Annotated in this window: 453 protein-coding genes, 9 tRNA genes, 9 pseudogenes and 1 riboswitch (1 of these 472 cut by a window edge); of the genes and pseudogenes, 265 read left to right on the forward strand and 206 right to left on the reverse strand. The window is 67.9% G+C overall.

The window, feature by feature from the left end:
* Both K3G64_RS12125 and K3G64_RS12130 read right to left on the reverse strand, forming a co-directional pair.
* Positions 1-167, reverse strand: the 5' end (the start) of a protein-coding gene (locus K3G64_RS12125) for a DUF5313 domain-containing protein (protein WP_238950098.1). Its footprint begins 250 nt before the window's first position; the window shows 167 of its 417 coding nt (coding positions 1-167); the start codon lies at positions 165-167; its stop codon lies off the left edge, out of view.
* 17 nt (positions 168-184) lie between these two features.
* Positions 185-673, reverse strand: a complete 489-nt coding sequence (locus K3G64_RS12130; protein ID WP_238950099.1) for a MarR family winged helix-turn-helix transcriptional regulator — start codon at positions 671-673, stop codon at positions 185-187.
* 95 nt (positions 674-768) lie between these two features.
* Here K3G64_RS12130 and K3G64_RS12135 point away from each other — a divergent pair, with 95 nt between their 5' ends.
* The 5 genes from K3G64_RS12135 (at position 769) to K3G64_RS12155 (ending at position 2,700) form a co-directional block, all read left to right on the forward strand.
* The gene (locus tag K3G64_RS12135; protein ID WP_238950100.1) at positions 769-930 is read left to right on the forward strand and encodes a hypothetical protein; all 162 of its coding nucleotides are present in this window, start codon (positions 769-771) and stop codon (positions 928-930) included.
* Positions 931-981: 51 nt separating this feature from the next.
* Positions 982-1,713: a ZIP family metal transporter gene (locus K3G64_RS12140; protein ID WP_238950101.1), complete on the forward strand. Its 732-nt coding sequence runs from the start codon at positions 982-984 to the stop codon at positions 1,711-1,713.
* A 137-nt stretch (positions 1,714-1,850) separates the two neighbouring features.
* Positions 1,851-1,923 (forward strand) — tRNA-Thr (locus K3G64_RS12145).
* A gap of 35 nt (positions 1,924-1,958) precedes the next feature.
* On the forward strand, positions 1,959-2,399 hold the full coding sequence (locus K3G64_RS25680) for an HNH endonuclease signature motif containing protein (RefSeq protein WP_370647145.1): 441 nt from the start codon (positions 1,959-1,961) through the stop codon (positions 2,397-2,399).
* Positions 2,371-2,700 carry a hypothetical protein gene (locus tag K3G64_RS12155; RefSeq protein ID WP_238950102.1) on the forward strand — a complete coding sequence of 110 codons (330 nt, stop codon included), beginning with the start codon at positions 2,371-2,373 and terminating at the stop codon, positions 2,698-2,700. Before K3G64_RS25680 ends, K3G64_RS12155 begins: the two co-directional genes overlap by 29 nt.
* Before the next feature lie 2 nt (positions 2,701-2,702).
* Here K3G64_RS12155 and K3G64_RS12160 read toward each other — a convergent pair whose 3' ends face one another.
* Entirely contained in the window at positions 2,703-3,521 is an 819-nt protein-coding gene (locus K3G64_RS12160) for a hypothetical protein (RefSeq protein ID WP_238950104.1), read from the reverse strand.
* 387 nt (positions 3,522-3,908) lie between these two features.
* Positions 3,909-5,039, reverse strand: a complete 1,131-nt coding sequence (locus K3G64_RS12165; protein WP_238950105.1) for a LuxR C-terminal-related transcriptional regulator — start codon at positions 5,037-5,039, stop codon at positions 3,909-3,911.
* 118 nt (positions 5,040-5,157) lie between these two features.
* On the opposite strand from K3G64_RS12165, the gene K3G64_RS12170 reads away from it, so the two are divergent.
* Positions 5,158-6,393 (forward strand): cytochrome P450, encoded by a 1,236-nt coding sequence (locus tag K3G64_RS12170; protein WP_238950106.1) that lies wholly within the window; start codon positions 5,158-5,160, stop codon positions 6,391-6,393.
* The gene (locus tag K3G64_RS12175; RefSeq protein WP_238950107.1) at positions 6,390-6,803 is read left to right on the forward strand and encodes a nuclear transport factor 2 family protein; all 414 of its coding nucleotides are present in this window, start codon (positions 6,390-6,392) and stop codon (positions 6,801-6,803) included. The genes K3G64_RS12170 and K3G64_RS12175 overlap by 4 nt, the downstream gene beginning before the upstream one ends.
* On the opposite strand, the gene K3G64_RS12180 is transcribed toward K3G64_RS12175, so the two are convergent.
* Positions 6,790-7,200: an HIT family protein gene (locus K3G64_RS12180; protein ID WP_238950108.1), complete on the reverse strand. Its 411-nt coding sequence runs from the start codon at positions 7,198-7,200 to the stop codon at positions 6,790-6,792. The two genes, K3G64_RS12175 and K3G64_RS12180, sit on opposite strands and share 14 nt — an antisense overlap.
* Positions 7,201-7,729: 529 nt before the next feature.
* On the opposite strand from K3G64_RS12180, the gene K3G64_RS12185 reads away from it, so the two are divergent.
* Together K3G64_RS12185 and K3G64_RS12190 are read left to right on the forward strand one after the other, a co-directional pair.
* Positions 7,730-9,040 (forward strand): adenylate/guanylate cyclase domain-containing protein, encoded by a 1,311-nt coding sequence (locus K3G64_RS12185; protein WP_238950109.1) that lies wholly within the window; start codon positions 7,730-7,732, stop codon positions 9,038-9,040.
* 189 nt (positions 9,041-9,229) lie between these two features.
* Entirely contained in the window at positions 9,230-9,616 is a 387-nt protein-coding gene (locus K3G64_RS12190) for a nuclear transport factor 2 family protein (RefSeq protein ID WP_238950110.1), read from the forward strand.
* Between the two features lie 251 nt (positions 9,617-9,867).
* Here the strand turns inward: K3G64_RS12190 and K3G64_RS12195 are convergent, their stop codons facing one another.
* From K3G64_RS12195 to K3G64_RS12240, 10 genes are all read right to left on the reverse strand, one after another.
* Entirely contained in the window at positions 9,868-10,179 is a 312-nt protein-coding gene (locus tag K3G64_RS12195; RefSeq protein ID WP_238950111.1) for a DUF222 domain-containing protein, read from the reverse strand.
* A gap of 31 nt (positions 10,180-10,210) precedes the next feature.
* The gene (locus tag K3G64_RS12200; protein ID WP_238950112.1) at positions 10,211-11,098 is read right to left on the reverse strand and encodes an SDR family NAD(P)-dependent oxidoreductase; all 888 of its coding nucleotides are present in this window, start codon (positions 11,096-11,098) and stop codon (positions 10,211-10,213) included.
* On the reverse strand, positions 11,079-11,519 hold the full coding sequence (locus K3G64_RS12205; protein WP_238950114.1) for a nuclear transport factor 2 family protein: 441 nt from the start codon (positions 11,517-11,519) through the stop codon (positions 11,079-11,081). Before K3G64_RS12205 ends, K3G64_RS12200 begins: the two co-directional genes overlap by 20 nt.
* A 6-nt stretch (positions 11,520-11,525) precedes the next feature.
* A complete protein-coding gene (locus K3G64_RS12210) occupies positions 11,526-12,653 on the reverse strand; it encodes an NDMA-dependent alcohol dehydrogenase (protein WP_238950116.1) in 1,128 nt (375 codons plus the stop codon).
* A 96-nt stretch (positions 12,654-12,749) separates the two neighbouring features.
* Entirely contained in the window at positions 12,750-13,295 is a 546-nt protein-coding gene (locus K3G64_RS12215; protein WP_238950117.1) for a nuclear transport factor 2 family protein, read from the reverse strand.
* An 11-nt stretch (positions 13,296-13,306) separates the two neighbouring features.
* Positions 13,307-13,519: a ferredoxin gene (locus K3G64_RS12220; protein WP_238950118.1), complete on the reverse strand. Its 213-nt coding sequence runs from the start codon at positions 13,517-13,519 to the stop codon at positions 13,307-13,309.
* 4 nt (positions 13,520-13,523) lie between these two features.
* Entirely contained in the window at positions 13,524-14,876 is a 1,353-nt protein-coding gene (locus K3G64_RS12225; RefSeq protein ID WP_238950119.1) for a cytochrome P450, read from the reverse strand.
* A complete protein-coding gene (locus K3G64_RS12230; protein ID WP_238950120.1) occupies positions 14,873-15,697 on the reverse strand; it encodes an SDR family oxidoreductase in 825 nt (274 codons plus the stop codon). The genes K3G64_RS12225 and K3G64_RS12230 overlap by 4 nt, the downstream gene beginning before the upstream one ends.
* Before the next feature lie 9 nt (positions 15,698-15,706).
* Positions 15,707-16,912 (reverse strand): cytochrome P450, encoded by a 1,206-nt coding sequence (locus K3G64_RS12235; RefSeq protein WP_238950121.1) that lies wholly within the window; start codon positions 16,910-16,912, stop codon positions 15,707-15,709.
* Positions 16,909-17,502 carry a TetR family transcriptional regulator gene (locus K3G64_RS12240; protein WP_370647190.1) on the reverse strand — a complete coding sequence of 198 codons (594 nt, stop codon included), beginning with the start codon at positions 17,500-17,502 and terminating at the stop codon, positions 16,909-16,911. The genes K3G64_RS12235 and K3G64_RS12240 overlap by 4 nt, the downstream gene beginning before the upstream one ends.
* Positions 17,503-17,656: 154 nt before the next feature.
* Here K3G64_RS12240 and K3G64_RS12245 point away from each other — a divergent pair, with 154 nt between their 5' ends.
* The 5 genes from K3G64_RS12245 to K3G64_RS12265 are packed head-to-tail and all read left to right on the forward strand — an operon-like array spanning position 17,657 to position 22,425.
* Entirely contained in the window at positions 17,657-19,123 is a 1,467-nt protein-coding gene (locus K3G64_RS12245; RefSeq protein WP_238950123.1) for an aldehyde dehydrogenase, read from the forward strand.
* A gap of 17 nt (positions 19,124-19,140) precedes the next feature.
* Positions 19,141-19,893 (forward strand): SDR family oxidoreductase, encoded by a 753-nt coding sequence (locus K3G64_RS12250; protein ID WP_238950124.1) that lies wholly within the window; start codon positions 19,141-19,143, stop codon positions 19,891-19,893.
* Entirely contained in the window at positions 19,890-20,738 is an 849-nt protein-coding gene (locus K3G64_RS12255) for an NAD(P)-dependent oxidoreductase (protein WP_238950125.1), read from the forward strand. The genes K3G64_RS12250 and K3G64_RS12255 overlap by 4 nt, the downstream gene beginning before the upstream one ends.
* Before the next feature lie 30 nt (positions 20,739-20,768).
* On the forward strand, positions 20,769-21,209 hold the full coding sequence (locus K3G64_RS12260; RefSeq protein WP_238950127.1) for a carboxymuconolactone decarboxylase family protein: 441 nt from the start codon (positions 20,769-20,771) through the stop codon (positions 21,207-21,209).
* Positions 21,199-22,425 (forward strand): hypothetical protein, encoded by a 1,227-nt coding sequence (locus K3G64_RS12265; protein ID WP_238950129.1) that lies wholly within the window; start codon positions 21,199-21,201, stop codon positions 22,423-22,425. Before K3G64_RS12260 ends, K3G64_RS12265 begins: the two co-directional genes overlap by 11 nt.
* Before the next feature lie 10 nt (positions 22,426-22,435).
* Here the strand turns inward: K3G64_RS12265 and K3G64_RS12270 are convergent, their stop codons facing one another.
* The 3 genes from K3G64_RS12270 to K3G64_RS12280 are packed head-to-tail and all read right to left on the reverse strand — an operon-like array spanning position 22,436 to position 24,832.
* Complete coding sequence (locus tag K3G64_RS12270) at positions 22,436-22,945, reverse strand: EspA/EspE family type VII secretion system effector (protein WP_238950131.1); 510 nt, start codon at positions 22,943-22,945, stop codon at positions 22,436-22,438.
* Between the two features lie 20 nt (positions 22,946-22,965).
* Entirely contained in the window at positions 22,966-23,583 is a 618-nt protein-coding gene (locus K3G64_RS12275; protein ID WP_238950133.1) for a TetR/AcrR family transcriptional regulator, read from the reverse strand.
* 13 nt (positions 23,584-23,596) lie between these two features.
* Complete coding sequence (locus tag K3G64_RS12280) at positions 23,597-24,832, reverse strand: cytochrome P450 (RefSeq protein WP_238950135.1); 1,236 nt, start codon at positions 24,830-24,832, stop codon at positions 23,597-23,599.
* 75 nt (positions 24,833-24,907) lie between these two features.
* Here K3G64_RS12280 and purD point away from each other — a divergent pair, with 75 nt between their 5' ends.
* Positions 24,908-26,176 (forward strand): phosphoribosylamine--glycine ligase, encoded by a 1,269-nt coding sequence (gene purD, locus K3G64_RS12285; protein ID WP_238950137.1) that lies wholly within the window; start codon positions 24,908-24,910, stop codon positions 26,174-26,176.
* Between the two features lie 3 nt (positions 26,177-26,179).
* On the opposite strand, the gene K3G64_RS12290 is transcribed toward purD, so the two are convergent.
* Positions 26,180-27,004, reverse strand: coding sequence for an alpha/beta hydrolase (locus K3G64_RS12290; protein WP_238950138.1), 825 nt, complete (start codon positions 27,002-27,004; stop codon positions 26,180-26,182).
* 91 nt (positions 27,005-27,095) lie between these two features.
* Between K3G64_RS12290 and K3G64_RS12295 the strand changes: the two genes are divergently transcribed.
* Together K3G64_RS12295 and K3G64_RS12300 are read left to right on the forward strand one after the other, a co-directional pair.
* A complete protein-coding gene (locus K3G64_RS12295) occupies positions 27,096-27,725 on the forward strand; it encodes a TetR/AcrR family transcriptional regulator (RefSeq protein ID WP_238950139.1) in 630 nt (209 codons plus the stop codon).
* A gap of 46 nt (positions 27,726-27,771) precedes the next feature.
* Positions 27,772-29,193 (forward strand): APC family permease, encoded by a 1,422-nt coding sequence (locus K3G64_RS12300; protein WP_238950140.1) that lies wholly within the window; start codon positions 27,772-27,774, stop codon positions 29,191-29,193.
* Here the strand turns inward: K3G64_RS12300 and K3G64_RS12305 are convergent.
* Positions 29,156-29,920 (reverse strand): DUF429 domain-containing protein, encoded by a 765-nt coding sequence (locus tag K3G64_RS12305; RefSeq protein ID WP_305071285.1) that lies wholly within the window; start codon positions 29,918-29,920, stop codon positions 29,156-29,158. The genes K3G64_RS12300 and K3G64_RS12305 overlap by 38 nt on opposite strands.
* Positions 29,921-29,960: 40 nt before the next feature.
* On the opposite strand from K3G64_RS12305, the gene purB reads away from it, so the two are divergent.
* The 3 genes from purB to K3G64_RS12320 are packed head-to-tail and all read left to right on the forward strand — an operon-like array spanning position 29,961 to position 33,503.
* Positions 29,961-31,379, forward strand: a complete 1,419-nt coding sequence (gene purB, locus K3G64_RS12310) for an adenylosuccinate lyase (RefSeq protein WP_238950141.1) — start codon at positions 29,961-29,963, stop codon at positions 31,377-31,379.
* The gene (locus K3G64_RS12315) at positions 31,376-32,593 is read left to right on the forward strand and encodes a cytochrome P450 (protein WP_238950142.1); all 1,218 of its coding nucleotides are present in this window, start codon (positions 31,376-31,378) and stop codon (positions 32,591-32,593) included. Before purB ends, K3G64_RS12315 begins: the two co-directional genes overlap by 4 nt.
* A gap of 10 nt (positions 32,594-32,603) precedes the next feature.
* On the forward strand, positions 32,604-33,503 hold the full coding sequence (locus K3G64_RS12320; protein WP_305071286.1) for a tellurite resistance/C4-dicarboxylate transporter family protein: 900 nt from the start codon (positions 32,604-32,606) through the stop codon (positions 33,501-33,503).
* A 7-nt stretch (positions 33,504-33,510) separates the two neighbouring features.
* On the opposite strand, the gene K3G64_RS12325 is transcribed toward K3G64_RS12320, so the two are convergent.
* Positions 33,511-34,128, reverse strand: a complete 618-nt coding sequence (locus tag K3G64_RS12325) for a hypothetical protein (RefSeq protein ID WP_238950143.1) — start codon at positions 34,126-34,128, stop codon at positions 33,511-33,513.
* A gap of 30 nt (positions 34,129-34,158) precedes the next feature.
* On the opposite strand from K3G64_RS12325, the gene K3G64_RS12330 reads away from it, so the two are divergent.
* Together K3G64_RS12330 and K3G64_RS12335 are read left to right on the forward strand one after the other, a co-directional pair.
* Positions 34,159-35,046 (forward strand): phosphoribosylaminoimidazolesuccinocarboxamide synthase, encoded by an 888-nt coding sequence (locus tag K3G64_RS12330; protein ID WP_238950144.1) that lies wholly within the window; start codon positions 34,159-34,161, stop codon positions 35,044-35,046.
* The gene (locus tag K3G64_RS12335; protein ID WP_238950145.1) at positions 35,043-37,184 is read left to right on the forward strand and encodes a S9 family peptidase; all 2,142 of its coding nucleotides are present in this window, start codon (positions 35,043-35,045) and stop codon (positions 37,182-37,184) included. Before K3G64_RS12330 ends, K3G64_RS12335 begins: the two co-directional genes overlap by 4 nt.
* Here the strand turns inward: K3G64_RS12335 and K3G64_RS12340 are convergent.
* Entirely contained in the window at positions 37,181-37,579 is a 399-nt protein-coding gene (locus tag K3G64_RS12340; protein WP_238950147.1) for a hypothetical protein, read from the reverse strand. The two genes, K3G64_RS12335 and K3G64_RS12340, sit on opposite strands and share 4 nt — an antisense overlap.
* Before the next feature lie 103 nt (positions 37,580-37,682).
* On the opposite strand from K3G64_RS12340, the gene K3G64_RS12345 reads away from it, so the two are divergent.
* From K3G64_RS12345 to K3G64_RS12360, 4 genes are all read left to right on the forward strand, one after another.
* Entirely contained in the window at positions 37,683-38,240 is a 558-nt protein-coding gene (locus tag K3G64_RS12345; protein WP_238950149.1) for a TetR/AcrR family transcriptional regulator, read from the forward strand.
* Between the two features lie 11 nt (positions 38,241-38,251).
* On the forward strand, positions 38,252-38,749 hold the full coding sequence (locus tag K3G64_RS12350) for a glutathione peroxidase (RefSeq protein WP_238950150.1): 498 nt from the start codon (positions 38,252-38,254) through the stop codon (positions 38,747-38,749).
* Between the two features lie 70 nt (positions 38,750-38,819).
* Complete coding sequence (locus K3G64_RS12355) at positions 38,820-39,524, forward strand: DUF2334 domain-containing protein (protein WP_238950152.1); 705 nt, start codon at positions 38,820-38,822, stop codon at positions 39,522-39,524.
* Between the two features lie 24 nt (positions 39,525-39,548).
* Complete coding sequence (locus tag K3G64_RS12360; RefSeq protein ID WP_238950154.1) at positions 39,549-41,213, forward strand: FAD-binding dehydrogenase; 1,665 nt, start codon at positions 39,549-39,551, stop codon at positions 41,211-41,213.
* 4 nt (positions 41,214-41,217) lie between these two features.
* Here the strand turns inward: K3G64_RS12360 and K3G64_RS12365 are convergent, their stop codons facing one another.
* Positions 41,218-41,871 (reverse strand): MBL fold metallo-hydrolase, encoded by a 654-nt coding sequence (locus K3G64_RS12365; RefSeq protein ID WP_238950156.1) that lies wholly within the window; start codon positions 41,869-41,871, stop codon positions 41,218-41,220.
* Positions 41,872-41,913: 42 nt separating this feature from the next.
* On the opposite strand from K3G64_RS12365, the gene K3G64_RS12370 reads away from it, so the two are divergent.
* Genes K3G64_RS12370 through K3G64_RS12410 form a run of 9 tightly spaced genes read left to right on the forward strand, consistent with a single transcriptional unit; the run spans position 41,914 to position 50,685 of the window.
* Complete coding sequence (locus tag K3G64_RS12370) at positions 41,914-42,579, forward strand: ATPase (protein WP_238950158.1); 666 nt, start codon at positions 41,914-41,916, stop codon at positions 42,577-42,579.
* A gap of 36 nt (positions 42,580-42,615) precedes the next feature.
* The gene (gene purS / locus K3G64_RS12375) at positions 42,616-42,867 is read left to right on the forward strand and encodes a phosphoribosylformylglycinamidine synthase subunit PurS (protein ID WP_238950160.1); all 252 of its coding nucleotides are present in this window, start codon (positions 42,616-42,618) and stop codon (positions 42,865-42,867) included.
* The gene (gene purQ / locus K3G64_RS12380; RefSeq protein ID WP_238950162.1) at positions 42,864-43,538 is read left to right on the forward strand and encodes a phosphoribosylformylglycinamidine synthase subunit PurQ; all 675 of its coding nucleotides are present in this window, start codon (positions 42,864-42,866) and stop codon (positions 43,536-43,538) included. Before purS ends, purQ begins: the two co-directional genes overlap by 4 nt.
* A 46-nt stretch (positions 43,539-43,584) precedes the next feature.
* On the forward strand, positions 43,585-44,844 hold the full coding sequence (locus K3G64_RS12385) for a M18 family aminopeptidase (RefSeq protein ID WP_238950164.1): 1,260 nt from the start codon (positions 43,585-43,587) through the stop codon (positions 44,842-44,844).
* A gap of 15 nt (positions 44,845-44,859) precedes the next feature.
* Positions 44,860-45,210 carry a VOC family protein gene (locus tag K3G64_RS12390; RefSeq protein WP_238950165.1) on the forward strand — a complete coding sequence of 117 codons (351 nt, stop codon included), beginning with the start codon at positions 44,860-44,862 and terminating at the stop codon, positions 45,208-45,210.
* Positions 45,211-45,258: 48 nt separating this feature from the next.
* Positions 45,259-47,532, forward strand: coding sequence for a phosphoribosylformylglycinamidine synthase subunit PurL (purL, locus tag K3G64_RS12395; protein WP_238950620.1), 2,274 nt, complete (start codon positions 45,259-45,261; stop codon positions 47,530-47,532).
* Entirely contained in the window at positions 47,529-49,253 is a 1,725-nt protein-coding gene (locus K3G64_RS12400) for an alpha/beta hydrolase (protein WP_238950166.1), read from the forward strand. Before purL ends, K3G64_RS12400 begins: the two co-directional genes overlap by 4 nt.
* 29 nt (positions 49,254-49,282) lie before the next feature.
* Positions 49,283-49,876, forward strand: coding sequence for an Rv0804 family intramembrane glutamic endopeptidase (locus tag K3G64_RS12405; protein WP_370647146.1), 594 nt, complete (start codon positions 49,283-49,285; stop codon positions 49,874-49,876).
* Positions 49,873-50,685, forward strand: coding sequence for an SDR family NAD(P)-dependent oxidoreductase (locus K3G64_RS12410; RefSeq protein WP_238950168.1), 813 nt, complete (start codon positions 49,873-49,875; stop codon positions 50,683-50,685). Before K3G64_RS12405 ends, K3G64_RS12410 begins: the two co-directional genes overlap by 4 nt.
* Before the next feature lie 5 nt (positions 50,686-50,690).
* Here K3G64_RS12410 and K3G64_RS12415 read toward each other — a convergent pair whose 3' ends face one another.
* Positions 50,691-51,896, reverse strand: coding sequence for an MCE family protein (locus K3G64_RS12415; protein ID WP_238950169.1), 1,206 nt, complete (start codon positions 51,894-51,896; stop codon positions 50,691-50,693).
* Between the two features lie 16 nt (positions 51,897-51,912).
* Between K3G64_RS12415 and K3G64_RS12420 the strand changes: the two genes are divergently transcribed.
* The gene (locus K3G64_RS12420) at positions 51,913-52,314 is read left to right on the forward strand and encodes a sterol carrier family protein (RefSeq protein ID WP_238950170.1); all 402 of its coding nucleotides are present in this window, start codon (positions 51,913-51,915) and stop codon (positions 52,312-52,314) included.
* A 151-nt stretch (positions 52,315-52,465) separates the two neighbouring features.
* A complete protein-coding gene (gene purF, locus K3G64_RS12425) occupies positions 52,466-53,998 on the forward strand; it encodes an amidophosphoribosyltransferase (RefSeq protein WP_238950171.1) in 1,533 nt (510 codons plus the stop codon).
* Here the strand turns inward: purF and K3G64_RS12430 are convergent.
* Together K3G64_RS12430 and K3G64_RS12435 are read right to left on the reverse strand one after the other, a co-directional pair.
* Complete coding sequence (locus K3G64_RS12430; protein ID WP_238950172.1) at positions 53,995-54,963, reverse strand: NAD(P)H-binding protein; 969 nt, start codon at positions 54,961-54,963, stop codon at positions 53,995-53,997. The genes purF and K3G64_RS12430 overlap by 4 nt on opposite strands.
* A 25-nt stretch (positions 54,964-54,988) precedes the next feature.
* Complete coding sequence (locus tag K3G64_RS12435; protein WP_238950173.1) at positions 54,989-55,420, reverse strand: cupin; 432 nt, start codon at positions 55,418-55,420, stop codon at positions 54,989-54,991.
* A 51-nt stretch (positions 55,421-55,471) separates the two neighbouring features.
* Between K3G64_RS12435 and K3G64_RS12440 the strand changes: the two genes are divergently transcribed.
* On the forward strand, positions 55,472-56,953 hold the full coding sequence (locus K3G64_RS12440; RefSeq protein ID WP_238950175.1) for a class I adenylate-forming enzyme family protein: 1,482 nt from the start codon (positions 55,472-55,474) through the stop codon (positions 56,951-56,953).
* A gap of 61 nt (positions 56,954-57,014) precedes the next feature.
* Positions 57,015-58,088 carry a phosphoribosylformylglycinamidine cyclo-ligase gene (gene purM / locus K3G64_RS12445; RefSeq protein WP_238950177.1) on the forward strand — a complete coding sequence of 358 codons (1,074 nt, stop codon included), beginning with the start codon at positions 57,015-57,017 and terminating at the stop codon, positions 58,086-58,088.
* Between the two features lie 4 nt (positions 58,089-58,092).
* On the opposite strand, the gene K3G64_RS12450 is transcribed toward purM, so the two are convergent.
* Positions 58,093-58,272 (reverse strand): DUF3073 domain-containing protein, encoded by a 180-nt coding sequence (locus K3G64_RS12450; protein WP_238950179.1) that lies wholly within the window; start codon positions 58,270-58,272, stop codon positions 58,093-58,095.
* A 124-nt stretch (positions 58,273-58,396) separates the two neighbouring features.
* Positions 58,397-59,461 (reverse strand): CAF17-like 4Fe-4S cluster assembly/insertion protein YgfZ, encoded by a 1,065-nt coding sequence (gene ygfZ / locus K3G64_RS12455; protein WP_238950181.1) that lies wholly within the window; start codon positions 59,459-59,461, stop codon positions 58,397-58,399.
* A 52-nt stretch (positions 59,462-59,513) separates the two neighbouring features.
* Between ygfZ and K3G64_RS12460 the strand changes: the two genes are divergently transcribed.
* The 3 genes from K3G64_RS12460 (at position 59,514) to K3G64_RS12470 (ending at position 62,521) form a co-directional block, all read left to right on the forward strand.
* A complete protein-coding gene (locus K3G64_RS12460) occupies positions 59,514-60,392 on the forward strand; it encodes an aminodeoxychorismate lyase (RefSeq protein ID WP_238950182.1) in 879 nt (292 codons plus the stop codon).
* Between the two features lie 256 nt (positions 60,393-60,648).
* Positions 60,649-61,347, forward strand: coding sequence for an adenylate/guanylate cyclase domain-containing protein (locus K3G64_RS12465; protein ID WP_238950183.1), 699 nt, complete (start codon positions 60,649-60,651; stop codon positions 61,345-61,347).
* Between the two features lie 331 nt (positions 61,348-61,678).
* On the forward strand, positions 61,679-62,521 hold the full coding sequence (locus K3G64_RS12470) for an ABC transporter substrate-binding protein (RefSeq protein ID WP_238950184.1): 843 nt from the start codon (positions 61,679-61,681) through the stop codon (positions 62,519-62,521).
* Here K3G64_RS12470 and K3G64_RS12475 read toward each other — a convergent pair.
* The 8 genes from K3G64_RS12475 to lmeA all read right to left on the reverse strand — a co-directional run bounded on the left by K3G64_RS12475 (position 62,518) and on the right by lmeA (position 66,646).
* Complete coding sequence (locus tag K3G64_RS12475) at positions 62,518-62,784, reverse strand: hypothetical protein (RefSeq protein ID WP_238950185.1); 267 nt, start codon at positions 62,782-62,784, stop codon at positions 62,518-62,520. The two genes, K3G64_RS12470 and K3G64_RS12475, sit on opposite strands and share 4 nt — an antisense overlap.
* Positions 62,784-63,413 (reverse strand): FABP family protein, encoded by a 630-nt coding sequence (locus K3G64_RS12480; protein WP_238950186.1) that lies wholly within the window; start codon positions 63,411-63,413, stop codon positions 62,784-62,786. The genes K3G64_RS12475 and K3G64_RS12480 overlap by 1 nt, the downstream gene beginning before the upstream one ends.
* A gap of 159 nt (positions 63,414-63,572) precedes the next feature.
* On the reverse strand, positions 63,573-63,875 hold the full coding sequence (locus tag K3G64_RS12485) for a DUF1416 domain-containing protein (RefSeq protein WP_238950187.1): 303 nt from the start codon (positions 63,873-63,875) through the stop codon (positions 63,573-63,575).
* 1 nt (position 63,876) lies between these two features.
* Positions 63,877-64,710, reverse strand: a complete 834-nt coding sequence (locus K3G64_RS12490; RefSeq protein WP_238950188.1) for a sulfurtransferase — start codon at positions 64,708-64,710, stop codon at positions 63,877-63,879.
* Positions 64,697-65,188, reverse strand: coding sequence for a DUF4395 domain-containing protein (locus tag K3G64_RS12495; protein ID WP_238950189.1), 492 nt, complete (start codon positions 65,186-65,188; stop codon positions 64,697-64,699). The genes K3G64_RS12490 and K3G64_RS12495 overlap by 14 nt, the downstream gene beginning before the upstream one ends.
* 87 nt (positions 65,189-65,275) lie before the next feature.
* Positions 65,276-65,347, reverse strand: coding sequence for an Ms5788A family Cys-rich leader peptide (locus K3G64_RS25685; RefSeq protein WP_370647192.1), 72 nt, complete (start codon positions 65,345-65,347; stop codon positions 65,276-65,278).
* A 50-nt stretch (positions 65,348-65,397) separates the two neighbouring features.
* Positions 65,398-65,820: a thioredoxin family protein gene (locus K3G64_RS12500; protein WP_238950190.1), complete on the reverse strand. Its 423-nt coding sequence runs from the start codon at positions 65,818-65,820 to the stop codon at positions 65,398-65,400.
* A gap of 28 nt (positions 65,821-65,848) precedes the next feature.
* A complete protein-coding gene (gene lmeA / locus K3G64_RS12505; protein ID WP_370647194.1) occupies positions 65,849-66,646 on the reverse strand; it encodes a mannan chain length control protein LmeA in 798 nt (265 codons plus the stop codon).
* A 177-nt stretch (positions 66,647-66,823) separates the two neighbouring features.
* Between lmeA and K3G64_RS12510 the strand changes: the two genes are divergently transcribed.
* From K3G64_RS12510 to pstB (K3G64_RS12535), 6 genes are all read left to right on the forward strand, one after another.
* Positions 66,824-67,609, forward strand: a complete 786-nt coding sequence (locus tag K3G64_RS12510) for a winged helix-turn-helix transcriptional regulator (protein WP_238950622.1) — start codon at positions 66,824-66,826, stop codon at positions 67,607-67,609.
* The gene (gene mshD / locus K3G64_RS12515) at positions 67,606-68,511 is read left to right on the forward strand and encodes a mycothiol synthase (RefSeq protein WP_238950191.1); all 906 of its coding nucleotides are present in this window, start codon (positions 67,606-67,608) and stop codon (positions 68,509-68,511) included. The genes K3G64_RS12510 and mshD overlap by 4 nt, the downstream gene beginning before the upstream one ends.
* A 121-nt stretch (positions 68,512-68,632) precedes the next feature.
* Positions 68,633-69,751: a phosphate ABC transporter substrate-binding protein PstS gene (gene pstS, locus K3G64_RS12520; protein WP_238950623.1), complete on the forward strand. Its 1,119-nt coding sequence runs from the start codon at positions 68,633-68,635 to the stop codon at positions 69,749-69,751.
* A gap of 48 nt (positions 69,752-69,799) precedes the next feature.
* Positions 69,800-70,849 (forward strand): phosphate ABC transporter permease subunit PstC, encoded by a 1,050-nt coding sequence (gene pstC / locus K3G64_RS12525; RefSeq protein ID WP_238950192.1) that lies wholly within the window; start codon positions 69,800-69,802, stop codon positions 70,847-70,849.
* Entirely contained in the window at positions 70,846-71,760 is a 915-nt protein-coding gene (gene pstA / locus K3G64_RS12530) for a phosphate ABC transporter permease PstA (RefSeq protein ID WP_238950193.1), read from the forward strand. The genes pstC (K3G64_RS12525) and pstA (K3G64_RS12530) overlap by 4 nt, the downstream gene beginning before the upstream one ends.
* Positions 71,761-71,785: 25 nt before the next feature.
* Positions 71,786-72,562, forward strand: coding sequence for a phosphate ABC transporter ATP-binding protein PstB (pstB, locus tag K3G64_RS12535; RefSeq protein WP_238950194.1), 777 nt, complete (start codon positions 71,786-71,788; stop codon positions 72,560-72,562).
* Positions 72,563-72,618: 56 nt separating this feature from the next.
* On the opposite strand, the gene phoU is transcribed toward pstB (K3G64_RS12535), so the two are convergent.
* From phoU to K3G64_RS12555, 4 genes are all read right to left on the reverse strand, one after another.
* The gene (gene phoU / locus K3G64_RS12540) at positions 72,619-73,284 is read right to left on the reverse strand and encodes a phosphate signaling complex protein PhoU (RefSeq protein WP_238950195.1); all 666 of its coding nucleotides are present in this window, start codon (positions 73,282-73,284) and stop codon (positions 72,619-72,621) included.
* A gap of 95 nt (positions 73,285-73,379) precedes the next feature.
* On the reverse strand, positions 73,380-75,449 hold the full coding sequence (locus K3G64_RS12545) for an LCP family protein (protein WP_238950196.1): 2,070 nt from the start codon (positions 75,447-75,449) through the stop codon (positions 73,380-73,382).
* Between the two features lie 199 nt (positions 75,450-75,648).
* On the reverse strand, positions 75,649-76,734 hold the full coding sequence (gene dusB, locus K3G64_RS12550) for a tRNA dihydrouridine synthase DusB (protein ID WP_238950197.1): 1,086 nt from the start codon (positions 76,732-76,734) through the stop codon (positions 75,649-75,651).
* 62 nt (positions 76,735-76,796) lie between these two features.
* A complete protein-coding gene (locus K3G64_RS12555) occupies positions 76,797-77,780 on the reverse strand; it encodes an acyl-ACP desaturase (protein WP_238950199.1) in 984 nt (327 codons plus the stop codon).
* 147 nt (positions 77,781-77,927) lie between these two features.
* Between K3G64_RS12555 and K3G64_RS12560 the strand changes: the two genes are divergently transcribed.
* From K3G64_RS12560 to K3G64_RS12575, 4 genes are all read left to right on the forward strand, one after another.
* Positions 77,928-78,350 (forward strand): hypothetical protein, encoded by a 423-nt coding sequence (locus K3G64_RS12560; RefSeq protein ID WP_238950201.1) that lies wholly within the window; start codon positions 77,928-77,930, stop codon positions 78,348-78,350.
* A gap of 131 nt (positions 78,351-78,481) precedes the next feature.
* Positions 78,482-78,898 (forward strand): PASTA domain-containing protein, encoded by a 417-nt coding sequence (locus tag K3G64_RS12565; RefSeq protein ID WP_238950203.1) that lies wholly within the window; start codon positions 78,482-78,484, stop codon positions 78,896-78,898.
* Between the two features lie 179 nt (positions 78,899-79,077).
* The gene (locus tag K3G64_RS12570) at positions 79,078-79,497 is read left to right on the forward strand and encodes a hypothetical protein (RefSeq protein WP_238950205.1); all 420 of its coding nucleotides are present in this window, start codon (positions 79,078-79,080) and stop codon (positions 79,495-79,497) included.
* A gap of 125 nt (positions 79,498-79,622) precedes the next feature.
* Positions 79,623-80,051: a hypothetical protein gene (locus K3G64_RS12575; RefSeq protein WP_238950207.1), complete on the forward strand. Its 429-nt coding sequence runs from the start codon at positions 79,623-79,625 to the stop codon at positions 80,049-80,051.
* Between the two features lie 3 nt (positions 80,052-80,054).
* Here the strand turns inward: K3G64_RS12575 and K3G64_RS12580 are convergent, their stop codons facing one another.
* A complete protein-coding gene (locus tag K3G64_RS12580; protein WP_238950208.1) occupies positions 80,055-80,639 on the reverse strand; it encodes a TetR/AcrR family transcriptional regulator in 585 nt (194 codons plus the stop codon).
* 69 nt (positions 80,640-80,708) lie between these two features.
* Here K3G64_RS12580 and K3G64_RS12585 point away from each other — a divergent pair, with 69 nt between their 5' ends.
* On the forward strand, positions 80,709-81,707 hold the full coding sequence (locus K3G64_RS12585; RefSeq protein WP_238950209.1) for an oxygenase MpaB family protein: 999 nt from the start codon (positions 80,709-80,711) through the stop codon (positions 81,705-81,707).
* 13 nt (positions 81,708-81,720) lie between these two features.
* Here K3G64_RS12585 and K3G64_RS12590 read toward each other — a convergent pair.
* The 4 genes and pseudogenes from K3G64_RS12590 to K3G64_RS12605 all read right to left on the reverse strand — a co-directional run.
* Positions 81,721-82,131, reverse strand: a pseudogene (locus K3G64_RS12590) (arsenate reductase ArsC); the annotation flags it as partial.
* 2 nt (positions 82,132-82,133) lie between these two features.
* Positions 82,134-82,892, reverse strand: coding sequence for an aquaporin (locus K3G64_RS12595; protein ID WP_238950210.1), 759 nt, complete (start codon positions 82,890-82,892; stop codon positions 82,134-82,136).
* Entirely contained in the window at positions 82,889-83,248 is a 360-nt protein-coding gene (locus K3G64_RS12600) for an ArsR/SmtB family transcription factor (RefSeq protein WP_238950211.1), read from the reverse strand. The genes K3G64_RS12595 and K3G64_RS12600 overlap by 4 nt, the downstream gene beginning before the upstream one ends.
* A 61-nt stretch (positions 83,249-83,309) precedes the next feature.
* Positions 83,310-83,771: an ArsI/CadI family heavy metal resistance metalloenzyme gene (locus K3G64_RS12605; protein WP_238950212.1), complete on the reverse strand. Its 462-nt coding sequence runs from the start codon at positions 83,769-83,771 to the stop codon at positions 83,310-83,312.
* Between the two features lie 99 nt (positions 83,772-83,870).
* Here K3G64_RS12605 and K3G64_RS12610 point away from each other — a divergent pair, with 99 nt between their 5' ends.
* Positions 83,871-84,230, forward strand: a complete 360-nt coding sequence (locus K3G64_RS12610; protein ID WP_238950213.1) for an Rv2640c family ArsR-like transcriptional regulator — start codon at positions 83,871-83,873, stop codon at positions 84,228-84,230.
* 1,048 nt (positions 84,231-85,278) lie between these two features.
* Here the strand turns inward: K3G64_RS12610 and K3G64_RS12615 are convergent.
* Positions 85,279-85,354, reverse strand: a tRNA-Lys gene (locus K3G64_RS12615).
* Between the two features lie 123 nt (positions 85,355-85,477).
* Here K3G64_RS12615 and K3G64_RS12620 point away from each other — a divergent pair.
* The 3 genes from K3G64_RS12620 (at position 85,478) to K3G64_RS12630 (ending at position 85,778) form a co-directional block, all read left to right on the forward strand.
* A tRNA-Glu gene (locus K3G64_RS12620) sits at positions 85,478-85,550 on the forward strand.
* A 35-nt stretch (positions 85,551-85,585) separates the two neighbouring features.
* Positions 85,586-85,662 (forward strand) — tRNA-Asp (locus K3G64_RS12625).
* Positions 85,663-85,704: 42 nt separating this feature from the next.
* A tRNA-Phe gene (locus K3G64_RS12630) sits at positions 85,705-85,778 on the forward strand.
* 447 nt (positions 85,779-86,225) lie between these two features.
* Here the strand turns inward: K3G64_RS12630 and qcrB are convergent.
* Positions 86,226-87,869, reverse strand: a complete 1,644-nt coding sequence (gene qcrB, locus K3G64_RS12635; RefSeq protein WP_238950214.1) for a cytochrome bc1 complex cytochrome b subunit — start codon at positions 87,867-87,869, stop codon at positions 86,226-86,228.
* Positions 87,870-88,103: 234 nt separating this feature from the next.
* On the opposite strand from qcrB, the gene K3G64_RS12640 reads away from it, so the two are divergent.
* From K3G64_RS12640 to K3G64_RS12655, 4 genes are all read left to right on the forward strand, one after another.
* Positions 88,104-89,090 carry a pentapeptide repeat-containing protein gene (locus K3G64_RS12640; protein WP_238950215.1) on the forward strand — a complete coding sequence of 329 codons (987 nt, stop codon included), beginning with the start codon at positions 88,104-88,106 and terminating at the stop codon, positions 89,088-89,090.
* Positions 89,091-89,093: 3 nt separating this feature from the next.
* Positions 89,094-90,638: an MFS transporter gene (locus K3G64_RS12645; RefSeq protein WP_238950217.1), complete on the forward strand. Its 1,545-nt coding sequence runs from the start codon at positions 89,094-89,096 to the stop codon at positions 90,636-90,638.
* A gap of 96 nt (positions 90,639-90,734) precedes the next feature.
* A complete protein-coding gene (locus tag K3G64_RS25690) occupies positions 90,735-91,268 on the forward strand; it encodes a cytochrome P450 (RefSeq protein WP_370647150.1) in 534 nt (177 codons plus the stop codon).
* On the forward strand, positions 91,265-92,110 hold the full coding sequence (locus K3G64_RS12655) for an SDR family NAD(P)-dependent oxidoreductase (protein WP_238950219.1): 846 nt from the start codon (positions 91,265-91,267) through the stop codon (positions 92,108-92,110). Before K3G64_RS25690 ends, K3G64_RS12655 begins: the two co-directional genes overlap by 4 nt.
* Here the strand turns inward: K3G64_RS12655 and K3G64_RS12660 are convergent, their stop codons facing one another.
* Complete coding sequence (locus K3G64_RS12660; RefSeq protein ID WP_238950221.1) at positions 92,111-92,899, reverse strand: MBL fold metallo-hydrolase; 789 nt, start codon at positions 92,897-92,899, stop codon at positions 92,111-92,113.
* 83 nt (positions 92,900-92,982) lie between these two features.
* Positions 92,983-93,477, reverse strand: coding sequence for a DUF2834 domain-containing protein (locus K3G64_RS12665; protein ID WP_238950222.1), 495 nt, complete (start codon positions 93,475-93,477; stop codon positions 92,983-92,985).
* A 78-nt stretch (positions 93,478-93,555) separates the two neighbouring features.
* Here K3G64_RS12665 and K3G64_RS12670 point away from each other — a divergent pair, with 78 nt between their 5' ends.
* Genes K3G64_RS12670 through K3G64_RS12680 form a run of 3 tightly spaced genes read left to right on the forward strand, consistent with a single transcriptional unit; the run spans position 93,556 to position 96,791 of the window.
* Positions 93,556-94,149 (forward strand): TetR/AcrR family transcriptional regulator, encoded by a 594-nt coding sequence (locus tag K3G64_RS12670; RefSeq protein ID WP_238950224.1) that lies wholly within the window; start codon positions 93,556-93,558, stop codon positions 94,147-94,149.
* Between the two features lie 51 nt (positions 94,150-94,200).
* On the forward strand, positions 94,201-95,763 hold the full coding sequence (locus K3G64_RS12675) for a phytoene desaturase family protein (protein WP_238950226.1): 1,563 nt from the start codon (positions 94,201-94,203) through the stop codon (positions 95,761-95,763).
* Between the two features lie 44 nt (positions 95,764-95,807).
* A complete protein-coding gene (locus tag K3G64_RS12680; RefSeq protein ID WP_238950227.1) occupies positions 95,808-96,791 on the forward strand; it encodes an NAD-dependent epimerase/dehydratase family protein in 984 nt (327 codons plus the stop codon).
* Here K3G64_RS12680 and K3G64_RS12685 read toward each other — a convergent pair.
* On the reverse strand, positions 96,788-97,135 hold the full coding sequence (locus K3G64_RS12685) for a UBP-type zinc finger domain-containing protein (protein ID WP_238950228.1): 348 nt from the start codon (positions 97,133-97,135) through the stop codon (positions 96,788-96,790). The genes K3G64_RS12680 and K3G64_RS12685 overlap by 4 nt on opposite strands.
* A gap of 108 nt (positions 97,136-97,243) precedes the next feature.
* Here K3G64_RS12685 and K3G64_RS12690 point away from each other — a divergent pair, with 108 nt between their 5' ends.
* The 6 genes from K3G64_RS12690 (at position 97,244) to K3G64_RS12715 (ending at position 102,639) form a co-directional block, all read left to right on the forward strand.
* Entirely contained in the window at positions 97,244-97,687 is a 444-nt protein-coding gene (locus K3G64_RS12690; RefSeq protein ID WP_238950229.1) for an SRPBCC family protein, read from the forward strand.
* A gap of 34 nt (positions 97,688-97,721) precedes the next feature.
* A complete protein-coding gene (locus K3G64_RS12695; protein WP_238950230.1) occupies positions 97,722-98,162 on the forward strand; it encodes an SRPBCC family protein in 441 nt (146 codons plus the stop codon).
* Positions 98,163-98,182: 20 nt separating this feature from the next.
* A complete protein-coding gene (locus tag K3G64_RS12700; RefSeq protein ID WP_238950231.1) occupies positions 98,183-99,259 on the forward strand; it encodes a CaiB/BaiF CoA transferase family protein in 1,077 nt (358 codons plus the stop codon).
* Between the two features lie 55 nt (positions 99,260-99,314).
* On the forward strand, positions 99,315-99,758 hold the full coding sequence (locus K3G64_RS12705; RefSeq protein WP_238950232.1) for an SRPBCC family protein: 444 nt from the start codon (positions 99,315-99,317) through the stop codon (positions 99,756-99,758).
* A 332-nt stretch (positions 99,759-100,090) separates the two neighbouring features.
* A complete protein-coding gene (locus K3G64_RS12710; RefSeq protein WP_305071287.1) occupies positions 100,091-101,014 on the forward strand; it encodes an ABC transporter ATP-binding protein in 924 nt (307 codons plus the stop codon).
* Positions 101,015-101,022: 8 nt separating this feature from the next.
* Positions 101,023-102,639 carry a polyketide antibiotic transporter gene (locus K3G64_RS12715; RefSeq protein WP_238950233.1) on the forward strand — a complete coding sequence of 539 codons (1,617 nt, stop codon included), beginning with the start codon at positions 101,023-101,025 and terminating at the stop codon, positions 102,637-102,639.
* Positions 102,640-102,647: 8 nt separating this feature from the next.
* Here K3G64_RS12715 and K3G64_RS12720 read toward each other — a convergent pair whose 3' ends face one another.
* From K3G64_RS12720 to K3G64_RS12730, 3 genes are read right to left on the reverse strand one after another with little or no spacing between them, the layout of a single operon-like run.
* Positions 102,648-103,394 carry an ABC transporter permease gene (locus K3G64_RS12720; protein ID WP_238950625.1) on the reverse strand — a complete coding sequence of 249 codons (747 nt, stop codon included), beginning with the start codon at positions 103,392-103,394 and terminating at the stop codon, positions 102,648-102,650.
* Positions 103,394-104,101 carry a fluoroquinolone export ABC transporter permease subunit gene (locus K3G64_RS12725; protein WP_238950234.1) on the reverse strand — a complete coding sequence of 236 codons (708 nt, stop codon included), beginning with the start codon at positions 104,099-104,101 and terminating at the stop codon, positions 103,394-103,396. Before K3G64_RS12725 ends, K3G64_RS12720 begins: the two co-directional genes overlap by 1 nt.
* On the reverse strand, positions 104,098-105,000 hold the full coding sequence (locus tag K3G64_RS12730) for an ABC transporter ATP-binding protein (RefSeq protein ID WP_238950626.1): 903 nt from the start codon (positions 104,998-105,000) through the stop codon (positions 104,098-104,100). The genes K3G64_RS12725 and K3G64_RS12730 overlap by 4 nt, the downstream gene beginning before the upstream one ends.
* Positions 105,001-105,144: 144 nt before the next feature.
* Here K3G64_RS12730 and K3G64_RS12735 point away from each other — a divergent pair, with 144 nt between their 5' ends.
* Positions 105,145-105,603 (forward strand): GbsR/MarR family transcriptional regulator, encoded by a 459-nt coding sequence (locus K3G64_RS12735; protein WP_238950235.1) that lies wholly within the window; start codon positions 105,145-105,147, stop codon positions 105,601-105,603.
* On the opposite strand, the gene K3G64_RS12740 is transcribed toward K3G64_RS12735, so the two are convergent.
* Both K3G64_RS12740 and K3G64_RS12745 read right to left on the reverse strand, forming a co-directional pair.
* On the reverse strand, positions 105,600-106,781 hold the full coding sequence (locus K3G64_RS12740) for a pyridoxal phosphate-dependent aminotransferase (protein ID WP_238950236.1): 1,182 nt from the start codon (positions 106,779-106,781) through the stop codon (positions 105,600-105,602). The genes K3G64_RS12735 and K3G64_RS12740 overlap by 4 nt on opposite strands.
* Before the next feature lie 25 nt (positions 106,782-106,806).
* Complete coding sequence (locus K3G64_RS12745) at positions 106,807-108,285, reverse strand: FGGY-family carbohydrate kinase (RefSeq protein WP_238950237.1); 1,479 nt, start codon at positions 108,283-108,285, stop codon at positions 106,807-106,809.
* A 107-nt stretch (positions 108,286-108,392) separates the two neighbouring features.
* Here K3G64_RS12745 and K3G64_RS12750 point away from each other — a divergent pair, with 107 nt between their 5' ends.
* Together K3G64_RS12750 and K3G64_RS12755 are read left to right on the forward strand one after the other, a co-directional pair.
* Entirely contained in the window at positions 108,393-109,604 is a 1,212-nt protein-coding gene (locus K3G64_RS12750) for an acetyl-CoA C-acetyltransferase (protein ID WP_238950238.1), read from the forward strand.
* Positions 109,605-109,613: 9 nt separating this feature from the next.
* The gene (locus K3G64_RS12755; protein ID WP_238950239.1) at positions 109,614-111,761 is read left to right on the forward strand and encodes a 3-hydroxyacyl-CoA dehydrogenase NAD-binding domain-containing protein; all 2,148 of its coding nucleotides are present in this window, start codon (positions 109,614-109,616) and stop codon (positions 111,759-111,761) included.
* On the opposite strand, the gene K3G64_RS12760 is transcribed toward K3G64_RS12755, so the two are convergent.
* A complete protein-coding gene (locus K3G64_RS12760) occupies positions 111,762-112,997 on the reverse strand; it encodes an FAD-dependent monooxygenase (RefSeq protein ID WP_238950627.1) in 1,236 nt (411 codons plus the stop codon).
* Positions 112,998-113,075: 78 nt separating this feature from the next.
* Between K3G64_RS12760 and K3G64_RS12765 the strand changes: the two genes are divergently transcribed.
* Together K3G64_RS12765 and K3G64_RS12770 are read left to right on the forward strand one after the other, a co-directional pair.
* Complete coding sequence (locus K3G64_RS12765; protein WP_238950240.1) at positions 113,076-113,627, forward strand: TetR/AcrR family transcriptional regulator; 552 nt, start codon at positions 113,076-113,078, stop codon at positions 113,625-113,627.
* Positions 113,628-113,691: 64 nt separating this feature from the next.
* Positions 113,692-115,176, forward strand: coding sequence for a class I adenylate-forming enzyme family protein (locus K3G64_RS12770; RefSeq protein WP_238950242.1), 1,485 nt, complete (start codon positions 113,692-113,694; stop codon positions 115,174-115,176).
* On the opposite strand, the gene K3G64_RS12775 is transcribed toward K3G64_RS12770, so the two are convergent.
* Genes K3G64_RS12775 through K3G64_RS12785 form a run of 3 tightly spaced genes read right to left on the reverse strand, consistent with a single transcriptional unit; the run spans position 115,152 to position 116,433 of the window.
* The gene (locus K3G64_RS12775; protein WP_238950244.1) at positions 115,152-115,748 is read right to left on the reverse strand and encodes a class I SAM-dependent methyltransferase; all 597 of its coding nucleotides are present in this window, start codon (positions 115,746-115,748) and stop codon (positions 115,152-115,154) included. The two genes, K3G64_RS12770 and K3G64_RS12775, sit on opposite strands and share 25 nt — an antisense overlap.
* Positions 115,749-115,752: 4 nt before the next feature.
* Positions 115,753-116,178, reverse strand: a complete 426-nt coding sequence (locus tag K3G64_RS12780) for a pyridoxamine 5'-phosphate oxidase family protein (protein ID WP_238950245.1) — start codon at positions 116,176-116,178, stop codon at positions 115,753-115,755.
* Positions 116,179-116,223: 45 nt separating this feature from the next.
* Positions 116,224-116,433: a hypothetical protein gene (locus K3G64_RS12785; protein ID WP_238950246.1), complete on the reverse strand. Its 210-nt coding sequence runs from the start codon at positions 116,431-116,433 to the stop codon at positions 116,224-116,226.
* Positions 116,434-116,669: 236 nt separating this feature from the next.
* On the opposite strand from K3G64_RS12785, the gene K3G64_RS12790 reads away from it, so the two are divergent.
* The 3 genes from K3G64_RS12790 (at position 116,670) to K3G64_RS12800 (ending at position 120,673) form a co-directional block, all read left to right on the forward strand.
* On the forward strand, positions 116,670-117,659 hold the full coding sequence (locus K3G64_RS12790) for an LLM class F420-dependent oxidoreductase (RefSeq protein WP_238950248.1): 990 nt from the start codon (positions 116,670-116,672) through the stop codon (positions 117,657-117,659).
* 47 nt (positions 117,660-117,706) lie between these two features.
* Complete coding sequence (locus tag K3G64_RS12795; protein WP_238950249.1) at positions 117,707-119,542, forward strand: nitrilase-related carbon-nitrogen hydrolase; 1,836 nt, start codon at positions 117,707-117,709, stop codon at positions 119,540-119,542.
* A 78-nt stretch (positions 119,543-119,620) separates the two neighbouring features.
* Positions 119,621-120,673: a cupin domain-containing protein gene (locus K3G64_RS12800; protein ID WP_238950251.1), complete on the forward strand. Its 1,053-nt coding sequence runs from the start codon at positions 119,621-119,623 to the stop codon at positions 120,671-120,673.
* A 34-nt stretch (positions 120,674-120,707) separates the two neighbouring features.
* Here K3G64_RS12800 and K3G64_RS12805 read toward each other — a convergent pair whose 3' ends face one another.
* A complete protein-coding gene (locus tag K3G64_RS12805) occupies positions 120,708-121,331 on the reverse strand; it encodes a hypothetical protein (RefSeq protein ID WP_238950252.1) in 624 nt (207 codons plus the stop codon).
* A gap of 154 nt (positions 121,332-121,485) precedes the next feature.
* Here K3G64_RS12805 and K3G64_RS12810 point away from each other — a divergent pair, with 154 nt between their 5' ends.
* A complete protein-coding gene (locus tag K3G64_RS12810; protein ID WP_238950253.1) occupies positions 121,486-121,830 on the forward strand; it encodes a cupin domain-containing protein in 345 nt (114 codons plus the stop codon).
* On the opposite strand, the gene K3G64_RS12815 is transcribed toward K3G64_RS12810, so the two are convergent.
* On the reverse strand, positions 121,827-123,476 hold the full coding sequence (locus K3G64_RS12815; RefSeq protein WP_238950254.1) for a DNA repair helicase XPB: 1,650 nt from the start codon (positions 123,474-123,476) through the stop codon (positions 121,827-121,829). The two genes, K3G64_RS12810 and K3G64_RS12815, sit on opposite strands and share 4 nt — an antisense overlap.
* A gap of 49 nt (positions 123,477-123,525) precedes the next feature.
* Positions 123,526-125,784 (reverse strand): helicase-associated domain-containing protein, encoded by a 2,259-nt coding sequence (locus tag K3G64_RS12820; protein WP_238950255.1) that lies wholly within the window; start codon positions 125,782-125,784, stop codon positions 123,526-123,528.
* A 65-nt stretch (positions 125,785-125,849) separates the two neighbouring features.
* Here K3G64_RS12820 and K3G64_RS12825 point away from each other — a divergent pair, with 65 nt between their 5' ends.
* The 4 genes from K3G64_RS12825 to K3G64_RS12840 all read left to right on the forward strand — a co-directional run bounded on the left by K3G64_RS12825 (position 125,850) and on the right by K3G64_RS12840 (position 127,459).
* The gene (locus K3G64_RS12825; protein WP_238950256.1) at positions 125,850-126,041 is read left to right on the forward strand and encodes a hypothetical protein; all 192 of its coding nucleotides are present in this window, start codon (positions 125,850-125,852) and stop codon (positions 126,039-126,041) included.
* Between the two features lie 79 nt (positions 126,042-126,120).
* Positions 126,121-126,561, forward strand: coding sequence for a cyclic pyranopterin monophosphate synthase MoaC (gene moaC / locus K3G64_RS12830; RefSeq protein WP_238950628.1), 441 nt, complete (start codon positions 126,121-126,123; stop codon positions 126,559-126,561).
* Positions 126,558-127,034, forward strand: coding sequence for a MogA/MoaB family molybdenum cofactor biosynthesis protein (locus tag K3G64_RS12835; RefSeq protein WP_238950257.1), 477 nt, complete (start codon positions 126,558-126,560; stop codon positions 127,032-127,034). The genes moaC and K3G64_RS12835 overlap by 4 nt, the downstream gene beginning before the upstream one ends.
* A complete protein-coding gene (locus tag K3G64_RS12840) occupies positions 127,031-127,459 on the forward strand; it encodes a molybdenum cofactor biosynthesis protein MoaE (protein ID WP_238950258.1) in 429 nt (142 codons plus the stop codon). Before K3G64_RS12835 ends, K3G64_RS12840 begins: the two co-directional genes overlap by 4 nt.
* Positions 127,460-127,485: 26 nt before the next feature.
* Here K3G64_RS12840 and K3G64_RS12845 read toward each other — a convergent pair whose 3' ends face one another.
* The 4 genes from K3G64_RS12845 to K3G64_RS12860 form a co-directional block, all read right to left on the reverse strand.
* Positions 127,486-128,697, reverse strand: a complete 1,212-nt coding sequence (locus tag K3G64_RS12845; RefSeq protein ID WP_238950259.1) for a transglycosylase family protein — start codon at positions 128,695-128,697, stop codon at positions 127,486-127,488.
* Between the two features lie 10 nt (positions 128,698-128,707).
* Positions 128,708-128,884: riboswitch (cyclic di-AMP (ydaO/yuaA leader) on the reverse strand.
* Positions 128,885-129,134: 250 nt separating this feature from the next.
* Positions 129,135-129,401: a MoaD/ThiS family protein gene (locus tag K3G64_RS12850; RefSeq protein WP_238950261.1), complete on the reverse strand. Its 267-nt coding sequence runs from the start codon at positions 129,399-129,401 to the stop codon at positions 129,135-129,137.
* Positions 129,402-129,403: 2 nt separating this feature from the next.
* Positions 129,404-130,453, reverse strand: a complete 1,050-nt coding sequence (gene moaA / locus K3G64_RS12855; protein WP_238950263.1) for a GTP 3',8-cyclase MoaA — start codon at positions 130,451-130,453, stop codon at positions 129,404-129,406.
* A complete protein-coding gene (locus K3G64_RS12860; protein WP_238950265.1) occupies positions 130,450-130,854 on the reverse strand; it encodes a YccF domain-containing protein in 405 nt (134 codons plus the stop codon). The genes moaA and K3G64_RS12860 overlap by 4 nt, the downstream gene beginning before the upstream one ends.
* A gap of 152 nt (positions 130,855-131,006) precedes the next feature.
* Between K3G64_RS12860 and K3G64_RS12865 the strand changes: the two genes are divergently transcribed.
* Positions 131,007-131,417 (forward strand): cold-shock protein, encoded by a 411-nt coding sequence (locus K3G64_RS12865; protein ID WP_238950629.1) that lies wholly within the window; start codon positions 131,007-131,009, stop codon positions 131,415-131,417.
* Between the two features lie 325 nt (positions 131,418-131,742).
* On the opposite strand, the gene K3G64_RS12870 is transcribed toward K3G64_RS12865, so the two are convergent.
* Positions 131,743-132,018, reverse strand: a complete 276-nt coding sequence (locus K3G64_RS12870) for a hypothetical protein (RefSeq protein WP_238950267.1) — start codon at positions 132,016-132,018, stop codon at positions 131,743-131,745.
* 111 nt (positions 132,019-132,129) lie between these two features.
* Here K3G64_RS12870 and K3G64_RS12875 point away from each other — a divergent pair, with 111 nt between their 5' ends.
* Positions 132,130-133,146: a glutathione S-transferase family protein gene (locus K3G64_RS12875; RefSeq protein ID WP_238950269.1), complete on the forward strand. Its 1,017-nt coding sequence runs from the start codon at positions 132,130-132,132 to the stop codon at positions 133,144-133,146.
* 8 nt (positions 133,147-133,154) lie between these two features.
* Here the strand turns inward: K3G64_RS12875 and K3G64_RS12880 are convergent, their stop codons facing one another.
* Together K3G64_RS12880 and K3G64_RS12885 are read right to left on the reverse strand one after the other, a co-directional pair.
* Complete coding sequence (locus K3G64_RS12880) at positions 133,155-133,634, reverse strand: DUF2771 domain-containing protein (protein ID WP_238950271.1); 480 nt, start codon at positions 133,632-133,634, stop codon at positions 133,155-133,157.
* Positions 133,631-135,214 (reverse strand): MFS transporter, encoded by a 1,584-nt coding sequence (locus K3G64_RS12885; RefSeq protein WP_238950630.1) that lies wholly within the window; start codon positions 135,212-135,214, stop codon positions 133,631-133,633. Before K3G64_RS12885 ends, K3G64_RS12880 begins: the two co-directional genes overlap by 4 nt.
* 208 nt (positions 135,215-135,422) lie before the next feature.
* On the opposite strand from K3G64_RS12885, the gene K3G64_RS12890 reads away from it, so the two are divergent.
* Positions 135,423-136,232 carry a DUF3027 domain-containing protein gene (locus tag K3G64_RS12890; RefSeq protein WP_238950631.1) on the forward strand — a complete coding sequence of 270 codons (810 nt, stop codon included), beginning with the start codon at positions 135,423-135,425 and terminating at the stop codon, positions 136,230-136,232.
* On the opposite strand, the gene K3G64_RS12895 is transcribed toward K3G64_RS12890, so the two are convergent.
* Together K3G64_RS12895 and K3G64_RS12900 are read right to left on the reverse strand one after the other, a co-directional pair.
* Positions 136,229-136,681 (reverse strand): SRPBCC family protein, encoded by a 453-nt coding sequence (locus K3G64_RS12895; RefSeq protein WP_238950273.1) that lies wholly within the window; start codon positions 136,679-136,681, stop codon positions 136,229-136,231. The two genes, K3G64_RS12890 and K3G64_RS12895, sit on opposite strands and share 4 nt — an antisense overlap.
* Positions 136,682-136,701: 20 nt before the next feature.
* Positions 136,702-136,941, reverse strand: coding sequence for a DUF2530 domain-containing protein (locus K3G64_RS12900; RefSeq protein WP_238950275.1), 240 nt, complete (start codon positions 136,939-136,941; stop codon positions 136,702-136,704).
* A gap of 60 nt (positions 136,942-137,001) precedes the next feature.
* Here K3G64_RS12900 and K3G64_RS12905 point away from each other — a divergent pair, with 60 nt between their 5' ends.
* From K3G64_RS12905 to K3G64_RS12915, 3 genes are read left to right on the forward strand one after another with little or no spacing between them, the layout of a single operon-like run.
* Entirely contained in the window at positions 137,002-137,433 is a 432-nt protein-coding gene (locus K3G64_RS12905) for a MarR family winged helix-turn-helix transcriptional regulator (RefSeq protein WP_238950277.1), read from the forward strand.
* Complete coding sequence (locus K3G64_RS12910; RefSeq protein WP_238950278.1) at positions 137,430-138,257, forward strand: TrmH family RNA methyltransferase; 828 nt, start codon at positions 137,430-137,432, stop codon at positions 138,255-138,257. The genes K3G64_RS12905 and K3G64_RS12910 overlap by 4 nt, the downstream gene beginning before the upstream one ends.
* A 9-nt stretch (positions 138,258-138,266) precedes the next feature.
* Positions 138,267-138,539: a DUF2537 domain-containing protein gene (locus K3G64_RS12915; protein WP_238950279.1), complete on the forward strand. Its 273-nt coding sequence runs from the start codon at positions 138,267-138,269 to the stop codon at positions 138,537-138,539.
* Positions 138,540-138,543: 4 nt separating this feature from the next.
* On the opposite strand, the gene sepH is transcribed toward K3G64_RS12915, so the two are convergent.
* On the reverse strand, positions 138,544-139,347 hold the full coding sequence (gene sepH, locus K3G64_RS12920) for a septation protein SepH (protein WP_238950632.1): 804 nt from the start codon (positions 139,345-139,347) through the stop codon (positions 138,544-138,546).
* 86 nt (positions 139,348-139,433) lie between these two features.
* On the reverse strand, positions 139,434-140,546 hold the full coding sequence (gene serC, locus K3G64_RS12925) for a phosphoserine transaminase (RefSeq protein WP_238950280.1): 1,113 nt from the start codon (positions 140,544-140,546) through the stop codon (positions 139,434-139,436).
* Positions 140,547-140,698: 152 nt separating this feature from the next.
* Here serC and K3G64_RS12930 point away from each other — a divergent pair, with 152 nt between their 5' ends.
* The 4 genes from K3G64_RS12930 to K3G64_RS12945 all read left to right on the forward strand — a co-directional run bounded on the left by K3G64_RS12930 (position 140,699) and on the right by K3G64_RS12945 (position 146,851).
* Positions 140,699-141,184 carry a CAP domain-containing protein gene (locus tag K3G64_RS12930; protein ID WP_238950281.1) on the forward strand — a complete coding sequence of 162 codons (486 nt, stop codon included), beginning with the start codon at positions 140,699-140,701 and terminating at the stop codon, positions 141,182-141,184.
* A gap of 149 nt (positions 141,185-141,333) precedes the next feature.
* Positions 141,334-142,347 carry an AurF N-oxygenase family protein gene (locus tag K3G64_RS12935; protein WP_238950282.1) on the forward strand — a complete coding sequence of 338 codons (1,014 nt, stop codon included), beginning with the start codon at positions 141,334-141,336 and terminating at the stop codon, positions 142,345-142,347.
* Between the two features lie 13 nt (positions 142,348-142,360).
* Positions 142,361-144,049: an FAD-dependent oxidoreductase gene (locus tag K3G64_RS12940; RefSeq protein ID WP_238950283.1), complete on the forward strand. Its 1,689-nt coding sequence runs from the start codon at positions 142,361-142,363 to the stop codon at positions 144,047-144,049.
* Between the two features lie 54 nt (positions 144,050-144,103).
* Complete coding sequence (locus K3G64_RS12945) at positions 144,104-146,851, forward strand: family 1 glycosylhydrolase (protein ID WP_238950284.1); 2,748 nt, start codon at positions 144,104-144,106, stop codon at positions 146,849-146,851.
* 21 nt (positions 146,852-146,872) lie between these two features.
* Here the strand turns inward: K3G64_RS12945 and K3G64_RS12950 are convergent, their stop codons facing one another.
* From K3G64_RS12950 to K3G64_RS12960, 3 genes are all read right to left on the reverse strand, one after another.
* Positions 146,873-147,328, reverse strand: coding sequence for a VOC family protein (locus K3G64_RS12950; protein WP_238950285.1), 456 nt, complete (start codon positions 147,326-147,328; stop codon positions 146,873-146,875).
* Between the two features lie 115 nt (positions 147,329-147,443).
* The gene (locus tag K3G64_RS12955) at positions 147,444-148,052 is read right to left on the reverse strand and encodes a maleylpyruvate isomerase N-terminal domain-containing protein (protein WP_238950286.1); all 609 of its coding nucleotides are present in this window, start codon (positions 148,050-148,052) and stop codon (positions 147,444-147,446) included.
* Complete coding sequence (locus tag K3G64_RS12960) at positions 148,049-149,176, reverse strand: citrate synthase 2 (protein ID WP_238950288.1); 1,128 nt, start codon at positions 149,174-149,176, stop codon at positions 148,049-148,051. Before K3G64_RS12960 ends, K3G64_RS12955 begins: the two co-directional genes overlap by 4 nt.
* Before the next feature lie 84 nt (positions 149,177-149,260).
* Between K3G64_RS12960 and pdxH the strand changes: the two genes are divergently transcribed.
* The 5 genes and pseudogenes from pdxH to K3G64_RS12985 form a co-directional block, all read left to right on the forward strand.
* The gene (gene pdxH / locus K3G64_RS12965) at positions 149,261-149,944 is read left to right on the forward strand and encodes a pyridoxamine 5'-phosphate oxidase (protein ID WP_255728071.1); all 684 of its coding nucleotides are present in this window, start codon (positions 149,261-149,263) and stop codon (positions 149,942-149,944) included.
* A 109-nt stretch (positions 149,945-150,053) separates the two neighbouring features.
* Entirely contained in the window at positions 150,054-150,704 is a 651-nt protein-coding gene (locus K3G64_RS12970) for a TetR family transcriptional regulator (RefSeq protein ID WP_238950290.1), read from the forward strand.
* Between the two features lie 94 nt (positions 150,705-150,798).
* Positions 150,799-152,103 (forward strand): citrate synthase, encoded by a 1,305-nt coding sequence (locus K3G64_RS12975; protein WP_238950291.1) that lies wholly within the window; start codon positions 150,799-150,801, stop codon positions 152,101-152,103.
* Positions 152,104-152,222: 119 nt separating this feature from the next.
* Positions 152,223-152,453 (forward strand): annotated as a pseudogene (locus K3G64_RS12980) (MFS transporter); the annotation flags it as partial.
* A pseudogene (locus K3G64_RS12985) lies at positions 152,452-152,598 on the forward strand (MarR family transcriptional regulator); the annotation flags it as partial. The pseudogenes K3G64_RS12980 and K3G64_RS12985, both read left to right, overlap by 2 nt.
* A 9-nt stretch (positions 152,599-152,607) precedes the next feature.
* On the opposite strand, the gene K3G64_RS12990 reads toward K3G64_RS12985, so the two are convergent.
* The gene (locus tag K3G64_RS12990) at positions 152,608-154,095 is read right to left on the reverse strand and encodes a phytoene desaturase family protein (RefSeq protein WP_370647153.1); all 1,488 of its coding nucleotides are present in this window, start codon (positions 154,093-154,095) and stop codon (positions 152,608-152,610) included.
* A gap of 47 nt (positions 154,096-154,142) precedes the next feature.
* Positions 154,143-154,391 (reverse strand): DUF2630 family protein, encoded by a 249-nt coding sequence (locus K3G64_RS12995; RefSeq protein ID WP_238950292.1) that lies wholly within the window; start codon positions 154,389-154,391, stop codon positions 154,143-154,145.
* A 22-nt stretch (positions 154,392-154,413) separates the two neighbouring features.
* On the opposite strand from K3G64_RS12995, the gene K3G64_RS13000 reads away from it, so the two are divergent.
* Positions 154,414-154,797 (forward strand): FKBP-type peptidyl-prolyl cis-trans isomerase, encoded by a 384-nt coding sequence (locus K3G64_RS13000; protein ID WP_305071288.1) that lies wholly within the window; start codon positions 154,414-154,416, stop codon positions 154,795-154,797.
* On the opposite strand, the gene K3G64_RS13005 is transcribed toward K3G64_RS13000, so the two are convergent.
* A complete protein-coding gene (locus K3G64_RS13005; protein WP_238950294.1) occupies positions 154,794-156,137 on the reverse strand; it encodes a HAMP domain-containing sensor histidine kinase in 1,344 nt (447 codons plus the stop codon). The two genes, K3G64_RS13000 and K3G64_RS13005, sit on opposite strands and share 4 nt — an antisense overlap.
* A gap of 4 nt (positions 156,138-156,141) precedes the next feature.
* A complete protein-coding gene (gene prrA / locus K3G64_RS13010; RefSeq protein WP_238950295.1) occupies positions 156,142-156,843 on the reverse strand; it encodes a two-component system response regulator PrrA in 702 nt (233 codons plus the stop codon).
* Between the two features lie 142 nt (positions 156,844-156,985).
* Between prrA and K3G64_RS13015 the strand changes: the two genes are divergently transcribed.
* The 4 genes from K3G64_RS13015 to K3G64_RS13030 are packed head-to-tail and all read left to right on the forward strand — an operon-like array spanning position 156,986 to position 163,780.
* Positions 156,986-158,887: an ABC transporter ATP-binding protein gene (locus K3G64_RS13015; RefSeq protein WP_238950296.1), complete on the forward strand. Its 1,902-nt coding sequence runs from the start codon at positions 156,986-156,988 to the stop codon at positions 158,885-158,887.
* A gap of 53 nt (positions 158,888-158,940) precedes the next feature.
* A complete protein-coding gene (locus tag K3G64_RS13020; protein WP_238950297.1) occupies positions 158,941-160,887 on the forward strand; it encodes an ABC transporter ATP-binding protein in 1,947 nt (648 codons plus the stop codon).
* The gene (locus K3G64_RS13025) at positions 160,884-162,719 is read left to right on the forward strand and encodes an ABC transporter ATP-binding protein (RefSeq protein ID WP_238950298.1); all 1,836 of its coding nucleotides are present in this window, start codon (positions 160,884-160,886) and stop codon (positions 162,717-162,719) included. The genes K3G64_RS13020 and K3G64_RS13025 overlap by 4 nt, the downstream gene beginning before the upstream one ends.
* Before the next feature lie 32 nt (positions 162,720-162,751).
* Complete coding sequence (locus K3G64_RS13030; protein WP_238950300.1) at positions 162,752-163,780, forward strand: hypothetical protein; 1,029 nt, start codon at positions 162,752-162,754, stop codon at positions 163,778-163,780.
* Here K3G64_RS13030 and K3G64_RS13035 read toward each other — a convergent pair.
* Positions 163,777-165,174: an NAD(P)-binding protein gene (locus K3G64_RS13035; protein WP_238950302.1), complete on the reverse strand. Its 1,398-nt coding sequence runs from the start codon at positions 165,172-165,174 to the stop codon at positions 163,777-163,779. The genes K3G64_RS13030 and K3G64_RS13035 overlap by 4 nt on opposite strands.
* Positions 165,175-166,287, reverse strand: coding sequence for an epoxide hydrolase family protein (locus K3G64_RS13040; RefSeq protein ID WP_238950635.1), 1,113 nt, complete (start codon positions 166,285-166,287; stop codon positions 165,175-165,177). It abuts the gene before it with no gap.
* Positions 166,288-166,374: 87 nt separating this feature from the next.
* Here K3G64_RS13040 and K3G64_RS13045 point away from each other — a divergent pair, with 87 nt between their 5' ends.
* Complete coding sequence (locus tag K3G64_RS13045; protein WP_238950304.1) at positions 166,375-166,821, forward strand: hypothetical protein; 447 nt, start codon at positions 166,375-166,377, stop codon at positions 166,819-166,821.
* Between the two features lie 66 nt (positions 166,822-166,887).
* Here the strand turns inward: K3G64_RS13045 and K3G64_RS13050 are convergent, their stop codons facing one another.
* The gene (locus K3G64_RS13050; protein ID WP_238950305.1) at positions 166,888-168,357 is read right to left on the reverse strand and encodes an acetyl-coenzyme A carboxylase carboxyl transferase subunits beta/alpha; all 1,470 of its coding nucleotides are present in this window, start codon (positions 168,355-168,357) and stop codon (positions 166,888-166,890) included.
* 26 nt (positions 168,358-168,383) lie between these two features.
* Here K3G64_RS13050 and K3G64_RS13055 point away from each other — a divergent pair, with 26 nt between their 5' ends.
* The 6 genes from K3G64_RS13055 to K3G64_RS13080 are packed head-to-tail and all read left to right on the forward strand — an operon-like array spanning position 168,384 to position 174,970.
* Positions 168,384-169,118 (forward strand): enoyl-CoA hydratase, encoded by a 735-nt coding sequence (locus K3G64_RS13055; protein ID WP_238950306.1) that lies wholly within the window; start codon positions 168,384-168,386, stop codon positions 169,116-169,118.
* Entirely contained in the window at positions 169,118-170,236 is a 1,119-nt protein-coding gene (locus tag K3G64_RS13060) for an MBL fold metallo-hydrolase (RefSeq protein ID WP_238950307.1), read from the forward strand. Before K3G64_RS13055 ends, K3G64_RS13060 begins: the two co-directional genes overlap by 1 nt.
* A gap of 48 nt (positions 170,237-170,284) precedes the next feature.
* On the forward strand, positions 170,285-171,892 hold the full coding sequence (locus K3G64_RS13065) for a serine hydrolase (protein ID WP_238950308.1): 1,608 nt from the start codon (positions 170,285-170,287) through the stop codon (positions 171,890-171,892).
* A 2-nt stretch (positions 171,893-171,894) separates the two neighbouring features.
* Positions 171,895-174,276, forward strand: coding sequence for a cation-translocating P-type ATPase (locus K3G64_RS13070; protein WP_238950636.1), 2,382 nt, complete (start codon positions 171,895-171,897; stop codon positions 174,274-174,276).
* Positions 174,277-174,289: 13 nt separating this feature from the next.
* Positions 174,290-174,529, forward strand: coding sequence for an antitoxin (locus K3G64_RS13075; protein WP_238950309.1), 240 nt, complete (start codon positions 174,290-174,292; stop codon positions 174,527-174,529).
* 3 nt (positions 174,530-174,532) lie between these two features.
* Entirely contained in the window at positions 174,533-174,970 is a 438-nt protein-coding gene (locus K3G64_RS13080; RefSeq protein ID WP_238950310.1) for a type II toxin-antitoxin system Rv0910 family toxin, read from the forward strand.
* Between the two features lie 5 nt (positions 174,971-174,975).
* On the opposite strand, the gene K3G64_RS13085 is transcribed toward K3G64_RS13080, so the two are convergent.
* The 6 genes from K3G64_RS13085 to K3G64_RS13110 all read right to left on the reverse strand — a co-directional run bounded on the left by K3G64_RS13085 (position 174,976) and on the right by K3G64_RS13110 (position 182,655).
* Positions 174,976-176,379 (reverse strand): HNH endonuclease signature motif containing protein, encoded by a 1,404-nt coding sequence (locus K3G64_RS13085; RefSeq protein WP_238950311.1) that lies wholly within the window; start codon positions 176,377-176,379, stop codon positions 174,976-174,978.
* 152 nt (positions 176,380-176,531) lie between these two features.
* The gene (locus K3G64_RS13090; RefSeq protein ID WP_238950312.1) at positions 176,532-177,989 is read right to left on the reverse strand and encodes an acyl-CoA synthetase; all 1,458 of its coding nucleotides are present in this window, start codon (positions 177,987-177,989) and stop codon (positions 176,532-176,534) included.
* Complete coding sequence (locus tag K3G64_RS13095; RefSeq protein WP_238950313.1) at positions 177,986-178,759, reverse strand: SDR family NAD(P)-dependent oxidoreductase; 774 nt, start codon at positions 178,757-178,759, stop codon at positions 177,986-177,988. Before K3G64_RS13095 ends, K3G64_RS13090 begins: the two co-directional genes overlap by 4 nt.
* A 1-nt stretch (position 178,760) precedes the next feature.
* Positions 178,761-180,314: an AMP-binding protein gene (locus tag K3G64_RS13100; RefSeq protein ID WP_238950314.1), complete on the reverse strand. Its 1,554-nt coding sequence runs from the start codon at positions 180,312-180,314 to the stop codon at positions 178,761-178,763.
* Between the two features lie 2 nt (positions 180,315-180,316).
* A complete protein-coding gene (locus K3G64_RS13105; RefSeq protein ID WP_238950315.1) occupies positions 180,317-181,054 on the reverse strand; it encodes a GntR family transcriptional regulator in 738 nt (245 codons plus the stop codon).
* A complete protein-coding gene (locus tag K3G64_RS13110) occupies positions 181,051-182,655 on the reverse strand; it encodes a Vgb family protein (RefSeq protein WP_238950316.1) in 1,605 nt (534 codons plus the stop codon). Before K3G64_RS13110 ends, K3G64_RS13105 begins: the two co-directional genes overlap by 4 nt.
* 138 nt (positions 182,656-182,793) lie before the next feature.
* Between K3G64_RS13110 and K3G64_RS13115 the strand changes: the two genes are divergently transcribed.
* The 15 genes from K3G64_RS13115 to K3G64_RS13185 are packed head-to-tail and all read left to right on the forward strand — an operon-like array spanning position 182,794 to position 201,284.
* Positions 182,794-183,639 (forward strand): SDR family NAD(P)-dependent oxidoreductase, encoded by an 846-nt coding sequence (locus tag K3G64_RS13115; protein WP_238950317.1) that lies wholly within the window; start codon positions 182,794-182,796, stop codon positions 183,637-183,639.
* Positions 183,639-185,027, forward strand: coding sequence for an aromatic ring-hydroxylating oxygenase subunit alpha (locus tag K3G64_RS13120; protein ID WP_238950318.1), 1,389 nt, complete (start codon positions 183,639-183,641; stop codon positions 185,025-185,027). Before K3G64_RS13115 ends, K3G64_RS13120 begins: the two co-directional genes overlap by 1 nt.
* Before the next feature lie 14 nt (positions 185,028-185,041).
* Complete coding sequence (locus K3G64_RS13125; RefSeq protein ID WP_238950319.1) at positions 185,042-186,922, forward strand: flavin-containing monooxygenase; 1,881 nt, start codon at positions 185,042-185,044, stop codon at positions 186,920-186,922.
* A 15-nt stretch (positions 186,923-186,937) separates the two neighbouring features.
* Complete coding sequence (locus K3G64_RS13130; protein ID WP_238950320.1) at positions 186,938-187,858, forward strand: SDR family NAD(P)-dependent oxidoreductase; 921 nt, start codon at positions 186,938-186,940, stop codon at positions 187,856-187,858.
* The gene (locus K3G64_RS13135) at positions 187,851-189,020 is read left to right on the forward strand and encodes a CaiB/BaiF CoA transferase family protein (RefSeq protein ID WP_238950321.1); all 1,170 of its coding nucleotides are present in this window, start codon (positions 187,851-187,853) and stop codon (positions 189,018-189,020) included. Before K3G64_RS13130 ends, K3G64_RS13135 begins: the two co-directional genes overlap by 8 nt.
* 2 nt (positions 189,021-189,022) lie before the next feature.
* Complete coding sequence (locus K3G64_RS13140; RefSeq protein ID WP_238950637.1) at positions 189,023-190,183, forward strand: acyl-CoA dehydrogenase family protein; 1,161 nt, start codon at positions 189,023-189,025, stop codon at positions 190,181-190,183.
* A gap of 5 nt (positions 190,184-190,188) precedes the next feature.
* Entirely contained in the window at positions 190,189-191,106 is a 918-nt protein-coding gene (locus tag K3G64_RS13145; RefSeq protein ID WP_238950638.1) for an acyl-CoA dehydrogenase family protein, read from the forward strand.
* Complete coding sequence (locus tag K3G64_RS13150; protein ID WP_238950322.1) at positions 191,103-192,023, forward strand: Gfo/Idh/MocA family protein; 921 nt, start codon at positions 191,103-191,105, stop codon at positions 192,021-192,023. Before K3G64_RS13145 ends, K3G64_RS13150 begins: the two co-directional genes overlap by 4 nt.
* Entirely contained in the window at positions 192,020-193,177 is a 1,158-nt protein-coding gene (locus tag K3G64_RS13155) for an acyl-CoA dehydrogenase family protein (RefSeq protein ID WP_238950324.1), read from the forward strand. Before K3G64_RS13150 ends, K3G64_RS13155 begins: the two co-directional genes overlap by 4 nt.
* Positions 193,177-194,142, forward strand: coding sequence for an acyl-CoA dehydrogenase family protein (locus K3G64_RS13160; protein ID WP_238950325.1), 966 nt, complete (start codon positions 193,177-193,179; stop codon positions 194,140-194,142). Before K3G64_RS13155 ends, K3G64_RS13160 begins: the two co-directional genes overlap by 1 nt.
* 12 nt (positions 194,143-194,154) lie before the next feature.
* A complete protein-coding gene (locus tag K3G64_RS13165; protein WP_238950326.1) occupies positions 194,155-195,867 on the forward strand; it encodes a thiamine pyrophosphate-binding protein in 1,713 nt (570 codons plus the stop codon).
* A 40-nt stretch (positions 195,868-195,907) separates the two neighbouring features.
* Positions 195,908-197,347 (forward strand): aldehyde dehydrogenase family protein, encoded by a 1,440-nt coding sequence (locus tag K3G64_RS13170; protein WP_238950327.1) that lies wholly within the window; start codon positions 195,908-195,910, stop codon positions 197,345-197,347.
* A 17-nt stretch (positions 197,348-197,364) separates the two neighbouring features.
* The gene (gene acuI / locus K3G64_RS13175; RefSeq protein WP_238950328.1) at positions 197,365-198,357 is read left to right on the forward strand and encodes an acrylyl-CoA reductase (NADPH); all 993 of its coding nucleotides are present in this window, start codon (positions 197,365-197,367) and stop codon (positions 198,355-198,357) included.
* A 13-nt stretch (positions 198,358-198,370) separates the two neighbouring features.
* The gene (locus K3G64_RS13180; protein ID WP_238950329.1) at positions 198,371-199,567 is read left to right on the forward strand and encodes a MaoC family dehydratase; all 1,197 of its coding nucleotides are present in this window, start codon (positions 198,371-198,373) and stop codon (positions 199,565-199,567) included.
* 4 nt (positions 199,568-199,571) lie between these two features.
* Complete coding sequence (locus tag K3G64_RS13185; protein ID WP_238950330.1) at positions 199,572-201,284, forward strand: class I adenylate-forming enzyme family protein; 1,713 nt, start codon at positions 199,572-199,574, stop codon at positions 201,282-201,284.
* On the opposite strand, the gene K3G64_RS13190 is transcribed toward K3G64_RS13185, so the two are convergent.
* Positions 201,271-201,594, reverse strand: a complete 324-nt coding sequence (locus K3G64_RS13190; protein WP_238950331.1) for a DUF1330 domain-containing protein — start codon at positions 201,592-201,594, stop codon at positions 201,271-201,273. The two genes, K3G64_RS13185 and K3G64_RS13190, sit on opposite strands and share 14 nt — an antisense overlap.
* A gap of 44 nt (positions 201,595-201,638) precedes the next feature.
* Here K3G64_RS13190 and K3G64_RS13195 point away from each other — a divergent pair, with 44 nt between their 5' ends.
* A complete protein-coding gene (locus K3G64_RS13195; RefSeq protein ID WP_238950332.1) occupies positions 201,639-202,529 on the forward strand; it encodes an amidohydrolase family protein in 891 nt (296 codons plus the stop codon).
* Positions 202,530-202,666: 137 nt separating this feature from the next.
* On the opposite strand, the gene K3G64_RS13200 is transcribed toward K3G64_RS13195, so the two are convergent.
* Positions 202,667-203,323, reverse strand: coding sequence for an SDR family oxidoreductase (locus K3G64_RS13200; RefSeq protein WP_238950333.1), 657 nt, complete (start codon positions 203,321-203,323; stop codon positions 202,667-202,669).
* A 195-nt stretch (positions 203,324-203,518) separates the two neighbouring features.
* On the opposite strand from K3G64_RS13200, the gene K3G64_RS13205 reads away from it, so the two are divergent.
* Complete coding sequence (locus K3G64_RS13205; RefSeq protein ID WP_238950334.1) at positions 203,519-204,241, forward strand: 3-keto-5-aminohexanoate cleavage protein; 723 nt, start codon at positions 203,519-203,521, stop codon at positions 204,239-204,241.
* On the opposite strand, the gene K3G64_RS13210 is transcribed toward K3G64_RS13205, so the two are convergent.
* The gene (locus tag K3G64_RS13210; RefSeq protein WP_238950335.1) at positions 204,231-204,677 is read right to left on the reverse strand and encodes a cupin domain-containing protein; all 447 of its coding nucleotides are present in this window, start codon (positions 204,675-204,677) and stop codon (positions 204,231-204,233) included. The two genes, K3G64_RS13205 and K3G64_RS13210, sit on opposite strands and share 11 nt — an antisense overlap.
* A gap of 77 nt (positions 204,678-204,754) precedes the next feature.
* Here K3G64_RS13210 and K3G64_RS13215 point away from each other — a divergent pair, with 77 nt between their 5' ends.
* Positions 204,755-205,180 carry a hypothetical protein gene (locus tag K3G64_RS13215; protein ID WP_238950336.1) on the forward strand — a complete coding sequence of 142 codons (426 nt, stop codon included), beginning with the start codon at positions 204,755-204,757 and terminating at the stop codon, positions 205,178-205,180.
* Positions 205,177-205,782 (forward strand): GNAT family N-acetyltransferase, encoded by a 606-nt coding sequence (locus K3G64_RS13220; protein WP_238950639.1) that lies wholly within the window; start codon positions 205,177-205,179, stop codon positions 205,780-205,782. The genes K3G64_RS13215 and K3G64_RS13220 overlap by 4 nt, the downstream gene beginning before the upstream one ends.
* 2 nt (positions 205,783-205,784) lie before the next feature.
* On the opposite strand, the gene K3G64_RS13225 is transcribed toward K3G64_RS13220, so the two are convergent.
* From K3G64_RS13225 to K3G64_RS13240, 4 genes are all read right to left on the reverse strand, one after another.
* A complete protein-coding gene (locus tag K3G64_RS13225; RefSeq protein ID WP_238950337.1) occupies positions 205,785-206,234 on the reverse strand; it encodes an Hsp20/alpha crystallin family protein in 450 nt (149 codons plus the stop codon).
* 106 nt (positions 206,235-206,340) lie between these two features.
* Complete coding sequence (locus tag K3G64_RS13230; RefSeq protein WP_238950640.1) at positions 206,341-207,192, reverse strand: winged helix-turn-helix transcriptional regulator; 852 nt, start codon at positions 207,190-207,192, stop codon at positions 206,341-206,343.
* Positions 207,193-207,225: 33 nt separating this feature from the next.
* Positions 207,226-208,758 (reverse strand): carotenoid oxygenase family protein, encoded by a 1,533-nt coding sequence (locus K3G64_RS13235; RefSeq protein ID WP_238950338.1) that lies wholly within the window; start codon positions 208,756-208,758, stop codon positions 207,226-207,228.
* A 1-nt stretch (position 208,759) separates the two neighbouring features.
* Positions 208,760-209,974, reverse strand: a complete 1,215-nt coding sequence (locus tag K3G64_RS13240) for an acetyl-CoA acetyltransferase (protein ID WP_238950339.1) — start codon at positions 209,972-209,974, stop codon at positions 208,760-208,762.
* Positions 209,975-210,172: 198 nt separating this feature from the next.
* On the opposite strand from K3G64_RS13240, the gene K3G64_RS13245 reads away from it, so the two are divergent.
* Complete coding sequence (locus K3G64_RS13245) at positions 210,173-210,862, forward strand: GAF and ANTAR domain-containing protein (protein ID WP_238950340.1); 690 nt, start codon at positions 210,173-210,175, stop codon at positions 210,860-210,862.
* Positions 210,863-211,138: 276 nt separating this feature from the next.
* Here the strand turns inward: K3G64_RS13245 and K3G64_RS13250 are convergent, their stop codons facing one another.
* The 3 genes from K3G64_RS13250 to K3G64_RS13260 all read right to left on the reverse strand — a co-directional run bounded on the left by K3G64_RS13250 (position 211,139) and on the right by K3G64_RS13260 (position 212,470).
* Entirely contained in the window at positions 211,139-211,447 is a 309-nt protein-coding gene (locus K3G64_RS13250; RefSeq protein WP_238950341.1) for a hypothetical protein, read from the reverse strand.
* Between the two features lie 87 nt (positions 211,448-211,534).
* Positions 211,535-211,607 (reverse strand) — tRNA-Arg (locus K3G64_RS13255).
* A 41-nt stretch (positions 211,608-211,648) separates the two neighbouring features.
* Positions 211,649-212,470 (reverse strand): TIGR03621 family F420-dependent LLM class oxidoreductase, encoded by an 822-nt coding sequence (locus tag K3G64_RS13260; protein ID WP_238950342.1) that lies wholly within the window; start codon positions 212,468-212,470, stop codon positions 211,649-211,651.
* Between the two features lie 180 nt (positions 212,471-212,650).
* Here K3G64_RS13260 and K3G64_RS13265 point away from each other — a divergent pair, with 180 nt between their 5' ends.
* Positions 212,651-213,751: a glutamate--cysteine ligase 2 gene (locus K3G64_RS13265; RefSeq protein WP_238950343.1), complete on the forward strand. Its 1,101-nt coding sequence runs from the start codon at positions 212,651-212,653 to the stop codon at positions 213,749-213,751.
* On the opposite strand, the gene K3G64_RS13270 is transcribed toward K3G64_RS13265, so the two are convergent.
* The 13 genes from K3G64_RS13270 to K3G64_RS13330 form a co-directional block, all read right to left on the reverse strand.
* Positions 213,748-214,485 (reverse strand): anti-sigma factor, encoded by a 738-nt coding sequence (locus K3G64_RS13270; RefSeq protein ID WP_238884894.1) that lies wholly within the window; start codon positions 214,483-214,485, stop codon positions 213,748-213,750. The two genes, K3G64_RS13265 and K3G64_RS13270, sit on opposite strands and share 4 nt — an antisense overlap.
* The gene (locus tag K3G64_RS13275; RefSeq protein WP_238884895.1) at positions 214,482-215,063 is read right to left on the reverse strand and encodes a sigma-70 family RNA polymerase sigma factor; all 582 of its coding nucleotides are present in this window, start codon (positions 215,061-215,063) and stop codon (positions 214,482-214,484) included. Before K3G64_RS13275 ends, K3G64_RS13270 begins: the two co-directional genes overlap by 4 nt.
* A gap of 2 nt (positions 215,064-215,065) precedes the next feature.
* Positions 215,066-215,833 (reverse strand): DUF1365 domain-containing protein, encoded by a 768-nt coding sequence (locus K3G64_RS13280; RefSeq protein ID WP_238884896.1) that lies wholly within the window; start codon positions 215,831-215,833, stop codon positions 215,066-215,068.
* Positions 215,834-215,881: 48 nt separating this feature from the next.
* Positions 215,882-216,940 (reverse strand): poly-gamma-glutamate hydrolase family protein, encoded by a 1,059-nt coding sequence (locus K3G64_RS13285; protein WP_238884897.1) that lies wholly within the window; start codon positions 216,938-216,940, stop codon positions 215,882-215,884.
* Between the two features lie 5 nt (positions 216,941-216,945).
* Positions 216,946-218,172: an Nramp family divalent metal transporter gene (locus K3G64_RS13290; protein ID WP_238884898.1), complete on the reverse strand. Its 1,227-nt coding sequence runs from the start codon at positions 218,170-218,172 to the stop codon at positions 216,946-216,948.
* A 74-nt stretch (positions 218,173-218,246) separates the two neighbouring features.
* Entirely contained in the window at positions 218,247-218,495 is a 249-nt protein-coding gene (locus tag K3G64_RS13295; protein ID WP_238884899.1) for a hypothetical protein, read from the reverse strand.
* 30 nt (positions 218,496-218,525) lie between these two features.
* The gene (locus tag K3G64_RS13300) at positions 218,526-218,810 is read right to left on the reverse strand and encodes a hypothetical protein (protein ID WP_238884900.1); all 285 of its coding nucleotides are present in this window, start codon (positions 218,808-218,810) and stop codon (positions 218,526-218,528) included.
* 37 nt (positions 218,811-218,847) lie between these two features.
* Complete coding sequence (locus K3G64_RS13305) at positions 218,848-219,924, reverse strand: NAD(P)H-dependent amine dehydrogenase family protein (protein WP_238884901.1); 1,077 nt, start codon at positions 219,922-219,924, stop codon at positions 218,848-218,850.
* Positions 219,925-219,934: 10 nt separating this feature from the next.
* Positions 219,935-220,726 (reverse strand): SDR family oxidoreductase, encoded by a 792-nt coding sequence (locus K3G64_RS13310; protein ID WP_238884902.1) that lies wholly within the window; start codon positions 220,724-220,726, stop codon positions 219,935-219,937.
* Positions 220,727-220,900: 174 nt separating this feature from the next.
* Positions 220,901-221,863 (reverse strand): non-homologous end joining protein Ku, encoded by a 963-nt coding sequence (ku, locus tag K3G64_RS13315; RefSeq protein WP_238884904.1) that lies wholly within the window; start codon positions 221,861-221,863, stop codon positions 220,901-220,903.
* A complete protein-coding gene (locus tag K3G64_RS13320; protein ID WP_238950641.1) occupies positions 221,863-222,735 on the reverse strand; it encodes a carbohydrate kinase family protein in 873 nt (290 codons plus the stop codon). Before K3G64_RS13320 ends, ku begins: the two co-directional genes overlap by 1 nt.
* A 77-nt stretch (positions 222,736-222,812) precedes the next feature.
* Positions 222,813-224,231, reverse strand: coding sequence for a mannitol dehydrogenase family protein (locus K3G64_RS13325; protein ID WP_238884905.1), 1,419 nt, complete (start codon positions 224,229-224,231; stop codon positions 222,813-222,815).
* The gene (locus tag K3G64_RS13330; protein ID WP_238950642.1) at positions 224,228-225,229 is read right to left on the reverse strand and encodes an NAD(P)-dependent alcohol dehydrogenase; all 1,002 of its coding nucleotides are present in this window, start codon (positions 225,227-225,229) and stop codon (positions 224,228-224,230) included. The genes K3G64_RS13325 and K3G64_RS13330 overlap by 4 nt, the downstream gene beginning before the upstream one ends.
* 191 nt (positions 225,230-225,420) lie before the next feature.
* Here K3G64_RS13330 and K3G64_RS13335 point away from each other — a divergent pair, with 191 nt between their 5' ends.
* Genes K3G64_RS13335 through K3G64_RS13355 form a run of 5 tightly spaced genes read left to right on the forward strand, consistent with a single transcriptional unit; the run spans position 225,421 to position 230,648 of the window.
* Entirely contained in the window at positions 225,421-226,344 is a 924-nt protein-coding gene (locus K3G64_RS13335) for a sugar-binding transcriptional regulator (protein WP_238950643.1), read from the forward strand.
* A gap of 21 nt (positions 226,345-226,365) precedes the next feature.
* Positions 226,366-227,712: an ABC transporter substrate-binding protein gene (locus K3G64_RS13340; RefSeq protein WP_238884907.1), complete on the forward strand. Its 1,347-nt coding sequence runs from the start codon at positions 226,366-226,368 to the stop codon at positions 227,710-227,712.
* On the forward strand, positions 227,709-228,674 hold the full coding sequence (locus tag K3G64_RS13345; RefSeq protein ID WP_238884909.1) for a carbohydrate ABC transporter permease: 966 nt from the start codon (positions 227,709-227,711) through the stop codon (positions 228,672-228,674). Before K3G64_RS13340 ends, K3G64_RS13345 begins: the two co-directional genes overlap by 4 nt.
* Positions 228,674-229,543, forward strand: coding sequence for a carbohydrate ABC transporter permease (locus K3G64_RS13350; RefSeq protein ID WP_238884911.1), 870 nt, complete (start codon positions 228,674-228,676; stop codon positions 229,541-229,543). The genes K3G64_RS13345 and K3G64_RS13350 overlap by 1 nt, the downstream gene beginning before the upstream one ends.
* A gap of 25 nt (positions 229,544-229,568) precedes the next feature.
* Positions 229,569-230,648: an ABC transporter ATP-binding protein gene (locus K3G64_RS13355; RefSeq protein ID WP_238884913.1), complete on the forward strand. Its 1,080-nt coding sequence runs from the start codon at positions 229,569-229,571 to the stop codon at positions 230,646-230,648.
* A 7-nt stretch (positions 230,649-230,655) separates the two neighbouring features.
* Here the strand turns inward: K3G64_RS13355 and K3G64_RS13360 are convergent, their stop codons facing one another.
* Positions 230,656-230,871: a hypothetical protein gene (locus tag K3G64_RS13360; RefSeq protein ID WP_370647197.1), complete on the reverse strand. Its 216-nt coding sequence runs from the start codon at positions 230,869-230,871 to the stop codon at positions 230,656-230,658.
* A gap of 43 nt (positions 230,872-230,914) precedes the next feature.
* Here K3G64_RS13360 and K3G64_RS13365 point away from each other — a divergent pair, with 43 nt between their 5' ends.
* Positions 230,915-233,230, forward strand: coding sequence for an ATP-dependent DNA ligase (locus K3G64_RS13365; protein WP_238884918.1), 2,316 nt, complete (start codon positions 230,915-230,917; stop codon positions 233,228-233,230).
* A gap of 26 nt (positions 233,231-233,256) precedes the next feature.
* Here K3G64_RS13365 and K3G64_RS13370 read toward each other — a convergent pair whose 3' ends face one another.
* The gene (locus K3G64_RS13370; RefSeq protein ID WP_370646927.1) at positions 233,257-233,955 is read right to left on the reverse strand and encodes a DUF1326 domain-containing protein; all 699 of its coding nucleotides are present in this window, start codon (positions 233,953-233,955) and stop codon (positions 233,257-233,259) included.
* Between the two features lie 146 nt (positions 233,956-234,101).
* Entirely contained in the window at positions 234,102-234,563 is a 462-nt protein-coding gene (rnhA, locus tag K3G64_RS13375) for a ribonuclease HI (protein WP_238884920.1), read from the reverse strand.
* 259 nt (positions 234,564-234,822) lie between these two features.
* Between rnhA and K3G64_RS13380 the strand changes: the two genes are divergently transcribed.
* The gene (locus tag K3G64_RS13380) at positions 234,823-235,770 is read left to right on the forward strand and encodes an AraC family transcriptional regulator (RefSeq protein WP_238884922.1); all 948 of its coding nucleotides are present in this window, start codon (positions 234,823-234,825) and stop codon (positions 235,768-235,770) included.
* Positions 235,771-235,781: 11 nt separating this feature from the next.
* Complete coding sequence (locus tag K3G64_RS13385; protein ID WP_238884924.1) at positions 235,782-236,186, forward strand: hypothetical protein; 405 nt, start codon at positions 235,782-235,784, stop codon at positions 236,184-236,186.
* A gap of 3 nt (positions 236,187-236,189) precedes the next feature.
* On the opposite strand, the gene K3G64_RS13390 is transcribed toward K3G64_RS13385, so the two are convergent.
* From K3G64_RS13390 to K3G64_RS13405, 4 genes are read right to left on the reverse strand one after another with little or no spacing between them, the layout of a single operon-like run.
* Positions 236,190-238,028 (reverse strand): CheR family methyltransferase, encoded by a 1,839-nt coding sequence (locus tag K3G64_RS13390; RefSeq protein WP_238884926.1) that lies wholly within the window; start codon positions 238,026-238,028, stop codon positions 236,190-236,192.
* 50 nt (positions 238,029-238,078) lie between these two features.
* A complete protein-coding gene (locus K3G64_RS13395) occupies positions 238,079-238,828 on the reverse strand; it encodes an STAS domain-containing protein (RefSeq protein WP_370646928.1) in 750 nt (249 codons plus the stop codon).
* The gene (locus K3G64_RS13400; RefSeq protein ID WP_238884928.1) at positions 238,821-239,843 is read right to left on the reverse strand and encodes a chemotaxis protein CheB; all 1,023 of its coding nucleotides are present in this window, start codon (positions 239,841-239,843) and stop codon (positions 238,821-238,823) included. Before K3G64_RS13400 ends, K3G64_RS13395 begins: the two co-directional genes overlap by 8 nt.
* Positions 239,844-239,882: 39 nt before the next feature.
* Positions 239,883-240,764 (reverse strand): LLM class flavin-dependent oxidoreductase, encoded by an 882-nt coding sequence (locus K3G64_RS13405; RefSeq protein ID WP_238884930.1) that lies wholly within the window; start codon positions 240,762-240,764, stop codon positions 239,883-239,885.
* A gap of 65 nt (positions 240,765-240,829) precedes the next feature.
* Here K3G64_RS13405 and K3G64_RS13410 point away from each other — a divergent pair, with 65 nt between their 5' ends.
* Entirely contained in the window at positions 240,830-241,096 is a 267-nt protein-coding gene (locus tag K3G64_RS13410) for a DUF4235 domain-containing protein (RefSeq protein ID WP_238884932.1), read from the forward strand.
* A 9-nt stretch (positions 241,097-241,105) separates the two neighbouring features.
* Here K3G64_RS13410 and K3G64_RS13420 read toward each other — a convergent pair.
* Positions 241,106-242,265: pseudogene (locus tag K3G64_RS13420) on the reverse strand (diiron oxygenase).
* Positions 242,266-242,391: 126 nt separating this feature from the next.
* On the opposite strand from K3G64_RS13420, the gene K3G64_RS13425 reads away from it, so the two are divergent.
* The 6 genes and pseudogenes from K3G64_RS13425 to K3G64_RS13450 all read left to right on the forward strand — a co-directional run bounded on the left by K3G64_RS13425 (position 242,392) and on the right by K3G64_RS13450 (position 246,576).
* On the forward strand, positions 242,392-243,444 hold the full coding sequence (locus tag K3G64_RS13425; RefSeq protein WP_238884938.1) for a YihY/virulence factor BrkB family protein: 1,053 nt from the start codon (positions 242,392-242,394) through the stop codon (positions 243,442-243,444).
* A 15-nt stretch (positions 243,445-243,459) separates the two neighbouring features.
* Positions 243,460-244,215 carry a precorrin-6A synthase (deacetylating) gene (gene cobF / locus K3G64_RS13430; protein ID WP_238884940.1) on the forward strand — a complete coding sequence of 252 codons (756 nt, stop codon included), beginning with the start codon at positions 243,460-243,462 and terminating at the stop codon, positions 244,213-244,215.
* Positions 244,216-244,219: 4 nt separating this feature from the next.
* On the forward strand, positions 244,220-244,612 hold the full coding sequence (locus K3G64_RS13435) for a phage holin family protein (RefSeq protein ID WP_238884942.1): 393 nt from the start codon (positions 244,220-244,222) through the stop codon (positions 244,610-244,612).
* 16 nt (positions 244,613-244,628) lie between these two features.
* A pseudogene (locus K3G64_RS13440) lies at positions 244,629-244,823 on the forward strand (DNA-formamidopyrimidine glycosylase family protein); the annotation flags it as partial.
* Positions 244,824-245,024: 201 nt separating this feature from the next.
* Positions 245,025-245,492: a zinc finger domain-containing protein gene (locus K3G64_RS13445; RefSeq protein WP_238950645.1), complete on the forward strand. Its 468-nt coding sequence runs from the start codon at positions 245,025-245,027 to the stop codon at positions 245,490-245,492.
* An 85-nt stretch (positions 245,493-245,577) separates the two neighbouring features.
* Positions 245,578-246,576 carry an alpha/beta hydrolase gene (locus tag K3G64_RS13450; RefSeq protein WP_238884944.1) on the forward strand — a complete coding sequence of 333 codons (999 nt, stop codon included), beginning with the start codon at positions 245,578-245,580 and terminating at the stop codon, positions 246,574-246,576.
* On the opposite strand, the gene K3G64_RS13455 is transcribed toward K3G64_RS13450, so the two are convergent.
* A complete protein-coding gene (locus K3G64_RS13455; RefSeq protein WP_238884946.1) occupies positions 246,506-247,015 on the reverse strand; it encodes a TetR/AcrR family transcriptional regulator in 510 nt (169 codons plus the stop codon). The genes K3G64_RS13450 and K3G64_RS13455 overlap by 71 nt on opposite strands.
* A gap of 96 nt (positions 247,016-247,111) precedes the next feature.
* Positions 247,112-247,681: a chorismate mutase gene (locus tag K3G64_RS13460; protein ID WP_238884948.1), complete on the reverse strand. Its 570-nt coding sequence runs from the start codon at positions 247,679-247,681 to the stop codon at positions 247,112-247,114.
* Between the two features lie 26 nt (positions 247,682-247,707).
* Between K3G64_RS13460 and K3G64_RS13465 the strand changes: the two genes are divergently transcribed.
* Positions 247,708-248,457, forward strand: a complete 750-nt coding sequence (locus K3G64_RS13465) for an SDR family oxidoreductase (protein WP_238884950.1) — start codon at positions 247,708-247,710, stop codon at positions 248,455-248,457.
* Between the two features lie 47 nt (positions 248,458-248,504).
* Positions 248,505-248,723, forward strand: coding sequence for a hypothetical protein (locus K3G64_RS13470; RefSeq protein ID WP_238884951.1), 219 nt, complete (start codon positions 248,505-248,507; stop codon positions 248,721-248,723).
* 13 nt (positions 248,724-248,736) lie between these two features.
* Here the strand turns inward: K3G64_RS13470 and pgi are convergent, their stop codons facing one another.
* A complete protein-coding gene (gene pgi / locus K3G64_RS13475; protein ID WP_238884953.1) occupies positions 248,737-250,401 on the reverse strand; it encodes a glucose-6-phosphate isomerase in 1,665 nt (554 codons plus the stop codon).
* 48 nt (positions 250,402-250,449) lie between these two features.
* Between pgi and K3G64_RS13480 the strand changes: the two genes are divergently transcribed.
* Positions 250,450-251,910, forward strand: coding sequence for an NAD-dependent succinate-semialdehyde dehydrogenase (locus K3G64_RS13480; protein WP_238884955.1), 1,461 nt, complete (start codon positions 250,450-250,452; stop codon positions 251,908-251,910).
* Positions 251,911-252,001: 91 nt separating this feature from the next.
* Positions 252,002-253,936: an acyltransferase family protein gene (locus K3G64_RS13485; protein WP_238884956.1), complete on the forward strand. Its 1,935-nt coding sequence runs from the start codon at positions 252,002-252,004 to the stop codon at positions 253,934-253,936.
* On the opposite strand, the gene K3G64_RS13490 is transcribed toward K3G64_RS13485, so the two are convergent.
* The gene (locus K3G64_RS13490) at positions 253,933-254,223 is read right to left on the reverse strand and encodes a chorismate mutase (RefSeq protein ID WP_370646929.1); all 291 of its coding nucleotides are present in this window, start codon (positions 254,221-254,223) and stop codon (positions 253,933-253,935) included. The two genes, K3G64_RS13485 and K3G64_RS13490, sit on opposite strands and share 4 nt — an antisense overlap.
* Before the next feature lie 296 nt (positions 254,224-254,519).
* Between K3G64_RS13490 and pcrA the strand changes: the two genes are divergently transcribed.
* Positions 254,520-256,805 (forward strand): DNA helicase PcrA, encoded by a 2,286-nt coding sequence (gene pcrA / locus K3G64_RS13495; protein ID WP_238884958.1) that lies wholly within the window; start codon positions 254,520-254,522, stop codon positions 256,803-256,805.
* Here the strand turns inward: pcrA and K3G64_RS13500 are convergent.
* Together K3G64_RS13500 and K3G64_RS13505 are read right to left on the reverse strand one after the other, a co-directional pair.
* A complete protein-coding gene (locus K3G64_RS13500; protein WP_238950646.1) occupies positions 256,802-257,443 on the reverse strand; it encodes a hypothetical protein in 642 nt (213 codons plus the stop codon). The genes pcrA and K3G64_RS13500 overlap by 4 nt on opposite strands.
* Before the next feature lie 48 nt (positions 257,444-257,491).
* Positions 257,492-258,562 carry a M23 family metallopeptidase gene (locus K3G64_RS13505; RefSeq protein WP_238884959.1) on the reverse strand — a complete coding sequence of 357 codons (1,071 nt, stop codon included), beginning with the start codon at positions 258,560-258,562 and terminating at the stop codon, positions 257,492-257,494.
* Positions 258,563-258,820: 258 nt separating this feature from the next.
* Here K3G64_RS13505 and sucC point away from each other — a divergent pair, with 258 nt between their 5' ends.
* From sucC to modA, 4 genes are all read left to right on the forward strand, one after another.
* Positions 258,821-260,005 carry an ADP-forming succinate--CoA ligase subunit beta gene (sucC, locus tag K3G64_RS13510; RefSeq protein ID WP_238884960.1) on the forward strand — a complete coding sequence of 395 codons (1,185 nt, stop codon included), beginning with the start codon at positions 258,821-258,823 and terminating at the stop codon, positions 260,003-260,005.
* 22 nt (positions 260,006-260,027) lie between these two features.
* Positions 260,028-260,942: a succinate--CoA ligase subunit alpha gene (gene sucD, locus K3G64_RS13515; RefSeq protein WP_238884962.1), complete on the forward strand. Its 915-nt coding sequence runs from the start codon at positions 260,028-260,030 to the stop codon at positions 260,940-260,942.
* 109 nt (positions 260,943-261,051) lie between these two features.
* Entirely contained in the window at positions 261,052-262,590 is a 1,539-nt protein-coding gene (locus tag K3G64_RS13520) for an acetyl-CoA acetyltransferase (RefSeq protein ID WP_238884964.1), read from the forward strand.
* A gap of 39 nt (positions 262,591-262,629) precedes the next feature.
* On the forward strand, positions 262,630-263,334 hold the full coding sequence (modA, locus tag K3G64_RS13525) for a molybdate ABC transporter substrate-binding protein (RefSeq protein WP_238950647.1): 705 nt from the start codon (positions 262,630-262,632) through the stop codon (positions 263,332-263,334).
* 1 nt (position 263,335) lies between these two features.
* Here modA and K3G64_RS13530 read toward each other — a convergent pair whose 3' ends face one another.
* Complete coding sequence (locus K3G64_RS13530) at positions 263,336-264,184, reverse strand: LLM class F420-dependent oxidoreductase (protein ID WP_238884966.1); 849 nt, start codon at positions 264,182-264,184, stop codon at positions 263,336-263,338.
* Between the two features lie 130 nt (positions 264,185-264,314).
* Between K3G64_RS13530 and K3G64_RS13535 the strand changes: the two genes are divergently transcribed.
* The 4 genes from K3G64_RS13535 to purH all read left to right on the forward strand — a co-directional run bounded on the left by K3G64_RS13535 (position 264,315) and on the right by purH (position 268,794).
* Positions 264,315-265,160 carry a DUF5336 domain-containing protein gene (locus K3G64_RS13535; RefSeq protein ID WP_238884968.1) on the forward strand — a complete coding sequence of 282 codons (846 nt, stop codon included), beginning with the start codon at positions 264,315-264,317 and terminating at the stop codon, positions 265,158-265,160.
* A gap of 73 nt (positions 265,161-265,233) precedes the next feature.
* Positions 265,234-266,589, forward strand: a complete 1,356-nt coding sequence (locus K3G64_RS13540; RefSeq protein WP_238884970.1) for a cell division protein PerM — start codon at positions 265,234-265,236, stop codon at positions 266,587-266,589.
* A 10-nt stretch (positions 266,590-266,599) separates the two neighbouring features.
* Positions 266,600-267,229: a phosphoribosylglycinamide formyltransferase gene (purN, locus tag K3G64_RS13545; RefSeq protein ID WP_238884972.1), complete on the forward strand. Its 630-nt coding sequence runs from the start codon at positions 266,600-266,602 to the stop codon at positions 267,227-267,229.
* Complete coding sequence (gene purH / locus K3G64_RS13550) at positions 267,226-268,794, forward strand: bifunctional phosphoribosylaminoimidazolecarboxamide formyltransferase/IMP cyclohydrolase (protein WP_238884974.1); 1,569 nt, start codon at positions 267,226-267,228, stop codon at positions 268,792-268,794. The genes purN and purH overlap by 4 nt, the downstream gene beginning before the upstream one ends.
* A gap of 84 nt (positions 268,795-268,878) precedes the next feature.
* Here purH and pstB (K3G64_RS13555) read toward each other — a convergent pair whose 3' ends face one another.
* Genes pstB (K3G64_RS13555) through K3G64_RS13570 form a run of 4 tightly spaced genes read right to left on the reverse strand, consistent with a single transcriptional unit; the run spans position 268,879 to position 272,722 of the window.
* Complete coding sequence (gene pstB, locus K3G64_RS13555) at positions 268,879-269,811, reverse strand: phosphate ABC transporter ATP-binding protein PstB (protein WP_238884976.1); 933 nt, start codon at positions 269,809-269,811, stop codon at positions 268,879-268,881.
* 7 nt (positions 269,812-269,818) lie between these two features.
* Positions 269,819-270,751: a phosphate ABC transporter permease PstA gene (gene pstA, locus K3G64_RS13560; RefSeq protein ID WP_238884977.1), complete on the reverse strand. Its 933-nt coding sequence runs from the start codon at positions 270,749-270,751 to the stop codon at positions 269,819-269,821.
* Positions 270,748-271,713 (reverse strand): phosphate ABC transporter permease subunit PstC, encoded by a 966-nt coding sequence (gene pstC, locus K3G64_RS13565; protein ID WP_238884978.1) that lies wholly within the window; start codon positions 271,711-271,713, stop codon positions 270,748-270,750. Before pstC (K3G64_RS13565) ends, pstA (K3G64_RS13560) begins: the two co-directional genes overlap by 4 nt.
* Positions 271,714-271,759: 46 nt before the next feature.
* Positions 271,760-272,722: a PstS family phosphate ABC transporter substrate-binding protein gene (locus K3G64_RS13570; RefSeq protein ID WP_238884979.1), complete on the reverse strand. Its 963-nt coding sequence runs from the start codon at positions 272,720-272,722 to the stop codon at positions 271,760-271,762.
* A gap of 201 nt (positions 272,723-272,923) precedes the next feature.
* On the opposite strand from K3G64_RS13570, the gene K3G64_RS13575 reads away from it, so the two are divergent.
* Positions 272,924-274,306: a sigma 54-interacting transcriptional regulator gene (locus K3G64_RS13575; RefSeq protein WP_238884980.1), complete on the forward strand. Its 1,383-nt coding sequence runs from the start codon at positions 272,924-272,926 to the stop codon at positions 274,304-274,306.
* Between the two features lie 48 nt (positions 274,307-274,354).
* Positions 274,355-276,334, forward strand: coding sequence for a VWA domain-containing protein (locus tag K3G64_RS13580; protein WP_238884981.1), 1,980 nt, complete (start codon positions 274,355-274,357; stop codon positions 276,332-276,334).
* Positions 276,335-276,358: 24 nt separating this feature from the next.
* On the opposite strand, the gene K3G64_RS13585 is transcribed toward K3G64_RS13580, so the two are convergent.
* From K3G64_RS13585 to K3G64_RS13615, 7 genes are all read right to left on the reverse strand, one after another.
* Positions 276,359-276,940, reverse strand: coding sequence for a DUF1707 SHOCT-like domain-containing protein (locus tag K3G64_RS13585; protein ID WP_238884982.1), 582 nt, complete (start codon positions 276,938-276,940; stop codon positions 276,359-276,361).
* A gap of 124 nt (positions 276,941-277,064) precedes the next feature.
* Positions 277,065-277,838: an enoyl-CoA hydratase family protein gene (locus K3G64_RS13590; protein ID WP_238884983.1), complete on the reverse strand. Its 774-nt coding sequence runs from the start codon at positions 277,836-277,838 to the stop codon at positions 277,065-277,067.
* A 27-nt stretch (positions 277,839-277,865) separates the two neighbouring features.
* Entirely contained in the window at positions 277,866-278,969 is a 1,104-nt protein-coding gene (locus tag K3G64_RS13595) for an acyl-CoA dehydrogenase family protein (protein WP_238950648.1), read from the reverse strand.
* Positions 278,970-279,025: 56 nt separating this feature from the next.
* Positions 279,026-281,047 carry an acetyl/propionyl/methylcrotonyl-CoA carboxylase subunit alpha gene (locus K3G64_RS13600; protein WP_238950649.1) on the reverse strand — a complete coding sequence of 674 codons (2,022 nt, stop codon included), beginning with the start codon at positions 281,045-281,047 and terminating at the stop codon, positions 279,026-279,028.
* A gap of 26 nt (positions 281,048-281,073) precedes the next feature.
* Positions 281,074-282,705, reverse strand: coding sequence for an acyl-CoA carboxylase subunit beta (locus K3G64_RS13605; RefSeq protein WP_238884985.1), 1,632 nt, complete (start codon positions 282,703-282,705; stop codon positions 281,074-281,076).
* Positions 282,702-283,874 carry an acyl-CoA dehydrogenase family protein gene (locus K3G64_RS13610; protein WP_238884987.1) on the reverse strand — a complete coding sequence of 391 codons (1,173 nt, stop codon included), beginning with the start codon at positions 283,872-283,874 and terminating at the stop codon, positions 282,702-282,704. The genes K3G64_RS13605 and K3G64_RS13610 overlap by 4 nt, the downstream gene beginning before the upstream one ends.
* Positions 283,871-285,520, reverse strand: coding sequence for an acyclic terpene utilization AtuA family protein (locus tag K3G64_RS13615; RefSeq protein ID WP_238950650.1), 1,650 nt, complete (start codon positions 285,518-285,520; stop codon positions 283,871-283,873). Before K3G64_RS13615 ends, K3G64_RS13610 begins: the two co-directional genes overlap by 4 nt.
* Positions 285,521-285,825: 305 nt before the next feature.
* Between K3G64_RS13615 and rpmF the strand changes: the two genes are divergently transcribed.
* The 8 genes from rpmF (at position 285,826) to K3G64_RS13655 (ending at position 292,580) form a co-directional block, all read left to right on the forward strand.
* The gene (gene rpmF / locus K3G64_RS13620) at positions 285,826-285,999 is read left to right on the forward strand and encodes a 50S ribosomal protein L32 (RefSeq protein WP_238884989.1); all 174 of its coding nucleotides are present in this window, start codon (positions 285,826-285,828) and stop codon (positions 285,997-285,999) included.
* A gap of 55 nt (positions 286,000-286,054) precedes the next feature.
* A complete protein-coding gene (locus K3G64_RS13625; protein ID WP_238884991.1) occupies positions 286,055-286,741 on the forward strand; it encodes a response regulator transcription factor in 687 nt (228 codons plus the stop codon).
* A complete protein-coding gene (locus K3G64_RS13630) occupies positions 286,741-288,207 on the forward strand; it encodes a HAMP domain-containing sensor histidine kinase (protein ID WP_238884993.1) in 1,467 nt (488 codons plus the stop codon). Before K3G64_RS13625 ends, K3G64_RS13630 begins: the two co-directional genes overlap by 1 nt.
* 180 nt (positions 288,208-288,387) lie before the next feature.
* The gene (locus tag K3G64_RS13635; RefSeq protein WP_238884995.1) at positions 288,388-289,710 is read left to right on the forward strand and encodes a S1C family serine protease; all 1,323 of its coding nucleotides are present in this window, start codon (positions 288,388-288,390) and stop codon (positions 289,708-289,710) included.
* A gap of 23 nt (positions 289,711-289,733) precedes the next feature.
* Positions 289,734-290,279, forward strand: a complete 546-nt coding sequence (locus tag K3G64_RS13640) for a MogA/MoaB family molybdenum cofactor biosynthesis protein (RefSeq protein WP_238950651.1) — start codon at positions 289,734-289,736, stop codon at positions 290,277-290,279.
* Between the two features lie 23 nt (positions 290,280-290,302).
* Positions 290,303-290,488 carry a hypothetical protein gene (locus tag K3G64_RS13645; RefSeq protein WP_238884997.1) on the forward strand — a complete coding sequence of 62 codons (186 nt, stop codon included), beginning with the start codon at positions 290,303-290,305 and terminating at the stop codon, positions 290,486-290,488.
* Positions 290,489-290,878: 390 nt separating this feature from the next.
* On the forward strand, positions 290,879-291,535 hold the full coding sequence (locus K3G64_RS13650) for an MspA family porin (protein WP_238884999.1): 657 nt from the start codon (positions 290,879-290,881) through the stop codon (positions 291,533-291,535).
* Between the two features lie 388 nt (positions 291,536-291,923).
* Positions 291,924-292,580 carry an MspA family porin gene (locus K3G64_RS13655; protein WP_238885001.1) on the forward strand — a complete coding sequence of 219 codons (657 nt, stop codon included), beginning with the start codon at positions 291,924-291,926 and terminating at the stop codon, positions 292,578-292,580.
* Between the two features lie 74 nt (positions 292,581-292,654).
* Here the strand turns inward: K3G64_RS13655 and mscL are convergent, their stop codons facing one another.
* The 4 genes from mscL to K3G64_RS13675 all read right to left on the reverse strand — a co-directional run bounded on the left by mscL (position 292,655) and on the right by K3G64_RS13675 (position 294,939).
* Entirely contained in the window at positions 292,655-293,107 is a 453-nt protein-coding gene (gene mscL / locus K3G64_RS13660; RefSeq protein ID WP_238885003.1) for a large-conductance mechanosensitive channel protein MscL, read from the reverse strand.
* Positions 293,108-293,211: 104 nt separating this feature from the next.
* Complete coding sequence (locus tag K3G64_RS13665) at positions 293,212-293,862, reverse strand: SAF domain-containing protein (RefSeq protein WP_238885005.1); 651 nt, start codon at positions 293,860-293,862, stop codon at positions 293,212-293,214.
* A 65-nt stretch (positions 293,863-293,927) separates the two neighbouring features.
* A complete protein-coding gene (locus K3G64_RS13670; RefSeq protein ID WP_238885006.1) occupies positions 293,928-294,278 on the reverse strand; it encodes an FmdB family zinc ribbon protein in 351 nt (116 codons plus the stop codon).
* Between the two features lie 58 nt (positions 294,279-294,336).
* On the reverse strand, positions 294,337-294,939 hold the full coding sequence (locus tag K3G64_RS13675; RefSeq protein WP_238885008.1) for a 5-formyltetrahydrofolate cyclo-ligase: 603 nt from the start codon (positions 294,937-294,939) through the stop codon (positions 294,337-294,339).
* Between the two features lie 67 nt (positions 294,940-295,006).
* Between K3G64_RS13675 and K3G64_RS13680 the strand changes: the two genes are divergently transcribed.
* The 5 genes from K3G64_RS13680 (at position 295,007) to K3G64_RS13700 (ending at position 299,332) form a co-directional block, all read left to right on the forward strand.
* The gene (locus tag K3G64_RS13680) at positions 295,007-295,918 is read left to right on the forward strand and encodes a UTP--glucose-1-phosphate uridylyltransferase (protein WP_238885010.1); all 912 of its coding nucleotides are present in this window, start codon (positions 295,007-295,009) and stop codon (positions 295,916-295,918) included.
* Between the two features lie 27 nt (positions 295,919-295,945).
* Positions 295,946-297,205 (forward strand): molybdotransferase-like divisome protein Glp, encoded by a 1,260-nt coding sequence (gene glp, locus K3G64_RS13685; RefSeq protein ID WP_238885012.1) that lies wholly within the window; start codon positions 295,946-295,948, stop codon positions 297,203-297,205.
* 23 nt (positions 297,206-297,228) lie between these two features.
* On the forward strand, positions 297,229-297,876 hold the full coding sequence (locus K3G64_RS13690; RefSeq protein ID WP_238885014.1) for a GNAT family N-acetyltransferase: 648 nt from the start codon (positions 297,229-297,231) through the stop codon (positions 297,874-297,876).
* Between the two features lie 226 nt (positions 297,877-298,102).
* On the forward strand, positions 298,103-299,197 hold the full coding sequence (gene sepX, locus K3G64_RS13695; RefSeq protein WP_238885015.1) for a divisome protein SepX/GlpR: 1,095 nt from the start codon (positions 298,103-298,105) through the stop codon (positions 299,195-299,197).
* A gap of 62 nt (positions 299,198-299,259) precedes the next feature.
* Positions 299,260-299,332 (forward strand) — tRNA-Ala (locus K3G64_RS13700).
* 77 nt (positions 299,333-299,409) lie between these two features.
* Here K3G64_RS13700 and K3G64_RS13705 read toward each other — a convergent pair.
* On the reverse strand, positions 299,410-300,234 hold the full coding sequence (locus K3G64_RS13705; RefSeq protein ID WP_238950652.1) for a hypothetical protein: 825 nt from the start codon (positions 300,232-300,234) through the stop codon (positions 299,410-299,412).
* Positions 300,234-300,824 (reverse strand): TetR/AcrR family transcriptional regulator, encoded by a 591-nt coding sequence (locus K3G64_RS13710; protein ID WP_238885017.1) that lies wholly within the window; start codon positions 300,822-300,824, stop codon positions 300,234-300,236. The genes K3G64_RS13705 and K3G64_RS13710 overlap by 1 nt, the downstream gene beginning before the upstream one ends.
* 159 nt (positions 300,825-300,983) lie before the next feature.
* On the opposite strand from K3G64_RS13710, the gene K3G64_RS13715 reads away from it, so the two are divergent.
* The 4 genes and pseudogenes from K3G64_RS13715 to K3G64_RS13730 all read left to right on the forward strand — a co-directional run bounded on the left by K3G64_RS13715 (position 300,984) and on the right by K3G64_RS13730 (position 305,321).
* Positions 300,984-301,628, forward strand: a complete 645-nt coding sequence (locus K3G64_RS13715; protein WP_238885019.1) for a DUF4396 domain-containing protein — start codon at positions 300,984-300,986, stop codon at positions 301,626-301,628.
* Between the two features lie 235 nt (positions 301,629-301,863).
* Positions 301,864-302,862: a GNAT family N-acetyltransferase gene (locus tag K3G64_RS13720; RefSeq protein ID WP_238885020.1), complete on the forward strand. Its 999-nt coding sequence runs from the start codon at positions 301,864-301,866 to the stop codon at positions 302,860-302,862.
* Positions 302,862-303,557 (forward strand): annotated as a pseudogene (locus K3G64_RS13725) (shikimate 5-dehydrogenase). Before K3G64_RS13720 ends, K3G64_RS13725 begins: the two are co-directional and overlap by 1 nt.
* A 201-nt stretch (positions 303,558-303,758) precedes the next feature.
* Positions 303,759-305,321 carry a PE-PPE domain-containing protein gene (locus tag K3G64_RS13730; protein WP_238885021.1) on the forward strand — a complete coding sequence of 521 codons (1,563 nt, stop codon included), beginning with the start codon at positions 303,759-303,761 and terminating at the stop codon, positions 305,319-305,321.
* Positions 305,322-305,323: 2 nt separating this feature from the next.
* Here the strand turns inward: K3G64_RS13730 and K3G64_RS13735 are convergent, their stop codons facing one another.
* Complete coding sequence (locus tag K3G64_RS13735) at positions 305,324-305,695, reverse strand: hypothetical protein (RefSeq protein WP_370647199.1); 372 nt, start codon at positions 305,693-305,695, stop codon at positions 305,324-305,326.
* 25 nt (positions 305,696-305,720) lie between these two features.
* On the opposite strand from K3G64_RS13735, the gene K3G64_RS13740 reads away from it, so the two are divergent.
* Entirely contained in the window at positions 305,721-306,356 is a 636-nt protein-coding gene (locus tag K3G64_RS13740) for a DUF5642 family protein (protein WP_238885023.1), read from the forward strand.
* A gap of 29 nt (positions 306,357-306,385) precedes the next feature.
* Positions 306,386-307,048 carry a DUF5642 family protein gene (locus tag K3G64_RS13745; RefSeq protein WP_238885024.1) on the forward strand — a complete coding sequence of 221 codons (663 nt, stop codon included), beginning with the start codon at positions 306,386-306,388 and terminating at the stop codon, positions 307,046-307,048.
* Here the strand turns inward: K3G64_RS13745 and K3G64_RS13750 are convergent.
* On the reverse strand, positions 307,045-307,641 hold the full coding sequence (locus tag K3G64_RS13750; protein WP_238885026.1) for an alpha-ketoglutarate-dependent dioxygenase AlkB: 597 nt from the start codon (positions 307,639-307,641) through the stop codon (positions 307,045-307,047). The two genes, K3G64_RS13745 and K3G64_RS13750, sit on opposite strands and share 4 nt — an antisense overlap.
* 28 nt (positions 307,642-307,669) lie before the next feature.
* On the reverse strand, positions 307,670-308,104 hold the full coding sequence (gene soxR, locus K3G64_RS13755) for a redox-sensitive transcriptional activator SoxR (RefSeq protein WP_238885028.1): 435 nt from the start codon (positions 308,102-308,104) through the stop codon (positions 307,670-307,672).
* A gap of 22 nt (positions 308,105-308,126) precedes the next feature.
* Between soxR and arcA the strand changes: the two genes are divergently transcribed.
* A complete protein-coding gene (arcA, locus tag K3G64_RS13760) occupies positions 308,127-309,362 on the forward strand; it encodes an arginine deiminase (RefSeq protein WP_238885030.1) in 1,236 nt (411 codons plus the stop codon).
* Positions 309,363-309,608: 246 nt separating this feature from the next.
* Here the strand turns inward: arcA and K3G64_RS13765 are convergent, their stop codons facing one another.
* Positions 309,609-311,150 carry a dolichyl-phosphate-mannose--protein mannosyltransferase gene (locus tag K3G64_RS13765; RefSeq protein WP_238885032.1) on the reverse strand — a complete coding sequence of 514 codons (1,542 nt, stop codon included), beginning with the start codon at positions 311,148-311,150 and terminating at the stop codon, positions 309,609-309,611.
* A 144-nt stretch (positions 311,151-311,294) separates the two neighbouring features.
* Here K3G64_RS13765 and rsmI point away from each other — a divergent pair, with 144 nt between their 5' ends.
* Positions 311,295-312,071 (forward strand): 16S rRNA (cytidine(1402)-2'-O)-methyltransferase, encoded by a 777-nt coding sequence (gene rsmI, locus K3G64_RS13770; protein ID WP_238950653.1) that lies wholly within the window; start codon positions 311,295-311,297, stop codon positions 312,069-312,071.
* Here rsmI and K3G64_RS13775 read toward each other — a convergent pair.
* From K3G64_RS13775 to metG, 7 genes are all read right to left on the reverse strand, one after another.
* On the reverse strand, positions 312,021-313,283 hold the full coding sequence (locus tag K3G64_RS13775; RefSeq protein WP_238885034.1) for an aminodeoxychorismate synthase component I: 1,263 nt from the start codon (positions 313,281-313,283) through the stop codon (positions 312,021-312,023). The two genes, rsmI and K3G64_RS13775, sit on opposite strands and share 51 nt — an antisense overlap.
* 12 nt (positions 313,284-313,295) lie before the next feature.
* Entirely contained in the window at positions 313,296-314,210 is a 915-nt protein-coding gene (locus tag K3G64_RS13780; RefSeq protein ID WP_238885036.1) for an RNA polymerase sigma-70 factor, read from the reverse strand.
* The gene (locus tag K3G64_RS13785; protein ID WP_238885038.1) at positions 314,207-315,370 is read right to left on the reverse strand and encodes an NAD(P)/FAD-dependent oxidoreductase; all 1,164 of its coding nucleotides are present in this window, start codon (positions 315,368-315,370) and stop codon (positions 314,207-314,209) included. Before K3G64_RS13785 ends, K3G64_RS13780 begins: the two co-directional genes overlap by 4 nt.
* A 130-nt stretch (positions 315,371-315,500) precedes the next feature.
* On the reverse strand, positions 315,501-316,400 hold the full coding sequence (gene sigJ, locus K3G64_RS13790; protein ID WP_238885040.1) for an RNA polymerase sigma factor SigJ: 900 nt from the start codon (positions 316,398-316,400) through the stop codon (positions 315,501-315,503).
* Positions 316,397-317,593: an NAD(P)/FAD-dependent oxidoreductase gene (locus tag K3G64_RS13795; RefSeq protein WP_238885042.1), complete on the reverse strand. Its 1,197-nt coding sequence runs from the start codon at positions 317,591-317,593 to the stop codon at positions 316,397-316,399. The genes sigJ and K3G64_RS13795 overlap by 4 nt, the downstream gene beginning before the upstream one ends.
* Before the next feature lie 52 nt (positions 317,594-317,645).
* Complete coding sequence (gene gdhA, locus K3G64_RS13800) at positions 317,646-318,992, reverse strand: NADP-specific glutamate dehydrogenase (protein WP_238885043.1); 1,347 nt, start codon at positions 318,990-318,992, stop codon at positions 317,646-317,648.
* Positions 318,992-320,539 carry a methionine--tRNA ligase gene (metG, locus tag K3G64_RS13805; RefSeq protein ID WP_238885044.1) on the reverse strand — a complete coding sequence of 516 codons (1,548 nt, stop codon included), beginning with the start codon at positions 320,537-320,539 and terminating at the stop codon, positions 318,992-318,994. The genes gdhA and metG overlap by 1 nt, the downstream gene beginning before the upstream one ends.
* A gap of 25 nt (positions 320,540-320,564) precedes the next feature.
* Here metG and K3G64_RS13810 point away from each other — a divergent pair, with 25 nt between their 5' ends.
* The 3 genes from K3G64_RS13810 to rsmA all read left to right on the forward strand — a co-directional run bounded on the left by K3G64_RS13810 (position 320,565) and on the right by rsmA (position 323,611).
* The gene (locus K3G64_RS13810; RefSeq protein ID WP_238885045.1) at positions 320,565-321,419 is read left to right on the forward strand and encodes a TatD family hydrolase; all 855 of its coding nucleotides are present in this window, start codon (positions 320,565-320,567) and stop codon (positions 321,417-321,419) included.
* Positions 321,420-321,554: 135 nt separating this feature from the next.
* Positions 321,555-322,682, forward strand: a complete 1,128-nt coding sequence (locus K3G64_RS13815) for a resuscitation-promoting factor (protein WP_238885046.1) — start codon at positions 321,555-321,557, stop codon at positions 322,680-322,682.
* Positions 322,679-323,611, forward strand: coding sequence for a 16S rRNA (adenine(1518)-N(6)/adenine(1519)-N(6))-dimethyltransferase RsmA (gene rsmA / locus K3G64_RS13820; protein WP_238950654.1), 933 nt, complete (start codon positions 322,679-322,681; stop codon positions 323,609-323,611). Before K3G64_RS13815 ends, rsmA begins: the two co-directional genes overlap by 4 nt.
* On the opposite strand, the gene K3G64_RS13825 is transcribed toward rsmA, so the two are convergent.
* Positions 323,592-324,386, reverse strand: coding sequence for a serine/threonine-protein kinase (locus K3G64_RS13825; RefSeq protein ID WP_238885048.1), 795 nt, complete (start codon positions 324,384-324,386; stop codon positions 323,592-323,594). The genes rsmA and K3G64_RS13825 overlap by 20 nt on opposite strands.
* Before the next feature lie 85 nt (positions 324,387-324,471).
* Between K3G64_RS13825 and K3G64_RS13830 the strand changes: the two genes are divergently transcribed.
* The 5 genes from K3G64_RS13830 to K3G64_RS13850 all read left to right on the forward strand — a co-directional run bounded on the left by K3G64_RS13830 (position 324,472) and on the right by K3G64_RS13850 (position 330,423).
* Complete coding sequence (locus K3G64_RS13830; protein ID WP_238885050.1) at positions 324,472-325,446, forward strand: 4-(cytidine 5'-diphospho)-2-C-methyl-D-erythritol kinase; 975 nt, start codon at positions 324,472-324,474, stop codon at positions 325,444-325,446.
* A gap of 302 nt (positions 325,447-325,748) precedes the next feature.
* Positions 325,749-327,383 carry a fatty acyl-AMP ligase gene (locus K3G64_RS13835; RefSeq protein ID WP_238885052.1) on the forward strand — a complete coding sequence of 545 codons (1,635 nt, stop codon included), beginning with the start codon at positions 325,749-325,751 and terminating at the stop codon, positions 327,381-327,383.
* An 88-nt stretch (positions 327,384-327,471) separates the two neighbouring features.
* A complete protein-coding gene (locus K3G64_RS13840; RefSeq protein WP_238885054.1) occupies positions 327,472-328,428 on the forward strand; it encodes an ATP-binding cassette domain-containing protein in 957 nt (318 codons plus the stop codon).
* A 73-nt stretch (positions 328,429-328,501) separates the two neighbouring features.
* The gene (locus tag K3G64_RS13845; protein WP_238885056.1) at positions 328,502-329,350 is read left to right on the forward strand and encodes an ABC transporter permease; all 849 of its coding nucleotides are present in this window, start codon (positions 328,502-328,504) and stop codon (positions 329,348-329,350) included.
* Positions 329,351-329,394: 44 nt separating this feature from the next.
* A complete protein-coding gene (locus K3G64_RS13850) occupies positions 329,395-330,423 on the forward strand; it encodes a 4Fe-4S binding protein (RefSeq protein ID WP_238885057.1) in 1,029 nt (342 codons plus the stop codon).
* A gap of 13 nt (positions 330,424-330,436) precedes the next feature.
* Here the strand turns inward: K3G64_RS13850 and pth are convergent, their stop codons facing one another.
* From pth to K3G64_RS13890, 8 genes are all read right to left on the reverse strand, one after another.
* Entirely contained in the window at positions 330,437-331,015 is a 579-nt protein-coding gene (pth, locus tag K3G64_RS13855; RefSeq protein WP_238885059.1) for an aminoacyl-tRNA hydrolase, read from the reverse strand.
* Between the two features lie 6 nt (positions 331,016-331,021).
* Complete coding sequence (locus K3G64_RS13860; RefSeq protein ID WP_238885061.1) at positions 331,022-331,711, reverse strand: 50S ribosomal protein L25/general stress protein Ctc; 690 nt, start codon at positions 331,709-331,711, stop codon at positions 331,022-331,024.
* Between the two features lie 143 nt (positions 331,712-331,854).
* A complete protein-coding gene (locus K3G64_RS13865; protein WP_238885063.1) occupies positions 331,855-332,745 on the reverse strand; it encodes an oxidoreductase in 891 nt (296 codons plus the stop codon).
* Between the two features lie 31 nt (positions 332,746-332,776).
* Positions 332,777-333,454, reverse strand: coding sequence for an LpqN/LpqT family lipoprotein (locus tag K3G64_RS13870; RefSeq protein ID WP_238885065.1), 678 nt, complete (start codon positions 333,452-333,454; stop codon positions 332,777-332,779).
* Positions 333,451-333,804: an arsenate reductase (glutaredoxin) gene (gene arsC, locus K3G64_RS13875; RefSeq protein WP_238885067.1), complete on the reverse strand. Its 354-nt coding sequence runs from the start codon at positions 333,802-333,804 to the stop codon at positions 333,451-333,453. Before arsC ends, K3G64_RS13870 begins: the two co-directional genes overlap by 4 nt.
* Position 333,805: 1 nt before the next feature.
* The gene (locus tag K3G64_RS13880; protein ID WP_238885069.1) at positions 333,806-334,786 is read right to left on the reverse strand and encodes a ribose-phosphate diphosphokinase; all 981 of its coding nucleotides are present in this window, start codon (positions 334,784-334,786) and stop codon (positions 333,806-333,808) included.
* Between the two features lie 97 nt (positions 334,787-334,883).
* On the reverse strand, positions 334,884-336,368 hold the full coding sequence (gene glmU, locus K3G64_RS13885) for a bifunctional UDP-N-acetylglucosamine diphosphorylase/glucosamine-1-phosphate N-acetyltransferase GlmU (RefSeq protein ID WP_238885070.1): 1,485 nt from the start codon (positions 336,366-336,368) through the stop codon (positions 334,884-334,886).
* An 83-nt stretch (positions 336,369-336,451) separates the two neighbouring features.
* Positions 336,452-336,523: transfer RNA gene (locus K3G64_RS13890), tRNA-Gln, on the reverse strand.
* A gap of 94 nt (positions 336,524-336,617) precedes the next feature.
* Here K3G64_RS13890 and K3G64_RS13895 point away from each other — a divergent pair.
* From K3G64_RS13895 to K3G64_RS13935, 9 genes are all read left to right on the forward strand, one after another.
* Complete coding sequence (locus K3G64_RS13895) at positions 336,618-337,223, forward strand: TetR/AcrR family transcriptional regulator (protein ID WP_238950655.1); 606 nt, start codon at positions 336,618-336,620, stop codon at positions 337,221-337,223.
* Between the two features lie 77 nt (positions 337,224-337,300).
* Positions 337,301-337,582 carry a hypothetical protein gene (locus K3G64_RS13900; RefSeq protein WP_238885072.1) on the forward strand — a complete coding sequence of 94 codons (282 nt, stop codon included), beginning with the start codon at positions 337,301-337,303 and terminating at the stop codon, positions 337,580-337,582.
* A gap of 65 nt (positions 337,583-337,647) precedes the next feature.
* Positions 337,648-341,316, forward strand: a complete 3,669-nt coding sequence (gene mfd, locus K3G64_RS13905) for a transcription-repair coupling factor (protein WP_238885074.1) — start codon at positions 337,648-337,650, stop codon at positions 341,314-341,316.
* Positions 341,317-341,356: 40 nt separating this feature from the next.
* A complete protein-coding gene (locus K3G64_RS13910; RefSeq protein ID WP_238885077.1) occupies positions 341,357-342,520 on the forward strand; it encodes a nucleoside triphosphate pyrophosphohydrolase in 1,164 nt (387 codons plus the stop codon).
* A gap of 107 nt (positions 342,521-342,627) precedes the next feature.
* Positions 342,628-343,359 carry a lytic transglycosylase domain-containing protein gene (locus tag K3G64_RS13915; protein ID WP_238885079.1) on the forward strand — a complete coding sequence of 244 codons (732 nt, stop codon included), beginning with the start codon at positions 342,628-342,630 and terminating at the stop codon, positions 343,357-343,359.
* 67 nt (positions 343,360-343,426) lie between these two features.
* Positions 343,427-344,716, forward strand: a complete 1,290-nt coding sequence (eno, locus tag K3G64_RS13920) for a phosphopyruvate hydratase (protein ID WP_238950656.1) — start codon at positions 343,427-343,429, stop codon at positions 344,714-344,716.
* Positions 344,717-344,719: 3 nt separating this feature from the next.
* Positions 344,720-345,397 (forward strand): FtsB family cell division protein, encoded by a 678-nt coding sequence (locus tag K3G64_RS13925; RefSeq protein ID WP_238885080.1) that lies wholly within the window; start codon positions 344,720-344,722, stop codon positions 345,395-345,397.
* Positions 345,390-345,881: a DUF501 domain-containing protein gene (locus tag K3G64_RS13930; protein WP_238885082.1), complete on the forward strand. Its 492-nt coding sequence runs from the start codon at positions 345,390-345,392 to the stop codon at positions 345,879-345,881. The genes K3G64_RS13925 and K3G64_RS13930 overlap by 8 nt, the downstream gene beginning before the upstream one ends.
* Complete coding sequence (locus tag K3G64_RS13935) at positions 345,878-346,822, forward strand: Ppx/GppA phosphatase family protein (RefSeq protein WP_305071257.1); 945 nt, start codon at positions 345,878-345,880, stop codon at positions 346,820-346,822. The genes K3G64_RS13930 and K3G64_RS13935 overlap by 4 nt, the downstream gene beginning before the upstream one ends.
* A gap of 4 nt (positions 346,823-346,826) precedes the next feature.
* On the opposite strand, the gene K3G64_RS13940 is transcribed toward K3G64_RS13935, so the two are convergent.
* Together K3G64_RS13940 and K3G64_RS13945 are read right to left on the reverse strand one after the other, a co-directional pair.
* Positions 346,827-347,249, reverse strand: coding sequence for a DUF4383 domain-containing protein (locus K3G64_RS13940; RefSeq protein WP_238885086.1), 423 nt, complete (start codon positions 347,247-347,249; stop codon positions 346,827-346,829).
* A 177-nt stretch (positions 347,250-347,426) separates the two neighbouring features.
* Positions 347,427-349,319: a propionyl-CoA synthetase gene (locus tag K3G64_RS13945; protein ID WP_238885088.1), complete on the reverse strand. Its 1,893-nt coding sequence runs from the start codon at positions 349,317-349,319 to the stop codon at positions 347,427-347,429.
* A 41-nt stretch (positions 349,320-349,360) separates the two neighbouring features.
* On the opposite strand from K3G64_RS13945, the gene K3G64_RS13950 reads away from it, so the two are divergent.
* The 5 genes from K3G64_RS13950 to K3G64_RS13970 all read left to right on the forward strand — a co-directional run bounded on the left by K3G64_RS13950 (position 349,361) and on the right by K3G64_RS13970 (position 354,876).
* Positions 349,361-350,221, forward strand: coding sequence for an alpha/beta fold hydrolase (locus K3G64_RS13950; RefSeq protein WP_238885089.1), 861 nt, complete (start codon positions 349,361-349,363; stop codon positions 350,219-350,221).
* A 196-nt stretch (positions 350,222-350,417) separates the two neighbouring features.
* Positions 350,418-351,194 carry an SDR family NAD(P)-dependent oxidoreductase gene (locus K3G64_RS13955; protein WP_238885090.1) on the forward strand — a complete coding sequence of 259 codons (777 nt, stop codon included), beginning with the start codon at positions 350,418-350,420 and terminating at the stop codon, positions 351,192-351,194.
* On the forward strand, positions 351,191-352,786 hold the full coding sequence (locus K3G64_RS13960) for a phytoene desaturase family protein (protein WP_238885092.1): 1,596 nt from the start codon (positions 351,191-351,193) through the stop codon (positions 352,784-352,786). Before K3G64_RS13955 ends, K3G64_RS13960 begins: the two co-directional genes overlap by 4 nt.
* Positions 352,735-354,393, forward strand: a complete 1,659-nt coding sequence (locus K3G64_RS13965; protein WP_238885094.1) for a RecQ family ATP-dependent DNA helicase — start codon at positions 352,735-352,737, stop codon at positions 354,391-354,393. The genes K3G64_RS13960 and K3G64_RS13965 overlap by 52 nt, the downstream gene beginning before the upstream one ends.
* A 114-nt stretch (positions 354,394-354,507) precedes the next feature.
* Positions 354,508-354,876 (forward strand): STAS/SEC14 domain-containing protein, encoded by a 369-nt coding sequence (locus K3G64_RS13970; protein WP_238885096.1) that lies wholly within the window; start codon positions 354,508-354,510, stop codon positions 354,874-354,876.
* Between the two features lie 5 nt (positions 354,877-354,881).
* On the opposite strand, the gene K3G64_RS13975 is transcribed toward K3G64_RS13970, so the two are convergent.
* The gene (locus tag K3G64_RS13975) at positions 354,882-355,220 is read right to left on the reverse strand and encodes a hypothetical protein (RefSeq protein WP_238885098.1); all 339 of its coding nucleotides are present in this window, start codon (positions 355,218-355,220) and stop codon (positions 354,882-354,884) included.
* Positions 355,221-355,372: 152 nt separating this feature from the next.
* Between K3G64_RS13975 and K3G64_RS13980 the strand changes: the two genes are divergently transcribed.
* Positions 355,373-355,446 (forward strand) — tRNA-Leu (locus tag K3G64_RS13980).
* 69 nt (positions 355,447-355,515) lie between these two features.
* On the opposite strand, the gene K3G64_RS13985 is transcribed toward K3G64_RS13980, so the two are convergent.
* Positions 355,516-356,376, reverse strand: coding sequence for an SDR family NAD(P)-dependent oxidoreductase (locus K3G64_RS13985; protein WP_238885100.1), 861 nt, complete (start codon positions 356,374-356,376; stop codon positions 355,516-355,518).
* A gap of 182 nt (positions 356,377-356,558) precedes the next feature.
* Positions 356,559-358,252, reverse strand: a pseudogene (locus K3G64_RS25695) (CocE/NonD family hydrolase).
* 130 nt (positions 358,253-358,382) lie between these two features.
* On the opposite strand from K3G64_RS25695, the gene K3G64_RS13995 reads away from it, so the two are divergent.
* From K3G64_RS13995 to K3G64_RS14050, 12 genes are all read left to right on the forward strand, one after another.
* Positions 358,383-358,628 (forward strand): hypothetical protein, encoded by a 246-nt coding sequence (locus tag K3G64_RS13995; protein ID WP_238885102.1) that lies wholly within the window; start codon positions 358,383-358,385, stop codon positions 358,626-358,628.
* 217 nt (positions 358,629-358,845) lie between these two features.
* Entirely contained in the window at positions 358,846-359,607 is a 762-nt protein-coding gene (locus tag K3G64_RS14000; RefSeq protein ID WP_370646936.1) for a ZIP family metal transporter, read from the forward strand.
* 114 nt (positions 359,608-359,721) lie between these two features.
* Positions 359,722-360,528, forward strand: coding sequence for an alpha/beta fold hydrolase (locus K3G64_RS14005; protein ID WP_238885106.1), 807 nt, complete (start codon positions 359,722-359,724; stop codon positions 360,526-360,528).
* Between the two features lie 150 nt (positions 360,529-360,678).
* Complete coding sequence (locus K3G64_RS14010; RefSeq protein ID WP_238885108.1) at positions 360,679-361,098, forward strand: ChaB family protein; 420 nt, start codon at positions 360,679-360,681, stop codon at positions 361,096-361,098.
* Between the two features lie 218 nt (positions 361,099-361,316).
* Complete coding sequence (locus K3G64_RS14015) at positions 361,317-362,642, forward strand: ClC family H(+)/Cl(-) exchange transporter (protein ID WP_238885110.1); 1,326 nt, start codon at positions 361,317-361,319, stop codon at positions 362,640-362,642.
* A 173-nt stretch (positions 362,643-362,815) separates the two neighbouring features.
* Entirely contained in the window at positions 362,816-363,109 is a 294-nt protein-coding gene (locus tag K3G64_RS14020) for a DUF732 domain-containing protein (RefSeq protein WP_238885112.1), read from the forward strand.
* Between the two features lie 77 nt (positions 363,110-363,186).
* Positions 363,187-364,206 carry an esterase family protein gene (locus tag K3G64_RS14025; RefSeq protein ID WP_238885115.1) on the forward strand — a complete coding sequence of 340 codons (1,020 nt, stop codon included), beginning with the start codon at positions 363,187-363,189 and terminating at the stop codon, positions 364,204-364,206.
* Positions 364,207-364,539: 333 nt separating this feature from the next.
* A complete protein-coding gene (locus K3G64_RS14030; RefSeq protein WP_238885116.1) occupies positions 364,540-364,887 on the forward strand; it encodes an STAS domain-containing protein in 348 nt (115 codons plus the stop codon).
* A 32-nt stretch (positions 364,888-364,919) separates the two neighbouring features.
* A complete protein-coding gene (locus tag K3G64_RS14035) occupies positions 364,920-365,369 on the forward strand; it encodes an ATP-binding protein (protein ID WP_238885117.1) in 450 nt (149 codons plus the stop codon).
* A 117-nt stretch (positions 365,370-365,486) separates the two neighbouring features.
* Complete coding sequence (locus K3G64_RS14040; RefSeq protein WP_238885118.1) at positions 365,487-365,900, forward strand: STAS domain-containing protein; 414 nt, start codon at positions 365,487-365,489, stop codon at positions 365,898-365,900.
* A 359-nt stretch (positions 365,901-366,259) separates the two neighbouring features.
* Positions 366,260-367,318: a YncE family protein gene (locus K3G64_RS14045; protein ID WP_238885119.1), complete on the forward strand. Its 1,059-nt coding sequence runs from the start codon at positions 366,260-366,262 to the stop codon at positions 367,316-367,318.
* Between the two features lie 141 nt (positions 367,319-367,459).
* On the forward strand, positions 367,460-367,753 hold the full coding sequence (locus K3G64_RS14050; protein WP_238885121.1) for a hypothetical protein: 294 nt from the start codon (positions 367,460-367,462) through the stop codon (positions 367,751-367,753).
* Between the two features lie 51 nt (positions 367,754-367,804).
* Here the strand turns inward: K3G64_RS14050 and K3G64_RS14055 are convergent, their stop codons facing one another.
* From K3G64_RS14055 to K3G64_RS14065, 3 genes are all read right to left on the reverse strand, one after another.
* The gene (locus K3G64_RS14055; protein ID WP_238885123.1) at positions 367,805-368,098 is read right to left on the reverse strand and encodes a hypothetical protein; all 294 of its coding nucleotides are present in this window, start codon (positions 368,096-368,098) and stop codon (positions 367,805-367,807) included.
* Between the two features lie 55 nt (positions 368,099-368,153).
* Positions 368,154-369,353, reverse strand: coding sequence for a lipid-transfer protein (locus K3G64_RS14060; protein WP_238885125.1), 1,200 nt, complete (start codon positions 369,351-369,353; stop codon positions 368,154-368,156).
* An 82-nt stretch (positions 369,354-369,435) separates the two neighbouring features.
* A complete protein-coding gene (locus tag K3G64_RS14065) occupies positions 369,436-371,076 on the reverse strand; it encodes a serine/threonine-protein kinase (protein WP_238885127.1) in 1,641 nt (546 codons plus the stop codon).
* Between the two features lie 208 nt (positions 371,077-371,284).
* On the opposite strand from K3G64_RS14065, the gene K3G64_RS14070 reads away from it, so the two are divergent.
* Both K3G64_RS14070 and K3G64_RS14075 read left to right on the forward strand, forming a co-directional pair.
* Positions 371,285-372,340 carry an NAD(P)H-dependent amine dehydrogenase family protein gene (locus K3G64_RS14070; RefSeq protein WP_238885129.1) on the forward strand — a complete coding sequence of 352 codons (1,056 nt, stop codon included), beginning with the start codon at positions 371,285-371,287 and terminating at the stop codon, positions 372,338-372,340.
* A gap of 90 nt (positions 372,341-372,430) precedes the next feature.
* The gene (locus K3G64_RS14075; protein ID WP_238885130.1) at positions 372,431-373,276 is read left to right on the forward strand and encodes a patatin-like phospholipase family protein; all 846 of its coding nucleotides are present in this window, start codon (positions 372,431-372,433) and stop codon (positions 373,274-373,276) included.
* Position 373,277: 1 nt separating this feature from the next.
* Here K3G64_RS14075 and K3G64_RS14080 read toward each other — a convergent pair whose 3' ends face one another.
* Together K3G64_RS14080 and lpqV are read right to left on the reverse strand one after the other, a co-directional pair.
* A complete protein-coding gene (locus K3G64_RS14080) occupies positions 373,278-374,222 on the reverse strand; it encodes a patatin-like phospholipase family protein (RefSeq protein WP_238885132.1) in 945 nt (314 codons plus the stop codon).
* 27 nt (positions 374,223-374,249) lie between these two features.
* Entirely contained in the window at positions 374,250-374,690 is a 441-nt protein-coding gene (gene lpqV, locus K3G64_RS14085; RefSeq protein ID WP_238885134.1) for a lipoprotein LpqV, read from the reverse strand.
* A 184-nt stretch (positions 374,691-374,874) separates the two neighbouring features.
* On the opposite strand from lpqV, the gene K3G64_RS14090 reads away from it, so the two are divergent.
* Positions 374,875-375,420 carry a cysteine dioxygenase gene (locus K3G64_RS14090; protein ID WP_238885136.1) on the forward strand — a complete coding sequence of 182 codons (546 nt, stop codon included), beginning with the start codon at positions 374,875-374,877 and terminating at the stop codon, positions 375,418-375,420.
* On the forward strand, positions 375,420-375,788 hold the full coding sequence (locus K3G64_RS14095) for a rhodanese-like domain-containing protein (RefSeq protein WP_238885138.1): 369 nt from the start codon (positions 375,420-375,422) through the stop codon (positions 375,786-375,788). Before K3G64_RS14090 ends, K3G64_RS14095 begins: the two co-directional genes overlap by 1 nt.
* Here K3G64_RS14095 and K3G64_RS14100 read toward each other — a convergent pair.
* The 3 genes from K3G64_RS14100 to K3G64_RS14110 are packed head-to-tail and all read right to left on the reverse strand — an operon-like array spanning position 375,785 to position 379,333.
* Positions 375,785-377,488, reverse strand: a complete 1,704-nt coding sequence (locus K3G64_RS14100; protein WP_238885140.1) for an alpha/beta hydrolase — start codon at positions 377,486-377,488, stop codon at positions 375,785-375,787. The genes K3G64_RS14095 and K3G64_RS14100 overlap by 4 nt on opposite strands.
* A gap of 10 nt (positions 377,489-377,498) precedes the next feature.
* Entirely contained in the window at positions 377,499-378,284 is a 786-nt protein-coding gene (locus tag K3G64_RS14105) for an enoyl-CoA hydratase (RefSeq protein WP_238885142.1), read from the reverse strand.
* The gene (locus K3G64_RS14110) at positions 378,281-379,333 is read right to left on the reverse strand and encodes an enoyl-CoA hydratase/isomerase family protein (protein ID WP_238885144.1); all 1,053 of its coding nucleotides are present in this window, start codon (positions 379,331-379,333) and stop codon (positions 378,281-378,283) included. The genes K3G64_RS14105 and K3G64_RS14110 overlap by 4 nt, the downstream gene beginning before the upstream one ends.
* Positions 379,334-379,487: 154 nt before the next feature.
* Here K3G64_RS14110 and K3G64_RS14115 point away from each other — a divergent pair, with 154 nt between their 5' ends.
* A complete protein-coding gene (locus K3G64_RS14115; RefSeq protein WP_238885146.1) occupies positions 379,488-380,336 on the forward strand; it encodes a Bax inhibitor-1/YccA family protein in 849 nt (282 codons plus the stop codon).
* A gap of 154 nt (positions 380,337-380,490) precedes the next feature.
* A pseudogene (locus K3G64_RS14120) lies at positions 380,491-381,356 on the forward strand (hypothetical protein).
* Positions 381,357-381,430: 74 nt separating this feature from the next.
* Here the strand turns inward: K3G64_RS14120 and K3G64_RS14125 are convergent.
* Both K3G64_RS14125 and K3G64_RS14130 read right to left on the reverse strand, forming a co-directional pair.
* Positions 381,431-382,648, reverse strand: a complete 1,218-nt coding sequence (locus tag K3G64_RS14125; RefSeq protein ID WP_238885148.1) for an acetyl-CoA C-acetyltransferase — start codon at positions 382,646-382,648, stop codon at positions 381,431-381,433.
* 43 nt (positions 382,649-382,691) lie between these two features.
* Positions 382,692-383,654 (reverse strand): SGNH/GDSL hydrolase family protein, encoded by a 963-nt coding sequence (locus K3G64_RS14130; RefSeq protein ID WP_238885150.1) that lies wholly within the window; start codon positions 383,652-383,654, stop codon positions 382,692-382,694.
* Positions 383,655-383,859: 205 nt separating this feature from the next.
* Here K3G64_RS14130 and K3G64_RS14135 point away from each other — a divergent pair, with 205 nt between their 5' ends.
* The 4 genes from K3G64_RS14135 to K3G64_RS14150 all read left to right on the forward strand — a co-directional run bounded on the left by K3G64_RS14135 (position 383,860) and on the right by K3G64_RS14150 (position 388,153).
* A complete protein-coding gene (locus K3G64_RS14135; RefSeq protein ID WP_238885151.1) occupies positions 383,860-384,921 on the forward strand; it encodes an alpha/beta hydrolase fold domain-containing protein in 1,062 nt (353 codons plus the stop codon).
* A gap of 29 nt (positions 384,922-384,950) precedes the next feature.
* Positions 384,951-386,363, forward strand: a complete 1,413-nt coding sequence (locus K3G64_RS14140) for a cystathionine beta-synthase (RefSeq protein WP_238885152.1) — start codon at positions 384,951-384,953, stop codon at positions 386,361-386,363.
* 140 nt (positions 386,364-386,503) lie between these two features.
* The gene (locus K3G64_RS14145; RefSeq protein WP_441338859.1) at positions 386,504-387,073 is read left to right on the forward strand and encodes an RDD family protein; all 570 of its coding nucleotides are present in this window, start codon (positions 386,504-386,506) and stop codon (positions 387,071-387,073) included.
* 30 nt (positions 387,074-387,103) lie between these two features.
* Entirely contained in the window at positions 387,104-388,153 is a 1,050-nt protein-coding gene (locus K3G64_RS14150) for a hypothetical protein (RefSeq protein WP_238885154.1), read from the forward strand.
* A 9-nt stretch (positions 388,154-388,162) separates the two neighbouring features.
* Here the strand turns inward: K3G64_RS14150 and K3G64_RS14155 are convergent, their stop codons facing one another.
* A complete protein-coding gene (locus K3G64_RS14155) occupies positions 388,163-389,347 on the reverse strand; it encodes an acyl-CoA dehydrogenase family protein (RefSeq protein WP_238885155.1) in 1,185 nt (394 codons plus the stop codon).
* 37 nt (positions 389,348-389,384) lie between these two features.
* Between K3G64_RS14155 and K3G64_RS14160 the strand changes: the two genes are divergently transcribed.
* Positions 389,385-390,548, forward strand: a complete 1,164-nt coding sequence (locus K3G64_RS14160) for a cystathionine gamma-synthase (protein WP_238885156.1) — start codon at positions 389,385-389,387, stop codon at positions 390,546-390,548.
* Between the two features lie 4 nt (positions 390,549-390,552).
* Here K3G64_RS14160 and K3G64_RS14165 read toward each other — a convergent pair whose 3' ends face one another.
* From K3G64_RS14165 to K3G64_RS14175, 3 genes are all read right to left on the reverse strand, one after another.
* Positions 390,553-391,215: a GOLPH3/VPS74 family protein gene (locus K3G64_RS14165; RefSeq protein ID WP_238885157.1), complete on the reverse strand. Its 663-nt coding sequence runs from the start codon at positions 391,213-391,215 to the stop codon at positions 390,553-390,555.
* Positions 391,216-391,249: 34 nt separating this feature from the next.
* Complete coding sequence (gene greA / locus K3G64_RS14170) at positions 391,250-391,744, reverse strand: transcription elongation factor GreA (RefSeq protein ID WP_238885159.1); 495 nt, start codon at positions 391,742-391,744, stop codon at positions 391,250-391,252.
* 261 nt (positions 391,745-392,005) lie between these two features.
* Positions 392,006-392,428 (reverse strand): DUF4307 domain-containing protein, encoded by a 423-nt coding sequence (locus K3G64_RS14175; protein ID WP_238885161.1) that lies wholly within the window; start codon positions 392,426-392,428, stop codon positions 392,006-392,008.
* 136 nt (positions 392,429-392,564) lie between these two features.
* Here K3G64_RS14175 and mca point away from each other — a divergent pair, with 136 nt between their 5' ends.
* Genes mca through K3G64_RS14195 form a run of 4 tightly spaced genes read left to right on the forward strand, consistent with a single transcriptional unit; the run spans position 392,565 to position 396,119 of the window.
* A complete protein-coding gene (gene mca, locus K3G64_RS14180; protein WP_238950657.1) occupies positions 392,565-393,434 on the forward strand; it encodes a mycothiol conjugate amidase Mca in 870 nt (289 codons plus the stop codon).
* The gene (locus K3G64_RS14185) at positions 393,431-393,733 is read left to right on the forward strand and encodes a hypothetical protein (protein ID WP_238885163.1); all 303 of its coding nucleotides are present in this window, start codon (positions 393,431-393,433) and stop codon (positions 393,731-393,733) included. Before mca ends, K3G64_RS14185 begins: the two co-directional genes overlap by 4 nt.
* The gene (locus K3G64_RS14190) at positions 393,720-395,738 is read left to right on the forward strand and encodes a thioredoxin domain-containing protein (protein ID WP_238885164.1); all 2,019 of its coding nucleotides are present in this window, start codon (positions 393,720-393,722) and stop codon (positions 395,736-395,738) included. Before K3G64_RS14185 ends, K3G64_RS14190 begins: the two co-directional genes overlap by 14 nt.
* Before the next feature lie 9 nt (positions 395,739-395,747).
* Complete coding sequence (locus K3G64_RS14195; RefSeq protein WP_238885165.1) at positions 395,748-396,119, forward strand: nuclear transport factor 2 family protein; 372 nt, start codon at positions 395,748-395,750, stop codon at positions 396,117-396,119.
* Here the strand turns inward: K3G64_RS14195 and trhA are convergent.
* On the reverse strand, positions 396,116-396,856 hold the full coding sequence (gene trhA, locus K3G64_RS14200; RefSeq protein ID WP_238885166.1) for a PAQR family membrane homeostasis protein TrhA: 741 nt from the start codon (positions 396,854-396,856) through the stop codon (positions 396,116-396,118). The genes K3G64_RS14195 and trhA overlap by 4 nt on opposite strands.
* Before the next feature lie 64 nt (positions 396,857-396,920).
* On the opposite strand from trhA, the gene K3G64_RS14205 reads away from it, so the two are divergent.
* The 4 genes from K3G64_RS14205 to K3G64_RS14220 all read left to right on the forward strand — a co-directional run bounded on the left by K3G64_RS14205 (position 396,921) and on the right by K3G64_RS14220 (position 400,133).
* Positions 396,921-397,718 (forward strand): (2Z,6E)-farnesyl diphosphate synthase, encoded by a 798-nt coding sequence (locus K3G64_RS14205; RefSeq protein ID WP_238885167.1) that lies wholly within the window; start codon positions 396,921-396,923, stop codon positions 397,716-397,718.
* A gap of 27 nt (positions 397,719-397,745) precedes the next feature.
* Positions 397,746-399,098 carry a hypothetical protein gene (locus K3G64_RS14210; protein WP_238950658.1) on the forward strand — a complete coding sequence of 451 codons (1,353 nt, stop codon included), beginning with the start codon at positions 397,746-397,748 and terminating at the stop codon, positions 399,096-399,098.
* A 77-nt stretch (positions 399,099-399,175) separates the two neighbouring features.
* Positions 399,176-399,616, forward strand: coding sequence for a hypothetical protein (locus K3G64_RS14215; protein ID WP_238885169.1), 441 nt, complete (start codon positions 399,176-399,178; stop codon positions 399,614-399,616).
* Positions 399,617-399,722: 106 nt separating this feature from the next.
* Entirely contained in the window at positions 399,723-400,133 is a 411-nt protein-coding gene (locus tag K3G64_RS14220) for a hypothetical protein (protein ID WP_370646939.1), read from the forward strand.
* A 49-nt stretch (positions 400,134-400,182) separates the two neighbouring features.
* Here the strand turns inward: K3G64_RS14220 and coaA are convergent, their stop codons facing one another.
* Positions 400,183-401,133 carry a type I pantothenate kinase gene (gene coaA, locus K3G64_RS14225; RefSeq protein WP_238885170.1) on the reverse strand — a complete coding sequence of 317 codons (951 nt, stop codon included), beginning with the start codon at positions 401,131-401,133 and terminating at the stop codon, positions 400,183-400,185.
* A 30-nt stretch (positions 401,134-401,163) separates the two neighbouring features.
* Here coaA and K3G64_RS14230 point away from each other — a divergent pair, with 30 nt between their 5' ends.
* The 4 genes from K3G64_RS14230 (at position 401,164) to K3G64_RS14245 (ending at position 406,279) form a co-directional block, all read left to right on the forward strand.
* Complete coding sequence (locus K3G64_RS14230; RefSeq protein ID WP_238885172.1) at positions 401,164-402,372, forward strand: DUF885 domain-containing protein; 1,209 nt, start codon at positions 401,164-401,166, stop codon at positions 402,370-402,372.
* A gap of 35 nt (positions 402,373-402,407) precedes the next feature.
* Positions 402,408-403,883 (forward strand): glycine hydroxymethyltransferase, encoded by a 1,476-nt coding sequence (locus K3G64_RS14235; protein ID WP_238885173.1) that lies wholly within the window; start codon positions 402,408-402,410, stop codon positions 403,881-403,883.
* Between the two features lie 56 nt (positions 403,884-403,939).
* Positions 403,940-404,767, forward strand: coding sequence for an acyl-ACP desaturase (locus tag K3G64_RS14240; RefSeq protein WP_238885175.1), 828 nt, complete (start codon positions 403,940-403,942; stop codon positions 404,765-404,767).
* Positions 404,768-404,956: 189 nt separating this feature from the next.
* Positions 404,957-406,279 (forward strand): PhoH family protein, encoded by a 1,323-nt coding sequence (locus K3G64_RS14245; protein WP_238885177.1) that lies wholly within the window; start codon positions 404,957-404,959, stop codon positions 406,277-406,279.
* 32 nt (positions 406,280-406,311) lie between these two features.
* Here the strand turns inward: K3G64_RS14245 and K3G64_RS14250 are convergent, their stop codons facing one another.
* From K3G64_RS14250 to glpX, 4 genes are all read right to left on the reverse strand, one after another.
* Positions 406,312-406,524: a hypothetical protein gene (locus tag K3G64_RS14250; RefSeq protein ID WP_238885179.1), complete on the reverse strand. Its 213-nt coding sequence runs from the start codon at positions 406,522-406,524 to the stop codon at positions 406,312-406,314.
* An 81-nt stretch (positions 406,525-406,605) separates the two neighbouring features.
* Entirely contained in the window at positions 406,606-409,359 is a 2,754-nt protein-coding gene (locus K3G64_RS14255) for a helix-turn-helix transcriptional regulator (RefSeq protein WP_238885181.1), read from the reverse strand.
* Positions 409,360-409,522: 163 nt separating this feature from the next.
* Positions 409,523-410,890 (reverse strand): class II fumarate hydratase, encoded by a 1,368-nt coding sequence (locus K3G64_RS14260; protein WP_238950660.1) that lies wholly within the window; start codon positions 410,888-410,890, stop codon positions 409,523-409,525.
* 86 nt (positions 410,891-410,976) lie between these two features.
* On the reverse strand, positions 410,977-412,005 hold the full coding sequence (gene glpX / locus K3G64_RS14265) for a class II fructose-bisphosphatase (protein ID WP_238885183.1): 1,029 nt from the start codon (positions 412,003-412,005) through the stop codon (positions 410,977-410,979).
* Positions 412,006-412,059: 54 nt separating this feature from the next.
* Between glpX and K3G64_RS14270 the strand changes: the two genes are divergently transcribed.
* Both K3G64_RS14270 and K3G64_RS14275 read left to right on the forward strand, forming a co-directional pair.
* The gene (locus tag K3G64_RS14270; protein ID WP_238885185.1) at positions 412,060-412,707 is read left to right on the forward strand and encodes a DUF4245 domain-containing protein; all 648 of its coding nucleotides are present in this window, start codon (positions 412,060-412,062) and stop codon (positions 412,705-412,707) included.
* A 15-nt stretch (positions 412,708-412,722) separates the two neighbouring features.
* Positions 412,723-413,580 (forward strand): dienelactone hydrolase family protein, encoded by an 858-nt coding sequence (locus K3G64_RS14275; RefSeq protein ID WP_238885187.1) that lies wholly within the window; start codon positions 412,723-412,725, stop codon positions 413,578-413,580.
* A 104-nt stretch (positions 413,581-413,684) separates the two neighbouring features.
* Here the strand turns inward: K3G64_RS14275 and K3G64_RS14280 are convergent.
* The 4 genes and pseudogenes from K3G64_RS14280 to K3G64_RS14295 form a co-directional block, all read right to left on the reverse strand.
* Positions 413,685-414,946 (reverse strand): annotated as a pseudogene (locus tag K3G64_RS14280) (DUF222 domain-containing protein).
* Positions 414,947-414,990: 44 nt separating this feature from the next.
* Positions 414,991-416,244 carry an AI-2E family transporter gene (locus K3G64_RS14285; RefSeq protein WP_238885189.1) on the reverse strand — a complete coding sequence of 418 codons (1,254 nt, stop codon included), beginning with the start codon at positions 416,242-416,244 and terminating at the stop codon, positions 414,991-414,993.
* Positions 416,245-416,254: 10 nt separating this feature from the next.
* The gene (locus K3G64_RS14290) at positions 416,255-417,091 is read right to left on the reverse strand and encodes an SDR family NAD(P)-dependent oxidoreductase (protein WP_238885191.1); all 837 of its coding nucleotides are present in this window, start codon (positions 417,089-417,091) and stop codon (positions 416,255-416,257) included.
* Entirely contained in the window at positions 417,088-417,864 is a 777-nt protein-coding gene (locus tag K3G64_RS14295; RefSeq protein WP_238885193.1) for an SDR family NAD(P)-dependent oxidoreductase, read from the reverse strand. The genes K3G64_RS14290 and K3G64_RS14295 overlap by 4 nt, the downstream gene beginning before the upstream one ends.
* Positions 417,865-417,927: 63 nt before the next feature.
* On the opposite strand from K3G64_RS14295, the gene K3G64_RS14300 reads away from it, so the two are divergent.
* Positions 417,928-418,392, forward strand: a complete 465-nt coding sequence (locus tag K3G64_RS14300) for an SRPBCC family protein (RefSeq protein WP_238885195.1) — start codon at positions 417,928-417,930, stop codon at positions 418,390-418,392.
* Positions 418,393-418,412: 20 nt separating this feature from the next.
* On the opposite strand, the gene K3G64_RS14305 is transcribed toward K3G64_RS14300, so the two are convergent.
* From K3G64_RS14305 to K3G64_RS14335, 7 genes are all read right to left on the reverse strand, one after another.
* Positions 418,413-419,459, reverse strand: a complete 1,047-nt coding sequence (locus K3G64_RS14305) for an NAD(P)-dependent alcohol dehydrogenase (RefSeq protein WP_238885197.1) — start codon at positions 419,457-419,459, stop codon at positions 418,413-418,415.
* Positions 419,460-419,483: 24 nt separating this feature from the next.
* On the reverse strand, positions 419,484-420,410 hold the full coding sequence (gene arcC, locus K3G64_RS14310; protein WP_238885198.1) for a carbamate kinase: 927 nt from the start codon (positions 420,408-420,410) through the stop codon (positions 419,484-419,486).
* Positions 420,398-420,580, reverse strand: a complete 183-nt coding sequence (locus K3G64_RS14315) for a hypothetical protein (protein WP_441338860.1) — start codon at positions 420,578-420,580, stop codon at positions 420,398-420,400. The genes arcC and K3G64_RS14315 overlap by 13 nt, the downstream gene beginning before the upstream one ends.
* A gap of 116 nt (positions 420,581-420,696) precedes the next feature.
* Positions 420,697-421,833, reverse strand: coding sequence for a 3-beta-hydroxysteroid dehydrogenase (locus tag K3G64_RS14320; RefSeq protein WP_238885199.1), 1,137 nt, complete (start codon positions 421,831-421,833; stop codon positions 420,697-420,699).
* 62 nt (positions 421,834-421,895) lie between these two features.
* Entirely contained in the window at positions 421,896-422,108 is a 213-nt protein-coding gene (locus K3G64_RS14325) for an exodeoxyribonuclease VII small subunit (RefSeq protein WP_238885200.1), read from the reverse strand.
* Positions 422,105-423,337 carry an exodeoxyribonuclease VII large subunit gene (gene xseA / locus K3G64_RS14330; RefSeq protein ID WP_238885201.1) on the reverse strand — a complete coding sequence of 411 codons (1,233 nt, stop codon included), beginning with the start codon at positions 423,335-423,337 and terminating at the stop codon, positions 422,105-422,107. The genes K3G64_RS14325 and xseA overlap by 4 nt, the downstream gene beginning before the upstream one ends.
* A 35-nt stretch (positions 423,338-423,372) precedes the next feature.
* A complete protein-coding gene (locus tag K3G64_RS14335; protein ID WP_238885202.1) occupies positions 423,373-423,936 on the reverse strand; it encodes a lipid droplet-associated protein in 564 nt (187 codons plus the stop codon).
* Between the two features lie 74 nt (positions 423,937-424,010).
* Between K3G64_RS14335 and K3G64_RS14340 the strand changes: the two genes are divergently transcribed.
* Complete coding sequence (locus K3G64_RS14340; protein WP_238885203.1) at positions 424,011-425,024, forward strand: 4-hydroxy-3-methylbut-2-enyl diphosphate reductase; 1,014 nt, start codon at positions 424,011-424,013, stop codon at positions 425,022-425,024.
* Positions 425,025-425,046: 22 nt separating this feature from the next.
* On the opposite strand, the gene K3G64_RS14345 is transcribed toward K3G64_RS14340, so the two are convergent.
* Positions 425,047-426,111, reverse strand: a complete 1,065-nt coding sequence (locus K3G64_RS14345) for a DUF6542 domain-containing protein (protein WP_238885204.1) — start codon at positions 426,109-426,111, stop codon at positions 425,047-425,049.
* 84 nt (positions 426,112-426,195) lie between these two features.
* On the opposite strand from K3G64_RS14345, the gene ychF reads away from it, so the two are divergent.
* Together ychF and K3G64_RS14355 are read left to right on the forward strand one after the other, a co-directional pair.
* The gene (gene ychF, locus K3G64_RS14350) at positions 426,196-427,269 is read left to right on the forward strand and encodes a redox-regulated ATPase YchF (protein WP_238885205.1); all 1,074 of its coding nucleotides are present in this window, start codon (positions 426,196-426,198) and stop codon (positions 427,267-427,269) included.
* Positions 427,270-427,426: 157 nt separating this feature from the next.
* On the forward strand, positions 427,427-427,936 hold the full coding sequence (locus K3G64_RS14355; protein ID WP_238885206.1) for a hypothetical protein: 510 nt from the start codon (positions 427,427-427,429) through the stop codon (positions 427,934-427,936).
* 18 nt (positions 427,937-427,954) lie between these two features.
* Here the strand turns inward: K3G64_RS14355 and K3G64_RS14360 are convergent, their stop codons facing one another.
* Entirely contained in the window at positions 427,955-429,298 is a 1,344-nt protein-coding gene (locus K3G64_RS14360) for an MBL fold metallo-hydrolase (RefSeq protein WP_238885207.1), read from the reverse strand.
* 25 nt (positions 429,299-429,323) lie between these two features.
* Positions 429,324-430,097, reverse strand: a complete 774-nt coding sequence (locus K3G64_RS14365; protein WP_238885208.1) for a sulfite exporter TauE/SafE family protein — start codon at positions 430,095-430,097, stop codon at positions 429,324-429,326.
* A 153-nt stretch (positions 430,098-430,250) separates the two neighbouring features.
* On the opposite strand from K3G64_RS14365, the gene K3G64_RS14370 reads away from it, so the two are divergent.
* Positions 430,251-430,736 carry an SRPBCC domain-containing protein gene (locus K3G64_RS14370; protein ID WP_238885209.1) on the forward strand — a complete coding sequence of 162 codons (486 nt, stop codon included), beginning with the start codon at positions 430,251-430,253 and terminating at the stop codon, positions 430,734-430,736.
* Between the two features lie 402 nt (positions 430,737-431,138).
* Complete coding sequence (locus K3G64_RS14375) at positions 431,139-431,834, forward strand: LmeA family phospholipid-binding protein (protein WP_370646941.1); 696 nt, start codon at positions 431,139-431,141, stop codon at positions 431,832-431,834.
* Positions 431,835-432,138: 304 nt separating this feature from the next.
* Here K3G64_RS14375 and K3G64_RS14380 read toward each other — a convergent pair whose 3' ends face one another.
* A complete protein-coding gene (locus tag K3G64_RS14380) occupies positions 432,139-432,816 on the reverse strand; it encodes a guanylate cyclase (RefSeq protein WP_238950661.1) in 678 nt (225 codons plus the stop codon).
* 41 nt (positions 432,817-432,857) lie between these two features.
* Between K3G64_RS14380 and K3G64_RS14385 the strand changes: the two genes are divergently transcribed.
* Positions 432,858-433,022 (forward strand): hypothetical protein, encoded by a 165-nt coding sequence (locus K3G64_RS14385; RefSeq protein WP_238885211.1) that lies wholly within the window; start codon positions 432,858-432,860, stop codon positions 433,020-433,022.
* Here the strand turns inward: K3G64_RS14385 and K3G64_RS14390 are convergent.
* Entirely contained in the window at positions 433,019-433,804 is a 786-nt protein-coding gene (locus tag K3G64_RS14390; protein WP_238885212.1) for an adenylate/guanylate cyclase domain-containing protein, read from the reverse strand. The two genes, K3G64_RS14385 and K3G64_RS14390, sit on opposite strands and share 4 nt — an antisense overlap.
* 25 nt (positions 433,805-433,829) lie before the next feature.
* On the opposite strand from K3G64_RS14390, the gene K3G64_RS14395 reads away from it, so the two are divergent.
* Positions 433,830-434,786 carry a hypothetical protein gene (locus K3G64_RS14395; protein WP_238885213.1) on the forward strand — a complete coding sequence of 319 codons (957 nt, stop codon included), beginning with the start codon at positions 433,830-433,832 and terminating at the stop codon, positions 434,784-434,786.
* Positions 434,787-434,845: 59 nt separating this feature from the next.
* Here the strand turns inward: K3G64_RS14395 and K3G64_RS14400 are convergent, their stop codons facing one another.
* Positions 434,846-435,709, reverse strand: coding sequence for an alpha/beta fold hydrolase (locus K3G64_RS14400; protein WP_238885214.1), 864 nt, complete (start codon positions 435,707-435,709; stop codon positions 434,846-434,848).
* A gap of 101 nt (positions 435,710-435,810) precedes the next feature.
* Here K3G64_RS14400 and K3G64_RS14405 point away from each other — a divergent pair, with 101 nt between their 5' ends.
* The 15 genes from K3G64_RS14405 (at position 435,811) to K3G64_RS14475 (ending at position 451,167) form a co-directional block, all read left to right on the forward strand.
* The gene (locus tag K3G64_RS14405) at positions 435,811-436,419 is read left to right on the forward strand and encodes a TetR/AcrR family transcriptional regulator (RefSeq protein WP_238885216.1); all 609 of its coding nucleotides are present in this window, start codon (positions 435,811-435,813) and stop codon (positions 436,417-436,419) included.
* 29 nt (positions 436,420-436,448) lie between these two features.
* Positions 436,449-436,934: a VOC family protein gene (locus tag K3G64_RS14410; RefSeq protein ID WP_238885217.1), complete on the forward strand. Its 486-nt coding sequence runs from the start codon at positions 436,449-436,451 to the stop codon at positions 436,932-436,934.
* 189 nt (positions 436,935-437,123) lie between these two features.
* Positions 437,124-437,891, forward strand: coding sequence for an MlaE family ABC transporter permease (locus K3G64_RS14415; RefSeq protein ID WP_238885219.1), 768 nt, complete (start codon positions 437,124-437,126; stop codon positions 437,889-437,891).
* Positions 437,888-438,742, forward strand: a complete 855-nt coding sequence (locus K3G64_RS14420) for an ABC transporter permease (protein ID WP_238885221.1) — start codon at positions 437,888-437,890, stop codon at positions 438,740-438,742. The genes K3G64_RS14415 and K3G64_RS14420 overlap by 4 nt, the downstream gene beginning before the upstream one ends.
* A 2-nt stretch (positions 438,743-438,744) precedes the next feature.
* Positions 438,745-440,202, forward strand: coding sequence for an MCE family protein (locus tag K3G64_RS14425; RefSeq protein ID WP_238885223.1), 1,458 nt, complete (start codon positions 438,745-438,747; stop codon positions 440,200-440,202).
* 37 nt (positions 440,203-440,239) lie between these two features.
* Positions 440,240-441,271, forward strand: coding sequence for a virulence factor Mce family protein (locus K3G64_RS14430; protein WP_238950662.1), 1,032 nt, complete (start codon positions 440,240-440,242; stop codon positions 441,269-441,271).
* Complete coding sequence (locus K3G64_RS14435; protein ID WP_238885224.1) at positions 441,268-442,620, forward strand: MCE family protein; 1,353 nt, start codon at positions 441,268-441,270, stop codon at positions 442,618-442,620. The genes K3G64_RS14430 and K3G64_RS14435 overlap by 4 nt, the downstream gene beginning before the upstream one ends.
* Positions 442,617-443,972 (forward strand): virulence factor Mce family protein, encoded by a 1,356-nt coding sequence (locus tag K3G64_RS14440; protein ID WP_238885226.1) that lies wholly within the window; start codon positions 442,617-442,619, stop codon positions 443,970-443,972. The genes K3G64_RS14435 and K3G64_RS14440 overlap by 4 nt, the downstream gene beginning before the upstream one ends.
* Before the next feature lie 5 nt (positions 443,973-443,977).
* Positions 443,978-445,123, forward strand: coding sequence for an MCE family protein (locus tag K3G64_RS14445; protein ID WP_238885228.1), 1,146 nt, complete (start codon positions 443,978-443,980; stop codon positions 445,121-445,123).
* 1 nt (position 445,124) lies between these two features.
* The gene (locus K3G64_RS14450; RefSeq protein WP_238885230.1) at positions 445,125-446,636 is read left to right on the forward strand and encodes an MCE family protein; all 1,512 of its coding nucleotides are present in this window, start codon (positions 445,125-445,127) and stop codon (positions 446,634-446,636) included.
* Positions 446,600-447,292, forward strand: a complete 693-nt coding sequence (locus K3G64_RS14455) for an Mce protein (RefSeq protein ID WP_238885232.1) — start codon at positions 446,600-446,602, stop codon at positions 447,290-447,292. The genes K3G64_RS14450 and K3G64_RS14455 overlap by 37 nt, the downstream gene beginning before the upstream one ends.
* Positions 447,289-448,038, forward strand: a complete 750-nt coding sequence (locus tag K3G64_RS14460) for a hypothetical protein (RefSeq protein ID WP_238885233.1) — start codon at positions 447,289-447,291, stop codon at positions 448,036-448,038. The genes K3G64_RS14455 and K3G64_RS14460 overlap by 4 nt, the downstream gene beginning before the upstream one ends.
* Positions 448,038-448,940, forward strand: a complete 903-nt coding sequence (locus K3G64_RS14465) for an alpha/beta fold hydrolase (RefSeq protein ID WP_238885235.1) — start codon at positions 448,038-448,040, stop codon at positions 448,938-448,940. The genes K3G64_RS14460 and K3G64_RS14465 overlap by 1 nt, the downstream gene beginning before the upstream one ends.
* Positions 448,941-448,945: 5 nt before the next feature.
* Entirely contained in the window at positions 448,946-450,232 is a 1,287-nt protein-coding gene (locus tag K3G64_RS14470) for a WS/DGAT domain-containing protein (RefSeq protein WP_238885236.1), read from the forward strand.
* A 74-nt stretch (positions 450,233-450,306) separates the two neighbouring features.
* Entirely contained in the window at positions 450,307-451,167 is an 861-nt protein-coding gene (locus K3G64_RS14475) for a DUF5996 family protein (protein WP_238885237.1), read from the forward strand.
* The last annotated feature ends 30 nt before the right edge of the window (positions 451,168-451,197 follow it).

Below are 451,197 nucleotides of genomic sequence, written 5' to 3' on the forward strand. Positions count from 1 at the left end.
AAGGGGCCGAGGACGAGCAGCGGCGGTATGGCCATGCGGATCATGTGCCGACGAACGGCACCGGGTCCCGCCAGGTCGTTGGCGACCCATTCGCGCATGGACGCGGGAAGGATACGGCCGTAGCTGTAGGCGATGTACTGGATCAGGCTGGGGCGGGCGGCGGACACTGTTTCTCCTTGGGTGGTCAGTTGTCGAGTGCGCCCGCGGCCAATGCCGCGGTGTTCACGCGGGTGAGCACATCGCGAAGCACGTCGAGCTCGTCGAGACCGACGCCAAGGCGCTCGACCACGGCGGGCGGGATCTTCAGCGCACGCCGTCGCAGTTGGGTGCCCGCTCGCGTCAGCTCGACGTCGGTGGCGCGTTCGTCGATGGCATTGCGGCACCGCGTGATCAAGCCCAGCGACTCCAACCGCTTGAGCATCGGCGACAGCGTTGCCGAGTCCATCTGCAGTGCACCGGCGATGTCCTTCACCGTCATCGGTCGGTGCGACCTGTCAGATCGCTGGTGGTCCCATAGCGCGAGCATCACCAGGTACTGCGGATGCGTCAGGCCCAGCGGCTCGAGCAGGGGGCGATAGACGGCAAGTACCGCCCGGTTGGTGACCGCCAGCGCGAAACACACCTGCTGCTCCAGCGCGAGGGGGTCGATGTCGGGCGGTAGTGAGGTGGTCACTTCTCCATAGTGTGCTAACAGTTAGGGTGCGAACAATGTCGGGTGCGTCACAGGGTCGGGGTTTCGGATGCCCCCGATCCGGCGACCCTCCCTGCATGTCATCGTCCAACGACCCGTCGGTCCGACCCAAGGATGCGACCGAGGCCACCGAGGAGCAGCGCCTGATCCAGGACCGGTTGGATCACCGAAACGACGACCCCGAGGCGCCGGGAGGGCATCAGGACCGCCACGACGTCCCTGACGAGAACGGGCGTTAGCCGCCCCTCGGCGGCGTTTCGATCCAACGTGGCACGGCTATAGTTCCCGCCGTGCTGACCGCTGTCTGGTTTGGTTTGGCCGCCTCCAGTGCGCTCGTCATAGGGTCGCTCGTCGGTGCGCGGTGGACCCCACCCAAGCGGGTGACGGGGGTGCTGCTCGCCTTCGCCAGTGGAGCGCTGATCTCGGCGCTGGCCTTCGAGCTGTTCGAAGAGGCGTTCAAGATGGGCGGCGCGCTGCGGTCGGGCCTCGGCCTGCTCGCGGGAGCGGCGACGTTCGTCGCCATCGACACCACCCTGGACAGGTACATCAGCGGCAAGTCGGGCCCGCAGGCGCGTGAGGTCGTGTCCTCCGGTGCGCGCGGCGGGGTCGGCTTCGCACTGTTGGCCGCGGTGACGCTGGACGGCGTGCCGGAGAACCTTGCGCTGGGGGTGTCGCTGGTCGGAGGCGTGTCCATGTCACTGCTCGCGGCGATCTTCTTCTCCAATCTGCCCGAATCGCTGGTGGGAGCCGTCGCGATGCGCCATTCCGGCACCAGCCCGCGCGCCGTCGTGCTCACCTGGCTGATGTGTGGAGCCCTGCTGGCCGCCGCGGTTGTGGTGGGGCGCGCAGCCGTCGGCGGGCTGGACGAGCGTGCGCTCGCGCTGGCACTCTCGTTCGCCGGCGGTGCCGTACTGGCTTCGCTGGCCGACACCCTGATGCCCGAGGCCTTCGAGCACGGTCGGCCGCTCAACGCCTTCGCCACCGCGGGCGGGTTCTTCCTGTCGTTCATGCTCGCAGGCTGATCGGGGCGGTTAAAGAGGCCGAAGGATTGGATTGTTGATTCGCCGCAGCGTACTGGCGGCTCGACCCCGGTGGCCTGACCCGGCTGGCAAGCCGGGCTGGTCACCCGTCGTAGAATGATGCCGGTTCATCGAGCCAGGCCGCGTTAGCTCAGCTGGTAGAGCGTCGCCCTTGTAAGGCGAATGTCGAGAGTTCGAGTCTCTCACGCGGCTCCGATTCTGTCGGTCCTCGCGGCTAACGTCGTATTGTGTCGGTGTCCTGCCTCGGATGTGGCCTCGAACCCGATGGTCGTCGACGAAAAGTGTTTTGTTCCAACGCCTGCCAACAACTACACCGGCGGCGGAAGCTGCTGAGGGCCTGGCTCGAAACTGGAGTCTGTGGTCGCACTTCCTACCAAGGCAATTACGTTCGCGATCACCTGTTCGAACAGCAGGGTGGCTGCTGCGCTGTCTGCGGCATCAAGAGCGAGTGGAATGGCGTGACCTTGGCGATGGTCATGGACCACATCGATGGCGACGCCGACAACAACCGTCGTGAGAACTTGCGCCTGATCTGTCCCAACTGCGACCGGCGACAGCGCTATGCCGCGGGCCTGCGGGGCACGAGTTTATCGGGTCGGGCGTTTGGGCATCCGCTGCCCGACGAAAGGGTGTCCGCAGGTGAGTGTCAAAGACGATGTCCTCAGTGACTTCCCCCAGGTGTACCCGGGGCTGGAGCGAACGCAGGTCGAGCGCGTTCTCACCATCCTGGACCAGGGCGCCGGCACCGAAGGTAATCTCGCGCTGAGCATCGCGACCGCGCTCAATCCGACGGTGCCCGGCATCTCAGAACGCCTTCAGTCGTACAACAAGACCGGCGATGTCGACGACTACGTGCGCATCCTGCGCGGTGGTGTCGTGCTGTTGCTGCAGCGCTGGGAGTCCGGCGGCGAGCCCCCGAGCCCCGACAGCATCAGCACCGCGGTGGCGAGCGTCGAAAGCGACGCCTGACGTCACTCCTCGACGATGCGCTGTGAGGTGATCGTCCGCGACGACGAGCGCGCCCGTGGGCGCCGCCCGGGCAGCGGAATCCGGTCTGCGATGTTGCTCAGCGGGTTGACCACCTGGCTAAGTGTCACGACCGCCTCGTGCAGCGCGTCGATCGTCGGCGCCAGCGCCTCCAGACCCGGTGCCAACCGGTTGAGAGTTTCGGCGACATCGGCCAGCTTGAGCAGCGGACCGTTCGGGTCGGTGAGCGTGTCGAGCAGGCCACCCTCGGCCAACAGCCGGTCGGCGACCCCGTCCTCGCGCAGCACTCGCTCGATGAGGCCGTCGTTGGCCAGCAACTGGTCGGCCAGTCCACCCGGCGCGATCACACGCGAAAGCGCACCGTCCTCGGTCGTCATCCGGTCCACGAGCCCGCCCTCAGCCATGACCTGATCCACCAGCCCGCCCGGGGCCACGGCTCGCGAGACGGCACCGTTCTCGGCCGTCAGCCGGTCCAACAGCCCGTCCTCGGTCGTCAGCTGATCCACCAGCCCGCCCTCGCGCAGCAGCCGGTCCAGCGGGCCGTTCGGCGCCAGTGCCCGGCCCAGCGGGGCGTCGTCGTCCATCAGTCGAGCCAGGCGATTCGCCCGCTCGACGGCGTCGTCGAGGCCCAGCATGTGCACCATCGACGCCGACCCGGTGCGAGGCACCGTGGTCGCCTCGCCGACGGCGCGCTGGGCGAGACCCACGGCGGTGGTGGCGACCGAGAGCCCGGCGTCGGCGACCGCCAACGACATCTTGACGGGGGCGGTCGCGAGGCCGGAGAAGGCTTTGCCGAGGTTCATCAGCTCAGTCTATGGACAGCGCGAGAACAACTCACCAGAACTGTGCACAGGACCATGACGAGCGAACGGGGGAAGTCCGGGCCAGATCCACGGTTGAAGCGGTGGGGATGAGCTCGGGGGAAGCGCTGCGGCGAAAAGATCCCCCGTCCGGGTGATCGATACCCCGCTTTCAGGGCCTGCCGCCGGAGTGCAGCCGGTGATTGCATTGTGGTGTCCGTATACGCTTCCCTCCAAAGGACTTTCAGACTCATGTCAGACGTCGCCGTCACCTTCCTTCTCGTGTTTGCCGCGCTCACCCCCCTGTACATCCCGGTCGCCGTGACCCTTGTCGACTGGCTCGTCACGTGGCGTCGGCGCAGCCGGCTCACCCGCGCGCAGGCCGCGACCTCAGTCGTTCGTGCCGGTCATCCTGATGAAACTCGACGCCGCTTCAGCGCGATTGGTGGCGTGCAGTTTGCGAAGAATGCGCTTGACGTGTGACTTGACCGTGCCGGTGGAGATGACGAGTTGTTGGGCGATCTGCTGATTCGTGCGACCGGCGGCCATCAAGCGGAGCACCTCCACCTCCCGCCGAGTCAACACTTCGGACACCGCGAAATTGACGTCGACCAGCGAACGTGCTGCGGTACTGCGTTGCGCCGGTTCGACTTTGCGCAGGTCGAGATCGGCGTCCTCGAGCGCGCGAGCGGCGGCGTCGGCGGTCGCCAGCGCCTTCCGGACTTCGGCGTGCTGGCGGCGCATCCGTTCGAGCAGCACGGTCCGCTCGTAGGCGTAGCCGAACCCTTCGGCGAACGCCCACACCGTGTCCCTGTCGATCTCGTCGACGGTGCACCCGCTGTACAGCCGGTCGGCATGTAGGAATCCGATCACCTTGCCCGTCGGCATCACCGGAGCCGCCACGTATGACCGCGTCAGCGAGAACTCGACGATCGGGCGGTTGACGCGAGGATCGCGCACCGCGTCGTGCACGATCGCGGGACGATGGCGGCGGACCATCTCCGTCTCCAGGAGCATGTGATCCAGAGGCGGTGCGACGGACTGCGCATAGGCCACCATCTTCGCCGCCCCCTCCGTATCGTCGCCGAAGTAGGCCGCTTCCATCATCATTCGACCCTCGTGCACACGAAAGAGCACTGCCCGGTCGAACCCGCAGGACTCCACCAGTTCGCGCGGCGCCCGGTCGACGATGTCGGCGACATCCTCGATGGCTCTGAGTTTGCTCAGTGCCTCCTGCACGTTGAGCAGGGCCAGGGTCCGGCGGCGGGCGGTCTCCTCGAGCAGTTGGCGTTCCAGCACCGAGAGGTCGAGCAGGGCGTCCAGGGCGTCGAGGGCGTGGTCGTCGCCCGTGCGTTCCAGCGCCTCGCGCACCGCACCGGAGTGCCCGTCGATCGCCTCGGCCACCTCCCGCGCGCGGGCCGCGTCGACCAGCGGTGCCCGCAGGCGAGGCCGCGACGCCCACCCGGGGTGGTCGTCGTCGGTCAGCGCGGTCGGCGGCGGAGGTTCGTCGAAGCTGGACACGGTGCGTCGATCCTCTCACCGGAATCGGTCGCGGTGATCCCGATACACCCTTTTGGTCGCGCAATTGACCCCCGTCGGAGGATCGACCTACATTCGGCGGCGGCGAAGGATCATTGTCATGACCTCCACCACATCGGATGCGCTGGACCTGCTGACGACGCCCCTCGGCGTCGCCGACCCTTATCCGCTCTACGACGCCCTGCGCGCCGACTCGCCGGTCGCGGGCTATCGCGACTGGCCGCCAGGAACAGTGCCCGGCGCCGACGAGCCCGTGACGGCGTGGGCGTTGTTCGGCTACCACCAGGTCTTCGCCGCCACCCGCGACCACGAGACGTTCTCCTCGCGGGACCCCATTCAGGAAGCGTCGTCGGCGCCGAGCCTGATGCTGGTGAACACCGACCCGCCGGCTCACACCGGTCAGCGGAAACTGTTGAGCCAGGCGTTCTCTCCGCGACGGATCAAGCGTCTGGGCGGCTGGCTGGACGGGCTGGTGCCCACCCTGCTCGACGACCTGGGCGACGGCGAGGTCGACGTCATGGGGTTCGCCGCCGAGGTCCCGGCGAGGGCGATGGTGCGACTGCTGGGCCTGCCGGACGGCGACCATGTCCGATTCCGGCGCTGGGCCAACGCCTTCATGTTGTCGTCGGCGATGACTCCCGAAGAGCGGATGAGCAGCAACCAGGAGATGGTTTCGGCGTTCAGCGAGCGGCTGGCCGAGCACAGTGTTCGGGTCGCGCAGCGGACGGAGGGCGACGTGGAGGACGCCGAGGACTTGATCTCGGCGCTGCTGCGTGCCGAGGTCGACGGTCAGCGCCTCACCGCCGAGGAGATCGTGCGGTTCTGCGTCACGCTCGTGGTCGCAGGCACGGAGACCACCACCTACCTGATCGGCAATCTGCTGCGCGCGCTGGCGCGGGAGCCAGAGGTCACTGCGCTGTTGCGCAACGATCGCTCCCTGCTCAACGCCTTTATCGAAGAAGAGATGCGGCTCAACGGTCCTCCGCAACGGCTCTTCCGCATCGCCACCCGCGATGTCGAGGTCGGTCGGTCTGTGATCCGGGAGGGAGAGTGGGTGGCACTGTTCTTCGGGGCCGCCAACCGGGATCCCGCGGTGTTCGCCGAACCCGGCCGCTTCCGGCTGGACAGACCGAATGTGCGGCAACACCTGACGATGGGCCATGGTGTGCACTTCTGCCTCGGTGGTCCCCTTGCGCGACTGGAGGCCGTCGCGGTCCTCAACGGGGTGCTGGATCGCTATGAGTCCATCGAACTCGTCGACGATCCCGGGGTGAAGCAGACGGCGAGTCTGCTCACGCACGGTTACGTCCGGCTGCCGCTGAGGCTGTCGCGATGACGACCGCATGCGCCACCCGAAACATCAACGCCACCACAGCCATCTACGAGGCGGTGCCCGCCGGCGATCTCGCCACCGCGTTGACCTACCTCGACCCCGAGATCCGCATCACCTACTACGGAACGCCGGCGATTCCCTACGCAGGCGACTACCGGGGCATCGAGGAGGCCAAGCGGTTCTTCACGGCGGTCGGATCCACCATCCAGATCGTCGACATGCAGGTGTGGAAATTCATCGCCGAGGGTGACGAACTCGCGGCGTGGGGCCGCCAACGATTCCGGCGGCTGCAGACCGGTCACGAATGGGAGTCGGAATTCGCCCACATCATCACGATGCGCGACGGGCGGTGGCTCTACTTCCGCGACTTCATGAACTCGGCGCTGACGTTGGAGGCGTTCAGCGACCGGTGATGTCGGCCAGTGCCTCCTTGATCTTGGCCTGTGCCTCGTCCAGCGACTTCGGCTCGGGGTTCGGGTCGGCGTTGGCGAAGCCGAAGTCGGACAACTCGCGGGCCGGGAAGACGTGCACGTGCAGATGTGGCACCTCGAGCCCGGCGATGATGACACCGGCCCGCTCGACATCGAACGCCTGGGACACCGCCTTGCCGATCAGTTGTGAGACCTCCATGACCCGGCCGAACTGCGCGGGTTCGACGTCCTGCCAGTTGTCGATCTCGGCGCGCGGTACCACCAGCGTGTGGCCCTGGGTGATGGGAGCGATCGTCAGGAAGGCGACGATGTCGTCGTCCTCGTATACGAATCGCCCGGGGATCTCGCCGTTGATGATCTTGGTGAAGACGGTCGCCATGGCACCGAGCATAGTGAGCGCCGTGGCTGGCTCGACGCGCGCGGTTGAGAAGGGCGTCGGGTCGCCGGCGGTGCCGCCTGTGCTGCTGGCCCGGATACCGTCGGGAGAAGCCGAAACACCCTGGGAGGGCGGAGGTCTGGTCTGTGCGTTGGTATCGATCGCCGGCTGTTGGGCGGCGTTCAGTGCGCGTTCGGACTTGATTCGTGCGGCGTAGTCGGTGGCGCGTGGGCGGCGTCGGCGCGGCATCTTGAGGGTCTTGTGGCATGGCTCGGATGGGCTTGTGGCGCGTGGTAATGCAGCGGTGGTGGTGTCCCAGTCCGGGAACAGGATTCGGCCGTCGGGATGGGTGGTGTATGTCCGACCCGACGGTGCAGTCCAGGTGATGGTCCCGTCAGGTGATTGTTGATCTCGCCAGCCACAGAAGGTTTTCAACAGATGATGTCATCGACTGCGCTAATTACACTTCAGCAGACCTCTTTGAACTGCGTGGCGTCTGTCGACGCGCTCCCCCGGGAACTAGACTTCCGCAATGTTCTCGGAGACGCGTTACGCGCTAAACGGTGAATTGCGCGTCGCGTATCGCGCGTCACCCGAAGGTGCTCGCGACATCTTGTCCGTCGCGAACTGGTTTTCGTCCTGCGAGGTTCTTCCGGAGCTACCGTCCATTCAGGGGTGGGTCGAGGCGATGACGTCGCTCGGTCGGTATATCTTCTTTGACCAGCCGGGTACGGGAGTGTCCGATCCCGTCTGGCCCGGGGCGCTGCCGACCTTGGAGCAATGGGCCGACAGCATCACCGCGGTGCTCGACGACCTCGGGAGTCGCGAGGCGGTTCTCATCGCGTCGAACGCCGCGTTCGCGACGGCGGCGCTGTTCGCGGCGACACATCCGTCTCGCACCACCGCGCTGGTCGTGCTCGACGGTTTCGCAGATGCGGGTGGCACCCCACTCATTCAAGACGAAAGCGAAGCTGCGAATGTCCGCTTGTGGGGCAGCGGGAAAGTCCAACATGTGCTCAATCCGGACATGCCGTGGAACGAGGAGATCCGGGCATCTTTTGCCCGGATGGAACGCCTGGCGGCTAGCCCAAGGACGCTAGCTCTAATGAGGCCTCTCGCGATGGAAATGGACGTGCGGGCGGTCCTACCGACCATTCGTGTGCCGACTCTCGTCGTCCAGCACTCCGACGGCGTGATCGTCCCGCCCGCGAAGGGCAAGTACATCGCTGAGCACATACCTGACGCGAAATATGTTGAGGTGCCGGGCCGCAACTGGTACCACGTCGTGGAACCGTGGCGCGCGTCGTTTCAAGAGATCGCGGAGTTCCTCACCGGCCATCAGGCCGACGTGGCCGACGATCGGGTGCTGGCCACGGTGCTGTTCACCGACATCGTCGATTCGACGCGCCGCGCGGCGGAGATGGGCGACCGCGACTGGCATGCGCTGCTCGATGCGCACGACGCCATCGTGCGCGTTCAACTAAACCGCTTTCGGGGGCGCGAGTTGAACACATCGGGAGACGGCTTCCTCGCGATGTTCGATGGCCCGCAGCGAGCGATCCGCTGCGCCATGGCGATCCGCGACGCGGTGCAGGCGCTCGGCATCGAGGTGCGCGCCGGATTGCACACCGGCGAGTGCGAGGTCCGGGGCGATGACATCGGTGGCATCGCCGTCCACATCGGTGCGCGCGTGAGCGCACTGGCAGCACCGAACGACGTGCTGGTGTCCAGCACGCTACGCGATCTGGTGATCGGTTCCGGGCTCGAGTTCGAGGAGCGCGGTGCGCACCAACTCAAGGGCGTGCCGGGCGAATGGCAGCTCTTCGCCGTCGCTTCTCCTTAGCAGTGGGGCTCGGCGAAGCTCATTTGGCGTGCAGTAGCGGCTTGTGCACATGGTGGCATCGACTGGCCGAATAACACTCTCGTCGAAGAACCGCGTGATCACTGCCAGAACCGGCGTGAGTGTCTGATTACCTGGCTCGGGTGATGGAAGTTCGCTCACCGCCCGCTTTCCAAGACGTAGGGTCGAACGATGATCTATCGGTGGTTTGTGCGGAAGCAGGCATATGCGCTCTGGGCGAAGCTGTCGGACCAACGCATCGACGAGATCCCACTCGCCGACAACGTCCGGTTTGTATACCTGGGCGACCATGAGTTGGCCGCCGACCTTCACGGTGCCGATGCGGAACGCGCATGGCTGCGCGAGTTTTTTCGACGCCTTCCCGGTGTCCGCTTTGATGTAGAGGACATGGTTATCGAAGGTGGTCCGTGGTCAACGCGTGTCGCCACCCGCTACGCCGCGACTCGTGATGGCCAAGTTGTTTATCGAGGCGTCAACATTGGCCGAATTGTGTGGGGCAAAGTTGTCGAGGAGCAGATCCTGCCCGACACACAAGCGCTGGCAGCGGCGCTCGGCTGACCACAGCTGCGTGTGCAGATGATGGAGGCGGCACAGGCATTTGGTGTTCGACGGATGTGTGGACCCGGCCGGGTAGGGCACGGTGTGGTCCACGTCGCAGTACTCTGCAGGCCGCTCACAGCCCGGGAAAGCGACACGTCATGTCGCGCATGCGGACGAAGCGTTCCCGCTGCGGCGACAGCCGATAACCGGGCCCCGCGTCGGGACCTGGGTTGTGCACGGTGCGCACCGTCACGCCGCCTTTGACGAGCTCAGCCAGCAGCGGGGTAGGGATGACCGCGCCGCCGAGCACACACGCCGCCCCCGCGGCCGCCGGAGCAAGCGGGGAGGGTGACTCGGGCGCGGGTGCCGATGCCCAGGGCCGCGGCGATCTCCGCGGCCGCGCACGCCCACCCGTCGACGAGCCAGGTGTGGCGGTCGTCGTCGGGTTCGGTGTGGCGCGCCGTCAACTCAGCGATGGCCGCCAATCGCCGAGCTGCCGCGGCCGCTTCGGCGCGTGCGCCGGCTTCGATCACCTCGATCAACGCGGCTTGGTCGACGGAACCGAACTCCGATCCGAACATACGTTCGATGATATCCGGACCCACCGACGCCTCAGCCGCCCTCGCAGGCCCTGCGGATAAACCCGTGCAGTTCCTCGCCCGACCACGGCGGATTGTCCCGATGGTCGCGATAGGCCACGATCGCCGGTGTCGGCCGCTCGAAGCGCCCGACGAAGCCACCCGCGGCGATGAAGATCTGCCCGGTGATGTCCCTGGCTTCATCGCTGACCAGGTAGGCGTAGGTGGGCGCGACGTATTCGGGCGGAGCCGCGTCGAGTGCGCCCTGCATGCTGACGTCGTCGAGCAGGCCGCGCCTGTGCAGATCGACGATGTGCGCTTCGTAGTCGATACCCGTGGAGAGCCGCGTCTTGGCGCCGGGGCACACGACGTTCGCGCGCACCCCGTGCTCCTTGAGTTCGGCGGCGATCGCGAGGGTGAGACCGTTGACGGCGCCCTTGCCCGCCGGGTAACCGGTGCCGCCGTAGTCGCCGAGGAACGCGAACGAACTGGTGTTGACGATGGCGCCGCCGCCCTGCGCCACCATCTTGGGCGCCGCAGCCCGGCAGGTCTCGAAGACCGTGCCGAGATGCGCGTCGAGCAGGTCGCGGAACTGCGCGGACGTGACGGTCAGGATCGACGATCCGGCGGGCTCGGCGGTGCCGGCGCAGTTGACCAGGATGTCGATGTGACCGAACTCGCTGACGCATCGGTCGACAAGCGCATCAGCGATCGCCGGGTCGGCGGGGGAGCCCGCCATTCCGCACGCGTTCGGAATTGCCTGTACCGCCTGCCGTACCGCAGCCGGATCGCGGCCGTTGACGACGACACCGGTGCCCTGCTCGGCCAGCAGCTCGGCGACCGCGAATCCGACCCCGCGGGTCCCGCCGACGACGACCGCACCGCGGCCGCTCCGCGGTGCGCTAATCGGCGCCCGCTTCACTGAACTGCATCATGTCCATGTTCCAGTAGCCACGCAGGTTCGTCAGCAGACCGGCCTCGTTGGTCTGGTAGCTGAAGACACCACGGACGGTGCTGACCATGCCGCTGTCGAACTTGCTGCGCAGCACCAGAATATGGGCCACCTCATGGGGCGAACTCGACGGGAACGTCTCCTCGCACGTGATCTGCAAGTCGTTGGACGCGATGTTGGCCTCGTAGAACCCCGCCACCGCCTCCTTGCCCCGGATGCCGGTGCCGTCGGGATTGGTGAAGGACTGCCCGATCGGATCCTCGATGACGACGTCGTCAGCCATCAGGGCCAGCCAGCCCTCCTTGTCGTGAGCGTGCACGCAACGCCACGAGTTGTGTGAGGCGGCCAATGCCGGTGTCTTCTCGGCGGTTTCTGCGTTCTTGCCGGACACGGCGTGTTACCGGTCGTCGTCGGTGTAGCGGATGACGCCGCGGATGTTCCTGCCCTCGAGCATGTCGGCATATCCCTCGTTGATCTGTTCCAGCTTGTACTGCCGCGTGACCATGTCGTCGAGGTTCAGCTTGCGGGCCTGATACATCGACAGCAGCTGCGGGATGTCGTAGTGCGGGTTGCCACCGCCGAAAATGGTGCCCTGCAATCGCTTCTGCATCAGTGTGAGCATCGCCAGGTTCAGATTCACCTCGGTGTCGAGCAGGCCGCCGATCGCGGTCAGCACGCAGGTGCCGCCTTTGGCGGTGAGGTTCAGGTAGTTGTCGACGTCCTTGCCGTGCAGTTCGCCGACCGTGACGATCACCTTGTGCGCCATCAGGCCCCAGGTCACCTCACCGATGCCTGCCATCGCCGACTCGAAGTCCGGGTAGACGTGGGTGGCACCGAACTTCAGCGCCTGGTCGCGCTTCCACTCCACCGGGTCGATCGCGAAGATCCGGCGGGCGCCCGCGTTGACCGCGCCCTGCAGGGCACCCATGCCCACGCCTCCGACACCGACGATCGCGACGTCCTCGCCGGGGCGGACGTCGCCGCTGCGCACCGCCGAGCCATAGCCGGTGGTGACGCCGCAACCCACCAGGCAGGCGACCTCGAACGGGATCGACGGGTCGATCTTCACCACCGAGCTCTTGTGCACCACCATGTACGGCGAGAAGGTGCCCAGCAGCGTCATCGGAAAGACCGGCTGGCCCTTGGCGTGGATGCGGTGGGTGCCGTCGGAGACGGCCGTGCCCCCCAGCAGCCCGGCGCCGAGGTCGCACAGATTGCGCAGGCCCGCCTGACACGAGGGGCAGCGGCCACAGGACGGGATGAACGACAGCACCACGTGGTCACCGGGCGCGAGGTCCTCCACGCCGGGCCCGACCTCGGTGACGATGCCCGCACCCTCGTGTCCGCCCAGCACCGGGAAGCCGGCCATCGGGATGCCGCCGGTCACCAGATGGTGGTCGGAGTGGCACATCCCCGACGCTTCCATCTGGATCTTCACCTCGTCCTTGACGGGGTCTCCGATCTCGATCTCCTCGATCGACCACGGTTGGTTGAACTCCCAGATGAGAGCGCCTTTTGTCTTCATCGATAGGTGCCTTCCACTAAAGCTGGTGTCCACAGACTAGAGGCAGTAGTTAGGTGCGTCACACCCCACCCCAATCAACTGCTTGGCCGGGTGCCTTCACCAGATGGGCGAGGGGGCCTTGCCGAGCGGGTAGTAACCGGGCAGCTTCTCGCCTGCCATCGAACGTTCGATGCGCTTCTGCATGCCCTCGCTCAGGTCGCCCGACTCGATCAGTTTGCCGAACATGTAGGACACATGGCCGAAGTCGAAGAAGTCGCGCTGCCATTCGATCAACAACTGGTCGTTGAGCCGGAACCAGCTGCCGCCGATGCCGTAGATCTCATCGGACGTACCGTCGGACTTGTTGACGATCTGCTTCCAGAACCCGACGATCTCGCCCTGCTTGTCGTCGACGAGCACCTTCTGGTACTCGTACACCCAGTTCTCCAGGCCCTCCATCTCCAAACCTAGAGCGACGTCGCGGATTTGGTCCTTACCGACGCACATGACATCTTCCTTCGGGCCGATGTTCCAGCCGTAGGTCGCATCGTCGGTGTAGAACTCGGCCAACGGCGTCCAGTCGCCGTTGCGCTCACATTCGCGGTTTGTCTCCAGCCACCGCTCGACCCAGTCGTCGAGCGCCTCGCGGGGTAGTGACGGCATTGTCTACTCTCCTATTTTTCTCGGATGGCCAGCGCTTGGGTGGGGCACATGTCGACGGCGTTCTGGATCTCGTCGCGGGCATCGTCGGGCGGTTCGGAGTCGATGATCTCGACCTTGCCACGCTTGGGCACGGTGAAGTAGTCGGGCGCCTCGAGCTCGCACATGGCGTGGCCCTGACAGAGGTCGAGGTCGACAGTGACTTTGAAGCTTCTGAAGCAACCCATGGGATTACTCGCTGCGCCTGCGGTAACGGGCCTTGGCCGGGCGCTGCAACTGCACCACCATCTTCGAGTGGTCGTTGCGGTAGGAGTCGGCGGGCTGGGCCATCTCGAACTCGTACTCCCGCAACAGGACCGAGAAGATCGCCTTGATCTGCATCTGGGCGAACGCCGCACCGACGCAACGGTGCCTGCCCGCGCCGAACGGGATCCATGTCCACCGGTTCACGACGTCGGCCTGTTCGGGCTTGTTGTAGCGATCCGGATTGAACGCGTCGGGATCCGGAAAGTCCTCGGCGATGCGGTTGGAGATCGCCGGCGAGGCGGCGACGAAATCACCCTTGTGGATGGGAAAGCCCTTGACCTCGAATTCGCCCTGCGCGACGCGCATCAGGATGATCAGCGGCGGATGCAGTCGCAGGGTCTCCTTGACGACGTTGTCCAGCTTCGGAATCTGGCGCAGCGCATGGAAACTGACTTCCTGGCCGTCGGCGTAGAGGTCATCGAGCTCGGCCTGCACCTCGGCGTAGACGTCAGGGTGACGGATCAGCTCGATCAGCGTCCACGCCGACGTTCCGGAGCTGGTGTGGTGGCCGGCGAACATGAGCGAGATGAACATGCCGGTGACCTCGTCGGCGGAGAACCGCGGCTGGCCCTCCTCATCCTTGATCGACACCAGCACGTCGAGCATGTCGCGGTCGGCCTTGTCCTTCGGCGGGTCTGCCAGCCGCTGGTCCATGATCTCTTGTACCAGCGCAACGAGTTTGACCCGGGCCTCGTCGCGCAGCCGGAAGCTCTCGATCGGCAGGTACGGGTCGACGTAGCACAGCGGGTCGGTGCCGCGCTCGAGCTGGTGGTAGTACTCGGCGAAGCGGTGGTCGAGTTGCCCGCGAAACTTCAACCCGATCAGACACGCGGTCGAGGTGTAGATCGTCAGCTCAGCGAAGAAGTCGAGCAGCTCGATCTCGCCTTCGTCACCCCAGTCGGCGATCATCTTCTTGACCTCGCCCTCGATGGTGGCGGCGTGGCCCTTCATGTGCTCACCGCGCAGCGCGGAGTTGTGCAGCATCTCCTTGCGCCGCTCGGGGCTGGCGTCGAACACCACCCCCTTGCCGAAGATCGGCGTCATGAACGGATACGCCTCGGCCTGGTCGAGATCCTCGTCGGCGGAACGGAAGAAGAACTCGTTGGCCTCGGCGCCGGAGAGCAGGATGACGTGTTTGTCGACAAGTTGGAACCAGCCGACATCACCGCATTCGGCGCGGACACGGTTCATCAACCCGATCGGATCGGTGCGGAATTCCTCGAGATGTCCGTGCTCTTCCTCGCCGCCGGAGACTCTCGGCACGATCGCTGTGGTCATTGGTTCAGGGCTTTCTCGTCGACTTCGAGCTTCTGACGGTCTTTGTGGTCGGCTAACGGGGCCTCGGGTTGCAACTCCATGTTCGCGATGAAGCCGCCGCGCGGCGTCTCGGCCACGAACGTGATGGCGCGTGCCAGATCGGAGGCCCGCAGGAAGTAGTCGTGACGGGCCTGGCCCCACTTGGCCCAGTCCTCCAGCGCCGGGCCGATCTTCTCGGCGGGCAGGCTCCAGCCCATGCCGGTCCTGGTCGGGCCGGGGTGCACGATCGAGGCGCGGACACCGGTGCCTTCCAGTTCCATCTGGAAGTTGTTGACCATGGCCACCAGCGCCGCCTTGGCCGCGCCGTAGGCGCCCATGTGGGGGCGCTGACGCAACGCCACATCGGAGCCTACGAAGATCAGATCGCCGCGCTGACGTTCGAGCATTCCGGGCAGCACCGCGGCCGCCAATCGGAAGGCGCCGACGACGTGGATCTGCAACTGGGAATCGAACTCCTCGCCTGCGATCTCGGCGAGCTTGCCGAAGTAGGTGTCACCCGCACCGGCCACCAGCACCTCGATGTCGCCGAGTGCGTCGACCGACTGCGTCACAAATGATTTCACCGAGTTGGGGTCGGTGACGTCGAGGTGGAACCCGACTGCCTCGCCGCCGTCGGCGTTGATCTTGCCCACCAGGTCAGTGAGCTTCTCGACCCGGCGCGCACCGAGCGCGACCGGGAAGCCGCGCGCCGCCATGTCGATCGCGGTGGCCTCGCCGATACCGGACGAGGCGCCGGCGATGATGACCGGCCGGCGTTCGGGCAGGGGTTCGAAGCGGGGCATGTGCGGCTTTCAGACGGTCTGGACGGTGATCGGCAGGTGAGCGAATCCGCGGACGTTGCTGGAGTGGACGCGGACGGCGTTGGCCGCCTCGACTTCATATCCGCGGATTCGCTTGAACAACTCGGTCAGCGCGACCCTGGCCTCCATCCGCGCCAGGTGGGCGCCGAGACAGAAGTGGGCGCCGCTGCCGAAACTCATGAGCTTCGAACCGATCTCGCGGCCGATGACGAACTCGTCGGGCTCGGCGAACACCCGCTCGTCGCGGTGCGCCGAACCGGGCAACAGCAAGACGACATCACCGTCGGGGATGGTGGTGTCGTAGAGCGTCAACTCGCCGGCCACCGTGCGGGCGAGAATCTGGCTGGAGGTGTCGTAGCGCAACGTTTCCTCGACCCACAAAGGCACCCGCTCGAGATCGGCGTAGACCGGGGCCAGCTGGTCGGGGTTCTGGTGGCCCCAGAATGCGGCGTTGGCAAGCAGTTTCGTGGTGGTCTCGTTGCCGGCGATCACCATGAGGAACATGAAGCCGAGGATCTCGTCGTCGGTGAGGCGGTCACCGTCGATCTCGGCCTCGAGCAGCGCCGTGGTCAGGTCGTCGGTCGCCTTCTTGCGGCGCTCGGCGACCATCTCCTGGTAGTAGACGATCAGGTTGATGGACGCCTCGACGGCCGCGGGCGGCACGTCGGTCACGCCTTCGTCGCGGTGCATGACCCCGTCGGCCCATGCCCGCACCTGGGCGCGGTCCTGCTGGGGCACGCCCATCAACTCCGAGATGACGTCCATCGGCAGCTTGCCCGCGAACTCGTCGACATAGTCGACGGTGCCCTCGGCCGACTTCTCGAGCATGGTGTCGAGGTGTTGGACCGCGATCTCGGTGACGCGCGGTTCGAGTTCCCGGATGCGTCGCGGGGTGAACCCCTTGGAGACCAGCGTGCGCAGACGCAAGTGGGCCGGGTCGTCCATCGCCAGAAACGACATGGTCTTGGAGGCGTGCGGACCGCGAGAGGCCGGATCCAGCGACACGCCGAACTTGTTCGACAAGGTGGTGCTGTTGCGGAAGCCCTGCAACACGTCCTGGTGGCGCGACAAGGCCCAGAAGCCCAACTCGTCGTTGCGATACAGCGGGGCCTCGTCGCGCAGTCGCTTGTAATACGGATACGGATCTTCGTGGAAGTCGTAGTCGTAGGGGTCCAGGGTCAAGTCAGTGCACGTCAACGGTCATCTCCGACGATGAGGCCCACCACGTAGCTGAGGCGGTCGGCGATCTGGTGATAGGTGAAGGCGCCGCTGCCCGCGTTGACCAGCGCGCCGAAGTAGGTCATCTCGAGGGCCGACAACGTTCGCGCGTCGGCGTCAGGGCCCAGCGCCGACCGGATTCGCCGGTGGATCTCGGCGCCGATGCGCTCGCGCACGGTCCGCACCGCCGGGTCGTTGCCGCTCAGCAGGGCCGTCGTGCAGGCGGCCGCGACCTCCGGTTCGTCGGCCACCATCAACGCCATGCTGCGCAGGGCCTTCTCCACGCGCACCAGCCGACTGTCGTTGACGTCGGTGAAGTACGGCACCTGGCGCATCAGGTCGAGGTAGATCTCGGCGATCAGATGGTTCTTCGAGGAGAAGTACGTATACGCGGTCGCGGATGCGACCTTGGCCCGCGCCGCGACCGCCCGCACGGTCAGGTCGGCATAGGAGGACTCCCGCAGCATGTCCAGACCCGCGGTCAGAACCCTGCGGAAGGTTTCCTCCTGCCGACGGTTGCGGGGGGTCTCAGCGGCAGCCGCGGGCACGGCTCCTGTGATCGCAACCATCGGTTCGCTGGACACTTGTCCAAGTTATCCGACAGTCGTCCCGATAGGCAAGTACCGAGCTTAGGACGGCGTGCTTGCCACGCGCTGTGCACAGCGGCTAAGGTTCGTGGCGAAGATACCGGACACTTGTCCAGCCTCGGTGAACGGAGCGCACATGGCAGTGCTGGCCAACCGCGAGAGTCAGTTGCTCATCGACGGCAAGCTCGTCGCAGGCAGCGGGGGCTCGTTTGAGACCGTCAACCCGGCGACCGAGGAGGTGCTCGGCGTCGCCGCCGACGCGACCACCGACGACATGGGCCGCGCCATCGAGGCGGCCCGCCGCGCGTTCGACGACACACACTGGTCGACCGACACCGAGCTGCGGGTGCGCTGCATCCGCCAGCTGCAGCAGGTGCTGCGCGACAACTTGGAAGAGTTGCGGGACCTGACGATTTCCGAAGTCGGTGCGCCGCGGATGCTGACCTCGGCGGCCCAGCTCGAGGGGCCGGTCGAGGACCTGAGCTTCTGCGCCGACACCGCCGAGTCGTACCAGTGGGTCACCGATCTCGGCATCGCCTCGCCCATGGGAATAAAGACCGAACGCAGGATCGCCCGCGAGGCCGTCGGCGTCGTGGGCGCCATCACCCCGTGGAACTTTCCGCACCAGATCAACTTGGCCAAGCTCGGGCCTGCGCTGGCGGCGGGCAACACCGTCGTGCTCAAGCCTGCCCCGGACACGCCGTGGTGTGCAGCGGCGATCGGCGAGCTGATCGCCGAGCACACCGACATCCCGCCCGGCGTGGTCAACATCGTGACCTCGAGTGACCACGGCGTCGGCGCGCTGCTGTCCAAAGACCCTCGGGTGGACATGGTTTCGTTCACCGGATCGACGGCCACCGGGCGTGCGGTGATGGCCGACGGTGCGGCGACCATCAAGCGGGTGTTCCTCGAACTCGGCGGCAAGTCGGCGTTCCTGGTGCTCGACGACGCGGACCTGGCGGGCGCCTGCTCGATGTCGGCGTTCACCGCGTCGATGCACGCCGGTCAAGGCTGCGCGATCACCACGCGCCTTGTGGTGCCCCGCGCCCGTTACGACGAAGCCGTCGAGGCGGCCGCCGCGACCATGGCCGGCCTGAAGCCGGGCGATCCGCAGGACGCCGGAACCATCTGCGGGCCCGTGATCTCGGCCCGCCAGCGTGATCGCGTGCAGGGCTACCTCGACTCGGCCGTCGAGCAGGGCGGCAGGTTCGCGTGCGGGGGCGGGCGCCCGGCGGACCGCGACACCGGGTACTTCATCGAGCCAACCGTGATCGCCGGCCTGGACAACACCGCGAGGGTCGCCCGTGAGGAGATCTTCGGCCCGGTGCTGACCGTGATCGCCCACGACGGCGATGACGACGCCGTGCGCATCGCCAACGACTCGCCTTACGGGTTGAGCGGAACGGTGTTCTCCGCCGACGAGGAGCGCGCCAACCGGATCGCGGCACGGATGCGGGTGGGCACGGTCAACATCAACGGCGGTGTCTGGTACTCGGCCGACATGCCGTTCGGCGGATACAAGCAGTCGGGCGTCGGCCGTGAGATGGGCCTGGCCGGCTTCGAGGAGTACTTGGAGACCAAGGCGATCGCCACCGCGCGGTGAAGTCGGAAGGAAGACAGATGGGGCAGTTCGAGGACAAGATAGCGATCGTCACCGGTGCCGGTGGCGGCATCGGTCAGGCATACGCCGAGGCGCTGGCCCGCGAGGGGGCGGCCGTCGTCGTCGCCGACATCAACACCGAGGGCGCACAGAAGGTCGTCGACGGCATCAAGGGTGAGGGCGGCAATGCGCTGGCCGTGCGGGTCGACGTGTCGGACCCGGATTCAGCCAAGGACATGGCCGCGCAGACACTTTCGGAGTTCGGCGGCATCGACTACCTGGTCAACAACGCCGCCATCTTCGGCGGTATGAAGCTGGACTTCCTGATCACCGTCGACTGGGACTACTACAAGAAGTTCATGAGCGTGAACATGGACGGCGCGCTGGTGTGCACCCGCGCGGTGTACAAGAAGATGGCCAAGCGCGGCGGCGGGGCGATCGTCAACCAGTCCTCCACCGCGGCCTGGCTGTACTCGAACTTCTACGGCCTGGCCAAGGTCGGGATCAACGGCCTCACCCAGCAGCTGGCCACCGAGCTCGGCGGGCAGAACATCCGCGTCAACGCGATCGCGCCGGGGCCCATCGACACCGAGGCCAACCGCACCACCACGCCGCAGGAGATGGTCGCCGATATCGTCAAGGGAATTCCGTTGTCGCGCATGGGCCAACCGGAGGACCTGGTCGGCATGTGCCTGTTCCTGCTGTCGGATCAGGCCAAGTGGATCACCGGCCAGATCTTCAATGTCGACGGCGGACAGATCATTCGCTCATGAGTGACGTCAAGCTCGGCTACATCGGCCTCGGCAACATGGGTGCGCCGATGGCCAAGCGGATGGTGGACTGGCCGGGCGGCCTGATCGTGTTCGACGTGCGCACCGAGGCGATGACGCCGCTGGCCGAGGTGGGTGCCTTGCTGGCCGACAATGTCGCCGACGTGGCGTCCGCCGACATCATCAGCGTGACGGTGCTCAACGACGCTCAGGTCCGCGAGGTGGTCGGCGAGCTCGCCTCACATGCCGAACCCGGCACCGTCATCGCGATTCACTCGACAATCAGCCCGGACACCGCGGTCGAGCTCTCGGAACAGTTGCGTGGGCAGGAGATTCACATCGTCGACGCACCTGTCACCGGAGGGGGCGCCGCCGCTGAGAAGGGCGAGTTGGCGGTCATGGTCGGCGCAGAGCGGGACGTCTACGAGCGCATCAAGCCGGCGTTCAAGCAGTTCGCCTCGATGGTTGTGCATGCCGGTGCGCCGGGTGCGGGCACGCGGATGAAGCTGGCACGCAACATGCTGACGTTCACCTCCTACGCCGCGGCCTGTGAGGCGATGAAGCTGGCCGAGGCGGCCGGCTTGAACCTGCAGACGCTCGGCAAGGTGGTGCGGCACAGCGATGCTCAGAGCGGCGGTCCCGGCGCGATCATCGTGCGCGAGGACACCGCGCAGCTGACGCCCGACCATTGGCTCTATGACGCGTTCACCCATACCCGCGGGCTGGGAGAGAAGGACCTTAGCCTGGCGTTGGAACTCGGTAAGGACAGCGACGTCGAGCTTCCGCTCGCCGAGGTCGCGCTGAAGAACCTGGCAGCCGGACTCGGTGTGCCGCACGCGAAGGAGTAGCCGACTTCGCACGCGAGGAGGAAGAAGGATATGGACGAGTTGCGCCGCAAGGGCCTCGAGAAGATGAACGAGGTCTACGGCTGGGAGATGCCCGACATGCCGGGCGACTACTTCGCGCTGACCGCCGACCATCTCTTCGGCACCATCTGGTCGCGGCCGGGTCTGTCGATGCGCGACAAGCGGATCATGACGCTGACCGTGGTCACGGCGCTGGGGATATCGGATCTGGCCGAGATCCAGGCCAATGCCGCGTTGGCCAACGGGGAGATCACAGAGGACGAGCTCAAGGAGATGGCCATCTTCCTCACCCATTATCTGGGTTTCCCGCTGGGCTCAAAGCTCGACGGGGTGGCGACGAAGGTGATCAACAATCGCCGCAAGGCCGCCGAGAAGGGCTCAGGCGAGGACAAGAAGGCCAACGTCAACGCGGCGCTCAACATGCACTCGGGAAGCAGCCTCGATGACAAGTAGGTACGCCGAGCTGTCGCGCGAGGAACTGGCGAAGCTGGTCCCGGAGCTGCTGCTCATCGGCCAGCTGATCGACCGCTCCGGAATGGCCTGGTGCATCAGCAATTTCGGCCGTAGCGAGATGCTGCAGATCGCTATCGAGGAATGGATGGGCGCCAGCCCGATCTACACCAGGCGCATGCAGAAGGCGCTCAAGTACGAGGGCGTCGACGTCATCACCATCTTCAAGGGCCTGCAGCTCGACATCGGCGCACCGCCGCAGTTCATGGATTTCCGGTACACCGTGCACGACCGGTGGCACGGCGAGTTCCATCTGGATCACTGCGGCGCGCTGCTGGATGTGGAACCGATGGGCGAGGAGTACGTGCGTGGCATGTGCCACGACATCGAGGATCCGACCTTCGACGCCACCGCCGTCGCGACGAACCGCAGAGCCCAGATCCGGCCGATCCACCGCCCGCCCCGCATGCCTGCCGACCGTCATCCGCACTGCGCATGGACGGTGGTCATCGACGAGTCACATCCGGAGGTCCCGGACCACCCGGTGCTCGAGGTGGTGGGCCGGACCCGCGCTGCCCGAACGGAATTGGATCCGATCGACCCGTCGGGCGAGGGCCGGTCGGACTACTCGGGCGCGTTGGTGTCGGACTTCGACTTCGCGGCGTACTCGCATTCGGCGCTGGTGCGCATGGCTGACGAGGTCTGCCTGCAGATGCACCTGCTGAACTTGTCGTTCGTCATCGCCGTCGGCAAGCGGGCCGGCACCGACGTGGAACTGGCCAAGGAGATCTGCACCAAGCAGCTCATCGGCTTGGCCGGGATCGCCGCCGAGCGGATCCACCGTGCCCTGCACCTGCCCGGTGGCATCGAGGGCGCGGTGCGGACGATGCGGTTACATCCCATGCTCAACCCGGCGGCATATGTCGACGCCGAGTTCGGCCCGGACGTCGTGCATGTGCGACGCTCGCCGGCGCACGAGGACGGTGCATGGGTGTCGCTGGTGACGCCGGACGAACGGCGCCCACTGCAAGCGGCCGTCGCCGCGGTGGACAGGCATCTCGACGTGGACGTCTCGGGAGTCGCTGAGGACTGGACCGCTCGGGTCGTCCAAACCGACACCGAGGCCGAGGAATTCTCCGAGGTGTCGGTCACCAAGGTCAGCGGTGGAGCATCGTGGGTGTTCGAGGACCGCAAGTCGCTGCCGCTGACGGTGCTGTGACGGAGTCGGTTCAGTCGCCTTCCGCTTCAGGCGGGTTCAGTTCGCCGTACTCATCGCCGAGTGCGCGGATGCGGCCGGCGATGGCATCCAGGTCGGCATTCGAGCGGTGGATGATCTCGGCGACTTCGCCTGCGCCCTTGCTCACCACCGGCAGCAGCATCCGCTCACCCAGTGGGGTCCTCGGCACGCTGGAGGCGGCGTCGACCACCCACTGCCTGACCGCATCGAGGTCGCGTCGGCCGGCCGACACCACGGCTGCGGACCGGTCGATCTCGGCTTTCAGCCGCTCGTCCAGATCCGCCATCGCGCCCAGCGCACCGCTCTGTCGTCGGTTGGCTTCGGCATAGTCGTCTGAGGCCGCACCGGTCCAATCCGGCGTCGGGCCTGCCGTTTGGAGCTCACTCTGCAACCGCCGAAATCGGGTGCTCTCGTCGAAGTCGTCGCCGCCCCGCGGGGTCCCCTCCCCGAACGTGCTCCGCGCCAGCTCCCACGTTGTCAGGAACGCCTCCAGAACACCCACGTTGAGGAGTCTAAGGCTGGTCAACCGGCAGGGTTGGCGGCAATTTTCGGGGCCACCGCTGCACCCACCCAGCGCCGCAGATAATCGCGCAACTCGGTACCCCGGCGCGGCGGGCGGCCCGGATCGATGATGAACGACTGGATGATTCGCAGGAGATGCTCCGCTAGCTCGTCGAGGTCGGCGTCGGACAGGCCTAGCGCCTCCCAGTCCACATCGAACCGGCGCAACATCGAATTGGCGAACCGCAGCGCGACATCGGAGGTGACGGTATGGCTGAACGCGCTGGCCCGCCCCGGCATCAGCAGCAGACCGATGTGCTTGTCGCTTGGCAGCCACTCCAGCGCGGTGGCGATGCCCTCGGCGACGGCGTCCTCTGGGTCGGTCACGCCCTGAAGGTGCGCCGCCAGCCGGTCCAGGAAGCCGGTCGCGGCACGCTGAGCCGACGCCTGCAGCAGCGCGTCGGTACTCGGAAAATAGCGGTAGACCGTCTGGCGGGTGACGCCCAGCGTGCGGGCCACGTCGGTGATCGAGAAGTCCGCGCCGCGCGCGTCGATGGCCCCGCCCGCGGCGTCGAGAATCCGGTTGACGGCCTCCTCGTCGGTGGCCGGCGCCGACCCGGACCAACCGTGAGTGCGCACGTCGCAATCCTACTCAGCCGCGATAGGAGACCTGCAGATCCTTGACGCCGTTGATCCATCCCGACCGGAGCCGTTGCGGCTCGGCCACTTTGGCGATGTGCGGAATCTGTTCGGCGATCTCGTTGAAGATCAGCTTGATCTCCATGCGGGCCAGGTTGGCGCCGATGCAGAAGTGCGCGCCGTTGCCGCCGAACGCCAGATGCGGGTTCGGGTTGCGCAGCACGTCGAACCGGAAGGGGTGCTCGAAGACGTCCTCGTCGAAGTTGGCCGAACTGTAGAACAATCCGGCACGCTGGCCTTCACGGATCGTGACCCCGCCGATCTCGACGTCCGTCAGCGCCGTTCGCTGGAAGCAGTGCACCGGTGTGGCCCAGCGGATGATCTCGTCGACGGCGGACTCCGGGCGCTCGCGCTTGAACAGCTCCCACTGATCGGGATGTTCGAAGAACGCATTCATGCCGTGGGTCATGGCGTTGCGCGTGGTCTCGTTTCCGGCGACCGCGAGAAGGATGACGAAGAACGCGAACTCGACATCCTCGAGCTTCTCGCCCTCGAGGTCGGCCTCGATGAGCCGGGTGACGATGTCGTCGGCCGGGCAGCGGCGGCGTTCCTCGGCCATGCCGTACGCGTAGGCCATCAGCTCGGCGTTGGCGGTGGTGGGATCCGAGTCGTAGTCGGGGTCGTCGGTGTTCATGATCGAGTTGGTCCAACTGAACAACTTTTCGCGATCGCCCTCCGGCACTCCGATCAGGTCGGCGATGGCCAGCAGCGGCAACCGCATGGCAACGTCATCGACAAAATTGCCGGACTCCTTCTCGCTTGCAGCGGCGACGATGTCGTGGGCGGCGACCGCCAGCCTCTCCTCCAGCGCCGCGACAGCGCGCGGGGTGAACAGCCGTGACACCAGCTTCCGCAGCCGAGTGTGCTCGGGTGCGTCGTGGTTGATCAGCAGCGCCTTGGTGAGGTCGAGTTGCTCGGCGGTCATGCCTTCGGGGAAGCGCATCACGGCGCCCTTGCGGTTGGTCGACCACAGGTCGCTGTGCCGTGAGATCGACTTGATGTCGTCATGGCGACTGACCACCCAGTAGCCGCCGTCGTCGAACACCGTCGCTCCCGGGGGCTGCTCGTTCCACCACACCGGCGCGGTCTTGCGCAGTTCGGCGAACTCGGTGACGGGAATGCCGTGCAGCAGCACCTCGGGGTCGGTGAAGTCGAACCGGGGGCCGAACGGACATGTGCTCTGCGTCATACATTTGACCATACAGTGTCTTGTCAAGTGTATGGCCTGATTCGATCGGTCGGCTTGGCGTTAGGGTTGGCCCTTGTGCGAGTCCTGGTGATCGGATCCGGAGCCCGTGAACACGCGCTGTTGTTGGCGTTGCGTCGTGATCCGGAAGTCGAGTCGCTGGCCGTCGCTCCGGGCAACGCGGGGACCGCGGCCGTCGCCGATCAGTACGACGTCGACATCACCTCCGGTGAGGCCGTCACGAAGCTGGCACAGCGGATCGAAGCCGACCTGGTGGTGATCGGGCCGGAGGTGCCGCTGGTGCTGGGGGTCGCCGACGCGGTGCGCGAGGCGGGGATCGCCTGCTTCGGTCCCACCAAAGAGGCGGCGCGCATCGAAGGGTCGAAGTCGTTCGCCAAGGATGTGATGACCGCGGCGGGCGTCCGTACCGCCACGAGCGAGATCGTCGACAACCCGGCCCGCCTCGACGCCGCGCTCGACCGGTTCGGGCCGCCGGCGGGGGACCGCGCCTGGGTGGTCAAGGACGACGGACTGGCGGCGGGCAAGGGCGTGGTGGTGACCGCCGACCGCGATGCCGCACGATCACACGCCGCGGGCCTGCTCGACTCCGGCCATCCCGTGCTCCTCGAGTCGTTCCTCGACGGTCCCGAGGTGTCGCTGTTCTGTGTCGTCGACGGCGAGACGGTGGTGCCGCTGCTGGCCGCGCAGGACTTCAAGCGGGTCGGTGACAACGACTCCGGCCCCAACACCGGCGGGATGGGCGCGTATGCGCCGCTGCCGTGGCTGCCCGACCGGCTCGTCACCCAGATCGTCGAGGACATCGTCAAACCGGTTGCCGCCGAACTGGTCAGCCGAGGTTGCCCGTTCTCCGGCCTGCTGTACGCCGGATTGGCGATCACCTCGCAGGGACCGGCGGTGGTCGAATTCAACTGTCGTTTCGGCGATCCCGAGACGCAATCGGTGCTGGCGCTGCTCGAGACGCCACTGGGACAGCTGATGTACTCCGCGGCGATCGGTGACCTGGCCGGCGAGGAACCGTTGCGCTGGCGCGACGGGGCGGCGGTGACCGTGGTGCTGGCCGCAGAGAACTATCCGGGTCGGCCCCGAGTGGGTGACGTCATCACCGGATCCGAGACCGACGGGGTGCTGCATGCGGGCACCACGCGGCGCGACGACGGCGCGGTGGTGTCCTCGGGCGGACGGGTGCTGTCGGTGGTCGGCACCGGCGCCGATCTGTCCGCCGCGCGCGAGGAGGCCTATCGGCTGATCAAGTCTGTTCGCCTGCCCGGCAGTCACTTCCGCACCGACATCGGTCAGGCCGCAGCGCAAGGCCGGATCTCGGTCTGACGCCTAGGCGACCAGCAGCGGTGCCAGCCAGGCGATCTCGGCAGGCAGTTGCGAGCTCCAGTAGCCACCGTCGTGGCCACCGGGGGAGAACCCGCCTGCCGGCGGGTTCGGCAATTGTGCGACGAACTGCTTCGTCGCTGCATAGAACGGATCCTCTGTGCCGCAGTTGATCCGGATCGGAATCGAGCCGAGCTCGGGCAATCCCCAGACGCTGTTGGCCGCGTAGTCCTGCGCGCCGTCGAACGCGCCGGGGGCCGCCGCTCCCGACGACGTCCACAGTGCAGGGCTGACGGCGCAGATGGCGGCGGTACGCGCCGGACCGAGCCGAGCGCCCAACAGCAGTGCGCCGTAACCGCCCATAGACCAGCCGAGGAAACCGACCCGCGACGTGTCCAGACCCTCTGCCCGCAGCATCGGGATCAGTTCGTCGAGGACCATGGCGCCGGAGTCCTCACCGGAGGCGCGCTTGTGCCAGTAGCTTCCACCGCCGTCGACGGCGACCACGGCGAACGGCGGCAGTCCCGCCGCGACCGCGTCGGCCAGGCCATGTTCGACACCGCCCGCCATCACGCCCGCCGCGTCCTGGCCCTTGCCGTGCAACGCGATGACCGGACGCAGCGGAACGGTCTGACCCGGCGGGCGGGCGATCGCCCAATTGGTCGTCGCGCCACCGCGCGCCGCCGAAACGAACGCACCCCCGACGAAAGTTGGTGCGGCAGGGGCTGCTGGGGCGGGCGGTGCGATCCGCAGCGCCGCGGCACCCGCCGCCGCGCCCACGCCGAGCCGCAGCAGGGAACGGCGACTCAGGTGCGGCATGGCGGCCATCATGCCATCGGCTCCGGCCGCGCCTGCGCCGAGTTGCCTGGGTATGGCCCCATGATTGCCGAAAGCCGTATGCCGAACCCGCCCGACTGGCAGCATGCTAAAGGTGACGGCAGCGGTCACTCCCAAGGGAGAACGTCGACGGTACGCGCTGGTCAGCGCCGCCGCCGATCTGCTGTGTGAAGGCGGCTTCGACGCGGTCCGGCACCGCGCCGTCGCCCGCCGAGCGGGCTTGCCGCTGGCGTCAACGACGTACTACTTCTCGTCGCTGGACGACCTGGTCGCCAAGGCCGTCGAGCACATCGGTGAGCGGGAGGCCGAGCAGTTGCGGGTGCGGGTTTCCATGCTGTCGCGGCGCCGCCGCGGCGCGGAGTCGACGGCCGACATCCTCGTCGACCTGTTGGTCGACGACGTGGTGGGACAACAGGTCAGCGAGCAGTTGATCTCCCGCTATGAGCGTTACATCGCGTGCGCGCGCCATCCCATGCTGCGCGATATCCAGCGGCGGATACTGCGTCAGCGCACCGACGCCGTCATCGAAGTCGTCGAGCGTTCGGGTCGGTCCGTGCGAGCCGATTTCCTCACGGCGTTGGTCAACGCCGTCGACGGCGCGGTGGTGGCGGCGCTGGTGGACAACGGCGACGGGCCGCGCGCCACGGCGCGCGCGACGTTGATCGACGTGATAGACGTGTTGGCACCGATCGACGACCGAGTGGCGCAGGTCTAGGCCCGAGGGCGGGCGATGAGCGCTTCACGACGAGCCGAGGATGGGGATGAGCACGCCGGACACTGAGGAGAAGCAGCCGGAACTCCGGCGGGTCATGGGTCCCGGTCTGCTGCTGTTGTTCATCATCGGAGACATCCTCGGCACCGGGGTGTACGCCCTGACGGGTCAGGTGGCCGGCGAGGTCGGCGGCGCGGCGTGGCTGCCTTTCCTGCTGGCCTTCGCCATCGCGACCATCACGGCCTTCTCCTACCTGGAACTGGTGACCAAGTACCCCCAGGCCGCGGGCGCAGCGCTCTACGCGCACAAGGCTTTCGGTGTCCAGTTCTTCACTTTCATCGTCGCCTTCGTTGTGATGAGCTCAGGCATCACCTCGGCGTCGACGGCCTCGCGAGCGTTCGGGGACAACCTGATCGAGGGCTTCGGCCTGGACTGGGGCAAAGTCGGCATCACCGCTGTGGCGCTGTCCTTCATGGCAGGTCTGGCACTGATCAACCTGCGGGGCATAAGCGAGAGTGTAAAGCTCAACGTCGGCTTGACCATCATCGAGATCACCGGCCTGACGATCGTCATCCTCGTCGGACTGTGGGCGTTCACCCAGGGCGGTGACGTCGACTTCTCGCGCACCGTGATGTTCGAAAGCGAAGGGGACCGAAGCACTTTCATGGCGGTGACGGCGGCGACATCGCTGGCGTTCTTCGCGATGGTCGGCTTCGAGGATTCGGTCAACATGGCCGAGGAGACCAAGGACCCCGTGCGCATCTTCCCGAAGGTGTTGCTGAGCGGGCTGACCATCGCCGGCATCGTCTACGTGCTCATCTCGATCATCGCGGTGGCCCTGGTTCCGATCGGGGAGCTCCGGGAGAGCTCCACGCCACTGGTCGACGTGGTCCGAGCGGCGGCACCGGGACTGCCGATCGACGAGATCTTCCCGTTCATCACCATGTTCGCGGTGTCGAACACCGCACTGATCAACATGCTGATGGCGAGTCGGCTGATCTACGGGATGGCCCGCCAGCACGTGCTGCCACCGGTGCTGGGCTCGGTGCACCCGACGCGCCACACACCGTGGGTGGCCATCATCTTCACGACGGTGGTCGCGTTCGGCCTGATCTTCTACGTGTCGGTGTTCGCCAGCAGCACCGCGGTGTCGGTTCTCGGTGGCACCACGTCACTGTTGTTGCTGGCGGTGTTCGCGATGGTCAACGTCGCGGTGCTGGTGTTGCGTCGCGACGTCCGTGCCGAGGGCGGACACTTCAAGACGCCGACGGTGCTGCCGGTGATCGGCTTCCTCACATCGGCCTATCTCGTGACACCGCTGTCGGGACGACCCGGCACCCAGTACCTGCTGGCCGGCATCCTGCTGGTGATCGGCATCGTGTTGTACGCGATCACGGCGGCGATCAACAAGCAACTCGGGATCAAGCAGGGCATCATCGACCCGACGCATCTGGCGCAGTCGCCGGACTGAGTCTCCGCCCCGACGGCAGCGTCGGCGTGACCAGATAGCCGGTGGCGAAGTCGCCGTAGGTCGTCACGTCCTCCGGCCGGTGGTGCCGGAACGAGCCGATGTAGGCGCAGATGACGGCGTCGACGGGATCCTCGTCGCGGTCGAGTTGGCTGGGCCGGGTCGCTGCCGTCACCCGCTCGCGCAACCGGTCCCACGCCGGCGTGCCCGCCGTGAACATCGGTGGGGTGGCCGCCTCCAGTCGCTCGACGAGGTCGATCAGCGTCAGCAGATTGCGCTTGCGTGCGTCCAATGCGCCGCGCTTGTACTTCAGCGTCTTGTCGAGGTCGAACAACACCACGGTGGCTGGGTGCGGGTACACCTCGATCGCGCGGCGTCGGCCGGTCGATTCGGGATCCATGTCGAGTCCCAGCGCGTCGGCCAACCGGGCGGCGCGCGGGTGCTCGAGTTCGGGTCGGTCGGAGAATGCCGGTCGCGCACCGGCGTGGAACCGCGCGAAGTCGCGGTTGAAGGCCGCCTCGGCGGGACGGTGCCCGGTGCGGTTGGCGACGATCAGCGGTGCGTCGATGGCGACCACGCAGTCGCCGGTGGTGAACGGCGCGATAGCAGCTCGGATGTCGGCATCGTCGGTCGCGGTGTCGACGAGCCGCAGTCGGCCTGCGGAGTCGACTGCGGCCACTCCGGTCCGTCCCCGCTCGCCCCAGGCCAGGTCCAGCCCAACGAAGTGCATACGGCCACTGTGCCCGATGGGGGCCGTAAGCTCTGTGTTCGTGACGGTCCCGAACGTGCTGGCCAATCGGTACGCCAGCGAGGAGATGGTGGCCATCTGGTCGCCGGAGGCCAAGGTCGTCGCGGAGCGCCGGCTGTGGCTGGCGGTGCTGCGGGCGCAGGCGGAGATGGGTGTCGATGTCTCCCCGTCGGTGGTGGCCGACTACGAACGGGTGCTCGACCAGGTCGATTCGGCGTCGATCGCCGCGCGTGAGCGGGTGCTGCGCCACGATGTCAAGGCGCGCATCGAGGAGTTCAACTCGCTGGCCGGCCACGAGCACGTGCACAAGGGCATGACGAGCCGCGACCTGACCGAGAACGTCGAGCAGCTACAGATCCGTCGTTCGATGGAACTGGTGCACGCGCACGGTGTCGCGGTGGTGGCCCGGTTGGCCGAGCGCGCGATCAGCTACCGCGATCTGGTAATGGCCGGCCGCAGCCACAACGTCGCCGCCCAAGCCACGACGCTGGGGAAGCGCTTCGCCTCGGCGGCTGAGGAGATGCTGATCGCCTTGCAGCGGCTCCGCGAGCTGATCGACCGCTACCCGCTGCGTGGCATCAAGGGCCCGATGGGCACCGCACAGGACATGCTCGATCTGTTCGACGGAGATGCGTCGCGGCTGGCCGACCTGGAGCGTCGGATCGCCGAATTCCTCGGCTTCACCCAGCTTTTCACCAGCGTCGGGCAGGTGTACCCCCGTTCACTGGATCACGACGTCGTCTCAGCGCTGGTCCAGGTCGGTGCCGGACCGTCGTCGCTGGCGCACACGATCCGGCTGATGGCCGGCCACGAACTGGTCACCGAGGGCTTCGCGCCCGGACAGGTCGGCTCGTCGGCGATGCCGCACAAGATGAACACCCGGTCCTGCGAACGGGTCAACGGCCTGCAGGTGGTGCTGCGGGGGTATGCGTCGATGACGGCCGAATTGGCCGGGGCGCAGTGGAACGAGGGCGACGTGTTCTGCTCCGTCGTGCGCCGGGTGGCGCTGCCCGATGCGTTCTTCGCCATCGACGGCCAGACCGAGACGTTCCTGACCGTGCTCGACGAGTTCGGCGCCTACCCGGCGGTGATTCAGCGCGAGTTGGACCGCTATCTGCCGTTCCTGGCGACGACGCGGATACTCATCGCCGCGGTGCGCGCCGGCGTGGGCCGGGAGACGGCGCACGAGGTGATCAAGGAGCACGCCGTGGCGGTCGCGCTGGCGATGCGCGAGAAGGGGCGGGAACCCGACCTGCTGGATCGGCTCGCGGCCGACCCGCGGCTGCCGCTGGACCGTCCGGCACTCGATGCGGCACTGGCGGACAAGCAGGCGTTCACGGGTGCGGCCGGTGACCAGGTGGACCGCGTCGTCGGGGCCGTCGACGACTTGGTCGCGCGCTATCCCGAGGCGGCCAAGTACACCTCGGGTGCCATCTTGTGACGCTCGCCGCGATCGACTTCACCGATCTGGACAACTTCGCGAACGGCTTTCCGCACGATCTGTTCGCGGTGCACCGGCGTGAGGCGCCGGTGTACTGGCACGAGCCGACCGCCAACACACCCGACGGCGAGGGGTTCTGGTCGGTCGCCACATACGCCGAAACCCTTGCCGTCTTCCGTGATCCGGAGACCTTCTCGTCGGTGACCGGCGGCTCCCGTCCGTATGGCGGCACACTGCTGCAGGACCTCGCCGTCGCCGGCCAGGTGCTCAACATGATGGACGATCCGCGGCATTCGCAGATTCGCCGGTTGGTGAGCTCGGGCTTGACGCCGCGGATGATCCGGCGGGTCGAAGACGACCTGCGGGCGCGGGCCCGGCGACTGCTGGATTGGGTCGAGCCGTTCCAGCCCTTTGATTTCCTGGTGGACGTGGCCGCCGAGCTCCCGATGCAGATGATCTGCATCCTGTTGGGAGTGCCGGAGTCCGAACGGCATTGGTTGTTCCACGCCATCGAGCCGCAGTTCGACTTCGGGGCGTCGCGTAAGGCCGCCGTTGGGCAACTGTCGGCCCAAGAAGCCGCGTCCCGGATGTACACCTACGGTCAGGAGTTGATCGCCGCGAAGCGGGCGTCGCCGACCGACGACATGCTGTCGGTGGTGGCCAACGCGTCGGTGGACGACGGTGAACTCTCGGAAGTCGAGCTCTATCTGTTCTTCAGCCTGCTGTTCAGCGCGGGGGCGGAGACGACGCGCAACGCCGTCGCGGGCGGACTGCTGGCGCTGATCGAGAACCCCTCGCAGATGGCCTTGTTGCGGGAGGATCTCGATCTGCTGCCGTCGGCCGTCGAGGAGATGGTGCGCTGGACGTCGCCCTCACCGTCGAAGCGGCGCACCGCCACCCGCGATGTCGTGCTGGGCGGTTGCCCTATCGAGGCGGGCCAGAAGGTGCAGGTCTGGGAAGGGTCGGCCAACCGGGACGGCGCTGTTTTCGCCCAGCCCGATGTGTTCGACGTCGGCCGAAAGCCCAACCCGCACCTCGGCTTCGGCCAAGGGGTGCATTACTGCTTGGGCGCCAACCTGGCGCGGCTGGAACTGCGGGTGCTCTTCGAGGAGCTGTTGTCGCGGTTCTCGTCGGCGACGCTGGTCAAACCGGTGGAATGGACGCGGAGCAACCGGCACACCGGCATCCGGCATCTGGTGATCGAGCTGCGGTGAGCTTCGCGCCGTGAGGCCCGATGCGTTCGCGTTCGTGATGGCGACCGCCATCGTCTCGTTCGCCGCCGACGATCACGGGCTGCGTTGGGTGAGCGTGTTCTTCGGGGTGGTCGCGGCTTTCGGTCTACCGGTGCTGATGTACCTGACGGCCCGCCGCTGGCACTTCGATGTGGGGGACCACACCGTGGCGCTGCCGCTGTTCACCTACGTCGCCGCGTGTGCGGTCCTGGGCACGCGGTTCGACGAGCATCGGATCGTGCTGTGGGCGGCCGCGGGCCTGGCGTTGCAGGGCTGGCTGTCGTTGGCGCCGTTGGTGGTTCGGTCGATGTGGCGGCACCGCGGGCAACTGGGCGGCGATGCCCGCGGGAGCTGGGAGTTGGCGGCGGTGGCGACGTCCGGCTTGGCGATCGTGTTCGCCGACCTCGAAATCGCGTTCTGGGCGACAGCGTTCTGGGCGCTGGGGATCGGCGTGTACGTCTTCATGACGCTGCTGATCGTCGGCCGCATCGACCTTGCCCAGCCGGACAGCTGGATCCTGATGGGCGGGTCGGCGATCGCGACACTCGCCGGTGACCACCTGCACCGCCTGCTGCCGCCCGGCCCGTTCGCCGACGCCGTCCGGACGGTGACGCTGGTGACCTGGGTCGCAGCCACGGTGTGGCTGGCGCCGCTGGTGTATGTGGCGGTGCGGCGCTTCGCCGGCATCGGGTGGCCGACGGTGTTCCCGCTGGGCATGTACTCCTCGGCGACCTACGCGATGGCGGTGGAGACGGGCTGGCCGTGGTTCGTCGAGGTGTCGCTGGTGTTCGCATGGATTGCCTCGGCGGCGTGGGTCATCGTGGCTGTCCAGTGGCTGCGGCGATCTCGGCGATCACCCGCTGCGGATACTCCGTCAGGTCAAGCCACGTGAAGCGCGGTCACGTGCGGCGGCGGACGCCTGCGGCGTGCAGTTCGAGGGCGGCCAGTCCGCGAATGGCGTCCAGGTCGGAGACGCGCCACGCCCCGACGGGATCGTCGTGTATCGCCGCGAGCTTGCCAAGTGGCCGGTTGGCCAGCGCGCGCAGCGCCAGCAGTTGTTCCCCGGCCGGTGTGCGGGCCAGTGTGATCGCCGTCCACTTGCGGCGGGCGAACCGAACCCTCAGAAACAGCCAAGGCATCCCCACGAACAGGATCGGCGGCGCGGCCACCGCCAGTGCCAGCACCCAGGCCAGCCACGACGCGGTGCTGGCGAGGTTCTCGCCGGCCCCGGCGATGTCGAGCGCGGCCTCGCTCGCCGCGCGCAGCGGCGAGCTGAGTGAATCACCGATCAGCGGCAGGTCGTCGGTGCGTTCGCCTGCGCTCTCGAGGTTGTCGGACACGCCGTCGGCGCCGGCCTGCACCCGCCTGCCGACGTCGGCGATCGCGGAGACGGCCGAATGGACGGCCATGCCCACCAAGACCCAGATGACCGTCCACACGGCGATGACGATGTCGCTGACGATCTGGCCAAGCAACCGCGACGGCCTGGTGGCGTAGGGGATAAACCGCGAAGTCATGGCTTCGATGCTGCCCGATAGGCTGGCCCGATGCGCCCCGCTCTGTCCGATTACCGGCATTTGGCCAGCGGCAAGGTCCGCGAACTGTATCGCGTGGACGACGAGACGCTCCTGTTCGTCGCCAGCGACCGCATCTCGGCGTACGACCACATCCTCGACTCGCAGATTCCCGACAAGGGGCGCATCCTCACCGCCATGAGCGTGTTCTTCTTCGACTTCGTGGACGCGCCGAATCATCTGGCCGGCCCACCAGACGATCCGCGAATCCCCGAAGAGGTGCTGGGCCGCGCGCTGCTGGTGCAGGAACTCGAGATGCTTCCGATCGAGGCCGTCGCGAGGGGCTACCTCACCGGCTCGGGACTCATCGACTACCAGAAGACGGGAAAGGTGTGCGGCATCGCTCTGCCCCCGGGCCTGGTGGAAGCCAGCAGGTTCACCGAACCGCTGTTCACCCCGGCGACGAAAGCCGAACTGGGACAGCATGATGAGAACATCTCGTTCAGCGAGGTGGTCGACCTGATCGGCGAGCAGCGGGCCAACCGGTTGCGCGAGCGGACCATCCAGATCTACACGCAGGGCGCCGATCATGCGCTCACCAGAGGCATCATCGTCGCCGACACCAAATTCGAGTTCGGCGTCGGCGAAGACGGTGACCTGTGCCTGGCCGACGAGGTGTTCACCCCTGACTCGAGCCGGTACTGGCGCGCAGAGAACTGGCAGGAAGGCGTCACGCAGGAAAGCTTCGACAAGCAGTTCGTCCGCAACTGGCTCACGAGCCCGGACTCCGGCTGGGACCGCTATGGCGACCGGCCACCGCCCCCGCTGCCGCCGGACATCGTCGAGGCGACGCGGTCACGCTACATCGAGGCCTATGAGCGCATCTCGGGATTGAAGTTCAGCGATTGGATAGGGAATTGAGCGGAGAAGCCCCGCCATCGGATGTCGTCGCCTTCGCGGCGCCGAAGGCCAAACGCATCGATGTCCGGCGCGAACATCACGGCGATGTATTCGTCGATCCGTACGAGTGGCTGCGCGACAAGTCCAGCCCCGAGGTGATCGCCCACCTCGAAGCGGAGAACGCCTACACCGAGCGCGTCACCGAGCACCTGGCCGATCTGCGGCAGACGATCTTCGACGAGATCAAGGCCCGCACCAAGGAGACCGACCTGTCGGTGCCGATCCGACGGGGATCGTGGTGGTACTACGGCCGCAGCTTCGAGGGCAAGCAGTACAGCGTGCACTGCCGCTGTCCCGTCGCCGATCCCGACGACTGGGCGCCCCCGGTGCTCGACGAGCACACCGAGATTCCTGGCGAGCAGGTGCTTCTCGACGAGAACGTCGAGGCGGACGGACATGACTACTTCTCACTGGGGGCGGCCTCGGTCAGCCCGGACGGCAACGTGCTGGCGTATTCGGAGGACGTCAAGGGCGACGAACGGTACACGTTGCGGTTCAAGGACTTACGCACCGGCCAGTTGTACGACGACACGATCGTCGGTATCGGCTCCGGCGCGACATGGGCGGCCGACAATCACACCGTCTACTACACCACCCTCGACGAGGCGTGGCGTCCGGACACCATCTGGCGGCATCGCCTCGGAGCCGGGTTGTCCGCGCAGAAGGTCTACCACGAACCCGACGAACGGTTCTGGCTCGGCGTCGGCCGCACGCGCAGCGACAAGTACATCGTCATCGCCGCAGGCAGCGCCGTCACCTCGGAGATGCGCTACGGCGACGCGACCGATCCCGACGCGGAGTTCAACGTCGTCTGGCCGCGCCGCGACCTCGTCGAGTACTCCGTCGAGCATGCCGTGGTGGGCGGCGAGGACCGGTTCCTGATCCTGCACAACGACGGCGCCGAGAACTTCACCCTCGTCGAGGCGCCGGTCGGCGACCCGACCGCGATTCGAACCCTGATCGAACACCGCGAGGATGTCCGTCTGGACTCGGTGGACGCGTTCGACGGCCATCTCGTGGTGGGATACCGCAGCGAGGCGCTGCCGAGAATCCAGCTGTGGCCCGTCTATCCGACGGGCGAGTACGGCCGTCCGCAGGATTTCACCTTCGACTCGGAGTTGACGTCCGCGGGCCTGTCGGCGAACCCGAACTGGAGCTCGCCGAAGCTGCGGATCGGGGCGACGTCGTACATCACGCCCGTGCGCATCTACGACGTCGATCTGGCCACCGGCGAGCGGACCCTGCTGCGCGAGCAGCCGGTTCTGGGCGACTACCGGCCCGAGGACTACGTGGAGCGCCGCGACTGGGCGGTGGCGCCCGACGGCGCACGGGTGCCGATTTCGATCGTGCACAGGATCGGGCTGCAGTATCCGGCACCGACACTGCTCTACGGGTACGGCGCCTACGAGATGTGCGAGGACCCGCGGTTCTCCATCGCGCGACTGTCGCTGCTGGACCGGGGCATGGTGTTCGCCGTGGCGCATGTGCGTGGCGGCGGCGAATTGGGCAGGACGTGGTACGAGTGCGGCAAGATGCTGGACAAGAAGAACACCTTCACCGACTTCGTGGCCGTCGCAGAGCATCTCGTGCAGACCGACATCACCAGGCCCGAGAACCTGGTCGCCCATGGCGGCAGCGCAGGCGGTCTGCTCGTCGGTGCGGTGGCCAACGCCGCACCCGATCTGTTCGCCGGCATCCTCGCCGTGGTGCCGTTCGTCGACCCGCTGACCACCATCCTCGACCCGTCGCTGCCACTGACCGTCACCGAGTGGGACGAGTGGGGAAACCCGTTGGCCGACAGCGACGTCTACGCCTACATGAAGTCGTATTCGCCGTACGAGAACGTCGAGGCCAAGGCGTATCCGGCGATCCTCGCGATGACGTCGCTGAACGACACCCGGGTCTACTACGTCGAACCCGCGAAGTGGGTTGCGGCGCTGCGGCACACCAAGACCGACAGCCATCCGGTCCTGCTCAAGACCGAGATGAGTGCGGGCCACGGCGGCATCAGCGGACGCTACGAACGCTGGAAGGAAGTCGCGTTCCAGTACGCCTGGATACTGGACACCGCCAAGGCCGACCGCGAACTCCGCCCCTAGGCTCGGGCCACGGCGTCGAGTCGCTGAAAGGCCTCCGCCCAGTCCGGCGGCGGACCGCCAGGGTGGTCCCAGAACGTGAACAGCGAATCGGCCATCCTCGTTCGGAACCCGGCCATCGTCGCGGCATGAGGTTGTGCGGCCACCGCCGAGTCCAGAGCCCGGCGATCGCGCCACGCCGACAGCGTGTAGAAGGTCCTTCGTAGCGGTTGCGCGATCAGAGATACGCCGACGACGCCGGGTGATTTCAGCATCTGGCGGCGAATCCTCATCGCTGCCAACAGGAATGCGGGCACATCCCGGCATCGCCTCAGCTCGAAGCGCGACGCCATCACCAGCGTCTGTGGCACGTAACCGGACTCCTCGGCGGTCGGCGTGGCCCAGGGCAGGGTGGGCATGGACATCACTTCTTCCGGTAATGAGGGCGGCTATCTTGGCAATGACAAGATCCAGCGTAGCCGGTATCTAGGCAGTGTCAAGATGGCGGGGTAGGATCGCCTGATGAGTCGACGTTCGTACCACCATGGTGACCTCAAGACCGTCATCCTCGCCGAGGCGGCCGATCTGGTGGCCCAACGCGGCGCCGACGGCATCTCGCTGCGCGAACTGGCGCGGTCGGCCGGGGTGTCGCACGCCGCGCCCGCCCACCACTTCTCCGACCGCCGCGGATTGTTCACCGCGCTCGCGGCCGAGGGTTGGCGCAGGCTCGCCACGGCGCTCGCCGGCGCCCGGCCGGAGTTCATCAACGCCGCGCTGGCCTATGTGGGTTTCGCGCTCGACCATCCGGGCCATTACGCGGTGATGTTCGACCGCTCGCTCGTCGACCCGGACAACCCGGAACTCGTGGCCGCCCAGCAGGCCGCAGGGGCCGAACTCCTCCGTGGTGTCGGCACGCTCGACGACCCGCGCGCCGTCGAGGACCCGCAGGCCGCCTCCCTGGCGGCATGGTCACTGGTGCATGGCTTTTCGTTACTGTGGCTGAACCGCGCCATCGACACCGACGGTGATCCGATCGCGACCGTCGACCGCGTCGCGGGCATGCTCTTCAACAGCGGGTAGCGTGGCAACTCATGACCGACACACCGCTGACCGACATCGCCGTCACGACCCTCGACGGCCGCGCCACCACGTTGGGGGAGCTGGCCGACGGCGCCGCGCTCGTGGTCAACGTCGCATCGAAATGCGGCCTGACGCCGCAGTACACCGCCCTCGAGCGGCTGGCCGAGGACTACGGCGACCGCGGACTGACGGTGATCGGTGTGCCGTGCAACCAGTTCATGGGTCAGGAGCCGGGCACGGCCGCCGAGATTCAGGAATTCTGCTCCACCACTTACGGCGTGACGTTCCCGCTGCTGGAGAAAGTGGACGTCAACGGGGCCGGCCGCCATCCGCTGTATGCGGAGTTGACGAAGACCGCCGACGACAGCGGGCAGGCCGGTGACGTGCAGTGGAACTTCGAGAAGTTCCTGCTCGCACCCGGCGGAACCGTGGTCAAGCGGTTCCGCCCGCGCACCGAACCCGATGCCCCCGAGGTGATCGAGGCCATCGAGGGTGTGCTGACGCGATAGCACGAGATGGCCAACTGGTGACCACGTGTTGTAAACCGTTGTGACACCTGACGTTGCCATACTGTGTCGTGTGGCTGGACAATTGATCGTCTCGATCTCCGGGATCAGCGATCGCACGCTGCCCGATGTCGCGGACTTCCGCACGCAACTCGAGGCCCGCGACGTTCCGGTGTCGTTCCTGGTGGCGCCGAGGATCAAGGGGGGCTACCGGCTCGACGACGACCCGGTAACGGTGGACTGGCTGAGCGGCAGACGTGACGCCGGCGATGCGATCGTGCTGCACGGCTTCGACGAAGCCGCCACCAAGAAGCGACGTGGCGAGTTCGCGACACTGCAGGCCCACGAGGCCAACCTGCGGCTCATGGCAGCCGACCGGGTGATGGAGCACCTGGGGCTGCGCACCCCGCTGTTCGCCGCACCCGGCTGGACCGTTTCCCCCGGTACGGTGACAGCGTTGCCGCGCAACGGTTTTCGCCTGCTCGCCGCGCTGGGTGAGATCACCGATCTGGTCCGGCGCACCACGCTGCGGTCGCGCGTGCTCGGCATCGGGGAAGGGTTCCTCAGCGAGCCGTGGTGGTGCCGGACACTGGTGCTCTCCGCCGAGCGCACCGCCCGACGCGACGGGATCGTCCGCGTCGCGGTGGCGGCACGGCACCTGCGCAAGCCCGGGCCGCGACAGGCCATGCTCGACGCCGTCGACCTCGCCCTGATGCATCGGTGCACGGCCGGCGTATACCGCTGGAGTCCGTCGCGCGCATTGACAGACGCCGCCTGACCGCAGGCCGCTAACGTGGCGGCCATGGCAGATGATCATGGTGCTCCCCGCGTGCGCGAAGCCGACGTCATCGTCGTCGGTGCCGGCCTGGCCGGTCTGGTCGCGGCCTGCGAGTTGGTCGAACGAGGTCGGCGCGTGCTGATCGTCGACCAGGAGAACGCCAACAACATCGGTGGTCAGGCGTTCTGGTCCTTCGGCGGGCTGTTCTTCGTCGACAGCCCCGAACAGCGCAGGCTGGGTATCCGGGACAGCCACGAACTGGCGTTGCAGGACTGGCTTGGAGCCGCCGGCTTCGACCGGCCGGAGGACCACTGGCCGCGTCAGTGGGCGCACGCCTACGTCGACTTCGCCGCAGGTGAGAAGCGCAGCTGGCTGCGAGAGCGCGGGTTGCAGACCTTCCCGATCGTCGGCTGGGCCGAGCGGGGCGGTTACGACGCCCGCGGACACGGCAACTCGGTACCGCGCTTCCACATCACCTGGGGCACCGGTCCGGCGATCGTCGACATCTTCGCGCGCAGGCTGTTCGGCCGCGCCGAGTTCGCGCACCGGCACCGCGTCGACGAGCTGGTCGTCGAGAACGGCGCCGTGGTCGGGGTCCGGGGCGCGGTGCTCGAGCCCTCCGACGCGGCCCGCGGGGTGGCGTCCTCGCGGAAAAGCCTCGGCGAGTTCGAGTTCCGGGCACAGGCGGTGATCGTCGCCAGTGGCGGCATCGGCGGCAATCACGAACTGGTGCGGAAGAACTGGCCCAAGCGGATGGGGCGGGTCCCTGAGCAGCTGCTGTCCGGAGTGCCCGCCCACGTCGACGGCCGCATGATCGGCATCACCGAGTCCGCCGGGGCGCGCGTGATCAACGGCGACCGGATGTGGCACTACACCGAGGGCATCACCAATTACGATCCGGTCTGGCCACTGCACGGCATCCGCATCCTGCCCGGGCCGTCGTCGCTCTGGCTGGACGCGAACGGCAACCGGCTGCCGTCGCCGCTGTACCCGGGCTTCGACACACTGGGCACGCTGGAATACATCTCGCAGACCGGCCAGGACTACACGTGGTTCATTCTCAACGCGCGGATCATCGCCAAGGAGTTCGCGTTGTCGGGCCAGGAGCAGAATCCCGACCTCACCGGCCGAAGCATTCGTGACGTGCTGGGCCGCGTGCGGGCCGGGGCGCCGAGACCCGTGCAGGCCTTCGTCGACCGCGGGGTGGACTTTGTCAGCGCCGACACGCTGCGGGAGTTGGTGTCGGCCATGAACGCGGTTCCCGACGTGCTGCCGCTGGACTACGCGACCGTGGCGGCCGAGGTCACGGCCCGCGACCGGGAGGTGGTCAACAAGTTCACCAAGGACACTCAGATCGCCTCGATCCGGGTGGCGCGAAACTATCTGGGGGACAAGATCAGTCGGGTCGTCGCCCCGCACCGGCTGACCGATCCCAAGGCCGGGCCGCTGATAGCCGTCAAGCTGCACATCCTGACGCGAAAATCGTTGGGCGGGCTGGAGACCGATCTCGACGCGCGGGTGCTCAAGGCCGACGGCAGTGTCTTCGACGGGGTGTACGCCGCCGGTGAAGCGGCCGGTTTCGGCGGGGGCGGCGTACACGGGTACCGCTCGCTGGAGGGCACCTTCCTCGGCGGCTGCGTGTTCTCCGGTCGGGCGGCGGGCCGGGCGGCGGCGCGGGCCACGGCCTGACGGGTCAGAACTCGGTGTCGTTCTCCTGCTCGAGCACCCGGAAGTCGGTATTTGTCATCTCCGTCAGCCTGCCGTAGAAGATGCCGCGGGCGCTGGGGTCGATGATTCCCTGGTGGATTGGCACGGCGTGCGTCGGCGCGACCGCGCGCAGATAGTCGACCGCTTCGGAGATCTTCATCCAGGGCGCGGCGGCCGGGGCGGCCAGCACGTCGACCGGTTCTCCGGGAGTGTGCAGCGCATCGCCGGGATGCATCAGCTTGGCCGGATGGGTGCCGTCGCCGACGAGATACGAAATGTTGTCGATGACAGGGAGTTCGGGGTGAATGACCGCGTGCCTGCCGCCCGCGCCGCGGACCGTCAGATGACCGACGGTGAACTCGTCGCCGACGTGCACGGCTCGCCACGGCTCGCCCAGTTGTGCCGCGGTCTGCGGGTCGGCGTACAACTCGGCCTGCGGGTTGGCGTCCAGCAGCGCGGGCAGTCGGTCGGTGTCGGCGTGGTCGGGATGCTGATGGGTCACCAAGATGGCCGACAGCCCGGTGATGCCCTCGAAGCCGTGGGAGAAGATACCCGGGTCGAACAGGATGGTGGCGTCGTCGGCGGAATCACTGGAGAAACTCGCCAGTAGGCACGAATGGCCGAAATGGGTCAGCTGCATACCTATATTGTGGCGGCGCGGGGGCGGTATCAGGGGGTTTGCGTGCGATTGATCATCGCGGTGGCCATGGCGGCGTTCGGGCTGGCCGTCGTGCCGGGACCGACGGTCGTTGCGGTGCCCGGCGTGTGTCCGCCGATCTGTGATGCCATCCCCGACGCGGCCTGGATCGCACCGACCGAGATCCCGCTCTACGAGGTGTACCGCTGGCCGGGCCTGGCCGGTCTGGCCGTGACCGCCCCGGCGCCGAGGTTCGCCTTCGAGGAAGTCTGCGCGGCGCCGCCTGTGCCGGACGATCCGCGGGAATACGTGGTCGCCGCCAAGGCTGAGGTGATCACCCGGGCGGGGCAGTGGCAGATGCAGGCGCAGGTGCTGCACTGGCGCGGGCCCACCACCGAGACCGGGCCGATCGTCCGGACGGTGGTCAGCGACGCTCGGACCCGGCTGCGGGGATGTCAGCAGACCGCACCACTGGTGTCGCCGTCGCTCACCACCGCCGAGCCCGAACGGTTCGCGGCCGTCATCAGCGTGGCAGGCGCGAAGGTCGTGCATCAGTACCTGCTCGGCGATCCCGACAGCGGATCGGTGGTGGAACTCGCGCTCTGGTCGCCGCTGCCCGCGGAGGTGCCCTGGCCACCGGTGGCCGACGATCGGGTGTTCGACGCAATGGCCGCTCCGCTGTGCGGCGCCTACCTCGGTTCGTGCCGGTGAGTCGCGCGGGCGCACCGCGGCGGTACAGTGAACGCCGTGGCAAGGGTGGTGGTGCACGTGATGCCCAAGGCCGAGATCTTGGACCCGCAGGGGCAGGCGATCGTCGGCGCACTGGGTCGGCTCGGCTTCGATGGTGTCTCAGATGTGCGGCAGGGCAAGCGATTCGAACTCGAAGTCGATGAAAGCATCGACGACGACACCCTCGCTGAGATCGCTGAATCGCTGCTCGCGAACACCGTGATCGAGGACTGGAGCGTGAGCCGGGAACCGGCGGGGAACGAGGCGTGACCGCACGTGTGGGCGTGATCACGTTCCCGGGCACGCTCGACGACGTCGACGCCGCGCGGGCGGTCCGGTTGGCCGGTGCCGATGCAGTGAGCCTGTGGCACGCCGAGGCCGACCTGAAGAAGGTCGACGCCGTGGTGGTGCCCGGCGGGTTCTCCTACGGTGACTACCTGCGTGCGGGGGCGATCGCGAAGTTCGCCCCGGTCATGGGTGAGGTGGTGCGGGCGGCAGAGCAGGGCATGCCAGTGTTGGGCATCTGCAACGGTTTTCAGGTGCTGTGCGAGGCCGGTCTGCTGCCGGGGGCGTTGACCCGCAACGCCGGACTGCACTTCGTCTGCCGCGACGTGTGGCTGCAGGTGGCGTCGAACGAGACGGCGTGGACGTCACGGTACCAGGCCGGCGCCGACATCCTGGTGCCGTTGAAGTCCGGCGAGGGCCGCTACCAGGCGTCGGATGCCGTGCTCGACGAACTCGAGGCCGAAGGTCGCGTCGTGTTCCGCTACCGCGACAACCCCAACGGCTCACAGCGCAACATCGCCGGGATCGCCTCGGCGAACCGACGGGTGGTCGGACTGATGCCGCACCCGGAGCACGCCACGGAGCCGCTGACGGGCCCGTCCGACGACGGACTCGGCCTGTTCTACTCCGCCCTCGACGGGGTGCTCAGCGCCTAGCCGCAGGCTCGCCGGGGAAGTGGCTGCGTCAGGGAGGATGGGAATCATGGCTGCCGATCCGCAGGGCTTGTGCGAGTTCATCGACTCCTCGCCCTCGCCGTTTCACGTCTGTGAGACCGCCGCGGCCCGGCTGCGCGCGGCGGGCTTTCGCGAGCTCTCGGAAACCGAAGCGTGGGACTCCAGCGGTCGGTTCTTCACCGTGCGGGCCGGCTCGCTCATCGCGTGGCACAGCGCAGCGGACAGCGGTGCCTGGCCTTTTCGTATCGTCGGCGCCCATACCGACAGCCCCAATCTGCGCGTCAAGCAGCATCCCGACCGCTTCGTGTCCGGCTGGCGGGTGGTCGCGTTGCAGCCCTACGGCGGCGCGTGGTTGAACTCCTGGCTGGACCGCGACCTGGGCGTCAGCGGCAGGCTGTCCGTGCGCCGCGGCAACACAGTCGAGCACCGGCTCGTCCGGATCGACGACCCCGTCCTGCGGGTGCCGCAGCTGGCCATTCACCTCGCCGACGACCGCAAGGCGGTGGCGCTGGACCCGCAGCGGCACGTCAACGCGGTGTGGGGTGTCGGCAGTGGCACCCGGTCGTTCCTGGACTACGTCGCCGAGCGGGCCGACGTGCCCCCAGCCGACGTGCTGGGCGCCGACCTGATGACGCACGACCTCACCCCCTCGCGGCTGGTCGGAGCCGACCGGGAACTTCTCAGCGCTCCGCGGCTGGACAACCAGGCGACCTGCTACGCCGGTTTGGAGGCGTTCCTCGCCGCCGAACCCGGCGACAGCGTGCCGGTGCTGGTGCTGTTCGACCACGAAGAGGTCGGCTCGCAGTCCGACCACGGCGCCCAGTCCGAGCTGCTGTTGACCGTCCTCGAGCGCATCACGCTGAGCCAGGGGGGTGGGCGCGAGGAGTTCCTTCGCCGGCTGCCCGGATCCATGGTGGCGTCGGGCGACATGGCGCACGCCACCCACCCGAACTACCCGGACCGCCATGAACCGGGACATCTCATCGAGGTCAACGGTGGACCGGTGCTCAAGGTGCAGCCGAACCTCCGCTACGCCACCGACGGACGGACCGGTGCGGCATTCGCGCTGGCGTGCGCCCAGGCGGGTGTGCCGCTGCAGCGCTACGAACACCGCGCCGATCTGCCGTGCGGGTCGACCATCGGCCCGATGACCTCCGCACGCACCGGGATCCCCACCGTCGACGTCGGCGCAGCGCAGCTGGCGATGCACTCGGCTCGGGAAGTGATGGGCGCCGCTGACGTCGCGGCCTACTCCGCGGCGCTCGAAGCGTTTCTGTCACCCGCCTGACATAGGGTCTCGCGCATGGGACTCAACGTGGAATCGATAACGTTCGACTGCGCCGACCCCGACGCGATGGCCCACTGGTGGGCGACGGCGGTCGGCGGCACGGTAAACCCGGTTGCGCCAGGTGAATTCGTTCTCGTCGGCCAGTCCGACGGACCGAATCTGGCCTTCCAGCGGGTGGCGGATCCGACGCCGGGCAAGAACAAGCTGCACATCGACTTCTCGGCCGCCGACATGGACGCCGAAGTCGCGCGGCTGGTGGAGATGGGTGCCACCGAGACCGGCAGGCACAACTTCGGTGACGACTTTCACTGGGTGGTGCTGACCGATCCCGGCGGCAACGCGTTCTGTGTCGCCGCAGTGGGCTGACGCGGCCCAAACTAGACTGTCGTGGTGACGTCGGAGCCCACCCAAGCCCTGGATACCGTCGACCGAGCCGCCGCCACCCCCGAGCAACCACAGCCCTTCCGCGAGCTCGGCCTCAAGGACGACGAGTACGCACGCATCCGCGACATCCTCGGCCGCAGACCCACCGACGCCGAGCTGGCGATGTACTCGGTGATGTGGAGCGAGCACTGCTCGTACAAGTCATCGAAGGTGCACCTGCGCTACTTCGGCGAGACCACCACCGACGAGATGCGCAGGACGATGCTGGCCGGTATCGGTGAGAACGCCGGAGTCGTCGACATCGGGGACGGCTGGGCCGCCACGTTCAAGGTCGAGTCACACAACCACCCGTCCTACATCGAGCCGTACCAGGGCGCCGCAACCGGCGTCGGTGGCATCGTGCGCGACATCATGGCGATGGGCGCGCGCCCGGTCGCGGTGATGGATCAGCTCCGGTTCGGCGCCGCCGACGCCCCCGACACCCGCCGTGTCGTCGACGGGGTGGTGCGCGGCATCGGCGGCTACGGCAACTCGCTGGGCCTGCCCAACATCGGCGGGGAAACCGTCTTCGACGCTTCCTACGGCGGCAACCCGCTGGTGAATGCGTTGTGCGTGGGAGTGCTGCGAAAGCAGCACCTGCACCTGGCGTTCGCTTCGGGCACCGGCAACAAGATCGTTCTGTTCGGTGCGCGCACCGGGTTGGACGGCATCGGCGGGGTGTCGGTGCTGGCGTCGGAGACGTTCGGTGGCGACGAGAGCGGCTCGGGGTCACGCAAGAAGCTGCCCTCGGTGCAGGTCGGTGACCCCTTCATGGAGAAGGTGCTTATCGAGTGCTGCCTGGAGCTCTACGCCAACGACCTGGTGGTCGGCATTCAGGACCTCGGCGGCGCCGGACTGTCATGCGCCACTTCAGAACTCGCATCGGCCGGCGACGGCGGTATGCGCATCGAGCTGGAATCCGTTCCGCTGCGGGCGGCCAACATGACCCCCGCCGAGATCTTGTCCAGCGAGTCGCAGGAACGGATGTGCGCGGTCGTCACGCCCGACAATGTCGACAAGTTCATGGCCGTGTGCCGCAAGTGGGACGTGCTGGCCACGGTCATCGGCGAGGTGACCGACGGCGACCGGCTGCAGATCAGCTGGCACGGCGAGACGGTCGTCGACGTGCCACCGCGCACGGTCGCACACGAAGGTCCGGTCTATCAGCGCCCCGTCGCCCGGCCCGAGACCCAGGACGCGCTCAACGCAGACACGTCGGAGAAACTGCCGCGCCCGCGCAGCGGTGAAGAGCTCAAAGCGACTCTGCTTGCGCTGCTGGGCAGTCCGCACCTGTGCAGCCGTGCTTTCATCACCGAACAGTACGACCGCTACGTGCGCGGCAACACTGTGCTGGCCGAGGACGCCGACGGCGGCGTGCTGCGCGTGGACGAAACCACCGGTCGGGGGATCGCGATCTCCACCGATGCGTCGGGCCGGTACACGGCGCTGGACCCCTACACCGGCGCGCAGTTGGCGCTGGCCGAGGCGTACCGCAACGTCGCCGTGACAGGCGCCACGCCGGTCGCGGTGACCAACTGCCTCAACTTCGGCTCGCCCGAGGATCCCGGCGTGATGTGGCAGTTCAGTCAGGCCGTCCGCGGCCTCGCCGAGGGCGCTGCGGCCCTGGGTATTCCGGTCACCGGCGGAAACGTCAGCTTCTACAATCAGACCGGCACCACCGCCATCCTGCCGACACCGGTCGTCGGTGTCCTCGGTGTCTTGGAAGATGTGAGCCGACGTCTTCCCACCGGGTTCGGTGAGGAACCCGGCGAGACGTTGATGCTGCTCGGCGACACCCGAGACGAGTTCGACGGGTCCGTGTGGGCACAGGTGACCGGTGACCACCTCGGCGGGCTCCCGCCGAAGGTCGACCTCGGCCGCGAGAAGCTGCTGGCCGACGTGCTCACCGCCGCGTCGCGCGACGGATTGGTGTCGGCGGCGCACGACCTCTCCGAGGGTGGCCTTGCGCAGGCGGTCGTGGAATCGGCGCTGCGGGGCGAAACCGGTTGCCGCATCGTCCTTCCCGAAGGCGTAGATCCATTCGTGATGCTGTTCGCCGAGTCGGCGGGGCGGGTGCTGGTGGCCGTCCCGCGCACCGAGGAGAGCCGGTTCCGCGCCATGTGCGAGGCCCGCGGCCTGCCCGCCACCCGGATCGGGGTCGTCGACCAAGTCGGCGACGCCATCGAGGTGCAGGGCCAGTTCACGGTCACCCTGGCGGAACTGCGTGCCACGTCGGAAAGTGTGCTGCCCAGGTTGTTCGGGTGAATGAGAGTCCTACACAACGAAATTCGCTCTACACCTGGGCGTGGAGCCTGCTCCGGCTGGACTTTGTCGGGGTGGCCTTCGCCGCGCTGTTCTTCTGCCTGTCGCTGACGCCGTCACTGCTGCCCAGGGACTGGCTGTTCCAGGGACTCATCGGCGGCTTGGACGCCGCCATCGGCTACGGCATCGGTGTGTTCGTCGCGAAGCTGTTGAAGCGCTTCGTCTTACGCAACCGGTCCTGGTGGCCGCCGAGCAGGCGGGTGCTGTGGGCGGTCAAGTGCGTAATCGTCGCGGGATCGGTGACGGCCAGCGTCTTGATGGTCATTCCGGGGGCGGCCTGGCAGCGGCAGGTGTCGGCGCTGATGGGCATCGAAGGTCCCACCACGCTGGGGTACCTGCGCACGCTGGTGGTCGCGGTCGCCGTCGGCGGCGTGTGCGTCGGCACGGCAAGAGTGCTGCTGGACGTCATCAAGACGATGGCCCGCTTCTTCATCCGACGCTGGCGGCTGACCGACGAGGTGGCGCTGTTCATCGGCACGGCGATCGTCGTCGTGCTGGCCGTCACCCTGGTCAACGGCGTGTTGCTGCGCGGCTTCCTCATCGGCGCCAACTGGGTGTTCCAACCGCAGAACACCACCACGATGGCGGGCATCGTGCAGCCGGAGGAATCCGAAAGGTCTGGCAGCCCAGAGTCGTTCGCCGATTGGGAAAGCCTCGGCTACCAGGGCCGAAACTTCGTGGCGACCGGACCGGACGCCGAGGAGCTGACCGAACTCAACGGCGCGCCTGCCAAGGAACCGATCCGGGTGTACGTCGGCCTGCAGACCGCCGACACCGACGAACAACGGATGGCCGTGCTGCTGAGCGAACTCGAGCGCACGGGTGCCTTCGAACGCAGACTGCTGGTGATCGTGCCCACCACCGGCACCGGTTGGATCAATCCCCTCGCGGCGAGCTCACTGGAGATGATGTACAACGGCGACACCGCGATCGTGGGTTCGCAGTACTCGTTCCTGCCGAGTTGGATCTCGTTCCTCGGCGACCGCGAGAAGTCGATGGAGTCCGGCCGGATGATGATCGACGCGATCCATCAGCGCTGGGAGCAGCGTCCGGAAGACCGCAGGCCAGAACTCGTTCTCTACGGCGAGAGTCTGGGCTCGATGGCCGGCCAGGCCGCCTTCGCGTGGCTGCCCGACATCGCGAGGATGGGCTTCTCGTCGGTGTTGTGGGTGGGCCCACCGAACGCCAGCCCGTTGTGGGAGGCGATCACCGCCCGGCGCGACCCCGCAACGCCGCAGGTGCAACCGCGCTACGACGACGGCCGCACCGTGCGGTTCACGCAGGCCAACGGCGCCGCCCAGATCGCCGCCGACACCGCCGCCCCGTGGGAGGGCACGCGGGTGCTGTTCATGCAACACGCCTCGGATCCGATCGTGTGGTGGTCGGACGACCTGTTGTTCACCCGGCCGGACTGGCTGCGCGAACCGCCGGGACGCGACCGTACCGCGTCGATGCGGTGGTACCCCATCGTCACCTTCGGGCAGGTCGCGGCCGATATGACCAACGCGGTGTCGGTGCCTGCCGGCCACGGCCACAATTACGGTGAGTTCGTGCTCGACGGCTGGGCGGCCGTCGCACCGCCCGACGGATGGACCCGCGAGGACACCGAGCGGATCCGCGTCGCGCTGCAGAAGGACCTAGGGCAGGACGGACCCGAGTATTGATGCGGCAGAACAAATTTCAAGCAGTCATGATGAGTATTGCCCTGGTGGGGTGGAGCTTCGTCGCACCGCGGGTGAGATTTCACCCCGTTCCCAACGCCGCGCTGGGCACCGGCCTGTACGCGCTGGCGCGCCCGCCACTCGGCATGGGCTCGCCGGCGCTGGCCTCGGGCCTGCGTCACGGGCTGGCGGCAGGCGCGGTGATCGCGGCGGGGGTGGTGGCGTCGGCCGCGATCCCGCCGGTGCGTCGCGGCATGGCCGCGCGCGAACTGCCCGAGCGTACCCTCCGTTGGATGCTGCTCGACATCCCGTTGGGCACCGTGTGGCCCGAGGAGATCGCCTACCGGGCGACCTTGGGCACCCTCGCCGAGGACGCCTTCGGATCCCGCGACGGCCGACTGCTGCAGTCGGTGGCATTCGGTCTGTGGCACATCATGGACGCCCGCATCACCCGGAACCCGGTGCTGGGCACCGTTGCGGTGACCGGCGTCGCGGGGTGGGCGTTCGGCTGGCTGCAGGCACGGTCGGGCAGCGTGCTGGCGCCGATGCTGGCGCACCTGGCCGCCAACGAAGCCGCGGCGCTGGCGGCGTTGGCCGTCCAGCGCCGCGTAGGGTCCAGGCCATGACCGCCGCCCGTGGCACCCGCAACTTCGTCGTCACCGGTGCGGCGTCAGGCATCGGACTGGCCACCGCCAAGCGCCTTCTCGCCCAAGGCGGCACCGTCGTCGGCGCCGATGTGAACCGGCCACCGGAGCAACTCGGCGACCGCTTCTCGTTCGTCACCGCCGACATCACCGACGAATCCGCCGTCGCCGCCGTGTTCGCCGAGGTGGACGGACGGCTGGACGGCGTGGTCCACTCGGCGGGTGTCGCCGGCGGCGGACCGGTGCACCTGCTCGATCGCAGCGAGTGGCAGCGGGTGATCGACGTCAACCTCACCGGCACCTTCCTGGTGGCCAAGGCCGCGCTGGCCAGGATGATCGACCAGCCGCGGGTCGGTGGTCCGATCGCCGGCTCAGCCGGCAGCGGCGAGCGTGGTGCGCTGGTCACCCTCGCCAGCGTGGAGGGCCTGGAGGGCACGGCGGGCGGCAGCGGCTACAACGCCGCCAAGGGCGGTGTCGTGCTGCTCACCAAGAACATCGCGCTCGACTACGGCCCCAGCGGTATCCGCGCCAACGCCATCTGCCCCGGCTTCATCGACACCCCGATGCTGGACAGCGTCATGGGCCTGGAGGGGATGGCGGAACCGCTTCGCTCAATCACCGAGGAGCACGCGCTGCAGCGGCGTGGCCAGCCCGACGAGATCGCCGCGGTCGCCGCGTTTCTCGTCTCGACCGACGCGTCTTTCATCACCGGCCAGGCGATAGCGGTGGACGGCGGCTACACGGCCGGCCGCGACCACGGCGTGGTGAAGATGTTCGGCTTCCCCACCTGACGGCGTCACGGGTTGATGGTGTACTCACCGATCTGGCGACCCCACACGTATTCGATCAGCAGCGGCTGGCCGAGCTCGAAGTGGTTGTACGGCGCGATGCTCGCCCCGGTGTCCATCACCAGGTACGGCGCGGGCCACAGTTCGCGCGAGATGTCGTGCCAGCAGCCGGGACTGCCCTCCGGACCGCCCCGGGCGTTGACCCGGGGCAGGTTGTCGGGATAGACGTACGGGTTGCCGGCGCCCGCGATGGCTCCCGACATCGTCGCCAGCGAGTAGCCGTTGCCCCCGAGGGTGTCGGCGACCTGACTCTGGACCTTGTCGAACTTGCGGATGGTGCACAGGATCATGCCGCGGTAGTCGTCGAGCAGCTCGGTGGTCGGCACCAGATCGGCTGCGCCACGGACGAAGAACGGTGCGGCGCGGTCGAACACGTCGCCGCCGGTTTCGGCGAATCCGAGCGAAGCCACCAGCGCGGCATCGATGTCGGCGCGATGCTCGTTGAGCGTACGGACGGATGTCACCGCGTCCTGCAGTCCGTCGAACAGGTCCGGCGAGGCGCCTGAGTACACCGACGCCAGGTCGGCCAGTAGGCCGGTGTCCTCGCGAACCTGCGCCATGCGGGGATTGAGGTCGTCGAGGATGGCGTTGCCGTCGAGCAGCGATCGGCCGAACCGGTCGCCCAGCCCGGTGAGGGCTTCGGCCGTGGCGCTGAGCGTCTGGTTCAATTTGATCGGGTCAACCCGCTCAGCGAGCGCGGTGACCGTCTCGAACAGTGTGTTGAACTCGGTGGTGACGGCCGACGCGTCGATCACATCGGCCGCCGAGAGTCGTTGCGGCACAGCATCCGATGGCGAAGTGAACGAGATGTACTTGTTGCCGAACACCGTGGTGGCGCGGATCTGCACGTCGGCGTTGGCCGGGATGAGCGCCAGCTGGCGGGGATCGACGTCGAGGGCGAGGCGGGCCTTCTGCGTACCGTCGACCTCGACGGCGTCGATGCGGTCGACCCGCCCGATCTCCACGCCGTTGTAGGTGACCTTGGCGCCCGGGTCGACGACCAGCCCGGCACGCGACGACAGCACCGTCAACCGCGCCGTGCGCGTCAGGTCGCCGCGGAATTGGGCGTAGACCAAGCCCGCCGCCACCGCCGCGACAGCCAGCAGCACCGCCCCGGCCACCTTGTACGGCGGATCGTGGCGGTCGACGAACACTTTGAGACAGTAAGGTATGGCCACCTCGAAACGGGCCCGTAGTGCCGATCCGGTGCAGACCCGCGCCGCGGTGGGTGCGTTGGCGGGCTGGCTGCGCGACGACCGGCAGCCCGCGCCTGGCCGCGGCGAACTGGCCGAGGCGGTGCGCCTGACCGCCCGCACGCTCGCCGCGGTCGCGCCGGGCTCCAGTGTCGAGGTGCGGGTTCCCCCGTTCGTCGCCGTGCAGTGCATCGCCGGACCCGCGCACCGGCGCGGCAACCCGTCGAACGTCGTCGAGACCGACGCACGCACCTGGCTGTTGCTGGCCACGGGCCTGGTTTCGGTCGACGACGCGGCCGCCGACCGCCGGCTGACGCTGTCCGGATCGCGGGCGGGCGAGATCGCGGCGTGGCTGCCGCTGGCCGGGCTGCAGGGTTAGCTGCGCCACAGTTTCTTACAGCTGTGAAATTGGGCGACCGGGCCACGGTGTTGTTCTCACCACGACACCCGTCGTTCAATTCCGTGATCGACCCGTGATGACCGTAGACTGAACCGCGTCTACCCACTCCGCCCTGGGAGCAGCCCTTACCGTGACCGGCCCGCAGACCGATCCAGAACCCCGCGAAGAGTGCGGCGTATTCGGCGTCTGGGCGCCGGGTGAAGAGGTCGCCAAGCTCACGTACTACGGCTTGTACGCCTTGCAGCACCGCGGTCAGGAAGCGGCGGGTATCGCCGTCGCGGACGGTTCCCAGGTGCTCGTCTTCAAGGATCTCGGCCTGGTCAGCCAGGTGTTCGACGAACAGACGCTGGCCGCCATGGAAGGGCACGTCGCCATCGGCCATTGCCGCTACTCGACCAGCGGCTCCACCACCTGGGAGAACGCCCAGCCGGTGTTCCGCAACACGTCCGCAGGCACGGGTGTGGCGCTGGGGCACAACGGCAACCTCGTCAACGCCGCCGAACTGGCCGGCCGGGCGCGGGAGGCCGGGCTGCTTGGCACCAGGGGCGCCCCGGCCGCGACCACCGACTCCGACATCCTGGGCGCGCTGCTCGCGCACGGCGCGGCCGACGCGACGCTGGAGCAGGCCGCGCTGGAGCTATTGCCGACCGTTCGTGGGGCTTTCTGCCTGACCTTCATGGACGAGAACACGCTGTATGCGGCGCGCGACCCGTATGGAGTGCGGCCGTTGTCACTGGGCCGGCTCGACCGGGGCTGGGTGGTCGCCTCGGAGACCGCGGCGCTCGACATCGTCGGCGCATCGTTCGTCCGCGACATCGAACCCGGCGAACTGCTGGCTATCGACGCCGACGGCGTGCGGTCCACCCGGTTCGCCAACCCGGACCCGAAGGGCTGCGTCTTCGAATACGTCTACCTGGCGCGGCCGGACAGCACGATCGCCGGCCGCTCGGTGCACGCCGCCCGCGTCGACATCGGCCGCAGGCTCGCGCGCGAGAAGCCGGTCGACGCCGACCTGGTGATCGGCGTGCCGGAGTCGGGCACGCCCGCAGCGGTCGGCTATGCGCAGGAGTCCGGCATTCCGTTCGGGCAGGGGCTGATGAAGAACGCCTACGTCGGGCGGACCTTCATCCAGCCGTCGCAGACGATTCGGCAGCTGGGTATCCGGCTCAAACTCAACCCGCTGAAGGAAGTGATCCGCGGCAAGCGGCTGATCGTCGTCGACGACTCGATCGTGCGCGGCAACACCCAGCGGGCGCTGATCCGGATGCTGCGCGAGGCCGGCGCGCTCGAGGTGCACGTGCGCATCGCCTCCCCGCCGGTGAAGTGGCCCTGCTTCTACGGCATCGACTTCGCCACACCTGCCGAGCTGATCGCGAACGCCAAGAGCATGGCGGCCGACGAGGACGAGATGCTCGAAGCGGTGCGCCATGCGATCGGCGCCGACACGCTGGGCTACATCAGCAGGCAGGGCATGATCGCCGCGACCGAGCAGCCCGCGTCCCGGCTGTGCAGCGCGTGCTTCGACGGCAACTACCCGATCGAGCTGCCCGGGGAGTCGGCGTTGGGCAAGAACGTGATCGAGCACATGCTCGCGAACGCCGCCCGCAGCGGCATCCCGCTGCAGGCCGACAACGACAACGCCTCGGCGCTGCGTCGGCCTTAGCCTGCCGCGGGCCGACCGGCGCGCGCCCAGTGCGGGTCGCTGGGCAGCGGTCCGATCTTCATAGCGCTCTCGACTGCGTCGCGGTAGCCGGTCAATCCGCCCTCGGGCGGCGCGATGATGGTGTCGATGTCGTGTTCGTTCATGACCGCGTCCACTTCCAGCGATTCGATCAGCGGCCGGGCCAACCCAGGGGGCATCGGGGTCACCAGGCCGACCCACAGGCTCGCGATCGTCGGCGTCAGGAACGGGATCGCGATGATGATCCGTTTCCGAAGGCCGGCCACGTCCGCATAGGTCTGCATTGCGTCGCCGTACTCCATCACGTCGGGTCCACCGACATCCCAGGTGCGCGATGTCGGCACCGGCACCGCCGCCGCCTCGGCCAGATAGTGCAGCACATCGTCGATCGCGATCGGCTGGATCTTGTTGTGCACCCACTTCGGGGTCGTCATCGCCGGCAGCCGGTTGGTCAGGTGACGCATCATCTCGAACGACGCCGACCCCGAGCCGATGACGATGCCGGCCTGCAGCACGACCGTCTCGATGCCGGAGTCGATCAGGATGTCGCCGACCGCCGTGCGTGAACGCAGATGCGGGGACAAGTCGGCACCGGACGGATGCAGACCGCCGAGATAGACGATGCGCTTGACCCCGGCCTGGCTCGCGGCTTCGACGACGTTGCGCGCCGAGCGGGCCTCCGCCTCGACGAAATTGCTTTCGGTGCCCATAGAGTGCACGAGGTAGTAGACGACGTCGATGCCGTCGAACGCGTTGCGCAGCGAATCGACGTCGTCGAGGTCGCCCTTGACCACCTCGACGCGGTCGCGCCATTCGACGCCGGATAGTTTGTCGGGGTTGCGCGCCAGCGCGCGCACCGCAAACCCGCGGTCCAGGAGCCGGGGGATCAGTCGGCCACCGATGTAACCGGTCGCACCGGTCACCAGGCAGCGAATCGTGTCAGCCACTCGACCGGGATGGCCGGTTTCCGGCTCAGGCAAACCCGCAACCCGGATCGGGCGCGTCGACCGCCAGCGGTGTGCCGGTCGGCTGGATGTAGACGACCCACATCACGAGCGGATCGGGGCCCAGGTTGCGACCGATGTGGACGTTGTCGGGTCCGCTGGCCTCGGTGATCGGCGCGCCGGGTGGATAGATCCCGTCGACGGTGCACGTGGCGGCGTCGTGGGTGAGCGTGCCCGCGCGTACCACGCCGAACACCCGACCGTCGTGGTAGTGCCACCCGGTGCTACCGCCGGGAGCGATGGTGATCTCGCGGGTGACGTAGTCGACACCGTCGACCGTTGCCTGCGACATCGTCCTCGCCTCCACGCCCACCGACGGTGTGGCCGACGCGCTGACCGAGGCGACCACCAGGGCCACCATGGCGCCGGTGACCGCCGCCGGCCAGCGAAGTCGTCTCATGGGTGTCACGTTCTCACAGGCAATGGTTCGCGACAATGACGATGAACGACAATGACGATGAACGACAATGACACCGTGGCCGAGTCGAGTCCGCTGGCGTCCCTGGTCAGGAATCGCGGGGAAGCTGCCGCACTCGTTGAGCACGGGCGCACGTGGAGTTACCACGAGCTGGACGCCGCGGTGGATCGACTGGCCACCGAGATGCACGGCGACCTCCCGCCCGGTGAACGCGTCGCCCTGATGTTGCCCAACGGTGTCGAGCTGGTGGTCTGCTATCTGGCCTGCTTTCGCTCCGGTGCGGTCGCCACCCCGCTGAACAACCGCTACGCGGCACCCGAAGTCGAAGCAGCCCTGCGGCGTTCGCGCCCGCGCTGGCTGATGGTGGCCAGCGGCAGACGGGCGCTGCTCGACCAGCTCGACCCCGAGGTGCTCGACGGCATCCGGGTGATAGCGGTGGACGGCGTCGACTCGCTGAGCGGCGACGCGAGGGTCGCCCCGGCCGGTGGGCTGCCCGCCGTCGTAGCCGATGCGCCCGCGGTCATCTTCTTCACCTCCGGTTCCACCGGCCGCCCGAAGGGAGTTGTGCACACCCACGCCTCGGCTTACGCGATGTTGACGAGCACCTCCGCGGCGCTCGGTGACATCCGGTCCGGCGACGTGCTGCAGGTTTTCGAGCCGCAGGTGCACGTCAGCGGGTTCATCGCCACCTTCGCCGCCCTGGCGGCCGGCGCAACCTCCGTGGTGTACGACGGATTCGACCCGCTCACCTACGCTCGCGCCCTCCGGGAACACCGGCCGAGCCTGATCTGCACCCACATCGACGTGCTGGCCGAGCTGCTGCGCCAGCCCGGCGTGCACCGTGACTGGTTCGATTCGCTGCGCGGTGTCTACACCGGCGGCGACACCGTGCCGGTCGCGCTGCAGCGCCGCTTCCGGGAGGTGAGCGGGCTGCCGATCGGCGTCGGCTACGGCATGACCGAGGCCATCTGGCTGACCGTGTATCGCGACGGCGACACCGACCGTGACGGCTGCATCGGACGCCCGGTCGGTGGCGCGCGCTTGCGGGTCGACGAGGCGACGGGCGAACTGCTGGTGGCCGGGCCGATGGTGATGCAGCGCTACTGGGACGACGACGCGCTCACCGCGGCCACCCTGGCCGACGGCTGGCTGCGTACCGGCGACCGGGCCCGCCGGGACGCGGCGGGGGTGTGGTGGTTCACCGGACGGCTCAAAGACATCATCGTCCGGCGAACGTCGAAGATCACCCCGGGAGAGGTCGAGGCCGTATTGCAGCGCCACCCACAGGTGGCGATGGCCGCGGTCGTCGGCCTGCCGGACCCGCAGGAGGGGCAGGTGCCCGTCGCGTTCGTGGTGCCGACCTCCGGTGCGGCGCCTTCGCCGGATGAGCTGGCCGCCTTCCTGCATGGGCGTATCGCCGACTACAAGATCCCGGCGCGATTGCATCTGCGTTCGGCCCTGCCGCTGACCTCAAGCGGCAAGATCTCCCGAGGCGACCTGACGGAGAATCTCTGACAGGGCCGGTCTACCGCAAGCGGTTACCGGGCGCAGCGACGCGACGGTAGCCTTTGTTCCGATGACCGAACGCGCCGAACCGACCGGCATCTCCTATGCGTCCGCCGGGGTGGATATCGAAGCAGGCGATCGCGCCGTCGAACTCCTCAAACCGCTGGCAGAGAAGGCGACCCGGCCCGAGGTGCGGGGCGGGCTCGGCGGGTTCGCCGGCCTGTTCGCGCTGCGCGGCGGCTACCGCGAGCCCCTGCTGGCGTCCTCGACCGACGGGGTCGGAACGAAGCTGGCCGTCGCACAGGCCATGGACAAACACGACACCGTCGGAATCGACCTTGTCGCGATGGTCGTCGACGACCTCGTGGTGTGCGGGGCCGAACCGCTGTTCCTGCAGGACTACATCGCGGTCGGTCGCACCGTGCCCGAGCGCATCAGTGAGCTGGTGTCCGGCATCGCCGGTGGCTGCGTGATGGCCGGGTGTGCGCTGCTCGGCGGGGAGACCGCCGAACATCCCGGCTTGATGGCGCCCGATCACTACGACATCTCGGCCACCGGGGTGGGGGTGGTCGAAGCCGACGACGTGCTGGGCCCCGACCGAGTCAAACCCGGCGACGTGCTCATCGCGATGGCGTCGACGGGTTTGCACTCCAACGGGTACTCACTGGCTCGTCACGTGCTGCTCGAGATCGACCACATGAACTTGGCGGGCCACGTCGAGGAGTTCGGCCGCACCCTCGGCGAGGAGTTGCTGGAGCCGACCCGGATCTACGCCAAGGACTGCCTGGCCCTGGCCGCAGAGACCCAGGTGCGCACTTTCTGTCACGTCACCGGCGGCGGGCTGGCCGGCAACCTCGAGCGCGTCGTCCCACCCGGGCTGGTCGCCGAAATCGACCGGGGCACATGGACTCCCGCCCCGGTGTTCGCGATGATCGCACAGCGCGGCCGTGTCGAGCGGGTCGAGATGGAGAAGACCTTCAACATGGGTGTCGGCATGGTCGCCGTCGTCGCGCCGGAGGACACCGACCGCGCGCTGGCGATCCTGACCGCACGTCACCTGGACTGCTGGACGCTGGGCACCGTCAAGAAGGGCGGTAAAGGCGGCCCGCGAGCCGAACTCGTGGGCCAACACCCGCGGTTCTAGACGGTCAGCGGCGCCATTCGTCGTCGTCGACCCACTCGTCGGCCACCGGATCGGTGCCGTTGACGTCGTCTTCGGGCGCGCCCGACAGCTCGCGCTGAAGCCGCTCGAAATCGGTCTGCGGTGAGCTGTATTTGAGCTCACGCGCAACCTTGGTCTGCTTTGCCTTAGCCCGGCCGCGGCCCATGGGGGAACCCCCTCGCGCAATAACGGAGCGGCCCGATGTGCAGGCGGCTCCGATCTGAGTGTCTAATTTCGTCCTGCAGACACTTTACCGTGCCTGGCTGCGGTGCGCTGGCAGGCCCTCGACGTCAACGCCCGCCGCCTCGCAACTGTTCCACGGCACGGCGTCCCGCCCCCGTCGCCTCGGGCGGCGGCATGGAATCCGCGTCAATCACCGCGCGCACCGCGCCAATGGTCAGCTCGGCGTCCGCGGGCAGGCCGCGTTTGAGCAGCGCCAGCGCGATCGGTCCTTCGTCGACATGGTCGACCACCGTGCCGAGCCGGCCCACGGTGCGCCCACCGGCCAGTACCGGCTCGCCCGTCGTGGGCCGGTCCGTCGACCCGTCGAGGTGCAGCAACACCAGCATGCGGGGCGGTTTGCCCAGGTTGTGAACGCGTGCCACCGTCTCCTGCCCCCGGTAACAGCCCTTGTCCAGGTGCACGGCCGGCCCGATCCAGCCCACCTCGTGCGGAATGGTCCGTTCATCGGTGTCGACGCCGAGCCGGGGCCGGCGCGAGGCGACGCGGTGCGCTTCGTAGGCCCACAGACCTGCAGGCCGCACACCCGCGTCCAGGAGGCGTTGCCGCCAGTCGGTGGCCGCCTCCCGTGGGACGACGAGGTCGAGCTCGACGTCTTCGCCCGCGATGCGCCGCAGGAACCCGCCACCGGCGAGCGCGACGGCGGAATCCGGCGCAGGCAACGCGTCCAGCCCGAGCACCTCGAGGACAGCGGGGTCCGCCGACTGCGGCCCGAGCAGCGATAACACCGCCAGGTCCGCCGCCTCCACGACCACGTCGGCCCAGAAAACCATCTTGCGCAGGTAGGTCAGCAGCGGCTCCCCGCGCCACGGTTCGGTGTCGAGGTAGGTGACGCCACCCAGCTCGGTCTGAACCCAGTGATCTTCCACACGGCCCTGGCCGTCGAGGCTCAGATTCTGCGTCACCGAGCCGTCGGCCAGGTCGCTGACGTGCTGAGTGGTCAGGCTGTGCAGCCAACTCCGACGGTCGTTGCCCGCGACGGTCAGCACCGCGCGATGCGAGCGGTCGACGAGCACGGCGGCGTCGTATGCCGCGCGCTGCTCGCCGAAAGGGTCGCCGTGATGCCAGACGGCGCCGGCATCGGGTCCGGTGTCGGGTGCGGGAACGGCTGACATGACTCAACTCTACGTTCGGCGCGCCCGCACCCCGCCGCTACGCTTGCAGCCCATGGCCAATCCACCAGGAGTCGTGGTGACCCTCGACGGACGGCTGCACGACCCGTCGGCGCCGCTGCTGCACGCCGATGACCTGGCCGCCGTCCGCGGCGACGGGATCTTCGAAACGCTGCTGGTCCGCGACGGCAGCCCGTGTCTGCTCGAAGCGCACCTGTCGCGGCTGACCCACTCGGCGCGGATGACCGATCTGCCCGTCCCGGACCTGCCGCAGTGGCGCGCCGCCATCGATGCGGCCGTGAGCCGGTGGAACGCCGACGACGGCGGTGAGGGCGTGCTGCGGCTGGTGTACAGCAGGGGACGCGAGAGTGGTTCGCCGCCCACGGCGTTCGCGACGATCGGCGCGTTGCCCGCGCGCGTCGCCGAGGTGCGGCGCAAGGGTTTGGCGGCACTGACGCTGGCCCGCGGGTTGCCCGCCCAGACCGCCGCCGATATGCCGTGGCTGCTGGCCGGCGCGAAGACGCTGTCGTACGCGGTCAACATGGCCGCGCTGCGGCACGCCGAGCGGCACGGCGCCGGCGACGTGATCTTCGTCGGCTCCGACGGGCTGATCCTGGAGGGGCCACGCTCGACTGTGGTGGTGGCCACCGAGTCCGAAGGAGCATTGACGCTGCTGACGCCGCCGCCGTGGTTCCCGATCCTGCGCGGCACCACCCAGCAGGCACTGTTCGAAGTCGCCCGCAGCAAGGGTTACGACTGCGACTACCGTGCCCTGCGGCCCGCGGATTTGACTGCAGCTCAAGGGGTTTGGCTGGTCTCAAGCATCACGCTGGCTGCTCGGGTGCACACGCTCGACGGCAGGCTGCTGCCGCCCTCCCCGCTGGCTGCCGAGTTCGGCGAACTGGTCGACGCCGCGATCGTTTCCGATCGCTGAGGCCGGAAAGCGCGGACTGGCATCCGAGTCGCCGAGGATACGACATCCTGTGGTGGTGGAAGGTGACTCGGCTCGACCGCGTCTCTCGGGTTGGCAGCGGCTGGTGTTGCGTCGTCTTGCCCGGCATGCGGGCAAATCGCCCGGCCAACCGTTGTCGCCAAACGACTGGCAGGCCTACTTCGACTTCTCCACCACACGGTCTTCACGCGTCGCTCACCGGCTGATGCACCTACTACCGGCCAGTCCACGCTGCGGAATGTGCGGAGCACCGTTCGCCGGCCTCGGTGGCCGGTTGGTCCGACCGCTGGGCTACCGACCGTCGCGCAAGAACCCGACTCTGTGCGCGACGTGTGTCGAGTTATCGCCGCCGGGCGGGATGACGACCGAGGCCGGTGTGCTCTTCGCAGACCTGCGTGGCTTCACCACTCGGTCGGAGTCGATCTCCCCGCTGGACACCAGCGCGCTACTGCGCCGCTTCTACGCGGTGGCCGAATCGGTCCTCTATCCCGACGCCATCATCGACAAGTTGATCGGCGACGAGGTGATGGCGCTGTACCTGCCCGCCTTCGTCGTGCGCAGCTCATGGGCACCGACAGACGCCGACCGCCGCGCCGTGGCCGCGGTCATGCTGAGTCACGCGCGCGGACTGCTCGAAGGCGTCGGTTACGGCACCGGCGGCAAGGTCCTCGACCTCGGAGTCGGCCTGGACTACGGCGAGGTCTTCGTCGGCAACATAGGTGGCACCGAAGCGCTACGCGACTTCACGGCCGTCGGCGACGTGGTCAATACCGCGGCGCGGCTGCAGTCTTGCGCGAGAGGCGGCGAGGTGATGGTTTCGCAGCGGCTGGGTCGATTTCTCGATGAACCGGCGGGCCGGTCCGAACTGGTCTCCCTGAAGGGAAAGCGCGAACCCTTCGCCGCGCAGCGCGTGCAGTGGTTCCTCGGCGATCGCTGAGCGCGCAGAGCTCCCTTAATCGCTTGTCGCGCTAGATAAGCGCGGGTACCGTCGCTCGTACACAGGAAGGGAGGTGGTCCGACATCATTAGTGACTTATGGACTTGTGAGGTGGCTGCGAGCTAGCAGCGCCAGGGGAATGAGCGCAACAGCTCTTCGCGACCTGCGCGCGCTGGCGAATTCCCCGCAGTCACCCGGCCCCCGAGCCCCTTGGTCTTGTCCGCCAGGAACACACGGCTCGGGGGCCGCCCCTTTTCTGACGGCCGAATCGGTAGCGAACCGTTGCACGACAACCCTGGCACTGCGTGTCGCGCTGCGCGATGATTCGCCACATGGGCTTGCCCAGGAGGTTCGGTGCGCTGCTGGTCGCTGTCGTCGCGACCGCCTGCGCACCGGCCGCCGAACCTTATTCGGCGCCGCGGCCCCAGGACTGTCGCAAGGATCACCTGACCACTCTGTATCCGGGCGTGTTCACGTTCGGCACCGACCAGCCCGTGTATCCACCCTGGTACATCGGCGACAACCCGGCCAACGGCGAGGGGTTCGAATCCGCCCTGGCCTATGCCGTGGCCGCCGAGTTGGGCTACCGCGGCCAGGAAGTCCGCTGGGTGCGGGTGCCGTTCAGCGAGGCCATCGCTGCGGGCCCGAAGTCGTTCGACGCAAGCCTTTCTCAGTTCTCGATCACCCAGCCGCGCAAGGCGGCCGTCGACTTCTCGTCACCGTACTTCGACGTGAGCCAGGCCGTCGTCACTGTCAGGTCGTCGCCCGCGGCGCGCGCCCGCAGCCTCGCCGACCTGAGGCCACTGCGGTTGGGCGCCCAAGTCGGCACCACCAGTCAGACAGCGGCCACGGCGGTCACCGGTGACGCGCCGGTCTCGGCCTACAACACCAACGGCGACGCCAAGCTCGCCCTCGGTTCGGGCGAGATCGACGCGGTGGTCGCCGATCTGCCCACGGCGTTCGCGCTCGCCTCGGAACTGCGGGACGGCATGATGGTGGGCCGGCTGCCGAACGAGTCGGCCGACGTCGAGCAGTTCGGCATCGTCCTGGACAAGGACAGTGGGCTGACCCGCTGTGTCTCCTTCGTCGTCGACTCGCTGCGCGCCGACGGGACGCTGGCGCAACTGGAGAACACCTGGCTGGCAGAGGGCGGTGACGCGCCGATTCTGACCTAGCTGGCCGGTCCCGGCGCGAGGGCGGAACAGGCCGCCATCGCCTGCCGCCAGGCGTCCGGAGCGACACCCGCGGGCGGTCCGCCCCCCGGGCCCGGCGCGGAGGGGACGCCCTGCTCGTCCAGGCACTGAGCCAGCGAGCCGTGGCCGCTGGGCGCCTCGGAAGTGACGTCTGTGGTGGGGCTGGGGGGCTGGTCGCCGGGCGGTTCTGACGCGCAGCCGGCGAGGATCGCGGCCGCGGCGATCACCACGGAGAGCCGGCGCACTAGCCGACGTACCTGGACAGCCGGGCCGACAGGTGGGGCACCAGGCCCCCGTCGGCGTCCACCCGTTCCTCGACGTAGGCCAGATCGCCGCCCTCGACGATGCCGTACAGGCGTTTGGCGCCGCCGACGAGCACCCCGGACTTGCTGCGCGCCAGGGCGTCGGTCACCAGCTCCCACGACGACTGGTTGCGGGGGCGACCGTAGAACAGTTCGACATAGCCTGCCGAGTGCGCCAGCAGCAGTTCGATGGCCTGGGACTCGGATGGATCCGCCGGGTCGTCGACGAACCGCCAGAAGCCGGATTCCCGCAACGTGTGCTCCTCGTAATCGCCGGCTTCGGACAACCGCCACGAACGGGCCTCCCAGATCAGGTAGTCGCCACCGTCGTGCGACACGACGATCTGCTGCCCGAACCGATAATCGCCGTGTGCCCCGCGGCCCTCACCTTCACCGCGCCAAACACCGACCAGCGGCAGCAGCGCCAGCAGCGCGTCGTTGAGGTTGACACCCTCGCGAAGGTTCGCGGTGTCCGCCGGCGCAGGCAGGTCGGCGAACACCGGGATGTTGCGGGCAGCGGTGGTCTTCGCGCGTTCGGCGGCCGCCGCGACGGCGTCGTCGCCGGACGTCACGACTCGTCGGTGATCAGTCGGTACAGCGCGTAGAGCGCGAACCAGGTGATCAGCACGGTGCAGGCGACCAGGAGAAGTTCGTAGAACAGCACCACGGCGCCAAGTCTAGTCCGCCGCCAACCACCCGGCGCGTCGGCTCGTACCTCGCCGCCTTCGTCGTCAGGCGACCTTGACGTGGACCTCGTGAATGCCCGCGCCCGAGGGTGCGACGACGGCATCGCCCTTGCCGACCTTCGACAGTGCGCGCAACGTCCAGGTGCCAGGTGCGGCGAAGAACCGGAAGTCACCGGTGGCCGACGCGACGACCTCGGCGGTGAACTCGTCGGAGCTGTCCAGCAACCGCACGAAGGCGCCGCCGACCGCCTGACCCGATCCGTCCACGACGCGACCCGTGATCACAGTCTCCTTCTCGAGGTCGACGCCGGCCGGCAACGTCAGCCCTTGCTTCGGTGCAGTGCACATATCAACTTCCCAACTCGATCGGGGCACCCACCAGGGAGCCGTATTCCGTCCAACTGCCGTCGTAGTTCTTGACGTTCTGGTGTCCCAGGAGTTCCTGCAGCACGAACCAGGTGTGCGACGAGCGCTCACCGATCCGGCAGTAGGCGATGGTCTCCTTCTCTCCGTCCAAGCCGGCCTCGGAGTACAGCTTGGCCAGGTCCTCGTCGGACTTGAACGTGCCGTCGTCGTTGGCCGCCTTGCTCCAGGGAACGTTGATGGCACCGGGGATATGCCCGGGCCGCTGGCTCTGCTCCTGAGGCAGATGCGCGGGCGCCAGGATCTTGCCCGAGAACTCGTCAGGGGAGCGCACGTCGACGAGGTTCTTGTTGTTGATGGCGGCGATGACCTCGTCGCGGAACGCCCGGATGCTGGTGTCGGGGGCCTTGGCGGTGTAGCTGGTCTCCGGCCGCTGCACCGTGTCGGTCGACAGGGGACGCCCGTCGAGTTCCCACTTCTTGCGGCCTCCGTCGAGCAGCTTGACGTCCTGATGTCCGTAGAGCTTGAAGTACCAGTAGGCGTAGGCGGCGAACCAGTTGTTGTTGCCGCCGTAGAGGATCACGGTGTCGTCGCCTGCGATACCACGCTCGGACAGCAGCTTGGAGAACTGCTGTTGGTCGACGAAGTCGCGGCGCACCGGGTCCTGCAGGTCGGTCTTCCAGTCGATCCGCACCGCGCCCTCGATGTGGCCGGTGTCGTAGGCGCTGGTGTCCTCGTCGACCTCCACGAAAACGGTGTTGGGGGCATTGAGATTGTTCTCGGCCCACTCGGCGGTGACCAGCACATCAGAACGTGCCATGGACGAGTTCCTTTCGATTGCTTCGGGTTTGGGTGAGTCGTGCGACAAGCGGGTACAGCTGACAGCCCAGGCAGATGCCGAAGGCCGCGTTGAGGAAGGCCGCCGTCAAGGCCGATCCGGTGGCGATCAGACCGAGCAGAGGCAGGCCGGCGGCGAACCCGACCACGCCGACCAGTCCGAACACCAGGCCCACCAGTTGGGCGAACCTCAGCGGTGCGGCGGGCTCCTTATCGGTCACCGGGGCCAGGTGTGGCGCGATAAGACGGCCGAACACCAGCCCGTAGGGATGCCTGCGTGGCCCCAGAACCGCCCCGACGGCGAACACCACCGACTGCGCACCGAGCAGGACGGCCGCGCCGAGCGGGCTGACCGCCGACACCAACAGAACCGCCACCAGCACGCCTGCGGTGACCCAGGCGACGAAGCGCGGACCCCGGGCATCGACCTGGTCAGGCACCTGGTTGTTCGTCGTCGGCATGAATGAACTCCTGTTGCGTCATGGGGCTGATTTGGGGCAGACCACGAGGGGTCGCTCCCGAGTGCGGCGCGAAGGAAACGCAGCTACTCAGCAGCTACAACAACAACAGCAAGAACCCGCGACGCGGCACAGATCGACTGCGCGGCGCTTGGTGAGCATCGGCTCGAGGCGGGCGGACACGCCGGACAGCCTACCCAATGACAGCGTGATCAAGCCAACAGCGGTTCCACCGCCGCCCGCAGGTCAGCAGCCCTGGGGACGCCATGGGTGCGGTACCGCGGCCGACCATCGGCGTCGAACACGATCGTGGTAGGCAGCGACAGCACCGAAAGGCGCCGCGCCGCTTCCGGATTCGCGTCCATGTCGATCTCGACATGCGCCACTCGAGGCAGCTCGGCGCAGACCTCCTCGACGACCCGGCGCACCGCATCGCACGGTCCGCACCATGGCGCCGAGAAGTGCAGCACCGTCGGCCCGGTCGTCGACAGGCCGAGGTCGCTGGTGTCGACGTTGGCGGCGTCCTCCGCGGAGCGCAGCAAGCCGGCACGCAGCGTGATCAGCCTGCCGACGACGAATGCCACACCGAGCGCGGCGATCAGCACGGTGATGGCGAGCACCCAGGACGAGCTCATGGCCGGCCTCCGTTCTTCGCGCAACCGCTCATCTCATGGTGAACTCGTCGAGGTCGACGGTCACTCCCTCGGCGATCCCTTCGATGATGATGTCGGATCCCCGCGCGCCCTGGGCGGTCGGCGTCAAGCCGAACGGCAGCTTCAGGCCGGGGATGCTCGTGGCGAAGGCGGCCAGCACCGCCGCCACCTTCTCCTCGGGGACGTCCTGGTCGGCGGTGTTGGGCCCCGTCAGCACTCCGGTGGGCGTCATCGCCAGGGTGGTCTGGTCCGGCCCGGTGATGTCGAGGTCGACCGCGACGCTGACCTTCTTGTCGAAACCCGCCTTCGTCGGCGTCCCGGTCAACACGACGCCCCGGTTGCTGGAGATGCCCGACTCGGTGGTGCCGCCGGTGGCGTCGTTGCTCTCCCGCGTCGGCGCCTCCACCAGGAGGTCGGGGATGTCCATGAAGCGCCCGATGTGCGTCGAATCGACGATCACGCGGCTCTCGGCCTTGCCGACGGGCAGTTCGGCGCCCGGTCCGATAAGCCAGGATTCGTCCGTGATGTCGATGTCGTGCAGCGTGGCCTCCAGCGAGGTCTTGCCGACGACGGGGTGATCGACGCCACTCGCGCGGATTTCGATCTCGTCGTAGCGGTGGTCCATGGCCTGGGTGGTGAACGGGAAGCCGAGGATCGCGACCGACGGGTCGTGCTGCAGGCCGGCGGCGCTGCGCACGCTTCTGGCCAGGCGGTATTCCGCGTAGATCGCCGCACCGAAGTCCGCTCCGACGGCGCCCACCGCCACGGCGGCGACGGTGGCCAGAACTCCGATCAGCACCTTGCGCACCTCGACATTCTGGACCACGTCGGCCAAGCCGCCCGGTTCGGCGCAGCTAATCAGCAGGTAGCGCGCTATCGTTAGATGACCATCGGCCGGGTAACGGCCACATGACAGGCATGAATCTGGGAAGTCACCGACCGACATCGTTGTCCAGGCGAGGTCCCTGTGCTGTTGGAGGGCCAGTTGGATCTACTGCTACTGACCGTCGACCCACAACCCGACTCGGTGCTGCCCTCGTTGTCGCTGCTCGCCCACACCGTGCGGACCGCGCCCACCGAGGTCTCCTCCCTTCTCGAGGCCGGCAGCGCTGACGTCGCGATCGTCGACGCGCGTACCGACCTGGCCGCCGCCAGGGGGCTGTGCCGTCTGCTGGGCAGTACCGGGACGTCGGTGCCCGTGGTGGCCGTCGTGAACGAGGGCGGGCTGGTGGCCGTCAACGTCGAGTGGGGGCTCGACGAGATATTGCTGCCCAGCACCGGGCCCGCTGAGATCGACGCCCGGCTGCGGCTGCTGGTGGGCCGCCGCGGCGGTGTGGCCAACCAGGAGAACGTCGGCAAGATCAGCCTCGGGGAGTTGGTCATCGACGAGGGCACCTACACCGCGCGCCTGCGCGGGCGGCCGCTGGACCTCACCTACAAGGAGTTCGAGCTGCTCAAGTACCTCGCGCAGCACGCGGGCCGGGTGTTCACCCGCGCCCAACTGCTGCAGGAGGTGTGGGGCTACGACTTCTTCGGCGGCACCCGCACCGTCGACGTGCACGTGCGGCGACTGCGCGCCAAGCTGGGGCCGGAGTACGAGTCGTTGATCGGCACCGTGCGCAACGTCGGCTACAAGGCGGTCCGGCCGGCCCGCGGCCGCCAGCCCACGCCCGGCGCCGAGGTGCCCGACGAGGTCGACGGCGCCGAGTACGACGCCGACGGCACCAGTTACGGGGCCGAGGCGCTGGCCGACGAACTTCACCCTACGTGACCGAAATCGCTTGGCGGCGAGCCCTTTCCGATGAAGAACAGCGTCGGGTCCGCGAGCTGATCGCAGCCGCGGCGTCGGTCGACGGCGTGGCCCCGGTGGGCGATCAGGTGCTGCGCGAACTCGCCGGCGACCGTAGCCGGCACCTGCTGGCCGTCGACGGTGACGACGACGACATCGTCGGCTACCTCAACCTCGCCGCGGCCGACGCGCCCGTGATGGCCGAACTGGTAGTGCACCCACGGGCGAGGCGCCGGGGGGTCGGATCGGCGATGGCACGCACCGCGCTGGCCGAAGGCGGCGACGGCGCGCGGATCTGGGCACACGGCAACCTCGAACCGGCGCGCGCCACTGCAGCGGCACTGGACCTGACGGTGGTGCGCGAACTGCTGCAGATGCGCCGTCCGCTGACCGACCTGCCCGCCGTCGCCATCTCCGACGGCATCCACATCAGGACCTACTCGGGGCCCGAGGACGACGCCGAACTGCTGCGCGTCAACAACGCCGCCTTCGCATGGCACCCCGAGCAGGGTGGGTGGACGGCCGCTGAGATCGCCGAGCGCCGCGGCGAGCCGTGGTTCGACCCCGAAGGGCTGTTCCTCGCGTTCGACGAGCGGACCGACGCGCTGCTCGGCTTCCACTGGACGAAAGTCCACGGCGCTGACCTCGGCGAGGTGTACGTCGTGGGTGTCGACCCGGCGGCGCAGGGTCGCAGGCTCGGCGGAGTCCTCACGCTGACCGGGCTGCACCACCTGGCGAAACGACTGTCGGACAGCTCACAGCCGACGGTGATGCTTTACGTCGAAGCAGATAACTCGGCGGCCGTGAAGACCTACGAAGATCTCGGTTTCGAGAGGTTCGCCGTCGACGCCGCGTACGCCTCGCGTTCACCCTCCAACCAGTGATCAAGGTGAACCTGTTCACCGTTCGTTCACCTTCCATGTGCGATCCGTCCACCACGGCCGCATACGTTGCCGGGGAGTCTGAAGCAGTCGACCGAAAGTGGGATAAGTGAAGCGCATCAGCATGGGTAAGACCGCTGGCACGACAGCGTCCGCGGCCGCGATCCTGGCCCTGACGCTGGCCGGTTGCGGCAGCGACAACAACGCGGGCACCGGATCGGGTGGCGGCGAAACGGGAACGGCCAGCGGCGAGAACTGCGGCGGCAAGGACACGATCAACGCCGAGGGCTCGACCGCCCAGCAGAACGCCATCGGGCTGTTCAACCAGGTGTGGGGCCAGATCTGCCAGGGCAAGAACCTGTCCTACAACCCCACCGGCTCCGGCGCGGGTCGCCAACAGTTCATCGCGGGCAACGTCGACTTCGCCGGCTCGGACTCCCCGCTGTCCGACGAACAGGTCCCTCAGGCCGCCCAGCGATGCAAAGGCAACCCCGCCTGGCACCTCCCGCTGGTGTTCGGACCGGTCGCGATGGCCTACAACCTCGAGGGTGTCGACGGATTGGTGGTCAACGCCGACGTGCTGGCGCGCATCTTCCAGGGTCAGATCACCAAGTGGAACGATCCGGCCATCGCGGCGCTGAACGAGGGTAAGAACCTGCCCGACCAGAACATCACGCCGGTCTACCGGTCGGATTCGTCGGGCACCACCGACAACTTCCAGAAATATCTGGCCGCGGCGGCGCCGCAGACCTGGACCAAGGGTGACGGCTCCGAGTTCCAGGGCGGCGCAGGCGAGGGTGCGCAGAAGTCGGCGGGCGTGGCGCAGGCGGTGCAGGCCACCCCCGGCGCCATCGGTTACGTCGAGAAGGGCTTCGCCGACCAGGCCGGAATTCCCTACGCCCAGATCGACAACGGCAGCGGTGCTGTCGAGTTGACCGACGAGTCCGCCGGCAAGGCCATCGACGCGGCGCAGTTCGCCGGCGAGGGCCAGGACCTGGTGCTGGACCTGCAGTCGCTGTACGCCACCCAGGAGCAGGGCGCGTATCCGCTGGTGTTGGCCACCTACGAGATCGTCTGCTCCAACGGTTACGACCAGCCGACGGCCGAGGCGATCAAGTCATTTCTCCAGCATTCGGCCAACGAGGGTCAGCAAGGCCTGTCCGAGGCCGGATACGTTCCGCTGCCGGATCGGTTCAAGCAGCGCCTGACGGGTTCGATCGACGCCATCTCGTCGACCGCCTAGTCCTGCTGGCGAAACGGCGACACTGCGGCGAGGATGGACACGTAACCGATGACCGACAGGGTCGAAGTGACAGAACCGAATCCAGCAGAGGCCGGGTCGGGTGCGGCGATGGCCGCCCCCTTCCCGGAACCGGAGCCCATCTCGACTGATCCCGCCCGGAGCACGAAGGTCCGGCCGGGGGACCGCATTTTCCGCTGGTTGTCCGAGGGCTCGGGCATCTTCATCGTTGCCCTGATCGTGGCCATCGGCTTCTTCCTGGTGTGGCGGGCGGTCCCGGCGCTGGCCCGTAACGAGGCCAACTTCTTCCTCTACGGCGGTTCGTGGGTCACCACCGACACCTCGGCGATGCAGTTCGGGATCTTCGACCTGCTTCAGGTCACGGTGTTCGTCTCGGTGTTCGCGCTGATCCTCGCGATGCCGGTGGCGCTGGGCATCGCGATCTTCCTCACTCAGTACGCGCCGCGCAGGGTCGCCGGGCCGCTGGCCTACATGGTGGACCTGCTGGCCGCGGTGCCGTCCATCATCTACGGCGTCTGGGGCCTGTACGTGTTGGCTCCGGTGCTGCGCCCTTTCGCGTTGTGGCTCAACGAGAACCTCTCCTGGTTGTTCCTCTTCCAGACCGGCAACGCCTCGGTGGCCGGCGGCGGCACCATCTTCACCGCTGGCATCGTGCTCGCGGTGATGATCCTTCCGATCATCACCGCGGTGACCCGCGAGGTCTTCGTGCAGACGCCGAAGGGGCAGATCGAGGCGGCGCTCGCGCTGGGGGCCACCCGCTGGGAGGTGGTGCGCACCACCGTCCTGCCGTTCGGCATGTCGGGCTACATCAGCGGCGCGATGCTCGGCCTGGGCCGTGCGCTCGGCGAGACGATCGCGTTGTTGATCATCCTGCGCGGCACGCAGGCGGCGTTCGGATGGTCACTGTTCGACGCGGGCTACACCTTCGCGAGCCTCATCGCATCTGCGGCTTCGGAATTCAATGACCAGTACAAGGCCGGCGCCTACATAGCCGCGGGCCTGGTGCTGTTCATCCTGACCTTCGTGGTGAACTCGCTGGCCCGCGCCGCGGTCGCCGGAAAGGACCGGTCTGCATCATGACCGCAACGCTGGACCAACCGGTGAAGGCGCCCACTTTCCACGGCGTCAGCGCCCGGCGGAAACTGACCAACCACGTCGCCACGGTACTGGTGAGCCTCTCGGTGCTCATCGCGGTCGTCCCGCTGGTGTGGGTACTGGTCACGGTGGTCGTCAAGGGCTTCGGTGTGGTCACCTCGAGCACGTGGTGGTTCAACTCGCAGTCCGGCATGACGGCCTTCACCGCGGGCGGCGGCGTCTACCACGCCATCGTCGGCACCCTGTTGCAGGGCTTGGTGTGTGCGCTGATCTCCATCCCGATCGGCGTGTTCGTCGGCATCTACCTCGTCGAGTACGGGGGCGGCACCCGACTGGGCAAGATGACCACCTTCATGGTCGACATCCTGACCGGCGTTCCGTCGATCGTAGCCGCACTGTTCATCTATGCCCTGTGGGTGGCCACTCTGGGCTTCGAGCGGTCGGGCTTCGCCGTGTCGCTGGCGCTGGTGCTTCTCATGATCCCGGTGATCGTGCGCTCCACCGAGGAGATGCTGCGGATCGTTCCGATGGACCTGCGCGAGGCGAGCTACGCGCTGGGCGTCCCGAAGTGGAGAACCATTACCTCGATTGTGATTCCGACGGCGCTGTCGGGCATCGTGACCGGCATTCTGCTGGCGCTGGCCCGCGTGATGGGAGAGACCGCTCCTCTGCTGATCCTGGTGGGCTACGCCCAGGCCATCAACTTCGACATGTCCAGCGGGTTCATGGGCTCGCTGCCCGGCATGATGTATGACCAGGTCTCCGCCGGTGCCGGCGCCAACCCGGTGCCCACCGACCGGCTGTGGGGTGCGGCGTTCACCCTCATCGTGCTGATCGCGCTCCTCAACGTCGGTGCGCGCTTCATCGCCAAATTCTTTTCCCCGAAAAAGGTCTGAACAGGTTTAGGAGACATAGGACAACATGGCCAAGCGCCTTGACCTCAAAGACGTCAACATCTACTACGGCTCCTTCCATGCCGTTGCAGACGTGTCGCTGGCGGTTCCGCCGCGCAGCGTCACGGCCTTCATCGGCCCTTCCGGCTGCGGGAAGTCAACGGTGCTGCGCACGCTCAACCGCATGCACGAAGTCATCCCCGGCGCCTACGTGCAGGGCTCGGTGCTGCTCGACGGCGACGACATCTACGGCGCGGGCGTGGACCCGGTCAGCGTGCGCAAGACGATCGGCATGGTGTTCCAGCGACCGAATCCCTTCCCGACCATGTCGATTCGCGACAACGTCGTGGCCGGGTTGAAGCTGCAGGGCATGCGCAGCAAGAAGACACTCGATGAGGTCGCCGAGCGGTCACTCAAGGGCGCCAACCTGTGGACCGAGGTCAAGGACCGGCTCGACAAGCCCGGCGGCGGCCTCTCCGGCGGACAACAGCAGCGGCTGTGCATCGCCCGCGCCATCGCCGTACAACCCGACGTGCTGCTGATGGACGAACCGTGCTCGGCGCTCGACCCGATCTCGACGCTGGCGATCGAGGACCTGATCGCAGAACTCAAGCAGGACTTCACCATCGTCATCGTCACGCACAACATGCAGCAGGCCGCGCGGGTGAGCGATCAGACGGCGTTCTTCAACCTGGAGGCCACCGGTAAGCCCGGCAAGCTGATCGAGATCGACGACACCGAGAAGATCTTCTCCAATCCCACGCAGAAGGCGACCGAGGACTACATCTCCGGGCGTTTCGGCTGACCCCGACTACAAGAAACGCCCCCGGCCGGGGCGTTTCTGCTCGCTGAGGGAACTGCTCAGCGCGCGGCCAGTTCGTCGCCTTCCGGCAGGTTGCCGGTGGCCTGGAAGATCACCCGGCGGGCGATCTCGACCGCGTGGTCGGCGAAGCGCTCGTAGAACCGGCTGAGCAGGGTCACGTCGACCGCGGCGGTCACGCCGTACTTCCATTCCCGGTCCATCAACACGGTGAACAGGTGACGGTGCAAGTCGTCCATCGCGTCGTCCTCTTCGGCGATCCGGGCCGCCTTGTCGGGGTCACGCGTGACGAGCACCTCCTGCGCACTGCTACCGAGTTCCACTGCGACCCGGCCCATTTCGGCGAAGTAGCCGTTGACCTCCTCGGGCAGAGCGTGCTGGGGATGGCGGCGGCGGGCGATCTTGGCGACGTGCAGCGCCAGGGCGCCCATGCGGTCGACGTCGGCGACGATCTGGATCGAGCTGACCACCGATCGCAGATCGCCCGCGACCGGCGCCTGCAGCGCGAGCAGCACGAACGCCGACTCCTCGGCGCGGGTGCTCATCGCGACGATCTGCTCGTGGTCGGTGATGACCTGTTCGGCAAGGACGAGGTCGGCCTGCAGCAGGGCTTGGGTGGCACGCTCCATCGCCGCGCCCGCCAGCCCGCACATCTCGCCGAGCTGCTCGCTGAGCTGATCCAACTGCTCGTGATAGGCGGTTCGCATGGTTTCTACCCTACGGTCTGGTCAGCCGAGCGTCACGACGTCGATGGTGAACGAAGGGTGAATGCCACCTGGCACAACGACGTCCGGGCCGTCGCTCACTCGCAGGTGGTGTCCGCCGCGTTGGTCACCGCGAGGTCCTCGGGCAGCTCCGTCGGCGTGCTGTCGCTGCCGTCGTGGACGACGTGCACCTGCACCGGTGAGCCGCTCGGCGACGGCGGCGACACCGAGTAGAAGTCGGTGCCCAGCACCACCTGCACGACGTCGCCCTTCCCGGACACCCGTTCGATGGTCGGGTTGGCGAACGCCGAGGCCACGGTGGCTGCCGCCTGCTCGTTGCCCGACGAGAAGAACACCGTCGTCGAGTCGAGCGGCCCCGGATAGTCGTCGGGGGTGGTGACGTTGAACCCGTGGTTCTGCAGTTCGCCGGCGGCCGTGGCGCCCAGGCCGTCCTGGCCGGTCGAGTTCGACACCTGAACGGTCACGTCCTGCGGATCCGTGGTGACCGCGGCCAGCAACTCGCTGGACGGCGCCTCGTCGTGGGTGGGCTCCGGGGTGCCCGGCACCGGGGTGTTGTCGGCGTTGCGCTCCTCGGGCAGCGGATCGTCGTTGATGATGGCGTTGAAGATCGCGTCGGTGTCCTCTTCACGCAGCTGCTCGTTGCCGTACTCGTCCATGTACCCGGTGGTGGGCACGGTCAGGAACGTGATCCGCCCGGCGGCGATGCCCTGGATCGACTGGCCGAGGGTGACGAGGTCCTTGGTGTCCATGTTGTCGACGTAGCTGTCGTTGATGAACATGTTGACCACGTTGTTGAGCTTGGACAGCGAGAAGAACACTTCCTTGGAGATCATCGACCGCATCAGCGACGAGAGGAAGAGCTGCTGGCGCTTGATGCGACCGTAGTCGCCGTTGGTCTCGGTGGTGACCTGCCGGGCGCGCACGTACTGCAGCGCGGTGTGCCCGTCGACGACCTGGCGGCCTGCGCTCGGCAGCACCGTGCCGAGCTCGTAGTCCTCCAGCGGGGTGGTGGTGCACACCTCGACGCCGCCGAGCGCGTCGACCATCTTGGAGAAGCCGACGAAGTCGACGGCCATGAACCGGTTGACCGACAGGCCGGAGATCTTCTGGACGACCTTGACCAGGCACTTGGGACCGCCGACGGCGTAGGCCGAGTTCAGCTTGTACTCCGTGTAGACCTGTTCCATGCCGTACATCGGCGACTCCGGGTCGGTGATCGGCCCGTACTCGCCGGTCCTGGGGTCCCACGGCTCGCACTGCATCGGCTCGATCTCGAGGTCACGCGGGAACGACACCGCCACCACGCGTTCCCGGTTGGCCGGGATGTTGACCAGCATCACGGTGTCCGAGCGCGCGCCCGCGGCGTCCTCGGTGGTGCCCGCGCCGATCACGCTGTTCTCGCCGATGCGGCTGTCGACGCCGACGATCAGGAAATTCTCGTCGCCGAACTGAGCGTTGGGGTCGACGATGTCGCGCGAGTCCGGGTCCAACGCCGATACGCGGTTGAGCATGTTGTTCTTGGCGGACTGCCATTGCCATGCCCCGCCGGTCAGCACGAGCGCCAACACCGCCAGCACAGCGACGGCCGCCCGGCCGGCCAGCATCGTCCCGCGGCGGCCGCGACGCCGCTTGCGGGGTGCGCGGCCGCCGGAGCCGTGGGTGGGGGGCACCCGGCGTGGTCGACGGACCATCGTGAGGTCCGGCAATTCGGAGGCACCGCGCACGACGGGAAGGACCTCGGTGTTGGGTTCGTCGTCGGCCCCGGCGCCGCGACCCTCCTCGGTCGCGGGCACCACAGCGATGATGTCGGTGGGCGGAGCGGGCTCGTCTCGACGTTCGGCCTGCGGATCAGCTTCTGACTCAGCCTCCGGATCGGTCCCCGAGTCGGCACTGCGACGACGCAATTCCGGCGGGACCGCCGTGTGGCCGGCGAGGCGGGCGATCAGATCGGCAACGGTGACGCCATCGGTGTGGTTGCCCGACCGACCTGTCGTCGTCCCGGTGTCGGCTTCGGTGCTGTCGGGTAAAGCCTTTCGTTCCCACGGCGCGGCGCCTGGCGATGGCCGCTGGCTTCGGGTAAGCCATCTGTTGTCCGGACCGCCCGATGCGCCCGCAGACTCAGGAGTGGCGTTGTCGCCGTCACTCATGATCTTCCGGCCTCCGAACCGTCGTCGGGTTGAGCGCACGCCTGTGCGCGGTGCTGAGCGTCACTGCTGCGGCACATGCATGGCTCCGCATGGGGAGCGCATAATGGACGAGACTCATATCGTACTGAGACATCCTGAGAGATGTGATGTCAGAGTCGTCTCAGGACGGAGACGACTGGGAGTCGCCGGGTAACCGGGGTCAGCCGCCGGAGTGCATCACCTCGGCGCCGGCGGGCACCGTGCAGTCGTCGGGGTCGGCGAGCCAGCCTTCGGGGAGGTTGACCGCCGCAGGTGAGCCCTGGCGCCCGCGTGGGCCGGTCGCCGCCTCCGGGAAAGGCACCGCCGGGTCCAGTCGGCCCACCAGCGACTCGAGCTCGGCCAGCGTCTTGACCAGGGCCAGCGCCCGTCGCAAGTCGGCACCGGCCGGGAAGCCGTGCAGGTACCAGGCAATGTGCTTGCGCATGTCACGCATGCCCTTGTCCTCGCCGAAATGCTGTGTGAGCAATTCGCCGTGGCGGATCATGATGGCCGCGACCTCGCCCAGCGTGGGCGGCGTCGGCGCCGGCTTGCCGGTGAATGAGGCCGACAGTTCGGCGAACAACCACGGTCTGCCCAGACAACCGCGGCCGATCACGACGCCGTCGCACCCGGTCGCGGCCATCATCGCCGTCGCGTCGTCGGCCTCGAAGATGTCGCCGTTGCCCAAGACGGGCACGTCGGTCACGTGCTGCTTGAGGGCGGCGATCTGCGACCAGTCCGCACTCCCGGAGTATCGCTGGGCCGCGGTGCGGGCGTGCAGTGCAACCGCCGCGGCACCCTCTTGCGCGGCTATCCGCCCCGCGTCGAGGTGGGTGTGATGGGCGTCGTCGATGCCGATGCGGAATTTCACCGTCACGGGGATGTCGGTGCCCTGGGTAGCGGTGACTGCGGCGCGGACGATTTTTTCGAACAGCCTCCGCTTGTACGGCAGCGCCGCCCCGCCACCGCGGCGGGTGACCTTGGGCACCGGGCAGCCGAAGTTCATGTCGATGTGGTCGGCCAGGCCCTCGTCGACGATCATCTTCGCCGCGGCGTACGTGTTGTCCGGATCGACCGAGTAGAGCTGCAGTGACCGTGGGTTCTCGTCGGGCGCGAAGGTGACCATGTGCATGGTCGCCGGATGGCGCTCGACGAGCGCACGGGCGGTCACCATCTCGCAGACATACAACCCGCTGACCGTCCCCGCGCGGGCCAGTTCCAGCTCCCGGCACAGCGTGCGGAACGCGACGTTTGTCACGCCCGCCATCGGGGCCAGCACGACCGGGCTGCGTAGCGCGATGGGCCCGATCCGCAGTGGGGCCGTCTCGGCTAGGACGCTGATGAGGCGAGCACCTTCTCGGCCTTGCGGGCCTCGCGCTCGAGGCGGCGCTGCTTGGACTCCTCGAACTTCTGCGAGGCTTCCTCGAGCTCCTCGACGAGCACGGCGAGGTCGTCGCGCATCCGCGCGGCCTCCCCGGTGAAGTCCTCGCGCTCGAAGATGCGCCACTTCTTGAGCACCGGCATGACCACGTCGTCGAGGTGGATGCGCGGGTCGTAGACGCCGCCGACCGCGATGATGACGGCCTTGCGCCGGAACTCCGGAACCGTGTAGCCGGGCATCTTGAAGTTGCGCAGCACCCGGTGCAGCGAGTGCATCGCCTGGTCGGGAGCGATCTCGAAGCCGGCCTCGGAGACGTCGCGGTAGAAGATCATGTGCAGGTTCTCGTCGGCCGAGACGCGGGCCAGCAGCTGGTCGGCGACGGTCTCGTTGCAGGCCTTGCCGGTGTTGCGGTGCGACACCCGGGTGGCCAGTTCCTGGAACGTGACGTAGATGACCGAGTCGAAGAGGCTCTCGGCGAACAGGTCGCCCTGCTGGTTCTGGCCGGGGGAGAATCCGCGGGTCATCTGTTCGATGCGCAGTTGCTCGAGCTGAATGGGATCGACGGCACGGGTGACGACGAGGTAGTCGCGCAGCGAGATGCCGTGCCGGTTCTCCTCCGCGGTCCACCGGTTGACCCACTGGCCCCAGGCGCCGTCCATGCTCATGTTCATCGCGATCTCGCGGTGATAGGACGGCAGGTTGTCCTCGGTCAGCAGGTTCTGCACCATCGCCACCTGGGCGACCTCTGACAGCTGCGACTGCTCTGGGTCCCAGTCCTGCCCGCCCAGAGCGTAGAAGTTCTTGCCGTCCGACCACGGGATGTAGTCGTGCGGGTTCCAGTTCTTCGTCATCGTCAGGTGCCGATTAAGAAGCTTTTCAACGACAGGCTCCAGCTCTTGCAGCAGGTGCAGGTCCGTCAGGTTCTCGTGCATCACTACTCCCAGTTATCTGTACCTGTTGGTTGCAGTCAATATATCTGTGTACTCCGGTGACATTCAAGCCATCGCACGGATTGTCACATCCGCACCATTAGTCGCAGCTGTGCGCGGTAGTATGCCCGGCGGACGCAAAGTACACGCTTGAACTCGCACGACACCGACACTCTTGGAGGACGGGCACGGATGCAGATGCGAAATCTCCTGGCAGGCGCGATCGTGGCTGCGGCCGCGGCCGGCGCGGCGCTGGCGGGAGCAGGCGCGGCCGGCGCAGTGCCCGACGTCGTGGACCGCCCCTACAAGGACGCCAAGAAGATCATTCAGCAGTCCGGGGGTATCCCCGTGATCGCGACCAAGACCGGAAACGGCGCCGACGAGGCTGACTGCCTCGTGGCCAACGTTTGGGAAGCGGGTTATCCGCAACTCAACTCAAGAGGTCGCCTGGCCAACAACCGCGATGTGCTGGTCGCCCTCAACTGCAACGGCGCTTTGGCCGCCCCGGGCTCAGCAGGCAACTCCGCGCTCAGCCCTGCCGGCCGTGCCGCCAAGGCCGAACAGGACCGCTAGGCCGCCACTGCGGGCGTTCAAGCCGTTAATGCTGGCCTAACAGGCGTTAACGAAATAGGCTTCGCGTATTAACGCGATAGTCATCGCCTGAGTAGCGGAGGTCGGCCGTGAAGAGGGTCATCGTCATCGGGATGGGTTCGGCGTTCTTCGCCGCCGCGCTGTTGGGCGCAGGTACTGCCACGGCGGCGCCAGATGTTGTCGGAATGAAGTACTCCGATGCCAAGAAGGAGATCAGGGAGTCAGGGGGCCGGGCAACCGTCGCGACTCGTGTCGGCGCTCAGCTCGACGAGAACCAGTGCATTGTCACCAATGTGTGGGACGCCTCATTCCTGCGAATCGCGCGAGCCGACAACGACGAGGTGGCCGTCGCCCTGAACTGCAACGGCGAATATGCGACAGCCACCAATCCCGGTACATCTGTGGCGAATCCACTCGGGCGTGAGGCGAAGGCCGAGGACGAAGCGGAAGCTGCCAGGAAACGGGCTCAGCGTCAGGCTGCCCAACAGGAGGAGCGGGAGCTCGCTGCCCCCGTGACACCGAACAATTAACCCGGCGTTGATCCGCCGGAGCTGATTTCACGTCTGCGTAATTCGCGGGATCCCTTGCGTTCACACTGCTCGGTGAAGGTTGCGTGAACAACACGCCCGGGGGTGGCAGGCGTGGCTGCCTGCGCAACCAGGCTTGCCGCCTGGCCTGCCTCGGGCTCGATTCACGGAGGCGAGCGGTCATGCGGATGCAGGTGTTGGGAATCGGTGCGGTGACGTCTGCCGCGGTCGCGATGGCGCTGTTCGGAGCCGGTGCGGCTCACGCGGCGCCCGACGTCGTGGGCATGGCGTACTCCGACGCCCAGGAGGAGATCGAGGACAGCGGCGGCTCGGCGGTGGTGGCATCGCGGGTGGGCGACCAGCTCGACGAAGGTGACTGCATCGTCACCAATGTTTGGGAAGCCTCTTTCCTGCGCATCGACTCCTCGGACGACTCACAGGTGCAGGTAGCGCTGAATTGCAACGGCGAATACGCCACCGCGACCGATCCGGGCGCCTCGGTGGGTAACCCGCTCGGGCGGTTGGCCAAGACCAAGGCCGAGGAGGAAGCGGCACAGCAGGAGGAAGAGGAGCTCGCCGCTCCCGAGACACCGGACGAGTAGGTCCGAAACAGACTCTGGCACACAGGATTTCACACGCCATCCACCTCTGCGGTCGATTGCGTTCACGTCGCTCCGCGAGTGTTGCGGGAAATCACTCTCGATGACACTCACGGAGGCCGCCCGTCATGCGAATGCAGTACTTGGGGATCGGTGCGGTGGTATCTGCCGCGGCCGCGATGGCGCTGTTGGGTACCGCGACGGCTGCTGCGAACGATTACGTCGGCCAGACCTTTGAAGACGCGTCGGAGGCGATGGACGAAGACGGCGTCGATCCAATCGTCGCGACGGTCGTCGGCGATCAGCTGCCGGAAGACGACTGCATCGTCACCAACGCGTTCGACGCACCGTTCCTGCGCGGGGTCGGTGACGACTTCGAGTATTCGGAGGACGAGGTGCTGGTGTCGCTGAACTGTGCAGGCGCCTACGCGACGGCGACCAACCCCGGCACATCGGTCGCCCACCCGCTGGGCCGCGAGGCGAAGTCGGAGGCCGAGGAGGAAGCCGCCGAGGCCGAGGAGCAGGAACTCGCCGAGGCCGAAACACCGGACGAGTAGCGGTCAGTGACTCGACACCCGTCCGAGCAGCATCTCGACGCAGTAGTCGATGAACTGCTCGCGGGTGACGGTGAGCCTGCCGTTGAGGTAGGCGGTGAACAATGCCGTCAGCGCACCGATCAGCCCGGTGGCCACCATGGCCGCCAGCGCCGGATCGGTGATGCGGGTGAGCTTGTGCTGCAACAGTTCGATGAAGCTCGGCATCCACTCGGCGCCCGATCGCGTCAGCACCGGCTCGACGGCGGGCGCCAGCAGCAGCACTCGGCCGCGGGTCGGGTCGTCGACCATCAGCGCGACGAATCGTTCCACGGCATCGCGCGGCGTCTCGGCCGTCATCAGCGTCGACATCGCCTTGGCGCACACATCGTCGTAGACGGCGCGGACGAACTCGTCGCGGTCGGCGAAGCTCTCGTAGAAGTAGCGTTCGGTGAGCCCGGCCGCCCGGCATACCGCGCGAACGGTGAGTGAGGGTCCCTCGGCGCTGCCCAACACGGCGACGCCGGCGGTGATCAACTCGTCGCGCCGCAGCACCTGCCGATCCTGCAGCGGAACGCCGGACCATCGGCCCCGTCGTTGACCCGAAGGCACATCCCTCCTAAGCTCTAGATGACAACACCCGTAGTCAGAATGCTTCGCTGACCGGATGGAAGTGCATCAGTGACTCAAGATACGTCTGCGACGTGCCCGGTGACCAGCGAGTCACCGGTGACGGCCGGCTGCCCGGTGACCGCGGGCGGCTACGACGCGCCGCCCCTGGGCCCCGACTCGCTGACATGGCGGTACTTCGGCCAGTGGACCGGTCTCTTCCAGGGCACCTGGGCCGGGTCGATGCAGAACATGCATCCGCAACTGGGTGCCGCGGTGAAGGACCACTCGATCTTCTTCCTGGAGCGGATCCCGCGGCTGCTGCGATCGATCTACCCGATCGGTGGCGTGGTCTTCGACGGTGACCGCGCGCCCAAGACCGGCGCCGAGGTGCGCGACTACCACATCACCATCAAGGGCGTCGACGAAAAGGGCCGCCGGTACAGCGCGTTGAACCCCGATGTCTTCTACTGGGCCCATGCGACGTTCTTCAAGTCGACCCTGCTGGCCGCCGAGAAGTTCGGCGGCGGGCTGACCGAGGACCAGAGGCGCCAGCTGTTCGACGAGCACATCCAGTGGTACCGCATGTACGGCATGAGCATGCGGCCGGTGCCCGAGAGCTGGGAGGAATTCCAGGCCTACTGGGATCACATGTGCCGCAACGTGTTGGAGAACAACTGGGCCGCCCGCGAGGTGATGGACCTGTCCACGATGCCCAAGCATCCTTCGCTGACCTGGATTCCGGACTGGATGTGGGCGCTGAACCTGAAGGTGATGCAGCGCTTCCTGACCTTCATGACCGTGGCCTTGTACGACCCGCCGGTTCGCGAGTTGATGGGCTACACCTGGACACCTCGCCAGGAGTGGCTGCACCGGCGGTTCTGTGAGGTCGTCACCGTCGCCACCAAGGTGCTGCCCAAACGCATGCTGATGCATCCGCGCAAGCGCTCGGCTTTCGATCGGGCCACGGGCCGACTGCCCGCGGACACCCCGCTCGTCCAGACCCCGGCGCGCAATCTGCCGCCCGTCGAGTACCGCGGACAACCACAGTTCTACTGCCCGAAAGTCTGAGCGTGGCGTCGGCTCACGACGCCGGGGTGACGCCCAGGTCGGCGAGCAGTCGACGTACCCGCTCCTCGATGTCGTCGCGAATGGGCCGTACCGCGTCGACCGACTGGCCCGCGGGATCGGTGAGTTCCCAGTTCTCGTAACGCTTGCCGGGAAAGATCGGGCAGGCGTCGCCGCAGCCCATGGTGATGACGACGTCGGCGGCTTGGACGATCTCGTCGGTCCACGGCTTCGGGAACTCACCGGTGATGTCGATGCCCACCTCGGCCATGGCGGCGATCGCCGAGGGGTTGATCTCGTGGCCGGGTTCTGAGCCGCCGGACCACGCGACGGCGTCCTCTCCGGCCAACTGGGTGAAGAAGCCGAGCGCCATCTGCGAGCGTCCCGCGTTGTGGGTGCACAGGAACAGCACGGTCGGCTTTCCTTCGGTCATGACGGACTCCTTTGTTCGGCGGGGGTTGCCGGGCCGCGATGGGGGACGACGACGTCGTCGGCGGTCTGCGCCGCGTCCGGATACAGGGCGGCGACGAGCGCCAAACCGACGAGCCCGCCGATGATCTGGGCGGCGATGAACCCCGGCGCGGAGCCAGGAGCGATGCCTGCGAACGTGTCGGAGAAGATGCGGCCGACGGTCACCGCGGGGTTGGCGAAAGACGTCGAACTGGTGAACCAGTACGCCGCGCCGATGTAGGCGCCGACCGCCGCGGCCGACAACGCCGCTCGTCCCGTGCGGGCCAGCGCGAAGATCACCGCGATCAGCCCCGCGGTGGCGACGATCTCGCCCACGAGGTGTCCGGCGGTGACGCGGTCCTTGGTGGAGATCTCGATGACGTCGCGGTCGAACATGATGTTGGCCAGCAGTGCTCCCGTCACGCCGCCCGTCACCTGCGCGACGGTGTAGGACGCGACGTGACGGCCGCTGATGCCGGTGCCCGCCCGTCTGCCTAGAAGCCAATCAGCCGCTGAGACAACCGGATTGAAGTGAGCGCCGGAGACCGGACCGAACAGTAGGATCAGCACGGCCAGGCCGAACACCGTCGCCGTCGAGTTCTGCAGCAGTTGCAGGCCCACATCGTCGGGGGAGAGCTGTTGTGCGGCGATGCCGGATCCGACGACCACCGTGACCAACAGTGCCGTGCCGGTGAACTCCGCGAGCAGGCGGCGCGGCAGCGCGACGGGGTGGTTCACAGCCGGGCTCCGGCATCGATGTCGAGCAATGACGAAAGCTGTTGCAGCGCACCCGGAACGGCGCGGTAGTAGACCCACGAGCCGCGCCGTTCACAGTCGAGCAGGCCGGCGGTACGCAGCACCTTGAGGTGGTGGGAGATGGTCGGCTGAGTCAGGTCGATTCCGGAGGACAGCTCGCAGACGCATGCCTCTCCGCCGCCGTGGCTGGCGACCACGCTCAACAGGCGGAGCCGAACGGGGTCGGACAGGGCCTTGAGCTTGGTCGCCAGCTCGGCGGCGGCCTGGGCGGACAGGGGCTGCCGCGCCAGGGGTGCGATCACGCAGCCCGTCGCGTCGGTCGCCAGCGACTTAGACATTCGTCGATATTGACCGATATCGAATCAAGCCGCAAGCGAACACTCGGTGAACCGGCTTGGGTCAGCAGCACGCGGCCGTGGCGTCGTCGGCTGCGGTGGCTCCGCAGCAGACGTCGCCGTCGGTCTCGGCGGCGTGTTGTGGGCTGTTGCCGAAGGTCTCGGAATCCTCGAGGACGGTGTAGACCTCCCACTTCTCGCCGGCCGGGCCGGTCACCCAGACCTTGTCCTGTTTGGCGAAGCAGCAGGTGGTGCCGATCTCCTCGTCGGTGAACAGGCCCTCGCCGGCGAGCCGGGCGATCTCGGCGTGCACGGTTGCGCTGGACTCGACCTCGACGCCGAGGTGGTTGATGGTGCCGCCCTTGCCGGGGTTCTGCAGCAGCACCAGCTTCACCGGCGGGTCGGCGACGGCGAAATTGGCATAACCCTCCTTCACCTTCGCGGGTGCGCTGTTGAACAGCTTGGAGTAGAAGCTGATGGCCTCGTCGAGGTCGTCGACGTTGAGGGCGAGTTGGATGCGGGACATGGTGGACCTTCCTACTTGTGGGACATATATCGAAGTAGCGCGCTACGGTCACCATGCCACGTTTTTGATATATGTCAAGAAGGATGGCAGAATCGCCTCATGCCCAAAGCGTTGCCGATGATCGACATGTCCGCCCCTGTGTGCTGTGCGCCCGTGGCTGCCGGGCCGATGAGCGATGACGACGCGCTGGCGGTGGCGTTGCGGCTCAAGGCCCTCGCCGACCCGGCGCGGGTGAAGATCATGTCGTACCTGTTCGGCTCCGCGGCGGGCGAGGAGAACAGCGGCGATCTGGCGGCCGCGCTCGGGTTGTCGGAGTCCACCGTCAGCCACCACCTCAGCCAGCTCCGGCGCGCCGGGCTCGTCGAGTCCGACCGTCGCGGGATGAACGTCTTCCACCGCCCGCATCGTGACGCGCTGGGCGCGCTGTGCGTGGTGCTGGACCCGAACTGTTGCCGGTGAGCCTAATGCGTTGAGTCAGGCTGTCTGGCCATTCCGACGCCGAGCCGTCACCCGTCGAGAGCAATTGGCGCAGCGAACATCTCACTTGGCGATCTCAGCTTGTACGGCAGCCAAATTCCAGCCGGCCCGCGCCATCGATTCGACGTCACAGAGCTTTTCGCCTGTCACGTGATCGACCTCAAGGACTGACGCCGAGCAGGTCGGATTGGTGACTGCGAGATGGTTCGGGCAACGTTCGTGCTGCCCGCCGTCGGTTGCGCAAGCCCGCCACTAGACACGCGCAGGCAAAGGGTGCACAGTTGGCTCCATCGACGCCAGTCGTGGTGACCTTCCGTCAATCGGGGACTTGCTTGAGGCCACAGAGCCGAACTCCCCAGGAGCACACCATGAGACCTCATGCGCCCATCTATCTACGCCGCGTCGCACTCGCCACGATGTTCGCCGGAGCAGCAGCAGTCGCCGGCACCGCCGCGGGCGACCCGGCTACCGCATACGCCGAACCTCGAGAATGGGATATCGGCGAATACGACGACTGTATGGGCGTCAGGGCTGACCTGAACGTTCTCGGAGTGATCAGCAACGAGGCTCTGGCCGACGAAACTAGAATGTGCTGCGAGAGATCCGGTGGAGTCTGGGGCGTAGGTTTCAACGGCGAGGCCGGTTGCGTGGCGCCCCCAGCCGCGGAGGCCGAACGAGCTCCCGCAGCACCACCTGTCCTTCCGCCCGAGTCGCAAGCGACACTATGGATGCCGCCGCCTCCTCCGCCGCCGGAAGCCATAGCGCCCGGTCCTGCCAGCCGAAGCTGACGGTCGGCGTCGTGCGGCCTACAGCGGGCTGCGCGCGGCCGAGAATGCGGGCCTGGAGGTCCGAGACCTTTTTCAAGACGGCTCCGGCAGCGCCGGTGCGGGCGAGCGTGCGGGTGCGTCGCGCGAAGGATCGACGAGCCGGCGAGTGGGTAACAACAGGCCGAAAAGTAAACGCAGCCGTCGGCGCGCAAGGCCAGGCGAGAACGGGAGCCTCAGACTGGTGAAAGTTCACCAGGCTTCCGTGGTGCCCCCACCAGGGCTCGAACCTGGGACCTGCGGATTAAAAGTCCGTAGCTCTACCAACTGAGCTATAGGGGCTGCGAAGCAACAGGATACTGGGTGACCGATGGCGGCCTCGTTTGAGGATTCGGGTGCCGGTGCCCTAAGCTATCGAGGCTCCCAACGTCATCGCGTTTCGAGTACCCCGGAGAGATTCGGCTGGCCCCCTTCGTCTAGCGGCCTAGGACGCCGCCCTTTCAAGGCGGTAGCGCGGGTTCGAATCCCGTAGGGGGTACACGTGGCGCCCGTACGATGGGGTGACACAAGCAAGGCCCTGTGGCGCAGTTGGTTAGCGCGCCGCCCTGTCACGGCGGAGGTCGCGGGTTCGAGTCCCGTCAGGGTCGCCACCGATTGGCGAGGCACCCACGGTCGGCAGGCCGGTGCCTTCCGGCCAGGTAGCTCAGTTGGTACGAGCGTCCGCCTGAAAAGCGGAAGGTCGCCGGTTCGATCCCGGCCCTGGCCACGACAGAGGGTAGTTGTCGCTCCTCTTCAGCTTTATATGTCCAGCGGCGGAGCTTGCGCGATCAGGATCGCCTGACCGAGCAAGGACCGGCCGAAGGGGCGGCGAACTCGGGCTGAGCTGCTTTTTTAACTACAGGGCTGCTCCCGTCGCTCGCCTAGCGAGGGCGCGGACGCAACCTGTCCCAATTCCCCCACCTAGGTCCCAGGTAATCGCGCGAAATATCAGAGACGACGCCCTGCTGAACCATCGCGCAGCGGGACCGATGCGGGGGCTCTTGCCGATGGCGGAGGACGGCGCTTGAACACGCGATCACCAATGTGGTCCACGCTGTACTGTCAACGCCGGCCGATTCACAGAGTCGCCCTCACGATAGGGTCGACTGCTGCGAGATTAACGTAGTGGCATACCTTTTCGCCAGGCCCCAGCAGGACAATTATCAGCGCAACGTCACGACGAACCGTAACGGTCTCCGTTCGTCGAGCCGTTGTGCGACTGCTGCTCGGCCAATGCGGTCAGCGCTTTGCGCTCGCCGGCGTGTTGCGCCTGGGCCAGCGCCTCGTGCTCGTGGGCGGAGTCGGCAGCCAGGAAGCCGCCGCTGCCGGGTGCCCCCGCCGAGCCGAGCTTGTTCATCCGCTTGGGCACCGGTGCGCCCTGGTACTCGAGTGGAATCGGGTGGCCGTGTGCATCGACCGGGCCCAGCGGCTGGTGCAGTTCGATGTAGGCGCCGGTGGGCAACCGCTTGATGATGCCGGTCTCCACGCCGTGTTCGAGCACCGCACGGTCGCTGCGCTGCAGGGCCACACACCACCGGTACGTCACGAAGTAGACGATCGCAGGCAACACCACCATGCCGATGCGCCCGATCCACGTCGTCGCATTCAGCGACACGTTGAACTTGTAGGCGATGATGTCGTTCATCGCGCTGAACGTCAGAACGATGTAGAACGCGATGGCCATCGCACCGACGCCCGTGCGCACGGGGACGTCTCGCGGCCGCTGCAGCAGGTTGTGGTGCGCCCGATCGCCGGTCAGCCTCTGCTCGATGAACGGGTAGACGGTCAGCAGGATGAACACCAACCCCATGATCACCGCGACGGCGACCGCAGACGGGACCGTGTAGTTGCCGATGTAGAGCTCCCACGCGGGCCACAGCCGGATCAAGCCGTCGGTCCACATCATGTAGAAGTCGGGCTGGCTGCCCGCCGACACCTGATAAGGCTTGTACGGACCGAGATTCCACACCGGGTTGATCTGCAGCAGCCCGCCCATGAGGCCCAGCACGCCGACGGTCATCGCGAAGAACGCGCCGGACTTGACGGCGAACACCGGCATGACGCGCACGCCGACCACGTTCTGCTCGGTGCGCCCCGGACCCGGGAACTGCGTGTGCTTTTGGAACCACACCAGCGCCAGGTGAATCCCGATCAGCGCCAGCATGATGCCGGGGAAGATCAGGATGTGGATGGCATACAGGCGGGGGATGAGGATGTCGCCGGGGAAGTCGCCGCCGAACAGTGCCCAGTGCAGCCAGGTCCCGATCACCGGCATGCCCAACGTGATCGAAGACAGCGCGGCCCGGATGCCGGTGCCCGAAAGCAGGTCGTCGGGTAGCGAGTAGCCGAAGAACCCCTCGAACATGGCCAGGATCAGCAGCAGCGACCCGATCACCCAGTTCGCTTCCCGCGGTCGGCGGAACGCCCCGGTGAAGAAGATCCGGGCCAGGTGAACCATGATCGCCGCGGCGAACAACAACGCGGCCCAGTGGTGCACCTGGCGCACGAACAATCCGCCGCGCACCTCGAAGGTGATGTCCAGCGTCGATTCGTAGGCCTTCGACATCGTGACACCGCGCAGCGGCTGGTACACCCCCTCGTAGGTGACCTCGGCCATCGACGGATCGAAGAACAGCGTCAGGTACACGCCGGTGATCAGCAGAACGATGAAGCTGTACAGCGCGATCTCACCGAGCAGGAACGACCAGTGCGTCGGAAAGACCTTGTTGAGTTGTCGACGCACCGCCGCCGACGGGTGGTAGCGCGAGTCGATCGCATCGCCCTGCCGGGCGGCGACCTCGGACAGTGTGAAATTCATTGCGCTGCTCCTCGAGAAGCCACGCGGGGCTGTTTTTCAGTGTGCTAAGCAATTCGGAGTCGTTGGCGCCCCGGCGGTGCTGCCGCTCCGTCCGTCACACTTCAGTCATCTCTTCGGCGTACCGCGTGAGACGTCATCTTCTTCTCCGTTTCGACCCATCCTGCATCGGTTATGCAACGAATCGCTTACGTCAGCGAAAAGGCGGCGGGTCCGCCAGGGTCGAAGGGAATCCACATGTCCAAGCACAGCGCGCCGGGGTTCGGGTCTCGGGTCAGTGTCCGCGCATATCTGATGGCCGGAATCTCGGTGGTCGGAGCGGGTGTGCTCGCCGCCAGTCCCACCAGCGTCCCATCTCCCGTTGACGATGCGCCGCCGACGACACTCGCTGCCAGCACCGCCGGCACCCGGCCCGCAGCCGCAGTCACCGTGACCCCGGCCCCCGTCCCGTCGGGGGACGTGGATGCCGACGCGCCTGAGGCCGCCGCACGTGCCCTTCAGCCCGCCGCCGCCCCGTCGGCTGCAGCATTGGCCGGTTCAGGGCTTCAGCTCAGCCTGCTGACCGGGACGCCCAACCTCGGTTTCAACAACGAGGGCGCCTTCAACACCGGAATCAACAACAGCGGGGTGGCCAACACAGGTGTCGACAACAAGGGCGACTACAACATCGGCGCCGACAACGTCGGCGACTTCAACATCGGCGTCGGCAACACCGGCAACTTCAACGTGGGCTTCGACAATGACGGCGAGTTCAACGTCGGCGGCAACAACACGGGCATCCGCAACTTCGGGTTCAACAACAACGGCAACCTGAACTTCGGGGTCGGCAACACCGGTCAGCTGAACTTCGGCATCGGCAACACCGGCACCGGAAACGTCGGGTTCTTCAACACCACCGACTACACGGTCGGCGCATTCAACATCGGATTCCAGTACGCGTCGCCCAGCACCGCCACTGTCGCGCCGACGCGAACCGCCGCCAAGGCCGAGCCGACCGTGACATCGACGAACCGCATCAGCACTGAGGACGGCAACAAGGTCGAACCCGGAGGTGTCACCGGCGGCACCGGGGGCACGAGCGGCTTCGACGACGACGATGCGGCCGTCACCGCCGTGACGACGGCCGATGACGTCGACGCTTCCGGCTCCACCGCAGGCAGCGGCGGCACCGGCAACGGGGCCGACGGCGACGCCGGTTCGGACAACGACGGCGGCGACGAGTAACTGGTGTTCAACGTCGAATCCCCGCGCTCGCCGGTGACTCTCACCGGCGAGCGCCGTCCGCTGTGGACGTTGGTGGTGGGCTGTCTCGGCGTCGCTCTCGTCGTCGGATCGATGGTGGCATTCAACACCGCCCTTGGCGACATCGCGGTAGCCACCTCGGCCACCCAGACACAACTGAACTGGATCGTCGACGGCTACACCGTCGTGCTCGCGTGCCTGCTGCTACCGGCGGGAGCAATCGGTGACCGGCACGGCCGCCGGGTGACGATGTTGGCCGGGCTGGCGGTCTTCTCCGTCGCATCGGCGGTACCGGCGTTCATCGACTCACCGTCGGCGCTCATCGCCTCTCGCATGGTGGCCGGCGCGGGCGCGGCATTCGTCATGCCCGCGACGCTGGCCGTGCTGTCGCAGGCCTATCCCGCCGAGCGGCGTTCCAGGGCGATCGCGATCTGGGCGAGTGTGGCGGGTTGCGCCGGTGTGGTGGGCCTCGTCGGGTCGGGCATCCTGCTGTCCTTCTGGGAATGGCAGGCGATCTGCTGGGCTCTGGCCATCGCCGGTGTCCTCGTTTTCCTTGCAGCATGGACCATTTCGCCGGCACCCGCGGCGGATCGGCGGGCCGTCGACTGGATCGGCGCTTCGCTCGTCGCGGCCGCGGTGGCCATGGTGGTGGTCGGCCTCCTCGAAGCGCCGAGCCGGGGCTGGACGCACCCCGCGACCTTGGCGTTCCTGGCCGGCGGCCTGGTGTCGGGGGTGGCGTTCGTCATGGTCGAATCCCGCCGGCGGCAACCACTTCTCGATCCGAGATTGTTCCGTGACGCCCCGATGGCCGCGAGCGCGGTGACGATCACGGCGATCTTCGCCGCGACCTTCGGGTTCTTCTACCTCGGCATGCAGTACGCGCAACTGATCATGGGTTTCTCGGCGCTGGGGGCCGGACTCGCCTTCGCCCCGTTCATGATTCCGCTGGTCGGCTTGTCGCTGCTGTCCTTCCGCTACACCCCGCGGTGGGGTCTCAAGCGGGTGCTCATCTCCGGGCTGGTCGTGCTCTCGGCGGGCTTCTTGTGCCTGTTGATGCTCGAGACGGATTCGTCGTATCTGCAGTTGGCGGTGCCCACCGTCGTCATCGGTGCGGGGATCGGGCTGTGCACGGCGCCCGCCACGTCGACGATCATGTCGTCGCTGCGTGATGAACGCCAGGGCGTCGCGTCGGCCATCAACGACACCACGCGCGAGTTGGGTGCGGCGGTGGGCATCGCCATCGCGGGTTCGGTGCTGGCTGAGCGCTACACCGCGGAGGTCACACCGCAGCTGTCGGCACTGCCCGAACCGCTGCGCGAGCAGGTCGCCGACGGGTTCGGCAAGGCGGTGCACGTGCTGGACTCGATCGGACCGCAGGCGGCGCCGATCTTGGCCGCATCCGAGCAGGCGTTCGTGTCGGCGATGCACACCTCAGCCCTCGTGGTGTCGGGTGTCGCCGCGGCGGCGGCGCTGGCCATCGCGATGATCATCCCGGCCGGTAGCCGAACCGAACGCGGGCCGATCCGGTAGGAGTGCTATCCAAAGTCGATGCTTGTCATCTTCGGTACACCAACGTACCGTAAGCCGGTACGTTGAGGTACCAGGGTGGTCCGGGAAGGTGACGGCATGGCCGAAGCGACGACCGACCCCGTGCGGTTACCGCCGGGGCCACGGCTACCCAAGGCCGCGGTAGGGCTGGCGTTCCTGACAGCACGGCACCGCACCCTGGTCGCCATCGGCCGCCGATACGGCGCCGCGTTCACCGTCGACCTGCCGATGCTCGGCCGCTCCCTGATCGTCAGCGACCGCGTCCTCGTCAAGGACCTGTTCACCACCAACAGTGATCTCGTCGTCGAGCCCGGCGCTTTCGACCCGGACCGCTTCATCGGCGCTGCCCCCGACACCCACGCCTGGATTCCCTACGGCGGTGGCATCCGACGGTGCATCGGCGCGGCCTTCGCGAACATGGAGATGACCGCGACATTGCGAACACTGTTGCGGGGATTCGAGTTCGGGGCGACATCAGCCCCGGGCGAGCGCCGTCGTTCGCGCGGAGTGGCCACCGCGCCGGCCCGCGGCGGCCGCGCCGTGGTCTACCGGCGCGCCACAACCAGCACCGATGCCGACGCACACCACCTCACCCTCAAGGAGCCGGTATGAGCAAGCAGCGCAGAACGATCAGCGGCCGCACCGCGGTCATCACCGGTGCCGCCTCCGGGATCGGGCGCGCCTTGGCGCAACGACTTTCGGCACACAGTTGTCCGGTTGCCATCGCCGACGTCGACGAGCAGGGCCTGAAGGAGACGGAGGCCAGCCTGCGTGGTCCAGCCCTGCTGCGGGTGCTCGACGTGCGCGACGCCGACGCCCAGCGCGACTTCGCCGCCGAGGTGCGCGACTGGGCACCGCAAATCATCGGCGCGGTGTTCAACAACGCCGGTGTCGCGGTGGCCTCCAGCGTCCTCGACGCCGTACCCGAAGACGACCAGTGGCTGTGGGACATCAACTTCGGCGGCGTCGTCAACGGTACGCGCGCCTTCCTGCCGATCCTCGTCGAGCAGGACGAGGGCGTCATCGTCAACACCTCGAGTGTGTTCGGTCTACTCGGCATGCCTACCCAATCTGCGTACTGCTCGGCCAAATTCGCAGTGCGCGGCTTCACCGATTCGTTGCGTCAGGAATTGCGCGGCACCGGGGTAGCGGCGGTCAACGTGCACCCCGGTGGCATCAACACCAACATCGTGCGCAACGCCAGGTACCGCCACGATCCAGAGGGCCGCGGCCGCACCCAGGAGCAGATGGCTCAGGAGTTCGCGGCCATCACGATGACCCAGCCGGAGAAGGCCGCGGCGATCATCCACCGCAGGGTGGAGGCGGGTAAGGCCCGCGTTCTGATCGGGCCGGACGCCTACCTGTTCGACGCGCTGGGACGGATCGCACCGACTCGCTACTACGACGTGCTGGGTGGTCTGCAGTCGTTCCTGCGCAAGCGCGCAGCCAAGTAGTCAGGCGGTCTGCCGTGCGTACTCGAGCAGACCGGGATCGTGCGCGCACAGCAACAAGAGATCCGGTTCGGCGCGCCGGTACAGCTCGGTGAGTCGCGCGTGGTTGTCGCGTACCTGCTTGCGGTCGAACGCGGCCACCTTCTCGAAGGCGCCGAGAGGCCGCGCAATCCGCCCGGCACCGCCGATCGTGCTCGGGTGATAGAACGCGTCGCCACAGTGCAGCAGCCAGCGATGCCCTGCGTCGACGGCGACGCAGGCGTGGCCGCGCGTGTGGCCGGGCAGCGACACCAGCACGATTCCCGGTGAGACGTCGGTGAGCTCCCTGGCGGCGGCGAACCCGCGCCAGCGCTCGCCCTCGGGGGTGTGCTCGACGATCTTCGGTCCGTGCTCCCACTGGGCCGGCCGGAACCGGAACTTCTCGCCGCGCGTCGGCGCTCGCATAGCACCCAGCACTTCGGCTGCGGTGCAGTGAATCTCGGCGTCGGGAAAGTCCGACAACCCGCCGATGTGGTCGACGTCGAAGTGCGTGACCACGATGTGGCGGACGTCCTCGGCTCGGAAGCCCAGCCGTTGGACATGCCGGATGGCGGTCTCCTCGCGGTCGAAGCGAGGCCGGAAGAAGTGCCGTGTGGGGCCGGCCCGCCGTGCGGGATCATCGCAGTCCGCCAGGCCGTATCCACTGTCAACCAGCACCAGCCCGTTCTCGGTCTCGACCAGCAGCACATGGCACACCAGAGGCTGGATGCTGAACGGGTGCATCGAGCCGCAGTTGAGATGGTGCACCATCATGAGGCGGTCCCGGCGAGCCGGTCCGTGCAGCAACCGCCGGTCGTGTTTCCCCCCACACGCCTACAGTACGGCCGTATCGCCTTTCAGGCGGGCGACTTGACCTGAATCAAATCCTGCTCGTGGCGATGTTGACGCTCGATGGTGGCCAGGTAGAACGCCCAGGCGAACGCCGAACTGGCGAACAGGATGAAACCCAGGTACAACCATGCGTGCCTGATGCCGCGCCTGCGGCCGTCGACCAGCAGCCACGCCGGGAACAGCAGAAGGCTCATGATCGTGTAGTCCTGGCTGGCCGAACTTGCCGCCGGGTTGTCGTAGCCGAGCACGATGAACTCGGTCCAACTGCCCGGGCCCCAGACGAAGTTGTGCAATCCTCCTGCCGGTGCGTATTCCGCGACGAACTGATTGTTGAAGTAGTAGCCCAGCACCACCGACGCGACGCCGGCCACGTAATAGAACAGCTCGAGCCCGGTGACGCGCCTGCCCGACGGATAGCGGGCGAAGACCGCCGGATTCGTCCTGACGATGACGGCCAGCGTGGCGAACCCGAGCAAGAGGTGAACGATCAGCGAGACCATAGCCGGAGTCTGACCATCGCCCGAAGTTTTGTCAATATTGACATAACCGGAGCGATGGGCCTGCGGTACTTTCGGCTCATGCCCCGGCCCGCCCACACCGCGCGCAGCGAGCGCACACGACAAGCGCTGCGACAGGCCGCAGTCGTCCGGTTCCTTGCCCAGGGCGTCGACGACACGTCGGCCGAACAGATCGCCGCCGACGCCGGAGTCTCACTGCGGACCTTCTACCGCCACTTCGAGTCCAAGCATGACCTGCTGTTCGCCGACTACGCAGGCCTGCGGTGGTTCAAGGCCGCCCTGGCGGCCAGCGACCCCGACCAGCCGATCGTCGAGTCGGTGCACGCGGCGATCATGGCGCGACCCTACGACGACTGGGCCGTCACGCAGACCGCCGCCCTGCGTGCCCAGGAGATGGAACCGGGCCGCATCGTGCGCCACATGCGGCAGGTGGAGGCCGAACTCGCCGAGGCGATCGAGGAGCACCTGACCGGCGGCAGCCCGCCGGCACCGGGCAGCGACGAACGCATGCGGGTGGCCGTGACGGCGCGGTGCATCGCGGCTGCGGTCTTCGGGGCGATGGAGGTGTGGATGTTGGGGGAGGAGCGCTCCCTGCCCGAACTGTCGCGGCTGACCCGGGAGGCGCTCGACACGTTGGCCCGTGGCATCGGGTAGCGCGGTTTTGTCAATATTGACAAAACGTGGGCCCCGTGCCAGCCTCGGCCCATGGCGGACTTCGACGCGATAGTGATCGGTGCCGGGCACAACGGTTTGACCGCGGCGACCTTGTTGCAGAAGGCCGGGGTGCGCACGCTGTGCCTGGATGCCAAGCTCTACGCGGGCGGGATGGCCTCCACCGTCGAACTGTTCGACGGCTTCCGCTTCGAGATCGCCGGCTCAGTGCAGATTCCCACATCGGCCGCGGTTAGCCGGGAGCTCGGTCTCGACCAGCTGCCCAACGTCGAGCTCGACGTGATGTCGGTGTCGCTGCGCGGCGTCGGCGACGAGCCGCTGATCTACTACACCGACCCGATGAAGCTGCTGACTCACCTCAACGAGGTGCACGGCGCCGAGGCCGTCAACGGGATGGCCGGCCTGATGGCCTGGTGTCAGGCGCCTACACGGGCACTCGGCCGATTCGATGCCGGACAGCCACCGAAAACACTCGATGAGATGTACGCGTGTGCGACAAACGAGTTCGAACGATCGACGATCACCGACCTGCTCTTCGGCTCCGTCACCGACGTGCTGGACCGCTACCTGCCGGACAAGGAGAAGAACGGTGCGCTGCGGGGGATGTTGTCACTGCTGGCGTGCAACACCACTTACCGCGGCCCCGCCACACCGGGGACCGCCGCGGCGCTGGCCTACGGCTTCGCCGTTCCGGACGAGAACGCATTGCTGGTCAAGAAGTTACGTGGTGGAATCGGGGCGTTGACGTCGCACCTGTGCGATGTGTTCGCCGCCGCCGGTGGTGAACTACGACTGCGCAGCAAGGTCACCGAAATCACGGTCACCGAGGGCCGGGTAAGCGGCATCCGTTTCGAGGACGGCACGGCGATCGCCGCCCCCGTCGTGGTTTCCGGCATCGCGCCGGACCTGACGGTCAACGGACTCGTCGATTCCGCGGCCCTTCCGCCGGACGTGCGTGAGCGGTTCGCCCGCGTGGATCACCGCGGCAGCTACCTGCAGATGCATTTCGCACTGGACGGAATCCCTCAGTTCGCCGCCCCCTACGAGGTGCTCAACGCTCCCGCGATGCAGTCCAACATCGGAATCTTCAGCACCCCCGAGGAATTGCAGCAACAGTGGGAGGACTGCCGGCGCGGCATCGTGCCCGCGGACCCGGCGATCGCACTGCAGATCCCGTCGGTCAACGACCCGGGCCTGGCCCCGCCGGGCAAGCACGCGGCGTCGGCGTTCTCGTTGTGGTTCCCGATCGAGGAGGCGCAGAAGAGCTACGGCGAGATGAAGGTGGAGATGGGCCGCCGGGTCATCGAGAAGATCACCCGACTGGCGCCGAACTTCGAGAGCCTCATCGTGCGTCACACCACCTTCACCCCCAAGCACATGGGCACGATGTTCGGGGCGCCCGGCGGCGACTACTGCCACGGGCTGATCCACCCCGACCAGATCGGACCCAACCGGCCGGGGCCCAAAGGTTATGTCGGTCAACCGATTCCGCTCGACGGTCTGTACCTGGGCAGCGCGGGGTGTCACGGCGGACCCGGCATCACCTTCGTGCCCGGCTACAACGCCGCCAAGCAAGCGCTCGCCGACCTGTCCTGACCGTTCCGGTTTCGGGGTGGACCGCGCAGGGAATGCCGTCGGCTATGGGACTCACGGTGGCCGTGACCGGGCCCACGGGCGAGATCGGCATGTCGGCAGTGCAAGCGCTCGAGGGCCTCGACGAGGTGGACGAGATAGTCGGGATGGCGCGTCGGCCGTTCGACGCTGCGGCGCAGGGCTGGTCGAAGACCCGCTATCAGCAGGGTGACATTCTCGACCGCGATGCGGTCGACGCCCTGGTCGCCGACGCCGACGTGGTCATCCACCTGGCGTTCATCATCATGGGTTCGCGCGAGGAGAGCGCGCGGGTCAATCTGGCGGGCACCCGCAACGTCTTCGAGGCGACCGTGGCAGCGGCGCGCCCACACCGGCTGGTGTACACCTCCTCGGTGGCGGCCTACGGGTACCACTCCGACAATCCCGTGCCGATCACCGAGACGGTGCCGCCGCGAGGCTCACCAGAGCACTACTACTCCGAGCAGAAGGCCGAATGCGAAGCCGCCCTGGCCGAGATCACCGGCGGGACGCCGCTGCAGGTGTACGTGCTGCGGCCCTGCATCGTCGCCGGCCCGAAGGCGCCGGCGCTGGCCGACGCCATGCCCTGGAACCAGTTGCCCGGCCCGGTCCGGCGGATCACCCAGATGCTGCCGCTGCTCAAGCCGCCGTTTCCCGACCCCGGAACGCCGCTGCAACTGGTCCATCACGACGACGTCGCCACCGCGATCGCGCTGGCCGCCACCACGTCCGCACCGTCGGGCGCCTACAACATCGCCGGCGACGGGGTGGTGTCGATGTCCGAGTTGGCCAGGGCGCTGGGGGCGCGTCCGGTACCGGTGCCAAGGGCCGCCGCGACCGTGGCCTCGGATGTCATCGCCCGCCTACCGTTCGTGCCTTCGGTGCTCGAGTGGCTGCACGTCGGGCGCACCTCGGTGGTCATGGACACCACCAAGGCGATGGCCGAGTTGGGATGGAAGCCGAAATATACGGCCGCCGAGACGCTTTCGGCGTTGGCCTCGTCGCGGTCCTAGTCGCCGCGCCGGCGCAACCGCGCCATCCAGTCCTTCGGAACCCGGCCGCGCGGACCTGGCGCCGTCTCGTCGGGCGGACGGCTCTCGGGCGGGGCCAGTGGTGGGCCGTCGTCGTAGGAGTTGGTGTCGTAGTTCCAGAACCAGTCCTCGTCCGGCTCGAACGACCGGATGACCGGGTGTCCGGTGGCGCGCCAGTGGGCCGACGCGTGGCGGGCCAGCGAGTCGTCACAGCATCCGATGTGTCCGCAAGCCGCACACCGGCGCAGGTGCACCCACCACCCGCCGTGCGCCTCACACTCGGCGCACCCGGTGCCGCTCGGTGGGACCGACGCATCGACGTCCATAGCCGACGACACTACCGATGATCGCGGTGCGCGCGCTCGGGATCCGTTCGCGCGCGCAAAGCTCCCAAAGCTCCATGCCGTCAACCGTAATCGGGCTAGGGTCAGGCCATGGCTACCAGCGATTCCCGCGAGGTCGTGATCGAGGCGAGCCCCGAGGAGGTTCTCGACGTCATCGCCGACGTCGAGTCCGCGCCGGAATGGTCGTCCCAGCATCAGGGCGCAGAGGTGCTCGACAGGGACGCCGAGGGCAGGCCGGGCCGGGTGCGGCTGAAGCTCAAGACCATGGGTATCTCCGACGAACAAGTGGTGCAGTACACCTGGACCGACAACACCGCCAGTTGGAAGCTGCTGGAGTCGAGCCAACTCAAGACCCAGGACGCCTCCTACACGCTGACACCCGACGGCGACAAGACGAAGGTGCGCTTCGAGATCACCGTCGATCCGTCGGTTCCGATCCCCGGCTTCGTGCTCAAGCGTGCGATGAAGGGTGGACTGGAGGCCGCCACCGACGGGCTGCGCAAGCAGGTCCTCAAGGTCAAGAAGGGCAAATAGTTTCGACGAGGGCTCGGCTGGCAATCAGTTCGGCATGGCTGTCACCGAGACCCGTGAAGTCGTCATCGAGGCGACGCCCGACGAGATCATGGAAGTGCTCTTCGACCTGGAGTCGCTGACCGAGTGGTCGTCGACACACCAAAAGGTAGAGGTTCTCGAACGCGACGAGCAGGGGCGCCCGACCAAGTCCCGTCAGGTCGTCAAGATCGTCGGGGTGACCGATGAACAGGTACTCAACTACACCGTGCACGAGGACGGCGTCGGCTGGACGCTGGAGAGCGCCAAACAGCAACGCGCACAGGAGGGCCGCTACACGCTCACTCCCGACGGCGACGGCACCAGGGTCCGATTCGAACTCACCGTCGACCCGCTGGTCCCGTTGCCGGGTTTCTTGATCAAGAAGGGCGCCAAGGGCCTGATGGAGACCGCGACCGACGGACTGCGCAAGCGGGTGCTGAAGGTCAAGAAGGGCTGAGCGCCGTTAGTCTGCCAGTCATGGGCGGACCACTGGCGGGTGTGCGGGTCGTCGAACTCGGCGGTATCGGTCCCGGACCGCACGCGGCGATGGTGCTGGCCGATCTCGGGGCGGACGTGGTGCGCGTGCGCAGGCCAGGCGGACTGCAGATGCCGGCCGAGAACATCGACCTGATGCACCGCGGCAAGCGCATCGTCGACCTCGACGTGAAGAAGGACCCGCAGGCGCTGCTTGATCTCGTCGCGAAGGCCGACGTGCTGATCGACGCGTTCCGGCCCGGCACCTGCGAGCGTCTGGGCATCGGACCGGACGACTGTGCGGCTCGCAACCCGCGGTTGATCTTCGCCAGGATCACCGGGTGGGGGCAGCACGGCCCGCTGGCGCAGACCGCCGGCCACGACATCAACTACCTGTCGCAGACCGGCGCGCTGTCGGCGATCGGCTACCGGGACCGGCCGCCCGTCGCACCGTTGAACCTGGTGGCCGATTTCGGCGGTGGGTCGATGTTCGTGCTGCTCGGCATCGTCGCCGCGCTGTATGAGCGGGAGCGCTCGGGCATGGGGCAGGTGATCGACGCGGCCATGGTCGACGGCGTCTCGGTGCTCGCTCAGATGGCATGGACCATGAAGGCCACCGGCACGCTGCGCGACGAGCGGGAGTCGTTCCTGCTCGACGGCGGCGCGCCGTTCTATCGCACCTATGAGACGGCCGACGGCAGGTACATGGCCGTCGGCGCGATCGAACCGCAGTTCTTCGCCCAGTTGCTGGCCGGTCTCGGGCTGACCACCGACGATGTGCCGAGCCAGATGGACAAGGCCGCGTTTCCCGAAATGCACCGGCTGTTCGCGCAGTGCTTTGCGAACAAGACCCGCGACGAGTGGGAGACGGTCTTCGCCGGCACCGACGCCTGTGTCACACCGGTTCTCACGTGGACCGAGGCCGCGCAGAACGAGCATTTGCGGGCGCGGTCAACTCTGCTGCGCGCCAACGGCGTCGATCAGGCCGCCCCCGCGCCGCGCTTCTCGCGTACACCCGCCGATTCGGTGGATCCACCGCCGCAGATCGTCACGCCGATCGCCGATATTGACTGGGATTGATAATTAGCTGCCAGAGACGGTGCGGCGGGCCTCCGGCTTAGCTACCATTTACTTCATGGCCGTGCGGGCATCGAGGGAAGTGGTTTTCGACGCACCGAAGGACGCGATCATGGCCGCCCTCGCCGACATCGAGGCCGTGCCGTCGTGGTCATCGCTGCACAAGACCGCTGAGGTTCTCGACCGGTATCCCGATGGGCGCCCCCACCACGTCAAGGCCACGTACAAGATCATGGGCATCACCGACCAGGAAGTCCTCGAGTACCACTGGGGCGACAACTGGATGGTGTGGGACGCCGAGGCGACGTTGCAGCAACGCGGGCAGCATGGCGAGTACAACCTCACGCCCGTCGGTGAGGACCGCACCCGGGTGCGCTTCGACATCATCCTCGATCTGGCGGCCCCGATCCCGGACTTCATCATGCGCCGGGCCAAGAAGATGGTGCTCGACACCGCGACCGAGAGCCTGCGCAGGCAGGTCATGGCGGTCGGAACGACCTAGGAGCACCGACGACGACGGCCGGCCGGCCATGTGCGCATCGCCTCAGAGTACTGGGCCGACTCGACGAAGTGGTTCCCGAATACCGTTGTGTACGAGGCTGGTTGGTTTGGCATGCCGAGCAGGTCGGTGATCGCCACGGCGACCGAAGGACAGGGGCAGGGTGCTCGGCCGCCGTCCCCTCGACCGGCCGAAGTAGTCCCCATTGGCCGCCGGCCGGACCGCCTTCGGGGGTGTCCCTCTGGTGCGGGCGACCGCGGAAGAGTACATTCTGTCCGCAGGTGAGCCGGGAAGTCTGGTCGGCGGTCAGTAACCCGACTCGTGAAAGGCTCACCGTGCACGTTGATTCGAACGCGCCTGCGCGCGCTGCTGTGGACAATCCCATCCAGGTCGATGGGCTCACCAAACGCTTCGGTTCCGTCGTTGCCGTCGACGACCTGCATCTCACCGTCTCCGCGGGCGAGGTTTTCGGCTTTCTCGGCCCCAACGGCGCGGGAAAGTCGACGACGATCCGGTTGCTCCTCGGGCTGATCCGGCCGACTGCCGGGCGGGCGGCCGTCTTCGGCTGTGACGCAGGCGATGTGCGACGCGCACATCGCATGTTGGCCTATGTGCCCGCCGACGTGGCACTGTGGCCGAACCTGACCGGCGCCGAGACACTCGAACTGCTGGGAAATATCGGGCCCGGCGTCGACGTCGGCTACCGCACGGAACTGGTGGACCGGTTCGCCCTGGACCTCGACCGCCCCGGCAAGACCTATTCGACGGGCAACAGACAGAAGGTTGCACTGGTGGCCGCGTTCTCGACCCGTGCGCCACTGCTGGTTCTCGACGAACCGACCAGTGGCCTGGACCCTTTGATGGAGCGGGAGTTTCGCCGCTGTGTCGGCGAGGCACGCGATCGCGGCCAGACCGTCTTCCTGAGTTCGCACCAGTTGGCCGAGGTCGAGGCCGTCTGTGACCGCGTCGCGATACTGCGGGCGGGACGGCTGGTGGAGATCGACACGATCGCCGACCTGCGCCGGTTGCGGCGCACCGTGGTGGAGGTGACCTACGACGGCGTCGAGCCTCCGCTCGACTCGGTGTCCGGCGTGTCGGACATGGTGCGGCTGCCGGGGGACCGGTTGCGCTTCAGCCTGTCCGGCACCCCGACGGAGGCACTGAGAGCCCTCGCCAGAACGGAGATCACCGCTTTGGGTATGCGGGAACCGACGTTGGAGGAGATCTTCCTCGACTACTACGGGGAGCCCGTGCGATGACCGCCGCCGTGACTGCTCCATCGGTGGTGGGTCCGCTGCCGACGGCCGCCGGCGTGGTCGGCCGGTTGATGGTCCGTCAGCTGCGCAGGGGCGCGCTCATCGTGACCGCGATCTGCGCGGGAATGTCGGCACTTGTTGCCGTGCAATATCAGTCGACCTTCTCCGGTGAGATGGGCCGGCGCGCCGTCGAGGCGCTGGCGAGCAACCCGGCGATCCGGGTGCTCTTCGGTCCGGCGGTAGCGCTGGACGATCCTGGCGGTTTCACCGTGTGGCGCACCGGAACACCGGTGATGATCCTGGCCGCGGTCTGGCTGATGCTGGCCGCGATCCGCGTGACCCGTGGGGAAGAGGACGCCGGTCGCTGGGACCTGTTGTTGGCCGGACGGTTACGGACGGTCGACGGGGTGGTGAGCTGCCTGGTCGCGGTCGCCGGTGCGGCCGTGGTGATCAGCGCCGCGGTCGGCGTCGCGATGGTCGCCGCGGGCACCGATCCCGCCGGGGCGCTCACCTACGCGCTGGGCGTCCTCGGCGTAACCGCCACGTTCGGCGCGGTGGGGCTGGCGGCGGCCCAGCTGATGCCGAACAGGTCGTCGGCGGTCGGAGCCTCGGTCGGCGTTCTCGGGATGACGGTCCTGCTGCGGATGGTGGCCGACGGCGTCGACGCGCTGGGTTTCGCGTCATGGTTGACGCCGTTCGGTCTGGTATCGCGGGCCGCGCCGTACGCGGACAACAGGATGCTGCCGTTGGCGGTGCTGGCGCTGTTCGCCGTCGTGGCAGGCGCAGTGGCGGTGATGGCGGCGCGCGGACGTGACGTCGGCGGCGGGTGGGTCGCGGTCCGCGTCCGTCGCGCACCACGGTTACACCTACTCGGGTCGGTCACCGGGTTTGCGGCCCGGCGCGCGGTGCGGCCGACGCTCGGCTGGCTGGTCGGTGTCGGCGCATATTTCCTCATCGTCGGCGCGATCATCGCCTCGGTCCTCGAATTCTTCGCCGAGAACCCGCGATTCGCCGAACTGGCCGCCGCAGCCGGTATGGGCGGGCTCGACGCCGCGGCCGGGTTCGCCGCGGCGCTGTTCAGCTTGTTGGTGATTCCGGCCGGCCTCTATGCGGCGACGCGCCTGTCGGCGTTCGCCGCCGACGAGCGCGAAGGGCGCTCGGCGATGATGCTGGCCGCGCCCGTGTCGCGGAACCGACTGCTGGGCGCTGAGGTCCTGGTGGCCGGTGCCGGAGTCCTGATCCTGCACGGCGTCGCCGCGGTCGCGATGTGGGTCGGGGCCGCTGCGACCAAGGCGCAATTGGGTTTCGGGGACGCCTTCGCCGGCGCCCTGAATACCGCTCCGGCGTCCTTGCTGGCCCTCGGTGCTGCGGCACTGGCGGTGGGGTGGGTGCCCGGTGCCGTGACCGCCGTCGGCGCGGTGCCGGTTGTCGGCGGCTTCCTGCTCAGCGTCGTCGCCGACAGCGCGGGCGCTCCCTCCTGGGTCTCGCAGGCGTCGCCGTTCGTCCACATCGCGGCGGTGCCCGCGGCAGCGCCGAACTGGCCGGCCATCGTGGTCTTCTTGGTCGTCACCGCGGTCCTGGCCGGCGTGGGCCTGCACGGGTACCGGCGGCGGGACACCGACGTGTGAAGGTGGGTTCAGCTGTTGCGGGACACGAAGCGGCGGAACAACGGCCACGCGACGGCCGTGTTGTAGGCGACGCCGGCCACCAGGTAGGGCCACCAGGTCCCGTCCGCGTTGGCGACCCAGAACGCCTTGGCCGCCCAGTACGGGGGTAGCACCCCGAAGGCTAGATTCCATGGAGAGCCGATGAACCAGGGCAGGCAGGGCAGGCCGGCGATGAGCATGCCCAAACCGCGCACTGCCGCCAGCCCCTGAATCTTGTTGCCCGCCATCGCGACGATCAACAGCAGGGTGACGATCGCCGACAACCCGGCCAGCACCCCGATGGGAAACAGCGCAGGCAGCAGACCGGGACGCAGTATCCCGCTGAACGACAGCGTGGCCACGACATAAGCCGTTGTCACCGTGATCACCGTGGCGGCTCGGTAGCCGAAGAACGACCCCATCGACACGGGTGTGACGCGTAGCGCCAGAAGTGTTCCCGCGTCGACCTCGTCGAGGATCAGGAATGCGGCCAGTGAGCCCGCGATGATGATGCTGGTGAGCAGCAGGAAGCCGGTCAGTATCAACGGGTAGTAGGGCGTCAGGTCGAAGCCGTAGCGGTCGTCGAGCATCGTCGTGATGCGGGGCGTCAGGACAGCGACCGCGGTCGTCCAGATGACCGGTGCGAACACCAGCATGACCAGCAGCGGGTCGCGGTAGGCGCCGCGCAGATCGTTGCGGCCGAACGCCTTCCAGGCTTTCGTGACGGTGGTGGCCATCATGCGCCCGCCTTCTGCACCACGTGGCGGTCGAACATCTCCCGCGCGACCCAGCCGAGTACCGCGAGGCAGGCCAGCGGGTAGACGATCGCGTAGCCGACCTGCCACGGCGCCAGGTCAACCTGGTCGAACGCCGCTCCGAGCAGCATCAGGGGTCCCTGCGTGGGCACCGCATAGAGCACCGGATGAGGCCACAGGCCTGAGTAGTGGAGGATCGGCAGGTTCATGATCGCGATCGGCACGGTGCCGAACAGGAACCAGTCGGTGGCCGACGCGAACGGCAACGACGTGATGAAGCCGGTCATCAGCATCAGCATCGTCCCCAGTACTACGCCGGCGAGCAACGGGAGCGGTCGGTAGGCCAGCCCGTGAGCGATCGACACCACGGTGACGGCGATCAACAGCGAAAGGGCGCTCAGCACCGCGACTTTGGCGGCCAGGTACTCACCGAATCGCAGTGGAGTGGAGATCACGGCGCTGAGCGTGCGTTCCTGCTTCTCGAAGAACACCGACCCGCCGATGAAGAAGAACCCGATGATGGCGATGTCGCCGAGGAGCACGTACGGTTCGGCCACCGCACGCAGGTTCGACGGCATCGGAAGCAGAACGGCCAACCAGATCAGCCCGGAGAACACCGCGGCATGCAGAAACCGCTGGCGGTTCTGCAGCACCAGTTCCAGACGAATAGCCGTTGCCAGGCGCATCATGCGAGCGACCTGCCGGTCACTTCGACGAACACGTCGTCGAGGGTCGCCTCCCGACTGTGGATCGTTTCGACGTGGTGGCCGCGCAACACCGAGTGGAAGGCCGGATCATCGGCCAAACCGTCCATGGCGAACTCCTCGGCGACCAGATGGCCGGCGTCACCGCGATATTCGACACGCACCTTCCGCTGGCTGCGCGCGATCCGCAACTCGGCAGGCGTGTCCAGAGCCACGATCGCGCCGTCCACGACGAACGCCACCCGGTCACACAACTCGTTCGCGGTGGCCATGTCGTGAGTGGTGAGGAAGACCGTTCGGCCCTGCGCCTTCATGTCGAGCACGATGTTCTTGACGTTGCGCGCATTGACGGGGTCGAGGCCGGAGGTGGGCTCGTCGAGGAACAGCAGTTCGGGGTTGTTGAGCAGCGACCGGGCGAACGTGAGCCGCATCTGCATGCCCTTGGAGAAGGTGCTGACGCGGGCGTCGGCGTCGCCGTGCAGACCGACCATCTCGAGCAGGTCGAGCGGGTCCCGGATGGGGCCCTCGTAGAGCGAGCCGAAAAACCTCAGGTTCTCGGCTGCGGTGAGTTTGCCGTAGTGGTTCGGCAGTTCGAACGACACCCCGATGCGTTCGTAGTAGTCCCGACCCCAGGCGGCGGGTTCACGGCCCCATACCGAGACTTGGCCGCGGTGCCCCCGTAGGAGGCCGATCAACAGCTTCTGGGTCGTCGACTTGCCGGCGCCGCTGGGTCCGAGAAAGCCGAAGATCTCCCCGCGACGGACCTCGAAGTCCATCTGACGAACCGCCGGGGCGTCGGCGCCCGGATAGGCGAACGACAGGTCCCGGACCTCGATGACGACGTCGGTCTGACCTGGTGGTGAGGACTTGCCACCGTGATTCATCGTGGTGCTCACGCCTTTCGGATACGACGGGCCGGACACCGTCCGACCCACATGCGGGTATTTCGTTCCGACCAGACTTCCCGGAGCACCTGAACGCACTATACTGAAGTTTCAGAAATTTGTGAACACTGTATGGAGACGGTCATGACGGAGGGGCCCGACTCGGCAGACCCGGCCGAAGCGCTCGCGCTGGTGTTGACCAGCCATGGGCTGCAGCGAATGACGTCGCGGGTGCTGGCCGCACTGCTGTTCACCGACCGGCCGACGATGACGGCCGGCGAGCTGGCGGACCGGTTGGGTGCCAGCGCGGGCGCGATATCCGGGGCGGTCAAGATGCTCATCTCGGTGGGCCTGGTCGAGCGCGTGCCCGCGCCGGGAAGCCGCCGCGACCACTACCGCCTGCGCGATGACGCGTGGGCGGTGCTGTACACGACGCAGAACACCATCCTCGCGGCGATTCAGCAGGCGGCCGCCGACGGCATCTCTGCCACGTCGTCGAACAGCGCCGCGCACCAACGTCTTACCGAGATGCGTGACTTCTACTCATTCCTGCTGGCCGAGCTGCCCGCGGTCATCGACCGGTGGAAGAAGTCGCGGCGCTAGCGCCGGCGTAGCACCTGCAGTCGGCGGATCGCCTCCTCGAGGGTGTCGTCGCGCTTGCAGAACGCGAAGCGCACCAGATGGTTCCACGCTCCGGCGTGTTCGGCGGCGGGGTCGCAGAACGCCGTCAGCGGGATGGCGGCGACGCCGGCCGTGTGCGGGAGTTCGGCGCAGAACGCGGCGCTGTCGGTGAACCCGAGCGGGCGGGGGTCGGCGCACAGGAAGTAGGTGCCGTGGCTGTCGTGCACCTCGAACCCCACGTCGGTCAGTGCGGCGCCGAGCCGGTCGCGCTTGTGCTGCAGCGAATCCCGCAGCGCCGCCACCCAGTCCTGCTCGTTGTCCAGCGCATGTGCGACCGCGGGCTGGAACGGCGCCCCGCCGACGTAGGTCAGATACTGCTTGGCGGCGCGCACACCGGCGATCAGATCGGCTGCCCCGCAACACCATCCGATCTTCCAGCCGGTGACGTTGAACATCTTGGCCGCGCTAGAGATCGTGATCGTGCGATCGGCCATGCCGGGATAGTCGGCAAGCGGCCGATGAGCGTGGCCGGGAGGGTCCGAGTAGACCAGGTGCTCGTAGACCTCGTCGGTGATCACCAGCAGGTCCTTGTCGACGGCCAACTCGGCCAGCCCGCGCAGTTCGGCGTGACCGGCGACCATGCCGGTCGGGTTGTGCGGAGAGTTGAGGATCAGCGCCCTGGTCTTGGAAGTCACCGCGGCGCGCAGGCCGTCGACGTCGATGCGGAATCCGCGCCCGTCGGCGACCATCGGCACCGCCCGCCGCTCACAGCCGGCCATCGCGAGGACGGGGGAGTAGGAATCGTAGAACGGCTCGATCAGCAGCACTTCCGAACCCGGCTCGACCAGGCCGAGTACCGCCGACGCGATCGCCTCGGTGGCGCCGACGGTCACCAGCACTTCGGTGTCGGGGTCGTACTCGGTGCCGTACGCCCGCTTGCGCTGCGCCGCGATGGCCCGCCGCAACGGAGCGATGCCCAGACCCGGCGGGTACTGATTGTCGCCCGCGGCGATCGCGTTCTCGGCGATTCTGAGCATGGCCGGCGGGCCGCCCTCGTCGGGGAAGCCCTGGCCGAGGTTGACCGCGCCGATGCGCGCGGCGAGCGCGGACGTCTCGGCGAAGATCGTCACCGCATAGGGCTGCAGCCGCCGCACCGTCATGGGTGTCGAGCCTAGGCGGTGGCGCTCACTCGGCGACGATGGCCGCCAACCGGTGCATCTGTGTCACGGTGGCCGGATAGAGCTCGCGCCATGTCCGGTAAAGGCCGTCGTACAACGCGGCGCGGCCCGGATCCGGCTCGATTCTGCGGGCGATGCGGGTCCAATCGCTGTCCTGTGGCACCAGTCCGGCGCCGATCGCGGCCAGCAGGGCGCCACCGAAGCCGGCACCGATCGTCTGCTCGGGGATCGACTGCGCGCGGCCGGTGATGTCGCTGACCGCCTGCGCCCAGATGGGACTGCTCAGTCCGCCGCCGACGGCCACCAGTCGGCCACCGGGCGCCGCGTCGTCGAATCGCGTGAGAATGTCGCGTACACCGAAGGCGATGCCTTCGTAGGCTGCGCGGAGCAGATGTCCCCGTCCGTGGCGCAGCGTCAACCCGGCAAGCAATCCGCGCGCGTTCGGGTCGAAGAGGGGGGTTCGCTCGCCACTGAAGTAGGGGAGCATCAGGAGGCCCTCGCAGCCAGGCGGTACCACCAGCGCTTCGGCGGTCAGTTCGTCCAACGATGCGTTCCCGGTCGTGGCCTGCAACCAGGTGATCATGCTGCCCGCGGTGGCGGTGCCCGCGGCCAGCGCGTAGCTGTTGTGCTCCACCGCCGCGGTCGTCCACAACGCCGGGTCGCAGTGGTAGTCAGCGGTGATCTGCACCATGAACATCGTCGACCCGTACATGAGCATGAGATCGCCTGGCCGGCGGACCCCGACCGAGAAGGCCTCGGCGTAGGCGTCGACCGTGCCCGCCACTATCGGGGTCCCCGCCGGGATGGCGGATGCAGTCGACGCCGAGGCGGTGACCGACCCCACCACAGCGTCCGGCCAGACCAGCCGGGGCAACGGCAGATGCCCGCAGATGCGTTGCGCCCAGTCGATGTTCCACTCGAACTTCGGGGTCGCGTAGAGCGGGTCGCACTGGCTCGCGGTGTGATGGTCCAGAACGTATTCGCCGGTGAGCTTGGCGACGATGTAGGAGTGGGCGCTGAACCACTTCTCGGCGTTGTCGAACACCTCCGGCTCGTGGTGGCGGACCCACTCCAGTTTGGGGCCGACGGCCTGGCTGGTCAGCAGGCTACCGCCGCGTTCCAGAATTGCATCTGAACCGAATTCAGCTGTGAGCGACTCGATCTCGACGATAGCGCGCGTGTCGATCCCGTACAGGATCGCGGGCCGGAGGGGACGCAGGTCGGCATCGCAGAGCACCAGGCAGGGTCCGAGCCCGCTGACGCAGACCGCTGCGAGCGAACCTTCGGCGGGCATGCGGGCGATGAGCGTCCGGCTGATGTCACAGACCTCGCGCCACCACACCTCTGCGTCGAACTCCGCCCACCCGGGTCGCGGTAGGTCCATCGAGTGCGGCACGGTCTCGGTGGCGAGCACGATGCCCGAGGTGTCGGTGAGAACGCCTTTGGTGCTTCCGGTGCCGATGTCGAGCCCAAGGACGACGTCCACGCGGCCACGGTAGCGGTACGGAGGCCTGGTGAAGACGAACAAGTGGCCCTCGGCGCAAGCGGGACTGCCCAACCAACAGGTTGGTTTGGGCTGTTAGGCTGCCCCACATGTCTGAAGAAGCCTTCATCTACGAGGCCATCCGCACCCCCCGCGGCAAGAACAAGAACGGCGCGCTCAACGAGATCAAGCCGATCAACCTGGTGACGGGCCTGGTCGACGAGATCCGCCGACGCCACCCGGACCTCGACGAGACGCTGATCAGCGACGTCATCCTCGGTGTCGTCTCGCCGGTCGGCGACCAGGGCGGTGACATCGCCCGCACCGCGGTGCTTGCCGCGGGCCTGCCCGACACCACCGGCGGCGTACAGCTCAACCGCTTTTGCGCATCGGGCCTGGAGGCCGTCAACACCGCCGCGCAGAAGGTGCGTTCGGGCTGGGACGACCTGGTGCTGGCAGGCGGCGTCGAGTCGATGAGCCGCGTGCCGATGGGCTCCGACGGCGGCGCCTGGGCGACCGACCCCGAGACCAACTACGTCGTCGGCTTCGTCCCCCAGGGCATCGGCGCGGACCTGATCGCCACCATCGAGGGCTTCTCGCGCGAGGACGTCGACCGCTACGCGTTGCGCAGCCAGGAGCACGCTGCCGCGGCGTGGTCGGGCGGCTACTTCGCCAAGTCGGTGGTACCGGTGCGCGACCAGAACGGCCTGGTGGTCCTCGATCACGACGAGCACATGCGTCCCGACACCACGCTCGAGGGCCTGGCCAAGCTGAAGACCGCGTTCGACGGCATCGGCGCCATGGGCGGATTCGACGACGTGGCGCTGCAGAAGTACCACTGGGTCGAGAAGATCAACCACGTCCACACCGGCGGCAACAGCTCGGGCATCGTCGACGGCGCCGCGCTGGTGCTCGTCGGCTCAGAGAGCGCAGGAAAGGCTCAGAATCTGACCCCACGGGCACGCATCGTCGCCACCGCGACCAGCGGCAGCGATCCGGTGATCATGCTCACCGGCCCGACGCCTGCCACCCGCAAGGTGCTCGATCGCGCCGGGTTGACGGTCGACGACATCGACCTGTTCGAGCTCAACGAGGCGTTCGCATCGGTGGTGCTGAAGTTCCAGAAGGACCTGAACATCCCCGACGAGAAGCTCAACGTCAACGGCGGCGCCATCGCGATGGGCCATCCGCTGGGCGCCACCGGCGCCATGATCACAGGCACCATGGTCGACGAGCTCGAGCGTCGCAACGCCCGTCGCGCGCTCGTGACGCTGTGCGTCGGCGGCGGCATGGGCGTGGCCACCATCATCGAGCGAGTCTAAGGAAAGACGATGGCAGAGAACACTATTCAGTGGGACAAGGATGCCGACGGCATCGTCACCCTGACGTTGGACGACCCGACCGGCTCGGCCAACGTGATGAACGAGCATTACAAGGAGTCGATGCACAAGGCCGTCCAACGCCTTGTCGCGGAGAAGGATTCGATCACCGGCGTGGTGATCACCAGCGCCAAGAAGACGTTCTTCGCCGGCGGTGATCTCAAGGGCATGATGAACGTCGGCCCCGATAACGCCGGAGAGGCTTTCGACGAGGTGGAGGGCATCAAGGCTGACCTGCGCGCGCTCGAGACGCTGGGTAAGCCGGTCGTCGCGGCGATCAACGGCGCGGCGCTGGGCGGTGGCCTGGAGATCGCACTGGCGTGCCATCACCGCATCGCCGCGGACGTGAAGGGCTCGGTCATCGGCCTGCCCGAGGTGACGCTCGGCTTGCTGCCCGGCGGCGGCGGCGTCACCCGCACCGTGCGGATGTTCGGCATCCAGAAGGCGTTCATGGAGGTGCTGTCCCAGGGCACCCGGTTCAAGCCCGCGAAGGCGAAGGAGACGGGTCTGGTCGACGAACTCGTGTCGTCGGTCGACGAACTGGTCCCGGCCGCCAAGGCTTGGATAAAGGCCAATCCCGATGCCCACGTTCAGCCGTGGGATGCCAAGGGCTACAAGATGCCCGGCGGCACCCCGGCCTCGCCCGGCCTGGCGAGCATTCTGCCGTCGTTCCCGGCGCTGCTGAAGAAGCAGCTCAAGGGTGCGCCGATGCCGGCGCCGCGGGCGATCCTCGACGCGGCCGTCGAGGGGGCGCAGGTGGACTTCGACACCGCATCGCGCATCGAGAGCCGCTACTTCACCCAGTTGGTCACCGGTCAGACCGCCAAGAACATGATCCAGGCGTTCTTCCTGGATCTGCAGTACATCAACGGCGGCGGCTCACGGCCCGACGGCATCGAGCCGGTCAAGATCAACAAGATCGGAGTGCTGGGTGCGGGCATGATGGGGGCGGGCATCGCCTATGTGTCGGCCAAGGCGGGTTTTGAAGTGGTGCTCAAAGATGTGAGTGCGGAAGCCGCCGCCAAGGGCAAGGGCTACTCCGAGAAGCTGGAGGCCAAGGCCCTAGAGCGAGGCAAGACCACGCAGGAGCGCTCTGACGCGTTGCTGGCCCGCATCACCCCGACCGGTGACCCGGCCGATCTGAAGGGTGTCGACTTCGTCGTCGAGGCCGTGTTCGAGGACCAGGATCTCAAGCACAAGGTGTTCCAGGAGATCGAGGACATCGTCGAGCCCAACGCACTGCTCGGCTCGAACACCTCGACGCTGCCGATCACCGGTCTGGCGAGCGGGGTTAAGCGCCAGGAGGACTTCATCGGCATCCACTTCTTCTCGCCGGTCGACAAGATGCCGCTGGTCGAGATCATCAAGGGCGAGAAGACCTCTGACGAGGCGCTGGCCCGGGTGTTCGACTACACGCTGGCGATCGGCAAGACGCCGATCGTGGTCAACGACAGCCGCGGCTTCTTCACCAGCCGCGTGATCGGCACGTTCGTCAACGAGGCGCTGGCCATGCTCGGCGAGGGCGTCGAGCCGGCGTCGATCGAGGCCGCCGGTGCGCAGGCCGGCTACCCGGCCGCGCCGCTGCAGCTGTCCGACGAGCTCAACCTCGAGCTGATGCACAAGATCGCCGTCGCCACCCGCAAGGGCGTCGAGTCCACCGGCGGCACCTACGAGCCGCACCCGGCCGAGGCGGTCGTCGAGAAGATGATCGAGATCGGTCGACCGTCACGGCTGAAGGGCGCCGGTTTCTACGAGTACGTCGATGGCAAGCGCACCGGTCTGTGGCCGGGGCTGCGCGAGACGTTCAAGTCCGGCACCGCCGATGTTCCGTTGCAGGACATGATCGACCGGATGCTGTTCGCCGAGGCGCTCGAGACGCAGAAGTGCCTCGACGAGGGCGTGCTCACCTCGACCGCCGACGCCAACATCGGCTCGATCATGGGCATCGGCTTCCCGCCCTACACCGGTGGTTCGGCGCAGTTCATCGTCGGCTACCAGGGTGCAGGCGGTGTCGGCAAGGAGGCCTTCGTGGCACGCGCCAAGGAGCTGGCCGCCCGCTACGGCGAGCGGTTCAACCCGCCGGCCTCTCTGACCGGATAGTCACGACGCCGATTCCCCCGGAGCCGCAATGGTTTCGGGGGATTCAGCGTATTCGGGCAGTGGCATATTGTCGTAGAGTCGCACGCCCCTGCGGTTGAGGCGAGCGACCGCCTTGGTGACGCCCAGCGGAAGGATTGAGATCGCACGGGCAACGCCGACGAGCGCCCGAAGGCCGATGCGCGACCGCGGGACGATGGTCTTGGCGTTCACCCTGGCCAGCGACCGGCTGCCGAGCACCGACGGCATCATCGTGCGCTCGTAGGCGGGGAAGGCGACCGTGTGATCACCGCCCGCTGCGACGAGCTCGCACGCAAGCACGTAGGCGCCGTACACCGCGAGGCTGGTGCTGCCCCCGACCGCGGGACCCGGGCAGTAGCCCGCATCGCCCACCAGCGTGACGCATCCCCGCGACCACGTCGTCATCGTGAGCTGAGTGATCGCGTCGAAGTAGAACGCAGGCGTGCGCGGTACTTCCTCCAACCAGCGGTCCACCTCGGCGGCCATCCCGGTGAACGCCGCGCACAGCTGTGCCTGCTGGCGCTCGACGTCGCGATGGTCGTAGTCCAACGGCGCGTCGGGCCGGAACAGGAAGACCGCGCGCGCGTCGTCGAGATGGCGGGCGGTGTAGACCATCGCCATGCGGTCGGGTTCGAAGTAGCTGTTTCCTACGCCCTCGCGCGCGAACGACCTGGGCACCGACACCACCGAGAGGTAGCCGCCGAGGAAGTCCTCTGTCACCGCGTCGCCGAACACGAGCCTGCGCACGCCGGAATGCAACCCGTCGGCGCCCACGACGAGGTCGAATCTCCTTGCCGCACCCCGACGGAACGACACTTCGCCGTCGTCGGTGATCGCGGTGATCTCGTCGCCGAACACGTACTCGACATCGTCGCGGCCGGCGTCGAAATAGATTTCGCTGAGATCGTCGCGCATGATCTCGACATGTCGGTCGGACATCGCGGCGATGAGCTTGCGGTTGTCGATGTGCACCGGCCGCCGTCCCCACGGCCGGTGCACCGTCAGCAGGTCGATGCCGGTGGCATGCTGCTCGATGGCGGGCAGCACACCCATCCGTTCGGAGATCTCCATCGCCGGACGGAACAGATCCACGGCGTGGCCGCCGGTCTTGCGCAGCGCCGGGGCGCGTTCGACGACCGTGACGTCGAACCCGCCGCGGGTCAACCAGTAGGCCAGCACCGGGCCGGCGACGCTGGCGCCGGAGACGAGAACTCGCATGTCGATCCTCACTTACTTAACGATCGGTAAGGCAGCGCAAGTGAGCTTACCAACCGTTAAGTCAGTTAGGGTGGGTAGGTGTCGCGGCCGCCCTCCGAAACCCGTCAGCGCATCCAGCACGTGGCCAGGGAGCTGTTCACGCAGAAGGGTGTGCAGCGGACCAGCTTGCAGGACATCGCCGACCGCCTGGGTATCACCAAGCCCGCGCTGTACTACCACTTCGGCTCGCGCGAGGAATTGGTGCGCAGCATCCTGCAACCACTGATCGACGAGGGCGAGGCCTTTGTGACCGCGCACGAGAAGCGGCGGGGGGCTAGGCGTGCCACGGCGCGCGAGCTACTCGAGGGCTACTTCGACTTCCACTACAAGCATCGCGCCGACCTGCTGCTCGTGGTATCCGAACTCACCACGCTGGCCGACCTCGGCCTGATCGACCGGTTGCTGGCCTGGCGTGAGCGCCTGGGCAGGCTGATCTTCGGCAACCGGCCCACGCTCGAGCAGTCGACGCGCGCGGTGATCGCCCTCGGCGGGATGCAGGACTGCTGTCTGCAGTTCCCTGACGCCGATCACGATGAGCTGCGGCGGGTCACCGTGCAGGGAGCCTTGGCCGCGCTGGGCATGTCGACCTGACACAGCGGGAGGGGAGCGTGCCGAGTGCGGGTGGTCGCATCACCGGATCGTCTAGCCTGACGCCGTGACCTTCACCGACGAGTTCGCCGCGGGACTGGCCGGCTACGGCGACAAGCCCTGCATCGAGTTCGAAGGTCGGTGGTACTCGGGTGCCGAGGTCGCCGAATACGGCCATGCCGTCGCAGAGTTGCTGCGCGAGGCCGGGGTATCCGACGATGCGCCGGTCGGCCTCGTGGTGCGCAACCGGTTGCCGCACGCCGCGGTGATCATCGGGTTCCTGGCCGCCGGTCGCACCGTGTCGATGGTCTACTCGTTCCAGTCGCCGGAGGCGATCGGTCGCGACATCGAGAAGCTCGAGTTGTCGGCGGTGGTCGCCGATGTCGAGGACTGGACGACACCGGTCGTGGCGGCCGCCAGGCGTGCAGGCAGTGCGGGTGTGGGTATCTCGCTGCAGTCGCCCGCTGTCTCGGCGGTGCCGGGCTTGGAGCGCCGCGACGAGTCCCGGTCCCACGCGGTCGCCGAACCCGATGTGGCCCTGCAGATTCTGACCAGCGGCACCACCGGACCGCCGAAGCGCCAGTCGATCAGGACACCGGTGCTGCGACGCACGGTGTTCAGCGTCACGAGCGGGGAGTCCGCACCCGCCGACGCCCCGCCGGAGATGGCGTACTGGCAGTTCGGCGGCATCGGGGTCTGCCAACTCATCGCCGGCGTCTACAACGCGCGGCGCATCGTGATGCTCGAGCGGTTTACCGTCGACGGCTACGTGAACGCGGTGAAGCGGCACGGCATCACCCGTTCGGGCGTGCAGCCCGCCGTCATCCGGATGCTGTTGGACGCCGACGTAGCCAAGGAGGACCTCGCGTCGCTGGACTTCCTGATCAGCGCGTCGGGACCCTTGGACCCCGAAACGCGCGACGCATTCGAGTCCAGGTACGGCGTTCCGATCATGTTGGCCTACGGCGCAACCGAATTCGCCGGTTCGCTGTGCGCGTGGACACCGGATCTGCAACAAGAGTTCGGTACGGCCAAGCGCAACAGCGTCGGGCGTGCCCTGCCCGACACCCGATTGCGCGTCGTCGACCCCGACACCGGTGCGCCACTTCGAGCGGGTGAGCAGGGTCTGCTCGAGGCCAAGGTCGCGCCGATCGGTGCGGACTGGATCCGTACCACCGACATCGCCTCCATCGACGCCGACGGGTTCGTCTTCCTGCACGGCCGCGCCGACGGGGCGATCAACCGCGGCGGGTTCAAGATCCTGCCCGAAACCGTTCGGCGGGTGTTGATCTCACATCCTGCGGTACGGGACGTCTGCGTGGTCGGGGTGCCCGATGCGCGCCTGGGGGAGGTGCCGTTCGCGGCGATCGAGGTGACGCCGGGGTTGCCCGTACCGTCCGAGGGCGAGCTCGCCGAACTGGTCCGCTCAGCGTTGCCGGTGTACACCGTGCCCGTCGCGTTCGCGGTCGTCGACGAACTGCCGCGCAATCCGGCGCTCAAGGTCAGCCTGCCGGCCGTCGCGTCGCTCTACGAGGCGCGCGCGAACAGGTAGTGCCGCGCCGGGTTCTTACCGTTGTGGTTCATCGCGGCCTCATCTCCGGAGGACAACGGCGTCCAGCCGCCGGCGAACCGGTGCGCCACCTCGTCCGGGTCGATGCCGGGCACGCCGAACGAACCGCCGGGCACGAACGCGACGATGAGCAGCCGGGCACCGGGCGCGGCCACCGCGGTGACCTCTCGGACGTAGGCGGCGCGGTCGTCGGCGCTCATCCCGTGCAGGCAGCCGCTGTCGAGGATGAGATCGAAACCTGTGCCGATGCCTTCGCTCGACAGCCGCGTCACGTCGCCACGGCTGAAGGTGACGTTCACCTTCGCGGCCTCGGCCTTGGCGCGCGCCCTGCCCACGGCCTTCGCGACGTAGTCGACACCGGTGACCGCCCAGCCATTCCTCGCCAGGAAGATCGAGCTGTCGCCGGTTCCGCAGCCGAGATCAAGCGCGCTGCCCGGATGCAGCCGGTCCGCGCCGTCGACGAGTTCGATCAGACTGCGAGGCAGAGGATGTCCGTCCCACGGCGTGAATCCGAAGCGGTAGAACGCGGTGAAGAGCCGCTGTCTCGAGGCCATCGGCTCAGATGGCGCCGAGGTCTGCCGACAACCAGTGTCGGGGCCTCATGACGACCACTACGCCCTCCCCGTGTTCACGGCGGGCGTACTCGAGGTAGGCGTCGACCTTCTCCGGCGCCAGGTAGCGCTTCGTCATCTCGACGAGGTGGTCATCGGTGGCCCGCTCGATGCTGCTGACCGGGCCGTCGACCGCGACGTAGCGCACCGAGGGCTCGACGCGCTCGACCATCAACGTGAACTCGCCCTGCGCCTCGATGAGCCGGTGCTTGCGGGACCCGTCGCCGGTCAGCACCCACGGCTGGCCACCGACGGCGTACTGGTACCAGATCGGCACGGTGAGCGGACCCCGCTTGTCACCGGCACTGACCGACAGCGCGGCGATGTGGGGTTCGGCCAGGAACTGTTCGCGTTCTTCCTTGGACAGGGCCATCTCGCCAGGCTAGACCCGCCCACCGACAAGCCCGGGCAATGAAGGTCAGCAGCCGATCCGCGAGAAGAAGGCGAGTGAGACGATCCCGATCGCGATGGCGATCGGCGTCTGTCCCATCGCGGCGGTGCTGACGATGCCGACGACCGCGGCGATGGCGATCACCGCGAGCAACAGTCCGTGGACCCATCGAACCCCGATGGCTCCGCCCGGGCGCCCTGGATGGGTCTGCATTCCCGTCATCCGGTCACGGGCCACGGCCGCCTCCTGTGTGGTCTACATCACATCGTATCGGTTGTGTGAGCCACACCATACAACACCGCCGGCCGCTCAGCGAAGCGGATCGCGCCCTGTCGGCGAGGGTCGGCTGCAACTGAAAGGCTATGTGCTGCTTGAAGACTATGCCGAGTGCAGCTAACTAGTGATGGTTGCGGGACCCCGGACTGCGAACTTCGGCGCCGAACTCGCCCCGGCGTCACCTAGAGTCGGGGGTCATGCGCTTCGGCTTCTTCATCCCACAGGGCTGGCGACTCGACCTGGTGGGCATCCCCACCGAACAACACTGGTCGGTGATGCGCGATCTCGCCGTGTACGCCGACCGCAGCGCGTGGGATTCAGTGTGGGTCTATGACCACTTCCACACGGTGCCGGTTCCCACCGCCGAGGCCACTCATGAAGCGTGGGCGCTGATGTCGGCCTACGCCGCGGTCACGTCGCGGGTCCGACTCGGGCAGATGTGCACGGCGATGAGCTACCGCAATCCCGCCTACCTGGCCAAGGTCGCCGCCACCGTCGACGTCATCTCCGGCGGGCGGACAGAGATGGGCATCGGTGGTGGCTGGTATGAGCACGAGTGGCGTGCCTACGGTTACGGGTTCCCGTCTGCCGGCGTGCGTTTGGGCCGACTCGACGAGGGCGTCCAGATCATGCGTGATGCCTGGCGCGACGGCAAGGTCAGCTTCGAGGGCAAGCACTACCAGGTAGAGGGTGCAATAATGGAGCCTAAACCGTTACAGCCCAACGGTATTCCGCTGTGGATTGCGGGCGGCGGGGAGAAGGTCACGCTGCGGATCGCCGCGAAATACGCCCAGTACACCAACTTCACCTCCGTGCCGGAGGGATTCACGCACAAGTCCCAGGTGCTCGCCGACCATTGCCGTGACGTCGGGACCGACTACGACGCGATCGTGCGGTCGGCCAATTTCAACGCGGTGATCGGTGACTCCGAGGCCGACGTCGCCGACAGGGTCGCCCGGGTCCGCGATCGGCAGGTGGCCGCAGCCGACGAACCCGCGGTCAATGCGATGCTGAAGACCGTTACAGCCCCCGAATCTGCCTGTGGAACAACGGATCAGGTCATCGAGAAGCTGGCCAAGATGCGCGACCTCGGCTGCGAGTACGCCATCCTCTACTTCCCGGAAGCGGCCTACGACCGGTCCGGTGTCGAGCTGTTCGAACGCGAGGTCATTCCGGCGCTCGGCTAGCCGCCGGCCACGGTGCGCGCGGATCAACCGAACCGAGGAGGCACGAGGTGAACGCAACACCATTCAAGGTGGCTGCGGTCGAATTCAACCCGGAGCTCTTCGAGTTCCATCGCAACATCGCGCGTGCATGCGCTGTTGCCGAGGAAGCCGCTACGAACGGCGCGAAGTTGATCGTGCTCCCGGAGGCGGCCCTGTCCGGTTACATCTACCGCGACCTGGCGCAGTTCCTGCCCTATATGGACACCGTGCCCGGAAGCGGGACGAACGCTCTTGCGGCCGTATGTGCCAAGCACGGGTGCTACGTGGCCATCGGGATAGCCGAGATCGACCCCCTCACTCAGCTGACCTACAACACCGGCGCACTCGTCGGGCCTGACGGATATATCGGGAAGTACCGAAAAAGCGGCCTTAACCCGAGCGACATCCTTTGGTTCACGCCGGGCAACACCGGCCATCCCGTGTTCGAGACGGAACTGGGCCGCATCACCATGGTGATCTGTTACGACGACACTTACTGGGAGCCCGGTCGGCTGGCCGCCGTCAAAGGCGCAGACCTGATTGCCTACATCTGCTCCAGCGACCGGGTCCTGACCCAGCTCGGTGCCGAGTCGAAGGGCAACCATTCGACGATCGCCGCGGTTCAGCAGCTGACGGCGTGGAACGGCCTCGCGATGGTCGCCGCGGACCGAAACAACGTCGAGAGCAATCCGACCACCGGTATATCCGTCGTGTACGGGGGTTCGGCATCGATCTGGCAGGCCGACGGACGCCGCACCGGGCACCTCCCGGCCACCGAGCAGAACCTCACCGCTGCCAACCCCGGCGCCATCCTCTACGGGGAAATCGACCCGGCTCTTTACGCGAATGACCAGAAGGCGACGCTGTCACGCCGGCGTCCCGAGCTGTACCGCGACCTCGCGTTCCACCGGGCGCCCACCGACACTCAGGCATCCCGTGAGTCGCACCGGATCTCGGTCACCGCCGTCCAGTACGAGCTGGTCACCGGTGATGTCGAAGGCAATATCGGGCGTGCCAATGATCGTGTCCTCGAATTGCAGACCGCCGACGCCCGCGACGGCCTGGCGGTACTGCCCGCGTTCACCTTCAGCGGTGTCCCGACCGACGCCGACACCGCGGCGCGGTGGGCCGAATCCGGGCTGGGACGCACCGTTCAGGTGTTGTCGGATTTCGCGATCCGGCTGCGTCGGTTCGTCGTCGGCAGTCACGTCGAGCACGACGGCGGCGCACTCTTCCACACCGCCGTGCTGGTGCAGCCCGACGGCAGGCTCGCCGGAACCTACCGCCAATGCCATCTCGACCCGTCGTACACGTGGGCCACGCCCGGTGACGACCTACCGGTGTTCGACACGGCGATAGGCCGTATCGGGCTGCTGCTCTGTGCGGATGTGCGATTTCCGGAGGCCAGCGGCGTCTTGTCGGTGCGCCGAGCCGATTTGATTGCGGTACCGTCACATTGGGACGGCAGCTACGGCGGCCCATTGCGGGAGTCGGAAGGACTCTTCGCGCATGGATTCCCCGCCAACACGATGTGTATGTGGTATGCGGTGGCCAAGACCAGTCAGGCCTATACGGTGGTGGCGAATCCGGTCGGCAGCGGAACCTTAGGCTCCAGTGGGGTTTTCACCATCAATCCGGTGAACGCCGAACCACCGGTTGTCGGATCGGTCGACAACGCCGAGGCGGTGAGCATGAGCATCACCACACTGGGCGACGCGGACTGGTGGTTGGACCAACGACGCTTGATCGCGGGCCGGCGCGCAGATCTCGCTGTTCCCCTGATGCTGCCCGACGATTCCCCGGCTTTCACCGCGTGGCGAGAGTCCCCGGGATACGATCTGACCTGGTCGGCTTACTCACAGTGACGTCAAACTGCCTGGATCTGAAGCCGGTCCGGGTACTGATGAAGAACAGTCGGGGCAGCGGGGGAGGATCCGATTCACATGACCGTGAAGCTCGAGCGAAGCCGGCATTCGACCTCGTTGCTCGACGGCGAGATCGTCGAGGAATCCGAACACGGTTCGATGCGCCGGGTCACCGCCGACACCCTGCCCATCTTGGCGGGAATGTCGATCAAGCGTTTGGTTCTCAATCCCGGTGCGATGCGAACGCCGCACTGGCACGCCAACGCCAACGAGCTCACATATTGTGTCTCGGGTACCTCCCTGGTGTCCGTTCTCGACAGCGGTAGTCAATTCTCCTCCTTCGTCATTCGCGCGGGCGAGATGTTTCACGTCGACTCCGGTTCGCTGCACCACATCGAGAACATCGGTGAACAACGGGCCGAATTCATCCTGGCGTTCCGTCACGAACGGCCCGAGGATTTCGGTTTCGGTGCGGCTTTCGGCGCCATGACCGATGCGGTGCTCGGGAACACCTACGACCTTCCGGCCGCCGACTTCGCGAAAATCCGGCGCAGTACCACCGACCGGCGATTGGCGGCGCGCGTGGGGGAGCCGTCGGTGCCCGCCGGCGCGCAGTTCAACGATCCGCACAAGTTCGCCGTCGAAGCTCAGAACCCGCCTGTGGGTAGTGCGGTCGGATCAGCCCGATTGGCGCGCGTCCAGTTCTGGCCGGCACTGAAGGATCTGTCGATGTACTCGCTGCGCATCCGGGAAGACGGCATGCGCGAACCGCACTGGCATCCGATCACCGCCGAGATGGGCTACGTGGCGTCGGGAAGTTCCCGAATGACCGTGATGGATCCCGACGGGCGACTGGACACCTGGTATCTCGAACAGGGGGACATGTACTTCATCCCGCGCGCGTATCCGCACCACATCGAGGTGGTCGATGCGCCGGATCTGCACTTCGCGATCTTCTTCGACCAGCCGACACCCGGCGACATCGGTTACCGCGCATCGGCGAGCGCATACTCGCGCGAGGTACTCGCCGCGACGTTCAACGTGCACATCGAAGATCTGCCCGACTTCCCGTTCACCAATGCCGACCCGTTGATCGTCCATCGCATCAACCCGCTGGATCCGCGCGAGTAGTGCTCCCCGCCGCTCGCGGGTGGCTGGCGGCCGGCTACGGCGTCGGGCGCGCGTAGATCACCGGTGGCGGTCCGGGAGCGGGCGGCGGCGCTGGTGGCGGCGCGTCGAAGTAGCCGGGCGGAGGCGGACCGTCCAGCGGGTAGTAGCCCGGCGGCAGTGGCGGTCCCTGCTCCGTTTGGGGCGCGACCGGCGGGCCGTTCGACTCCGGGGCGGTCAGCGAGGTGTATCCGGGCGGTAGCTGCGGCGCCGGACCGGCGCCCGGGGGCGGTGCCGCTCCGACGGGCATCTGGTCCGGCGGCATCGAGGCGAACCCGTAGGGGTCCTGAGCCTGATGCCAGGCGTCGCGCAGGAAACCCAGCGGCCCCGGACTCGAGCCCTGCCCGTACTGGGCGTTTCGCACCTCGGGTACCGGCGGCGGACCGATGGGTGGCGGTGCCGGTGGCGGCGCCGCCTCGTCCACCTCGACGGCATACGGCTGACCGGGCGGGGGCGCCGGTGCGCCTGGCGCTCCGGGTGCGGGCGGCAACGGCGCAACGCCGGGTTGGGCGCCGGCCACGCCCGCGGGCAGCAGGGCCCCCAGGCCGACCGCGACGCCTGCCATAGCGAGCTTGGCGCCCATCGCTGATGAGTTGGCGCGACGGCGGCGGTGTCCGGTCATGAGCAAAGAGGCTAGCGCCTCACGCCCGCGGGCGCGTGCGCAGCGGCGAAGTCGTGCCGGCGACACGCCGACCTTGCCGGGTCGGCCGAGTGCGAGGATGGTTGGAGCTGTCACACCGCGAATCGAACAGCCTCGATCGTCCGGGAAGGACTCCATGAACAAGACCTCACTGACCGCGCTTGTGCGCGAACAGCTCGAAACGGCGCGCGGCGCGAGCAGCGGCCGCAGTGCGCACACCGTCTACGGCGGCCATGAGCACTCGCTGCGCCAGACGCTGATCGCCCTGAAGTCCGGCAGCGGGCTCGACGAGCACGACACCAACGGCGAGGCCACCCTGCAGGTACTGCACGGCAGGGTGCGGTTGACCGAACAGAACAACCACTGGGAGGGCTCGGCGGGAGACCACCTCGTCGTGCCGAAAGCCCGCCACTCCCTCGAGGCGATCGAGGACTCGGCGGTCCTGCTGACGGTGTCGAATCCCGTCGGCCCGCACGTCTAGATCGTGGGCCCCAGCAGGTCGTCGGCGTCCTTGATGATGTAGCCGTAGCCCTGCTCGGCGAGGAATCGCTGCCGGTGCGCGGCGTACTCGGCGTCCAGGCTGTCGCGCGAGACCACCGAGTAGAACATCGCGCCGCCGCCGTCGGCTTTCGGTCGCAGCAACCGGCCGAGCCGCTGAGCCTCTTCCTGGCGGGACCCGAACGTTCCCGAAACCTGCACTGCCACCGCGGCTTCCGGCAGATCGATGGAGAAGTTGGCGACCTTGGACACCACCAGGGTGGCGATCTCGCCACGGCGGAACTGGTCGAACAGCGCCTCGCGCTCGGCGGTTTTCGTCGATCCCTGGATGACCGGGGCGTCGAGTTCGCGTCCCAGCTCGTCGAGCTGGTCGAGGTAGGCGCCGATCACCAGCGTCTGCTCCCCCTTGTGCTTCTCCAATATCGACTTCACCACCGCGAGTTTGGTGTGCACCGTCGAGCACAGCTTGTAGCGCTCGTCGGGTTCGGCGGTGGCATAGAGCATCCGCTCGTTGTCGGTCATCGTCACCCGCACCTCGACGCACTCGGCCGGTGCGATCCAGCCCTGCGCCTCGATGTCCTTCCACGGCGCGTCGTAGCGCTTGGGTCCGATCAACGAGAACACGTCACCCTCCCGGCCGTCCTCGCGGATCAGCGTCGCGGTCAACCCGAGCCGGCGGCGCGACTGAAGGTCGGCGGTCATCCGGAACACCGGGGCGGGCAACAGGTGCACCTCGTCGTAGATGATCAGGCCCCAGTCGCGGCTGTCGAACAATTCGAGGTGGCGGTATTCCCCCTTGGTGCGCCGGGTGATCACCTGATACGTGGCGATGGTGACCGGACGGATCTCCTTGCGCTCGCCCGAGTACTCGCCGATCTCGTCTTCGGTCAACGACGTCCGGTTGATCAGCTCGCGCTTCCACTGCCTGCCCGCGACGGTGTTGGTCACCAGGATCAGCGTGGTGGCCGACGCCTTGGCCATCGCCGCCGCGCCGACGAGCGTCTTGCCTGCGCCGCACGGCAGCACGACGACACCCGATCCGCCCTGCCAGAACGAGTCGGTGGCCATCTCCTGGTAGTCGCGCAGATGCCAGCCGTTCTGCGCCAGGCTGATCGGGTGCTTCTCGCCGTCGACATAGCCGGCCAGGTCCTCGGCGGGCCAGCCGATCTTGAGCAGCATCTGCTTGACGCGGCCGCGCTCGCTGTTGTGGACGACGACGGTGTCGTCGTCGATGCGCGCGCCCAGCATCGGTGCGATCTTCTTGTTGCGCAGCACCTCTTCGAGTACTGCCCGGTCGAGGCTCACCAGCGTCAGCCCGTGTGCGGGGTGTTTGATCAGTTGCAGACGGCCGTAGCGCCCCATGGTGTCGACGATGTCGACGAGCAGCGGCTGTGGCACCGCGTAACGCGAGAACGTCACCAACGCGTCGACCACCTGCTCGGCGTCGTGGCCGGCTGCGCGGGCGTTCCACAGCGCCAGCGGGGTGATGCGGTAGGTGTGGATGTGCTCGGGGGCGCGCTCGAGTTCGGCGAACGGGGCGATTGCGGCGCGCGCGGCGCCCGCCTGCTCGTGGTCGACTTCGAGCAGCACCGTCTTGTCGGACTGCACGATCAGGGGGCCGTCGGTCATTTTGTCCATTATCCAGAACCGGCGGACCCCGGGTCGCGTTGAGTCGGCGTCAGTCCTCGTCGGCGCTGACCACCGAGGTGATCCGGTGGATCGCGAAGTCGCGCACCCGGCCTGAAGCCGGGTCGTAGGCGGTCAGCTGACCACCCCGGATGTTGATCGGCGCCACCACCCGCTGGGTGGCCACCCCGGCCGGGTCGACGTAGCCGATCACCACCGACGCCTGCCGGTGAGCGGCTGCGTGCAACTGCGAGATCGCCACCGCGGGGTCCAGGCGCATGCTGCCCGACGGCGCGGCCGCCACCTTGCGCAGCACCGCGACGATCGCGCTGAGGGTCTGGTGGGTCGGCACCGGTGCCGGCCGGAATGCGCGACGGCGCCCCGGGGGTGTGGGCACCCGCGCGCCGCGGGCCCGGATGTCGACGATCGTGCCCGTCGAGTCCTCGGCCGCCGGTGCGAGGCCGGCCTGCCGCAGCGCGGCCAGCACATCGGAGATGGGCGCCTGGGAGACCGCGACGGTCGGCGCGAGCAACCGCATGTCCAGCGGTTCGGCCGCGGGCGAGGAGACGGCCTGGGCGAGCAGCGCCGTGTCCTCGCACCGCACGAACGACGCCGCCATCCCGACCCGCAGTTGGCCGTGTCTGCGGGCCACGTCGTCAATGAGGTACGTCAACCCCTGCGGCACAGGGGTTCTGGAGTGACGGTCGAACATCGCGTGCAGCTCGCCTGCGGTGCGGCCGGTGTCGAGCGCGCGCCGGATCGACGCCTCACTGATGCGGTACACCATCGCCGCGCCCGCCGACTCGACGGTGGCGACCGCGGCCAACTGCTCGGCGAGGTCGCGCTGCAGCGGCCCGGGCACGATGACCGTCAGGTCGGCCTGGACCAGGAAGTGGTCGATCGGTGTGGGCAGCACCTTGTCCATCGCCTTGGCGACGGCGTCGGGCGTTTCCCCGGCCAGCAGCGCGCGAGCCGGGGTGGCCAGTGCCCCGCGGCCCACCAGTCCGACGGCGTGCGCCTCGGTCAGCAGGTCACCCACCGGCTCCGGCTGCAGTCGAATCGCCCAGCGCGGCCGGCGCCAGATCATCGCGTGCGACGCCGCCGTCGCGTCCGTGCCTGCACCGGGCGGCAACCCGCCGAGGACGCCCAGCAGCAACCGGCGGTCCAGCGGGGCCGCGGTCGAGAACAGCGAATCCGACAGCGCCGCATACGGTTTGCCGTCAGGGCCGCGGGTGCCGATCAGGCTCGGTCTGCCGTGCAGGTCCAGCCAGGTCGAGGCCAGCAGCTGCCATTTCACCGCGGCCGGCGACTCGACGAAGCGATCGGCCGACACCGTCGGCGCCCAGTACGGTCCCGACCCGTCGGCAGGCTCCGGTTCGGGCATGCCTGCCGAGATGAGCCCCGCGGCGGCGCAGACCTCCACGATCAGGCCCAGCCGGCGTTCGTCGATCCCGGTGGTCTTGGTCAGTCGCTTGACATCGCGGACGCCCAGCCCGCCGCTGCGCAGCTCGGGCACCGGTGCGGCGCCGAGCGTCTCCAGCACCAACTCGACCTCGCGCAGCAGGTCGAGCGCCGCCCCGGCGGCGACCGCGTCGGCGTCAGCAGCGGTCGTTGTGGACACCACCGGGTCCGGCTCGGTCCACTGCGTCGGGCCGACCAGCTCACCGCGCAGCACCTGACCGACGAGCCGGGGCAGGATCACCGTCTCGTCGTCGACCTGACGCAACAGACGGGCGGCGAGCAGGCGCTGAACCGGCCGGTCGGAAGGCGTGCCGGGGGCGGCGTCCCTGGTACGGCCGACCGGCGAGCCCTCCAGCAGCTTCTGCAGCAGATCGGCCTGCGCGTCGTCGAGGCTCTCCAACCGAGCGGCGATGTCGTCAGCGCTGTCCTCGACCGTCTCCACGGTGGCCTGGCCCGGATACCAGGGCAGGCCGGCCGGGACCTCCGCGGCGACCCGCACCGTGGTGTCACCCCAGACCAGGGCGCGCTCGCGCAGATCGTCGACCGCCGCGGTGATCGCTTCCTCGGGCGCGCGACCACCGATCAGCTCCACGAGCTTGGTGAGTGGGACAGCGGCGGCGTCGGCGTGCAACACCAGCAGCGCGTCCAGGATCGCCATCCGCAGGTAGTCCAGGTCGTCGGTGGCCGCCTTGACCGACTGGCGCGCCTGCGCGCGGGCTGCGAGCGCGGCGATGGTGCCCGGCGGTGGCTGCGTCAGGTCGGGCCGCAACCCCAGCAGCCGGATGAGCCGCTCGTCGGGAAGCTCGGCCAACCAGGCGCCGAGCGGGGCCCCTGGAGTGTTCTGGGTCATCGCTGACCAGCGTAAAGCAGCACGGCGTGTCACCTCCCGCCGAACCATTTGCCACAATGTGAGGCGTGGCAGACAACAAAGGGAAAAAACGATACGTCGACCCGGGCTGGCCGGCGAGCGACGGCGATGACGACCATCCGGTCAGCGAGCTGGCCGCCGACCGCACCGGCGCGTTGTCGCCGTTCGGTGAGCTCGCCTTCCCGCTGCCCTCGAGCGACCTGCCGTACGTGCATCCGGTGACGGTCGTCAACAAGTAGCGTGACCGAGCGCTCGGCGCGATCGCCCGGCTCGGCCGGGTCCCGGCTGTCGCATGTCGACGAGTCCGGCGCGGCGCACATGGTCGACGTGACCGCCAAGGACGTCACCAAGCGCACGGCCGTCGCCGCGGGCGCACTGCACACCACCGCCGAGGTCGTCGCGCTGATCGCATCGGGCGGCCTGCCCAAGGGCGACGCGCTGGCCACCGCGCGCGTGGCGGGGATCCTCGCCGCCAAGCGCACCAGCGACCTGATCCCGCTGTGCCACCAGTTGGCGCTCACCGGTGTCGACGTCGACTTCGACATCGGCGATGCCAGCCGGCCAGGAGTGGTCACCGTCACCGCCACCGTGCGCAGCACCGACCGCACCGGTGTCGAGATGGAGGCGCTGACGGCGGTGAGCGTGGCGGCGCTGACGCTCTACGACATGATCAAGGCCGTCGACCCGGCCGCGCGCATCGACGGCATCGGGGTGCTGCGCAAAGAGGGCGGCAAAACCGGAACCTGGACCCGACCGTGACATCGGGCCGCGTCATCGTCGCCTCCACGCGTGCCGCCGCAGGCGTCTACGAGGACCGCACCGGGCCGGTCATCGTCGACTGGCTCGGCGGCCGCGGCATCGACGCTTCCGCGCCGGTGGTGGTGTCCGACGGCACCGACGTCGCCGACGCGATCGCGGCCGCGGTGGCCGACGGCGTCGATGTGGTCATCACCTCCGGCGGCACTGGCATCTCGCCGACCGACCGCACCGCGGAGGCCACCGCCGGGATCGTCGACTACCAGATTCCGGGACTGGCCGACGCGATCCGTCGCGCCGGCGAGGACAAGGTGCCGACGTCGGTGCTCTCCCGGGGTGTGTGTGGGGTCAAGGGTCGCACGCTGATCGTGAACCTGCCGGGGTCCCCGGGCGGCGTCCGGGACGGCCTGGGCGTGCTGGCCGGCGTGCTCGACCACGCGCTCGACCAACTCGGCGGGAAGGACCACCCTCGATGACCGCCGTCGTACTGCGCGCCGATCTGAGCGAGCAGACGATCGAGGCGGGCGAGCACGAGGCGATGGTCGCCGACGCAGCCGCGGGGGCGGTGGTGAGCTTCGCCGGGGTGGTGCGGAATCACGACGGAGGTCGAGACGTCGTGCGCCTCGAGTATTCGGCGCATCCCTCGGCAGCCCAGACCTTGGCCGACGTCGTCGCCGAGGTGGCCGCCGAAGCGCACGGCGTCCGGGCGATCGCGGTCAGCCATCGGGTCGGAGATCTGCGCATCGGTGATGCCGCCCTGGTCGCCGCCGTCGCCGCCGATCATCGCGCGGCGGCCTTCGAGACGTGCGCGCGCCTGGTCGACGTGGTCAAGGAGCGGCTTCCGGTGTGGAAGCACCAGTTCTTCGCCGACGGCTCCGAGGAGTGGGTGAACTCCGCCTGAACCGGGGTAGCCGTCGGCGCTCGGTGCTACAGCGCCGGTGCCGGCGGTAGCGGTGCGCCCGGAGGCGGCGGAGCGGGCGCAGGAGCCGGCTCGCCCGGAAGGATCGGCGCCTGCCCACCCGGAGCGTCCGGAGTGGTCAGCGGCCGCTGGGTGAGCGCCAGCAGCGCGTCCTTGCCGGTGATGTCCTGCGTCTGGATCGCGTGCCAGATCTCCTTGAGGTAGGAGACGTTCGGGCTCTCACCGGCGACCGCAGCGCGGTCGACGGTCGTTCCCGGCGGCAGGTTCTGCGGGCTGACCAGATGCGGAGTGGCGTCGGACCCGGGAGCCGGCGCGGCCAGCGCGTCGACAGCCGGTGCGGGAGCCCCGGGCGCGGGCGGTGCCGGGGGAGCCGGCGGTGCCTGGGGACCCGGCGGGAGCGGCGGCGCGGGCTGAAGCGGTGCGTCGACGGGCAGAGCCCACAGCTGAGGCTGGTCACCGGGTGCGGGCGCAGCCTCAGCGACGTCCCAGTGGGTGACCGGTTGCGCGTCGATCGGGGGAGCGGGTGGCGGGTCGACCGGCGCCGGTGGCGGTGGCACGGGGCGGCCAGCGCGTCGACCGGTGCGGGCGGCGGCGGGGAGGCAGTGGCGCCGGAGGCGGAGGCGGAGGCGGGGCGACGGGCACCGGCGCGGCCAGTGCGTCGACGGGAGCGGGGCCGGCGGAGGCGGCGGGGCGAGTGGGTCGACCGGCGCGGGTGGCGGCGGCACCGGGGCGGCCAGCGCATCGAACGGCGCGGGCGGCGGGGGCGGGGGAGGCACCAACGGGTTGACCGGCGCAGGTGGTGGCGGCACGACGTTCTGGACGGCTTCCACGGCGTCGTCGACGACATTGCGCGGCGTCGAGGCCGACAGCGGGCCACCGCACGACGGCCAGGCGCCCTTGCCCTGGCTGGCGAGCACGCGCTCGGCGACGGCGATCTGCTCTTCCTTGGTGGCCAGGTGCGCGGCGGGGGCGTACTCGCCGCCGCCGTGGCCCTTCCAGGTGCTTGGCGCGAACTGCAGGCCGCCCTGATAACCGTTGCCGGTGTTGATGGCCCAATTGCCACCCGACTCGCACTTGGCGACTTGATCCCATTCACCGTCGGTGGCGGCGCCGGCGTGTCCGGCCAGGGTCAGGCCGCCGGTTCCCAGGACTGCGCCGGTGAAGGCGACTTTCGCGACGTTTACAGCGGATGTAGTGGGCTTGCGGTGCCGTCCACTCATAGGTACGCCAGTTTCCTCTCGTCGGCGCCCACGAGGTCAGCTGTCGGGTTCGGGCTTGAGAGGTCGCCCGGCCGCGTCGTCCGACGTCGGCTTCACCCCAAGGAACCGGAACGGCTCCTGGTCCGCTGCTGCTCGGCGGACCGGTGGGTCCCCCGCCTCCATCCAAGTTGTTCGTCGTTGTTCCGTTCACCAACGGATGGAGCTCGGCGCGGTTGGTGACGGCGGGCCGAACGCTGAGTCGTCGAACGGCTTGGGTCAGAACCGTATCGGCTCTCCATGGCCCCGTCATCTTTTGCCGGTAACGGCGTTTCAGGGCCCGGCAAATCTTAAAGAACCTCTAAATGCCCAGCAGTTTTCGGTGTTTCCGCAGGACCCGCCCGTGCGCTATCGCGTCGTAGCCAGGCTGTGATCATTCCGTTATGTGACGCAAATCACGACTATCCACCCGCGAACGGGGGAAGAACGTCGACCGTCTGAGCGTCGCTCAACACCATCGTGTCATCGCGCACCGCGACGCCGTTGCACAGAAAAGAGCAGCGCAACAAGACTTTCGCGAGATTCTCGCCGCGTGCGCTCAGGCTCGCGACGAGTTCGGCGAGCGTCGTGGCCGGCTGTAGCCGGATCGTCTCCTCATCGTTACCGGCCGCGGCCCGCGCGGCTGCGAAGTAACGAACGGTCACCTGCACGGTCGTTGTGGTCGTCACCCTCAACCGCCGATCGCGCTCATCGGCCGGCTGGGTTGCACGAAGTCGGGATCGTTGATGCCGTGGCCCGCCGCCTTGGCCCACATCGCGGCGCGCCAAGCGGCTTCTAGGGCGGCGTCGTCGGCGCCGTCACGCATGAGGTGGCGCAGATCGGTCTCCCGCTGGGCGAACAGGCAGTTGCGCACCTGACCGTCGGCGGTTAGACGGGTACGGTCGCACGCCGCGCAGAACGCCTGCGAGACCGAGGCGATGACGCCGACCTTGGCCGGCCCGCCGTCGACCCGCCACAACTCCGCGGGCGCCGAACCCCGGGGAGCGGCGTCGGGGGTGAGGTCGAAGTGCTGACGCAGCGTCGTCAGGATGGCCGCGGCGCTGATCGCCCGGCCGCGCTGCCACTGATGGTCGGCGTCAAGTGGCATCTGCTCGATGATCCGCAGCTGATAGCCGTGCTCGAGGCAGAAGTGCAGCAGGGCGACCGCATCGTCGAGCCCGGTGACCGGATCGAGCACCGCGTTGACCTTCACCGGGTCCAGGCCCGCGGTCTTGGCGGCGCGCAGGCCGGCGAGCACATCTGAGAGCCGGTCGCGACGGGTGATCGCGACGAAACGCTGCGGGTCGACGGTGTCGAGCGAGACGTTGATGCGGTCCAGACCCGCAGCCTTGAGCTTGGCGGCGCGCCGGTCGAGCCCGATGCCGTTCGTGGTCAAGGTGATCTCCGGGCGGGGGCGCAGGGTCGCCGTCGCCTCGATGACGTCCTCGAGATGCCTGGCCACCAATGGTTCGCCGCCGGTGAAGCGCACGCTGGTGATGCCGAGCCTCGTCACGGCGATGCGCAACAGCCGGGTGAGCTCGTCGGGCCGTAACAGTCGGTCGCTGCTCAGCCAGTCCAGCCCGTCGGCAGGCATGCAGTACGTGCAGCGCAGGTTGCAGCGGTCGGTCAGCGACACCCGCAGATCGGTGGCGACCCGGCCGAACGTGTCGACGAGCGGACCGTCGGCCGGGGCGGGGGTGGCCGGTCCGACCGACGGCACTCCCAGGCCGACGACCGTCACGTGAACGCCCGCTCGGGATTGGGTACCGAGTCCACCGGCACGATGTCCTTGCCCAGCGGCATCAGCGACACCGGGATCAGCTTGAGGTTGGCCAGCGCGAGCGGGATGCCGATGATCGTGATCGCCATCGCGGCGGCGGTGACGATGTGGCCGATCGCGAGCCAGACCCCCGCGACGATCACCCAGATGACGTTGCCGACCAGTGCGAACGGTTGCGGTCCGGGTCTGTCGACGACGGTGCGCCCGAACGGCCACAGCGCGAACACCGCGATGCGCAGCGCGGCGAACCCGAACGGGATCGTGATGATGAGGATGAAGCACAGCAGCGCTGCCAGCAGGTAGCCCAGCGCCAGCCACAGGCCGCCGAAGATCAACCAGATGACGTTCAGGATCAATCGCATAATCGGGCGCTTCTTCTCCTCCAGCGGTGGGTTTCAGCCTACCGATAAGGGGGTGCTGGCGAGGCGGTGGTCCGAGTAGGATCGGTCCACACGCGTCCCGGCGCATTCGGGGCGCTTTCTTAATGTAGGTACAAGACGAGCGGGTGAGACCAGTGCCGACCGGCCGGGTGAAGTGGTACGACGCCGAGAAGGGCTTCGGCTTTCTGTCGCAGGAGGACGGCGAGGACGTCTACGTCCGGTCCTCGGCGCTGCCCTCGGGTGTCGAGACGCTCAAGGCCGGCCAGCGCGTCGAGTTCGGCGTCGCGGCAGGGCGCCGGGGGCCTCAGGCGCTGAGCCTGAAGGTGCTCGACCCGCCGCCGAGCCTGTCGCGGACCCGTCGGGAAGCGGCCGCCGCCGAACGCAAGCACTCGCCCGACGAACTGCACGGGATGATCGAGGACATGATCACGCTGCTGGAGAGCGCGGTGCAGCCCGAGCTGCGCAAGGGTCGCTATCCGGACCGCAAGGCCGCGCGGCGAGTTTCCGAAGTGGTGCGCGCGGTCGCCCGCGAGCTCGACGCGTAAGGCCCCTCCCGCCGAAACTGAACTTCTGCTCGATGATTCTTCGAAAATTCGTGCATAACTTCAGTTTCGGCGGTCGCGGTCAGGCCGGCGCTCCGGCAGATGCGCCAACCGAGCGCTTCGAGTCGGGCCTGCCGGTCGATGTCGCGGGCCCCGAATGGCTGGATTCGTCCAGTGCTGCTCACCGTCGTACTCGACGCCGACCCGGTATCGCAAGTAACCCATGTCGATGCGGCCCACGTGTTCGCCGTAGCGGCGGCGCCGGCGTCGGCAAGGTTGAGCACTTCGCGCAGTTGCACGACGCCCCGCGTACCGCGATGGCAGTCGATCAAAGCCTCGACGTCGTGCGCGCAGGCGTCGTGACCGGGATGCCATCGTGCCTGCCGACCTCGTTTTCGGCGAGCCTGTCGTTGTGCAGCACGATGCCCCTGGTCTTGTGTTGACTGGGTTGGTTCAGCTCAGCCGGCAATCGCACATCGATCCACTTCGACCCATGCAGGGCTGCTGCCGATATGCCGACGATGGTTGCCCGTCGTCGCGACCACAGCCAGGCGGCGTACGCCTTCTGAACGGGCAACACCTGCTCGCCCCGCGGGACGTCCACGATGATTGGACGCGCCGCAGCGGGCCGAGGATCCCCGAGACTGAGCTCGTGATCGATATTTCCGCAGGACTTAGCGCATAACTTCAGTTTCGGCGGGGAAGAATTGAAGGCATGGCATATGTCGCCGACCCCACCACGTCGCACGGCGAGTTCAACCGCGACACCGCCTACATCGAAACCCGGATCACGGCCGACGGCCGCGACGGCTATCCCGTCGAACCCGGCCGCTACCGGCTCGTCGTGGCGCGGGCCTGCCCGTGGGCCAACCGCACCATCATCGTCCGCCGCCTGCTCGGCTTGGAAGACGTTCTGTCCATTGGCTTTTGCGGACCGACCCACGACGAGGACAGCTGGACATTCGACCTCGATCCCGGCGGCGTCGATCCGGTCCTGAAGATCCCACGGCTCAAGGACGCCTATCTCAAGAGGTTCCCCGACTACGACAAGGGCATCACCGTCCCCGCCGTCGTCGAGGTGCCGACCGGTGAGGTCGTCACCAACGACTACCCGCAGATCACACTCGACTTCTCCACCGAGTGGACGCAGCACCACCGCGACGGGGCGCCCGACCTGTATCCGGAGAGGTTGCGCGACGAGATCGACGAGGTGGCCCAGCGGGTCTACACCGAGATCAACAACGGCGTGTACCGGTGTGGCTTCGCCGGGTCGCAGCGCGCCTACGAGAGGGCCTACGACCGGTTGTTCACCGCGCTGGACTGGCTGGCGGAGCGCCTGGAGAGCCGGCGCTACCTCGTCGGTGACACCATCACCGAGGCCGACGTGCGACTGTTCACCACGCTCGCCCGCTTCGACCCCGTCTATCACGGGCACTTCAAGTGCAATCGCGCCAAATTGGCCGAGATGCCGGTGTTGTGGGCCTATGCCCGCGACCTGTTCCAGACACCGGGCTTCGGCGACACCATCGACTTCGTGCAGATCAAGCAGCACTACTACATCGTGCACACCGACATCAACCCGACGCGGGTGGTGCCCAAGGGGCCGGAGCTGTCCAACTGGATGACGCCGCACGGTCGGGAAGCGTTGGGCGGCAGACCATTCGGCGACGGCACCCCGCCGGGCCCGACGCCCGAGGGTGAGCGGGTACCCGACGGGCACGGCGTGGCCTGAGCCCGCGACTAGGACCACACGGTCCGGACCGACCACTCCGCGTGCGGCGCAGGCACCTCTTCCCCGTCGATACGAACCAGGGTCGGCAGCAGCACCGCCAGGCCGTTGAGCTTGCCGAGCCGGGGATCGACGGTGGGTATGGTCACCGCGAGCTTGTTGTCGGGCCGGAACTCCTCGACGATGTCGGAGTCCTCGTACTGGCGCAACAAGACCCACGGCGCCTTGGCGATCTGCGGCGGCACCGACAACTGGACCGCGTCGCGCTCGGTGACCGCCAACTCGCCCTGCTCCTCGAAAACCACGCACTTGGTCGGGTTGAGCACTTCGCAGTAGCGGTACGGTCCCACCCGGACCGTCTCCCCCGCCGAATACGCGCTGATTTCGGGGTATTTCAGCGTGTCGTCACCGCTGAGCCGCCAGATCAGCACACCGGTGCCGACCGATGCGAGAACGACGACAGCCGCCAGCACGGCGAGCATGCGTTTCACTCCGGCGCCACCGCCGCGGTGTCGGACCGTCCACCCTCCTGCTCGGCCAGCACGGGCCGGTTACCGCCGAAGCCGGGGATCAGCGACTCGCCGCGATAGCTCACGACCGTCTGCGCCAGACCCAGGATCAGCACCGCGGTGATGCCGGTGAACCCGACCCACAGTTCGGTGTAGATCAGCACGCCGACGGCCCCGCCTGCGACCCAGGCCAGTTGCAGCAACGACTCCGAACGGCCGAACGCCGACGCGCGCGATTCCTCGGGCAGATCGTCTTGCAGCGAGGCGTCCAGCGAGGCCTTGCCGATCGCGCTGGCGCCGGACGTGAGCAGCGTGGCGATCGCCGCCGTCATGAGGTTTCCGGTCAATGCGGCGGCCAGGGCGGCGGCGGTGACGACGACCGTGCAGCGCACTACCACCTGTGCCGGATGGCCGAGCTTGAGGCGGGCGCCGGTGAAGTTGCCGGCGAAGTTGCCGATCGCCGCCGCGGCACCGATCACGCCTAGGATGCGCAGCTGTTCCCAACCGCTGGCGTCGTGCGACTTCGCCACGAAAGCCGGATACAGGAACAGAAACCCGACCATCACCTTGATGGTGCAATTGCCCCAGAGCGCGGTGATGGTGTTGCGGCCCAGCGGTTGTCGCGCATCTTTGGTGGGCTGCTGTTCGAGACCGCGGCGTAGCTCACCGGTGCGGCCGTGATAGCTCAGCGTGGCAGGCACCTCACCCGCGGTCACCTCGACCCACTTTGGGATCCGCATCGCCAAGACCGCGCCTGCGATGCTGACCGCGACGATCACGTACAGCGCCCCGGGCATGCCGAACACATTGAACAGGTACTCCGCACCGGCGGCGACGGCGCCGCCCACCAGGGTCCCGCCCAGCAGCCCGAACGTCGTCAACCGCGAGTTCACCCGCACCAGGTCGATGGACGGCGGCAGTACCCGCGGTGTCACCGCGCTGCGCAACACCGAGAACGACTTGGACAGCACCATCATGCCGAGCGCGCAGGGGTAGAGCACCCACGACGGGTAGCTGCCCGTCGCGCTGTCGTAGTTGGCGATCAGCACCACCACCAACACCGTGCGCAGTCCGAACGACGCGGCCAGCGCCACACGGCGGCCGTGTTGCAGGCGGTCCAGCGCCGGGCCGATCAACGGCGCGATGACCGCGAACGGCGCGATGGTGATCAGCAGGTACAGCGCCACCTTGCCCTTGCTCTCCCCGGAGGCGGCGGCGAAGAACAAGGTGTTGGCCAAGGCGACGGCCATCGCGGCGTCGACGGCGAAGTTCGCCACCACCGGCCAGGTGAGCGCGGTCAGCCCGGACTTGTCGGCGCCGTCGGCGGTGGCGGCCCGGTGCACCAGGCCGTACATCCGCGAGCCCATCTCGCGGCTGCGCTGCGCGGCCGCCCGGGTGACGGTCACCCTGTCGCCGGCCGCACCGCCGACGGTGCGCGGCGGCGGGTTCGACTGGAACTCTCGGGCGGGATCGTCCAGGGGAGGCAGCCAGCGGTTGGCGCTGGACGTGGGTCCGCTGCGCCGGGGCCGACGGTAGCTGCCGTCGCTGGGGTAGTTCGCCATCCCCGGATGCTCGGCATCGCGGTGGTTGTCCCAGGCGTCGTCGGCGGGCGGACGGGGAGGGTAGTAACGGGGGTCGCGGCGCGCCGTGGGGTCGCGATTGTCACGCCGCGGTCCGGTCACGTGGTCGATTCTCCACCATCGCAGGGGTGCGGGCGTGTAGCCAACCGGTGTGGCTACCGGGTAGGCCGGTCAGGCAGTATTGATGGCGATGGACAGCGTGACCGAATCCGCCGAGCACGGAGCCGACTCGCCCGAGCGCCCCGACCTGGAGGCGGTGCTTCTGGGTGCCGCCGACGACGCGCGCGCGGCGATCGTCGAGTACAGCGGCGTCGACACGGTGGGCGAGTACCTCGGTGCCAGCTTCGACGACCCGACCGCGGCCACCCACCGTTTCCTCGCCGACATGCCCGGCTACCGCGGCTGGCAGTGGGCCGTCGTGGTCGCGGCCTGGCCCGGCGCCGACCATGCCACCATCAGCGAGGTCGTGCTGGTCCCCGGTCCCACCGCGTTGCTGGCGCCCAAGTGGGTGCCGTGGAACGAGCGGGTCCGTCCCGGTGACCTGAGCCCCGGCGATCTGCTCGCCCCGCCCACCGAAGACCCGCGCCTGGTGCCCGGCTACATGGCCACCGGCGATCCTGCCGTCGACGACGTGGCCGCTGAGGTCGGGTTCGGCCGCAGGCAGGTGCTCGGGCCTCACGGGCGCGCGGACGCGGCACAGCGCTGGCATGACGGAGACTTCGGGCCGGGCTCGGCGATGGCGCGCTCGACCCGCCGGGTGTGCCGCGACTGCGGTTTCTATCTGCCGCTGTCCGGATCGCTTGGCACGATGTTCGGCGTGTGCGCCAACGAGTTCTCCGCCGACGGCCATGTCGTCGACGCCGAATACGGTTGTGGCGCACATTCGGACACTCCGCAGCCGGCAGGCAGCGGCTCTCCGCTGTACGACCCGTACGACGATGGCGTGCTGGATCTCACCGAGTCTGCCCAGCCCGCCGAGTCCTCCGAGCCTGCGGACTAGCGCTCGGCGGCGGCCTTGATCCGCGCCAGCGATGCGTTCATGCCGTCGACCAGTTCCTGTTCGAAGCTGGGCACCCCGCCCAGCACGGCGTTGACCGTCATGGTGGAGAAGGGCTTGACCCCGTTTTCGGCGTGACGCGTCTCGATCAGCCGGGTGCCGGATTCGGTGGGCTCCAGTTCGTAGCTCCACACCGTCCCGTTCTCGTTGACCCGGAACGCGAGCTTCTTGTCGGGTATGAACTCGGTGATCTGACTCGTGGTGGGCCAGAACAAGAATTTCCGCCGGTTCAGGTTGATGGTCTTGGTGCCCGCTCGCACCGGGCCGAACGCCTTCATCAGCCGGCATTGCGGACTCCATTGCGGCATGAGTTTGAGATCCGAAACCAATTGCCACACTTTGCCCACCGGGGCGTCGATATCGATCTGCGCCTGCAATAGCGGTGCTGCCATGTTTTCTCCTGTCGTCGTGGTCAGTCGAGCCCGCTCTGCGCCCCGCGCGATCCTCGCCGCGCGGCGCGCAGCTGTACCAGCCAGATCAGCGTGCCGAGCGCGCCGACACCCAGGCCGGCCACGGTGTACGGTCGCCACTCGTGCAGCGAGGCGACCGTGAATGCCAGAATCGTCGCGACCACCCACGCCAGGGTGATCGCCACGATGACCGGCCACGGTTTGAGCAGGATGGCGGGCAGCGTCGGCGGTTGCGGGGTCATCGCTATGAAACGTAGCCCATTGCCGTCCGCAGCCGTTCGGTGCTCGTTACTATTTGCTGTGTGAGGGACGGAGATGGGCGGTTGGCGAACGATCTGTCGCTGGCGGTAATTCGTCTTGCGCGTCAATTACGCTTTCGTCGACCGGATTCCCCGGTTTCGCTGTCACAACTGTCAGCGCTCTCGGCGCTAGCCAAAGAAGGTGCGATGACCCTCGGTGCGTTAGCTGTGCGCGAGCGGGTGCGCCCGCCGTCGATGACGCGGATCATCGCTTCGCTGTGTGAGCTCGGTCTGGTGGTGCGCGCTGCCCATCCTGGCGATGGGCGACAGGTGCTGGTCTCGGTCGTCCCGGCGGGTCTGGACCTCATCGAGGCCGAGCGGCGCGCCAGCCAGGAGTGGCTGATGAAGCGACTGGCCCGCCTCGACGCCGACCAGCGCGAGACGCTGCTGACGGCCGCGGACCTGATGACGGTCATGGTCGACGAAAGCGCGTGAGCCCCGTCCGGAGCGAAGTCCTCGACGTCGACGACCCGTCCGACCCCCGCCTGGACGATTTCCGCGACCTCAACAGCGTCGACCGCCGACCGGACCTGCCCACGGGCAAGGGCCTGGTGATCGCCGAGGGCGTGCTCGTGGTGCAGCGGATGCTGGCCTCGCGCTTCACCCCGCGGGCGTTTCTGGGCACCGACCGGCGCCTCACCGAACTGGCCGCCGACCTCGAGGGCGTGGCCGCGCCGTACTACCGCGTGTCGGCGGAGGTGATGGCCGATGTCGTGGGCTTCCATCTCAACCGTGGCGTGCTCGGTTCGGCGTCGCGCGCGGTCGAGCTGTCGGTACCGCAGGTGCTCGATGGGGCCCGCACCGTCGCGGTGCTCGAGGGCGTCAACGACCACGAGAACCTCGGCTCGATCTTCCGCAACGCCGCGGGCCTCGGCGTCGACGCGGTGGTGTTCGGCACCGGATGCGCCGACCCGCTGTACCGGCGTGCTGTACGGGTGTCGATGGGACACGCGCTGCTGGTGCCCTACGCACGGGCGCAGGCATGGCCCGCTGATCTCAACACACTGCGCGACAACGGATTCCGTTTACTCGCCATGACGCCTGGCCCGATAGCGCGGACCTTGGCCGACGCGATGTCGACTGTGGCGGGAGACAAGGTGGCAGTCCTGGTCGGCGCGGAAGGCCCGGGGCTGACCGCGAGCGCGATGCGGGCCGCCGACATGCGGGTGCGCATCCCGATGTCGCGCGGCACGGACTCACTCAACGTCGCCACTGCTGCGGCGCTGGCGTTCTACGAGCGGGTGAGATCGGCACGCTAGATTGGCCGGGTGACCGACGACTCGACGCCGTGGGCGATGGGGTTGACGGTGGCGGCATTCGTCGCTGCGGTCGTCGGCGCCGCCGTGGTGGTACTGAGCCTGGGCTTGATCCGGGTGCACCCACTGCTGGCGATCGGGCTCAACCTGGTGGCGGTCGGCGGGTTGGCGCCGACGGTGTGGGGATGGCGCAGGCTGCCGGTGTGGCGGTGGTTCGTCCTGGGCACCGGTGTCGGCGTGGCCGTCGCCTGGCTGACGCTGCTCGCCGTCGGAATCGGCGGCTGACGCCCTAGCGGTGTCCGCCAGAGCGCACGCCCAGCAGCACGTCCTCCCATGCCGGCACGGCGGGCTTGGCCTTGCCCTTGCGGGCCCGCGGCTGCTTGTGAGCGGGTGCCGGCTCGGGCTCGCGTTCCGGTGCGTGAATCGGCGGATCGATCGGCAGCGTCGGCTCCTCCGCTTCGGGTGGGGGTGCAGGCGGCGGGGCGGCGACCAGGCGGGGCGCACGCACGAAACCGGGGTCGATCAGCTCGCAGGCCCCGTCGTCGAACGCCGTCACGGTGCCGCCGTGCGAACCGGGCGTGTAGCGGAAGTGCGCCTGCAGGTCCGACCGGCCCGCCGTCCACCCCAACTGCACGGTCCAGCGGCCGTCCTCGTTGCGCCACGCGTCCCAGTTGGTCGCGTCCGGGTCGAGCCCGCGGGCGATGAGCGCCGTCGTCACCGTCTCCAGCAGCGTCAAGACGGCGGGTCCGTCGGCGAGCACGGGATGCGCCGCGGTTGCCAGCTCGGCGACGCGAGACCGCTCGAGTAGCACCGGATGGGCGAACCTCTCGACCCGCGACACGTCTTCACCGGCCGCCTCGGCGACCTGCTCGACGGATGCGCCCGAACGGATCCTGGCCTGAATCTCTCTGGGTGACAACACGTTAGGAACCTCGGCCTCACTTCGCGTCGGGCTCGAGCTCACCTTCTCGCCACGCGCGGCAGCTCGCAACCGGTCGTCGGGACGCAGCAGGAACTTCTCCCCGGAGCCGTCGGCCTCGCAGATGATTCGTTTGCCATCGACATCGAGTCCGACGACTTTGAGTTCCCGCATGTCGACCTCCTCCGGGCTGGTGCCCAGCCCGATCATTCGGACACTACTGCGCTATGTGCCCGTAACCTGGTAGGACACGCCAGGCCTCAGAGGTGTTCGACAACCCAGTCGACGCACGCGGTGAGCGCGCTGACGTCGTCCGGGTCGATGGCGGGGAACATGCCGATACGTAGCTGGTTGCGGCCGAGCTTGCGGTACGGCTCGGTGTCGACGATCCCGTTGGCACGCAGCGTCTTGGCCACCGCGGCGGCGTCCACGTCGTCGGAGAAGTCGACGGTGCCCACGACCTGCGAGCGCAGTTGCGGATCGGTGACGAACGGCGTTGCGAACTCCGATGCGTCGGCCCAGCCGTAGAGCCGTTGCGACGAGTCCGCGGTGCGCTTGACGGCCCAGTCCAAGCCGCCGTTGCCCAGCATCCAGTCCAACTGCTCGGCGAGCAGCACCAGCGTGCCGATGGCCGGCGTGTTGTAGGTCTGGTTCTTGCGGCTGTTGTCGATCGCGATCGGCAGCGACAGGAACTCGGGCACCCAGCGGCCCGAGCCGGCGATCGCCTCGACGCGGGAAAGGGCGGCCGGCGACATGATCGCCAACCAGATGCCGCCGTCGCTGGCGAAATTCTTCTGCGGCGCGAAGTAGTAGACGTCGGCTTCGCGGATGTCGACCGGCAGGCCGCCCGCGGCCGATGTCGCATCGATGGCCACAAGGGCGTCCCCGGCTTCGTCGGGCCGTTGCACGGGCACGGCCACCCCGGTCGACGTCTCGTTGTGGGCCCAGCCGATCAGATCGACCGACGGATCGGACTGAGGTTGCGGTGCGCTGCCCGCGTCGGCCTTGATGACGACCGGATCGCCCACGAACGGATTCTTGGCCACCGCGGAGGCGAACTTCGCGCTGAACTCGCCGAAGCTCAGGTGCAGCGACCGCTCGTCGATCAGCCCGAATGCTGCAGCGTCCCAGAACGCGGTGGTACCGCCGTTGCCGAGGATCACCTCGTAGTCATCGGGCAGCGTGAAGAGCTCGCGAAGGCCGTCGCGCACCCGTCCGACCAGGTTCTTCACCGGTGCCTGGCGGTGCGAGGTGCCGAACAGATCGGTCGCGCCGGCCAGCGCGGTCAGCTGTTCCTGGCGGACCTTGGACGGCCCGCAGCCGAAGCGTCCGTCGCGGGGTTTGAGGTCGGCGGGGATCGTCAGGTCGGCCATGCGGCAAGAGTAGTGACCGGTCGTGCGCCCCATTCGTGCGGGAGGGTCGGCACAAACTCTGCCCGAAAGTGGGTAAACGGCCCTTATAGAGACCCCGTTGTGGCCACACTGTGATCTGTCGGGGACTGCAGCTCGAGCCCATTGGAAGGCACGTGGACGGTCGCGGGAGAAATGGGATCCTGATACGCGTCTGCGCAGCGGCGGCGGTAGCGGCGGCGCTGCTCGCGGCCCCGGCCCACGCCGACAGCGCTGACGACGGCGCACTTCTGAACCAGATCAATGCCACGCGCACGGCCAACGGCTGCCTGCCCGTCGCAGCGAATCCGCAGCTGAGGGCGGCTGCCGCGCGCCAGGCCAACGACATGCTGGCGAACGGTGTGGTCAGCCATGTCGGCTCCGACGGCTCCTCCGTCGGTCAGCGCATCACCGATGCCGGTTATGCGAGGTACGCCGACATCGGCGAGATCATCTTCTGGAGTGCCGGTGTGGGTGCGGTCCCGGCCGCGGCGGTCAACTGGTGGATGAACAGTCCGGGCCACCGCGCGATCATCACCGACTGCGACATGACCGAAGCGGGGGTCGCGGTGATTCGCAGCGGCGCCAGGGCCGCGGCGGTGGGCGAGTTCGGGCGGAAGTAGCCGCACGCGCGGTGTGATCGCCATCACACCAACGTGCATCAGTGCCGGTGTGACACATCCAGGTATCGGGTATTCACGGTATGCGATACCTGCGGTACCGTCTTCGGCAACAACGACGGACTTGTAAACCTCACAGGGGAGGCTTTCGAATGGCCCGTACGCGCATGGTCAAGCGGTGGCGTCGCAACATGGACGTCAGCGACGACGCCAACTACGTCGACACACTCGCCACACTGTCCGAAGGGTCGGTGCGGCGAAACTTCAATCCGTACACCGACATCGACTGGGATTCCCCCGAGTTCGCGGTGACTGGGGGCGACCGGCGGTGGGTGCTGCCGTCGACCGATCCACTGGGGCGTCATCCCTGGTATCAGGCGCAGCCGCTGGCCAAGCAGATCGAGATCGGCATGTGGCGCCAGGCGAACGTCGCCAAGGTCGGCCTGCAGTTCGAGATCATCTTGATCCGCGGCCTGACGAACTATGCGTTCTGGGTGCCGAACGGCTCACCGGAGTACCGGTACTGCCTGCACGAGTCGGTCGAGGAGTGCAACCACACCCTGATGTTCCAGGAGATGGTCAACCGCATCGGCGCCGATGTGCCGGGCATGCCGCGGTCACTGCGCTGGGTGGCCCCCTTCATACCGCTGGTCGCCGGACCGCTGCCGATCCCGTTCTTCTTCGGTGTGCTCGCCGGAGAGGAACCGATCGACCACACGCAGAAGAACATCCTGCGCGAAGGCAAGGCGTTGCACCCGATCATGGAGCGGGTCATGGCGATCCACGTCGCCGAGGAGGCCCGGCACATCTCGTTCGCCCACGAGTATCTGCACAAGCGCGTGCCGCACCTGTCCCGGTGGCAGCGGTTCTGGCTGTCGCTGTACGTGCCGTTGGTGATGCGGCGGCTGTGCAAGGCGATCGTCGTACCGCCCAAGGCGTTCTGGCAGGAGTTCGACATTCCCAAGTCGGTCAAGAAAGAGCTGTTCTTCGGCTCGCCGGAATCGCGGCAGTGGCTGCGCGACATGTTCGGCGACGTGCGCATGCTCTGCCATGACACCGGGCTGATGAACCGCGCGGCGAGGTTGATGTGGCGTCTGTGCCGAATCGACGGCGAGCCCAGCCGCTACCGCGGCGAGCCCGCGCGACAGCACGTCGTCGCAGCGTAGGAGACGCGGCGCTGTGCCCCATGTGATCACCCAATCGTGTTGCAGCGACGGGTCCTGTGTCTACGCCTGTCCGGTCAACTGCATCCACCCGTCACCGGACGAACCGGGCTTCGCCACCGCCGAAATGCTCTACATCGACCCCGCGGCCTGTGTGGACTGCGGCGCCTGCGTTTCGGCGTGCCCGGTCGGGGCGATCGCGCCCGACAGCCGGCTCCGGCCCGAGCAGCTGCCGTTCGTCGAGTTGAACGCCGGCTTCTATCCGAAGCCCGACGGCAAGCTGCCGCCGACCTCCAGGCTGGCGCCGGTCATCGAGGCGCCACGCGTCGAACCACGCCCCGGCGGCCCGCTGACGGTGGCGATCGTCGGCTCGGGTCCGGCCGCGATGTACGCCGCCGACGAATTGCTCACCCAGCACGGCGTGCGGGTCAACGTCTTCGACCGCCTGCCCACGCCGTACGGGCTGGTGCGGGCCGGTGTCGCGCCCGACCATCAGAGCACCAAGCGGGTGACGGCCCTGTTCGACAGGATCGCAGGAAAGCGGGGGTTCCGGTTCTTTCTCAACGTCGACATCGGGTCCGATGTGACGCACGCCGAACTGCTGAACCACCACCACGCCGTGCTCTACGCGGTCGGAGCGCCCAACGACAAGCGCCTCGACATCGACGGCATGGGCACGCCTGGCACCGGCACCGCCACCGAGACGGTGGCCTGGATCAACGGGCACCCGGACTTCGCCGATGCGGCGGTCGATCTCTCCCATGAGCGGGTCGTCATCGTAGGCAACGGCAACGTGGCTCTCGACGTCGCGCGCATCCTGACCACCGACCCGCAGCTGTTGGCCCGGACCGACATCTCGAGCCACGCGCTGGCGGCGCTGCGCCGATCCCGGGTGACGGAGGTGGTGATCGCGGCTCGCCGCGGGCCCGCGCACTCGGCGTTCACGCTGCCGGAGTTGATCGGACTGACGTCGGCCTGTGAGGTGGTGCTCGACGCGGCCGACCGTGACCTGGTGTTCCGCGATCTGGCCACGGTCGAGGACCCGTTGACGCGCAACAAGCTCGAGATCCTCAGCAGGCTCGGTGACGCGTCATCACAGGCCTCCCGCCCCCGGATCCGGCTGTCCTATCAGCTGACGCCCAAGCGGATCGTCGGCGCCGACCACGCCGAAGGAATCGAGTTCACCGTGTCGGGCACCGATGAGGTCCGCCGCTTGGACGCGGGTTTGGTGCTGACGTCGATCGGCTACCGCGGCAAGCCGATTCGCGGCCTTCCGTTCGATGACGCGGCCGCGGTCGTGCCCAATGACGGTGGCCGGGTGATCGATCCGCAGACCGGCGAGCCGGTGCGCGGCAGTTATGTCGCCGGCTGGATCAAGCGCGGTCCGACCGGGTTCATCGGCACCAACAAGTCGTGCGCGGCGCAGACGGTCCACAACCTGGTCGCCGACTACAACGACGGACTGCTGGCCGATCCCGCGGAGGATCAGGCCAAGCCGGCAGCGCTGGACAAGCTGGTGCGCAGCCGTCGGCCGGATGCGGTGGACGCGGCGGGCTGGAAGGCGATCGACGCCGCCGAGATGGCGCGGGGCGGTGAGGACCGGCCGCGGGACAAGTTCACCGCCGTGGCCGACATGCTGGCTGCCGCCGCCCAGGCGCCCGCGCCACCGCTGCGGCGACGACTGCTGGCGGGGCTGCGCCGCTAGCGTTGTCGGTGAATCGGCCACGGGGCGGGCCACCGAGGTAGTAAACCCGAACCCGTGAATGCCGCAGCTTGTGTGGGGCGCGTCGGGGCGTTGGCCGTCGCTCTGGGGATCGGGGCCGCGGTCGCCACCGGTTACGGGTGTGCTCCGGCGTGGGCGGAGACCCCATCTTCCTCGGATTCGTCGGAGTCGTCGGGGTCGGAATCATCGGGGTCGGAATCGTCGGGCCCGGCGTCACGGACGGAATCGCCTTCCGAGACGGTCACCGAAGCCGGCGGGGCCCAAGAGGATGCTGCACCTGACGGCGACGCCGACCCTGAAGAAGACGACGGCGCCTCCGAAGGCGACGCCGATCCGGACGATGCCGTCGAACCCGAAGACGACGCCGACACCGAGGAGGACGACTCCGGCGACGGTGCCGACCCGGCCGACGACCGGAACGGCGACGAGGGCGCCGGCGGCGACGGGCCGGAGTTCGGGGTCGAGCACGAGACCGACAGCGGCGACCACGACCAACCGCTCGCCGACTCCGCAGCCTCGGCGTATGTGCCATTGTCGCTCACGGGCTTTCGCGCGGCCGCCGTCGAGCAGGACATCTCAGCACCGCTGCCACCGGAGCGGACGGAGGTCGATCTGCGGGTCGAGCAGACGTTTACGACCTTCGTCGCCGATGACCCCGAAGTCGTGCCGACGGCGCTGACCCCTCCCGCCGTCCCGTCGCTGCGGCTGTGGCCCACCGCCTACGATCCGGTCACCGCGATCACCTACGTCGTCGACATCGTGTCGAGCCTCGTCAACGCCGTGCTGAGTCCGTTCGCCGCGGGCCTGCCCGCCCCGCCGAGTGGTCCGCCGACGCTGTGGACGCTGCTGGCGTGGGTGCGTCGCGAGTTCTTCAACTCCTCGCCGACGATCGCCTACAACCCGGTGCACAACAGCCAGGGCGTCGACGAGAACGGTGACGTCGTCATCACCGGCGATATCGACGCCGCCGACGTCGACGGTGACCCGTTGCGATACACCGTGATCGGCCGACCGCTCAACGGCGGAGTGGTCGAGATCGCTGACGACGGCACCTTCACCTACCGCCCGATGAACGCGATGGCAGCCGTCGGCGGGTTCGACCAGTTCACCGTCGTGGTCGACGACGAGGCGGCGGGCTTCCACCTCAACGGGCCGCTGGGACTGTTGCAGTTCGTGCCCATCGTCGGCAACCTGATCAATCCCGGCGGCGGCCACCGGGTGGCCCGCACCATTCGGGTCGACGTGACGGCCGTCGACGGCGTCGACCTGTCGTTGCCCGACGACTTCCATTGGGGTGTAGCGCATTCCGGCTTCCAGGCTGAAGGCGGGCCCGGCTCGCCCGTCGACCCCAACTCGGACTGGTACAAGTGGGTGCACGACCCGATCAACCAGCTTCTCGGCTTGACCAAGGGCGTGCCCGAGAATGGCCCGGGCGCCTACGTCCGCTACGCCGAAGACGCCGAACTGGCCCGCGACGAGCTCAAGATGAACACTTTCCGCATCGGCATCGAATGGAGCCGGATCTTCCCGAATTCGACCGCGGCGGTGAACATCTCCGACGAGGGTGGTGTCGTCAGCGATGCGGACCTGGAGGCGCTCGACAAGCTGGCGAACAAGGCCGAGGTCGACCACTACCGCGACGTGCTGACCGCGTTGCGCGCCAACGACCTCGAGCCGATGGTGACGGTCACCCACTTCACCCTGCCTGCCTGGGTGCACGACCCGACGACGACGCGGATCCTGGCCCAGCTGGGGCTGCCTGCACCGGCCGCGGGCTGGCTGTCACCGACGACGGCGACGGAGTTCGAGAAGTACGCGGCCTATCTGGCGTGGAAGTACGGCGACCAGGTCGACAACTGGGCCACGCTCAACGAGCCGTTCCCGCCGGTGCTCACCCAGTTCTTCGCCCTGCCCGGGCTGGTCCCCGCCTGGCCGCCCGGGCTGATCCGCCCCGACCTGGCCTCGACGTTCCTGGTCAACCAGGCCAAGGCGCACGTGGCCGCCTACGACGCGATCCACGCCTGGGACAACACGTCGGCGACCTCGGGTCAGCCGGAGGCCTTCGTCGGCTTCACCAACAACATGGTGCCGGCTCGCCCGGCCAACCCGGTGAACCCGCTCGACGTGCAGGCCGCCAACGCGTGGAACCAGGCCTTCAACCGCTGGTTCCCCAACGCCGTCATCGACGGCTGGGTCGACGCCAACCTCGACGGCGTCAAGACCGCCAACGAGATCCACCCCGACTTCGTGGGCAAGGTCGACTTCCTCGGCGTGCAGTACTACGGCTCGCAACCCATGCAGGGCTTCGGGCTGGCTCCCGTCCCGGGCTTCCCGTTCCTGCGCGGGCTGCCGGTCCGCTGCGCGGCGAGCGAACCGACGTGCAGCGACTTCAACCAGCCGACCGACCCCGGCGGCTTCCGCGAGGTGCTCGAAGTCGCCGCAGAATACGGAAAACCGTTGTGGGTGACCGAGAACGGGATCGCCGACGACGAGGACACCAAGCGGCCGTCCTACATCGCCAACCACATCGCCGTCGTGCAGGACCTGGTCGCGCACGGCGCCGACATCCGCGGTTACACCTACTGGTCGTTCGTCGACAACCTCGAGTGGTCCGAGGGCTACCACTTGCAGTTCGGGCTCTACGGCTCCGACCCGGCGACCCCCGCGCTCGAGCGCACGCCCAAGCCGGCGAGCATCGACACCATCAGCTCGATCGCCGGGTCGAACTCGCTACCGCTGTGGATCCTGCAGGCCCACGTTCCCGGTGCGCACGCCCAGGCCTGAACGCGCGTCGGTGCCGCCGGGTTACTGCATCTGCTGCACCGCCTGCTCGATCTCCTGGTCGCTGACCTCGCGAACGGGCTGACCCATCGACCACAGATGGCCGAACGGATCCCGCAGCTCGCCGTAGCGGTCACCCCAGAACATGTCGTCGAGCGGCATCACGACCGTCGCGCCCGCGTCGATCGCCCGCTGGAACTTCTCGTCGACATCGGCGACCGTCAGGTGCACCGTGACCGGTGAGCCGCCGAGCGCCTCCGGTGTGGCGGACTTGCCGTCGTTCATCTCCGGGAAGTCGTCGTTGAGCATCACCATGGCCCCGTTGATCCGCAGCGCGGCGTGAAAGAGCCGCTTGCCGTCGGGCGCGGGTACCCGGCCCAGTTCCTCGGCGCCGAAGGCCTTGACGTAGAAATCGATCGCGGCCGCGGCGTCGCTGACCGTCAGCATCGGTGACACCGCTGGCTGTACCTCAATGGGCATTCGAAAAGCTCCTCTCCGGGTGAAGCAATGGGTGTTGCAGTTGGGTATCCGTACCGACCAGGCGAACCCGCCGAACTCATCGGCACCCGCCATGCAACACCACGGCACCGACAGATCAGACGACGGAGAACGCCCGCGGCAGCGGTTGGCGGCCCGTCAACGCGAGCAGCACCGCCTCACCCCGGCCCGCGATCGCGGCGATCCGGGCGGCCAGCAGCAGCGCCTCCTCCAGCGCCTCGGGAGGAGGCGAGAACGAAAGCCCCGCGGCCCTGGCGATGTCAAGACCGTGCACGGTCAACTCGAACGTGCGCGTCGGCAGGTAGGTGCGCAGCCGGATACCCAGGCCGCCGATCACCTCGATCAGCGGATCGTCGGCCGACTCCAGATCAGCGAGAACACGCGACACCAGCGCATCGACCGCTCCCGCGGGGTCAGCCCCCAGGTCCCGGCCGGCCTGGCGACCGCGCTCGGCCACATCGGCGGCGGACATACCCAGCGCGGCCGGGTTCACCCGGGCGTAGTACTCCTGCGGCGTGGTTATGTCGGCACGCTGCGCGGTGCCGTTCAGGTAGGTGCTCACCGTGGTCAGCGAGCGTGAGGTGTGCCCGACCAGCGAGCGTAGATCCCACTCGCCCAGCCCGGGCCCGTCCCACGCGTCGGACGGAATTGCGCGGACCAGCTCGGCGAAGCTGTGCGCCGCCGCGGCGAACGTCGTCGCGCTCACGGCCTGACGACGCGGTCCCACCCGTCGACGGACTCCGGGCTGCGAGGACTCGGCCCGACGTAGATCGCCGACGGTCGCACCAGCTTGCCGAGCCGCTTCTGCTCGAGGATGTGCGCACACCAGCCGGCGGTGCGTCCGCAGGTGAACATCGCAGGCATCATCGTGGTGGGCACCTGCGCGAAGTCCAGGATCACCGCGGCCCAGAATTCGACATTGGTCTCGATGGCCCGGTCCGGTCGGCGCTCCCGCAGTTCGGTGAGGGCGGCCTGTTCGAGCGCGGCGGCCACCTCGTAGCGGGGCGCCTCGAGCCGCTTGGCGGTCGCGCGCAGCACGCGAGCCCGCGGGTCCTCGGCCCGGTACACCCGGTGCCCGAAGCCCATCAGCTTCTCATTGCGATCGAGGATGCCCTTGACCACCGCACGCGCGTCACCGCTCTGTTCGGCCTCCTCGATCATCGGGATCACCCGCGCCGGGGCGCCGCCGTGCAGGGGTCCGCTCATCGCACCGATCGCGCCCGAGAGTGCGGCCGCCACGTCGGCGCCGGTGGACGCGATCACCCGGGCGGTGAATGTGGACGCGTTCATGCCGTGTTCGGCGGCGCTGACCCAGTAGGCGTCGATCGCCTCGATGTGTCGCGGATCCGGCTCGCCCTGCCAGCGGGTCATGAATCGGGCTGTCACCGTTGAACACTCGTCGATGGTGCGCTGGGGAACGGCCGGCTGGTGGATGCCGCGGGCAGACTGTGCGACGTAGGACAGCGCCATCACCGACGCGCGGGCGAGCTGGTCGCGTGCGGTGGCGTCGTCGATGTCGAGCAGCGGCCTGTACCCCCAGATCGGGGCCAGCATGGCCAGCCCCGCCTGCACGTCGACGCGCACGTCGCCGCTGTGAATCGGCAGCGGGAACGGCTCGGCCGGCCGCAGCCCGTTGCCGAACCCCCCGTCGACCAGCAGCGACCACACGTCACCGAAGGTGACCCGCTGGTTGACCAGATCCTCGATGTCGACGCCGCGGTACCGCAGCGCGCCGCCGTCCTTGTCGGGTTCGGCGATCTCGGTGGTGAAGGCGACGACGCCTTCGAGTCCGGGTACGAAATCCTCGGGCACCTGGGACGCGCTAGTCATGGGCCAGATTGTTGCACCCGCTCCGCGCGCGCTATCTACCGGTCGGTAACAAGTTGCGGAACATGCGGAGCGTAGCGTTGTCGCGTGGCGCTTGTCGGCCCGGAAGATCAAGAGCACTTGGCGAGGATGCGGGTGGAATACGGCTCGGTGGAAAAAGACGGCAGTGCTGATCTGGACGCCGATTGGCTGGGCTCCGATCCGCGCACCGGCTGGGTGTTGCTGTTGCGCAACTGGCTGGCAGACGCCGAACGGGCCGGCGTGGCAGAACCCAATGCGATGGTGGTCGGCACCGTCGACGCACAGGTCAGGCCGGTGACGCGGACCGTGCTGTGCAAGAGCATCGACGAGTCCGGGATCTCCTTCTACACCAACTACGACTCAGAGAAGGGTGAGCAGCTAGGGGCAACCCCGTATGCGTCGGTGACCTTCCCGTGGTTCCAGTTGGGCCGCCAGGTTCACGTCCGCGGCGCGGTGACCAAGGTGCCGCCCGAGCAGACCGCCGACTACTGGTCCAAGCGGCCGCGCGGATCGCAGTTGGGCGCCTGGGCGTCGCACCAGTCGCGGCCCGTCGCCTCGCGTGCGGCCCTGCTGCGGCAACTCGAGGACGTGACGCAGCGCTTTGCCGACGACGACACGGTGCCGGTCCCGCCGAACTGGGGCGGCTATCTGATCGCGGGCGAGGTCGTCGAGTTCTGGCAGGGTCGAGAGAACCGGGTGCACAACAGGATTCGTGTGCAGGGCGATCGCGTCCAGCGGTTGCAGCCCTAGCCCAGAGATCCGGCAATGGCCGATGGTGACAATGGCTGATGGGGGCCAATTGTCGGGCGACGCCAGATTTCTCAGCCTGTTCTCAAAATCATTAGTTAGGATCCCCTTCGTGTCTGATGGCGCGGGGGAGCCGACGCTTGGGTTGCGCGAGCGCAAGAAGCTGCGCACGCGTGCGACGCTGATCGACGCCGCCGTCGAGCTGTGCGACCGCCAGGGTTTCGACAACACCACCGTCGACCAGATCGCCGCGATCGCCGACGTGTCACCGCGCACCTTCAGCCGGTACTTCCCGACCAAGGACGCCATCGCGCTGGCACTGGTCGACGAGGTGCTCGACCAGACCGCCGTCGAACTCGCCCGCCAGCCCGCCGACCTGAACCACTTCGAGGCGTTGCTGCGCGCCTATGTCGCGATGGCGGAGGCGGCCAAGCACGCGTCGGCCGGCGAGCTGAGTGCAGAGCGGGTGATGTGCATCGTGCGGATCATCCTGTCGTCGGCGGCACTGCGGCAGGCCTCTGTCGAGTTCCGCGCGAACGCCATCGACACCGCGTTGGGCCGCCGCATGGGGGTCAGCCTCGACGATCGCCGGCTCAAGCTGGCATCGGCCACCTGGGGAGCGGTCATCATGACGGCGCTGACCGACTTCGCGCCGGCGGATCAGGACTGGTCGCGGGTCGGTATCGACGACCTGATCGCTCAGCTTCAGAGCACGTTCGCGGAGTTCAGCGGTCTCATGACGGGGCTGCCCCTGCCGGTCTGACCAAGTCACCTCCCCCGGCGGGGCACGACTGCTGGAATGGGACTACTTTTGTAGAGCACGTCCGACAACTCCCAGCAGCGACGAAGGGAAACCTGTGGCCGAAGAAAAGAGTGGGGCAGAGCAAGCCACCCTTTCCTATCCAGGTGGCACGCTCGACCTGGACATCGTCTCCGCCACCGAGGGGGCCGACGGTATCGCGCTGGGCTCGTTGCTGGCCAAGACCGGCTACACCACGTTCGACGAGGGGTTCGTCAACACCGCGTCGACGAAGAGCGCGATCTGCTACATCGACGGCGAGGCCGGGATCCTGCGCTACCGCGGTTACCCGATCGAGCAGCTCGCCGAGAAGTCGAACTTCATCGAGGTCAGCTACCTGCTGATCTACGGCGAACTGCCCACCAAGGACCAACTCGACGAGTTCACCACCAAGATCCAACGGCACACGTTGCTGCACGAGGACCTCAAGCGGTTCTTCGACGGCTTCCCCCGCAACGCCCATCCCATGCCGGTGCTCTCCAGCGCGGTCAACGCGTTGTCGACCTACTACGAGGACTCGCTGGACCCGTTCGACGACGAGCAGGTCGAGCTGTCCACCATCCGGCTGCTGGCCAAGCTGCCCACCATCGCGGCGTACGCGTACAAGAAGTCGGCCGGCCAGCCGTTCCTGTACCCGGACAACTCGCTGACCCTGGTGGAGAACTTCCTGCGGATGACGTTCGGCTTCCCGGCCGAGCCCTACGAGGTCGACCCCGAGGTGGTGCGGGCCCTCGACATGCTGTTCATCCTGCACGCCGACCACGAGCAGAACTGTTCGACGTCGACGGTCCGCCTGGTCGGCAGCTCGCAGGCCAACCTGTTCACGTCGATCTCAGGCGGTATCAACGCGTTGTGGGGCCCGCTGCACGGTGGCGCCAACCAGGCGGTGCTGGAGATGCTCGAGAAGATCCGCCAGGCCGATTTCGACGTGCACACCTTCATCAGGAAGGTCAAGGACCGCGAGGACGGCGTCAAGCTGATGGGCTTCGGCCACCGGGTCTACAAGAACTACGACCCGCGTGCGCGAATCGTCAAGGAGCAGGCCGACAAGATCCTCGGCAAGCTCGGCGGCGACGACGAGATGCTCGACATCGCACGGACTCTGGAAGAAGCGGCGCTCACCGACGACTTCTTCGTCGAGCGCAAGCTCTACCCGAACGTCGACTTCTACACCGGCGTGATCTACCGCGCGATGGGCTTCCCGACGCGGATGTTCACTGTGCTCTTCGCGCTCGGCCGGCTGCCCGGCTGGATCGCGCACTGGCGCGAGATGCACGACGAGGGCAGCGGCAAGATCGGCCGCCCGCGCCAGGTTTACACCGGCTACACCGAGCGCGACTACAAGGACGTCGGCAGCCGCTGACAGTCCCGCCCAAACCGACGTTCGGGCGGACTTGTACGAGTGCAGCGCGCCATTTCGTCGATCTCGCGGACGGCGTTGTTGTGTGAATGAAACCGTGGTCCGATCCTTGAGCGCTCGGCGCCATTCCCGACATCCGGCGCGACCTGGGCGCTTCGGCCGCGCAGCTGCAGTGGGTGATCGATGTCTACACCTTGGTGCTCGCGTCGCTGCTGCTGATGTCCGGCGCCGCCGCCGACCGGTTCGGCCGCCGGGGCACGTTCCAGGTCGGGCTGACGGTGTTCGCGGTGGCGTCGCTGATGTGCAGCCTCGCACCCAACATCGAAACCCTGATCGCCGCGCGTTTTATGCAGCCGGATCCGGATCCTCAAGCGGCTGAGCCGGCAATCGATGACGGTCAAGGAGTTGGCGAGGGCGGCCACCATCGACGCACCTGCGGCTACGGTGGCGGTCAACGACCTGGAGGCGTTGCGCGCGATCCTCGCCAAGCTCGCGCCGGAATAGCGGCTAGCTCTGAAGCACTGCCATCGCGGCGTTGTGCCCGCCGATGCCCGAGACCGCGCCGCCGCGCCGGGAGCCCGAGCCGCACAACAGAATCCGGTCGTGTCCGGTCGATACGCCCCACCGACGCGCCGGCGTGTCCAGCGGCTCGTCGTCCTCGGCGAACGGCCACGACAGCGCGCCGTGGAAGATGTTGCCGCCCGTCATGCCCAGCGTGTGCTCCAGGTCGGCGGTCGTCTTCGTCTCGATGCACAGCCGGCCGGCGGCGTCCTCCAAGAGGACGTCCTGAATCGGCTCGGCCAAAACTGAATTCAGTGACTTCAGCACCGCGGACGTCAGCACGTCGCGCATCCGCGCCGGGTCCGCATCCGCGGTCAACCGGTGCGGGGTGTGCAAGCCGAAGACGGTCAGCGTCTGGGCGCCGGAGGCCCGAAGATCCTCGGACAGGATCGACGGATCGGTCAGCGAGTGACAGTAGATCTCGCACGGCAGCGGATCGGGTACCACCCCGTGGTCGGCGCGGGTATGAGCCGTCGCCAGTTGGCGGTACGTCTCGTTGATGTGGTACGTCCCGCCGAACGCCTGCTCCGCCGACACGGTGGAGTCCCGCAGTCTCGGCAACCGACGAAGCATGAGGTTGACCTTCACCTGCGCGCCCGGCGCCATCGCGGGCGCAGGCTCGTCCAGCAGCTCGGCCAGTACCGCAGGCGTCACATTCGCCAGCACGAAACGACCGTGCGCGACGTGGTCGGCACCAGCGCGCCGGTACCGCACGACGCCATCCGGTTCCACGGCGTAAACCTCTGCACCGCAGATCAATTCGGCGCCGTGGCCGGATGCGACGGCCGCCAGCGCCCCGCTGACCGCCCCCATCCCGCCGATCGGCACATCCCAGTCGCCGGTTCCGCCTCCGAGCAGGTGGTACAGGAAGCACACGTTCTGCATCAGTGACGGGTCATCGAGCCGCGCGAACGTGCCGATCAGCGCGTCGGTCGCCATCACCCCGCGTACGACGTCGTTCTCCACCGCCGAGGTGATCGCATGCCCGATCGGCTCGTCGACCGTCGAGCGCCAGGCGTCGACGTCGTTCACCAACCGGCGCGCCGCACTTCGGGTGATCAGCGGCCGCAGCAGTGTGGGCCACAGCGGAGCCGTGACGGCACCGCACCGGCGGTAGAACTCGGCGAATGCGGCCTCGTCGGCGCCGGCCCCGATCGCCGCGAATGTCGACGTCGGTCCGATCAGCAGCCCGGTCCGGCCGTCGGTGGACGGATCCGGCGTGTACGACGAGTACCGCCTGCGCACCAATCGGACGCGCGCGCCGAGATCGTCGACGATCCGCCGCGGCAGCAGGCTCACCAGGTACGAGTAACGCGACAGCCGCGCGTCGACCCCGTCGAACGCGAGAGCGGACGCCGCCGCGCCGCCGACGTGGTCAAGCCGTTCGAGCACCATCACACGGCGACCCGCCCTGGCCAGATAGCCGGCGGCCACCAGCCCGTTGTGTCCGCCCCCGACGATGATGGCGTCGAATGTGGGGCTCAGTTCAGGTAGCCCTCGACCTCGTCGGGCGGCCGCACCTCGGCCTCTCGTGGATCGCCGCCGGTCTCGCGCAGCGCCCGTCGCTGCCGCAGCAGGTCCCAGCACTGGTCGAGCTGGACCTCCAGCGCGCGCAGCCGCCGCTGTTCCTCCGACTCGTCGATATCGCCCTGCTGCACCCTGGAGCGCAGCTCCTGCTCCTCGGCGACAAGCTTGTTCACCTGATCGAGGATGTCTTGATCTTTCGCCACGCCTCCAGTCTGCCCGACTACGGTGGGTGCGGTGACTTCCTCTTCAGGGCAGAAGCCCGAGATCGAGTTCCCCGACGGACCGCCTCCGAGCGAACTGGTGATCACCGACCTCGTGGTCGGCGACGGCTCCGAGGCCGTACCCGGCGCGAACGTCGAGGTGCACTACGTCGGCGTCGAGTACGACACCGGCGAGGAGTTCGACAGCTCGTGGAACCGCGGTGAGTCGATCGAGTTCCCGCTGCGCGGGCTCATCCGGGGCTGGCAGGACGGCATCCCGGGCATGAAGGTCGGCGGACGCCGCCAGCTGGTCATCCCGCCCGAGCAGGCGTACGGTCCGGCCGGCGGTGGCCACCGGCTGTCCGGCAAGACACTGATATTCGTCATCGATTTGCTGGCCACCCGCTAACGGACGCCGGGCAGCTTCAGCAGCAGGCGAGCTCCGCCCAGCGGGCTGGCCTCCAACGACGCTGTGCCGCCGTGCAGTTCGGCCTGCTGGGCCACCAGAGCCAACCCGAGACCCGATCCCGAGTGCGAGGCCGTCGACCCGCGCGAGAACCGCTCGAACACCCGCGTCCGCTCCTCTTCGGGAACGCCGACGCCGTCGTCGTCGATCGCGATCTCGACGCCGGCGCGTGAGGGCACCGCCGACAGTTGCACGCGCGTCGCGCCGCCGTGCTTGACCGCGTTGGCGATCGCGTTGTCCACCGCGAGCCGCAGCCCGGCGGGCAGGCCGAGGATGATCACCGTCGGCGCGGGCACCAGCGACACGTCGAGGTCGGGATAGATGCGCATCGCATCGTGTGCGGCGCGGTCCAACAGCTCGGTGATGTCGACGGGCACGTGGTCGTCAGAGGTCGACAACTCGCCCTGCGCCAAGCGCTCGAGCGCGCCGAGCGTGGCCTCGATGCGCGACTGCGTGCGGATGACGTCGCCGACCACCTCCTTGCGTTGCTCCTCGGGCAGGTCGAGGGTGGAAAGCACTTCGAGGTTGGTCCGCATCGCGGTCAGCGGGGTGCGCAGTTCGTGTGCCGACACCGAGGCGAAGTCGCGCGCCGACGTCAGCGCGGCCTTGGTCCGGTCCTGCTCGTTCCACACGCGCTCGAGCAGACCCTTGACCGCTTCGGCGATCTCGACGGCCTCGGTTGCGCCGCGGACCTCGACGTCGGGGTCCTCGTCGCCTGCGTCGATCTGGCGGGTCTGCTGCGCCAGCCGTTTGAGCGGCCGGACGGCCAGCGCGGCCAGCACCCACCCGAACACCGTGGCCGCGCCGACGGCGAACACGCAGATGATGATCACCCGCCGGTGCAGGTTGTTGGTGTCGGCGATGGTGTCGTCGTAGGTCGCGCCGACGGCCACCGACATCGGCCCCGGGTAGTACGGGATGTCGACGGTCCGGACCCGGTAGCGCACCCCGTCGACGTACGTGTCGGCGTACCCGGGCTCCAGGGCGGGCAAGACGACATCGGAGTTGGACGTCACGACGTCGCCGCGGCGGACGGTGATGACGGCGTCCTGGCTGTAGGGCGACTTCGGGATCTCGTCGAGACCGCCCGGGAGCAGGGGAATCACGAAACCGGCCGCCTCGTCGAGGCGACGGTCCAGCCGCTCCTTGCGGTCGTTGGTGATGCCGACCCACACCACGGTGCCGACGATGATGACGACGATCGCCGCGCCGATCGCCGTGGCCAGCGCCACGCGGGTGCGCAGCGACGGGGTTCGGCGGAAGATCCGCGACAGCAGGCTCATGGCATTACTGGGTCCTCAGGACGAATCCCACTCCGCGCACGGTGTGCAGCAGTCGGGGCGCACCGCCGGCTTCGAGCTTGCGACGCAGGTATCCGATGAACACGTCGACGACGTTGGTGTCGGCGGCGAAGTCGTAGCCCCAAACGAGCTCGAGGAGCTGGGCCCGCGACAGCACCGCGGTCTTGTGCTCGGCCAGCACCGCGAGCAGATCGAACTCGCGCTTGGTGAGGTCGACGTCGACGCCGTTGACGCGGGCGCGCCTGCCGGGGATGTCGACCTCGAGTGGCCCGACCTGGATGGTCTCCGAGGAGAACGTCGCCGTGGACCCGCGCCTGCGCAGCAGGGCCTTGACCCGGGCGACGAGCTCGGCCAGCACGAACGGCTTGACCAGGTAGTCGTCGGCGCCGGCCTCCAGCCCCGCGACCCGGTCGTCGACGGAGCTTCGTGCGCTCAACACGCAGACCGGCACGTCGTTGTCCATCGCGCGCAGCGCGGTGACCACGCTGACGCCGTCGAGCACGGGCATGTTGATGTCCAGCACGATCGCGTCGGGCCTGGTCTCGGTGGCACTGCGCAGCGCCTCGGCGCCGTCGACGGCGGTGGCCACGTCGAACCCGGACAGCCGCAACCCCCGCTCGAGCGAGGCGAGCACATCGGGATCGTCGTCGACCACCAGCACCCGGGGCGAACCTGCTGCACTGTCCATGTACGCAATATTGCCTGATGTGAGGGTGCGGCTGCGGGAACCCGCCGTCTAGTTGTGCGGCCGGTCGGGTATCCACCCGAGACCAGGTCGGCGGCAGGGAAGCCGTTGACCTCATCATTTGTTGAGGTTTTACGGTGATTTCATGAGCATGGAAACGGTGGCACGGCAGACGCTGTACCGGCAGTCGCATGCGCGCGGCGGCGATCTGCGCTCGCTGCTGAACCGGGCGCTGTTGCGCCGCATCTGGCGCTTCGCCGCGCGCCATCACGGCAGGTTGCGCTGGTTCGTGGCGGTCAGCGTCGTCGGCGCATTGCTGGCCGTGGCCACGCCGCTGCTGGCGGGCCGGGTGGTGGACGCGATAGTCAGCGGCGGCACGCCGGGCATCGTCGTCGGGCTGGCCGCCGTCATCGCCGTGGTGGCGATCGCCGAGGCCGCCACCTCGCTGCTGACCCGCTGGCTGTCGTCCAACATCGGCGAGGGCCTCATCCTGGATCTGCGCACCGCGGTCTTCGACCATGTGCAGCGGATGCCGGTCGCATTCTTCACCCGCACCCGGACCGGCGCCCTGGTCAGCCGATTGGGCAACGACGTGCTGGGCGCGCAGCGGGCATTCTCCGACACCCTGTCCGGAGTCGTCTCCAACGTCGTGACGCTGACCCTGACGCTGGTGGTGATGCTGTCGATCTCCTGGCAGATCACGTTGCTGTCGTTGGTGCTGATGCCGCTGTTCATCGTGCCGGCGCGGCGGATCGGGGCGACGATGGCGCGGCTGTCGCGCGAGGCCGCCATTCACAACGCCACGATGAACACTCAGATGACCGAACGGTTCTCTGCACCGGGCGCCACGCTGGTCAAGCTGTTCGGCAGCCCCGTGACCGAGTCGCGCGAATTCGAGGTCCGCGCCGCCCGGGTGCGTGACATCGGCGTGAGGACCTCGATGCTGCAGGCCGTGTTCATGAACTCCCTGACGCTGATGTCGGCGCTGGCGCTGGCCCTGGTGTACGGGCTGGGCGGCGTCCTGGCCATCGGGGGGCACCTGCAGGCCGGCGAGATCGTGTCGCTGGCACTGCTGCTGACCAGGCTGTACGCACCGTTGACGGCGCTGGCCAACGCCCATGTGGAGATCGCCTCGGCGCTGGTGAGTTTCGAGCGCGTCTTCGAGGTCCTCGATCTGCGGCCGCTGATCGAGCAGGCGCCGGACGCGGTCGAGGTGCCCGCGGGCCCGGTGGCGGTGCGGTTCGACGCGGTGCGCTTCTCGTATCCGTCGGCGGACAAGGTCTCGCTCGCCTCGCTGGAGGAGGTCGCGGTGCTCAGCGAAACCGATGTCCGCGGCGGCGTTGAGGTGCTGCACGGCATCTCGTTCACCGCGCGCCCCGGCCAGATGGTGGCCCTGGTCGGTTCGTCGGGCGCGGGCAAGTCGACGATCGCCTCGCTGGTCGCCCGGCTCTACGACGTGGATTCGGGTGCGGTGCGGCTCAACGGTGTCGACATCCGCGACGTCACGTTCGACTCGCTGAAGGACACCGTCGGCGTCGTGACCCAGGACGGGCACCTGTTCCACGAGTCGATCCGCGCGAACCTCAAGCTGGCCGCGCCGGAGGCGACCGACGCGCAGTTGTGGGAGGCGCTCGAGCGGGCCCGGCTCGCCGACGTCGTCGCCGACATGCCCGACGGCCTGGACACCGTGGTCGGTGAGCGCGGCTACCGTCTGTCCGGCGGTCAGCGGCAGCGGCTGACGATCGCGCGGCTCCTGCTTGGCCGCTCACGGGCGGTGGTGCTGGACGAGGCGACCGCCTCGCTGGACTCGGAGTCCGAGGCCGCCGTTCAGCAGGCGCTGTCCGAGGCGCTGGCCGGCCGGACCTCGCTGGTCATCGCCCACCGCCTGTCGACCGTGCGGGCCGCCGACCTCATCCTCGTCGTGGAGGACGGCAGCATCGTCGAACGCGGCACCCACTTCGAACTGCTCGCCGCGCGCGGCCGTTACGCCGAGCTCTACGAGACGCAGTTCGGGCGGCGAGGAATTCAGGACGGCACGGCCGCATGAGCACCCTTCCGGGCGGGAATACAGTTCCGGCGCTGAAAGTTAAGATCTACTAAGTGGTTGACCGCGTAGCACCTGCCCTGCGCTCAGCGCCGGCATTCTCACCGCCACCCAGACGCCAACGCGCGAGTTCGGATCTGTGGCGGATGCTGCCGTACCTGTTCCCGTACCGCGTGCGCTGGATTTCGATGATCGTGGTCGCGATCGCCAGCCTTGCCGCGACGGTCTCGATCCCGCTGATGACCAAGGCCGTGATCGACGGGCCGGTGCGCAATCAGGATCAGCAGGGCTTGTGGCTGCTCGGCGCCGCGGCCATGGGCGTCGGCATCACCGAGGCGGTGCTGTGGTTCATCCGCCGCTGGCTGGTGTCCCGCGCCACGATGGGCGTTGAGGCCGACATCCGCAAAGACCTCTACGCGAGGCTGCAGATCCTGCCGATGTCGTTCCACGGCCGCTGGCAGTCTGGCCAGTTGCTGTCGCGGATCATGAACGACCTGAGCACCATTCGGCGGTTCATGTCGTTCGGCCTGGTGTTCCTCGTCCTGAACTTCCTGCAGATCACCGTCGTGACGGCGATCCTGCTGGCGATGTACTGGCCGCTGGGTGTGGTGGTGATGATGTCGATCGTGCCGATCACCCTGACCGTGCTGCACTTCCAGCAGTCCTACACCCGGCTGTCGCGGCTCGCCCAGGACCAGTCGGGGCACGTCGCCACCCACGTCGAGGAGTCGGCGCTCGGGGTGCGCGTCGTCAAGTCCTTCGGCCGGGAGGACTACGTCTACGAGCGGTTCGACGAACAACTGACGAACCTGTACGACACGCAGGTGGATCGGGTGTCCGTGTCGGCGAAGTTCTGGACGCTGCTGGAGATCATCCCGAACCTGACGCTGATCGTGGTGCTCGGCTTCGGTGCCTACGCAGCCGGTCAGGGCCACGTCACGTTGGGCACGCTCGTCGCGTTCATCACGATGATGCTGTCCCTGGTGTGGCCGATCGCGTCGTTGGGCTTCCTGCTGTCGATGACGCAGGAGTCGTTCACCGCCGCCAACCGGATCGCCGAGATCTTCGATGCGCCGCGCGAGATCACCGACGGTCCGCGCGACGAAGTACCCGGCGGGGGGCGACTGGAACTCATCGACGTCGGATTCCGCTTCCCCGACTCGGATACCTGGGCATTGCGCCACGTCACCGTCACCGTCGAACCGGGGGAGACGCTGGCGCTGGTGGGGTCGACCGGGTCGGGCAAGTCGGTGTTGGCGGCCCTGCTGTCGCGCCTCTACGACGTCACCGAGGGCGCGATCTGCATCGACGGCCGCGACATCCGCGAGCTGTCGCTGCCCGCGCTTCGGCAGGCGGTGGCGACCGCGTTCGAGGACCCGACGCTGTTCTCGATGTCGGTGGCGGAGAACCTGCGGCTGGGCCGCCCCGATGCGACGGACGACCAGCTGGCGGAGGCGGTCGAGGTCGCCGCCGCGCAGTTCGTCTACGACCTGCCGTTCGGTCTCGACACCCGGATCGGTGAACAGGGCATGAGCCTGTCGGGCGGGCAGCGCCAGCGCCTCTCGTTGGCCCGCGCGATCCTGGCCGCCCCGAGGATCCTGGTGCTCGACGACACACTGTCGGCGCTCGACGTGCACACCGAGGCCGTCGTCGAGGAGGCGCTCCGCCGCGTGCTCCACTCCGTCACGGGAATTGTTGTCGCGCATCGTGCTTCGACGGTCCTGCTCGCCGACAAGGTCGCACTGCTGGACGAGGTGGACGGCGCGGGCACCATCACCCACCTCGGCACCCACGCCGAGTTGCTGGCCGGCGTGCCGCAGTACCGCTACCTGCTGGCCGCCGACAGCGAGTTCGGGATGCTCGACGACGGCGCCGAACGCTCCTGCGCCTGGGAGGACGACGACGAACGCGCCCGCCTCGATCGGCTGGTCGAGGAGCGCGACGCCGCGGACGAGGCCGCCGAGCCCCGCGAGTTCGTTCCGTCGGAGGTCGAGCGCCGATGACGACGACGCCGGCCACCAGCGAGTGGCGGGGCAAGCTCGACGAGAGGCAGGACGACGACCTGCCGATCGACGAGAACCTGGACAGGCGTCGGGAGGCGAGAGCGCTGCTGGGCTCGCTGCTGCGGCCCTACCGCACGTCGGTCGCGATGCTCGCATTCGTCGTCGTGGTGGAGAACGCGGCGCGGCTGTCGGTCCCGATCCTGGTGCAGCGTGGGATCGACCGCGGCATCCCGCCGATCGTCGACGGTGGCTCGACGCGCACGCTGCTGATGATCGTCGCCGCGCTGGGCGGCGTGGTGCTGGTGCAGGCCGTCGGGCGGATGTTCTTCCTGCGCCGGTCCGGCCGCATCGGGCAGAAGGTGCTGCGGGAACTGCGCCGCAGGGTGTTTCGGCACTTCCAGCGGCTCGACATCGCGTTCCACGAGCGCTACACCTCCGGGCGGGTGGTGAGCCGGTCGACCAACGACGTCGAAGCGATCCAGGACATGCTGGAGACCGGCTTCGACAGCCTGATCACCGGGGTGCTGACGCTGTTCGGAACCGCGGTCCTACTGATCACGCTCGACTGGCGGCTGGGCTTGATGTGCCTGGTGGCGTTCCCGGTGCTGGTGGCGCTGGTGTGGTGGTTCCGCAACGAGTCGGCGAAGACCTACCGTCGCGTGCGCGAGAGCGCAGCGTTGGTGATCGTCCAGTTCGTCGAGACGATGACCGGCATCAAGGCCGTGCAGGCGTACCGCCGCGAGCCGCGCAATCAGGAGATCTTCGAGGGCGTCGCCGATCGGTACAAGATGGACAACGAGCGCACCTTCCGGTTGCTCGCCGTCTTCATGCCCGGCGTCAAGCTGGTCGGCAACATCACCACCGGCGTCGTGCTGCTCTACGGCGGTTACCGGGTCCTCAACGGCGAGATGACGATCGGCACGCTGACGGCGTTCCTGCTGTATCTGCGGATGTTCTTCGAGCCGATGCAGGAGATCTCGCAGTTCTTCAACACCTTCCAGTCTGCGGCTTCGGCGCTGGAGAAGCTGGCCGGCGTACTCGCCCAACGCCCCGGCATCAAGGATCCGCCGAGCCCGCGAGCGCTGACCGCTATGCGCGGCGAGATCAACTTCGGCGATGTGCGCTTCGAGTACGTGCCCGGCAGGCCGGTGCTGCCCGGGCTGACGCTGCGGGTGCCCGCGGGTCAGACGGTCGCGCTCGTCGGCACCACCGGGGCCGGCAAGACGACCATCGCCAAGCTGATCGCCCGGTTCTACGATCCCACCGCAGGTGCGGTGACCCTGGACGGTGTCGACCTGCGCGACCTCTCACAGTCCGAACTGCGCCGCCACGTGGTGATGGTGACCCAGGAGAACTTCATGTTCGACGGTTCCATCGCCGACAACATCCGGTTCGGCAGGCCCACGGCCACCGACGCCGAAGTGGTGGAGGCCGCCGCGGCCGTGGGCGCCGACCGGTTCATCGACGCCCTGCCCGACGGCTACGACACCGACGTCGCCAAGCGTGGCGGCCGCCTGTCGGCCGGGCAACGGCAACTGGTCGCGTTCGCACGCGCCTTCCTCGCCGACCCGGCCGTGCTGATCCTCGACGAGGCGACGTCCTCGCTGGACATCCCCAGCGAGCGGATGGTGCAGCGGGCCCTGGAGACGGTGCTGGCCGACCGCACCGCGCTGGTCATCGCCCACCGGCTCTCCACCGTGCAGATCGCCGACCGGGTGCTGGTGCTCGAGCACGGCCGGATCGTGGAGGACGGCCCGCCCGAGAACCTCATCGCCCGCGACGACGGCCGCTACGCGGCGCTGCACCGGGCGTGGGTGGAGTCGCTGGCGTAAGCCCGGGCGCGCGCGCCGCGTGCGTGGTAACAATGGTGATGCTCGAAAGTGCCACCGAGAGCCAGGCTTACGCGATCCTGGCGGCCGCGCACGACGTCGTGCAACGGGTCCCCGTCACGACGGACCCGCGGTCGGGTCGCGGCGACGGCGTGGTGGTGGCGGCGGGCCGGCTGCTGTTCACCCCGCCGGTCGACGTCACACCCGCAGACCTGCCCCGGACCGACCCGCAGGAACTGGCCCGCGCGGTCGGCGCCGACACCGAGCTGGCCGAGCATGCCGCGGCCCTGATCGCGTGCGCGTCGCTGGCCGACGGCGAGATCGACCCGGCCCGGCTGCGCCGCGTCGTCGAGTATGCGCACGCCATGCACGTGCGTGACGGCTGGGTGCGCGAGCTGCTGCAGGTCGCCCGAGGTCACCTCGCATGGGCGATGGCCGATATGACCAGGCGCAACATCTCGACGTTCCCGGGCTGGGCCAACCCCGACGACACGCTCAAGCCGATGCAGCCTTATGAGACCCAGACCGACGAGGACAAGCGACTGGCGGAGCGCTTCCTGGCGCTCGAGCACCTGCCGAAGAACACCTACGGCCACCAGTTCTGGGCCCACTTTCGCAGGCACGGGTTCGCCTTCCCCGGCGAAAAGCAGGCCTTCACCGGCTTTTTCGCCGTCCCTCACGACGGCTTGCATGTGCTTACCGGATACAGCACCTCGATCCAGGGTGAACTGCTGGTCAGCACGTTCACCGGCGCGATGCACCGCCGCGACGCGCTGCGGGCCCACATCCTGCCGGTCATCTTCGAGTGGCACGTGGGCCATGAGGTCAACGGGATCGGCAGGCAGCAGGGCGCGCTGGATCCGGCGAAGTTCCTCATCGCGTGGCAGCGGGGCGCGGCCACCGAAACCGACGTGCTGGCACCGGATTGGGACTTCTTCGCCGTCGCCGGGCGCGACCTCGAGGAACTGCGGTGGACCTACGCCATTCCGCCGCTGCTGCCCGCGGACGCGGCGACCGGCGAGGAGGTCACCGTCGTCGACAACGCCGATCCCTACGCGACTTAGAGTGTGGCTCTCACCTGAGGAGCTTCGGCCAGCAGCGATTCCAGTTTGTCGTTGATCACCGGCAGCTGCGAGGTCAGCATCGAGATGATCCGCTCGCGGGCCCGTTCACTGACCGCGGCCGACACATGGTGCAGCACGTTGAGGCGCGCAGCGTCGGTCCACGCCATCATGTCCGGGTCGGAGAACCACTTGAGCTGGTTGTTGTTGAACGCGTACATCATCCGCAGCCAGTCGATGGGCTCGCGGGGATAGGGCACCGGCCCGCAGTACGCGTTGCGGGTCTCGTCGTCGGCGTAGGTCGCTTCGACGTGGGCGATGACCGACGCGCTGAACGCCGGCTGGCACGTGCGTACGGTCTGCAGCGAGATGTGGTCGCCGTCGAACACGGGTGTCGGCTCGCGATGCGCTAAACCGTCTGCGCTGCAGTCGATGTAGAGCACCGACCCGCCGATGTCGCGCACTCCGTCCTCGAGCGTGATGCGTCCCGGCTCCAGTGCCGTCACATGACCCATCCGCACGACGTCCTCGATGCGCCGCAACTGCTCGAGCTCGGCCTGCGACAGGATCGCGCACCGGTACATCGTCGGCTCGACCGACAAATCGATGCGCATCAGGCAGCCCTTGGCCTCCAGCCGCTCGAACAGGTCGGGAAGCGACGACGCCTCGTGCACGGCGGCCATCTGGTTGGCGAAGTCACCCAGCACCGCGCCTGCGAACTTGCGGCCCGGCTGGATCGCCGCGCGGTCCAGCACCCAGGATTCGCGCGGCTTGATCCACGTCAACCGGGCCGGATCGACACCGTGGCGCAGCAACCACAGGCACGCGTCCATCGCGGTCTTCCCGGCGCCGACGATGACGTAGCGGTCCCGCCCGTCGCGGAAGCGGGGCAGGTCGTTGGGCGGCACGCAGTGGACACCGGGGGAAACGCGGTACGACGGCCTGCGCATCGAAGGCACCACGATCTCGACGTGGCTGGTGACGACCCGGCGCGCCGACACCTCGTAGTCGTCACCGCTGAAGGTGCGCACCCGGCCCGCACCGAGGTACTCGCTCATCGGCAGGTAGGTGACCCGGCCCGTCGGCAGCAGATGCTGCCGCATCACGGCGTCGAAGTAGGCGCACACCTCGGCGCCGCTGGCCAGCTCGAAGAAGCCCGAGTTGTAGCCGAACTGGTCGATGGTGTCGCTGCCCAGTGCCCGCGAGTTCACGCCGTAGTACGCCGACGGCTGGTGCAGCCGCACGAAGGGGTACGCCGTCGTCCAGTGCCCGCCCGGCTGATCGTGGCGGTCGACGATCACGACGCGGGCATCCGATTCGCTGACCAGCGTGTCGGTGAACGCCAAGCCCATCGCGCCCGCGCCGATGACCAGATAGTCGGCTTCGAGTGTGCTCATCTATCGCACCGTAGCGAAGAAGGCCGAGACGTCCTCGACGAACAGGTCCGGCTGCTCGAATGCCGCGAAGTGTCCGCCGCGCGGCATCGGCGTCCAGTGCGTGATGTGGTAGGCGTCTTCGCACCAGTTGCGCGGTGCGCGCAGGATCTCCTTGGGGAACGACGCCACCCCCGTCGGCAGCCGCACCGGTTCGCCGCGGCCGAACGAGCCGAAGCTCTCCCAGTACAACCGCGCCGAGGAGGCGCCCGAGGCGGTCAGCCAGTAAACCGTCACGTTGTCGAGCAATTCGTCGCGGCTCAGCACGTTCTCCGGGTGACCGTCACAGTCCGTCCAGGACCAGAACTTCTCGATGACCCACGCCAGTTGCGCGACCGGGGAGTCCACCAATCCATAGCCCACCGTCTGCGGCCGCGTGCTCTGCACCTTGGCGTACGCGTTGTCCCACTTCTGGTAGTAATCCAGGCGCTCGATTGCTTCCAATTCTTCCGGGCTGAACGAGGTGCTGCCCTTCGGTGGCCGGCCCATCGGCATGTTGAGGTGGATGGCGACGCAGCCGCTGGTTTCGGCGGCATTGCGGCCGATCTGCGTGGTGACCGCGGCGCCCCAGTCGCCCCCTTGCGCGCCGTAGCGCTCATAACCAAGCCGGCCCATCAGCGTCTCCCACGCGGCCGCGATCCGCTCGACACCCCAGCCGGTGCTGGTCGGCTTGGCCGAGAAGCCGTAACCCGGCAGCGACGGGCACACCACATCGAACCCGCGCTCGGTGAGGGGCCCGATCACCTTCGCGAACTCGACGACCGAGCCCGGCCAGCCATGCGTGATGAGCAGCGGGAAGGCGTCGCCGTGCCCCGAGCGCTGGTGGATGAAATGGATGTCGAGGTCGTCGATCTCGGTGGTGTACTGGTCGAAGCGGTTCAGCGCCTCCTCGCGCGCCCGCCAGTCGTACGTCTCGGCCCAGTAGCCGGCCAGTTCGCGGGTGTAGACCAGCGGGACGCCCTGGCTCCAGTCGTCGACGCATTCGCCCTCCGGCCAGCGGGTACGGCGCAGCCGCTCGCGCAGATCATCGAGATCGGCGTCGCTCACGGCGATGCGAAACGGACGGATCGGGGCCACCGGCCGATCCTGCCAGACCCCTGTGCGCGCCACGATGGGTACCGTGGGCCCGCTCTCGCCGCTGGCGCCCGGCGATAATCGGTGGTGATGTGGACCCCGACGCTCACCCTGATCGCCGCCGCCACGCTCACCGCCTGCGTCCTGCTCGGCGGTGGACTCTACGAGACCGTCGTCGTCGACCCGGCCTGGCCCAAGCGGCCCGGGATCATCCAACCCCAGATCGGCGGCGTGTCACGGCGCCGCTTCTGGATTCCGGCGCACACCGCGTTCGAGGTGCTGGTGGTTCTCGCGCTGGTCGCGGCGTGGAGCGACGCCGACCTGCGCCTGCCCCTGCTCGTCGCGCTGGCCAGTCACGCGGTGATGCGGGTCTGGTCGCTGATCGATCTGGTGCCCAAGGCGGTGAGCTTCGAGAAGACCGACCCGGCGGCGGTCGACGAGACCGCGGCGGCACGCTGGACCCGCCGCAGCCTGTTGCGGCTGCCGCTCGACGTCGTCACGTGCGTGGCGATGCTCACCGCGTTGGCGGTCGCATAGACCGGTCGGTCAGCGGGCATAGCTACCGGCTGCATCAACCCGTCTCCGAGATGGGCGGCTGAAACCTCACAAGCCGATCCGCCGATACCGCTCGAGCCGCGTCGCCAGCCGTGCGTCGTCAGCCACCGACCGCAGCGCGTGCAGTTCGTTGGCGATGGTCGCCGACAGCCGGTGGGTGAACTGCAGCGGCTCGTCGGCCGCGTCGGACCGCTCGGCAACGATCGCGTCGACGATGCCGGCGCGCAGCAGGTCCGCCGACCGGATGCCCTGCGCGGCCGCCAGTTCCGGGGCGTGGTCGGTGTCGCGGAACACGATCGCGCTGGCCCCCTCGGGCGGCAGCGGGGCCAGCCAGCCGTGCAGCGCGGCCAGCACCCGGTCGGCGGGCACCATCGCCAGCGCGGGCCCGCCACTGCCCTGTCCCAGCAGCACCGACACCGTGGGCGTCTCCAGGGTGACGAGTTCGGCCAGGCAGTTGGCGATCTCGCCGGCCAATCCGCCCTCCTCGGCCTCGACGGTCAACGCCGGGCCTGCGGTGTCGATGATCGACACCAGCGGCAGGCGCAGTCCCTCGGCCAACGCCATACCGCGCCGCGCCTCACGCAGCGCAGCGGGCCCGACCATCCCGCCGACGACCCGCTGCTGACCCAGCACCACCGCGGGCTGCCCGCCGAACCGCGCCAGCGCCAACAACGTCGTCGCCGCCTCACCCTGTCCGGTCCCGGACAGCAGCACCCGTTCGGTGGTGCCGTGCCGCAGCAGGTAGCCGACGCCGGGGCGGTCCGGCCGCCGCGACGCCTCGACCGACTCCCAAGCGGGGACGTCGGGCAACGGCTCGGTGGACGGCATGGTCGGCGGCGCCCCCGGCGGGTCCGCGACCACCTTCAGCGCGCGGTCCAGCATCGAGCGCAGCACCTCGGGCGGCACCACCCCGTCGATGACGCCGTGCCGCTGCAGGTTCTCGGCGGTCTGGATGCCGGCCGGGAACGGCTCGCCGTAGAGGTGCTCGTACACCCGCGGGCCGAGAAAGCCGACCAGCGCGCCTGGCTCCGCGGCGGTGACGTGGCCCAGCGATCCCCACGACGCGAACACCCCGCCCGTGGTCGGATGGCGCAGATAGACCAGGTAGGGCAGATGTGCGCGCTTGTGCAGTTCGACGGCTGCGGCGATCTTGACCATCTGCAGGAACGCGACGGTGCCCTCCTGCATGCGAGTGCCTCCGGAGCTCGGCGACGCCAGCAGGGGAAGCCGCTCGGCGGTGGCCCGCCGCACGGCCGCGGTGATCCGCTCGGCGGCGGCCACCCCGATCGAGCCGGCCAGGAAGTCGAACTCGCACAGCACCAGCGCGACGCGGCGGCCGAACACGGTGCCCTCACCGGTCAGCACCGACTCGTCGAGGCCGGTCCTGGCGGTCGCCTCCGCCAATTCCCGCCGGTACTCCGCGTCGGCGCCGATATCGAGCGGCGGGCCGTCCCAGCTGCGGAACGAGCCGCTGTCGAGCACGGCGTCGCGCAGGCCACGGGCACCGGTCCGACTCACCACTGCAGGCTATATAGGCTGGCCGTGTGATTGGTGTTAGCCGTGACGGCGCCGTGATGACCTTGGAGATGCAGCGCGCCGAACGTCGCAATGCGCTCAACGTCGAACTCGTCGACGGGCTGCGCGAGGCGATCGAGAAGGCGGCGTCGGAGGACGTCCGGGCGATCGTGCTGACCGGGCAGGGGCATGTGTTCAGCTCCGGCGCCGACCTGTCCGGGGGCCAGGGCGTCGCCGACGAGTTGCCGGACAAGGCCAAAGCGCTGAACTTCGCCATCGACAAGGCGCCGGTGCCGGTCATCGGCGCGATCAACGGACCGGCTATCGGGGCAGGGGTCATCCTGTCGATGATCTGCGACCTGCGGGTCGTCGCCCCGGAGGCGTACTTCCAGTTCCCCGTCGCCAAATACGGCATCGCGCTGGACAACTGGAGCATCCGCCGGCTGACCTCGCTGGTCGGGGCGGGCCGGGCCCGGGGGATGCTGATGGCCGCCGAGCGGCTCACCGCAGACGTCGCGCTGCAGACCGGGATGGCCAACCGCATCGGCACACTGGCCGACGCGCAGGCGTGGGCGGCCGAGATCGCCGGCTTCGCGCCGCTGGCGCTGCAGCACGCCAAGCGGGTACTCAACGACGACGGCGCGTACGAGGATCCGTGGCCGGCACACCAGGAGTTGTTCGACCGGGCGTGGTCGAGCCAGGACATCATCGAGGCGCAGGTGGCCCGCATCGAGAAGCGGCCACCCAACTTCAAGGGCGCCTGATGATCCGCGGCGCGGTACGCATCGGTTTCGGAACGGCTTCGTTGCTGGCCGGTGGGTGGGTGCTGCGCGCCGCCCACGGCGCGCCCGCGGCGCTGGGCGCCACGCCCGCCGAGATCGAAAACGTGGCGCGGCGCTCGCCGAACTACCGCGATGGCGCGTTCCACAACCTCGAACCCGCGACGACGCTGAGCATCGACCGCGAGGAGCAGCGCGAGATCATCTGGGATCTGATCGGCTCGCGCGGCTCGTCCCGACCGAACGGTCCCATCCCGGTGGTCGAGCCCGAGCCGACCGAAACGGGCACGACGCAGCTGTCGGCCTGCTGGTTCGGGCACTCGTCGGCGCTGATCGAACTCGACGGCTACCGCGTGCTGGCCGACCCGGTGTGGAGCAAGCGCTGCTCGCCGTCGCAGACGGTGGGCCCGGAGCGTCTGCACGAGATTCCGACGCCGCTCGAGGCGCTGTCGGCGGTCGACGCGGTGGTGATCAGCCACGACCACTACGACCACCTCGACATCGACACGATCGTCGGCCTGGCCAAGACGCAGCGATCGCCGTTCATCGTGCCGCTGGGCATCGGCGCCCACCTGCGCAAGTGGGGAATCCCGGAGAGCCGGATCGTCGAACTCGACTGGTACGAGGACCACACCATCGGCGACCTGACGCTGGTGTGCACCCCGGCGCGGCACTTCTCGGGCCGGCTGTTCACGCGCAACACCACGCTGTGGGCGTCGTGGGCCATCAAGGGCCCCCGCCACCGTGCCTTCTTCGGGGGCGACACCGGCTACACCAAGAGCTTCGCCGAGACCGGTGAGGAGCACGGCCCGTTCGACCTGACCCTGCTGCCGATCGGTGCCTACCACCCGGCGTGGCCCGACATCCACATGAACCCCGAGGAGGCGGTGCGCGCACATCTCGACGTCGCCGAGGCCGACTCGGGACTACTGGTGCCGATTCACTGGGGCACGTTCCGCCTCGCCCCGCATCCGTGGGCCGAACCCGTCGAGCGGTTGCTGCGCGCCGCCGACCCGGCCGGCGTACACGTCGCCGTGCCCAAGCCGGGACAACGGGTGGAACGCCAAACGCCCGCGCCGGCCGACCCGTGGTGGCGGTTCTAGAGCTGCAATGACGCGAGCGCACAGTTTTTACGGGCATACTCGCGTTTTGTGTACAACAACCGCGCGCTCGGCGCCGCGTTCGCAGTAGTGCTGCTGGTCTCCGGATGCGGTGGCTCGCAGTCCGCCGAACCGTCCGCCGCGCCACCCCCTCCGTCGGCGGTAGCCGATGCCCCGCCGAACGTGCCGCCGCCGCTGGTGCCCGCGATGCCGCTGCCCGAGAACGCGGTGGCCGACGCCGTCGCGCAACTCGACGGCATGGCCGAGGACCTGATGGCCAAGTCGGGCATCCCCGGCATGTCAGTGGCCGTCGTGCACGGTGGAAAGACGGTTTACGCCAAGGGTTTCGGCGTCAAGGACGTCGGTGCGGGGGAGGCTCCGGAGAACCGGGTCGACCCGGACACGGTGTTCCAGCTGGCCTCGGTGTCGAAGTCGCTGGCGTCGACGGTCGTCGCACACCAGGTCGGCGCGGATGCGATCGAGTGGAACACCCCGATCGTCTCGGAGCTGCCGTGGTTCGCGCTGTCGGATCCGGTCGTCACGTCGATGGCCAGCGTCGGCGACATGATGTCGCATCGTTCAGGGCTTCCCGACCACGCGGGCGACATGCTCGAGGACCTCGGCTACGACCGCAGGCAGGTGCTCGAGCGGTTGCGCGACCTGCCCCTGGACCCGTTCCGGATCTCCTACGCCTACACGAATTTCGGCTTCACCGCGGGCGCAGAAGCGGTCGCGGTCAACGCGGGCAAGCCGTGGGAGGTGCTTGCCGACGAGGTGATGTTCGGCCCACTGGGCATGGGGTCGACGAGTTACCGCTTCACCGACTACGAGGCCAGGCCCAATCGCGCCGTCGGCCACATCCACGCCGACGGGCGCTACGAGCCGTCCTACGTGCGCGACGCCGACCCCGAAGCTCCCGCGGGCGGAGCGAGTTCGTCGGTCAACGACATGACCCGCTGGCTGGGGATGGTGCTGGCCGACGGCGGTCATGAGGGCAGGCAGATCGTCGACGCCGAGTCGCTGCTGCCCGCGCTCACGCCGCAGGTCGTCTCGAGCCGGGCGAGCAAACCCGCCATGCGGTCGGGCTTCTACGGTTTCGGCTTCAACGTCTCCGCGACGTCGGCGGCGCGCATGGAGATCAGCCACTCGGGCGCATTCGAGCTGGGCTCCGGGACGAACTTCGTGATCCTGCCTTCCGCGGACGTGGCGATCGTCGCGCTGACCAACGCGACCCCCACAGGCGTGGCCGAATCGCTCACCGCGCAGTTCGCCGACCTCATCCAGTTCGGAGAGGTGCGTGAGGACTGGTGGGGCATCTACAGTCCGATCTTCGCCGAGATGGACAAGCCCGTCGGCTCGCTGGTGGGCAAGCAGCCGCCGGCCGACGCCGCACCGCCCGCACCGTTGTCGTCGTACGTCGGCATCTACGACAACGACTACTGGGGCCCGGCCCGGGTCACCGAGCGCGACGGCCGGCTGCGACTGGCGCTGGGATCGAAGCTGGACGTTCCGCTGACCCACTGGGACGGCAATACCTTCACCTTCGAGTTCGTCGCCGAAAACGCGCCTCCCGGAACGATCTCCATGGCGACGTTCGACGGTGACAAGCTCACGCTGGAGTACTACGACACGTTCAAGAAGGGGACGTTCATCAAGTGACGATCGCCGGCGAGATCGGTGCCGCGGGGTTGAGCGACGCCGAGGTCGCCCAGCGCGTCGCCGAAGGCAAGACCAACGACGTGCCGACCAGAGCGGCGCGCAGTGTGTCGGAGATCGTGCGGGCCAACGTCTTCACCCGCATCAACGCGATCCTCGGCGTCCTGCTGATCATCGTGCTGTCCACCGGGTCGGTCATCAACGGGGCGTTCGGTCTGCTGATCATCGCCAACAGTGCGATCGGCATCATCCAGGAGCTGCGGGCCAAGAAGACGCTGGACAAGCTCGCGATCGTCGGGCAGGCGAAACCGTTGGTGCGCAGGGAGTCCGGGACCAGGGCCGTACTTCCCGGCGAGGTGGTGCTCGACGACGTCATCGAGCTGGGGCCGGGCGATCAGATCGTCGTCGACGGCGTGGTCGTCGAAGAGTCCAACCTCGAGGTCGACGAGTCACTGCTCACCGGGGAGGCCGATCCGATCGCCAAGGATCCGGGCCATCAGGTGATGTCGGGCAGCTTCGTCGTGGCCGGCGCAGGCGCGTACCGGGCCACCAAGGTCGGCCGGGAAGCCTATGCCGCCAAGCTCGCCGAAGAGGCCAGCAAGTTCACCCTCGTCAACTCCGAACTGCGTAGTGGCATCAACAAGATCCTGCAGTTCATCACCTACCTGCTCATCCCGGCGGGAATACTGATCATCTACACCCAGCTGTTCACCACCGAGGCGGGTTGGCGGCAGTCGGTGTTGCGGATGGTCGGCGCTCTGGTGCCGATGGTGCCCGAGGGCCTGGTTCTGATGACGTCCATCGCGTTTGCTGTTGGCGTGATCCGATTGGGCCGCAGGCAATGTCTGGTCAACGAACTGCCGGCGATCGAGGGACTCGCCCGCGTCGACGTGGTGTGCGCCGACAAGACCGGCACGTTGACCGAGAACGGCATGCGCGTCGCGGATCTGCAACGGCTCGACGAGTCATCGGTCGGCGACATCCTGGCGCAACTGGCGGCCGACGACGCACGGCCGAACGCGAGCATGCAGGCCATCGCCGAGGCGTACAAGATGCCGCCGGGTTGGACCGCCACCGCCGTCGCACCGTTCAAGTCGGCCACCAAATGGAGTGGGGCGTCCTACGGTGGGCACGGCGACTGGGTCATCGGCGCGCCCGACGTGCTGTGCGAGCCCGGGTCGCCGGTCGCCGAGCAGGCCGAGCAGATCGGCGCGCACGGCCTGCGCGTGCTTCTCCTGGCCGCCAGCGATCTGCCGGTCGACCACCCCGACGCCCCCGGCCGTATCACGCCCGCCGCGTTGGTGGTGCTCGAGCAGCGCATCCGCCCCGACGCCCGCGAGACGCTCGACTACTTTGCCGCCCAACAGGTGTCGATCAAGGTCATCTCCGGCGACAACGCGGTGTCGGTCAGCGCGGTGGCGGGCTCGCTTGGCCTGCACGGCGAGTGCATGGACGCCAGGAAGCTGCCACCCGATACCAGTGAACTGGCCGAAACGCTCGAGTCGCACACCACGTTCGGCCGGGTGCGTCCCGATCAGAAACGGGCCATGGTGCACGCTTTGCAGTCGCGCGGGCACACGGTGGCGATGACGGGCGACGGCGTCAACGACGTACTGGCGCTCAAGGATGCAGACATCGGCGTCGCCATGGGTTCGGGCAGCTCGGCGTCACGGGCCGTCGCACAGATCGTGTTGCTCGACAACAAGTTCGCGACGCTGCCGTATGTGGTCGCCGAGGGCCGCCGGGTCATCGGCAACATCGAGCGGGTCTCCAACCTGTTTCTCACCAAGACCGTGTATTCGGTGCTGCTAGCGGTCCTGGTCGGCCTCGCCGGGCTGGCCTCCCGGTTCTTCGGGACCGACCCGCTTCTGTTCCCGTTCCAGCCCATCCACGTCACGATCGCGGCCTGGTTCACCATCGGCATCCCGGCGTTCATCCTGTCGCTGGCGCCCAACGGCGAGCGGGCGCATCCGGGGTTCGTCCGCCGGGTGATGACGGCGGCGCTGCCGTCGGGGGTCGTCATCGGCGTCGCGACGTTCATCTCCTATCTGCTCGCCTACGAAGGTCGCTCGGCCTCGCTGACCGAGCAGACCCAGGCGTCGACGGCTGCGCTGATCACCCTGCTGCTGGGTGCGGTGTGGGTGCTGGCGGTGGTGGCGCGCCCGTACCAGTGGTGGCGGGTCGCGTTGGTGGTCGTCTCCGGACTGGCGTACGTGGTGATCTTCTCGATCCCGGCGGCGCGGCGACTGTTCATCCTCGACATCTCGAACGTCAAGATCACGATGACGGCGCTGGCCATCGGGGTTGTCGCTGCGGTGGCGGTCGAGGTGATCTGGTGGCTGCAGGGAGCTGTGCTGGGAGAACGACGGCGGCTGTGGCGGCGCTAGTAGCCTTGAGCGCATGGCAATTTTCGACAAGGTGAAGAATGTGCTGGCCAAGAACGCCGATAAGGCCAACACCGCGATCGACAAAGCCGGTGACCTCGTTGACAAGCGGACGCGGGGCAAGTACGCCCAGCAGGTGAACAAGGTGCAGGACGCCGCCAGGAAAGCGGTTGCAGACAATGCCGGACGCAGCGGGCAGCAGCCGCCGCGGCAGCAGCCGCCGCGGCAGCCACCGACGGCCCCGCCCACGTCGTAGGCGATGGCCAAGCTCTCCGTCTCGGTCGACGTCCCGTTGCCGCCCGAGCAGGCGTGGGCGGCCGCATCCGACCTGTCGCGCTACAAGGAGTGGCTTTCGATCCACCGGGTGTGGCGCTCCAAGCTGCCGGAGACCATCGAGAAGGGCACGGTCGTGGAGTCCATCGTCGAGGTCAAGGGCATGCCCAACCGGATCCGGTGGACCGTCGTGCACTACAAGCCGCCGCAGGCGATGACGCTCAACGGCGAAGGCGTCGGCGGCGTCAAGGTCAAGTTGATCGGCAAGATCGCGCCGTCGGGTGATGCGTCGTCGGTGACCTTCGACGTGCACCTGGGCGGGCCGGCACTGTTCGGCCCGATCGGCATGGTGGTCGCCGCTGCGCTCAAGGGTGACATCCGCGAATCGTTGGAGCGGTTCAGGAGCGTGTTCGCGCCGGCCTGAATTGATCAGAACGGCGGTGCATCCCGAAGGTTCTGAGCGCGTTCGGCATTGATTCGCGCTGCGCGGTCAGCTGCTCGGGCGCGTTTGCGGATAGGCATCCGCAGCCCCCGATCACCGTTGGGCGGCGGAGCCTTCTCAGGCGGTGAGAGGTCAGTGCTGGTGACGTCCCACGTCGGGAACCAGAGCCTGCTGCCTGGATATGTGGTGTAGGACTGCCCGGTCGGCGAAGTCCATACCGCGGAGCCGTCGGCAGCGAGGACAAGCTTCCAGTCGCCGTTCCAGAACGTCTTGAGCAAGTGGTGTTTACGGCACAGACAGGCCAGGTTCGACGGATGCGTGGGTCCGACCGGATGGGGAATCACATGGTCGATGTCGCAGAACTCCGCCGGCATCACGCATCCGGGAAAGCGACAGGTCAAGTCTCGCGCCCGCACGAATCGGGCCAACGCCGCGGACGGGCGATACCCGTGTTCGGGTTGCTCGCACGGTGTTACAAGTGGCCGGACGGCGGCGCCGTTGCGCAACAATTCGGCCAGCAGCGGGGTCGGTAGCGCCTCACGGCCCGACAAGACCGCCGTGCCTGCGTCGGGTCCCGCGGCCGCTGCCGCGACTGCGCGCTGGTCGGCCACGACGTGGATGACCACCGACGATTTCGGCGGGGGATTTCTCGTGTTCGCCGGGCAGCTCGCAATTCCGCAGGCGCAGTTGAGGTGTTCATTGCCGTTGGCCAAAGCTCCCAGCGCATCGGCTCGGCGCTCGGAGGTCGTGCGCGGATCCTGGTCGCAGACTCCGGCTACCATCGACGCGATCTTCTCCCGCAACACAGCAGCGTCAGCGGCCGCCAGCTTGCCCCACACTGACGTTGTCCCAGCCTCGTCTTCGTAGTGCCCGATAGTGAAGTCGCGGGTTCGTATCCGGGACTGGCTGGCGATCACCGCCGCCCGGTCGAAACGCAGCACCAGCGCATCGACTGCAGCGGTGATCTTCTCGTCGGTCCACGGTCCCCACTTGGTCGCGCGAGAGGCCACTTCCGCGTCGATCTTCGCCCATACCTCATCGTCGATGATCAGGCGGGTGCGCCATGTGACAGCGGCGATCACCCGACCGCTGAGCAGACCCTGCCGAAACAGGTCAAGCACCTTCGGCAGGTGCTCGCTTAGGGTCACGGCGATCCGCATCTGACCAGAAGCCTTGCGGTGACTGATGTTCATCGCCGCAGCGATTTGCGCGGCGATCGAATCCCACGGATCGCACGCCCACGAAGCCCGCGCATCATCGTCGTCGTCACCGACCTGACGCGCGATGAGTTCGCCGATGGCCGCCGACCGCAACGCCGCCGCCGAAGCCTCCGCGCGGGTGGCCTCGGCGATGGTGGCGATCAAGCCCGCCCCATCGAGAGTCTCGAACATACGTTCGATAGTACCACCCTTTACTGACCTCAAACTCTCGGCAGGGTCGCGCTATTCACAGCGTGGCCGTTGAGGAGGTCGAGTGGGTCATGGCCCGATCACGACGAACGAAGATTCCGGCCGAGGAGAAGACGCGGCCGGCGTCAGGATCGTCAGAGCCGTTCCCGCAGGGCACGTTTGAGCACCTTGCCGTAGCTGTTCTTGGGCAGCTCGTCGATGAACTCGTAGCGCTTGGGCCGTTTGAACCGGGCGATTCGGTCCAACAGGTAATCGTCCAACTCGGCGGCCGACGCCTCGCCGACGATGAACGCCACCACCACCTCGCCCCACTCCTCGTCGGGTGCGCCGACCACGCCGGCCTCGACGACGCCGGGATGCTCGAGCAGCACCTCTTCGACCTCTCGCGGGTAGATGTTGCTGCCGCCGCTGATCACCACGTCCTTCGACCGGTCGCGCAGGGTCAGGTAACCGCGAGCGTCGAACGAACCCATATCGCCGGTGCGCAGCCAGCCGTCCTGCAGCGTGGCCGCCGTCGCCTCCGGGTTCTCCCAGTAACCGGACATGACAACATCTCCGCGGCAAACGATCTCACCGATCTCACCGACAGCGGCCGACGTGCCGTCCGCGCGGAGCACGGCCACGTCGACCCCGGAGCGGGCATAGCCGACCGAGCCCAGAACCGTGTCGTCGGTGTCGATGTGGTCGGCGCGACGCAGGCCGGTGATCGTCATGGGCGCCTCGCCCTGGCCGTACAACTGGACGAAGACGGAGCCGAAGGCGGCCATCGCCTTCTTCAGGCTGTCGACGTACATCGGTCCGCCGCCGTAGACGATGGTGCGCAGGTTGCGCGGGCAGGCCCGGTCCGTCTGCACCAGTCGCTGCACCATCGTCGGCGCCAGGAACGCGCTGCAGCCGGGATGGGTTTCGCACAGGTCGAGGAACTCGTCCGGATCAAAGGCACCCGATTCGGGGACCACCTGCCGCGCCGCCCGAAGCACATACGGCGGAATGTAGAGGCCCGACCCGTGTGACATCGGCGCGCCGTGCACCAAACTGCAGTCCTCGTCCGGGTCGTCGAAGTCCGCGAGGTGTGCCACCGTCATCGCCATCAGGTTGCGGTGTGACAGCATCGCGCCCTTGGATCGGCCGGTGGTGCCGCTGGTGTAGAACAGCCACGCCAACCGCTCCGGTTCGGTCACCGGCGGTGTCACCGGCGTGGCGGTGAAACGCGCTGAGTAGCCGTCGCTTCCGATGGTCTCGATAGGAGTCGACGTCTCCGGTCTCAGCGCTTCGGCGATGGTCGGCGACGCGAACACCCGTGCGGCGCCGGAGTCGTCGAGGATCTGTACCATCTCGCGCGGGTGCAGTTTGTAGTTGATCGGCACGTAGACGCATTCGGCCGCCCAGACGGCGAACATCACCTCGATGACAGCGGGGCTGTTCTCGCTCGCGATGGCGATCCGGGTGCCCGGCTCGCCCAGCGACGCGGCCAGACGCAACGCTCGCTCGCGCAGTTCACCCCACGTATACAGCTGTCGTTCACCGAGATACACGGCGCCACGGTCGTGGAAGCGACGGGCCGCCTGGTCGAGCAGCGCGAACAGGTTCACCGCGGCACCCAGTCGGAGTTCAGCGCGAAGTCCGACAGGTACTTCGTCGAGGTCCAGCCGCCGTCGACCACGATCTCCTGCCCGTTGATGAAGCTCGCACCGTCCGAACACAGGAATGCCACCGTGCTCGCGATGTCGTTCACCTCACCCAGTCGCGGGTACGGCGTCATCTCGGTGTTGATCTTGCGGAACCGTTCGTCGTCCAGGCGTGTCGCCACCATCGGCGTCAGCGTGACACCGGGAGCCACGGCGTTGCACCGGATACCCTGTGGTCCGTACTGACAGGCGATGTGTCTGGTAAGCGACGTCAGACCGCCCTTGGCCGCCGAGTACGCCCCGCCGCGCAACCCGCCCACCACGGCGAAAGTGGAAGTGATGTTGATGATGGCCGATCCCGGGCGCATGTGTGGGATCACCTCGCGGGCAAGCCGGAACGGCGCCCGCAGCATCAGCCCCAAGAAATAGTCCAGAGACTCGTCGTCGGTTTCGTGCAACGGTTTGGGGCTGCCGACGCCTGCGTTGTTGATCAGGAAGTCGATGCGGCCCCACCGGTCCACCGCGGTCTGCGCGATTCGTTGCGGCCCATCATCTGCGGTCAGGTCTACGGCCAAAGTCGCCACCCGAGACGGATCGTCGATCGCCTTCGCCAGATCCGCCAACCGCTCCTCGTCTCGGCCGGTACCGAGCACCGCCATACCCGCTTCGGCCAGCGTCGTCGCGCATCCGAACCCGATGCCGCTGCTCGCGCCCGTCACGATTGCAACCTGCATATCAGCCACCCGCTTCACTCAGTGCCGCTCTGATCCGGTGCTTGAGCACTTTCCCGGCATCGTTCTTGGGCAACGAGTCCCAGACCTCGACCCGCTCCGGCGCCTTGAACCGCGCGACGCCGTGCTCCTGCAGCAGCGCGCGCATCGCGGGCACATCGGGTGCGGGCCGGTCGGAGGCCACGATGACGGCGCACGCACGTTCACCGGTCCGCTGGTCGGGTACGCCGACCACCGCGATCTCGGCGATGCCGGGATGCCCGATGAGGATGTCCTCGATTTCCTTGGGGGAGATGTTCTCGCCGTTGCGGATGATGATGTCCTTGGCTCGGCCGGTGACCACGAGGTGGTCATCGACCCAGCGGCCGAGATCGCCGGTGCAGAAGAAGCCTTGGTCGTCGAACGACGCGGTCTCGTCGCCCGGATGCAGGTATCCGACGAGCATCTGCGGCCCCTTGGCGCGGATCTCCCCGTCCACCAGCCTGACGTCGGCGATACCCGGTCTGCCGTCGGTGTCGGCGGCGCGGTCGGCGTCGTCCAGCGCGCCGATGGTCGTCACCGGCACTTCCGTCGATCCGTAGACCCGTGACACCGCCGCCTTCTCGAAGTAGCCTGCGGCCCTGCGGATCAGCGAGGACGGCACGGAAGCGCCGCCGCAGATGAACACCTTGAGATCCGGCAGGCGGGAGCCGGCGTGCTCGGCCGCTGCGAGCAGGCCGTCGAGGAACGGCGTCGCCCCTGCCATGTGGGTGGCATGCTCGGTGAGCATCAACGACACTGCGGCGCCGGGGTCCCACCGATCCATCAGCACCGCGGTGCTGCCCAGCAGCAGAGGGCATTCGAACGCGTAGATCGAGCCGCCGATGTGGGCGATCGGCGACGGCACCAGGAATGTGTCCCCGGGTGCGACATGCCAGTGATCGCCGATCTGGCGGATCAGCGCGTGGATCGAGTTGTGCGTGTGCAGAACTCCTTTCGGCCGACCCGTCGTGCCGGAGGTGTAGAGGATCATCCGCACCGAGTCGGCGTTCAGAACCGGCAGCACCGCGGTCGTGCCACCGGTGAGCATCGAGTCGTAGCGGGTGTGGGCGCCCGCCCCGCCGCGTACCACCACGACTTCTGGTGGTGACGCCATGGCGGCGGTGACCCGGCGCAGCATCGCGGCGTAGTCGTGGCCGCCGAACGTCGACGGCACGAAGATCGCCCGGCAGTCGGCGTCGGAGAGGATGAACTTCAGCTCGTGATCGCGCAGGGACGGCAGGATGGGGTTCACCACCATGCCGGCCAGCGTCGCGCCGAGGTAGATCACCGCGGCCTCGTGCCAATTGGGCAGCATGAAGGACACCACGCTGCCCGCGGGCATCCGGGACATCAACGCCCGCGCCAGCACCACCGCGCCGTCGTGCAGCGTCCGGCAGTCGAGCCGAACATCGCTGTCCACCAGCACTATTCGATCCGGCGCCGACTGCGCGGCGTCGCGCAGCGCGTCGGCCAGCGTCCCCGACACCCACAGCCCGCGGCGGTAGGCGTCGGCGGCGCGGACCTCGTCGACCCGCACGGTCAGCCCTTCACCCGACGCATGGTCATCGAGTGCCGGTAGCGCGACGACGGATGCGTGTTGATGGTGACCTGAGCGATCTCGCCGTCGGAGGTGGTATAGGTCCGCCTCATCTCCAGGGCGGCGCTGCCTGCGTCGACTTTCAGGGCCTCGGCAAGCTCACCGGAAGCAGAGATCGCCGAAATCTCCTGGTGCACCTCGACGACGCTGACGCCGAACAGGTCCTCGATCAGCGGGAATATCGGTCCGGAGTGGCGCTGCAGCAACCGGCCGACGGCGGCGAACGCGCGGTTGATGTAGTACTCCGTGGTGCAGACCGCGGCATCGCTGTCCTCGCTCTGCCGGTGCCCGCGCACGGCCAGCCACTGCGAGCCGATCTCCAGGCCGGTGCGCGCAGCGAGTGCAGCATCGACGGCGACCATCGCGTTGTACTCGATGGTCAGCTGGGCGCCCGACGCGAACGCCAGCAGGTCGTTGATCGAGACCACGTCCTGCACATAGGAGTTGGCGGCGGGCCGCGGCACCACCAGGGTGCCCGCGCGGGGACGCGACGCGATGAGGTTGTCGTCGCGCAGGCGGCGCAACGCCTCGCGCACCGTGTATCGGCTGACCTCGAACCGCTCGCACAGCTGCTGCTCGGTGGGCAGCTGGGACCCCACCGGAAACACCCCGTCGACGATCTCCTTGCGCAGGGTGCGTGCCACCTGCAGGTAGCGGTGATCGGTCGGGCTGACGGTCATGATCGTCGTAGCGCCAGCACGCTGCCCTCGCCGTCGGCAGACACGTACACGGTGGCGTCCCTGCCGACGGTGATGCCTGCGAACGGGCCCTGCGGACCGGAGAACGGCGGCATTCCCTTGAGCGGCTTGGGCTCCACACCGGGCGGGGGACCGACGGGCAACCCGGCGGCGATGGTGTCGCGCGCCCCGGTGTTCAGGTCGACCGCGACGACCTCCTTGGCGCCGGCGTCGACGATGTACAGCACGCCGTCTGCGACCGCGATGCCCTGCGGGCGCTGCAGTTCGTTGACCACGGTTTCGGTGCCGCCGGCGAGACCTACGACGCGCCCGGCACCCGACTCGGCCACCAGCGGACCGCCCGGCCCGAATGCGACGCCGACCGGGTCGCGCAACTCCGAGGCCAGCAGCTCGGAATGGCCGGAACGCAGCGAGTGCACCCGGCCGGTGCCGAGTTCGGCGAACACGATCTCGTCATCGGGCCCGATCGCGACACCGTAGAGCTGGTCGAATCCATCGGCCAGGTAATCGGTTTCGCCGTCAGCCGGCCGGTAGCGGGCGATCTGACCGCCCGACGTCGCGACGATCCAGGCCCCGTCCCCCGCCGGCGCCAGCCCGCGCAGGAACCCCGGGTACCCAGGGGTGAACAGCATCCCGACGGTCTGCAGCGAGCCACTGGGACCGACCGCATAGAAGTAGGTCCCGTCGGCGACGTGGAGGGCGCCGTCGTCGCTCACCGCCAGATCCAGCGGCCAGTTCAAGCCGCCCGCCAGCACGGTGCGGGTCTCACCACCAGCCAGTATCTCCGTGATCTCACCTGTGAAGTTGGACACGAACAGCCGCTCACCGACGAAGGCCAGGTTGTCCAGGCCCGGATTCAGCTGCGCCAGAAGAGTTTTGTCGCCGGTACGTGGGTCGATCCGTAGCACCTGCCCACTGGCCACCTGAGTCGACACCAGATGACCCTGCGCATCGAACTTCACCGCGTCGGGCACTCCGAGGTCCCCGGTCACCCGCTCGGGTTCACCGCCCGCCGGGTCGATGCGCCATATCTCGTTCGCCGTCATCAGCGGGAAATACAGCAACCCGTCGGGACCGACTTCCATCGCATTCGGCGATGGCAGGTTCTCCGCCAGCATCCGCATCGCGCCGCTGCTGGAGTCCAACTCCATCAACCGGCCGCCGTCACGGCACTCGTTGACGAACAACCGGTCCTGGTGGACGGTGATGCCGTTGGCGCAGGGCAGGTCGTCGCGCAGCACGCGGGTCCGGCCGGCGGCCTCGCGCACGCTCACCCGCCCGTCCATCACCTCGGTGGCGTACATGTTGCCCGCCCCGTCGAATGCGACGTCGTCCGGCGCGATGATGTCGCCACCCTTGGGGCTCACCGTGTCGAGGGTTCCGCTGCCCAGGTCCAGGGCGCTGATCTGGCTGCCGGTGACCTGCGCGACGTAGATTCGGCCGTCGGGGCCGGTGCGCAGGCCGTTCGCGCCGAACAGGCGACTCGGCGCGGTCAGGCGTTCGAGCCGCCAGCCCTTGGCGACGGTCGGATCCGGCCCCGGATAGCGGGTCAGCGGCTGCGACCCCGTCGCGGACTGCGTCATGACCTCGGACGCTATCAAGCCGTTCTAGTCCAGACAATAGTGTTGAGAACATGCCTCGCTGCCCTTGACTCTCGGATTCTTGCTGCGGAATAGTGTTCTGCAATATGCAGAGCACGATATGTTGTCCGGACAATTAGCGTGGCGGATCCGTTGAGGCTGGACGGCCGCATCGTCGTGGTGTCGGGCGCCGGCGGTGGCGGGATCGGCACCACCGTGACCCGGATGGCCGGCGAGGCCGGCGCAACCGTGGTCGCGGTGAGTCGGTCGAAGGAGAACCTCGACGAGCATGTCGCGCCTCTGGCCGACGACGGCCTGTCGGTCGTCCCCGTGGCCGCCGACGCATCGACCGACGAGGGCATCGCGACCGTGCTGGACCGGGTGCGAGGCACCGACGGCGACCTCTACGGTCTGGTCAACGTCGCGGGAGGCGCCGCGCCTTCGACATGGATGCCCGCCACGCGCGTCACCCGTGAGGACTGGCGAGCGCTGTTCGCCGCCAACCTGGAGACGGCGTTCTTCATGAGCCAGGCTGTCGCGACCGAGATACGCGGGCGCGGCAATCCGGGTTCGATCGTGTCGATCTCGTCGATCAGCGGCATGAACACCGCGCCGTTCCACATCGCCTACGGAACCGCCAAGGCGGCGGTGGCGGCGATGACCCGGACGATGGCCGTGGAACTGGCGCTGGACAACATCCGCGTCAACGCCGTCGCGCCCGGCGTCACCGAGACCGCCGCATCACGCATGTACGTCGATGAGGATCCCGACCGCGACCGCACCGCGATCGCGATGGGCAGGCGCGGCCGCCCTGAGGAGCAGGCCGGCGCGATCCTGTTCCTGCTTTCGGACCTGTCGGGCTACATCACCGGGCAGACCCTGCTCGTCGACGGCGGGCTCAACCTCAAGTGGACGCACCTCGGCGCCGACAACACCTCCCTGTTCCTCAAGGACGAGACCTTCCGCGCCGCGATCAAGGAGATCTGATGACCGACATCGACAACAAGCCTGACGTCGAGGTTCCCGAGGAATTATCGGAACCGATGACCATCGACGTCGACGCCTACATCTCGCAGGACTACGCCCGCGCCGAGCGAGACAAGCTGTGGCGCAAGGTGTGGCAGCAGGTCGGCCGCGTCGAGGAACTGCCCGAGGTGGGCAGCTACCTCACCTACGACATCCTCGACGATTCCATCCTCGTGGTGCGGACCGGGCCCGGCCGATCAGGGGAGGCGTTTGCCGCCCACCACAACGTGTGCATGCACCGAGGCCGCCGCCTGGTCGACACCCCGGCCGGGCAGAAGAACGCGGTCGGGCGGGCACGCAAGTCGTTCATGTGTGGATTCCACGGTTGGACATACGGTTTGGACGGTGCGTGCACGCACATCCGTGAGCAGGACGACTGGAAGGGCGCGCTGACCCCGCAGAACACCCACCTGGTGCCGGTGCGGGTCGACACCTGGGGCGGCTGGCTGTTCATCAACATGGATCCCGACTGTGAACCGCTGGCCGACTACCTGTTCCCGGCGGCGAAGATCCTCGATCCGTTCGGTCTGGAGAACATGCGCTACAAGTGGCGCAAGTGGCTGTACTTCGACTGCAACTGGAAGGTCGCCATGGAGGCCTTCAACGAGACCTACCACGTGTTCACCACCCACCCCGAGTTCAACAGGTTCGGCGAGTTCAAGGGGTGGGCGAAGGCGCAGGGAAAGCACAGCAACATCGGCTACGAGGCCCCGAAGAACATGGAGGCCACCAAGTCCAAGATCCGCCTCGGCACGGGGGCGGACCCGCGCATGTCCACCGCGGAAATGCAGGTGTACACCATGGAGGAGACCAATTCCTCCACCACCGAGACGCTGGTGAACGCCGCCAAGCGGTTGGTCGACGAACTTCCCGAGGGCACGCCGCCCGACAAGGTGCTCGAGCACTGGCTGGCCTCGGCCCGCCGCGACGACGAGGCCCGCGGCGTGATCTGGCCGACCATCCCGGCCGACATCCTCGGCCAGGCAGGCACCGCGTGGCAGGTCTTCCCGAACTTCCAGATCGGCCAGGGTCTGACGGTTGCGCTGTGCTACAGCGCCCGTCCCCATCCCAGCTACGACCCGAACAAGTGCATCTTCGAGGTCGCCACCTATGAGCTGTTTCCCAAAGGGAAAGAGCCGCAGACAGAATGGCAGTACACGCCGGAGGACAGTTCCAACTGGCTGTCTGTGCTGCCGCAGGACTTCTCGAACATGGCCGCGGTGCAGCAGGGCATGAAGTCGCTCGGTTTCCCCGGCACCAAACCCAACCCGTACCGCGAGCGCAGCACCGTCAACCTCCACTACCAGTTGTCCAAGTACATGGGCACCGGCGAACCACGAGAGCTCTAGGAGTAACCGATCCGATGACCATCTCAGAGGCCGAAGCCGAAGCGCACGGCAACCCGGCGGAGACCACGTGCGGGCCCACCGACGTACCGACGGACATCGACATCGAGGCGTTGCGCGAGAAGTACCGCGTCGAACGTGAGAAGCGGTTGCGTCCCGAGGGTTCCAAGCAGTACGTCGAACTTCAGGACGACTTCGCAGGCTACTACGAGGTGGACCCGTACACGCCCGTCACCCCGCGCGACCCGATCAACGCCGACATCGACGTCGCCGTGCTGGGCGGTGGCTTCGGCGGCCTGCTGACGGCGGCCGAGTTGAAGAAGGCGGGTGTCGAGGACGTCCGGATCATCGAGCTGGGCGGCGACTTCGGCGGGGTCTGGTACTGGAACCGGTATCCGGGCATTCAATGCGACAACGAGTCCTACTGCTACATACCGCTTCTCGAAGAGCTCGACTACATGCCGACGAAGAAGTTCGCCGACGGGCCGGAGATCTACGAGCACTGCAGGCGTATCGGCAAGTTTTTCGGACTGTACGACGGCGCCATATTCTCCACCCAGGTTCGAAATCTCAAGTGGGATGACGAGATCCAGCGCTGGCGGGTGAGCACCAACCGCGACGACGACATCCGCGCACGCTTCGTGGTGCTGGCGTCGGGACCGTTCCACCGGCCGAAGCTGCCCGGCATCCCCGGCATGCAGGACTTCACGGGCCACAGCTTCCACTCGTCGCGCTGGGACTACGAATACACCGGCGGCGACACCACCGGCGGCATGCACAAGCTGGCCGACAAGCGCGTCGCCATCATCGGCACCGGAGCCACCAGCGTCCAGGTGGTGCCGCATCTGGCGCGCGACGCTGCGCACCTGTACGTGGTCCAGCGCACGCCGTCGTCGATCGACGTGCGCAACAACGCGCCCACCAGTCCCGACTGGGTCAAGACGCTGCAACCCGGCTGGCAGAAGGAACGGCAGCGCAACTTCCACTCGTGGACGTTCGAGGGCATGGCGCTCGGACAGCCGGACCTGGTCTGCGACTTCTGGACCGAACTGGGCCGCAACACCGCCGCCCGCGTGCTGGGACTCGAGGACCCGGCCTCGCTGACGCCCGAGGAGTTCATGGCGATCCGCGAGGAGGAGGACTACAAGATCATGGAGCGACTGCGCCGGCGGGTCGCCTCCATCGTCGAGGATCCCGACACCGCCGAGGCGCTCAAGCCCTACTACCGGTTCCTGTGCAAGCGTCCGCTGTCCAACGACGACTACCTGCCGGTGTTCAACCAGCCCAATGTGACGTTGGTCGACGTCTCGGAATCCAAAGGCGTCGAGCGGATCACCGAGAAGGGCTTCGTCGTCGACGGTCACGAGTACGAGGTCGACTGCATCATCTACGCCAGCGGCTTCGAGATCACCACCGAGATCAGCCGCCGGTACTCGATCGACGCCATCGAGGGCCGCGACGGGCAGTCGCTGTACGACTACTGGCGCGACGGGTACCAGACCCTGCACGGCATGACGAGCAAGGGCTTCCCCAACCAGTTCTTCACCGGCTTCACCCAGGTCGGCATCTCGGCCAACATAGCGGCGAACTACGAACTGCAGGGTGAGCACATCGCCTACATCGTCGCCCGGGCGCTCGAGCGGGGCGCGACCGTCGTGGAGCCGACGCAGGAGGCGCAGGACGCCTGGTGCGCGACGATCAAGGAGAACGCGATCGACAACTCGGCCTTCGACGCGTCCTGCACGCCGGGCTACTACAACAACGAAGGCGGTGGCGGCGGGGAGGGCATCCGGTCCCACCTCGGCGAACCGTACGGCCCCGGGTTCTACGCCTTCGGCGACCTGCTGAAGGTCTGGCGCGACAAGGGTGACCTCGATGGCCTGGCACTGGGAAACTGACGGCCGGAACGCCACATGCCTGACCTGAGGTTCGACGGCAGGGTCGCGGTCGTCACCGGCGGCGGCCGCGGCCTGGGGCGGTCGTATGCGCTGCTGCTGGCCGAGCGTGGGGCCAGAGTCGTGGTCAACGACGCAGGCGGGAGCCTCACCGGCGACGAGTCCGACGACGCCCCTGCCGACGACGTGGTCCGCGAAATCGACTCCGTGGGTGGCGAAGCCGTCGCCAGTACCCACTCGGTCGCCGACGCCGCCGGTGGCAAGGCGATCGTCGACACCGCGTTGGAGCACTACGGCCGAGTCGACGTCCTGATCCACAACGCCGGTATCGTGCGCCGCGCCTCGTTGAAGGAGATGACGTACGACGACTTCGAAGCCGTCCTCGACGTCCACCTGCGCGGCGCGTTCCACCTCGTCCGCCCGGCGTTTCCACTGATGTGCGACGCTGGCTACGGCCGCATCGTGCTGACCTCCTCGATCGGCGGTCTCTACGGCAACCACGACGTCGCCAACTACGCGGTCGCCAAGGCCGGCATCATCGGACTGTCCAACGTCGCCGCGATGGAGGGCGCCGCACACGGAGTCACGAGCAACGTGATCGTTCCCGCGGCGGTCACGCGGATGGCCGCGGGCATCGACACCTCGGCGTACCCGCCGATGGGGCCCGAACTGGTGGCACCCGCCGTCGGGTGGCTATCGCACGAATCCTGCTCGCTGACAGGCGAAGTGATGATCGCACTGGCCGGCCGTATCGCGCGGGCCGTCGTCGCCGAAGCGCCGGGCGTGTACCGGCCGTCGTGGTCCATCGAGGACGTCGACGCGCACATCGCGGCGATCCGCGACATCGGTGATCCGGTAGTGTTCCCGGTGGTGCCCGACGGGCACGGCGACCACATCCGGTACAGCTTCGCGATGGCCAGGAACGGTGTCCATGCCTAGCGGACCGCTGGCCGGTGTCCGCGTCGTCGACCTCACCGCGATGGTGATGGGCCCGTACTGCACGCAGATCATGGCCGACATGGGCGCCGACGTCATCAAAGTCGAACCTCCGCAAGGTGATAACACCCGGTTCATCTCCGTCGGGCCGGCGCCGGGCATGAGCGGGGTGTTCGTCAACGTCAACCGCGGCAAGCGCAGCGTGGTGCTGGACCTGCAGACGGACGTGGGGCGAGCCGCGATGCGGGCACTGATCGAGCGCGCCGATGTGTTCATCCATTCGATGCGGGCCAAGGCGGTCACCAAGCTGGGTTTCGGCTACGACGAGGTCGCCGAGATCAACCCGTCGATCATCTACACGAACTGCTACGGCTACGGCCGCCGCGGACCCGAACGCGACCGCCCCGCCTACGACGACACGATCCAGGCGGAGTGCGGAATACCCGCCGTGCAACAGCAGCTGACCGGGCAAGCCGATTACGTCGGCACGATCATGGCTGACAAGGTCGCCGGTCTGACCGCCCTGTATGCGACCACCATGGCACTGTTCCACCGTGAGCGCACGGGCGAGGGGCAGGAGGTGGAGGTCGCGATGTTCGAGACGATGGCGTCTTTCATGTTGGTCGAGCATGCCAACGGCGCCATGTTCGACCCTCCGCTCGGCCCCGCGGTGTACCCGCGCACCGTCGCGCCGAACCGCAGGCCGTACCGCACCAGCGACGGCTACATCGCCGTCCTGATCTACAACGACAAGCACTGGAACGCGTTCGTCGACGCCGTGCAGCCGGCCTGGCTCAGCGAGTCCGCCGAGCAGTACGCCACGCTGGAGCTACGCGCGCACAACATCGATGCGGTGTACGGGCTGCTGGCCGAGACGATGACGGAGCGCACCACCGACGAGTGGCTGGCGCTGTTCGGTGAACTCGAGATTCCGGCGGCGCCGCTGAACACTCCCGGCGCGTTGTTCGACAATCCGCATCTGAACGCGGTCGGCCTGTTCGAGACCCTCGACACCGAACATGGGCCGGTGCGCTTTCCCGGTGTGCCGACGTGGTTCTCACGCACGCCCGGCCGGGTCGCCGGACCCGCCCCGTCGCTCGGTGCGGACACCGACGCAGTTCTCGAGGAACTCGGGCTCAGCGCGGCCAATGCGGAGCCGGTGTGACCATGGACTTCGAGATGGGCCCCGGCGCCGACGAACTGCGTCGGCGGCTGCGGCAACTGGTGAAGGACAATGTGCCCGAACACTACCTGGGCGCGTTCACCGACGACCCGGCGGATCTGGAGACTGCGCAGCGGTTCTGCCGATTGCTTGCCGAGCGCGAGTTGCTTTGTCTGTCATGGCCTCAGGAGTTCGGTGGCGGCGGATCTTCGGTGTGGGAGCAGACCGTCGTGCGCGAAGAGATGTGGGCCCATCACGAACCGCGCGGCGCGCAGTACATGGGTGTCAACTGGGTGGGCCCCATCATCATGCGGCACGGTAGCGAGGAGCAGCAGCGCAGGCACCTGCCGCCCATCGCCCGCGGCGAGGTGATCTGGTGCCAGGGTTTCTCGGAGCCGGAAGCCGGCTCCGACCTCGCGTCGCTGCGCACCACGGCGCGTCGTGCGCAAGACGGCTCGGCCGGTTGGCTGGTCAGCGGACAGAAGATCTGGACGAGCTACGCCACCATGGCGCAGTGGTGCGTCCTGTTGGCCAGGACGTCCCGCGGCGACAAGAAACAGCAGGGGTTGACGATCTTCCTGGTGCCGATGGACGATCCGGCGATCCAGGTCCGACCCATCCGAGCCATGTTGGGGCCGCATCACCTCAATGAGGTGTTCCTCGACGACCTGCGGGTCACGGAGGCCGATGTGCTCGGTACGGTCGATCAGGGCTGGTCGATCGTGCAGGACGTGATGTCGTTCGAGCGGGTCGGCATCGCCCGCTATGCACGATGTGAACGGCTGCTGGCCGCTGCGCCTGCCGTGCTCGGCGAGCGGTGGGACGACCTGCCCGCGGAGTTGCGCGGCCGCTGGATTCGGATGCTCACCCATTGCCGCCGTGCCCGGCTGATGGCGTACCGGATCGTCGAACTGCAGAGCAGCGGGCGGATCCAACCCGGCGACGCCGCCGCCTACCGCATCGCCGTCACGAAACTGGACCAGGACAGTGCCGAAGTGCTGACCGACATCGCCGCCGAGGTGGGGCACGACGACCCGAAGGCGGCGTGGTTCCTGGGCGAGGTGGAGGACCACTGGAAGTACTCGCAGGCTTCGACGGTGTCGTCGGGCAGCATCGAGATGCAGCGAATTCTGTTGTCGCGCGCCCTGTTGGCGGCCGCGCGATGAGCGGCATGGTCATCGATCTTTCCGACGACGCGAAAGAATACGGTCGCCAGGCGCTTCGGGCCTTCGAGGCCGCAGGCGGTGACGCACTGGTACAGCAGGCGGAGACCAAGCCGGGCGATCGGGAGTCACTCGTCGGCCCGGTTCTCGACGGGCTGGGCGCGTGGGACCTCGCTCCGCGCAACGACGCCGACGGACTGGAAGCCGCTGCGGCGTTGTGCCGCAGCGCCGGCTACTGGGCGCTGCCCTACCCGGTCGCAGAACGACTGGCGGCGCCGACCGACTTGGACAGTGACGGCCTGCTCGTCGTCGCGGGAAGACGGCCCGCCGCTGCCGTCGGCGGCATCGAGAAGCGTTGGCACGCCGTCGCCCTCGATGGTGTCCGCGGCACCGTCACCGCCGACGGCGCCGTCGCACCGGGCTTCGTCGTCGAACTCGGGCTGTCCCGGCTCGACGGCAACGGCACCGCCGACGTCGCGCTCGGGCTGGTGCTGCCCTGCTGGACGCTGCTCGGCATGCTCGACCGGGCGATCGAGTTGACCGTCGCGCACGTCAGCCTGCGCAAGCAGTTCGGCCAGCCACTGTCGTCGTTCCAAGGGGTGCAGTTCCAGCTCACCGACGCCGAGGTCGAGCGCAGCGGTCTCGACATCCTCGCCAAGTATGCGCTGTGGAGCATCGCGACCGACCGCACCGAAGCGGTCAACGACGCACTGGCACTGCGGATGGCGGCGCTGGAGGCGGCCGAGGTGGTGTTCCGGGTGTGCCACCAACTACACGGGGCGGTCGGCTTCTGCGACGAGACCACGCTGTCGTGGCTGTCGCGCTACAGCCAGCCGCTGCGACGGCTCCCGATGGGGCTGTCGGCGACGCGCGACGAGCTGACCCGCAGGGCCGGCCGGGCCGGGCTGACGGGGTTGTACGCATGAAGGTTGCGGTGATCGGCACCGGCTTCGGTAAGTTCGCCGCCGCGCCGGCCTACGAGAGCGCCGGTTTCGACGTCGACGTGGTCAGCCCGCGAGACGAGGCCGCCGTGGCGACCGCGCTGGCCGCCGACGTCGACCTGGTGTCCGTGCACTCACCGCCGTTCCTTCACCTCCAGCACGTGACCGCCGCGATCGACAACGGCCATGCTGTGCTGTGCGACAAGCCGTTCGGCCGCAACGCCGACGAGGCGGCCGCCATGCGCGCCGCGGCCGTCGCCGCCGGCGTGCCCCACTTCCTGAACTTCGAGTTCCGGTTCACCGAGTCGTGGGCGCGCCTGAAGGAACTGGCCGACTCGGGCGCGATCGGAACGCCCAGGCATCTCAGTTGGACGTTCTTCGGCAGCGGTCTGCGCGGCCGCAAGCCCGGCTGGATCAACGACGCCGAACTCGGGGGCGGCTGGATCGGTGCCTACGGCTCACACCTGATCGACTTCACCCGTCACCTGTTCGGCAGCGAGATCGTCGACTGCGGCGGAGTCAGCCGCACCGACGTTCCCGGTGCCACCGCCGAGGACGCCTACTCCGCGTGGTTCGCGATGGCCGACGGCGCCACCGCCACCCACGATTCCGGCTTCGCGGCCGCCGTCCCCTCCGCGCCGTCGGCCACGCTCATCGGCAGCGAGGGCACCGTCGAACTGACGGCGGACACGACGCTGGTGGTGCGCCGCCCGGGCGCGGACCCCGAGACGGCCGAGTTCGCCCCACCGCCGAGACGGTCGCCGCCCCCCGCGCTCGCGACGTTCTTCGGCCGCGTGGCCGAGGCGTTGCGCAGTGGCACCCAAATCGCGCCGTCGTTCGACGACGGGCTGGCCGTCGCCCAGGTGATGGACCGGCTGCGGACCAGGGCGGTGCGCGCATGACCGCTGAGTTTCGGCAACAGGTGCGGGACTGGTGTGCCGAACACATCCCGCGGGGTTGGCGCGCCGCGCAGACCGGAGCCACCGACGAGGAATTCGTCGCGTTCCAGAAGGCGTGGTTCGCCGAACTGCGCGACGCGGGGTACGCCGTGCCCCACTGGCCGCGAGAGTGGGGCGGCGGGCTCTCGGTGGCCGAACAGGTGGTCCTGTATCAGGAGTTGGCGGCCCACGATGCGCCGCGGTTGGTGCTGGCGTTCGTCGGCATCCACCACGCCGCCTCCACCTTGCTGGTCGCGGGCACCGACGAACAGCGTCGTAGGCATCTGCCCGCGATCCTCGACGGCGAGATCTGGGTCCAGGGCTTCTCCGAGCCGGAGGCGGGTTCCGACCTGGCGAGTCTGCGCACCACTGCCCGCCGCGACGGTGAGGTTTTCGTCGTCAACGGCCAGAAGCTGTGGGCCAGCGGCGGAAAGCACGCCGACTGGTGCCTGCTATTGGCTCGCACAGACCTGAATGCGCCCAAGCGGAAAGGCATTTCGTACTTCCTGCTCGACATGACCACGCCCGGAGTCGAGGTCCGGCCCATCCGCAACGCGATCGGCGACTCGCACTTCTGCGAGATCTTCCTCAACGACGTGACGATCCCCGCGGCGAACCTGATCGGCGAGGAGAACGCCGGCTGGCAGGTCGCCCAGGCGACGTTGGGCGCCGAACGCGGAATGACGATGCTCGAACTCGCCGAACGTCTCGGCCATGCGGGCTTCCGTCGCCTGCTGGGAAGTGCACCGATCGACGACCCCATCGTGGCCGATCGCCTCGCGCAGTTCGAGATCGAGATCACCGGCCTGCGCGGGCTCTGCCGAAAAGTGGTCGAGGAGAACGAGGCGGGGATCGCGAGCCCGGCCGACACCTCGATCGTCAAGCTGTACTACAGCGAACTGCTGCAACGGATGACCGACTTCGGTGCCGAGGTCGGGGGACTGGTGGCGCACACGGAGTTGGCCAAGCCGATGTCGAGCGGCTGGGAGTCGGGTGCCTGGGTGCTGGACTTCATCGGCTCCTGGGAGTGGACGATCCCCGGCGGAACCAGCGAGATCCAGCGCACGATCATCGCCGAGCGCGGCCTGGGCCTGCCGCGGGAACCGAGCAGTGTGTGATGGCTCCAGAAAACACCGAAAGCACGGAGTTCACCGAGTTCCACGCCGAACTGCGCTCCGTCGCAGGCGATCTGCTGGCGAAGGACCGCACCGCGGACTGGTCGGTGCTGGTGGACGCCGGGTGGGTCGGCCTCGAGATCCCCGAACGGTTCGGCGGTGCGGGCGCCTCGTTCGCCGAGACCGCGGTGGTCTGCGAAGAGATCGGCCGGGCCGCCGGCGTCACCAGCTTCTTGGGCAGCGCGGTGCTCGCTGTCGGCACGTTGAACGCGCTGCAGCCCAACGCGACCCGTGACCGGCTACTGGCAGAGGTGGCAAGCGGCGCCACCCGCCTGGCCGTCGCGCTCGAGCCCTCCGAGTTCGTGCCCGACGCCGACGGCGCCGACCATATTCTGCTGGTGCGCGGCGACGGGGTCGGTCTGGCGTCGCCAACCGTCACGCCGCAGCCGGTGGTCGACGAGACCCGCCACCTGGCCGCGGTATCGGACGTCGAACCGGCCGAGGTGCTGCCGTTCACCGACAGCCTTGCCGCGCAGCGACTCCGGGACCGCGCCGCCGTGGCGATCGCCTGCGACAGCCTCGGCATCAGCGAAGCGATGCTGTCGGCCACCGTGGGCCATGCGAAGGTGCGGCACCAGTTCGGCAGGCCGATCGGCTCGTTCCAGGCCGTCAAACACGCGTGCGCGGACATGGCCGTCGGGATCGCGGTCTCCCGTCAACTCGTGACGACCGCGGCGCAGGCCGTCTCGCAGGACCGGCCCGACGCCGGAACGGCCGCCGCCATGGCCAAGTCGCATACCTGCGCCGCCGCCGTCGACATCGCGGGCAAGGCCATGCAGTTGCACGGCGGCATCGGCTACACGTGGGAGAGCGGCATCCACGTCTACCTCAAGCGCGCAGTCCTCAACCGTTCGCTGTTCGGATCGCCGGCAGCCCACCGCAGACGACTCGCCGAGCGTTACCACTAGAAGGAGTTCCACATGGGTGTACCTGTCTACAAACGGATTCTCGACCTGTTCGAGGCCGAGGGCGTCAACACGCTGTTCGGCATTCCCGACCCCAACTTCGTGCACATGTTCACCGAGGCCGAGGCCCGCGGGTGGTCGGTGGTGGCGCCGCACCACGAGCTCAGCGCGGGCTTCATGGCCGAGGCCGCGTCCCGGATGACGGGCAAGCCGGGACTGTGCATCGGAACGCTGGGACCCGGGGTGGCCAACATCGCGGGCGCCATGATGTGCGCCCTGGTGGAGAACTCGCCGGTGATCTTCCTCGGCGGCCAGCGAGCCCGCATCACGGAGCGGCGCGTTCGCCGCGGACGGATCCAGTTCGTCCAGCAGGAAGGCCTGTTCGCACCGTCGGTCAAGTACAGCAGCTCGATCGAGTACGCCGACCAGACTGACGAGATCGTGCACGAGGCCATTCGCCGGGCGATGTCGGGCACCCCCGGCCCGGCCTACATCGAGTTCCCGTCGCACGTCATCCTCGACGAGCTCAACGTGGCCGAGGCGCCCGAGCCGTCGGCCTACCGCCTGGTCAACCAGGGTGCAGGCGCCCGCGAGGTGGCTGCGGCGGTGAAGCTGATCCGCGAGGCCAAGAGCCCGATCCTGCTGGTCGGTCACGGCGTGCACACCTCCCGCAGCCAGCAGACGGTCAAGGAGCTGGCCGAGCTGATGGCCTGCCCGGTGATCCAGACCTCCGGCGGCACGTCGTTCATCCCGGGACTGCAGGAGCGGACGTTCCCCTACCTGTTCTCGCCGGCGGCCAACGAGGCGGTCGAGGGCTCCGACCTGTGTGTCGCGCTGGGTACCGAACTCGGTGAGCCGATGCACTACGGGCGGACCCAGCACTGGGCCGGTAACGACGCGAACCGCAAATGGGTCTACGTCGAGCAGGATCCGGCCGCCATCGGCGTCAACCGCCCGATGGACGTCGCGCTGGTCGGCGACCTGCGCGGGGTCGTTCCCCAGCTCGTTGAGGCACTGCGGGACACCCCGCGCCAACCGTCCGAGAACCTCGACGTGCTGATCAAGAAGGATGCCGAGGAACTCGCGCAACTCGCGGAGACCGCGCCGACGGGGCGTTCGCCGATCCACCCCGCGCGCTACGTCGTCGAGGCCACCAAGGCGTTCAAGGAACTCGACGACGGCATCATGGTGCGCGACGGCGGCGCGACCGTGATCTTCCAGTGGACGTATTCGCAATCCAAGCCGCGCGACGTCATCTGGAATCAGAACTTCGGACATCTGGGCACCGGCCTGCCGTACGCCGTCGGCGCCTCGGTGGCCGAGGGCGGTCGACGGCCGGTGATGTTGCTGACCAGTGACTCGGCCTTCCTCTTCCACATCGCCGAACTGGAAACCGCGGCGCGGCAGAACCTGCCGCTGGTGTGCGTCGTCGGCGTCGACCACCAGTGGGGCCTCGAGGTGGGCGTCTACAAGCGCACCTTCACCCAGCCGTCGCCGCAACCCGGTGTGCACTGGAGCAAGGACGTCCGGATGGACAAGATCGCCGAGGGCTTCGGCTGCCACGGTGAATACGTCGAGAAAGAGGACGACATCGGCCCGGCGATCGCGCGGGCCTACGCCAGCGGCAAAGTCGGTGTGGTGCACGTGTGCATCGACCCGAAGGCCAACTCCGAGGAGATGCCGAAGTACGACCGATTCCGAACCTGGTACGCCGAAGGCACCCAGTAGCGCAGGATGATAGGTCGGGTTGAGAGAAAGGCAGTGTCCCATGCGTGAATATCTGAAGTTCTACATCGACGGTCAGTGGGTCGACCCGATTCGGCCCAACACCATGGAGGTCGACAACCCGACCACCGAAGAGGTCTCCGGCAGGATCGCGATCGGGTCGGCCGCCGACGTCGACGTCGCGGTGCAGGCCGCGCGCCGGGCGTTCGGCACCTGGTCGCAGACCACCCGCGAGGAGCGCCTCGACGTCCTGCAGGCGATCATGGGTGAGTACTCCAAGCGGGCGGGCGACCTCGCCGACGCGGTGAGCGAGGAGATGGGTGCGCCCGCTTCGCTGGCGGCGGGTCCGCAGGTCAACCTCGGCCTCGGGCATCTGGCCACCGCCGTCGACGTGCTGAAGAACTTCGAGTTCGAGGAGCAGCACGGCGCCACCCTGGTCGTCAAGGAGCCGATCGGAGTCTGCGGGCTGATCACGCCGTGGAACTGGCCGATCAACCAAATCGCCTGCAAGGTGTACCCGGCCCTGGCGACGGGCTGCACGATGGTGCTCAAACCGTCGGAGGTGGCGCCCTACTCGGCGCAGATCTTCACCGAGATCCTCGACGCGGCAGGTGTTCCCGCCGGGGTCTACAACCTCGTCTACGGCGACGGTCCTGGCGTCGGCGCGGCGCTGTCCAGCCACCCCGACATCGACATGGTGTCGTTCACCGGGTCGACACGCGCGGGCGTGGACGTCGCCAAGAACGCGGCGGTGACCGTCAAACGCGTCACCCAGGAACTCGGCGGCAAGAGTCCCAACATCGTGCTCGACGACGGTGACTTCGCCAAGAGTGTCGCCGCCGGGGTGTCGGTGATGATGATGAACAGCGGCCAGAGCTGCAACGCGCCCTCGCGGATGCTGGTGCCGAACTCCCGCATGGACGAGGCGATCGCGATCGCGAAGGAAACGGCCGGCGCGGTGAAAGTGGGTGATCCGGGTGACAAGACCGCGATCGGGCCGGTCGCCTCAAAGGCTCAGTTCGACAAGATCCAGGGGCTGATCGCCAAGGGTATCGACGAGGGCGCGACGGTGGTGGTCGGCGGTCGCGGGCGCCCCGACGGGCTCGACAAGGGTTACTACGTCAAGCCGACGGTGTTCGCGAATGTCAGCAACGACATGACGATCGCCCGCGAGGAGATCTTCGGGCCGGTGCTGTGCATCCTCGGCTACGACGATCTCGATCAGGCGCTCGAGATCGCCAACGACACCGAATACGGTCTGGCCGGCTATGTTTCGGGTGCCGACCTAAATAAGGCCCGCGCCGTTGCGCGCCGCATCCGGGCGGGCTCGGTCGCCATCAACCACGGTTTCGACATGAACGCCCCCTTCGGTGGCTACAAGCGAAGCGGCAACGGGCGCGAGTGGGGACACTTCGCGTTCGACGAGTTCCTCGAGGTGAAAGCCGCGCTGGGGTATGCGCCCGAAGCCACCTCCAAATCCTGAAAGGTGAACACGCAGTAATGTTTTCAGCTCTTCTGATCGAAAAGGACGACGACGGATTGCACGTCGACGTGACCGCCCTCGATGACTCGAAGCTGCCCGACGGTTCGGACGACACTGTCACCGTCGACGTCGAGTACTCGACGCTGAACTTCAAGGACGGTCTCGCCATCACCGGTAGGTCACCGGTCGTGCGCAAGTTTCCGATGGTGCCCGGGATCGACCTCGCCGGCGTCGTCACCGAGAGCTCACACGCCGATTGGAAAGAAGGCGACCGTGTGGTGCTCAACGGTTGGGGCGTCGGCGAAACGCACTGGGGCGGATTGGCTCAGCGCGCGAGGCTCAACGGAGACTGGCTCGTGCCGCTGCCGTCCGAATTCAGCACCAAGCAGGCGATGGCCATCGGCACCGCGGGCTACACGGCCAGCCTGTGCGTCGACGCGCTCGTCGCTCATGGCCTCCGACCGGATCAGGGCGATGTCCTGGTGACCGGGGCGACCGGCGGAGTCGGCAGCATCGCGATCGCGCTGCTGGCCAAGGCCGGCTTCACGGTGGCCGCCGTGACGGGCAAGTCTTCGGAAGCCGATTACCTCGAGAAGCTTGGCGCGACAACCGTCCTGGACCGTGCCGAGTTCGCCGAAGCGGGCAAACCACTGCAGAAGGAACGCTGGGCAGGAGTCGTCGATGCGGTCGGCAGCCACACCCTGGTCAACGCATGCGCCCAGACCCGGTACCGCGGGGCGGTCGCCGCGTGCGGGCTGGCCCAGGGGATGGACTTCCCGGCCAGCGTCGCCCCGTTCATCCTGCGTGGCGTATCGCTGCTCGGCATCGACAGCGTCATGGCACCCAGGGAACCGCGACTGGCCGCATGGGAGCGGCTGTCGAACGACCTCGACCCCGCGCTCCTCGACTCGGTCGCCGAGGAGATCGCGCTCGGTGACGTGGTGGATGCCGCGGGCCGGCTGATGGACGGCAAGGTCCGGGGCCGCATCGTCGTCGACGTCAATCGCTGACAGGGGGTTACCGGTGGCAACGAAGCCTGCGAAGACGGCGGTCGAGTTGGATCTGTCGGACGTCGAGCACCGCGTCGGCAAGCCGATCGGCGGCGGGCAGCTGTGGGATCCCTGCAGTTCCTCCGACATCCGGCGGTGGGTGATGGCCATGGACTATCCCAACCCGCTGCACTGGGACGAGCGCTTCGCGCGTGAGTCGAAGTTCGGCGGTCTCATCGCGCCGCAGTCGATCGCGGTGGCGCTGGACTACGGGCACGGCGCCGCGCCCGCGTGCGTCGGCCATATCCCCAACAGCCACTTGATCTTCGGCGGAGAGGAGTGGTGGTTCTACGGCTGCCCGATCCGGCCAGGGGACCAGTTGTTCCAGGACCGGAGATTCCACGACTACAAGGTGGTCGAGACCAAGTTCGCCGGCCCGACGATGTTCTCCCGCGGTGACACCGTGCACCGCAACCAGCACGGCACGCTGGTGGCCCGTGAACGGTCGACGGCGATCCGCTATCTTTACGAAGAGGCCACCAAGCGGGGGATGTTCGAGAATCAACTCGGCGAGATCAAGCGTTGGACGCAACACGAGCTGGAGGAAGTCGAGCGGCTGCGCCGAGAGTGGTTGGAGTCCAACCGCATGGGCGTCTCGCCGCGGTTCGACGACGTGAAGGTCGGCGACACGCTGCCGCGGCGGGTGATCGGCCCGCACAGCATCGCCAGCTTCACCACCGAATACCGCGCCTTCCTGTTCAACATCTGGGGCACGTTCCGCTGGGTCGCTCCGGAGGGCATCGACGATCCGTGGGTGTACCAGGATCCGGGTTGGGGCAAGGACTTCGCGTTCGACGAGGAAGACGCGATGATCGACCCGCGCAAGCGCGACGGGCTCTACGTCGGCCCGTCGCGCGGTCACATCGACGCCGACCGGGCCAGCGAAGTCGGCATGGCGCGGGCCTACGGCTACGGCGCGACGATGGGCGCCTGGTGCACGGACTATCTGGCCTACTGGGCCGGCCACGAAGGCATGGTGCGCCATACCAAGGCCGACTTCCGCAACCCCGCCTTCGAGGGTGACGTCACCTACTTCGACGCCGAGATCGTCGGCAAGGAGGCCGAGTCGACGTGGGGGGTTCCGCTGGTCCAGGTGCGGCTGCTGCTGACGAACCAGAACGGTGAAGAGCTGGTCAAGTGCACGGCCGAGGTCGAACTGCCGCTGGTGTAGTGAGATGACGCTGTCGTTGGTCTCCGGTCCACCCCTGTCGGAGGAGCCGGGTCTCGGGGCGCTCACGCTGCCCGGGTTTCTGCGCGAGGTGACGACGATGTACCGCGATCGTGAAGCGATCGCGTTCCCGGCCGCGGTCGAGCCGCGGATCGGCTCAGCCGACACGGTGACGCGTTGGAGCTACGGTGAACTCTGGGACCGGGCGGTCGACGTGGCGCGGGCGCTGCGATCATGCGGCGTCGGTAAGGGCACCCGCGTGGGTGTCCTGATGACGAATCGGCCGGAGTGGATCTCGGCGGTGTTCGGCATCTCGATCGCCGGCGGAGTGGCCGTCACGCTCAGCACGTTTTCCACCACGCCGGAACTCGAGCATCTGCTGCAGTCGTCGTGCGTCTCGATCCTGCTGTTTGAGCGCGCCGTGCTGCAGAAGGACTTCGCCACCATGCTCGTCGACCTCGAACCGGCGATCACCGGGACTGAGTCGGGCGCTCTGCGGTCGGCGTTGTTCCCGTACCTGCGCCGGCTGGTCGTGGTCGGTGAACCCGCGGCAGGCACGGAGTCCTGGGACCAGTGGCTGGCCCGCGGCCGGGACCAGCCGACTGAACTGCTCGAGGCGACGGCGGCGGCGGTCACGCCCAGCGATGCCGCGGTGCTGTTCTTCTCGTCGGGATCGACGAGCAAGCCGAAGGGCATACTGAGCGCGCACCGGGGAGTCTGCATCCAGATGTGGCGCTTCCGGCGGCTTTATGAGTTCGGGCCGGAGGACCACGTGCGCTGCTGGTCGGCCAACGGGTTCTTCTGGTCCGGCAATTTCGCGATGTCGCTGGGGTCGACGCTCGCCGCCGGCGGTGCACTCGTGCTGCAACCCACTTTCGTCGCCGACCAGGCGCTGGAGTTGATGGCAGCCGAGCGCGTCAACTTCCCGTTCGCCTGGCCGCACCAGTGGGCGCAACTCGAAGGCGCCGCGAACTGGGACCAAGTCGACCTGAGCAGCATGCGGTTCGTCGACTTCAAGACACCGGTCGCGCGCCATCCGACGGTGTCGACCAAGTGGTTCGAGCCGGGACACGCCTACGGCAACACCGAAACCTTCACGATCACAACGAATTATCCCGCCAACACCCCGCCCGAGATCCATGCCGACAGCAGTGGTGTGCCCCTGCCCGGTGTGACACTGAAGATCGTGGATCCGCTCAGCGGGCGCGTCGTCGAACGGGGTGAGCGCGGCGAGATCTGCGTCAAGGGACCCACGTTGATGCTCGGGTACCTCGGGACCCCGCTGGACGAGACCCTCGACGCCGAGGGCTTTCTGTGCACGGGCGACGGTGGCTATCTCGACGAGGACGGACGGCTGTACTGGGAGGGCAGGCTCACCGACATCATCAAGACCGGCGGCGCCAACGTCTCGCCCAGGGAGGTGGACGAGACACTGATGCAGCATGGAGGCGTCAAGGTGGCTCAGACCGTCGGTGTTCCGCACGAGACGCTGGGTGAAGTCGTCGTCTCCTGCGTCGTTCCGCACGACGGTGCGACCGTGGCCGCCGACGATATCCGGGCGTTCCTGTCCGAACGGTTGGCCAGCTACAAGGTGCCGCGTCAGGTGCTGTTCTTCCGCGACGACGAGATCGCGTTGACCGGCAACGCCAAGATCAAGTCGGCCGATCTGCGGAAGCTGGCGGTCGAACGGTTGCAGGGAGCGCCGTCTACTGGAGCTTGAGCAGCGGCCGCAGGTCATCGAGGCGGTCGAACAGGTGCCAGATGTATGACGACGAACCATCCTCCCGATGTGCGTGCAGATCAGCCAGGTCGGGGTCGTTGCGGTAGCTGTCGAAGGCCTCCTTGGAGTCCCACTCGACCAGGATCAGAACTGTGCGAGGTTCGATGCCCCCGGTGACCGACTCGCGGAACTTGCCGAGCGCGACGACGCGACCGCCGTGCTTGGCGACCTCCTGCGGTGAGCGTTTCGAGTAGGCGAGGTATTCGTCGCGGTTCGCGATGTCGAAGAGGTTGAGCGCATATACCGTCACGCGACCGACGCTACACCGCCGCCATCGGCCCCTACACTGCCTGAATGGGCGAAAAGTACGAATGCGGCGTCGATTTCGACCGTATCCAGGCGATCGACATCCACACCCATGTCGAGATCGACGACCACGGCCACAAGGCTTACGCGGACGAACTCGTCGAGGCGACGGAGAAGTACTTCAAGATGCCGCCCGGCGCGATGGCCGGCGTCGATGCGGTCGCCGACCTCTACCGCAGGCACAACACCGCGGCGGTCGTGTTCACCGTCGACGCGCGCACCGCCATGCGGCACGCCCCGAACTCCGTCGAGGACCTGGTCGCAGGCGCTGCGCGCAACAACGACGTGCTGATCCCGTTCGGCAGCGTGGACCCTTGGCACGAGCGTCGCGCGGTGCACCGCGTACACGAACTCGTCCGCGACTACGGCGTGCGGGGCTTCAAGTTCCACCCGAGCATGCAGGCGTTCGAACCCAACGACCGCCGGTTCTATCCGATCTATGAGGCGATCGCCGAAGCCGGGGTGCCCGCGCTGTTCCACACCGGGCAGACCGGTATGGGATCGGGGCTGCCCGGCGGGCACCGCATCAAGCTGCGTTACTCCGATCCGATGCTGCTCGACGACGTCGCCGCCGACTTCCCCGACCTGACGATCGTGATGGCGCACCCCGCCGTGCCGTGGGTGGACTCGCAGATCGCCATCGCCACCCACAAGGCCAACGTCTACATCGACCTGTCGGGCTGGAGTCCGAAGTACTTCCCGCCGCAACTGGTCCGCGCGGCAAACCGTCAGCTGCGCACCAAGGTGTTGTTCGGCACCGACTTTCCCTACATCCAGCTCGACCGCTGGCGCCGCGACTTCGACACCCTCGATATCGACCCGGCCGTCGTTCCGCTGATCTACAAGCAGAACGCGCTACGGGTGCTGGGGATCGTCTGACCCGCGATGAGTTCTCGCCGCGACGGCGGTCTGCACCGGTGCCCGCTTCACGCTTACGAAGGAGACCGTCGTGCCCGTCCGCGGTCGCCGACTGCACGGGCGCCGGGTTCAACCTGTCGGCGCTGGCATGAACGACCTCATGCGGTCATGAGATAGTCGGCCCGGCCGACGAACACCATGCGCGATGGGTTCAGGGCATTCGCCGCGTTGACGATGGCACCGGCGAACGTCCCGTCGGCCATGTCGCCGGAGACGACGCTGAAATGCACGCCGGCACGGTCGAATTCTGCACGCATAGCGTAGAGGGCGGTTTCACCGGCCCGTCTGCTCGCGGCGACGGCCGTATAGCCCTTGGGCACCGCCTTGGTGGGGAAGAAGTGCGCCTGGTGGCTGGTGACGAAGACGATACGGCCGCCGACCGGCATCAGCGGCACGGCCATCAGCGCGAGTCGCCGCTGGCCATCCCGATTCAGGCGCATCGCCTGACCGGGATCGGCGCCCGCAGGCAGACCGCCGGACGTGTTGAGGATCAGGGCGTCCAACCGACCGAACCGCGCGGCGATGGCGTCGATCATCGCCCTGGACTCGAGATCGTCGGAGATGTCGGCGCGGATCGTCGATGCGTGCCCACCCGCGTCACGGATGGCGCCGGCGATCGACTCCGCGTCGTCGGCCCGCTCACGGTAGTTGACGATGATGTGGGTGTCGTCGTCGGCGAGGAGTCGCGCGACGTCGGCGCCGATACCCCTCGATCCGCCGGTGACCAGGGCAATCCGTGCAGGTGTGGGGCGCATGTCGGATTCCTTTCGCCGCTGCCGCGTCCGATACGAATCCTCACGGTACACGAGTTTCTAAGAAAAATAAGGCATATATAAGGTCACGATAAGGTACAACTTTCGGGCGCATGATGTACGGCGATTCAGAAGCGGGTGGGCGCCGCCGACGACCGCACAGGCGGCGCGCGGTAGCAAGCTGCGATGATGGGGAACATGCCCGCCCAGATTTACGTCACGGCGTGCATCAACGGGGCCCGCACCCCGGACCAGCACCCCAACCTGCCGGTGAATCCGGACCAGTTGGCCGCGGCCGCGGTAGCGGCCCATAGGGCCGGCGCCAAGGCCGTGCACATGCATCCCAAGACCCCCGACGGCGCCGACTCGCTGCGGCCGGAGGTGGTCGACGCCGCGGTGGGTGCCGCCCGGCACGCGCTGGCTGGATTGCCGCTCGGCGTCACGACCGGCTACTGGGCGCTGCCCAATGAACGTGAACGGCGACGCGCGATCGAAGCGTGGCGGGTGCTGCCGGACTTCGCCTCGGTCAACTGGCACGAGCCGGGCGCAGAGGACCTGGCCAAGCTGCTGCTCGACCGGGGCCTGGGCGTCGAGGCCGGCATCTTCCACGCCGAAGCCGCCGAGTCGTGGGCCCGGTCGGAGGTCGCCGAGCACTGTCTGCGCGTGATGATCGAGTTGCCGTCCGACGCTGACATCGCGACCGCCGACGACCTTCTGACCAGGATCCGGGCTGCGGGATCGCCGGCGCCGGTGCTGCTGCACGGCCTGGACCGAAGTTGTTGGCCGCTGCTCGAGCACGCAGGCGCCTGCGGACTGCAGACGCGCATCGGGATGGAGGACACCCTGCGACTGCCGGACGGCTCGACCGCGCCGGACAACGCGGCGTTGGTGACGGCGGCCGTCGAACTGCTCAGTCGGTAGCGGCCGCCATCGCGAAGTCGGCGAAGTCGAACCCGGGCACGACCACGCAGCTCACAAGGCTCGGGACGTCGTCGCGGGGCCGGGCGCGCTGCCAGTGACCCGGCGGCACGACATACTGCGGTTGCTCCCCGGCCAGGATGTCGGCGCCCAGTAGATGCGTTGTGGCGCCGCCCTGTTCGGGTCCGGCCTCCAGCAGAAGCGGGCTGCCCGAATGCCACAGCCAGAGTTCGGCGCTGCGCACCGTGTGCCAGGCCGACTGCTGACCGGGCATCAACAGGAACAGGATGGCCGTGCCCGCGCTGCGCGGTCCGGTGTAGTCCGGCGGCAGTGCGGACTGTGGCACGGTGAGGTCGCTGCGCCAGGTTTCCCGATACCAGCCGCCCTCGGGGTGGGGCGAAAGGTCCAGGCGACGCGCCCAGTCCGGAAGATCGGTCATCCCAGTACCGCCTTTTCGGTGTCGGACACTCCACAGTAGAGATCGGAGCGCGCGGACACACCCGATAGGCTCTGGGCATGTCGCGCCTGGGTCCGGGATGGCTGGTCGCGCTGTGCGGGGCGGTCGTCTCGGTGAGCGCGTGGCTGCCGTGGCTCACCGCGGGCGGTGGCAGGGTCAGCGCGATCGGCGGCGTGGTGGGCGAGCTGCGCGGGCCTGCACCGGGGTTCGGGGTCGGGCAGCTTCTGGTGCTGTTGGCCTCCATGCTGATCGTCGCGGGCGCGATGGCCGCCAGGGGCCTCTCGCCGCGAATGGCTTCCTCTGTGGCGCTGGCTCTTTCGGTGCTGGTGGTGGTGTTGTCGGTGTGGTATTACCGGCTCTACGTGTACCCGCCGGTGTCGGCGGGTTACGGGCTCTATCTGGGCGCTGCCGTGGGGGGCGTCGCGGTCCTCGTGTCGGTCTGGACGATGGTGGCCGCGTGGGCGTCGACGACGCGGGCCGGATGAGCGGGCTCGTCCACCCGGTCTCCCTGACCGGTGAGCGGTGGGTGTCGCTGGAACCCCTGCGCCGCGACCATGTTCGCGAGATCGCCGAGGTCGCCGCCGACGGTGAGTTGGGCCGGCTGTGGTTCACCGCGGCGCCGGGGCACGACGCCGTCGAGCGGTGGGTCGAGGCCCGGTTGGCGGTGCAGTCACCGGCGACCGGGCTGACGTTCGTGGTACGGCGCCTCGACGGGTCGCTGGTCGGGTCGTCGAGCTTCATGCAGGTCGACGCGCTCAACCGCCGCCTGGAGATCGGCAATACCTGGTACGTGGCCTCAGCGCGGCGCAGCGGCATCAACTCCGAGACCAAGCTGCTCATGCTCGGCCACGCGTTCGACGAGTTACGCTGCGTCGCAGTCGAGTTCCGCACGCATTTCTTCAACTCCACCAGCCGCGCGGCGATCGAGCGGCTGGGCGCGAAACAGGATGGGATCCTGCGCAGCCACCAGTTGCTTGCCGACGGGTCGCGGCGCGACACCGTCGTCTACTCGATCCTGGACATCGAATGGCCGGCCGTGCGGTCCAACCTGGAGTTCCGGCTGGACCGCAACGGCCGAACCGGTTGACGCTAGCCGGATTCGACGGTCGTCGTCTCGATCGACTTCTGCCCCCCGCCGTGGGCGACGTCGATCTTGCGCGGCTTGGCGCGCTCGGCCAGCGGGATGGTGACCGTGAGGACACCGTTCTCGTAGGTTGCCGAAATGGCTGACGAGTCAATGCCTTCGCCGAGCGAGAGCTGCCTGCGGTAGGTGCCGAAGAACCTCTCGTTGGCCAGCCACTGCACGCCGTCGTCCGACCTCGGAGTGCGGTGGGCGGAGATCGTCAGGGTGCCGTTGTCGACATTGACATCCACCGACCCGGGGTCGACGCCGGGCAAGTCGGCGGTGAGCAGGTAGTGGTCGTCGATCTTGCACAGATCCATCGGCATGAACCGAGGAGTGCGGTTCGATCCGGTCTGGCTGGTGAGCAGGCCCCGGGTCATGGCATCAAGGTCATTGAACGGATCAAAGCGGAGCACAGCAATCCACCTCCTCTATCGAACAGAGCCCGCCACCCTGGCGGGCAGCCAAATCACTGTGCACCAGCGATGTTAGCACTCGCACCAGGAGAGTGCCAGAATTTTTTCATCCAATGGTCGTGATGTGCCCTGCGCGCAGGCGTTCCCGGCACTGGCCGCACCTCAGCGCCACGGTGAATCGGTGGCCGCCGTGCGACAGCAGCACCGCTGGACCGTCGGCGGCTTCCAGCCAGCGCTGCGCCCACTGCTGCGCCGTCACCACGACCCCGAACAGCTCGCGGCCCTTCTCGGTGAGCCGGTAGCGCGTGCCATCGCCGGCGAAGACGCCGTTGGCCGACAGCACGGCGAGCCGGTCGGCGACGGATCCCGGCGGTGCGCGCAGTCCGGTCTGGAAGTCGGTGAAGCGGCTCATGCCGACGAACGCCGCGACCACCAGCGCGAAGCCCCAGCGGTTGCCCAGCACGCTCATCGTCTGGGGGAAGAGCCCCGGCGAGGCGAGTTGGTCGACCTCGGAACGTCGGCGGGTCGAGCTGACCGGTATGGATCGCGGCCAGGTTCCGCTCGGACCCCACTGTGCGGCAATCTCTTTCTCGTCGACGACGGCGTCACATGACCGGCAGGTCACCAGCGGCGTGAACACATCGCCGCAGAGGTCGTGGTGCATCCGCGGGAGTTCCTGGACGTGGTCGGGCACCCAGCGGAGTTCCCAGTCCCAGATGCACAACAGCATCGGCCACAGCGACCGGCCCCGTGTGGTGATCGCGTACTCGAAGCGTTGGGGACTGGCCTGGTACTCGCGCCGCTCGAACAGGCCCTCCTCCGTGAGTGATCGAAGCCGAGACGTCAGCACGGAGTTGGAGATCGGCAGCCGCGACTTGAACTCCCCGAAGCGTCTGGCGCCGAGCAGTGCCTGCTGGACGACGAGCAGCGTCCACTCGTCGCCCAGTACCCCGAGCATGCGGGCGACCGCATTGGGTTCGGGTCGCGCCACTCACAGACCGATCGCCGCTGCCGCGGCGTCGGTCCGGTGCCAGCGGCGAAGTTCGGAGCCCGGCGCCCAGGTCGAGTGGGTGCCGCTGGAAATGCGCTCGGGCAGAGGCAGTTTGCAGACCGGTCCGTCGGCGACCCTGGCGGCGTCGAACACCAGGCAGTAGGAGGCGTCGGCGGCCATGTCGGTGGTCAGCGTCACTAGGTAGCCGTCGTCCTCGGCCGCCCCGGCGGCGACATTGCAGCGCGGAGCCATCGCGGTCTCGCTGCCGTAGACGCCGTCGGGGAAGACGAACCGCTCCTCGGCGCCGGTGTGCAGGTCGTGCTTGACCAGCCCGTCGAACAGGAACCATCCCGGCTTGCCCGTGGCGGCATAGGTGTAACGGTAGGGAAGTCCGGCGTAGCCGCCGTTGATCATGCCGAATTCGGTGATGGAGTCGGTCAGTTGCTCTTCGGTGGTCGCACCGGTGCGCAGGTTGAACCGCCACCGGTGCAGCCGCGTCTGCATCCGGTCGAGTGCGAGGAAGCGGAAGGCCCTCTCCCATTTGGTTCCGCCGTTGGTGTCGACCGGCGAGGGATCGCCTTGGAAGAAGCCGTCGAGCACGATGTCGTCACCGTCCTCGTAGGCATTGGTGAAGTGCAGCACGAACGTCGGATCTGCCTCGAACCAGCGGATGTCACCCACCGCGCCGCGACGCGGCACGACCGCGAAGCGCGACGGCATGTCGGGATGGAAGCCGGGCAGATGGATGCCGGCCTTCAACAACTCGGGGTCCCAGAACATCGGGAAGTCGTTGAGGACGGCGTAGTTCTCGGTGAACGCCATGTCATGGGGAAGGCGCGGGCCCGGCAGCGGGATGTCGGTGAGATGCGCCAGCGAGTTGCACTCGTCGACCACGCCGTAACGCAGGTACGGCGCCTGCTTGCTGTAGCTGAAGAACAGCAGTTCGCCGGTGCGGTCGTCGACCTTGGGGTGCGCCGACACGCCCCAGTCGACGGGGAATCCGCCGCTCCAGTCCTCCTTGCCCAGGGTGTCGCCCGAGTACGGGTCCACTCGGTAGAGGTCGCCGCACTGGTAGAAACTGGTCAACGCGGTACCGCGATGGACGATGACATCGGTGCTGGATGCGTCCTTCATCACAGTCCGGGCGCCCCAGCCGTGGTCGCGTCGGGCGAGGTGTACGGGCTCGGCCAGGCCCGGCCACAGCGGTCCGCCGGCGTCGTTCTCGGCCAGAAAGCCGTCGGTGCGGACGAACCTGTTGCGGTAGAACGCTTTTCCGTCGCGGAAGCCGACGACGTGCACCATGCCGTCGCCGTCGAACGGGTGGTAGAACCGCAGCGCCGGGTGCAGGGGGTTCTCGGTGTTGCGCAGATAGACCCCGTCCAGGTCGGCCGGAATCTCGCCTTCGACAGGCCGCAGATCGTCGGCGTCCCACTCGGTGTTCTGCGGCCGCCACGGTCCGGTCCGATAGGGGTGATCGTCGTCGTCGGGCAGAGTCGAGAGGAATTTGCCGACGATCTCGACGTTCGCACCCATCTCACACTCCTCGCACGACGAAGCTGACCGTGGTGGCGGTGCTGCCGCCGACGTTCAACGTGCCGAACGTCCTTGCGCCCTCGACCTGGTAGTCATCCGCGCCACCGCTGACCTGTTTGGCGGCGTCGAGCAGCATCCGGATGCCCGATGCCCCGACGGGATGGCCTCCCCCGATCAACCCGCCGCTGGGGTTGATCGGCAGTCGCGCGCCGATCTCGATCTCGCCGTTCTCGATGGCCTTCCACGATTCACCGGGACCGGTCAAGCCGATGTGGTCGATGGCGAGATACTCGCTGGGAGTGAAGCAGTCGTGCACCTCGAAGCCGTCGACGTCGTCGAGGCGCACCTGCGCGCGGCCGAGCGCGTCGAGCACCGCCGCCCGAACGTGCGGCATCACATAGGGGTCGTCGGCACTTCGGTCGAGTTTCTGCTGCAGGCCCAGGCCCACCGTGCGGTGACCCCAGCCCTCGATCCGCCCGATCGCTCGCGCGCCGGGATGGCCGCGCACGAACGCGTCGGTTGCCAGCACGACTGCGGCGCCGCCGTCGGTCATCTGGCTGCAATCGAACCGCCGTAGCCGACCCTCGACGACCGGGTTGACCGCATCGTCGTCGGTCAGCGGGTCGGGCACGGTCCAGTTGCGGGTCTGTGCGTTCGGGTTGGCGCGGGCGTTGGCGAGATTGAGCGTGGCGATGGCGCGCAGGTGGGTTTCGTCGATGCCGTAGCGCCGGTCGTACTCGGCGGTGATCCGGTCGAACATGTGCGGCCACATGAACGTTGCGTCCGCACCCTCATGACCGGTCCATGCCGCGGCGCCGAGGTGCGCAGCGGCCGTGTCGCCGGGCACCGTCTTCTCGAGTTCGACTCCCAGCACCAGCGCGCAGTCGTAGGCGCCGGACCGCAGGTCGGCGATGGCCGCCAGCACGGCGACGCTGCCCGAGGCGCAGGCGGCCTCGTGCCGGGTGGCCGGCGTGTTCCAGAGTCCCTCGTGCACGGTGGCGGGCATCGCGCCGAGGTGCGCCTGGCCGGTGAACAGTTCCCCGAAGGCATTCGCGACGTGGACCACGCCGACATCGGCGGCGTCCACGCGGGCCGCGGTCAGTGTGCCCTCGAGGACCTCGGCCGTCAGGTCGGCGACGTCACGGCACTCGCGGCTGAGGTTACGAGCGAAATCGCTTTGGTATCCGCCCAGTATCCAGACGTTGGCCGCGCCCATGGACCCGGACGTTACTACAACTAAGAGAGTGACAGGGCGGATCGGCCCGAGCGGTCCCGCCGGCTCCTGGTCTGAACCGACGAGACCTCAGCATGCGAAGTGGTCGACCGCCTCGCATGCCTGCCGTGGACAGTGCCCACTGCCTGGAAAGGGCAAACAATTGTGTGTCACGGCGCAACATGGGTAAGACTGCCCTTCATGGCGCAGTCGCGTGAACTTGATCTGGCTCAGCGGATGGCAGAGCTGGCCCGGTCGTCCGCTGCCCCGAAAAGGGTGGAGGAAGTCCTGGAAGATGTCACCGCCACGGCTCAGGAGCTGATCCCGGGTGCGGACACGGCCGGTGTGCTGCTGCTGGCCAGGGGCGGCAAGTTCGAGTCACTGGCGACGACGTCGGACATGCCGCATCGGCTCGACGAATTGCAGATGCAGTTCAACGAGGGGCCCTGTGTCCAGGCGGCGGTCGACGATCTGATCGTGCGCACCGACGACTTCCGGCACGAACAGCGCTGGCCGAAGTACTCCGCCGCATGCGTCGAACGGGGCGTGCTGTCGGGTCTGTCGTTCAAGCTGTACACCAGCTCTCGCACTGCGGGTGCGCTCAACTTGTTCGCCTACCAACCCAACGCCTTCACCCCCGAGGACGAGACGATCGGTGTGATCCTCGCGGCGCACGCCGCCGCGGCGCTGCTGGCGAGCCGGCAGAGCGAACAGCTCGAGTCGGCCCTGTCGACTCGGGACCGCATCGGCCAGGCCAAGGGCATCATCATGGAGCGCTACGGCGTCGACGACATGCGGGCGTTCGACATGCTCAAACAGCTGTCGCAGGACAGCAACACCAAGCTGACCGACATCGCCCAGCGTGTCATCGACACGCGAATCGACAAGTGATGCAGCATAATTGACGCAGTCGTCGAACACGGTCGGCGCAGCTGACTTTTCGGCGGATTACGCCGACGCTGTTTTGTGGCCTGACTATTCGGGAACGCGGCGATAAGCGTCTGCGCTGAAATCGGTCACGTTTCACCGCCGGCGTCAGGCGGCCGACGGGGTGACCCTGTCAGTTCAGCAGCGAGCGTTTGCCCGTCGGCCGCCGCACCACCGCAGATATTACCCGACTGCCCGGCCAACGATGCACAAGCGATGCAAAAGGGTGCCCGGGCGCTTCTAGAGCAAGGCGGCCACGAACGCCAGAACGGCGATGGCTACGACGATAAGTCCGATCATGACGCAGAACGCGCCGGTCGCCGCCAACCGCTGCGTACGGCTTGCGTCGGCATCGGTGATGGTCTTGATCGATGTCTTCATCTGACTGAACAGGTCTTTCCAGGAAATCCGCGATAAGCCCTGCCTGGTGGCTGCCCGCTCGCGGAGGGGCTCGTCGGGAACTGCACCGACGCCGTTGCCATAGAGAACCAGGCCCAGCACGATCGTGACAGCTGCCACGATCAGCAGCACCACCGCGAAAGCAGTCACTTGCCCCTCTTCCTGTGAAGTCGACGGAGATCTGCGGTTGATCGTTTCATTCGTAGGAACTATGAGCAACGAGTCGGCGCTCTCGAGTGCCCCCGGCAGGATTCGAACCTGCGACACCGGCTTTAGGAGAGCCGTGCTCTATCCCCTGAGCTACGAGGGCGTGACGGCTGGCAGCTTACCGGCTGCCGTGCGCAGCGCCCGTCAGCGCAGTTCGGCGATCACCTTGGCGAACGGCTCGGCGTGCCGCTGCTGCACGGTGATATAGGTGACGCCGTAGGTCTCGCGGTAACCGCGGATCGTGTCGGCGATCTCCTTCGTCGATCCGGACAGCACCGCCGGAGTGCTCAACAACTCGACGTCGGACAGGTGTGGCAGGAACCGGCGGGTGATGGACAGGTCGGCCCGGCCGGAGTCATCGGTGGGCATCGCGGTCACGGCTAGGTTCAGTTCGAGGTCGCCGAACCGGTCGCCGGCCGCACGACGGACGAACGCCACGCGGTCGGCCAGCGGATCGGACTCCCGTGAAATCGGCGCACCTCCCGTGAGGCCGATGATGTGGGCCCGCTGTGCGGCCAGGGTCAGCAACTTGTCGCCGTTGCCCGCGATCAGGATCGGCACGTCGGGGGCGTGTTCGGCCATGTGCTCGGTCACATGCCGCAACCACTTCACCCGCTGTCCGGCCGACGGGTACGGCAGCTCGGCCTGCTCGAACTCCTCTTTGACGTACCCCGCGCCCAGCCCGAGCTCGAATCGCCCGCCGCTGAGGTCGCGCAGCGACGTGACGTCGCGGGCCAGCAGTGCCGGCCGGTAGAAGCCGGCGTTGAGCACGAACGTGCCGACCTTCAGCCGGTCCGTGGCCATCGCCAGCGCCGTCATCATCGGGAACGGCGCGGTGGTGTAGAGATGGTCGGCCATGTGCACGATGTCGTAGCCCATGTCCTCGACGCGGCGCGCCCAGTCCTGCACGGACTGCTGCCGGCGTGCGGCCTGCAACCCGACGCCGAACCGGAAGTCTCTCCTCACGTTCGCATCGTATTGGTCACGGTCGACAGCGCGAGGTTTGGCGCGTGTGGCGCCTGGGCAATACCTCTGCCGCCGACTCCGAATCCCGGAGTCCACACAAAAGGACTTGTTGCCCGATCCGGCCCGTCGTGAGACATCTCCGACGGGCCGGATCAATACTCTCGGCGCAGAATTCTCACCATGGCCACCCACCCCACGATCGGCGTCGAAGAGGAGTTCCTGCTCGTCGACCCCGCGAACGGTGAACCCGTCGCGCTCAACGCCGCCGTTGCCAAGGAGGCACAGAACCGCGGCGTGAAGCTGCAGCTCGAGCTGACCACGTGCCAGGTGGAGACCACCAGCGACGTCGTCGGCACCAGCCGCGAACTGCGTGAACAACTGCTGCGCCTGCGGCGGGTCGCCGCCGAGGCCGCCGAGGCCGCCGGCGCCCGGCTGCTGGCCGCGGGGCTGCCGCCGACTGTGCCGCACTCGTTCCCGATCACCGACACACCCCGGTACCGCGAGATCGGCGACAAATTCGGGATGATCGCTCACGAGCAGGGCATCTGCGGTTGCCACGTGCACGTCGCGGTGCCCAGCCGGGAGGCGGCGATCCGGGTCAGCAACCGGCTGCGGCCCTGGCTGCCGTCGTTGCTGGCGCTGGCGGCGAATTCTGCGGTGTACCGCAATGCCGACACCGGCCACGCCAGCTGGCGCAGTGTGCTGTGGGCCCGGTGGCCGAGCGCGGGCCCGCCGCCGCACTTCGATTCGGCCGACGAATACGACGCGGTGGTGGCGATGCTGCAGCACGCAGGCGCCATGCTCGACGACGGCATGGTCTATTGGGACGTGCGCCCGTCGAAGAACTTCCCGACGGTGGAAGTGCGCGTCGCCGACGTGCCCGCGACCGTCGCCGACACCGTCCTGCTGGCGGCGCTGACTCGCGCGGCGGTGATGACCGCGCTCGACGACGAGCGACGGGGAGAGCCGGTCGCACCGCTCGCTGCGCATGCGTTGAAGGCCGCCTACTGGAAGTCCGCGCGCGACGGTCTCGAGGGCAATGCCGTGGACCTGATGGAGGGCCACGACTGCATACCCGCGCGGACGCTGTTGGACCGCCTCGTCGAGCACGTCCGGCCGGCGCTGGAGGCGACGGGCGACTATGACCTGGTGTTCGACGAACTGCACCGCGTTGCGGAGCAGGGCAACGGCGCAATGCGGCAACGGCGGGCGTGGGGTCGCCGCCACGACGTCTCCGACGTGCTGGCCGAGATGGCGACGGCGACCCTGGCGGGCGTCTAGGTCAGGGGCAGCGCGGCGAACGGCTGACCGGTCGGCCGCTGGGAACCGCCGGGCGGTTCGACGGTGAACGCCAGCGTCCGTGAATCACCGAGGTCGGGCAGCACCGCCGTGGTCGACGGCGCGATCGCCTTCGCGTCCATGGTTCCCGCCGGGTGCGGTCCTTGCCCGTCGACCAGCCACATCTGGTACACGGTGCCGGGTTGGGGCGGGGACACGTTGTTCATCACCAGCACCCCGGCGTCCTTTTCGCGAGAGAACACCACGGTCGCGGTGCCGCCGCCGGGGATATCACCGGACACGGTGCGCACGTCGGGGGCGGCGAAGATCTCCTCGGCGGCCGACGGGGTGGGTGCGGGCTGCATGGCCATGCCCACCCCCAGCGCGCCGGCGCCCACCGCGAGCACCGCCGCGGCTGACAACAACACCTTCTGCCAGCGCTTGGCGCGTGGACGCAGTTCGGTGACCGACGCCTCGGTCGCGGCCCCGGTCTCGGCGCCGTGGATCTCGGCCATGACGCGGTCGCGGAGGTCGTGCGGTGGCTCGACGGCGGTGGCGGCCGACAACACCGCCATGGTCTCGCGCACCGCGCGCACCTCGCCGGCGAATGCTTGCGCGACGGCCGGGGGCGCGGCCGCGATGCGGCGCTCGACGTCGGCGCGTTCTGATTCGGGCATGGCGTGCAGCGCATAGGGCGCCGCCAGCGCCACGAGGTCGGTGTTCATCGGCTCGGTCATGCGATCCCCAAGCACTTTCGCAGTCCGCGGATACCGTCGCGCATCCGCGATTTGATTGTCGCAAGATTCGCCGACAATCGTTCGGACACTTGGGCGTACGTCAGCCCATCGTAATACGCCAACTGGATGCACTCGCGCTGCATATCGGTCAGCGAGCCCAGGCAGTCGGCCACCTGCCGGCGTTCGTCGCGCAAGATCACCGAATCGGCCACATGGTCGGACGGCAGGTCGATGTTGGCGGCGCCGTAGCGCGACTCGCGCTGGCTCGACGCCTGCTCGGAGCGCACGCGGTCGACCGCGCGACGGTGTGCCAGCGTCATCAGCCAGCCCAGCGGCGAGCCGATGGCGGGGTCGTAGTCCTTCGCCGTGCGCCATACCTGGAGGTAGATGTCCTGCGTGGTCTCCTCGCTGTAACCGGGGTCGCGCAGCACGCGTGTCACCAGGCCGTACACCCTGGCCCGCGTCCGGTCGTACAGCGTGGCGAACGCCTCGACGTCCTGCTGGGCCACCTGGCGAAGCAGCTCCTCGAGGTCGGTTGTCACGAGCGGTAGCCTAGCCACCGGCGACACAAGCGTCATAATTATCGCGATTCGCCGCTCTGGCCGACTAAAGCAGGTGCGGGCGAACGAGTTTCGGACACCTGCTCGAGCCGTCGGGCCACCGGGACCCGGCGCAACCACAAGGTCAGGTTCTGGACGCGGAATTCGAGTGCGGTCATCAGCGGTGCCAGCGGTGCCACCGTCTGAAGCCGCAACACCTCTCTGACGTTGGCCTGGCGGCGGGTTCCGCGCAGGGTCGCGATGAACGCGGGCTCGTTGTCGCGGTGCAGCGAAACGGTCACGTCCAGCTCGTCGCCGGGATAGGGCGCCCGCACCAGGTAGTAGCCCTCGACCCCGTTGAACGGCGATACGCGCAGCTTCTTCGGCGTCATCGAGACCTGGTTCGGCCCCGGCGGCAGGAGGTAGGCGTGCCGCTTGCCCTTGGTGTTGTGCATCTCCATCACGACGCTGCGCAGGACGCCGTCAGCGTCGTGACACCAGAACAGGCTCACCGGGTTGAACACATACCCGAGCACCCGCGCCTGCAGCAGGGCCGTGACCCGGCCGCCGCCCAGGTCCACGTCCTTGGACCGCAGGAATGCGTCGATCCGCTGGCGCAGGGTGTCGGTCGGCGCGCCCTCGAAGTGGTCGTTCGGGTCGAACTGGGCGAACGGGCGCAGCCACAGCGGCACCTGGGGCAGGTGGTCGATGTCGACGTACCAGCTGTAGCCCTGGTGCTCGAAGTAGTGGTGTACCGGGGCACGTCGCAGGTGCGTGATCCGCGTCCGGTAAAGGTGCGAGCCTTTCACACCAGGGATTCGGAGTCCCGGCACCGCCGGATGGGTGGGTGACGGCTGTCACTTCCAGGCGTGCGCCGCGGTGACGAGCCCCTGCACCAGCCCCGATGTCGCCGGTGTCAGGCCGTCGTCGCTCGGCAACTGGCTGCGGGGGCTCAGGCCGCGCACCCGCGCCGAGAGCTCGAGTTGCGCCCCGCCGAGGCGGACCCGGTTGACCGGGTTGTCGGGGTGCAGACCGCGCAGTTCGACCGGGATGGCGTCGAGGTCGGTGACGACCTGGTAGCCGGGCACCGCGATGTGGCGGGCGAGATGGTGCGCCAGGTCGCGATTGCCCCCACCGGCCAGCAGTTGGGCGCTGCGGCCGATCCGTCCGTAGCCGTGCAGCGACACCGCGACGTCGACGTGGTCGCAGAACTCCGCGAGCCGCTGCGATTCCCGCGTCAGGTAGCGGGCCGAAGACAGGTGGTACGGGTAGCGGTCGGGGTGGTGCACCACGTACAGCGAGGCGCCCGCCGCGTCGGCGGCGCGGCGTGCGATCACGTCGGTCATCTGCTCGAGGCCGCCGCCGTGAATGGCGAGGAAGCCGAAGCGCGACCTCAATACGCTGTCCTCGATGACACCGGGATGGCTGAGAAGCTCCGAAAGTGATTGCGGTGCAGACGAATCGGTATTCGCCGAGCGACTGGGCCAGTTCGCGGGATCCCATCGGCGCAGGAACTCGACCCAGCGCGCAGGCAAGCCGTGGTGGGTGGCGCCGTCGATGATGCGCTCCAGATAGCCCGGCCGGGGCGGACCCGGATCGACGCGGTGGTCGATGTAGACCCAGGCTTCGGCGGGTCCGTCGCCGGTGTGCACGGTGAGGCGGTCGCGGCGGTAGCGCAGCGGGACGCCTTCTGCGCTGTCGAGCGTCGCCAGGTCGTGGTCCGACAGCTCCCACACGACGCCGTGCACCTGGGAGCCGTCAAAGGGTTCGACCGTGGCGACCCCACGCTGGTTGATCAGCCAGTCGTGATCGGCGAGCGTGGCCGGCCGCGGGTTGACCGCGTCCGGGCAGCGCAGCGCCATCTGCTGCACGCACAGGTTCGACCCGTACGCGAAGTAGCTGTGCCCAGCCCACATCAGCGCTATCCAGCGACGGTCAGATAGATAAGCACCACGTTCAAGAGACTAATCAACCCGGCCACCGCCCAGCCCAGCGTCGTGGTGACGCGGTGGTTGGCGTCGTCGCCCATCAGGCTGCGGTCGCTGGTCAGCCGGATCAGCGGAATCAGGGCGAACGGGATGCCGAATGACAGCACCACCTGGGAGAGCACCAACGCCCGGCTGGGGTCGGTGCCGATCGCCAGGATCGCCAACGCGGGCAGCAGGGTGACCAGTCGCCGCAGCAGCAGCGGGATCCTGCGGCGCAGCAGGCCCTGCATGATCATCGCGCCCGCGTAGGCGCCCACCGACGACGACGCCAACCCCGACGCCAGCAACCCGATCGCGAACAGCAGCGCGACGGTCGGGCCCAGGGTGCTCTGCACCGCGGCGTGCGCGCCCTCGATGGAGTCGGTGTTCGCCTGGCCCTGCAGGTTCGTGGCGGCGACCAGCAGCATCGACAGGTTGACCGCGCCGGCGACGACCATGGCGAGGCCGACGTCCCAGCGGGTGACGCGCAGCATGGTGCGCCGGTCCGGGCCGGCCTCGGGCTGACCGTGGCGGTCCCGCGCCAGGCCTGAGTGCAGATACACCGCGTGCGGCATGACCGTCGCGCCGAGCATCGCCGCGGCGAGCAGCACACTCTCGGTGCCTGCGAACATCGGCACGAGCCCGCCGGCGACCTCGGCGACGGGGGGCGGGGCGACGAACAAGCTGGTGAGGAAACCGATCGCGATGATTGCCAGCAGGCCGGTGATCACCCGCTCGAACATCTTCTGGCCGTGGCGGTCCTTGATCAGCAGCAGTGCCAGCGAGACCGCCCCGGTGATCACGCCCCCGGTGAGCAACGGGAGATCGAACAGGAGGTACAGCGCGATCGCGCCGCCGACGACCTCGGCGAGATCGGTTGCCATGGCTACCAATTCGGCCTGCAGCCAGTACGCCAACCGGCTGCGCCGCCCCATCCGCCTGCCGACGGCCTCGGGCAGGGACAGTCCGCTCACCAGCCCCAGCTTCGCCGACAGGTACTGCACCAAAAAGGCCATCGCGTTGGCCGCGACGATCACCCAGACCAGCAGGAACCCGAACTGCGCGCCCGCGCTGACGTTGGCCGCCACGTTCCCGGGGTCGACATAGGCGATCGCGGCGACGAAGGCGGGGCCGAGCAGCACCCAGCTCGGCCGCAGACGCACGTCGTTCGGCTGTACCACTGACCCACTTTCTATCCGGAGCTGCGAATAGAAAAGTTAGGTTAGCCGAAACCTCTTCGGTCAAACTCCAGGGGTCAGCCGAAGCCGAGACCACCGAGGCTGATGACCAGGCCGCCACCCCAGAACGGGTATCCGCCGTAGTAGTTGTTGTTCACCGGCGGTGACGTGACGATCTGTGAACTGCCGTTGGTCTGACACTGGGTCGTGGTCGGGCCGACGGCGGTGCACTGTGGGGTGGCATTGGCGGCAGGGGCGAGCGCAAGGATCACGCCCAGGCCGATCGCCGCGGGAAGCGGCACGATAAAGCGGACGAAGTTCCGCATGGTTGGCCTCCTAGGGCCAGAGACTGCCCGTTACGGGAAGTAGAAGCCGTCGCCTTCCCACATGCTGCCCCACGGGCCCACGTACTCCTGCTGGGCGGGCGTCGCGTCGATCGAGACGTTGCCGGGGGTGGCGCACTCGGTGGTGGACCCACCGAGTGCCGCCGCGCCGCCGGTGTCGACGCACTGCGGCAAGGTCGGATTCGGGGCGGGACCCGGAGCCACCGGTTCGGCGCCGGCCACCGGTGCCGCGGCGAGCGCCGCTGCGATGGCTCCTGCGGCGATCACCGGTGCGAGGTAACGAAGTGTGGTCCGCATAGGCACGTCCTAGTGATTGGGTGGATGTCGCCGTGTCTCATCCCACAGCGTACAACCCTTTTCCGGTGATCAGGGGCAAGTCGAGCGTCGTCCGGATCCCCGGCGGGGCCGCCACCACCGCGGGGATCGCGTTGACGACGCGGGCGGCCGTGGCGACGAGTCCCGCGTGGTTGTGATCGCCGTTCGGGCTGCTCAGGCAGAGGTCGAGGGCGTAGGACGGTTCACCGGTGATCTCGATGCGGTAGGAGCCGCCCTCCTGAGCCGGTTGCGGCCAATCGGGATGCAGATCGTCGCGCAGTCGCGTGACGTGTTCGAGGACGACGGCCACCCTGCGGTCCTTGCGGCCCTGGACCTCGAAACGCAGCGCGGCCGCAGTGCCCTTGGCGATGTGGCCGGAGGCGATGTCGAAATCCTCGGGCGCCGGTTCGCGCACATGGGTTTCGGTCACCTCGTCGAGTTCGATGCCGATGCCCGCGGCGAGTTGGCGCACCACCGAGCCCCAGGCCAGGCTGAGCACGCCCGGCTGCAGCAGCATGGGGATCTCGTCGAGCGGCTTGCCGAAGCCCATCACGTCGAACATGACCGTCGCGCTGTCGTAGGTGTCGTAGTTGATGATCTCCATGCACCGGATCTGCTCGATGCTCTGACAGGTGCCCGCCAGCGCCAGCGGCAGCAGGTCGTTGGCGAAGCCGGGATCGATGCCGTTGACGAATACGGTCGAAGACCCCTGTTGGGTGGCTTCCTCGATCGGTTTGACCATTTCCTCGGGTAGCACCTGCCACGGGTACTGCAGGAACACGGCGCTGCTGCCCACGACGTTGACACCGGCAGCCAGGATGCGGCGGTAGTCCTCGAGGGCGTCGGGCAGCCGATTGTCGGCCATCGCGGTGTAGACGGCGCACTGCGGCCCGGTGGTCAGCACTTCGTCGAGGTCGGTGGTCGCAACCACGCCAGTCGAGACATCGAGCCCGGCGAGTTCACCGGCGTCCCTACCGGCCTTCGCATCCGAGGACACCCACACGGCGGTCAGCTCGTACTGCGGGTCGTTGATGAGCTGTGTCAACGCGTGCCTTCCGACGTTGCCGGTGCCGATGGCCGCGACTTTGATCGCCATTACAGTCCTTTCACAGATCCGGGATGGGCATGTCGAGGTTCGGCATCGTCAGGCCGCCGTCGACCTCGAGGGTCTTGCCGGTCAGGTAGCTGCCCGCGGGGGACGCGAGATACACCGCCGCTGCGGCGATGTCGTCGGGTTCGCCCAGTCTTCGCATCGGGGTGGCCTTCTCCATGGGCTCGCGCAGTTCGTCGTTGGACGCGACGATGTCGAGGGCCGACGTGAGAATCGACCCCGGCGCGATCGCGTTGACGCGGATGCGCGGGCACAGGTCCAGCGCGGCCAGTCGGGTGTAGTGGGAAAGCGCCGCTTTGGCGGTGCCGTAGGCCGCGAAGCCGCGCCCGGCCAGCCGGCCCATCGTCGATGTGATGTTGATGATGCTGCCGCCACCGGAGTGCTCGAGCATCAACGGGACGGCGGCCGTCGTCAGCGCGTGCGCGGTGGCGACGTTGAACGTGAACGCGTCGCGCAGGTCCTTGGTGGACGTGCTCAGTAGTGCATTCGGCATGGTTCCACCGACGTTGTTCACGACGATGTCTAGTTTGCCGAACGCCTCGACCGCGGCGGCGGCCAACGTGGCGGTGTCGTCGGGGCGGGCGAGGTCGGCGACGACGATGTGCGCCGTGCGTCCGGTGGCGCCGACCCGCTCGGCGACCTCCTCGAGTTGGGCCTTGGTCCGCGACGCGATCACAACGTCTGCACCGGCTTCCGCGAATGCCACCGCCATCGCGGCACCGAGTCCGCGGCCCGCACCGGTGACCACTGCGACGTGGTCGTCCAGTCGGAATCTGTCAAGAATCACGATCGTTTCCTTCCATGCCGGGCGACACGCTAACAGCACAGCATCGCGTTGGGACGCGGTTTCTGGAACACGTTCTAATTGGACGCGAAAGGTACGCCAGGGCTGTGCTCCGGCCCGTTGGAACGACCCTGGTGTAGCTCTGGCGAGGATTGCGAGAGACGGAGCTGGTGGCCGCTACTTCTTGGCGGCGGCCTTCTTCGCCGTCTTCTGGGCCGGCGTCTTCTTCGCCGCCGACTTCGAGGCGGCCTTCTTCACCGGCGTCTTCTTGGCCGCACTCTTCTTCGCGGGAGCCTTCTTGGCGGGCTTGTCGTCAGAGCCATCGGAGCCATCGGAACCGCCCCGGCCCTCACGTCGGGCCTTGACGCTGGCCTCCAGCTTGGCCAACAGGTCCGAGACGTCCTCGGTCTCGTCGAGCTCCTGCGGTTGCTCCTCGGTGGTGAACGCCTCGCCGCCTTCGAGTTTCGCCTGGATCAACTCCTGCAGTTGCTGCTGATAGTCGTCGTGGTAACGGTCGGGGTTGAAGTCGTCGGTCATCGAGTCGACGACCTGGCCGGCCATCTTCAGCTCGGCCGGCTTGATGTCGACTTCCTTGTCCAGCACCGGGAAATCGGGATCGCGGATCTCGTCGGGCCATAACAAGGTCTGGATGATCATCACATCGCGCTTGCTGAAGTCCTGCACCCGCAGCGCCGCGAGCCGGGTCTTGTTGCGCAGTGCGAAGTGCACGATCGCGACGCGGTCGGTCTCCTTGAGGGTTTTGGTCAGCAGCACATACGACTTCGACGACTTGCCCTCGGGCTCGAGGAAGTAGCTCTTGTCGTACATCATCGGGTCGATGTCGCCGGCCGGCACGAACTCCAGCACCTCGATCTCGCGGCTGCGCTCCTCGGGCAGTGTCGCGATGTCCTCGTCGGTGATGATGACCGTCTGGCCGTCGTCGGACTCGTAGGCCCTGGCGATGTCGCGGTACTCGACGACCTCCCCGTCGAGTTCGCAGACGCGTTTGTACCGGATGCGCCCGAAGTCCTTGGCGTGCACCTGATGGAACTTGACGTCGTGGTCCTGCGTCGCGCTGTACACCTTGACCGGCACGTTCACCAGGCCGAAGGCGATCGAGCCTTTCCATATGGAACGCATCAACCCAGTATGGCTGATCGCAGCGCCGCATCGCGGCTGGCGCGATCCGGCAGGTCGGCGCCGGCCCGGGCGACGGTCAGCGCCGACGACATCGCCGCGGTGCCCAACACGCCGGTGAGCATTTCGGTGCCGATGGACTCGAGAGCGGGGCGGCGCTCGGCGCCCAACAGATCCAGCGACCACAGCGCGTCGATCAGCCCGGCCATGAACGCATCGCCTGCTCCCACGGTGTCGACGACCTCGACCTGGAACGCCGGCACACGCACCGCGCCGGCCGCGCACAGTGCGAAGGCGCCGCGCTGACCCAGCGTCACCGCGACGATCGACGGGCCCAGCGCCAGCCACGCCTGCGCGACCTCTTCGGGGGAGCGGTCGGGGTCGATCCACCGCAAGTCCTCGTCGCTGGCCTTGACCACGTCACACCGCTCGATGAGCCGGTCGATGCGACCGCGCGCGGTGTCGTCGTCGACGATCAGCGCCTGCCGCACGTTCGGGTCGAAGGTCACCGTTGCCGACGGATGATAGGTGTCGAGCAGGGCGGCCGTGGCCAGGCAGCCTGGTTCCAGCACGGTCGCGATCGAGCCGGTGTGCACGACCAGCGGCGGCGTCACCTCCGGTGTGCCCGTCAACTGCCACTCGACGTCGAACTCGTAACTGGCCGAGCCATTCTCGTCGAGTGTCGCCAGCGCGGTCGAGGTACGCGCAGCATCCGTGCTGTCCTTGACCAGTCGGGCACCGGCCTGTTCGACGTGGTTCGCGATGCGGCGCCCGCGGGCGTCGCTGCCGATGTGGGTGAGGAAGTCGACGCCGCGGCCCAGCCGGGCCAGGCCGACGGCGACGTTGAGGGGGCTGCCCCCGACGTGCTCGCCCATGACGCGGCCGTCGCGCTCGACGATGTCGATCAGCGCCTCGCCGATGACCAGCGCGCGCGACGACCCGCCCGCCGCGGTCACGGCACCTCCTTGCCCAGCAGCGATTCCAGCGTCGCCCGGGCACCGTCGCGATGCAGCGACTCCAGCGCCGACACGTAGGCCTCGACGAACCGTTCGTGCTCGGCCAGGTCACCGAAAACGTCGGTGTTGTCGATGAATGCGGTCGGGTTCTCGCGCTGGCTCTTGGCCAGCGGTACCAGGGTGTCGGCGCGGTGATCCTGCACGTCGATCGGCTCGCCCTGTTCGTCGACGCCCTCGGCGTACCGCGCCCAGCTGGCGACGGTGGCAGCCGACAACCGGACCGGCGCGCCCGTGCGCAGGTTCTCCCGCACCACGGGCAGCAGCCATTGGGGGATCCGGTCCGACGAGCCGAAGCACAACCGGGCGATGGTGTCTTTGACCCCCGGGTTGGCGAAGCGTTCGATCAGCGTGCGCTTGTAGTCGGGCAGATCGATGCCGGGGACCGGCTTGAGCGTCGGGGTCGCCTCGTCGTCCATGTATGCCCGCAGGAACTCGGCGAACAGGGGGTCTCCCGCGGCCTCGTGCACCAACCGGTAGCCCGCGAGATAGGCGAAGTAGCAAAGGCTCTGATGGCCGGCGTTGAGCAGCCGCAACTTCATCAGCTCGTACGGCGTGACGTCGTCGACCAGCAGCACGTCCGCCTTCTCCAGCGGCGGGCGGCCCTCTGGGAAGTCGTCCTCGAGCACCCAGGACGTGAACGGCTCGGCGACGACCGGCCAGGCATCGTCGACGCCGAAATCTCGGGAAACCACGTCGATCACGTCGGGGGTGGTCACCGGGGTGATGCGGTCCACCATTGAGTTGGGGAAGCGGGTGTGTCCGCTGATCCATTCGCCGAGGCCCGGATGGGCGCGTTCGGCGTAGGTGGTGAACGCCTCCCGCGCGACGTCACCGTTGCCCTCGATGTTGTCGCACGACACGATGGTGGGCGAGGCGATGCCGCGCTCGCGCCGCCGGGCCAGCGCGTCGACCACCAGACTGAACACGTTCACACCGTCGAGACCGTCGATGTGGTAGCCGCCCTCGGTGATGGTCAGCGAGACGATTCTGGTGCTCGGTGCGGCCAGCAGTTCGACCACGGCTTCGGAATCGTCGGGTGCGTAGCGGTATTCGACGATCGAGCCGATGATCCGCGCCTCGCGGGTGCCGTCCGGCTTCTCCAGCAACAGCGTGTAGAGCCCGTCCTGATCGGCCATCACCTCGGCCATCCTGCGGTCGGCGGGCATGACGCCGACGCCGCAGATGCCCCACTCCTTGGCCAGGCCCAGCTCCAGCAACCGGTCGACGTACCTCGCCTGGTGCGCTCGGTGGAAGCCGCCGACCCCGAAATGCACTATGCCGACCGATATTTCGCTGCGGTCATAGGTGGGCTTGTCCAGCGAGAACCGCGCCAGCGTGGAGTTGTCGAGCTTCATGACACCGTCACCACCGACTTCACGCTACCCGGCGTGCGGTCGGAGTCCAGGGCGTCAGCGGCCCGCTCCAACGGGAACCTCTCCGTCACCATCGCGTCGAGATCGACGCGGCCCGACTCGACCAACGCGATCGCCGTCGGCCAGGTGTCGGCGTAGCGGAAGACCCCCGTCAGGATCAGTTCGCGATTCTGGATCACCTGCGTCGGCAACTCCATCGACTCGGCGCCGGAGCCGACCAGCACCACGGTGCCCGCGGGCCGCACGGCGCGGATACCGTCGGCCACCGCGGCCGGCGCGCCCGAGGCGTCGATGAACGCGTCGACGTTCAGGTCGTCAAACGCTTCGACGGTCGGATTTAGCACCGTCGTCGCGCCGAACCTGCCGACCTGCTCGCGGCGCGCTGCATCGGGATCGCTGACGACGACCTCGGCGGCTCCGTAGGCCCGGGCGACCTGCGCGACGACGATGCCGATCGGTCCGGCGCCGGCGATCAACACGCGCGCGCCCTCCTCTACACCGGCCTTGCGCACCGCCGCGATGCCGACCGACAACGGCTCGCAGAGCGCGGCCGCCTCATCGGACATCGACTCGGGAACCGGGTGGGCGAACTCGGCGCCGATGGTCACGTAGTCGCACAGCGCGCCGTCGACCGGCGGCGTCGCAAAGAACTGCATGTGCGGGCACAGGTTGTAACGCCCGCGGCGCGTCTCTTCGGTCGCGGGATCCGGGCGCTGCGGTTCGATGGACACGCGCTGGCCGATGCGGCCGGGATCGACGCCGCCGCCGACGTCGACGATGGTCCCGGCCGCCTCGTGACCGAGGATCAGCGGCGCCTCGACGACGAAACCGCCGACCCGGCCGTGCCGGTAGTAGTGCGTGTCCGACCCGCAGACGCCCACCGACGACACCCGGATCAGCACGTCGCCGCTCTGCGGCCGCGGAACAGGCCTGTCTTGCATTTCGATCAGTCCCGGCTCGACGAGGACGGCGGCCCGCATCCGTGCATCCCGTCTGAGTGTTGTGTGCGTCACACTCACCATGCTAACGTGATGAACATCTACTCGCACCCCTGAGCATATGCTCACCGACCAGGAGGCAGGGGCAGCCGGTGACGGCATCGACGCACAACGGCGAAGTCCTGCGGGGCTCCACGCCTGAGGACGTTCGGCTCGCCTTGCGCGCGGCGTCGATGTACTACCTCGACGGGCTGACCCAGGCGCAGATCGCCGCCAGCCTCGGCGTCTCGCGGCCCACGGCCGGCCGACTCATCGCCCGGGCCAAGGCCAAGGGACTGGTGCGCATCGAAGTCGCCGTACCCGCCGGCATGCGTGATGATCTGCATGCCGAGGAGGAACGGGAGCTGGAGCGGCGCTTCGGGCTCACCGAGGCGGTGGTCGCCGGCCACGGCGTCGACGTCGGCGCGCCCGGGCGGCCGGAGGCCTTCGCCAGCATCGGCCGCGCTGCGGCCGCGGTGATGATGCGCAGGCTGGCGCCCGACGACGTCCTCGGCTTCACCTGGGGGCCCGAGCAGGTCGCGGTGGCCAATGCGTTGACACCCGGTGTGGCGAGCTGCCGTGCCGTCGTGCAACTCGACGGCGCCATGTCGACCGCCGCCTATCAGACCGGCACCGAATTCATTCTCAGCCGGTGTGCGGACACGCTGCGCGCCAACATATTACGGTTGCCCGCACCCCTGTATGCGGATCCATCGACGGTCGCGTCGATGCGCAGTGACTCCGTGATCTCCCGGACGCTGGAGGCGGGCAGGCGCGCTGACCTGATGCTCTTCGGGGTAGGCACGGTGTCGACCTCCACCACTCTGTTCGAAGGCAGCTACCTGGACACCCGGATGCTCGACGAGTTGGTGTCGCTGGGCGCGGTCGGCGAGATCGGTGGCCGGTTCTTCGATGCGCACGGGGCGCCGGTCGACACCGAGTTGCAGCATCGTGCGGTGTCGGTGCCGCTGGAGGACATCCGGAACTGCCGAAAGACGCTGCTGATCGCCGGCGGCGCCGCCAAACATCAAGCCGCGCTCGGCGCGTTGCGCGGCGGGTTGGCCCGGATGCTGGTGTGTGACATCGATTCCGCCCAGTGGCTGCTGGCCCGGACGTGATCCAGTGAAAGTGAGGTCGAAGTGAAAGCGATACGAGGCTTGGCGGCCAGTGCGGCCGTCGTGTGTCTGACGTTGAACGGGTGTGCGGGCGCAGGCTCGTTGGGCGCCACGGAGAACACCGTGACGATCGCGATGGTGTCGAACTCGCAGATGACCGACGCGCGCAACCTGTCGTATCACTTCGAGCAGGCGAACCCCGACATCGATCTGCGGTTCATCACTCTCTCGGAGAACCAGGCTCGCGCCAAGATCACTGCGTCCGTGGCGATGGGTGGCGGCGAGTTCGACGTGGTGATGATCAGCAACTACGAGACGCCCCAGTGGGCCGAGAACGGTTGGCTGGTAAATCTTTCCGATTACATCGCCGCGACGCCGGGCTACGATGAGCAGGACTTCTTCCCGTCGCTGCGCGAGTCGCTGTCGCATGAGGGCGACATGTACTCGGTGCCGTTCTACGGCGAGTCGTCGTTCCTGATGTACCGCAAGGATCTCCTTGAGCAGGCAGGCATCACGATGCCGCCCAATCCCACGTGGCAGCAGGTGGCCGACGCCGCCGCCAAACTGCACGACCCGGACACCGGCATGGTGGGAATCTGCCTGCGGGGCAAGCCCGGCTGGGGTGAGGTGCTCGCGCCGCTCGACACGGTGATCAACACCTTCGGCGGGCGCTGGTACGACATGGAGTGGAACGCCCAGCTGACCAGCCCCGAGGTTCGCGAGGCCGTCAACTTCTACGTCGACACCGTCCGCGAGTACGGCGAGCCAGGTGCGCCGGCAGCCGGATTCGCCGAGTGTGCAACGCAATTCTCTCAAGGACAGGCGGCCATGTGGTACGACGCCACCTCCGCGGTGTCGACGGTCGAGGATCCCGCGTCGTCGACGGTCGTGGGCAAGGTCGGATACGCGATGGCGCCGACGGTGGTGAAACCGAACTCCGGCTGGCTCTATACGTGGTCACTGGGCATTCCCAAGAGCAGCGACAACAAGGACGCCGCGTGGAAGTTCATCTCCTGGATGACCTCGAAGGAGTACATCCGGTTGGTCGGCGAGGAACTCGGCTGGGCCAGGGTGCCTCCGGGCAGTCGGTTGTCCACGTATCAGATTCCGGAGTATCAGAAGGTTTCCGAGGCCTTCGGTCAGGTGACGCTGGACTCGATCCAGGGTGCCGATCCGCTGAATCCGACCGTGCAACCAGTGCCCTACACGGGCATCCAGTTCCTGGCCATCCCTGAATTCCAGGATCTGGGGACGCGGGTGAGTCAACAGATCAGCGCGGCGATCGCCGGTCAGAAGTCGGTGGGCGAGGCGCTCGAACAGTCCCAGCAGTACGCCGAGGTCGTCGGCCGCAGCTATCAGGAGAGGTCATGACTGCCAGTCAAGTGGGTTATGAGCGGCCGGCGGCCGAGACCGAGGCCCAACACGTCGCACGAATCAAGAGCAAGCAGGACCCCGGTGTGTCCCGTGCCGAGGGCTGGCGGCGACGGGGGCCGCTGCTGCCGGCGTTGATCTTCATGATCATCGTCACGCAGATCCCGTTTCTGTTCACGCTTTACTACTCGACCCTGTCGTGGAACCTGGTGCGGCCGGGTTCGCGTGAGTTCATCGGTCTGCAGAACTACGTCGACGTCGTCAACGACTCGGTCTTCTGGCAGGTGGCGGTGAACACGGTGCTCATCATCGTGCTGACCGTGCTCATCTCGGTGGTGATCGGGCTGGGCCTGGCCCTATTGCTGGACCGGGCGTTCCTCGGCCGCGGTGTGGTGCGCACGCTGCTGATCACCCCGTTCCTCGTCACACCCGTTGCCGGAGCGCTGATGTGGAAGACGGCGATGCTCGATCCGGTATTCGGCATCATCAACTGGATCCTGCCCGGGCCTGGCATCGACTTCGTCAGCCAGTTCCCGCTGTCGTCGGTCATCGTCGCGCTGGTGTGGCAGTGGACGCCGTTCATGATGCTGCTGATCCTCGCCGGCCTCCAGTCGATGCCTCGCGACGTCCTGGAGGCCGGTCGAGTCGACGGTGCGGGAGCCTTCCAGCTCTTCCGCGAGCTCACGCTCCCGCACCTTCGGCGCTTCATCGAGCTCGGAACCGTGCTCGGCGCAATATATCTGGTCAACACCTTCGACCAGATCTACATGATGACCCAGGGCGGCCCAGGGACAGCGAGCGCGAACCTGCCGTTCTACATCTACCAACGGGCGTTCCTGGGCTTCGATATCGGCCAGGCCGCAGCGATGGGCGTGGTCGTGGTGGTCTTCACCATCGTGATCGCCACCTTCGCCCTGCGGATGATCTTCAAGACCTTCACCGGCAAGGAAGAGGCGGCGTGATGACAACTACCATTGACACGGAAGCACGCGATTCCGAAGTGGTGGCCAAGCCGAATGCCAAGCGCCGCAGATTCGATCCATGGGGCGCGGTGGCCTGGATTGTCGGCCTCGGGTTCTTCTTCCCCGTTTTCTGGATGGTGCTGACCGCCTTCAAGCAGGAGGTGGACGCCTACACCACCACGCCGAAGCTGTTCTTCGTACCGACACTGGATCAGTTCGAGGCGGTCTTCGAGCAGGGCGCCTCCACCGCGCTGCTGAACTCGGTGTTCGCCACCGTGGCGTCCACGGTGCTGGTGCTGCTGCTGGGTGTGCCCGCGGCGTTCGCCCTGTCGCTGCGGCCGGTACGCAAGACCCAGGACGCGTTGTTCTTCTTCATCAGCACCAAGATGCTGCCGATCGTCGCGGTGATCATTCCGCTGTACGTGATCGTGTCCAATATCGGTCTGCTGGACAACATCTGGGCGCTGGTGATCCTCTACACGGCGATGAACCTGCCGATCGCGGTGTGGATGATGCGGTCGTTCTTCCTCGAAGTGCCCGGTGAACTGCTGGAGGCGGCCAGCCTGGACGGGGCGAGCACCTGGCGCTCGGTGCGCGAGGTGATCCTGCCGCTCGTGTCGCCGGGAATCGCCGCGACGGCGTTGATCTGTGTGATCTTCGCGTGGAACGAGTTCTTCTTCGCGGTCAGCCTGACCGCGGTGCAGGCCCAGACCATGCCGGTGTACATGGTCGGCTTCATCGCGGGCCAGGGTCTGTACTGGGCCAAGCTGTGCGCGGCGGCGACGATGGCCGCGCTGCCGGTGGTTCTGGCGGGCTGGATCGCCCAAAACAAGCTGGTTCGTGGACTGTCCTTCGGCGCCATCAAATAAGTTCTGGGAAAAGGAGCAAAACCTAATGGCGACAATCACTTACCGCAACGCCTCGTGCGTCTACGAGGGCTCGGACAAGCTGGCGGTCGACTCGCTGGACCTCGACATTGACGACGGCGAGTTCGTGGTGCTGGTCGGGCCATCGGGTTCGGGCAAGAGCACCGCGCTGCGCATGCTCGCGGGCCTCGAGGACATCGACGAGGGCAGCATCGAGATCGGCGGCAAGGACATGACCGGTGTGCCTTCCAAGGACCGCGACATCGCGATGGTGTTCCAGAACTACGCGCTGTACCCGAACAAGACCGTGGCCGAGAATATGGGCTTCGCACTGAAACTGCGCGGGGTGTCGGCCGACGAGCGGCGGCGCAAGGTCGAAGATGCCGCCAAACTGCTTGATCTGACCGAGTTCCTGGACCGCAAGCCGGCCAAGCTGTCCGGCGGCCAGCGCCAGCGGGTGGCGATGGGGCGCGCGATCGTGCGCGAACCGCAGGTGTTCTGCATGGACGAGCCGTTGAGCAACCTCGACGCCAAACTACGGGTGCAGACGCGTACCGAGATCGCCGCGCTGCAGCGGCGGCTGGGCACCACCACCGTCTACGTCACCCACGACCAGGTGGAGGCGATGACGATGGGCGACCGGGTCGCGGTGCTGCGCAACGGAAAGCTGCAGCAGTTCGCCACGCCGAACGATCTGTACGACCAGCCCGCCAACGCGTTCGTCGCCGGGTTCATCGGGTCACCGGCGATGAACATCATGACGCTGCCGATCACCTCCGACGGAGTTAAAGTCGGCGACGACTCCCTGGTGCTCGAGCGCGCGCAGTTGAGCAAACTTGCCGACGCAGGACTGACGGAGGTCACCGTCGGCATCAGGCCCGAACAGCTCGACATCACCGATTCCGAGGGTTTCGAGGTTGTCGTCGACCTGGTCGAGGACCTGGGCAGCGAGGCGTACGTGTACACCCACGCCGGCTCAGGGACTCAGATCGTCGCGCGGTCGCACCCACGCAAGGCGCCCAAGCTGGCGCAGACGGTGCGGCTGCGCAAGGACCCCGACGGCGTCGTGCACCTATTCCACCCGTCGACGGGTGAGCGGATCGTCTGACGCAAGGTCAGGGGAGGACGGCTGCGTTGCCCGGGTCGAGACCGCTGGGCAGCTCGGGGTCCAGGCCGGAGCCGTGCGTGAACTCCTGGTGGGCCATCGGCCTGCAGTCGGTGTCCATCGGCGTCTGGTCGCCCGAGCAGTAGGGCACCAGATCCTGCGGGTCCGCGGCGACGTGCGGCGCGAAGAGCACGGCGGCCCCGCTGACCAGTACCGCCGCCAGCATTCGGATCACAAGTTCACGGTAGCAGCGGGTATACGTTCGTACCGTGGATCGTTTCGGCCGGGTCAAGCTCACCAACCCGGACAAGGTGCTCTATCCGGCGACGGAGCTGCGGCCGATGGCCGTCACAAAACAAGAGGTGTTCGACTACTACGTCGGCATCGCCGAGGCGATGATCCCGCACATCGCCGGCCGTGCGGTCACCCGCAAGCGGTGGCCGAACGGCGTCGAGGAGTCGTCGTTCTTCGAGAAGCAACTCGCGTCGTCGGCTCCGGACTGGCTGGATCGCGCTTCGGTCGCCCACAAGTCGGGCACCACCACGTATCCGATCATCAACAGCGCCGAGGGCCTCGCCTGGATTGCGCAGCAGGCGTCGTTGGAAGTGCATGTGCCGCAATGGCGATTCGTCAAGACGTGGACCCGAGAGCAAGGAGAAGGGCAGATGCCGGGCCCCGCCACGCGGGTGGTGTTCGATCTGGACCCAGGCGAAGGGGTTACCTTCCGGCAGCTGTGCGAAGTGGCGCACGAGGTCCGCGAGCTCGTCACCGGCATCGGACTCACCACATTTCCGTTGACCAGCGGCAGTAAGGGTTTGCATCTGTACGTGCCGCTGGAGAAGCCGATCAGTTCACATGGTGCCTCAGTGCTGGCCCGACGGATCGCGACGCAGCTCGAAAAGACCATGCCCAAGCGGGTGACGGCGACGATGACCAAGAGCCTGCGCGCCGGCAAGGTATTCGTCGATTGGAGCCAGAACAACGGGAACAAGACCACGATTGCCCCCTACTCGTTGCGCGGCCGGGACGAGCCCACGGTCGCCGCGCCGCGCACCTGGGACGAGATCGAGGACCCGGATCTGCGGCATCTGAGGTTCGACGAGGTGCTCGACCGCGTCGCCGACATGGGTGACCTGTTGGCGCCGATGGACACCGATGCGCCGGTAGCCGATTCGCTCACCACCTATCGAAGCATGCGCGACGCCGGCAAGACGCCGGAGCCGGTCCCGAGTACGGCACCGACCGCGGGGAACGATGACTTCTTCGTCATTCAGGAACACCACGCACGGCGACTGCACTACGACTTCCGGCTGGAACGCAACGGCGTGCTGGTCAGCTGGGCGGTGCCGAAGAACCTGCCCGACACGCCCTCGGTCAACCATCTTGCCGTGCACACCGAGGACCATCCGTTCGAATACGGCAGCTTCGAGGGCGAGATCCCCAAGGGCGAGTACGGCGGCGGCAAGGTCATCCTGTGGGACACCGGAACCTACGAGACTGAGAAGTTCAACGACAACCCGCCCGACGGGCCCGCCGAGGGGGGCGAAGTCATCGTCACCCTGCACGGCAAGAAGATCGATGGCCGCTATGCGCTGATCCAGACCAAGGGCAAGAACTGGCTGGCGCACCGGATGAAGGATCAGAAGCGGCCGCATGCCGGTGATCTGCTGCCGATGCTGTCCACCGAAGGGTCGGTCGCGAGGCTCAAGGCGAGGCAGTGGGCCTTCGAAGGCAAGTGGGACGGCTACCGGGTGATCGTCGACGCGGACCGGGGCCGGCTCGGCATCCGGTCAAGGCGGGGCCGCGACGTCACCGCCGAGTATCCGCAGTTCTTAGCTATCGCAGCCGATCTCGCGGAGCATCATGCGATCCTCGACGGCGAGGCGGTGGCGCTCGACGAGGACGGTGTGCCGAGCTTTTCGGAGATGCAGAACCGAAAGCGGTCCACCCGCGTCGAGTTCTGGGCCTTCGACATCCTGCACCTCGACGGGCGATCGTTGTTGCGGGCCAAGTACTCCGACCGCCGACGGATTCTCGAGGCGCTGGCCGAGGGCGGCGGGTTGATCGTGCCCGACCAGCTGCCCGGTGACGGCCCGGAGGCCATGGAGTATGCGCGCCAACAGAAGTGGGAAGGCGTCGTCGCCAAGAAGCGTGACTCGACCTACCAGCCGGGCCGGCGGTCGTCTTCGTGGATCAAGGACAAGATCTGGCTCACCCAGGAAGTGGTCATCGGTGGCTGGCGGCAAGGTGAAGGCGGGCGCTCCAGCGGCATCGGGGCGCTGATGCTGGGCATACCCGACCCAGCTCATCGGACTGGGGGACTCCGGTTCGTCGGCCGGGTCGGGACAGGGTTCACTGACAAGGCGCTGGCCAACCTCAGGGCCACGCTGCAGCCGCTCGAGACGGACGAGTCGCCGTTCAACGCGCCCCTGCCCCGCCCCGACGTCAAGGGCGTCACGTTCGTGCGGCCCGAACTCGTCGGTGAAGTGCGCTACAGCGAACGCACGTCCGACGACCGGCTACGACAGGCGAGCTGGCGCGGGCTGCGGCCCGACAAGGAACCCTCCGAAGTGAGATGGGAGTAGGAGGCCCGAGGCGGCGGTCGCCGCGGTCAGGCGTGGCACTTGCACGAGGGGTGTTCCGGCGAGGAGGACGCCTCGTTCCCGGGTCGCCAGTCGAAGGGAAAGTGCTTGCTGGAACCACCGCGGTACTCATGCGACCAGTCGAATCCGATCGCATGGTCCTTCTCCACGACGCCCCAGGTCGCGACCTGTCCCGGGCCGACCTCGGCGCCTGGTGCATTCGAGGTGGTGACGCGCCGGCTCGGATCTGAAGTGGGGCCGGTGAGCGCCGCCACGCGAACATCCACCTTTCCAGGGATCCCGGCCCGCCAGTGCGCGAGGTCATCGGCGGCGTCGAACGAGATCGGTGCATACTCGATTCCGCGCAGATCCTCGATCAGTGAGGCGAATTCGGCGGGCCAGCCGCCTTCCTTGCCTGTGAAGATGCGTTCGAGCGCTTCGCGTTGCGCCTCGTCGGCGCGTTCGTCGATGTAGAACATGAGCCGCATCTTGGCGTTCGGGTCGCCGACCCACATGTTGCCGGTGAACTCACCGAGGGACACGACGTTCAACCCCGCGAGGTCGACGTCGCCGAAGTGGCCGGCACGGACATGCCAGACGAGGGTGAAGAGGCAATCGCCGTGTGTCGGCTCTTGGGCGAAGCTGCATGGACACGGCAACTTGCAGCTGCATACGTCGAACCAGTCGCCTTGAAGATGCCAGTCAGCAGCGATCGAATTAGTGCTCATTGCGTTCTCCTTCACATATACCCCCAGGGGGTACCCGGTGGACGAATGATAGCGCTGCCCCGTCAGCCGCGCAAGTACCCCTAGGGGGTATAACCGGAATGTGATGCGACTGAGCCGGATCTCCGCCACTCGCCGGCAAGTAGGAGTCAGCCGCGGACGGCGAGCGCCTCGCGCAGACCTCGGGTCGCCAGCGCATCGGCCAACTCGTTGTCGGCGACACCCGAGTGCCCCTTGACCCAGAACCACTCGACCCGATGACGCGCACAGGCGGCCTGCAATCGCTGCCAGAGGTCGACGTTCTTCACCGGCAGCTTCGCGGCGGTCAGCCAACCGTTGCGTTCCCAGCCGAGGACCCACTTCGTGATGCCGTTGCGGACGTAGGTGCTGTCGGTGTGCAGGTGCACGACCACGGGTCTGGTAAGCGCCTCGAGAGCCATGATCGGCGCCGTCAGCTCCATCCGGTTGTTGCTCGTGGCCCCGGATTGGCCGCCGTACAACTCGCGGACGTGGTGGCGCTGGCGCAACACCGCGCCCCAGCCGCCGGGACCCGGGTTCGGTCGGCACCCGCCGTCGGTGTGGATCACCACGACGTCCGCAGGGTCGGTCACCCGCCGAGGATAAGAGCTGAAGCAGGCAGCCGGCGCGCGGACACGCGCCGCGGAGGCCAAAAGCCGAGATCAGCGCGGTCGCCGAGGATTGACAGGTGTCCAATAGTCCCCGGGGGGGGGCAGTACGCGGGTATGGTTGAACCAACGTGGGGTAAAGAAAGAGCCTCTGTAGCTAGGGTCAGAACGTCATCGAGGTGATGTGTTGACTGAAATCGCGAATTCGCCCGCCCTGCCATCGCACGGGCTCCGACGATCGCTGGTGCAGGTGTCTGACGACGCCGACCTGCACCGGTTTCTCGAGCGCGCCTACGGCGTCAAGCTGCGGATCTCCCGTGTCGATGATTCGAACCGCGATCCGGCGCTGGTTCACGCCCGCACGGATGCTGGGTCGTTCGCCATCGAGGACGTCGACCTCGCCGGCCGCCTTGTCGCCGAGTCCGAACCGCTCACCCAGGTGGCAGCGGTCTGGCCCAGCCGCGGCACGGTGACCGGCCGCTCCGGCGGTCTGACCACCGGTGCCGACGTCGACCAGGTGGCGCTGGTCTCCCAGACCGGTGAACCGTTCAACATCCAGACCGGCGACGTGGGCCTGGTTTCGGTGCTGATCGACCCGGCGCTGCTGGCGTCGGTCGCGACCGGGATTCCGGTCGCCCACGTCCGCACATCGGTCCGCTTCCACAGCCTGGTGCCGGTGGACGCCGCAGCCGGACGAATCTGGCGCCAGACCGTCGACTACGTGAAGAACGTTCTGCTGCGCGACGAGGCCATGGCGACCCCCCTGGTCCTGGGGCACGCGGCCCGCCTGCTGGCTGCTGTGACCCTCTCGACGTTCTCCAACACCGCGATCGTCGACGACCGGCCGCAGGACCGCGCCGACACCCATCCGGTGCTGTTGCGCCGAGCAATCGAGTTCATGGAGGTCAATGCCTCCGCCGACATCTCCATCGGCGATATCGCCGAGGCCGTCCACATCACTCCGCGCGCCGTGCAGTACATGTTCCGTCGCCACCTCGACACGACGCCCATCCGGCATCTGCGCAGAATCCGGCTCGAAGCAGCACACCGCGATCTGTTGGCGGGCGACCGGAGGCACACGACAGTGACTGCGATCGCGGCCAAGTGGGGGTTCGCGCACACCGGTCGCTTCGCCGTGCAGTACCGGCACGCCTACGGCTTGAGCCCGCACACCACATTGCGCGGAGCGTAGCGTTGGCACCAGTGGCCGACACGGCTGGTCGAGCGAACGGCACCCATAGCACCGCGGAAGACCGCGGTGAAGCGGCGCGCGTGCGCGCCGAGGAACTGCAGCAACGACAGTCCGAACTTGTCGGCGGCCGGCCCGCGACCGCCAGAACGGCCAGGGATGCGAAGAAGCGCGCGGACGCGGCCTTGGCCCGCGCCAGGGCAGCGCACGAATCGGCCGCCGAACGCCATCTGGACGCCGGCCGCGCGCACCGGCGGGCCGCGGCCGCCCACGAGCAGGCCGCGTTGCGTTCCGGCGAGGCGGCAACCGACATGCACCAGTCGGCGGCCGAACGCCACCGAGAGGAAGCCGACCGTCATGACGCGGCCGCCGACGACCAGTTCGCCGCCGAGGCCGCCGACGAGAGGCGGATGCACTAGTGGCTAGTTCAGCACCTCCATCAACAGCAGCGCGCCGTTCACCGCCGATTCCTCTGAGCGAAAGGCACTGCAGCGCAGCCGAATTCTTGTCTGTCGACCGCGCCGGTTGACGGCTTCGACAAGAACTTCACCCTTGGTGTCGGCGTCGACGAATGCCTTGCCGATCAACGGCTTGACCTCCTCGAGGGGCAATCCCATGTCCAAGGACGTCAGCGGTGCGCCGACGACCTCTTCGGACCGCAGGCCCCACAACTCCTCGCTGCCGTTGTTCCATACGACGATCCGCATCTCCTTATCCACGACCACCATCCCGAGCTGGATGGAGTTGGCCAGGCAGTCCAGAAACAGCCGGGCCTCGTTCAACTCGGTGCTCCGATCGCGCAAGGCGTCGTTGATGGTGTGCAGTTCATCGTTGGTGGACTGCAACTCCTCGTTCATCGTCTCGAGTTCTTCGTTTGTCGACTGCAGTTCCTCGTTGGTGGTCTCCAACTCCTCGACCGTCGACTGCAGTTCCTCGTTCGTGGTCTCGAGTTCCTCGTTGGTGGACTGCAGTTCCTCGTAGGCCGCCTCCAGCTGCTTGTTGGTTTCCACCACCTGCTCCACCAGCGTTCTGGTCGGGGTGGTGTCGAAGAATACGATCGACGTCCCGATCAGACCGTTCTCCGCGTCGACGAGCGGGTTCACATGAATCTCGTACCACTGGGTCTCCGAGCCGGGGCGTTGCCACTTGACGTCCTGGATGCGTGCCGCGCGCCGCTCCACCTTCGCTTGTTCGAGATAGCTGCGCAGCTCGAGCGGACGGTAGGACACCTCGAGGTCACGCAGCAGCCGGCCGATGTCGCGCGCCGACAACCCAAACGTGGTCTCGGCCTGCTGGTTGACCATCGCGACGGTGTCCTCGCCGGTGATCACGATCTGCGCGACCGGGCTTGCGCGGAAGGCCAACTCGCGAATCGGGTCGAGCCCCGGCAGGTCAGCGTGGCGAACCGTGGTCGCCGATGCGTCGTAAGGGGCGCCGCCCCGGTGCGATCCGGCGGTTTTGCGGAAGATCCGCGAGTCGAGGCTGACGGGGGTGAACCGGTCCGAGTGGCTCAGCAGCATCTCCGCGTGCCCGAGGAACAACATGCCCTGCGGAGCCAGCGCGAAGTGCAACCGGTTCAACACATTTCGCTGCGTGTCACCGTTCATGTACATCAGCGTGTTGCGGCACGCCAGGATGTCGACCCGCGAGATCGGCGCGTCCTTGACCAGGTCGTTGCGCCCGAAGATGACCGCTCGGCGCAAGTCCTTGTGGAACACGTAACTCGAGTTGTGGTGGTCGAAGTACTTGGCGAGCAGTTCGGGCGGCACCGACTCGACCTCTTTGGCGCTGTAGGTGGCCGCGCGCGCCTGGGTCAGCGCCTCCTCGTCGACGTCGGTGGCATAGATCTTCACCCGTTGGCGGTATTCGTCCGGCGACAGGGCCTCGGCCAGCAGCATGGCGAGGCTGTAGGCCTCCTGACCGGAGGCACATCCCGCGCTCCACAACCGGATCGGGTCGTTGGGCGGTCTGCTCGCCAGGATGGAAGGAATGACGTTGCTCTGCAGGAACTGCCAGGCGGTGGCGTCCCGGAAGAAGGTGGTGACGTTGATCAGGATGGTGTTGAACAACGCCGCGAACTCGTCCGAACTGGCCTGCAGCACATCGAGATACTCGTCGAAGGACTGGTGCCCGGCCTGCTCCATCCGATGCCGCACGCGGCGCATCAACGACGTGCGTTTGTAGCCGGTGAAATCGAATCCCCGGCTGTCGCGCATATAGCGCAGCAGGGCCTCGAAGGTGTCGTCCGTCTGCCCGTCCATATTCGCCCCTGTTTCGAAGACCGTGCCGCGGTCTCAACATACTCACTCGATCACAGGCGGTTCTCGGGGCCGAGCCGGGCCCACACCGTCTTGCCCGTCGGAGTCGGCGAGCACCCCCACGCGCGACACAGTGCGGACACGATCCGCAGTCCCGACGGTGGGCGGCCGGCGAATTGCGCCTCGGGCATGCTGGGTGGGGCGCGGTTGGCGTCCGAGACGGCGATGGTGACCGTCGTGCCGTCCGTCTCCAGCCGCATCGCCGGGCAGCTGTCGGTGTGCAGAAGGACGTTCTCCACCAGCGTGGTGGCCACCACCTTGGCCGCCGGAATCAGCTCGGCCTGCGACCACACCGTCAGCCATTCGACGATGAGGTCCCGTGAGCGCTTCAAGCTGCCGGGCTGGGCGGACAACTCGACGCGTGCCCGTCGGCGCACGGGGGTGCGGGCCGGATCGGTCAGCGCCGCCGCCAGCGTCGGGTACACGGGCACGTAGCGAGACACCCCGTTGCGGACGATCGCCCTGCGGACCGACTCGCGCCCGTGCACCAGAACGATCGGTACCTCCGGCCACGTCCCGACGAGCCAGCGGGCACTGGTGAACACGGCGAACGCGGACTCCGCGGGCACCTCGAGTTGGTCGATGACGATGATCACCGCCGCCGGCTCGTCGAGTGCGGCCTTCATGATGTCGTCGCGCAGGATCAGGTAGGTCGAGGCATCGAGAGTGCCGACGGCGGTGAGCACGGCCACCGCATCGACGTCACGGGTGGCGGTGGTCATCGCGCTGCGGCCGTCACTCACCGGCGGCATGTCCGGCACCCGGTTCCGCCTTGGTCAGCCGCTTGCCCAGGATCGTGATCGCGCGTTCGGCCTGGTCGGCCAGGTCGTGATAGCGCTGGCTCATCGCGCCCGGTCCGGAGCTCTCGGCGAGTCGCCGGGCGAGCTTCGCCTTCTCGTGCAGGCTGCGCAGGGCCACCCACAGGGCCGTCTCGACCTCGCTGTCCCGGGCGCCCAGTAGCGCATCACCGGTCCAGGCATGACCGACGCGACAGCGGAAGTTGTCCTTGCTCAACGTCATCAGCGACCCGTTGCAGTCCGGACAGGTGTAGCCCGACGGTGGGCCCAGTGCCTCGGCGTCGAACTCGGTCTGGAACCGCGAGCCCATCGCGATCCGGTTCTCCAACTCCATGCCGGGATCCGGTTCCATCTGCCGCTCCTCGATCTCTCGGTCGGCCAGGGTGGCGAGCAGCGCGCCGACGTCCCCGGCGGTGCTCTGGTGATCGGCTGCGCCTGCTTCGATGGCGTTGCGCGGCATCGCCGGGAACAGGGCGTCGTCGATGCGCTGGGCGATGGTCGTGCCGCCGCGTGACCGGATGGCCGACATGCCGAGCACGCCGTCGTCGAGCACGCCGGAGAGCAACACCCCCACCGCCCGCGGTCCTGCGGACAATGCGACGGACCGGAACATTGCGTTGATCGCCGGCCGGTGTCGGTTCTCCGTCGGCCCCTCCGAGAGCATGATGTGGTGGTCGAGGACGAGCAGATGCCGGTCCGGCACGGCGACGTGGATGTATCCGGGTTCGAGCTTCGCGCCGTCGGTGGCCGGAATCGCGGGCAGCGGCCCGCTGCGGTCGATGATCTGAGCCAGCACGCTGGGCGCGTTGGCCGGCACGTGCAACACGATGACAACGGCGTACGGAAGCTCCGCCGGCAGCCCGGCCGCGAACTCGGTGAGCGCCTCGACGCCGCCCGCCGAGGCGCCGACCGCGACCACGCCGCGAAGCGCGCCGCCGTCGCCGTTGTACCCAGAAGCCATCGAGGAGTGGGTTACCCCCGGCCCGGTCAGGTAACCCTTCTACAACTTGGCGATGACGTTGTCTGCGAACATCTCGAGGTGCCGGATCTTGTTGTCGAGCGGTTCGGTGTCCAGGCCCGCGATGTAGGGGATGCGGAAGCCGACGATGACGTCGGTGACGCCCCGGTCCTCGAGCCGCTTGATGCCGTCGGGCGTGTAGGCGTCGGCCGAGATGACGTGGATCTGGAAGTCGTCGCCATCAGTATGGGCGGCGTCTGCTTCTTCCTCCCGGAACTGCTTGACCCGCTTGATCAGCCGATCGAGCTCTTCGGGATCGCCGCCGCCGTGCATCCAGCCGTCGTGCCGGGCCGCGCGCCGCAGCGCGGCATCGGCGTGGCCGCCGACCAGGATCGGGATCGGCTGGGTCGGCGCCGGGGTCATCTTCGTCTTGGGGATGTCGTAGAACTCGCCGTGGAACTCGAAGTACTCGCCGGTCGTCAGCCCCTGGATGATCTCGATGCACTCGTCCATCCGCTTGCCGCGCCTCGCGAGCGGGACGCCGAGCAGTTCGTAATCCTCGGGCCACGGACTGGTGCCGACACCCAGACCGAGCCGGTTGCCGAAGACCGCGGCCAGCGAGCCGGCCTGTTTGGCGACCAGGGCGGGCGGTCGGATCGGCAGCTTGAGCACGAAGAAGTTGAAGCGCAGCGTGGTGGTCACCGCGCACAGGGCGCCCGCGAGCACGAACGCCTCGACGAACGGCTTGCCGTCGAGGAATTCGCGGCTGCCGTCGGGTGTGTAGGGGTATTTCGAGTCCGACTCGAACGGGTACGCGAGGCTGTCGGCGATGGTCATCGCGTGGTAGCCGGCCGCCTCCGCTGCCTTCGCCAGCGGCACGTAGTACGTCGGATCCGTCATCGCCTCGGCGTAAGTGAATCGCACTCGGACATACTAGAACGTGTTCTAGTCACAGGTTTAGGCATTGACGCGGAGGGAACTTCACCGCAGTGAGTGCCGCCAAGACCATGTACAAGCCCCTGTCAATCGTCAGCAGCGTCGCGGGTGGCCTGATCGCCGGCCAGATCTTCCAGCAGATCTGGCAGCGCGTCGACCCGTCCGACCAGGAGCCGGATCCACAGGACCTGAGCCGCTCGACCCGGGAGGTGTTCATCGCCGCTGCGATCCAGGGGTTGATCGTCGGCGTGGTGCGCGCGGCGCTGGCCCGTGGCCAGGCGAAGGGTTTCGCGGCGCTGACCAACGAAGAACTGGAGTAGCGGCCGGACTCAGAGCGGATACGGCGGCGCGCCGACGCCTGCGACGCAATAGGTGCCCCAGGGCGTCACCTCGGTCAGCTGCCCGTGCGCTGTCTCGGTCCCGATCGACACGCATACCCGTTGCGGGATCCGCAACACCGCCTCGGACGTGAGATCGAAAACCATGCCGCGCCAGTGGTAGCGCCCGTCGATGGGATCGAGGTGTCCGGTCAGCCGCAACCGGACGGAATGTTCGGTGCCGTCGACCTTCATCCCGCCCGGGCCGTCGTACAGCGGGGTCATCGCGGCAGGAACCCGCTTCGGCGCCACATGCGCCGTGCCATGGGACCCAGCAGGCCGACTTCGTCGAGGAACGCGGCCAACGGCGCGAAGCCCGCGACCTGGGTCTCGTGCCGGTGCGGGCTGCGGCGTGCCATGCGACGCGCCTCGCGTGCATCCAGGCCGACGCGGCGGTACTGCACCTTGTTGGTGAACAGGAAGCGGAAGAAGTAGCCGCCGAGCCCGTTGATGTTGGACAGCACGAACTTGGGCACCGGGCGCATGTGCGGCACCCGCTTGCGCAGCCCGTCGCGCGCGAATTGGATGTGACGCGCCTCCTCGGTGACGTGAATCCGCATGAGCCGCTGCACCATCGGTTGCAGTTCGTCGTCGTCCATCATCTGCCGCTGCAGGGAGTCGAAGATCTCCTCGCCGATCAGTGCGGCCACCCACAACGCCGCGCCCTGAAACGCGAACGGCAGTGTGTTGATGATCAGGCGCTGAGAGAATCTGGGCCACACGGGTTTTGCGCCGACCCGCTCGATCGCCTTTCCGAACATCACCATGTGGCGGGTCTCGTCGCCGAGTTCGGTCAACTCGTAGTGGGTCGCGCTGGCCGTCGGATCCTGGTGCATCATCTTGCGGAGCAGTGACTGGTTCAGGATGTTCTCGAACCAGATGCCCGCCGAGAGCGTGTTGACCAGTTCCTGGCGCGACAACTCGATCTGTTGTTCGCGCGTCATCGCGTCCCACAACGCCGTGCCGTAGAGCGACACGATCTTCGGCGGCAGGAAGAACTTGTCGGGATCCAGCGGCGCGTCCCAGTCGATGTCGACGATCGGCGCGTAGGACTTCCTGACCGAGCCCTTCAGCAGACGCTGGGAGAACTCGTTTCGGGCTGGTGCACTCATCGGCGACTCCCTTGTCGATCCGTTGCACTCAAGGTAGGGAGTCGACCTCGTCGAGTCAATACCCGCGGTACCGGATACTTCGGGTATTGCGTTTGTCCGGGTCGGGTTCGGGTATCGAGCGGCAACATGGGAGTCGACGAGGCCGGCGTGCGCCGGCACGCGCCTGATCCGGACGATCCGCGCAAACCGGAATCGCCCGCTGACCTGACCAAGCCGTCGCTGCTGTACTCGATGCGCAAGGCGCTGCGCGAGTTCTCCGACGACCAGTGCACCGACCTGGCCGCGGCACTGACGTACTACGCGGTGCTGTCCGTCTTTCCGGCGCTCGTGGCGCTGGTGTCCCTGCTCGGGGTGTTCGGACAGGGGCGCAGCACGGTCGATGCCATGCTCGACCTCGTCGAGGGTGTGGCGCCGGCGTCGGCGATGGACACTCTGCGGCCGCCGATCGAGAACCTCGTCAACTCGCCATCCGCCGGATTCGCTTTGGTCGCAGGCCTCCTCGGTGCGCTCTGGTCGGCGTCCGGATACGTCGGGGCCTTCGGCCGGGCGATGAACCGCATCTACGAGATCGACGAGGGCCGTCCGGTGTGGAAACTGCGGCCGGTGCAACTGCTCTTGACGTTGGCGGGCCTGGTGATGGCGGCCGGGGTAGCGGTCATGCTGGTGGTCAGCGGTCCGGTGGCCAGGACCATCGGAGACGCGATCGGTCTCGGGAACGCAGCGGTGACGGTGTGGAGCATCGCCAAGTGGCCGGTGATTCTCATCCTGGTCATCCTCGCGGTGGCGATCCTGTACTACGTCACCCCGAATGTGCAGCAGCCGAAGTTCAGGTGGATCAGCGGCGGCGCGGCGGTCGCGATCGTCGTGTGGATTCTGGCGTCGCTGCTGTTCGGCTTCTATGTGGCCAACTTCGGCAGCTACAACAAGACCTACGGCGCATTGGCCGGTGTCATCGTCTTCCTGCTGTGGCTGTGGATCACCAACCTGGCGTTGCTCTTCGGCGCCGAGGTCGACGCGGAGATGGAGCGCGGCCGCCAGTTGCAGGCGGGCCTGCCTGCTGAGGAAGAACTGCAGCTGCCGCCAAAGGACGACCGCAACGTGCGCAAGCAGCAGGAGGCCGAGGAGAAGGACATCGATCGGGCCAGGAAGCTCCGCCTCAGCCGCGGCAAGGAGCACTAGCGCATACTCGCGGGCGTGACCCGTCGAATCCACGTCATCGGAATAGGTGTCGGCGACCCGGACTTCGTGACGGCGCAGGCCGTGGCCGCCCTCAACGACACCGAGGTGTTCTTCGCGATGGACAAGGGGCAGGCGAAGGGCGAGCTTGTCGCGCTGCGCAGGCACATCTGCGAACGGTTCATCCGCGAACCCGGCTACCGGTTCGTCGAGCTGCCCGATCCGCCGCGTGACAGGGTCGCCGCGGACAGCCCGGCCTACCGCCAAGCCGTCGCCGACTGGCACGACGCCCGGGCCCGGCTGTGGGCACAGGCGATCGAAGCCGAGCTTCCTGCGGGCGCCAGAGGCGCGTTTCTCGCGTGGGGTGACCCGTCGCTCTACGACAGCACCCTGCGCATCCTCGACGCCGTCGCCGACCACCTCGACATCGATTACGACGTGATACCCGGCATCACCGCGATCCAGGTGCTCACCGCGCGACATCGCATCCCGCTCAACGACATCGGTGAGCCGGTGTTGATCACCACCGGCAGGCGACTGCGCGAGCACGGCCTGTCCGGCAGCGCGGTCGTGATGCTCGACGCCGACTGCTCATTCTTGGCCTGCCCGCCCGACACCCGCATCTGGTGGGGCGCCTACCTCGGTACCCCCGACGAGATGCTGGCGGCCGGCACGGTCGGCGAGGTGGGAGACCGGATCGCCCAAACCCGGGCAGCGGCGAGGGAACGACACGGCTGGATCATGGACACCTATCTGCTGCGTTCGGCACACTGAGCCTGTGGGATTTCTCCTGCGGGCCGCGCTGACCGGTGTCGCGCTGTGGGTGGTGACGCTCATCGTGCCCGGCATCCGCTTCGTCGGCGGTGACTCGACACTGGCCGAAGTCGGCATCATCTTCGTCGTCGCCGTGGTTTTCGGACTGGTCAACGCGGTGATCAAGCCGATCGTGCAGATCATCTCGATCCCGCTCTACATCCTCACGCTCGGGCTGTTCCACATCGTCGTCAACGCGCTGATGTTGTGGCTCACCTCCTGGATCACCGAGCACACCACGCGCTGGGGCCTGGCCGTCGACGACTTCTGGTGGACGGCGATCTGGGCAGCGATCGTGTTGTCGATCGTCAGCTGGCTGCTCTCGTTGGTCACCGGCGGCGTGAGCCGAGGCGGCTGAGCGGCAGACTGGAACCATGCCCGAGCTGCCCGAGATCGAAGCGCTGGCCGACCACCTGCGCCGCCACGCCGTCGGCCTGACCGTCGGGCGCATCGACGTGTCGGCGTTCTCGGTGCTCAAGACGTTCGACCCGCCGATCAGCACGCTGCACGGCCAGCCGGTCACCGACGCCCACCGGTGGGGCAAGTACCTCGGGCTGGAAGCCGGCGGGCGGCACCTGATCACCCACCTGTCGCGGGCGGGGTGGCTGCGGTGGTCCGACAAGCTGGCAGCGGCCCCGCTGAAACCCGGCAAGGGGCCGATCGCGCTGCGGGTACATCTGGGCACGCCCGGGGCGGCTCCCGGCTTCGACCTGACCGAGGCCGGCACGCAGAAGCGTCTGGCGGTCTGGCTCGTCGACGACCCGGCGACGGTGCCCGGGATCAGCGCGCTCGGGCCCGACGCGCTGTCGCTGGGGCTCGACGACCTGGCCGGGCTGCTGGCGGGCAACAGCGGCCGGATCAAGACCGTGATCACCGATCAGAAGGTCATCGCGGGCATCGGCAACGCCTACAGCGACGAGATCCTGCACGTCGCGCGGATCTCGCCGTTCGCGACGGCGGGCAAGCTGACCGAGGCGCAGTTGTCGGCGCTGCACCACGCGATGATCGGTGTCCTCACCGACGCCGTGCAGCGCTCGGTCGGCCAGCAGGCCGCGACCCTGAAGGGGGAGAAGCGCTCCGGGCTGCGCGTACACGGCCGCACGGGCCTGCCGTGCCCGGTCTGTGGGGACACCGTGCGCGAAGTGTCGTTTGCGGACAAGTCGTTCCAGTACTGCCCGACGTGTCAGACCGGCGGCAAGGTGCTGGCCGACCGCCGGATGTCGCGGCTCCTCAAGTAAACGTGAGCAGGGGGCCGTTTCCGCAGACCCCCGGGCCGGTGAACGCGAGTTGTCACCCGCCGACCGCGCCCCGACGCTGTTAGGCATGGACTACGCCCGTTACGCCACGTTCCTGCCGTCCGCATATCGCCCGGAGCCCCCGATCGATCCGGTCTCGACGTGGTGGACCTGGCGCGGTCGCGACGTTCACATCGCCCGGGCGTCCGCGGCGGAGGCTGCGGTCCGGTTGATGGTGGTCCACGGTGGCGGGGGCTACTCCGGTGCGCTGTGGCCGATCGCGGCGGCAGCCGCCCGGGAGGGCCTCGAGGTGCTGGCGCCCGATATGCCGCTCTACGGCGAGACCGTGGAGCCCGCGCCGCAGTCGGTGCGCTATCCCGACTGGCTCGATCTGCTGTGCGACCTGGTGGTGGAGGAACGCACGGCCGACCCGCGGCCGCTGGTGCTTTTCGGCGCGAGCATGGGCGGGATGATGGCCTACGAGGCGGCAGCGCGCACCGGTCAGGTCGCGCATGTCGTCGCCACCTGTCTGCTCGACCCGTCGGATCCCGCTGCGCGCAGCGCAGCCGCCCGCGTTCCCGGCATCGGCCCGGTCGCGCCCGCGCTCATGCGCGCCGTCGATCCGCTGCTGGGCCGCGTGCGGGTGCCGATCCGCTGGCTGGTGGACATGAACAACATGAGCCGCAATCCCGAGCTGGCCCGGCTGTGCGCCAGCGACCCCAAGGGCGGCGGGGTCCGCGTCCCGCTCGGGTTCCTCGGGAGTTGGCTGACTTACCGGCACACCGCACCCGAGTCCTTCTCCGCGGCGCCGGTCACCTTGGTGCATCCGGCGGCCGACCGCTGGACCCCACCCGAGCTGAGCATGGCTTTCCTCGACCGTATCGCGGGCCCGACGACGCTTGTGCTGCTGGACAATTGCGGTCATTACCCGATCGAAGAACCTGGTTGGGCCGGCTCGTCGACACGCTGCGCGGAGTTCGCGATGACGTGCTGTCCGGATCGGCCGGCTAGCTTAGCTAGGAGGTGGGCACCAGGCGCTCGACCAGTGCCACCAGCTGATCGACGTCCATGTCGCGACTGGTCATGACGCGGTGCAGATGCGCGTCGACGGCGTGCACCACCGTCTGCGCGGTCAGCCGGGCGTCTCCGCCGTCGCGGCCACACCGGGACAGGTGGTAGGCGATCTCACCGGCGATGTGATCCTCGAACGCCCCCAGCGCCTCGACGTCCGCCGGGACCCGGGGAGCGACCCGGTGCATGAGCCGATGCAGTGCGGGCCGGTCGCGGTGCAGGTCCACGATGGCTTCGAGGATCGTGCGCACCGACTCCTCGAAAGACGGCTCGTCGTCGCGCAGGCGCTTGAACACCGCGTCGATGCGCAGCGAAGCGTCGTGGACGTGCCGCTCGGCCAGCGCCCGCATCAGAGCCTGCTTGTTCGGGAAGTACTGGTAGAGACTGCCGATCGACACCCCGGCCCGGGCGGCGATGCGATTGGTCGTCGCCTTCAGGCCCTCGCGGTTGAACACCTGCGCAGCGGCTCCAGCAGCACCTCCACGGTATCTCGCGACCGTGCTTGGCGGGGCCGTCTCCTGGGTTCGTCGATGCAGGCAGTCTACGTCGGCTCAGCTGCGCGAACAGTAGGACCGCGTCGCCGACGCCAGTGCCTGGCGATAGAGCGGGTCCAGGACGCGGACCGTCGCCACGGATTCCGTCGCGGCGGCCAGCGTCGGTGCACAGGCGGCGCCGTGCAGCGAATCCCATCGCCGCGCAATCTCTTCCACCATCGTCTTGTTGTACCCGTCGATCTGCGCGCGGGAATCCGCCAGATCGGGTGCGGTGGTCGGTGCGGTCGCGGGATCGAACTTCCACTGACCGAAGCGGATGTACTGGACGCCCTCGGTGGCCGCGATCTGGTCGGTGAAGACCGTCCGGACATACTGCGGGTCTACCCCGTGGGCACGGGCGTCGGCACCGACGGCGTCGAGCACCGCAGTGACGCGCTGCGGATCGGCGATGGAGCCGCCGTTGATCCACTTGGTGGCCGCAACCGGGTCGGCGGTGCCCAGTCGCTGCGCGGCGGTGTCGACCAGCCGATACAGCGGGTTGGGTGGCTGCGCGGTCGCGGTCGGTGCTGTGAGCAGGATGGCCAGCAGTGTCAGGGCAGCGGGCAGGACACGACGATTGGGGCTCATCGACCCATCATGCTTAGGCTGTCCGGGTGACCAGGCAGAAAATCCTCATCACCGGCGCGAGTTCGGGCCTTGGCGCCGGTATGGCCCGCGCGTTCGCGGCCAGGAACCGCGACCTCGCGCTGTGTGCCCGCCGCACCGACCGTCTCGACGAACTGAAGGCCGAGTTGCACGAGCGCCATCCCGGCATCACCGTCGCCGTGGCCGCGCTCGACGTCAACGACCACGAGCAGGTGCCGAAGGTCTTCGCCGAGTTGTCCGACGAGCTCGGCGGCATCGACCGCATCATCGTCAACGCGGGCATCGGCAAGGGCGCCCCGCTCGGGTCGGGCAAGCTGTGGGCCAACAAGGCCACCATCGAAACGAATCTCGTTGCGGCACTAGTGCAGATCGAGACCGCGCTGGAGATGTTCAAGAAAGCGGGCGGCGGGCATCTGGTGCTCGTCTCGTCGGTGCTGGGCAACAAGGGCGTGCCGGGTGTGAAGGCCGCCTACGCCGCCAGCAAGGCCGGCGTCACGTCACTGGGAGAGTCGCTGCGCGCCGAGTACGGAAGCGGCCCGATCAAGGTGACGACGCTGGAACCGGGCTACATCGAGTCCGAGATGACCGCGAAGTCGGCGTCGACGCTGTTGATGGTCGACAACGAGACCGGAGTGAAGGCGATGGTCGACGCCATCGAGCGCGAAAGTGGGCGCGCGGCCGTGCCATGGTGGCCGTGGGCCCCGCTGGTTCAGGTGATGCGCCTGCTGCCGCCACGCCTGACCAAGGCGTTTGCTTGAACGCACCCGAGGGTTGAACGCCGAACCTCCCGGGGTAGTCGATTCGCATGATCAAACTGACGAAGATGACGCCCTTCCTGTTCGCGGGCGCTGCGGCGGCTTCGATCGCCGCTGCCCCGATCGCCGCCGCCCAGCCGGCGCCTCCGCCCTGCCTCAACGCCGACGGCACCCCGTGCGCCGGCATCGGCAGTGTCCAGGCGGGTCCGGGCGGCGGTGCCAGCGGATGCCTGCCGAACGTCGGCTGCATCACCATCCCCGCCCCGTAACGCGGGCGGTCGCTCAGGCGGTGCGGCCGCGCTCGCTTCGGTAGCGCCGTACCAGCGCGTCGGTCGATGAATCGGACTGCTCGGCGGGGGAGTCGTCGTTGATGATGACCGGCAGGAGCGCCTTGGCCTGGGTCTTGCCGAGTTCCACGCCCCACTGGTCGAACGAGTCGATGCCCCAGACGACGCCCTCGGTGAAGACCTGGTGCTCGTAGAGCGCGATCAACTGGCCGAGCACCGACGGTGTCAGCTTGGTGGCCAGTATCGACGTGCTGGGCCGGTTGCCCGGCATCACCTTGTGCGGCACCACGTTCGGCGGCGCGCCCTCTGCCGCGATCTCGTCGGCCGTCTTGCCGAACGCCAGCACCTGGGTCTGGGCGAAGAAGTTGCTCATCAGCAGGTCGTGCATGCTGCCCTCGCCGTCGGCGGTGGGCAGATCGTCGGTCGGTTGGGAGAAGCCGATGAAGTCGGCGGGCACCATCCGCGTGCCCTGGTGCAGCAGTTGGTAGAACGCATGCTGGCCGTTGGTTCCCGGCTCGCCCCAGAAGATCTCGCCGGTGCTGGTGGTCACGGGCGAGCCGTCGGCGCGCACCGACTTGCCGTTGGACTCCATGGTGAGCTGCTGGAGGTAAGCCGCGAATCGCGCCAGGTCATTCGAATATGGCAATACGGCACGGGTTTCCGCGCCGAAGAATTCGTTGTACCAGAGACCGATCAAGCCGAGCAGAGCGGGAACGTTGGATTCCAGTGGCGCAGTGCGGAAGTGCTCGTCGACGATGTGAAAGCCCGCCAGGAACTCGGCGAACCGCTCGCGGCCGATGACGGCCATCACCGAGAGCCCGATCGCGCTGTCGACGGAGTAGCGGCCGCCGACCCAGTCCCAGAATCCGAACATGTTCTCGGTGTTGATGCCGAAGTCGTCGACCAGTTTCTCGTTGGTCGACACCGCCACGAAGTGCTTGGCCACCGCGGCGTTGCCGAGCGCGTCGGTCAGCCAGCGACGCGCGGCCATCGCGTTGGTCAGCGTCTCGAGCGTGGAGAAGGTCTTGGATGCGACGATGAAAAGCGTTGTGGCGGGGTCGAGTCCGTCGAGCTTGGCCACCAGGTCGGCGGGGTCGACGTTGGAGACGAACCGCGCCGAGATGCCCGCGTCGGCGTAGTGACGCAGCGCGATCGTGGCCATCGCGGGCCCCAGGTCCGAGCCGCCGATGCCGATGTTGACGACGGTCCTGATCGGTTGGCCCGTCGCGCCGGTCCACTCGCCGCTGCGCAACCGGTCGGTGAAGTCGCCCATCTTGTCGAGCACCTCGTGCACGTCGGCGACCACGTTGCGCCCGTCGACGGACAGCTGGGCCCCGCGGGGCAACCGCAGCGCGGTGTGCAGCACGGCCCGGTCCTCGGAGGTGTTGATGTGTGCGCCGGAGAACATCGCGTCGCGCCGCTGCTCCAGGCCGGCGGCCCGGGCTAGGTCCACCAGCAGCGCGATCGTCTCGCGGGTGACTCGATGCTTGCTGTAGTCGACGTAGAGGTCGCCGACGGTGGCGGCGAGTTCGGTGCCGCGGGCCGGGTCGTCGGCGAAGAACGCGCGTAGATGCTTTTCACCGATCTGGTCGTGATGACGTTGCAGCGCCTGCCATGCCGGGGTGGAGGCGATGTCGGACTTCCGGAAGTCGCTACCCATGTCCCCGACCCTAGTGCGGTGAAATGTCCGAGGGTGTACAGAAGAGTTATGGATACCGCGAAGCTGCTGTCATCTGTGCCCACCGGTCTGTGGATCGGCGGTGAGGAGCGCCAGTCGAGCGGGGGGAGCTCGTCGACGTTCGACGTGCTCGATCCCTCCGATGATCAGGTGCTGACCTGCGTCGCGAACGCCACTGCCCACGACGCGATCGCCGCGCTGGACGCGGCGTGCGCCGCGCAGGCCGAGTGGGCGGCCACCGCCCCGCGCAAGCGTGGCGAGATCCTGCGCGCCGTGTTCGAGGCGATCACCGAACGGGCCGAGGACATCGCCACCCTGATGACCCTCGAGATGGGCAAGGTATTGCGCGAGAGCATGGGCGAGGTCACCTACGGTTCGGAGTTCTTCCGCTGGTTCGCCGAGGAGGCGGTGCGGATCGCGGGCCGCTACACCCCCAGCCCGGCGGGCAGCGGCCGCGTGCTGGTCACCAAGCAGCCCGTCGGCCCGTGCTACGCGATCACGCCCTGGAACTTCCCGCTGGCCATGGGCACCCGAAAGATGGGACCCGCGTTCGCCGCCGGGTGCACGATGATCGTCAAGCCGGCCCAGGAGACACCGCTGACCATGCTGTTGCTGGCCAAGCTGATGGACGAGGCCGGCCTGCCCAAGGGTGTGCTTTCGGTGCTGCCGACCAACAACCCCCGCGACGTCACCGGCGCGCTGATCGACGACGGACGCCTGCGCAAGCTGACCTTCACCGGTTCCACCGGAGTGGGCAAGGCACTGGTCAAGCAGTCCGCCGACAAGCTGCTGCGCACGTCGATGGAGCTCGGTGGCAACGCGCCGTTCATAGTCTTCGACGACGCCGACATCGACGCGGCCGTCGACGGCGCGATCCTGGCCAAGATGCGCAACGGCGGCGAGGCGTGCACCGCGGCCAACCGGTTCCACGTGGCCAACGCGGTGCGCGAGGAGTTCACCGAGAAGCTGGTCAAGCGGATGAGCGAGTTCACGCTCGGCAAAGGCGTCGACGAGTCCTCGATGCTGGGCCCGCTGATCAACGCCAAGCAGCTCTCGACCGTCGAGGATCTGGTTTCGGATGCCGTGTCGCGCGGCGCCACGGTCGCCGTCGGCGGTGTCGCACCCGGCGGGCCGGGCAACTTCTATCCCGCCACCGTGCTGACCGATGTGCCTACCGACGCCCGCATCCTCAAAGAGGAGGTCTTCGGTCCCGTCGCACCCATCACCGGTTTCGACACCGAGGAGGAGGGACTGGCCGCCGGCAACGACACCGAGTATGGGCTGGCCGCCTACATCTACACCCAGTCGCTGGACCGCGCGCTGAGGGTGGCCGAGGCGCTCCAGACGGGAATCGTGGGGATCAACCGCGGCGTGGTCTCCGACCCGGCCGCCCCGTTCGGCGGTGTCAAGGAATCGGGCTTCGGTCGCGAGGGCGGCGTCGAGGGCATCGACGAATACCTCGACGTCAAGTACATCGCGCTGACGAAGTAAATCTGTTCGCTGCGCGTGAAGACGGAAACTGTCCCGTCTTCTCGGCGTGTCGGGGCATTTGGCGTCTGCTCGCGCAGGAAAAATCGCGGCAGTGACCGCCGGCCGCCGACGCGACATCCCCGCCTTGGACGGCATCCGCGCCGTCGCCGTCGCGCTCGTGCTGGCCGACCACGGCGGCCTGCCCGGCGTCTCCGGCGGTTTCCTGGGCGTCGACGTCTTCTTCGTGCTCAGCGGTTTCCTTATCACCTCACTGCTGCTCGACGAGCACGCGCGCACCGGCCGAATCAAACTGCGCGACTTCTGGATCCGCCGTGCGCGCCGGCTGCTGCCCGCGCTGCTGGCGGTGGTGCTCGCGGTGGTGGCGTTGCGCGACCTGTTCGCGCCGGAATCCGTCGCCACCCTGCGCGACGACGCCGTGGCGTCGTTCTTCTGGGTGGCCAACTGGGCGTTCGTCGCGCAGCACACCGATTACTTCGCCCAGGGCGCCCCGCCCTCGCCGCTGCAGCACACCTGGTCGCTGGGCGTCGAGGAGCAGTACTACGTGCTGTGGCCCCTGCTGCTGATCGCCGTGGCACTGCTCTTCCGCGCTCATCTGCGTTGGGCGGTGCTCGTGGTGGCCGGGGTCGGCGCGCTGGCCTCCGCGGCGGCGGCCATCGTGCTCGCCGGCGACGCCGGGACTGCCGGCCTGAACCGGATCTACTTCGGCACCGACACCCGCGCGCAGGCGCTGCTGGTCGGCGCCGCGGCGGCCGCGCTGCTGGTGCGCGACTGGACGACGGTGACGTTGGCCGGCCCGGTGATCCGGACCCGCTGGCTGCGCTGGGTCGCGCGGGCACTGTCGGTCGTCGGCGTCGCGGTGCTGGGCGTGGCCGTGCATGTCGCCACCGGCAGCGCGCACGACTTCCGTAACGGGCTGCTGATCATCGTCGCGCTGGCCGCCGTGCTCGTGGTGGGTGCGGTGGCGTTGGACCAGGACGGGCCCGTTGCCCGGGTGCTGGCGTGGCGACCGCTGGTGTTACTCGGGGCCGTCTCCTACGGCGTGTACCTCTGGCACTGGCCGATCTTCCTGGCGCTCTCGGGGGAACGCACAGGGCTGACCGGCTGGTCGCTGTTCGCAATGCGGTGCGCGGCGACGGTCGGGGTGGCGGCGCTGTCGTGGTGGCTGCTGGAACAGCCGATCCGGCGGTGGCGCCCGGTGATCGTGCCGATGCTGCCGCTGGCGGGTGCGACGGCGGCGACCGCCGCGGTGGTCACGATGACCGTGCTGCCGGTCGGCGTGCAGCAGGATCCGCTACCGGGCCCGTCGATCGACTCGGCCGCGTTGGTGGCGCCGGAGGTGCCCGTCGAAGTCCGCCCGCCGGCCCATCGCGACCCCGGCACCCGCGCCGTCGCGGTGTTCGGCGACTCGGTGGCGTGGACGGTGATGCGCTATCTGCCGCCGGTTCCCGACCTGGCGTTCAGCAACTACACGACCATCGGGTGCGGCATCGCCCGCGGCGGGCCGTACCGGTACGTCGGCCAGACGCTGCAGCAGAAGCCCGAGTGCGACGCGTGGCCGAGTCGCTGGGCGCAGCGCATCAGTCACGACCGGCCCGACGTCGCTCTGCTCATCGTCGGCCGGTGGGAGGTCGTCGACCGGATGAACGAGGGCCGCTGGACGCACATCGGCGAGCGGGGTTACGACGCCTACCTGCGGGGCGAGCTGAACCGGGCGTTCGACATCCTCGGCTCGACCGGCGCGCGCATCGTCGTCACCACCGAGCCGTACAACCGGCGCGCCGAGAAGCCGGACGGCAGCCTGTATCCCGAGGACGACCCCGACCGCACCGACGAGTGGAACGCGCTGCTGCGCAGCGTGGTCAAGAACCGCACCAACGTGACGATCCTGGACCTCAACCGCAAGCTCGGGCCGAACGGCGGCTACACCAACCGCATCGACGGGATCAAGATCCGCAGCGACGGCGTGCACCCGACGCCCGAAGCGGTGGAGTGGCTGACGCCCTGGCTGACCGACGCGCTGCGCTAGTGGCCGAGGCGGCCGCGGCCCATGCGCAGCAGCAGCATCGCCAGATCCTTGCCGTCGGGACCCAACTCGCTGTAGCGCTCGATCACCTTCATCTCGCGGCTGTGCACCAGCCGGGTGCCGCCGGAGGCCATCCTCGCCTTGCCGATGAGCCTGGACACCTCGGTGCGGCGCTTGACCGCCTCGAGGATCTCGGCGTCGAGCCGGTCGATCTCCTGGCGCAGCGCATCGATCTCCAGGGGGCTGTCAGGCGCCATCTGAGCTTCGATCGTCATCGGATTCTCCGTCATCTCGCTGTGTGGGGGTCGTCGGTCTCATCCGTATTCGGGCCTCACACAAGAGACGAGCCCCGGATCCGGAAGCGGACCGCGGGGCTCTTTCGAAGCAGCTAGACCACGGGCACCGCTGGCCGGTACCCGTAAAAAAATCGTCCCTGCTGCATGAGCACCAGATGAGTGTGCCACCAACGGCCAGGTCCGCGCAAAGTGTCAATCTGCGCGGCTCGGCCGCGGTGTCGCTGCGCAGCGGTAAATTCGACGGCGACATGACCCTCTCTTCCGCCGCCTCTTCGTCTTCTTCCGCTTCTATGGCCACCACCTCACACCACTTGCTCGACGGCCTCAACCCGCAGCAACGCGAGGCGGTTCTGCACGAAGGCTCGCCGCTGCTCATCGTCGCGGGAGCGGGGTCGGGCAAGACCGCGGTGCTCACCCGCCGGATCGCCTATCTGCTGGCCGAGCGCGAGGTCGGCGTCGGGCAGGTGCTGGCCATCACGTTCACCAACAAGGCCGCCGCCGAGATGCGCGAGCGCGTGGTCGGCTTAGTGGGTCCACGGGCCCGCAACATGTGGGTGTCGACGTTCCATTCGACGTGCGTGCGGATCCTGCGCAACCAGGCCTCGCTGCTTCCGGGGCTCAACTCGAACTTCTCCATCTACGACGCCGACGATTCCCGCCGCCTGCTGCTGATGATCGGCAAGGACCTGGGCCTGGACACCAAGCGGTATTCGCCGCGGCTGCTGGCCAACGGCATCTCCAACCACAAGAACGAGCTGATCGGTCCGGAGCAGGCCGCGGCCGAGGCGTCGGAGGCCGGCGAGGAACTGCCCGGCGTCATCGCCGAGGTCTACGCCGAGTACCAGCGCCGGCTGCGCGCGGCCAACGCCTTGGACTTCGACGACCTGATCGGCGAGACGGTCGCGGTGCTGCAGGCGTTTCCGCAGATCGCCCAGTACTACCGGCGACGGTTCCGGCACATCCTGGTCGACGAGTACCAGGACACCAACCACGCCCAGTACGTGCTGGTGCGCGAACTGGTCGGAAGGGAGACCGACGAGGGGGTGGCGCCCGCCGAACTGTGCGTGGTGGGCGACGCCGACCAGTCGATCTACGCCTTCCGGGGCGCGACGATCCGCAACATCGAGGACTTCGAGCGGGACTTCCCCAACGCCACGACGATCCTGCTCGAGCAGAACTACCGCTCGACGCAGAACATCCTCAACGCCGCGAACTCGGTGATCTCGCGCAACACCGGCCGCAGGGAGAAGCGGCTGTGGACCGACGAGGGCGACGGCGAGCTGATCGTCGGCTACGTCGCCGACAACGAGCACGACGAGGCCCGCTTCGTCGCGCAGGAGATCGACGCGCTGGCCGATCAGGGCGGTTACTCCTATAACGACGTCGCGGTGTTCTATCGCACCAACAACTCGTCGCGTGCGCTGGAAGAGGTGTTCATCCGCGCCGGCATCCCCTACAAGGTCGTCGGCGGGGTGCGGTTCTACGAGCGCCGCGAGATCCGCGACATCGTCGCCTACCTGCGGGTGTTGGACAACCCGGGCGACTCGGTGAGCATGCGGCGCATCCTCAACACGCCGCGGCGCGGCATCGGCGACCGCGCCGAGGCGTGTGTGGCCGTGTACGCCGAGAACACCGGGTGCAGCTTCAACGACGCGCTGCAGGCCGCCGCCGAGGGCCGGGTGCCGATGCTCAACACCCGCGCGGAGAAGTGCATCGCGAGTTTTGTCGCGCTGCTCGACGATCTGCGCGGCAAGCTCGACGAGGAGCTGGGCGCTGTTGTCGAAGCCGTACTGGACCGCACCGGCTACCGCACCGAGCTCGAATCGTCGTCGGATCCGCAGGACCTCGCCCGGCTGGACAACCTCAACGAACTGGTCAGCGTCGCACACGAATTCAGCACCGATCTGGCCAACGCGGAGGCGCTCGGCGAGCCGGAGGACGAGGACATCCCCGACACCGGTGTGCTGGCCAAGTTCCTGGAACGGGTGTCGCTGGTGGCCGACGCCGACGAGCTGCCCGAGCACGGCGCAGGCGTCGTCACGATGATGACGCTGCACACGGCGAAGGGTCTGGAGTTCCCAGTGGTCTTCGTGACCGGCTGGGAGGACGGCATGTTCCCGCACATGCGGGCGTTGGGCGACGCAGGCGAGCTGTCCGAGGAGCGGCGACTGGCCTACGTCGGCATCACGCGCGCACGACAGCGGCTCTACGTCAGCCGCGCCAAGGTCCGCTCCTCATGGGGACAGCCGATGCTCAACCCGGAGTCACGCTTCCTCAAGGAGATCCCCCAGCACCTCATCGAGTGGCGGCGCACCGACCCCACACCGTCGTTCAGCGCGCCCGTGAGCGGAGCGGGCCGGTTCGGAACGCCGCGTCCGTCGCCGACGCGTACCGGGGCAAGCAAGCGGCCGCTGCTGGTTCTCGAACCGGGCGACCGGGTGACCCACGACAAGTACGGCCTGGGCCGCGTCGAGGAGGTCTCGGGCGTCGGCGAGTCGGCGATGTCGCTGATCGACTTCGGCAGCTCGGGTCGCGTCAAGCTGATGCACAACCACGCCCCGATCAACAAGCTCTAGCTGGACCGCTCCCAGCGACCCGTCGCAGGTAGCACCGCGAGCACGATCGCGGCCACCGGCAGCAGCGGGATTGCGTAGACGATGCCCGGCAGGCTGGCGCCCGCGACGAACAAGCTCGAGAAGATCAGCAGCGCGACAACGGCACCCACCACGACGAGCAGCCTGCTCACCCAGCGGCGCAGCAGCAGGCCGATCAGTCCGGCGATGAGGGCGGCGGCCGAGATCGCGGTGAGGAAACCCACGGCGACGCAGAACAGGCGGTCGGTGCGCCACCATCCGGTGATCAGGTCGGTGGCGATCACGGCGGTCGTCCAACCGGTGAGGATGGCCAGCACGGCCGTGGCCATAGCCGACCTCGGGCTAGGTGTGGCCGGTTGCGCCGGGGAGACGGCGACCGGACGGGCCCGTGGGATGTAACCGGTCTCGCCCTCCGACGAAGCCAGCTGTGTCTCGGGTTGGCCGAGCATCTCCGTCGCGTCCGGGTGGCCGACCATCTGTGTGGGAGCGTCTACGACGGGATTCTCACCGATCGGGTGGCGCCGGATGATGGAGGTCTGCGGGTCCGCGATGGCCGGGATCTCACCGGTGGGGTGGCGCCGGATGATGGAGGTCTGCGGTTCGGACGGCGCGGACCGCATCGAATCGGGGGTGTCCGGAGCGTCGTCCTGGTTGGCCACTCAGCCAGATTAGTTGCCCGGGGACAGCCCGCGTTTGGTGAGCCATCCGGTCGGGTCGACGCGGTCGGTGCCGTTCAGGTGCACCTCGAAGTGCAGATGCGGGCCCGTCGAGTTGCCGGTGTTGCCCATCGTGGCGATCTGGTCGCCCGCCCACACCCGCTGGCCGATGTCGACGACGATCGAGTTGCAGTGACCGTAGAGCGTCACCGTGCCGTCGGAGTGGCGCAGCTTGACCATGTTGCCGTAACCGGCGTATGGGCCCGCTGAGATCACCACGCCGTCGGAGGCGGCCAGAATCGGCGTGCCGATGGAGTTGGCGATGTCGATTCCGGCATGCAGCGCACCCCAGCGGAAGCCGAAGCCGGACGTCCACACGCCGGTGGTGGGCATGACGAACATCGGCCGCTGCAGGCGGGCCTCGCGCTCGGCGCGTTCCTGGGCGAACGCCGCGGCCTTCTGGATCTCCTCGGTGTGCACCGCCGAGTTCACGGCTGGCGTCACGGCGACGATCTGCATGCCGTCCGCCGACCCGGTGGTCGGCGCGCCGCCCATGGTGTCCTGGTCGGCGGCCAGCACGGTGGCCGAGGACGACTCGTCGGAGGCGTTGGCCATGGTGTAAGCGCCCGCGGCGGTGGCGCCGACGGCCATTGCGGCGACCATCAGCCGGCCCTTGACCGGGACCTCCTGCTTGCGGTGCGCTCCGCCGCGGCGTGCGCCGATGTTGATGATGTCGGTGGCGGCCGTGCCGTCGCTGGTGTCGGTGTTGCTCTGCCGGTACGCATGCGACCGGCGGTGCTGGCGGGCGTCGGCCCGGAACTCCGACGGCACCGCGAGCCGCAACGGCACGAGATCGTCGGTGTCGTTGAGGTCGTCGAGTTCCGGAGCGCCGATGACCTGAGCTTCCCGGTCGAAGGCGCTGTTCTCGCGGAAGTCGGCGTCGGCTCCCAAATCAGGCAAGCCGCCGAACTCGTTGAACGGAATGATGTCGGTGACTTCAGCGGCGGATTCGGTTACGCGACCGTTGATTTGCCGATTCGTCGAGACTCCGCGGGGAGACCGGGGCGAACGGTGCGAAGCCAACCTGGGGAATCCTTACGTGCCGTGACCTAAACGTGATCTGGACCAGAGGCACGTTAACCAAATCCCAATGAAGGCTGCAAGCCGAGAAGCTATTCCGCCGGAGAATGTGATTTGTATCACTAGCGTCCGGCGGTGAGATCTACCACATGAGAGGTAGGCGGTGTCAACGGATTCCGCAGGTGTGGATACAGTTCCCCCGAGCCACAGGCCCAAAACCTCCGAAGACACCGCGCTAGAGACAGGGATGTTTCACAGCCCATGGATTTATTCGAGTACCAAGCCAAAGAGCTGTTCGCCAAGCACAACGTGCCCACCACGCCCGGTCGGGTGACCGACACCGCCGAAGATGCCAAGGCGATAGCCGAGGAGATCGGCAAGCCGGTCATGGTCAAGGCGCAGGTCAAGACCGGTGGCCGCGGCAAGGCCGGTGGCGTGAAGTACGCGGCCACGCCCGACGACGCCTTCACCCACGCGCAGAACATCCTCGGGCTCGACATCAAGGGTCACGTCGTCAAGAAGCTGCTGGTCTCCGAGGCCAGCGACATCGCCGAGGAGTACTACATCTCGTTCCTGCTCGACCGCGCCAACCGCACTTACCTGGCGATGTGCTCGGTCGAGGGCGGCGTGGAGATCGAGGAGGTCGCCGCGACCAAGCCCGACCGGCTGGCCCGTGTCCCCGTCGACGCGCTCAAGGGCGTAGACGAGGCGTTCGCCCGGGAGATCGCCGAGAAGGGCCACCTGCCCGCCGAGGTGCTCGACGCCGCCGCGGTGACCATCGCCAAGCTGTGGGAGGTCTTCGTCAAAGAGGACGCCACGCTGGTCGAGGTCAACCCGCTGGTGCGCACCCCTTCCCTCGGTGAGGACGACCCAGGCCAGATCCTCGCGCTGGACGGCAAGGTGACGCTCGACGCGAATGCCGACTTCCGGCACGAGGACCACGCCGAGTTCGAGGACAAGGACGCGTCGGACCCCCTCGAGCAGAAGGCCAAGGAACACGACCTGAATTACGTCAAGCTCGACGGGCAGGTCGGCATCATCGGCAACGGCGCCGGACTGGTCATGTCGACGCTGGACGTGGTGGCCTATGCCGGGGAGAAGCACGGCGACGTCAAGCCCGCCAACTTCCTCGACATCGGTGGCGGCGCCTCGGCCGAGGTGATGGCCGCGGGTCTCGACGTAATCCTGAGTGACGAGCAGGTCAAGAGCGTGTTCGTCAACGTCTTCGGCGGCATCACCGCCTGCGACGCCGTCGCCAACGGCATCGTCAACGCGCTGAAGATCCTTGGTGACGACGCCAACAAGCCGCTGGTGGTTCGCCTCGACGGCAACAACGTCGACGAGGGGCGCCGCATCCTTGCCGAGGCCGACCACCCGCTGGTGACCGAGGTCGGCTCAATGGACGAAGCCGCCGACAAGGCCGCCGAACTCGCCGCGAGCGCCTGAGACTCAAAGGAAACATGACCCAATGTCGATATTTCTGAACAAGGATTCCAAGGTCATCGTCCAGGGCATCACCGGCGGTGAGGGCACCAAGCACACCGCGCTGATGCTCAAGGCGGGCACCCAACTGGTCGGCGGCGTGAATGCCCGCAAGGCCGGAACGACGGTGTCTCACAAGGACAGAGACGGCAACGATGTCGAGTTGCCGGTGTTCGAATCCGTCGGCGAGGCGATGAGGGAGACCGGGGCCGACGTGTCGGTGGTCTTCGTACCACCCAAATTCGCCAAGGACGCGATCATCGAGGCCATCGACGCCGAGATCGGTCTGCTGGTCGTCATCACCGAGGGCATCCCGGTCCAGGACACCGCCTACGTGTGGGCGTACAACCTGTCTAAAGGTGGCAACAAGTCGCCGAAGACCCGCATCATCGGCCCGAACTGTCCGGGCATCATCACGCCGGGCGAGGCGTTGGCGGGCATCACGCCGAACAACATCACCGACAAGGGTCCGATCGGCCTGGTGTCGAAGTCGGGAACGCTGACCTACCAAATGATGTTCGAGTTGCGCGACTTCGGGATCTCGACCGCGATCGGCATCGGCGGTGACCCCGTCATCGGGACCACGCACATCGACGCGATCGAGGCGTTCGAGAAGGATCCCGACACCGAGGTCATCGTGATGATCGGCGAGATCGGCGGCGACGCCGAGGAGCGGGCCGCCGACTACATCAAGGACAACGTGTCCAAGCCGGTGGTCGGCTATGTCGCGGGCTTCACCGCGCCGGAGGGCAAGACCATGGGCCACGCCGGCGCGATCGTGTCCGGGTCGTCGGGCACCGCCGCGGCCAAGAAGGAGGCGCTCGAAGCCGCGGGCGTCAAGGTCGGCAAGACGCCGTCGGAGACGGCCCGCTTGGCGCGCGAGATCCTGCAGAGCAAGTAGGTCCAGGGCCTCCCTGGCGCGAGCGACCGTGTGAACTGCGCCGCAGGATTAGGAACGTGTTCCAACTTTCGATTAGCCTGACGAATTAACACCCGTCAGGAGGTCTGTAATGGTTCACCCCCGGACCCCCGTCCTCGTCGGCGTCGGCCAATGCACCGAGCGCATCGACGACCCTGACTACCGCGGCATGTCCGCGGTGGATCTGGCGACCGAAGCGGTGCGTGCCGCGCTGGCCGACACCGGCGTCGACCCGGGGACGGCCGCCGCGGCGGTTGACACCGTGTACGGGCTGCGCCAGTTCGAGATCTCCGGGCCGATACCGGCGACGCTGGGCAAGTCGAACAACTACCCCCGCTCGGTCATGCGCCGGGTCGGCGGCGATCCGGCCCGGGTCGTGCTGGAGCCGGTCGGCGGCCAGGGCCCGCAGAAGCTCGTCACCGAGGCAGGCGATGCGATCGCGTCCGGCGAGCTCGACGTGGCGATGATCATCGGCTCGGAGCCTGGGTCGACGGCGCGGTTCTGGCGCCGTGCCGCCGAGAAGGGCGAAGCCACACCAGACTTCACCGAGCATGTCGACGGTCAGCTCGAGGACCGTGGCCACCAGATCCATCAGTACTTCACCGAGTACACCGCCTCGCACGGTCTGACCGGCGCGGCCGTGCAGTACGGCCTGCTCGACAACGCGCGCCGGGCGCGGCTGGGGATGGGCGTGCTCGAGTACCGCCGGGCGATGGCGGAGTTGTTCGCTCCCATGTCGAAAGTCGCCGCGAAGAACCCGTTCTCGGCGTCACCGGTCGAGCGCTCGGTCGACGAGATATTCACCGTCACCGATGACAACCGGATGATCTGTGATCCGTATCCGAGGCTGTTGGTCGCGCGCGATCAGGTGAATCAGGGCGCCGCGGCGGTGCTGATGTCCGTCGAGGCAGCCCGCAGACTCGGTGTGCCCGAAGACAAGTGGGTGTACCTGCACGGCCATTGCGACATGACCGAACAGGGTCTGTTGGACCGGGCCGATCTGGGCGCCAGTCCCGCGGCGGTGCACGCTGCGCGAGAGGCGTTGCGGGTCGCGGGAATCGGCGTCGACGATGTCGCAACCTTCGACCTGTACAGCTGTTTCCCGTTCCCCGTGTTCGTGGTCTGTGAGGCACTGGGCATCGGCGGTGACGATCCGCGCGGCCTGACGGTGACCGGCGGCCTGCCGTACTTCGGTGGACCGGGCAACAGCTACTCATTGCACGCCATCGCCGAGACCGTGGTCAAGATGCGGGAAACGCCAGGGTGTTTCGGGTTCGTCGGCGCCAACGGCGGCACTATGAGCAAGTACTCTGTCGGCATCTACTCGACCCGGTCCGCCGAATGGCCCACCACCCGCGGAGCCGAGTTGAACGCCGAGGTGGCCGCGTTGCCGACAGTGGCGGTCACCGAATGGCCCGAGGGCCGGGGCACCATCGAAACCTATTCGGTGCGTTACGACTGGCCGGTGCGCACCGGCGTCATCATCGGCAGGTCCGCCGCGGACAATTCACGGTTCTTGGCCATCACCGAGGACGCAGATCTGGTCGCGTTGATGGCCGACGGTGATCCCCTCGGGGCTGCCATCACGGTGCGCCGCGACGGCAAGGTCAACCGCGCCAGCCTGGCCTAGGCGGTCGTGAAGCGAACAGCATTCGCCGCGGTACTGGTCATGCTCGCGGCAGGATGCAGTTCACAGCAGGGGGATTCGATCGTGGTCTTCGCCGCGGCGTCGTTGAAGGCCCCGTTCACCGAGATCGGCGAGCAGTTCGAGGGGGACAATCCCGGCGCCACCGTGGAATTCTCGTTCGCCGGGTCGTCCGATCTCGTGACGCAGTTGACGCAGGGCGCCCGCGCGGACGTGTTCGCGTCGGCCGACACCCGCAACATGGACAAGGCCGCCAAGGCCGGTCTGCTGGCCGGCGCTCCGGCCGACTTCGCGGCCAACACGCTGACCATCGCCGTCGCGCCGGGAAATCCGAAGCAGATCAATAGCTTTCGTGACCTGACGAAGCCGGGTGTCAGCGTTGTGCTTTGTGCACCCCAGGTGCCGTGTGGGACGGCGACACAGAAGGTCGAGCGGGCCGCGGGTGTGGACGTGGCGCCGGTCAGCGAGGAGTCGTCGGTCACCGACGTGCTGAGCAAGGTCACCAGCGGGCAGGCCGACGCCGGCGTCGTCTACGTCACCGACACCCAGGATGCCGGCGACATGGTCACCGCGGTGCCGTTCCCCGAAGCCGCCGAGGCCGTCAACACCTATCCGATCGCTGTGCTACGGCAGTCGGAAAATCCAGCTCTAGCAAGAAAATTCGTCGATCTGGTGACCGGTGAGGTGGGGCGGCGGGTGCTCGCCGAGGCAGGCTTCGCCCGGCCGTGAGCTACACCAGGGCGGCCAGCTTGCCTGCGAGTCGCTCCACGTAGCCGGCAACCTCGTCGGGCGACTTGTCCGGCAGCCCGAACAGCACCTCGGTGACGCCCAGATCCGCCCAGCGGGCCAGCTTTTCGGGATCCGGCTTGAAGTCCAGCGCCACGATCTGCGGCGCGCCGTCACGTCCGGCGCCGGCCCAGGTGTCCTGCAGGAGCTTGACCGGTGCGTCGATGTCGAAGTCGCGCGGGGTCGTGATCCAGCCGTCGGCGGACCGCGCGATCCACTTGAAGTTCTTCTCCGTCCCCGCGGCGCCGACCAGCACCGGGATGTGCGGCTGCACCGGTTTGGGCCAGGCCCAACTCGGGCCGAAATTCACGAACTCGCCCTCGTAGGAGGCTTCCTCCTGGGTCCACAGCGCGCGCATGGCCTCGAGGTACTCGCGCAGCATGGTGCGCCGCCGCCCCGGCGGCACGTTGTGGTCGGCCAGCTCATCGGTGTTCCAGCCGAATCCGACGCCCAGGCTCACCCGCCCGCTGGAGAGATGGTCCAGCGTCGCGATCGATTTCGCCAGCGTGATGGGGTCGTGTTCCACCGGCAGCGCGACGGCCGTCGACAACCGCACCCGCGAGGTCACTGCCGCCGCGGTGCCCAGGCTCACCCACGGGTCGAGCGTGCGCATGTACCGGTCGTCGGGCAGCGATTCGTCACCCGTCGTCGGGTGCGCGGCCTGGCGCTTGATCGGGATGTGGGTGTGCTCAGGCACGTAGAACGTCGTGAAGCCGTGGTCGTCGGCCAGCGTGGCGGCGGCCGCGGGGGCGATTCCGCGATCACTGGTGAACAGCACGAGCCCGTAATCCATGTCCCGAATTAGAACGTGTTTCAGTCTGGGTGGCAAGCGCGTGGGCAGCGACGGCCCAGCCTGCGGCGGTCCCAGCACCGGTGACGGGTGCGCTAGCGTGGGTCTGTCCCGCCGAAGCACAGGAGAGGTCATGACGTATCCCTCAGGCCCGCCCGGTAGCCCCGGATATCCGCCCGCACAGCAGCCGACCCCGCACTTCTCCGCGCCCACGCAGCAGTTCGGCCGGCCCGGCGAATCCGGCCCGGCCGACGGCCGGAGCAAGCTGCCGCTGTACCTGGCGGCCGTCGTCGCCGCACTGGGCTTGGCGGTGTACCTGTCGAGCTTCGCGCCGCTCTTCACCATCTCCGCCTCCGATTTCCCCGGCCTGGGCAGCATCAGCGGCAGCTCGTTCGGGCTGGTCCTGGCGATCGGTGCGGCGATCCTGGCGGGCTTGTTCGCCGGGGCAGGCCTGCTGCCCAAGCAGCGGGTCGCCACCGCGGTGATCGCGGCGCTGGCCGTCACGGCTTTCCTGCTGGTGATCGCGGAGGTCATCAACAAGCCCAGCGGCGCGAGCATCGGGTGGGGGCTTTACCTCATCATCGCCTTCACGCTGTTGCAGGCGATCGCCGCGGTCGCGGTGTTGCTGTTCGAATCGGGCATCATCACCCCGCCCTCGCCGCGACCGAAGTACGACCAGCACTACGGCCAGTACGGCGCGCCCGGCTCGTATTACGGCCAGCCTGGCCAGCCGCATCACGGCGGCCCGCAGCAGGGGCAACCTCAGCAACAGCAGCGTTCCGGATACCCGTCGACCTACCCCGGCGGCTATGGACAGGGTCCGTCCACCGGCGGATACAGCTCCGGCCAGCAGTCCGGCCCGCCGACGCCGCCGACCGGTTTCCCCACCTACGGCCAGCCGCCGTCGAGCACCGCGCCGACGACGCAGGTGCCGACACAGGGCTCGTCCTCCTCGCAGTCGGGTCAGACGCCTTCCTAGCGTGAGCCAGTAGTCTGAGCCGCGCGTGCGCGAACGTCGGGCACGCGAGCCTGTGCGAGGAGCGGCCCAACCAGTGGAACCACGGCCAGTCGGCACCCGCCAGGCGCGCGAGCTGCTCCGGGTCGCGTTCGGGCCGTCAGTCGTGGCGCTCGTCGTCATCGCGGCGGTGGTGCTGCTGCAGCTGCTGATCGCCAACAGCGACATGACCGGTGCGCTGGGTGCGGTCGCGAGCATGTGGCTGGGCGTGCACCTGGTTCCGGTGTCCATCGGCGGCGCCGAACTCGGAGTGATGCCGCTGCTGCCGGTGCTCGCGATGGTGTGGGGGACCGCGCGCACGACGGCTGCGGCGACCTCACCGCAGGGCTCGTGGTTCGTCATCCGCTGGGTCGTCGCGTCGGCTCTCGGCGGTCCACTGCTGATCGCGGCGATCGCATTGGCCGTCGTCCATGACGCCGCCTCGGTGCTGACCGAACTGCAGACCCCCAACGCCTCTGGCGCCTTCGCCGGCGTGCTGGCCGTGCACGCGGTCGGCGCGGCGGTCGGTGTGGGCTCGCGGGTCGGGCGGCGGCTGTTCGCCGCGGCGTCCCTGCCTGCCTGGCTGCCCGAGGCGATCCGCGCCTCCGCGGCCGGTGTGCTGGCGCTGGCGGGCCTGTCCGGAGTGGTGATGGCCGGCTCGCTGGTCGTGCACTGGTCGACGATGCACGACCTCTACTCGCTCACCGACTCGGTGTTCGGCCAGCTCAGCCTGACGGCGTTGTCGGTGCTCTACATCCCCAACGTGCTGGTGGGCACCGCCGCAGTGGCGGTCGGGTCCAGCGCCCATGTGGGGTTGGCGACGTTCAGTTCGTTCACGGTCTTCGGCGGCGACATCCCGGCGTTGCCGGTGCTGGCTGCGGCTCCGACACCGCCGCTGGGTCCGGTGTGGGTGGCGCTGCTGATCGTCGCGGCCGCGTCGGGCGTCGCGGTGGGCCAGCAGTGCGCCCGGCGGCCGCTGCCGCTGCTTCCCGCGGTGGGCAAGCTGGTGGTGGCCGCGGCGCTGGCGGCGGTGACGATGGCGGTTCTCGGTTACGCGGGCGGTGGCCGGCTCGGCAACTTCGGTGACGTCGGCGTCGACCAGGCCACGTTCGGTCCTGCCGTCTTCTTGTGGTTCGCCGGCGTCGGCGCGCTCACCGTCGCGATGTCGGGCGGCATCGCACGCAGGCCGCGGGCGCCGAAGCCCGCCGTCGGACCGGAGCCCGACCCCGAGCATGAGCCTGCCGATCAAGAGCCCCCCGTCGATGAAGAGCCCGCAGTCGATGAAGAGCCCCCCGTCGATGAAGAGTTTGCGTTCACCGATTCCGCCCCCGCCGTCGAGGCGCGGCCGGACCCGTTCGAGGACCCGGAGGACCACTACGTTGCGGACGACGACGGCGCTTCGGGCACCCGTTAGGCTGCCAGTCGTGCAGGCACCCCTCCGTGTATCTCCGAAGGTGCCTGCACGGGTGGTGGTGCTGGCGTCCGGCACGGGATCGCTGCTGCAGTCGCTGATCGACGCCACCGGCGACGAGTATCCCGCCTCGATCGTGGCGGTCGGTGTGGACCGCGACTGTCCGGCCGTCGACATCGCTGCGGCAGCGTCGGTGCCTTCCTACACCGTGCGACTGCGCGACCACGATGACCGGGAATCGTGGGACGCCGCCATCACCGAAGCCACCGCCGCGCACGAACCCGACCTCATCGTGTCGGCGGGGTTCATGAAAATACTTGGCCCGCATTTTCTTTCCCGCTTCATTGGGCGCATCATCAATACCCACCCGGCGTTGCTGCCGGCCTTCCCGGGCGCACATGCGGTGCCCGATGCACTGGACTACGGCGTGAAGGTGACAGGCTGCAGCGTGCATCTGGTCGACGCCGGCACCGACACGGGGCCACTACTGGCGCAGGAACCCGTGCCGGTGTTCGACGACGACGACGAGGCCACTCTGCACGAGCGCATCAAGGTCGTCGAACGACGACTGCTGGTAGAGGTATTGTCCGCGGTCGCGCTCCGCGGCGTGACCTGGACGGGACGAAAGGCAACAATAGGATGACGGGCAAACGGGCGATTCGGCGCGCATTGATCAGCGTGTACGACAAGACCGGGCTCATCCCGCTGGCGCGGGGACTGCACGACGCAGGCGTCGACATCGTGTCGACCGGTTCGACCGCGAGGACCATTGCCGATCAAGGCATTCCCGTGACGCCCGTTGAATTCGTGACCGGTTTCCCGGAGATTCTCGACGGGCGGGTCAAGACCTTGCATCCACACGTCCACGCCGGGTTGCTTGCCGACACCCGACTGCCCGCGCACACCGAGGCCTTGCAGAAGCTCGAGATCGCGCCCTTCGAACTCGTCGTCGTGAACCTCTACCCGTTCACCGAGACCGTCGATTCCGGTGCGAGCGTCGACGAATGCGTCGAACAGATCGACATCGGCGGCCCGTCGATGGTGCGTGCCGCCGCCAAGAACCATCCCAGCGTCGCCGTGGTCGTCGAACCTCGCGGCTACGACGGCGTGCTGGCGGCGGTGCGATCGGGCGGCTTCTCACTGGAGGAGCGAAAGAGGTTGGCTCTGCTGGCGTTTCGGCACACCGCGGAGTACGACGTCGCGGTCGCGTCGTGGATGGGTTCGGTGTTGGCGCCCGAGCCGGATACGGCCTCGGCGTCGCTGCCGGCATGGCTGGGCGCGACGTGGCGGCGGGACTCGGTGCTGCGCTACGGCGAGAACCCGCATCAGCAGGCCGCGCTGTACCGCAACGACGCCGGGTGGCCGGGCCTCGCGCAGGCCCAACAGTTGCACGGAAAAGAGATGTCCTACAACAACTACACCGATGCCGACGCGGCCTGGCGGGCCGCGTTCGACCACAGCGAGATCTGTGTGGCGATCATCAAACACGCCAACCCGTGTGGCATCGCGGTCTCTTCCACTTCGGTGGCCGACGCGCATCGCAAGGCCCACGAGTGCGATCCGCTCTCGGCGTTCGGCGGGGTGATCGCCGCCAACACCACCGTGACCGTCGAGATGGCCGAGACGGTCGCTGACATCTTCACCGAGGTGGTCGTCGCGCCCGCTTACGAACCCGGCGCGGTCGATGTGCTCGCCCGCAAGAAGAACATCCGGGTGCTGGTGGCCTCCGAGCCGCAACCGGGCGGCGCCGAGTTCCGCCAGATCAGCGGCGGTCTGCTGCTGCAGCAGCGCGACGAGTTCACCGCTGCCGGCGACGATCCCGTGAACTGGACGCTGGCCACCGGTGAACCTGCCGACCCCGCGACGCTGTCGGATCTGAAGTTCGCCTGGAAGGCGTGCCGCGCGGTCAAGTCGAACGCGATCGTCGTGGCGGCCGACGGCGCCACCGTCGGCGTCGGCATGGGTCAGGTCAACCGCGTCGATGCGGCCCGTCTCGCGGTGCAGCGTGCGGGGGACCGGGTGCGTGGCGCGGTCGCGGCGTCCGACGCGTTCTTCCCGTTCCCCGACGGGCTGGAGGTGCTGACCGACGCGGGCGTGAAGGCGATCGTCCACCCCGGCGGATCGGTGCGCGACGACGAGGTGACCGAGGCGGCGGCCAAGGCCGGCATCACGCTCTACCTGACGGGGGCCCGCCACTTCGCGCACTGAGGAGCGCGTCGGCGAGCGTGACCCCAGCGCTACGCGCTACGCCCGCCAGGACTGCAACGTCACGTTCGCGCGGGAAGCGCGGAGCTACCCGACCCGGCCCGATACGTACTGTTCGGTGCGCTCGTCGCCCGGTTTGGTGAATATCTTGTCCGTCTGGTCGTATTCGACCAGACGGCCGCGCGGGTTCTCCTCGGTGTCGTCGAGCTGAACCATGAGGAAGGCGGTCATGTCCGACACCCGCGCCGCCTGCTGCATGTTGTGGGTGACCACCACGATGGAGTAGTCCTTCTTGAGCTCGAGCATCAGGTCCTCGATCCGCCCGGTGGAGATCGGGTCGAGCGCCGAGCAGGGCTCGTCCATCAGAACGACGTCGGGGTTGGTCGCGATCGATCGGGCGATGCACAACCGCTGTTGCTGTCCACCGGACATTCCATAGGCGTTCTCGCCCAGCCGGTCCTTCACGTCATCCCACAGTGCCGCCTTGGTCAGTGCCTCCTCCACGATGGTGTCGAGATCGCTCTTCTTCTTCACGCCCAGAGTGCGCGGACCGAACGCGATGTTCTCGTAGATCGACTTCGGGAACGGGTTGGGCGACTGGAAAACCATGCCGATGCGCTTGCGCACCTCGACCGGGTCGACTTTGGGCCCGTAGAGATCCTGATCGTGATAGCGGATGTGGCCTTCGATCCGCGCGGCCGGGACCAGGTCGTTCATCCGATTGAAGCAGCGGATCAACGTGCTCTTCCCGCAGCCCGACGGGCCGATCATGGCGGTGATGTTGTTCTTGTAGATGTCGAACGTCACGTCCTCGACCGCGGGCTTCTTGCCGTACAACACCGTGAGGTTCTCCACGGCGAAGACCACTTCCCGCTTCTGTGGATCCGGTGGCTCACCGCGGCGTTCGCGCGAATCCCTCGCGGTGTCCTGGACGCTGGGCAGCGCCTGCACCGCGGGTCGCTCGTCATCGACGTCGGACTCGGGCCCCTGATCGGCCTGCATCGTCGATTCGTCGGTCATCGGAATCTCACCACCGTTGCTCGTATCGATTGCGGAGCCAGATCGCGAAAGAGTTCATCGCCAGCAGCAAAACCAGCATCACGATGATGCCGGCAGCCGCGAGCACGATGTACTCCTCCTGCGCTCGGGCGAAGTAGTTGAAGATCTGCACGGGCAGGACCGTGTACCGGTCGAAGAAGCCTTCCGGGACGAAGGTGACGAAGGTCGCCGCGCCGACCAGCAGCAGGGGGGCGGTCTCGCCGATCGCCCGGCCGACGGCGAGGATGACGCCGGTCGCGATCCCCGGTATCGACGCAGGCAGCACCTGGCCCCGAATGGTCTGCCATTGCGTGGTGCCCAGCGCCAGCGACGCCTGACGGATGGAGACGGGCACCGCCCGAATAGCCTCGCGCGCAGCGAGAATGACGGTCGGCAGGACCAGCAGTGCCAGCGTGATCGATCCCGCGATCACGACGAACCCGAGGTTCAACGGGCCCCGCACGATGAATGCCAGGCCGAGGATGCCGTAGACGATCGACGGCACCGCGGCCAGATTCTGAATGTTCAATTCGATCAGGCGATTCCACCATCGCTCCCGGTCGGCATACTCCTCCAGGTAGAGGGCGGCGCCGACGCCCAGTGGCACCACCAGGGCGATCACCCCGCCGATGACGAAGAGCGTGCCGACGATCGCGTTCAGGAATCCTGAGTCCTCGGGGAATGCCGCGGTCGGTTCGGTGAACAACTCGATGCCCAGCTGCGGCAGGCCCTGGAGGAAGGCGTCGATGATCAGCGCCGCGAGCCCGGTCATCGACAACGAGATCATCAACAGCAAGAACGCGAAGAACAGTTGTCCCCGTACCCGTTCCCCGCTCGGCCGCTTGTCGAATCGCGCCTCGACAGCCGCCCGGGCGCCCGAGGTGGCGAGCCGGGTCCGCGGCGCTTCGTACCTGGTGCTCATTCGTACACCTGCCGATAGCGCCGGACCAGCCGGATGCTGATCGCGTTCATCGCGAGCGTCATCAGGAAGAGCAGTAGGCCGACGGCGAAGATGGTGTCGTATTCGATAGTGCCCGTGGCGATGTCGCCCGTCGCGGTGACGCCGATGTAGGCGGTCATCGCCTGGATGGACTCGGTGAACGTGATGTCCATGTTGGGGCTGTTACCCGCCGCCATCAGCACCACCATCGTCTCTCCGATGGCACGGGACACGCCGAGCACTATCGCGGCCACGATCCCCGACAGTGCCGCCGGGAAGACCACGCGCAGCGCCACCCGCATCCGGCTGGCGCCCATGGCATAGGCGCCGGCCCGCAGGCCGTGCGGCACCGCGGACATGGCGTCCTGGGAGATCGACGCGATGATCGGCACGATCAGCAGTCCGATCGCCAGTCCGGCGGCGCCCGCGTTGAAGATGTTGGGCCCCGAACCCAGAAATCCCGGCCAGATGTCCTGCAACAGAGGGGTGATGAAGGAGAACGCGAAGAACCCGAACGCGACGGTCGGCACACCTTCGAGCACCTCGAGGATCGGCTTGACCACCTTGCGCACGCCGTTGGGGGCGTACTCGCTCAGGTAGATGGCCGCCCCGAGGCCGAGCGGAATCGCCGCCAGCAGCCCCCACAACACCACGCTGAGGGTGCCGGCGACCAAGGGCAGCACACCGAAGCTCTCCGGGACGAACGACGGCGACCACCTTGTGCCGGTGAGGAATTCGAGCGGCGCCACGGTCTCGAAGAACTGCAGCGCCGGCCCGACCAGCGACACGACGATCGCGATCGTGGTCGCGACGGACAGCGCCGCGCACACGGCGAGAATGCCTTTGATGGCTTTTTCGCCGTAGCGCGGGCTGACCGGCTCCAGACTGCTGGTTCGTCGGCCCCCCGTCAATCCGGCCGCCGTCAGCGCATCTCGTGAAACCACTTGTCTTCCTCTATCTTCCAGAGTGACTACGCCTTCGGGGCGACGACTATCCCGTCAGGCTCGCGACCTTGTCCCTGGCCTCTTGCAACTGCTGCTCGGTGAGCGCGATGAAACCGACCCGCTGCGCGACGTCGTTGACGTTGTCGAGGTAGAAGTTCACGAACTCCTGTACTTCGCGCTGTTCGAGCGCTCGGGCCGACGGGTAGATGTAGAGCTGGCGGCCAAGCGGGTTGTACGACTTGTTCTGCGTGTTCTCCGGGGTGGGTGCCACACACTCGCCGGCCTCGTTGCGGATCTCCAGCGCCTTCAACCGCTGCTTGTTCTCCGCGAAGAACGAGTAGCCGAAGTAGCCGATGCCACCGGCGGAGCCGGATACGCCGGTCACCGTTGCGTTGTCGTCCTCGCCGACGATGTTGACGCCTTGCGAGCGCTGTGCGCCCTCCTCGCCGTTGACCGCTTCGGTGAAGTAGTCGAACGTGCCGGAGTCGGCGCCGGGGCTGAAGATCTGCAGCTGCTGGTCGTAGGCCGGCTCGATGCCGGGCACCTGGTTCCAGTTGGTGGCGTTGGCCCGCGGACCGTAGATGGCCTGCAGTTGTTCCGGCGAGACACAATTGACCGGGTTCTCCGGGTTGACGACCACCGTGAGCGCGTCGTTGGCGACGGTGATCTCGTCGAACTGGATGCCGGCCTGCTCGCAGGCTTGCACCTCTTCCTGGCTGATCTGCCGCGATGCGTCCGAGATCGCGGTTTCACCGTTGCAGAATTTCTCGAAGCCGCCCCCGGTGCCGGACGTGCCGACCGACACTCGCACGTCGGGGTGCTCCTGCTGGAACATGGCGGCGATCGCCTCGGTGAGAGGCGCGACGGTGCTCGACCCGTCGATGATGATGTCGCCGGAGAGTCCGTCGCCACCGGCCTCGGGTTGGTCGCCGCCGCCGCACGCGGCCAACGCCAGGGAGGTGATCGTCAGAAGGCTCGCCGCTGCGAGCGGTCGGTGCCGCAGTTTCATTACAAGTCTCCTCGGGAGTCGATGGGGTGCGCTGCCGCTCATTGCCCGAGCCGAGGCGACGAAATCCCCCTCATCCGATGAACAAGCGGTGAACGGCTCGGAGGGTCAGCCGAGGCGAGTGAGCGTGCACAGAATCTGACGGAAAAGCGGCGTGTCGTATGCAGACGCGCCCCGTCGCCGGACAAGTCGTAGCGTGGAGTGGTGACTGCACCTCATGATCTGCCCCGGACCGTCGGCGAGCTGAAGGCCGCCGGTCATCGCGAGCGGGGCGTCAAGGAAGAAATCCGGGACAACCTGCTGGCCGCGCTGGCGCAGGGAAGCAACCCGTGGCCCGGCATCTTCGGCTTCGAGGACACCGTCATCCCGCAGCTCGAGCGCGCGCTGATCGCCGGCCACGACGTGGTGCTGCTCGGCGAACGCGGGCAGGGCAAGACGCGGCTGCTGCGTGCATTGACCGGCCTGCTCGACGAGTGGACGCCCGTCATCGCCGGCTCGGAACTGGGCGAGCACCCTTTCAGCCCGATCACCCCGGAATCGATCCGCCGCGCCGCCGACTCCGCCGACGACCTGCCGATCGAGTGGCGGCACCGCAGCGAGCGCTACACCGAGAAGCTGGCCACCCCCGACACAAGCGTGGCCGACCTCGTCGGCGACATCGATCCCATCAAGGTGGCCGAGGGCCGCAGCCTCGGTGACCCCGAGACCATCGCCTACGGGCTGATCCCGCGCGCCCACCGCGGGATCGTCGCGGTCAACGAGCTGCCCGACCTCGCCGAGCGGATCCAGGTGTCGATGCTCAACGTCATGGAGGAGCGCGACATCCAGGTCCGCGGCTACACGCTGCGGCTGCCCCTGGACGTGCTCGTGGTCGCCAGCGCCAACCCCGAGGACTACACGAACCGCGGCCGGATCATCACCCCGCTCAAGGACCGGTTCGGCGCGGAGATCCGCACGCACTACCCGCTGGAGCTGGAAGCCGAGGTCGGCGTGATCCGCCAGGAGTCACACCTTGCCGCCGAGGTGCCCGACTACCTGCTGCACGTGCTCGCCCGGTTCGCCCGCTACCTGCGCGAGTCGCGCTCGATCGACCAGCGGTCGGGGGTGTCCGCGCGGTTCGCGATCGCGGCGGCCGAGACGGTCGCCGCGGCCGCGCGGCACCGCTCGGCCATCCTGGGTGAACAGGATCCGGTGGCACGGGTGGTCGACCTGTCGAGCGTGGCGGACGTGCTGCGCGGCAAGCTGGAGTTCGAATCCGGCGAGGAGGGTCGCGAGCAGGCGGTGCTCGAACACCTGCTGCGCCGCGCCACCGCCGACACCGCGCAGCGCCTGCTCGGCGGTATCGATGTCGGGCCGCTGGTGGTCGCGATCGAGGGCGGCTCGGCGGTCACCACCGGTGAGCGCGTGTCGGCGCGCGAGGTACTGGCCGCCGTGCCCGAGGTGCCCGCGATCGCCGAGATCCAGAAGCGGCTCGGTGCGACCACCGACGGACAGCGCGCGGCCGCCGTCGAGTTGGCGCTCGAAGCGCTGTATCTGGCCAAGCGCATCGACAAGGTGTCCGGAGAAGGCGAAACCGTCTATGGCTAAGCGCCGCCGTACGACGATCAAGCAGCGAGGGACGAGCTGCGTTGAGGAGTGCGGCCGGTGAGTAAGAGTTCGCGGTACTCGCGATACACCGGCGGACCCGACCCGTTGGCGCCGCCGATCGACCTGCGCGAGGCGCTCGAGGAGATCGGCCAGGACGTGATGGAGGGCAGCTCGCCGCGCCGCGCGTTGTCAGAGATGCTGCGCCGCGGCACCGACAACATGCGCGGTGCGGACCGGCTCGCCGCTGAGGCCAACCGCCGTCGTCGGGAACTGCTGCAACGCAACAACCTCGACGGCACGCTGGCCGAGATCAAGAAGCTGCTCGACGATGCGGTGCTGGCCGAGCGCAAGGAACTCGCCCGCGCGCTCGACGACGACGCCCGGTTCAACGAGATGCGCATCGAGTCGCTGCCGCCGTCTCCGGCCAAGGCCGTGCAAGAGCTCTCCGACTACGACTGGCGATCGCAGGAAGCCCGCGAGAAGTACGAGCAGATCAAGGACCTGCTCGGCCGCGAGATGCTCGACCAGCGGTTCGCCGGCATGAAGCAGGCGCTGGAAAGCGCCACCGAGGAGGACCGCCAGCGCGTCAACGAGATGCTCGACGACCTCAACGACCTGCTGGACAAGCACGCCCGCGGCGAGGATTCCCAGCAGGACTTCCAAGACTTCATGGACAAGCACGGCGAGTTCTTCCCGGAGAACCCGCGCAACATCGACGAGTTGCTCGACTCGCTGGCGCAGCGGGCGGCTGCTGCACAGCGCTTCCGCAACAGCCTCTCCGAGTCGCAGCGGGCAGAACTGGACGCGCTCGCGCAGCAGGCGTTCGGCTCGCCCTCGCTGATGAACGCGCTGAACCGGCTGGACTCTCATCTGCAGGCCGCGCGGCCGGGGGAGGACTGGACCGGGTCGTCGCGGTTCTCCGGGGATAACCCGATGGGGATGGGCGAGGGCACCCAGGCGCTGGCCGACATCGCCGAACTCGAGCAACTCGCCGAGGCGCTGTCCCAGAGCTACGCCGGCGCCACGATGGAGGACGTCGACCTCGAGATGCTGGCCCGCCAACTCGGCGAGGACGCCGCCGTCGACGCTCGCACGCTGGCCGAGCTCGAGCGCGCGCTGATGGACCAGGGTTTCCTCGACCGCGGCTCCGACGGTCAGTGGCGTCTCTCGCCCAAGGCGATGCGCCAGCTCGGCCAGACCGCGTTACGCGATGTCGCGCAACAGCTTTCGGGGCGACACGGCGAACGCGACACCCGCCGGGCGGGTGCGGCCGGTGAGCTGACCGGCGCCACCCGGCCATGGGCGTTCGGCGACACCGAGCCGTGGAACGTCACCCGCACGCTCACCAACGCGGTGCTGCGCCGCGCGGGCACCGGGATGGCGGACCTGCCGGTGAACATCACCGTCGACGACGTCGAGATCTCCGAGACCGAGACGCGCACCCAAGCGGCGGTGGCGCTGCTGGTGGACACCTCGTTCTCGATGGTGATGGAGAACCGGTGGCTGCCGATGAAGCGCACTGCGTTGGCGCTCAACCACCTGGTCAGCACCCGGTTCCGCTCCGACGCGCTGCAGATCATCGCGTTCGGCCGCTATGCCAGGACGGTGACCGCCGCCGAGCTCACCGGACTGGAGGGCGTCTACGAGCAGGGCACGAACCTGCACCACGCGCTGGCGCTGGCCGGGCGACACCTGCGTCGGCATCCCACTGCCCAGCCGGTGGTGCTGGTCGTCACAGACGGTGAGCCGACCGCACACCTCGAGGGCGGTACCGGTGAGCACGGATCGTCGGTCTTCTTTGACTATCCACCGCATCCGCGCACCATCGCCCACACCGTCAAGGGTTTCGACGAGGTCGCCGCGGTCGGAGCACAGGTGACGATCTTCCGGTTGGGCAACGACCCGGGACTCGCCCGTTTCATCGATCAGGTGGCCCGCCGGGTGGAGGGCCGGGTCGTCGTGCCCGATCTCGACGGATTGGGCGCCGCGGTGGTCAGCGACTACCTGCGCTCGCGGCGCAGACGTTAGGCGGACTCAGCCTGGCGGGCCCGGTCAAACGGCCTTGCGCTTCTTGCGCTTGACCGCGACACTGCCCCACAACGCGAAGCCGCGGATGCACACGCACGGCGCCCCCGGCGAGCCGTCGCCCGCCACGCTGTGGTCGAACGAGCCCATCACACCGACACCGCGCAGGTCCACGTTGACCTCCGGCGGCACCAGGATGGTTTGCCCACCGAAGATCGAGTAGGAGTGGATCTCCACCTCCGGCGACGTGAAGTCGGCGTACCGCAAATCGAGGACGCCCCCGCCGAACAGCGCGAACGTCGTCATCCGCCTGGGCACGTTCCAGCGACCGCGGCGCTCGAAGCCGCTCATGATGGCCAACAACATCGTCGACGGCGCCGGGTGGCACGGCCCGCCGCTGCGGCCGCGGGTGACCGCACCGGGCAGATCCCTGGAGATGCGGTCGAGTTCGTCGTAAGTCTGGGCGGCGTACGCCCTGGTCAAGCGGTCCTCGTACTCGTTGAGCTGCAGACGGCCCTGGGCGGCGGCGTCGGTCAGCAACTGCGCCACCTGGATCCGATCGGTGTCGGCAGCGCGCATGGAACCGTTACGCGACACTGGAGTGCTCATCAATGACGAGCCTACGACGAACCGTGGCAAGCGCAAGGGCGTTGGCCAAACTGTGGCCTGACGCTCCCCGGCGAAGCATGTAGCCCATCAAACTATCTTCTGCGCGAACAGGAACCGGGCAAATTCAACCATCACGTCGCCAGCGCGGCCGGCGCTTCTCGAGGAAGGCGAGCATGCCCTCGCGCGCCTCCTCGGAGACGAACAGGTCGGCGGACTGCTGCGTGAGCGCCTCGGCGTGCCGGTCGAACTCCGCCAGGATCGCGGCGGTGGTCAGCGCCTTGGATGCGGCCAGGCCCTGCGGCGAGGCGGTGCCGATCGCGGTGGTCAGGGCCGACACCTCGGCGTCGACGTCATCGGCGGCGACGCTGACGAGGCCGATCTGCTCGGCTTCGGCCGCGCCGAATTTCTCGCCGGTGACGAAGTAGCGGCCCGCGGCCCTGGCCGTCATCTTCGGCAGCAGCGTGAGCGAGATGATCGACGGCGCGACCCCGATGCGCGCCTCGGTGAGTGCGAACGTGCTCGCCCGCCCGGCCACCACGATGTCGCATGCGCCCACCAGACCGAGACCCCCGGCGCGGACGTGCCCGTCGATCGCCCCGATCACGGGGACGGGAAGCTCGAGGATGCGCCGCAGCAGGCGGGTCATCTCGCGCGCGCGGTCCAAGGCCAACTGGCCGGGGTCGCGCCCCGCCGCCTCGCCCAGGTCGGCGCCCGCACAAAAGGTCCCACCGGTGTGACCCAGCACCACCGCGCGCACGGCGTGGTCGGCCACTGCGTTGCTGAAGCCCTCATGCAGTTGTTCCACCAACGCCGTGGACAGCGCGTTGCGGTTGTGCGGCGAATCGAGGATCAGGCGCGCGACGGGCCCGTCGATCGCGTAGCGGACGAGCGTGTCCATCAGTACGACTCCATCAGTACGACTCGACTAGTACGAACGAGGCAGCCCGAGCGAGGTATGCGCGACGAAGTTGAGGACCATCTCCCGGCTGACCGGAGCGATGCGCGCCAGCTTCGAAGCCGTCACCGCCGCGGCGATGCCGTACTCCTTGGTCAACCCGTTGCCGCCCATGGACTGCACGGCCTGGTCGACCGCGCGCACCGACGCCTCCCCCGCGGCGTACTTGGCCATGTTGGCCGCCTCCGCGGCGCCGGCGTCGTCACCCATGTCGTACAGCGACGCCGCCTTCTGCATCATCAGCCGCGCCAGCTCGATCTCGATGTGGTTCTGCGCCAGCGGATGCGACAACCCCTGGTGCGCGCCGATCGGCGTCTTCCACACCTGACGGCTCTTGACGTAGTCGACGGCCTTGTCGATCGCGAACCGCCCCATCCCGACGGCACTGGCGGCGCCCATGATCCGCTCCGGATTCAGCCCCGCGAACAACTGCGCGATCGCGGCGTCCTCGGAGCCGACCAGCGCGTCGGCGGGCAACCGGACCTCGTCGAGGAAGACCTGGAACTGGTTCTCCGGGCTGACCAGTTCCATCTCGATCTTGGTCGCGCTCAGACCCTTGGTGTCGGTCGGCACGATGAACAGCGCCGGCTTCAGGTTGCCGGTCTTGTGGTCTTCGGTGCGACCGACCACCAGCACCGCCTGCGCCTGGTCCACGCCCGAGATGTAGACCTTCTGACCGGACAGGATCCAGTCGCTGCCGTCGCGGCGGGCGGTGGTGGTGATGCGGTGGCTGTTGGAGCCGGCGTCGGGTTCGGTGATGGCGAACGCCATGGTGATGGTGCCGTCGGCGAGGCCGGGCAGCCAGCGCTTCTTCTGGTCCTCGGTACCGAACTTGGCGATGATGGTGCCGTTGATGGCGGGGGAGACCACCATGAGCAGCAGCGGACAGCCCGCGGCCGACATCTCCTCCATCACCAGCGACAGCTCGTACATGCCCGCACCGCCGCCGCCGTACTCCTCGGGCAGATTCACCCCGATGAAGCCGAGTTTGCCTGCTTCCGACCACAACTCGTCGGTGTGCTGGTCGGCGCGAGCCTTCTCCAGGTAGTAGTCCTGGCCGTAGTTGGCGGCCATTGCGGCGACGGCCTTGCGCAGCGCCTGCTGTTCTTCGCTCTCGATGAAACTGCTCACTACTGTCCTCCAGGGCTTTCCACTCGGGCGAGTACGGTGCCGACGTCGACCTGCTGGCCGGTGGCGACGTTGAGTTCGGTGAGCACTCCGTCGCCGGGCGCGGTGACGGTGTGCTCCATCTTCATCGCCTCCAGCCACAGCAGCGGCTGGCCGGCGGTGACGGTGTCGCCCACAGCGGCGCCGACGCGTAGCACCGAACCGGGCATCGGCGCCAGCAGCGAGCCGAGCGCGACGGCGGCGCTCGGGTCGGCGAAGCGGGGCAGTGCGGCCAGTTGCACGGGGCCCAGCGGGGAGTCGACGAACACCGCTTCACGGTCGGGGCCGTAGCGCGCGACGTCGAAGGGCCGATCGACGCCGTCGACCGACAACACCACGTGAGTCGGGGTGGCGGCGACCAAGTCGGTGTCGTGGTGGCCCGGCAGGTCCAGACCGTCGCGGGTGAACCGGTAGGCCACCTGATGCTCGGCGCCCGCACTGTCGGCGTAGCGCTTGGTCTGATAACCCGACGCGAGGTTGCGCCAACCGCTGGGGGCCGCGGCGACAACCGTTGCGGTGTCGCGGTTGTGCGCCGCATCGGACAGGGCTGCGGCCAGCGTCGACAGGGCCAGCGTGTGGTCATCGGTCAGCGGCGCGGCCAATTCGGCAAGGCCGTGGGTGTCGAAGAACGCGGTGTCGGTGGCGCCGTCCAGAAACGCCGGATGACGCAGCACGTTCACCAGCAGGTCCCGGTTGGTGCGCACACCGTGAATCCGGCTGCGGGTCAGCGCGTCGGCCAGGATCGACGCGGCCTGGCGCCGAGTGGGTGCCCATGTGATGACCTTGGCCAGCATCGGGTCGTAGAAGATCGACACCTGCGACCCGTCGTCCACTCCGGAGTCGACCCGTACACCCGCGCCGCCCAACGTGGTGAACGCGGCCCGGGCGCCGGTCACCTCGAACCGGTGCACCGGTCCGGCCTGCGGCTGCCAGTTCTTCGCCGGGTCCTCGGCGTAGAGCCGCACCTCGATCGAGTGCCCCTGTGCGACAGGAGGTTCAACGGGCAACCTGCCGTTCTCGGCGATGTGCAGCTGCAGGGCCACCAGGTCCAGGCCGGTGGTCTCCTCGGTGACCGGATGCTCGACCTGCAGTCGCGTGTTCATCTCGAGGAAGAAGAATTCGCCTGCCCCCTCGTCGGAGCCGGAGGCCATGAACTCGACGGTCCCCGCACCGGTGTAGTCGATCGCGGTCGCCGCCAGCCGGGCGGCCTCGAACAGCTTCTCCCGCATGCCTGCGGTGCGCTCGACGAGCGGCGATGGCGCCTCCTCGACGATCTTCTGGTGGCGCCGCTGGATGGAGCATTCGCGTTCGCCGACCGCCCAGACGGTGCCGTGCCGGTCGGCGAGCACCTGGACCTCGACGTGGTGGCCGGCGGCCAGGTACCGCTCGCAGAACACCGTCGGATCACCGAACGCCGACTGCGCCTCCCGTCGGGCCGCCTCCACCTGAGCCGGCAGTTCGGCCAGCTCGCGCACCACGCGCATGCCGCGACCGCCGCCGCCCGCCGACGCCTTGATCAGCACGGGCAGCTGATCCTCGGTGACGGCGTCCGGGTCCAGCTCCTCGAGCACCGGCACACCCGCGGCGGCCATCATCTTCTTGGCCTCGATCTTCGAGCCCATCGCGGCCACCGCCGCGACCGGCGGCCCGACCCACGACAGCCCCGCGTCGATCACCGCCCTGGCGAAGTCGGCGTTCTCGGAGAGGAACCCGTAACCCGGGTGGATGGCGTCGGCACCGGCAGCCTTCGCGGCGGCGATCAACTGCCCGGCGTCGAGATACCCGTTGCGGCCCTGCAGACGCACCCGTGCGTCGGCCTCGGCGATGTGCGGCGAGTGCTCGTCGGGATCGGTGTAGACGGCGACGGTGCCGATGCCGAGGCGCCGGCACGTCGCGAACACCCGGCGGGCGATCTCGCCGCGATTGGCCACCAACAGGCGGCGAATCTGAGCTTGTACAGGCCAGCCCGGCGAATTCGCCTGCATCACTTCAGTTTCGGCCACGGTGATCCTCACATCCGGAAGACGCCGAACTTCGACGTCCCCTCGATCGGGCCATTCGCGATGGCGGACAGGCACATCCCCAGCACGGTGCGGGTGTCGCGGGGGTCGATGACGCCGTCGTCGTAGAGCCGGCCGGACAGGAACAACGGCAGCGACTCCGCCTCGATCTGGGCCTCGATCGCGGCCTTCAGCGCGGCGTCGGCCTCCTCGTCGACCTGCTGACCGCGCGCAGCCGCGGCGGCCCGGCTGACTATCGAGATCACGCCGGCCAACTGCGGTCCACCCATCACCGCGGTCTTGGCGCTGGGCCAGGCGAACATGAACCGCGGGTCGTAGGCGCGCCCGCACATCCCGTAATTGCCCGCACCGTAGGACGCGCCGATGATCAGTGTCAGATGCGGCACCGTCGAGTTCGAGACCGCGTTGATCATCATCGAGCCGTGCTTGATCATCCCGCCGGCCTCGTAGTCCTTACCCACCATGTACCCGGTGGTGTTGTGCAGGAACAGCAATGGCGTGTCGGTCTGGTTGGCCAGCTGGATGAACTGCGTGGCCTTCTGCGCCTCCTCGCTGAACAGCACACCGCGGGCGTTGGCGAGGATGCCGATCGGGTAGCCGTGCAGGCGCGCCCACCCGGTCACCAGCGACGACCCGTACAGCGGCTTGAACTCGTCGAACTCGGAGCCGTCCACCACGCGGGCGATGACGTCTCGCGGATCGAACGGGACGCGTAGGTCGGCGGGCACGATGCCGAGCAGGTCCTCGGTGTCGTAAAGCGGTTCGACGACCGGAGCCGGCGCAGGCCCCTGCTTGCGCCAGTTCAGCCGGGCCACGATGCGGCGCCCGATCCGGATGGCGTCGGGTTCGTCGACGGCGAAGTAGTCGGCCAGACCGGAGGTACGGGCGTGCATTTCGGCACCGCCGAGGGATTCGTCGTCGGACTCCTCGCCGGTCGCCATCTTCACCAGCGGCGGACCTGCCAGGAAGACCTTGGATCGCTCCTTGATCATCACGACGTGGTCGGACATGCCCGGTATGTAGGCACCGCCTGCGGTGGAGTTGCCGAACACCAACGCGATCGTGGGGATGCCGGCCGCCGACAGATTGGTCAGGTCGCGGAACATCTGCCCGCCGGGGACGAACACCTCTTTCTGTGTGGGCAGATCCGCGCCACCGGATTCCACCAGCGAGATCATCGGCAACCGGTTACTCAGCGCGATGTGGCTGGCGCGCAACACTTTACGGACCGTCCACGGGTTGCTGGTGCCGCCCTTGACGGTCGGGTCGTTGGCCACCAGCATGCATTCGACTCCGCTGACCACGCCGATGCCGATGACCACGCTGGCACCGACCTGGAATTCACTGCCCCACGCCGCGAACGGACACAGTTCGAGAAACGGGGAGTCGGGGTCGACCAACAGCTCGATCCGCTCCCGTGCGGTGAGCTTGCCCCGCTCGTTGTGGCGAGCGACATACTTCGGGCCGCCGCCTGCCAGCGCCTTGATCGCCTCGGCGTCGATCTCGGCGAGCTTGTCCGACATCGCCGCGGCCGCTTCAAGGTATGCGGGCGAGGCGGGGTCCAGCGTCGAGCGCAGCGCCGCCGACGAGCCGCTTGCGCGAAGAGAATCGGAGACCGTCATGACTGGTAGCCCAGCGTCTTGGCCGCCAGCGAGGTGAGGATCTCCGTTGTGCCGCCGCCGATCCCGAGGATGCGCATGTCACGGTACTGGCGCTCGACCTCCGATTCGGCCATGTATCCCATACCGCCGAAGAGTTGGACGGCCTGGTTGGCCACCCACTCGCCGGCCTCGACGGCGGTGTTCTTGGCGAAGCAGACCTCGGCGATCAGGTTGGCCTCTCCGGCGAGTTGGCGTTCGACGACATGACGGGTGTACACCCGTGCCACGTCGACGCGGCGGGCCATTTCGGCCAGCGTGTTCTGCACCGACTGGCGGGCGATCAGCGGCCTGCCGAAGGTCTCGCGGTTGCGGCACCAGTCGACGGTCAGGTCGAGGCAGCGCTGCGCGCTCGAATACGCCTGCGCGGCAAGGCCGACGCGCTCGGCGACGAAGGCGCCCGCGATCTGCAGGAAGCCGGTGTTCTCGGCGCCGATCAGATTGGCGGCCGGCACCCGCACGTCGGTGTAGGACAGCTCGGCGGTGTCCGACGAGCGCCACCCCATCTTGTCCAGCTTGCGGGTGACTTGAAGGCCAGGCGAGTGACCGAGTCCATCTTTGTCGACGACGATCAGCGACACCCCGGCCGCGCCGGGGCCGCCGGTGCGCACCGCGGTCACCACGTAGTCGGCCCGCACACCGGAGGTGATGTAGGTCTTGGCGCCGTTGACGATGTAGTACGGTCCGCCGCCGTCAGAAATCAACTCGGCTTTGGTCGTCAGGTGACCGACGGCGGACCCGCCGCCGGGTTCGGTGATCGCCAGGCTGCCGATCATCTCGCCGCGCAGCGTCGGCCGCACGTAGGTCTCGATCAGCCGCTCGTCACCCGAGGCGATCATGTGCGGCACCGCGATCCCGCAGGTGAACAGCGACGCGAACACCCCGCCCGGCGAGCCGGCGTAGTGCATCTCCTCGCAGATGATTACGGCGTCGGCGCCGTCGCCGCCGCCTCCGCCGACCGACTCCGGCATGCCCGCGCCGAGCAGTCCGGCCTCACCGGCCTTGCGGTGCAGGTCACGGGGCAGCTCACCGGAGCGTTCCCACTCCTCGACGTTGGGCAGCACCTCGCGTTCGGCGAACGCGCGCACCGTCTTTCGCAGCTGCTCGCGTTCGGGTGTGTGCCAGATACTCATGGCAACAGCTCCTCGGGTATCTCGATCGTCCTGCTGCGCAACCACTCGCCCAGCCCCTTGGCCTGGGGGTCGAACCGCGCCTGATATGCGACACCCTCACCGAGGATGTCCTCGACGACGAAGTTGACGGCCCGCAGGTTGGGCAGGACATACCGGGTGACCGGCAGATCGGCGGTCTCCGGCAACATCTCGCGCAGCCGGTCGACGGTCAGCGTGTTGGCCAGCCAGCGCCACCGGTCGTCGGTGCCCACCCAGACCCCGATGTTCGCGCTGCCGCCCTTGTCGCCGCTGCGGGCACCGGCGATGACGCCCAACGGCAGTCGCCGCGTCTCGCCGAAGGGCAACGGCTCCGGCATCGCGAACGGAGCGACGGGCTCGAGCGTCAGCGTCCGCTCGGCAGGCGCGATATCCACCCGGCGGCCGTCGGGATGCACGGCCACGTGCGGCACCTCGGTCGCGGGCACGAAGGCGGGTTTGAACACGCCGTACACCTGGCCCTGGCCGGGCGGGGTCGTGGCGTGGAAGCCCGGGTAGCTGGCCAGCGCCAGTTCGACTGCCGCCGATGAGAACTGGCGACCGACGGGGGCCGTATCGGGATCACGCACCACGCAGCGCAGCAGGGCGCTGGCCGCCTCCTCGGTGTCGGCGTCCGGGTGGTCGGTACGCGCCAGTGTCCACTCGAGCTCGGCCGGTTTGACCGTCAGGCCGGCCTCCAGCTGTCGGCGCACCAGGTCGGCCTTCGCTTCGATGTCCAGACCCGTGAGCACCAGAGTCATCTCGTTGCGGAAGCCGCCGATGCTGTTGAGCGACACCTTCAACGTCGGGGGCGGCGGCTCTCCGCGCACTCCACTGATCCGCACCCGGTCGGGTCCGTCGTCGGACAGCTCGACGGTGTCGACGCGCAGTGTGGCGTCCGGATTGGCGTAGCGTGCGCCGCCGATTTCGTAGAGCAGCTGGGCGGTGACCGTGTCCCGAGTGACCGCCCCGCCGGTACCCGGATGCTTGGTGATCACCGCGGAGCCGTCGGAGTGGATCTCGGCCAGCGGGAAGCCGGGGTGGAGCAGTGTCGTCAGATCGGGGAAGTCCCGGCTGAAAAAGGCGTAGTTGCCGCCGGTGGCCTGCGTGCCGCACTCGATGACGTGGCCGGCGGCGATGGCGCCCGCGAGCCGGTGGTAGTCGGTGCGCATCCAGCCGTGGTGGGCGGCGGCGGGCCCGACGATCACCGAGGCGTCGGTCACCCGCCCGGTGACCACGACGTCGGCGCCTGCGTGCAGACAGTCGACGATTCCCCAGGCGCCGAGATAGGCGTTGGCGGCGAGCGGGTTGTCGAACCCGAAGTCGGCGGAGCGCGCGACCAGATCGTCGCCCTCGACATGGGCCACCGCGACAGTCAGCCCGAGCCGCTCGGCCAGCGTCCGCACCGCCTCCGCCAGCCCCGCGGGGTTGAGCCCGCCTGCGTTGGCGACGATGCGTACCCCCCGGTCGAGCGCCAGCCCGAGACTTTCCTCCAGCTGGGCCAGGAAGGTCTTGGCGTAGCCGCGGGATGAGTCCTTGGCCCGGTCGCGGGCCAGGATCAGCATGGTCAGTTCGGCGAGGTAGTCGCCGGTGAGATAGTCCAGGTCACCGCCGGTGAGCATCTCCCGCATCGCGGCAAGTCGGTCGCCGTAGAAGCCCGAGCAGTTGCCGATGCGGACGGGCGCGGCCGGCTGCCGGGAGGACACCGAAGTGGAGGTCACCGGGCTCCCTTCGTCGCGGTCTCAACCAACCGGTAGGTTAGCGGGTACCGGCGGTATCGCGTCAAGGGATTGGTCGCCGATGTCCCTTGTTTTGGAGGCTACGCAGGTCGTTGGCTATCCTGAAGGGCGCCGCGCACGCGAGGAGCGATCCTGCAGTTGCTGAAGCCGGAACCCGCGCGGCGCACGAACTCACCCCGTAAGAGGAGATCTCGACCATGGCTGTGCCCAAGCGCCGGATGTCGCGCGCGAACACCCGTAGCCGCCGCGCGCAGTGGAAGGCCGAGCGCCCCAACCTCGTCGGCGTGACCGTGGCCGGTCAGCAGCACAAGGTGCCGCGCCGTCTGCTCAAGGCCGCCCGCCTCGGCCTGATCGACCTCGACCGCCGCTAGCGTCCAGCGCCGCGCCTCTCAGGCCACTCTCAGACAGGGGGCCGACACTATGGCTGTGCGCATTCTTGTCGTTGACGACGATCGCGCGGTGCGCGAATCGCTGCGTCGCTCGCTGTCGTTCAACGGATATTCCGTCGAACTCGCCCAGGACGGCCTCGAGGCCCTGGACCTGATCGCCAGTGACCGGCCCGATGCCCTGGTGCTCGATGTGATGATGCCGAGGCTGGACGGTCTCGAAGTGTGTCGACAGCTGCGCAGCACCGGCGACGATCTGCCGATCCTCGTCCTGACCGCCCGCGATTCGATCTCCGAACGCGTCGCCGGGCTCGACGCGGGCGCCGACGACTACCTGCCCAAGCCCTTCGCGCTCGAGGAACTACTGGCCCGGATGCGCGCGTTGCTGCGCCGCACCACGCTCGACGACGGCGCGGACTCGCCCGCGATGACGTTCTCCGACCTGTCGCTGGACCCGGTCACGCGGGAGGTGAAACGCGGTGAGCGCCAGATCAGCCTGACCCGCACCGAGTTCGCGCTGCTCGAGATGCTCATCGCCAACCCGAGGCGGGTGCTGACCCGCAGCCGCATCCTCGAAGAGGTCTGGGGCTTCGACTTCCCCACCTCCGGCAACGCGCTCGAGGTGTATGTCGGATACCTGCGCCGCAAGACCGAGGCGGAAGGAGAGCCGCGACTGATCCACACCGTGCGCGGGGTGGGTTATGTGCTGCGCGAGACGCCGCCGTGATGCCTGTGACGAGCTACGGATCTGTGCCGCAGGCACAGTCGGCTCTTCCACCATCCAAGGCCAGTTCGGTCTCACTGCGCTGGCGGGTGATGCTGCTGGCCATGTCGATGGTGGCGATGGTCGTGGTGCTGATGGCCGTCGCGGTGTGGGCGGTGGTGTCGCGCGCCCTCTACGACGACGTCGACAACCAGCTGCGCGACCGCGCCAGACTGCTGATCGAAAGCGGCTCGCTGCAGGCCGACCCCAGCAAGGCCATCGAGGGCAATGCGTACTCCGACGTCAGCGCCATGCTGGTGATTCCCGGTCGCGCGATCTTCACGACCAACCAGGCGGGGCAGACGCTTCCGCTCGGCGACCCCGAGAAGGCGGTGCTACGCGGCGAACTGATCATGTCGCTGCGCACGGTGAACCATCAGCGGGTGCTGGCGCTGCACCTGCCCAACGACAGCTCGCTGCTGCTGTCCAAGAGCATGGCGCCGACCAGCGAACTGCTCAGACGGCTGGGCACGGTGCTGCTCATCGTCGGCGGTGTCGGTGTCGCGGTGGCCGCCATGGCCGGCGGGGCGGTCGCGCGCGCCGGGCTGCGGCCGGTCGCCCGGCTGACCCAGGCCGCCGAGCGGGTGGCCCGCACCGACGATCTGCGCCCGATTCCGGTGCACGGCAGCGACGAACTCGCCCGGCTCACCGAGGCGTTCAACATGATGCTGCGCGCGCTGGCAGAGTCCAGGGAACGCCAGGCCCGCCTGGTCACCGACGCCGGCCACGAGCTGCGCACACCGTTGACCTCGTTGCGCACCAACGTCGAACTGCTGATGGCCTCGATGGCTCCCGGCGCGCCCCGGCTCCCCGAGCACGAGATGGACGAGCTGCGCGCCGATGTCATCGCCCAGATCGAGGAGTTGTCGACGCTGGTCGGCGACCTGGTCGACCTCACCCGTGACGACGCAGGCATCGTCATTCACGAAACCGTCGACATTGCCGAGATCGTCGACCGCTCGCTGGAACGGGTTCGCCGTCGCCGCAACGACATCGAGTTCGACGTGACCTGCACGCCCTGGCTGGTCTATGGTGACGGCGCGGGGCTGGGCCGGGCCGTGCTCAACCTGCTCGACAACGCAGCGAAGTGGAGCCCACCGGGTGGCCGGGTCGGTGTCCGACTGACCCAGATCGACCCGCTGTACGCCGAGTTGGTGGTCAGCGACCAGGGCCCCGGCATTCCGCCACAGGAGCGGGCGCTGGTGTTCGAACGCTTCTACCGGTCGACGTCTGCACGTGCCATGCCCGGGTCCGGGTTGGGGTTGGCGATCGTCAAACAAGTGGTGCTCAAGCACGGCGGCACGCTGCGCGTCGAGGACGCGGTGCCCGGTGCGAACCCACCGGGCACCGCGATGCACGTGGTGCTGCCGGGGCGGCCCACACTCGAGGTGGCCGCCGATCGCGGCCGACACGCGGTCCCGGGGACGTGATCACGGCCGCTGCAGAGCCGACAATGGCGGGCGGGGACATGCTCAGCGAGCCGAAATTGGGTATGTGCCGAACGTTCTCTAAGTGGATTCTCAGTCCCCACGGGCACTGTGAACCTGTGCCCAGCGTTGGGATTGATGACGGACTTGAGTAGACGAACCGAAGGAAGAGCCCGCAGCGACATGACGAACCACCCGAGGTACACGCCGCCGCCCCCGCCGCCAGGCCGCCGGCCGGTCGGCCACGAGCAGGCGACAACCGGCTACCCCGGTGCGCAGCGTCCGGGCCCGTATCAACAGCAGCCGTATGACTGGCGCTACGCGACCCAGCAGCAGCCCTACCGCGCACCTTACGACCCGTACCGCGGCGCGCCGATGCCCCAGCCTGCACCGGCATCTCAAAAGCGTTCCCGTGCAGGAGCTTTGACTGCCGGTGCCCTCGCAGTGGCCGTGGTGTCCGCCGGCATCGGCGGTGGGGTGGCGATGCTGGTGACCCCGGACCGGCCGTCGGCGTCGTCGTCGGTCTCCGGTGCCGCACCGAGTGTGCCCGCCGCCAGCCTGCCCGCCGGCTCGGTCGAGCAGGTGGCGGCCAAGGTGGTGCCCAGCGTCGTCAAGCTCGAGGTCGACATGGGCCGCGCGTCCGAGGAGGGCTCGGGTGTCGTGCTGTCCTCCGACGGCCTCATCCTGACCAACAATCACGTGGTGTCCGCCGCGCAGGAAGGGGCGGGCCGGTCCGGTGGCCCTGAGACCAAGGTCACCCTGTCCAACGGCCGCACGGCGCCGTTCACAGTCGTCGGCACCGACCCGAGCAGCGACATCGCCGTCGTTCGGGCGGAGAACGTCTCCGACCTGACGCCGATCACGATCGGTCGTTCGTCGGATCTGCGCGTCGGCCAGGACGTGATCGCGATCGGCTCGCCGCTCGGCCTCGAGGGCACCGTCACCACCGGGATCGTCAGTGCCCTGAACCGGCCGGTGGCCGCCGGGGGTGACGCCCGCAACCAGAACACCGTGCTCGATGCCATTCAGACCGACGCCGCGATCAACCCCGGCAACTCCGGGGGCGCGTTGGTGAACATGAACGGTGAACTGGTCGGCATCAACTCGGCAATCGCCACGCTGGGTGGGGATGCGGGTCCGCAGGTGCAGGGCGGCTCCATCGGCCTCGGCTTCGCCATTCCGGTCGACCAGGCCAAACGCATCGCCGACGAGCTGATCAAGAACGGTTCGGCCGCACACGCTTCGCTGGGGGTCCAGGTGGGCAACGACGCGGCCACCGACGGGGCGCGGATCGTGGAGGTCACCCCGGGTGGCGCCGCAGCGGCGGCCGGCCTGCCGAGCGGTGTGGTGGTGACCCGGGTCGACGACAGGGTGATCAACAGTGCCGACGCGCTGGTCGCGGCGGTGCGCTCGAAGGCTCCCGGCGAACGGGTCACCCTGACATACCTGGATCCCTCGGGGAAGCCGCAGTCGGTGCAGGTCACCCTCGGCAAGGCGCAGCAGTGAGCACCCCGGGCGGTTCGGTCACGTTGAGAGTGGCCGCGCCGCTGTCTGGGCCCGGATATACGGTTGCACGCATGGAACAGCCAGGGGAGTTGGTGGGCCGGGCGCTGGTCGTGGTCGTCGATGACCGCACCGCGCACGGCGATGAAGAGGACCACAGCGGTCCGTTGGTCACCGAGCTGCTCGGTGAGGCGGGATTCGTGGTGGACGGCGTAGTCGTCGTCTCGTCCGACGAAGTGGAGATCCGCAACGCACTCAACACCGCGGTTATCGGCGGTGTCGACCTGGTGGTGTCCGTCGGCGGCACGGGAGTCTCGCCGCGCGAGGTCACCCCCGAGGCCACCCGCGACATTCTCGACCGCGAACTGCTCGGTATCTCCGAGGCGCTGCGGGCGTCCGGGCTCTCCGCGGGCATCGTCGAGGCCGGGGTGTCGCGCGGGCTCGCGGGCATCTCCGGCAGCACCCTGGTGGTCAACCTCGCCGGTTCCCGCGCCGCGGTACGCGACGGGATGGCGACGCTGAACCCGCTCGCAGTACAGATCATCGGTCAGCTGTCCAGCTTGGAGATCTAAGGCGTAGCCTCACGTGTCAATTTGTGATCTCGATCACACTGGAGGGCCAGATGGGCGGGCGTGGCGACAAGGCTTTCAGGTCGGTTGACGATGTCTTCGGCGAGGCGATGCCCGAGGTTCCCGAGGACGAACGGGATTTGCGATCGCCCGACGACGACGCCGACCACGAGCGTTGGTTACGCGACAACCGCCCGCCCCACCACATCTGATCTGCCGTTTTGGTGACTACTGTCGCTGGCGGCGCATCGACTCGTCGACTGTCGCCGACTTTCGCTGGGGGGCCTCTGGGAGTCATCGGTCCGCGGCCGCGTCGGTGGCCTCTGTAACTGCCTTCTTACCCCGCCATTGCGGCTTGATCGTGAAACATCGCAGGTCGTGTAACGCTTCTTCGCAAGCTGCCGATCTCACGTTGCCGGGCTGATTCTCGACCGATATGTTCCTTGCGTTCGAGGATGAACAAAACGTAAGAGCAGCATGTGAGGTTTCTCATTTGCGTCACATGAGGCTCGTGTGTCGTGTGTGGTGTAGGGGAAGGGCCAGGCGCGACAAATCAAAACGGTGAGTCGCACGGTTCACCGCCGACATAGGCTAGGGAGATCATGAAGGCAATCAGTCGGGTGCTGCTCGCGTTGGTCCTTGCAGTTGCGGGAGCCGCCGCGTCCTTGTTCGTGAGCACCGGTACCTCGCACGCAGGGCTGGACAACGAGCTGAGCCTGGTCGACGGCCAGGACCGGACGCTGACCATCCAGCAGTGGGACACGTTCCTCAACGGGGTGTTCCCGTTGGACCGCAACCGGCTGACCCGTGAGTGGTTCCACTCGGGTCGGGCAAAGTACATCGTGGCCGGCCCGGGTGCCGACGACTTCGAGGGCACCCTGGAGCTGGGCTACCAGATCGGCTTCCCGTGGTCGCTGGGGGTGGGCATCAACTTCAGCTACACCACGCCCAACATTCTGTTCGACCAGGCGCCCGGACCGTTCGATACAGGAGGGATCGTCGTGGACAACTTCATCACCACGCCGAACCTGTTCCCCGGTGTGTCGATCAGCGCCGACCTCGGCAACGGTCCCGGTATCCAGGAAGTGGCGACCTTCTCGGTGGATGTCGCCGGCCCCAGCGGCGGTGTGGCGGTGTCCAACGCCCACGGCACGGTGACCGGTGCTGCCGGTGGTGTGCTGCTGCGTCCGTTCGCCCGGCTGATCTCGTCGGCCGGTGACTCGGTCACCACCTACGGCGAGCCCTGGAACATGAACTGACCAACTCTCCCGCGCGCGAACGACCCCCGGCTCCCCGGGGGTCGTTTTCGTTTTGCGTAACGCTGAATTGCCAACTGGTAAACGGCAAAGTTTCCGTGTCAATCCTGGCATCCGTCTTTGCCGGTCGGGTGACCGCCGGCCACGGTATTGACGACTGCGTCAGTCGAACTGTGTTGGCTTCCAGCAAACTTGGTCGCGAAGCGGGGGCAGTGCGCGCAAACTCCTCCTCGCGTTGCCGCTTCGCTCGGCTACCGATATGTTCCTCGTGTCGACGATGAGCAAAACGTAAGAGCCAGATGTGGGGCCTCTCATTCGCGTCACACGAGGCTCGCACCGACACCACATGCGGGGCCCACCGGGGCCCCGCATCGACATAGCTAGGGAGATCATGAAGGCAATCAGTCGGGCGCTGCTCGCGTTGGTCCTTGCAGTTGCGGGAGCCGCCGCGTCCTTGTTCGTGAGCACCGGTACCTCGCACGCAGGGCTGGACAACGAGCTGAGCCTGGTCGACGGCCAGGACCGGACGATGACCATCCAGCAGTGGGACACGTTCCTCAACGGGGTGTTCCCGTTGGACCGCAACCGGCTGACCCGTGAGTGGTTCCACTCGGGTCGGGCAAAGTACATCGTGGCCGGCCCGGGTGCCGACGACTTCGAGGGCACCCTGGAGCTGGGCTACCAGATCGGCTTCCCGTGGTCGCTGGGAGTGGGCATCAACTTCAGCTACACCACGCCCAACATTCTGTTCGACCAGGCGCCCTCACCGTTCGATACAGAAGGGATCGTCGTGGACAACTTCATCACCACGCCGAACCTGTTCCCCGGTGTGTCGATCAGCGCCGACCTCGGCAACGGCCCCGGTATCCAGGAAGTGGCGACCTTCTCGGTGGATGTCGAGGGTGCCAGCGGCGGTGTGGCGGTGTCGAACGCCCACGGCACGGTGACCGGCGCTGCCGGTGGTGTGCTGCTGCGTCCGTTCGCCCGGCTGATCTCGTCGGCCGGTGACTCGGTCACCACCTACGGCGAGCCCTGGAACATGAACTGACCATTCTCCGGAACAACGGAAAACAGCCCCCGGATTCGTCCGGGGGCTGTTTTCGCTTTCTTGCTCAGGCCTGCTCAATCCTTGTCGGCGCTCGTGGTCTCGGCCGTGTCGGGGCTCGGCCCGGCGCCCGGACCCGTGGCGCCCGCTGACCCGTTGGTCTGCGCGAGGATGTTCCGGATCTCGGTCAGCAGCGTGAGTTCGGTGTCCTGTGCCTGTTCGACCTCGCCCTTCTTGCGCAACCGGTTGTACGGCATCACCACGAGGAAGTAGACGACGGCGGCGACCAGGAGGAAGTTGATGGCTGCCGACACCAGGACATTGAGGTCGATGGTCTGCCCGCCGCCGATGCCGATCCGCAGAACGCCGTAGTCGGAATCACCTCCGGCGCCGATACGGTTGATGAGCGGTTGAATGATGCTCTCGGTGAACTTGGTGACCAGACCCGTGAACGCGGTACCGATGACCACCGCGACCGAAAGGTCGACGATGTTGCCGCGGGCCAGGAACTCCTTGAAGCCCTTGAACATGCTGACTCGAATCCTCTCTGCAGGTGGTGTGTGATCGACAGACTCGCAGGGTAGGTCGACTCGCCAGCGGGCAGGGGCAGAATGTCTCGAGTGAGCAACCGGGCTCAGTGGATGGTGAGGGTGACCGCCTGCACGAGCGTGGCGGCCGCCACCTCGTTGGCGGCGTGAGCGGGCAGCGCGACCAACACGACGCGGTCGGTGCCGCTGCCGGCGCCGGCAGGCTTCTGCGAAACCAGCACGACGATTGCGTCGGTCGCGACCACCGTTGCGCGGGCGTCTGTTTCGCTGTCGGCGGCGAGGACGTCGACCACGTCACCGGGGCGGATCAGGTCCAGCACCGCGGTCTCGTCTAGGTAGACGGGCACGATGCGCGCGTTGGGGCCTGCCGCCGCTTCGGCCAGGCGGGGACTCAACAGCCGCACATCGGTGAGGGTTTCGCCGCGGCGGGCAGGTCCGGTGAGCGTCGCGCCGACCACCGCTTCCAGGTCCCTGGCAGCTCCGTCGGGAACCGTCGTGGCCGTGAGGCTTTCGACGCGAATGTCATCGGGGGTGAGTTCGATGCCCGGTGCCAGATCGCGGGCTGCGACCACCACGTCGGCGCGCTCCTGGCCCGGGTCGGGTCGCAGCGCCGCGACGGCGGCGAGGAGGACGAGCGCGCCCGCGGCGACCCGACGCGCTGCGACGGTGCGCGACCAGTCGGGGCGCAACAACTCGGCAAGGCGGCGCGCGGGCGACGGGTTCAGAGAATCACCCATGCCGCCAAGCTAGGCAGCCGGCTCGGCCGATGGGGCGGTTGGCGCCCGGCCTGTGGATAACCTGCTCAGCTGGATGCGGCGGCGGCTGCCGTGGAGCTCGTCGACGACGAACTCGAGCCGGAGTCACTCGACTGACCCGGTGAGGAGGACTTCGGCTTGTCCGACGGCGAGCTCGACCCGGATTCGCCCGACTGGCCAGGTGAGGAGGAACTCGATCCGTTCGACTCGCTCTTGGCCGAATCGCGGCTGTCGGTGCGGTAGAAGCCGCTGCCCTTGAACACCACTCCCACGTTGCCGAAGAGCTTGCGCAGGCGACCACTGCACTTGTCGCACGTGGTCAGCGCAGCGTCGCTGAACGCCTGAACCGCATCGAACCGATCGCCGCAGTCAGTGCACGCATAGGAATAGGTAGGCACGAAAACCTCCGAGGTGGTCAAACTTCTTAGCACTCTACCGGCTTAAGTGCTAGAACCGCTACGTGGTCGGTCGCATTCCCGCGCCGAGGGGGACCGGGCCCCGTCGCGGGGTCAGTGCGTGGGTCATGGCGATGTCGTGCGGTTCGGTTGGCAGCCGATCGACGATCTCGTCGTCGCGAACCACCGCAACCCTCCGCGCCGACGGCGACGCCAGCGGGAGCGTGCGGTCGTAGAAGCCGGCACCCCGGCCGAGCCGCACGCCGAAGCGGTCGACGGCCAGCGCGGGCACCAGCAGCAGCGATGCGACGGCCACCGTCTCGGGTGGCAGCCAGGGCTGCGCCGGCTCGAGCAGGCCGAAGCGTGCCCGCACCAGTTCACCCGGCACGTAGTCGCCCCACCGCAGCGGCCCCGGCGAGTCCGCAGCCTCGCGGTGTGCGACCGGAAGTAGCACGCGCACCCGGCGGCGGTGCAGGACGTCGACCAGCTCGAGTGAGCCCGGCTCCGAGCCGACCGGCGCATACGCGCACACAGTTTGACCGTCCTCGACCAGATTGGCGGCGTGCAGGGCCAGCGCATGCGCCTCGGCGTCGTGTTCGTGTGCAGGCACGGCGCGGCGGGCCGCGAGGATCGCCTCGCGCAGTTCGGCTTTGTTTCCGCTCACCGCATCGCTCCCCGAACACCCGACCTTCCGCAGGTTCAACCGACTCAAGGAGGTTAGTGTGTGAACGATGACACGGCCTCTGGTACCGATTCCTTACACAGCGGTGGTCCCCGCGGCGGGGTTGGGAACGCGGTTCCTGCCCGCGACCAAGACGGTGCCCAAGGAGCTGTTGCCCGTCGTCGACACCCCCGGCATCGAACTGGTCGCCGCCGAGGCGGCCGAGGCCGGTGCCCAACGCCTCATCATCGTCACATCCGAGGGCAAGGACGGTGTCGTCGCCCACTTCGTCGAGGACCTGGTTCTCGAGGGAACGCTGGAGGCGCGCGGCAAACAGTCGATGCTGGAGAAGGTCCGGCGCGCGCCCGCGCTGATCAAGGTGGAGTCGGTGGTGCAGGCCGAACCGCTCGGCCTGGGCCACGCGGTCAGCTGCGTCGAGGGCTGCCTCGCGCCTGAGGAGGACGCCATCGCGGTACTGCTGCCCGACGACCTGGTGCTGCCCACCGGCGTTCTGGAGACCATGTCGAAGGTTCGCGCCAAGCGCGGCGGTTCGGTGTTGTGCGCGATCGAGGTGCCGCTCGACGAGATCAGCGCCTACGGCGTGTTCGACGTCGAACCGGTCGAAGACACCAACAACCCGAATGTGATGCGCGTCAAGGGCATGTTCGAGAAGCCCAAGGCCGAGGACGCGCCGTCACCGTACGCCGCGGCCGGACGCTACGTGCTGGACCGGGCTATCTTCGATGCGCTCAAGCGGGTACCGCGCGGGGCGGGTGGCGAGATCCAGCTCACCGACGCCGTCGCCCTACTGATCAACGAGGGCCATCCGGTGCACGTGGTGATACACCGCGGCTCTCGACACGACCTCGGAAATCCCGGCGGCTACCTCAAGGCTGCGGTTGACTTTGCGTTGGAGCGCGACGACTACGGGCCAGAACTGCGCCGGTGGTTGGTGGAGCGATTGGGGCTCGTCGACTGCTGAGGCCCTGACGCATAGATAAGGGGTTCGGTGCGTTCGGTCGAAGAACAGCAGGCACGGGTGGCAGCTGCGGCGGTGGCGCCGCGCCCGGTTCGGGTGGCGATCGCCGAAGCGCAGGGTCTGATGTGCGCGGAGGAGGTCGTCACCGAACGGCCCCTGCCGGGATTCGATCAGGCCGCCATCGACGGTTATGCCGTGCGCAGCGTCGACGTGCTCGGCATCGGTGGCGCGGACGAGGGTGAGGAACCGGCCGAGCGCGAGGTGAGCCTGCCGGTGATGGGCGTCATCGAGGCGGGCGCACGCACGCCCAGCCGGCTGCAGCCTCGCCAGGCGGCCCGGGTGCAGACGGGCGCGCCGATGCCGACGCTGGCCGACGCGGTGCTGCCGCTGCGGTGGACCGACGGCGGCGATGCGCGGGTTACGGTGCTGCGCGGCGTGCGGTCGGGCGCCTACGTCCGTCGTACCGGCGACGACGTCCAACCCGGCGATGTCGCGGTGCGGGCTGGCACCATCATCGGGCCGGCGCAGGTGGGGCTGCTGGCCGCCGTCGGCCGTGAGCGCGCGCTGGTGCATCCGCGGCCGCGGCTGTCGGTGCTGTCGGTCGGTGGTGAGCTCGTCGACATCTCGCGCACGCCCGGCAACGGCCAGGTCTACGACGTCAATTCCTACGCCCTCGCTGCGGCGGGGCGTGACGCCGGCGCCGAGGTGAACCGGGTGGGCATCGTCGACACCGATCCCAAGAAGTTGCGCGAGGTCGTCGAGGGTCAGGTCAACCGCGCGGAGGTCGTCGTCATCGCCGGCGCAGTCGGCGGCGCGGCCGCAGAGGGGGTGCGCAGCGTGCTCGCCGGGCTCGGGGAGATGGAGGTGACCCGCATCGCGATGCACCCCGGTTCGGTGCAGGGCTTCGGCCAGCTCGGCCGCGACCGGGTGCCGGTGTTCCTGCTGCCCGCGAACCCGGTGAGCGCGTTGGTGGTGTTCGAGGTGATGGTGCGTCCGCTGATCCGGCTGTCGTTGGGCAAGCGGCAGGCGCATCGGCGCGTCGTGGCGGCGCGTGCGTTGTCGCCGATCAGTTCGGTGGCCGGGCGCAAGGGTTACCTGCGTGGTCAGTTGATGCGTGATCAGGACACCGGGGAGTACCTGGTGCAGGCGTTGGGCGGCGGGCCGGGCGCCTCGTCGCATCTGCTGGCCACCCTGGCCGAGGCGAACTGCCTGGTCGTCGTGCCGAGCGAGGCCGAGCAGATCCGCACCGGCGAGATCGTCGACGTCGCCTTCCTGGCCCAGCGCGGCTGATCCGCACCGGGTCGAGGTCGAGCATGTGGCGGTCCAGTTCACTGCATCCGGGTTGGCCGCAGTCCGCGGGGCCCCTGCGGGTGCGCGCCGGGGTGGTGCGGCTGCGGCCGGTCCGGCTGCGTGACGGCGCACAGTGGAGCCGCCTGCGTCTAGCCGACCGAGCGCACCTCGAACCTTGGGAGCCGGCCGCCGGGATGGAGTGGGAGGCGAGGCACGCGATCACGTCATGGCCGTCGGTGTGCTCCGGGTTGCGGTCAGAGGCGCGCAAGGGCCGGATGTTGCCGTATGTGATCGAGTTGAACGGTCATTTCGTCGGCCAGCTCACCATCGGCAACGTCACCCATGGCGCTTTGCGGTCGGCGTGGATCGGCTACTGGGTGGCCCGCTCGTTCGTCGGCGGCGGAATCGCAACGGCGGCAGTGGCGTTGGGGCTCGACCACTGCTTCAGCCGGGTCTCGCTGCACCGGGTCGAGGCCACCGTGCGCCCGGAGAACGCGGCGAGCCGGGCGGTCCTGGCGAAGGTCGGGTTCCGCGAGGAGGGGCTCCTGCGCAGGTACCTGGAGGTCGATGGGGCCTGGCGGGATCACCTGCTGGTCGCGATCACCGTCGAGGAGGTCTCCGGTTCGGCAGCCGCGGCGCTGGTGCGCCAGGGCCGCGCCACCTGGGCATAGGCGACGCGCCGCGCCGGCAAGTCGCGGCCGGAACCGCCCCGTCGAGCAAAACCCCGGCGGCGGTACCGATCTCGCGGTTGTGGCCACTAGGGCGCTGTTGCAAATGTGACATAAGTGACAGATGGTGCTTGTCAGAGGGAAATTACAGGTGTGTAATTGTCTCGGCGCGCCGCCCACGGATGCGCAGGTCACGGACCTAGCCTTATCGGGGAAAGGAGCAGGCGACATGCCAAGCATCCCCCAGTCTCTTCTGTGGATCTCTCTCGTCGTCCTCTGGCTTTTCGTGCTCGTGCCGATGCTGATCAGCAAGCGCGACGCTGTCCGCCGAACCAGTGACGTCGCGCTGGCGACGCGTGTGCTCAACAGCGGCCGCAACGCCCGTCGGCTCAGGCGGCAGGGCCCGGCGGCCGGCCATGCCAGTGACCCGGAGTGGCGCCCGGCCGACGAGGTCGATGCTGACGACGACGCTGAGCTCGATGCTGACGTCGACGAACTGGGCCGCAAGCCGGCCGGTCGGACACTGGTGCGCGCGGCCGTCGTCGAGGACGCCGTCGAACGCGAGGCCGGCGAGGAATCCGAGTACCTCGACGTCGACGTGGTGAACGAGGACTCCGCAGCGCTGCCGGTGGGCCGCAGCAGCGCACCGCGATCGGATGAAACCGACGCGCTGCCACTGGATTTCGGTGACTCCGCGGACGCTGACGATGAGGTGATCGCGCAGGACGACCACGATGCCGAGGCGCCGGCCGGCGAAGAATCCGATGAGGAAGCACCGGTCGCCGAGGCCGAACAAGCGGAAGCCGAGGACGACGAGTACGAGTACGTCGAGGACTCGTCCGGGCTGGAGGCGCCGTCGGAGGCCGACCTGCAGATGGCCGACTCGCTGAGTGCCGCGCGCAGGCGCCGGTATGAGTCGAAGACGGCGGCGGCGGTCAGCGAGCGCAAGTACAAGTTCCGCAAGCGCATGCTCACGTTGATGGCGGTGCTGCTGGTCGCCACCGCGACGGCCGCGTTCACGCTGGCCCCGGGGATGTGGTGGCTGTTCGGCGCGGTCGCGGGAGTGACGCTGCTCTATCTGGCCTATCTGCGTCGCCAGACCCGTATCGAGGAGCGGTTGCGGCGCAGGCGCGCGCAGCGGGTCGCCCGGTCGAGGCTGGGTGTGGAGAACACCGACGACCGCGAATTCGATGTCGTGCCGTCGCGCCTACGGCGACCGGGTTCGGTGGTGTTGGAGATCGACGACGAGGACCCGGTGTTCGAGCACCTGGACTACGTCCCGTTTGCCCGGCACTTCGACCTGCCACGCGCGGCGGGACAGTAGCCGACTCGACGTCGTCGATTTACGGCGATCCTGTGGTGGCTGGTAACCTGCTACCGGTATCAGGGGCTATGGCGCAGTTGGTAGCGCGACTCGTTCGCATCGAGTAGGTCAGGGGTTCGATTCCCCTTAGCTCCACAACGTTTGAGCAGGTCAGGGCATGGAGGGGCGCCGCCGACAACCTGCGCACAGACCTTTGAGCGCGTCGAGTCAGGTCACGGGTGTGCCACGAGGTAGGTCTCGTTGTCCAGTCCCGCGGTGAGTTCGTCGACGTCGAACGGCCGGTCGAGCCGCGCGCGCAGCGCCTGCGGGTCGATCAGCAGGCTGATCTCGGCGGTCTGACGGGCGAAGAGGCGCCCGATGAGTGGGTAGAGCCGTCGCATCACCGCCCGTTCCGCGGGTGTGCACCGCGAAGCGCAATAGCCGACGTGCCCGATCTCGTCGGTGAGGATCTCGCTGTACAGCAGTTCGATTCGCTCGGACACCTCCGGTTCGTCGGCGAACAACTCGACGCCGACGCGGCGCAGTTCGTCGAACATGATGCAGCCAGCCATCTCTGCGGCCCCGACGAACATGAAGCTGAGTCGCTCGGGAAGGAACACGCCCGTCTTGACGAACTGCCGTAGCACGAACGGCGGCGGGACCACCTGGAAGGTCAGGTCGAAAACGTCGAGGACATAGGCCAGTAACCGGGTGTGATAGTGCTCCTCCAACTCGAGGTAGACATTCTCGGGCGGCAGGTCCTCATCGCTGTTGAGCCCGTAGGTTTCGCCCAGTCCGACACCGAAGCGTTCGGCCTGGTTCAGCTTGGCGGTCGCGAGCAGGAACAGCATCTTTCGGTCCAGGCCGGCCTCCGGTCGGCGACGACGCAGATTGCGCAGGAATGTCGACCGGTCAGCCGGACTTGCGGAGCGGACCGGCTTCTCTTCGAGTTCGGTGAAGAACCGCTCGCGGTTGGCCAGCCGTCGGTTGAGCAGATCGGCTTCGCCGTCTCGTCTGCTCAGAAACTCCCGGTAGCCTTCGATGCCGGTGCCGCTCATCATTTCTCCATTCCTTCGACAATTGTTGTCACATAACGGCTCAGCAGCCCGGCATCGTGCGCTCCGGTGGCCAACAGCGCGAACAGTCCGGTCAGGAAAAACATCGAGAGTTCGCCGGCATCGCGGTCGGGGGCGACCCGGCCCCGCTTCTGCGCCCGGTCGATCACACCCGTCAGGAACTCCGCCAACGGATGCTGCGCCAGTTCCTCTTCGACCGGGCGCGTCGAGGAGAAGTGCAGTCCCAGCATGTCTCGGAAAACAGTTGCACCCAAGCGCCGTTCGGCCTCGAGAACATGTTCGACCACCGCGAAGAGAACGGCCCTCAGCTCCCCGGCGCCAGCATCGAGTTCACCGACGATGCGGGCTTCCTCGTTGTGCTCCAACTCGGCGAGGACGTGTTCCTTGGTCGGGAAGTGGAAGTAGAACGTCCCCCGTACCACGCCCGCCGCGGCGGCGATCGCGCTGACATCAGCGGCGGCCAGCCCGCGCAGGGAGATCTCCGCCAGGGCCGCGTCGAACAGTCGCGCGCGAGTCTCGAGCCGGCGCGCTTGGCGGACCCCACCGGCTGCGGTGGCGGACGAAGGACTCATGCTGTCACCCTAGCCGTAAACACTGACGACCGTCAATGACGGTCGTCAACCAGTTCCTCGATGCGGGTAGGTGCGCGACGGGGGCTTCCGCCGCTTGCCTCGCTGCGCCGCGGAGCGTACGGTGGGTATACCCCTAGGGGGTATACAAGAGGAGGCATGATGAGCGTGCACTACGACCAAACACCCGACCACGCGCACGACCACGCCGATCACGGCGACAACGTCGACTCGATGGCGCTCAGCGCGACGTTGCACTGCCTGACGGGATGCGCGATCGGCGAGATCGCGGGGCTGGTCATCGGTACGGCCGTGGGGCTGAGCAACCTGGCCACCATCGCCCTCGCGGTCGCTCTGGCGTTCCTGTTCGGCTACACCTTCTCGACGCTGCCGCTACTGCGGGCCGGCGTGGCGCTGGGCACGGCGCTCAGTGTGGTACTGGCCGCCGACACGCTGTCGATCCTGACCATGGAGATCGTCGACAACGCGGTGATGGCCGTCATCCCGGGCGCGATGGACGCCGGCCTGGTCAATCCGGTCTTCTGGATCGGCATGATGGTCGCATTGACCGCAGCGTTCGTCGCCGCCTACCCGGTGAACCGCCACCTGTTACGGAAAGGCAAGGGACACGCGCTCACTCACCAGTATCACGGTGGATCGGTCCCGGTCGGCGCGCGCAGATTCATCCCGGCGTTCGGCACCGGTGTCCTGGTCGCGGCCGTCGTCGCCTTCATGCTGGGCGGTCTGGTGGTGTCGGTCGCCGACGGGATCATGGGCTCAGGGCCCGCCGCCACGCATGCACGCTGAGCAGTCGCGGTTCAGACGTTCAGGACCTGCGCCCTGCTCTTTCGTAGGGAGCCGAGGGCCGAGCAGGTGACCTGTCCACCTGTTCAGATGTTTCGATAACCTCAAGTTGCGGGCGGTCGTGGACCGACATCGATGCAGCAGATCGTGCGGCGGCTTGCATCCGGCGGGTGGCTAGCACCACGACCGGCCCGCGCCAACCTTGCTCGCCCGATCGGCCTGCCCGTAGCCTCGTGGCGTGGCCGGCCTGGCCGGCGTGCGCGCCGAGGAACTCACCGCCCTGCAGGTCTTCGCCGGTTATCCCGCCGAGGCCCTGGCGCCCCTCGCCGCTCAGCTGCGGCCGTTGGTGGCGGCCGGCGGGCAGGTGCTCATGCAGCAGGGCGAGCTGGCGGTGTCGTTCCTGTTGATCGGTTCCGGCGAGGCCGAGGTCACCCACACCGACGTCAGCAGCCACGACACCGTCGCGACGCTGACGGCCGGGATGATCGTCGGTGAGATCGCCCTGCTCCGCGATACCACCCGCACCGCGACCGTGGTCGCCACAAGCGCGCTGACCGGCTGGGTGGGCGGGCGCGAGGCGTTCGCCACCTTGCTCGCCATTCCCGGCATGCTCGACAGGCTGCTCAGCACCGCCCGGCAGCGGCTGGCCGCCTTCATCGCACCGGTGCCGGTCCGCCTGCGAGACGGCACGCAGCTCAGTCTGCGCCCGGTCCTTCCCGGTGACAACGCGCGCACCGCGAGCGGACCCGTCGAGTTCTCCAGCGAGACGCTGTACCGCCGCTTCCAATCCGTTCGGGTACCGACCCCGTCCTTGATGCGCTACCTGTTCGAGGTCGACTACGTCCATCACTTCGTCTGGGTGATGACCGACGGACCGGACGGCCCGGTGGTCGCGGACGCGCGGTTCGTGCGCGAGGAGAACGAGCCGGGCACCGCGGAGGTCGCGTTCATCGTCGCCGACGCCTACCAGCACCGCGGGATCGGGTCGTTCCTCATGGGCGCGCTCGCCATCGCGGCCGATTACCATGGCGTGCAACGGTTCACCGCACGCGTCCTCAACGACAACTATCCGATGCGGGCCATCCTCGACCGGTTCGGAGCCCGCTGGCAGCGAGATGATCTCGGTGTCGTCACCACGGTGATCGACGTGCCACGCCCCCCGGATCCGCCGTTCACCGGGAAGTTGACGAAGGACATACGGGGAGTGACGCGTCAAGTCGTGCGGGCGGTCGGTTGATGCGGGTGCCGTTGAACAGGCACACCCGTGTGTGCATCTCACTGTCGAGCCGGCCGAGCAACATCGGCACGCGGTTCCACAACTATCTCTACGACCTGCTCGGCCTCGACTTCATCTACAAAGCCTTCGCCACAACGGATCTCGCCGCCGCGATCGGCGGTGTGCGCGCACTGGGCATCCGGGGTTGTTCGGTGTCGATGCCGTTCAAACAGGACGTGCTCGAACTCGTCGACGAGGTGGAGCCCTCGGCACGATCGATCCACGCGGTGAACACCATCGTCAATGACACGTCGACGCCCGGAGGTCGGCTGACAGCCTCCAACACCGACTACCTGGCTGTGCAACGCCTCATCGACGACCACGGGCTGCACCCATGGGGTATCGCCACTTACCCGAGTCGCGGTCGCACCGCGCCGACATACTCGTCAACGTCACGCCGATCGGCATGGCCGGCGGCCCACACGAACACGATCACGCGTTCGATCGGACTGTGGTCGCCAACGCGCACACAGTGTTCGACGTGGTGGCGACGCAAGGAGACACCGCTGATCAAGGCCGCGCGAGCGGTGAAGGCGAACGTCATCACCGGCGCCGAAGTGATCGCCCTGCAAGCCGCCGAGCAGTTCGAGCGCTACACCGGCGTGCGGCTTACAGCCGAACAGGTGGCGGCGGCTGCCGCGGTGTCGCGCGCCTGACGCCACGACGGTGGCGTGCGCCTGTGCTGCACCGGCTGAAGCCCCCATCAATTTGCTCGACGACCAGACGCATTTCGCCGCGAACCTCCCCGAACGTGTTGCAGGATGCATTTGTGCTGCAAGGCGGCGACGCGGCGGTTGTCACCGCTCGTCGCTCGCTTGCGCGCCGGCGCTTAACGCGACACGGGGGAGGTGTTCGGTATGCGTGTGGTCATCCGATCGATGGGGATGGCGTGCTTGGCCGTGCTCGGCACCGTCGTCCTCGCCGTGGCATGGACGGCCGCCACCACGGTCCAACTCGCGGCGACCGCGCTCATCATGGGCGGCAGCTTCCATCCGCTCAGCACGCCGCCCGACGATGCGGCGGGCTACGTCAACCCGTACCTGAACAACGCGGTGCTGGGCTTTGTCAACCCTGCGGCCTCCGCCCCCACGGGAACGGGTCATCCCGGCATCTCGCACGTCGCAGACGGCGATCCCTGGCTTGCGGTGATCACGCCGGAGGAGTTCTTCCCGATCTTCGGGTCGATGCCGCTGAACGAGTCGGTGACCGTTGGCCTGGTGAACCTGAGCAGTTGCGTGCGCGGAACCGGCTGCGAGGTCAACCGTGACGCTTTGATCGATCCGCAGCCGCCCGACGGACATCCGGCCGCCGACGACGAGTTCGCCATCTTCGGCTACTCGCAAAGTGCGTTGATCGCCGCTCTGCTCAAGCGCGACCTGATCGCGAACCCCGGACAGACGCCGACGGTCGCGTCGTTCTTCCTGCTCGCCAACCCGATGCGCCCCAACGGCGGCATTCTCGCGCGCAGCCCGGTCGGATTCACCGTCCCGATACTCGGCGTCACCTTCTACGGCCCGACGCCAACGAACAGCTGTGAAGCCGGCGCCTGCATGCCCACCGTCGACGCCGCCGCCCAGTACGACGCGCTGGGCGGCGACGCGCCCGCCAGCCTCACCAACCTGCTGGCGATCGTCAACGCCGCGGCGGGCTACCACTACTTGCACAGCACCCTCCAGCACGCGAGTTTCAACGACGCTCGCTACCAAGGCTCGTACGGCGACACCGACTACTACCTTTATCCGACGCAGCGGTTGCCGATCCTCATGCCGTTCGATGCGTTCGTGCCGTCGCCGATCCTGACCGCGCTCGACGCACCCCTTCGCGTGCTGATCGAAGGCGCCTACCGGCGAGACGTCAATCCGGGCATCGCCACCACGGTGAGTCTGCTGCCGTTCCACGATCCGATCCGGACCATCCTGAACCTTCTGCTGGCGATCCCGACCGGCATCGACGACGCGCTCGCCGAAGCCACCGGCAACCCCACCTTCCGGCCGCTGGGCACCGCCCCGGTGACCACCCCGTACGGCGTGGGTGGACCGCAGTTGCCGGCACCGCCGGACGAAGCGGAGGAGAACGAGGTGCTGTCGCTACGGACCGAACCCGTCGGACGCACCGACGAGGACGGGGCCGACGACGCGGCGGTCGGCACCGGCGCAGACGGCGAGGTCACCAGCGGCGACGACGGGGACGCGTCGGCGACATCGCGCGGCGGTGACGTCACGGACCCGCCCGAGCGACCGAGGATCCGTGGGCCCATCCAGTTCGACTCCGATGAGCAAGGTGATGTGCCGACGACCGAAGAATCCGGTACCGCGACGACCGCCGAGCCGGAACTCGACCAGGCCGCCGAGGAAGGCGCCGCCGACGCCGAGGAAGCCGCCGACGACGCTGGGGAGTCCGCGAACGCGGACGCTGCTTAGGGTCAGCGGCGATCGCAGTTCAGCGACACGCTGATCGACCTGCTGACCACGACGGTGACGACCTCGCGGTCATCGTCGTCGCCGACGACGAAGGTCTGCGTGACCTCCTGCGGGTTGCGCACGCTGGTCACGATGCACTGGTTGATTGGTGCGCTGCCTACCCGGTCGATGTTGACGTCGTAGCCCTGGGCCTCCAGATCGCTGATCGTCTGAAGCGGGTCGCGAGGTTGCGCGGGTTGCGCGACGGCGGCCCCCGCGGGGGCGAGGATCACACCCGCCGCCGCTGTTGCTGCCACACTCCATAGAGCACGCACGACAGCCTCCGTCCTGTGGAAGTAAATGTTGTTACTTGTTAATCGCCGCGCGGACCGCATCTGTTCCACGGCAGGACGGTCGTTGGTGTGTTCGACCGTCCTCGCCGTCGCTGCCTGTGCCGCTCCGTCGTCACCGCCGATGGACGCGGCGTCATCGCCGCAACCGTCGAGCCAGGTCAACCCGGCCAGGATCGACCGCGTCCGCGAGGAGCTGCCCTCCGACTACGAGACGGCCGAACTCTCCGGGCCGGTCAGCCCGGCCGTGCTGTGGGGCTACGGCACCGCGTGGAGCGCCGACCCGCCGCAGTGCGCCGCCCTGGCCGATCCCGTGGGCGCGGCGACGGCCGCCGGTTGGTCGGCGTCGGGGCCGGGTGGCATCGTCCATGCCGCCGTCGCGGCGTCGCGAGGCGCAGTCGACTCCGCGGTGCTCGCCGAGTGCCAGCAGTGGACGATCGTCGGTGGGCGGACCGCGGGCCGCGTCACGCGGGTGCCCGCACCGGCCCTGGCGCAGGCGACGGCCGTCGCGCTGGTGACCACCAGCACCACCGTCGTCGAGGGTGGCACCGAAACCCGATCCAAGTCCGACACGGTCACCGCCTATCTCGGCGAGCATGTCGCGTTCGTGTCCGTGGTGACCGATCCCGGCTCACCGACACCACAACTCGGCAGCGACTTCGCATCCGATCTCATCGTGAAAACGGTGTCGGCGTTGCGGGGTTGAGCTCAATTCGCAGAGTAGATTGTGCCGCGATGTCGAAGAGGGCTCTGCTCGCGGTCGCATGTGCCGGAGTGCTGACGGCGTGCGGGACCGGTCAGTCGGCGGACCTGTCCGATGCCGACATCGCCCGCGTCAAGGACGTCCAGTCGAGCTTCGGCGCCGACTTCACGGTGACCGATGTCGGACCGACCGGCATCGATCCGCGGCTGCTCGGACCGCAGTCGCTGCCGCAGGGGATGAGGTTCGATCCCGCCGACTGCGCGTCTTTTGCGAACCAGCAGACGGTGCCCGCGGGCGCCAAGGGCAACATGGCCGCCACCACGGCCGAGGGCGAGGGTAACCGGTTCATCGCGATCGCAGTGGAGACCTCGGAGGCCGCGACGGTCAACACGCCCGCGGAGAACTGCCACAGAGTGGGCTTCGCAGGGGGAGGGGTGCGCGGGCTGGTCGAGGTGGTCGAGGCGCCGCAGATCGACGGCGCGCAGACGCTGGGCACCCGCCGGGTGCTGCAGACCGCGGTCGGCGGCACGCCGCGCACCGGCGAGATCTATAACTATGTGGCGGGTTTCGGTCCGTTCGTGGTGATCGTGACGGCCAATCCGCTGGTGCTGCCGGATCAGCCGGTGGCGCCGGTCGACACCGCGCGCGCCCGCGACCTGCTGACAGCCGCGGTAGCCGCCGTCCGGGGCGCCTAGCGCACGTCGTGCGGCCGGAACTGGATGCTGATCCGCGGGCCGACCGGACGCGTCGTCTTGGGTATCGCGTGCTCCCAGGTGCGCTGGCACGAGCCGCCCATCACAAGGAGGTCGCCGTGGCGGTGGGCGAGCCGTAGTGACCTGCCGCCGCCACGCGGACGCAATGCGAAAGTCCTTGTGGCGCCCAGCCCGACGATGGCGACCATGGTGTCCTCGGTGCTGCTGCGTCCCACGGTGTCGCCGTGCCATGCGACGCTGTCGTCGCCGTCGCGGTACAGGCACAGGCCCGCGGTGGTGAACGGCTCGCCGAGCTCACCGGCGTACGCGTCGTTGAGCCGCCTGCGGATCTGTTTGAGCCGCGGGTGCGGGGCGGGAGCGTCGACCAGGTGGTGGAAGCTGACCAGCCGGGGCACGTCGACCACGCGGTCGTACATCGGCCTGCGCTCGGCGCGCCACGGGATGACCTCGGACAGCTCGCGAAACAGCGAGTCGGCGTCGTCGAGCCAGCCGGACCGGAAGTCGATCCAGGCGCCGTCGCCCAGGTGGCGTCGTTCCTCGTGCTCGAACAGCGAGCTCTGCAGAGCCAGCTCCATGCGGCAATCCTATCGCACAGGCGTTCGATCAGAGCTTGACGGCGCCGGGTCCCTGTTCGGAGAGCACGTCGCCGGGGTTCGTCAGCGCGCAGGTCTTCAGGCTCAGGCAGCCGCACCCAATGCATCCGGTGAGGTTGTCGCGCAGTCGTTGCAGGTGCATGATGCGGTCGTCGAGATCCTGGCGCCAGCCCGCGGACAGCCGGGCCCAGTCCTTGCTGGTCGGCACGCGGTCGGTGGGCAGGGTGGCAAGCGCCTCACGGATGCGCGCCAGCGGGATCCCGAGCCGTTGCGACATCCGGATGAACGCCACCCGCCGCAGCGTCTCGCGGGCGTAGCGTCGCTGATTGCCAGAGGTGCGCTTGCTGGCGATGAGGCCCTCGCGCTCGTAGAAGTGCAACGCCGACACGGCGACACCGCTGCGGAGCGACATCTCGCCGGGCGTCAGCTCATGGACCAATTCCATAACCTCAACGATAGTTGAGGGGATGTGGCGCCGATCTGCCGTTACGGTGCTACATGTGACGCTTGGCTGCGACTCCGAGGTCGGGCGGTTGCGCGCCGTCATCCTGCACCGGCCCGGCGCCGAGCTGCAGCGCCTGACGCCGCGCAACAACGACGCGCTGCTGTTCGACGGCCTGCCGTGGGTTGCGCGGGCCCAGCAGGAGCATGATGCGTTCGCGGCCCTGCTGGAGTCGCGCGGAGTCGAGGTACTGCTGCTGGCCGATCTGCTCACCGAGGCGCTGTCGCACAGCGGCGCTGCCAGGATGCACGGCATCGCGGCGGCGGTTGATCCGCGACGGCTGGGACTGCCGCTGGCGCACGAGCTTTCGGCGTACCTACGGATGCTCGACCCGGCGCCACTGGCCCGGGTGCTTATGGCGGGCATGACATTCAACGAGTTGCCGCTGTCCGGTGGTGAGCTGTCACTGGTGCGGCGAATGCACCACGGCGCCGACTTCGTCATCGACCCGCTGCCCAACTTGCTGTTCACCCGCGACTCGTCGTTCTGGATCGGGCCGCGGGTGGCGATCACGTCGCTGGCCCTGCCCGCCCGCGTGCGCGAGACGTCGCTGACCGACGTGATCTACGCCCACCATCCGCGGTTCCTCGGCGTGCGGCGCGCCTACGAGTCGCGCTCGGCGCCCGTCGAGGGCGGTGACGTGCTGCTGCTGGCGCCCGGTGTCCTGGCGGTGGGCGTCGGCGAGCGGACCACACCCGCCGGTGCGGAGGCGCTGGCGCGCAGCCTGTTCGACGACGACCTGGCGCACACGGTGCTGGCCGTGCCGATCGCGCAGGAACGGGCGCAGATGCACCTTGACACCGTGTGCACCATGGTCGACGTCGACGCCGTGGTGATGTATCCGGCGGTGGTGGACTCGTTGTCCGCGTTCACGATTCACCGTGACGGAGGCGGTGGCGTGCGGATCGACGACGAGGCGCCGTTCGTCACCGCTGCCGCTGCGGCGTTGGGCATCGACACGCTGCGCGTCATCGCGACCGGGTTGGATCCGGTGACGGCCGAGCGTGAGCAGTGGGACGACGGCAACAACACCCTGGCGGTCGCACCCGGTGTGGTGGTCGCCTACGAGCGCAACGTCGAGACCAACGCCCGCCTCGTCGACGCAGGCATCGAGGTGTTGCCGATCTCGGCGTCGGAACTAGGGACCGGGCGCGGCGGCCCGCGGTGCATGTCGTGTCCGGCGGCCCGCGATCCGCTCTAGTTCTTTGCGCTTCCCCCCGAAATAGCATTCCCGGTTGTTATGCGGGCGTTTTCACTGCCGCAGCTTCTCCCTCGCGAAGCGTCCATGCGTATCGCACGCGTGCCAGGTGCGATCCTTGCGATGCTGATCGCCAGTGAGAACTCATGGCTGTGGATGACCCAGAATCACGGCCCTGAATGCTATTTCGCGGCTGACCGGCCCGGGTGACCGGCCCGGTGGCGATCGGCCCGGTGGACCAGCGGATGACTACCGCCAGGATGGCAGCCAGATCTGCATGTTCCACGTCGCCTGCGAGATCGGGATGCCCGTCAGGATCGGATACATCCAGGCGAAGTTCGTCAGCACAAGTGCCACATAGCAACTCGCCGCGATCAGCCCGAGCGTTCGCCGCTCGGCGTTCTGGTTCGGCTTGTGCAGGATGTCGCCGAGGATCAGCGCGACCATCATCACCAGGAACGGCGCCATCGTCGCGGCATAGAAGAAGTACATCTGGCGGTCGATGTCGGCGAACCACGGCAGAAAGCCCGCGCTGTAGCCCGTCAGCGCAACGGCATAGCGCCAGTCGCGGCGCACTAACGCCCGCCACACCGCCCACGCCAGCACCGGCACCGCCAGGAACCACATCGCGGGCGTGCCCACCAGCATCACGGCCTTGACACACGACTGTGCGCCACAACCCGCCACGTCCTGGTTGTCGATCGCATACAACACCGGCCGCAGCGACATCGGCCAGGTCCACGGCTTGGATTCCCACGGGTGATGGTTGCCGTCGGCGTTGGTCAGCCCGGAATGGAACTTGTAGGCGCCGTAGGTGTAGTGCCACAGCGAGCGCACCGCGTCGGGCAGCGGCAACACGCTGTCCTGGCCGATCGACTGGCCGACCTCGTGCCGGTTCACGGCCGTCTCGGAGGCGAACCACGGCGTGTAGGAGGCCAGGTACACCGCGAACGGGATCAACACCAACGCATACAGGGACGGGCCGAGATCACGCCGGAGCGCCCCCAGCCACGGCCTGCCGACGCGGTACCGGCGGCGCGCCGCGATGTCGAACGCCAGCGTCATGACGCCGAAGAACGCGACGAAGTACAACCCCGACCACTTCGTCGCGCACGCCAAGCCGAGCAGCACGCCGGCGCCGAACCGCCACCAGCGCACGCCCAGTCGCGGGCCCCACGGCGTCTCGGTGATGCGTCCCTCGAGCAGCGCGACGTGCATCCGCTCGCGCACCTGGTCCCGGTCGACGATCAGGCAGCCGAACGCCGCCACCACGAATGCGACCAGGAAACCGTCGAGCAGCGCCGTGCGGGCCGTCACGAAGCTCACCCCGTCGGCGATCAACAGCAGCCCGGCGATGCCGCCGACCATCGTCGACCGGCTGATCCGCCGCACGATCCGCGCCACAAGCAGCACCATGATCACACCGCATACCGCGCCGGAGAACCGCCAGCCCAGACCGGTGTAGCCGAAGATCGCCTCGCCGACCGCCATCAGCTGCTTGCCGAGGGGTGGGTGCACCACCAGCCCGTAGCCCGGGTTGTCCTCGACGCCGTGGTTGTGCAGCATCTGCCAGGCCTGCGGCGCGTAGTGCTTCTCGTCGAAGATCGGCGTGCCCGCGTCGGTCGGCGAGCCGAGGTTGAGGAAGCGCGTCACGGCGGCCAGGGCGGTGATGACGGCGGTCATCGCCCAGCCCTGGAGGCGGTCCACGGGGCCGAAGTCGGCAACGGGCACCTGCGGCGCCGGGCTGATGACGGGGACCGCGCGCGGCGCTTGGGTGGCGGGGGCGGTCACGACAGCGATCGTAGGCTGTCGGCTGTGGCAGATCCCGGGTCGTCCCCAGCACTACGTGCGGGGGCCCACCGCTCCTATCCGCCGAAAGGCACTGGCCGATTGCTGATCGGGGCGACCCCGCTGGGCAGGCCGTCGGACGCCTCGATGCGCCTGGTAGAGGCGCTGCGAACCGCGGACATCGTCGCCGCCGAGGACACCCGCCGCATCCGCACGCTGGCGCAATCGCTCGAGGTCGCGCCGAAAGGACGGGTGATCAGCCTCTATGACCAGAACGAGGCGTCGCGGGTGGCCGGGCTGGTCGAGGACATCCGGACGGGCGCGACGGTGCTGCTGGTCAGCGATGCGGGCATGCCGCTGATCAGCGACCCCGGGTACCGTCTGGTCACGGCCTGCATAGAAGCGCAGGCGCCGATCCACTGCCTGCCCGGGCCCTCAGCGGTGACGACGGCGCTGGCCGTCTCCGGGCTGCCCGCCGAGAAGTTCTGTTTCGAGGGCTTCGCTCCCCGCAAGCAGGGTGCCCGCAGGGCATGGCTGCAGGCGCTGGCCAGCGAACAGCGCACCTGCGTGTTCTTCGAGTCGCCGCGGCGGCTGGCCGGCACGCTGAGCGCCGCCGTCGACGTGCTCGGCGGCGACCGCAGGGCGGTCGTGTGCCGCGAGCTGACGAAGATCCACGAGGAGATCCTCCGCGGTGGGCTGGCCGAACTGGCCGAGTGGGCGACGCACGGCGTACTCGGCGAGATCACCGTCGTGCTGGCCGGCGCGACGCCGAAAGCCGACCTCGAGACGTTGGTCGCCGAAGTCAGCGCGCTGGTCGACGACGGCGCGCGGGTCAAGGACGCCTGTGCGCAGGTGGTCGCCGCGCATCCAGGCTCACCGCCTCGGCGCGAGCTCTACGATGCCGTGTTGCGCGCCCGAGGATGAGGCGGTGCCGTCCCGGATGATCGGAGCGGCCTTGTGCAGGCACTCCTCCCACTCGCTATCGGGATCCGAGTCGGCGGTAATGCCCCCGCCTACTCCGAGCACCGCGTTGCCCGACGCGTCGAACTCGACGGTCCGGATCGCCACGTTCAGCTCACACCCCGCGACCGGCGACGCCAACCCGACGGTCCCGCAGTACACCCCGCGGCGAAGCGGTTCCCATGCCGACAACAGCGCGCGCGCCCGCGCCTTCGGCGTGCCCGTCACCGACGCTGGCGGAAACGTCGCGTCTAGTACCGCGGTCATCGGCACGTCGACACCCACTCGCGCCGCCACCGTCGACACCAGATGCCACACGCCGGGCGCGGGCTGCACGGCCAGCAGTTCGGGCACCGTCACCGTCCCGGTGTCGGCGACGCGGCCGAGATCGTTGCGCACCAGGTCGACGATCATGATGTTCTCGGCGACGTCCTTGACCGAGGCCCGCAGCTGTACCGGATCGGCGGACAGCGGCAGGGTGCCCTTGATCGGGCTCGACGCCACCACCTGACCCCGCCTGCGCAGGAATAACTCCGGCGACAACGAGGCCACCGCACCCCACGCGCCGGCGAGAAATGCGGCCCGGGCCGGGGAGGTGCGCCCGACCGCGTCGACGAAGAAGTCGACCGGTGAGCCGTCGAGTCGTCCGCCGAACTGCGTGCAGACACACGCCTGGTACACCTCGCCCGCCGCGATGGCCGCCAGGCAGTCGAGCACGCCACGGCGGTGCGCGTCCCGGTCGGGGTCACGCCATCGCACGACGGCAGGCCGGGGCGCTACGGGTGTGCGCACCGCTTCGGCGACCCACTCGGGAAGCGCTGCGCCGCTGAGACTTTCGTGCCACCAGCGGCCGTCGCGGTCCTGGCGCAGCACGCAGTTAGACCAGCCGCCCGCGGCTTCGGGTATGCGTGGGCCCAGCCCGTCGGCGGCCGCGTCCGGATACGACAGATAGCCGAACCAGCCGCCGCCGACCGGCCCGTCCGCGGCGCCGGTGGCCACGTCGAACGCCGAGACGACGGGCGTCGCCGTCACGGAGGGCGCGATGACGGCGCCGGAGCCGAACCACTCACCGAGCAGCGCGGCGGGCGGGGGCAAAGCCAGCCGCGCACCGGCATACGCGACGGCGCGCAGCACCTCCGGGGCACTGCCCAGGTCGCCGAGCCGGTCGATCCGCACGGGCTCAGCTTGTCAGACCTGCCGGCTTATCTCCCGCGGGATGTCGACGGCCGCCAGCTTGTCCGGGTTGCGCATCGCATAGAAGTGCGAGATGCGGCCGTCGGTGATCTCGATGGTGATAATGCCCTCGAAGCTGTCACCGAGGTAGAGCCGCAGCGCCGGGGCGCCGTTGTACCAGGCAGGCTCCACCCGCCCGGTCTCGCCGGCCTGCCGGACCAGGCCGATGAGCACTCGTGCGACGCGATCGGCGCCGACGACGGGCCTGCGTGCGGCGCTGACCTTGCCGTCGCTGTCCGCAGTCCATGCGACGTCGTCGGTCAACATCTCCAGTAGTCCGTCGAGGTCGCCGGTCGACGCTGCGGCGAAGAACCGCGCCGTGAGCTCCATCGACAGCTTCGGGTCGACGGGCTCGAACCGCTTGCGCCGCGACTGCACGTGCTCGCGGGCGCGGTGCGCCATCTGGCGGACGGCGGCCGTCGACTTGCCGACGGTCGCGGCGATCTCGTCGTGGCTGAAGCCGAACACCTCGCGCAGCACGAACACTGCGCGTTCGTCGGGACTCAACGTCTCGAGCACGACGAGCATGGCCATCGAAACCGACTCGGCAAGAATGAGATCGGAAGAGGGGTCAGTGCCGTTGGCGGCGTCGAGCAACAGCGGCTCGGGCAGCCACGGGCCGACGTAGTCCTCGCGTCTGCGGGTCTGCGCCCGCAACGAGTTGAGGGCCTGCCTGGTGACGAGCTGGGCGAGGTAGGCCTTGGTGTCGTGCACCGTGGCCAGATCGACCTCGGCCCAGCGCACGTAACTCTCCTGCAGCACGTCGTCGGATTCGGTTGCGCTGCCGAGGATCTCGTAGGCGATCGTGAACAGCAGCGGACGCAGCCGCGTGAACCGCTCGGCGTGTTCGTCACCCGGCGCGGTGCTCATCGGACCGGAAGCTCCCGTTCGACCTCCACCAGCTGCGGGACGCGGTCGTAGCCCTGGTAGCGGTGATAGGAACCCGGCTTCTTCGCTTCTCCGGCCATCCACTTCACCGTCCACTGGCAGACCTGTTCCTTGATGAACGCGCCGGCCTTGCCACCGATGTAGAAGTTGATCGGGGTGTCGTCCTTGCGGTGCAACTGCAGCGTGCCCGCCCCGCGTCCCAGGCTGATGCACTGGGCGGCCATCGGCACGCCGATGCGTTCCGGGCCTGCGCCATCGATACGGCTCAGGATCGTGTTCGCCGCCACCGCTCCCATCGGCAGACTTGCCTGGCAGCTCATCCGGTACGGCTGGTTCGACGGTGAGGCGGAATCACCGGCGGCGACGATCCGCGCGTCGGTGATGCTGGTGAGCGTCTCGTCGGTGAGCAGCCGGCCCAGCTCGTCGGTGGCCAGTCCGCTGGCCGCGGCCAGCCCGGGCACGCCGAAGCCCGTGGTCCACACCGTCGCCGCACTCGGCAGCATCCGTCCACCGGCAAGCACCACGGAGTCGGCGGTCACCGCGGCGACCGATTCCTCGACCACTGTCACGCCCAGCCTGCGCAACCGCTTGGCCACCGAGCGGCGGCCCGGACCGCTCAGTGACGGTGCCAACGCGTCACCGACCAGCGTTACCGAACGTCCCGTCTCGGCGAACTCCGAAGCGGCCTCGATCCCGGTGAGACCGGCGCCCACCACGACCACGGGCGCGGACAGCGGCACGTCGGCCAGCCGAGCCGCCAACCGCCGCGCCTGCTCGAGTTCACTGAGCGGGTAGGCGAATTCGCGGGCGCCGGGGACACCCGCAGGCACCGCTCCGGTGCTGCCGACGGCGTAGACCAGATAGTCGTAGCGCATCGACCCACCCGACGTCAGGTCGACAGTGCGGGCCGCGGCATCGATGCGCTCGACGCCGTCGACCACGAAGCGGACCCGCTCGTTCAGGACGTCGGCATAGTCGATCACCGCGTCGTCGTTGCCCGCGACAAGCTGATGCAGTCGGATCCGCTCGACGAACGCCGGACGCGGGTTGATCAGGGTGACGTCCGCGTGCGGGGCGAGCCGGTTGGCGGCCATCACGCCGGCGTAACCGCCGCCGACGACGACCTTGGTGTTGTCGGTCATGGTGATCTCCTCGGGGTCATCCGGCTCTTCGCCGGCCGCCGGAGGCGGCCAATTCACCTGTGAGCCGGTCTGCCCTCCAGACACCTCGCATCTCCGGAGTGTGACACCTCGCCGGCGAATGTGTCGCAGGTCACTGCCGGGCGACGGTCCGCGGGGTGAACGCCGTCAGCTTGTCCGGGTTGCGCATGGCGTAGAAGTTGGTGATCCGGTCGTCGACGATCTCGATGAGGAACACGCCCTCGAAGGTGTCGCCCCGGTGGATGGCGACCGCCGGAGCGAAGTTGCAGGTAGTGACCTCGAAGCGGACGTCGGCCATTTCGCGGGTGAACTCGAAGAACCTCGATAGGACCGCCGCCACCTTCCTCGCGCCGACGATGGGCCTGCGCGCAGCGGCGGCCTTACCGCCGCTGTCGGCGGTCCACGTGACGTCCGGGGCCAGCAGCGTCATCAGGTCCTGCACCTCACCGGTCTGCGCGGCGGTCAGGAACCGGTCGGTGATCTGTGCGCTCCAGGCGCTGTCCACGGGCCCGAACCGTCGGCGGCGGGCGTGCACGTGCGCCCGGGCACGGTGCGCCATCTGGCGCACCGTCGCCACGGACTTGCCGACCGCTCCGGCGATCTCGTCGTGGTCGAAGCCGAACACCTCGCGCAGTACGAAGACCGCCCGCTCATCCGGGGTGAGCGTCTCCAACAACACCAGCATCGCCATCGAAACCGATTCCGCCAGAACCACATCGGTTGCCGCGTCGCGGTCGTCGAGCAGCAGGGGCTCCGGCAGCCACGGGCCGACGTACTCCTCTCGACGGCGGGCCCTGGCCCGCAGCGCGTTGAGCGCCTCGCGGGTGACCAGTTGTGCGAGATAGGACTTCGTGTCCCGCACCGTCGCCAGGTCCACGTCGGCCCACCGCAGGTAGCTGTCCTGTAGCACGTCGTCGGATTCCGTTGCCGAACCGAGTATCTCGTAGGCGATCGTGAACAGCAGCGGCCGTAAGTGGGTGAACCTCTCGGCGTGCTCGTCCGAGACGGTCACGTGCGCGCGACCAGTCCGGCGTGCTGCGCTTCCGGCCGCGGCCCGCCCTTGAACCAGGGCGCCGACCCCGGCTTGCGGGCCTGCCGGCGCAGACCCCACACCGTGCCCCGGCAGATGGCCTCCTTCACCTTCGCGGCAAGGCGGCCGCCGAGGTACGCGTTCATCGGTGAGTTGTCCCTGCGGCCCAATTGCAGCAGGCCGCCGCGGCGGCCCAGGCTGGTGCACGAATTGCCAGCGAAGCCGTACTCGAACACCGGAGGCTCGGTGCCCGCGATCCGGCTCAGCACTGTGTTGCCGGCCTGCGGCCCGAGTTGTGACGCCGTCGCGCAGCACATGCGTAACGGCGCGCCCGATGGGGCGGCGCAGTCACCGGCCGCCACGATGCGGACATCGTCCACGCTGGTCAGCGTCTCATCGGTCAGCAACCGACCGATGGCGTCGGTGCTGAGGCCGCTGGCCGCAGCCAGTCGAGGCACCGAGAACCCGGCGGCCCACACGGTGAGGGCGGTCGGGCGCACGGCGCCGTCGGCGAACACCACCGCGTCCGGGCGGACTTCGGCGACGACGTCGTCGGCCAGCACGGCGACGCCCAGCTTGGCCAGCGCCTTGGCGACCGAGCGACGGCCCGGCGCCGACAGCGTCGGGGCCAGCTGCCCACCGCAGACGAGGGTGACCCGTCGGCTCTGTTCGGCGAGCTCGGCGGCGACCTCGATACCGGTGAACCCGCCGCCGACGACCGTCACCGGCGCGTCGTGGTGCAGCTGGGCGAGCCGCTCACGCAACCGGTGCGCGTGTTCGAATTCGGCCACTGAGTAGGCGAATTCGGCGACGCCGTGGATCGACGACGGCGTCGCCGCCGAGCTGCCGACCGCATAGATCACGTAGTCGTACTGCAGCGATTGGCCCGAGGCAAGCCGCACCTCGCGCGCCCCGGTGTCGATGCGCGTCGCGGTGTCGACCACCAGGCGGATGCCGTCGCCCAGCAGGGTTCCGTAGTCGACGGCGGCGTCGTAACCGCCGGCCGCCACCTGGTGCAGGCGGATCCGCTCGACGAATGTCGGGCGCGGATTGACCAACGTGACCTCGACGTCGCTGCGCAGCCGAAGTTGGTTGGCCGCCAGGGTTCCGGAGTAGCCGCCGCCGATGACGACGACCTTTGTGCGCGTGCTGTTTCGTGTGTTGTTTTCAGTCATGCCCTCAAGACACCTTCCGGCCGGCGGCCGTGACAGAAAGTGACCTACATCACTACACCAGTCCCAGTGCGAGCATGGCGTCGGCGACCCGGATGAAACCCGCGATGTTGGCGCCCGCGACGTAGTCGCCGGGTTGCCCGTACTCCTCGGCGGTCGCCAGGCAGGTGTCGTGGATACGGGCCATGATCCCGGCCAGCCGGGTCTCGGTCTCCTCGAACGTCCAACTGTCGCGTGACGCGTTCTGCTGCATCTCCAACGCGCTGGTGGCCACACCGCCGGCGTTGACGGCCTTGCCCGGCGCGAACACCACACCCGCCTCGGCGAAGTGCCCGACGGCCTCCGGCATACACGGCATGTTGGCCCCCTCGGCCACGATCCGGCAGCCCGACTTGATCAACTGCAGGGCGTCCGCGCCGTTGATCTCGTTCTGGGTGGCACATGGCAGCGCGATGTCGCACGGCACCTGCCAGATGCTGCTGCCGTCGACGAAGCGGGCCCCCTTGCGCATGTCGGCGTATTCGGCGATGCGAGCGCGGCGGGCCTCTTTGACCTCTTTGAGGGTCTGAGCGTCGACCCCGCTCTCGTCGACGATGTAGCCGCTGGAGTCCGAGCAGGCGACCACCACTCCGCCCAGCTGTCCGACCTTCTCGATCGCGTAGACGGCGACGTTCCCCGAGCCGGAAACCACGACCCGCTGGCCGTCGAACGATTGGCCCGCGACGTCGAGCATCTCCTTGACGAAGCACACGGTGCCGTACCCGGTGGCTTCCGTCCGGACGCGCGAGCCGCCCCAGGTCAGACCCTTGCCGGTGAGCGCGCCGGATTCGTAGCGGTTGGTGATGCGCTTGTACTGCCCGAAGAGGAAACCGATCTCGCGCGTGCCGACACCGATGTCGCCGGCGGGCACGTCGGTGTACTCGCCGATATGGCGGTACAGCTCGGTCATGAACGACTGGCAGAACCGCATCACCTCGCCGACGGAGCGGCCCTTCGGGTCGAAGTCCGACCCCCCCTTGCCGCCGCCGATCGGCAAGCCGGTCAGCGAATTCTTGAAGGTCTGTTCGAAGCCGAGGAACTTGACGATGCCCAGATACACCGACGGGTGGAAGCGCAAACCGCCCTTGAACGGCCCGAGCGCTGAGTTGAACTCGACCCGGAAGCCACGGTTGATCTGCACGTCGCCGCGGTCGTCGACCCAGGGCACCCGGAAGATGATCTGCCGCTCCGGCTCGCACAACCGCCGGATCACCTCGGCCTCGGCGTACTCGGGGTGCTTGGCCACCACCGGTCCGAGGCTCATGAGGATCTCGTAGACGGCCTGATGAAACTCGGTCTCACCCGGGTTGCGCCGCACGACCTCGTCGTAGACGTCGTAGAGCGTCTCGGGTAGCGGACTCATCACTGTGCCTGGTAGCGGGGGAACACGCCGCTCGGGGCGGGCAACTGCGTGCCCGGCTTGAGCCGGGTGCCGATCGCCTCGAACGTGCGCTCCTGCGGGGGCTGGCCGAGCAGGTCGAGCAGCTTGCCCGTCGAGTCCGGCATCACCGGCTGGGCCAGCAGCGCGGCGATCCGCACCACCTCCATCGTCGTGTACAGCACCGTGCCGAACCGCCGATGGTCGTCCTGCGACTCCGACTTGCGCAGCACCCACGGCTCCTGACCGGAGAAGTACCGGTTCGCCGCGCCCAGCACCGACCAGATGGCCTCCAGTGCCAAATGCATCGCCAGCGCGTCGTAGTGGCCGCGCACCCGCGGCAGCAGCCCGTCCGCGGCGGCCAGCAGTTCCTGGTCCTCGGCGCTGAACTCGCCGGGCTCCGGCACGACGCCGTCGAGGTTCTTGGCCACCATCGACAGCGAGCGCTGCGCCAGGTTGCCCAGCTCGTTGGCCAGGTCGGCGTTGATGCGCCCGATGATCGCTTCCTCGCTGTAGCTGCCGTCCTGGCCGAACGGCACCTCGCGCAGGAAGAAGTAGCGCACCTGGTCCAGGCCGAAGGTGTCGACGAGATTGACCGGATCGACGACGTTGCCGATCGACTTACTCATCTTCTCGCCGCGGTTGAGCAGCCAGCCGTGCGCGAAGACCTGGCGCGGCAGCTCGATTCCCGCCGACATGAGAAACGCCGGCCAGTAGACGGTGTGGAACCGGATGATGTCCTTGCCGATCATGTGCAGGCTGGCGGGCCAGTACCGCCGGAACGTCTCCGACGACGTGTCCGGAAAACCGACGCCCGTCAGGTAGTTGGTCAGCGCGTCCACCCACACGTACATCACGTGATCGGGGTGCTCGGGCACAGGTACGCCCCAGTCGAACGTGGTCCGGGAGATCGACAGGTCGCGCAGGCCGCCGGAGACGAAGCTGACCACCTCGTTGCGCCGGACATCGGGTTCGATGAACTCCGGATGCGCCCGATAGTGCTCGAGCAGCCGGTCGGTGTAGTCCGACAGTCGGAAGAAGTAGGTCTGCTCCTCGGTCCAGGTCACCGGCGCACCGGTCTCGGTGGCCACCCGGCCGCCGTCAGGGGCGACGCTGGTCTCGGCCTCGGTGAAGAACCGCTCGTCGCGCACCGAGTACCAGCCCTTGTACGCGTCGAGATAGATGTCGCCGGCGTCGTTCATCCGGCGCCAGATCTCCTTGGAGGCCTCGAAGTGGTCGGCGTCGGAGGTCCGGATGAACCGGTCGAAAGAGATGTTGAGCTTCTCCTGCAGCCGCTCGAAGACGTCGGAGTTGCGCCGCGCCAGTTCGGGCGTCGGCATGCCCAGCTTGGCCGCGGCCTCGGCCATCTTGAGCCCGTGCACATCGGTGCCCGTGAGGTAGCGCACGTCGAACCCGTCGAGTCGCTTGAACCGGGCGACCGCATCGGTGGCGATGTATTCGTAGGCGTGCCCGACGTGCGGATCGCCGTTGGGGTAGGCGATCGCGGTGGTGATGTAGAAAGGCTGACTCATGTCCGCCTCAGCTTATGGTGTTGCGGTGAGTGAGAAGCGCTCAGGCGCAAGGGTGCCGCCGCCCGCTCCGGAGCCGTTGAGCCCGCTGATCGACGCGCACACCCACCTCGACGCGTGCGGGGCGACCGATGGGGCCGAGGTGACCGCGATCGTCGACCGGGCCGCCGCCGTGGGCGTGCAGGCCGTCGTCACCATCGCCGATGACCTGGAGTCCGCGCGCTGGGTGACCGAGGCCGCCGACGCCGACAACCGGGTCTATGCCGCGGTGGCGCTGCACCCGACCCGCACTGACGCGTTGACCGACGAGGCCAAGGCGACGATCGAGCGACTCGTCGGGCACCCGCGGGTCGTGGCGGTCGGCGAGACGGGCCTCGACCTGTACTGGCCCGGCAGGCTCGAGGGCTGCGCCGACCCGGCCACCCAGCGGGAGGCCTTCGCCTGGCACATCGACCTGGCCAAGCGCACTGGCAAACCGCTGATGATCCACAACCGCGAGGCCGACGCCGAGGTGCTCGACGTCCTGCTCGCCGAGGGGGCGCCGGACACGGTGATCTTCCACTGCTTCTCGTCCGGCCCCGAGATGGCACGCACCTGTGTCGAACAGGGCTGGACGCTGAGCCTGTCGGGCACGGTGAGCTTCAAGAACGCCAGGGCGCTGCAGGATGCCGCCCGCCTGATTCCCGCCGGTCAACTGCTCGTCGAGACCGACGCGCCGTTCCTGACGCCGCACCCGTTCCGCGGCGCACCGAACGAGCCCTACTGTTTGCCCTACACTGTGCGGGCGTTGGCCGACATCCTCGGCAAACCGGCGGAAGCGCTCGCGCGGGAGACCACGTCGACCGCTGTCGACACCTACGGACTCGCGAGTTGCTGTGGGTAGGTCCTTTCGTTACCGTCTTGTGATCGAAGACCTTCTGCGATCGAACACCGTCTTGCGATCGAACACCGTCGGGTGATCAACGCTGAGGGTGGCACGGCTTTCCACTTAGTCCGCTAGTCGGGGATAGACCTGGTTTTGAATACACTTACGAAGATCCATGAAGCGCGCTCACCGATGTTGCGACTGCTGGTCGCCGCGACGTTGCTGGCGCTGGCCGGTGCCGGCGGCTACGCCGTGGCCGCACACAAGACCGTGACGCTGCATGTCGACGGCGCGTCGATGACGGTGCCGACGATGAAGTCGACGGTGATCGACGTCATCGAGGAGAACGGGTTCGAGGTCGACGACCGCGACGACCTGCACCCGGCCGCCGATCAGCCGGTCGGGCAGTCCGACACCATCGTGCTGCGTCGCAGCCGACCGTTGCAGATCTCCACCGACGGCCGCGACAGCAGGCAGGTCTGGACCACCGCCTCCACGGTCGACGAGGCTCTGGCTCAGTTGCGGATGACCGACAAGGCCCCCGCGGCCGCATCGCGCGGCAGCCGAGTGCCGTTGGCGGGTATGTCGCTTCCGGTGGTCAGCGCCAAGACCGTTCAACTCGACGACGCCGGCATGGCCTCCAGCGTCAGCCTCGCCGCGCCCGATGTCGGCGCCCTGCTCGAGGCGGCGGGTGCGCCGCTGCAACAGCGCGACACCGTGGTGCCCGCCGCGTCCTCACCCGTCGTCGACGGAATGCGGATTCAGGTGACACGCGAACGGATCGAGAAGGTCAGCCAGCGGGTGCCCCTGCTGCCGCTGATGCGCCGCGTCGAGGATCCCACGCTGAACCAGAGCCGTCAGATCGTCGAGGACCCGGGCATGCCCGGCACCCAGGACGTCGTGTTCGCGGTGGCCAAGCGCAACGGCATGGAAACCGGCAGGCTGCCAGTAGCCAATGTCGTGGTCACACCCGCCCGCGAAGGCGTCATTCGGGTGGGCACGAAGCCGGGTACGGAGGTGCCCGAAGTGCGTAATGGGGCGGTGTGGGAGGCCCTCGCGCAGTGCGAAGCCGGTGGAAATTGGGCCATCAACACTGGTAATGGCTTTTACGGTGGCGTCCAATTTGATCAAAACACATGGGAGCGCAACGGGGGTCTGCGGTATGCTCCGAGGGCCGATTTGGCGACAAGAGAAGAACAGATCGCGATTGCTGAAGTCACTCGGGCACGGCAGGGCTGGGGTGCGTGGCCGACTTGTAGCGGGAGGATTGGTGCGCGCTGACCATTCGACTACTCGGGCGGACCGAGATACGACACCTGGCGAGAGAGATCGACTTTCGGCCGCGTAAGTCCTTCGGCCAGAACTTCGTTCACGACGCCAACACCGTGCGCCGGATCGTTTCGGCGTCCGGAGTCAACCGGCACGACCATGTTCTCGAGGTCGGTCCCGGGCTCGGCTCACTGACCCTGGCGCTGCTCGATCGCGGTTCCCGTGTCACCGCCGTCGAGATCGACCCGGTGCTGGCGCGCCAACTGCCCCTCACCATCGCCGAGCACTCGCACAGCGAGATCAACCGGCTGACCGTGCTCAACCGCGACATCCTCGATCTGCGCAAACCCGACTTCCGCACCCCGGAGCTGGCCGACGATCCGACCGCCCTGGTCGCGAACCTGCCGTACAACATCGCCGTGCCTGCGCTGCTGCACCTGCTCGCCGAGTTCCCGTCGATTCGAACCGTCATGGTCATGGTGCAGGCCGAGGTCGCCGAGCGCCTCGCCGCCGAGCCCGGCGGCAAGGATTACGGCGTGCCCAGCGTCAAGGTCCGGTTCTTCGGCAACGTCCGGCGCTACGGCATGGTCTCGCCCACGGTGTTCTGGCCGATCCCGCGGGTGTACTCCGGGCTGGTCCGCATCGAGCGCTACGAGGCCTCGCCGTGGCCCACCGACGAAGCCTTCCGCAAGCAGGTGTTCGAGCTCGTCGACATCGCCTTCGCTCAGCGGCGCAAAACCTCGCGCAACGCGTTCGCCGAATGGGCGGGCTCGGGCAACGAGTCCGCGCGACGGCTGCTGGCGGCCAGCATCGACCCCTCCCGCCGGGGGGAGACGCTCTCGGTCGCGGACTTCGTGCGGCTGCTGCAGCGTTCCGGCACGGCCGACAAGCCGGCTGCCGAGACTCCACCCGTTGAGCCGGTCAAGCAAGCGCCCGCGTGAGCAGCGCGACGAACTCCCGGCACGACTGGTAGCGGTCCGCAGGCGCTTTCGCCATGGCCTTGGCCACGACCGAATCGAACGCTCGCGGCAGCCAGGGAAACTCCCGCGACAGCCGCGGCGGCGACCGGTGCAGGTGCGCATGCACGAGCCCGGTGGGGGAGTCGTCGCGAAACGGTGGACTTCCGGTGATGAGTTCGACGGCAGTGCAGGCCAGCGCGTATTCGTCGGTCGCGTCGGTGGGGGCGCGGTTTGCGATCAACTCCGGGGCCGAGTAGGGCAGTGACGCCTCCACCCCTTCGTCGGGTCGGCGGCAGATGTCGTCGGTGATGACGACGGCGACGCCGAAGTCGATGAGCACCGCGCGCGGGCCGTCGGGCTCGACGAGGATGTTGGTGGGCTTGACGTCGCAGTGCACGACCGCGCGGTTGTGGGCGTAGTCCAACGCGTCGGCGATCTGGGCGAGCGCGGCCAGCCGCTCCGGGAGGGTCGGCAACGCCGCGATCCCGCGGCCGTCGACCAGTTCCATGGTCAGCCAGCCCGGCCCGCGCTCATACACCGTCACGATGTTGCGGTGGTGCAACCGGCCGGCGAGCTCGAACTCCCGCCGCAGCCGCGCGATCTGTGTGAGGTGGCGGTGGCGTTCGTCGAGAATCTTCAGGGCCACCACCCGGTCGGGGTCGGCGGCGTCGTACACCCGGTAGACGGTGGCGTACCCGCCCTGGCCGAGGGCGTGGTCGACGACGTAGCCCTCGAACTCGTCCCCCGCCGACAGCACGCCATCGAGAGTATGCCGACAGCGGGCCGGGCCGGGCCGGGCGAGGTGGCTGCCCGCGACGACGGCCTTTCGATAGTGTCGTGCCGTGTCAGGCTGGAACGGGAACACCGCCCCCGAATGGGTTCCGACCGGGTCGGTGACGGTGCGGGTGCCCGGCAAGGTCAACCTGTACCTCGAGGTGGGTGACCGCCGCGACGACGGCTATCACGAGCTCACCACCGTCTTCCACGCTGTCTCGCTGCTCGACGAGGTCACCGTGCGAAACGCCGACCTGTTGACCCTGGAGATGACCGGCGAGGGCGTCGAGTCGCTGCCCACCGACGAGCGCAACCTGGCCTGGCGGGCTGCCGAGCTGATCGCCGACCATGTCGGGCGGGCACCCGATGTGGCGATCTCGATAGAGAAGTCGATCCCGGTGTCCGGCGGCATGGCGGGCGGCAGCGCCGACGCCGCCGCGGTGCTGGTCGCCGTGAACTCGCTGTGGGAACTCGGCGTGCCGCGGCGCGACCTGCACGCGCTGGCCGCCGAGTTGGGCAGCGACGTGCCCTTCGCGCTGCACGGCGGCACGGCGCTGGGCACCGGCCGCGGTGAGGAACTGGCGACCGTGCTCGCCCGGACCACCTTCCACTGGGTTCTGGCGTTCGCCCACGGCGGGTTGTCGACGCCCGCGGTGTTCGGCGAGATCGACCGGTTGCGGGAGACGGCCGGGCCGGACCGTGAGGCGCCGCCGCGGCTGGGCGATCCGGAACCGGTGCTGGCCGCCCTGGCCTCCGGCGATCCGACCCTGCTGGCGCCGCTACTGGGCAACGACCTGCAACCCGCGGCGCTGAGCCTGGACCCGCGGCTGCGCCGCACCCTGCGCGCGGGCACCGAAGCCGGTGCGCTGGCCGGCATCGTCTCGGGATCGGGACCGACGTGCGCATTTCTGTGTGCGTCGGCGGGCCAGGCGGTCGACGTCGGCGCTCGGCTGTCCGGTGCGGGCGTGTGCCGGACCGTGCGGGTGGCCAGCGGCCCGGTGCACGGCGCGCGGGTGGTGCCCACGCCGTCGACGCCGGTGTGAGCCTCGGCTTCGAAACGGTCACGAACCGGTGTGACCCAGACCTCAATATCCGCGCTGGTTTGGCGGTTACTTAAGAGTTGCATAAGATGATGCCCGGTGAAGACTAGCGGTCAAGCTCTGGACGCGGCTCTTTCGCCCGCCGGACACTTCGGCGGGCGGCTTTCCGGTCACCGCCGGCCGTCTTCTGCAACACCGATTCGAGACACAACCGCTCCCCAACTGTGTGCGCGCCTACGCAAGAACGCCGCTGAGCAGGCGGAGCATAACCCCGGGGCATTCGCTTCGGAGCCGAGGAGGTCGTCGTGAGCCGATTCACCGAGAAGATGTACCGCAATGCCCGCACCGTGAACACGGGCATGGTCACCGGTGAACCTTACGAACCCGTCCGCCACACCTGGCGCGAGGTGCACGAGCGGGCGCGCTGCATCGCCGGGGGGCTGAAGGCCGCGGGTATCGGGCTCGGCGACGCCGTCGGCGTGCTCGCCGGCTTCCCGGTCGAGATCGCGCCGACCGCGCAGGGCCTCTGGATGCGCGGCGCCAGCCTGACGATGCTGCATCAGCCCACCCCGCGCACCGACCTGGTGGTGTGGGCCGAGGACACGATGAACGTCATCGGCATGATCGAGGCCAAGGCCGTGATCGTCTCCGAACCGTTCGACGTCGCGATCCCGGTGCTCGAGGAAAAGGGCATCACGGTGCTGACCGTCAAGGACCTGCTGGCCTCCGAGCCCACCGATCCGATCGACGTCGGCGAGGACGACCTCGCGCTGATGCAGTTGACGTCCGGGTCCACCGGGTCGCCGAAGGCGGTGCAGATCACCCACCGCAACATCTACTCCAATGCCGAGGCGATGTTCATCGGCGCCGAGTACGACGTCGACAAGGACGTCATGGTCAGCTGGCTGCCCTGCTTCCACGACATGGGCATGGTCGGCTTCCTCACCATCCCGATGTACTTCGGCGCGGAACTGGTCAAGGTCACGCCGATGGACTTCCTGCGCGACACGCTGCTGTGGGCCAAGCTCATCGACAAGTACAAGGGCACCATGACCGCCGCGCCGAACTTCGCCTACGCGCTGTTCGCCAAGCGGCTCCGGCGCCAGGCCAAGCCGGGCGAGTTCGACCTGTCCACGCTGCGTTTCGCGCTGTCGGGGGCCGAACCGGTCGAGCCCGCCGATGTCGAGGACCTCATCGACGCGGGCAAGCCGTTCGGCCTGCGGCCCGAGGCCATCCTGCCTGCCTACGGCATGGCCGAGACCACGCTGGCGGTTTCGTTCTCGCCGTGCAACGCCGGCCTCGTGGTGGACGAGGTCGACGCCGACCTGCTCGCCGCGCTGCGCCGCGCCGTGCCCGCGTCCAAGGGCAACACCCGGCGACTCGCCTCCCTCGGCCCGCTGCTCAAGGACCTCGAGGCGCGGGTGATCGACGAGCACGGCAACGTGATGCCTACGCGCGGCGTCGGGGTGATCGAGCTGCGCGGTGAGAGCCTGACACCGGGCTACCTCACGATGGGCGGCTTCATTCCGGCGCAGGACGAGCACGGCTGGTACGACACCGGCGACCTCGGCTACATCACCGACGAAGGCAACATCGTGGTGTGCGGCCGCGTCAAGGACGTCATCATCATGGCCGGCCGCAACATCTACCCGACCGACATCGAGCGCGCCGCATGCCGCGTCGACGGCGTGCGCCCCGGTTGCTCCGTCGCGGTTCGTCTGGACGCCGGCCACGCCCGCGAGACGTTCGCCGTCGCCGTCGAGTCCAACAACTGGCAGGACCCCAACGAAGTGCACCGCATCGAGCGGCAGGTCGCCCACGAGGTCGTCGCCGAGGTCGACGTGCGGCCTCGCAACGTGGTGGTGCTCGGGCCGGGGACCATCCCGAAGACGCCGTCGGGCAAGCTGCGCCGCAGCACCTCCGTCTCGCTCGTCACATAGTCCTTGCGCGAGAGTGCTTGTGCTGCGCACGCTCGCCCGTCATTAAACAAGTGGTTCGGTGTCGCCGGGTGTGGATACCTTCTTTGCCATGTCCTGTGTTCCTGCCGTCGAAGCCGTCGATCTGGTGAAGCGCTTCGGCGCGAACCCGGCGGTCGACGGCGTCAGCTTCTCGGTCCCGCCCGGCACCGTGCTGGGTCTGCTCGGCCCCAACGGCGCAGGCAAGACCACAACGGTGCGGATGATGACCACACTGACCGAACCGACCAGCGGGACGGCGCGGGTCGCCGGGTACGACGTCGTTCGGGAGCCGGACATGGTCCGACGCAGCATGGGGCTGACGGGCCAGGTCGCCACGGTGGACGAACTGCTGACCGGCCGGGAGAACATCCGGATGATCGGCGGCCTCTACGGCATCCGCAAGAAGGATCTGAAGCGGCTGGGAGACGAACTGCTGCAACGGTTTTCGATCGCCGACGCCGCGGACCGCGTGGTGAGGTCGTACTCGGGTGGCATGCGGCGCAGGCTCGATCTCGCGGTGAGCCTGCTGGCCTCGCCGCCGGTGCTGTTTCTCGACGAGCCCACCACCGGTCTGGACCCGCGCAGCCGCAGCGAGCTGTGGGATGCGCTGCGCGGGCTGGTGAATCAAGGCACGACGCTGCTGCTGACCACCCAGTACCTGGAGGAAGCCGATCAGTTGGCCGACAACATCGTCGTGATCGACAAGGGCCGCATCATCGCCGAGGGTTCCCCGCTGCAACTCAAGCAGCAGGCGGGCAAGGCGAGCCTCGTCGTCACCGTGACGAACGCCGAAGATCTGCCCGCCGCGCAGGCGCTGCTCGCCAAGACGGGGGCGGAGGTCTTCGTCGACGCAGGCGCGCGGGAGCTGACGGCCGCCGCCGACGGGCTGGCCGACATGGTCCGCGTCGCGGGCTGGCTTCGCGACAGCAACATCGACGTCGACGACATCGGACTGTCCCGGCCCAGCCTCGACGACGTCTTCCTCAGCCTCACCGGTCACCGCACGGAAGAGGAGGTCGACACATGACTGCCCGGAGACGACGACGAGTGAGGATCGCAGCGAGGAACGAGCGAGGACCGGAGCGAGAAGGAGTCGACACATGACCACCGTCGCGACACAACCCCGCGACCGGGTCGAGCCCGTACCGACGCGACGCACCAACGTCGCCCAGCAGTCGTGGATCATGGTCAAGCGCAACATGCTCCACACCAAGCGAATGCCCGAGATGCTCAGCGACGTCACGGTGCAGCCCATCATGTTCGTGTTGCTGTTCGCGTTCGTGTTCGGGGCGTCGATCGTCAACCCCGGCGGCACCAACTACCGCGAGTTCCTGCTACCCGGCATCATGGCGCAGACCATCGTGTTCTCGGCCTTCGTGGTCGCGTCCGGCATCACCGCCGACGTGGAGAAGGGCATCATCGACCGCTTCCGGTCGCTGCCGATATCCCGGTCCTCGGTGCTCATCGGGCGCAGTATCGCCAGCCTGATCCACTCCTCGCTCGGAGTGCTGGTGATGGCGGTGACCGGGTTGGCGATCGGATGGCGGATCCGCAACAGCGTCGGCGAGGCGGTGCTCGCGTTCGCGTTGGTGCTGCTGTTCGGCTTCGGGATGATCTGGTTCGGCATATTGATCGGCTCCCTGCTCCGCAGCGTGGAGGCCGTCAACGGCGTGATGTTCACCGTGTTGTTCCCGATCACGTTCCTGGCCAACACCTTCGTGCCGACCGAGCCCATGCCGCACTGGCTGCGCGTCATCGCCGAGTGGAATCCGGTGTCGTCGCTGGCGCAGACGATGCGGGAGTTGTGGGGCAACGGCGCCCCTGCACCGCCGAGCGCTCAGCTGCCGCTGCACCATCCGGTGCTGGCCACCATCCTCTGGTCGCTGGCGTTGACCGCGGTCTTCGCGCCGTTCGCCCTGCGTGCCTACGCCCGCCGGACAGGAAGCTAGCCGCCCATCGCACCGGCTGAGTATTTATGACTATACTCAGCTCTATGCAGCAGCTCCCCGCCCGGCTCGCCGACCATCCGACCGTGCGCGCGGTGCGCAGCCGAACGCCCGACAGCCCCGGCGTCATCGACGTCGACTGGCTCCGCGACGTCTGCCTCGACGCGGGCGTCGACGACGTCGCGTTCGCCGCCGTGGACGATCCGGCACTCGACTCCGAGCGCGAGCACGTCGACGCGGCCCTGCCGGGTGCGCGCAGCTACGTCTCGCTCGTGGTGAAGATGAACCGCGACAACGTGCGCTCGACCGCGCGTAGCGTCGCCAACCAGGAGTTCCACCGCAGCGGCGAGATCATGAACGAGGCCGCGCACCGCATCACGCGCGCGTTGCAGGACGCGGGCTATCGCGTGATCAACCCGTCGATGTCGTTTCCGATGGAGATGGACCGCTTCCCGGGCCGTATCTGGGTGGTCGCGCACAAACCCGTCGCGGTGGCGGCCGGCCTCGGTGTCATGGGTATCCACCGCAACGTCATCCATCCCAGGTTCGGCAACTTCATCCTGCTCGGCACCGTCATCGTGGCGGCGCCGATCAGCAGTTACGGAGAGCCGCTTGACTATTCGCCGTGCCTGGAGTGCAAGCTGTGCGTCGCCGCGTGTCCCGTCGGCGCGATCAAGAAGACCGGCGAGTTCGACTTCTTCGCCTGCTCCACCCATAACTACCGCGAGTTCATGGGCGGCTTCACCGACTGGGCGCAGACGATCGCCGACAGCGACGACGCCGCCGACTTCCGGTCCCGCGTCACCGACTCCGAGAACGCGTCGATGTGGCAGAGCCTGTCGTTCAAGGCCAACTACAAGGCCGCTTACTGTCTGGCGGTGTGCCCGGCGGGCGAGGAGGTCATCGAGCCGTACCTCAACGACCGCAAAGGCTTCATGGATCTGGTGCTCAAACCGCTGCAGGAGAAGAAGGAGACGCTCTACGTCCTGCCCCACTCGGCGGCCAAGGAGCACGCCGAGCGCCGCTTCCCGCACAAGCAGGTGAAGGTAGTCGACAGCGGCATCGGCGGCCGGTGAAGCGGAAAACTGTTCAGCCCCAGGCGTGCACGATGTTCTGCGCCGGCTCGAGCCCCTGGCCCACCAGCAACTCGACGGCGTCGGCGGCCTGCTCGCAGATCGTCGGGATCTCTTTCCACTCGCCGGAACTGAACGTGCTGAGCACGTAGTCGGCACCGCTCATCCGCCCCGGCGGTCGTCCGATGCCGATCCGCACCCGCGCAAAGTCATTGCTGCCCAGCGCCGAACCCACCGACCGCAGGCCGTTGTGGCCCGCGACACCACCGCCGAACTTGAGCCGTATCCGGCCGAAGTCGATGTCGAGTTCGTCGTGGATGACGATGACGTCGGCCGGCGGGATCGAGTAGAACTTGGCCAGCGGCCCGACCTGTCGGCCCGACTCGTTCATGTAGCAGCGCGGTTTGGCCAGCACCAGCGGCCGTCCGCCGAGGCGGCCCGTGACCGCCTCGGCGCCCGACTTCTTGTGCAACTTGAACCCCGAGCCGATGCGGTCGGCGAGGATGTCGGCGACGAGGAACCCGACGTTGTGCCGGGTGGTGGCATACCGCGGCCCCGGGTTGCCAAGGCCGACCACCAGTTGGGGTTCGGCCATGCCGGACTACTCGGACTCTTCGGCGGGCGCCTCGGCCGCCTCGCCCTCGCCCTCGGCTTCCGCCTCGGCAGCTTCGGCCTCGGCGGCCTCGGCGGCCTGCTCCTCGAGCGACTCGCCGCCGCCCTCGGCCTCGAGTTCCTCCTCCGTCGGCGCGGCGACGACGTTGACCACCAGCGTCTCCGGATCCGAAACCAGCGTCACACCGGACGGCAACTCGATCGAGCCTGCGGTGAACTGGGTGCCGATCTGGGCGCCCTCGATCGAGACCGTCAGCTGCTGGGGGATGGACACGGCGTCGGCCTCGACCTCGATGGTGTTGGCGTCCTGGGTGACCAGCGAGCCCGGCTCCGCGTCACCTTCCACGACGACGTTGACCTCGACGGTCACCTTCTCGCCGCGCTTGACGACCAGCAGATCGGCGTGGGTGATCGTGCGCCGGATCGGGTGGATGTCGAGCGCCTTGGTCAGCGCGAGCTGCTCTTTTCCCTCGATGTCCAGCGTGAGCAGGGCGTTCGTGCCCTTGTGGCGCAGCACGGCGGCGAAGTCGTGGGCGTCGAGCTCCAGGTGCCGCGGATCGGTGCCGTGGCCGTAGAGCACGGCGGGCACCTTGCCGTTGCGGCGGGCGCGGCGCGAGGCGCCCTTACCGGTCTCGGTGCGGACCGAAGCGGTCAGGTTGTTGATGGCGTTCTTGGCCATGAGGGGAGTCTCCTGTCGTGTGCTAAGCACGGCCAGGGCTCAACCACTTGAGCTTCGCGTCGATAACGGTGGCTCCCGGAATCCTCGGAGAACCGACCCTCGCCGTGATCACCGGCCAGGTTAGCCGAACACGCTGCTCAGGCTCAAATCGGCAGCGGGAACCTGGTGCCGGTGAGCTGCTCGGATAATTCCCACAGCGCAGTGGCCGTCTTCTCGCTGCGTGCCAGCGGACTGCGCAGCGCTGTCGGCCCAGTGGCGCCCCGCGCGCCGAACCGCGGCCCGACGAACGTGTCGCCGGGGACGTCGGCGGCCACCGCGTACAGGGTCTGGCGGGCACCGAAGTCCGCGCTCGTCGCGCTCAGCTTGGTGGCGGCCAGCCAGAAGCGGGTGCCGATCTGGTTGCCCGTCTGCCCCTGCAGGTTGGTCGCCGAGTAGCCGGGATGTGCGGCGATCGCCCTGACCGGCGACCCGGCGGCGGTGAGACGGCGTTGCAGGTCCTTGGTGAACAGGAGGTTCGCCAGCTTGGACTGTCCGTATGCGGGCCACGCCAGGTAGGGCCGGGCCTTCCAGTTCAGGTCCTCGAGGTTGATGCGGCCGATGAGGTGCATCATCGACGAGACCGTCACCACCCGGTCCGAGATCTTCGGCAGGAGCAGGTTGGTCAAGGCGAAGTGGCCCAGGTGGTTGGTGCCGATCTGGCTCTCGAAGCCGTCCTTGGTCAGCGCATACGGCACCGCCATGATGCCTGCGTTGTTGACCAGCACGTCGACGGTCTGCACGCCGTCGGCGAACGCCCGCACCGAGGACAGATCCTGCAGGTCGAGTTCGCGGACCTCCACAGGGCCGAACCCGTCACCGGTCATCTCCGCCGCGGCGGCGTCGCCTTTGGCCGTGTTGCGAACGGCGAGGATGACCGTCGCGCCGGCGCCGGCCAGTTCCCGCGCGGTCACCAACCCGAGGCCGCTGTTGGCGCCGGTGACGATTACGGTGCGTCCGGAGAAGGAGGGCAGATCGGCGGCGGTCCAGTCGCTCATGTGCACCGACTCTAGTGAGTCGCGCCAAGAACTACCGCGGGGGCGGCGGCGCCTTGGGTTGCGCGACGGTGAAGCCGCCGATGATCGACTCGATGTCGGGCGCCTCCTCGGCGGCCTTGTTCGCGAACCCGGTGACGGTGAACTGGATGAGATAACGCTGCTTCTCAGGCGGTGCTCCGGTCGCGATGACGATGCGGTTGTAGCTGTGCATCCGGGTGCCGTTGAGGTCGTAGCTGCCCTCGATCATCGCCGACGGGAATCCCTTGAACGGCTCCATCGACGCGTTGAGCCTCGTGAAGTTCTGCGACATCTCGGCGTCGACGTAACCGTGCTTGATCGCCTCGTCGACGTCGAAGTCGCCGGTCAGCTTGAGCACCACCAGCATCGCGATCGGGTAGGTGTCGCCCTTGGCGATCACCCGGGTGCCCGGCGCGAAGTTGGTGTTGAAGTACGGCTCCCACCCCGGCGGTGTCGGGAAGCCGACGGTCAGGTCGGTCAACCTCTCGGGGAACACCGGGTCGCCGACGACGCCCTCCTGCTCGAGGAACGCCGCGATCGGTACCGGCTTGCCGGCATCGGGGGCGGTGGTGGTGGTCGGCGACGCCGTCGTCGACCACACCGACTGGTAGTTGGGCGGTTCTGTGCCGCAGCCCGTCACGGCCGCGAGCGCGACAACACCCGCGACGAGCCCGAAACCGAACCGCTTCACAAGATCTCGTGCACCGCGTCGATCGGTCGAGCCAGCCGGGTGCCCTTGGCTGTGACGACGAACGGACGCTCGATCAGGATCGGATGCTCGGCGAGGGCGTCGAGCAGTTCGTCGTCGGACGCCGACTCCAGGCCGAGCTCCCGATACAGCGACTCGCGTTTGCGCACCGCGGTCCGCACGTCGATTCCCGCGTCGGCGATCATCTTCGCCAGCTCGGAGCGCGTCGGCGGGGTCTTCAGGTACTGGATGACCGTCGGTTCGATCTCGTTGTCGCGCAGCAACTCCAGTGTCTTGCGTGAGGTCGAGCACTTCGGGTTGTGGTAGATCTTGGCCGAGCCTTCGCCGGACATGTCAGGCCGACCCGTCGAACAGGCTGGTGACCGAACCGTTGTCGAACACCGCGCGAATGGTGTTGGCCAGCAGCGGCGCGATCGACAACACGGTCAGCTGGGGGAACTGCTTGTCCTCGCCGATCGGCAGGGTGTTGGTGACGATCACCTCTCGGGCCCCGCACGCGGCAAGCCGCTCGCTGGCCGGATCCGACAGCACGCCGTGCGTGGCCGCGATGATGACCTCGCCTGCGCCGTCGGCCTTGAGCAGCTTGACCGCCCCGGCGATGGTGCCGCCGGTGTCGATCATGTCGTCGGTCAGCACGCAGGTCTTGCCGCGCACATCGCCGACGACCCGGTTGGACACGACCTCGTTGGGCTTGAGCGGGTCACGGGTCTTGTGGATGAACGCCAGCGGAACGCCGCCCAGCGAGTCGGCCCACTTCTCGGCGACGCGCACCCGGCCCGAGTCGGGGGAGACGACCACCATGTCGTGGTCGGCGTAGTTCTCGGCGATGTAGCCGGTCAGCAGCTTCTGGGCGCGCATGTGATCGACCGGGCCGTCGAAGAAACCCTGGATCTGGTCGGTGTGCAGGTCGACCGTGACAATGCGGTCCGCGCCCGCGGTCTTGAGCAGATCGGCGACCAGGCGGGCGGAGATGGGTTCGCGGCCGCGGTGCTTCTTGTCCTGGCGGGCGTAGGGATAGAACGGCAGGATCGCGGTGATGCGCTTGGCGCTGCCCCGCTTCAGTGCGTCGATCATGATCAGCTGTTCCATCAGGTACTGGTTCAGCGGCCATGGATGGCTCTGCAGCACGAAGGCGTCGCACCCGCGCACCGACTCGTCGAACCGCACGAAGATCTCGCCGTTGGCGAAGTCCCGCGCCGTCTGCGCGGTGACTGGAACATCCAGTTCCTTGGCGACCTGCTCAGCGAGTTCGGGGTGCGCCCGACCCGAGAACAACATCAGATTCTTGCGGTTGTCGGTCCACTCGGTGCCCACGGTGCGCCCTAATTGTCGGGAATCGATACGGGCCAATCGTACGTAGCGTCACGCGCTACCGGTGCCCGGGTTGCCAGATCATGAACACTCGAGGCGCTCACGGCCCGCCGTTTCCCGGATCGGCGTCATCGTCGCCGCCGAGCGCCCGGCGGGCCGCCTCAGCGGCCGCCGAACCCGGCCGCTTGCGCGACACCCAGCCCTCGATGTTGCGCTGAGAACCTGCCGATACCGCCAGCGCACCGGGCGGCACGTCCTCACGGATGACGGTGCCCGCGCCGGTGTATGCCCCGTCGCCCACGGTGACCGGTGCGACGAACATGGTGTCCGAACCGGTCCGGACGTGCGAGCCGATGGTCGTGCGGCTCTTGGTCTGGCCGTCGTAGTTGACGAAGACGCTCGACGCGCCGATGTTGCTGTGCTCGCCGATGTCCGCGTCGCCCACGTAGGTCAGGTGGGGCACCTTGGTGCCGTCGCCTATCGTCGAGTTCTTCGTCTCGACGAACGCGCCGAGCTTGGCGGTGGCACCCAGCACGGTTCCCGGCCGCAGATAAGCGAACGGTCCCACCGCGGCGCCGGCGCCGATGGTCGCCTGCCCGCCGTGGGTGCGCACCACCACGGCGTCGTCGCCGACCGTCACATCGGTCAGCGTGGTGTCCGGCCCGACCTGGCAGCGGCCGCCGATGCGCGTCGCGCCCAGCAGTTGGGTCCCGGGGTGGACGATGGTGTCGCGGCCGATCGTCACGTCGACGTCGATCCACGTGGTCGCCGGATCGACGACCGTGACACCCGCCCGCTGGTGCGCGGCGACGATGCGCCGGTTCAGCTCGGCGCCCAACTCGGCGAGCTGCACCCGGTCGTTGACCCCGGCCACCAACGTCGAGTCGTCGACGTGCTTGGCGCGCACCACCTCGCCGTCGGCTCGCATGATCGAGATGACGTCGGTCAGGTACTGCTCGTGCTGGGCGTTGTCGGACCGCAGCCGGCTCAGGGCCGGTCGCAACGCGGCGACGTCGAACGCGTACACCCCGGCGTTGACCTCGGTGATGGCCTGCTGCGACGCGGTGGCGTCGGCCTGCTCGACGATGCTCAGCAGATCCCCGCCCTGACCGTCGCTCGTGCGCAGGATGCGGCCGTACCCGGTCGGGTCGGGAAGCGTCGTGGTCAGCACGGTGGCCGCGGTCGGGGGGGCCCCATGCACGGCGATGAGGTCGGCGAGCGTGTCGGCGTCCAGCAGCGGGACGTCGCCCGAGGTGACGACGACGGTGCCGGCGAAGTCGGCGGGCAGCGCCGACAGGCCGCACTCGACGGCGTGGCCGGTGCCGAGCTGGTGTTCCTGAACGGCGGTGTCGATGGGCCTGCCCAGTTCCGTCGCCAGCTGCTCGACCGCGGGGACCACGCGGTCGCGGTCCTTGCCGACCACGACGACCAGATGTCGCGGAGCCACCTCGGCCGCCGCGTGCACCGCATGGGCGAGCATGGTGCGCCCGCCGAGGATGTGCAGCACCTTCGGGATGTCGGACCGCATCCGCGTGCCCGCCCCTGCCGCCAGAACGACGACCGCTGTCTCCGTGGATGCCGTCATCCGGACTCCTGCCTATCGAATGTGCGGTTTCATACGCGACACGCCGGTGACGCGGTGTGGAACCGCACAGTCGCGACCAAGTGCTCCGTCGCCAGGACTCGAACCTGAACTATCTGAACCAAAATCAGAGGTGCTGCCGATTACACCACGACGGATCGATCACCTCGTGATGCTAGTCCAGTGGTCCAACCAACTACCCTGGTAGCCGTGGCTGCACTCGACAAGGAGGTCCGGGCACCGCGCGCGCGGATGACCGGCGCCGAGCGGCGCCACCAGCTCATCGACATCGCGCGGACGCTGTTCGCGCAACGCGGCTACGAAGGCACCTCGGTCGAAGAGATCGCGCAACGGGCCAACGTCTCCAAACCCGTCGTCTACGAGCATTTCGGCGGCAAGGAGGGGCTCTACGCCGTGGTCGTCGACCGCGAGATGTCGGCCTTGCTCGACGGCATCACGTCGTCGTTGACCAGGATGACCAACAACCGCTCCCGGCTGCGCATCGAGCGGGTCGCGCTGGCGTTGCTGACCTACGTCGACGAACGCACCGACGGGTTCCGCATCCTGATCCGCGACTCCCCGGCGTCCATCACCTCCGGAAGCACCTACTCGACGCTGCTCAACGAGGCCGTCAACCAGGTGTCGTCGATCCTGGCCGGTGACTTCTCCCGCCGCGGCCTCGACCCCGAGATGGCCCCGCTGTACGCGCAGGCGTTGGTCGGTTCGGTGTCGATGACCGCGCAGTGGTGGCTCGACGTGCGCGAGCCCAAGAAAGAGGTCGTCGCCGCGCATCTGGTCAACCTGTGCTGGAACGGGCTGATGCACCTGGAGAACGATCCGCTGTTGCTCGACGAGTGACCGGATGATCGACGCCTTCGCCAGCGAACGACTTCGCAATGCGGATATCGTGAACCCACCGCGAGGACAGGGGCGCGATGGCGGACGAAATCGCCGACATCCGTACCGACGAGCGGATTCCCCAGGAGGCGTACCTGCCCACCTTCGTGCGCAGTCTGGTGATGACGCCGATGGCCGCCCCCGCACCGGTCGGCGCGATCGGTGTGTACTGGGCCCGCCGGGGTGTGCCCCGTGCCGAGGTGGTCGGCGCGCTTGAGCGGTTGGCCCGCCTGGCCGCCGCGGCGCTGGACCGCTTCCCCGAACGGATCCCGGACCCGGGCTTCGGGCGCGTCAGGGGTGACGCCGACGCGCTGAGTTAGCCGGTCGTGGGCGGGACTTGACCGGCCCCAACGCCTTTAGCGGGTCCGCCTAGGATGGACGCATCATGACCGCATCGGGGACCCTTGCTGTCCCAACCCCGATCGCGGGGCTTGTCGAGCTTGCGCTGCGCGATCCCTCGCTGGGCGAGATCAGCCGCCGCGCGGCCGACAGACCCGTCGATCTGTCCGTCGTCGGCCCGGCCGGCGCTCGGCTGTACGTGGCGTCGGCGATCGCGCAGGCCTCCCCGCTCGTCGCCGTCACCGCCACCGGACGCGAGGCCGACGACCTGACGGCCGAACTGCACGGCGTGTTCGGCGACGCCGTCGCGATGTTCCCGTCCTGGGAGACGCTGCCGCACGAGCGGTTGTCGCCGGGTGTCGACACGGTCGGCGCGCGGATGCTGCTGCTGCGCCGGTTGACCCATCCCGACGACGAGCGCCTCGGCCCGCCGCTGCGGGTGGTGGTCACCACCGCACGCTCGCTGCTTCAGCCCATGGCGCCCGACCTCGCGGCCACCGACCCGGTGACGCTCACGGTCGGGGCGGACTCGGACTTCGACGACCTGATCGCCCGCCTCGTCGAACTGGCCTACACCCGCGTCGACATGGTCGGCAAGCGCGGCGAGTTCGCGGTGCGCGGCGGCATCCTCGACCTCTTCCCGCCCACCTACGAGCATCCGGTGCGCGTCGAGTTCTGGGGCGACGAGGTCTCTGAGATGCGGATGTTCTCCGTGGCCGACCAACGGTCCATCCCCGAGATCGACATCGACACCGTCATCGCCGTGGCCTGCCGCGAACTGCTACTCACCGACGACGTCCGCAAACGCGCCGTCGAGCTGGCCCGCGAGCACCCGGTGGGGGAGAACACGCTGCCCGGAAGTGTGCCCGACATGTTGGCCAAGTTGGCCGAGGGCATTCCGGTCGACGGCATGGAGGCGCTGCTGCCGGTGCTCAAGACGACCGGGGGCCGCGGCGAACTCTCCGTCCTGTCCGACCATCTGCCCGCCGGCACGCCCCTGCTGATCTGCGACCCCGAGAAGGTGCGCACCCGCGCCGCCGACCTGATCAAGACCGGACAGGAGTTCCTCGAGGCGTCGTGGTCGACGGCGGCCGTCGGCGGCGACGTTCCCATTGACCTGGAGGCGATGGGCGCCTCCGGCTTCGTCGAGCTCGACGACGCGCGCGCCGCGGCCCGGGCCGGCGATCACCCGTGGTGGACGCTGAGCCAGCTGTCCAACGAGGCCGCGGTCGAAGTCGACATCCGGCCCGCTCCGTCGGCACGGGGCTCCGCGCACAGCATCGACGAGATCTTCGCGATGCTGCGCGCCCACGTCGCGACCGGCGGATACGCGGCGATCGTCACCCCGGGCACCGGCACCGCGCAGCGCGTCTGCGAGCAGCTCGCCGAGGCCGACACTCCCGCAGTGCTTCTCGAGCCGGGCGCACCGCTCAAGCAGGGTGCTGTCGGCGTACTCAAGGGCCCGCTGCACGACGGGGTCGTCATCGCCGGCGCCAACCTCGTCGTCATCACCGAGACCGATCTCACCGGCAGCCGGGCCACCGCCACCGAGGGCAAGAGGCTGGCGGCCAAGCGGCGCAACGTCGTCGACCCGCTCGCGCTGACCACCGGTGACCTGGTGGTGCACGACCAGCACGGCATCGGGCGCTTCGTGGAGATGACCGAACGCGTGGTCGGCGGCGCCCGCCGCGAGTACCTGGTGCTGGAGTACGCGTCGAGCAAGAAGGGGCAGACAGCGGACCGGCTCTACGTGCCGATGGACTCGCTGGACCAACTGTCGCGCTATGTCGGCGGCGAGGCTCCGACGTTGTCCAGACTCGGCGGCAGCGACTGGGCCAACACCAAGACCAAGGCCCGCCGCGCGGTGCGCGAGATCGCAGCCGAACTGGTGTCGTTGTACGCCAAGCGCCAGGCCTCCCCGGGGCATGCGTTCGGCCCCGACACCCCATGGCAGAACGAGATGGAGGACGCCTTCGGCTTCACCGAGACGGTCGACCAGCTGACCGCGATCACCGAGGTCAAGGCCGACATGGAGAAGCCGGTGCCGATGGACCGGGTGATCTGCGGCGACGTCGGGTACGGCAAGACCGAGATCGCGGTGCGCGCGGCGTTCAAGGCCGTGCAGGACGGCAAGCAGGTGGCGGTGCTGGTGCCGACGACGCTGCTGGCCGACCAGCACCTGCAGACCTTCAGCGAGCGCATGGCCGGGTTCCCGGTGACGGTCAAGGGGCTGAGCCGGTTCACCGACCCGGGCGAGTCCAGAGTCGTCCTGGAGGGCATGAAGGACGGCAGCGTCGACATCGTCATCGGCACGCACCGCCTGCTGCAGACCGGCGTCACCTGGAAGAACCTCGGCCTGGTGGTGGTCGACGAGGAGCAGCGGTTCGGCGTCGAGCACAAGGAGCACATCAAGTCGATGCGCACCCACGTCGACGTGCTGACCATGAGCGCCACCCCGATACCGCGCACGCTGGAGATGAGCCTGGCCGGCATCCGCGAGATGTCTACGATCCTCACCCCGCCCGAGGAGCGCTACCCGGTGCTGACCTACGTCGGTCCGCACGACGACAAGCAGATCGCCGCCGCGCTGCGACGCGAGATGTTGCGCGACGGACAGGCGTTCTACATCCACAACCGGGTCCGGACCATCGATGCGGCCGCGGCCCGGGTCCAGGCGCTCGTGCCGGAGGCCCGCGTCGTCGTCGCGCACGGCCAGATGCCCGAGGAACTGCTCGAACGCACCGTCGAGGGTTTCTGGAACCGCGAATACGACGTCCTGGTGTGCACGACGATCGTCGAGACCGGCCTGGACATCTCCAACGCCAACACGCTGATCGTCGAGCGTGCCGACACCTTCGGCCTCTCGCAGCTCCACCAGCTGCGCGGTCGGGTGGGCCGCAGCCGCGAGCGCGGTTACGCCTACTTCCTGTATCCGCCCGAGGTTCCGCTCACCGAGACGGCCTACGACCGGCTGGCGACCATCGCGCAGAACAACGAACTCGGCGCGGGTATGGCGGTCGCGCTGAAGGACCTCGAGATCCGGGGTGCGGGCAACGTCCTGGGCGCCGAACAGTCCGGCCATGTCGCCGGGGTCGGGTTCGACCTCTACGTACGCCTGGTCGGCGAGGCCGTCGAGGCGTACCGTGCGGCCTACTCCGCCCAAAGGGACGGGAAAACCGTTGCGGCGCCGGAGGAACCGAAGGATGTCCGCATCGACCTGCCGGTGGACGCGCACCTGCCGCCGGACTACGTCAACAGCGACCGGCTCCGGCTCGAGGGCTACCGCAGGCTGGCCGCGGCACCGGACCAGGACGCGGTCGACCGGGTGGTCGACGAGCTCGTCGACCGGTACGGCGCGCTGCCCGAACCCGCGCAGCGGCTGGTGGCCGTGGCGCGCTTGCGGTTGCTGCTCAAGCAGTACGGCATCACCGAAGTCGGCGTGGCGTCCGCGGCGACGCTGCGGCTGGCGCCGCTGACGCTGATGGACTCTGCGCAACTGCGGCTCAAGCGGATGTACCCGAGCGCGAACTACCGGGCCACCACGGCGACGGTGCAGGTGCCGATCCCGCGGGCCGGCGACGGGGTCGCGGCGCCACGCATCCGTGATCTTGAACTGGTGCGCATGGTCGCCGGATTGGTGCTGGCCCTCGATGGAAAACCGCAGGACAGTATTGATATAACGAGACTGGGGTCGGGTCAGGAACCGCGCGCATGACGTGTCCGCGCGCGGCGCGCATAGCGAGGAGGTCATCACGATGACCGTCGTGCTCGTCGACCCCCGCCGCCCGTCGCTGATCCCCGTCGACGCGATCGACCTGCTGACCGGCGACGTCCAGTACACCGAGGAGATGCCGATCAAGGTGCCGTGGTCGCTGCCGTCGGCGCGGGCCTGCATGACCGGCGCCGCGGACGAGGAGGCAGCGCCGGTGCTGCTCTCGTCGGATCCCGAGCACCCCGCGGTCAAGGCGCGTCTGGCCGCCGGCGACAGGCTCATCGCCGCGCCAGGGGCCGCGCCGGGCGAACGTCTCGTCGACGCCGTCTCGATGATGGACAGGCTGCGCACCGCAGGCCCGTGGGAGAGCGAGCAGACCCACGACTCGCTGCGGCGCTATCTGCTCGAGGAGACCTACGAGGTGTTCGACGCGGTGCGCAGCGGTGATGCCGAGGCGTTACGCGACGAACTCGGAGACGTGTTGCTACAGGTGCTCTTTCACGCCCGCATCGCCGAAGACGCGCCGCACAACTCGTTCGGTATCGACGACGTCGCCGACGCCCTGGTCCGCAAGCTCGGTAATCGTGTCCCCGCTGTCCTTGCCGGAGAGACGGTTTCGCTCGACGAGCAGCTCGCACAGTGGGAAGAGCGCAAGGCACTCGAGAAGAGGGCGAAGAAGGCATTCTCCGCCGTCGACGACGTGCCGACCGCACAACCCGCTCTGGCGTTGGCGCAGAAGGTGATCGAGCGAGTCACCGCCGCGGGTCTGCCCGCCGACTTGATCCCGGCGACGATCACGACCGTGACGGTTTCGGTCGACGTCGACTCCGAGAATTCGTTGCGCTCGGCGGTGCTCGAGTTCATGGACACCGTTCGGCGGGTCGAGCACGCCGTCGCGGCAGGCCGTCGCGGCGGAAACGTGCCGGAGGAGCTCGACGTGGCCCAGATGGGCCCGGTGTCCGGCGACGAATGGCGTGCCCACTGGCCGGGGTCCGAGCGGACCGCCGAACCGGCTGGAACCGCTGAGGTCTCTGAGGACTTTGAGGCTGCTGTGACAGGTAATGTTTCCGATACCGAGCCGGCGCCGGACCGTGTCCCCGAGCCGTCGCCTGCCGACGTACCCGAGCCCGCACCCGCCGACGTACCCGAGTCCGCGCCGGTGGAGGTGCCGGAACCGTCGCCTGAGACCGCGGATTCGGCGCGCTGAGAACCGCCGATCGGCGATATGCGCGCCGAAATCCCGCGCACCGCTGAGCCGCTGTGCCGCGAATGCATGGGAACATGGGCCTTACCGAAGTTGGTTGAGGGAGTTTGGTGTCGCGGGTGCGTTGGCTACGCGCTGTCGCTGTGCTGGGAGCGACGGCGTTGCTCTTGGCTTCGAGCTGCTCCTGGCAGGTGGGCACCCCCATTCCCGAGGGTGTGCCCCCGCCGCCCGGTGACCCGGTGCCCGCGATCGACACCCACGCGAAGGGTCGGCCGGCCGATCAACTGCGCGAATGGGCCGCCCAGCGAGCCCCTGAGCTGGGCATTCCCGCCGGCGCCCTGGAGGCCTACGCGTACGCCGCGCGGGTCGCCGAGGTCGAGAACCCGGACTGCCACCTGTCGTGGACGACGCTGGCCGGGATCGGCCAGGTGGAAAGCCACCACGGCACCTATCGAGGTGCCGCGATCGCCCCCAACGGCGACGTCCGCCCGCCGATCCGCGGCGTGCTGCTCGACGGCACCAACGGCAACCTCGAGATCATGGATGACGCCGCGATCAGCAACGACGGCGAATCGCAGTTCGCCCGGGCGATGGGGCCGATGCAGTTCATCCCGGAGACCTGGCGGCTCTACGGCGTCGACGCCAACAACGACGGTGACGTCAGCGCCGACAACATGGACGACGCCGCGCTGTCCGCGGCCGGTTACCTGTGCTGGACCGGCAAGGACCTGTCGACCCCGCGCGGCTGGATGAATGCCCTGCGCGCCTACAACCTGTCCGACCAGTACGCCCGCACCGTGCGCGACTGGGCGAAGGCCTACGCCGAGGGACACCCCCTCTAGGCACGCCGACCGACCGGGGAGGCTCTAGGCTCGTCGGTTGACGCCCACCACCACCAAGGAGACGCCAGTGCCCATCATCGAGCAGGTCGGAGCCCGCGAGATCCTCGACTCCCGGGGCAACCCGACGGTCGAGGTCGAGGTGATGCTCGGCGACGGCTCCTTCGCCCGCGCCGCGGTGCCGTCGGGCGCCTCGACCGGCGAGCACGAGGCCGTCGAACTGCGCGATGGCGGAAGCCGCTACGGCGGCAAGGGCGTGCAGAAGGCCGTGGAGGCCGTGCTCGACGAGATCGGGCCCGCGGTGCTGGGAATGAACGCCGACGACCAACGGCTGGTCGATCAGGCACTGCTCGACCTGGACGGCACGCCCGACAAGTCCCGGCTGGGCGCCAACTCGATCCTGGGCACCTCGCTGGCCGTGGCCAAGGCCGCGGCGCTGGCGGCCGACCTCGAGCTGTTCCGCTACATCGGCGGGCCGAACGCGCACATCCTGCCGGTGCCGATGATGAACATCCTCAACGGCGGCGCCCACGCCGACACCGGCGTCGACGTCCAGGAGTTCATGGTCGCTCCGATCGGCGCTGCGTCGTTCAAGGAGGCGCTGCGGTGGGGTGCGGAGGTGTACCACGCGCTGAAGGCGGTGCTCAAGAAGCAGGGCATGGCCACCGGCCTCGGCGACGAGGGCGGCTTCGCACCCGACGTGCTGGGCACCAGGGCCGCGCTCGACCTGATCCTGTCGGCCATCGAGGCGGCCGGCTTCAAGCCCGGTCCCGACGTGGCGCTGGCACTCGACGTCGCCGCCACCGAGTTCTACACCGAAGGCCAGGGCTACGAATTCGAGAACGAGGTGCGCACCGCCGACCAGATGGGTCAGTTCTACTCCGAGTTGATGGACGCCTATCCGCTGGTATCGGTCGAGGACCCGCTGTCCGAGGACGACTGGGACGGCTGGGTGGCGTTGACCACCGCGATCGGGGACCGGGTGCAGATCGTGGGCGACGACCTGTTCGTCACCAACCCCGAGCGGCTCGAGGAGGGCATCGAGAAGGGCGCCGCCAACGCGCTTCTGGTCAAGGTCAACCAGATCGGCACGTTGACCGAAACCCTGGATGCGGTCGCGCTGGCCCACAACAGCGGCTATCGGACCATGATGAGCCACCGCAGCGGCGAGACCGAGGACACCACCATCGCCGACCTCGCCGTCGCGGTGGGCAGCGGCCAGATCAAGACCGGCGCACCCGCCCGCAGCGAGCGCGTCGCCAAGTACAACCAGCTGCTGCGCATCGAGGAGAACCTGGGAGACGCCGCCCGCTATGCGGGTGACCTCGCCTTCCCGCGGTTTGCCGTGGAGCCGAAATAGCCCGTGCCCGATGCGAAACGGCCCGACCCCAAGCGTCGGTCCCCGACTTCCCGGCCAGGGAAGTCGGGGGCGGGCAGCGCAGGCAAGGGCCGTCCTCGCAGCGCGGCTCGGCGCGAGTCGCGGGGTTCCGCACCTGAGGCCGAGCCGCAGGACAGCGGCATCGTCATCCGCCGCGCCATCGAATCGTCGGCCGAGCAGCAATCCGAGCAGCGCTTCGGATCGGCGGCACGGCGAGCCGCGATACTCGCCGCCGTCGTCTGTGTGCTGACTCTGACCATCGCCGGACCCGTGCGCACCTATTTCGCCCAGCGCACCGAGATGAAACAGATCCAGGCCACCGAACAGCAGTTGCGCGCGCAGATCGCCGAACTCGAACAGCAGAAGGCCAAGCTGGCCGACCCCGTGTTCATCGCCGCGCAGGCGCGCGAACGGCTCGGCTTCGTGATGCCCGGCGAGATCCCCTACCAGGTGCAGCTGCCCCCCGGAGCGGCCGCGCCCGGCGTCGAGGAGGCCGCACCGGGCACCGCCGCGAACCCCGACCAACCCTGGTACACGGCGCTGTGGCACACCATCGCCGATGAGCCGCATGGTGTTTCGCCGGCCGCACCACCGCCGCCCGGCGTGCCGCAACCCGGCACACCACCGCCACCGCCGCCGCCGGCGCCTCCGCCCGGTGGTTGACCGGTCGGACCTCGACGCCGTCGCGCGGCAGCTGGGACGTGAAGCCCGCGGCGTGCTCGAGATCGCCTACCGGTGCCCCAACGGCGAACCCGGTGTCGTGAAGACCGCGCCGAGACTGCCTGACGGGACGCCGTTTCCGACGTTGTACTACCTGACCCACCCGGCACTGACCGCGGCGACAAGCCGGCTGGAGTCCTCCGGCCTGATGCGCGACATGACCGACCGGCTGCAGTCCGACCCGCAACTGGCCGACGCGTACCGCCGCGCGCACGAGTCGTATCTCGCCGAACGCGACGCGATCGAGCCTTTGAGCACAACGTTTTCCGGCGGTGGGATGCCGGACCGGGTGAAGTGCCTGCACGTGGTGATCGCGCACTCGCTGGCCAAGGGCCCGGGCGTCAACCCGTTCGGTGACGAGGCGCTGGCGCTACTCGCCGACGAGCCGGCATTGGCAGGAATACTCGAGCCAGGGAGGTGGGCGTGACTGACAGGGTCGGCGCCATCGATTGCGGTACCAACTCGATCCGGTTGCTCATCGCCGACAGGGTCGAGGGCCGGCTACGCGACGTGCACCGGGAGATGCGCATCGTCCGGTTGGGCCAAGGTGTCGACGCCACAGGCCGATTCGCACCCGACGCGCTCGCGCGCACGCACGCCGCACTGACCGGCTACGCCCAGTTGATGCGCGACCACGACGTGGCCAGGGTGCGCATGGTGGCGACGTCGGCGACCAGGGACGCCGCCAATCGCGACGTGTTCTTCGAGATGACGGCCGACGTGCTGGGCGCGGTGGTCCCCGGCGCGGTCGCCGAGGTGATCACCGGCACCGAGGAGGCCGCGCTGTCGTTTCACGGCGCGGTCGACGAACTCGATTCGGCAGCAGGGCCATTCGTGGTCGTCGACCTCGGCGGCGGGTCGACCGAGGTGGTGCTGGGCACCGGCGACGTGGAAGCCAGTCATTCGGCCGACATCGGCTGCGTGCGGTTGAGCGAACGGTGCCTGCACACCGACCCGCCGACCGCCACCGAGATCGCCGCCGCGCGCGAGGCCGCCCGTGAGGGCCTCGCCGAGGCGTTCCGAGCGGTGCCCGTAGAGCGCGCGCGCACCTGGGTGGGGGTGGCCGGGACCATGACCACGTTGTCGGCACTGGCCCAACAGATGACCACCTACGATTCGCAGGCCATTCACCTGTCGCGCGTTCCGTTCCCGGATCTCCTCGCGGTGTGCGACGAGTTGATCGCGATGACGCGGGCGCAGCGCGCGGTGCTGGGGCCGATGCACGAGGGGCGCGTCGACGTGATCGGAGGAGGCGCGATCATCGTCGAGGAATTGGCCGACGCGCTCGGAAAACGCGCCGGAATCGAGGAGCTCGTGGTCAGCGAACACGACATCCTCGACGGCATCGCGCTGTCGATCGCGGACTGACCGCTCAGGCCCGAACCCTGTTGCGCCGTTTCGTCGGATCATGCTGACCGGCCAGCGTGACGGCGAGCAGCGCCATCACGATCGCCAGGCTCAGATGCAGCCAGTCGTTGATGTGCACGACGGACAGCTCGTACACCCAGAGTCCCAGGTACACCAGGCCGCCGAGCAGCAGATACGCCCGCGCCGCAGCGTAAGTGCGCGCCATCAGGAACCCGAGGCCGCCGATCACGATGTTGACGATGTTGTGCACCCCCGACACCGCGACCGCGCCGAACAGGGCGGCGCCCGAGGCCGGTTCGGCCCATGCCAGCTGGTCGTAATCGGAGGTGATACCGGGAATGAAGCCGAGGACGCCGAGCACGACCAGGGCGGCGCCCACGAGGAGCGCCGCCCCCTGCACGGCCATGTATTTCGGGGTGCTCGCCATGCCGTCGCCTCCCTCCGCACCGAGTATTGACGGTTTGGCAGGTGATACCCCGGAGGTGGCTGACCTAACCGGTGTTGCGGTTGACCGACCTGTGCCGATGAACCCGGTCGCGCGAGAGCCCCACGCCCAGCCCGATGATCCCGATGGCCAGTATCGGGTGTAGCCAGTTGTCGGCGGCTATTTTTCCGTTCGTTGCTGCAGGACGGGTTTCAACGCGTCCAGGACGGCGGGGTCCTCGATCGTCGACGGGACGGATTCCTCCTTGCCGTGTGCGATGCCGCGCATGGCTTTGCGGAGGATCTTGCCCGAGCGCGTCTTCGGCAGTGCCGACACGACATCGACCTGTCGGAAGCACGCCACAGCGCCGATCTCATTGCGTACCAATGCAACCAATTCGCCGGCGAGGTTCTCCTGCGACGCGCCCGCCTTCAGGACGACCAGGCCGCGCGGCACCTGACCTTTGATCTCGTCGGCCACGCCGATGACCGCGCACTCGGCCACGGCCGGGTGCGTCGCCAACACGGCCTCGATCGACCCGGTCGACATCCGGTGCCCGGCCACGTTGATCACGTCGTCGATGCGGCCCATCACGAACAGGTAGCCGTCCTCGTCGAGGTAGCCGCCGTCGCCGGTCAGGTAGTAGCCGGGGTGCTCGCACAGGTACGAGGCTTCGTAGCGGTCGTCGTCGCCCCACAGCGTCGGCAGCGTGCCCGGGGGCAGCGGCAACCGGAGGCAGATCGCGCCCTCCTCGCCCGGCTCGCAGGGTGAGCCGTCGACGTGCAGGATCTGCACGTCATAGCCCGGCATCGGAACCGTCGGTGAGCCGGCCTTGATGGGCATGGGTTGAAGTCCCATGGGATTGGCGGCGATCGCCCACCCCGTCTCCGTCTGCCACCAGTGGTCGACCACCGGGATGCCGAGCTTCTGCGCCGCCCACTCGTAGGTGTCGGGGTCGAGCCGCTCGCCGGCCTGGAAGAGGTACTTCATCGACGACAGGTCGTAGCGGCCGATGTGGGAGCCGTCGGGGTCCTCCTTGCGGATCGCGCGCAACGCAGTCGGTGCGGAGAACAGCGCCTTGACCTTGTGCTCGGACGCGACCCGCCAGAACGCCCCGGGATCCGGTGTGCCGACCGGCTTCCCCTCGTACAGCACGGTCGTGGCGCCCAGCAGCAGCGGCGCATAGACGATGTAGGAGTGGCCGACCACCCAACCCACATCGGATGCGGCCCAGAACACCTCGCCGGGCGAGATGTCGTAGACATTGCGCATGCTCCACAGCAGCGCCACCGCGTGCCCGCCGTTGTCGCGCACGATGCCCTTGGGCTTTCCCGTGGTGCCGGAGGTGTACAGCACGTAGAGCGGGTCGGTGGCCGCGACCGGCACCGGGTCGACCGGATCGGCACCCGTCAGGTCCTGCCAGTCGATGTCGCGGTCCGGCCTCAGCTCGCACCGATGCTGGTCGCGCTGCACGATGACGCAGCTGCGCGGCGGATGCCCGGCCATCTCCAGCGCGGCGTCCAGCATCGGCTTGTAGTCCACGATGCGCGTCGGTTCGATGCCACAGGAGGCCGAGACGACGACGGCGGGCTGCGCGTCGTCGATGCGGGCCGCCAGCTCGTGCGCGGCGAAACCACCGAACACCACCGAGTGCACCGCCCCCAGTCGCGCGCACGCCAGCATGGCGATCACGGCCTCGGGGATCATCGGCATGTAGATCACCACGCGGTCGCCCTTGCCGACACCGAGCGCGCGCAGGCCACCTGCGAACCGCGCTGTCGCGTCGAGCAATTCGCGATAGGTATAGGTGCGCTGAGTGCCGGTTACCGGCGAGTCGTAGATCAGCGCCGGCTGCTCGGCGCGGCCACTTTCTACGTGGCGGTCCAGTGCGTTGGCGCAGGTGTTCAGCTCGCCGTCGGGAAACCAGCGGTAGAACGGCGGTCGGGAGTCGTCGAGCACCTGCTGCGGCTCGCGGCTCCACGTCACCGCCCGCGCGGCATCGGCCCAGAACGCGCTGGGATCGGCGATGCTGGCAGCGAACAGGTCTCGGTACTGCTCTCGGTATCCGGCCATACCGGCACGGTAGCGCGACGGCCGGTCTCTATAGTCCGTTTATGACTGCTGCTCCGCCGCCCATCGACGGCGTGCGACGTTCCTTCGTCGAGGCGCGCGGCGTGCGCTTCCACGTCACCGAGTCCGGTCCGCCCGACGGCCGACCCGTCGTCGCACTGCACGGCTGGCCGCAACACCACTGGGTGTATCGGGACCTGTTGGCTGACCCGCCGGCCGGGCTGCGGATCATCGCACCGGATCTGCCCGGCTACGGGTGGTCGGGGCCGGCGCCGCACCGATGGGCCAAGGAGGACGTTGCCAGCGACGTGCTCGCGCTGTTGGACGTGCTCGGGCTGGACCACGTGCTGCTCATGGGCCACGACTGGGGCGCTTTCGTGGGTTACCTCATGGTGCTGCGAGCGCCCGAGCGGATCGACGGTTACCTCGTGATGAACATGGCACACCCGTGGGTGACGTGGAGAACGTTGCTTCCTCACGCGTGGCGATTCTGGTATCAGGTGCCGGTGAGCACGGTCGGCATACCGTTGCAGCGGCGAACCGATTTTCTCGACCGGGCCTTCAGGACCGCCTCGGCGATGGACCCGGAAACGGCAGGGGTCTATGTCGAGCGTTTCCGGGACCCGGTGCCGGCGCGCGCCGCGAGGGACACCTACCGGACGTTTCTGCTGCACGAAATGCCCGCCGGTGCCCGCCGGCCCGAGAACCGGCGCACGAACGTTCCGATCCGCGCGCTGTTCGGGCTGGGTGATGCGGCGATACACCCGTCGCTCGCCTCGCCCGAGAGCGCGCTCGCCGACGACTACATCTTGGAGACCGTCGACGCTTCGCACTTCATCGTCGATGAGCGCCCGGAACTGGTGCGGGCCAAGCTGATAGCCTTGGCGGACGAGACCCGCGGCTAACCTCTCAGATCACTATTGCCACTTCGGTTCCGACAGTCACGCCGCGTGCGCGGTCACCAGTGGCGGCACCGTGCTGCCGATGACCGAGGTGATCCGTCGAAAACGCAAGGACGGCCGGACGGAACACCTGGTGCCCGACGACTGATCGACGACCCCTCCGGCGTTTGACCGCGCCCGCGTCGGGTAGCCCGCCACCATGCCCCATGGACGTCCGCTAGCACTCGTCACCGGCGCCTCGAGCGGAATCGGTCTCGAACTGGCCAAGCTGTTCGCCGACGACGGATACGACGTGGTCGTCGCGGCCGACGACGACGGCATCCACGCCGCCGCCGACAAGCTGGCTGCCGCTGGCAGCGATATTCGCGCCGTGCAGGTGGACCTGCGCAATCCCGACGACGTCGAACGCCTCTACCGCGCAGCCACCGAGGGCGGGCGCCGCCTGGACGCCGCCGCGCTCAACGCGGGCACCGGCGGCGGCGGACCGTTCGTCGAGCGAGGCCTGGAAGAAGACCTCAACATCGTCGACCTCAACGTGCGGTCGACGACGCATCTGGCCAAGCTGGTGCTGCGCGACATGGCCAACCGCGGTAAGGGCAAGGTGCTGTTCACCTCGTCGATCGCGTCGATGATGCCGGGATCGCTCCAGACGGTCTACAACGCGTCCAAGTCGTTCATCCAGTCGTTGTCGGAGGCGCTGCAGGACGAACTGCGCGACACCGACATCACCGTCACGGCGCTGATGCCCGGACCCACCGAAACCAACTTCTTCAAGCGGGCGGGGATGCTCGACACCCTCGTCGGGCGCATGCCCAAGGACGACGCAGGCAAAGTGGCCAAGCAGGGTTACGATGCGCTGATGCGTGGCGACACGAAAGTGGTTGCGGCGTCGCCGCTCTCGAAGTCCATGGGGCTGATGAACCGCGTCCTGCCGGATTCGGTCAAGGCCGTGTCGAGCAGGCTGATCTCGAAGTGAGCACCCCGGCTTCGGCGGATGCCGTGGTGATCGGCGGCGGCCATAACGGCCTCGTGGCCGCGGCGATGCTCGCCGACGAGGGCTGGGATGTCCTGGTGCTCGAGGCGCAGGGCGAACCCGGCGGTGCGGTGAAGAGCGCCGAACTCTTCCCCGGCTACGTCAGCGACCTCTACAGCGCGTTCTATCCGCTCTCGGTGGTGTCACCCGCCCTTCGGGAACTTCACCTGGAGGATCACGGCCTGCAGTGGTCGCATTCGCCCGCGGTCGTCGGCCACGCGAATTCGCCCGACGACGAGGACGCTGCGGTGATCTGGCGTGACATCGACCGCACCGCAGCCGACCTCGAGCGGCGGGCCGCAGGCGACGGCGCGCGCTGGCGGCGGTTGTTCGAGCAGTGGCTGCAGATCAAGGAACCCCTGCTGGAGACGCTGTTCGCGCCCTTCCCTCCGGTGCGCGGCGCGGTGGGGCTGTTGCGGAGGCTCGGCACCGCCGAAGCGTTGCGGCTGGCGCACCTGCTGCTGCTGCCCGCAGGCGTGCTGGCCGAGAACCTGTTCGACGGCGATGCGGCACGACTTCTGTTGTTGGGCAACGCAATGCACGCCGACGTGCCGATCGATGCGCCGGGCAGCGGGGTGATGGGCTACATGCTGATCATGATGGCCCAGGACGGCGGCTTCCCCGTGCCGGTCGGCGGTGCCGGACAGTTGACCGCCGCCCTGGCGAACCGCGCGCGATCGGCGGGCGCGGCTATCGAATGCGGACAGCGCGTCGAGTCGATCGACGTGCGCGGGGGTCGCGCCGTCGCGGTGCGTACCGCGGGGGGCGAGGTCGTGCGGGTACGCCGCGCGGTGATCGCCGACACATCGGCCCCGGCGCTGTACCGCCGACTGCTGCCCGCCGACGCGCTACCCGAATCGGTGCTGCGCAGCATGGACCGGTTCGTCTGGGACACACCGGTACTCAAGATCAACTACGCGCTCGACGCGCCGATCCCGTGGAAGTCGAAGATCCTCAACGAGGCCGGAACGGTGCACCTCGGCGCCGACCACGACGGGCTGGTCCGGTGGATGGCCGACCTCAACACCAAGACGGTGCCCCTGCACCCGTTCATGTTGTTCGGGCAGATGACGACGGCGGATCCCACCCGGTCCCCGGTCGGTACCGAAAGTGCTTGGGCCTACACGCATCTGCCCCGCGGCGTGGCCGACGACGCCTCCGCCGATCAGCTGTCCGCCGCGGTGGACATGGTGCTGGAAAAGCATGCGCCCGGCTTCGGCGACCACGTCGTGGGCAAGACGATCCAGCGCCCGTCCGACCTGGAGGCCAGCGACGCCAACCTGCACGCTGGTGCGGTCAATGGTGGCACCTCACAGTTGTTCCAGCAGTTGATCTTCCGCCCCGCCCCCGGCTTCGGTGGCGCCGACACACCGGTCGAGAACGTCTACCTCGGCAGCGCGGGTGCCTCGCCGGGCGGGGGAGTGCACGGAGCGTGCGGGCGAAACGCGGCACGCGCGGCGCTGGGACGCGACGGGCGACTCGGATGGCCGCGACGCAAGATCAACCGCGCGGTCCTGTCCTTGATGACGCGGTGAGCAGTCGCGACGACCTGCAGGGCGCCGCAGCCCGGGTGTTCGGCTGGCAGAGCCTGCGCGACGAGCAGCTCACCGCGATGTCGGCGATCCTGGATGGACGCGACGTGCTGGCGGTGATGCCCACGGGTTCGGGTAAGTCGGCGATCTACCAGGTGCCCGCGGTGTTGCTGCCCAGACCCGTGATCGTGATCTCACCGCTGATCGCGCTGCAGCACGACCAGATCGCGTCGTTGGAGCAGTCGGACGCACCGATGGCGGTGGCGATCAACTCGCGGCACAGCGCCACGGTGCTCGATGAAGCGTTGGCGGCGGTCGAGAAGGGCGACGCACGTTATGTGTTCCTCGGTCCCGAACAGTTGATGAAGGACGATCTGTTGAAGCGGCTCGCGGCCGTGCGGCCGTCGCTGATCGTCATCGACGAAGCGCATTGCGTGTCCGCGTGGGGGCACGAGTTCCGGCCGACGTACCTACGTGTCGGCGATGCCATCGAGCGGCTGGGCCGGCCACCGGTCACCGCGCTGACCGCGACGGCGTCGGCCGTGGTCCGCCGTGAGATCGTCGACTTCCTCGGACTGCGGGAGCCGCTGGTGATCTCGGGCGGATTCGACCGCCCGAACATCTCGCTCGACGTGCGGCACCACACCGACGACGGGCGCAAGCGCGAGGAGGTGCTCGACGTGGTGGCCGAGCTGGCCAAGCCCGGACTGCTGTACTGTGCCACCCGCAGGGACACCGAGTACTACGCCGAACAACTCACCGAGCGCGCAGTGTCGGCCGTCGAATACCACGCTGGCCTTTCCACCAAGCAGCGCAACGATGTTCACGACCGGTTCCGCGACGGTGAGGTCGACGTCGTCGTCGCCACGTCGGCGTTCGGGATGGGCATCGACAAGCCGAACGTCCGCTTCGTCGTGCATGCCTCGGTGCCCGACTCGGTCGACGCGTATTACCAGCAGATCGGCCGTGCCGGGCGTGACGACGAGCCCGCCGACGCCGTGCTGTTCTACCGGGCCGAGGACCTGTCGCTCGGGAGCTTCTTCGCTACCCGCAACCCCGACGAGGATCTGCTGCACCGCGTGTATGCCGCGTTGGACCCGAAGAAACCCAAGCGGCTCAAGGGACTTCGAGACGAGCTCGACGAGCGCGGGCGACGGCTCACCGCGTCGATCAACCTGCTCGAGCAGGCCGGCGCCGTCACGTCCGCCAGGGCCGGATTCACCAGCGCCGGTGTGCCCGCGGACGACGCCGTGCGCCGTGCGGTGGACATGGCCGAAATCGGAGAGCGCGTCGACCGCACTCGCGTCGAGATGATGCGGTCGTACGCCGAGACACCGGACTGCCGAAGACAGTTCCTGTTGGCCTACTTCGGCGACCACCTGCCGCAGCCGTGCGGCAACTGTGACAGCTGCCGCGCCAACACCGCGACAGACCACGAGTCCGCGATCCCCGCGGGCACTGCCGTCGAGCACCGCGAGTGGGGCGCGGGCACCGTGCTCGGCGGTGACGACGAGCGGATCACCGTGCTGTTCGACCTCTACGGCTACCGAACCCTGGCGCTCGACGCGGTGCGCGACAACGACCTGCTCGACGTGCCTGACTCGGCCTGATGTTCTCGGCGCGCCGCTGATCCGTCCCCCCCGGTAGGGCCGTTCGACCCTTTCGCGCCGTCATGCGCGCGCAGAAGACTGGCGTTCGTCGAGCCACGAAGAGTGGAGGGATCAATGATCGAGGTACTGCCCGACATGCCCGCAGGGGTGACCGGCTTTCGGGTCTCGGGTCGAATTCGCGGTGACGAGTTGCGCGACTTCAAACCCAAGATGGACGAGATGCTGGAAACCGGCGAGATCCGCATCGTCGAGGTCATCGCCTCCGACTACGAAGGGTTCGGCCCCGGCGGGTTGGCCGAGGATCTGAAGCTCGGCTTCGGCGCTCTGTTACAGCACCACTCGGCTTTCAAGCGGACGGCGGTGGTCACCGACAAGGAGTGGGTGCGCCACACGCTGCACGCTCTGGCGTGGATGGTGCCCGGCGACATCGCGTTGTTCGGTGTCGACGAACTCGAGCGCGCCAAGCAGTGGGCGGCCGGCTGAGTGGCCTAGTAACCCGGAGTGACGATGTCTTGCAGTTCCTGTTCTTCCGGCGACGGCGCAGGCGGTCCCGGCGGCTGGGCCTCGTTGCCCGACGAGACGCCGCACTCCGCACCGCTGACACCGGGCGGGCACGCACTGTTTCCGGTCGCGGCCGTGTTCGGCGTCAGGAACGGCACACAGTTCAACGTGTAGGGGTCGTTGTGTTCGCCGCCGGGGCACTGCGCGACTTGAGCCGGCGCACCCGGCGACGCGGCGACGAACGCCGCAATGATCGGTGCCGCCAAGGCGACCGCGAAGCCACCGGCGATTCTCAGCAGTCGTCGGGTTCCGGATACTGGCATCATCACGCTTTCCTGTTGAACGCCGAATGCACGTCGACAGTATCGTGCAACGGGTGCGCTCAGTGTCGGCTTGAGCCACGTTGTCGACGCGGGGGGCGCCCGATCCCCGACACTAGACGCGTTGGGTAGCGTGCTCACCGGCCGCCATCACTGAGGCCCCCATAGCCCAATTGGCAGAGGCAGCGGACTTAAAATCCGTCAAGTGTGGGTTCGAGTCCCACTGGGGGCACGGTGATTGTGGTGGTAGCAGCGTGTCGTACGGTCGTCGGTGCCGTCGGAAAGCGGTTCCCCCGGCAACTTAGCGGGCCGGTGCGTTCGGATCGTGCGGGATAACGATCGGGTCTGCGGCAAGAACCTTCATATCTTCGTCGCGCGGCCCCCATCCGCTTCCGAAGGTGTTTGTGTGGAAGATCTGGCCGGTGAGTGTCTGCGCGCTCTGTTGGGCAAGGTAGACGATCGGCGGACCAAGCACCTCAGGTGTCGGAACATTTCCGGAACCTGCTTTGAGGTGTTCTTCGTATTTGTCCGGATAAAGCCGGCGCATGGTCTCGGTCAACGTCGTACCCGGGCTGAATGCATTCACAGCGATGCCATGAGGGCGGAATTCGTCTGCGCACCATGTCGTCAGGCGGTTCACCGCCGCCTTGGAGATGCAGTACATCAACAGATCTTGGTGTCCGGAGGCTCCGCCGGTGGTGTCGGCGCATGCCGACGTGAGCAGGACGATGCTGCCCGAGCCCTGCGCGATCATGTGTGGTGCCACTGAACGGACGAGGTAGTAGGCACCGCGGACGTTCACGTCCATTACCCGATCCCATTGCTGAGCCGTGATTGTGAACGCGTCGTGGCGCGGGTAGATGCCGACCGCGAAGACTAGGACGTCGATTCGGCCGTGATCGGCGATCGCGCGTTCGACCATGTCGTGTACCTCAGCGTCGCGTTCGACATCGCAGGCGATTGTGTCGACGGAGAACCCTTCGCGCGCCGCTTCGCGCGCAATCCCTTCCAGCGTGAGTATCGAATCCGGTTCGGACGGCTTGGACAGCGTGCGGGCAGCCGCGATCACCTTGGCGCCTTCCCGGGCGAGCGCCAACACGTAGGCACGACCGGATCCCTGGCTCGCACCGACGACCAGCGCGACCTTGTCCTTCAGTTTCATGACAAGGGCCAGGCGTGGTAGAAGATCGACGCGCTGGGTGACCGACGCAGGCCCGAACGCACAATCTTGTACATGAGCCTGACGCTACTCGTTGCCGAGTGCCCAGCTAGTCCAAGCTTGAAATCCGCCCACTGTCGGTTCCGCTCCACTAGGGGCACCCGGTCGCGGCCGGTAGATGCCACTCAGTCGATGACAGGGACCAGCAGTTGTGCAGGCCGCTGCGGGCCCCAGTGCACGGTGGCGCTGCCGCGGGATCGCCGCTCGTAGGCGCCGGGGAACTGGCCGGTCAGCGGATTACGCGGCCACAGCCAGCGCCCGGCGATGACCAGCCGCAGTTGTTCTCCGCGCCGAAACACCGTTGCCGACGGCCCGAGCGCGATGTCGACGTCTACCACTTCTGCGGGGCGCAGCGGCCGACGCTCAGTGCAGGCGGGCACCGGCGCGAACGGGCGCGACAGTTCCGAGTCGAGGGTCCGCATCGACGCGCGCAACCATCCCGTCGTCACCCGGTCGCGCCCGAATCCGTAGGAACCTTCGAACGAGACATACTGCCCTCGCGGTACTTCTCGACACCGACGAACAGGTCCACGTCGTCGCTTCCGGTCACGCTGACGAACAGTCGCAACGCCATCGGTCCGGTGATCTCGACATCCTCGGGCACGGTCCACCCGAATCTCACGCCGGACGAACGGACGTCGAAGCCGATCGAACCGTCGACGGCCGCTGTATCGGGGCGCAGGCCGTCGGCGGTCAGGTACAACGGGGTCCACTTCGTCCGTTCAAGCGGCCAACTCTGCTCGTCGCGGACCTCCACCACCCGGTCACGACTCTCGCGAACTTCGAGCCGCACCCGGGGAAGAGGTGCGCCGTGGTCACCACCGCGGAGATGGCGGTCCAGGAAATCCAACTGCGTGCGCAACGACTCCCCGGAGTAGAAGTTGGCCCACTTGCCCTCTCGGTGGGTGTACAGGTGACGTTCGACCGAACCGATCTGCTCGAACGCCCGGATCGAGCCGCGGGTGTGCAGGTTGTTGTCGGAGAAGCTGCCGCAGATCAGCGCGGGCACCTCGATGCGGCTTAGGTCGGGGACCAGTGAACGCCAAAACTCATCGCGCAGCGGATGTTTCGCGCTCTCCTCGTCCACCTGGTATGCGAGTCGGATGTTGCGGAGCTCGCGAGTCCACAGCTTGACGAACCCGACCTCCGCGATGCCGCCCGGTCGCATCAAGTCGCGGTAGGCGTCGGTGAAGCCCTCCCAGGGCACGATGGCCTTGAGATGCGGCGGACGCATCGAGGCGGCCTTCCACTGCGAGATCGCCAGGTAGGACACACCGAGCATGCCGACCGCGCCGGTGCTCCACGGCTGCGTGCCCACCCACTCGATCAGGTCGTAGACGTCTTCGCCCTCCTGGTCGGAGAGCACCGAGCCGACGCCGTCGGAGTGGCCGGCACCGCGGAGGTCGCAGTTGACGACGGCGAAACCGTGCGCGGTCCACCATGCCGGGTCGGGAGCTTCCCAGCCGGTCAGGTGAGAGAACCGGACGGCGGCGGGTTGTCGCAAGGCGCGGTACTGGAACGGAAGGGTGTATCCGCCGGTCCTTCGGCGAGGCTTGGGGTGGTTGTCCTTGCCGTAGGGGTGTGCGGACAGGACGACCGCGTACCGCCCCTCGCCTGCGGGCAGATGCACGTTGACGCGCAGCACTGTGCCATCGCGTGTGCTCACCGGCACGTCGTGTTGCACCCTGACGGAATCGGGCGCAGGACGCAGGATCGTGACCGGAGGATTCAGGATTCCCCGCAGCCGCGCCAGGGCGTAGCGGGCCGCACCCGGGCGCCGCCATGGCCGATCGGCTGCGGGGGCGTCGGTGGCAGTCACGAAACTCCTTGTGACAGGTGCAGCAGCTACAGGGATCACAGGCTACAAGATCGCCGATGGTGCAAACGCCCTTCACAGCTGGTTGTCCGCTGGTTGTTTCCGTCGCGTCGGTGGCGGGCATTCAGCAGGAATGGACAAGCTGAGCCGACTCGGGCATGCACAGCAACGGATCGGCAAGGTTCAGCGGCGAATCTGGTTGGCGCAGGCTCTTGCGTGGCCGACGGCGCTCGCCGCAGGCGCCGCCACGGTGGGCACCGTGGTGTGGTTCATGCGGCGACGGTCCGCGGGCGGCCGCCATGAGATGCCGGATCTGCCGGGCGCCCACGAGGACGGCACGGTCCACGTCGAGACAGACGGTCAGCTCACGCACAACTGAGCGCGACGTGATGTGCCTCAGCGGCACAGGCTTTCGAATATCTCGGTCCAGTCGCGACCCCCCGGGGTCCAGGAAGTAGTCGTCGGCGCCGCCCCATACGTCGACCGGGACCTCGATGTCCTCGGGGGCGAAACCCCACGGCTACATCGCGGCGAGATAGTCGTCCGACATGCGCCCGAACTCGCCGATCCCGTCAATCGGGCCCGCGGGACCGACAATGCCTGTAGCGACAAAGCACTATTCAGATGACGACGCGGGGGTGGTCCACATCAACGTCGTGGCGACAGCGGCGACCCTGGTCGCGTTTCCGGTAGTCACCGGAATCGTCGGAGGTGTCGTCGCGGTGCTGCGGTCGCCTCGGCCGGCGGTAGTCAGTGGTGTCCAGCACTTCGCTGCCGGCGTCGTGATGGCGGCCGTGGCCGGTGAGGTGCTCCCACAACTTCGCGAGCGTGGACCACTGTGGCTCATTGTCATCGGGTTCGCCGCTGGTGTCGCGCTGCTGGTCGGGATGCGTCAGTTCGAGGGAGAGGATTCTTCCGATTCCGGGCTTCCGGTCAGCTTTCTCGTCGTTGTCGCCATCGATCTGTTCATCGACGGCCTCCTGGTCGGAACCGGTGCAGCGGTGTCCACCAAGACCGCAATGATCATCGCCATCGCGCTCACGGTGGAGGTGCTGTTCCTGTGCTTGTCGGTTGCATTACGCCTGACCGGTTCTGGCGTGTCCAGGCTGACCACCGTCGCACTGATTGGTCTGTTGACTCTCTCGGTCGCGCTCGGAGCGATTCTCGGTGCCTTACTGCTAGGTGACGCGGGGCCTGCGCTGCTCGGCCTTGTGCTCGCTTTCGCCGCCGCCGCGCTGCTGTGGTTGGTGGTGGAGGAATTACTCGTCGAGGCACATGAGACACCTGATCGTCCGTGGATGGCGGCCATGTTCTTCGTCGGCTTCCTCGCTCTGTTCTGCCTGGAGGCCCTCGGGTGACCGCCGTCGTGGCCGGCCGGCCATCGCGCGCATCGCGCTGACTCGGGCTCGGAACCAGACCCGACGTGACACCATTCCGGTGCGCCGCACATCGCCCCGGGAGGAGCTCGGAGCATGCACATCACCAGGCTCGGCACGGGGGTCCCTCCGGTGTTCTTCGTGCATGGACTCGCGTGTGACGGCACGGACTGGCGCGCACAGGTCGAAACACTTTCGGCAAGGACGACGGTGGTGACGTGCGACCTGCCCGGGCACGGACTCAGTCCGGGAACCCCTGCCGAGTGCACCATCGAGGCCTACGGCATCGCTGTCGCCGACGCCCTTGCCTCGCTCGAGGTGGCACCGGCGATCGTCGTCGGCCACAGCATGGGGTGCCGGGTGGTGCTGGCGGCGAGCCGGGCACGGCCCGATGCCGTGGCGGGTCTGGTGCTCGTGGACGGCAGCCGGATAGGCGCGGGTGATCCGGATGCGGCCGGGCAGTCGATGGCGGACGAACTCGTCGGAGACGGCTACCTCCGATTCATGCGGAGCTTTTTCGAGTCGATGTTCGTTCCGTCGAGCGATCCCTTGGTGAGGCAGACGATCATCGACCGTGCGTTGCGTTTCCCCGCGGTCCTGGGCAGGCCACTGCTGACAGACCTGGCTCGCTGGGACGCCGGGGAAGTTGAGGCTGTACTCGACGCTGTCGACGTCCCGCTTTTGGCCATCCAGAGCACGACCATGGACACCGCTCGTGAGCGGGTGTCGCTGTCGCCGGGTGTGATGTCAGTCTGGCTGGATCTGGTCGGCATACACGTGCCGCACGCGCGAAGCGCGATTCTGCCTGGCACCAGCCACTTCCCACAGATCGAGCGGGCCGACGAAGTGACCATGTTAATCGCCGATTTCGTGGCCGCCAACGAGACTCATACCGACCCGTGAGCAGGTGGGTCTGGGAGCTTAGTCGGCGAATGGGCGTATGCCGGCAGGCCCAGGGGGTACAGACTGCAGTCGCCGCCGATCGAAGCGCGACGACGGCGCCTGAACTCGACCATGGAGCCTGACGAAGAGCCTTGCGGAAGGAGCGACACCGTGCCGATGACGAAGAAGAACGGCAAGCCCAAGAAGAGCGAGTTGCCGAGCACGCTGAAGAAGTCCGGCAAGAAGGCTCAACGCACGTTCGCCAAGGCCCACGACGCAGCGGCGAAGGAATACGGTGACGGCGAGCGCGCCCACCGGGTGGCCTACAGCGCACTCAAGCACAAGTTCGAGAAGGTCGGCGACCGCTGGGAGAAGAAGGACAAGAAAGGTCCCTCCGACGAGCGCGCCCGCAGCGGTGGTCCGGACGCCAAGGGCAAGAGTGCCGAGGGCGTCGATGCCAACTCGAGTAAGAAGCATCTGACCCAGGTCGCACGAAAGCTCGACATCTCGGGTCGCTCCACCATGAACAAGAAGGAACTGGTCGCCGCGATCAAGAAGGCCAACCGCCGCGAAACCGCGCGCAAACGTTAGCAGCCGGAGGCAGAGCCTCCCATTTTCGGCTGGCGCACTTGAGTTTCGGTTCTGCACCTGGAAGGTCTCGCCGCTTGCCACGTGGCGGCCTCGCCCATCTGCGAAACTGAGAACTCGGCCCATCAGCGTTGTACAGGAGGACGGTCACTCGTGCGTGGTCACGGCAGGGAGCGCGGCCGTCCGCGCGGACCAGTGCCCGCCGCCTGATGACGGCGCCGATGGCGGTTCCCTATCAACCCGATGACTCGATGCGGGGCTCCATCCACATCTGCGTGACAGCCACCGTCGCAGGCATCCTGATCGGCTTCGTGGGCGGCGTTTTCCGGTGGTGCCTGGAGAAGGCGGACGAGTGGCGCGACGACTTCGTCGCGTGGACACTCGCACTGCCGGGGCCCGGCTGGCTGGTACCGATGGCGGCCGCCGCAATCGGTGCAACGCTTGCGGCGCTGATTGTGCGGTGGGAGCCGCTGGCCGCAGGCAGCGGCATCCAGCACGTCGAGGCGGTCTACCGTGGCGACGCGCGCCCACCGCTGATCCGGTTGCTGCCGGCCAAGTTCGTCGGCGGCGTGCTCGCCATCGGGTCGGGGCTGGTGCTCGGACGCGAGGGACCGACCGTGCACATGGGCGCCGCGATCGGAGCCGAAGCGGCGCGGCGGGCTCGGTTGCCTGACCCCGAGGTCCGAATGATGCAGACCGCGCTCGGCGGTGCCGGACTGGCGGTCGCGTTCAATGCACCGATCGGTGGCACTCTTTTCACGCTCGAAGAGGTCACCAAGTCGTTCCGGCTGAAAACCGTCCTGGCGACGGTGTTCGCGGCCGCCGCAGCAGTCGGGTGTTCACGTCTGGTCCTCGGCGATCACCCCGACTTCCTCGTCGAGCCCATCGACCCCCCGGCGTTTGCGTGGCTTCCCGTTTTCGTCGTATTCGGCTTGCTCACCGGCATTCTGGGCGCTGCTTACAACGGATTGGTGTTGTGGCTTCTGGACCACGTCGGTCAGCTGCGGCGGATCTCCGGAGTGGTCAAGGCGGCCATCATCGGCGCGGTCATCGGCCTTGCGATGGTCGTCTATCCGCTGAGCGTGGGCGGCGGTGACCCACTGACTCAGCAGATCCTCGGAGGCGCGCAGTTCGTGCTCCCCGTCGTGATCGGGCTCCTGGCGGTGCGGCTGATCGCCGGACCGCTGTCGTACTCGGCCGCCGTGCCGGGCGGACTGTTCGCGCCGCTGCTGGCCGTGGGCGCGTTGTGGGGACTGTTGTTCGTCGGCGTTTTCGGCGGCATGTGGCCTGGCGATGTGTCGACGCTGGCCGTTCCCATGGCGCTCGTCGGCATGGCGGCGTTCTTCGCGGCGACGGTGCGGGCACCCGTGACGGGAATGGTTCTGGTTGTCGAGATGACGGCCACGACGGCGGTGCTGGTGCCCATCATGGCGGCGACTGCGGCAGCGGTCCTGGCGGCCAGCCTGGTGCGGTCAGCGCCGATCTACGACAGTCTCCGCGAACGCATGCCCGACGAGGAGTCCATCGAACGCCGCGGTGACGGGTAGCCGCGCGCCGAGGTATCGCGCGTCAACCAGTGTGTAGTCCATCTAATTACAGGGTAGGGTGACTGGAACAGTCAACGCAGATGAGGAGCGTGCGGGGGTCCGCTCTATCTGTTGGTCCTCGCGTCCGATCGTCTCCGGACGGCGGAGACGAAAGCCTTCTCGGAGGAGTTCCCGTGCGCCATCTGATCGGCCTACTGATCACCCCTGCCATCGCTGCCGCCGCTGCTGCTGTCGCCGTCGCCGCACCGGCGTCGGCGGACCAGGCGGAGTTCATTCACAAGATCCAGTCGGAGTACGTCTTCCTGACGACGGACCAACTGGTCTCGATCGGTCAAGAGATCTGCGCGGCCGCCGCCAGTGGCGTTCCGGCATCCGACACGGTGATGATGGTGCGCGACGAACTCGGTATGTCGGTGTCCGGGGCCGGCGACGTGGTCAGCACCGCGATCGTCGAACTCGGTTGCTGAGCGGTCACATAACAAGCTGATCAAGCCGCGCGCGCCGCACCGGCACCGCCACCGCGACGCTGTTAGTTTGCCTTGCGATGGTCAAGTTGACGTGGGGCAGGGTGGGCGCGGTACTTGCTGCGGCCCTGGTGGGCCTCGGCGGTGCGGCCGAAACACCAACGGCGGCTGCGTATTCGCGCGACGGCCTGCCGGTGGAATCGCTCGATGTGCCGTCTCCGTCGATGGGCCGCAACATCCGCGTCCAATTCCAGGGCGGCGGCCCGCACTCGGTCTATCTGCTCGACGGACTTCGCGCGCAGGAGGACGCCAGCGGTTGGGACGTCAACACCGCCGCGTTCGAGTGGTTTCACGGATCCGGTGTCTCGGTGGTGATGCCCGTCGGCGGGCAGTCCAGCTTCTACACCGACTGGTACCGGCCGGCCGCGGGCAGTGCAGGCCCGGTGACCTATAAGTGGGAGACCTTCCTGACCCGGGAACTGCCCGCATGGTTGGCCGCCAACCGGGGTCAGGCGCCGACCGGTAACGCAGTGGTGGGCGTATCGATGTCGGGCAGTGCGGCACTCACGCTGGCCGTATGGCATCCGACGCAGTTCATCTTCGCCAGCTCGCTTTCGGGTTACCTCAACCCGTCTACGGGGTTGTGGCCCACGCTGATCGGCTTCTCGATGAAGGACGCGGGCGGTTACAACGCCACCGACATGTGGGGCCCGTCGTCGGATCCCGCGTGGCGGCGCAACGATCCGATGGTCAACATCAACACGCTGGTCGCCAACAACACCGCACTATGGATCTACTGCGGCAATGGGGCGACGTCGGAACTCGATGACGGCGCGAACTTCGGCACCCAGTACAGCGCGCAGTTCCTGGAGAACATCACGCTGTCGACGAACAAGGACTTCCAGCGCCGATACCAGGCCGCCGGTGGCCGCAACGCCGTCTTCAACTTCCCGGCCGACGGAACCCACAGCTGGGGCTACTGGGGTGCTCAGCTACAGGCGATGAAGCCGGAGCTGGTGCGGATCGTCGGGGCGCCACCGCCACCGCCACCAGCGCCACCGCCACCGGCGCCGCCGCCACCGCCGCCGCCGGCGCCGTAGTCAGGCGTCGTCGCAGAGTCCCTCGCCAGTGGCGGCACGCCCAAAGCTCGCCCAGTTCACGTCGACGCTCCCGCCTGCGTCCAGGCTCGGCAGCGGGTCGGTCGTGCAGCGGCGTTCCCTCTGACCTGGGCGTATCGCGTTGAGCAGTGCGGCCCGCCGGCAGGTTCGGCACGGGTCAGTAATGTCCTATATATTGCTGCTTTGACCGGCGCGGACGGGTGCCCGACGATGCATTTGATCGAGGAAGTCGCTAACCTGTTGCCCGGGTTCAGACGGCAGCCTCTCGAGATCGGGTCATGACCGCTTCGGTGGTTGCCAAACAAGAGGTGAGGCTTGAACGCACAGCTTTGTACCGAGAACTGGGTGGGACAGGTGGCGGTGGTCGCCGCGTCCGGCGATCTCGACATGCTCACAGCTCCGCAGCTCAAAGACGCCGTCGACGCCGTCCTGAGCAAGGAGCCCGCCGGGTTGATCATCGACCTGACCAAGGTGGAGTTCCTGGGCTCCGCGGGGATGCAGGTGCTGATGGAGACCCACAACCAGACCGACGGCGCCCAGACTCGGTTCGCCGTCGTCGCCGAGGGAGCCGCCACCAGCAGGCCCCTTAAGATCACCGGGATCGCCGACCTCATCGACTTGTTCTCGTCGCTGGAAGTGGCGCTGGACAACTTCGCTGCATGATCGCGGGGCCGACGGGGTAACCATTCGTCACCATGAACGATCCGACCGAACTCGGGTATTCGAGCAACGGCCCCGCTGATGCGCAGACAGTGGCCGAGTTCCGCCATGCCTTCGCGCAGTGGCTGCGCGAGAACTTCGCGTTCGACGCCGTCCGGCTGAACGACGTGCTCCTTGCCGTCAACGAGGCGCTGACCAATGCTGCGGAGTTCGCTTACGTCGACTCGGGCGAGGCTGGCACGATGTCGGTGACCGCCAGCTACGACACGTCTGACCGCCGACTGTTGGTCCAGGTCAGCGACCACGGCACCTGGCTGGAGAAGGTTCCGGACGGCAAGCCCAACACCAGGGGACGCGGCATCCAGCTGATGCAGGCACTGGCCGACCGGACCACCATCGAGCGCGAGCCTTCCGGCACCCAGGTCCGGATGGAGTTCGACGACTGCGCCCTGCAGAACCAAGAGCCGTACGCCACGTCCGCATAGTCGGTGTTTGGCCGGCCGCCACCGTGGGAACACGAGCACTTGCTGTGAAAATCGCCACAGGAAGCGAGCGTGTGATGGACGGGAACTCTCGTCGCGACAAGGTTGCCGGGGGCTGAGGTGTCGGTCGCAACCATCGGTCAACCACCGCCTTCGCCGGGGCGACGGCTGTCGGTCAGCGCGAGCACCTGGGCCAGCGACAAGGCGAAACACATCACCGTCTCGGCGTCGGGGGAAGTGGACGCCTGTAATGCCAAGGAATTCGCCGTCTCCGTCTGCGAGGCGGTCGACGACGCCAGGCGCGTCACCCTGGACCTGTCCGAAGTTCAGTTCTTCGCCTTCGACGGCGTGGCGGCGCTGCACGCCGTCAACGCCCACCTCAGCCGTGCCGGGGTGCCGTGGTGCGTGCTGGCGGGCACGCCTGTGACACGCGTGCTCGGGCTCTGTGACCCCGAGCGGCTGATCCCCCTCGCGGAGCCGCAGGGTCCGGCGCCGGCTCGCAGGGCGTCGCTGCGCCTGGTGGAAACCGCCTAGCAACGCCCGCGATTCCGTGGTGTTCGACAGGCTCTGCCCGTGTGATCTACCGCTCACTTTCGCCGCCGAATCTAAGAATCCGTTACCGAGGTTTAAGCGTGTGCTCATTTGGGTGAGGCGCGCCGCGGCTCGGTAGACGCACGTCAGGGGTGTGGCGCAGTCAGCTCCACGGCATGCACGTGCGGGTGACGGGAAGTTTTCTAAGCGATGTCTGAGAGGTTTCGAAACTTCTGGGCCGCTTGACTTTTGCGGCGCCGTGGCGCGCCGAATTTCGTCGCTAGACTCGACCGCAACCAAGCGCAACAGGCGCTGAGACGTGAAATCGACAGCCGGTGAACGTCATACCGGCGGAGGTCCGAATGAGAATGGCTAGTTTTCTGGTGCGTGAGAACGCTTCTGAGTCGCGAGTGAACAGCGAGGCCAAGGTGACTCCCGGCGCGCTGAGTTCGGTTGCGGTGCGTCGCGGGCCGATCGGTGATATCGCCACCACCGGCCGGGGCGCGACACTGGTGACCCATCCCGGCGACGACAGCGTCACGCTGCTCAACCCGCGGACGTTGGCGGTGGAAGCGATCATGGCGGTGCCCGGGGAGCCTTTCGCAGTGGCCGTGACGGCAGACCGCGCCTACGTCAGCACCTCGTCGTGGAGCCATAAGGACGAGGTTGCCGTAATCGATCCGGCCACCAGGACCGTCCTGCGCACGTATCCGCTGGCGTTCAGCATCACCGCATTGGCGGTCAGCCCGGACGGCAAGCGCGTATATGCCGGGCGCACCGGGGACGGCCACATCGACGTCGCGGTCATCGACGTGACCGCCGAGCGGGTGGGAACCATCGACGTGGCGACGGGCGCCGGCATCGGCATCGACGCCCTCGAGGTCGATTCGACCGGTGAGCGCCTCTACATCGCGACCACCGATGCCCGCGGCAGCGGACTGGTGGTCGTCGATATCGAGACCGCACGGGTCGAGCGCGCGGTGCCGATCGGTCCGCCGGTCCGCGATATCGCCATCGCCGACGGAACGGCCTACGTGTTGACCTCGGACCGAGTCAGTGGTGGGGTGCTCAACGTCATCGACCTGGCGACCGGCCGGATCGCGGGCCTCGTCGAAATCGGTGGCGCACCTACGCAATTGGCGATGGGGGCGGACAAAACCCGCGCCTACATCGTCGATTACGACCGGATCGTGGTGGTTTGCGCGATGACGCTCGACGTCGTCGACACCATCGATATGGACGTTCAGCCCTCCAGTGTCGCGGTCGACTTCCATGGTGGTCGCCTCTACGTCGCCGACTACGACGGCGGGGTGACGGTGTTCTCGATCGACACGACGGTGCCGTTGCTGTACTCGCACTTCATCGCCACCGACCCGATCGTCGTCCCCGAGGTCCACGAGCCGGAGCCGGCCACGGTCTAGACACCTGCGCGGCGCACCTCCGGCCCGCGGTTCTCGGTTGCTCTGAAATTGCCGAGAATTGCGTTGAACCTTCCCTGCGGCTGTCCCGTCGTACCGCGTGAAGGCCACCGGGTCTTCGTGACACGAAGGGAGGCGCGGAGTATGCGCGCAACGCTGTTGACACTGGCCGGGATCGCCGCGGCGGCCTGCGGGGCGATCGCCGCGCCTGCGGCCATTGCCTCGGCGGCCGAGTCGGCCGAACTGACCATCGCCCAGTTGGAGGCGCAGGGCTTCGACGTCAAAGTCAACCGAGTCGGGAGTGCACCACTCGATGAATGCCTGGTCACCGATATCCGAAACGCAAGGGAGCGAACGGAATTCGTGCGACGGGGCGACGATTTGATCCAGGTGGTCGCCGATCGTTCGATCACCGTCACCGTCGACTGCTCGCGGTAGGGCGACTTCGGGGTGGTCGGTCGCGCACTGCGACCAACCACATCGAAATGACTACGGGCCGGAACAGTCCAGCGAGACCGAGACCGGCTTGCTGAGGATCACGGGGAAGAGCACGCCATCCTGGTTTCCGCCCAGGAGCGGCACCAACTGAGTGAACTCCTGCGGATTGCGGACACTGGTCACGACGCACTGATCGAGCGGTCCGGTCCCGATCTTGTCGATCCGGACCGTGTAGCCCTCGGACTCCAGCTTCTCGATCACCTCGGCTGCCGTCTCCTGCTGAGCCGACGCCAGCGCGGCCGGCGCGACCAACAGCCCACTCACACCCGCAGCCACGGCAACCATCCGAATAATCTGCATGGGCCGACCTCCCGTTCCGTGTCCGGTCAATGATCCACCATTACCGCTCGGCGCGCTGGTAAGCCGTCACCACGGCCGCGCCGCCGAGGCCGATGTTGTGCTGCAGCGCGGCCGTCACATCGTCGACCTGGCGGGCGTCGGCCATGCCACGCAGTTGCCACGTCAGCTCCGCGCATTGGGCCAGCCCCGTCGCGCCCAGCGGATGGCCCTTGGAGATCAGGCCGCCGGAGGGGTTGACCACCCAGCGACCGCCGTAGGTGGTGTCGTTGTTGTCGATCAGCTTCGGGGCCTCGCCCTCACCGCACAGCCCCAGAGCCTCGTAGAGCAGCAATTCGTTGGCCGAGAAGCAGTCGTGCAGTTCGATGACCTGAAAGTCGCTGGGCCCCAGGCCTGATTGCTCGTAGACCTGTCGCGAGGCCTGGACGTTCATGTCGTAGCCGATGACGTTGCGGGCGCTGCCGTCGAACGTGGACTCGAAGTCGGTGGTCATCGCCTGTCCGACGATTTCCACCGCCCGGCCGGCCAGGCCGTGCTTGTCGACGAACTCCTCGCTGGCCAGGATCGCCGCACCCGAGCCGTCGGACGTCGGCGAGCACTGCAACTTGGTCACCGGGTCGGAGATCATCCTTGCGCCGAGGATGTCGTCGAGGCTGTACTCCTCCTGGAACTGCGCGTACGGATTGTTCACCGAGTGTTTGTGGTTCTTGTAGCCGATCTTGGCGAAATGTTCGGCGGTGGAACCGTATTGGCGCATGTGTTCGCGGCCGGCAGCGGCGAACATCCACGGTGCCACGGGGAATGCGAACTCCTCGATCTCGGTGAGCGCTTTGATGTGCCTGCCCAGTGGCGATTCGCGGTCCTCGGCGCCACCCTGAAGCGCGCCAGGCTGCATCTTCTCGAAGCCCAGCGCGATGGTGCAGTCGGCGAGCCCGCCGCGAATCGTCTGCGCGGCCAGGAACAGCGCCGTCGACCCGGTGGAGCAGTTGTTGTTGACGTTGACGATCGGGATGCCCGTCATGCCCAGTTCGTAAAGCGCCCGGTTGCCCGACGTCGAATCGCCGGTGCAGTAACCGACGAAGCCCTGCTGTACCTGCGAGTAGTGGATTCCGGCGTCGTCAAGGGCCTTGGTTCCGGACTCCTTGGCCATCTGCGGATAGTCCCAACCCTCCCGCCGGCCGGGCTTCTCGAACTTCGTCATGCCGACACCGACGACGAAAACCTTGTTGCTTCTGGCGGTCATGCCTCGAATCCTTTCGCTGCGCTGCGATCAGGACAAACATACAGCGTGCGCACCATTCCGGCGGCCCGGCAGCGGCGAGGGATCAGCCGTACTTGAGCCACCAGTTGTGCAGATCCACGAGGTTCTGGCTCTGCGCGTCGCCGAGCACCAGGTCGCCGTTCTTGGTCCACGTCACGTCCTGGTTGCCGTTGTAGACGCCACAGGCGATGCGGCCCTCGACCGTGTCGGGAGTGGCGGTGTAGTGCCAGGTGCTCGGCGATTCGACGCCGCTGTCGGGGCACTGCACCAGTTCGGAGTTCGCCGCGACCGACTCGTCGAACGCCCTGTCGAGGGCCTGTTGATCCGCGTAGAGCGAGTAGCGGGCGTTCGCCGGGCCGCCGTCGGGTGAGGCCTGACCGCAATCGACTGTCGCCAGCGACCCCGCGGCGGGCGGGCGCACGGGTTCGCACGCCCCGGCCTCGTAGCCGCGCGGCAGCAGGCCCAGCAGCTTGGCGTCGAACGAGTCCGGGTTCGGCGCGGGCGCGGTGCGCGGGGTGCGCGCGGTGGTGCGCTCGGACGTCATCGTCGGCTCGGAAGTGGCGCTGCTGGCGATGCCCGATGCGGGGTCGTCGGGCCCGACCGCCAACCAGATCCCCAGTGCGCCGAGCACGAGCACGAGCACCCCTGCGGCCGCGGCGATCGGTATCCACGGCGTTCGGCTGCGCGGCGGACCCGGCATGCCGGGCGGCGGTCCCGGCGGTGGTGGCACGCCCGCCCAGACGGGCCCCGGCGGCGGAGTTCGGTGGATCGGCGCGGGCCGTTGGGCCGGTGGTGGTGGCGGCGGTGGGTACGGCGTCGCGGCCGCGCTGCGTTGCAGAATTGTGGCGGCCTGATCCTGATCTCGTTGTGTCAGTGCATGATTGGCTGCGGCGGCCAGCTCGCCCGCGCTGGCATAGCGGTCCTGCGGGTTCTTGGCCATGCCGCGGGCGATCACCGTGTCGAAGGCGGGCGGGACCCCGTGTCGCTGCCGGCTGGGCCTGGGTGCCGGCTGCATCAGATGGGCGGTGATCACCGCGCTGACGCTGTCGCCGGTGAACGGTTGTGTGCCGGTAAGGCATTCGTGCAGCACGCAGGTCAGCGCATAGACGTCGGCGCGGTGGGTGACCTCGTCGTTGGTGAATCGTTCCGGCGCCATGTAGGCGTATGTGCCGACGGCGGTGCCCAGCTGGGTCAGCTTCTCGTCGGAAGCGGCGTTGGCGATGCCGAAATCGACGAGGTAGGCGAAGTCGTCGCCGGTCAGGATGATGTTCTCGGGTTTCACATCGCGATGCATCACCCCGCTTTCGTGCGCGGCGTCCAGCGCCGAGGCGATCTGTTTGACGATCGCCACCGCACGCGAGGGCGTCATGGGCCCGCGGTCATCGAGCATCTTGCGCAGATCGGTGCCGTCGATCATGCGCATGTCGACATAGAGCAGGCCGTCGATCTCGCCGTAGTCGTGAATCGGGACGACATGCGGTTCCTGCAGCCGGCCGGCCGCATGGGCCTCGCGCTGCAACCGCTTGCGGAACACCGGGTCGTGGGCGGCGGACTCGGGCAACAGCTTCAGCGCGACGATGCGGTCCTTGACGGTGTCCTCGGCCTCGTACACCTCGCCCATGCCGCCCTTGCCCAGCAGCCGACGCAGCCGATACGGGCCGAGCTGGGATCCAACGCGTGATCCCCCCGCAGCGGGGTCGTTCATCGGATGCTCCCTGTCGTGCGTACGCGCTGGGTAACCACCCTAATGCCGCGTCAGTGCGGATGCGTCTCAATGCCGGATGCGACCGCTGCTGCCAAGGGCGGCGGCAAGTCGAGCGGCCGGCATCGGCGTGATTGTGACCCGCGGCCGGTGCGCGATGGTGTAGACCTGCCTGAGTAGAACGTGTTCTAGTTTCGGACCAGGAGGCGGTATGGGCCTGCGGGTGGTGCAGTGGGCGACCGGCGGTGTCGGCGTCGCGGCGATCAAGGGCGTGCTCGAGCATCCCGACCTCGAACTCGTCGGCTGCTGGGTGCACTCGCCGGACAAGGCGGGCCGGGACGTCGGGGACATCATCGGTACCGGACCGTTGGGCGTGGTCGCGACCGACAGCGTCGAGGAGATCGTCGCCCTCGATGCCGACGCGGTCGTGTACTCACCGCTGCTGCCCAACCCCGAGGAGGTCGCCGCGCTGCTGCGGTCCGGCAAGAACGTCGTCACCCCGGTCGGTTGGGTGTACCCCAGCGACCGTCAGGGCGCTCCGCTGCGGGAGGCGGCGATCGAGGGCAACGCGACGCTGCACGGCACCGGCATCGCGCCGGGCGGCATCAGCGAGAAGTTCCCGCTGCTGTTCTCGGCGTTCTCCACCGGCGTGACCTTCGTGCGGGCCGAGGAGTACTCCGATCTGCGCACCTACGAGGCGCCCGACGTCGTACGGCACGTGATGGGCTTCGGTGAGGTGCCGGACAAGGCGCTGAGCGGGCCGATGCAGAAGCTGCTCGACGGCGGCTTCATCCAGGCCGTCCGGATGGTGGTCGACAAGGTGGGTTTCGCCGCCGACCCGAAAGTGCGGTCCTCGCAGGAGATCGCGGTGGCCACGGCGCCGATCGAATCGCCCATCGGCGTCATCGAGCCGGGGCAGGTCGCGGGCCGCAAGTTCCACTGGGATGCGCTGGTCGACGGTGAACCGGTGGTGCGGGTGACGGTGAACTGGCTGATGGGCGAGGAAAACCTGGATCCCGCTTGGACATTCGGCCCCGAAGGCCAGCGCTACGAGATGGAGGTGCACGGCAACCCCGACGTGTCGATCGTGGTCAAGGGCTTCCAGTCGGCGGTCGGCGGCGAGGGACCGGAATACGGCATCGTCGGTACCGCCGCACACTGCGTGAACTCCATACCCGCGGTGTGTGCCGCCGACCCCGGCATCGCGACATATCTGGACCTGCCGTTGATCAGTGGGAAAGCCGCGCCGCGCCACGGGATTCGGTAGCGACCGTTACGCCGGTCCGGCAGGCGGGTGGGAACGCACCGGCGAACCTCGCGTGACGGCCGGCGGCGGCGCCTGGCACACTCACGAGCTGTGACGAGACGAGCTCTGGTGCTCGCCGGCGGTGGGCTGGCGGGCATCGCCTGGGAGACCGGAATCCTGGCGGGCATCGCCGACGAGTCCAGTGTGACCGCGCGGGCGCTTCTGGAGTCCGACGTCATTGTCGGCACGTCGGCGGGTGCCGCCGTCGCCGCCCAACTCGGCAGCGGCCTGGGGCTCGACGAACTCTTCGACCGGCAGACGGCGGCGTCGTCCACGGAGATCAAACCGGATGTGGGTGTCGAGGAGATCACCGAGATGTTCCTGTCCGCGATGGCCCAGCCCGGTTCCAAGGCCGAGGTACTTCGGCGGATCGGTGCCGTCGCGCTCAGTGCCGACACCGTGACCGAACCGATCCGCCGAGAGGTGATCGCGCACCGGCTGCCGAGCCACGAATGGCCGGAGCGCGATCTGCTCATCACGGCGATCGACACCGCCACCGGTGAGCTCGTCACCTTCGATCGGACGTCGGGTGTGGGCCTTGTCGACGCGGTCGCGGCCAGCTGCGCGGTGCCGGGAGTGTGGCCGCCTGTGACCATCGCAGGCCGCCGGTTCATGGACGGCGGGGTCGGCAGTACCGTCAACCTGGCGCTCGCCGACGACTGCGATGTGGCTGTCGCGCTGGTACCGCACGGGGTTTCGTCACCGTCGCCGTTCGGCACCGGAGCCGCCGACGAGGTGGCCGCTCGTGCCGCGTTCGGTGTCTTCGCCGACGACACCTCACTCGAGGCGTTCGGCGCCAACCCGCTGGATCCGGCATGCCGGGCGCCGTCGGCACACGCCGGCCGGCGTCAGGGCCGCGAGGTTGCCGCCGCGGTGAGGGAGGTTCTGGGCTGCTGAATCAGCTTCTGGTACCGGCTTCTTCGGCTTTGTCCAGCGCGGTCGCGGCCAGTTCGCGGCCCACCTCGATGACCTCGGCGGCGCGGTGGAACTCCAAGCTGCGGCAGGCGGAGCGCGGCACTTCGATCAGGAGATCGGGCGGATACCCCGCGAGTATGTGTCGAGCGAGCGCGGCCTGCGCGATGTCGATCGTGCGGTTCATCACCTCGAAGCTGCCGAGCTTGGGCACCGCCACCTCCTTGGTCGCGTCGACGAGCTCCTCTTCGTTCGCGCTGTCGTCGGGGTCCTCGGCTCTGGCGCTCTCGAACAGGGAGGTGGTGCCGCGCCAGACTCGCGTCAGCCACTCGCTGGTGGCGCGGGGACCGCTGTCGACGGGTTCTTCGGCGCCGCCGGACTCGCTGCCCGCCAACGACACCGCGATGGTGAGGTCGGCGTTGACGGCCGCGATCGGGGCCATCGGCAACGGGTCCAGAATGCCGCCGTCGGCGAGCAGCCGACCGTCGAGCAGATGCGGAGTGATCACCCCCGGGATCGCGATGGACGCGCGGATCGCCGCGTCGACAGGCCCGCGTTGCAGCCACACCGACTTGCCCGCGATGAGATCGGTCGACACCGCCGTGTAGGGAATCGGCAGATCCTCGATGCGGACGTCGCCGAGGATGTCGCGCACCGCGTCGAGGATCTTGGCTGCCCGCAGCGCACCGGCCGCGCCGATCTTCGGGTCCAGCAGCCGCAACACGGCGGCCTGCGTCAGGGACTTGGCCCACTCGGCGAACTCCTCGAGTTTCCCGGCCGCGCTCAGGCCGCCGACGAGCGCGCCCATCGACGACCCTGCGATGCCGACGATCTCGTAGTCACGGTGCTGCAGTTCGTTGATCACGCCGATGTGGGCGTACCCCCGCGCACCCCCGCTGCCCAGCGCCAGCGCCACCCGGTTGCCAGCCATAGCGCTATTGTCCGCCTGTTCGGGCGGTCAGCCGCAGAGTTCGTCGGCCGCCGCCCGGACGGCGACGATCACCGCGGCCTGGCGTTCGGGCGACAGCTGCGACCACGGCGTGCCGTACGTTCCCGGACCGGCCGAATCCGTTGACTGCAGCATGCCCAGGTACGGCTCGATCTGCGACTTCGGGTCGCCGCCCTGCTGGTCCATCCACGCTTTGGCGGTGATGCAGGCCTTGGAGTACTCCTCCTCGGTCGACTCGGCGGGTGCGCCGACGGCGGTGGTGACTCCTCCGGGGGAGACGTCCACCGAACCCGGTGCCGCGGTCGGGGTTTCGGAGCTGGTGTCAGTGGCTTCGGACGTTGTGGTCGCGGGGGTCTCGGGTGCGGGAGCGGCGTCCTCCCCGTCCGACGAGCACCCGGCGAGCATCCCGACGGTCACGATGATCGCCGCAACGGCGTGACGTTGGCGCATCCCGCCAATCTAGGCAATCGACCGGACACCGGGCAGCCCGCCCCGCGTTAGGAGTGCTCGGCTCTGCCGCGGCGTTCAGGCAGCCGCCGTGTTAGCCTCGAGCGCATGACGACCGGATACCAGGAGTGTTGCCGGGCCTAGCTGCCCCCGCCCCTGTCCTGTTGTCCGTTCTCCTGGAGCTTGCATGGTTTCCCCTGCAGTCTTTCCGTATGCCGTTCCCGCGGTCTCCGCACCGACCCGACTGCGGCTTCCTGATCTGCTGTCGGCCGCCGACCGAGGCGCCGACGACGTGCTCAGTGGCCGGTGCGACCACTTGCTGCCTGCCGACGGGCCGCCTCGCGACGAGCGCTGGTACACCCGCCTGTACGGCGACGAGGAACTCGACCTGTGGTTGATCAGCTGGGTGCCGGACCGATCGACCGAACTACACGACCACGGCGGCTCGTTCGGCGCGCTGACGGTGGTCTCCGGCGCGTTGCGCGAGACTCGCTGGGATGGGCGCGGGTTGCGGCACCGCCGGCTGGCCGCCGGGGACCAGGCCGCCTTTCCGTTGGGCTGGGTGCACGATGTGGTCTGGGCGCCCGAAGGCGACGGGGCCGATCCCATCGCGCCGACGCTGAGTGTGCACGCATACTCGCCGCCGCTCACCGCGATGTCCTACTACGACGTGACCGCACGTAACACGCTGCGCCGCAACCGCACCGAGCTCACCGGAACTCCGGAGGGATGATGACCAGTCGAATCGACCGTGTGCTGGACGATGCCCGGGCCCGCCTGGCCAGGTACGAGGCATCGGAGGTGCCCGCGGCGTTGGCTCGCGGTGCCATCCTGGTCGACATCCGGCCGCAAGCACAGCGTGAACTCGAGGGTGAAGTTCCGGCGGCGCTGGTGATCGAACGCAATGTGCTGGAGTGGCGGTGCGACCCCACGAGTGGTGCGCGGCTGCCTGAGGCCGTCGACGACGACGTGGAGTGGGTGGTGCTCTGCTCGGAGGGTTACACGTCCAGCCTGGCTGCCGCCGCGCTGCTCGACCTCGGCCTGCACCGGTCGACCGACGTCATCGGTGGCTACCAGGCACTCAAAGATGTCGTCTTCTAGGCGTTCTCGTCGTTGGACAGCAGCGGGCGGAGCCGTTCCGTCTTCTGCGGCGTCCAGCCCGGGGGTTGCAGGATCGCCGCCCAGGCATTGGCCACGTCCTTGACGTAGACGTGGCCGTGGCCGTCGGGCACGTCGACGGCTACTGCCATGTCCGCCGACACCTGCAGGAAGGTGACCACAGGAATCCACTGCATGCGACCGGAGACGTCGTAGCCGCGCGGTTCGCGCAGCCAGTCCGGTTCGGAGAACAGCAGGTCGGGATTGAACCACGCGATCGGATCAGACGCGTGCTGCAAGTAGACCACGCGGGGGTTGCCCCAGGGGGCGTCGGGCCGCACCAGGTTGTCGGCGCGCGCGGCGAACCGGACGTTCTCACCCTTGTCGTAGATCGGCAGCCACATCGGCGAACCGGCGTCGCGATCGCGGGTCAGCTGCGTCCAGATCGTGTTGTTGAACGTCGGCCCGGAGAACAGCGCGCCGTCGGTGCGCGCGATCAGGTTGTTCAGCGCCAGGAACGGCGCCTCGCCGCCGAAGGAGCCCAGGCTCTCGCCGAAGACGACCAGGCGCGGTCGCTGTGCCTCCGGCATTTCGCGGATCAGCGCGTCGACGGCCTCGAACAGCGCCTGCCCGGCCTGCCGCGCGTTCTCCTTGTCCACCAGGAACGACAGCCAGCTGGGCAGGAACGAATACTGCATCGACACGATCGCGGTGTCGCCGTTGTACATGTACTCCAGGGCGCTGGCCTCGGCCTCGTTGATCCAGCCGGTGCCCGTGGTGGTGGCCACGGCGACGAGGCCGCGGTCGAGTCCACCCGTGCGCTGCAGCTCGCGCGCGGCCAGGGCCGCGGTGGCCTTGATGCCCTCGGCGGAATGCAGTCCGGCGTAGGCGCGGATGGGCTCGACTGCGGGCCTGCCGTTGAACTCCGACAGTTCCTCTACGGTCGGTCCGGCCGACACGAACACCCGGCCCTGGTGGCCGAGCGACTCCCAGCTGGCCAACGATTCGGGGCCGCCGGACCGCAACGGCGACGTCGTAGCGGGGAAGTCGGGGTCGGTCTCGTCGTTGACGGCGGCGAACGTCTTGTTGATCGTGTCCATTGCGACACGCACCACGACACCGTTGATCAGCGCGATGGCCAACGCGAGCAGTAGCGCCACCGCGACGACGGCCGAAACCCGCGGCGGCGCAAATCGGTTGAGCTGGCGCACAAGGAACCGCACCAGCCTGCCGATCAGCTGACCGATCTCGACGAGAACGAACAGCGTCACGACGGACAGCACCGCCGTCAGCGGGTAGTCCCAGAACCTGAGCAGCGCGACGTCGTTGAGCCCGCGAACCTCGTTCTGCCACACGTGGAAGTAGATGATCATCAGGACTTGGCCGACCACGCCGATGACGACCAGCGCAATCCACGCCTGCCGGGGTGCGGGCGGACTGCTGTCCTTGGATCCCATGTAGCGCACCAGCCAGACCGCGAACACGCCCAAGCCGTAGCCGAATGCTCCCGCCGCACCGCTGACCAGTCCTTGGAACAGGGGTCCGCGCGGCAGCAGCGACGGGGTCAACGACAGCCAGATGAACACCAGCCCGAGGGCGGTGCCGGTGAACGTGTAGTGGCGCACCCACCACGGCTTCGCGGGCGCCTCGTCGCGCGCCTCGCCGCGCTCGGGTGCCGGTGCTGGCGCCTCGGTGTCGGTCACCGGCAGATTATTAACGGTGCGAGAAGTTCGGGGGGCGTTTCTCGGTGAACGCGCTCATGCCTTCGGTCTGGTCGTCCGTGGCGAAGGCAGAATGGAACAGTCGGCGTTCGTAGAGCAGCCCTTCGGCCAGCGTTGACTCGAAGGCCCGGTTGACGGCCTCCTTGGCCATCCGGGACGCCGACAGCGACATCCCCGAGATGGTCTTGGCGACCGCGTCGGCCTCGTCGAGCAGGCGGTCGGCAGGCACCACCCGCGACACCAGCCCGGCGCGCTCGGCCTCTTCAGCGTCCATGTTGCGACCGGTGAGGATGAGATCCATGGCCTTGGCCTTGCCGATCGCGCGGGTGAGCCGTTGGGAACCGCCCATCCCGGGCAGGACGCCGAGCTTGATCTCGGGCTGACCGAACTTCGCGGTGTCCGCGGCTATCAGCAGGTCACACATCATCGCCAGCTCGCAGCCGCCGCCGAGCGCGTATCCCGCAACCGCGGCGATCGTCGGGGTTCGGGTGGCGGCGAACCTGCTCCACGCGGCGAAGAAGTCGCTGCCGAAGACGTCGGCGAAGCTCAGCTCGGCCATCTCCTTGATGTCCGCGCCCGCCGCGAAGGCTTTCTCGTTGCCGGTGAGGACGATAGCGCCGATTGCCGGGTCGTCGTCCAATTCGGCTGCAGCAGTGGTGACTTCGTGCATCACCTGGCTGTTGAGCGCGTTGAGCGCCTTCGGGCGGTTCAACGTGATGGTGCCGACACGGTCGTCGCGGGTGACCAGAATGGTGGAGAAGCCGGTCTCATCGTTCATCTGTTGAACTCCAGTTCGCGGTCGGCCGGCGCGAAGTAGGCCTCGACGTCGGCGGTGGTGACGGCCGCCAATGACGCCGGCGACCACTTCGGGTTGCGGTCTTTGTCGATGACCTGGGCGCGGATGCCCTCGACCAGATCGTGTGAGCGCAGCGAGCCGCACGAGGTCCGGTACTCCTGACGTAGCACGTCTTCCAGTGTGTCGAGTTCGGTGGCCCGGCGTAGCGCTTCCAGCGCGACCGAGACCGAGATCGGCGAGCGGCTGGCGATCAGGTCGGCCGCCTCGATGGCGGGGCCGGCGTCCCGTTCGCGCAGTGCGGCGACGATGTCGGCGACGGTTTCACCCGCGTAGCACTCGTCGATCCAGTGCCGTTGTGCGGCAAGGTTGCTCGGCGGCGGCTCGATGGCGAAGGCGGCCAGCGCGGCGTCGACACCGTCGCTGATCACTGCCGCCTTGAAGTCGGCGATCCTGTCGTGGGGCACGAAGTGGTCGGCGAATCCCATCTCGATCGCGTCGGCGCCGTCGAAGTTCGCGCCGGTCAGCGCCGCGTGGTAGCCGAGCAGGCCGGGCGCTCGCGACAGGATCATCGTCCCCCCGACGTCTGGAATGAACCCGATGCCTACCTCGGGCATGGCCATCTTGGTGGTGTCGGTGACCACGCGCGCGCTGCCGTGAGCGCTGATGCCGACCCCGCCACCCATGACGATGCCGTCCATCAGCGCGATGTAGGGCTTGGCGAACCGGGAGATCTGCGCATCGAGCAGGTACTCGTCGTACCAGAACGCCCGCGCCTCACGTCCTTTTTCCGGACCGGTGGCTGTGGCGCTGTGGTAGATCGAGACGATGTCGCCGCCGGCGCACAGGCCGCGTTCGCCCGCCCCGTCGGCGACGACGGCGGTGACGTCGTCGTCGGTCTCCCACTGAGCGAGCACCGACGCCATCGCGGTGACCATCGGATGGCTTAGCGAATTGATGGCCTTGGGCCGGTTGAGGGTGATCAGGCCGAATCCGCGGTCGACACTTACTAGGACATCCTCGTTTTCGCCCACGCTTATGCAATCTAGATCGTCGCCCGCGTCCCGACGGCCTTGGGTAGGGTTTCCGTGCAGACGCCGGGCCCCGTCCGGGAACCGACCGGCGTCGCGAAACGTTGACGGTGTGTTCGCCAGTAGACGAACCACATCACAGGAGAGGAAACCGACGGTGCGGGAATCCAGCAACCCGGTATTTCGATCCCTGCCGAGAACGCAGGGCGGTTATGCGCAATTCGGTACCGGAGCCGGCGGCTACGGTACGCAGGCGGTACACGCCGACCCGTATGCCACGCAGTACGCCGAGGAACGGCAGACCGGTGTCGCCCGGCCGCTGACCATAGACGACGTCGTCACCCGAACGGGCATCACGCTCGCGGTGCTGACGGCCGTCGCGGTCGTCTCGTACTTCCTGGTCGCCCAGAATCTCGGCCTCGCCATGCCGTTCACCCTGGTCGGAGCGCTCGGCGGTCTCGCTCTGGTGTTGGTCGCGGTGTTCGCGCGCAAGCAGGACAACCCCGCGATCGTGCTCAGCTACGCCGCTCTCGAGGGGCTGTTCATCGGCGCGATATCGTTCGTGTTCGCCAACGTGATCTCGACCGGTGGCCCCGGCATGATCGCCCAGGCGATCGTCGGCACCATCGGCGTTTTCTTCGGCATGCTCGTCGTCTACAAGACCGGCGCGATCCGCGTAACGCCGAAGTTCACCCGCTTCATCGTGGCCGCCCTATTCGGTGCGGTGGCACTGATGCTGCTGAACCTGGTGCTCGCGGTGTTCGGGGTCGGTGGCGGTGAGGGCCTCGGCCTGCGCAGCGGCGGCCCGCTGGCGATCATCTTCTCGCTGGTGGTCATCGGCATCGCTGCGTTCAGCTTCCTGATCGACTTCGACGCCGCCGATCAGATGGTGCGCGCCGGTGCGCCGGAGAAGGCGGCATGGGGCATCGCCCTGGGCCTGACCGTCACCCTGGTCTGGCTGTACATCGAGATCCTGCGGCTGCTGTCCTACTTCAACAGCGACTAGCAGCCCGACGAGAAGGCCCGGCACGAAATGTGCCGGGCCTTTCGTTTGCGCCGGAACGGTCCCCGGCCTCGCGTGGGCCTTCACAGATGGCGATTCGTCCACAGATCGCGAGCTGTGCGGGAGTTTCGGCGAGTGGTTGCGCGAAGGTCGGGTCATGGCGATCCTCGTCGAACCCTTCGTCGGCAGCGAGGCATTGGCCGCAGGTCGTGTTCGCAAACACGAGTTGCGGTCGCACTACCGAACCGTCTTCCCTGACGTGTACGTGTCGAAGGACGTGGTTCCTTCTCTGCACGAGCGGGCGAGGGCGGCGTGGTTGTGGTCGCACCGCCAAGGCGTGATAGCGGGGTTGACGGCCTCGGCGCTACACGGCGCGAAGTGGGTCGACGAGAACCCCCGGTGGAACTGATCTGGGCCAACCCCAGGCCACCCAGGGGAGTCGTCACTCGTCGCGACCGGTTGCTGGCCGACGAGCAAGGGGTGCTTGGCGGTCTGCCCATGACCACTTCGGAGCGGACCGCATTCGACCTCGGCCGATTGATCGAGGGTGATGCGGCCGTGGCACATCTGGATGCGCTCGGCAACGCGACGAGATTCCAGCGAGACGACGTACTGGACGTGGCGGGTCGGCATCGCGGCTCGCCAGGTGTGCCGCGTCTGCAAGCGGCGCTCGAACTCTCCGACGCCGGCGCGCAATCGCCACGCGAGACGTGGCTGCGGCTTCTGCTCGTCCGCGCCGGATTCCCCAGGCCACGAACTCAGATACCGATCTGTGACGAGTTCGGAGAGCCTCGCTACTACCTCGACATGGGTTGGGACGACGTGATGATCGCCGTGGAATACGACGGCGAACTACACCGCATGCCGTCGCGGCTCGGCCGGGACATCATCCGGTCGGAGTTCATCGCCTACCGCGGCTGGACACACATCCGCGTGGTCGCCGGTAATCGCCCGACCGACATCGTCAACCGGGTGCGGCGAGCATGGCCCGCTGGTGTGCGTACAGATCGCGAATCGGCCTGAAATCGGCCGGTTTCGCGATCTGGCTGCACACTAGGCGCGGAGAAGGCGCGTAGGCGCGGAGGTGGCGCGGTGGACTAGCTGAGTCGCTCAAGCACCATCGCCATCCCCTGGCCGCCGCCGACACACATGGTCTCCAGGCCGAAGGTCTTGTCGTGGGTGGTCAGGTTGTTCAACAGCGTGGCGGTGATCCGCGCGCCCGTCATGCCGAACGGGTGACCCAGCGCGATCGCGCCGCCCGAGACGTTGAGCTTGTCCAGATCCATGCCGAGTTCGCGCGCCGACCCGAGCACCTGAACGGCGAACGCTTCGTTGATCTCGTAGAGGTCGATGTCGTCGATCGACATACCGGCGTTGGCCAGCGCCTTCTTCGTCGCCTCGATCGGGCCCAGGCCCATGATCTCCGGCGAGAGACCGCTCACGCCCGTCGACACGATGCGCGCCAGCGGGGTCAATCCCAGCTCGCGGGCCTTGGTGTCGGACATGACGACCAGCGCCGCCGCCCCGTCGTTGAGCGGGCAGGCGTTGCCGGCCGTGACGGTGCCGTTGGGCCGGAACACCGGCTTGAGCTGGCTGATCTTCTCGTAGGTGGTGCCGGCGCGCGGGCCGTCGTCCTTGGCCACCGTCGAGCCGTCCGGCAACGTGACGGGCACGATCTCGCGGTCGAAGAAGCCGTTGTTGATGGCCTCCTCGGCGCGATTCTGGCTGCGCACGCCCCAATGGTCCTGGTCCTCGCGGCTGATCCCGGTGTGCAGGGCGACGTTCTCCGCGGTCTGGCCCATCGCGATGTAGACGTCGGGCAGCATGCCGTCCTCGCGGGGATCGTGCCACTCCTGCGCGCCTGCGGCGGCCTGATCCGAGCGGCCCATCGCGTCGTCGAACTTCGGGTTCTTGCTCTCCGGCCAGCCGTCGGCGGTGCCCTTCGGGAACCGCGAAACCGTCTCCACGCCTGCGGAAATGAACGCATGGCCCTCACCGGCCTTGATGGCGTGGAAGGCCATCCGGGTGGTCTGCAGCGATGACGAGCAGTAGCGGTTGACCGTGGTGCCGGGCAGGAAGTCGTAGCCCAATTCGACGGCGACCGCCCTGCCGACGTTGAACCCCGCCTCGCCCGCGGGCTGGCCGCAGCCCATGATCAGGTCGTCGATGTCGCGCGGATCGAGTGCGGGCACCTTGTCGAGCACCGCGCGCACCATCTGCGCCGCCAGATCGTCGGGCCGAATGTCGACAAGCGAACCCTTGCCGGCGCGGCCGATCGGAGACCGCGCGGTGGCGACAATGACGGCTTCAGGCATGACATCTCCTAAAATTCGGTGGACCGAAAAGGTTGAGTGAAACCTAGCTGGCGGGCACCACGATGGGCGCAGGGACCCCAGTCGACCGGCGCCACAGCCGGCTCAACTGGCCCACCCGCGCGAGCAGCGTGTCGTTGTCCGTCGCGCGTGATTGCCAGGGCAGCTCAGGCACCGAACAATCGAGCCAATCGCTCAGCGCTTCACACAGCGCGGGCAACAGCTGGCTGGCCGCCAGGGCATAGCCGGCGCCCGACGGATGGAACATGTCCGAAGAGAACAGCTCGTCCGGAGTCTTGCGGAAGTGCGGAGACAGCAGATCGGAGAACGGCACCGGAACGCCCCCGGACGCCCGCACAGCCGACGCCTGTGCCCGCGCCAGGCGCAAACCCCGGCTACGCGCATACCAGCGCAGCGGCTGGGGAATCGCGGTGATCACGCCGAAGTCCGGGCACGTGCCGACGACCACGACCGCACCCGCTGCGCTCAACCGGCGCACCGCGGCGCCGAGTCGTCGCGCCGAAGGCCCGATGCCGTTGGGCCGGGTGATGTCGTTGGCGCCGATCATGATCACCGCGGCGTCGGGCGGTGGCCCGGCGACGAACATCGCGTCGATCTGGCCGGACAACCCCTTCGACGTGGCACCGACGATCGCCTTGGTGCTCAGTCGAATCCGCCTGCCCGACACCTCGGCGAGCCCGCGGGCCAACCGCACGCCGGGCACCTCTTCGGCGGTCTGGGCGCCGTAGCCGGTGGCGGTCGAGTCGCCGAAGACCATCAGGTGTAGGTCGAACGGCACGTCACGGTGCCACCGCTCGACCGGCCCACCGCCCGGGGCATAGACGCCGTCGGCGCGCGGCGGGATGTCCCACGCCTTCGGAATGACCTGTCGAGCCTGGTCGGCCTGCCCGACCAGCAGATTGCGGGCCCCGACGTATGCCGAACCGGTGGAAGCGAGCGTGGCCGCTGCCGCCAGCGCGATGGTGCTCGTCCGTCGTGGTATGCCCACGGCCGCGAGTTTAGTTCGGTTTATCCGAGTCATCCGCGTGGCGAGGGCGAATTCGGGATCACATTGCGGTATCAAGTCCGGTATCGAAATCGACTCGTTGATTGTTGAACTGACCGCAGAGTGTCAGGCTAAGATACGGGTCCCGATCAGAAAATTAGGCGTACTTCACACTACGACGGCAACGATGCCCTGAGGAGTGGTTGTCATGACCGCACCGAGCAAGGTGGGCAAGACCTACCGCTCCACCGTAACTCCTGCTCAATCGCGCAGATCGGGTAAGTTTCCGGTCAGCGACTGCGCGCCTGTCGAAGTCGTCGAGGACGGCCCGAGCCTGGCTGGGCGGCTTACCTCGCTGGCCGCTCTGCTAACAATTCGTCCGACGCTGGCTATCGGAAGTTACGCACCTAAGTTACCGTGGCCGTGGGGATTGGTGGATTTCGTCGCCCGCGTTGCGCGGCCCACCCCCGGGACTGTGCGCGCCACCATTTCTCTCCCAAACTGCAGCGCGCAGCTCGTGCGCGCGCCGGGCGTGCTGCCCGCCGACGGCCACCGGGCCGTCGTGCTCTACCTGCACGGCGGGGCATTCTTGACCTGCGGAGCCAATTCGCACGGCCGGCTGGTGACGGCGCTGTCCGGTTACGCGGACTGCCCGGTGCTGATCGTCAACTACCGGATGATTCCCAAGCACTCCGTGGGGCGGGCACTCGACGACTGCTACGACGCGTACAAGTGGTTGCGGCTCAAGGGCTATGAGCCCGATCAGATCGTTCTGGCCGGCGATTCGGCGGGCGGTTACCTCGCCCTGGCACTGGCCGAGCGGTTGCAGCGCGAGGGCCTGCAGGGCGAACGGCCTGCCGCGATGGTGACGATGTCACCCCTGTTCGAGATCGACAACGAAGCACGGGCCAACCATCCGAACATCCGCAGCGACGCGATGTTCCCGCCGCGGGCGTTCTTCGCCCTGGTCGACCTCGTGCGGGAGGCGGCGGGCAGGCACATCGTCGACGGCAAGCCCGAGGAGGTCTACGAACCGCTGGACCACATCGAGCCCGGGTTGCCCCGAACGCTGATTCACGTGTCGGGGTCCGAGGTGCTGATCAGCGACGCCCGTAAGGCCGCGCGACGACTGGCGGCGGCGGGCGTGCCCGTCGAGGTCCGCGTCTGGCCCGGTCAGATGCACGTCTTCCAGCTCGGCGCACCCGCGGTGCCCGAGGCGAACAGGTCGCTGCGCCAGATCGGCGACTACATCCGAGAGGCCACCTGGTAAGGCGTCTGGCCGCCTGACACGATGGAGTCATGCGGATCGCCAGGCACGTCAGTGAGCTCATCGGCAATACCCCGTTGGTACAGCTGAACTCCGTCGTCCCCGATGGCGCGGGTCTGGTCGCCGCCAAGATCGAGTACCTCAACCCCGGCGGCAGCGCCAAGGACCGCATCGCCATCAAGATGATCGACTCGGCCGAGGCCAGCGGCGAACTCAAGCCGGGCGGCACGATCGTCGAACCGACCTCCGGCAACACCGGCGTCGGGTTGGCGCTGGTCGCCCAGCAGCGCGGGTACAAGTGCATCTTCGTGTGCCCCGACAAGGTCAGCGAGGACAAGCGCAACGTGCTCCGTGCCTACGGGGCCGACGTCGTGGTGTGCCCGACGGCCGTCCCGCCCGATCACCCGGACAGCTACTACAGCGTCTCGAATCGACTCGTCACCGAGATCGACGGGGCGTGGAAGCCCGACCAGTACTCCAACCCGATGGGGCCGGCGAGCCACTACGAGACGACCGGTCCCGAGGTCTGGGCCGACACCGAGGGCAAGGTCACCCACTTCGTCGCCGGCGTCGGCACCGGCGGCACGATCTCCGGCGCCGGCCGCTACCTCAAGGAGGTGTCGGCGGGGCGTCCCGAAGGTCCGGTGAAGGTCGTCGGCGTCGATCCGGAGGGTTCGGTGTATTCGGGCGGCACCGGCCGGCCGTATCTGGTCGAGGGCGTGGGCGAGGACTTCTGGCCGTCGGCGTACGACCCGGTGGTGCCCGACGAGATCATCGCGGTGTCAGACGCCGACTCGTTCGACATGACGCGGCGACTGGCGCGCGAGGAGGCGCTGTTGGTCGGCGGGTCGTGCGGGATGGCCGTCGTCGCGGCGATCAAAGTCGCCGAGCGGGCCGGACCCGACGCCGTTGTGGTCGTGCTGTTGCCCGACGGCGGAAGAGGTTACCTGTCAAAGGTTTTCAGCGATGCCTGGATGTCATCCTACGGATTCCTGCGCAGCAGGCTCGACGGTTCGGTCGAGGAGTCCACCGTCGGCGATGTGTTGCGGGGCAAGTCCGGCGCGCTGCCCGACCTGGTGCACACGCATCCCTCGGAGACCGTCCGCGATGCGATCGGGATCCTGCGCGAGTACGGCGTCTCGCAGATGCCCGTGGTGGGCGCCGAACCGCCGGTGATGGCCGGGGAGGTGGCCGGCAGCGTGTCCGAACGCGAACTGCTCTCCGCGGTCTTCGAGGGCAGGGCCCATCTCGCCGACGCGGTGTCACAACACATGAGCCCGCCCCTGCCTCTTGTCGGCGCCGGCGAACTGGTCAGCAACGCCGCCAAGACACTGCGCGAGTGCGATGCGGTGATGGTCGTCGAGGAAGGCAAACCGGTGGGCGTGCTCACCCGACACGATCTGCTCGGCTACCTGTCCGACGGAAGTACCCGCCGGCCCCGGTGAACGCGGTGTACGAAACCCGCCCGTACCGCCGCAGACGGTTCGGCCGCGGCCCCTTGCGGTCAGAAATCCCTGCCCAGAAGCACCTCTCAGGTAGGGTTAGCACGCTTACCACCAGCTGAGACCAAGACTGGAAGGCCCCGATGACCGAGCAACCGCCACCATCGGGTGGTTACTCACCGCCCCTTCCGGCCGGCGCAGGTCCGAGGTCTCCTCACCGTGTCACCGCATCAGCCCTGCCCAGGGAGACGTACACGGCGTGGTTCAAGCGAGTGCAAGCGCTACTGGTCGACTACGTCCCGCTCGGCGTCATCCTCGGCATCGGAATGGCGCTGCTGCTCGGTACCGAGGAGACGGATTGCCTCGTCGAGGTCACGCCATACGACCTCGGCGAACTGTGTTCCACCGGCGCATCCACGCTCGGTCAATCGGCTATCGCGATCTCCTTCCTTCTCGCTGCGGCATACGTGGTCTGGAACTTCGGCTACCGCCAGGGAACCACCGGTTCGAGCATCGGCAAGTCGGTTCTGAAGTTCCAGGTCGTCAGCGAAAAGACGGGGCAGCCAATCGGTTTCGGTAACTCCATACTTCGGCAGGTCGCCCACGTCGTCGACATGGCCATCTGCTACATCGGGTACTTGTTCCCGCTTTGGGACAACAAGCGCCAGACGATCGCCGACAAACTCATGCACACCGTGTGCATGCCGCTCTAGCCCACTGTTACGACAACTCGGGAAGGTCACATGTCTGATCAGTCACCGCCTCCGCCGGGGAATTACCCTCCGCCGCCGCAAGGCAACTATCCGCCACCGCCATCGGGCGGTGACTACCCGCCGCCTCCGCCGGGTGGTTACCCTCCGCCGCCTCCGCCGGGTGGTTATCCGCCGCAGCAGGGTGGTTATCCGCCGCAACAGGGTGGTTACCCGCCGCAACAGGGCGGCTATCCGCCTCCCCAGCAGCACGGTTACCCGCCGCCGCAGCAGGGGGGCTACCCGCCTCAGGGACAGCACGGTTACCCGCCGCCCGGCGGTGCGGGATACGGCGGCGCACAGAACTATTCGGTCGGCAACGCGTTCAGTTGGGCGTGGAGCAAGTTCACCAGCAACGCCGTTCCGATGATCGTCGCGACGCTGGTCTTCGGGATCATCGTCGTAGCGCTCCAATTCATCTTCGGGTTCCTGTCGGCCGCCGTCTCGCCGGATTCGACGACCTACGTGTCCGACGACAGCGGCTTCTCGTTCTCCTACAACGTCTCCGGTCCGGCCAGCCTCGCCGTCACGGTCATCGGCTGGATCGTCGCGTTGGTGGTGGGCGGTGCCATCCAGTCCGCCTACTACAGCGGCATGCTGGATGTGGCGAACGGTCGTCCGGTGAGCATCGGATCGTTCTTCAAGCCTCGCAACGTCGGCAGCGTGATCGTGGCCAGCCTGATCGTCGGAGTCCTCACGTCGATCGGGTTCGCCCTGTGTATCCTGCCGGGCCTGGTCGTGGCGATCTTCACGCTGTTCACCGTCATCGCTCTGCTCGACCGCAACCTGTCACCGATCGACGCGATCAAGACGAGCTTCGACATCGCGAAGAACAACTTCGGCCAGGTGTTGCTGACGTTCCTCGTCCTGCTGGTCGTTGCGATCGTCGGCGCGCTGCTCTGCGGTGTCGGTCTGCTGGTCGCGATCCCGCTGATCGCGCTGATCGAGGTGTACGCCTATCGCAAGCTCAGCGGCGGCCAGGTCGCCGAGGCCGATCAGCAGCAGGTGCCGCCGGGACCGCAGACGACTCCGCAGCAGTACTGACGGCGATGTTCATCGGAAGGCGCTGACCCCGGTCAGCGCCTCTCCGATGACCATCTGGTGCACCTCGGAGGTGCCCTCGTAGGTCAACACCGACTCGAGGTTGTTGGCGTGCCGGATCACCGGATAGTCCAGCGTGATCCCGTTGGCGCCGAGCAACGTTCGGCACTGGCGTGCGATCTGGATGGCCTCCCGCACGTTGTTGAGCTTGCCGAAGCTGACCTGCTCGGGCCTGATTCGTCCCTCGTCCTTGAGCCGGCCCAGGTGCAGCGCGAGCAGCGCAGCCTTGCCCAGTTCGACCGCCATGTCGGCGATCTTGGCCTGGGTGAGCTGATAGGCGGCCAGCGGTTTGTCGAAGACCTCACGGGTGCCGACGTAGTCGAGCGCGGTCTCCAGGCAGTCCCTGGCCGCACCGACGCTGCCGAACACGATGCCGAAGCGGGCCTCCGACAGGCAGCTCAGCGGGCCCGAGAGTCCGCGGGCCTCGGGCAGTTTCGCCGCGGCGGGCAGACGGACGTCGTCGAGGTGCAGCTCGGAGGTGACCGAGGCACGAAGCGACAGTTTGTGGGTCATGTCGGTCGCGGAGAAACCGGCCGTGCCCGCGGGCACTACGAACCCGGCGACGTGGTGGTCCGCGCCGTCGTCGACGCGGGCCCAGACGATCGCGACGTCGGCGACCGAGCCGTTGGTGATCCACATCTTCGAGCCGTTGAGAACCCAGTCCGATCCGGCCCGCTTGGCGGTGGTGCGCATGCCGCCCGGGTTGGACCCGAAGTCGGGCTCGGTCAACCCGAAGCAGCCGATGGCTTCGCCGGCCGCCATGGCGGGCAGCCACTGCTCTCGCTGTTCCTCGCTGCCCCAGCGGTGGATCGCGAACATCGCCAGCGAGCCCTGCACCGACACCAGGCTGCGCAGTCCGCTGTCGACGGCCTCCAGTTCCTGGCACACCAATCCGTAAGCGGTCGCCGTCGAACCTCCACACCCGTACCCCTGCAGGTGCATGCCGAGCAGTCCCAGCTTGCCGAGGTCGGCGGCGAGCTCGCGGACCGGCACCTGCCCCGTCTCGAACCAGTCGGCGACGAAGGGCCGCAGCCGCTGCTCGCCGAAGCGGCGCACCGTCTGGCGTAACTCGATGTCCTCCGGGGTCAGCAGCGAGTCGAGATCGAGGAGGTCGTCGATGTGGGCGGAAGTGCTCATGGGTCCATGTCTACACGGCTCGCTACCCTGAGCGGTGATGACCGATGACAACAGGCTTGGGCCGGCCAGCGGACTGTCCACGAGGGCCATCCACGCCGGGTTCGCTCCCGACCCGGCGACCGGAGCGGTCAACGCCCCGATCTACGCCAGCTCGACGTTCGCGCAGGACGGCGTCGGGGGTCTGCGGGGCGGGTTCGAGTACGCCAGGACCGGCAATCCGACGCGGTCTTCGCTGGAGGCTGCGCTGGCCTCGGTCGAGTCGGCCGCGCACGGGCGGGCGTTCTCGTCGGGCATGGCGGCGACGGACTGCGCGCTGCGGGCCATGCTGCGGCCGGGGGACCACATCGTGATGCCCGACGACGCCTACGGCGGCACGTTCCGCCTGATCGACAAGGTCTTCACGCAGTGGGGCATCAGCTACACCGCCGTGTCGCTGGCTGATCTCGACGCGGTTCGGGCGGCGATCACGCCGCACACCAGGCTGGTCCTCGTCGAGACGCCGACCAACCCGCTGCTCTCGATCGCCGACATCGCCGGCATCTCCGCGCTGGCCGCCGAGTCGAACTCGAAGGTGTTGGTGGACAACACGTTCGCCTCGCCCGCGCTGCAGCAGCCGCTGCTGCTGGGTGCCGACGTGGTGCTGCATTCGACGACCAAGTACATCGGCGGTCACTCCGATGTGGTGGGCGGTGCGTTGCTCACCAACGACGCCGAACTCGACGCCGCATTCGCTTTCCTGCAGAACGGCGCCGGGGCGGTGCCTGGACCGTTCGACGCGTACCTGACCATGCGCGGACTCAAGACGCTGGTGCTGCGCATGCAGCGGCACAGCGAGAACGCCCAGCTCATCGCGGAGTTCCTGGACGGCCACCCGGCGGTCGAGACGGTGCTGTATCCGGGGCTGCCCCACCACCCGGGCCACGAGATCGCCGCACGGCAGATGAGCGGCTTCGGCGGGATGATCTCGGTGCGGTTGCGCGGTGGAGTTGCCGCTGCTCGTGACCTCTGTTCGCGGACAGGGATTTTCATTCTCGCCGAGTCGTTGGGCGGCGTCGAGTCGCTGATCGAGCACCCGGGCGCGATGACCCATGCCTCCACGGCGGGGTCGCAGCTCGAGGTACCCGAGAACCTCGTGCGCCTTTCGGTCGGTATCGAAGACGTCGCCGACTTGCTCGCCGACCTCGAGCAGGCGCTGGCCTGAGCAGCTAGCGCAGTGCCTGGCGCACCGCCGATGTGGTGACCGCCAGGTTCACCTCGGGCAGGGCCGTCGGGTACTCGTCGACCCAACTGCCCAGCGCGATCTCGCCCGCCCGGGCGTGCACCCATCGCCAGCCGCGATCGTTGAGACTCAACAGTGCGCCGAGGCCGTCGACGGCGTGCAGCAGCGAGATGATCGCCGCCGTCGCCGGGGCGGGCGGCTTGCGGTCGAACAGTGCCGACAGCAGCGCCGACCGCGCGTCGGCCGCCCGCTTGCGGTTCACCAGGGCGAAGGCGTAGCCACTGCCGGAATGCCTGTCCGGCAGCCGGACCCGCCGGACCTGGCCCGTCTGCTCGAGAAAGCCGGCGATGTGGGCCTCGGTGTGCTTTGACAGCTTCTTGACCGCCGACACCGCCCGCAGCGGTCGCCGCTGCAACAGCTGGAAGGCGGGCTCGGCTACCGGGTCGAACGCTCCTGGTACAGCCAGTGCGATGAGCCGGCCCGCCTCGACGGATTCACCGTCGACCGCGGGCCGTACCCGGCAGGCGTGCGCCAGATCCAACAGCACCGCCGCCGACAGCACGCGCTCGCGGCGCTGGCGCTCCAGCGCCGGCTGCGCGGAGGCGTTGTCGATCAGAAGCAGGAACAGGTCCTCGGCGATCTGCGCCATGAGCGGACCTTAAACCCCGCGCGGGCATCGGGCGTCAGCCGCGGTAGGGCTCCGCCTTGACCAGCGTGACCTTGACGGTGCTGCCGTTGGGAACGGTGAAGCTGCGCGTCTCGCCTTCCTTGGCGTCGATCAGCGCCGCGCCCAGCGGCGAGTTCGGCGAGTAGACCTCGAGCTTGCCGTCGCTGACGCCCTCCTGGCGGGTGGCGATCAGGAACGTCTCGGTGTCGTTCTGGTCGTCGTCGTAGTAAACCTTGACCACCGAGCCGGGCAGCGCGACGCCGGACTGCTTGGGCGCCTCGCCGACCTTGGCGTTGTTGAGTAACTCCTGAAGCTGGCGGATTCGGGCTTCCTCCTGGCCCTGCTCCTCACGTGCGGCGTGATAGCCGCCGTTCTCCCGCAGGTCGCCCTCTTCGCGGCGGTCGTTGATCTCGGCGGCGATGATCGGCCGGTGAGCGATCAGTTGGTCCAACTCGGCCTTCAGCCGGTCGTAAGCCTCCTGCGTCAGCCAGGTGACCTGTGTGTCGGTCATGTCGCGCTCCTGTCGTCGTTGGCTCTCGCGCTCATCGCGTAAGAAGTCTCGTGGTACGGCGCCGGGAGCTTTGACGTGTATTGCCGCGTTGGTCGGCGCCAAACCGGAAGGGCCTCCCGAGAGGCCTCATCGGAGCACCAAAAGCAGCAATACACGGTCCCAGCAGGAACCGTGTACGCATTCCATGCTACCACCGCACGGACGGCGGGTTTTCACGATTTGGCAGTCCGGCGTTGGTTGCGCACGCCGCAGCGCTGTGATCTAGGGGGTCAGCAGGTAGGGCGGCACCTCGGTGCCGCAGCCGTAGACGTCGCCGACGACGGGCTCGCGGGTGGCCTTGACGATCGTGGTCACCTGCACCGTCGACTCCGGCGACGGCGGCACCAGCACCTCGCGGCGTCCGGTTTCGCTGCCGTCGATGGACCGCGCCCGCACGATGCAGGTGACGGGCCGCGACGGGTCCTCGCGGGTGACGCTGATGGTGATCTCCACCGTCTGATCGTCCAGGAGCCGATATCCGCCGAGTTCGCCCTTGACCTCGGGGCTGCCGAACCGCCCCGATGCCACGACCGCGACGATCAACCCGGCCACCACGACCAGCCCGGCCAGTATGACGGCGATCCAGCGGCGCTGCGGTCCGGACAGTCGCCGGCGCCCGTAGCGCGCGGCGGGACGCTCGATCATCTGGTTTCGGTGCCCTTTTCGGTGCCCTTTTGCGGGCTCCCCGTCGGATGGTTCTCCAGAACTGGAACTATAGGGCCATCCGGATGGGTTGTTAGGTGTCGAACCACTCGGATAGCGACAGGTGAGGCAGATCAGGTTGAGCGAATTGCGGTTGATGGCCGTGCACGCGCACCCGGACGACGAGTCCAGCAAGGGCGCCGCCACGATGGCCCGCTACGCCGACGAGGGCGTGCGGGTTCTGGTGGTGACCCTGACCGGGGGCGAGCGCGGCGACATCCTCAACCCGGCGATGGACCTGCCCGAGGTGCACGGCCGGATGTCGGAGATCCGCCGTGACGAGATGGCCAAGGCCGCGGCGATCCTGGGCGTCGAGCACCACTGGCTGGGCTTCGTCGACTCCGGACTACCCGAGGGCGACCCGCCACCCCCGCTGCCCGACGGTTGCCTGGGCGTGGTGCCGCTGGAACAACCCACCGAGGCGCTGGTGCGCGTCATTCGCGAGTTCAGGCCGCACGTGATGACGACCTACGACGAGAACGGCGGCTACCCGCATCCCGACCACATCCGCTGCCACCAGGTCTCGATGGCCGCGTACGAGGCGGCGGCCGACTACCGGTTGTTCCCCGAGACCGGCGAGCCGTGGGGGGTCAACAAGCTGTACTACACGCACGGCTTCCTGCGGCAGCGGATGCAGTTGCTGCAGGACGAGTTCGCCAAGCACGGCGAGGTCGGACCCTTCGAGAAGTGGCTCAAGCACTGGGATCCCGACCATGACATCTTCGCCAGGCGGGTGACCACCCGCGTCGAGTGCGCGAAGTACTTCGCAGTGCGTGACGACGCGCTGCGTGCCCACGCCACCCAGATCGACCCCAACGGCGACTTCTTCCGCGCGCCGATCGAGTGGCAGCAGCGGCTATGGCCCACCGAGGAGTACGAACTGGCTCGCTCACGGGTGCCGGTGTCCCTGCCGGAGACCGACCTGTTCACCGGGATCGAGGCGTCATGACCCTTACGTTCGGAACGTTCGCACTGGATCTGCTGGCCCAGGACACGCCGCGCAACACAGGGCCCGACTTCGGCAAGGCCAGCCCGTTCGGCCTGCTGGTCTTGGTGCTGCTGCTGATCGGCACGTTCCTGCTGGTCCGCTCGATGAACAAGCACCTGCGCAAGGTGCCGGAGTCGTTCGACGAGAAGCGTCCCGAGCCCGGCCGGGCACCCGACGACGGCGCCACCGGCTTGGATGGGCAGACACCGGCCGACGGGACCACGCCCGACTCGGGCGGGGCGCCACGTGAGCCCGGCTGAGCCTCCCGGGCGCAACGAGCTCGCCGGGGCCATCAGCCCCTATCTTCGCCAGCACGCCGACAATCCGGTGCACTGGCGGCAGTGGACGCCCGAGGCCCTGGCCGAGGCGGTGGCCCGCGATGTGCCGATCCTGCTGTCGATCGGTTACGCCGCCTGCCACTGGTGCCATGTCATGGCCCATGAGTCGTTCGAGGACGGGCAGGTCGCGGCGGTGATGAACGCGGACTTCGTCTGCATCAAGGTCGACCGGGAGGAGCGGCCCGACCTCGACGCCGTCTACATGAACGCCACGGTCGCGCTGACCGGCCAGGGCGGCTGGCCGATGACCTGTTTCCTGACGCCCGACGGCAGGCCGTTCTTCTGCGGCACCTACTACCCAAAGCCCGGCTTCCTGCAACTGCTCGCTGCGGTGACCGAGACCTGGCGCACCCGTCGCAGCGAGGTCGAGCAGGCCTCCGACCGGATCACCGGTGAGCTTCGCTCGATGGCCACCGGTTTGCCGGGCGGGCCGCCGGTGCACCCGGCCCTGTGTGACCACGCGGTCGCCGCGGTGTTGGCCGACGAGGACGTCGAGCGCGGCGGCTTCGCCACCAACCGGGCCGCTGCGCCGAAGTTCCCGCCGTCGGCGTTGTTGGAGGCGCTGCTGCGCAGCCATGAACGCACGGGTGACCTGCTGCCGCTGGAGGCCGTCGAACGCACTTGCACGGCGATGGCGCGCGGTGGCATCTACGACCAGTTGGCCGGGGGTTTCGCGCGCTACAGCGTCGATGCGTCGTGGGTGGTGCCGCACTTCGAGAAGATGCTCTACGACAACGCGCTGCTGCTGCGCGTGTACGCACACTGGGCGCGCCGTACCGGAAGCACGTTGGCGCGCAGGGTGGCTGACGAGACGGCGCGGTTCCTGATCGACGACCTCGCGGTGGGCGGCATGTTCGCCTCGTCGCTGGACGCCGACGCCGACGGTGTGGAAGGGCTGACCTACGTCTTCACCCCCGCGCAGCTGCGCGAAGTCCTCGGAGCAGACGACGGCCGTTGGGCCGCAACGCTGTTCGCGGTCACCGACGCCGGAACTTTCGAGCACGGCACGTCGGTACTGCAGCTGCCACATGACCCCGACGACCCCGACCGCTTCGGCAGGGTGCGCACCGCGTTGCTGGCGTCACGGGTGACCCGCCCGCAGCCAGGCCGCGACGACAAGGTGGTCACGGCGTGGAACGGGCTGGCGATCACCGCGCTGGCCGAGGCGAGCGTGGCGCTCGACGATCCTGGCCTACTGACGGCCGCGACCCGATGCGCAGAGGCAGTGCTCGACCTGCACCTCGTCGACGGCCGGTTGCGGCGGGCCAGCCTCGGGGGAGTGGTCGGCGACAGCGATGCCATCCTCGAGGATCACGGGGCGCTGGCGACCGGATTGCTGACGCTGCACCAGATGACCGGGGACAGTTCCTGGCTCGGCGCGGCGGCCGCGCTTCTGGACATCGCGCTCGACCATTTCGCCGACCCCGATCGCGACGGCGGTTGGTTCGACACCGCCGACGACGCCGAAGCGCTGATGGTGCGACCGGCCGATCCGCTCGACGGCGCCACGCCGTCGGGCGCGTCACTGGTCGCCGAGGCGCTGCTGCTGGCCGCGCACCTGGCGCCCGCCGACCGGGCCGGACGTTACGGCGCCGCGGCCGAGGCGACGCTCGGTGGGGCCGGCCAGATATTGGCCAGGTTGCCTCGCTCGGGTGGACACTGGCTCGCCGTCGCCGAGGCGGCGGTGCGCGGACCACTGCAGATCGCGGTGGCATGTGCCGGGCCGGGTTCCGATTTGCTGGCCGCCGCGCGCAGGCTCGCGCCGGGCGGGGCGGTCGTCATCGGCGGGCCGGTCGGCTCCTCGGAGTTGCTGCGCGAGCGCGACCGGGTGGGAGGAGCCGATGCCGCCTACGTCTGTCGCGGCCGGACGTGTGACCTACCGGTCACCAGCGCCGGGGATCTCGCCGCCGCGGTCGATCCCCGGTAGCCTTCGCCCATGCCGACGCAGGAAGACAACGCCGCCACCGTCAAGCGCTACCTCGAACTCGCAGCCAAGGGCGATGCCGATGCGGTAGCCGAGTTGTATGCCGACGACGCCACCGTCGAGGACCCGGTCGGCAGCGAGGTGCACATCGGCCGCCCGGCGATCCGCCGCTTCTACGATGCCCTTCCGGCGAACGGCGCCCAGGCCGACGTCGTCACGCTGCGCGCGCTCGGCCACGAGGCGGCCTTTCACTGGACGCTGACGATCGATCTCGGCGAGAGCAAGATGGCCATCGACATCATCAGCGTCATGACGTTCACCGGCGAGGGCAAGATCGCCTCCATGAAGGCCTACTGGGGCCCGGGCAACGTCACCCAGCTCTAGAAGACGGCGAACCACATCGCGATGTAGTGGCAGGTCGCGGCCACTGCGGTGCAGGCGTGAAAGAACTCGTGATGGCCGAAGGTCGTCGGCCAGGGGTCGGGCCACTTCACGGCGTACAGCACGCCGCCGATGCTGTACAGCGCGCCGCCCACGATCAACAGCACCACTGCCGTGACACCCGCGCCGTGCATGATCGGTCCGATGAACCACGCCGCCACCCAGCCGAGCAGGATGTACAGCGGCACACCGACCCACCGCGGCGCCGACGGCCAGAAGCACTTGAGCAGTACGCCCGCGATCGCACCGCCCCAGACGATGTAGAACAGCACCATGCCGTCGGTGGACGGCAGCGCCAGGAGTGCGAACGGCGTGTAGCTGCCTGCGATGAACACGAAGATCATCGAGTGGTCGAGGCGCTTCATCCACTTGTGGGTGGTCTGCGACTTCCAGTTGACCCGGTGGTAGGCGCCGCTGACGGCGAACATCGCGACGATCGTGAGCGTGTAGATCAGCGTCGCGATGCCCGCCCTTGTCGACTGCACCGACCACGACACCGAGACCAGCGTCGCCCCGCAGATCGCGGCCACCACCGCCGCGTAGACGTGGATCCACCCACGCGCCCGCGGCTTGCCGATGAACGTCGCGACACCCTCGACGACGGCTTCTGGCAGGTCCTCGGCCCGTCCGTGCGGCCGACGGGTCCGCTCGGGTTCTGTGGCGTCGACGGATCGCGTCATCTCACCTCCACGAAAGCCTGCACTATGCCGGGGATTGCACTCACTCACAGTAGTCTGGATCTTCGTGGAGCTCATTCCCCCGCGTCTCAAGGAGCCGGCCTACCGGCTCTACGAGATGCGGTTGCGGCAGGAACTGGCGCAGTCCAAATCCGAACTGCCACGGCATATCGCGGTGCTGTGCGACGGCAACCGCCGCTGGGCGCGTGACGCAGGACACGATGACGTCAGCTTCGGGTACCGGATGGGCGCGCGCAAGATCGCCGAGATGCTGCGCTGGTGTCAGGAGGCCGGCATCGAGATGGCCACGGTCTACCTGCTGTCCACCGAGAACCTGCAACGCGCGCCCGAGGAGCTCTCCTCGCTCATCGAGATCATCACCGACGTCGTCGAGGAGATCTGCGCGCCGGCCAACCGCTGGAGCGTGCGCACGGTCGGCGACCTCGAGCTGATCGGCCAGGAGCCTGCTCGCCGGCTGCGCGACGCGGTCGACTCCACGCAGACCGAATCGCACGCCCAGACGTTCCACGTCAACGTCGCGGTCGGCTACGGCGGCAGGCAGGAGATCGTCGACGCGGTGCGCCAGCTGCTCGGCAAGGAGCTGGCCAACGGCAACACCGGTGAACAGCTCCTCGAGGCCGTCACCATCGACGCGATCTCCGAGAACCTCTACACCTCCGGGCAACCCGACCCCGACCTCGTCATCCGCACCTCCGGCGAGCAGCGGCTGTCGGGCTTCCTGCTGTGGCAGAGCGCGTACTCCGAGATGTGGTTCACCGAGGCGTATTGGCCGGAGTTCCGGCGGGTCGACTTCCTCCGGGCGCTGCGCGACTACACCGCACGCCACCGGCGTTATGGAATCTGATCGGGTCGGCCGATGTGGCACGTGACGATGGCGGCGCTGTCGGCGGTCGTCTTCGTTCTGAGCTGGTGGCTCGGGCTGTACCTGCTGGCCCGCGATCCACGCAAACCTGTCCTGGTGCTCGCAGCGATCGGACTGACCAGTTTCGCCGCGGTGGTCGCGCTGGACGCCGTGCGGACGGTCAGCGGCGCCGACGCGCTGGGCCGCGTCGAGATCTACCTGGTGGCCGTGCCGGGCATCGCCTGGTTCGCGGTGTTGATCGAGCTGTCGCGGCCCCGCGACAGCTGGCGCAGCAGGGCTAGCGAGCTGGGCCTGGTCGTCGCGGTGGCCGTGGTCGCGTTCGCGGGCGCCGCGATGGCAGGCGGGGTCGACGGACCGTTGCGCGTGGGCCACTGGGTGATGTTCGCCGCCATCTCGCTGTCGGCGCTCGGGGCGATGGTCTACGCGGTCCTGCGCCGGTCCCAACCGCGCCCGGTGGTGGGTTTCATGGTCATCGCGACGCTGTTCTTCGCGCTCGGCAACGCGATCCTGATCATCCCGCTCGGCCTGGTGCCCAGCTGGTTGGCGTTGGCGGCGACCGGCTTCGACGTCGCGCTGCTGGGCGTCGCGGTGGCGATCGGTGATGCGTTCGACGAAGGGCAGGCATTGCGGGCGGACATGCTGAGGTCGTTCGCGGCGACGTGTGTGGTCGCCGTGTTGTTCGGCGGTCAGGCGCTGGTGGTGCTGGCCGTCACGGGCCGCGACACCGCGCTGACGGTGCTGCTGTTCACCAGCCTGGGCATCGCGATCGTGATCAACGTGCTCGCCGACCCACTCGCGGGTGTGCTCGACCGGCTGGCGTTCTCCCGTTCGCCGGCGCTGCGTGCCGACCGGGCGACGCTGCGCAGCACCGAGGCCGCGCTGCCGCTGCGCAAGGACAACCCGCTCGACGGCGTCGACGAGGAGACCTTCGCCCGGCTCACCCGCCGCGCCCTCGGCCACTACGGCGACCTGTCCAAACTCGTGGCCAGCCCGCTGACCAAGCTGCCGGTCATCGACGAGCGGCTGGCCGCCCGCGGCGCACCCGACCAGCCGCTCGAGCGGGCCAACGAACTCAAGGCGCTGCTGGCCGACCGCATCGCCCGGCTCAAGCCGCGCGACAGCGGCGATTTCGGCACCACCGAGGAGTGGCGGTACTACAACTCGCTGTACTTCCCCTACGTCGTCGGTGTGCGGGCCTATGCGCAGAACGCCACCGCCGCCGGGCTGGACCCGGTGGCCCGGCAAGCCTGGCAGTGGTTCGTCACCGAGGTGCCGCAGCGGTCCCTGCACAACTGGCAGAACGCCGCGGCGCGCGTGATCGCCGCCGATCTGCGCGGCAACCTGGTGGCCGCCTCGGACTAGAGCGCTGAACTGCGGCTGGCAGTGATTGGCAGCGTCCGGCATCGATCTGGCAGTGCCCTGCGGGCAGTGTCGGTGTCATGACCACCGTCACCACCCGCTCCGTCGACACCCAGGATGATCTCACCGCGCCTGCGGTGGGCGACCTGCTGCGGTTCGCCCTGCGCGCCGATGCAACCTTGTGCGCAGCAGTCGGTCTCGTCATCGCGATGGCCGCCGACCCGCTCTCGCGGCTGTCGGGGCTTTCGCCGACCAGCGAGTGGATCGCCGGAGCAGCGCTCGTCGCCTACGGCGCCGCGCTGTATCTGGCGGCCGGCGTGCGCGACGTCCGGCGGGTCGGCGTGGGCGTGCTGGTCGGCAACGTCGCCTTCGCGGTGACCGTCGCGGGTGTGCTGATCGCGGGGTGGTTGCCGCTGACGCGGTTCGGCATCGCCGCCACGGTCGCCTTCACCGCCCTCACGCTGGCGTTCGCCTACGTCCAATACCTCGGGGTGCGTCGGCTAGACGCGACCTCCACATGACCGTCCGGAGCCGGCCCGCGCACGCGAGGAGCACGAAAGCCTCCGTGCAGAGGTTGCGGCGTCGGCTCCGGAACGGTCGTCCATCCCCACCCAGAAAGGAAGTTCGATGACCGCCATCTCCTCCCCGAAGCTCCATGAATCCACCGATTCGCTGCTGCGCTTCGCCATGCGCCTCGACGCGACGCTGTCCGGCCTGGTCGGTGTTGCGGGCATCCCGCTCGCGGGCTGGCTCGCTGAGATCTCCGGCACCACGAAGGCGTTCGAGTACTCGATGAGCGTGTTCTTCATCGTCTTCGCGTTGGCGGTTCTCGGGCTCGCCGCGTTGCCCTCGGTGAAGCTCTCGGGCATCGCGCTGGCGGCTGGCAACCTGGTCTTCTCGGTGGCCACCGTGGTGCTGGTGCTCGCCGACGTCTTCCCGCTGACCGCCGTCGGGGTGGTGCTCATCCTCGGCACGGGTGTGTACACGTTGGTCATGGCCGAGCTGCAGTATCAGGGCTGGCGCCGCATCAAGTCGTGATCTATTGCTGCTGCGGCCCGTTCGGTGCGCCGGGCGGGCCGCGAACATGTCAGAGCTTGCGCAGCCGGAGCCGGTTGATTGAGTGGTCGGCGTCCTTGCGCAGCACCAGCGTCGCTCGTGGACGCGTCGGCAGGATGTTCTCGATCAGGTTCGGCCGGTTGATCGAATGCCAGATGTCGCTGGCGGCGAAGACCGCCTGCTGGTCGGTCAGTGTCGCGTAGTGGTGGAAGTGCGACGCCGGGTCGGCGAAAGCCGTTGTGCGCAGGCCCAGGAACCGGTCGATGTACCACTGCTCGATGTCGTCGATGCGGGCGTCGACGTAGACCGAGAAGTCGAACAGGTCCGAAACCATCAGCGTCGGGCCCGTCTGGAGTACGTTGAGGCCCTCGAGGATCAGGATGTCGGGGTGCGCGACGATCTGCTTCTCCCCGGGCACGATGTCGTAGAGCAGGTGTGAGTACACCGGAGCACACACCTTGTCCGAACCCGCCTTGACCGCCGTGACGAATCGCATCAGCGCCCGACGGTCGTAACTCTCTGGAAATCCCTTGCGGCCCATCAGGTTTCGGCGCACCAACTCGGAGTTGGGGTACAGGAAGCCGTCGGTGGTGACCAGGTCGACCCGCGGATGGTGCTCCCACCGGGCCAGAAGTGCTTGCAGCACACGGGCGGTCGTCGACTTGCCGACGGCCACGCTGCCCGCCACGCCGATGACGAAGGGCACCGGCCGGTCCGGGTTCTGGTGCGGATCACCCCCCGATTCGCCCAGGAACTCCGCCGTCGTCGCGAACAGCCGCTGGCGCGCGGCGACCTGGAGATGGATCAGCCGGGCCAACGGCAGGTAGACCTCTTCGACCTCGAGCAGATCCACCTTCTCGCCGATGCCGCGCAGCTTGATCAACTCGTCCTCGGAGAGCTTCAACGGGGTCGACATGCGGAGGTTTCGCCATTGACTCCGGTCGAACTCCACGTATGGGCTGGGTTCACTCAGCCGCGCCATGGCCTCAGTCTTGCATTTACCGTTGACGACATGGACGCCAGCACCTCAGTTTCGCTAGTCCGGGAGTACCTGCTGCTCGGTCTGCGCTTCGACCGGGTGGAGGACGGCTACGTCGACTCGTTCACCGGAGATCCGGCGCTGCGCCGCGCGGTGGCCGCCGAGCCGCCGCCCGACCCGGCGGACCTGGCCCGTCAGGCGGAGGGTCTGCTCGCTGAGTTGCCCGCCGCGGGGCTCGAGCGGGCGCGCGCCGAGTATGTCGCCGCCCACCTGCGGGCGCTGGCGTGTGCCGGCCGCAAGTTCGCCGGCCAGGATGTGGGATTCGTCGACGAGGTCGAGGCCTACTTCGACGTGCACATCACCAAGGGGGACCCTGAGCAGTACCGCGAGGCGCACCGCCGGCTGGACGAAGTCGTGGGCGGCACCGGCGCGCTGGCCGACCGGATACAGGCCTACCGGTCCGCCGAGGAGATCCCGCCCGACCGCCTCGAGGAGTGCATCCACGCGTTCTCCAGCGCGCTGCGCGACCGGGTGCGCGCTGAGTACCCACTGCCCGACAGCGAGACCATCACCTACGAGGTGGTCACCGACAAGCCGTGGTCGGGGTTCAACTACTACCACGGTGAATTCACCTCGACGGTGGCGGTCAACGCCGACCTCAAGCAGCAGATGTCCAACCTGCCGCGTCTGGTGGCCCACGAGTCCTATCCCGGTCACCACACCGAGCACTGCCGCAAGGAAGCGGGCCTGGTGGGGCGCAGGGGGCAGGCCGAGCAGACCATCTTCCTGGTCAACACGCCGCAGTGCGTGATGGCCGAGGGCCTGGCCGACCTGGCGTTGCATGCCGCGATCGGGCCGGAGTGGGGTGCGTGGGCCGCCGAGATCTACGCCGACCTGGGCCTGCGCTTCGACGGGGACCGCGCGCGGACCATCTCGGCGGCGACAGCCGCGCTGGCCGAGGTGCGTCAGGATGCTGCCCTGATGCTGCACGACGAACACCGCGACGTCGACGAGGTCGTGGCGTTTCTCAAGCAGTGGTTGCTGGTCAACGACGAGCGCGCGCGCCAGATGCTGCGCTTCCTGTCCTCGCCGCTGTGGCGGGCCTACACCAGCACCTACGTGGAGGGGTACCGGCTGCTGCGCGGCTGGCTGGACGCCCGGCCCGACGGGGTCAGCCTCACGCAGCGATTCGGCACGCTGCTCGACGAGCCGCTGATCCCGTCGTCGCTGCGGGCGGCCTGACCCAACTGGATGGGCGCCGTCGTAGGCTGAACCTCATGACTGCTGACGCCGTGACCTCGAACGCTGCTGCTCCCGGCGCGGAGTACGCCGAAACCGCGAGCGCGGCGTACCGGGCCGCCCTGCAGGTCATCGAGTCCGTCGAGCCCCGCATCGCGGCGGCGACGCGCAAAGAACTCGTCGATCAACGGGATTCGCTCAAGCTGATCGCCAGCGAGAACTACGCATCGCCCGCGGTGTTGCTCACCATGGGCAGCTGGTTCTCCGACAAGTACGCCGAGGGCACCATCGGGCACCGCTTCTACGCGGGGTGCCAGAACGTCGACACGGTCGAGGCGCTCGCCGCCGAGCACGCCCGCGAGTTGTTCGGCGCGCCCTACGCCTACGTCCAGCCGCACTCGGGCATCGACGCCAACCTGGTCGCCTTCTGGGCGATCCTGGCGACCCGGGTAGAAGGTCCCGAACTGGCGGCGCTGGGTGCCAAGCACGTCAACGACCTGTCCGAGGCGGACTGGGAGACGCTGCGCAACAAGCTCGGCGATCAGCGGCTGCTCGGGATGTCGCTGGACGCCGGCGGCCACCTCACCCACGGTTTCCGGCCCAACATCTCGGGCAAGATGTTCCACCAGCGCAGTTACGGCACCGACCCGAACACCGGATTCCTGGACTACCAGGCCGTCGCCGAAGCGGCCCGCGAGTTCAAGCCGCTGATCATCGTGGCGGGCTACTCCGCCTACCCGCGCCGGGTCAACTTCGCGACCATGCGCGAGATCGCCGACGAGGTGGGCGCCACCCTGATGGTCGACATGGCCCACTTCGCCGGTCTGGTCGCGGGCAAGGTCTTCACCGGTGACGAGGATCCGGTCCCGCACGCCCACGTCACCACGACGACGACCCACAAGTCGCTGCGCGGGCCCCGCGGCGGCATGGTGCTCGCCCAGCCCGAGTACTCCGACGCCGTCGACAAGGGCTGCCCGATGGTGCTCGGCGGACCGCTGTCGCACGTCATGGCGGCCAAGGCGGTCGCGCTGGCCGAAGCCCGCCAACCGGCGTTCGGCGCCTACGCCCAGCGCGTCGCCGACAACGCCCAAGCGCTGGCCGACGGGTTCCTCAAACGCGACGGCGCGCTCGTCACCGGCGGGACCGACAACCACCTGGTCCTGCTCGACGTGACGTCGTTCGGGCTGACCGGCAGGCAGGCCGAGTCCGCGCTGCTCGACGCCGGCATCGTCACCAACCGCAACTCCGTGCCCGCCGACCCCAACGGCGCCTGGTACACCAGCGGCATCCGGCTGGGCACCCCGGCGCTGACCACCCGCGGCTTCGGGGCCGACGAGTTCGACCGCGTCGCCGAGCTGATCGTCGAGGTGCTGTCCAACACCGAACCGGCCCAAGCCACCGCCGGGCCGTCGAAAGCCAAGTACGTCATGGCCGACGGTCTGGCCGAGCGGGTGCACGCCGGTGCCGCCGAACTGCTGGATGCCAACCCGCTGTATCCGGGGCTCACGCTCTAGACACGCTCGGGGGTCGGAATTTTACGATCCCCACAGAATTGAGTTAATGTAACCGCATGGCACAGAAACCTGTACCCAATGCGCTGATCCTCGAACTCGAGCCGGTCGTGCAGCAGGAGCTGCGTCGCCACGTCGACACCGAGGACCTCTGGTACGCCCACGACTACGTGCCCTTCGACCAGGGCGAGAACTTCGCCTTTCTCGGCGGCCGCGACTGGGATCCCGAGCAGGTGACCCTGCCCAAGCACATCACCGATGCGCTGGAGATCCTGCTCATCACCAAGGACAACCTGGCGGGCTACCACCGCGAGATGGTCTTCAGCTTCATCCTCGAGGAGAAGTGGGGCCGCTGGATCGGGCGCTGGACGGCCGAGGAGCATCTGCACGCGGTCGCGCTGCGCAACTACCTCGTGGTCACGCGTGAGATCGACCCCGCAGCCAACGAGGACGTCCGTGTCGAACACGTCATGAAGGGCTACCGTGCCGACACCTACAGCCAGGTCGAGCGGCTGGTCTTCATGGCCTTCTTCGAACGGGCCCACGCGGTGTACTGCCGCAACCTCGAGGCGCAGATCGAAGAGCCCGTGCTCAAAGGCCTCATCGGTCGCATCGCCCGCGACGAGGAACGGCACGAGGAGTTCTTCGCCAACCTCGTCGCGCACCTGCTGAGCACCAGCCGTGCGGAGACCGTCGAGGCCGTCGGCCGCCGCGCCGCCGAACTCGGTGTCGTCGGCGGTGACATCGACGCCTATGCCGACAAGCTCGCCAACATCGACGGCGCCGGCATCTTCGGGCCCGAGCAGCTGCGCCGGGTGATCGCCGACCGGATCGCGGCCTGGGGTCTGAGCGGCGAACCGTCGCTGGCGCAGTTCACCTCTCGGTAACCGGAACTACGGCGCGCCTGCACGGCGCGTGTGCGGCAACGGGAGTAGCGTCGCGGTCGATGGCTAGCGACATGCTCTGCTATCCGGGCGGTACCGATCGTTTCGATCACGAGAGGACCGGCCCCGGTCCCAGTGCCGCAGTGTCCGCCGAGAGTTCGTGCGGGGCCGCGCGGGCACGAGGAGCGTCACGTGAGTGATTCGGCCGTCCGGACCGCGGTTCGCACCTATGTACTCGACACCTCCGTGCTGCTGTCCGATCCCTGGGCGGCCACGCGGTTCGCCGAGCACGAAGTCGTGGTCCCGCTGGTGGTCATCAGCGAACTGGAAGCCAAGCGGCATCATCATGAGCTCGGCTGGTTCGCACGCCAGGCCCTGCGGATGTTCGACGATCTTCGGCTGGAACACGGACGGCTCGATCAGCCGATTCCCGTTGGCACCCAAGGCGGCACGCTGCACGTCGAACTCAACCACAGCGACCCCACCGTGTTGCCCGCCGGGTTCCGCAACGAGAGCAATGACGCTCGCATCCTGACCGTGGCGGCCAATCTCGCCGCCGAGGGCAAGCATGTCACGTTGGTCAGCAAGGACATCCCGCTGCGGGTGAAGGCCGGTGCCGTCGGGCTGACCGCCGACGAGTACCACGCCCAGGACGTCGTGACCTCCGGCTGGACCGGCATGACGGAGGTCGAGGTCGCCGCCGACGACATCGACATGCTCTTCGCCGAGGGCGAGATCGACCTGGAAGCCGCACGAAACCTGCCGTGCCACACCGGAGTCCGGCTGCTGGGCGGCAGCTCGGCGCTCGGCCGGGTCAACGCCGAGAAACGGGTCCAACTGGTCCGCGGTGACCGCGAGGTCTTCGGTCTGCGCGGCCGCTCCGCCGAACAGCGGGTGGCACTGGACCTGCTGCTCGACGAATCGGTCGGCATCGTCTCGCTCGGCGGCAAGGCGGGCACCGGCAAGTCGGCGCTGGCGCTGTGTGCCGGACTGGAAGCGGTGCTGGAACGTCGCACCCAGCGCAAGGTGGTGGTGTTTCGGCCGCTGTACGCCGTCGGCGGCCAGGACCTCGGCTACCTGCCCGGCAGCGAGAGCGAGAAGATGGGGCCGTGGGCGCAGGCCGTCTTCGACACCCTCGAAGGGCTCGCCAGCCCGGCGGTCCTCGAAGAGGTGCTCGCCCGGGGCATGCTCGAGGTGCTGCCGCTGACCCACATACGTGGGCGGTCGCTGCACGACTCGTTCGTCATCGTGGACGAAGCGCAGTCGCTGGAGCGCAACGTGCTGCTGACGGTGCTGTCGCGGCTCGGCAGCGGATCGCGCGTGGTCCTCACCCATGACGTCGCCCAGCGCGACAACCTGCGTGTCGGACGCCACGACGGGGTGGCGGCGGTGATCGAAAAGCTGAAGGGGCACCCGCTGTTCGCGCACATCACGCTGCTGCGCAGTGAGCGCTCGCCCATTGCGGCGCTGGTCACCGAGATGCTCGAGGAGATCAGCCCCGGCGCTCTGCCTTGATCGCGGCTCCGCCGCGGAACGCCGGATCGTCGCTAGTTGCTGTGACCGCGCATCAAGTACCACCCGGCGGCCGCGGCTCCGCTCAGCGCGACCACCCGGTCCGCGCGATCACTCCTGGGTAGATCGAGCAGCGACACCAGACCCAGGACCGCGAATCCGGTCCGGATGGCGGGGTGGCTTGTCGCCGTCGTGACCAGAGCGGCGCTCGGGTCGGTGAGGGGCACGGGAGCAAGGTCGGTGCGCACCGGTCCTCCTGTCGATGGCTCGGAGACTTGGGGCGATTCGACGGTAAGCCCCGAGCCGGCTTGGGGGAATAGGGATTTTCCCTATCCGTACGACTCCTCTGGCCGCCCGATGTGACGGCCCAGCTCGGCGCGTGACTTGATGCCTAGCTTGCGGTAGATCCGGGCCAGGTTGGCCTCGACCGTCTTCGGGCTGATGAACAGCGCCGAGGCGACGTCACGGTTCTTCATGCCCGACGCGGCGAGCTCGGCGACCTGCTGCTCGGACGGTGTGAGCGCATCGGTACGCCGTGCGCTGACGTTCGAACGGGCCAGTTCGGTGCGGGCCCGCTCGGCCCACAGCGGAATGGTGAGCCGCTCGAACGTTTCGAGCGCCTCCTGCAGGTGCATCGAGGCCGAGTCCTTGTTGCGCAGCCGCCGCTCGAGCTGACCAAGCAGCAGTTGGGTCCTGGCCCGTTCGAACGGCATCGGCAGGCTCGCGTGCGCGGCCATCGCCTGTCGCGCCGCGGCGTGCGCGCCGTCGTAGTCGCCGCGGGCCGCGAGCAGCATGGCGCGGCACCGGCCGCCGACCGCCGTCATCCACGGGCGGTTCAGCCCGCGGCCGTTGCGCTCGAGCGCGGCGATCAGCGGCTCGGCCTCGGCGAACCGGTCCAACTCGATCAGCGCCTCCACCGCATCGGGTAGGTAGGAGGCGTTGGGCAGCTCGGTCGGCGTCGATGTCGGGTCGAAGTCGGCCAGCATCGGCTGTGCCGCGGCAACCGCTGCCTCATGGTTGCCCAGCGACACCTCGAGGAACGCCAACGCGGCGAGCACCCGCTCGGCCAGCCGGGAGGTGCCGGTGCGACTGCCTTCTTCGAGTGCGGCGTCGATGGCTTGACGGGCCGCGGCCTCCTGGCCGGCGTATGCGCTCAGCTGGGCGCGCAGGCTGTGTGCGAGGAACCGCGGGGTGTGCCCGCCCAGTTGTCGCGCCTCCTCCCATGCGTCCTCGGCGACGAGCCTGGCGCGGACCAGGTCGCCACGCCAGATGGCGTTGATCAAAATGTGCTGGCAGATGAAGAGGTGCTCGCCCTCCTCGCCCTTCTCCACACAGCGGGCGCAGATCTTCTCCAACGCCTCGCGGGCCCGCTCGAGCTCTCCTGTCCAATCCAGCAGCACCGCGCGTTGCACGCTGGGGCGAAAGACCAAGGGCGTGAACGCTTCCGGGTCCTCGAGCTCGAGTGCCCGGCCCAGCAGTTGCGCGTCATACCCCTGGCCGGCCGCGAACCGCATGGTGACCAGCATGCCCAGCGCCATGCTCAGCAGGTGTGGGTTGGCGAGCGTCTCGGCGATGGCCACCGCCTGCTCGGCAGTCGTCACCGCCTCGGCCACCTCGTTGGCGTGGTGCAGCGAATACGCCAGCGTGATCAGGATCTGCACCCGCAACGCGCCATTGTCCCGCACTTCGTCCAGTGCCGCGCGCAGAAGTCGGGTGGTCTCGTAGAAACCTTCCCCGTAGAGCCGGACCACCGCCAGGCGGCTCAACGCCTCCGCTCGCAGATCACCCGACGGCAACGCCTCTATGGTGTCCTCCAGAATCGAGGCGGCACGGTCGGCATCGCCGGCGTCGAAGTGGTGCAGGGCCGATCGGAGCCGGCGTTCGGGACTGTCGCCGCCGAGTCCGATCGCCAGGTCCATCAGCTCCGCGGCGGCCGCGGGCGCGCCCCGCATCCGAGCCGAGTCCGCGGCCGCGTCGAGCGCCTGCAGCGTGACCTGATCGCCGCTGGTGGCGGCCAACGCGAGGTGGCGGGCCCGCAGTTCGGGTTCATCGACGATCTCGGCGAGCCGCCGGTGCATCGACCGGCGGCGTCCGGGGGCGGCCTGGGTGTAGACGCCGCGCGCCAGCAGGGGATGGGCGAACCGGATGCGGTTGCCGTCGATCGCGATGATGCCCTTGCTCTCCGCGGTCTCGAGCAGCTCGACCAGGCGGTCGTCGTCGTTGCGGGTGGCGGTGCACACCATGTCGACCGTCGGGGTGGGCAGGCAGGAGGCGGCCAGCAGCGCATCGTGCACGTCGGTGTCCAGGCTGCCGATCCGGGTGCGCACCACGTCTGTCAGCGTGCGCGGCAACGAGGTCTCGATGCCGGACCCGCGTTCGTCGATGGCGCGCGCCAACTCGATGGCGTAGAAGGGATTTCCGCCGGACACCTGGTGGATGCGGCCGATGGCGGGACGGGAGATCGGCCGCCGCAGCTGCGCGGAAACCGCCGCGTGCAGGTCGGTGATGTTCAACGGGCTCAACCGGATCCGGTTCACCGCCTCCGGGCGCGGCATCTGCAGCCAGGCCGAGGTGGCGCTGTCGCCGGGTTCGGTTCGCACACTGGCCAGCACACCCGTCGGACCGCTGAGCCGGCGCGCGGCGAAGGCCAGCACGTGCAGGCTCGACGGGTCCAGCCACTGCAGGTCGTCGATCGCCAACAGCACGGGACCCTCTTCGGAGATGCGCTCGATCACCGCGAGGAACGCCGCCGCGACGGCACGCTGGTCGGTGACGATGTCCGTGTCGGCGCGCAGCAACACCCGGTCGACCGCGAGAAGCTGGGGGTCCGGCAGGTCGGCCCAGGCCCGGGCGTCGACCTCGTCCAGAAGGTCGGCCAGCGCCGTGTACGCCAGTACGGACTCGGCGGCCGCGGCCCGCGTGGACAGCACCCGGAACCCGCGGTCCTGCGCCCGGTCCACCGCAGCTAACCACAGCGTGGTCTTGCCGATCCCCGGCTCCCCCTCGATCAGCAATGCCGACGGCCCGACGCTGGCCGAATCCAGAAAGCCCCGAACCGCGCGCTGATGAGTCGCATCTTGCATGACGACTTCCCCCGCCATCAGAAACAGCATCTAAGCTCTTGTCAGCAAACACCGTTGTTTGACTGGTTTCGCACCGCCGATGCACGACGGCAAACGGCTCTATACCCGTTAGCTATCGAAAGTAGTCGTCCGTTCGACCTGTTGCGCCGCGCTCCGGTGCGACCTAGCGGTGGTCGTCGCGAACCTTCGCCATCGCCAGCACGTCCAGGCGCTTGTCGAGTTCCTCCTCGGACAGCTTGTCGCCGATGAGTCCCCGGTCGATGACCGTCTGGCGAATGGTCTTCTTCTCCTTGAGCGCCTGTTTGGCGACCGCGGCAGCCTCCTCGTAGCCGATCGCCGAGTTCAGCGGCGTCACGATCGACGGCGAGGACTCGGCCAGTTCCCGCAGCCGGTCCTCGTTGGCGACCAGGCCGTCGATGCACCGCTCGGCGAACAGCTTCGACGCGTTGGCAAGGATCTTCAACGACTCGAGGATGTTGCGGGCCATCATCGGGATGTAGACGTTGAGCTCGAATGCCCCCGAGGCGCCGCCGAACACGATGGCCGCGTCGTTGCCGATCACCTGAGCGGCGACCTGCGTGACGGCCTCGGGGATGACGGGATTGACCTTGCCGGGCATGATCGAGCTGCCCGGCTGCAGGTCCGGCAGTTGCAGCTCGCCGAGCCCGGTCAGCGGACCCGAGCCCATCCACCGGATGTCGTTGGCGATCTTGGTCAGCGACACGGCGATGGTGCGCAGGGCGCCCGACGCCTCGACCAGCCCGTCGCGCGCGGCCTGCGCCTCGAAATGGTTTGCCGCGACGCGAAGTTCGGCTACGCCGGTGTGCTCGGTCAACACGGCGACCACCCGCTCGTCGAAGTCGTCGGGCGCGTTGAGGCCGGTGCCCACCGCGGTGCCGCCGATGGCCAGTTCACCGAGTCGCGGCAGCGTCGCCTTCACCCGCTCTATGCCGGCCTCGATCTGACGGGCGTATCCGCCGAACTCCTGGCCCAGCGTCACCGGGACGGCGTCCATCAGGTGGGTGCGACCCGACTTGACCACGGTGCGCCACTGCCGCGCCTTGGTGTCGAGTGACTCGTGCAGCACCTCCAGCGCCGGAAGTAGTTGCCGCACCGCGGCTTCCGTGGCAGCGATGTGCGTCGCGGTGGGGAAGGTGTCGTTGGACGACTGGGACATGTTGACGTCGTCGTTGGGGTGCACCGTCACACCGTTGCGCGCCGCGATGCCGGCGATCACCTCGTTGGTGTTCATGTTCGAACTGGTGCCCGAGCCGGTCTGGAACACGTCGATCGGGAACTGGTCGTCGTGCCGGCCGTCGGCGATCTCGCTCGCCGCCGCGATGATCGCGTCGGCCTTGGCGGGCTCGAGCAGGCCCAGGTCCTTGTTCACCTGCGCGCAGGCGCCCTTGAGCAGACCCAGCGCCCGGATCTGCGTGCGCTCGAGGCCTCGACCGGAGATCGGGAAGTTCTCCACCGCGCGCTGTGTCTGCGCACGCCACAGCGCATTTACCGGCACTTGGACCTCGCCCATGGTGTCGTGCTCGATGCGGTACTCGGCAGCTTCCCGGTCTTGAGACGAGTCGACGCTCAATTTTCGCCCTTCGTTGTTTCGGTGACTTACGGCAGTGGATAGACGGCGCTGCTGTCGCCGGTGAAGTCGATCGCGGAATACTCGTTGAGCTTGGAGAGCCGGTGGTAGGCCTCGATCATCCGCACGGTGCCGGACTTGCTGCGCATCACGATCGACTGGGTGGTGCAGCCGCCACCGTAGAAGTGGACGCCCTTGAGCAGGTCGCCGTCGGTGACGCCGGTGGCGCAGAAGAACACGTTGTCGCCCGACACCAGGTCTTCGGTGAACAGCACCTGATCGAGGTCGAGTCCCTTGTCGATGGCCTTCTGGCGCTCCTCGTCGTCCTTGGGCGCCAACTGCCCCTGGATCGCGCCGCCCATGCAGCGGATCGCGGCCGCGGCGATGATGCCCTCGGGCGTACCACCGATGCCGACGAGCAGGTCGGTGCTGGTGTTGGGCCGGCACGCCGAGATGGCGCCGGCCACATCGCCGTCGGAGATAAGCCGGCACCGGGCCCCGGCATCGCGCACGTCGGCGATCAGCTGCTCGTGCCGCGGCCGGTCCAGCACGCACACGGTCAGATCGGCCACCGAGACGCTCTTCGCTTTGGCGACCTGGCGGATGTTCTCGCCGATCGGGGCGGCGATGTCGATCGCGTCGACCGCGTCCGGGCCGACGGCGATCTTGTTCATGTAGAACACCGCCGAGGGGTCGTACATGGTGTTGCGCTCGGACACGGCCAGCACCGAGATCGCGTTCGACAAACCCTTGCTCATCAACGTCGTGCCGTCGATGGGGTCAACGGCGAAGTCGCACTCCGGTCCGTCGCCGTTGCCGACCTCCTCACCGTTGTAGAGCATCGGCGCGTTGTCCTTCTCGCCCTCGCCGATCACCACGACGCCGCGCATCGAGACGGAGTTCACCAGCTCGCGCATGGCATCGACGGCGGCCCCGTCACCGCGCTCCTTATCGCCACGCCCTACCCAGCGCCCCGCCGCCATGGCACCGGCCTCGGTGACTCTGACCAGTTCAAGGGCGAGATTTCGATCGGGAGCTTCCCCGCGGCTCGGCGTCATGCAGCAGATTGTCCCACTACCAGGGTCGCCGGTGGGAGCTGGGATACTGGGGATGTGACGACGCAGCCCCAGCCCGCTCCGAAGCCTGCCAAGTCGCGGTTGCTGCAGGACGGCCGCGACATGTTCTGGTCGATGGCACCGCTGGTGGTCGCCTGTGTAGTGCTCGCCGGACTGTTGGGCATGTGCTCGTTCCAGGCCGCGGGACCTGGCGCGGGCCCGGTGCCCGACTACGACGCGCCGGCGGCGTTGCAGGCCGACGCCGAGGCGCTCGAGATTCCGATCCGCGTGCCGCAGCTGCCCGACGGGTGGCAGTCGAACTCGGGCAGCCGCAAGGGCATCGAGGGCGGCCGGACCGATCCGGTGTCGGGTCAGGCCCAGCGCGCGGTGAGCTCGACGGTCGGCTATCTCGCCCCGAGCGGGATGTACCTGAGCTTGACGCAGAGCAACGCCGACGAGGACAAGCTGGTGGGCTCGCTGGACCCGGACCTGGTGCCGACCGGCGTGCAGGACGTCGACGGCGTCACGTGGGTGGTCTACGAGGGCAGCGACGCCGACGGCGAACCGGCCGAACCGGTTTGGACGACGCGGTTGACCGGGCCGACCGGCCCCGCCCAGGTTGCGTTGAGAGGCGCCGCGGGTACCGCTGAGTACCGTACGCTGGCGACGGCGACGCAGACCGCCTCGCCCCTGCCCGTCGAGTAACGGACGAGAGGTGCCATGACAGCGCCCGATCCTGATGTCGCCGCCGAGGCGGCTCCGGACCCCCATGCAGCCGCCGGGGCGGCTCGGGAAGCCGATCTGACGGGGTGGACCGTCGCGCCGTTCACCGCGGTCGGATACACCCACGACGTCTACCGCAGGGGTGAGGGCCCCGGCGTCATCCTCATTCCCGAGATGCCCGGCGCCCACCCCGGTGTGCTGGCCCTCGGCAACCACCTTGTGGACAACGGGTTCACCGTCGCGATCCCGTCGCTGTTCGGCACCCCCGGTGCGCCTGCGATGCGGCCGGGGGCGGTGCCGGTGATGCTTCGCGGTTGCGTGGCAAGGGAGTTCGCGGCCTTCGCCACCAACGCCGACCGGCCGGTAGCGCACTATCTCCGTGCACTGGCCCGTGACCTGAACGAGCACACGCCGGGTAAGGGCGTCGGGGTGATCGGTCAGTGCTTCACCGGCGGTTTCGCGCTGGCGGCCGCGGTCGAGGACAGTGTGCTCGCGCCGGTGCTGAGCCAGCCGTCGCTGCCGTTGCCGCTGACTCCCCGACAGCGCCGCGATCCGGGGCTGTCCGACGCCGAGCTCAAGATCGTGGAACGCCGCGCCGCCAACGACGGGTTGTGCGCGCTGGGGCTGCGGTTCACCGAGGACCCGCTGGTGCCGGCGCAGCGGTTCAAGACGCTCAAGGACCGCCTCGGCGACGCGTTCGAGGTCATCGAGATCGATTCCAAGAAGGGCAACGAGCACGGGTTCAGCAGGACGGCCCACTCGGTTCTGACACTGGAACTGCGTCAGCAGCAGGGCCATCCGACCGACGACGCACTCAAGCGGGTGGTGGCCTTCCTCACGGAGCGGCTGACCTAGCCGCGGGCGCCCCGGCGCTTGCCGAGTCGCTGCGGATATCAATCGGCGCTGTGCAGTTGCGGCTATTGCCGCGTCGTTGCCGCTGAAAAAACTTGTGGCTCAACCTAGTTGTTGTTCGTTGGTGGTGGTTGGGGTTGGTAGGGGTCGTACCACCACCATTGGGCGCGTTCGCCGAGGGGTCCGGGGTATGGGGCACCATCGGTGGGGGTTGTGTGGGTGGGCGTGCCAGGGATCCGGGGTGCAGGGGCTCGCCGTCGTCGTCGAGCACGGTGATCGCTGGTGCGGGTCCGAGGATGGTGATCAGGCCGCGGTGGTGCATGCGGTGGTGGTAGGGACAGACCAGCACCAGGTTGTCGAGTTCGGTTGCTCCGCCGTCTTCCCAGTGGATGATGTGGTGGGCGTGCAGTCCGCGGGTGGCCCCGCAGCCGGGCACCGCGCAGGTGCGATGGCGGAACTCCAGCGCGCGGCGCAGCCGGCGGCTGATCTGACGGGTGGTGCGCCCACAGCCCAGGGTCTGCCCGTCTTTGTCGAACCAGGTTTGGTAGGTGGCATCACAGGTCAGGTATCGGCGTTCGGCGTCGGTGAGCAGCGGACCCAGATGCAGCGCCGCGGCGCGTTTGTCGACATCGAGATGCACGATCACCGTGGTGTGCGCGTGGTGGGGGCGTCGGGCGGCTTCGGCGTCCCAGCCGGCCTCCACCAGCCGCATGAACCCGTCCCCGACGGTGGGAAACGGCGGCACCTGACCGCCGCCAGCACTGTGCTCATCGTCGCTGTGGTCGCGTTTCCACTCACCGATGAGCGCCTCGTGGTGCGACTGCAGGGCGGCGTCGAACGTGGCCGCATCCGGGTGCGACAACCGGATCCGGTAACACGCCCCGTGGGCATCGCTGGTTTTGGTGATGGAGCGTTCGGGTCCGCGCCGCGGTGCGGGTTCAGGCTCGGGGCGCGGTTCCAAACTGATCGCTTTGCGCAGCTGGCTGACGGTGGCCACGCCGGCCAACTCGACGTAGTGGGCATCAGAGCCCGCACCGGCTTTCTGGGCGATGACCCCGACCTGATCCAGTGACAACCGGCCCTCGGCAAGGGCTTGGGTGCAGCGGGGGAACTCCTCACAGCGGGCCGCGATCGCGGCCATGGTTTTGGCGTTGGCCTCGGTGCAGCCGGTCTTCCAGGCCACCAACCCCGCCAGCGAGCGCACCCCGGTCATACCCCACAACCGGTCGCGGTCGATCTCGGCCACGATCTGCACCAGGCGCCCATCGATGGCGTTGCGCTGCCCACACAACTGCGCCACCTCCTCGAACAACACCGCCAACCGCTCCTTCGGCAACACCGGAGCATCGGAGGCGGCGGTCGAGGACATGACCCCATCATGACAGCGGGGTCTGACAGCTTTCGCCAGCCGACTCAGTCGGCCTCCGAGGTGGCGGCGGACGCAGTCTCATTGTTCTTCCCGACGGTCGGCTCCGGTTGGTCTTGAGAGGCGTCCTCCTCCCTGGCTTTCTCGTCGCGCTCGTCGCGCACCTCCTTGACGCGACGGCCTAACCACCAGAACGGATTCCGCTTCTTGGGTTTCTCGTCGTCGACCTCTGGCCGCTGCATCGGCACACCTTTGTAGACCGACAGGTAGACGCTGATCGTGGTGACGATGACGATCATCAGCACCGGACCGATAACGATGCCCCAAGCCCCGAACATGCTGATGCCGGCGAACACCGCGAGCAGCATCAGCGCCGCATCCAGGCGGGCTTCCCGGGGCACCAGGATGGGCCGCAGGAAGTTGTCGATGTTGGTGACCACGATGATGTGAAAGGCGATGACGAAGACGCCGCCGAAGATGTTGCCGAACAGGATCATTCCGATGCCGAACGGAATGGTGACGATGCCGCTGCCGAGCGGGATGACCGACAGCGCGGACAGCAGCACGGCGAACAGGAAGAAGCCCTGGTGGAATCCGGCGATGTAGATCGACGCCGCGCCCGCGACACCCTGGCACACCGCGATCACGAACTGGCCCATCACGGTGCCCTTGACCATCGCACCCATCTTGGCCATGTAGAGGTCGGTGACCTCCTCGCCGAGCGGGTTGAGGCGCCGGATGAGCAGCAGGACGCGGTCGCGGTTGATCAGCAGCGACAGGAACACATAGATGAATAGGATCATCGCCGTCAACGCGCCGAACGCCCCGCCAGCCGCGCCCTGCAGCAGGCCGAGCAGCCATTGGCCCGCTTCCTGAGCCACCCGGGTCATCGAACCCTGCAGCGACTGCGGGGTGACGGTGGTATCGACGTAGGGCACCCGGGCCAGTAATTCGTTGACGAATTGCAGCGCGCGGTCGCCGAGGGCCGACAGGTCGGTGCGGGCCACCCAGTCGGCCACCCGCTCCACCATCGTGGTGATCTGCACGACGGCGAGGAACACGAACAGGCTCAACGGCACGATGACGGCGGCGATCGCGGTCAGCAGCGTGATGGTGGCCGACAGCCCGCTGCCCAATCGCTTGTTGAGCCGGCGGTACAGCGGCGAGAACAGGTAGGCCACCACCGCGGCGACCACCACGAGGATGAAGTAGCCGCGCAGGAAGTATGCGCCGAACGCGATCGCGGCGACCGTGGCGACGGCAAGCGCGCGCCGCTGCGTGAGCGTGAATTCGGTGTCCACGCAGCTATGTCTACAGCGTGTCCGCGCTGTCCGCCCTTGCTTGGGTTTGTTTCGCCCGCTGGTCGGCGACGAACCGCATCGACACCCTGTTCATCAGCCTCGGCGCCAGGCGCGCGAACAGCCACTGGGCGTGGGCGATACGCGGTTTGACCAGAATCGGCTTGTTCTTCTCGACCGCGCGCAGGATGTCGTCGGCGAGTCGGTCGGCGTCGTAGGGCTTGCCGCCCTGCGCGGGCAGGAAGTAGTCCCGCCCCACGAACCCGCCGACCGCTCCCTTGTCCAGGATTGGGGTCTCCACGGCGGCCGGGCATACGACGAGCACCCCGACGCCGCGGGCCGCGGCCTCAGAGCGCAGCGCCAGTGACAACCCGACGACTGCGTGTTTGGTCATCACGTAGCTGGTGACCTGTCCGGCTGCCGTCAGCCCGGCCATGGACGCGGTGTTGACGATGTGGCCGTGGCCCTGTCGCACCATCAGCGGATAGGTGGCCGCCACGCCGTGCACCACGCCGCGGATGTTGACGTCGATGATCGCGCTCCACTGGTCCAGGGTCAGCAGTTCCGTGTCGCCGCCCCAGACGATTCCGGCGTTGTTGAACATCAGGTCGAGCCTGCCGGTGCGCGCCACGACGTCGTCGACGACGGACTGCACGGCGGCCGCATCCGTGACGTCGAGGCGCTGCGCTCGGACATTCCCGCCGAGGGCGCCGGCGGTACGTTCGGCCGCGTCACCGTCGATGTCGGTGCACACCACGTCGGCGCCCGCGGCGGCCAGCGCCCGGCACAACGCGGCGCCGATGCCCGATCCGCCGCCGGTGACGATGGCCTGCTTACCGCCGAAATTCACGACTTCTCCGCGAGTTTCATCACGTGGCCGAGCACGTCGGGATACTTCTTGAGGTGCGCACCGCCGTTGAGGTCGAGCACTTCACCGGTCAACCAGCCGGCCCTCGGTGAGCACAGGAACACCACGGCGTCGGCGATCTCTCCGGGTTGTCCCGCACGACCGAGCGCGGTGTTGTCGACGTAATCCTCGACGAGCCCGGGGATCAGCGACGAGCCTTCGGTCAGAGGCGTCTCGACGAAGCCGGGCGAAACCGCGTTGACGCGGATCCCGCGCGGGCCCATCTCGAGAGCGGCGACCTGGGTCAGCATCGACAGGCCCGCCTTCGCCGCGCAGTAGGCGCTCATCCCCACCGCCGGCTGTCGGCCGTTGAGCGAGCTGATCGAGACCAGCGACCCGCCTTCGCGCAGCGTTTGTCCCGCGTGTTTGGCGACGATGAACGCACCGTTGAGGCAGACGTCGACCACCGAGCGGAACTCCTCGACCGCCAAATCGGTGATCAGCCCGAGACTGCCGAAACCCGCGCAGTTGACCACGATGTCGAGCGGGCCGGTCGCACCGAACAGGCGCTGCACCGAGGCTTCGTCGGTCACGTCGACCTCGGCCGCGGTGTGCGGATCGCCGAGTTCGGCGGCGCGTTGCTTCGCGCCGTCGGCGTTGCGGTCGGCCAGCGTGACGGTGCAGTCGTCGGCGGCGAGCGCCTTGGCCGTCGCCCAGCCGATGCCGGACGCCGCGCCGATCACCACCGCTTGTCTGCCCGGCCGCCCGTTGCTCATCCGGCTGCCCTTTCGACGGGAAGTAGAACGCGTTACAACTTAGCGCTTTGGCACACTCGACCGGTGAGTGAATTGACGATGTCCGAGTCGGTCCATGTGGCCGCGCCGCCCGACGAGGTTTACGCGATGGTGTCCGACGTGACGCGGATGGGGGAGTGGAGTCCGGTCTGCCGGGCCTGCTGGTGGGACGACGGCGACGGGCCGCGCATCGGTGCGTGGTTCACCGGCCGCAACGAGACCCAGGAGCGGACGTGGGAGACGCGCTCGCAGGTGGTGGCCGCGACGCCCGGGCGTGAGTTCGCGTGGGAGGTCAACGACGGCTGGGTGTACTGGGGCTACACCTTCGAGCCGGAGAACGACGGCACCCGTCTGACGGAGACATGGAGGTTCCTGCCCAAGGGCATCGACGGGTTCCGCGAGCGGTTCGGCGAGGCGGCCCAGGGCGAGATCGACAAGCGCCGCGACGCCGCGCGCGACGGCATCCCGGTCACCCTCGCGGCGATCAAGAGGGCCGCCGAAGCGGGCTGATCGCGCAGGCGAGATCCGCTTCAGGGCACCACTACGGCGCGACCGCGCACCCTGCCGGATTGCAGATCGCGGTAGGCGCGCGGCGCGTCGTCGAGAGAATAGGTCGTCGATTCGACGTGCACCATGTCCCTGGCCGCGAGGGCGAGCAGCTCGACGAGCTCAGGCCGCGACCCCCAGTACGTCGTCTGGATGCTGACCTCGTAAGGCTGCGAGAAGAACGTCAGCGGCACGCTGCCCCCGGCGATGCCGATGATGGTGACGTCGCCGAGACTTCTCGCCGCGCCGCGGGCCAGTTCGATCGTCGCCTCGGCGCCGACGCAGTCGAGCAGCACGTCGGCACCCCTGCCACCGGTGAGTTCGCGAATGGTGTTGATGGCGTTGTCATCCGACATGACCGTGTGATCGGCGCCCATTTCCGTGGCGAGGTCGAGAGCTTCAGTGCTGCTGTCGACGGCGATCACCCTGGCCGCCGTCGTCGCCGCGACGAGCTGCAGCGCCATGTGGCCGAGGCCGCCGATGCCGATGACCACCACGGTCGACGTCGGCGTCAGCTTCGGCCACGACCGCCGAATCGCGTGATACGGCGTCAGGCCGGCGTCCGTGAGTGGCGCTGCCGTCACAGGGTCCAGTCCGGGGGGCAGCGGCACCAGCAGGCGCTCGAACGGCACCAGCAGGTATTCGGCCATGCCGCCGTCGAGGCCCAGGCCGCCGCCGCCGCTGATGACCGGTGCGGCCAGCGGGTTCTCGCAGTAGTTCTCCACGCCGCGCCGACAGCGGTCGCAAGTGCCGCATCCCCACGGGCCGTACACCGCGACCGCGTCGCCCTCCTTGACGGCACTCACCCCGGCGCCGACGTCCTCGACCCAGCCGGCGTTCTCGTGGCCGAGGGTGAACGGTGGCTGCCACGGCAGCATGCCGGCGTCGAAGTCGTACATCAGGTGCAGGTCGGAGTGACAGGCACCGGCGCCGGCGACCTTCACCACCACCTGCCCGGGTCCGGGCGTCGGCTTCGGCACCTCGACCAGTTCGGGATCGGATTTCCAGTTCGTCAGGCGCAGCGCTTTCATGACGCCAGTCTGCCCGCCGGAGCGCTATGGGCGCGCGATGACCGGCCTGGTGCGCACCCTGGTGCCCGCCGTGCCCTTGATGATGTCGGCGATGTCGGTCAGCGCCCCGATCACGGCCTCGTTGCCGGTGGCGCGCGCGAATCCTGACGCCGCCTCGACCTTGGGACCCATCGACCCCTTCGGAAGCTCCAGTCCGGTCAGTTCCTCGGGGGTCACCAGGCCCAATCGGGCCTGCTGCGGTGTGCCCCAACCGGAGTAGACACCGTCGACGTCGGTGGCGATGACCAGCAGGTCGGCGCCGAGTTGCTCGGCCAGCAGGGCCGACGCGAGGTCCTTGTCGATGACCGCCTCCACACCGTGCAGCACGCGGTTCTCGTCGTACACCACCGGAATGCCGCCACCGCCTGCGCAGATCACGATCGTGCCCTGTTCCAGCAGGCTACGGATCGGGCGAATCTCGAAGATTCGCTTCGGCTTCGGGCTCGGCACCACCCGCCGGAACTTGTCGCCGTCCGGCGCGATCGCCCAGCCGCTGTCACCGGCCATCTTGTCAGCGGTCTCCCGGTCGTATACCGGGCCGATCGGTTTGGTCGGGTGGGCGAACGCCGGGTCGTCCCGGTCAACCTCGATCATCGTCAGCAGTGTGGCCAGCGATTGCTCGACGGGCACTAGGTTGCCCAGCTCCTGCTCGATGACGTAGCCGATCATCGCCTCGGTCTGCGCGCCGAGCACATCGAGCGGATACGGGTCGACGTCGTGATAGGCGGCGGCCTGCAAGGCCAGCAGGCCGACCTGGGGACCGTTGCCGTGTGCGATGACGATCTCGTTGCCGGGGGCGACGGCTGCGATGCACTCAGCCGCGGAGCGGATGTTGGCCCGCTGGTTGTCGGCGGTCATCGGCTGGCCGCGCTGCAGCAACGCGTTGCCGCCCAGCGCGATCACGATACGCACGGCGCCACTGCGAAGATCAATGCGATGTTCTTGCCCTCGAGACTGCGCCGAACATCACCGGAGTACTTGGCGCGTTTGAGGTCTCGTGCCAGATCGATCAGGTAGATCAGGTCGCGTTCGCTGTGGTGCACCAGCGACAGCAGGTTGCGGTTACGGATATTGAAGGGCATCTCGAGGCGCCTCCTTTTTTTCGGTTCTCGTCTGACGCCACGGAAGATCCACGGGCTGTTGTCCCGCACGGGTGATGGCTCGACGGCGAACCGCTACCGTCCGTCGCCGGTGGAGGTCAACCCTCTTTAGTCGTCGCCGTGATGCTGACCACCGGTTCCTTGGACGCGCTCTCCATCTGCCGGTAGAGGTCGACGTAGTAGGGCAGGCAGTGGGCCATCGCCTGTTCGGTGGTGAACAGCGGCCGGTAGCCCAGGTCGCGTTCGGCTTTGGCGATGGAGAAGTAGTTGTCCAGGTAAAGCCGTTCCACGCCAAGCGGTTCGATCATCGGCTTGGGCAGGCCGAGGCGGAAGTGCAGGAACTGCCAGACGGTCATGACGAACCACACGAGCCGGCCCGGAACCCGGATCTTCGGGTACTTCTGCCCGCACGCCTCCACCACCGGCCGGGAGAACTCGAACATGTTGATCGGTTCGCCGTCGTTGATGAAGTAGGCCTGCCCGGGTGCGGTCCCACCGGGGACCAGATGCTCGGCGGCCAAGATGAACCCGTGAACCAGGTTGTGCACGTAGGAGTTGTCCAGCTTGACGTTCTTGCTGCCGACCAGCACCTTGACGTGACCGGCGAGCACGCTCTCGAATACCTTGCGGAACATCGTCTTGTCCCCGCGACCCCAGATGCCACTGGGCCGGATCGAACAGGTCAGCAGTCCGCTCACCCCGTTCTGCCCCAACACGAACTTCTCCGCCGCCACCTTGGTCTCGGTGTAGAGGTCGTTGAACCGATCGGTGTAGGGCAGCGTCTCGTCACCGTTCTCGATGCGCTTGCCGCCCATGACGACGCTGTTGGACGCCGTGTAGACGAAGCGCTTCACCCCGGCCGCCTGCGCCGCGCGCACCAGACACTCGGTGCCCGCGACGTTGACCGCGAAACTGCGCTCGCGACTCTGCTTGCTCACCGCGCCTCCGCCGGTGAGGTCGATGATCGCCGCGGTGTGGAAGATGGTGTCGATGCCCGCGACGGCCGCCGCGACGGTCTCGGGGTCGCAGATATCGCCTTCGAGCACTTCGAGCCGCGGATGCGCGGGCAGCGGCGAGGGCGCCCGGTCGAACGAGCGGACCTGATGGCCGCGTTCGAGCAGTTCGGTCACCAGGTTCGCGCCGACGAAGCCGGAGCCCCCCGTGACAAGCACATGGCCTAGTTCAGCGCGGACACGAGGAGCATCAGAAGCAGGAGGCAGCGTTGAGTCACCCATGCCGGGCAGCATAACTGAAACGTGTTACAGTTTCGACCCTCAGCGAAGAAATTGTTGCCTCGTCAATTGTCGCCGGGATCCTTGGCGGCCAGCGCATCCTCGACTCGTTTGCGGGCGCCGGCTAAGTGCTCCTCGCATCGTTTAGCGAGTTCCTCGCCCCTTTCCCACAACTTCAGCGACGCATCCAGGTCGAGCCCACCCTGTTCGAGCTGTTGAACGACCGCGATCAGTTCGTCGCGCGCTTCCTCGTAGCCGAGTTGACTAATGGGCTTCATGGTCCTGCCTCTTCCGGTCCCTCGCTGACGGCTGTGAAGGCACCGTCGGCCACCCGCACCCGTAGCCGTGCCCCCGCCGGGGCGTCGGCGGTCGTCCGGAGCACCCCGCCGGTCGGCATCGTCTGCACCACCGCATAGCCTCGCGCGAGCGTCGCCGCGGGCCCCAGTGTGGACAGCCGCGCCGACAAGTGCCCGATACGGTCGGTCTCTGCGGCCACCAACCGGGTGACGTCGCGCCGTGCTGCGAGCAGGGCCCGTCCAATCTCCTCGGACCTCGCGGTGATCGCGGCCAGCGGCTGCGCCAGCACCGGCCTGCTGCGCAGCTGGTCGATGGTGCTTTCCTCGCGGTGCACCCAGTTGCGCAGCGCGCGCCCGCCGCGCCGGCAGAGGTCGGTGACGAACGCCTGCTCGGCCGCGGCGTCGGGCACTATCCGCTTGGCCGCGTCCGTGGGAGTGGCGGCGCGCAGGTCGGCGACCAGGTCGCACAATGGGTTGTCGGGCTCGTGGCCGATCGCGCTGACCACCGGAGTGGCGCACCTGGCGATCTCCCGGCACAGCGTCTCGTCGGAGAACGGCAACAGATCCTCGACACTGCCGCCGCCACGGGCGATCACGATGACGTCGACCTCGGGATCGGCGTCCAGTTCGCGCAACGCCGCCACCACCTGCGCGACGGTGTTGACTCCCTGCACCGCCGTGTTGCGGACCGCGAAATGCACTGCGGGCCAACGATCACGGGCCACCGTCACCACATCGTGTTCGGCGTGGCTGGCGCGACCGGTGATCAGGCCGATGCAGCCGGGCAGGAAGGGCAGCGGCCGTTTGAGCCGCGGATCGAAGAGCCCCTCGGCGTCGAGCAGGCGGCGCAACCGCTCGATGCGGGCCAGCAGCTCGCCGAGCCCGACCGCCCGGATCTCGTAGATCCGCAGGCTGAACGAGCCGTTGCGGGTGTAGAACTGCGGCTTCCCGTGCATGAGCACCTGGGTGCCCTCGGTCAACGGCACGGGCGCGTTGGCGACGAGGTCACGCGGACAACTCACCGACAGCGACATGTCGGCGGCGGGATCGCGCAGCACCATCCACGCGGTCGACTGCCGCAGCTTGAGCTCGGTCAGCTGACCCTCGACCCACACCGTGCCGAGCCGGTCGATGTACTTGGCGACGCGGGTGGCGACGGCCCGCACGGGCCACGGGTTGTCCGGGGACTTGCCCGGCTCGGCATCAGTCATCGTCGCGGGCCGCGGGGGTGGTCACGCCGAAGCGGTCACTTCGCCGACGCGCGGGTGATTCTGTTGGCGAGCAGCGTCTGGAACGGCGCACGCTTCTTGTTGGCCTCCTCGTAGGCCAGCAGCGCCTCCAGGTCGTCGACCCGCAAAGTGTTCAGCCGTGCCCGCAGTTGAGCCAGGGTCAGCGACTCGTAGTCCAGTTCGGTGACGATCTCGGGCGTCTCGCCCGTCGGTGCCGCCGACTCGCCCCCGCGAGGCTCGGTCGGCGTCTCCGGCTCTCCGTCGCTGAACAGGGCGAACCGGCCTTCGGTGAGGCGTTCGCCGTCGACGATGGACGTCACGGAGGCGCCCTCGTCGGTGTCCTCGTCGAAGGTCGCCCACTCCGGCTGTTCATCCTTGGGCGGGAACATCGCTTCCAGCGTCTCGTCGCCCTTGATCACCAGGTCGGCGACGTCCTGTTGCATCTTCATCACCAGATGCGCGACCTGGCTGACGACGGTCATCGGGTACATCAGGATGGTCTGCGGCAGCTTGCGGGTCTCCTCGATGGCGGTCACCGCCGCGCCGACCAGCAGACGGATCCCATATGGTGCGGTAGCCATGCCCCCAGCCTACGGGCGGGCTCTCCGCTGGTCCGGCAGGGCCGGGGAACGGCATTGTGCGTACCCTGGGAGTCATGCCGCCGACTATCAACATGGGGATCCCGGGTGCCTCCAGCTCGGTCGCTGGTGGCAGCCCGAACACCGCCGTCGGCAAACGGGTACTGCTGGCCGAGCCCCGCGGGTACTGCGCCGGGGTGGATCGCGCCGTCGAGACCGTGGAGCGCGCGCTGGACAAGCACGGCGCCCCCGTCTACGTCCGCCACGAGATCGTGCACAACCGCCACGTCGTCGAGACGCTGGCCAAGGCGGGCGCCATCTTCGTCGACGAGACCGACCAGGTGCCCGAGGGCGCGATCGTGGTGTTCTCCGCGCACGGGGTGGCGCCGACTGTGCATGCCAACGCCAGGGAACGCGAGCTGCAGGTCATCGACGCCACCTGCCCGCTGGTGACCAAGGTGCACAACGAGGCCAAGCGGTTCGCCCGCGACGACTACGACATCCTGTTGATCGGGCACGAGGGCCACGAGGAGGTCGTCGGCACCGCGGGCGAAGCTCCCGAGCATGTGCAGCTCGTCGACGGTCCGGACGCGGTCGACGGCGTGACGGTGCGCGACGAGAACAAGGTCATCTGGCTGTCGCAGACCACGCTGAGCGTCGACGAGACGATGGAGACCGTGCGCCGGTTGCGCGAGCGGTTCCCGACGCTGCAGGACCCGCCCAGCGACGACATCTGCTACGCCACCCAGAACCGCCAGGTCGCGGTCAAGGCGATGGCGCCGGAGTGTGAACTCGTCATCGTCGTCGGGTCACGGAACTCGTCGAACTCGGTTCGGCTGGTCGAGGTGGCGCTGGGTGCAGGCTCCGACGCCGCCTATCTGGTCGACTACGCCGACGACATCGACCCGGCCTGGCTGGACGGTGTCACGACCATCGGCGTCACCTCCGGAGCGTCGGTACCGGAAGTGCTGGTGCGCGGGGTTCTCGAGCGGCTCGCCGAGTACGGCTACGACACCGTGCAGCCGGTGACAACGGCCAACGAGACGCTGGTCTTCGCGTTACCGCGGGAGATCCGACCCGCTCGTACGTAGTGCGGGGCGTCGCCGCGCTGCGCTAGATGTCGTACTCCCAGCTGTCTGCGTTGCGTTGGCGCGGGGTGCGGCGCCGGGTGCGGTACTCCGCGCGGTCGTCGCGGTCCTCGCCGCGGTAACGCACCCGCGAGATCGGGTGATGGGTGCCGGCCCCGTTGCCGTTGCGGGCGTGGGGTTCTCGCGGCGGGATGTCGTAGTCGCCGAAGCGGCGCCGACGCTCGGGGCGGTCGTAGCCGGCGCGTCGCTCCGATGGTGGCTGGCCCGACTGCCGCGGCGGGCGGTGCCTGCGGCGCGGTTCGCGGGTCTCGCGCCGTTGTCGCGGTTCGGCCGACGGCGGCGGCTCCTGCCTGCTACTGCGGGGCCGGCGCGGGCGCTCGACGACGGGCTCGACGATCTCGGGCTCCGGCGGACGAACATGGCGTGACCGCGACGGGGCGCTGCGGCGCGCCGGACGTTCGCGGCGACTCGATGTCGAACCGGCGGCCCGGGTGGGGCGGTCGCCGGCGGCCCGCCGACGCCGCGGCGGCTCGACGACCTCGTCGTCCTCCTCACCGGTCTCGCGACCGAACAGCGCCGACATCTTGGCGGTCAACGCCGTCGCCACGCTCGTCCTGGGCTCGTCTTCATCGGTCGACCGGGGCGCACCGCGGTGCGCGGACGCCCCGCGGTACCAGCGCAGCATTCCGATCACGAGCACGAAGGCCGAGGTGAAGAACATCAGCGGGAAACGCTCGATCAGCGGATAGCCACAGTTGATCAGCACATCCTTGAGGCCGTCGATCTGGCTACTGGTGAACAGGAAGTAGGCGCCGGGCACGCTGACGAACAGGATCAGCGGCGGCTGGATGACGGCGGTGAACAACGCCGCCTGGCGCACGGCCAGCACCGCGCCGATGCAGCCGATGGCGTAGCAGGCGCCGAACACCGTGCTGAGTTCTTTGCTGCCGGACCCCGCGTCGAACGCGAAGCCGATAGCCGTTGCGGTGATGGTGATGAGCACAGCACCCCACCACGGGACACCCGGGAAGTCGGGATGCGCGGATCGGTGGTCGGCGGCCACCGCCGACCGTGCGCGCTGTGCTGACACAGGTAGACCGTACCGGCTCCCGCTGCAAAGGACCGTCAGCGCGGTGCTGGCGTGCCTGTCACAGTCTCCTAGACTACGGACCCTGTGAGCTTGAACCTTGGGATCGTCGGACTGCCGAACGTCGGGAAATCGACGCTCTTCAATGCGCTGACGCGCAACGACGTGTTGGCGGCGAACTACCCGTTCGCGACGATCGAGCCCAACGAGGGGGTGGTGCCGCTGCCCGACCCGCGACTGGCCGAGCTCGCCAGGCTGTTCGGATCGGAGAAGATCGTGCATGCGCCGGTCACCTTCGTCGACATCGCCGGAATCGTCAAGGGCGCCTCCGAGGGTGCCGGCCTCGGCAACAAGTTCCTTGCCAACATCCGCGAGAGTGACGCGATTTGCCAGGTGGTACGCGTGTTCAGCGACGACGACGTCGCGCACGTCGACGGCCGGATCGATCCGAAGTCCGACATCGAGGTGATCGAGACCGAATTGATCCTGGCCGACCTGCAGACCCTGGAGAAGGCCTTGCCGCGGCTGGAGAAGGAGGCGCGCACGCACAAGGACCGCAGGCCGGCCCACGACGCCGCGGCCGCGGCACAGGAGATCCTCAACGGCGGCACCACGCTGTTCGCCGCGGGCGTCGACACCGCGCCGCTGCGCGAACTGAACCTCCTGACGGTCAAACCGTTCCTGTACGTCTTCAACGCCGACGAGGCGGTGCTCACCGACGAGGCGCGCAAGACGGAGTTGCGGGAACTGGTGGCGCCCGCGGATGCGGTGTTCCTCGACGCGAAGATCGAAGCCGAACTGCAGGAGCTCGACGACGAGTCCGCGGCCGAGCTGCTGGAGTCGATCGGTCAAACCGAGCGCGGCCTGGATGCGTTGGCCAGCGCGGGTTTTCACACGCTCAAGCTGCAGACGTTCCTCACCGCGGGCCCGAAGGAGGCTCGCGCCTGGACCATTCACCGCGGCGATACGGCGCCCAAAGCGGCCGGCGTCATCCACACCGACTTCGAGAAGGGCTTCATCAAGGCCGAGATCGTCTCGTTCGACGACCTCGTCGCCGCCGGCTCGATGGCCGCTGCGAAGGCCGCGGGCAAGGTGCGCATGGAGGGCAAGGACTACGTCATGGCCGACGGAGACGTGGTGGAGTTCCGGTTCAACGTCTGATCGCTCGTTGACACTGCGGCTATGGCGATGTGCTCTCGCACTATTGCGCCGCCACCTCAGAGTCAACGGCTGGACGGCACGCTAGTCGACTGCTCAGCAGCGCCACCGCAACGAAGACCACTACGTCAACAGCGTCCTCCACGAACACGGCGAGCATGTGCTCACGAGCGATGACCACGGTTCCCGGTATGTGTTCGTGGCGGTGCGCATCCTGGTGAACCCGGATGACCCCGGCGATGTGGAAGCTGTGTCCGGGCTTCAGGATTCGCTTTCGATCACCGCCGGCCCCCAAGAGACGTTCGTCATGCCGGACTACGACGTCGAGAGCCTCGACGCCACCCGCGGCGCGTTGCTCGAACTCGCCCGCGGGCTCGACATGTTCGACCACACCTTCGGAACGCGCGACGAGGTCGATCCGAATGTACCGCCGGGCGACTATGAGCTGGTGTTCACCGAGGTTCCGGTCGACGCGTGCGTGACGGGTCAACCCGACGACGACGGCTCGGTCACCGTCCGTTTCATGGGCGCCACCGAGGGTGAGACACCACCGAACGCCATTGTGACTCCGAGCGGTTGGAACTACCTCATCCGGCTCTACCGCCCCCGCCCCGAATTTCTCGACGGCCGGTGGACCCCCCCTGTGCTGACCCCGGTGGCTGCTTCCTAGCGCGCCTCCGTGCGCGCACTATGCAAGCTTCAATTCCTTTGCGGTGGCGAAGGAGTCGTCGAGCAGAACGACGTCGCGGTGCTCGCGGTCGAGCATCGACGCGGCGATCGACGCCCGGTAGCCCGATCCGCAGTGCACCCATACCTGTCCCGGCGGCACCTCTTCCATGCGGTCGGCGAGTTCGTGCAACGGGATGTTGACCGCTCGCGGGATGTGGCTGTCGTCGTACTCACCCTCTTGGCGGACGTCGAGCACCACGAGACCGTCGTCTTCCAGGACACCGGCCAGCGCCTTGAAATCGGCGACCCGGTAGGAGCGCAGCGGCACACCGTCACTCAGGTCTGACACGTCGCCGACGGCGGACCCGGTCACGTTGTCGACCCCGATGCGGACTAGTTCGCGTCGGGCGTCGAGGATCTGCGCCTTGTCATCACCGATCAGCGTCAGCGGGGCGCCCCAGCGGTACAGCCAGCCGAGGTAGTTCACGAACGAGTCCGACAGCTCGAAGGCCAGTGTGCCGTCGAGGTGACCGGCGGCGAAGGCGGTGCGGTTGCGCAGGTCGACGACCCACTCGCCGGCCTCGATGCGGCGACGCAGTTCGTCGGGGTCGACCGGTTCGGGCGCGGAGAGGTCGACCGGCGGCGGCCCCTGCTTGTTGATGACACCCATGTGGGCGTAGTAAGCCGGAAACGCCGAGAGCCCGGCGATGAGTTCGTCGACGTAGGCCTGCTCGTCCTGGGTCAGCGCCGGATTGCTGCGGCGTTGATCGGCGATGGTCGAGGAGTCGCCGCTGCTCGGGGTGGCCGAGCAGAAGCTGCCGAACCCGTGGGTGGGGTAGACCTGCGTGTCGTCGGGTAGTTCGTCGGCGAGGCGGTGAACCGAATGGAACTGCGCGTGCGTGAGCTCTTCGGTGTGTTCCTCGCCGAGCAGGTCGGTGCGCCCGGTCGTGCCGTGCAGCATCGATCCGCCGGTGAACACTCCGAGCGTGTGGTCGTCGCGGTCGCGGAGAACGTAGCTGATGTGGTGGTGGGTGTGGCCGGGCGTGTGCACCGCGTGCAGCCGGATCGGTCCGGCGTCGACGACGTCGCCTTCGGCGACCCCACGCCGTGAATAGTCGACGTCGTCTCCGGCGGGGACCACGTACTCGGCCCCGGTGACGCGGGCGAGTTCGAGTCCGCCCGTCACGTAGTCGTTGTGCAGGTGCGTCTCGAGGACGTGCGTGATCCGCACCCCTAGTTCGTCGGCGAGTTCGAGGACCCTGTCGATGTCGCGCTGCGGGTCGATGACCACCGCGACGTCGCCCTCGCTGGCGACGTAGCTGCGGTCGCCGAGGCCGGAGGTCTCGATGATGGACACTTTCATGATTTCTCCCTTCGAGTGAGGTCGGTCAATGGAGGAAGGCCGTGTCGACGAGAACGTAAGCGGCGACGGCGAAGACCAGGTAGGCGAACCACCTGCGCAGACGGGTCGTCTCGACCCGGGTGCCCAGATGGCCGGCGACCAGCGAGGTGACGATCGCAGCTCCCACGAACGCACCGGTGACGGTCCAGTCGATGCGGGCATCGCTGAGATGGGCCAGGAACCCGGATGCGGAGTTGGCGACGATGACCAGCAACGAGGTGCCGACGGCGACCGGCATCTCGACGCCGAGCGTGAGCACGAGGGCGGGAATGATGAGGAACCCGCCGCCGACGCCGAACAGGCCCGTCAGGAGGCCGACGAGGATGCCCACCGCAATGGAGCGGGGCGCACACCGGCGCCAATTGATGCCGGAGTCGCCCGCCGCGCAGGCCGTGCCGGTGTCCCCGTCCTCGCGGAGCATTCGCCACCCGGCGACGACCATCACCACCGCCAGGCCTACCAGGAGCACCGATTGCGACAGCTGCCTGCCGACTGCCGTCCCGGCGAACGTGGCCGGGATCCCGGTGATCGCGAACATTCCCGCCAGCCGCCACTGCACCTGGGCCGCCCGGATCTTCGGCAGCACGCCGAACGCGGACGCGGTCGCGATGGCCACCAGTGAAACGGGGATGGCCTGTTTGATGTCGAGGCCCATGATGTAGACCAGTGCCGGCACAGCGAGGATGGAGCCGCCGCCGCCCAGCAGGCCAAGCAGGACACCGATCGCGGCGCCGGCAAGAAGGCTGACGAGGATCGTCATGGTGGTTGCGTTGAGGGTGCCGGTTCGAGGCGTTGGCGAGGCGTTCCGGCACCGTTGGCTCCTCCCTTCCCGAACCACCCTATACCCAGAGGGGTATGGCCGAAACGTGCGTGTGTCGTCCGACGGGGCCACCGTCGGGTTCAATCGGGTGCCATGACCCGCTCGGATGCCGCCGCACTGGTGGTCAAGGCCCCGCTCGCCCGCGTCTTCGAGGCGATGATTGACCCGCAGGCACTTGTCGAATGGCTGCCACCGTCCGGGATGGCGGGTCGGTTCGAACATTTCGACGCGCGTCCGGGCGGCTCCTACCGCATGGTCCTGACCTACCTCGACCCACCGGCGGGTGGCGGCAAGAGCGACCCGGACAGCGACGTCGTCGAGGCGCGTTTCCTCGAGATCGAATCCGAGGAACGCGTCGTCCAAGCGGTCGAATTCGCTTCGGCGGATCCGTCATTCGACGGCACTATGACCATGACGTGGACCGTGTCCCGTGTCGACGGCGGCACCCTGGTGGAGTTTCGCGCCGACGGCGTGCCGCCGGGGATCTCGGCCGCGGACCACCGGGACGGGATGACCTCCTCGCTGCGGAACCTCGCCGCATACCTCGCAAGGCGGCAGACCACGTTCCGCGGCTGCTGAACCCGAGCGGGATAGGGCAGAATCGCGCAGGTGACCCAGCCGCCGAACCGCCCCGGCCAGCCCGACTGGCGCGGCCGGGGTGCGCCGCCGCCGAACCCGGCGCAGCGTCGGCCGCCTCCACCGCCACAGACTCCTGGGCCGCCGAGGCGGCCTTCGCCGCCTGAGCCGCCGACCGAGCCGGCGCCGCGACGGCCGGAGCCGCCGACCGAGCGCATCCACAGACCGCCCCGGTCCGCCACCGGCCCGACTCAACGGTTCCCCAAACCCCCCTCGCCCGCCGACGCGCGAGCGACGGATGAACTCCAACGGCAGCCGCCGCCTCCTCCGCCGCCGGCGTTCGGGCCGAGCCCGGGGGCCGACGAAAAGCCCCGTCGGCGAGGAGGTTTCAACAAGAAGATCGCCATGCTGGCGGTCATCATCGTCGTGGCTCTGCTCGCAGGCGGGCTGGCAGGCGGCGAACTCTACGCCCGCCATCGCGCGGACGGCATCCTGACCGCGGTCGCCGAGTGCGTGACCGAGGACGATGTCACGATCTCCTTCGGCGTGAACCCGCCGTTCCTCTGGCAACACATCACCGGGCACTACACCAACATCTCGGTGACCACGGCAGGCGACCGGGTGCAGAGCGCCGACGGGATGACGGCCGAAGTGACCCTCGCCGACGTGCGGTTGCAGGAGACCCCCGACTCCAAGGGCACCATCGGATCGCTTGACGCCACGCTCAGCTGGAAATCGGCGGGCATCAAGGACACCGTCGCCGCCAATCTGCCCGGCGTCGGCAATCTGGTGACGGGCGTGCGCACGGACCCGGACGCAGGCACCGTGATACTGGAAGCCGGTGACAACAGCGTCACCGCCAAACCCGTCGTCACCGACGGCGACCTCAACCTGCAGGTTCTCGAGGTCGCGGGTCCGCTGCCGAAAGACGCCGTCCAGAGCGCCCTCAACGACCTGACCAAGAGGCTCAACGACAACTACCCGCTCGGAATCCAGGCCGACAGCGTCGAAGTCACCGACAGCGGGGTGGTGGGAGAGTTCTCCAGCGACAACGCGTCGATCCCCAAGGAGGACGCGAACCCCTGCTTCGCCCGGCTCTAGCCCATCACGGCTTCGGCCAACATCCGTCGGCTCCACGCCCGGTACGCGTCCACGGTCCAGCCGTTGCGCCGCGTCATCCGTAGGAAGACCTCGAAGCTGTGTCGGCCGGCGAATCCGGTCGGAACGGCCGACGGTGCGCGCCATGCGCCGCGACATCCTCGCCGTCCTCAACGACCCGAGCTACCGACGAAACTGCAGGCGCGTCGCCGATGAAATGGCTGCAGCCCCCGGTTTCGTCGGCTTGGCTCACGTCGTCGACCAGGTCAGCGCAGCGACAAGAGCCGCCGATTCGAGTAGATGAAGTTCAGTCCAGTGTCACGGCGATCTCGGCGCCGAGTTCATGACCGGGGGTCAGCGGCAGGTCGTCGCCGCTCCAGAACTTGCCGGGATCGAACCAGCTGTAGTGCTTCTCCGTCTCCAGTAGACCCATCTCCTCGTAGGTGATGGCGACGGTCTCGGCGCAATAGGCGGTCTCCAGGCCGACCTGCAGCTTCTCCTGTTTTCGCCGTTGCGTGGCATCGCGAACCCGGTTGTGCAGGAATGGAATTCCACGGGTGAAGTCGGTGACCGCGATTCGCCCCCGGAACCAGCGACCGGTCAGCCGCGCGGTGCTGGGGAACGGGGTGCCGTCCATGCGCGCCACCACCTTCAGCGCGCGGTCCTCCTGTTCCCGGTCGGCATACGGCATCAGCTGCCGCAACCAGCACTGCTGGTGGTAGCGGTTGATCCAACGCTCGACCACCTCGCGTGCGTCGTTGAGTTGCACGCCGCGCTGATTGCGGCCCGTCCACATGTCGGTCAGCTTGTCGCCCAGTTCGGCGTGCCAGATCAGCGGTGGCAGATCCTCGATCGCGATCGTCATCCCGACGTGGTTGACCGGCGCGTTGGTCATCGACTGGATCGCCCGGTCGGGCCCGGCGCGGCCCCGAAACAGCCAGAGGTCACCGGTGCGCGTCGCGTCGAGCGCCTGCTCCAACGACACCGTGGTTGGTTTCACCCTCGAAGCTTAGGCAGACTCACGCTATGCGCGGCATATGGAAGTGGGTTGGTCTGGCCGGGGTCATGGGGGTGGTGGCGGGCGGTGTGCTGGTCGCCCGCGATCAGCGCCGCCGCAACTCCTACACCCCCGACGACATCCGGGCGCGGCTGCACCAGCGGGTCGCCGAGGCCGAGCGGACCGGCGGTTAGCCGGCGACGGCGTACAGCCGGTAGGTGCCGTTGAAGCCCTTGAGATCGGCGTCGCGGCCCTCGTCGAAATCGATGTCGTCGACGTCGCTCAACGCGTCGCGCACCACCTCGCTGACCAGTACCTCGCCGCCGTCGGCTGCGCCGGCCACCCGGGCGGCCATGGCGACGTTGCGGCCGAACAGGTCGTCCCCCCGTCGCACCGACTTGCCCATATGGATTCCCATGCGCACGCGAACACCCTTGGACTGCCCGCGAAGCGAGCGCTGGATGTCCATGCTGCACCGCACCGCCTCGTCGGGCTGGGCGAAGGCCACCATGAACCCGTCACCCTGGCTCTTGACGACGTAACCGGAATGCTTCTTGACCTGTCGGCGCACCATCTTGTCGTGCTTGCCGATCAACCGGACCCAGGCGCGGTCCCCGATGCGCTCGTTGAGCGCGGTCGACTCCTCGATGTCGGAGAACAGGATCACGATCTTGCCGCTCGGCGATAGCCGAGCCAGGTCCGGCCGCTCCACCTCAGCCCAGTCGGCCAGGTCCTCGATGGAGGTCCGCACTGCGGCGCCGAGACCGTCCTTGCGCAGGATGTTGGCGGTCTGCCAGACCTGTTTGACGGCTTCCCGCCCGCCGGTGAGCAGCATGTTCCTGGTGTCGACCCGCTTGCGGATCTCGTAGAGCTCGTCGCGCTGGCGGGTATAACGGATCCACAGCACCCCGAGCGCGACGGCCTCCGCCGCCGCGACGACTGCCAACACGTAAGCCGCGATCTGTGCTCCCGTCACGGGTCAAGTATTGGATGCTGATGCGGTGACGTCGGCGAAGGCCCCCTATTACGAGAGTCGCTACATCCGTGCGAATCACCCCGACCAGCCGCGGGCGCTGTGGCTGCGCGAGACCCTGCTGCTGCCGACGGCCGGAGAATCCGTCGCCGATGTGTGGGTGATGGTGTTCGACCCGGACGGCGCGGGCAACCGGGCCCTCAAGGAGCCGTATCCCATCGAGGCCGCCGACTACCACTACGACGAGTGGACCGCGCGAATCGGCGCGGCCTTCCTCGACGACCGGTCGGCCGACGGCGTCGTGACGGGTGGCAACCGTTCGGCCCGCTGGGATCTGCGCATCAGTGCGGGGTCCGCGGATCCGGTGAAGCTGCTCACCGAGCGGGCATACCGGGCGCGCTTTCCGACCGCCAAGACGACGGTGCGTCACCCGCTCGCGGACTTCGACGGACTACTCGAACTGGACGACACCCGCGTGGTCGTCGACGGCTGGACCGGCAGCGTGAACCACAACTGGGGTACGCGGCACACGCCGGCGTACGCGTTCGGGCAGGTCTGCGGCTTCGACGACCACCCCGAATCGACGCTCGAGATCGTCACCGCCAGGACCGGAGTGGGACCGGTGTTGCTACCGGGAGTGACGTTGTTCGTCCTGCGCCACCAGGGCCAGGAGTTCGCGGTGCGCTCCATCCTCGGCAGCATGCAGACGCACGGCCGTTACCGGCCGTTCTCGTGGACGTTCGGTGGCCGGGTCGGCGAGCAGATGATCGAGGGGGAGATCGTCACCGAGCCGGCCGACGTCATCGGCTTGACGTACACCGACACCGACGGCACGACGAAGTTCTGTTACAACTCGGCGATCGCCACATGCCGGGTTCAACTGGCGGGCAAGGCCTTCGAACGCGCTCAGTTGACCGCGACCCGTCGAGCCATGTTCGAGATCCTCACCGACACCCGCTGTGGCGACGTCCCGCTTCTGGCTTAGGCCTTCGCCGTCCGGCTTGAGGTCGGTCGACAGCATGTCAGCCGGTCCACCGTCTACGGTCACCGGCTGACGAATTGCACCACGACTTCGGAGAACGCGTCGTTGTCGTCGCCGGCGGCGGTGTGGCCCGCCTGGGCCAGTTCGACGAACTCCGCGCGCGGCACCTTGCGCCGGAAGTCCTCGACGCCTTCGGTGCTCACCACGTCGGAGAGCTTGCCACGGATGAGCAGGATCGGGATGGTCAAGCTCATGACCGCATGCTCGAGCTTCTCCACCCGGACGAACGGGTCGTCGATCGGGGCGGTCAGGAACGCCGGATCCCAGTGCCAGTGCCACCGACCGTCACGGTGACGCAGGTTCTTCTTGAGTCCGTCGGTGCTGCGGGGTCGCTGCCGGTGCGGCAGGTATGCGGCGACAGCGTCGGCGGCCTGGTCCAGCGTCTCGAAACCGTCGATGCCGCTGGCCATGAACTCGCGGATCCGCGCGCTGCCGTCTTTCTCGTACCGAGGCACCACGTCGACGAGCACCAACTTCGTCACCGCATCCGGGCCGGCGGCGTCGGCGACCAGCATGCCGGTCATCCCGCCCATGCTTGCGCCGATCAGCGCCACCGGGCGCCCGATCTGTTCGATGACCTGCAGCGTGTCGGCGCACAACGCGTCGACCGTGTAGTTGGCCGTCGGCGCGCGATCGCTGTCGCCGTGCCCGCGGCTGTCCAGCGCCACCACGTGCAGGCCCTGGTCAGCGAGGATCTGGCCCGTCTTCTTCCAGGAGTGGCGGTTCTGACCGCCGCCGTGCAGCATCAGCACGGTGGGCCGCTCGGTTGCGGCCGCCGCGCCGCGGTTCCATTCGTCGGCGACCAGAGCAAGACCCTCGGTGCCGCGGAAACTCACGGTCTGCGGTTGGCTTCCGGTACTGGTCACGGACGTCCTCTCGGCTGGTCCCGGGGTCCTCACGTTACTCAGCAGCGGAATTTGACCGGATTTCGGGCTCGTTGATGAGCGCGTAAATATAATTTGCTCTCGTGCAGCCCGAATCCGCCGACGACGAGCGCGGGTCCATCATCGACGCTGCCTATGCCTGCCTCTCCGAACCGCACAGCGGGGCCGTCCCCGTTGCGGCGATTTTGCAGCGTGCCGGCGTGTCGACCCGCGCCTTCTACCGGCACTTCGAATCGAAAGACGAGTTGTTCCTGGCCATGCTGCGGCAGGAGACCGACGCGCTGGCCGCACGCCTGGACCGGGTCCTGGAAAACCACCACGGCGACGCCGTCGACCAGCTCGAGGAGTGGATCGAGGGCATGTTCGGGCTCATCCACGACGACCAGACTCGGCTGCACTTCACCGTTATCGACTCCGACGAGGTGCGCGCGGCGCGCGGCTACCGCGAACTCCGCGAGCGCGGCCACGCCGACCGGGAGCGCTCGCTGGTGGCCATTCTGCGCCGCGGGCGCGATGACGGTTCGTTCCCCCTGGCCCGGCCGGAGGAGGACGCCATGGCCATCAACGCGATGATCAGCCGGCTGATGATCGCCCAGTCCTACGACGACCACGACGGGCTGAAGCGGGCCAAGGCCGACATCCTCGACTTCGCGCTTCGGGCGATGGGGGCGGACCGCCCGGCCGCTCGATGAATTCTGCGGCCGGTGCGGGTCTACCCGGTATGCCAGCAATCACCCCGTCCCTGTGGTTCGACAACAACCTCGAAGAAGCTGCGCGGTTCTACGCCGCGATATTCCCGAACTCGTCGATCGAGAAGCTCAACCGCTACACCGACGCAGGCCCCGGCACTCCCGGCGACGTCGTCTCGGGCACCTTTGTGCTCGACGGCAACCGCTTCATCGGCATCAACGGCTCTTCGGCCGGCGGTCCGCACTTCCGGTTCAGCGAAGCCGTGTCGTTCACGGTTCACTGCGCCGATCAGCAGGAGGTCGACTACTACTGGGGCCGCCTGCTCGATGGCGGCGAGGAGTCGCAGTGCGGCTGGCTCAAGGACCGGTTCGGTCTCAGTTGGCAAATAGTGCCCGACCGACTCCACGAATTGCTCGACGATCCCGACCCCGCCCGCGCCGCCGCTGTCACCAAGGCGATGCTCGGCATGCGCAAGATCGTCATCGCCGAATTGGAGGACGCGGCACGCGACGTTTGACCCCGAAAAAGTTACCGAAGTCCCCGATTCGAGCTGTGCGGTTGCCCGGCCGCAAAATCTTGATATACGGTTCCCCGGCGTCCGCCCGTGTGTAACCTTGCGCCACAGCCACCACGGGCGCAGGTTGTTTCGGTGGCAGGGAAGGTCGGCGGCAATGGCAGTGAGGAGCATGCGGGGTAGGGCCGACTGATGGTTGCTACCAACGCCATTGCCAAACCGGTGCGTGCCTTCGGCGGCTTCTATTCGATGGCGCTCGACACCTTCGCGTGGATGTTCCGGCCGCCGTTCGCCTGGCGCGAGTTCATCTCGCAGTCCTGGTTCGTGGCCCGGGTGTCGATCCTGCCCACCTTGATGCTGACGATTCCTTACACGGTGCTTCTGACGTTCACGTTCAACATTCTGTTGGTCGAGTTCGGCGCCGCCGACTTCTCCGGCACGGGTGCCGCGCTCGGAACGGTGCGCCAGATCGGACCGATCGTGACGGTGTTGGTGGTTGCCGGTGCCGGCGCCACCGCGATGTGCGCCGACCTCGGCGCGCGGACCATCCGGGAAGAACTCGACGCGCTGCGGGTCATGGGCGTGAACCCCATCCAGGCGCTCGTCGTTCCCCGCGTGCTGGCCGCCACCCTGGTGTCGCTTGCGTTGAGCGCAACGGTGATTCTGGTCGGATTGGCCGGTGCGTACTTCTTCACCGTCTACATCCAGAACGTTTCGCCAGGTGCGTTCGCTGCCGGTCTCACCCTGATCATCGGGACACCGGACGTCATCATCGCGCTGCTCAAGGCCGCGCTCTTCGGTCTTTCCGCCGGCATGATCGCCTGCTACAAGGGCATTTCCGTCGGCGGCGGCCCGGCCGGGGTCGGTAACGCCGTCAACGAGACGGTCGTCTTCACCTTCATGGCGCTGTTCGCCATCAACATCGTCGCGACCGCCGTCGCAGTGAAGGTGACGATGTGACCGTATCGAGGCCCCACTCCCAGTTCCCCTGGCTGAAAGCCAGATTCCGCAGCGTTGCCGACCCGTGGAACCACATCGGCATGCAGACCAAGTTCTTCGGCCGCACGCTGACCTCCATCCGTTACACCGTCCTGCACTATCAGGTCGAGTTGATTCGCATCATCGCCCAAATGGGACTCGGTGCAGGCGCTCTCATCATCATCGGCGGCACCGTGGCGATCGTCGGCTTCCTGACCGTGACGACGGGTGCGCTGGTGGCGGTGCAGGGCTACACGGACTTCTCCGAGATCGGTGTCGAGGCCCTGACCGGATTCGCGTCGGCCTTCTTCAACGTGCGTCTGATCGCGCCGGCAACCACCGCAGTGGCGCTGTCGGCCACCATCGGCGCCGGAGCCACCGCACAGCTCGGCGCCATGCGTATCAACGAGGAGATCGACGCCCTCGAGGTGATGGGAATCCGAAGCATCGCCTTTCTCGCCTCCACCCGGGTCGTCGCCGGGTTCCTCGTGGTGATCCCCCTGTACTGCGTCGGCGTGATCGCTGCCTTCTGGGCGGCGCGGTTCGGCACCACGGTGCTCTACGGGCAGTCGACGGGTGTGTACGACCACTACTTCAGAACGTTCCTCAACCCCACCGACCTGATGTGGTCCTTCGGCCAGACCATTGCGCTGGCGATCATGATCATGCTCGTGCACACCTACTACGGCTACACGGCGCGCGGCGGGCCGGCGGGGGTCGGCGAGGCCGTCGGGCGTGCTGTGCGCACGTCGCTGATCGTCTCGGCGTTCGTGCTGGTGATGCTCTCCCTCGCGGTCTACGGTCAATCCGGCAACTTCAACCTGGCGGGCTGACCGTGGAGCAGAAGGAAGAAGGCCTGCATCCCGCGTGGTGGACGTTGATCCTCGTGATCATCGTCGCCATCGCCATCTGGCTGACGTATTCGTTGTTCGTCGGCAGCTTCAAGGCGACCGAGACCGTCACGCTGACCTCCGACCGGTCGGGCCTGGTGATGGACACCAACGCCAAGGTCAAGCTGCGTGGCGTGCAGGTCGGCAAGGTCTCCGCGATCCAGGGCGGCTCGCAACCGGTGGCGCTGAAGCTCGAGATCGACAAGGACAAACTGGAGTACATCCCGGCCAACGTCGAGGCCCAGATCCGGGCGACCACGGTGTTCGGCGCCAAGTTCGTCGACCTGGTATACCCCAGCGATCCCAACGGTCAGCTGAAGGCCGGCCAGGTGATCAGGTCGCGCAACGTCACCGCCGAGGCCAATACGGTCTTCCAGAACCTGGTCGGCGTGCTCGAGCAGATCGACCCGGCCAAGCTCAACAGCACGCTGTACGCGCTCGCCGAAGGTGTCCGGGGCCAGGGCGAGTGGATCGGTCAGGCCACCACCGACCTGAACCAGGTTCTGCTGGAACTCAATCCGCGCAACGAGACGATCACCGCCGATCTGCGGGCGCTGCGAGACTTCAACGACACCTACAGCGCTGCCGCGCAGAACATTCTGTCAACGCTCGACGCGCTGCACACCACGAGCGCCACCATCGCGGGCCGCGCCGGCCAGTTGGATGCCTTGCTGCTCGCCACCATCGGCTTCTCCAACAGCGGCATCAACCTGCTCGCGCCCAATCAGGCCAACCTGATCAAGGGCATCAACGTGCTCGAGCCGACGACGAACCTGCTGTTCGAGTACAGCCCGGAGTACACCTGCCTACTCACCGGCGCGAAGACCCTGCTGGACACCGGCGGGTACGACGCGCCAGGCGGCAACGGCCGGACGCTGGTGCTCGACGTGGGCTTGTCGTTGGGCGACGACCCGTATAAGTACCCAAACCATCTACCGATCGTCGGCGCCAAGGGCGGTCCGGGCGGCAAGCCCAGTTGCGGTTCGCTGCCCGACGTGGCCCAGAACTGGCCGGTGCGAAACCTGGTGACCAACACCGGGTTCGGCACCGGACTCGACTGGCGGCCCAACCCCGGCATCGGCTTCCCCGGCTACGCCAACTACCTGCCGGTGACCCGCGCCGTGCCGGAGCCGCCGAGCGTGCGAAACCTGTTCGGCGGGCCCGCAATCGGACCGATCCCGTACCCGGGAGCACCGGCCTACGGTGCAGACCTGTACGCAGACGACGGCACCCCGCTGTGGCCGGGTCTACCCGCCGCGCCGCCGCCGATGTCGCCGCGTGAACCGGGCCCCACACCGGGTTCGGAGCCCTTCGTGGTGCACGCACCCGCCCAGATGCAGCCGACGCCACTACGGCCGACGCCCCTACCCACCCCGGCGCGACCCGGTCCGCCGTTCCCGTGACCACCGACGACTCGAGAGGAGGCCAGCCGTGCAGGGCATGAATGCGAAGGTCCGACACGACGCCGTGCGTCTTGCCGCGTTCTTGACCGTGTGCCTGCTCGGCGTGTTCGGTTTGTTCGCCGTGTTCGGCCAGATGCGCTTCGGGGAGAAGACCAACGGCTACCAGGCCGTGTTCACCAATGTCTCCGGGCTGGAGAACGGCGACTTCGTTCGTATCGCCGGGGTGGAGGTCGGCAGGGTCGAAAGCGTTGACATCCGGCCGGATACGACCGCGCTGGTCGAGTTCACCGCGGACGAGTCGGTGATGCTGACCGAGGGCAGCAGGGCCGTCATCCGCTACGACGACCTCATCGGCGGGCGCTATCTGGCGCTACAGGAAGGCGCCGGAAGTACCGCGACGCTCAAGCCGGGCGGCACCATTCCGCTGGCCCGCACGTCGCCTGCGCTGGACCTCGACGCGCTGATCGGCGGATTCCGTCCGCTGTTCCGTGCGTTGGACCCCGATCAGGTGAACGCGTTGTCGGGCCAGCTGATCCAGGCCCTGCAGGGCCAGGGCGGGACCATCAACTCGTTTTTGGCCCAGACCGCCGCGCTGACGAGCACGCTGGCCGACCGCGACCAGCTCATCGGGGAGGTCATCGTCAACCTGAACATCGTGCTGGGCTCGCTCGGCGACCAAAGCGACCAGTTCGCAAAGGCGGTCGATGCGCTCGCCGAACTGGTCGCGACACTGGAGGGCCGCAAGGCGGACATCAGCAACGGGGTGGCCTACACCAACGCCGCGGCCGCAACCATCACGGATCTGTTGACGGAGGCCCGGCCGCCCTTCTCCAAGGCGATCCGGGAGACCGACCGCGCCGCGGGCATCGTGGTGGCCGACCACGAGTACTTCGACAACCTGCTCAACACCTTGCCGGAGGCGTATCAGGCGCTTTCCCGGCAAGGCATCTACGGTGACTTCTTCACCTTCTATCTCTGCGACATCGTGCTCAAGCTCAACGGGAAGGGCGGGCAGCCGGTGTATGTGAAGGTCGCCGGGCAGGCCACCGGGAGGTGTGCGCCGCGATGAAGTCCTTCAGTGAGCGCAACCAGACCGTCATCGGTGCCGTCGGGCTGGCGTTGACGGCAGGCATCGTGCTCGGTGCCCTGAACTACGACCGGCTGCCGTTCCTGCAGGGCGCGGAGTACTCGGCCTACTTCGCGGAGATCGGCGGGCTCAAAGTCGGTGAGGGCGTTGAGGTTTCGGGCTTCGAGGTGGGGCAGGTCGAGTCCATCGAACTGGACGGGCCGCATGCGCTGGTGACCTTCACCATCGGCAACGATATTCGGCTCGGCAACCGAAGCGAGGCGGCGATCAAGACCAAGGGCCTGCTGGGCACGAAGTTCCTCGAGGTCACCTCCCGCGGTGACGGACAGCAGGAAGGCACGATCCCGCTCGACCGCACCAGGTCGCCCTACCAGCTGCCCGATGCGCTGGGTGAACTGGCGACGACCATCAGCGGCTTGAACACCGACCAGCTGTCGGATTCGCTGCGGGTGCTGGCAGCGACGTTCGCCGACACGCCGCCGGAGTTGCGGGTCGCGGTCGAGGGCGTGGCCCGGTTCTCCGAGACGCTCAACGAACGCGACGCACAGTTGCGGGGCCTGCTGGTCAATGCCGACAAGGCCACCACCGTGCTGGCCGAGCGTCGGGACCAGGTCGTCAGTCTGGTCAACAACACCAATGCGCTGCTGGTCGAGCTGGAAAGCCAAAGCGCCGCACTGGATCAGGTCTCGGGAAACATCTCGGCGCTGAGCCGGCAGCTGGGGGGTTTCATCGCCGACAACCGCGAAACGATGAGACCCGCACTGGACAAGCTCAACGGCGTGCTGACGATCGTGGACAACCGCAGGGAGCGTCTGCAGAGGTCGCTCACGCTGCTCACCGACTACTCGATGTCGCTGGGCGAATCGGTCTCGGGCGGCCCGTTCTTCAAGACCTACGTCGCCAACCTGCTGCCGGGCCAGTTCCTGCAGCCGTTCATCGACGCCGCATTCTCCGACCTCGGTCTGGATCCCAACACGAAGCTGCCTTCGGAACTCAGCGACCCGCAGGTCGGTCAGCCGGGGACACCGGCGCTGCCCGTGCCCTTCCCGCGCACCGGCCAGGCCGGAGATCCGCGGCTGACGATTCCCGACGCGATCACCGGCAATCCCGGTGACCAGCAGTGCGGTCCGCCGGGCATCCCACTGCCCGGGCCCGGCTGCTATCCGTACCGCGAGCCACCGCCGGCGCCGCCGCCCGGTGGTCCGCCGCCGGGACCGCCCGCGCAGGCGCCGGCACCCCTGCAGTCGACGCCGGAGCCCACTCCGTCACCGGTTCTGGTGCCCGCCCCGGGTGCGGTGCCTCACCTCGGTTCTTCGGAGGCCGGACAATGACGCGTACCGCCCGTAACTTCCTTGCCGTTGCCCTGGTGGTGATCCTGGCCGCCGGTGTGGTGCTGTTGTTGCGCACCGTCCAGCGGATCGACCGCACGCACGTCGTCGCCTACTTCGAGAACGCCAACGGCATCTATCCCGGCGATGACGTATCGATCGTCGGTGTCGCGGTGGGCAAGATCGAGTCCATCGAACCCCAGCCCGAACGAGTCAAGATCTCGTTCTGGTACGACAGCAAGTACAAAGTCCCGGCCGACGCCAAGGCCGCGATCCTGTCGCCGACTCTGGTGACCGCGCGCACCATTCAGCTCACCCCGCCCTACACCGGGGGCCCGGTGATGGCCGACGACGCGGTCATCCCGCAGGAGCGCACCGCCGTTCCGGTGGAGTGGGACCAGGTCCGCCGACAGCTCGAGACGCTGACCGAGACGCTGCAGCCCACGGAACCGGGCGGCGTGAGCCCGCTGGGATCGCTCATCAACACCACCGCCGACAACCTGCGCGGTGAAGGCGCCAACATCCGCGACACCATCATCAAGCTGTCGCAGGCCGTGACGGCGCTTGGCGATCGCAGCACCGACATCTTCTCCACGGTCAAGAACCTGGCGCTGCTGGTGTCGGCGCTGCAGGACAGCACCGACGTGATGCGCCAGCTCAACCAGAACCTGGCCACCGTGACCGGCCTGCTCGCCAACGACCCCGACGAAGTCGCGAATGCGGTGCGCGACCTGAGCAACGTCGTCGGCGAGGTCCAGACGTTCGTGGCCGACAACCGCGAAGCGTTGGGCACCACCTCGGACCGGTTGGCCGGGGTCACCCAGGCGCTCACCGACAGCCTCGCCGACGTCAAGCAGTTCCTGCACGTGGCACCCAACACCCTGCAGAACTACGTCAACATCTGGCAGCCCGCGCAGGGCGCGGTGAGCAGCGTGCCGATGCTCAACAACTTCGCCAATCCGGTGTCGTTCCTGTGCGGTGGCATTCAGGCGGCGTCCCGGCTCGGCGCCGAGGAGTCCGCGAAGCTGTGCGCGCAATACCTGGCGCCGATCATGAAGAACCGCCAGTACAACTTCCTGCCCATCATGCAGAACGTCTTCGTCGGTGCCTCGACGCGACCGAACGAGCTGACCTTCAGCGAGGATTGGCTGCGACCGGACTACATACCGCCGCAACCCGGCCCGGGCGCTGGTCCGCCGCAGGCCGGTCCGGGCGCGGGTCCATCGCCAGATGTACTGGTGCAGCCGGTCGCGCCGGTACCTCCCGGGCCGCCGTTGCCCGCGGAGGCGCCCGTCACGCCGAACCCTGCCGACGGTCTGCACGGGCTGATGGTGCCGCAGGGGGTGGGACCGTGATACGTGTGGCGTTACTTCGCCGGGTCGCCGTCGTGGCCGCATCGGCGGCCGTCCTGTCCGGCTGCGCGGACTGGCAGGGGCTGAACTCGCTTCCGCTGCCGGGTGTGGAAGGCACGGGGCCGAACTCGTTCACCATTCAGGCGCAGATGCCCGATGTCGACAACATCGAGCCGAACTCCCGTGTGCGCGTTGCCGATGTCAATGTCGGTCACGTCAAGGAGATCGAGCGACAGGGCTGGCATGCCCTGGTGACGATGGAGCTCAACGGCGACGTCGAGCTGCCCGCGAACGCGACGGCCAAGCTCGGTCTGACCAGCCTGCTGGGTTCGCTGCACATCGAGCTGGCACCGCCGGACGACGCGGCGCCGCAGGGCAAGCTGCACGAAGGCTCGTTGATTCCGCTGTCCTCGTCCAGTGCCTATCCGAGCACCGAACAGGCGCTGGCCGCGGTCGCTCTGGTCCTCAACGGCGGCGGCATCAGCAACATCCACGACATCACCGAGGCGTTGAGCGTCGCGTTCACCGGCCGGGAGAACGACCTGCGCAGCCTCATCGAGCAGCTCGACATCGCGATCGGCCATCTCAACGACCAGAAGCAGGACATCATCTCCGCGAGCGAGAGCCTGAACAACCTGATCGGTCAGATCGCCGAGCAGAAACCGGTGCTGGACAAGGCACTTCGGACGGTGCCGGATGCCCTGGCGGTGCTCAGGGACCAGCGCGAGAACCTCGCCGAGGCACTGACCCAGCTGGGCAGGTTCAGCGCGATCGCCGCCGACTCGGTCAACCAGACCAGGGACGCACTCGTGCAGGAGCTCAAGGACCTCGGCGTGGTGCTGGAGGAGCTGGCCGACGCGGGCCCGGCGTTGACCCGCGCGCTGAGCTTCCTGCCCACGTTCCCGTTCCCGAAGGAGACGCTCACCAATTGGATGCGTGGCGACTACGCGAACCTGACGTTGGTCGTCGACCTGACGTTGAGCCGCATCGATTCCGGGTTCTTCACCGGATCTCGGTGGGAGTGCGACCTGACGTGGTTGGAGATGCAGTGGGGCCGCACCATCGGCCAGTTCCCCAACCCGTGCCTCGCGGGCGGCCCGGGCACCGCGGGCAACCCGTTGGTCGCTCCCTACCGCTGGGACCAGGGGCCGTAGCATGCGAATGACCCGCCAGATCCTCATCCAGATGGCGATTTTCGCCGTCATCGCGACCACCGCGCTCGCGGTCATGGTCTTCGGGTACATGCGACTGCCGAGCCTTTTCGGCGTCGGGCAGTACCGGGTGACCCTCGAACTGCCCGAGACCGGCGGGCTGTATCCGAGGGGCAACGTCACCTACCGCGGCGTGCAGGTCGGCGAGGTGGAAAGCGTCCAACTCACGGACACCGGCGTGGAGGCCGAACTCTCGCTGAACTCCGACGTCCGGATTCCCGCCAACCTCGAGGCCGAGGTCCACAGCGTGTCGGCCGTCGGCGAGCAGTATGTCCAGCTGCTGCCGCGCAGCGGCGAGGGCCCGGAGTTGAAGAACGGTGACGTGATTCCGATGGATCGCGCCTCTGTTCCCACCGACATCAACTCGGTACTGAACAACACGGCGACCGGCCTGGAGGCGATCCCGAGGGAGAACCTGAAGACCGTCGTCGACGAGGCCTATGTCGCGGTCGGTGGTCTCGGTCCCGACCTGCGGCGGCTGGTCACCGGAAGCGCCACGCTGTCCATCGACGCCCGCAAGAACCTCGGTTCGCTGACGACCTTGATCGACCAGGTCAAGCCGGTGCTGGACAGCCAGACCGACAGTGGAGCCGCGATCCAGGCCTGGGCGGCGAACCTCGCCGACATCAGCGGCCAGTTGGCGAGCGAGGATCCGGCGGTGGCGGGAATCCTCGAGCGGGGCCCGGGCGCCGCCGACGAGGGCCGGGCGCTGTTCCAGCGGCTGCAACCCACGCTGCCGATCGTGTTGGCGAACCTGGTCAGCATCGGTGAGGTGGCCGTCAAGTACCAGCCCAGTCTCGAGCAGCTGCTGGTGCTGTTGCCGCAGGGCACCGCGGTCACGCAGGCCGTTGGCGTCCACAAGCGCAACACCATGCAGGACTACGAGGGCGACGCCCTGGTGTTCAACCTGAACGCGATCCTGCCTGCGTTCCCGGCGCCGTTGCCGCTGCCGCCGCAGAACCTGCCGCCGCCGTGCACGACGGGGTTCCTGCCGGCTCAGCAGCAGCGCGTGCCGACCTTCCAGGACTATCCCGACCGGCCTCCCGGCGATCTGTACTGCCGGACGCCGCAGGACGCGCCGTTCAACGTGCGCGGTGCCCGCAACCTGCCCTGCATCACCGTGCCGGGTAAACGCGCCCCGACGTGGCAGCAGTGCGAGAGCGACGAGCAATACGTGCCGCTCAACGACGGCTACAACTGGAAGGGCGACCCCAACGCGACCCTGTCGGGCCAGGGCATTCCGCACGTCCCGCCGGATGTGCCGGTCGCCGTGACGCCTCCTCCGCCGGGGACAGCCCCGCCGCCGCCGCCGCCGATAGCGGCCGCCGAATACGATCCGACGAACGGCACGTACGTTGGACCGGACGGACGCATCTACACGCAGTCCAACCTGGCCCGCAGTGCTGCAGAGGAGCAAACATGGCAGACGATGCTGCTACCCCCGAAGGGGAACTGAGCGAGTCGCCCCCGGAGGAACGTGGCGTCGCCGCCGAAGCGGCCCGGGACGAGGCGGCCTCCGACGAGGCGGCTGACATCGCAGAGGCCGAGGCGCCCGACGTTTCCGGGGCCGAAGCCGCCTCGGACGAGGATGCCGACGAGCAGGAGGTCGCCGCGGCGAAGCCGCCGATGTCGCACGTGCGGTTGGCGACGATCGTCGGCCTGGTCCTCGTGGTCGCGCTCGCGGGGCTGACCGGTTGGCTCGGATTCCGCGCCTACCAGTCACACCAGACGGAAGAACTGCACAAGCTTCTTCTTCAGGTAGGTCGGCAGGGGGCGCTGAACCTCACCACCATCAGTCACGAGCAGGCAGAGGCCGACGTGCAGCGGGTGCTCGACTCGGCGACGGGAACGTTCTACGACGACTTCCAGCAGCGCGCCGCGCCGTTCGTCGAGGTGGTCAAGCAGGCTCAGTCGGAATCGCAGGGCACCATCGCCGAGGCCGGGCTGGAGTCCGTGTCCGGAGAGGAAGGCAAAGTGCTCGTCGCCGTGACCGTGCAAACATCGAACGCCGGTGCGCCAGAACAACAACCGAGAGCCTGGCGGATGCGTCTGACCGTGCAGAAGACCGGTGAGGACGAGGCCAAGGTGTCCAACGTGGAGTTCGTACCGTGAGCAAGAGGCACAGGCTGCCCCACGGCAGCAAGAACGTCGATGGCGTCGGTGACACCGCCGAGGAGACCACCGAAACATCCTCGGCCGCCGAGGAGTTGACCGAGTCGTCGGCGAAGCAGTCCGAGGCCGATGTCGTTACCGAGCAGGCAGCCGCCGAGTCGGACGACGACGCCACCGTGCAGGCGGACGTGCCCGCGGCTGAGCCTGACGATGAGGCTGACGACGACGTGACGGGAGCGGAACCGCCTGCCGTGAAGCGGCGCATCAACTGGGCTCGGGTATTCGCCTTCGGCGTCATACCTGCCGTCGCGCTGCTGCTGGCGATGGCTGCGGGCTACCTGAAGTGGCAGGACAATTCGGTGCGCAACTCCAACGCCGCGGCCGAGGAATCGGTCCAGGCCGCCAAGGACAGCACCGTCGCGATGCTGTCCTACAAACCCGAGACCGTCGAACAGCAACTCAACGAGGCCCGCAACCTGTTGACCGGCGAGTTCGCCGAAAGCTATACGGGGTTGATCAACGATGTGGTGATACCGGGCGCCAAGGAGAAGCAGATTTCTGCCGTCGCTTCGGTTCCCGCAGCGGCCTCGGTGTCGGCGGACCTGGACGAGGCAGTCGTGTTGGTGTTCGTCAACCAGACCGTGGTGGTCGGCCAGGATGCCCCCACCGACACCGCCTCAAGCGTGCGGGTGACACTGGAGAAGGTCGACGGCCGCTGGCTGATCTCCAAGTTCGACCCGGTGTAATGGGCGAACCCAAACACATCGACGTCGAGGCGCCGAACGTCCGGTTGCGAGCGCTGACGTGGGGTCCGCCCGGTGCGCCGGTTGCGTTGTGCCTGCACGGCTTCCCGGATACCGCGCACGGCTGGCGCAAAGTGGCGCCGCGGCTGGTCGATTCGGGTTACCGGGTGGTGGCGCCGTTCATGCGGGGGTACGCACCGTCGTCACTGGCGTCGGACGGCAGCTATCACGTCGGGGCGCTGATGGACGACGCGCTGCGGGTGCTCGACGCCGTGGGCCCGACGGATCGCGATGTGCTCATCGGGCACGACTGGGGCGCCATCGCGGGCGCGGGACTCGCCGCGATGCCCGAGAGCCCCTTCGCCAAGGCCGTGATCATGTCGGTGCCGTTGGCCGCAGCGTTCCGGCCGTTGGGCGACGTGTCCGACGGCCTGCAGTTGGCCGCCCAACTGCCCCGTCAGCTGCTACGCAGTTGGTACATCATGTATTTCCAGTTGCCCGCGCTGCCCGAACGCTCCGAATCCTGGGTGGTGCCGCGGCTGTGGCGGCAGTGGTCGCCGGGGTACGACGCAGCCGAGGACGTCGCGCACGTCCACGCCGCGATCGGTGCGCCGGAGCACTGGCGCGCCGCGTTGGGCTACTACCGAGCGACGATGCGCAACAGCAAGCCACCGGCGCAGTACGCCGAGCTGCACCGGCATTGGCTGGCCGCGCCGCGGCTGCCGACGCTGTACCTGCACGGCACGGACGACGGGTGTGCCTCACCGGAGTACGCGCGGTGGGTCCGACGGGTGCTGCCCGACGGGAGTTCGGTCCTCGAGGTCGAGAACGCCGGACACTTCCTGCAACTCGAGCAGCCCGAGGTGGTTGCCCGGCACATCGTCGACTTCGTCGGACCGGCTTAGGGGCCATGAGCGTCCGCCGGCTGTCTGCGGTGGACGCGCAGACCTACTGGCTGTCGGCGAAAATCCCGAACGACCAGTTCCTGCTTTACGGATTCGCCGGTGCTGTAGCGGATGTCGACGATGCGTTGCGGCGGGTTCGTGAGCGGGCGTGTGGCTGTGACGAACTCCGACTCCGTGTTCGTGACCGCAACACGTTGACGTATCCGGACTGGGTCAGCGGCGAGGTGGGGGGCGACCAGTTCGTGGTGCACGACACCGACAACTGGTCGGAATGTCTGTCGGCGATCGCTCGACTGGACGGCGACCAACTCGATGCGAGCGTGATGGCGTGGCGGCTGCATTGTTTTCCGTCAGTCAGCGGACTGCCAGAAGCCGAGCGCGGGACCGTGGCGGTGCTGCAGATCGCCCACGCCTTGGCGGACGGGGTTCGGGCGTCGGCGTTGGCGGCGTGGCTGTTCGGCCGCGATGTGCCGGTGTCGGCCGTCGACGGCCCGCGGCGGTTCATTGGCGCGACGTTGCCGTGGCGCAGCTTTCGGGCGGCCCGCACCCACCGGCAGCTGGTGCGCGACACCGAAGCCGGACGTGTTCCGGCGCAGGCGGATACGTGTCCGGCCCTGCGCTCCAACGCCCGGCCCGACGGTCGGATCGGTCTGCGCACGCTGGTCAGGAAACGGTTCGAGGTGCCGGGCCCGACGGTGACGGTCGGGGTGCTGGCCGCGGTGGCGACCGCGCTGGCCGAACACCTGCGCGAGCTGGGGGACGACCCGTCGCAACTGCGGGCCGAGGTGCCGATGGCCAGGGCCGGCGAGCGCAGGTCGCACAACCACTTCGGCAACGTCGGCGTGGGCCTGTATCCGGATGTGCCCGTCGGCGAGCGGATGGCTCGGATCGCCGAGCAGTTCGGCCAGCGCCGGCGCCGCGCATCGCACCCGGCGATGGTGGCGGCCGGCGAGGCGTTCGCGGCGGTGCCCGCGCCGTTATTGCGCTGGGGAGTCGCGCAGTTCGACCCCGCGGTGCGCTCGCCGACGGTCACGGGCAACACCGTGGTATCGAGCGTCAATCGCGGTGCGGCCGATCTGAGATTCGGAGACGCGCCGGTGGTCCTGACAGCCGGATATCCGGGGTTGTCGCCGATGATGGGCCTGAGCCACGGCGTGCACGGCATCGGTGACATGATCGCGATCAGCGTGTGCGCGGCGGAGTCCGCGATAGGCGACATCGATGTATACGTGGAGAGACTCGATGCGGCGTTGTCCGACGACGGTGTCTCAACAAGAAGGAGAACGTTGTGAGTTCGTTCGGTGCCACGGCAAGCTGGCCATCGCTCCGAGTTGACCAATGGGTCGATACCCGACACACGCTGCACATGTGGACCCAGGTCGTCGGCAAGATCCGCATGGCGCACCTGCCCTTGGTGAACCACTGGTGGCAGGTGACTTTGTACGTCTCGCCGCGCGGCCTGAGCACGGGTGCCATGCCGGTCGGTGGCGCGGTCTTCGACATGGAGTTCGACTTCATCGAGCACCAGTTGGTGATCCGCCACAGTGACGGCGGCCGGCGGTTGGTCCCGCTCGCACCCGGACCGATCGCCGACTTCTACTCCGACACGATGTCGGCGTTACACGACCTGGGGCTCGAGACCCGGATCGACACCCGCCCCAACGAAGTCGAGCCCGCCGTGGCCTTCGACGACGATCACCAGCACCGCGCCTACGACGGCGAAGCGGCGCGGCACTTCTGGCAGCAGCTTGTGCAGGCTGACCGGGTGATGGGCGAGTTTCGCGCGCACTTCATCGGGAAGGTCAGTCCCGTGCACTTCTTCTGGGGATCGTTCGACATGGCGTGCACCCGGTTCTCGGGCCGACCGGCCCCCGAACATCCCGGTGGGGCTCCGAACGTCGGTGACTGGGTGATGGTCGAGGGCTACTCACATGAACTGAGCAGCTGCGGCTTCTGGCCCGGTGGCGGCAACGAGGGCGCCTTCTACTCGTACGCCTATCCCGAACCCGAAGGCTTCCGCGAATTCCGCGTATCACCGCAGGAGGCCTTCTTCAGCGACGACTACCAACAGTTCCTGTTGCCCTACGAGGCGGTGCGCAACGCCGAGGATCCCGACAGTCACCTCATGCAGTTTCTGCAGACCACCTATGCGGCCGCGGCCGAGCTCGCCGGCTGGGACCGCGACGCTCTGGAGGACCACCCCGCCCGTTGGCAGAGCCGGCGGTAGCCCTTCGGTGTGGACGGGGGGCTGGGCAGC

This window comes from Mycobacterium sp. IDR2000157661 (genome assembly GCF_022317005.1).
Classification (GTDB): Bacteria; Actinomycetota; Actinomycetes; order Mycobacteriales; family Mycobacteriaceae; genus Mycobacterium.

Excerpts from the sequence above, each read along its gene's own strand:
- K3G64_RS12135 (WP_238950100.1), top strand. The coding sequence starts at position 769 with ATGTCATCGTCCAACGACCCGTCGGTCCGACCCAAGGATGCGACCGAG.
- K3G64_RS12160 (WP_238950104.1), bottom strand. The coding sequence starts at position 3,521 with ATGAACCTCGGCAAAGCCTTCTCCGGCCTCGCGACCGCCCCCGTCAAG.
- K3G64_RS12170 (WP_238950106.1), top strand. The coding sequence starts at position 5,158 with ATGACCTCCACCACATCGGATGCGCTGGACCTGCTGACGACGCCCCTC.
- K3G64_RS12175 (WP_238950107.1), top strand. The coding sequence starts at position 6,390 with ATGACGACCGCATGCGCCACCCGAAACATCAACGCCACCACAGCCATC.
- K3G64_RS12180 (WP_238950108.1), bottom strand. The coding sequence starts at position 7,200 with ATGGCGACCGTCTTCACCAAGATCATCAACGGCGAGATCCCCGGGCGA.
- K3G64_RS12185 (WP_238950109.1), top strand. The coding sequence starts at position 7,730 with ATGTTCTCGGAGACGCGTTACGCGCTAAACGGTGAATTGCGCGTCGCG.
- K3G64_RS12190 (WP_238950110.1), top strand. The coding sequence starts at position 9,230 with ATGATCTATCGGTGGTTTGTGCGGAAGCAGGCATATGCGCTCTGGGCG.
- K3G64_RS12195 (WP_238950111.1), bottom strand. The coding sequence starts at position 10,179 with ATGTTCGGATCGGAGTTCGGTTCCGTCGACCAAGCCGCGTTGATCGAG.
- K3G64_RS12210 (WP_238950116.1), bottom strand. The coding sequence starts at position 12,653 with ATGAAGACAAAAGGCGCTCTCATCTGGGAGTTCAACCAACCGTGGTCG.
- K3G64_RS12215 (WP_238950117.1), bottom strand. The coding sequence starts at position 13,295 with ATGCCGTCACTACCCCGCGAGGCGCTCGACGACTGGGTCGAGCGGTGG.
- K3G64_RS12220 (WP_238950118.1), bottom strand. The coding sequence starts at position 13,519 with ATGGGTTGCTTCAGAAGCTTCAAAGTCACTGTCGACCTCGACCTCTGT.
- K3G64_RS12225 (WP_238950119.1), bottom strand. The coding sequence starts at position 14,876 with ATGACCACAGCGATCGTGCCGAGAGTCTCCGGCGGCGAGGAAGAGCAC.
- K3G64_RS12230 (WP_238950120.1), bottom strand. The coding sequence starts at position 15,697 with ATGCCCCGCTTCGAACCCCTGCCCGAACGCCGGCCGGTCATCATCGCC.
- K3G64_RS12240 (WP_370647190.1), bottom strand. The coding sequence starts at position 17,502 with ATGGTTGCGATCACAGGAGCCGTGCCCGCGGCTGCCGCTGAGACCCCC.
- K3G64_RS12245 (WP_238950123.1), top strand. The coding sequence starts at position 17,657 with ATGGCAGTGCTGGCCAACCGCGAGAGTCAGTTGCTCATCGACGGCAAG.
- K3G64_RS12250 (WP_238950124.1), top strand. The coding sequence starts at position 19,141 with ATGGGGCAGTTCGAGGACAAGATAGCGATCGTCACCGGTGCCGGTGGC.
- K3G64_RS12255 (WP_238950125.1), top strand. The coding sequence starts at position 19,890 with ATGAGTGACGTCAAGCTCGGCTACATCGGCCTCGGCAACATGGGTGCG.
- K3G64_RS12260 (WP_238950127.1), top strand. The coding sequence starts at position 20,769 with ATGGACGAGTTGCGCCGCAAGGGCCTCGAGAAGATGAACGAGGTCTAC.
- K3G64_RS12265 (WP_238950129.1), top strand. The coding sequence starts at position 21,199 with ATGACAAGTAGGTACGCCGAGCTGTCGCGCGAGGAACTGGCGAAGCTG.
- K3G64_RS12280 (WP_238950135.1), bottom strand. The coding sequence starts at position 24,832 with ATGACGCAGAGCACATGTCCGTTCGGCCCCCGGTTCGACTTCACCGAC.
- K3G64_RS12290 (WP_238950138.1), bottom strand. The coding sequence starts at position 27,004 with ATGATGGCCGCCATGCCGCACCTGAGTCGCCGTTCCCTGCTGCGGCTC.
- K3G64_RS12295 (WP_238950139.1), top strand. The coding sequence starts at position 27,096 with ATGCTAAAGGTGACGGCAGCGGTCACTCCCAAGGGAGAACGTCGACGG.
- K3G64_RS12300 (WP_238950140.1), top strand. The coding sequence starts at position 27,772 with ATGAGCACGCCGGACACTGAGGAGAAGCAGCCGGAACTCCGGCGGGTC.
- K3G64_RS12305 (WP_305071285.1), bottom strand. The coding sequence starts at position 29,920 with ATGCACTTCGTTGGGCTGGACCTGGCCTGGGGCGAGCGGGGACGGACC.
- K3G64_RS12325 (WP_238950143.1), bottom strand. The coding sequence starts at position 34,128 with ATGACTTCGCGGTTTATCCCCTACGCCACCAGGCCGTCGCGGTTGCTT.
- K3G64_RS12330 (WP_238950144.1), top strand. The coding sequence starts at position 34,159 with ATGCGCCCCGCTCTGTCCGATTACCGGCATTTGGCCAGCGGCAAGGTC.
- K3G64_RS12340 (WP_238950147.1), bottom strand. The coding sequence starts at position 37,579 with ATGCCCACCCTGCCCTGGGCCACGCCGACCGCCGAGGAGTCCGGTTAC.
- K3G64_RS12345 (WP_238950149.1), top strand. The coding sequence starts at position 37,683 with ATGAGTCGACGTTCGTACCACCATGGTGACCTCAAGACCGTCATCCTC.
- K3G64_RS12350 (WP_238950150.1), top strand. The coding sequence starts at position 38,252 with ATGACCGACACACCGCTGACCGACATCGCCGTCACGACCCTCGACGGC.
- K3G64_RS12360 (WP_238950154.1), top strand. The coding sequence starts at position 39,549 with ATGGCAGATGATCATGGTGCTCCCCGCGTGCGCGAAGCCGACGTCATC.
- K3G64_RS12365 (WP_238950156.1), bottom strand. The coding sequence starts at position 41,871 with ATGCAGCTGACCCATTTCGGCCATTCGTGCCTACTGGCGAGTTTCTCC.
- K3G64_RS12385 (WP_238950164.1), top strand. The coding sequence starts at position 43,585 with ATGGCTGCCGATCCGCAGGGCTTGTGCGAGTTCATCGACTCCTCGCCC.
- K3G64_RS12390 (WP_238950165.1), top strand. The coding sequence starts at position 44,860 with ATGGGACTCAACGTGGAATCGATAACGTTCGACTGCGCCGACCCCGAC.
- K3G64_RS12405 (WP_370647146.1), top strand. The coding sequence starts at position 49,283 with ATGAGTATTGCCCTGGTGGGGTGGAGCTTCGTCGCACCGCGGGTGAGA.
- K3G64_RS12410 (WP_238950168.1), top strand. The coding sequence starts at position 49,873 with ATGACCGCCGCCCGTGGCACCCGCAACTTCGTCGTCACCGGTGCGGCG.
- K3G64_RS12420 (WP_238950170.1), top strand. The coding sequence starts at position 51,913 with ATGGCCACCTCGAAACGGGCCCGTAGTGCCGATCCGGTGCAGACCCGC.
- K3G64_RS12435 (WP_238950173.1), bottom strand. The coding sequence starts at position 55,420 with ATGAGACGACTTCGCTGGCCGGCGGCGGTCACCGGCGCCATGGTGGCC.
- K3G64_RS12440 (WP_238950175.1), top strand. The coding sequence starts at position 55,472 with ATGACGATGAACGACAATGACACCGTGGCCGAGTCGAGTCCGCTGGCG.
- purM (WP_238950177.1), top strand. The coding sequence starts at position 57,015 with ATGACCGAACGCGCCGAACCGACCGGCATCTCCTATGCGTCCGCCGGG.
- K3G64_RS12450 (WP_238950179.1), bottom strand. The coding sequence starts at position 58,272 with ATGGGCCGCGGCCGGGCTAAGGCAAAGCAGACCAAGGTTGCGCGTGAG.
- ygfZ (WP_238950181.1), bottom strand. The coding sequence starts at position 59,461 with ATGTCAGCCGTTCCCGCACCCGACACCGGACCCGATGCCGGCGCCGTC.
- K3G64_RS12460 (WP_238950182.1), top strand. The coding sequence starts at position 59,514 with ATGGCCAATCCACCAGGAGTCGTGGTGACCCTCGACGGACGGCTGCAC.
- K3G64_RS12465 (WP_238950183.1), top strand. The coding sequence starts at position 60,649 with ATGTGCGGAGCACCGTTCGCCGGCCTCGGTGGCCGGTTGGTCCGACCG.
- K3G64_RS12470 (WP_238950184.1), top strand. The coding sequence starts at position 61,679 with ATGGGCTTGCCCAGGAGGTTCGGTGCGCTGCTGGTCGCTGTCGTCGCG.
- K3G64_RS12485 (WP_238950187.1), bottom strand. The coding sequence starts at position 63,875 with ATGTGCACTGCACCGAAGCAAGGGCTGACGTTGCCGGCCGGCGTCGAC.
- K3G64_RS12490 (WP_238950188.1), bottom strand. The coding sequence starts at position 64,710 with ATGGCACGTTCTGATGTGCTGGTCACCGCCGAGTGGGCCGAGAACAAT.
- K3G64_RS12495 (WP_238950189.1), bottom strand. The coding sequence starts at position 65,188 with ATGCCGACGACGAACAACCAGGTGCCTGACCAGGTCGATGCCCGGGGT.
- K3G64_RS12500 (WP_238950190.1), bottom strand. The coding sequence starts at position 65,820 with ATGAGCTCGTCCTGGGTGCTCGCCATCACCGTGCTGATCGCCGCGCTC.
- pstS (WP_238950623.1), top strand. The coding sequence starts at position 68,633 with ATGGGTAAGACCGCTGGCACGACAGCGTCCGCGGCCGCGATCCTGGCC.
- pstC (WP_238950192.1), top strand. The coding sequence starts at position 69,800 with ATGACCGACAGGGTCGAAGTGACAGAACCGAATCCAGCAGAGGCCGGG.
- pstA (WP_238950193.1), top strand. The coding sequence starts at position 70,846 with ATGACCGCAACGCTGGACCAACCGGTGAAGGCGCCCACTTTCCACGGC.
- pstB (WP_238950194.1), top strand. The coding sequence starts at position 71,786 with ATGGCCAAGCGCCTTGACCTCAAAGACGTCAACATCTACTACGGCTCC.
- phoU (WP_238950195.1), bottom strand. The coding sequence starts at position 73,284 with ATGCGAACCGCCTATCACGAGCAGTTGGATCAGCTCAGCGAGCAGCTC.
- K3G64_RS12545 (WP_238950196.1), bottom strand. The coding sequence starts at position 75,449 with ATGAGTGACGGCGACAACGCCACTCCTGAGTCTGCGGGCGCATCGGGC.
- dusB (WP_238950197.1), bottom strand. The coding sequence starts at position 76,734 with ATGGCGGGCGTGACAAACGTCGCGTTCCGCACGCTGTGCCGGGAGCTG.
- K3G64_RS12555 (WP_238950199.1), bottom strand. The coding sequence starts at position 77,780 with ATGCACGAGAACCTGACGGACCTGCACCTGCTGCAAGAGCTGGAGCCT.
- K3G64_RS12565 (WP_238950203.1), top strand. The coding sequence starts at position 78,482 with ATGGGTTCGGCGTTCTTCGCCGCCGCGCTGTTGGGCGCAGGTACTGCC.
- K3G64_RS12570 (WP_238950205.1), top strand. The coding sequence starts at position 79,078 with ATGCGGATGCAGGTGTTGGGAATCGGTGCGGTGACGTCTGCCGCGGTC.
- K3G64_RS12575 (WP_238950207.1), top strand. The coding sequence starts at position 79,623 with ATGCGAATGCAGTACTTGGGGATCGGTGCGGTGGTATCTGCCGCGGCC.
- K3G64_RS12600 (WP_238950211.1), bottom strand. The coding sequence starts at position 83,248 with ATGTCTAAGTCGCTGGCGACCGACGCGACGGGCTGCGTGATCGCACCC.
- K3G64_RS12605 (WP_238950212.1), bottom strand. The coding sequence starts at position 83,771 with ATGTCCCGCATCCAACTCGCCCTCAACGTCGACGACCTCGACGAGGCC.
- K3G64_RS12610 (WP_238950213.1), top strand. The coding sequence starts at position 83,871 with ATGCCCAAAGCGTTGCCGATGATCGACATGTCCGCCCCTGTGTGCTGT.
- qcrB (WP_238950214.1), bottom strand. The coding sequence starts at position 87,869 with ATGAATTTCACACTGTCCGAGGTCGCCGCCCGGCAGGGCGATGCGATC.
- K3G64_RS12640 (WP_238950215.1), top strand. The coding sequence starts at position 88,104 with ATGTCCAAGCACAGCGCGCCGGGGTTCGGGTCTCGGGTCAGTGTCCGC.
- K3G64_RS25690 (WP_370647150.1), top strand. The coding sequence starts at position 90,735 with ATGGCCGAAGCGACGACCGACCCCGTGCGGTTACCGCCGGGGCCACGG.
- K3G64_RS12655 (WP_238950219.1), top strand. The coding sequence starts at position 91,265 with ATGAGCAAGCAGCGCAGAACGATCAGCGGCCGCACCGCGGTCATCACC.
- K3G64_RS12660 (WP_238950221.1), bottom strand. The coding sequence starts at position 92,899 with ATGATGGTGCACCATCTCAACTGCGGCTCGATGCACCCGTTCAGCATC.
- K3G64_RS12665 (WP_238950222.1), bottom strand. The coding sequence starts at position 93,477 with ATGGTCTCGCTGATCGTTCACCTCTTGCTCGGGTTCGCCACGCTGGCC.
- K3G64_RS12670 (WP_238950224.1), top strand. The coding sequence starts at position 93,556 with ATGCCCCGGCCCGCCCACACCGCGCGCAGCGAGCGCACACGACAAGCG.
- K3G64_RS12675 (WP_238950226.1), top strand. The coding sequence starts at position 94,201 with ATGGCGGACTTCGACGCGATAGTGATCGGTGCCGGGCACAACGGTTTG.
- K3G64_RS12680 (WP_238950227.1), top strand. The coding sequence starts at position 95,808 with ATGGGACTCACGGTGGCCGTGACCGGGCCCACGGGCGAGATCGGCATG.
- K3G64_RS12685 (WP_238950228.1), bottom strand. The coding sequence starts at position 97,135 with ATGGACGTCGATGCGTCGGTCCCACCGAGCGGCACCGGGTGCGCCGAG.
- K3G64_RS12690 (WP_238950229.1), top strand. The coding sequence starts at position 97,244 with ATGGCTACCAGCGATTCCCGCGAGGTCGTGATCGAGGCGAGCCCCGAG.
- K3G64_RS12695 (WP_238950230.1), top strand. The coding sequence starts at position 97,722 with ATGGCTGTCACCGAGACCCGTGAAGTCGTCATCGAGGCGACGCCCGAC.
- K3G64_RS12700 (WP_238950231.1), top strand. The coding sequence starts at position 98,183 with ATGGGCGGACCACTGGCGGGTGTGCGGGTCGTCGAACTCGGCGGTATC.
- K3G64_RS12705 (WP_238950232.1), top strand. The coding sequence starts at position 99,315 with ATGGCCGTGCGGGCATCGAGGGAAGTGGTTTTCGACGCACCGAAGGAC.
- K3G64_RS12720 (WP_238950625.1), bottom strand. The coding sequence starts at position 103,394 with ATGGCCACCACCGTCACGAAAGCCTGGAAGGCGTTCGGCCGCAACGAT.
- K3G64_RS12725 (WP_238950234.1), bottom strand. The coding sequence starts at position 104,101 with ATGATGCGCCTGGCAACGGCTATTCGTCTGGAACTGGTGCTGCAGAAC.
- K3G64_RS12730 (WP_238950626.1), bottom strand. The coding sequence starts at position 105,000 with ATGAATCACGGTGGCAAGTCCTCACCACCAGGTCAGACCGACGTCGTC.
- K3G64_RS12735 (WP_238950235.1), top strand. The coding sequence starts at position 105,145 with ATGACGGAGGGGCCCGACTCGGCAGACCCGGCCGAAGCGCTCGCGCTG.
- K3G64_RS12740 (WP_238950236.1), bottom strand. The coding sequence starts at position 106,781 with ATGACGGTGCGGCGGCTGCAGCCCTATGCGGTGACGATCTTCGCCGAG.
- K3G64_RS12750 (WP_238950238.1), top strand. The coding sequence starts at position 108,393 with ATGTCTGAAGAAGCCTTCATCTACGAGGCCATCCGCACCCCCCGCGGC.
- K3G64_RS12755 (WP_238950239.1), top strand. The coding sequence starts at position 109,614 with ATGGCAGAGAACACTATTCAGTGGGACAAGGATGCCGACGGCATCGTC.
- K3G64_RS12760 (WP_238950627.1), bottom strand. The coding sequence starts at position 112,997 with ATGCGAGTTCTCGTCTCCGGCGCCAGCGTCGCCGGCCCGGTGCTGGCC.
- K3G64_RS12775 (WP_238950244.1), bottom strand. The coding sequence starts at position 115,748 with ATGGCCTCGAGACAGCGGCTCTTCACCGCGTTCTACCGCTTCGGATTC.
- K3G64_RS12780 (WP_238950245.1), bottom strand. The coding sequence starts at position 116,178 with ATGGCCCTGTCCAAGGAAGAACGCGAACAGTTCCTGGCCGAACCCCAC.
- K3G64_RS12790 (WP_238950248.1), top strand. The coding sequence starts at position 116,670 with ATGCGCTTCGGCTTCTTCATCCCACAGGGCTGGCGACTCGACCTGGTG.
- K3G64_RS12800 (WP_238950251.1), top strand. The coding sequence starts at position 119,621 with ATGACCGTGAAGCTCGAGCGAAGCCGGCATTCGACCTCGTTGCTCGAC.
- K3G64_RS12805 (WP_238950252.1), bottom strand. The coding sequence starts at position 121,331 with ATGACCGGACACCGCCGCCGTCGCGCCAACTCATCAGCGATGGGCGCC.
- K3G64_RS12810 (WP_238950253.1), top strand. The coding sequence starts at position 121,486 with ATGAACAAGACCTCACTGACCGCGCTTGTGCGCGAACAGCTCGAAACG.
- K3G64_RS12815 (WP_238950254.1), bottom strand. The coding sequence starts at position 123,476 with ATGACCGACGGCCCCCTGATCGTGCAGTCCGACAAGACGGTGCTGCTC.
- K3G64_RS12820 (WP_238950255.1), bottom strand. The coding sequence starts at position 125,784 with ATGACCCAGAACACTCCAGGGGCCCCGCTCGGCGCCTGGTTGGCCGAG.
- moaC (WP_238950628.1), top strand. The coding sequence starts at position 126,121 with ATGGTCGACGTGACCGCCAAGGACGTCACCAAGCGCACGGCCGTCGCC.
- K3G64_RS12840 (WP_238950258.1), top strand. The coding sequence starts at position 127,031 with ATGACCGCCGTCGTACTGCGCGCCGATCTGAGCGAGCAGACGATCGAG.
- K3G64_RS12845 (WP_238950259.1), bottom strand. The coding sequence starts at position 128,697 with ATGAGTGGACGGCACCGCAAGCCCACTACATCCGCTGTAAACGTCGCG.
- K3G64_RS12860 (WP_238950265.1), bottom strand. The coding sequence starts at position 130,854 with ATGCGATTGATCCTGAACGTCATCTGGTTGATCTTCGGCGGCCTGTGG.
- K3G64_RS12875 (WP_238950269.1), top strand. The coding sequence starts at position 132,130 with ATGGCATATGTCGCCGACCCCACCACGTCGCACGGCGAGTTCAACCGC.
- K3G64_RS12885 (WP_238950630.1), bottom strand. The coding sequence starts at position 135,214 with ATGGCGAACTACCCCAGCGACGGCAGCTACCGTCGGCCCCGGCGCAGC.
- K3G64_RS12890 (WP_238950631.1), top strand. The coding sequence starts at position 135,423 with ATGGACAGCGTGACCGAATCCGCCGAGCACGGAGCCGACTCGCCCGAG.
- K3G64_RS12895 (WP_238950273.1), bottom strand. The coding sequence starts at position 136,681 with ATGGCAGCACCGCTATTGCAGGCGCAGATCGATATCGACGCCCCGGTG.
- K3G64_RS12900 (WP_238950275.1), bottom strand. The coding sequence starts at position 136,941 with ATGACCCCGCAACCGCCGACGCTGCCCGCCATCCTGCTCAAACCGTGG.
- sepH (WP_238950632.1), bottom strand. The coding sequence starts at position 139,347 with ATGCGGGAACTCAAAGTCGTCGGACTCGATGTCGATGGCAAACGAATC.
- serC (WP_238950280.1), bottom strand. The coding sequence starts at position 140,546 with ATGGCCGACCTGACGATCCCCGCCGACCTCAAACCCCGCGACGGACGC.
- K3G64_RS12935 (WP_238950282.1), top strand. The coding sequence starts at position 141,334 with ATGGCCCGTACGCGCATGGTCAAGCGGTGGCGTCGCAACATGGACGTC.
- K3G64_RS12950 (WP_238950285.1), bottom strand. The coding sequence starts at position 147,328 with ATGCCCATTGAGGTACAGCCAGCGGTGTCACCGATGCTGACGGTCAGC.
- K3G64_RS12960 (WP_238950288.1), bottom strand. The coding sequence starts at position 149,176 with ATGACTAGCGCGTCCCAGGTGCCCGAGGATTTCGTACCCGGACTCGAA.
- K3G64_RS13005 (WP_238950294.1), bottom strand. The coding sequence starts at position 156,137 with ATGAGCCTGCTGTCGCGGATCTTCCGCCGAACCCCGTCGCTGCGCACC.
- prrA (WP_238950295.1), bottom strand. The coding sequence starts at position 156,843 with ATGGACAGTGCAGCAGGTTCGCCCCGGGTGCTGGTGGTCGACGACGAT.
- K3G64_RS13015 (WP_238950296.1), top strand. The coding sequence starts at position 156,986 with ATGAGCATGGAAACGGTGGCACGGCAGACGCTGTACCGGCAGTCGCAT.
- K3G64_RS13025 (WP_238950298.1), top strand. The coding sequence starts at position 160,884 with ATGACGACGACGCCGGCCACCAGCGAGTGGCGGGGCAAGCTCGACGAG.
- K3G64_RS13030 (WP_238950300.1), top strand. The coding sequence starts at position 162,752 with ATGGTGATGCTCGAAAGTGCCACCGAGAGCCAGGCTTACGCGATCCTG.
- K3G64_RS13035 (WP_238950302.1), bottom strand. The coding sequence starts at position 165,174 with ATGAGCACACTCGAAGCCGACTATCTGGTCATCGGCGCGGGCGCGATG.
- K3G64_RS13045 (WP_238950304.1), top strand. The coding sequence starts at position 166,375 with ATGTGGACCCCGACGCTCACCCTGATCGCCGCCGCCACGCTCACCGCC.
- K3G64_RS13060 (WP_238950307.1), top strand. The coding sequence starts at position 169,118 with ATGATCCGCGGCGCGGTACGCATCGGTTTCGGAACGGCTTCGTTGCTG.
- K3G64_RS13075 (WP_238950309.1), top strand. The coding sequence starts at position 174,290 with ATGGCAATTTTCGACAAGGTGAAGAATGTGCTGGCCAAGAACGCCGAT.
- K3G64_RS13080 (WP_238950310.1), top strand. The coding sequence starts at position 174,533 with ATGGCCAAGCTCTCCGTCTCGGTCGACGTCCCGTTGCCGCCCGAGCAG.
- K3G64_RS13085 (WP_238950311.1), bottom strand. The coding sequence starts at position 176,379 with ATGTTCGAGACTCTCGATGGGGCGGGCTTGATCGCCACCATCGCCGAG.
- K3G64_RS13095 (WP_238950313.1), bottom strand. The coding sequence starts at position 178,759 with ATGCAGGTTGCAATCGTGACGGGCGCGAGCAGCGGCATCGGGTTCGGA.
- K3G64_RS13105 (WP_238950315.1), bottom strand. The coding sequence starts at position 181,054 with ATGACCGTCAGCCCGACCGATCACCGCTACCTGCAGGTGGCACGCACC.
- K3G64_RS13110 (WP_238950316.1), bottom strand. The coding sequence starts at position 182,655 with ATGACGCAGTCCGCGACGGGGTCGCAGCCGCTGACCCGCTATCCGGGG.
- K3G64_RS13120 (WP_238950318.1), top strand. The coding sequence starts at position 183,639 with ATGACCGACATCGACAACAAGCCTGACGTCGAGGTTCCCGAGGAATTA.
- K3G64_RS13125 (WP_238950319.1), top strand. The coding sequence starts at position 185,042 with ATGACCATCTCAGAGGCCGAAGCCGAAGCGCACGGCAACCCGGCGGAG.
- K3G64_RS13130 (WP_238950320.1), top strand. The coding sequence starts at position 186,938 with ATGCCTGACCTGAGGTTCGACGGCAGGGTCGCGGTCGTCACCGGCGGC.
- K3G64_RS13135 (WP_238950321.1), top strand. The coding sequence starts at position 187,851 with ATGCCTAGCGGACCGCTGGCCGGTGTCCGCGTCGTCGACCTCACCGCG.
- K3G64_RS13140 (WP_238950637.1), top strand. The coding sequence starts at position 189,023 with ATGGACTTCGAGATGGGCCCCGGCGCCGACGAACTGCGTCGGCGGCTG.
- K3G64_RS13145 (WP_238950638.1), top strand. The coding sequence starts at position 190,189 with ATGGTCATCGATCTTTCCGACGACGCGAAAGAATACGGTCGCCAGGCG.
- K3G64_RS13150 (WP_238950322.1), top strand. The coding sequence starts at position 191,103 with ATGAAGGTTGCGGTGATCGGCACCGGCTTCGGTAAGTTCGCCGCCGCG.
- K3G64_RS13155 (WP_238950324.1), top strand. The coding sequence starts at position 192,020 with ATGACCGCTGAGTTTCGGCAACAGGTGCGGGACTGGTGTGCCGAACAC.
- K3G64_RS13160 (WP_238950325.1), top strand. The coding sequence starts at position 193,177 with ATGGCTCCAGAAAACACCGAAAGCACGGAGTTCACCGAGTTCCACGCC.
- K3G64_RS13165 (WP_238950326.1), top strand. The coding sequence starts at position 194,155 with ATGGGTGTACCTGTCTACAAACGGATTCTCGACCTGTTCGAGGCCGAG.
- K3G64_RS13170 (WP_238950327.1), top strand. The coding sequence starts at position 195,908 with ATGCGTGAATATCTGAAGTTCTACATCGACGGTCAGTGGGTCGACCCG.
- acuI (WP_238950328.1), top strand. The coding sequence starts at position 197,365 with ATGTTTTCAGCTCTTCTGATCGAAAAGGACGACGACGGATTGCACGTC.
- K3G64_RS13185 (WP_238950330.1), top strand. The coding sequence starts at position 199,572 with ATGACGCTGTCGTTGGTCTCCGGTCCACCCCTGTCGGAGGAGCCGGGT.
- K3G64_RS13195 (WP_238950332.1), top strand. The coding sequence starts at position 201,639 with ATGGGCGAAAAGTACGAATGCGGCGTCGATTTCGACCGTATCCAGGCG.
- K3G64_RS13200 (WP_238950333.1), bottom strand. The coding sequence starts at position 203,323 with ATGCGCCCCACACCTGCACGGATTGCCCTGGTCACCGGCGGATCGAGG.
- K3G64_RS13205 (WP_238950334.1), top strand. The coding sequence starts at position 203,519 with ATGCCCGCCCAGATTTACGTCACGGCGTGCATCAACGGGGCCCGCACC.
- K3G64_RS13210 (WP_238950335.1), bottom strand. The coding sequence starts at position 204,677 with ATGACCGATCTTCCGGACTGGGCGCGTCGCCTGGACCTTTCGCCCCAC.
- K3G64_RS13215 (WP_238950336.1), top strand. The coding sequence starts at position 204,755 with ATGTCGCGCCTGGGTCCGGGATGGCTGGTCGCGCTGTGCGGGGCGGTC.
- K3G64_RS13220 (WP_238950639.1), top strand. The coding sequence starts at position 205,177 with ATGAGCGGGCTCGTCCACCCGGTCTCCCTGACCGGTGAGCGGTGGGTG.
- K3G64_RS13230 (WP_238950640.1), bottom strand. The coding sequence starts at position 207,192 with ATGCTCGGGGTACTGGGCGACGAGTGGACGCTGCTCGTCGTCCAGCAG.
- K3G64_RS13235 (WP_238950338.1), bottom strand. The coding sequence starts at position 208,758 with ATGGGTGCGAACGTCGAGATCGTCGGCAAATTCCTCTCGACTCTGCCC.
- K3G64_RS13240 (WP_238950339.1), bottom strand. The coding sequence starts at position 209,974 with ATGGGCGCGGCCAACGTCTGGATACTGGGCGGATACCAAAGCGATTTC.
- K3G64_RS13245 (WP_238950340.1), top strand. The coding sequence starts at position 210,173 with ATGGCGCAGTCGCGTGAACTTGATCTGGCTCAGCGGATGGCAGAGCTG.
- K3G64_RS13265 (WP_238950343.1), top strand. The coding sequence starts at position 212,651 with ATGGCCACCCACCCCACGATCGGCGTCGAAGAGGAGTTCCTGCTCGTC.
- K3G64_RS13270 (WP_238884894.1), bottom strand. The coding sequence starts at position 214,485 with ATGACCGAGCCGATGAACACCGACCTCGTGGCGCTGGCGGCGCCCTAT.
- K3G64_RS13275 (WP_238884895.1), bottom strand. The coding sequence starts at position 215,063 with ATGACGCTTGTGTCGCCGGTGGCTAGGCTACCGCTCGTGACAACCGAC.
- K3G64_RS13285 (WP_238884897.1), bottom strand. The coding sequence starts at position 216,940 with ATGTGGGCTGGGCACAGCTACTTCGCGTACGGGTCGAACCTGTGCGTG.
- K3G64_RS13295 (WP_238884899.1), bottom strand. The coding sequence starts at position 218,495 with ATGCGGAACTTCGTCCGCTTTATCGTGCCGCTTCCCGCGGCGATCGGC.
- K3G64_RS13300 (WP_238884900.1), bottom strand. The coding sequence starts at position 218,810 with ATGCGGACCACACTTCGTTACCTCGCACCGGTGATCGCCGCAGGAGCC.
- K3G64_RS13305 (WP_238884901.1), bottom strand. The coding sequence starts at position 219,924 with ATGGCGATCAAAGTCGCGGCCATCGGCACCGGCAACGTCGGAAGGCAC.
- ku (WP_238884904.1), bottom strand. The coding sequence starts at position 221,863 with ATGCGTTCCATATGGAAAGGCTCGATCGCCTTCGGCCTGGTGAACGTG.
- K3G64_RS13320 (WP_238950641.1), bottom strand. The coding sequence starts at position 222,735 with ATGGGCGAGCACGTCGGGGGCAGCCCCCTCAACGTCGCCGTCGGCCTG.
- K3G64_RS13325 (WP_238884905.1), bottom strand. The coding sequence starts at position 224,231 with ATGAAGCTCGACAACTCCACGCTGGCGCGGTTCTCGCTGGACAAGCCC.
- K3G64_RS13330 (WP_238950642.1), bottom strand. The coding sequence starts at position 225,229 with ATGCGGGCCGCCGTCCTCGTCGAGCCGGGACTGATCGAAATGCAAGAC.
- K3G64_RS13335 (WP_238950643.1), top strand. The coding sequence starts at position 225,421 with ATGTACTACCTCGACGGGCTGACCCAGGCGCAGATCGCCGCCAGCCTC.
- K3G64_RS13345 (WP_238884909.1), top strand. The coding sequence starts at position 227,709 with ATGACTGCCAGTCAAGTGGGTTATGAGCGGCCGGCGGCCGAGACCGAG.
- K3G64_RS13350 (WP_238884911.1), top strand. The coding sequence starts at position 228,674 with ATGACAACTACCATTGACACGGAAGCACGCGATTCCGAAGTGGTGGCC.
- K3G64_RS13355 (WP_238884913.1), top strand. The coding sequence starts at position 229,569 with ATGGCGACAATCACTTACCGCAACGCCTCGTGCGTCTACGAGGGCTCG.
- K3G64_RS13360 (WP_370647197.1), bottom strand. The coding sequence starts at position 230,871 with ATGCTGGCGGCGGTACTGGTCAGCGGGGCCGCCGTGCTCTTCGCGCCG.
- K3G64_RS13370 (WP_370646927.1), bottom strand. The coding sequence starts at position 233,955 with ATGAGCACTAATTCGATCGCTGCTGACTGGCATCTTCAAGGCGACTGG.
- K3G64_RS13390 (WP_238884926.1), bottom strand. The coding sequence starts at position 238,028 with ATGGACGGGCAGACGGACGACACCTTCGAGGCCCTGCTGCGCTATATG.
- K3G64_RS13400 (WP_238884928.1), bottom strand. The coding sequence starts at position 239,843 with ATGGCTTCTGGGTACAACGGCGACGGCGGCGCGCTTCGCGGCGTGGTC.
- K3G64_RS13425 (WP_238884938.1), top strand. The coding sequence starts at position 242,392 with ATGGGAGTCGACGAGGCCGGCGTGCGCCGGCACGCGCCTGATCCGGAC.
- K3G64_RS13450 (WP_238884944.1), top strand. The coding sequence starts at position 245,578 with ATGGACTACGCCCGTTACGCCACGTTCCTGCCGTCCGCATATCGCCCG.
- K3G64_RS13460 (WP_238884948.1), bottom strand. The coding sequence starts at position 247,681 with ATGAGCCCCAATCGTCGTGTCCTGCCCGCTGCCCTGACACTGCTGGCC.
- K3G64_RS13470 (WP_238884951.1), top strand. The coding sequence starts at position 248,505 with ATGATCAAACTGACGAAGATGACGCCCTTCCTGTTCGCGGGCGCTGCG.
- pgi (WP_238884953.1), bottom strand. The coding sequence starts at position 250,401 with ATGGGTAGCGACTTCCGGAAGTCCGACATCGCCTCCACCCCGGCATGG.
- K3G64_RS13480 (WP_238884955.1), top strand. The coding sequence starts at position 250,450 with ATGGATACCGCGAAGCTGCTGTCATCTGTGCCCACCGGTCTGTGGATC.
- K3G64_RS13490 (WP_370646929.1), bottom strand. The coding sequence starts at position 254,223 with ATGACGGAGAATCCGATGACGATCGAAGCTCAGATGGCGCCTGACAGC.
- pcrA (WP_238884958.1), top strand. The coding sequence starts at position 254,520 with ATGGCCACCACCTCACACCACTTGCTCGACGGCCTCAACCCGCAGCAA.
- K3G64_RS13500 (WP_238950646.1), bottom strand. The coding sequence starts at position 257,443 with ATGCGGTCCGCGCCGTCCGAACCGCAGACCTCCATCATCCGGCGCCAC.
- sucC (WP_238884960.1), top strand. The coding sequence starts at position 258,821 with ATGGATTTATTCGAGTACCAAGCCAAAGAGCTGTTCGCCAAGCACAAC.
- sucD (WP_238884962.1), top strand. The coding sequence starts at position 260,028 with ATGTCGATATTTCTGAACAAGGATTCCAAGGTCATCGTCCAGGGCATC.
- K3G64_RS13520 (WP_238884964.1), top strand. The coding sequence starts at position 261,052 with ATGGTTCACCCCCGGACCCCCGTCCTCGTCGGCGTCGGCCAATGCACC.
- modA (WP_238950647.1), top strand. The coding sequence starts at position 262,630 with ATGCTCGCGGCAGGATGCAGTTCACAGCAGGGGGATTCGATCGTGGTC.
- K3G64_RS13530 (WP_238884966.1), bottom strand. The coding sequence starts at position 264,184 with ATGGATTACGGGCTCGTGCTGTTCACCAGTGATCGCGGAATCGCCCCC.
- K3G64_RS13535 (WP_238884968.1), top strand. The coding sequence starts at position 264,315 with ATGACGTATCCCTCAGGCCCGCCCGGTAGCCCCGGATATCCGCCCGCA.
- purH (WP_238884974.1), top strand. The coding sequence starts at position 267,226 with ATGACGGGCAAACGGGCGATTCGGCGCGCATTGATCAGCGTGTACGAC.
- pstB (WP_238884976.1), bottom strand. The coding sequence starts at position 269,811 with ATGACCGACGAATCGACGATGCAGGCCGATCAGGGGCCCGAGTCCGAC.
- pstA (WP_238884977.1), bottom strand. The coding sequence starts at position 270,751 with ATGAGCACCAGGTACGAAGCGCCGCGGACCCGGCTCGCCACCTCGGGC.
- K3G64_RS13570 (WP_238884979.1), bottom strand. The coding sequence starts at position 272,722 with ATGAAACTGCGGCACCGACCGCTCGCAGCGGCGAGCCTTCTGACGATC.
- K3G64_RS13585 (WP_238884982.1), bottom strand. The coding sequence starts at position 276,940 with ATGAGCACTCCAGTGTCGCGTAACGGTTCCATGCGCGCTGCCGACACC.
- K3G64_RS13590 (WP_238884983.1), bottom strand. The coding sequence starts at position 277,838 with ATGGACACGCTCGTCCGCTACGCGATCGACGGGCCCGTCGCGCGCCTG.
- K3G64_RS13595 (WP_238950648.1), bottom strand. The coding sequence starts at position 278,969 with ATGGCCGCCAACTACGGCCAGGACTACTACCTGGAGAAGGCTCGCGCC.
- K3G64_RS13600 (WP_238950649.1), bottom strand. The coding sequence starts at position 281,047 with ATGCAGGCGAATTCGCCGGGCTGGCCTGTACAAGCTCAGATTCGCCGC.
- K3G64_RS13605 (WP_238884985.1), bottom strand. The coding sequence starts at position 282,705 with ATGACGGTCTCCGATTCTCTTCGCGCAAGCGGCTCGTCGGCGGCGCTG.
- K3G64_RS13610 (WP_238884987.1), bottom strand. The coding sequence starts at position 283,874 with ATGAGTATCTGGCACACACCCGAACGCGAGCAGCTGCGAAAGACGGTG.
- K3G64_RS13615 (WP_238950650.1), bottom strand. The coding sequence starts at position 285,520 with ATGCGGGAGATGCTCACCGGCGGTGACCTGGACTATCTCACCGGCGAC.
- rpmF (WP_238884989.1), top strand. The coding sequence starts at position 285,826 with ATGGCTGTGCCCAAGCGCCGGATGTCGCGCGCGAACACCCGTAGCCGC.
- K3G64_RS13630 (WP_238884993.1), top strand. The coding sequence starts at position 286,741 with ATGCCTGTGACGAGCTACGGATCTGTGCCGCAGGCACAGTCGGCTCTT.
- K3G64_RS13635 (WP_238884995.1), top strand. The coding sequence starts at position 288,388 with ATGACGAACCACCCGAGGTACACGCCGCCGCCCCCGCCGCCAGGCCGC.
- K3G64_RS13650 (WP_238884999.1), top strand. The coding sequence starts at position 290,879 with ATGAAGGCAATCAGTCGGGTGCTGCTCGCGTTGGTCCTTGCAGTTGCG.
- K3G64_RS13655 (WP_238885001.1), top strand. The coding sequence starts at position 291,924 with ATGAAGGCAATCAGTCGGGCGCTGCTCGCGTTGGTCCTTGCAGTTGCG.
- mscL (WP_238885003.1), bottom strand. The coding sequence starts at position 293,107 with ATGTTCAAGGGCTTCAAGGAGTTCCTGGCCCGCGGCAACATCGTCGAC.
- K3G64_RS13665 (WP_238885005.1), bottom strand. The coding sequence starts at position 293,862 with ATGGGTGATTCTCTGAACCCGTCGCCCGCGCGCCGCCTTGCCGAGTTG.
- K3G64_RS13680 (WP_238885010.1), top strand. The coding sequence starts at position 295,007 with ATGACACGGCCTCTGGTACCGATTCCTTACACAGCGGTGGTCCCCGCG.
- K3G64_RS13690 (WP_238885014.1), top strand. The coding sequence starts at position 297,229 with ATGTGGCGGTCCAGTTCACTGCATCCGGGTTGGCCGCAGTCCGCGGGG.
- sepX (WP_238885015.1), top strand. The coding sequence starts at position 298,103 with ATGCCAAGCATCCCCCAGTCTCTTCTGTGGATCTCTCTCGTCGTCCTC.
- K3G64_RS13705 (WP_238950652.1), bottom strand. The coding sequence starts at position 300,234 with ATGAGCGGCACCGGCATCGAAGGCTACCGGGAGTTTCTGAGCAGACGA.
- K3G64_RS13710 (WP_238885017.1), bottom strand. The coding sequence starts at position 300,824 with ATGAGTCCTTCGTCCGCCACCGCAGCCGGTGGGGTCCGCCAAGCGCGC.
- K3G64_RS13715 (WP_238885019.1), top strand. The coding sequence starts at position 300,984 with ATGAGCGTGCACTACGACCAAACACCCGACCACGCGCACGACCACGCC.
- K3G64_RS13730 (WP_238885021.1), top strand. The coding sequence starts at position 303,759 with ATGCGTGTGGTCATCCGATCGATGGGGATGGCGTGCTTGGCCGTGCTC.
- K3G64_RS13735 (WP_370647199.1), bottom strand. The coding sequence starts at position 305,695 with ATGCGGTCCGCGCGGCGATTAACAAGTAACAACATTTACTTCCACAGG.
- K3G64_RS13745 (WP_238885024.1), top strand. The coding sequence starts at position 306,386 with ATGTCGAAGAGGGCTCTGCTCGCGGTCGCATGTGCCGGAGTGCTGACG.
- K3G64_RS13750 (WP_238885026.1), bottom strand. The coding sequence starts at position 307,641 with ATGGAGCTGGCTCTGCAGAGCTCGCTGTTCGAGCACGAGGAACGACGC.
- soxR (WP_238885028.1), bottom strand. The coding sequence starts at position 308,104 with ATGGAATTGGTCCATGAGCTGACGCCCGGCGAGATGTCGCTCCGCAGC.
- arcA (WP_238885030.1), top strand. The coding sequence starts at position 308,127 with ATGTGGCGCCGATCTGCCGTTACGGTGCTACATGTGACGCTTGGCTGC.
- rsmI (WP_238950653.1), top strand. The coding sequence starts at position 311,295 with ATGCGCCTGGTAGAGGCGCTGCGAACCGCGGACATCGTCGCCGCCGAG.
- K3G64_RS13780 (WP_238885036.1), bottom strand. The coding sequence starts at position 314,210 with ATGAGCACCGCGCCGGGTGACGAACACGCCGAGCGGTTCACGCGGCTG.
- K3G64_RS13785 (WP_238885038.1), bottom strand. The coding sequence starts at position 315,370 with ATGACCGACAACACCAAGGTCGTCGTCGGCGGCGGTTACGCCGGCGTG.
- K3G64_RS13795 (WP_238885042.1), bottom strand. The coding sequence starts at position 317,593 with ATGACTGAAAACAACACACGAAACAGCACGCGCACAAAGGTCGTCGTC.
- gdhA (WP_238885043.1), bottom strand. The coding sequence starts at position 318,992 with ATGAGTCCGCTACCCGAGACGCTCTACGACGTCTACGACGAGGTCGTG.
- metG (WP_238885044.1), bottom strand. The coding sequence starts at position 320,539 with ATGAGTCAGCCTTTCTACATCACCACCGCGATCGCCTACCCCAACGGC.
- K3G64_RS13840 (WP_238885054.1), top strand. The coding sequence starts at position 327,472 with ATGTCCTGTGTTCCTGCCGTCGAAGCCGTCGATCTGGTGAAGCGCTTC.
- K3G64_RS13845 (WP_238885056.1), top strand. The coding sequence starts at position 328,502 with ATGACCACCGTCGCGACACAACCCCGCGACCGGGTCGAGCCCGTACCG.
- K3G64_RS13850 (WP_238885057.1), top strand. The coding sequence starts at position 329,395 with ATGCAGCAGCTCCCCGCCCGGCTCGCCGACCATCCGACCGTGCGCGCG.
- pth (WP_238885059.1), bottom strand. The coding sequence starts at position 331,015 with ATGGCCGAACCCCAACTGGTGGTCGGCCTTGGCAACCCGGGGCCGCGG.
- K3G64_RS13860 (WP_238885061.1), bottom strand. The coding sequence starts at position 331,711 with ATGGCCAAGAACGCCATCAACAACCTGACCGCTTCGGTCCGCACCGAG.
- K3G64_RS13865 (WP_238885063.1), bottom strand. The coding sequence starts at position 332,745 with ATGAGCGACTGGACCGCCGCCGATCTGCCCTCCTTCTCCGGACGCACC.
- arsC (WP_238885067.1), bottom strand. The coding sequence starts at position 333,804 with ATGTCCGGCGAAGGCTCGGCCAAGATCTACCACAACCCGAAGTGCTCG.
- glmU (WP_238885070.1), bottom strand. The coding sequence starts at position 336,368 with ATGACGGCATCCACGGAGACAGCGGTCGTCGTTCTGGCGGCAGGGGCG.
- K3G64_RS13895 (WP_238950655.1), top strand. The coding sequence starts at position 336,618 with ATGACCGGCGCCGAGCGGCGCCACCAGCTCATCGACATCGCGCGGACG.
- K3G64_RS13900 (WP_238885072.1), top strand. The coding sequence starts at position 337,301 with ATGGCGGACGAAATCGCCGACATCCGTACCGACGAGCGGATTCCCCAG.
- mfd (WP_238885074.1), top strand. The coding sequence starts at position 337,648 with ATGACCGCATCGGGGACCCTTGCTGTCCCAACCCCGATCGCGGGGCTT.
- K3G64_RS13910 (WP_238885077.1), top strand. The coding sequence starts at position 341,357 with ATGACCGTCGTGCTCGTCGACCCCCGCCGCCCGTCGCTGATCCCCGTC.
- K3G64_RS13940 (WP_238885086.1), bottom strand. The coding sequence starts at position 347,249 with ATGGCGAGCACCCCGAAATACATGGCCGTGCAGGGGGCGGCGCTCCTC.
- K3G64_RS13945 (WP_238885088.1), bottom strand. The coding sequence starts at position 349,319 with ATGGCCGGATACCGAGAGCAGTACCGAGACCTGTTCGCTGCCAGCATC.
- K3G64_RS13950 (WP_238885089.1), top strand. The coding sequence starts at position 349,361 with ATGACTGCTGCTCCGCCGCCCATCGACGGCGTGCGACGTTCCTTCGTC.
- K3G64_RS13955 (WP_238885090.1), top strand. The coding sequence starts at position 350,418 with ATGCCCCATGGACGTCCGCTAGCACTCGTCACCGGCGCCTCGAGCGGA.
- K3G64_RS13965 (WP_238885094.1), top strand. The coding sequence starts at position 352,735 with ATGGCCGCGACGCAAGATCAACCGCGCGGTCCTGTCCTTGATGACGCG.
- K3G64_RS13970 (WP_238885096.1), top strand. The coding sequence starts at position 354,508 with ATGATCGAGGTACTGCCCGACATGCCCGCAGGGGTGACCGGCTTTCGG.
- K3G64_RS13975 (WP_238885098.1), bottom strand. The coding sequence starts at position 355,220 with ATGATGCCAGTATCCGGAACCCGACGACTGCTGAGAATCGCCGGTGGC.
- K3G64_RS13985 (WP_238885100.1), bottom strand. The coding sequence starts at position 356,376 with ATGAAACTGAAGGACAAGGTCGCGCTGGTCGTCGGTGCGAGCCAGGGA.
- K3G64_RS13995 (WP_238885102.1), top strand. The coding sequence starts at position 358,383 with ATGGACAAGCTGAGCCGACTCGGGCATGCACAGCAACGGATCGGCAAG.
- K3G64_RS14000 (WP_370646936.1), top strand. The coding sequence starts at position 358,846 with ATGCCTGTAGCGACAAAGCACTATTCAGATGACGACGCGGGGGTGGTC.
- K3G64_RS14005 (WP_238885106.1), top strand. The coding sequence starts at position 359,722 with ATGCACATCACCAGGCTCGGCACGGGGGTCCCTCCGGTGTTCTTCGTG.
- K3G64_RS14015 (WP_238885110.1), top strand. The coding sequence starts at position 361,317 with ATGGCGGTTCCCTATCAACCCGATGACTCGATGCGGGGCTCCATCCAC.
- K3G64_RS14025 (WP_238885115.1), top strand. The coding sequence starts at position 363,187 with ATGGTCAAGTTGACGTGGGGCAGGGTGGGCGCGGTACTTGCTGCGGCC.
- K3G64_RS14035 (WP_238885117.1), top strand. The coding sequence starts at position 364,920 with ATGAACGATCCGACCGAACTCGGGTATTCGAGCAACGGCCCCGCTGAT.
- K3G64_RS14045 (WP_238885119.1), top strand. The coding sequence starts at position 366,260 with ATGAGAATGGCTAGTTTTCTGGTGCGTGAGAACGCTTCTGAGTCGCGA.
- K3G64_RS14050 (WP_238885121.1), top strand. The coding sequence starts at position 367,460 with ATGCGCGCAACGCTGTTGACACTGGCCGGGATCGCCGCGGCGGCCTGC.
- K3G64_RS14055 (WP_238885123.1), bottom strand. The coding sequence starts at position 368,098 with ATGGTTGCCGTGGCTGCGGGTGTGAGTGGGCTGTTGGTCGCGCCGGCC.
- K3G64_RS14060 (WP_238885125.1), bottom strand. The coding sequence starts at position 369,353 with ATGACCGCCAGAAGCAACAAGGTTTTCGTCGTCGGTGTCGGCATGACG.
- K3G64_RS14065 (WP_238885127.1), bottom strand. The coding sequence starts at position 371,076 with ATGAACGACCCCGCTGCGGGGGGATCACGCGTTGGATCCCAGCTCGGC.
- K3G64_RS14070 (WP_238885129.1), top strand. The coding sequence starts at position 371,285 with ATGGGCCTGCGGGTGGTGCAGTGGGCGACCGGCGGTGTCGGCGTCGCG.
- K3G64_RS14080 (WP_238885132.1), bottom strand. The coding sequence starts at position 374,222 with ATGGCTGGCAACCGGGTGGCGCTGGCGCTGGGCAGCGGGGGTGCGCGG.
- lpqV (WP_238885134.1), bottom strand. The coding sequence starts at position 374,690 with ATGCGCCAACGTCACGCCGTTGCGGCGATCATCGTGACCGTCGGGATG.
- K3G64_RS14090 (WP_238885136.1), top strand. The coding sequence starts at position 374,875 with ATGGTTTCCCCTGCAGTCTTTCCGTATGCCGTTCCCGCGGTCTCCGCA.
- K3G64_RS14095 (WP_238885138.1), top strand. The coding sequence starts at position 375,420 with ATGACCAGTCGAATCGACCGTGTGCTGGACGATGCCCGGGCCCGCCTG.
- K3G64_RS14105 (WP_238885142.1), bottom strand. The coding sequence starts at position 378,284 with ATGAACGATGAGACCGGCTTCTCCACCATTCTGGTCACCCGCGACGAC.
- K3G64_RS14125 (WP_238885148.1), bottom strand. The coding sequence starts at position 382,648 with ATGCCTGAAGCCGTCATTGTCGCCACCGCGCGGTCTCCGATCGGCCGC.
- K3G64_RS14135 (WP_238885151.1), top strand. The coding sequence starts at position 383,860 with ATGACCGCACCGAGCAAGGTGGGCAAGACCTACCGCTCCACCGTAACT.
- K3G64_RS14140 (WP_238885152.1), top strand. The coding sequence starts at position 384,951 with ATGCGGATCGCCAGGCACGTCAGTGAGCTCATCGGCAATACCCCGTTG.
- K3G64_RS14145 (WP_441338859.1), top strand. The coding sequence starts at position 386,504 with ATGACCGAGCAACCGCCACCATCGGGTGGTTACTCACCGCCCCTTCCG.
- K3G64_RS14150 (WP_238885154.1), top strand. The coding sequence starts at position 387,104 with ATGTCTGATCAGTCACCGCCTCCGCCGGGGAATTACCCTCCGCCGCCG.
- K3G64_RS14155 (WP_238885155.1), bottom strand. The coding sequence starts at position 389,347 with ATGAGCACTTCCGCCCACATCGACGACCTCCTCGATCTCGACTCGCTG.
- K3G64_RS14160 (WP_238885156.1), top strand. The coding sequence starts at position 389,385 with ATGACCGATGACAACAGGCTTGGGCCGGCCAGCGGACTGTCCACGAGG.
- K3G64_RS14165 (WP_238885157.1), bottom strand. The coding sequence starts at position 391,215 with ATGGCGCAGATCGCCGAGGACCTGTTCCTGCTTCTGATCGACAACGCC.
- greA (WP_238885159.1), bottom strand. The coding sequence starts at position 391,744 with ATGACCGACACACAGGTCACCTGGCTGACGCAGGAGGCTTACGACCGG.
- K3G64_RS14175 (WP_238885161.1), bottom strand. The coding sequence starts at position 392,428 with ATGATCGAGCGTCCCGCCGCGCGCTACGGGCGCCGGCGACTGTCCGGA.
- K3G64_RS14185 (WP_238885163.1), top strand. The coding sequence starts at position 393,431 with ATGACCCTTACGTTCGGAACGTTCGCACTGGATCTGCTGGCCCAGGAC.
- K3G64_RS14195 (WP_238885165.1), top strand. The coding sequence starts at position 395,748 with ATGCCGACGCAGGAAGACAACGCCGCCACCGTCAAGCGCTACCTCGAA.
- trhA (WP_238885166.1), bottom strand. The coding sequence starts at position 396,856 with ATGACGCGATCCGTCGACGCCACAGAACCCGAGCGGACCCGTCGGCCG.
- K3G64_RS14210 (WP_238950658.1), top strand. The coding sequence starts at position 397,746 with ATGGCGGCGCTGTCGGCGGTCGTCTTCGTTCTGAGCTGGTGGCTCGGG.
- K3G64_RS14215 (WP_238885169.1), top strand. The coding sequence starts at position 399,176 with ATGACCACCGTCACCACCCGCTCCGTCGACACCCAGGATGATCTCACC.
- K3G64_RS14220 (WP_370646939.1), top strand. The coding sequence starts at position 399,723 with ATGACCGCCATCTCCTCCCCGAAGCTCCATGAATCCACCGATTCGCTG.
- coaA (WP_238885170.1), bottom strand. The coding sequence starts at position 401,133 with ATGGCGCGGCTGAGTGAACCCAGCCCATACGTGGAGTTCGACCGGAGT.
- K3G64_RS14230 (WP_238885172.1), top strand. The coding sequence starts at position 401,164 with ATGGACGCCAGCACCTCAGTTTCGCTAGTCCGGGAGTACCTGCTGCTC.
- K3G64_RS14235 (WP_238885173.1), top strand. The coding sequence starts at position 402,408 with ATGACTGCTGACGCCGTGACCTCGAACGCTGCTGCTCCCGGCGCGGAG.
- K3G64_RS14240 (WP_238885175.1), top strand. The coding sequence starts at position 403,940 with ATGGCACAGAAACCTGTACCCAATGCGCTGATCCTCGAACTCGAGCCG.
- K3G64_RS14255 (WP_238885181.1), bottom strand. The coding sequence starts at position 409,359 with ATGCAAGATGCGACTCATCAGCGCGCGGTTCGGGGCTTTCTGGATTCG.
- K3G64_RS14260 (WP_238950660.1), bottom strand. The coding sequence starts at position 410,890 with ATGGGCGAGGTCCAAGTGCCGGTAAATGCGCTGTGGCGTGCGCAGACA.
- glpX (WP_238885183.1), bottom strand. The coding sequence starts at position 412,005 with ATGACGCCGAGCCGCGGGGAAGCTCCCGATCGAAATCTCGCCCTTGAA.
- K3G64_RS14275 (WP_238885187.1), top strand. The coding sequence starts at position 412,723 with ATGACAGCGCCCGATCCTGATGTCGCCGCCGAGGCGGCTCCGGACCCC.
- K3G64_RS14295 (WP_238885193.1), bottom strand. The coding sequence starts at position 417,864 with ATGAGCAACGGGCGGCCGGGCAGACAAGCGGTGGTGATCGGCGCGGCG.
- K3G64_RS14305 (WP_238885197.1), bottom strand. The coding sequence starts at position 419,459 with ATGAAAGCGCTGCGCCTGACGAACTGGAAATCCGATCCCGAACTGGTC.
- K3G64_RS14315 (WP_441338860.1), bottom strand. The coding sequence starts at position 420,580 with ATGCCCTTCAATATCCGTAACCGCAACCTGCTGTCGCTGGTGCACCAC.
- K3G64_RS14320 (WP_238885199.1), bottom strand. The coding sequence starts at position 421,833 with ATGGGTGACTCAACGCTGCCTCCTGCTTCTGATGCTCCTCGTGTCCGC.
- K3G64_RS14325 (WP_238885200.1), bottom strand. The coding sequence starts at position 422,108 with ATGAAGCCCATTAGTCAACTCGGCTACGAGGAAGCGCGCGACGAACTG.
- xseA (WP_238885201.1), bottom strand. The coding sequence starts at position 423,337 with ATGACTGATGCCGAGCCGGGCAAGTCCCCGGACAACCCGTGGCCCGTG.
- K3G64_RS14335 (WP_238885202.1), bottom strand. The coding sequence starts at position 423,936 with ATGGCTACCGCACCATATGGGATCCGTCTGCTGGTCGGCGCGGCGGTG.
- K3G64_RS14340 (WP_238885203.1), top strand. The coding sequence starts at position 424,011 with ATGCCGCCGACTATCAACATGGGGATCCCGGGTGCCTCCAGCTCGGTC.
- K3G64_RS14360 (WP_238885207.1), bottom strand. The coding sequence starts at position 429,298 with ATGAAAGTGTCCATCATCGAGACCTCCGGCCTCGGCGACCGCAGCTAC.
- K3G64_RS14365 (WP_238885208.1), bottom strand. The coding sequence starts at position 430,097 with ATGACGATCCTCGTCAGCCTTCTTGCCGGCGCCGCGATCGGTGTCCTG.
- K3G64_RS14370 (WP_238885209.1), top strand. The coding sequence starts at position 430,251 with ATGACCCGCTCGGATGCCGCCGCACTGGTGGTCAAGGCCCCGCTCGCC.
- K3G64_RS14375 (WP_370646941.1), top strand. The coding sequence starts at position 431,139 with ATGCTGGCGGTCATCATCGTCGTGGCTCTGCTCGCAGGCGGGCTGGCA.
- K3G64_RS14385 (WP_238885211.1), top strand. The coding sequence starts at position 432,858 with ATGCGCGGCATATGGAAGTGGGTTGGTCTGGCCGGGGTCATGGGGGTG.
- K3G64_RS14410 (WP_238885217.1), top strand. The coding sequence starts at position 436,449 with ATGCCAGCAATCACCCCGTCCCTGTGGTTCGACAACAACCTCGAAGAA.
- K3G64_RS14415 (WP_238885219.1), top strand. The coding sequence starts at position 437,124 with ATGGTTGCTACCAACGCCATTGCCAAACCGGTGCGTGCCTTCGGCGGC.
- K3G64_RS14430 (WP_238950662.1), top strand. The coding sequence starts at position 440,240 with ATGAATGCGAAGGTCCGACACGACGCCGTGCGTCTTGCCGCGTTCTTG.
- K3G64_RS14435 (WP_238885224.1), top strand. The coding sequence starts at position 441,268 with ATGAAGTCCTTCAGTGAGCGCAACCAGACCGTCATCGGTGCCGTCGGG.
- K3G64_RS14440 (WP_238885226.1), top strand. The coding sequence starts at position 442,617 with ATGACGCGTACCGCCCGTAACTTCCTTGCCGTTGCCCTGGTGGTGATC.
- K3G64_RS14450 (WP_238885230.1), top strand. The coding sequence starts at position 445,125 with ATGCGAATGACCCGCCAGATCCTCATCCAGATGGCGATTTTCGCCGTC.
- K3G64_RS14455 (WP_238885232.1), top strand. The coding sequence starts at position 446,600 with ATGGCAGACGATGCTGCTACCCCCGAAGGGGAACTGAGCGAGTCGCCC.
- K3G64_RS14465 (WP_238885235.1), top strand. The coding sequence starts at position 448,038 with ATGGGCGAACCCAAACACATCGACGTCGAGGCGCCGAACGTCCGGTTG.
- K3G64_RS14470 (WP_238885236.1), top strand. The coding sequence starts at position 448,946 with ATGAGCGTCCGCCGGCTGTCTGCGGTGGACGCGCAGACCTACTGGCTG.
- K3G64_RS14475 (WP_238885237.1), top strand. The coding sequence starts at position 450,307 with ATGTGGACCCAGGTCGTCGGCAAGATCCGCATGGCGCACCTGCCCTTG.